This window comes from Streptomyces sp. CNH287 (assembly GCF_000424825.1).
In genome coordinates, this window is sequence record NZ_AUKQ01000003.1 from 225385 (window position 1) to 680495 (window position 455111).

At 72.7% G+C, this 455111-nt stretch carries 372 protein-coding genes, 5 tRNA genes, 4 pseudogenes and 2 riboswitches; of the genes and pseudogenes, 204 read left to right on the forward strand and 177 right to left on the reverse strand.

Annotated elements, in window-relative coordinates; genetic code table 11:
* Positions 1–133: 133 nt before the first annotated feature.
* Both H299_RS40090 and H299_RS0100975 read right to left on the reverse strand, forming a co-directional pair.
* Positions 134–265, reverse strand: a complete 132-nt coding sequence (locus H299_RS40090) for a hypothetical protein (protein ID WP_486587103.1) — start codon at positions 263–265, stop codon at positions 134–136.
* Between the two features lie 92 nt (positions 266–357).
* The gene (locus H299_RS0100975; protein ID WP_199782374.1) at positions 358–1164 is read right to left on the reverse strand and encodes a phosphatase; all 807 of its coding nucleotides are present in this window, start codon (positions 1162–1164) and stop codon (positions 358–360) included.
* A 114-nt stretch (positions 1165–1278) separates the two neighbouring features.
* Between H299_RS0100975 and speB the strand changes: the two genes are divergently transcribed.
* Positions 1279–2262, forward strand: coding sequence for an agmatinase (gene speB / locus H299_RS0100980; protein WP_027746889.1), 984 nt, complete (start codon positions 1279–1281; stop codon positions 2260–2262).
* Positions 2263–2799: 537 nt separating this feature from the next.
* A complete protein-coding gene (locus H299_RS0100985; protein WP_027746890.1) occupies positions 2800–6711 on the forward strand; it encodes an ABC transporter ATP-binding protein in 3912 nt (1303 codons plus the stop codon).
* 75 nt (positions 6712–6786) lie between these two features.
* On the opposite strand, the gene H299_RS0100990 is transcribed toward H299_RS0100985, so the two are convergent.
* Both H299_RS0100990 and H299_RS37255 read right to left on the reverse strand, forming a co-directional pair.
* Positions 6787–7020: a hypothetical protein gene (locus tag H299_RS0100990; protein ID WP_027746891.1), complete on the reverse strand. Its 234-nt coding sequence runs from the start codon at positions 7018–7020 to the stop codon at positions 6787–6789.
* A 17-nt stretch (positions 7021–7037) separates the two neighbouring features.
* A complete protein-coding gene (locus H299_RS37255; RefSeq protein ID WP_051261997.1) occupies positions 7038–7553 on the reverse strand; it encodes an NUDIX domain-containing protein in 516 nt (171 codons plus the stop codon).
* 153 nt (positions 7554–7706) lie between these two features.
* Here H299_RS37255 and H299_RS0101000 point away from each other — a divergent pair, with 153 nt between their 5' ends.
* Positions 7707–9170, forward strand: a complete 1464-nt coding sequence (locus H299_RS0101000) for a S28 family serine protease (RefSeq protein ID WP_027746892.1) — start codon at positions 7707–7709, stop codon at positions 9168–9170.
* A gap of 99 nt (positions 9171–9269) precedes the next feature.
* Here the strand turns inward: H299_RS0101000 and H299_RS0101005 are convergent, their stop codons facing one another.
* From H299_RS0101005 to H299_RS31455, 3 genes are all read right to left on the reverse strand, one after another.
* Entirely contained in the window at positions 9270–10085 is an 816-nt protein-coding gene (locus H299_RS0101005; protein WP_027746893.1) for a sugar phosphate isomerase/epimerase family protein, read from the reverse strand.
* Between the two features lie 4 nt (positions 10086–10089).
* The gene (locus H299_RS0101010) at positions 10090–11139 is read right to left on the reverse strand and encodes a helix-turn-helix domain-containing GNAT family N-acetyltransferase (RefSeq protein ID WP_027746894.1); all 1050 of its coding nucleotides are present in this window, start codon (positions 11137–11139) and stop codon (positions 10090–10092) included.
* A 94-nt stretch (positions 11140–11233) separates the two neighbouring features.
* The gene (locus H299_RS31455; protein WP_051261998.1) at positions 11234–12358 is read right to left on the reverse strand and encodes a LacI family DNA-binding transcriptional regulator; all 1125 of its coding nucleotides are present in this window, start codon (positions 12356–12358) and stop codon (positions 11234–11236) included.
* Between the two features lie 224 nt (positions 12359–12582).
* On the opposite strand from H299_RS31455, the gene H299_RS0101025 reads away from it, so the two are divergent.
* From H299_RS0101025 to H299_RS0101035, 3 genes are read left to right on the forward strand one after another with little or no spacing between them, the layout of a single operon-like run.
* On the forward strand, positions 12583–13740 hold the full coding sequence (locus H299_RS0101025; protein ID WP_027746895.1) for a Gfo/Idh/MocA family protein: 1158 nt from the start codon (positions 12583–12585) through the stop codon (positions 13738–13740).
* On the forward strand, positions 13737–14951 hold the full coding sequence (locus H299_RS31460; protein WP_078512363.1) for a dihydrodipicolinate synthase family protein: 1215 nt from the start codon (positions 13737–13739) through the stop codon (positions 14949–14951). The genes H299_RS0101025 and H299_RS31460 overlap by 4 nt, the downstream gene beginning before the upstream one ends.
* 3 nt (positions 14952–14954) lie before the next feature.
* Positions 14955–15788 (forward strand): sugar phosphate isomerase/epimerase family protein, encoded by an 834-nt coding sequence (locus H299_RS0101035; protein WP_027746896.1) that lies wholly within the window; start codon positions 14955–14957, stop codon positions 15786–15788.
* 256 nt (positions 15789–16044) lie between these two features.
* On the opposite strand, the gene H299_RS0101040 is transcribed toward H299_RS0101035, so the two are convergent.
* Together H299_RS0101040 and H299_RS0101045 are read right to left on the reverse strand one after the other, a co-directional pair.
* Positions 16045–16965, reverse strand: a complete 921-nt coding sequence (locus tag H299_RS0101040; protein ID WP_027746897.1) for a LysR substrate-binding domain-containing protein — start codon at positions 16963–16965, stop codon at positions 16045–16047.
* A 73-nt stretch (positions 16966–17038) separates the two neighbouring features.
* Positions 17039–18361 carry a serine/threonine-protein kinase gene (locus H299_RS0101045; RefSeq protein ID WP_078512364.1) on the reverse strand — a complete coding sequence of 441 codons (1323 nt, stop codon included), beginning with the start codon at positions 18359–18361 and terminating at the stop codon, positions 17039–17041.
* A 185-nt stretch (positions 18362–18546) separates the two neighbouring features.
* Here H299_RS0101045 and H299_RS0101050 point away from each other — a divergent pair, with 185 nt between their 5' ends.
* Positions 18547–19845, forward strand: a complete 1299-nt coding sequence (locus tag H299_RS0101050; protein WP_027746899.1) for a class-III pyridoxal-phosphate-dependent aminotransferase — start codon at positions 18547–18549, stop codon at positions 19843–19845.
* Here the strand turns inward: H299_RS0101050 and H299_RS0101055 are convergent.
* From H299_RS0101055 to H299_RS0101085, 6 genes and pseudogenes are all read right to left on the reverse strand, one after another.
* A complete protein-coding gene (locus H299_RS0101055; RefSeq protein ID WP_027746900.1) occupies positions 19829–20431 on the reverse strand; it encodes a hypothetical protein in 603 nt (200 codons plus the stop codon). The two genes, H299_RS0101050 and H299_RS0101055, sit on opposite strands and share 17 nt — an antisense overlap.
* Positions 20432–20712: 281 nt before the next feature.
* A complete protein-coding gene (locus H299_RS0101060) occupies positions 20713–21369 on the reverse strand; it encodes a DUF6461 domain-containing protein (RefSeq protein WP_037757223.1) in 657 nt (218 codons plus the stop codon).
* A 246-nt stretch (positions 21370–21615) separates the two neighbouring features.
* Entirely contained in the window at positions 21616–22518 is a 903-nt protein-coding gene (gene rbsK, locus H299_RS0101065; RefSeq protein ID WP_027746902.1) for a ribokinase, read from the reverse strand.
* Positions 22519–22735: 217 nt separating this feature from the next.
* Positions 22736–24680 (reverse strand): annotated as a pseudogene (locus H299_RS40095) (ABC transporter permease/substrate-binding protein).
* Between the two features lie 127 nt (positions 24681–24807).
* On the reverse strand, positions 24808–26352 hold the full coding sequence (locus H299_RS31470) for a sugar ABC transporter ATP-binding protein (protein ID WP_051261999.1): 1545 nt from the start codon (positions 26350–26352) through the stop codon (positions 24808–24810).
* Complete coding sequence (locus H299_RS0101085) at positions 26349–27356, reverse strand: LacI family DNA-binding transcriptional regulator (RefSeq protein ID WP_027746904.1); 1008 nt, start codon at positions 27354–27356, stop codon at positions 26349–26351. Before H299_RS0101085 ends, H299_RS31470 begins: the two co-directional genes overlap by 4 nt.
* 230 nt (positions 27357–27586) lie before the next feature.
* On the opposite strand from H299_RS0101085, the gene recD2 reads away from it, so the two are divergent.
* Positions 27587–29824, forward strand: a complete 2238-nt coding sequence (recD2, locus tag H299_RS31475) for an SF1B family DNA helicase RecD2 (RefSeq protein WP_037757226.1) — start codon at positions 27587–27589, stop codon at positions 29822–29824.
* 148 nt (positions 29825–29972) lie between these two features.
* Positions 29973–31289, forward strand: a complete 1317-nt coding sequence (locus tag H299_RS0101095) for a citrate synthase (RefSeq protein ID WP_078512365.1) — start codon at positions 29973–29975, stop codon at positions 31287–31289.
* Positions 31290–31760: 471 nt separating this feature from the next.
* Here the strand turns inward: H299_RS0101095 and H299_RS0101100 are convergent, their stop codons facing one another.
* On the reverse strand, positions 31761–31997 hold the full coding sequence (locus H299_RS0101100) for a heavy-metal-associated domain-containing protein (protein ID WP_027746906.1): 237 nt from the start codon (positions 31995–31997) through the stop codon (positions 31761–31763).
* Positions 31998–32085: 88 nt separating this feature from the next.
* Positions 32086–32283, reverse strand: a complete 198-nt coding sequence (locus H299_RS0101105) for a MerR family transcriptional regulator (protein ID WP_027746907.1) — start codon at positions 32281–32283, stop codon at positions 32086–32088.
* Positions 32284–32551: 268 nt separating this feature from the next.
* Here H299_RS0101105 and H299_RS0101110 point away from each other — a divergent pair, with 268 nt between their 5' ends.
* On the forward strand, positions 32552–34603 hold the full coding sequence (locus H299_RS0101110) for a hypothetical protein (RefSeq protein ID WP_158692246.1): 2052 nt from the start codon (positions 32552–32554) through the stop codon (positions 34601–34603).
* Between the two features lie 57 nt (positions 34604–34660).
* The gene (locus tag H299_RS31480) at positions 34661–36133 is read left to right on the forward strand and encodes a type 1 periplasmic-binding domain-containing protein (RefSeq protein ID WP_037757231.1); all 1473 of its coding nucleotides are present in this window, start codon (positions 34661–34663) and stop codon (positions 36131–36133) included.
* 59 nt (positions 36134–36192) lie between these two features.
* Here H299_RS31480 and H299_RS0101120 read toward each other — a convergent pair whose 3' ends face one another.
* Together H299_RS0101120 and H299_RS0101125 are read right to left on the reverse strand one after the other, a co-directional pair.
* Positions 36193–37215 carry a Gfo/Idh/MocA family protein gene (locus H299_RS0101120; RefSeq protein ID WP_027746909.1) on the reverse strand — a complete coding sequence of 341 codons (1023 nt, stop codon included), beginning with the start codon at positions 37213–37215 and terminating at the stop codon, positions 36193–36195.
* Between the two features lie 51 nt (positions 37216–37266).
* Positions 37267–38169, reverse strand: a complete 903-nt coding sequence (locus tag H299_RS0101125) for a sugar phosphate isomerase/epimerase family protein (RefSeq protein WP_027746910.1) — start codon at positions 38167–38169, stop codon at positions 37267–37269.
* 178 nt (positions 38170–38347) lie between these two features.
* Between H299_RS0101125 and iolC the strand changes: the two genes are divergently transcribed.
* From iolC to H299_RS0101150, 5 genes are all read left to right on the forward strand, one after another.
* The gene (iolC, locus tag H299_RS0101130) at positions 38348–39301 is read left to right on the forward strand and encodes a 5-dehydro-2-deoxygluconokinase (protein WP_027746911.1); all 954 of its coding nucleotides are present in this window, start codon (positions 38348–38350) and stop codon (positions 39299–39301) included.
* 78 nt (positions 39302–39379) lie between these two features.
* Positions 39380–40261 (forward strand): Cgl0159 family (beta/alpha)8-fold protein, encoded by an 882-nt coding sequence (locus H299_RS0101135; RefSeq protein ID WP_027746912.1) that lies wholly within the window; start codon positions 39380–39382, stop codon positions 40259–40261.
* 217 nt (positions 40262–40478) lie between these two features.
* Positions 40479–41432 carry a 5-deoxy-glucuronate isomerase gene (gene iolB / locus H299_RS31485; RefSeq protein ID WP_051262000.1) on the forward strand — a complete coding sequence of 318 codons (954 nt, stop codon included), beginning with the start codon at positions 40479–40481 and terminating at the stop codon, positions 41430–41432.
* Complete coding sequence (iolD, locus tag H299_RS0101145; protein ID WP_027746913.1) at positions 41429–43402, forward strand: 3D-(3,5/4)-trihydroxycyclohexane-1,2-dione acylhydrolase (decyclizing); 1974 nt, start codon at positions 41429–41431, stop codon at positions 43400–43402. Before iolB ends, iolD begins: the two co-directional genes overlap by 4 nt.
* 62 nt (positions 43403–43464) lie before the next feature.
* The gene (locus H299_RS0101150; RefSeq protein ID WP_027746914.1) at positions 43465–44970 is read left to right on the forward strand and encodes a CoA-acylating methylmalonate-semialdehyde dehydrogenase; all 1506 of its coding nucleotides are present in this window, start codon (positions 43465–43467) and stop codon (positions 44968–44970) included.
* A gap of 27 nt (positions 44971–44997) precedes the next feature.
* Here H299_RS0101150 and H299_RS40100 read toward each other — a convergent pair whose 3' ends face one another.
* Positions 44998–45288: a hypothetical protein gene (locus H299_RS40100; RefSeq protein ID WP_486587104.1), complete on the reverse strand. Its 291-nt coding sequence runs from the start codon at positions 45286–45288 to the stop codon at positions 44998–45000.
* 23 nt (positions 45289–45311) lie between these two features.
* On the opposite strand from H299_RS40100, the gene H299_RS0101160 reads away from it, so the two are divergent.
* Together H299_RS0101160 and H299_RS38835 are read left to right on the forward strand one after the other, a co-directional pair.
* A complete protein-coding gene (locus H299_RS0101160; protein WP_027746915.1) occupies positions 45312–45869 on the forward strand; it encodes a hypothetical protein in 558 nt (185 codons plus the stop codon).
* A 707-nt stretch (positions 45870–46576) separates the two neighbouring features.
* Positions 46577–47365 carry an IS3 family transposase gene (locus H299_RS38835; protein WP_106965689.1) on the forward strand — a complete coding sequence of 263 codons (789 nt, stop codon included), beginning with the start codon at positions 46577–46579 and terminating at the stop codon, positions 47363–47365.
* A 67-nt stretch (positions 47366–47432) separates the two neighbouring features.
* Here H299_RS38835 and H299_RS37915 read toward each other — a convergent pair whose 3' ends face one another.
* Positions 47433–47840: a hypothetical protein gene (locus H299_RS37915; RefSeq protein WP_486587105.1), complete on the reverse strand. Its 408-nt coding sequence runs from the start codon at positions 47838–47840 to the stop codon at positions 47433–47435.
* Positions 47841–48178: 338 nt separating this feature from the next.
* Between H299_RS37915 and H299_RS0101175 the strand changes: the two genes are divergently transcribed.
* Positions 48179–49222, forward strand: a complete 1044-nt coding sequence (locus tag H299_RS0101175; RefSeq protein ID WP_051262001.1) for an iron chelate uptake ABC transporter family permease subunit — start codon at positions 48179–48181, stop codon at positions 49220–49222.
* A complete protein-coding gene (locus H299_RS0101180; RefSeq protein WP_027746918.1) occupies positions 49219–50328 on the forward strand; it encodes an iron chelate uptake ABC transporter family permease subunit in 1110 nt (369 codons plus the stop codon). Before H299_RS0101175 ends, H299_RS0101180 begins: the two co-directional genes overlap by 4 nt.
* Before the next feature lie 132 nt (positions 50329–50460).
* On the opposite strand, the gene H299_RS0101185 is transcribed toward H299_RS0101180, so the two are convergent.
* Positions 50461–51453: an ABC transporter substrate-binding protein gene (locus tag H299_RS0101185; protein ID WP_106965690.1), complete on the reverse strand. Its 993-nt coding sequence runs from the start codon at positions 51451–51453 to the stop codon at positions 50461–50463.
* Between the two features lie 132 nt (positions 51454–51585).
* Between H299_RS0101185 and H299_RS0101190 the strand changes: the two genes are divergently transcribed.
* From H299_RS0101190 to H299_RS31500, 5 genes are all read left to right on the forward strand, one after another.
* A complete protein-coding gene (locus H299_RS0101190; RefSeq protein WP_027746920.1) occupies positions 51586–52389 on the forward strand; it encodes a siderophore-interacting protein in 804 nt (267 codons plus the stop codon).
* A 4-nt stretch (positions 52390–52393) separates the two neighbouring features.
* The gene (locus H299_RS0101195) at positions 52394–54133 is read left to right on the forward strand and encodes an ABC transporter ATP-binding protein (protein WP_027746921.1); all 1740 of its coding nucleotides are present in this window, start codon (positions 52394–52396) and stop codon (positions 54131–54133) included.
* The gene (locus tag H299_RS0101200; RefSeq protein WP_027746922.1) at positions 54126–55862 is read left to right on the forward strand and encodes an ABC transporter ATP-binding protein; all 1737 of its coding nucleotides are present in this window, start codon (positions 54126–54128) and stop codon (positions 55860–55862) included. Before H299_RS0101195 ends, H299_RS0101200 begins: the two co-directional genes overlap by 8 nt.
* Positions 55863–55984: 122 nt before the next feature.
* Complete coding sequence (locus H299_RS0101205) at positions 55985–58141, forward strand: FUSC family protein (RefSeq protein ID WP_027746923.1); 2157 nt, start codon at positions 55985–55987, stop codon at positions 58139–58141.
* Between the two features lie 208 nt (positions 58142–58349).
* Positions 58350–58820 (forward strand): hypothetical protein, encoded by a 471-nt coding sequence (locus H299_RS31500; RefSeq protein WP_158692247.1) that lies wholly within the window; start codon positions 58350–58352, stop codon positions 58818–58820.
* 129 nt (positions 58821–58949) lie between these two features.
* Here the strand turns inward: H299_RS31500 and H299_RS0101215 are convergent, their stop codons facing one another.
* The 5 genes from H299_RS0101215 to H299_RS0101235 form a co-directional block, all read right to left on the reverse strand.
* Complete coding sequence (locus tag H299_RS0101215; protein ID WP_027746924.1) at positions 58950–61094, reverse strand: xanthine dehydrogenase family protein molybdopterin-binding subunit; 2145 nt, start codon at positions 61092–61094, stop codon at positions 58950–58952.
* A complete protein-coding gene (locus H299_RS31505) occupies positions 61091–62122 on the reverse strand; it encodes an FAD binding domain-containing protein (protein ID WP_051262003.1) in 1032 nt (343 codons plus the stop codon). Before H299_RS31505 ends, H299_RS0101215 begins: the two co-directional genes overlap by 4 nt.
* Positions 62119–62688, reverse strand: a complete 570-nt coding sequence (locus H299_RS31510) for a 2Fe-2S iron-sulfur cluster-binding protein (protein WP_051262004.1) — start codon at positions 62686–62688, stop codon at positions 62119–62121. The genes H299_RS31505 and H299_RS31510 overlap by 4 nt, the downstream gene beginning before the upstream one ends.
* A gap of 222 nt (positions 62689–62910) precedes the next feature.
* Entirely contained in the window at positions 62911–64245 is a 1335-nt protein-coding gene (locus H299_RS0101230) for a DUF1266 domain-containing protein (RefSeq protein ID WP_051262005.1), read from the reverse strand.
* Positions 64246–64256: 11 nt separating this feature from the next.
* On the reverse strand, positions 64257–65198 hold the full coding sequence (locus tag H299_RS0101235; protein WP_037757385.1) for a LysR family transcriptional regulator: 942 nt from the start codon (positions 65196–65198) through the stop codon (positions 64257–64259).
* Between the two features lie 85 nt (positions 65199–65283).
* Here H299_RS0101235 and H299_RS31515 point away from each other — a divergent pair, with 85 nt between their 5' ends.
* The gene (locus tag H299_RS31515; protein WP_037757234.1) at positions 65284–65478 is read left to right on the forward strand and encodes a hypothetical protein; all 195 of its coding nucleotides are present in this window, start codon (positions 65284–65286) and stop codon (positions 65476–65478) included.
* 79 nt (positions 65479–65557) lie between these two features.
* The gene (locus H299_RS0101245) at positions 65558–66853 is read left to right on the forward strand and encodes a hypothetical protein (RefSeq protein WP_486587106.1); all 1296 of its coding nucleotides are present in this window, start codon (positions 65558–65560) and stop codon (positions 66851–66853) included.
* Here H299_RS0101245 and nhaA read toward each other — a convergent pair.
* On the reverse strand, positions 66811–68352 hold the full coding sequence (nhaA, locus tag H299_RS31520) for a Na+/H+ antiporter NhaA (RefSeq protein WP_078512367.1): 1542 nt from the start codon (positions 68350–68352) through the stop codon (positions 66811–66813). The two genes, H299_RS0101245 and nhaA, sit on opposite strands and share 43 nt — an antisense overlap.
* Before the next feature lie 239 nt (positions 68353–68591).
* On the opposite strand from nhaA, the gene H299_RS0101255 reads away from it, so the two are divergent.
* From H299_RS0101255 to H299_RS0101275, 5 genes are all read left to right on the forward strand, one after another.
* Complete coding sequence (locus tag H299_RS0101255; RefSeq protein ID WP_037757237.1) at positions 68592–69710, forward strand: helix-turn-helix domain-containing protein; 1119 nt, start codon at positions 68592–68594, stop codon at positions 69708–69710.
* A 165-nt stretch (positions 69711–69875) separates the two neighbouring features.
* Positions 69876–70523, forward strand: a complete 648-nt coding sequence (locus tag H299_RS0101260) for a hypothetical protein (RefSeq protein WP_027746929.1) — start codon at positions 69876–69878, stop codon at positions 70521–70523.
* 18 nt (positions 70524–70541) lie between these two features.
* Complete coding sequence (locus tag H299_RS0101265) at positions 70542–72680, forward strand: flotillin family protein (protein ID WP_027746930.1); 2139 nt, start codon at positions 70542–70544, stop codon at positions 72678–72680.
* A gap of 107 nt (positions 72681–72787) precedes the next feature.
* A complete protein-coding gene (locus H299_RS31525; RefSeq protein WP_106965702.1) occupies positions 72788–77743 on the forward strand; it encodes a DNA repair ATPase in 4956 nt (1651 codons plus the stop codon).
* Between the two features lie 166 nt (positions 77744–77909).
* Positions 77910–79490, forward strand: a complete 1581-nt coding sequence (locus tag H299_RS0101275; RefSeq protein ID WP_027746931.1) for a YfbK domain-containing protein — start codon at positions 77910–77912, stop codon at positions 79488–79490.
* Between the two features lie 156 nt (positions 79491–79646).
* On the opposite strand, the gene H299_RS0101280 is transcribed toward H299_RS0101275, so the two are convergent.
* Positions 79647–80339: a LysM peptidoglycan-binding domain-containing protein gene (locus H299_RS0101280; RefSeq protein WP_027746932.1), complete on the reverse strand. Its 693-nt coding sequence runs from the start codon at positions 80337–80339 to the stop codon at positions 79647–79649.
* 3 nt (positions 80340–80342) lie between these two features.
* A riboswitch (cyclic di-AMP (ydaO/yuaA leader) is annotated at positions 80343–80499 on the reverse strand.
* Between the two features lie 627 nt (positions 80500–81126).
* Between H299_RS0101280 and H299_RS31530 the strand changes: the two genes are divergently transcribed.
* The 3 genes from H299_RS31530 (at position 81127) to H299_RS0101295 (ending at position 85708) form a co-directional block, all read left to right on the forward strand.
* On the forward strand, positions 81127–83559 hold the full coding sequence (locus H299_RS31530; protein WP_106965703.1) for an HAD-IC family P-type ATPase: 2433 nt from the start codon (positions 81127–81129) through the stop codon (positions 83557–83559).
* A gap of 161 nt (positions 83560–83720) precedes the next feature.
* The gene (locus H299_RS0101290) at positions 83721–85004 is read left to right on the forward strand and encodes a hypothetical protein (RefSeq protein ID WP_199782375.1); all 1284 of its coding nucleotides are present in this window, start codon (positions 83721–83723) and stop codon (positions 85002–85004) included.
* Positions 85001–85708 (forward strand): hypothetical protein, encoded by a 708-nt coding sequence (locus H299_RS0101295; RefSeq protein WP_027746934.1) that lies wholly within the window; start codon positions 85001–85003, stop codon positions 85706–85708. Before H299_RS0101290 ends, H299_RS0101295 begins: the two co-directional genes overlap by 4 nt.
* A 93-nt stretch (positions 85709–85801) precedes the next feature.
* Here the strand turns inward: H299_RS0101295 and H299_RS31535 are convergent, their stop codons facing one another.
* A complete protein-coding gene (locus H299_RS31535; protein WP_486587107.1) occupies positions 85802–87796 on the reverse strand; it encodes an ATP-binding protein in 1995 nt (664 codons plus the stop codon).
* Between the two features lie 430 nt (positions 87797–88226).
* Between H299_RS31535 and H299_RS31540 the strand changes: the two genes are divergently transcribed.
* Entirely contained in the window at positions 88227–91559 is a 3333-nt protein-coding gene (locus H299_RS31540; protein WP_078512370.1) for a tetratricopeptide repeat protein, read from the forward strand.
* A 519-nt stretch (positions 91560–92078) separates the two neighbouring features.
* On the opposite strand, the gene H299_RS31545 is transcribed toward H299_RS31540, so the two are convergent.
* The gene (locus H299_RS31545; RefSeq protein WP_158692248.1) at positions 92079–92498 is read right to left on the reverse strand and encodes a hypothetical protein; all 420 of its coding nucleotides are present in this window, start codon (positions 92496–92498) and stop codon (positions 92079–92081) included.
* A gap of 301 nt (positions 92499–92799) precedes the next feature.
* On the opposite strand from H299_RS31545, the gene H299_RS0101315 reads away from it, so the two are divergent.
* Positions 92800–94791, forward strand: a complete 1992-nt coding sequence (locus H299_RS0101315) for a hypothetical protein (protein WP_027746935.1) — start codon at positions 92800–92802, stop codon at positions 94789–94791.
* Positions 94792–94841: 50 nt separating this feature from the next.
* On the opposite strand, the gene H299_RS0101320 is transcribed toward H299_RS0101315, so the two are convergent.
* Positions 94842–96527, reverse strand: a complete 1686-nt coding sequence (locus H299_RS0101320; protein WP_027746936.1) for a hypothetical protein — start codon at positions 96525–96527, stop codon at positions 94842–94844.
* Positions 96528–96772: 245 nt separating this feature from the next.
* Here H299_RS0101320 and H299_RS0101325 point away from each other — a divergent pair, with 245 nt between their 5' ends.
* Together H299_RS0101325 and H299_RS0101330 are read left to right on the forward strand one after the other, a co-directional pair.
* Positions 96773–97246 carry a hypothetical protein gene (locus H299_RS0101325; protein WP_027746937.1) on the forward strand — a complete coding sequence of 158 codons (474 nt, stop codon included), beginning with the start codon at positions 96773–96775 and terminating at the stop codon, positions 97244–97246.
* 133 nt (positions 97247–97379) lie between these two features.
* Positions 97380–97616: a hypothetical protein gene (locus tag H299_RS0101330; RefSeq protein ID WP_051262010.1), complete on the forward strand. Its 237-nt coding sequence runs from the start codon at positions 97380–97382 to the stop codon at positions 97614–97616.
* Positions 97617–97686: 70 nt separating this feature from the next.
* On the opposite strand, the gene H299_RS0101335 is transcribed toward H299_RS0101330, so the two are convergent.
* From H299_RS0101335 to H299_RS31570, 5 genes are all read right to left on the reverse strand, one after another.
* On the reverse strand, positions 97687–98244 hold the full coding sequence (locus H299_RS0101335; RefSeq protein WP_078512371.1) for a DUF4430 domain-containing protein: 558 nt from the start codon (positions 98242–98244) through the stop codon (positions 97687–97689).
* Between the two features lie 1505 nt (positions 98245–99749).
* Positions 99750–100811: an ECF transporter S component gene (locus tag H299_RS31555; RefSeq protein ID WP_051262012.1), complete on the reverse strand. Its 1062-nt coding sequence runs from the start codon at positions 100809–100811 to the stop codon at positions 99750–99752.
* Entirely contained in the window at positions 100808–102475 is a 1668-nt protein-coding gene (locus H299_RS31560; RefSeq protein WP_051262013.1) for an ATP-binding cassette domain-containing protein, read from the reverse strand. Before H299_RS31560 ends, H299_RS31555 begins: the two co-directional genes overlap by 4 nt.
* Entirely contained in the window at positions 102472–103644 is a 1173-nt protein-coding gene (locus H299_RS31565; protein ID WP_051262014.1) for a CbiQ family ECF transporter T component, read from the reverse strand. The genes H299_RS31560 and H299_RS31565 overlap by 4 nt, the downstream gene beginning before the upstream one ends.
* On the reverse strand, positions 103641–104789 hold the full coding sequence (locus tag H299_RS31570) for a hypothetical protein (RefSeq protein WP_051262015.1): 1149 nt from the start codon (positions 104787–104789) through the stop codon (positions 103641–103643). Before H299_RS31570 ends, H299_RS31565 begins: the two co-directional genes overlap by 4 nt.
* Before the next feature lie 799 nt (positions 104790–105588).
* Between H299_RS31570 and H299_RS0101370 the strand changes: the two genes are divergently transcribed.
* From H299_RS0101370 to H299_RS0101380, 3 genes are all read left to right on the forward strand, one after another.
* Entirely contained in the window at positions 105589–106836 is a 1248-nt protein-coding gene (locus H299_RS0101370) for a hypothetical protein (protein ID WP_027746941.1), read from the forward strand.
* A gap of 83 nt (positions 106837–106919) precedes the next feature.
* Complete coding sequence (locus tag H299_RS0101375) at positions 106920–107885, forward strand: SDR family NAD(P)-dependent oxidoreductase (RefSeq protein ID WP_027746942.1); 966 nt, start codon at positions 106920–106922, stop codon at positions 107883–107885.
* Positions 107886–107986: 101 nt separating this feature from the next.
* The gene (locus H299_RS0101380; protein WP_027746943.1) at positions 107987–108385 is read left to right on the forward strand and encodes a GNAT family N-acetyltransferase; all 399 of its coding nucleotides are present in this window, start codon (positions 107987–107989) and stop codon (positions 108383–108385) included.
* Between the two features lie 20 nt (positions 108386–108405).
* On the opposite strand, the gene H299_RS0101385 is transcribed toward H299_RS0101380, so the two are convergent.
* Positions 108406–110268 (reverse strand): TerD family protein, encoded by a 1863-nt coding sequence (locus H299_RS0101385; RefSeq protein WP_027746944.1) that lies wholly within the window; start codon positions 110266–110268, stop codon positions 108406–108408.
* Positions 110269–110373: 105 nt separating this feature from the next.
* Positions 110374–110823 carry a carboxymuconolactone decarboxylase family protein gene (locus H299_RS0101390; protein ID WP_027746945.1) on the reverse strand — a complete coding sequence of 150 codons (450 nt, stop codon included), beginning with the start codon at positions 110821–110823 and terminating at the stop codon, positions 110374–110376.
* An 82-nt stretch (positions 110824–110905) separates the two neighbouring features.
* On the opposite strand from H299_RS0101390, the gene H299_RS0101395 reads away from it, so the two are divergent.
* Entirely contained in the window at positions 110906–111814 is a 909-nt protein-coding gene (locus tag H299_RS0101395; protein WP_027746946.1) for a sigma-70 family RNA polymerase sigma factor, read from the forward strand.
* 66 nt (positions 111815–111880) lie between these two features.
* On the opposite strand, the gene H299_RS0101400 is transcribed toward H299_RS0101395, so the two are convergent.
* Positions 111881–112474, reverse strand: coding sequence for a dihydrofolate reductase family protein (locus H299_RS0101400; RefSeq protein WP_027746947.1), 594 nt, complete (start codon positions 112472–112474; stop codon positions 111881–111883).
* 111 nt (positions 112475–112585) lie between these two features.
* Here H299_RS0101400 and H299_RS0101405 point away from each other — a divergent pair, with 111 nt between their 5' ends.
* Complete coding sequence (locus H299_RS0101405) at positions 112586–113158, forward strand: TetR family transcriptional regulator (RefSeq protein WP_027746948.1); 573 nt, start codon at positions 112586–112588, stop codon at positions 113156–113158.
* 45 nt (positions 113159–113203) lie between these two features.
* Here H299_RS0101405 and H299_RS0101410 read toward each other — a convergent pair whose 3' ends face one another.
* Positions 113204–113416, reverse strand: a complete 213-nt coding sequence (locus tag H299_RS0101410; protein WP_027746949.1) for a hypothetical protein — start codon at positions 113414–113416, stop codon at positions 113204–113206.
* Between the two features lie 265 nt (positions 113417–113681).
* Here H299_RS0101410 and H299_RS0101415 point away from each other — a divergent pair, with 265 nt between their 5' ends.
* The 3 genes from H299_RS0101415 to H299_RS0101425 are packed head-to-tail and all read left to right on the forward strand — an operon-like array spanning position 113682 to position 116145.
* Entirely contained in the window at positions 113682–114626 is a 945-nt protein-coding gene (locus H299_RS0101415) for an NAD-dependent epimerase/dehydratase family protein (RefSeq protein WP_027746950.1), read from the forward strand.
* A 6-nt stretch (positions 114627–114632) separates the two neighbouring features.
* A complete protein-coding gene (locus H299_RS31575) occupies positions 114633–115562 on the forward strand; it encodes an RNA polymerase sigma-70 factor (RefSeq protein ID WP_051262016.1) in 930 nt (309 codons plus the stop codon).
* A gap of 34 nt (positions 115563–115596) precedes the next feature.
* Positions 115597–116145: a GNAT family N-acetyltransferase gene (locus H299_RS0101425; protein ID WP_027746951.1), complete on the forward strand. Its 549-nt coding sequence runs from the start codon at positions 115597–115599 to the stop codon at positions 116143–116145.
* A 33-nt stretch (positions 116146–116178) separates the two neighbouring features.
* On the opposite strand, the gene H299_RS0101430 is transcribed toward H299_RS0101425, so the two are convergent.
* Both H299_RS0101430 and H299_RS0101435 read right to left on the reverse strand, forming a co-directional pair.
* Positions 116179–116976 carry a thymidylate synthase gene (locus H299_RS0101430; RefSeq protein WP_027746952.1) on the reverse strand — a complete coding sequence of 266 codons (798 nt, stop codon included), beginning with the start codon at positions 116974–116976 and terminating at the stop codon, positions 116179–116181.
* Between the two features lie 549 nt (positions 116977–117525).
* Positions 117526–117681, reverse strand: a pseudogene (locus H299_RS0101435) (helix-turn-helix domain-containing protein); the annotation flags it as partial.
* A 192-nt stretch (positions 117682–117873) separates the two neighbouring features.
* On the opposite strand from H299_RS0101435, the gene H299_RS0101440 reads away from it, so the two are divergent.
* The 3 genes from H299_RS0101440 (at position 117874) to H299_RS0101450 (ending at position 121574) form a co-directional block, all read left to right on the forward strand.
* Positions 117874–118863 carry a BtrH N-terminal domain-containing protein gene (locus H299_RS0101440; RefSeq protein ID WP_027746954.1) on the forward strand — a complete coding sequence of 330 codons (990 nt, stop codon included), beginning with the start codon at positions 117874–117876 and terminating at the stop codon, positions 118861–118863.
* A 274-nt stretch (positions 118864–119137) separates the two neighbouring features.
* Positions 119138–120736 carry an AbgT family transporter gene (locus H299_RS0101445; RefSeq protein WP_037757240.1) on the forward strand — a complete coding sequence of 533 codons (1599 nt, stop codon included), beginning with the start codon at positions 119138–119140 and terminating at the stop codon, positions 120734–120736.
* Positions 120737–120962: 226 nt separating this feature from the next.
* The gene (locus tag H299_RS0101450; protein WP_199782376.1) at positions 120963–121574 is read left to right on the forward strand and encodes a hypothetical protein; all 612 of its coding nucleotides are present in this window, start codon (positions 120963–120965) and stop codon (positions 121572–121574) included.
* 68 nt (positions 121575–121642) lie between these two features.
* On the opposite strand, the gene H299_RS31580 is transcribed toward H299_RS0101450, so the two are convergent.
* From H299_RS31580 to H299_RS0101465, 3 genes are all read right to left on the reverse strand, one after another.
* Positions 121643–122944 (reverse strand): NAD(P)-binding domain-containing protein, encoded by a 1302-nt coding sequence (locus tag H299_RS31580; RefSeq protein WP_037757431.1) that lies wholly within the window; start codon positions 122942–122944, stop codon positions 121643–121645.
* An 87-nt stretch (positions 122945–123031) separates the two neighbouring features.
* Positions 123032–124189, reverse strand: coding sequence for an ACR3 family arsenite efflux transporter (gene arsB / locus H299_RS31585; protein ID WP_051262017.1), 1158 nt, complete (start codon positions 124187–124189; stop codon positions 123032–123034).
* Positions 124180–124518, reverse strand: a complete 339-nt coding sequence (locus H299_RS0101465) for a metalloregulator ArsR/SmtB family transcription factor (protein ID WP_106965692.1) — start codon at positions 124516–124518, stop codon at positions 124180–124182. Before H299_RS0101465 ends, arsB begins: the two co-directional genes overlap by 10 nt.
* Before the next feature lie 120 nt (positions 124519–124638).
* On the opposite strand from H299_RS0101465, the gene H299_RS0101470 reads away from it, so the two are divergent.
* A complete protein-coding gene (locus tag H299_RS0101470) occupies positions 124639–125076 on the forward strand; it encodes an arsenate reductase ArsC (RefSeq protein ID WP_027746958.1) in 438 nt (145 codons plus the stop codon).
* Positions 125077–125332: 256 nt separating this feature from the next.
* Here the strand turns inward: H299_RS0101470 and H299_RS31590 are convergent.
* Positions 125333–126208: pseudogene (locus H299_RS31590) on the reverse strand (chitinase); the annotation flags it as partial.
* Positions 126209–126522: 314 nt separating this feature from the next.
* Positions 126523–126930, reverse strand: coding sequence for a RidA family protein (locus H299_RS0101480; protein ID WP_027746959.1), 408 nt, complete (start codon positions 126928–126930; stop codon positions 126523–126525).
* 147 nt (positions 126931–127077) lie between these two features.
* Here H299_RS0101480 and H299_RS0101485 point away from each other — a divergent pair, with 147 nt between their 5' ends.
* Positions 127078–127458, forward strand: coding sequence for a winged helix-turn-helix transcriptional regulator (locus H299_RS0101485; protein WP_027746960.1), 381 nt, complete (start codon positions 127078–127080; stop codon positions 127456–127458).
* Positions 127459–127497: 39 nt separating this feature from the next.
* Here the strand turns inward: H299_RS0101485 and H299_RS0101490 are convergent, their stop codons facing one another.
* Complete coding sequence (locus tag H299_RS0101490; protein ID WP_027746961.1) at positions 127498–128697, reverse strand: serine hydrolase domain-containing protein; 1200 nt, start codon at positions 128695–128697, stop codon at positions 127498–127500.
* Between the two features lie 414 nt (positions 128698–129111).
* On the opposite strand from H299_RS0101490, the gene H299_RS0101495 reads away from it, so the two are divergent.
* The 5 genes from H299_RS0101495 to H299_RS0101515 all read left to right on the forward strand — a co-directional run bounded on the left by H299_RS0101495 (position 129112) and on the right by H299_RS0101515 (position 133509).
* Positions 129112–129630: a lytic polysaccharide monooxygenase gene (locus H299_RS0101495; RefSeq protein WP_027746962.1), complete on the forward strand. Its 519-nt coding sequence runs from the start codon at positions 129112–129114 to the stop codon at positions 129628–129630.
* Between the two features lie 258 nt (positions 129631–129888).
* A complete protein-coding gene (locus H299_RS0101500) occupies positions 129889–130863 on the forward strand; it encodes a fibronectin type III domain-containing protein (RefSeq protein WP_027746963.1) in 975 nt (324 codons plus the stop codon).
* A 38-nt stretch (positions 130864–130901) separates the two neighbouring features.
* Entirely contained in the window at positions 130902–131333 is a 432-nt protein-coding gene (locus H299_RS0101505; RefSeq protein WP_027746964.1) for a hypothetical protein, read from the forward strand.
* A gap of 130 nt (positions 131334–131463) precedes the next feature.
* The gene (locus H299_RS0101510; protein ID WP_027746965.1) at positions 131464–132960 is read left to right on the forward strand and encodes an MFS transporter; all 1497 of its coding nucleotides are present in this window, start codon (positions 131464–131466) and stop codon (positions 132958–132960) included.
* Between the two features lie 153 nt (positions 132961–133113).
* Positions 133114–133509 (forward strand): hypothetical protein, encoded by a 396-nt coding sequence (locus tag H299_RS0101515; protein WP_027746966.1) that lies wholly within the window; start codon positions 133114–133116, stop codon positions 133507–133509.
* Between the two features lie 153 nt (positions 133510–133662).
* Here H299_RS0101515 and H299_RS0101520 read toward each other — a convergent pair whose 3' ends face one another.
* From H299_RS0101520 to H299_RS0101610, 19 genes are all read right to left on the reverse strand, one after another.
* Complete coding sequence (locus tag H299_RS0101520) at positions 133663–133896, reverse strand: hypothetical protein (protein ID WP_158692251.1); 234 nt, start codon at positions 133894–133896, stop codon at positions 133663–133665.
* Positions 133893–135992 carry a HEAT repeat domain-containing protein gene (locus H299_RS0101525; RefSeq protein WP_486587108.1) on the reverse strand — a complete coding sequence of 700 codons (2100 nt, stop codon included), beginning with the start codon at positions 135990–135992 and terminating at the stop codon, positions 133893–133895. The genes H299_RS0101520 and H299_RS0101525 overlap by 4 nt, the downstream gene beginning before the upstream one ends.
* 267 nt (positions 135993–136259) lie before the next feature.
* Positions 136260–136670, reverse strand: coding sequence for an NUDIX domain-containing protein (locus tag H299_RS37265; protein WP_051262018.1), 411 nt, complete (start codon positions 136668–136670; stop codon positions 136260–136262).
* Complete coding sequence (locus H299_RS40105) at positions 136667–137104, reverse strand: DUF7848 domain-containing protein (RefSeq protein WP_486587109.1); 438 nt, start codon at positions 137102–137104, stop codon at positions 136667–136669. Before H299_RS40105 ends, H299_RS37265 begins: the two co-directional genes overlap by 4 nt.
* The gene (locus H299_RS40110; RefSeq protein ID WP_486587110.1) at positions 137101–137430 is read right to left on the reverse strand and encodes a DUF6415 family natural product biosynthesis protein; all 330 of its coding nucleotides are present in this window, start codon (positions 137428–137430) and stop codon (positions 137101–137103) included. The genes H299_RS40105 and H299_RS40110 overlap by 4 nt, the downstream gene beginning before the upstream one ends.
* A complete protein-coding gene (locus tag H299_RS0101545; protein ID WP_158692253.1) occupies positions 137427–137636 on the reverse strand; it encodes a hypothetical protein in 210 nt (69 codons plus the stop codon). The genes H299_RS40110 and H299_RS0101545 overlap by 4 nt, the downstream gene beginning before the upstream one ends.
* A gap of 176 nt (positions 137637–137812) precedes the next feature.
* Entirely contained in the window at positions 137813–138976 is a 1164-nt protein-coding gene (locus tag H299_RS0101550) for a helix-turn-helix domain-containing protein (RefSeq protein WP_051262019.1), read from the reverse strand.
* A gap of 305 nt (positions 138977–139281) precedes the next feature.
* Complete coding sequence (locus H299_RS0101555; RefSeq protein WP_027746971.1) at positions 139282–139869, reverse strand: dihydrofolate reductase family protein; 588 nt, start codon at positions 139867–139869, stop codon at positions 139282–139284.
* 240 nt (positions 139870–140109) lie between these two features.
* Positions 140110–140406, reverse strand: coding sequence for a muconolactone Delta-isomerase family protein (locus H299_RS0101560; protein WP_027746972.1), 297 nt, complete (start codon positions 140404–140406; stop codon positions 140110–140112).
* Between the two features lie 59 nt (positions 140407–140465).
* Positions 140466–141947, reverse strand: a complete 1482-nt coding sequence (locus tag H299_RS0101565) for an aldehyde dehydrogenase family protein (RefSeq protein WP_106965693.1) — start codon at positions 141945–141947, stop codon at positions 140466–140468.
* Positions 141944–142936, reverse strand: a complete 993-nt coding sequence (locus tag H299_RS31605) for an ABC transporter ATP-binding protein (RefSeq protein WP_486587124.1) — start codon at positions 142934–142936, stop codon at positions 141944–141946. The genes H299_RS0101565 and H299_RS31605 overlap by 4 nt, the downstream gene beginning before the upstream one ends.
* Before the next feature lie 122 nt (positions 142937–143058).
* Positions 143059–144108 (reverse strand): ABC transporter ATP-binding protein, encoded by a 1050-nt coding sequence (locus H299_RS0101575; protein ID WP_027746974.1) that lies wholly within the window; start codon positions 144106–144108, stop codon positions 143059–143061.
* A gap of 34 nt (positions 144109–144142) precedes the next feature.
* Positions 144143–145093: an ABC transporter permease gene (locus H299_RS0101580; RefSeq protein WP_027746975.1), complete on the reverse strand. Its 951-nt coding sequence runs from the start codon at positions 145091–145093 to the stop codon at positions 144143–144145.
* Between the two features lie 19 nt (positions 145094–145112).
* Entirely contained in the window at positions 145113–146060 is a 948-nt protein-coding gene (locus H299_RS0101585) for an ABC transporter permease (RefSeq protein WP_027746976.1), read from the reverse strand.
* A gap of 13 nt (positions 146061–146073) precedes the next feature.
* Complete coding sequence (locus H299_RS0101590; RefSeq protein ID WP_027746977.1) at positions 146074–147762, reverse strand: ABC transporter substrate-binding protein; 1689 nt, start codon at positions 147760–147762, stop codon at positions 146074–146076.
* A complete protein-coding gene (locus H299_RS0101595; protein ID WP_027746978.1) occupies positions 147759–149372 on the reverse strand; it encodes a phytoene desaturase family protein in 1614 nt (537 codons plus the stop codon). The genes H299_RS0101590 and H299_RS0101595 overlap by 4 nt, the downstream gene beginning before the upstream one ends.
* Before the next feature lie 35 nt (positions 149373–149407).
* Positions 149408–150391: a membrane dipeptidase gene (locus H299_RS0101600; protein WP_027746979.1), complete on the reverse strand. Its 984-nt coding sequence runs from the start codon at positions 150389–150391 to the stop codon at positions 149408–149410.
* 77 nt (positions 150392–150468) lie between these two features.
* Positions 150469–151191 (reverse strand): aspartate racemase/maleate isomerase family protein, encoded by a 723-nt coding sequence (locus H299_RS0101605; RefSeq protein WP_027746980.1) that lies wholly within the window; start codon positions 151189–151191, stop codon positions 150469–150471.
* 406 nt (positions 151192–151597) lie between these two features.
* Complete coding sequence (locus H299_RS0101610; protein ID WP_027746981.1) at positions 151598–152812, reverse strand: pyridoxal phosphate-dependent aminotransferase; 1215 nt, start codon at positions 152810–152812, stop codon at positions 151598–151600.
* A gap of 103 nt (positions 152813–152915) precedes the next feature.
* Here H299_RS0101610 and H299_RS0101615 point away from each other — a divergent pair, with 103 nt between their 5' ends.
* Positions 152916–153563, forward strand: a complete 648-nt coding sequence (locus H299_RS0101615) for a winged helix-turn-helix transcriptional regulator (RefSeq protein WP_027746982.1) — start codon at positions 152916–152918, stop codon at positions 153561–153563.
* Positions 153564–153605: 42 nt separating this feature from the next.
* Here the strand turns inward: H299_RS0101615 and H299_RS0101620 are convergent, their stop codons facing one another.
* Complete coding sequence (locus H299_RS0101620) at positions 153606–154445, reverse strand: IclR family transcriptional regulator (RefSeq protein ID WP_027746983.1); 840 nt, start codon at positions 154443–154445, stop codon at positions 153606–153608.
* A 246-nt stretch (positions 154446–154691) separates the two neighbouring features.
* On the reverse strand, positions 154692–156221 hold the full coding sequence (locus H299_RS0101625) for an alanine/glycine:cation symporter family protein (RefSeq protein ID WP_027746984.1): 1530 nt from the start codon (positions 156219–156221) through the stop codon (positions 154692–154694).
* Positions 156222–157026: 805 nt separating this feature from the next.
* Here H299_RS0101625 and H299_RS0101630 point away from each other — a divergent pair.
* Positions 157027–157581 (forward strand): GNAT family N-acetyltransferase, encoded by a 555-nt coding sequence (locus H299_RS0101630; protein WP_027746985.1) that lies wholly within the window; start codon positions 157027–157029, stop codon positions 157579–157581.
* A 52-nt stretch (positions 157582–157633) separates the two neighbouring features.
* Here H299_RS0101630 and H299_RS0101635 read toward each other — a convergent pair whose 3' ends face one another.
* Together H299_RS0101635 and H299_RS0101640 are read right to left on the reverse strand one after the other, a co-directional pair.
* Positions 157634–158059, reverse strand: coding sequence for an SRPBCC family protein (locus H299_RS0101635; RefSeq protein ID WP_027746986.1), 426 nt, complete (start codon positions 158057–158059; stop codon positions 157634–157636).
* A gap of 164 nt (positions 158060–158223) precedes the next feature.
* Positions 158224–158832, reverse strand: coding sequence for a TetR family transcriptional regulator (locus H299_RS0101640; RefSeq protein WP_027746987.1), 609 nt, complete (start codon positions 158830–158832; stop codon positions 158224–158226).
* A gap of 95 nt (positions 158833–158927) precedes the next feature.
* On the opposite strand from H299_RS0101640, the gene H299_RS0101645 reads away from it, so the two are divergent.
* Positions 158928–159968 carry an NAD(P)-dependent alcohol dehydrogenase gene (locus H299_RS0101645; RefSeq protein ID WP_027746988.1) on the forward strand — a complete coding sequence of 347 codons (1041 nt, stop codon included), beginning with the start codon at positions 158928–158930 and terminating at the stop codon, positions 159966–159968.
* 186 nt (positions 159969–160154) lie between these two features.
* On the opposite strand, the gene H299_RS0101650 is transcribed toward H299_RS0101645, so the two are convergent.
* Positions 160155–160730 (reverse strand): NAD(P)H-dependent oxidoreductase, encoded by a 576-nt coding sequence (locus H299_RS0101650; protein ID WP_027746989.1) that lies wholly within the window; start codon positions 160728–160730, stop codon positions 160155–160157.
* A gap of 153 nt (positions 160731–160883) precedes the next feature.
* On the opposite strand from H299_RS0101650, the gene H299_RS0101655 reads away from it, so the two are divergent.
* The 3 genes from H299_RS0101655 to H299_RS37925 all read left to right on the forward strand — a co-directional run bounded on the left by H299_RS0101655 (position 160884) and on the right by H299_RS37925 (position 164225).
* Positions 160884–161342, forward strand: a complete 459-nt coding sequence (locus H299_RS0101655) for a MarR family transcriptional regulator (protein WP_027746990.1) — start codon at positions 160884–160886, stop codon at positions 161340–161342.
* Between the two features lie 855 nt (positions 161343–162197).
* The gene (locus tag H299_RS31610) at positions 162198–163553 is read left to right on the forward strand and encodes an RHS repeat-associated core domain-containing protein (protein WP_051262020.1); all 1356 of its coding nucleotides are present in this window, start codon (positions 162198–162200) and stop codon (positions 163551–163553) included.
* A gap of 366 nt (positions 163554–163919) precedes the next feature.
* Complete coding sequence (locus H299_RS37925; RefSeq protein WP_486587111.1) at positions 163920–164225, forward strand: hypothetical protein; 306 nt, start codon at positions 163920–163922, stop codon at positions 164223–164225.
* Here H299_RS37925 and H299_RS39435 read toward each other — a convergent pair.
* The 3 genes from H299_RS39435 to H299_RS0101675 form a co-directional block, all read right to left on the reverse strand.
* A complete protein-coding gene (locus H299_RS39435; protein WP_158692254.1) occupies positions 164191–164439 on the reverse strand; it encodes a hypothetical protein in 249 nt (82 codons plus the stop codon). The genes H299_RS37925 and H299_RS39435 overlap by 35 nt on opposite strands.
* A 774-nt stretch (positions 164440–165213) precedes the next feature.
* Positions 165214–165339, reverse strand: coding sequence for a hypothetical protein (locus tag H299_RS40115; RefSeq protein ID WP_486587112.1), 126 nt, complete (start codon positions 165337–165339; stop codon positions 165214–165216).
* Between the two features lie 757 nt (positions 165340–166096).
* A tRNA-Arg gene (locus tag H299_RS0101675) sits at positions 166097–166169 on the reverse strand.
* Positions 166170–166509: 340 nt separating this feature from the next.
* Here H299_RS0101675 and H299_RS31615 point away from each other — a divergent pair.
* The 7 genes from H299_RS31615 to H299_RS0101710 all read left to right on the forward strand — a co-directional run bounded on the left by H299_RS31615 (position 166510) and on the right by H299_RS0101710 (position 176150).
* Positions 166510–168291 carry a GTPase domain-containing protein gene (locus tag H299_RS31615; protein WP_078512420.1) on the forward strand — a complete coding sequence of 594 codons (1782 nt, stop codon included), beginning with the start codon at positions 166510–166512 and terminating at the stop codon, positions 168289–168291.
* A gap of 5 nt (positions 168292–168296) precedes the next feature.
* The gene (locus H299_RS31620) at positions 168297–170777 is read left to right on the forward strand and encodes a GTPase (protein ID WP_078512375.1); all 2481 of its coding nucleotides are present in this window, start codon (positions 168297–168299) and stop codon (positions 170775–170777) included.
* A gap of 200 nt (positions 170778–170977) precedes the next feature.
* A complete protein-coding gene (locus H299_RS31625; protein ID WP_051262069.1) occupies positions 170978–171454 on the forward strand; it encodes a single-stranded DNA-binding protein in 477 nt (158 codons plus the stop codon).
* 183 nt (positions 171455–171637) lie between these two features.
* Entirely contained in the window at positions 171638–173188 is a 1551-nt protein-coding gene (locus tag H299_RS31630; RefSeq protein ID WP_078512376.1) for a thioester domain-containing protein, read from the forward strand.
* A 174-nt stretch (positions 173189–173362) separates the two neighbouring features.
* A complete protein-coding gene (gene ettA / locus H299_RS0101700; RefSeq protein WP_027746991.1) occupies positions 173363–175027 on the forward strand; it encodes an energy-dependent translational throttle protein EttA in 1665 nt (554 codons plus the stop codon).
* 30 nt (positions 175028–175057) lie between these two features.
* Positions 175058–175501, forward strand: coding sequence for an acyl-CoA thioesterase (locus H299_RS0101705; RefSeq protein WP_027746992.1), 444 nt, complete (start codon positions 175058–175060; stop codon positions 175499–175501).
* Entirely contained in the window at positions 175473–176150 is a 678-nt protein-coding gene (locus H299_RS0101710) for a DUF8185 domain-containing protein (RefSeq protein ID WP_027746993.1), read from the forward strand. The genes H299_RS0101705 and H299_RS0101710 overlap by 29 nt, the downstream gene beginning before the upstream one ends.
* Positions 176151–176158: 8 nt before the next feature.
* Here H299_RS0101710 and H299_RS0101715 read toward each other — a convergent pair whose 3' ends face one another.
* From H299_RS0101715 to H299_RS0101730, 4 genes are all read right to left on the reverse strand, one after another.
* Positions 176159–177130 carry an ATP-binding cassette domain-containing protein gene (locus H299_RS0101715; protein WP_027746994.1) on the reverse strand — a complete coding sequence of 324 codons (972 nt, stop codon included), beginning with the start codon at positions 177128–177130 and terminating at the stop codon, positions 176159–176161.
* A 53-nt stretch (positions 177131–177183) separates the two neighbouring features.
* Complete coding sequence (locus tag H299_RS31635) at positions 177184–180024, reverse strand: FtsX-like permease family protein (RefSeq protein ID WP_037757247.1); 2841 nt, start codon at positions 180022–180024, stop codon at positions 177184–177186.
* 5 nt (positions 180025–180029) lie between these two features.
* The gene (locus tag H299_RS0101725; protein WP_027746995.1) at positions 180030–183491 is read right to left on the reverse strand and encodes an ABC transporter permease; all 3462 of its coding nucleotides are present in this window, start codon (positions 183489–183491) and stop codon (positions 180030–180032) included.
* Between the two features lie 121 nt (positions 183492–183612).
* A complete protein-coding gene (locus H299_RS0101730) occupies positions 183613–184014 on the reverse strand; it encodes a globin (RefSeq protein WP_199782383.1) in 402 nt (133 codons plus the stop codon).
* Positions 184015–184100: 86 nt separating this feature from the next.
* Here H299_RS0101730 and H299_RS31640 point away from each other — a divergent pair, with 86 nt between their 5' ends.
* Positions 184101–187391, forward strand: coding sequence for an AAA family ATPase (locus H299_RS31640; protein WP_078512421.1), 3291 nt, complete (start codon positions 184101–184103; stop codon positions 187389–187391).
* Between the two features lie 69 nt (positions 187392–187460).
* Here H299_RS31640 and H299_RS0101740 read toward each other — a convergent pair whose 3' ends face one another.
* The 3 genes from H299_RS0101740 to H299_RS0101750 form a co-directional block, all read right to left on the reverse strand.
* The gene (locus H299_RS0101740) at positions 187461–188327 is read right to left on the reverse strand and encodes an ABC transporter permease (RefSeq protein ID WP_027746997.1); all 867 of its coding nucleotides are present in this window, start codon (positions 188325–188327) and stop codon (positions 187461–187463) included.
* Positions 188324–189361 carry an ATP-binding cassette domain-containing protein gene (locus tag H299_RS0101745; protein WP_051262021.1) on the reverse strand — a complete coding sequence of 346 codons (1038 nt, stop codon included), beginning with the start codon at positions 189359–189361 and terminating at the stop codon, positions 188324–188326. The genes H299_RS0101740 and H299_RS0101745 overlap by 4 nt, the downstream gene beginning before the upstream one ends.
* A gap of 88 nt (positions 189362–189449) precedes the next feature.
* A complete protein-coding gene (locus H299_RS0101750) occupies positions 189450–190052 on the reverse strand; it encodes an NAD(P)H-dependent oxidoreductase (protein ID WP_027746999.1) in 603 nt (200 codons plus the stop codon).
* Positions 190053–190243: 191 nt separating this feature from the next.
* On the opposite strand from H299_RS0101750, the gene H299_RS0101755 reads away from it, so the two are divergent.
* Both H299_RS0101755 and H299_RS0101760 read left to right on the forward strand, forming a co-directional pair.
* The gene (locus tag H299_RS0101755; protein ID WP_037757250.1) at positions 190244–191188 is read left to right on the forward strand and encodes a methyltransferase domain-containing protein; all 945 of its coding nucleotides are present in this window, start codon (positions 190244–190246) and stop codon (positions 191186–191188) included.
* A gap of 76 nt (positions 191189–191264) precedes the next feature.
* Positions 191265–192125, forward strand: a complete 861-nt coding sequence (locus H299_RS0101760; RefSeq protein WP_027747001.1) for an aminoglycoside phosphotransferase family protein — start codon at positions 191265–191267, stop codon at positions 192123–192125.
* Positions 192126–192187: 62 nt separating this feature from the next.
* Here the strand turns inward: H299_RS0101760 and H299_RS0101765 are convergent, their stop codons facing one another.
* From H299_RS0101765 to H299_RS0101780, 4 genes are all read right to left on the reverse strand, one after another.
* A complete protein-coding gene (locus H299_RS0101765) occupies positions 192188–193510 on the reverse strand; it encodes an FHA domain-containing protein (protein WP_027747002.1) in 1323 nt (440 codons plus the stop codon).
* A 24-nt stretch (positions 193511–193534) separates the two neighbouring features.
* Positions 193535–194890, reverse strand: a complete 1356-nt coding sequence (locus H299_RS0101770; RefSeq protein ID WP_027747003.1) for a VWA domain-containing protein — start codon at positions 194888–194890, stop codon at positions 193535–193537.
* A gap of 213 nt (positions 194891–195103) precedes the next feature.
* Entirely contained in the window at positions 195104–196444 is a 1341-nt protein-coding gene (locus H299_RS0101775) for a PP2C family protein-serine/threonine phosphatase (RefSeq protein ID WP_027747004.1), read from the reverse strand.
* 2 nt (positions 196445–196446) lie between these two features.
* Positions 196447–198915: a serine/threonine-protein kinase gene (locus tag H299_RS0101780; protein WP_486587113.1), complete on the reverse strand. Its 2469-nt coding sequence runs from the start codon at positions 198913–198915 to the stop codon at positions 196447–196449.
* 22 nt (positions 198916–198937) lie between these two features.
* Here H299_RS0101780 and H299_RS40120 point away from each other — a divergent pair, with 22 nt between their 5' ends.
* Positions 198938–199264 carry a hypothetical protein gene (locus H299_RS40120; protein WP_486587114.1) on the forward strand — a complete coding sequence of 109 codons (327 nt, stop codon included), beginning with the start codon at positions 198938–198940 and terminating at the stop codon, positions 199262–199264.
* A gap of 51 nt (positions 199265–199315) precedes the next feature.
* Here the strand turns inward: H299_RS40120 and H299_RS0101790 are convergent, their stop codons facing one another.
* The 7 genes from H299_RS0101790 to H299_RS0101820 all read right to left on the reverse strand — a co-directional run bounded on the left by H299_RS0101790 (position 199316) and on the right by H299_RS0101820 (position 208405).
* The gene (locus tag H299_RS0101790; protein ID WP_027747007.1) at positions 199316–200635 is read right to left on the reverse strand and encodes a hypothetical protein; all 1320 of its coding nucleotides are present in this window, start codon (positions 200633–200635) and stop codon (positions 199316–199318) included.
* Positions 200636–200774: 139 nt separating this feature from the next.
* Positions 200775–201869, reverse strand: a complete 1095-nt coding sequence (locus tag H299_RS31645; RefSeq protein ID WP_078512378.1) for a glutamate ABC transporter substrate-binding protein — start codon at positions 201867–201869, stop codon at positions 200775–200777.
* A gap of 13 nt (positions 201870–201882) precedes the next feature.
* On the reverse strand, positions 201883–203316 hold the full coding sequence (locus H299_RS0101800; protein WP_486587115.1) for a hypothetical protein: 1434 nt from the start codon (positions 203314–203316) through the stop codon (positions 201883–201885).
* 172 nt (positions 203317–203488) lie between these two features.
* Positions 203489–204553 (reverse strand): BadF/BadG/BcrA/BcrD ATPase family protein, encoded by a 1065-nt coding sequence (locus tag H299_RS31650; protein WP_078512379.1) that lies wholly within the window; start codon positions 204551–204553, stop codon positions 203489–203491.
* Complete coding sequence (locus tag H299_RS0101810; RefSeq protein WP_027747009.1) at positions 204544–205839, reverse strand: 6-phospho-beta-glucosidase; 1296 nt, start codon at positions 205837–205839, stop codon at positions 204544–204546. The genes H299_RS31650 and H299_RS0101810 overlap by 10 nt, the downstream gene beginning before the upstream one ends.
* A 60-nt stretch (positions 205840–205899) precedes the next feature.
* Positions 205900–207186, reverse strand: coding sequence for an ROK family transcriptional regulator (locus tag H299_RS0101815; protein WP_027747010.1), 1287 nt, complete (start codon positions 207184–207186; stop codon positions 205900–205902).
* Positions 207187–207409: 223 nt separating this feature from the next.
* The gene (locus H299_RS0101820; RefSeq protein WP_027747011.1) at positions 207410–208405 is read right to left on the reverse strand and encodes a mechanosensitive ion channel family protein; all 996 of its coding nucleotides are present in this window, start codon (positions 208403–208405) and stop codon (positions 207410–207412) included.
* A gap of 430 nt (positions 208406–208835) precedes the next feature.
* On the opposite strand from H299_RS0101820, the gene H299_RS0101825 reads away from it, so the two are divergent.
* Positions 208836–209375 carry an HNH endonuclease gene (locus H299_RS0101825; RefSeq protein ID WP_027747012.1) on the forward strand — a complete coding sequence of 180 codons (540 nt, stop codon included), beginning with the start codon at positions 208836–208838 and terminating at the stop codon, positions 209373–209375.
* A gap of 58 nt (positions 209376–209433) precedes the next feature.
* On the opposite strand, the gene H299_RS0101830 is transcribed toward H299_RS0101825, so the two are convergent.
* Entirely contained in the window at positions 209434–212679 is a 3246-nt protein-coding gene (locus H299_RS0101830; protein ID WP_486587116.1) for a glycoside hydrolase family 84 protein, read from the reverse strand.
* Positions 212680–213117: 438 nt separating this feature from the next.
* On the opposite strand from H299_RS0101830, the gene H299_RS0101835 reads away from it, so the two are divergent.
* From H299_RS0101835 to H299_RS0101845, 4 genes and pseudogenes are all read left to right on the forward strand, one after another.
* Positions 213118–213378, forward strand: a complete 261-nt coding sequence (locus tag H299_RS0101835) for a hypothetical protein (protein ID WP_027747014.1) — start codon at positions 213118–213120, stop codon at positions 213376–213378.
* A 107-nt stretch (positions 213379–213485) separates the two neighbouring features.
* Positions 213486–213698 carry a hypothetical protein gene (locus tag H299_RS0101840; protein ID WP_486587125.1) on the forward strand — a complete coding sequence of 71 codons (213 nt, stop codon included), beginning with the start codon at positions 213486–213488 and terminating at the stop codon, positions 213696–213698.
* Positions 213699–213797: 99 nt separating this feature from the next.
* Positions 213798–214020: pseudogene (locus H299_RS40125) on the forward strand (GNAT family N-acetyltransferase); the annotation flags it as partial.
* Between the two features lie 80 nt (positions 214021–214100).
* Positions 214101–214766 (forward strand): response regulator transcription factor, encoded by a 666-nt coding sequence (locus H299_RS0101845; protein WP_027747016.1) that lies wholly within the window; start codon positions 214101–214103, stop codon positions 214764–214766.
* 28 nt (positions 214767–214794) lie between these two features.
* Here the strand turns inward: H299_RS0101845 and pepN (H299_RS0101850) are convergent, their stop codons facing one another.
* Positions 214795–217389: an aminopeptidase N gene (gene pepN, locus H299_RS0101850; RefSeq protein WP_027747017.1), complete on the reverse strand. Its 2595-nt coding sequence runs from the start codon at positions 217387–217389 to the stop codon at positions 214795–214797.
* A gap of 445 nt (positions 217390–217834) precedes the next feature.
* Between pepN (H299_RS0101850) and H299_RS31655 the strand changes: the two genes are divergently transcribed.
* Both H299_RS31655 and H299_RS0101860 read left to right on the forward strand, forming a co-directional pair.
* Positions 217835–219631 carry a TIGR03767 family metallophosphoesterase gene (locus H299_RS31655; RefSeq protein ID WP_078512380.1) on the forward strand — a complete coding sequence of 599 codons (1797 nt, stop codon included), beginning with the start codon at positions 217835–217837 and terminating at the stop codon, positions 219629–219631.
* An 82-nt stretch (positions 219632–219713) separates the two neighbouring features.
* Positions 219714–220874, forward strand: a complete 1161-nt coding sequence (locus tag H299_RS0101860) for a serine hydrolase domain-containing protein (RefSeq protein WP_027747018.1) — start codon at positions 219714–219716, stop codon at positions 220872–220874.
* 56 nt (positions 220875–220930) lie between these two features.
* On the opposite strand, the gene H299_RS0101865 is transcribed toward H299_RS0101860, so the two are convergent.
* Both H299_RS0101865 and pepN (H299_RS0101870) read right to left on the reverse strand, forming a co-directional pair.
* Positions 220931–222046: a hypothetical protein gene (locus tag H299_RS0101865; RefSeq protein WP_027747019.1), complete on the reverse strand. Its 1116-nt coding sequence runs from the start codon at positions 222044–222046 to the stop codon at positions 220931–220933.
* Positions 222047–222211: 165 nt separating this feature from the next.
* Positions 222212–224818 carry an aminopeptidase N gene (pepN, locus tag H299_RS0101870; RefSeq protein ID WP_027747020.1) on the reverse strand — a complete coding sequence of 869 codons (2607 nt, stop codon included), beginning with the start codon at positions 224816–224818 and terminating at the stop codon, positions 222212–222214.
* 235 nt (positions 224819–225053) lie between these two features.
* Between pepN (H299_RS0101870) and H299_RS0101875 the strand changes: the two genes are divergently transcribed.
* Positions 225054–225683 carry a mycothiol-dependent nitroreductase Rv2466c family protein gene (locus H299_RS0101875; protein WP_027747021.1) on the forward strand — a complete coding sequence of 210 codons (630 nt, stop codon included), beginning with the start codon at positions 225054–225056 and terminating at the stop codon, positions 225681–225683.
* A 121-nt stretch (positions 225684–225804) separates the two neighbouring features.
* On the opposite strand, the gene H299_RS0101880 is transcribed toward H299_RS0101875, so the two are convergent.
* Both H299_RS0101880 and H299_RS0101885 read right to left on the reverse strand, forming a co-directional pair.
* A complete protein-coding gene (locus tag H299_RS0101880) occupies positions 225805–226446 on the reverse strand; it encodes a superoxide dismutase (protein ID WP_027747022.1) in 642 nt (213 codons plus the stop codon).
* Between the two features lie 126 nt (positions 226447–226572).
* Positions 226573–227979, reverse strand: a complete 1407-nt coding sequence (locus H299_RS0101885; protein WP_027747023.1) for an amino acid permease — start codon at positions 227977–227979, stop codon at positions 226573–226575.
* Between the two features lie 243 nt (positions 227980–228222).
* Between H299_RS0101885 and H299_RS0101890 the strand changes: the two genes are divergently transcribed.
* The 3 genes from H299_RS0101890 to H299_RS0101900 all read left to right on the forward strand — a co-directional run bounded on the left by H299_RS0101890 (position 228223) and on the right by H299_RS0101900 (position 230252).
* Positions 228223–228840, forward strand: coding sequence for a biotin transporter BioY (locus H299_RS0101890; protein ID WP_027747024.1), 618 nt, complete (start codon positions 228223–228225; stop codon positions 228838–228840).
* Between the two features lie 64 nt (positions 228841–228904).
* Positions 228905–229396, forward strand: coding sequence for a ribose-5-phosphate isomerase (locus tag H299_RS0101895; protein ID WP_027747025.1), 492 nt, complete (start codon positions 228905–228907; stop codon positions 229394–229396).
* Between the two features lie 7 nt (positions 229397–229403).
* Entirely contained in the window at positions 229404–230252 is an 849-nt protein-coding gene (locus tag H299_RS0101900) for a DNA-formamidopyrimidine glycosylase family protein (protein ID WP_027747026.1), read from the forward strand.
* A 166-nt stretch (positions 230253–230418) separates the two neighbouring features.
* On the opposite strand, the gene H299_RS0101905 is transcribed toward H299_RS0101900, so the two are convergent.
* Positions 230419–231657, reverse strand: coding sequence for a GNAT family N-acetyltransferase (locus tag H299_RS0101905; protein WP_027747027.1), 1239 nt, complete (start codon positions 231655–231657; stop codon positions 230419–230421).
* A 174-nt stretch (positions 231658–231831) separates the two neighbouring features.
* On the opposite strand from H299_RS0101905, the gene H299_RS0101910 reads away from it, so the two are divergent.
* Entirely contained in the window at positions 231832–232989 is a 1158-nt protein-coding gene (locus H299_RS0101910; RefSeq protein WP_027747028.1) for a PP2C family protein-serine/threonine phosphatase, read from the forward strand.
* A 126-nt stretch (positions 232990–233115) separates the two neighbouring features.
* Here H299_RS0101910 and H299_RS0101915 read toward each other — a convergent pair whose 3' ends face one another.
* Both H299_RS0101915 and H299_RS0101920 read right to left on the reverse strand, forming a co-directional pair.
* Positions 233116–233532 carry a PIN domain-containing protein gene (locus H299_RS0101915; RefSeq protein ID WP_027747029.1) on the reverse strand — a complete coding sequence of 139 codons (417 nt, stop codon included), beginning with the start codon at positions 233530–233532 and terminating at the stop codon, positions 233116–233118.
* Positions 233533–233534: 2 nt separating this feature from the next.
* The gene (locus tag H299_RS0101920) at positions 233535–233753 is read right to left on the reverse strand and encodes a type II toxin-antitoxin system VapB family antitoxin (protein ID WP_027747030.1); all 219 of its coding nucleotides are present in this window, start codon (positions 233751–233753) and stop codon (positions 233535–233537) included.
* A gap of 185 nt (positions 233754–233938) precedes the next feature.
* Here H299_RS0101920 and H299_RS0101925 point away from each other — a divergent pair, with 185 nt between their 5' ends.
* Together H299_RS0101925 and H299_RS0101930 are read left to right on the forward strand one after the other, a co-directional pair.
* A complete protein-coding gene (locus tag H299_RS0101925) occupies positions 233939–234811 on the forward strand; it encodes an ABC transporter ATP-binding protein (RefSeq protein ID WP_027747031.1) in 873 nt (290 codons plus the stop codon).
* Complete coding sequence (locus tag H299_RS0101930) at positions 234808–237348, forward strand: ABC transporter permease (RefSeq protein WP_027747032.1); 2541 nt, start codon at positions 234808–234810, stop codon at positions 237346–237348. The genes H299_RS0101925 and H299_RS0101930 overlap by 4 nt, the downstream gene beginning before the upstream one ends.
* Positions 237349–237387: 39 nt before the next feature.
* On the opposite strand, the gene H299_RS0101935 is transcribed toward H299_RS0101930, so the two are convergent.
* Entirely contained in the window at positions 237388–238443 is a 1056-nt protein-coding gene (locus H299_RS0101935) for an acyltransferase family protein (RefSeq protein WP_486587117.1), read from the reverse strand.
* Positions 238444–239090: 647 nt separating this feature from the next.
* Between H299_RS0101935 and H299_RS0101940 the strand changes: the two genes are divergently transcribed.
* Positions 239091–239285: a hypothetical protein gene (locus H299_RS0101940; RefSeq protein ID WP_027747034.1), complete on the forward strand. Its 195-nt coding sequence runs from the start codon at positions 239091–239093 to the stop codon at positions 239283–239285.
* A 70-nt stretch (positions 239286–239355) separates the two neighbouring features.
* Here H299_RS0101940 and H299_RS0101945 read toward each other — a convergent pair.
* A tRNA-Gly gene (locus H299_RS0101945) sits at positions 239356–239426 on the reverse strand.
* Positions 239427–239528: 102 nt separating this feature from the next.
* Between H299_RS0101945 and H299_RS0101950 the strand changes: the two genes are divergently transcribed.
* The 5 genes from H299_RS0101950 to clpX all read left to right on the forward strand — a co-directional run bounded on the left by H299_RS0101950 (position 239529) and on the right by clpX (position 244374).
* Positions 239529–239605: transfer RNA gene (locus H299_RS0101950), tRNA-Pro, on the forward strand.
* A gap of 123 nt (positions 239606–239728) precedes the next feature.
* Positions 239729–241168, forward strand: a complete 1440-nt coding sequence (gene tig, locus H299_RS0101955) for a trigger factor (RefSeq protein WP_027747035.1) — start codon at positions 239729–239731, stop codon at positions 241166–241168.
* Positions 241169–241582: 414 nt separating this feature from the next.
* Positions 241583–242188 (forward strand): ATP-dependent Clp protease proteolytic subunit, encoded by a 606-nt coding sequence (locus H299_RS0101960; RefSeq protein ID WP_106965705.1) that lies wholly within the window; start codon positions 241583–241585, stop codon positions 242186–242188.
* Positions 242189–242252: 64 nt separating this feature from the next.
* Positions 242253–242927: an ATP-dependent Clp protease proteolytic subunit gene (locus tag H299_RS0101965; RefSeq protein ID WP_027747037.1), complete on the forward strand. Its 675-nt coding sequence runs from the start codon at positions 242253–242255 to the stop codon at positions 242925–242927.
* 160 nt (positions 242928–243087) lie between these two features.
* Positions 243088–244374, forward strand: coding sequence for an ATP-dependent Clp protease ATP-binding subunit ClpX (clpX, locus tag H299_RS0101970; protein WP_027747038.1), 1287 nt, complete (start codon positions 243088–243090; stop codon positions 244372–244374).
* A 213-nt stretch (positions 244375–244587) separates the two neighbouring features.
* Here clpX and H299_RS0101975 read toward each other — a convergent pair whose 3' ends face one another.
* The 3 genes from H299_RS0101975 to H299_RS0101985 form a co-directional block, all read right to left on the reverse strand.
* Entirely contained in the window at positions 244588–245517 is a 930-nt protein-coding gene (locus H299_RS0101975) for a hypothetical protein (protein ID WP_027747039.1), read from the reverse strand.
* A gap of 289 nt (positions 245518–245806) precedes the next feature.
* Positions 245807–246826 carry a hypothetical protein gene (locus H299_RS39810; protein ID WP_027747040.1) on the reverse strand — a complete coding sequence of 340 codons (1020 nt, stop codon included), beginning with the start codon at positions 246824–246826 and terminating at the stop codon, positions 245807–245809.
* 10 nt (positions 246827–246836) lie between these two features.
* Entirely contained in the window at positions 246837–247658 is an 822-nt protein-coding gene (locus H299_RS0101985; RefSeq protein ID WP_051262023.1) for a hypothetical protein, read from the reverse strand.
* Positions 247659–247914: 256 nt separating this feature from the next.
* Here H299_RS0101985 and H299_RS0101990 point away from each other — a divergent pair, with 256 nt between their 5' ends.
* Positions 247915–250557, forward strand: a complete 2643-nt coding sequence (locus tag H299_RS0101990; RefSeq protein ID WP_027747042.1) for a valine--tRNA ligase — start codon at positions 247915–247917, stop codon at positions 250555–250557.
* Between the two features lie 45 nt (positions 250558–250602).
* Here the strand turns inward: H299_RS0101990 and H299_RS0101995 are convergent, their stop codons facing one another.
* Positions 250603–250950 carry a hypothetical protein gene (locus H299_RS0101995; protein ID WP_027747043.1) on the reverse strand — a complete coding sequence of 116 codons (348 nt, stop codon included), beginning with the start codon at positions 250948–250950 and terminating at the stop codon, positions 250603–250605.
* 148 nt (positions 250951–251098) lie between these two features.
* Here H299_RS0101995 and H299_RS0102000 point away from each other — a divergent pair, with 148 nt between their 5' ends.
* Positions 251099–251953, forward strand: a complete 855-nt coding sequence (locus H299_RS0102000) for a Scr1 family TA system antitoxin-like transcriptional regulator (RefSeq protein ID WP_037757259.1) — start codon at positions 251099–251101, stop codon at positions 251951–251953.
* A gap of 12 nt (positions 251954–251965) precedes the next feature.
* Entirely contained in the window at positions 251966–252166 is a 201-nt protein-coding gene (locus tag H299_RS0102005) for a DUF397 domain-containing protein (protein WP_027747045.1), read from the forward strand.
* Positions 252167–252527: 361 nt separating this feature from the next.
* Here the strand turns inward: H299_RS0102005 and H299_RS0102010 are convergent, their stop codons facing one another.
* The 4 genes from H299_RS0102010 to H299_RS0102025 form a co-directional block, all read right to left on the reverse strand.
* Complete coding sequence (locus H299_RS0102010; RefSeq protein ID WP_027747046.1) at positions 252528–252791, reverse strand: hypothetical protein; 264 nt, start codon at positions 252789–252791, stop codon at positions 252528–252530.
* 290 nt (positions 252792–253081) lie between these two features.
* Positions 253082–255133 carry a DUF6571 family protein gene (locus tag H299_RS0102015; protein WP_027747047.1) on the reverse strand — a complete coding sequence of 684 codons (2052 nt, stop codon included), beginning with the start codon at positions 255131–255133 and terminating at the stop codon, positions 253082–253084.
* Between the two features lie 20 nt (positions 255134–255153).
* A complete protein-coding gene (locus H299_RS0102020) occupies positions 255154–255396 on the reverse strand; it encodes a hypothetical protein (RefSeq protein WP_027747048.1) in 243 nt (80 codons plus the stop codon).
* Positions 255375–255656, reverse strand: coding sequence for a hypothetical protein (locus tag H299_RS0102025; RefSeq protein ID WP_027747049.1), 282 nt, complete (start codon positions 255654–255656; stop codon positions 255375–255377). The genes H299_RS0102020 and H299_RS0102025 overlap by 22 nt, the downstream gene beginning before the upstream one ends.
* Before the next feature lie 159 nt (positions 255657–255815).
* On the opposite strand from H299_RS0102025, the gene folC reads away from it, so the two are divergent.
* The 21 genes from folC to H299_RS0102140 all read left to right on the forward strand — a co-directional run bounded on the left by folC (position 255816) and on the right by H299_RS0102140 (position 283425).
* Entirely contained in the window at positions 255816–257360 is a 1545-nt protein-coding gene (folC, locus tag H299_RS0102030) for a bifunctional tetrahydrofolate synthase/dihydrofolate synthase (RefSeq protein WP_027747050.1), read from the forward strand.
* Between the two features lie 7 nt (positions 257361–257367).
* A complete protein-coding gene (locus tag H299_RS0102035; protein ID WP_027747051.1) occupies positions 257368–257712 on the forward strand; it encodes a DUF4233 domain-containing protein in 345 nt (114 codons plus the stop codon).
* A 124-nt stretch (positions 257713–257836) separates the two neighbouring features.
* Complete coding sequence (ndk, locus tag H299_RS0102040) at positions 257837–258250, forward strand: nucleoside-diphosphate kinase (protein WP_027747052.1); 414 nt, start codon at positions 257837–257839, stop codon at positions 258248–258250.
* A gap of 312 nt (positions 258251–258562) precedes the next feature.
* Positions 258563–259582 (forward strand): rod shape-determining protein, encoded by a 1020-nt coding sequence (locus tag H299_RS0102045; RefSeq protein WP_027747053.1) that lies wholly within the window; start codon positions 258563–258565, stop codon positions 259580–259582.
* Positions 259583–259671: 89 nt separating this feature from the next.
* The gene (mreC, locus tag H299_RS0102050) at positions 259672–260628 is read left to right on the forward strand and encodes a rod shape-determining protein MreC (protein ID WP_027747054.1); all 957 of its coding nucleotides are present in this window, start codon (positions 259672–259674) and stop codon (positions 260626–260628) included.
* A complete protein-coding gene (gene mreD / locus H299_RS0102055) occupies positions 260628–261347 on the forward strand; it encodes a rod shape-determining protein MreD (RefSeq protein WP_027747055.1) in 720 nt (239 codons plus the stop codon). The genes mreC and mreD overlap by 1 nt, the downstream gene beginning before the upstream one ends.
* 40 nt (positions 261348–261387) lie before the next feature.
* Positions 261388–263838 (forward strand): penicillin-binding protein 2, encoded by a 2451-nt coding sequence (gene mrdA, locus H299_RS31660; protein ID WP_078512382.1) that lies wholly within the window; start codon positions 261388–261390, stop codon positions 263836–263838.
* The gene (rodA, locus tag H299_RS0102065; protein WP_027747056.1) at positions 263835–265034 is read left to right on the forward strand and encodes a rod shape-determining protein RodA; all 1200 of its coding nucleotides are present in this window, start codon (positions 263835–263837) and stop codon (positions 265032–265034) included. The genes mrdA and rodA overlap by 4 nt, the downstream gene beginning before the upstream one ends.
* A 50-nt stretch (positions 265035–265084) precedes the next feature.
* Positions 265085–266650: a CYTH and CHAD domain-containing protein gene (locus H299_RS0102070; RefSeq protein WP_027747057.1), complete on the forward strand. Its 1566-nt coding sequence runs from the start codon at positions 265085–265087 to the stop codon at positions 266648–266650.
* Between the two features lie 79 nt (positions 266651–266729).
* On the forward strand, positions 266730–268658 hold the full coding sequence (locus tag H299_RS0102075) for a TIGR03960 family B12-binding radical SAM protein (protein WP_027747058.1): 1929 nt from the start codon (positions 266730–266732) through the stop codon (positions 268656–268658).
* Between the two features lie 33 nt (positions 268659–268691).
* Positions 268692–269231 (forward strand): GNAT family N-acetyltransferase, encoded by a 540-nt coding sequence (locus H299_RS0102080; RefSeq protein WP_027747059.1) that lies wholly within the window; start codon positions 268692–268694, stop codon positions 269229–269231.
* A 99-nt stretch (positions 269232–269330) separates the two neighbouring features.
* Positions 269331–271076, forward strand: coding sequence for a protein kinase domain-containing protein (locus H299_RS37270; RefSeq protein WP_078512383.1), 1746 nt, complete (start codon positions 269331–269333; stop codon positions 271074–271076).
* A 52-nt stretch (positions 271077–271128) separates the two neighbouring features.
* Positions 271129–272262 (forward strand): hypothetical protein, encoded by a 1134-nt coding sequence (locus H299_RS31670; RefSeq protein WP_486587118.1) that lies wholly within the window; start codon positions 271129–271131, stop codon positions 272260–272262.
* A 202-nt stretch (positions 272263–272464) separates the two neighbouring features.
* Positions 272465–273238 carry a TIGR03936 family radical SAM-associated protein gene (locus tag H299_RS0102095; RefSeq protein ID WP_027747060.1) on the forward strand — a complete coding sequence of 258 codons (774 nt, stop codon included), beginning with the start codon at positions 272465–272467 and terminating at the stop codon, positions 273236–273238.
* Positions 273239–273530: 292 nt separating this feature from the next.
* Positions 273531–277823, forward strand: a complete 4293-nt coding sequence (locus H299_RS31675; protein WP_037757484.1) for an Rne/Rng family ribonuclease — start codon at positions 273531–273533, stop codon at positions 277821–277823.
* Between the two features lie 270 nt (positions 277824–278093).
* Complete coding sequence (gene rplU / locus H299_RS0102110) at positions 278094–278417, forward strand: 50S ribosomal protein L21 (RefSeq protein WP_027747061.1); 324 nt, start codon at positions 278094–278096, stop codon at positions 278415–278417.
* 14 nt (positions 278418–278431) lie between these two features.
* Positions 278432–278689 (forward strand): 50S ribosomal protein L27, encoded by a 258-nt coding sequence (gene rpmA, locus H299_RS0102115; RefSeq protein WP_027747062.1) that lies wholly within the window; start codon positions 278432–278434, stop codon positions 278687–278689.
* A 147-nt stretch (positions 278690–278836) separates the two neighbouring features.
* Positions 278837–280279, forward strand: a complete 1443-nt coding sequence (gene obgE / locus H299_RS0102120) for a GTPase ObgE (RefSeq protein ID WP_027747063.1) — start codon at positions 278837–278839, stop codon at positions 280277–280279.
* Between the two features lie 555 nt (positions 280280–280834).
* On the forward strand, positions 280835–281728 hold the full coding sequence (locus H299_RS0102125; protein ID WP_027747064.1) for a hypothetical protein: 894 nt from the start codon (positions 280835–280837) through the stop codon (positions 281726–281728).
* A 375-nt stretch (positions 281729–282103) separates the two neighbouring features.
* A complete protein-coding gene (locus H299_RS0102135) occupies positions 282104–282751 on the forward strand; it encodes an SMI1/KNR4 family protein (protein ID WP_027747065.1) in 648 nt (215 codons plus the stop codon).
* Positions 282752–282786: 35 nt separating this feature from the next.
* On the forward strand, positions 282787–283425 hold the full coding sequence (locus H299_RS0102140; RefSeq protein ID WP_027747066.1) for a hypothetical protein: 639 nt from the start codon (positions 282787–282789) through the stop codon (positions 283423–283425).
* A 56-nt stretch (positions 283426–283481) separates the two neighbouring features.
* Here H299_RS0102140 and H299_RS37275 read toward each other — a convergent pair whose 3' ends face one another.
* The 4 genes from H299_RS37275 to H299_RS0102160 all read right to left on the reverse strand — a co-directional run bounded on the left by H299_RS37275 (position 283482) and on the right by H299_RS0102160 (position 288289).
* A complete protein-coding gene (locus H299_RS37275; RefSeq protein WP_051262025.1) occupies positions 283482–286520 on the reverse strand; it encodes a DNRLRE domain-containing protein in 3039 nt (1012 codons plus the stop codon).
* 24 nt (positions 286521–286544) lie between these two features.
* Positions 286545–286913 (reverse strand): hypothetical protein, encoded by a 369-nt coding sequence (locus tag H299_RS37280; RefSeq protein WP_158692255.1) that lies wholly within the window; start codon positions 286911–286913, stop codon positions 286545–286547.
* Between the two features lie 618 nt (positions 286914–287531).
* Positions 287532–287738, reverse strand: coding sequence for a hypothetical protein (locus H299_RS37285; RefSeq protein WP_051262027.1), 207 nt, complete (start codon positions 287736–287738; stop codon positions 287532–287534).
* 131 nt (positions 287739–287869) lie between these two features.
* Positions 287870–288289: an ATP-binding protein gene (locus H299_RS0102160; protein WP_078512385.1), complete on the reverse strand. Its 420-nt coding sequence runs from the start codon at positions 288287–288289 to the stop codon at positions 287870–287872.
* Between the two features lie 89 nt (positions 288290–288378).
* Between H299_RS0102160 and H299_RS0102165 the strand changes: the two genes are divergently transcribed.
* Both H299_RS0102165 and H299_RS37935 read left to right on the forward strand, forming a co-directional pair.
* Positions 288379–289233: a Scr1 family TA system antitoxin-like transcriptional regulator gene (locus tag H299_RS0102165; protein WP_027747069.1), complete on the forward strand. Its 855-nt coding sequence runs from the start codon at positions 288379–288381 to the stop codon at positions 289231–289233.
* Positions 289193–289468 (forward strand): DUF397 domain-containing protein, encoded by a 276-nt coding sequence (locus H299_RS37935; protein ID WP_078512423.1) that lies wholly within the window; start codon positions 289193–289195, stop codon positions 289466–289468. The genes H299_RS0102165 and H299_RS37935 overlap by 41 nt, the downstream gene beginning before the upstream one ends.
* 15 nt (positions 289469–289483) lie before the next feature.
* Here H299_RS37935 and H299_RS0102170 read toward each other — a convergent pair whose 3' ends face one another.
* The 4 genes from H299_RS0102170 to H299_RS0102185 form a co-directional block, all read right to left on the reverse strand.
* Positions 289484–290533 (reverse strand): LLM class flavin-dependent oxidoreductase, encoded by a 1050-nt coding sequence (locus tag H299_RS0102170; RefSeq protein ID WP_027747070.1) that lies wholly within the window; start codon positions 290531–290533, stop codon positions 289484–289486.
* Positions 290534–290650: 117 nt separating this feature from the next.
* Complete coding sequence (locus H299_RS37290) at positions 290651–292348, reverse strand: protein kinase domain-containing protein (RefSeq protein ID WP_051262028.1); 1698 nt, start codon at positions 292346–292348, stop codon at positions 290651–290653.
* Between the two features lie 217 nt (positions 292349–292565).
* Positions 292566–293504 carry a LysR family transcriptional regulator gene (locus tag H299_RS31695; protein WP_051262029.1) on the reverse strand — a complete coding sequence of 313 codons (939 nt, stop codon included), beginning with the start codon at positions 293502–293504 and terminating at the stop codon, positions 292566–292568.
* A 175-nt stretch (positions 293505–293679) separates the two neighbouring features.
* Positions 293680–294879, reverse strand: coding sequence for an MFS transporter (locus H299_RS0102185; protein WP_027747071.1), 1200 nt, complete (start codon positions 294877–294879; stop codon positions 293680–293682).
* Positions 294880–295162: 283 nt separating this feature from the next.
* On the opposite strand from H299_RS0102185, the gene H299_RS31700 reads away from it, so the two are divergent.
* A complete protein-coding gene (locus H299_RS31700; protein ID WP_486587119.1) occupies positions 295163–295873 on the forward strand; it encodes a trimeric intracellular cation channel family protein in 711 nt (236 codons plus the stop codon).
* Between the two features lie 130 nt (positions 295874–296003).
* Here H299_RS31700 and H299_RS0102195 read toward each other — a convergent pair whose 3' ends face one another.
* The gene (locus H299_RS0102195) at positions 296004–296960 is read right to left on the reverse strand and encodes an LD-carboxypeptidase (RefSeq protein WP_027747072.1); all 957 of its coding nucleotides are present in this window, start codon (positions 296958–296960) and stop codon (positions 296004–296006) included.
* A gap of 317 nt (positions 296961–297277) precedes the next feature.
* On the opposite strand from H299_RS0102195, the gene H299_RS31705 reads away from it, so the two are divergent.
* Positions 297278–298786, forward strand: a complete 1509-nt coding sequence (locus H299_RS31705; RefSeq protein WP_199782378.1) for an MFS transporter — start codon at positions 297278–297280, stop codon at positions 298784–298786.
* A 41-nt stretch (positions 298787–298827) separates the two neighbouring features.
* Here the strand turns inward: H299_RS31705 and H299_RS0102205 are convergent, their stop codons facing one another.
* Positions 298828–299487 carry a TetR/AcrR family transcriptional regulator gene (locus H299_RS0102205; protein WP_078512387.1) on the reverse strand — a complete coding sequence of 220 codons (660 nt, stop codon included), beginning with the start codon at positions 299485–299487 and terminating at the stop codon, positions 298828–298830.
* Positions 299488–299594: 107 nt separating this feature from the next.
* On the opposite strand from H299_RS0102205, the gene H299_RS0102210 reads away from it, so the two are divergent.
* Positions 299595–300263: an NAD(P)H-dependent oxidoreductase gene (locus tag H299_RS0102210; RefSeq protein ID WP_027747074.1), complete on the forward strand. Its 669-nt coding sequence runs from the start codon at positions 299595–299597 to the stop codon at positions 300261–300263.
* Positions 300260–300580 carry an SMR family transporter gene (locus H299_RS0102215; protein WP_027747075.1) on the forward strand — a complete coding sequence of 107 codons (321 nt, stop codon included), beginning with the start codon at positions 300260–300262 and terminating at the stop codon, positions 300578–300580. Before H299_RS0102210 ends, H299_RS0102215 begins: the two co-directional genes overlap by 4 nt.
* A gap of 126 nt (positions 300581–300706) precedes the next feature.
* Here the strand turns inward: H299_RS0102215 and H299_RS31710 are convergent, their stop codons facing one another.
* Positions 300707–302824, reverse strand: a complete 2118-nt coding sequence (locus H299_RS31710) for a hypothetical protein (RefSeq protein ID WP_051262030.1) — start codon at positions 302822–302824, stop codon at positions 300707–300709.
* Positions 302825–303272: 448 nt separating this feature from the next.
* On the opposite strand from H299_RS31710, the gene proB reads away from it, so the two are divergent.
* From proB to H299_RS0102245, 5 genes are all read left to right on the forward strand, one after another.
* Positions 303273–304370, forward strand: coding sequence for a glutamate 5-kinase (gene proB, locus H299_RS0102225; RefSeq protein ID WP_027747076.1), 1098 nt, complete (start codon positions 303273–303275; stop codon positions 304368–304370).
* Positions 304371–304647: 277 nt separating this feature from the next.
* Positions 304648–305133, forward strand: a complete 486-nt coding sequence (locus H299_RS31715; protein ID WP_106965697.1) for a hypothetical protein — start codon at positions 304648–304650, stop codon at positions 305131–305133.
* Between the two features lie 104 nt (positions 305134–305237).
* Positions 305238–306587, forward strand: coding sequence for a glutamate-5-semialdehyde dehydrogenase (locus H299_RS0102235; RefSeq protein ID WP_078512424.1), 1350 nt, complete (start codon positions 305238–305240; stop codon positions 306585–306587).
* Positions 306588–306649: 62 nt separating this feature from the next.
* Complete coding sequence (locus H299_RS31720) at positions 306650–307288, forward strand: SCO2584 family spore wall biosynthesis protein (RefSeq protein ID WP_051262031.1); 639 nt, start codon at positions 306650–306652, stop codon at positions 307286–307288.
* Between the two features lie 155 nt (positions 307289–307443).
* Complete coding sequence (locus H299_RS0102245; protein ID WP_027747078.1) at positions 307444–308550, forward strand: SCO2583 family membrane protein; 1107 nt, start codon at positions 307444–307446, stop codon at positions 308548–308550.
* A gap of 60 nt (positions 308551–308610) precedes the next feature.
* Here H299_RS0102245 and H299_RS0102250 read toward each other — a convergent pair whose 3' ends face one another.
* A complete protein-coding gene (locus H299_RS0102250; protein WP_027747079.1) occupies positions 308611–309738 on the reverse strand; it encodes a M48 family metallopeptidase in 1128 nt (375 codons plus the stop codon).
* 316 nt (positions 309739–310054) lie between these two features.
* Here H299_RS0102250 and H299_RS39815 point away from each other — a divergent pair, with 316 nt between their 5' ends.
* The 6 genes from H299_RS39815 to H299_RS0102280 all read left to right on the forward strand — a co-directional run bounded on the left by H299_RS39815 (position 310055) and on the right by H299_RS0102280 (position 314237).
* Positions 310055–310219 carry a hypothetical protein gene (locus tag H299_RS39815; RefSeq protein WP_037757269.1) on the forward strand — a complete coding sequence of 55 codons (165 nt, stop codon included), beginning with the start codon at positions 310055–310057 and terminating at the stop codon, positions 310217–310219.
* Positions 310220–310263: 44 nt separating this feature from the next.
* Positions 310264–310920 (forward strand): nicotinate-nucleotide adenylyltransferase, encoded by a 657-nt coding sequence (nadD, locus tag H299_RS0102260; RefSeq protein WP_027747080.1) that lies wholly within the window; start codon positions 310264–310266, stop codon positions 310918–310920.
* Positions 310917–312809, forward strand: coding sequence for a LytR C-terminal domain-containing protein (locus H299_RS0102265; protein ID WP_027747081.1), 1893 nt, complete (start codon positions 310917–310919; stop codon positions 312807–312809). Before nadD ends, H299_RS0102265 begins: the two co-directional genes overlap by 4 nt.
* A gap of 171 nt (positions 312810–312980) precedes the next feature.
* Complete coding sequence (rsfS, locus tag H299_RS0102270; RefSeq protein WP_027747082.1) at positions 312981–313391, forward strand: ribosome silencing factor; 411 nt, start codon at positions 312981–312983, stop codon at positions 313389–313391.
* Positions 313388–314026 carry a histidine phosphatase family protein gene (locus H299_RS0102275; protein ID WP_027747083.1) on the forward strand — a complete coding sequence of 213 codons (639 nt, stop codon included), beginning with the start codon at positions 313388–313390 and terminating at the stop codon, positions 314024–314026. The genes rsfS and H299_RS0102275 overlap by 4 nt, the downstream gene beginning before the upstream one ends.
* Before the next feature lie 138 nt (positions 314027–314164).
* Positions 314165–314237 (forward strand) — tRNA-Ala (locus H299_RS0102280).
* Positions 314238–314253: 16 nt separating this feature from the next.
* On the opposite strand, the gene H299_RS0102285 is transcribed toward H299_RS0102280, so the two are convergent.
* Positions 314254–315099: an MmyB family transcriptional regulator gene (locus H299_RS0102285; protein ID WP_051262032.1), complete on the reverse strand. Its 846-nt coding sequence runs from the start codon at positions 315097–315099 to the stop codon at positions 314254–314256.
* A 110-nt stretch (positions 315100–315209) separates the two neighbouring features.
* On the opposite strand from H299_RS0102285, the gene H299_RS0102290 reads away from it, so the two are divergent.
* The 8 genes from H299_RS0102290 (at position 315210) to H299_RS0102325 (ending at position 326916) form a co-directional block, all read left to right on the forward strand.
* Positions 315210–316694 (forward strand): MFS transporter, encoded by a 1485-nt coding sequence (locus tag H299_RS0102290; RefSeq protein WP_078512389.1) that lies wholly within the window; start codon positions 315210–315212, stop codon positions 316692–316694.
* A 203-nt stretch (positions 316695–316897) separates the two neighbouring features.
* Positions 316898–317131, forward strand: coding sequence for a hypothetical protein (locus tag H299_RS0102295; protein WP_027747086.1), 234 nt, complete (start codon positions 316898–316900; stop codon positions 317129–317131).
* A gap of 154 nt (positions 317132–317285) precedes the next feature.
* Positions 317286–317358, forward strand: a tRNA-Ala gene (locus H299_RS0102300).
* 281 nt (positions 317359–317639) lie between these two features.
* Positions 317640–320534, forward strand: coding sequence for a leucine--tRNA ligase (gene leuS, locus H299_RS0102305; protein WP_027747087.1), 2895 nt, complete (start codon positions 317640–317642; stop codon positions 320532–320534).
* Between the two features lie 213 nt (positions 320535–320747).
* Complete coding sequence (locus H299_RS31730; RefSeq protein WP_486587120.1) at positions 320748–321551, forward strand: hypothetical protein; 804 nt, start codon at positions 320748–320750, stop codon at positions 321549–321551.
* 111 nt (positions 321552–321662) lie between these two features.
* On the forward strand, positions 321663–322508 hold the full coding sequence (locus tag H299_RS0102315) for a DegV family protein (RefSeq protein ID WP_027747088.1): 846 nt from the start codon (positions 321663–321665) through the stop codon (positions 322506–322508).
* A gap of 311 nt (positions 322509–322819) precedes the next feature.
* The gene (locus H299_RS37940) at positions 322820–324322 is read left to right on the forward strand and encodes a ComEA family DNA-binding protein (RefSeq protein WP_486587121.1); all 1503 of its coding nucleotides are present in this window, start codon (positions 322820–322822) and stop codon (positions 324320–324322) included.
* 44 nt (positions 324323–324366) lie between these two features.
* Positions 324367–326916: a ComEC/Rec2 family competence protein gene (locus H299_RS0102325; RefSeq protein WP_027747090.1), complete on the forward strand. Its 2550-nt coding sequence runs from the start codon at positions 324367–324369 to the stop codon at positions 326914–326916.
* On the opposite strand, the gene H299_RS0102330 is transcribed toward H299_RS0102325, so the two are convergent.
* Entirely contained in the window at positions 326867–327508 is a 642-nt protein-coding gene (locus H299_RS0102330; protein WP_027747091.1) for a TetR/AcrR family transcriptional regulator, read from the reverse strand. The genes H299_RS0102325 and H299_RS0102330 overlap by 50 nt on opposite strands.
* A gap of 112 nt (positions 327509–327620) precedes the next feature.
* On the opposite strand from H299_RS0102330, the gene H299_RS0102335 reads away from it, so the two are divergent.
* The 3 genes from H299_RS0102335 to H299_RS0102345 are packed head-to-tail and all read left to right on the forward strand — an operon-like array spanning position 327621 to position 329326.
* Positions 327621–328370, forward strand: coding sequence for an SDR family oxidoreductase (locus tag H299_RS0102335; RefSeq protein WP_027747092.1), 750 nt, complete (start codon positions 327621–327623; stop codon positions 328368–328370).
* A gap of 37 nt (positions 328371–328407) precedes the next feature.
* Positions 328408–328887: an RrF2 family transcriptional regulator gene (locus H299_RS0102340; RefSeq protein ID WP_027747093.1), complete on the forward strand. Its 480-nt coding sequence runs from the start codon at positions 328408–328410 to the stop codon at positions 328885–328887.
* Positions 328888–328927: 40 nt separating this feature from the next.
* Positions 328928–329326 (forward strand): RidA family protein, encoded by a 399-nt coding sequence (locus tag H299_RS0102345; protein WP_027747094.1) that lies wholly within the window; start codon positions 328928–328930, stop codon positions 329324–329326.
* 58 nt (positions 329327–329384) lie between these two features.
* On the opposite strand, the gene H299_RS0102350 is transcribed toward H299_RS0102345, so the two are convergent.
* Positions 329385–330866, reverse strand: coding sequence for a substrate-binding domain-containing protein (locus H299_RS0102350; protein ID WP_027747095.1), 1482 nt, complete (start codon positions 330864–330866; stop codon positions 329385–329387).
* Positions 330867–330963: 97 nt separating this feature from the next.
* Positions 330964–331254 carry a hypothetical protein gene (locus tag H299_RS0102355; protein WP_027747096.1) on the reverse strand — a complete coding sequence of 97 codons (291 nt, stop codon included), beginning with the start codon at positions 331252–331254 and terminating at the stop codon, positions 330964–330966.
* 63 nt (positions 331255–331317) lie between these two features.
* Here H299_RS0102355 and holA point away from each other — a divergent pair, with 63 nt between their 5' ends.
* Entirely contained in the window at positions 331318–332310 is a 993-nt protein-coding gene (gene holA, locus H299_RS0102360) for a DNA polymerase III subunit delta (RefSeq protein WP_027747097.1), read from the forward strand.
* Between the two features lie 40 nt (positions 332311–332350).
* Here the strand turns inward: holA and H299_RS31740 are convergent, their stop codons facing one another.
* The gene (locus H299_RS31740) at positions 332351–333241 is read right to left on the reverse strand and encodes a hypothetical protein (protein WP_051262033.1); all 891 of its coding nucleotides are present in this window, start codon (positions 333239–333241) and stop codon (positions 332351–332353) included.
* 405 nt (positions 333242–333646) lie between these two features.
* Positions 333647–333913: a 30S ribosomal protein S20 gene (gene rpsT / locus H299_RS0102370; RefSeq protein WP_027747098.1), complete on the reverse strand. Its 267-nt coding sequence runs from the start codon at positions 333911–333913 to the stop codon at positions 333647–333649.
* A 221-nt stretch (positions 333914–334134) separates the two neighbouring features.
* Here rpsT and lepA point away from each other — a divergent pair, with 221 nt between their 5' ends.
* Together lepA and H299_RS0102380 are read left to right on the forward strand one after the other, a co-directional pair.
* A complete protein-coding gene (gene lepA / locus H299_RS0102375; protein ID WP_027747099.1) occupies positions 334135–336009 on the forward strand; it encodes a translation elongation factor 4 in 1875 nt (624 codons plus the stop codon).
* 153 nt (positions 336010–336162) lie between these two features.
* Positions 336163–338052, forward strand: coding sequence for an AMP-dependent synthetase/ligase (locus tag H299_RS0102380; protein WP_027747100.1), 1890 nt, complete (start codon positions 336163–336165; stop codon positions 338050–338052).
* 90 nt (positions 338053–338142) lie between these two features.
* On the opposite strand, the gene hemW is transcribed toward H299_RS0102380, so the two are convergent.
* Positions 338143–339375, reverse strand: coding sequence for a radical SAM family heme chaperone HemW (gene hemW / locus H299_RS0102385; protein WP_027747101.1), 1233 nt, complete (start codon positions 339373–339375; stop codon positions 338143–338145).
* A 114-nt stretch (positions 339376–339489) separates the two neighbouring features.
* Here hemW and H299_RS0102390 point away from each other — a divergent pair, with 114 nt between their 5' ends.
* Positions 339490–340041 (forward strand): Uma2 family endonuclease, encoded by a 552-nt coding sequence (locus H299_RS0102390; RefSeq protein ID WP_027747102.1) that lies wholly within the window; start codon positions 339490–339492, stop codon positions 340039–340041.
* Positions 340042–340064: 23 nt separating this feature from the next.
* On the opposite strand, the gene H299_RS0102395 is transcribed toward H299_RS0102390, so the two are convergent.
* Genes H299_RS0102395 through H299_RS31745 form a run of 4 tightly spaced genes read right to left on the reverse strand, consistent with a single transcriptional unit; the run spans position 340065 to position 342282 of the window.
* The gene (locus H299_RS0102395) at positions 340065–340328 is read right to left on the reverse strand and encodes a type II toxin-antitoxin system RelE family toxin (protein WP_027747103.1); all 264 of its coding nucleotides are present in this window, start codon (positions 340326–340328) and stop codon (positions 340065–340067) included.
* Positions 340325–340582 carry a type II toxin-antitoxin system prevent-host-death family antitoxin gene (locus H299_RS0102400; RefSeq protein WP_027747104.1) on the reverse strand — a complete coding sequence of 86 codons (258 nt, stop codon included), beginning with the start codon at positions 340580–340582 and terminating at the stop codon, positions 340325–340327. Before H299_RS0102400 ends, H299_RS0102395 begins: the two co-directional genes overlap by 4 nt.
* Before the next feature lie 55 nt (positions 340583–340637).
* The gene (locus tag H299_RS0102405) at positions 340638–341471 is read right to left on the reverse strand and encodes a DUF3097 domain-containing protein (protein ID WP_027747105.1); all 834 of its coding nucleotides are present in this window, start codon (positions 341469–341471) and stop codon (positions 340638–340640) included.
* Complete coding sequence (locus tag H299_RS31745; protein WP_078512391.1) at positions 341458–342282, reverse strand: MBL fold metallo-hydrolase; 825 nt, start codon at positions 342280–342282, stop codon at positions 341458–341460. The genes H299_RS0102405 and H299_RS31745 overlap by 14 nt, the downstream gene beginning before the upstream one ends.
* Before the next feature lie 199 nt (positions 342283–342481).
* Between H299_RS31745 and hrcA the strand changes: the two genes are divergently transcribed.
* The 7 genes from hrcA to H299_RS0102445 all read left to right on the forward strand — a co-directional run bounded on the left by hrcA (position 342482) and on the right by H299_RS0102445 (position 348564).
* Positions 342482–343498 carry a heat-inducible transcriptional repressor HrcA gene (gene hrcA / locus H299_RS0102415; RefSeq protein WP_027747106.1) on the forward strand — a complete coding sequence of 339 codons (1017 nt, stop codon included), beginning with the start codon at positions 342482–342484 and terminating at the stop codon, positions 343496–343498.
* A complete protein-coding gene (dnaJ, locus tag H299_RS0102420) occupies positions 343499–344626 on the forward strand; it encodes a molecular chaperone DnaJ (RefSeq protein ID WP_027747107.1) in 1128 nt (375 codons plus the stop codon).
* Positions 344627–344678: 52 nt separating this feature from the next.
* A complete protein-coding gene (locus H299_RS0102425; RefSeq protein WP_027747108.1) occupies positions 344679–345764 on the forward strand; it encodes a nitronate monooxygenase in 1086 nt (361 codons plus the stop codon).
* A complete protein-coding gene (locus H299_RS0102430; protein ID WP_027747109.1) occupies positions 345761–346510 on the forward strand; it encodes a 16S rRNA (uracil(1498)-N(3))-methyltransferase in 750 nt (249 codons plus the stop codon). The genes H299_RS0102425 and H299_RS0102430 overlap by 4 nt, the downstream gene beginning before the upstream one ends.
* Before the next feature lie 64 nt (positions 346511–346574).
* Positions 346575–347084, forward strand: coding sequence for a DinB family protein (locus H299_RS0102435; protein ID WP_027747110.1), 510 nt, complete (start codon positions 346575–346577; stop codon positions 347082–347084).
* 163 nt (positions 347085–347247) lie between these two features.
* Complete coding sequence (locus H299_RS0102440; RefSeq protein ID WP_027747111.1) at positions 347248–347625, forward strand: histidine triad nucleotide-binding protein; 378 nt, start codon at positions 347248–347250, stop codon at positions 347623–347625.
* Positions 347626–347640: 15 nt separating this feature from the next.
* On the forward strand, positions 347641–348564 hold the full coding sequence (locus H299_RS0102445) for a ribonuclease Z (protein ID WP_027747112.1): 924 nt from the start codon (positions 347641–347643) through the stop codon (positions 348562–348564).
* 44 nt (positions 348565–348608) lie between these two features.
* Here the strand turns inward: H299_RS0102445 and era are convergent, their stop codons facing one another.
* The 8 genes from era to H299_RS31750 all read right to left on the reverse strand — a co-directional run bounded on the left by era (position 348609) and on the right by H299_RS31750 (position 355656).
* Entirely contained in the window at positions 348609–349568 is a 960-nt protein-coding gene (gene era, locus H299_RS0102450; protein ID WP_027747113.1) for a GTPase Era, read from the reverse strand.
* Positions 349569–349646: 78 nt separating this feature from the next.
* Positions 349647–350009, reverse strand: coding sequence for a hypothetical protein (locus H299_RS0102455; protein WP_027747114.1), 363 nt, complete (start codon positions 350007–350009; stop codon positions 349647–349649).
* Positions 350010–350055: 46 nt separating this feature from the next.
* On the reverse strand, positions 350056–350940 hold the full coding sequence (locus H299_RS0102460) for an MmyB family transcriptional regulator (protein WP_027747115.1): 885 nt from the start codon (positions 350938–350940) through the stop codon (positions 350056–350058).
* Between the two features lie 180 nt (positions 350941–351120).
* Complete coding sequence (locus H299_RS0102465) at positions 351121–351483, reverse strand: MmcQ/YjbR family DNA-binding protein (RefSeq protein WP_027747116.1); 363 nt, start codon at positions 351481–351483, stop codon at positions 351121–351123.
* 94 nt (positions 351484–351577) lie between these two features.
* Positions 351578–352933: a hemolysin family protein gene (locus H299_RS0102470; protein ID WP_027747117.1), complete on the reverse strand. Its 1356-nt coding sequence runs from the start codon at positions 352931–352933 to the stop codon at positions 351578–351580.
* Positions 352930–353430 carry an rRNA maturation RNase YbeY gene (gene ybeY, locus H299_RS0102475; RefSeq protein WP_027747118.1) on the reverse strand — a complete coding sequence of 167 codons (501 nt, stop codon included), beginning with the start codon at positions 353428–353430 and terminating at the stop codon, positions 352930–352932. The genes H299_RS0102470 and ybeY overlap by 4 nt, the downstream gene beginning before the upstream one ends.
* 12 nt (positions 353431–353442) lie before the next feature.
* Positions 353443–354489 carry a PhoH family protein gene (locus H299_RS0102480; protein ID WP_027747119.1) on the reverse strand — a complete coding sequence of 349 codons (1047 nt, stop codon included), beginning with the start codon at positions 354487–354489 and terminating at the stop codon, positions 353443–353445.
* 105 nt (positions 354490–354594) lie between these two features.
* Positions 354595–355656 carry a PfkB family carbohydrate kinase gene (locus tag H299_RS31750; RefSeq protein WP_037757524.1) on the reverse strand — a complete coding sequence of 354 codons (1062 nt, stop codon included), beginning with the start codon at positions 355654–355656 and terminating at the stop codon, positions 354595–354597.
* Between the two features lie 190 nt (positions 355657–355846).
* On the opposite strand from H299_RS31750, the gene H299_RS0102490 reads away from it, so the two are divergent.
* Complete coding sequence (locus tag H299_RS0102490) at positions 355847–357202, forward strand: family 4 glycosyl hydrolase (RefSeq protein WP_027747120.1); 1356 nt, start codon at positions 355847–355849, stop codon at positions 357200–357202.
* A gap of 70 nt (positions 357203–357272) precedes the next feature.
* Here the strand turns inward: H299_RS0102490 and H299_RS0102495 are convergent, their stop codons facing one another.
* Genes H299_RS0102495 through H299_RS31755 form a run of 4 tightly spaced genes read right to left on the reverse strand, consistent with a single transcriptional unit; the run spans position 357273 to position 360466 of the window.
* On the reverse strand, positions 357273–357905 hold the full coding sequence (locus H299_RS0102495) for an MBL fold metallo-hydrolase (protein WP_037757274.1): 633 nt from the start codon (positions 357903–357905) through the stop codon (positions 357273–357275).
* Positions 357905–358990: an S-(hydroxymethyl)mycothiol dehydrogenase gene (locus H299_RS0102500; RefSeq protein WP_027747122.1), complete on the reverse strand. Its 1086-nt coding sequence runs from the start codon at positions 358988–358990 to the stop codon at positions 357905–357907. Before H299_RS0102500 ends, H299_RS0102495 begins: the two co-directional genes overlap by 1 nt.
* 5 nt (positions 358991–358995) lie before the next feature.
* The gene (locus H299_RS0102505) at positions 358996–359262 is read right to left on the reverse strand and encodes a protealysin inhibitor emfourin (RefSeq protein WP_027747123.1); all 267 of its coding nucleotides are present in this window, start codon (positions 359260–359262) and stop codon (positions 358996–358998) included.
* A gap of 31 nt (positions 359263–359293) precedes the next feature.
* Complete coding sequence (locus tag H299_RS31755) at positions 359294–360466, reverse strand: M4 family metallopeptidase (RefSeq protein WP_078512393.1); 1173 nt, start codon at positions 360464–360466, stop codon at positions 359294–359296.
* A 389-nt stretch (positions 360467–360855) separates the two neighbouring features.
* Between H299_RS31755 and leuA the strand changes: the two genes are divergently transcribed.
* A complete protein-coding gene (gene leuA, locus H299_RS0102515) occupies positions 360856–362622 on the forward strand; it encodes a 2-isopropylmalate synthase (protein ID WP_027747124.1) in 1767 nt (588 codons plus the stop codon).
* 47 nt (positions 362623–362669) lie between these two features.
* On the opposite strand, the gene H299_RS0102520 is transcribed toward leuA, so the two are convergent.
* Positions 362670–362885: a hypothetical protein gene (locus H299_RS0102520; protein ID WP_027747125.1), complete on the reverse strand. Its 216-nt coding sequence runs from the start codon at positions 362883–362885 to the stop codon at positions 362670–362672.
* Between the two features lie 150 nt (positions 362886–363035).
* Here H299_RS0102520 and H299_RS0102525 point away from each other — a divergent pair, with 150 nt between their 5' ends.
* From H299_RS0102525 to H299_RS0102550, 6 genes are all read left to right on the forward strand, one after another.
* Positions 363036–363707, forward strand: a complete 672-nt coding sequence (locus tag H299_RS0102525; protein ID WP_027747126.1) for a tellurite resistance TerB family protein — start codon at positions 363036–363038, stop codon at positions 363705–363707.
* A 379-nt stretch (positions 363708–364086) separates the two neighbouring features.
* On the forward strand, positions 364087–366174 hold the full coding sequence (locus tag H299_RS31760; protein ID WP_486587126.1) for an MMPL family transporter: 2088 nt from the start codon (positions 364087–364089) through the stop codon (positions 366172–366174).
* Between the two features lie 97 nt (positions 366175–366271).
* The gene (locus tag H299_RS31765; protein WP_078512396.1) at positions 366272–367693 is read left to right on the forward strand and encodes a histidine kinase; all 1422 of its coding nucleotides are present in this window, start codon (positions 366272–366274) and stop codon (positions 367691–367693) included.
* Positions 367690–368388, forward strand: coding sequence for a response regulator transcription factor (locus H299_RS0102540; RefSeq protein WP_027747127.1), 699 nt, complete (start codon positions 367690–367692; stop codon positions 368386–368388). Before H299_RS31765 ends, H299_RS0102540 begins: the two co-directional genes overlap by 4 nt.
* Positions 368389–368478: 90 nt before the next feature.
* On the forward strand, positions 368479–369222 hold the full coding sequence (recO, locus tag H299_RS0102545) for a DNA repair protein RecO (RefSeq protein ID WP_027747128.1): 744 nt from the start codon (positions 368479–368481) through the stop codon (positions 369220–369222).
* Positions 369223–369339: 117 nt separating this feature from the next.
* The gene (locus tag H299_RS0102550) at positions 369340–370218 is read left to right on the forward strand and encodes an isoprenyl transferase (protein ID WP_027747129.1); all 879 of its coding nucleotides are present in this window, start codon (positions 369340–369342) and stop codon (positions 370216–370218) included.
* Positions 370219–370273: 55 nt separating this feature from the next.
* Here H299_RS0102550 and H299_RS0102555 read toward each other — a convergent pair whose 3' ends face one another.
* From H299_RS0102555 to H299_RS0102570, 4 genes are all read right to left on the reverse strand, one after another.
* Positions 370274–370681, reverse strand: coding sequence for a Fur family transcriptional regulator (locus H299_RS0102555; RefSeq protein WP_027747130.1), 408 nt, complete (start codon positions 370679–370681; stop codon positions 370274–370276).
* Between the two features lie 103 nt (positions 370682–370784).
* A complete protein-coding gene (locus H299_RS0102560; protein ID WP_027747131.1) occupies positions 370785–371666 on the reverse strand; it encodes a metal ABC transporter permease in 882 nt (293 codons plus the stop codon).
* The gene (locus H299_RS0102565; protein ID WP_051262034.1) at positions 371663–372424 is read right to left on the reverse strand and encodes a metal ABC transporter ATP-binding protein; all 762 of its coding nucleotides are present in this window, start codon (positions 372422–372424) and stop codon (positions 371663–371665) included. Before H299_RS0102565 ends, H299_RS0102560 begins: the two co-directional genes overlap by 4 nt.
* A gap of 23 nt (positions 372425–372447) precedes the next feature.
* Complete coding sequence (locus H299_RS0102570) at positions 372448–373485, reverse strand: metal ABC transporter substrate-binding protein (RefSeq protein ID WP_027747133.1); 1038 nt, start codon at positions 373483–373485, stop codon at positions 372448–372450.
* A 193-nt stretch (positions 373486–373678) separates the two neighbouring features.
* Here H299_RS0102570 and H299_RS0102575 point away from each other — a divergent pair, with 193 nt between their 5' ends.
* The 4 genes from H299_RS0102575 (at position 373679) to H299_RS0102590 (ending at position 379222) form a co-directional block, all read left to right on the forward strand.
* Positions 373679–375061, forward strand: coding sequence for a glycine--tRNA ligase (locus H299_RS0102575; RefSeq protein ID WP_027747134.1), 1383 nt, complete (start codon positions 373679–373681; stop codon positions 375059–375061).
* Positions 375062–375445: 384 nt separating this feature from the next.
* On the forward strand, positions 375446–377155 hold the full coding sequence (locus H299_RS31770) for an ABC transporter ATP-binding protein (protein ID WP_486587127.1): 1710 nt from the start codon (positions 375446–375448) through the stop codon (positions 377153–377155).
* Between the two features lie 101 nt (positions 377156–377256).
* Positions 377257–378384 carry an MBL fold metallo-hydrolase gene (locus tag H299_RS31775; RefSeq protein ID WP_078512398.1) on the forward strand — a complete coding sequence of 376 codons (1128 nt, stop codon included), beginning with the start codon at positions 377257–377259 and terminating at the stop codon, positions 378382–378384.
* A gap of 58 nt (positions 378385–378442) precedes the next feature.
* Complete coding sequence (locus H299_RS0102590; protein WP_027747135.1) at positions 378443–379222, forward strand: hypothetical protein; 780 nt, start codon at positions 378443–378445, stop codon at positions 379220–379222.
* 39 nt (positions 379223–379261) lie between these two features.
* Here H299_RS0102590 and H299_RS31780 read toward each other — a convergent pair whose 3' ends face one another.
* The gene (locus H299_RS31780) at positions 379262–380812 is read right to left on the reverse strand and encodes an MFS transporter (protein WP_078512399.1); all 1551 of its coding nucleotides are present in this window, start codon (positions 380810–380812) and stop codon (positions 379262–379264) included.
* Positions 380813–380907: 95 nt separating this feature from the next.
* Between H299_RS31780 and H299_RS31785 the strand changes: the two genes are divergently transcribed.
* Together H299_RS31785 and dusB are read left to right on the forward strand one after the other, a co-directional pair.
* The gene (locus tag H299_RS31785; protein ID WP_051262035.1) at positions 380908–381828 is read left to right on the forward strand and encodes an MmyB family transcriptional regulator; all 921 of its coding nucleotides are present in this window, start codon (positions 380908–380910) and stop codon (positions 381826–381828) included.
* A 122-nt stretch (positions 381829–381950) separates the two neighbouring features.
* Positions 381951–383195 (forward strand): tRNA dihydrouridine synthase DusB, encoded by a 1245-nt coding sequence (gene dusB, locus H299_RS0102605; RefSeq protein ID WP_027747136.1) that lies wholly within the window; start codon positions 381951–381953, stop codon positions 383193–383195.
* Positions 383196–383244: 49 nt separating this feature from the next.
* On the opposite strand, the gene H299_RS0102610 is transcribed toward dusB, so the two are convergent.
* Positions 383245–383472, reverse strand: coding sequence for a dodecin (locus H299_RS0102610; protein ID WP_027747137.1), 228 nt, complete (start codon positions 383470–383472; stop codon positions 383245–383247).
* A gap of 116 nt (positions 383473–383588) precedes the next feature.
* On the reverse strand, positions 383589–384041 hold the full coding sequence (locus H299_RS31790) for a winged helix-turn-helix transcriptional regulator (protein WP_078512400.1): 453 nt from the start codon (positions 384039–384041) through the stop codon (positions 383589–383591).
* Positions 384042–384207: 166 nt separating this feature from the next.
* Between H299_RS31790 and H299_RS0102620 the strand changes: the two genes are divergently transcribed.
* Positions 384208–384867 carry an NAD(P)H-binding protein gene (locus H299_RS0102620; RefSeq protein WP_027747138.1) on the forward strand — a complete coding sequence of 220 codons (660 nt, stop codon included), beginning with the start codon at positions 384208–384210 and terminating at the stop codon, positions 384865–384867.
* Positions 384868–385312: 445 nt separating this feature from the next.
* Positions 385313–388051, forward strand: coding sequence for a pyruvate, phosphate dikinase (gene ppdK / locus H299_RS0102625; protein ID WP_027747139.1), 2739 nt, complete (start codon positions 385313–385315; stop codon positions 388049–388051).
* A gap of 166 nt (positions 388052–388217) precedes the next feature.
* Here the strand turns inward: ppdK and H299_RS39440 are convergent, their stop codons facing one another.
* The 5 genes from H299_RS39440 to H299_RS0102645 all read right to left on the reverse strand — a co-directional run bounded on the left by H299_RS39440 (position 388218) and on the right by H299_RS0102645 (position 392587).
* Positions 388218–388691: a hypothetical protein gene (locus H299_RS39440; RefSeq protein WP_158692256.1), complete on the reverse strand. Its 474-nt coding sequence runs from the start codon at positions 388689–388691 to the stop codon at positions 388218–388220.
* Between the two features lie 89 nt (positions 388692–388780).
* Positions 388781–390589, reverse strand: a complete 1809-nt coding sequence (locus H299_RS0102630) for an alpha/beta hydrolase (RefSeq protein WP_027747140.1) — start codon at positions 390587–390589, stop codon at positions 388781–388783.
* A gap of 9 nt (positions 390590–390598) precedes the next feature.
* The gene (locus H299_RS31795; protein ID WP_158692257.1) at positions 390599–390973 is read right to left on the reverse strand and encodes a hypothetical protein; all 375 of its coding nucleotides are present in this window, start codon (positions 390971–390973) and stop codon (positions 390599–390601) included.
* Positions 390974–391142: 169 nt separating this feature from the next.
* Positions 391143–391523: a thiol-disulfide oxidoreductase DCC family protein gene (locus H299_RS0102640; protein WP_027747141.1), complete on the reverse strand. Its 381-nt coding sequence runs from the start codon at positions 391521–391523 to the stop codon at positions 391143–391145.
* A 65-nt stretch (positions 391524–391588) separates the two neighbouring features.
* Positions 391589–392587, reverse strand: coding sequence for a helix-turn-helix domain-containing protein (locus tag H299_RS0102645; RefSeq protein ID WP_027747142.1), 999 nt, complete (start codon positions 392585–392587; stop codon positions 391589–391591).
* Positions 392588–392642: 55 nt separating this feature from the next.
* Between H299_RS0102645 and H299_RS0102650 the strand changes: the two genes are divergently transcribed.
* Positions 392643–393941, forward strand: coding sequence for an MFS transporter (locus H299_RS0102650; RefSeq protein ID WP_158692258.1), 1299 nt, complete (start codon positions 392643–392645; stop codon positions 393939–393941).
* Between the two features lie 122 nt (positions 393942–394063).
* Here H299_RS0102650 and H299_RS0102655 read toward each other — a convergent pair whose 3' ends face one another.
* From H299_RS0102655 to H299_RS0102665, 3 genes are all read right to left on the reverse strand, one after another.
* On the reverse strand, positions 394064–395335 hold the full coding sequence (locus tag H299_RS0102655; protein ID WP_027747144.1) for a transglycosylase family protein: 1272 nt from the start codon (positions 395333–395335) through the stop codon (positions 394064–394066).
* Positions 395336–395340: 5 nt separating this feature from the next.
* Positions 395341–395525: riboswitch (cyclic di-AMP (ydaO/yuaA leader) on the reverse strand.
* Positions 395526–396177: 652 nt separating this feature from the next.
* Positions 396178–397131, reverse strand: coding sequence for an oxidoreductase (locus tag H299_RS0102660; RefSeq protein WP_027747145.1), 954 nt, complete (start codon positions 397129–397131; stop codon positions 396178–396180).
* A gap of 288 nt (positions 397132–397419) precedes the next feature.
* Positions 397420–397740, reverse strand: a complete 321-nt coding sequence (locus H299_RS0102665) for a cupin (protein ID WP_027747146.1) — start codon at positions 397738–397740, stop codon at positions 397420–397422.
* A 102-nt stretch (positions 397741–397842) separates the two neighbouring features.
* Here H299_RS0102665 and H299_RS0102670 point away from each other — a divergent pair, with 102 nt between their 5' ends.
* Positions 397843–398553, forward strand: coding sequence for a helix-turn-helix transcriptional regulator (locus H299_RS0102670; protein ID WP_027747147.1), 711 nt, complete (start codon positions 397843–397845; stop codon positions 398551–398553).
* Between the two features lie 72 nt (positions 398554–398625).
* On the opposite strand, the gene H299_RS0102675 is transcribed toward H299_RS0102670, so the two are convergent.
* A complete protein-coding gene (locus H299_RS0102675; protein WP_051262039.1) occupies positions 398626–399054 on the reverse strand; it encodes a VOC family protein in 429 nt (142 codons plus the stop codon).
* Between the two features lie 199 nt (positions 399055–399253).
* Here H299_RS0102675 and cutA point away from each other — a divergent pair, with 199 nt between their 5' ends.
* A complete protein-coding gene (cutA, locus tag H299_RS0102680) occupies positions 399254–399586 on the forward strand; it encodes a divalent-cation tolerance protein CutA (RefSeq protein WP_027747149.1) in 333 nt (110 codons plus the stop codon).
* A 34-nt stretch (positions 399587–399620) separates the two neighbouring features.
* Here the strand turns inward: cutA and H299_RS0102685 are convergent, their stop codons facing one another.
* Entirely contained in the window at positions 399621–401945 is a 2325-nt protein-coding gene (locus tag H299_RS0102685; protein ID WP_027747150.1) for a molybdopterin oxidoreductase family protein, read from the reverse strand.
* Positions 401946–402168: 223 nt separating this feature from the next.
* Between H299_RS0102685 and H299_RS0102690 the strand changes: the two genes are divergently transcribed.
* The 3 genes from H299_RS0102690 (at position 402169) to H299_RS0102700 (ending at position 404597) form a co-directional block, all read left to right on the forward strand.
* Positions 402169–402801 (forward strand): helix-turn-helix domain-containing protein, encoded by a 633-nt coding sequence (locus H299_RS0102690; protein ID WP_027747151.1) that lies wholly within the window; start codon positions 402169–402171, stop codon positions 402799–402801.
* Between the two features lie 49 nt (positions 402802–402850).
* The gene (locus H299_RS39820; protein WP_199782380.1) at positions 402851–402994 is read left to right on the forward strand and encodes a DUF6126 family protein; all 144 of its coding nucleotides are present in this window, start codon (positions 402851–402853) and stop codon (positions 402992–402994) included.
* Between the two features lie 223 nt (positions 402995–403217).
* Entirely contained in the window at positions 403218–404597 is a 1380-nt protein-coding gene (locus tag H299_RS0102700) for a deoxyguanosinetriphosphate triphosphohydrolase (protein ID WP_027747152.1), read from the forward strand.
* Here H299_RS0102700 and H299_RS40130 read toward each other — a convergent pair.
* Positions 404580–405731 (reverse strand): helix-turn-helix domain-containing protein, encoded by a 1152-nt coding sequence (locus H299_RS40130; protein WP_027747153.1) that lies wholly within the window; start codon positions 405729–405731, stop codon positions 404580–404582. The genes H299_RS0102700 and H299_RS40130 overlap by 18 nt on opposite strands.
* A 558-nt stretch (positions 405732–406289) precedes the next feature.
* On the opposite strand from H299_RS40130, the gene H299_RS0102710 reads away from it, so the two are divergent.
* From H299_RS0102710 to H299_RS0102730, 5 genes are all read left to right on the forward strand, one after another.
* Positions 406290–407558 carry an FAD-dependent oxidoreductase gene (locus H299_RS0102710; protein WP_027747154.1) on the forward strand — a complete coding sequence of 423 codons (1269 nt, stop codon included), beginning with the start codon at positions 406290–406292 and terminating at the stop codon, positions 407556–407558.
* 45 nt (positions 407559–407603) lie between these two features.
* The gene (locus H299_RS0102715) at positions 407604–408080 is read left to right on the forward strand and encodes a GNAT family N-acetyltransferase (protein WP_037757276.1); all 477 of its coding nucleotides are present in this window, start codon (positions 407604–407606) and stop codon (positions 408078–408080) included.
* Between the two features lie 63 nt (positions 408081–408143).
* The gene (gene dnaG / locus H299_RS0102720; RefSeq protein ID WP_027747156.1) at positions 408144–410075 is read left to right on the forward strand and encodes a DNA primase; all 1932 of its coding nucleotides are present in this window, start codon (positions 408144–408146) and stop codon (positions 410073–410075) included.
* 223 nt (positions 410076–410298) lie between these two features.
* Positions 410299–410985, forward strand: a complete 687-nt coding sequence (locus H299_RS0102725; protein WP_027747157.1) for a snapalysin family zinc-dependent metalloprotease — start codon at positions 410299–410301, stop codon at positions 410983–410985.
* A gap of 146 nt (positions 410986–411131) precedes the next feature.
* Positions 411132–412382 (forward strand): RNA polymerase sigma factor, encoded by a 1251-nt coding sequence (locus H299_RS0102730; RefSeq protein ID WP_027747158.1) that lies wholly within the window; start codon positions 411132–411134, stop codon positions 412380–412382.
* Between the two features lie 23 nt (positions 412383–412405).
* Here the strand turns inward: H299_RS0102730 and H299_RS31800 are convergent, their stop codons facing one another.
* Both H299_RS31800 and H299_RS31805 read right to left on the reverse strand, forming a co-directional pair.
* Positions 412406–413956: an FGGY family carbohydrate kinase gene (locus H299_RS31800; RefSeq protein ID WP_078512403.1), complete on the reverse strand. Its 1551-nt coding sequence runs from the start codon at positions 413954–413956 to the stop codon at positions 412406–412408.
* A gap of 154 nt (positions 413957–414110) precedes the next feature.
* Positions 414111–414506, reverse strand: a complete 396-nt coding sequence (locus H299_RS31805) for an SCP2 sterol-binding domain-containing protein (RefSeq protein WP_037757280.1) — start codon at positions 414504–414506, stop codon at positions 414111–414113.
* Positions 414507–414713: 207 nt separating this feature from the next.
* Here H299_RS31805 and fabI point away from each other — a divergent pair, with 207 nt between their 5' ends.
* From fabI to H299_RS0102795, 11 genes are all read left to right on the forward strand, one after another.
* A complete protein-coding gene (fabI, locus tag H299_RS0102745) occupies positions 414714–415511 on the forward strand; it encodes an enoyl-ACP reductase FabI (protein ID WP_027747159.1) in 798 nt (265 codons plus the stop codon).
* A 208-nt stretch (positions 415512–415719) separates the two neighbouring features.
* Positions 415720–416850 carry an MDR/zinc-dependent alcohol dehydrogenase-like family protein gene (locus H299_RS0102750; RefSeq protein ID WP_106965699.1) on the forward strand — a complete coding sequence of 377 codons (1131 nt, stop codon included), beginning with the start codon at positions 415720–415722 and terminating at the stop codon, positions 416848–416850.
* 16 nt (positions 416851–416866) lie between these two features.
* A complete protein-coding gene (locus H299_RS0102755) occupies positions 416867–418213 on the forward strand; it encodes an NAD(P)/FAD-dependent oxidoreductase (RefSeq protein WP_027747161.1) in 1347 nt (448 codons plus the stop codon).
* A gap of 99 nt (positions 418214–418312) precedes the next feature.
* On the forward strand, positions 418313–427153 hold the full coding sequence (locus H299_RS37295; RefSeq protein ID WP_051262040.1) for a type I polyketide synthase: 8841 nt from the start codon (positions 418313–418315) through the stop codon (positions 427151–427153).
* A complete protein-coding gene (locus H299_RS37300; protein WP_051262041.1) occupies positions 427150–431448 on the forward strand; it encodes a type I polyketide synthase in 4299 nt (1432 codons plus the stop codon). Before H299_RS37295 ends, H299_RS37300 begins: the two co-directional genes overlap by 4 nt.
* Complete coding sequence (locus H299_RS0102770; protein ID WP_027747162.1) at positions 431445–433082, forward strand: NAD(P)/FAD-dependent oxidoreductase; 1638 nt, start codon at positions 431445–431447, stop codon at positions 433080–433082. The genes H299_RS37300 and H299_RS0102770 overlap by 4 nt, the downstream gene beginning before the upstream one ends.
* A 29-nt stretch (positions 433083–433111) precedes the next feature.
* The gene (locus H299_RS31820; RefSeq protein WP_051262042.1) at positions 433112–434599 is read left to right on the forward strand and encodes an FAD-binding oxidoreductase; all 1488 of its coding nucleotides are present in this window, start codon (positions 433112–433114) and stop codon (positions 434597–434599) included.
* A gap of 102 nt (positions 434600–434701) precedes the next feature.
* The gene (locus H299_RS0102780; RefSeq protein WP_027747163.1) at positions 434702–434956 is read left to right on the forward strand and encodes an acyl carrier protein; all 255 of its coding nucleotides are present in this window, start codon (positions 434702–434704) and stop codon (positions 434954–434956) included.
* The gene (locus H299_RS0102785; protein ID WP_051262043.1) at positions 434953–436236 is read left to right on the forward strand and encodes a beta-ketoacyl-[acyl-carrier-protein] synthase family protein; all 1284 of its coding nucleotides are present in this window, start codon (positions 434953–434955) and stop codon (positions 436234–436236) included. Before H299_RS0102780 ends, H299_RS0102785 begins: the two co-directional genes overlap by 4 nt.
* Before the next feature lie 294 nt (positions 436237–436530).
* On the forward strand, positions 436531–437196 hold the full coding sequence (locus H299_RS31825; RefSeq protein ID WP_078512405.1) for a TetR/AcrR family transcriptional regulator: 666 nt from the start codon (positions 436531–436533) through the stop codon (positions 437194–437196).
* Between the two features lie 361 nt (positions 437197–437557).
* Positions 437558–438283 (forward strand): response regulator transcription factor, encoded by a 726-nt coding sequence (locus tag H299_RS0102795; protein ID WP_078512406.1) that lies wholly within the window; start codon positions 437558–437560, stop codon positions 438281–438283.
* Positions 438284–438394: 111 nt separating this feature from the next.
* On the opposite strand, the gene H299_RS0102800 is transcribed toward H299_RS0102795, so the two are convergent.
* Positions 438395–439858: an AMP-binding protein gene (locus H299_RS0102800; protein ID WP_027747166.1), complete on the reverse strand. Its 1464-nt coding sequence runs from the start codon at positions 439856–439858 to the stop codon at positions 438395–438397.
* A complete protein-coding gene (locus H299_RS0102805) occupies positions 439855–440994 on the reverse strand; it encodes an acyl-CoA dehydrogenase family protein (protein WP_027747167.1) in 1140 nt (379 codons plus the stop codon). Before H299_RS0102805 ends, H299_RS0102800 begins: the two co-directional genes overlap by 4 nt.
* Positions 440995–441608: 614 nt before the next feature.
* Here H299_RS0102805 and H299_RS31830 point away from each other — a divergent pair.
* The 6 genes from H299_RS31830 to H299_RS39445 all read left to right on the forward strand — a co-directional run bounded on the left by H299_RS31830 (position 441609) and on the right by H299_RS39445 (position 446481).
* Entirely contained in the window at positions 441609–442952 is a 1344-nt protein-coding gene (locus H299_RS31830; protein WP_051262045.1) for a cation:proton antiporter domain-containing protein, read from the forward strand.
* Positions 442949–443755, forward strand: coding sequence for a 4'-phosphopantetheinyl transferase family protein (locus H299_RS37305; protein ID WP_051262046.1), 807 nt, complete (start codon positions 442949–442951; stop codon positions 443753–443755). The genes H299_RS31830 and H299_RS37305 overlap by 4 nt, the downstream gene beginning before the upstream one ends.
* A gap of 27 nt (positions 443756–443782) precedes the next feature.
* Positions 443783–444073: an acyl carrier protein gene (locus tag H299_RS0102820; RefSeq protein ID WP_027747168.1), complete on the forward strand. Its 291-nt coding sequence runs from the start codon at positions 443783–443785 to the stop codon at positions 444071–444073.
* Positions 444074–444399: 326 nt separating this feature from the next.
* Complete coding sequence (locus H299_RS40135; protein WP_051262047.1) at positions 444400–445104, forward strand: TetR/AcrR family transcriptional regulator; 705 nt, start codon at positions 444400–444402, stop codon at positions 445102–445104.
* Positions 445088–445711 (forward strand): TetR/AcrR family transcriptional regulator, encoded by a 624-nt coding sequence (locus tag H299_RS31845; protein WP_051262048.1) that lies wholly within the window; start codon positions 445088–445090, stop codon positions 445709–445711. The genes H299_RS40135 and H299_RS31845 overlap by 17 nt, the downstream gene beginning before the upstream one ends.
* Positions 445712–445761: 50 nt before the next feature.
* On the forward strand, positions 445762–446481 hold the full coding sequence (locus tag H299_RS39445; RefSeq protein WP_051262049.1) for a thioesterase II family protein: 720 nt from the start codon (positions 445762–445764) through the stop codon (positions 446479–446481).
* Positions 446482–446617: 136 nt separating this feature from the next.
* Here H299_RS39445 and H299_RS0102840 read toward each other — a convergent pair whose 3' ends face one another.
* The 3 genes from H299_RS0102840 to H299_RS0102850 all read right to left on the reverse strand — a co-directional run bounded on the left by H299_RS0102840 (position 446618) and on the right by H299_RS0102850 (position 449802).
* A complete protein-coding gene (locus H299_RS0102840) occupies positions 446618–447394 on the reverse strand; it encodes a trypsin-like serine protease (protein ID WP_027747169.1) in 777 nt (258 codons plus the stop codon).
* 200 nt (positions 447395–447594) lie between these two features.
* On the reverse strand, positions 447595–449109 hold the full coding sequence (locus tag H299_RS0102845; protein ID WP_078512409.1) for an MDR family MFS transporter: 1515 nt from the start codon (positions 449107–449109) through the stop codon (positions 447595–447597).
* A 96-nt stretch (positions 449110–449205) separates the two neighbouring features.
* The gene (locus H299_RS0102850) at positions 449206–449802 is read right to left on the reverse strand and encodes an NADPH-dependent FMN reductase (protein WP_027747171.1); all 597 of its coding nucleotides are present in this window, start codon (positions 449800–449802) and stop codon (positions 449206–449208) included.
* 127 nt (positions 449803–449929) lie between these two features.
* Here H299_RS0102850 and H299_RS0102855 point away from each other — a divergent pair, with 127 nt between their 5' ends.
* The 3 genes from H299_RS0102855 to H299_RS0102865 all read left to right on the forward strand — a co-directional run bounded on the left by H299_RS0102855 (position 449930) and on the right by H299_RS0102865 (position 452059).
* A complete protein-coding gene (locus H299_RS0102855) occupies positions 449930–450667 on the forward strand; it encodes a TetR/AcrR family transcriptional regulator (protein WP_051262051.1) in 738 nt (245 codons plus the stop codon).
* Positions 450668–450766: 99 nt separating this feature from the next.
* Positions 450767–451237 (forward strand): hypothetical protein, encoded by a 471-nt coding sequence (locus H299_RS0102860; protein WP_027747173.1) that lies wholly within the window; start codon positions 450767–450769, stop codon positions 451235–451237.
* Between the two features lie 279 nt (positions 451238–451516).
* A complete protein-coding gene (locus tag H299_RS0102865) occupies positions 451517–452059 on the forward strand; it encodes a heme-binding beta-barrel domain-containing protein (RefSeq protein ID WP_027747174.1) in 543 nt (180 codons plus the stop codon).
* A gap of 197 nt (positions 452060–452256) precedes the next feature.
* Here H299_RS0102865 and H299_RS31855 read toward each other — a convergent pair whose 3' ends face one another.
* From H299_RS31855 to sigJ, 3 genes are all read right to left on the reverse strand, one after another.
* Positions 452257–453612, reverse strand: coding sequence for a DUF6596 domain-containing protein (locus H299_RS31855; protein ID WP_037757585.1), 1356 nt, complete (start codon positions 453610–453612; stop codon positions 452257–452259).
* A gap of 5 nt (positions 453613–453617) precedes the next feature.
* Positions 453618–453968 carry a YciI family protein gene (locus H299_RS0102875; RefSeq protein ID WP_027747175.1) on the reverse strand — a complete coding sequence of 117 codons (351 nt, stop codon included), beginning with the start codon at positions 453966–453968 and terminating at the stop codon, positions 453618–453620.
* Between the two features lie 180 nt (positions 453969–454148).
* Positions 454149–455111, reverse strand: a 963-nt coding sequence (sigJ, locus tag H299_RS31860) for an RNA polymerase sigma factor SigJ (RefSeq protein WP_078512427.1), incomplete at its 5' end; no start/stop codon positions are given.

The window sequence follows — 455111 nt, forward strand, 5'->3', positions numbered from 1 at the left end:
GGGGAGTGCGCATTGCCAGGCGGGCGCGTTCACCTGTGCGACCGGCTGCGGCGGCTGCGCGGGGCATACGCGCGGGCACGGCGCGTGCGGCACCGCGGGCGCGGCAGGCGGCGTGCGGGTGAGCGCGGCGGACTCAGACGCCGGAGGCGTCCTGGCGGACCAGGGCCTGGCGCCGGCCGCGCGGGCGGCAGGTCAGATCGGGACACCGACCGGCGCACCGCGCGTCGGCGCGCGTGCCGTCGGTGATCGCCTGGAAAGCGGACATGGGCGCGACCCTACGAGCGGTCGTGCGGCGTCCGCAACGCGTTTTCCCGCTGCCTGACGCGGCAGGGGAACGAACGTTCAGCCACGCGTCAGTCAGTCCACGGACAGCTGCGCCGCCTCCAGCAGGTAGGCCGTCATCGGCTCGTAGAAGCGCGGGTCGACCACATGGTCGTCCAGCGGCACGGCGACGGAGAGCGTGCCCTCGGCCTCCCCGAGGAAGAGAGCCGGGTCGTTGCAGTCCGCGAAACCGACCGCCTCTATGCCGTGCTGCGCCGCGCAGCCCGCCCAGCCGTGGTCCGCGACCACCAGGTCGGGCGCGGCCTCCTCGTTCCGGGCGAGCGTGTCGAGTATCTGGCGCATCGGCTCCGGCGAGTGCGTGTGCCACAGCGACGCGCCCCGCTCGTACGCCGCGACGCCGCCGAACTGCACGGCCACGCCCTCGTCCGCGTAGATCCCCAGCGGGACGCGCACGATGTCGCAGCCCGCTCCGCGCAGCGCCGCCGCGAGGGTGCCGTGCATGTCCAGGAGGGCGCCGGGGTGCCCGGTCGCGAAGAGCACCCTCCGGCGGTCCTCGGCGGCCTTGCGCAGCTGCGCGGCGGCCCGGTCGAGCGCGGAGAGGGTCAGCTCGGGGTCGATGGTGTCCTGCCCGTGCCGGTGGTCGGGGTCGTCGCTGACGCCGCAGCGCTCGGCCATCACGGCCAGCACGTCCTGCTCGTCCGACCAGCGGTCGCCCAGCTCCAGGCCGAGCCAGTAGTGCCGGTCGCCGTTGGCCAGCTTGCGGTAGTGCGACAGGTTGTTCTCGCGGGGCGTGGCGACATCTCCGGCGATGCGCGTACGGACCAGGTGGTCGAGCAGCTCGGTTCGGGAGGGTGCGGCGGGCAGCGGCAGAGGCAGAGGCATGGCGCCATTGTGACCCGTACTCCAGAGCGATGGACGGTCCGGCGCAAAAGGGTGAGCAGTGCCATCGCATCCGTCCATGTGGAGCGCGGTGGTCCGCTGGTTAGGCTCACGCGCATGAGCATCTCCCCGCAGCAGCACTCCGCCCCCCGCGGCCCCGTCGACTCCTCCCGCGTCCCCCGCTACGCCGGTCCGGCGACCTTCGCCCGGCTGCCCCGGCTGGACGAGGTCGGCGGCACCGCCGACGTCGCGGTGGTCGGGGTCCCCTTCGACAGCGGCGTCTCCTACCGGCCGGGGGCGCGCTTCGGCGGCAACGCGGTGCGTGAGGCTTCCCGCCTGCTGCGCCCGTACAACCCCGCGCAGGACGCCTCGCCCTTCGCGCTCGCCCAGGTCGCCGACGCGGGGGACATCGCGGCGAACCCGTTCGACATCGGCGAGGCCGTGGAGAGCGTGCAGACGGCGGCGGACGGCCTCCTCGACTCGGGCGCCCGGCTGATGACGCTGGGCGGCGACCACACCATCGCGCTGCCCCTGCTGCGCGCGGTCGCCCGCAAGCACGGCCCGGTGGCGCTGCTCCACTTCGACGCCCACCTGGACACCTGGGACACCTACTTCGGCGCCGCCTACACGCACGGCACCCCCTTCCGCCGCGCGGTGGAGGAGGGGCTGCTCGACACCTCCGCGCTCTCGCACGTGGGCACCCGAGGCCCGCTCTACGGCAAGCAGGACCTGACCGACGACGAGAAGATGGGCTTCGGCATCGTCACCTCCGCCGACGTGATGCGGCGCGGCGTGGACGAGGTCGCGCAGCAGCTGCGCGAGCGGATAGGCGACCGGCCGCTCTACGTCTCGGTCGACATCGACGTGCTGGACCCGGCGCACGCGCCCGGCACCGGCACGCCGGAGGCGGGCGGCCTCACCTCCCGCGAGCTGCTGGAGATCCTGCGGGGGCTGGCGGGCTGCGAGCTGGTCTCCGCGGATCTGGTCGAGGTCGCGCCCGCGTACGACCACGCGGAGATGACCTCGGTGGCCGCCTCGCACACGGCGTACGAGCTGACGACGCTCATGTGCCGCCGGATCAGCGAGGCGCGGAAGGTCTGAACCAAGGTGTCGAACGGCGGTTTCCAGCCGTGTTCGAGACCGTGCGGGACGCCCCGTATCGGTACAGGCGCACCGTGTAGCAATGCCCACTGGCGGGCGCGCACGGAACGGCGCTGGTGGGGGAGGCGGAGGGTATTCGGACGTCCACGTAAAGTAGTGTTACGTGCCGCCATCACTTTAATACGCAACGTTACTGATTCTGTTCGGTCAGTGTGCACATCGTGGAAGTTTTCGGCAGACTTCGGATCGTTCCGCGGAACGGGGCGGCGAATGACGGAAGGCGGGTCAGCCCTGTGGGGGGTGCTTGGCCCGCCGAAGGCCACCGACACGACGCCCCGAAAGGTACGGCTCCGGAGAAGTATGCGGCTTCTCCGGAGCCGTCACCGTTTTCCGGCCCCCGGCCTCCCGGCCCCGGCTCCCCGTTGCTCCTGCCCGCCCCGTCCCCGATCCTTCCCCGGTCCGGGATGAAATCCCCCTGCCCAGGCGTTGCAATCTGTCGGCAACAAAACGACAGCCAGGGGAAGGACGCCACGCGTGGTGGTCAGGGAATCGGCGGGGGACGCGGGCCCGGGATGGGCGCGGCGGCTGATCGCGTACTGCTGGCGGTACCGGAGGAACGTCCTCCTGGCGCTGGGATCGTCGCTCGCGGGCATGGGCATCATGGCCCTGGTCCCGCTGCTCACCAAGGTGATCATCGATGACGTGGTGGTCGGCCGGGACGGCGGGATGGCCCTGTGGATCGGCCTGCTGCTCGCCGCCGCGGTCGTCGTCTACGGGCTCACCTTCGTCCGCCGCTACTACGGCGGCCGGCTCGCCCTCGACGTCCAGCACGATCTGCGCACCGAGATGTACGGCGCCATACTCCGGCTCGACGGGCGCCGCCAGGACGAGCTGAGCACCGGCCAGGTCGTCGGCCGCGGCACCAGCGACCTCCAGCTGGTGCAGAGCCTGCTCTTCATGACGCCGATGATGATCGGCAACATCCTGCTCTTCGCCGTCGCGCTCGTGGTGATGCTCGTCCTCTCGCCCCTGCTCACCCTGGTCTCGATCGCCGTCGCCCCGCTGCTGTGGTGGATAGCCGGGCGCAGCCGCATCCGGCTCTTCCCCGCCACCTGGTACGCCCAGCAGCAGGCCGGCGCCGTCGCCTCCGTGGTGGACGGCGCGGTCACCGGTGTGCGCGTGGTCAAGGGCTTCGGGCAGGAGCGGCAGGAGACCGGAAAGCTCCGCGACATCAGCCGTACGCTCTTCGCCGCCCGGCTGCGCACCGTGCGCCTCAACGCCCGCTACACCCCCGCGCTCCAGGCCGTGCCCTCCATAGGGCAGGTCGCCATGCTGGCGCTGGGCGGCTGGATGGCGACCCGCGGCCAGATCACGCTGGGCACCTTCGTCGCCTTCTCCACCTATCTCGCGCAGCTGGTCGGGCCCGTCCGGATGCTCGCGATGATGCTCACCATCGGCCAGCAGGCCCGCGCCGGGGTGGAGCGCGTCTTCGACCTCATCGACACCGAGCCGGAGATGCGGGAGCGCCCGGACGCCGCCGAGCTGCCCGCCGACGCGGACGCCTCCGTCGAGTTCGACGACGTCACCTTCGGCTACGGCGACGCCGCCCAGAGGCACCGCCCGGTGCTGGACGGCTTCAGCCTGCGCATCGAGCCCGGCGAGACCGTCGCCGTCGTCGGCACCAGCGGCAGCGGCAAGTCCACCGTCTCGCTGCTGCTGCCCCGCTACTACGACGTGACCGGCGGCGCCCTGCGTATCGGCGGGCACGACGTACGCGACCTCACCCTCGAATCCCTGCGCGCGGCCATCGGGCTGGTCCCGGAGAACAGCTTCCTCTTCTCCGAGACCATCAGCGCCAACATCGCCTACGGCGCTCCGCAGGCGACCGAGGAGCAGATCCGCGAAGCCGCCCGCGCCGCCCAGGCCGACGGCTTCATCACCGACCTCCCCGACGGCTACGACACGACCGTGGGAGAGCAGGGCCTGACTCTCTCCGGCGGGCAGCGGCAGCGGATCGCCCTGGCCCGCGCCATCCTCACCGACCCCCGGCTGCTCGTCCTCGACGACGCCACCTCCGCCGTCGACGCCCAGGTCGAACACGAGATCCACGAGGCGCTGCGCTCCGTGATGGCGGGCCGCACCACGCTGCTCATCGCACACCGCCAGTCCACCCTCGCGCTCGCCGACCGGATCGCCGTCCTGGACGGCGGGCACCTCGTCGACCTCGGCACCCATGACGAACTCACCGAACGCTGCTCGCTCTACCGGCGGCTGCTCACCGACCCCGACGAGCTGGCCGAGACCGAACGCGACCCGGCGGGCCGGGCCGGACCCGGCGGGCCGGACGGGCAGGACGCGCACGACGGGCCCGCCGCCTTCGACGCGGCGACCGGCGTCACCCCCGCCCTGTGGGTGCGCGCGAACGGCTCGGCGCGCGCCGCCGAGGGCGGCGGCCCAGGCGCGGGCGCGGTCACCGCGGCCGCGCAGAGCGGACGCCCCGGCAGCTTCGGCGCCGAACTGGGCGCCATGCCCGGCAGCCCCGAACTCCTCGCCCGCGTCGCCGCCCTGCCGCCCGCCGACGACACCCCCGACGTCGACGAGCAGCAGGCCGAACGGACCGAGGAGTCGTACGGGCTGCGCCGCCTGCTGCGCGGCTTCGGCGCGCCGCTCGCCGTCGCGCTCGTCTTCGTCGCGCTCGACGCCCTTGCCGGGCTGCTGCTCCCGATGCTCATCCGGCACGGCATCGACGAGGGCGTACGCGAGACGGCCCTCGGCGCCGTCTGGGTGGCCGCGGGGCTGGCGCTGCTCGTCGTCGTCGCCCAGTGGGGCGCGCAGACCGGCGCGATGCGGCTGACCGGGCGGGCGGGCGAACGCATCCTGTACGCCCTCCGGGTCAAGATCTTCGCGCAGCTCCAGCGGCTCGGCCTCGACTACTACGAACGCCACCTGACCGGCGCCGTGATGACCCGGATGACCACCGACGTGGACGCGCTCTCCACCTTCCTCCAGACCGGCCTGGTCACCGCCGTCGTCTCGCTGCTCACCTTCTTCGGCATCCTGGTGGCCCTGCTGGTCATCGACGTCCAGCTGGCCCTGCTCGTCTTCGCCACCCTGCCGCTGCTGATCGTGGGCACTTTCTACTTCCGCCGCCAGAGCGTCAAGGCGTACGAGCTGGCGCGCGAGCGCGTCAGCGGGGTCAACGCCGACCTCCAGGAGACCGTCGCCGGGCTGCGGATGGTGCAGGCGTTCCGCCACGAGGAGGCGGGCGCCGACCGCTTCGCGGCCCGCAGCGGCGCGTACCGCGAGGCGCGGGTGCGCGGCCAGTGGCTGATCTCCGTCTACTTCCCCTTCGTCCAGCTGCTGGCCTCCGTGGCGACCGCCGCCGTGCTCGTGGTGGGCTCGGGGCGGGTCGGCGACGGCACGCTGACGGCGGGCGCGCTGGTGGCGTACCTGCTCTACATCGAGCTGTTCTTCGCGCCCGTGCAGCAGCTCTCCCAGGTCTTCGACGGCTACCAGCAGGCGTCCGTCTCGCTCGGGCGCATCCAGGAGCTGCTGCGCGAGCGGACGAGCACCCCGGTGGCCGCCGAGCCGGAGCCCGTGGGGGAGCTGCGCGGCGAACTCGCCTTCGAGGGCGTCGGCTTCCGCTACGCGAGCGCGGACGCGGAAGGTGCTGCGGAAGACAGCGCGGCCGGCGGTGCGGCAGGCGCTGCGGACGCCGGTGCGCCGCAGGGCGTCGCCGTGGACAGCGGCGAGGCGGCGCTCTCCGGTATCGACCTGACCATCCCCGCCGGGCAGACCGTCGCCTTCGTCGGGGAGACCGGCGCGGGCAAGTCCACGGTGGTCAAGCTGGTCGCCCGCTTCTACGACCCCACCGAGGGCCGCGTCCTGGTGGACGGCGCCGACCTGCGCGCACTGGACCTGGCCCAGTACCGGCACCGCCTGGGCGTCGTGCCGCAGGAGCCCTACCTCTTCCCGGGCACCGTACGGGAGGCCATCGCCTACGGGCGCCCGGAGGCCACCGACGCCGAAGTGGAGGCGGCGGCACGGGCGGTGGGCGCGCACGACATGATCGCCGCGCTCTCGGACGGCTATCTGCACGCCGTCTCCGAGCGGGGCCGCAACCTCTCGGCCGGTCAGCGGCAGCTGATCGCGCTGGCCCGCGCCGAGCTGGTCGACCCGGACATCCTGCTGCTCGACGAGGCGACGGCCGCCCTCGACCTGGCCACCGAATCGCTGGTCAACCAGGCGACGGACCGGCTGGCCCGGCGGCGCACCACCCTGGTCGTCGCCCACCGGCTCAGCACGGCGGCGCGCGCGGACCGGGTCGTGGTGCTGGCGCACGGCCGGGTGGCCGAGACGGGCACGCACGCCGAACTGCTGGAGCGGGACGGGCACTACGCGCGGCTGTGGCGGGTGTACGCGGGCGAACCGCAGCCGACAGCCGCATAGCCGGAGCGGGAGCTGGGGCAGGCTCTGGTGCTGGCGCAGGGCCAGGGGCTGGCTCCGGCCACCCCGCCCGCCGCGTCAGCCGCGCCGCCCGCCCCGGTTGCGCGGGTGGTCACGCGCCGTCCGTTCGTTGCCGCGCTTGTAGTTCCCCGTCCAGCGGGCCATCACCAACTGCGCGTCCCCTGACCGGACCTCATGCAGGAACCGGTCGGCGGACGGGCCGCGCAGCCGCGTCGCGGGGCGGCCGTGGTGGCTGATGAGCACGCCGGCTCCCGGCTGCTCCTGGTAGGTGAATCCTTCGGGCTTGGGCATGCGCCGGAGGATACGGCTCACACGCCGCAGCGCGCGATCAAATACTCGTCCACCGTCTGCACCACGCCCGAACCGCCGGGGACCTCCGGCATCGCCTCGGTCCCCTCCCGCCAGTGCACGGCGGAGATCTCGGAGTTGGGCACGAAGGCGTCCGGCACCAGGACGGAGGCGGTGTACACCGCGCCGTACAGGAGCCTGCGGCGCAGCCCGAGCACGGTCTTGGCGAACCCGGCGAAACGCAGCGCGTCCTCGGTCAGACGCTGGCCGGTCTCCTCCCGCAGTTCGCGCACCGCCGCCGCGCGCGGCGTCTCGCCCGGCTCGATGCCACCGCCGGGCAGCTCCCAGCAGGCGCGCTCGCGCTCGTGGACCATCAGCACCCGACTTCCGTGCCGCAGCACGACCAGGGCGTAGCCCACCTCCGCGTCCTCGAACCGGGCGTCCTCGGGGGCCTGCTGGAGGGCGAGCAGGGCCATGCCGCGCGGGCCGGTGACGAGCGGCTGGAGGGGGTCTGGTCTGGCAGCGGGTCCGGTCATGCGGGCGAGCCTACGGCCACGGCGGGGTACGGCCGTACGGGGCGGGTGGGGTGGCACACCGGTGCCGGGACTGGCGGAGCCACCGGTACGCCGATAAGTTCACCGCGACCTTTGAGAGCTAACGGCGAGGGTGAGGCCGTAAGGGGAGGACGCATGCGCAAGGTGCTCAGATGGCTGCTGTCGCTCGTGGTGCTCGCGGGCACCATCGGTGTCGGCGGCGCCTCGGCCGGGGCCGCCACCGCGGCCGGGCAGGCCGACCGTACGGACACCAGCCGCACGGAACGCACGAACCGCACGGCGGGCAAGGACATCAGGGACCGGATTCTCGCGATCCCGGGGATGAGCCTCATCGAGGAGAAGCCGGTCGACGGGTACCGCTTCTTCCTGCTCGACTACGAACAGCCCGTCGATCACCGAAAGCCGCGCGCGGGCACGTTCAAGCAGCGCATCTCCGTCCTGCACAAGGGCGAGGACCGGCCCACGGTCTTCTTCACCTCCGGCTACAACCTGAGCGAGCAGCCCCGGCGCAGCGAGCCCACCCAGGTCGTGAACGGAAACCAGGTCTCGTTGGAGTATCGATTCTTCACCCCGTCCCGCCCCGATCCCGCCGACTGGACGAAGCTCGACATCTGGCAGGCGGCCAGCGACCAGCACCGCGTGCACCGGGCGCTGAAGCGGATCTACGACCAGCGGTGGGTCTCGACCGGCGGCAGCAAGGGCGGCATGACCGCGACGTACTACCGCCGCTTCTACCCCCACGACATGGACGGCACCGTCGCCTACGTCGCGCCCAACAACGTACGGGACCACGAGGACTCGGCGTACGACGACTTCTTCGCCCAGGTCTCCACCCCCGAATGCCGCAAGCGGCTCGGCGACCTCCAGCGTGAAGCGCTCGTGCGCCGGGACGAGATGGTGGCGCGCTACGCCGAGGCCGCGGAGAAGGAGGGCTACACCTTCGAGCTGGTCGGCTCCGTCGACCGCGCCTACGAGGTCGTCGTGCTCGACTTCGTCTGGGCCTTCTGGCAGTACCAGACGGAGGCGCGCTGCGCCGAGGTCCCGGCCACCTCGGCGGGGACGGCGGAGATCTACGCCTTCCTCGACGACGTCGTGGGCTTCGCCTCGTACGCCGACCAGGGCATGACCCCGTACGTGCCGTACTACTACCAGGCGGGCACCCAGCTGGGGCAGCCCGACGTACGCACGCCGGAGCTGGCGGATCTGCTGCGCTACCCGGGCATCAACGTGCCGCGCAGCTTCGTGCCCCGCGAGATCCCCATGCGCTTCGACCACCGGGCCATGAAGGACATCGACCGCTGGGTGCGCGGGCAGTCCTCCGAGATGCTCTTCGTCTACGGCGAGAACGACCCCTGGGGCGCCGAGCCGTTCCGCCCCGGCCGCGGCAGTGAGGACACGCACGTCTACACCGCGCCCGGCCAGAACCACGGCGCCAACATCGCCTCGCTCCGCGACGGGGACCGCAAGGCGGCCACCGAAGCGCTGCTGGACTGGGCCGACGTGGCGGCACCGGAGACCGACTCCGGCGCGCGGCGGCTGACGGCCCCCGACGCGCAGCTCGACCGGCCCGACCCGCACGAGCCGAAGCTCCGCCCGTAGCACCACCGGCCACCCGGGCAACGAGGCGCCCGCCGTGCGATCCCGCGCGGCGGGCGCCTCGCGTTCCGCGTTCCGTGCGCCGTGCAGCGCCGCGCCGTGCTACGCCGCCGCCGAGAGCAGCCGCAGCAGGTGCTCGCGCACCGGCGCCAGCGCCCCGGCCAGCTCCGGCACCTGGGGATACCAGCGCTTCTCGTACTCCCAGCACAGCCAGCCGTCCCAGCCCGCGCGGCTCAGCAGCTCCGTCACCTCCGCCAGCGGCAGCACTCCGGAGCCGGGCGGCAGCGGCGCGGTGTCCTCGGCCGAGGCGATGTCCTTGACCTGGACGTAGCCGAGGTACGGCGCCAGGTGGCGCAGCGTCTCCGCCGGGTCCTCGCCGCCGAGCCAGGTGTGCATCACGTCCCACAGCGCACCCGCCGAGGGGCCGCTGCCCTGCCCCGGGCCGCCGAGCCGACTCAGCACGCGGGCGGCGGCGGCTCCGGTGCGGTGCGAGTCGTGCGTCTCCAGCAGGACGCGCGGGCCCAGGTCGGCGGAGAGCGGGGCGACGGCGGCCAGCCTGCGCACCGCCGTCGCGTCCGCCTCGGCGGGTGAGCCGTCCCCGCCGCCGGGGAAGACCCGCACCCAAGGTGCCCCCAGGTCGCGGGCCAGCTCCAGCAGGGCGCGGGTCTCCCGGAGGAACTCCACGTCGTCCCCGGGGGCGGCGGCCTGCGCGTATCCCGCCAGCGCGAGGATCTCGACGCCCGCAGCCGCGAACCGCTCGACCACCTCCACCCGCTCGGTCAGGGAGAGGCCCGGGTGCACGGGCTCCTCCGGGTGTGCGCGCAACTCGACGCCGTGGAAGCCGGTGTCGGCGGCGAGCCGGACCACGTCGGGGACGGGCAGGCCGGGGACACCGAGGGTGGAGAAAGCCAGTCGCATGCGCTCAGAGGATCAGACGCCAGTCCTGCCCGACAAGCTCCGCGCCGTAACTCCGGTGCGGATTCTCCGCCGTCAGGGTGAATCCCGCCCGCTGGTAGATCCGCCGGGCCGCACCCAGCACGCTGTTCGTCCAGAGCACCAGCTCGCGGTAGCCCGCGGCGCGGGCGAAGTCGACGCACGCGCGCACCAGCAGGTCGCCGATGCCACGGCCACGGGCGGACGGCTCCACCAGCAGCAGCCGCAACCGCGCGGTGACCGGCGCCCCCTGACCGCCCGGCGCGTCCCGGACGCACATCACCGCACCCACCGGGACACCGGCCGACTCGGCTATCCACACCCGGTCCCACCGCGGATCGCGTATCTCCGCGAAGTCGGCGACGATGCGGGCCACCAGCGCCTCGAAGCTCGCATCGAAGCCGAACTCCCGCGCGTAGAGCGCGCCGTGCCGCTGGACGACCCAGCCCAGATCGCCGGGGACCGGCGCCCGCAGGGTGACCTCGGCCTCGGGTGCGGACGGCGCCTCGGGTGCAGACGGTGCCTCCGGGTGGGCCGCTGGCTCCCCGCCTCGGCCCCGCGGCCCGTCCTCCCTGCCGTCCTGCGCCCCGCCCTGCCGCCCGCCGCGCCCATCGCGCTGTTCGTCACCGAGCAGCGCCCGTATGGTGCCCATCGCCTCCGTCAGCCGGGCGCGGTCGGGCGCCGCCACCGAGGCGAGCATCCCCTCCACCGACTCCAAGGTCCGCTCCTCCAGCAGCGCGGCGGCCTCCCGGCCCTCTCCGGTGAGGCTGACCCGGCGCCGCCGGGCGTCCTCGGCGGACTGCTCACGCACCAGCAGGCCGTCCTTCTCGAACCGCTGGAGGAGACGGCTCAGATACCCCGCGTCCAGGCTCAGGGTGAGGCGCAGATCCGCGGCCTCCAGCGGGGCGACCCGCGCCAGCTCGTAGAGGATGCGCGCCTCGGTCAGCGTGTACGGCGTGTAGAGATGCCTGCCGTAATCCAGCGCACCGATCAGATTCGTGTAGAAGCGGTTGAAGGCCCGGACCTCGGCGACGGACATGCGCACCTCCGAATATCTTTGACTCAGTCAAAGATATTCGAGTCGCAGCGCCGCCGGAAGTCCACGAAAGGATGAACACCCGCGGCCGCGGGGCTCAGCGGGCGGTGCCGGCCACGGCCTCCGGCGGAGGCCCCTGCCGCGGCGGTGCCGTGGACGCCCGGGTGATCAGCTCCGCCGGTACGGTCGCCACGCCGCCCGGCGGCGCGTCCTCGCGCCCGACCGCGAGCCGTCCGGCGCGGGCTCCCGCGCTGTGCAGCGGCAGCCGCACGGTGCTGAGCGGCGGGTAGGCGTCCAGGCAGGCGGGCAGGTCGTCGAAGCCCGCGACGGAGACGTCCTCGGGAACGCGCAGCCCCTGGTCGCGCAGCGCGGCGCAGACGCCCAGGGCGACCGTGTCGTTGGCGGCCAGTACGGCCGTCAGATCCGGTGCGCGGCGCAGCAGTTCGAGCGCCCCCTGGTAGCCGGAGGTGCGGTCGAACGCGCCGCCGTACACGGTCAGGCGCGCGTCGCCGGTGGGCAGTCCCTGTGCGGCCAGCGCGCGGCGGTGCCCTTCGAGCCGGTGCCGGGAGGTCGTACGGTCGGCCGGTCCGGCGACAAGGCCGATGCGGCGGTGGCCGAGGGAGAGCAGGTGCTCGGTCAGCCGCTGGGCGCCACCGGTGTTCTCGAAGGCCAGGGTGGTGATTCCGGTGCCGGAGGGAGCGCCCCCGGCGGCGGGCTCCTCGCCGACGGCGTCGCCGCCGGCCGGTGCGGCCAGCGGGGGCCGCCCGCACAGGACCACCCGGGTGCCGCCGTCGGACATGCGCCGCAGCCGGGCGGCCAGCGCGGCCTGGTGCGCGTCGCTCTCGACGGCGCCGCCGGTGACCACGACGGCGGCGGCGCGCTGGCGCAGGAGCAGGGTGAGGTAGGTGAGTTCGCGCTCGGGCGAGCCGCCCGTGTTGCAGACCACGGCGAGCTTGCCGTCGCCTATCTCGCTCTGCACCGCGCCCGCGATGATGCCGAAGAAGGGGTCCGCGATGTCGTTGACCAGCACGCCGACCAGGTCGGAAGTGGCGGCGGCCAGGGCGCTGGCCGGTCCGTTGACGACGTACTCCAACTCTTCGACGGCGCGCAGCACGCGGTCGCGGGTGGCCTCCGCGACCGGGTAGTTGCCGCTGAGCACGCGCGAGACGGTGGCGGCGGAAACCCCTGCCCGTGCGGCCACGTCGGCCAGGGTCACTGCCATCGAACTCCTCCAGGGCTCGCCGGATGCGGGGCAGCGTCATGATCTCACCCCGCGCCCGTTCCCGGGGGCGGCTTCCCTGCTCTCTTGCCGCGGCACGGCGTTCTGCATAACCTGCCGGAGGGTAAGCGCTTTCTTTCCACGGGCGGGCGCCCTCCCGCACCCCCGGCACGCACCCGCCCGGCCCCAGTCCAGCTCAGTCCAGCTCAGCCGACCGAGAGGCAGCCGTGACACGTCAGACACTGCGCATCGCCATGAACGGGGTGACCGGACGCATGGGCTACCGCCAGCATCTGGTGCGCTCCCTCCTCGCCCTGCGCGAGCAGGGCGGTCTCGACCTCGGCGACGGCCGGGTCCTGTGGCCCGAGCCGGTGCTCGTGGGCCGCCGGGAGGGCGCTCTGCGGGCCCTCGCCGAGCGGCACGGGCTGGACGCGGACGCCGTCAGCACCGACCTGGACGCCGTCCTCGCGGACGACACCGTCGACGTCTACTTCGACGCCCAGGTGACCTCCGCGCGCGAGGACGCGCTGCGCCGGGCCATCCGCGCGGGCAAGCACGTCTACACCGAGAAGCCGACCGCCCTCGGCCTCACGGGCGCCCTGGAGCTGGCCAGGCTGGCGCGGGAGGCGGGCGTACGGCACGGGGTGGTGCAGGACAAGGTGTACCTGCCGGGCCTGCGGAAGCTGAAGCGGCTGATCGACGGCGGCTTCTTCGGCCGAATCCTCTCCGTGCGGGGCGAGTTCGGCTACTGGGTCTTCGAGGGCGACTGGCAGGAGGCGCAGCGCCCCGCCTGGAACTACCGCGCGGAGGAGGGCGGTGGCATCGTGGCGGACATGTTCCCGCACTGGGAGTACCTGCTGCACGACCTGTTCGGCCGGGTGACCTCCGTGCAGGCGCTGGCCGCCACGCACCTGCCGCGCCGCTGGGACGAGGAGGGCCGGGCGTACGAGGCCACCGCCGACGACGCCGCGTACGGGGTCTTCGAGCTGGCGGGCGGGGCCGTCGCCCAGATCAACTCCTCCTGGGCGGTGCGGGTCAACCGCGAGGAGCTGGTCGAGTTCCAGGTCGACGGTACGCACGGCTCGGCCGTGGCGGGACTGCGCCGGTGCCGCGCGCAGCACCGCTCCGCCACCCCCAAGCCCGTCTGGAACCCGGACCTCCCCGCCACCGAGGACTTCCGCGCGCAGTGGCAGGAGGTGCCGGACAACGGCGAGTTCGAGAACGGGTTCAAGCTCCAGTGGGAGGAGTTCCTGCGCCATGTGGTGCTTGGGTCCCCCTGGCCCCGCGACCTGTTCGCGGGCGCGCGCGGGGTGCAGCTGGCCGAGCTGGGCCTGCGCTCGTCGGCCGAGGGGCGCAGGCTCGCGGTACCGGAGCTGGCGCCGTGAGCGGGCCCTGCGGAGACGAAGGGCACGCCACCGGCCCGGAGTCCGGCTCCGGCCCGGCCCGCAGTCCCCGGCGCTCCCGTACGCCGGTCCCGCCCGCGCCTGGCCCCACCACCCCCCTTCCGGAGTCCGCCGCTCCCGCGCCGCCGCCCCGTACCTTCCTCGCCGCCGCCCACGTGGTCGCGGACCCGCGCGCCGACGTCTCCCCGGACGGCCCGGCGGCCCTCGACTGGGACGCGACGCTCGCCTTCCGCCACCACCTGTGGTCCTGCGGCCTGGGCGTGGCCGAGGCGATGGACACCGCGCAGCGCGGCATGGGACTCGACGCGGCGGGCGCGGTGGAGCTGATCCGCCGCTCGGCGGCGGAGGCGCGCTCGGTGGGCGGGCTCCTGGCCTGCGGCGTCGGCACCGATGCCCTGACGGCGGCCCGGCCGGGCCTGGACGCCGTACGGGCCGCGTACGAGGAGCAGTTGGAGCTGGTGGAGGGCTGCGGCGCGCAGCCCGTACTGATGGCCTCGCGCGCGCTGGCGGCCTGCGCCCGGGGCCCGCAGGACTACGCGGCGGTCTACGGCGAGCTGCTGCGCCAGGCGTCCCGGCCGGTCATCCTGCACTGGCTCGGGCCGATGTTCGATCCGGCGCTGGCCGGCTACTGGGGCAGCACCGACCTGGACGAGGCCACGGACACCTTCCTGCGCATCCTGACCGCACACGCGGACAAGGTCGACGGCGTGAAGATCTCGCTGCTGGACGCCGGGCGCGAGGTGGCGCTGCGCAGGCGCCTGCCCGCGGGCGTCCGCTGCTACACCGGGGACGACTTCCACTACCCCGAGCTGATCGACGGCGACGTGCACGGCCACAGCCACGCGCTGCTCGGCGCCTTCGACCCGCTCGCCCCGCTGGCGGCGCAGGCCCTGCGCGCGCTGGGCGCGGGCGACGCGGCGGGCTGCCGCGCGCTGCTGGACCGGAGCGTGCCGCTCGCCCGGCACCTGTTCGAGCCGCCGACCCGGTTCTACAAGACCGGTGTCGTCCTGCTCGCCTGGCTCGCCGGGCACCAGAAGCACTTCACGATGGTCGGCGGCCTCCAGTCCGCCCGTTCCCTGCCCCACCTGCGGCGCGCGCACCGGCTCGCCGACGAGTTGGGCCTCTTCCCCGATCCCGAGCTGGCCCGCGCCCGAATGGCCCGGCTCCTCTCCGTCCACGGAATGGACTCCTGACCCATGAGCGCTCCCGCACGTTTCTCCCTGAACCAGATGACGGTCAAGCAGCTCCCGCTCCCCGCGCTCGTCGAGGCGTGCGCCCGCGCGGGGGTGCCGTACGTCGGCCTGTGGCGCGAGCCGGTCGAGGAGTACGGGGTCGCCGCGGCGGCGAAGCTGGTGCGGTCGGCGGGACTGCGGGTCAGCTCGCTGTGCCGGGGCGGCTTTCTGACCGCCGAGGGTCCCGACGCGCGCAAGCGGGCGCTGGACGACAACCGGCGGGCCCTGGACGAGGCCGCCGAACTGGGCACCGACACCCTCGTGCTGGTCTCCGGCGGGCTGCCCGAGGGCAGCCGGGACCTGGCGGGCGGGCGCGAGCGCGTCGGTGAGGCGCTGGCCGAACTGGGCCCGTACGCACAGCAGCACGGCGTCCGGCTGGCGGTCGAGGCGCTGCACCCGATGTACGCCGCCGACCGGTGTGTGGTCTCCACCCTCGGCCAGGCGCTGGAGCTGTCCGAGCGCCTCCCGGCCGAGCAGGCGGGTGTCGTCGTGGACACCTACCACCTGTGGTGGGACGAGCGGGTGCCCGAGCAGTTGGCCCGGGCGGGGGAGGGCGGCCGGATCGCCGCGTTCCAGCTGGCCGACTGGATCACCCCGCTGCCCGCCGGGGTCGTCACCGGGCGCGGCCAGCTCGGCGAGGGCGCGATCGACCTGCGCGCGTTCGCGCGGCGGGTCGACGCGGCGGGCTACGCGGGGCCGGTGGAGGTGGAGATCTTCAGCGAGGAGCTGTGGGCGCGGGACGGCGCGCAGGTGCTGGAGGAGACGCTGCGTGCCTACGCGCGGCACGTGGCGGAGTGAGCGCGGCGGGCTGAGAGGCAGCGCGGCGGGCTGAACGCGGCGAGCGGAAAAGAAAGTTCCGCCGGCGGTACAACCCTTCCCGTGAGTCGTGGGTCACACCAGTGTCGGATCTCTCTGGGGGGATGCAGAGAGGGAAATCCGAGGGGGGATACGAGAGGCCCCGGCCGCCACGCGCGGCCGGGGCCTCTCGAAGTTTCCCGCCCGCCGTCGTGCGGTCGTGCCGTCGCGCGTTCGTGCGATGCCGTCCTGCCGTCCCTCAGTCCGCGGCGGCGGCCCGCGGCCCGAGCGCCGCCCCGCGGGCGCGCAGCTGCCCGAGCACGACCTGCGTCGCGGGCAGCGGCACCGGCCCGGCCGGTACGGCGGCCAGGACGTGCCGGGTCAGCGCGGGCGTCAGCGCGCGGACGGCGACGGCGTACCGTTCGTCGACGGCGAGCGCGGGCAGCGCGGCGACGGCGAGCCCCGCCTGCACGTGCTCCAACAGCAGCGCGTAGCTGGAGTAGCGGCCCGCGACCACCGGTTCGAACCCCGCGCGGCGGCACAGCCGCGTGACGTGGTCGCACAGGTAGCAGCCGGGCTGGTCCATGGCCCAGCGCTCGTCGGCCAGCGCGGCGAGGTCGGTGGTGTCCGCCGCCGCGCCCGGGTGGTCCTGCGGCAGCACGAGGACGACGGGGTCACTGGTGAGCGGCACCTGGTGGATCTGCTCGTCCACCGGCAGCCAGCCGTCGGCCAGGTCGTAGACCACGGCGAGGTCGACGTCCCCGCGGCGCAGCGCCCGCAGGCTGTGGTGCGGTTCGAGTTCCGTCGTGGTGATCCGCAGCCGTGGGTGCACGCGGTGGAGCCGGGCGGCGACCGGCAGGACGAGGGCGTGCAGGGCGCTGGAGAAGGCGGCGATCCGCACCTCGCCGACGGGCTCCGTACGCCGCTCGGTCAGGTCCGCCTCGGCCGCCTCGATGTGCCGGAGGATCTCCCGCGCGTGCGCTGCGAGGCGGATACCGGCGGGCGTCAGGCTCACCCGCCGTCCGTGGTGCTCCAGCAGCACCGTCCGCGACTCCCGTTGCAGGACGGACAGCTGCTGCGAGACCGAGGACGGGCTCAGGTCGAGCGCCTCGGCGACCGCCCGGACGGTGCCGAGGCTCTCCAGCTGGGTGAGCAGCCGCAGCCGCCAGGGGTTGAGCACGGGGCACCTGTCCCAGGGGTCGTGCGCGCGGTCGCCCCGGCGGCGCCGCGTGGCGGAACACGCAGAGACTAGGTCACCACTGGTACCCGCGGTGCAGGTAGCGCCCCAGCGCGTACGTGATGCCCGCCTGCCACTCCGCGAGGCGGGCGGACCTGCGCGCGTTGATCTCGCAGTCGTACGCCGAGCCGTCCAGCAGGGTGACCAGGACGGCCAGCCGGGTGCGGCGCACGGTGCGGAAGGTGACGGTGGCGATCTCGGACCAGGTGAACTCGACCTCCACGCCCGCCTGGTCCAGGTCCGCGTCGGTCTCCACCTGGGAGAGGGGCAGGCCCCGCCCGTTCAGCACCAGCTGCACGCCCTCCGCGTCGATCACCACGCTGGAGTCGGCGTCGGTGGCGATGAACGCCTCGCCGCCGGGGTCCGGCACGAACGGCGGGTGAACGGGCTCGGGCGGCGGGGGAACGGGCTGGGGCGGCGGCGCCGGGGACAGCTGGGTCGGGGTGTACGCGGGCGGCGGGCCCGCCCGCAGCGCGGCGCGCGGGTCGGGTACGGGAGCGCCGCCGGGGGGCGTGGCCGGTGCGGCGCCGCCCGTCAGCTCTTCGAACCAGTCGAGGAGCCGTTCCGTGCCGGGGCGCGCGGCCGGGTCCTTCGCCAGGCAGGCCGCGGCCAACTCGCGTATCGCGTGTGGGAGTGCGCTCAGGTCCGGCGGCTCGTGCACCGACCGGTACATCTGCCCCATCGGCGTGCCCGCGCCGAAGGGGGAGCCGCCCGCCGCCGCGATGAGCACCGCTCCCAGGGCGAACACGTCGGCGGCGCCCGTCACGTCCTCGCCCAGCGCCTGTTCGGGCGCGAGGAAGCCGGGGGTGCCGAAGGCGTGTCCCGTCGCCGTCATACGGGTCGACTCCACCGCGCGCGCGATGCCGAAGTCCAGTACGCGGGGGCCGTCCTCGGCCATGATGATGTTGCCGGGCTTCAGGTCGCGGTGGACGAGGCCGCAGCGGTGAATGGCCTGGAGCGCCTCCGCGAGCGCGGCGCCGAGCGCCGCCAGGCCGCGTGCGTCCATGGGGCCCTGGCCGTCGATGCGGGCGGAGAGCGTCGGGCCGGGCACGTAGGCCGTCGCCAGCCACGGCACCCGCGCGTCCGGGTCGGCGTCGATGACCTGCGCGGTGTGGAAGCCGCCGACGGCGCGGGCCGCCGCGACCTCGGCGCGGAACCGCTCGCGGAAGGCGGGATCGGCGGCCAGTTCGGGCTTGGCCACCTTCACGGCGACCGCGCGCCCGCCGCGCGAACGGGCCAGGTACACGGCGCCCATGCCGCCCTCGCCGAGTTTCCTCTCGATGACGTACGACCCGATGCGGTCACCGGGCACCGCGCCTCTGTCCGCCCCCACGCTCAACCGACTCCCCTTCCGCTCACCCGGACGACCCTGCGGTAGAGATCCTCCCACCGCCGCCTCCGGCCCGAGCGCCCGGTCGCCGGGCGGCCGAGCCGGTGCTGCGCCGCATTGTTCGGTATTTCCGCACACGCAGCGCACAAATCGTCGATGGACCCGCGCAGCGGTGCGCGCCTAGCGTGCGCCGCATGACGAACTCCACGCGATTCTGGTCGGACGTCGACCGCCACGTCATCCGCTACGGCTCCGCCTTCACCCCGGAGATCATCGAACGCGCCCAGGGCAGCTACGTCTACACCGAGCAGGGCCGCCCCATCCTGGACTTCACCTCGGGCCAGATGAGCGCGATCCTCGGGCACTCGCACCCGGACATCGTGGCCACCGTGCGCGAGGGCGTGGGGAAGCTGGACCACCTCTTCAGCGGCATGCTCTCCCGCCCCGTGGCCGACCTGTCGCGCCGCCTGGCCGGGACACTGCCCGAGACGCTGTGCAAGTCCCTGCTGCTGACCACCGGCGCGGAGGCCAACGAGGCCGCGGTCCGGCTGGCCAAGCTGGTGACCGGCAAGTTCGAGATCGTCTCCTTCAGCCGGTCCTGGCACGGCATGACCCAGGCCGCCGTGGGCGCGACGTACAGCGCGGGCCGCCACGGCTACGGCCCGGCAGCGCCAGGCAACCTCGCGATCCCGACCCCGAACGCGTACCGCCCGGACTTCGTCACCCCCGAGGGGGAGCTGGACTGGCGCCGCCAGCTGGACCACGCGTTCGAGCTGGTCGACGCCCAGTCGGTCGGCAGCCTCGCCGCGTGCCTGGTCGAACCGATCCTCAGCTCGGGCGGGCTGATCGAACCGCCGCCCGGCTACCTCGCCGCGCTCCAGGCCAAGTGCCGCGAGCGGGGCATGCTGCTGATAGCCGACGAGGCGCAGACCGGCCTGTGCCGCACCGGCAGCTGGTACGCCTTCGAGCGGGCCGGCATCGTCCCGGACATCCTCACCCTCTCCAAGACCCTCGGCGCCGGGCTGCCGCTGGCCGCCGTCATCACCGGCGAGGAGATCGAAGCGCGGGCGTACGAGCGGGGGTTCCTCTTCTTCACCACCCATGTCTCCGATCCGCTGGTCGCCGCCGTGGGCAACACCGTCCTGGACGTACTGGAGCGCGACGACCTGGCGGCGCGTGCCGAGGAGCGGGGCGCGTACCTGCGTGCCGGGCTGGCCGAACTCCAGGAGAAGCACCAGGTGGTGGGTGACGTGCGGGGCCGGGGGCTGTTCCAGGGCATCGAGCTGGTGACCGACCGGGAGACCAAGGAAAGCTCCGACGAGCTGGGGCAGCGGGTCACCCGCCGCTGCCTCGAACTCGGGCTGCACATGAACATCGTCCAACTGCCCGGCATGGGCGGCGTCTTCCGCATCGCGCCCCCGCTGACGAGCACGGAGGCCGAACTCTCGGAAGGACTCCAGATCCTCGACCAGGCCCTCACCGAGTCTGTGTAGGGCCGGTCGCCCGCCGCCGTCTCCAGTACGCGATCGTGGCCACTCCCAGCAGGGGACCCCACAGGAGGAGCGGGGTGTAGGTGGCGTAGAAGACCGCCGCATCCCAGCCGCCCGCCTCGCCCGGGTGGTTCGCGGGGGTGGGCTCGCCGCTCAGGGTGACTCCGGCGAAGACCGCGGTGAAGCCCGCGCTCCACACGGCCGTCAGGATCACGGCGCCCAGGGCGGCGGGGGCGACGGCGGCCAGTGTCGGCACCCGCTGGCCGCCCAGGACGGGAACCCAGCGTGGGAAGACCTCGCCCCAGCCGGCAATCAGTCCCACGGCCGTGAAGGCCAGCAGTTCGGACGCGATCGACAGCAGGACCACGTACACCGGCAGCGGCAGCCAGCCCGGCAGGTCGCCCCTTCCGTGGCCGTCTTCGGCGAAGATCACCGCGATCCGCCAGATGCCGGACGGCAGCACGGTGAACGGCACGGCGAGGGCGGCGATCCGCGCCCAGCGCGGCACCCCGGCCACCGGCGCGTGGGCGGCGGACCAGACGGCGCGCAGCCGTCCGGGCGCGGGCTGCGGTGCGGCGACGACGGTCACGGGGGCGCTCCTGGGGTCACACCGGGCACCAGCTGCCCGGCTGCTTCCAAGCTCCCAGCGGCGCCCCCGGCCGCGCGTCCCCCGCCGCGTCGATCCCCTCCGCCGCGCGGGGGAGACGGGGGCCGTCCGCCCGGCGTACGCACCCGGCGGTCACCGTGTCCTGGCCATCGCGAGCAGCTCGGGGACGCCCTCCGCCGTCGCGTGAGCGCCGAAGCGAGCGGTGAGGTCGCGGACGAGGCCGACTCAGCGCGGCGCACCGCTGCGGAAGGCGGTCCTGCCGTTCAGGACGGTCCGCTCGAAGGCCCGAAATCCAGGACCGTCCCAGGCGGAACCGGACCCTCGCCCGTATAGGTATCGCTCAGCGGTGCCGCTGGTGCGTCCTCCTCGGCGAGCGTCAGGCTGGGCCAAGGCCCGGCGAGGGCTGCATCGTCCAGAGCGATGCCGAGGTGATCGAGTACGAGCGCCACCACCGGCGCCATACCGGCGCCCTCACCCTCGTGTGCGGCGAGCGCCTCTTCCACCCGGTCCCACCAGGGGCCGGGCGGTTCGGACCGGCTGTGCTCCATGCCGGGCTCGAAGTACTCGACGCACTCGCCGTCGCGCCAGTACTGGAAGACGTCGATCCCCTCGGTGGTCGCCACGCTGTACGTCTCAGTTCCCCGGGACAGCTTTGCGAGCGATTCTTCCCCGAAGCCGATGCCGCCGTCCTCCTCGACGCAGAAGGCCCATCCACCGATCCTGCCCGCCCGCAGCAGCGAGACCACCCCGTCACCCGACGCGGCCGAGGGCAGGTCGGAGGCGGCATCCCAGCCGAGCAGTCGCGCCTGCTTCGGATCGGCCCCGTAGCGGGCGAACACCTCCTCGGGGGTGAGACCGCGAGTGAAGGTAGCGCACATCCCGGCCCTCGCCCAGTCCAGCGAACCCGCGTCTGCGTCCATGAGCTGCCTCCGTCATCCACACCTGGCATCACTGATCAGTGGCGAGCCTTCCAGGCTCTCCGCAGTGATCCAAGCACGGCGAGGAGCGCGGATCACGATGCCTGGTTCGTCCGACGGGATCGGTGGCGGGCAGGACGCCGCGGGGGGCTTGCCCGTGAACAAGATCGTGTGACGAACTCGCAGGGGCGGCACGGCCGCTGGCCATCCGGGGCTTCCCTGTGCAGCAGGGGAGTTGCCGGGCACGCCTCAGGGCAGTTCGGCAGCCGTCGGGTAGGACGTCTGGGCGCCGTCGCGGGTGACCGAGGCGGCGCCGACGCGTACGGCGAACTCCGCCGCCGCCTCCAGGCTGTCGCCGCACGACAGCCGCCAGGCCAGCGCGCCCGTGAACGCGTCGCCCGCGCCCGTGGTGTCCACGGCCCGCACCGCCGGGGCGGGGACGTGGACGCAGGGGCCGTCGGACGGCGCCACCAGGGCGCCTTCCGCGCCGAGGGTCACCACCACGCTGCGCGGGCCCAGCGCCAGCAGCGCGGCGGCCCACTCCGCGGGTGTGCCGCCCTGCGGCTCCCCGCCCAGCAGGAAGCGCGCCTCGTGCTCGTTGAGCACCAGCGGGTCGCACTCGGCCAGTACGTCCGCCGGAAGCGGCGCGGGCGGCGAGGGGTTGAGGACGACGCGGGTACGGGCCGCCGCCGCGGCCCGTACCGACGCCGACACCGTCTCGGGCGGGATCTCCAGTTGGAGCGAGACCACCTCCGCTGCCGCCAGCAGCGGTTCCGCCGCGGCCACGTCCTCCGGCGAGAGGCGGTGGTTCGCCCCGGGGGAGACGACGATCGTGTTGTCTCCCGAGGGGCCCACCGCGATGAGGGCGACGCCGGTGGGCGCGCCGCCCACCCGCACGCCCGAGGTGTCCACGCCCGCTGCCCGCTGGCTCTCCAGGAGCAGCCTGCCGTGTGCGTCGTCGCCCACCCGGGCCAGCAGCGCCGTACGTGCGCCGAGGCGGGCGGCGGCGACGGCCTGGTTGGCGCCCTTGCCGCCGGGGTGGGTGGCGAGGTCCGAACCCAGCACGGTCTCGCCCGCGACGGGATGGCGGTCGACAGCGGTCACCAGGTCGGCGTTGGCCGACCCGATGACCAGGAGGCTGTGCCCGGACATCCGGTGCTTCCTTTCGCCAGGACGAGACCGTCGGGGTTCACAGGGGTGCTCGGCGACCGGCCGGTCAGAGGGGGTTGCTGCGGGACAGGCCGGTCGTGAGCGGGCGATGCGAATCCTGCGGGTGCTGCCGGTCGTGCGGTCGGCGGCGCCTGTCGGGCGCGTCGGCCGGACGTACCCGTCAGACGTGCCGGTCAGGCGTGCCGGCAGAGCGTGCCGGTCAGGAGAAGTCGGCCACGTTCTCCTTGGTCACGATCTTCACCGGGACCTTGATCTGCTTCTCGATGTCCTCCTCCTCGAACGCCCGGACGGCGTTGCGGACGGCCATCTTGCCCAGCTCGTCCGGCTGCTGCGCGACGGACGCCACCATCTTGCCGTCCTTGATCGCCTTGAGGCCGTCCGGGGTGCCGTCGAAGCCGACGACCTGGACGGACTCGCCCGCCTTGCTGCCCAGCGCCTTGACCGCGCCCAGCGCCATCTCGTCGTTCTCGGCGAACACGCCGTCGACGCCGGGGTTGGACTGGAGGAGGTTGGTCATGACGTCCAGGCCCTTGGCGCGGTCGAACTCCGCGGGCTGCTTGTCGACGACCTTGATGTCCGGGTACTTCTTGATGCCCTTGGTGAAGCCCTCGTAGCGCTCGTTGGACGCCGAAGTGCCCGAGATGCCGCGGAGGACGACGACCTCGCCCTTCTTGCCCAGCTTCTCGGCGAGGGACTTGGCGGCGAACTCCCCGCCCTGCACGTTGTCCGAGGCGACGGTGGCGGTGGGCTCTGCGCCCTCCACCGAGCGGTCGGCGGCGATGACCGGTATCTTCGCGTTCCCGGCGGCCTTGACCGAGGGCCCGGCGGCTTTCGAGTCGACCGGGTTGATGACGATCACGTCCATGTTCTGGCTCGTGAAGTTCTGCAACTGGTTGGCCTGCGTGGACGCGTCGTTCTGAGCGTCCGTCACCGTCAGATCCACCCCGTGCGCCTTGGCCTCGGCCTCGGCACCCTTCTTCATCTCCACGAAGAAGGGGTTGTTGAGGGTGGATATGGACAGACCGATCTTGGCCTTCTTGTCGTCGCCGCTGTCCCCGTCCGAGTCGGACCCGCAGCCGGTGGCGGCGACGGCGGACAGGGCGGCGAAGGCGGCTACGAGGGTGGTTCTCTTCTGCATACGCATTGCTGCATTCCTTGCAGTCGACGGTAGTTGAGAGAGTGTCTGGTGGGGCAGAACAAAAGGATCACGTACGGCGACGGAGTGTATCGAGTAGCGCGGCGAGGGCAATCACCGCCCCAATCACGACCTGCTGCCAGAACGCCGACACACTCAGCAAGTTGAGGCCGTTGCGCAGGATGGCGAGGATGAGTGCGCCGATCAGCGTGCCGGAAGCCTTCCCCGCACCGCCCGCGAGGCTGGCGCCGCCGATGACACAGGCGGCGATCGCGTCCAGCTCGTAACCCGCCGCCGCCTGCGGCTGTGCCGAGACCAGCCGCGAGGCCAGCACGATGCCCGCGACGGCCGCGAAAAGGCCCGACAGCCCGTAGACGAAGAGCTTCTGCCGCTTGACCCGGATGCCCGAGAGCCGGGCCGCCTCCTCGTTGCCGCCGATCGCGTACATCGCGCGGCCGGGGTAGGTGCGGTTGAGGATCAGCGCGGCGACGCCGGCCATCACCAGCATCACGATCATCGGCACCGGCAGCCAGTCGCCGAAGTCCTTGCCCAGCCACTCCAGCGAGGTGGGCAGCGCCACCGGCGTGCCCTCGGAGAGCACCAGGCACAGGCCGCGGGCGATGGAGAGCATCGCCAGCGTGGCGATGAACGAGGGCAGCCGCCCGTACGACACGAGCATGCCGTTGACCAGGCCGCACACCGTGCCCGTGGCGAGGGCGAAGAGCACGGCGAAGAAGACGGGCATGCCCGCGTCGGTCGCCGACCAGGCCAGCACCATCGCCGAGAGCGCGGCCACCGAGCCCACCGACAGGTCGATCCCGGCGGAGACGATGACGAAGGTGACGCCGAAGGCGAGGATGGCGGTGACCGCCGCCTGCACACCGACGTTGAGCAGGTTGTCCGTGTCCAGGAAGTCCGGCGACATGATCGCCATCGCCACGAAGAGCACGATCAGCGCGCCGAGCGCGCCGTTCTCCGCCAGCACGCGGCGCACCACGGGCGGCAGCAGCCCGTCCGCCGGTACGCCGTGGCCCGTCCTGCCGTCCGCGTCCCCGCGACCGCGATCCGGGCCCCTCTTTTTCAGATCAGTGGCCACGAAGGGCCCTCCATATCTCGTTTCAGCAGGTTCAGCTGGTTCAGCTGGTGGATGCGGCCTTGACCGCCAGGGCCATGACGGCGTCCTGGGTCGCTTTCTCGGCGGGGAGTTCGCCGGTGATCCGGCCCTGGGACATGACCAGAATCCGGTCGCTCATGCCCAGTACCTCGGGCAGATCGCTGGAGATCATCAGGACGGCGTGCCCCGATGCGGTGAGTTCGTTGATGAGCCGGTAGATCTCGACCTTGGCGCCGACGTCCACGCCGCGCGTCGGCTCGTCGAGGATGAGGACCTTGCTCTTGGCGAGCAGCCACTTCCCGATGGCGACCTTCTGCTGGTTGCCGCCGGAAAGGGTGCGGGTGTGGTGGTCGAGACCGGCCATCCGGATGCCCAGCTTCGCGGCCATCGCCGAGGCCGCGCGGCGCTGCCCGGCCAGGTCCACGATCCCGTGGCGGCTGGCGCCGCCCAGGGTGACCAGGCCCAGGTTCTCCGACACCGAGGCGCCCAGCAGCAGCCCCTGGCCCTTGCGGTCCTCCGGTACGAGCCCGATGCCCGCGGCCATCGCCGTGGGGACATCGTTGCCACGCACCCGGCGACCTTGCACCTCGACTGTGCCTCTGTCATAGGCGTCAGCGCCGAAGAGCGCGCGGGCCACCTCCGTACGTCCCGCGCCCACCAGCCCGGCCAGGCCCACCACTTCACCGGCGCGCACCTCGAAGCCGACCTGCTGGAAGTGGCCCGCCCGGCTCAGCCCGCTCACCCGCAGCAGCGGCACGGTGTCCCGGTTCAGCTCGCCGCGCGCCCGCGGGTACTGCTGGTCGATGCTGCGCCCGACCATGAGCCGGACGAGTTCGTCGCGGCTGGTGCCGGCGGAGACCTGGGCGATGCTGCGGCCGTCGCGCAGCACGGTGACCCGGTCGCCGAGCCGGGCCACCTCCTCCAGCTTGTGCGTGATGAAGACGATGCCCACGCCCTCCTGGCGCAGCCGCCCGACGATCTCGAAGAGGCGGTCGACCTCGCCGGTGGTCAGGACGGCCGTCGGCTCGTCCATCACCAGCACCCGCGCCCGTACGCTCAGCGCCTTCGCGATCTCGACCATCTGCAGCCGGGCGACGCCCAGGTGGCGCAGCTTGTCGTTCGGTGCGACGTCCACGCCGACGCGGGCCAGCAGGACCGCGGCGTCGGCGTCCATGCGCCTGCGGTCTATCAGGCCGTACTTGCGGGGCTGGCGGCCCAGGAAGATGTTCTCGGCGACGGTCAGGTCGGGGACGAGGTTGAACTCCTGGTGGATGGTGGCGATCCCGTACTTCTCCGCGTCCTGCGCGTGCTGGATGCGGGTGGGCCGGCCGTCGATCACGATGCGTCCGCTGTCGGGGCGGTGCGCTCCGGCGAGCATCTTGATCAGGGTGCTCTTGCCGGCTCCGTTCTCGCCGAGCAGCACATGCACTTCGCCGCCTCGCAGGTCGAAGTCGACGCCGTCCAGCGCCCGCACCCCGGGGAAGGCCTTGGTCACGGCCTCGATGCGTAGCAGCGCCGAGGCGGGTGCCGCCGCCGGCGGCGGTGGCGGCTGGTCGAAGGTGGTCAACGGTGCTCCGTTTCTGACTCGCCGCAGGAGCGGCGCGGGACGAGGCGGGCGGGAAGGGTGACGGAGTCCGTCGCACGGCCCTCGAGCAGGTCGACCAGCGCCCGTACGGCGGCGTGGCCGAGCGCGCCGGTGGGCTGGGCGATGGCGGTGAGCGGCGGATCGGTGTGCAGGAACCAGGGGATGTCGTCGAAGGCGGCCAGCGCGATGTCGTCCGGTACGCGCAGCCCGCGGAGGCGGATCTCGTCCATGGCGCCGAGCGCCATCAGGTTGTCGGCGGCGAAGACGGCACCGGGCGGGTCGGCCAGGTCCAGGAACCGGGCGGCGGCCCGCTGCCCGCTCGCCGCCTGGTAGTCGCCGTGCTGGAGGTAGCGGTCGGGCAGGGCGAGCCCGTGCTCCAGCAGCGCCTCCCGGAAGGCGACGACGCGCTCGTTCCCCGTGGTGGTGTTGTCCGGGCCCGCGATGATGGCGATCCGCCGGTGCCCGAGCGCGTACAGATGGGCGACCAGGTCCTGTACGGCCGCCCGGCCGCCCGCGCGGATCACGGGCACCTCGACGCCCGGAATCCAGCGGTCCAGGAAGACCACCGGCACGCCGGAGCGGGCTACTTCGGCCAGCAGCGGGGAGCTGTCGTCCGTCGGGCTCACCAGCAGGCCGTCGATGCGGCGGTCCAGGAGGGAGCGCACATGGTGGTCCTGGAGGCCGGGCTGCTCGTCGGCGTTGCCGATGATGACGCTGTAGCCCAGCGAGCGGGCCTGGTCCTCGACTGCGCGGGCGAGCGCGGTGAAGAAGGGGTTGAGGACGTCGCTGATCACCAGGCCCAGGGTGCGGGTCTGATGGGTACGCAGGGAGCGGGCCACGCCGTTGGGCCGGTAGTCCAGTTCGGTGATGGCGGTGAGCACCCGGTCCCGGGTCGCGGGGCGCACCGAGGGCTGGTCGTTGAGCACGCGGGAGACGGTCGCGACGGAGACGCCGGCTCGGGCCGCGACATCCTTGATGCTCGCCATCGCGCTGTGGTTCCCCGGTCACTTGGTCCTCATGGTAACGATTACATCGGAGATTAAAACGGCGCTGGGAGACGGGGGCAAGGGGCCGAGATCCTATCGTGACAACGGATTTCGGCAACCGGGGTTTCAGCGCCGGAAGTTGTACTCCACCAGGACGGAACGCGGACTTCCGGTGCCGAACGGCCCAACGGACCTCGCGACTGTCGGTGCCCGGCACTACCGTCGGTGACATGTCGGTCGAACTCGCGGTGCTCGAAGGCGTCCTGGAGCGCATCACCTACGCCAACGAGGACAACGGCTACACCGTGGCCAGGGTGGACACCGGCCGCGGCGGCGGTGAACTGCTCACGGTGGTCGGCTCGTTGCTCGGCGCCCAGGTGGGCGAGTCGCTGCGGATGGAGGGCCGCTGGGGCTCGCACGCCCAGTACGGCCGGCAGTTCACCGTGGAGAACTACACGACGGTGCTCCCGGCCACCGTCCAGGGCATCCGGCGCTACCTGGGCTCCGGGCTGATCAAGGGCATCGGCCCGAAGATCGCCGAGCGGATCGTGGACCACTTCGGGCTGGACACCCTGGAGGTCATCGAGGCGGGCACGGCCCGGCTGATCGAGGTGCCCGGCCTCGGCCCCAAGCGCACCAGGATGATCGCCGCCGCCTGGGAGGAGCAGAAGGCCATCAAGGAGGTGATGATCTTCCTCCAGGGAGTCGGGGTCTCCACCTCCATCGCCGTGCGGATCTACAAGAAGTACGGCGACGCCTCCATCTCCGTGGTGCGGCAGCAGCCCTACCGGCTGGCGGCCGACGTCTGGGGCATCGGGTTCCTGACCGCCGACCGCATCGCGCAGGCCGTCGGCATCCCGCACGACAGCCCCGAGCGCGTCAAGGCGGGCCTCCAGTACGCCCTTTCGCAGTCCACGGACCAGGGGCACTGCTTCCTTCCCGAGGAGCAGCTGATCTCGGACGCGGTCAAGCTCCTCCAGGTCGACACCGGCCTGGTCATCGAGTGCCTGGGCGAGCTGGCCGCCGATCCGGAGGGCGTGGTGCGTGAGAGCGTCCCCGGCCCGGAGGGGCAGCCGGTCACGGCCGTCTACCTGGTGCCCTTCCACCGCGCGGAGCTTTCCCTGGGCGCCCAGCTGCTGCGCCTGCTGCGCACGCCGGAGGAGCGGCTGCCCGCCTTCCGCGACGTCGACTGGGACCGTGCGCTGGGCTGGCTGGCGGGCCGTACGGGGGCGGAGCTGGCGCCCGAGCAGCAGCAGGCCGTCCGGCTGGCGCTGACCGAGCGGGTCGCGGTGCTCACCGGCGGGCCCGGCTGCGGGAAGTCGTTCACCGTGCGGTCGGTGGTGGAGCTGGCCCGTGCCAAGAAGGCGAAGGTGCTGCTGGCCGCGCCCACCGGGCGGGCCGCCAAGCGGCTCTCCGAGCTGACCGGCGCGGAGGCGTCCACCGTGCACCGGCTGCTGGAGCTGAAGCCGGGCGGCGACGCGGCGTACGACAGGGACCGGCCGCTGGAGGCCGACCTGGTGGTGGTGGACGAGGCCTCGATGCTCGACCTGCTGCTGGCCAACAAGCTGATCAAGGCGGTGCCGCCCGGCGCCCACCTGCTGCTGGTGGGGGACGTCGACCAGCTGCCCTCGGTCGGGGCGGGCGAGGTGCTGCGGGACCTGCTGGCCGAGGGCGGCCCGGTGCCCGCCGTGCGGCTCACCCGCATCTTCCGGCAGGCGCAGCAGTCGGGGGTGGTGACCAACGCGCACCGCATCAACTCCGGTGTGCGGCCGATCACTCGGGGCCTGCCCGACTTCTTCCTCTTCTCCGAGGACGACACGGAGGAGGCCGGGCGGCTGACCGTGGACGTGGTGGCGCGCCGCATCCCGGCCAAGTTCGGCCTCGATCCGCTCCGCGACGTACAGGTCCTCACCCCGATGCACCGCGGGCCGGCGGGGGCGGGCGCGCTGAACGGGCTGCTCCAGCAGGCGCTGGCGCCCGGCCGCCCGGAGCTGCCCGAGAAGCGCTTCGGCGGCCGGGTCTTCCGCGTGGGCGACAAGGTGACGCAGATCAGGAACAACTACGACAAGGGCGCGAACGGCGTGTTCAACGGCACCGTCGGCGTCGTCACCGCGCTGAGCACGGACGACCAGCGGATGACCGTGCGTACGGACGAGGACGAGGAGGTGCCGTACGACTTCGACGAGCTGGACGAGCTGGCGCACGCCTACGCGGTCACCATCCACCGCTCGCAGGGCAGCGAGTACCCGGCGGTCGTCGTGCCGGTCACCACGAGTGCGTGGATGATGCTCCAGCGCAACCTGCTCTACACGGCGGTGACCCGGGCCAAGCGGCTGGTCGTGCTGGTCGGCTCGGACCGGGCCCTGGGGCAGGCCGTGCGTACGGTCTCGGCGGGCCGCCGCTGCACAGCGCTGGATCACCGGCTGCGGGGGGCGCCGCCCCCGGCGCCCGGTGGTGCCAGGGGGTGACCAGCGGGCCGTCAGGGTGCAGGATGGTCCTTAAGGCGGCACTCCGTGCCACCATGGAGCCCTTTGGCCGACCCCGAGTGCACCGCACGGCACCAAATGGGGGACAGTGGAAGAGTCAGGGCACCTCGAAGATGAGGCACTACGTCCGGTGAGGGATGACGTGAGCGAACACCGCGCAAGTGACGACGCTGTAGTACTGCGCTACGGGGACGGCGAGTACAGCTATCCGGTCGTGGACAGCACGGTCGGTGACCGTGGCTTCGACATCGGCAAGCTGCGCGCCGAGACCGGTCTGGTGACCCTGGACTCCGGTTACGGCAACACCGCCGCGTACAAGTCCGCGATCACCTATCTCGACGGCGAGAACGGCATCCTGCGCTACCGCGGGTATCCGATCGAGCAGCTGGCCGAGCGCGGCTCGTTCATCGAGACGGGCTACCTGCTGATCAACGGCGAGCTGCCCACCGTCGACCAGCTCTCCCACTTCAAGAACGAGATCACCCAGCACACGCTGCTGCACGAGGATGTCAAGCGCTTCTACGACGGCTTCCCGCGTGACGCGCACCCGATGGCGATGCTCTCCTCCGTGGTCAGCGCGCTGTCGACGTTCTACCAGGACAGCCACAACCCGTTCGACGAGGAGCAGCGGCACCTCTCGACCATCCGGCTGCTGGCCAAGCTGCCGACGATCGCGGCCTACGCCTACAAGAAATCCGTCGGCCACCCGGTGGTCTACCCGAGCAACGAGCTGGGGTACGTCGAGAACTTCCTGCGGATGACCTTCTCGGTGCCCGCCGCGGAGTACGACCTCGACCCGGTCGTCGTCAGCGCCCTCGACAAGCTGCTGATCCTGCACGCGGACCACGAGCAGAACTGCTCGACCTCCACCGTCCGCCTGGTCGGCTCCTCGCAGGCGAACATGTTCGCCTCGATCTCGGCCGGCATCAACGCGCTGTGGGGCCCGCTGCACGGTGGTGCGAACCAGAGCGTGCTGGAGATGCTGGAGAGCATCCAGGCGACCGGCGGCGACGTCGACTCCTTCATCCGCAAGGTGAAGAACAAGGAAGACGGCGTGAAGCTGATGGGCTTCGGGCACCGCGTCTACAAGAACTTCGACCCCCGGGCGAAGATCATCAAGGCGGCGGCGCACGAGGTCCTCTCGGCGCTCGGCAAGAGCGACGAACTGCTCGACATCGCGCTCCGCCTGGAGGAGCGCGCGCTGAGCGACGACTACTTCGTCGAGCGCAAGCTCTACCCCAACGTCGACTTCTACACCGGGCTCATCTACCGCGCCATGGGCTTCCCGACGAGCATGTTCACCGTGCTGTTCGCGCTCGGGCGGCTGCCGGGCTGGATCGCGCAGTGGCACGAGATGATCAAGGAGCCCGGTTCCCGGATCGGCCGCCCGCGGCAGATCTACACCGGCGTGGTCGAGCGGGACTACGTCCCGGTCGAGGCCCGCTGATTCCCACCGGGGCCCGCTGAGGCGTACGGAAGATCCCGCGCGGCCCCGCGAAGTCCCGCATTCCGGGCAATCGGCCCGCGCAACGGAGGGCTCCGGTCCAATCGGATCGGAGCCCTCCGCTTGTGTCTTTTCGGGTGAGACGCAGGTCACAAAATTGGGGGGTAACCATTGCGGGGGGTCGAGGGTCTAACGGGGTGGCGTCGGCACCCGGCGGAGTCGGCGCCAAGCGGTGTGTGTGCCCGGGCAGCCTTGAGCGGCCCTCCCGGCGCAGGCACACCTGGCAGGCGCCCGGCCAGGATCCCGTGGGGGGAATCCATGACCGGGACAAGGAAACGCCCCGTAGGCAGGCCCGTGGGGGGACCTGTCGCGGGGCGTTTTCCGTGCTCTCGCACTCTGCACGCTCTCGGGCGCTCCGGCCCCCGGGTCCTTCGTGTGTCCGGGAGCCCGGGGCCGGATGGCCGGATCAGGCGGTCACGCCCGCCCGGCGAGTTCGTACCCCGCCTCGTCCACGGCCGCGCGGACGGCCTCGTCGTCCGGCTCGCTTGCCGAGGTGACGGTCACCAGGCCGGTCGAGGCGACGGCCTGCACGTCGGAGACGCCCTCGATGCCGGACACCTCGCTGCGCACCGCGCCTTCGCAGTGGCCGCAGGTCATGCCGGTGACGCGGTAGGTCGTGGTGACGGTGCTGGTGGGGCTGGCGGTGCTCATGGCTGCGCTCCTGTCGCTCGGGTCCTGCGTGCGGCCCGGTGGGCCGCGTAGGGACCAGCATATACCCCCCAAGGGTATTTGGTACATCTCATCGGCCGCCGTTCCGGTTCCCCGGCCTGCGCTGCACCCAGTCCCGCACGGTGTCGGCGAACCAGTAGGGCCGCCCGTCCTCCACGAGGTCCGGCGGCGGCAGCAACCCGTGCTTGCGGTAGGAGCGCACGGTGTCCGGCTTGACCCGGATGTGCGCGGCGATCTCCCGGTACGACCAGAGCCGACGGTCAGCCATTCTCGGTACCTCCCACGAAGCGACGGTTGATCGAGCCGCAGCCTGCGCGTACCGGGCGGAGCGACACGGGGGACAGGCGGGCCTGTTGGCCGTTTGTGACCGAGGACACGTGAATCGGTTACCGTCGTGACGGATGATGGACGGTGGGTAGTTTCCGCTCGGCGGGCGGCGTGGAGGGGCGCGGGCGCGGGGGTGGTACCGGCCGGGCTCCGCGGATTCCCCGGAGCCGGACGAGGCGGGACGACAGCGGACGGGGGTGGGCGAGTCCATGCCGGAGCACCTGGGCGGCCTGCGCGGGCGCACACCCGTGCTGGAGCTGATCCGCGATGGCCTCGCGCTGCCCCGCGAGGCAGACCGCCCGCTGACGGTCCTGCTCGGGCCGAGCGGCATAGGCGCCAGCGAGACGCACGCCGCGGCCAAGCGCGTGTTCGCCCCGCGCACCCCGTGCGCCTACTTCAACTTCGACGCCGGCGCGGGCCTGGGCGTACGGGCCGTACTCGGCGCCCTGGCGCGGGAGCTGGGCCGCAGCCAGACCGACTACAAGGAGCCCAGCTTCCCCCGGCTGATCGTCGGCCTGCTCGCCACCGGCACCCCGCTGGACGCCCTCCACCGCGCCCAGGACCGGCGCGAGCTGCCCCGCCTGATCCGCGGCGAACTGCGGGCCAGGGAGCAGCGGCACGGGAGCTTCCTCGGCCCGCTGGCGGACGCGGTGACCGTCTACCTCGGCGCGCCGCCCGGCGTGTCCGAGGCCGCCGCCGCGGTGCTCGCCTCCGTCACCCCGCGCCAGAGCCAGCTGCCCCGGCGGCAGATCAGCCAGGGCATCGCCTGGTACGGGGGCGGCCGTATCCCGCCGTGCCAGGACCCGGCGGACGCGCTGGTCGAGCTGAACTCCTGGCAGCACCGGCCCAGCGGCCAGGGCAAGGGGCCCGAGGACGTCGACCGGTTCCTGCTGCGGGCCTTCCTGGACGACCTGCGGGAGCACTCGCGGGGCTGGCTCAACCACCGCTCCTTCCTGCTGCTGCTGGACAACAGCCACACCCCGCTCGGGCGCCGCGTGCTCGAACTGCTGCTGGAGGTGCGGCAGGAGGACCGCGAGGCCCGCCGCGGCTGCGACCCGCTGGTCACGCTCGCCAGCGTGCACCAGTGGCTGTCCGAGTGGGGCCCGTCCACCGGCGTGCAGTGGGGCCTGCGGCCCGTCGGCTCGGACCGCGCCTCACTCGCCCACTGGCAGCAGAACCGACTGGGCGACGGCGGCCCGGACTTCTGGTGGTATCCGGTGGAACTGCGCCCGCTGGACCTCTTCGACACCCGCGCGGAGTGCGCGGCGACCGCACAGCGGGCGGACGTCGCCCCCGGTGTCCAGCGGCTGACCGGCGGGCTGCCCTGGGCCGTCCGCCACACGCTGGCCACCCTCGGCCAGGCCGACCCGGACCTCCGGCCGTCCGACGACGATCCGTTCCTGCCGCTGCGCCAGGTGCCCGGCCTGCGGCCCGCGCCACCGGTGCCCGGCCCGGACCCGGAGGCCCCCACCCTGGCCCTCGCCTCCCTCGGCTACCTCCTGGAGGAACTGGCGGACGAGCCGGGCAGCGACCGCCGGGCCGTCCTGCTGAAGTGGTCCGCGGCCCGCGATCTGTCCGTGTGCGGGCGGGTGTTCGGCGCGGACGGCGGCAGCGAGCCGCTCTTCTCCCGGCTGCGTGAGCGCTGGCTGCTCTCGGTGGCGGAGGAGGGCCGGGCCGTACTGCACCCGTGGCTGCGGCGGCTGCTGCTGTGGGAGCTGGCCCAGGACCCGGAGCACTGGCGGGAGGCGCATGCGCGGCTGTGCGACCACTTCCGCGCCCGGCAGTCCGGGCAGACCGGTCCGGGTGGCGCGGGCGGTCCGGGTGGCGCGGGCGAGGCCCCCGACGCGGCCGGGCGGGACGCCGCGCGCCTCGAACAGCTCTACCACCAGCTCGCCCTGGGCCAGACGGCACAGGTCGCCGCCGCGCTGAGCCACCGGTTCACCGAGTGCGGCAGTGAGGAGTGGATCGGTGACTTCAACCTGGTCACCTCCGCGCCCAACAGCCTCGACAAGCGCGAGCCGCCGCTGCGCCTGCTGGACTCCCTCACACCCGGCGGCGGCGGTTCCCCCCTGACCCGGGAGGGGGTGATCGAGCGGCTGGTGGTGGCGCGGTGGATCTGGAGCGATCCGCTCAGCGACCCCGGCAGGCGCCTCAACTCCGTGCTGGCCGGGAACTTCGACCACCTGGCCGCGCTGCGCGGCGACGGAGTCGTACCGCTGTACGACGAGTCCGCGCGCTACCAGCAGTGGCGGGACCAATGACAGCCGTACGCCGGTGACAGCCGGAGTCCGGCGACGCGACCCCAGGGAGTGTGCGAGATGATCGCGTGGCGTCCGACCCGCCCCATGGTGCGCAGGACGGTGCTGGGGCTGGCCCTGCTGCTCGTCCTGGGCATCGGCACACCGCTCACCTGGGACTGGTACCAGGACCGGCAGGCCCGCTGCTCGGAGGGGGTGGTCAAGCGCGGGCCCGCCGACGAGTGCGTGGGGGTCACCGACAGCAAGGCCGCAGACTCCGCCTTCGCCCCGCACCTCAAGGAGGTGCAGAAGCTGATCGGGGTGGAGAACGGGAAGGTGGAGAAGGCGGGGGAGACCTACGCCACCATCGCCTACCTGACCTCCTTCAGCGGCAAGGACACGGACACGAACTCCGAGGAGTCCGTCCGCCGCGAACTTCAGGGCGCCTACCTGGCCCAGCGGCGCGCCAACCGGCTCGACCAGCCCGGCTCGCCCAACATCCGCCTGCTGGTGGCCAACTCGGGCGGCGGCTCCCACCAGTGGGAGCACACGGTGGACGAGCTGATCGCGCTGAGCGACTCGGACGACAAGCAGCGGAAACTGCTGGCCGTGGCCGGCCTGGGCCCGAGCAACAAGCAGAACAAGGCGGCCCTGAAGAAGCTCTCCGCGCACGGGATCGCCATGGTCGGCAGCAACATGACGGCCACCGACTTCGCGGGCATCCCCGGCTTCGCGCGGGTCGCCCCGACCAACAAGGACGAGGCCGAGGCTGCCTCGGAGTACCTGAAGCAGCAGGGCTACCGGACCTCGGTGATCGTGGGGGACAAGAACCCGGACAACCGCTACGCCCTCTCCCTGGCCGAGGAGTTCGAGCGCGCCTACGCGGACGACCGGCACCGCTTCGTCAGCAAGCTGGCGCCCTTCAACACGGAGAACCCGGACAACTGGGAGAACGAGCTGTACTGGAGCACCCGTGACCTGTGCTCGACGAAGCCCGAGGTGGTCTACTTCGCGGGCCGCGGGAAGCACCTCATGGCGTTCGTCAACTCCCTGGCCAACCGCACCTGCCAGAAGGTGAAGTTCACCGTCATGTCGGGCGACGACGTCACCAACTTGACGGTCAAGGAGCTGAAGGTCGCGGCGAAGAAGGGCATCGAGCTGTTCTACACCGGGGTGGCACACCCGGACATGTGGGAGCGGGACAAGAACTCGGTGTCCAAGGCGTCCGCCGACTACTTCCGCGAAGGCGGCCTGCTGAGCGAGAAGTTCCCCGCCGATCCCCGGGACGACGGGCAGGCGATCGTCTCCCACGACGCGACGCTCGCCGCCATCCACGCCATCCGGATGGCCTCACACGAGGGCAATCCGCTCTCCGGCGAGGCGGTCGCCCAGATGTTCCAGCTGATGCGCGGCGCGCAGCGGGTGGAGGGGGCCAGCGGGTTCCTCGCGTTCCACGAGAACGGCAACGCGATCGACAAGGCGGTGCCCCTGATGAAGCTGGACGAGCACGGGCACTTCGCGCTCCACGAGGTCGTACACCCCGGCTCGGACTGAGCACGCGGCCGGGCGCACGCACGTACGACCGTACGTGCGTGCGCCCAGCCGCTCGGCCGTCAGGCGTAGAACGCGGGCCGCTCCACCATCTCCACCCCGGTCCGCCGCCCCGTGGTCTGCGCCTCGACGCCCGCCGCGCAGACCGCCGCCGCCGCGTACCCGTCCCAGGCGCTGGGACCGGTGGCCTCCCCGGAGCGGGCGGCGTCCACCCACTCCTGCACCTCGCGGTCGTAGGCGTCGGCGAAGCGGGCCAGGAAGTCCTGGGGGATACGACCGCCCCAGCCCGCGGGGGAGTTGACGAGCATGCCGTGCCCCTCGCCGACCCGTGCCGTGCCCCGCTCGCACACCGCCTCCGCCTGCACCTGGTAGCCGAAGCCGCTGGTCGCGAACATCTCGACGGTGACGACGGCGCCGCCCGCCGTCTCGAAGAGCACCACCTGCGGGTCGTCCAGCCCTTCCGGTGCCAGCGCGGAGGCGCGTGGCCGGACGACCGTGACCGCGGCGATCTCGTCGTCCAGCAGCCAGCGGGCGGTGTCCATCTCGTGCACCACCGAGTCGTTGATCAGCATCTCGTTGGTGAAGTAGTCGTGCACGCGCACGTTGCGGTGCCGGCAGTGCAGCAGCAGCGCACGCCCCAGGTCGCCCGCCGCCAGCAGCCGCCGCAGTTCGCGGAACTCGCCGTCGAAGCGCCGCATGAAGCCGACCTGGATGCGGCGCCTGCCGAGCTTCTGCTCGGTCTCCAGCACCCGCAGGGCGCTCTGCGGGTCCGGGGTGAGCGGCTTCTCGCAGAGCACCGGCAGATCGCGCTCCAGGGCGTCGAGCAGGGCCGCCTCGTGCGCGGGGCCGGGGGAGGCGATCAGGGCCGCTTGCACGCCGGGCGCGGCGAGGGCCGCCGCGGCGTCGGTGTGCGCGGTGCAGCCGCCGCCGACCTCCTCCGCGAGCCGGCGGGCGCGCTCCCCGTCGATGTCCATCACGGCGGCCACCCGGGCGCCGCTGGTGACCTGGTCGAGGCGCCGGACGTGGTCCGCGCCCATCATTCCGGTGCCGAGGACGGCCACGCCGAGGCTTGCCCGCTGCGTCATGTGCTTTCTCCTGGTGCGGTGTCGTGCTGCTCTTCCGTACGCTGCCCGCGCTCAGGCTCCGCAGCCGCGCAGGAAGCGGCGGGTGCGGCGGGCGATCGGCAGCGGCTGGTCGGGCGGGCAGGGGTACATGTCCTGCTCGACGATGGCGAACAGGTCGACGCCGAGCCGCTGCGCCGCCGTCAGCACGGGCGCCATCTCCGGCACCCCCAGGGGAGGTTCGCACATCACGCCCGCCCGGACCGCGGGCCCGAAGGCCGTGCCTTCCGCGCGCACCCGGGCGAGCACCACGGGGTCGACCTGCTTGAGGTGGAGGTAGCCGATGCGCTCGCCGTAGGTCTCGATCAGCCGGACGCTGTCACCGCCGCAGTAGGCGTAGTGCCCGGTGTCGAGGCAGAGGTTGACCACGCCGGAGTCCGTCGAGTCCAGGAAGCGCGCGACGTGCTCCTCGCTGTCGATGTGGGTGTCCGCGTGCGGGTGCACGACCGTCTCCAGACCGAACTCCTCGCGCACCCGCCGGGCGAGCCGCTCGGTGCCGCCGGTCAGCTGCCGCCACTGCTCGGAGGTCAGCTCGCTCGGCTCGATCAGCTCCGCCGTCTTGTCGTCCCGCCAGAAGGAGGGGATGGCGACCAGGTGCCGGGCGCCCGTCGCCCGGGTGAGCGCGGCGACCCGGGAGACCTGGGCCCAGGTCTCCTCCCACACGGCCGGGCCGCGGTGCAGCGCGGTGAAGACCGTGCCCGCGGAGACGCGGAGGCCGCGGGCGGCGGTCTCGGCGTTGAGGCGGCCGGGGTCGGTGGGCAGGTAGCCGTAGGGGCCCAGTTCGATCCAGTCGTAACCGGACTGCGCGACTTCGTCCAGGAAGCGGGACCAGGGGACCTGGAGCGGGTCGTCGGGAAACCAGACGCCCCAGGAGTCGGGGGCGGAACCGATGCGGAGACGGTCGAGGGGGACGGTCATACGAGGCGGTCTCCTTCCTGGGCGGCAGCCCTTGGGACCCCGTTCCGTCGACGATAGTGCGGGAGGCGGTAACGGTCTAGACGTCCGTATGTAAGGACATTGCGTTGACAGCGCTCCCAGGGCGGGTTACACCTGGTGATGTCGTCACCAGACCTCTGGATCGGGGAAGGGACAGCCGATGACCGAGACCTTCGACGTCCTCACGATGGGCCGGATCGGGGTGGACATCTACCCCTTGCAGACGGGCGTGGGGCTGGCGGAGGTGGAGACCTTCGGCAAGTTCCTCGGCGGCTCGCCGACGAACGTCGCCGTCGCCGCCGCCCGGCTCGGCCGCAGGACGGCCCTCGTCAGCCGCACCGGCCAGGACCCCTTCGGCGACTACTGCCACCAGGCGCTCAAGGAATTCGGCGTGGACGACCGCTGGGTCCTGCCCGTCCCCGCGGAGCCCACCCCGGTCACCTTCTGCGAGATCTTCCCGCCGGACGACTTCCCGCTCTACTTCTACCGCCGCCCCAAGGCACCCGATCTGCACATTCACCCGGACGAGTTGGATCTGGAGGCCGTACGGGCCGCGCGCGTCCTGTGGGTCACCGGCACCGGGCTGTGCGAGGAGCCGAGCCGCGCGGCGACGCTGGCGGCCGTCGCGGCCCGCGGCGGCGTCACCGGCCGTACGGCCACCGTCTTCGACCTGGACTGGCGCCCCATGTTCTGGACCGAGCGGGCCGGTGCCCGCGCTCTCTACCGCGAGGTCCTCGCGCACGCGACCGTCGCGGTCGGCAACGTGGACGAGTGCGAGATCGCCACCGGGGAGCGCGACCCGGCCGCCTGCGCCGAGGCGCTGCTGGACGCCGGCGTCGAGCTGGCCGTCGTCAAACAGGGCCCCCGGGGCGTGCTCGCGCTGCGCCGCGACGGCACCCGGGCCGAAGTGCCCCCGCACCCCGTCGAGGTCGTCAACGGCCTGGGCGCCGGGGACGCCTTCGGCGGCGCCCTGTGCCACGGCCTGCTGGCGGGCTGGGAGCTGGAGCGGACCGTGCGCTACGCCAACGCGGCCGGCGCCCTCGTCGCCTCCCGGCTCGCCTGCTCGTCGGCGATGCCCACCGAGGCCGAGGTGGAAGGGCTCCTGGGCCGCTGACCGCCGGGCACCACCGCGCGGTGCCCGCCCGGCGCACGAACCCCACGCGCACCCCCATGCCGCGAAAGCGAGTTCCCCTTGAGCATCAGCATCTCCGAACTGGCCACCGTACGGGCCCGGCACCCCGAGGCGATCGCCGCCGCCGCCGAGGCGCGCGCCCGCCGCCCGGCACTCGTCGGCGACAGCGGGCGGCTGCTGATCGTCGCCGCCGACCACCCGGCGCGCGGCGCGCTCGCCGTCGGCGGCAGACGGCTCGCGATGGCCGACCGCGCCGATCTGCTGGACCGGGTCTGCCGCGCGCTGGCCCGCCCCGGCGTGGACGGCGTGCTGGGCACCGCCGACCTCCTGGAGGACCTTCTGCTGCTCGGCGCGCTGGAGGGCAAGGCAGCCATCGGCTCGATGAACCGCGGCGGGCTCGCCGGCGCCGCCTTCGAACTGGACGACCGCTTCACCGGCTACCGGCCCCGCGACATCCAGCGCCTCCGCCTCGACGCGGGCAAGCTCCTGCTGCGCATCGACCCCTCGGACGAGGGCTCGCTGCGCACCCTCCACTCCAGCGCCCGCGTCATAGACGACATGGCCCGGCGGCGGCTGCCCGTCTTCGTGGAGCCCTTCCTCTCCCGCCGGGTGGCCGGGAAGCCGACGAGCGACCTGAGCGCGACGGGCGTGGCCACCTCGCTCTCCATCGCCTCCGGCCTGGCCGGGACCTCCGCCTACACCTGGCTCAAGGTGCCCGTCACCGCCGACCCGGCCCAGATGGAGCAGGTGATGGCCGCCTCCACGCTGCCCGCCGTGCTGCTGGGCGGCGACGTGGAGGGCGAGCAGGAGGACACGTACGAGCGATGGCGGCAGGCGCTCCGGTTGCCTACGGTGCAGGGGCTGGTGGCCGGGCGGTCACTGCTCTATCCGGTGGACGGAGACGTCGAGGAAGCTGTGGACACCGCGGTGGGACTGCTCTGAGAGGCTGTCGGGCTACCTTCGATCGGAAAGCGGGCGGGGTCTGGTGTGTGCGATTCCAAGGCGGAGGAGGGAGTCGACGCGGAGCGTCGGCGACCGGCGACAACGCGGGAAGCATGGGGTCTCCCCCGGCCCGAAGGGGCCGAGGGGACGCGCGCCAGGGCACTCCCGCCCGCTCAGAGGTAGCCCGACAGCCTCTGGGCGGGGGAGGGTGACGTACATGAGGGATGTGACGCACACGAACGGGGCGCAGCCGCCCGGCCCCCTCCGGGCCTTCCACCGCCCGCACGGCAGCGCGGCGCGGGGCCCGTACGCGCTGGACATCGCCCCGGCCGACGCGGGCTGGGGCTTCTCCGCGCTCCGGGTGCTCGAACTGCCGCCCGGCGGCACGCACTCCTTCGCCACCGGCGGCAGCGAGTGGATCGTGCTGCCGCTGCGCGGCGGGTGCGCGGTCTCGGTCGACGAGGAGCCCGAAGGTGCGGGCGGCGGCGCGAGCTTCGCCCTGCACGGGCGGGAGAGCGTGTTCAGCGGCGTGAGCGATTTCGCCTACGCCCCGCGCGACGCCGAGCTGCGGATCACCAGCGCCGCCGGTGGCCGCTTCGCGCTCACCGGCGCGCGCTGCACGCGCCGCCTCCCGGCCCGGTACGGGCCCGCCGCGAGCGTGCCGGTGGAGCTGCGCGGCACCGGCAACTGCTCCCGGCAGGTCAACAACTTCGCCGCGGCGGGCGTGTTCGAGGCCGACGCGCTGATCGCCGTCGAGGTGCTGACCCCCGGCGGCAACTGGTCCTCCTACCCGCCGCACAAACACGATGAGGCCCGGCCGGGGGAGGAGAGCGAGTTGGAGGAGGTCTACTACTTCGAGATCGCCCCGCACGGCGCCACCCCGGGCCTGGGCTACCAGCGGGTGACCCCCTCCGGCCCAGGCGGCGGCGGCACGGACGTACTGGCCGAGGTGCGCGACGGCGACGCGGTGCTCATCCCCGACGGCTGGCACGGCCCCTCCATCGCCGCCCCCGGCCACGACATGTACTACCTCAACGTGATGGCCGGTCCCGGCGCGCGCGAGTGGCTCATCCGCGACCATCCGGAGCACGCCTGGGTCCGGGAGAGCTGGGCGGACCAACCGGCCGATCCGCGGCTGCCGTTCTACACCGCACCCGGCGGCGCGGCATGACCGCCACCCGGCGGCTCACCGTCGCCCAGGCCCTGGTCCGCTTCCTCGCCGTCCAGTACACCGAGCGCGACGGGCACCGGCAGCGGCTGATCAACGCCTGCTGGGGCATCTTCGGGCACGGGAACGTCGCGGGCCTGGGGCAGGCGCTGGTGGAGCAGCACGGCTCCGGCGGCGCGGCAGGCCCACCAGGCCCACCAGGCGACCCCGAGGCGGGCGACGCGCTGCCCTTCCTCCAGGGCCGCAACGAGCAGGCCATGGTGCACGCCGCCGTCGGCTACGCCCGCCAGTCCGGCCGCCTGCGCGCCCAGGCCGTCACCACCTCCATCGGCCCCGGCGCCACCAACCTGGTCACCGGGGCGGCCCTGGCCAGCGTCAACCGGCTGCCCGTGCTCCTGCTCCCCGGCGACACCTTCGCCACCCGGCCCGCCGACCCCGTGCTCCAGCAGCTCGAAGTCCCCTACGCCGGCGACATCTCCGTCAACGACGCGCTGCGCCCCGTCTCCCGGCACTTCGACCGCGTCGTACGTCCCGAGGCCCTTGTCCCGGCCGCGCTGGAGGCCATGCGGGTGCTCGCCGACCCGGTCGAGACGGGCGCGGTCACCCTCGCGCTCCCGCAGGACGTGCAGGCCGAGGCGTACGACTGGCCGGCCGCTTTCCTCGCCCCGCGCGTCTGGCCGGTGCGCCGCCCGCCCCCGGAGCCCGCCGCGCTGGCCCAGGCCGCGCAGGCCGTACGGTCGGCGGCCCGGCCGCTGCTCGTCGCGGGCGGCGGGGTGCACCACAGCGAGGCGCAGGCGGCGCTGCGCGCGCTGGTGGACGCCACCGGCATCCCCGTCGCGTCCACCCAGGCGGGCAAGGGCGCGCTGCGCCACGACCACCCGGCGGACATGGGCGGCATCGGGCACACCGGTACGGCGGTCGCCGACGACCTCGCGCGCGGCGCCGACCTGATCCTCGGCGTCGGCACCCGCTACACCGACTTCACCACCGCCTCGCACACGCTGTTCGCCGCCCCCGGCGTGCGCTTCGTCAACCTCAACATCACCCCCTTCGACGCGCACAAGATGGGCGCCGCCACTCTGGTCGCCGACGCCCGCAGCGGCCTGGAGGCGCTGACCGCGGCGCTGCGCGGGCACCGCGTCGAGGGGGCGTACGAGGCGGAGTACCGGGAGGGCAGGGCGCGTTGGGAGGAGACGGTCGTCGCGGCCTTCGCCGCAGGCCCGGCCGCCGGGTCGCTCGCCGATCCGTCCGCCCCTCCGGCCGACGGGACCGCGCGCCCCACCCAGACCCAGGTCCTGGGCGCGCTGGACTCGGTCGTCACCGACGACGACGTGGTGATCAACGCGGCGGGCTCGCTCCCGGGCGACCTGCACAAGCTGTGGCGCGCCCGCTCACCCCGCCAGTACCACGTCGAGTACGGCTACTCCTGCATGGGTTACGAGATCCCGGCCGCCCTCGGCGTCCGCCTCGCCGCCCCCCACCGCCCCGTCTGGGCGCTGGTCGGGGACGGCACGTACCTGATGATGCCCACCGAGATCGTCACCGCCGTGCAGGAGGGCATCGCCATCAAGGTCGTACTGCTCCAGAACCACGGCTACGCCTCCATCGGCGGCCTCTCGGAGGCCACCGGAGCCGAGGGTTTCGGCACCGCCTACCGCTACCGCGCCCCCGACGGGCGTTACACCGGTGACCCGCTGCCCGTCGACCTCGCCGCGAACGCCGAGTCGCTGGGCATGCGGGTGCTGCGCGCCGCGACGGCCGGGGAGTTGCGGGACGCGCTGCGTACGGCGCGTGCCGCGCAGGTGCCGGTGTGCGTGTACGTCGAGACGGCCCCGGCGGCGCCCGGCGCGGGCGCGGGGGTGGCGCACGCCTGGTGGGACGTCCCGGTCGCCGAGGTCTCCGGCAGACCGGCCGCCGTACGGGCCCGTGCGGAGTACGAGCGCCGCGCGGCGGAGCGGCGGCGGCACCTGTAGCGGCACACCTGTCAGCTCCCTGTCTGCTCCGTCAAGTCCGCAGCGAGAAAGGCGTGTTCCCCATGAAGACCCTCGGCCACTGGATCGGCGGCAAGCCCGTCGACGGCACCTCCGCCGCCTCCGGCGACTTCGCGCCCGTCCACGACCCCGCCACCGGTGTGCAGACCACTCGGGTCGCCCTCGCCGCCGCCGAGGACGTGGACCGGGCGGTCGCCGCCGCCAAGGAGGCGTACCGGGAGTGGGGTACGGCATCGCTGGCGCGGCGTACCGCGATCCTCTTCGCGTACCGCCAGCTGCTCGACGCGCACCGGGACGAGATCGCCGCCCTGATCACCGCCGAGCACGGCAAGGTGCACTCCGACGCGCTGGGCGAGGTGGCGCGCGGGATGGAGATCGTGGAACTGGCCTGCGGCATCTCCGAGAAGCTCAAGGGGGAGCTGTCCACCGGGGTGTCCAGCCGGGTGGACGTCGCCTCGCTGCGCCAGCCGCTGGGCGTGGTCGCGGGCATCACCCCGTTCAACTTCCCGGCCATGGTGCCGATGTGGATGTTCCCGCTGGCGCTCGCCTGCGGGAACACCTTCGTCCTCAAGCCCAGCGAGAAGGACCCCTCGGCCGCCTTCCGGCTGGCCGAACTGGCCGCCGAGGCGGGCGTGCCCGACGGCGTGCTGAACGTCGTCAACGGCGCCAAGCCCGCCGTCGACCGCCTCCTGGAGCACGAGGACGTCAAGGCGGTCTCCTTCGTCGGCTCCACCCCCGTCGCCCGCTACATCCAGGAGCGGGCGGTACGGCACGGCAAGCGGGTGCAAGCGCTCGGCGGTGCCAAGAACCACATGCTCGTCCTGCCCGACGCCGATCTGGACCACGCGGCCGACAGCGCGGTGAGCGCCGCGTACGGCTCGGCGGGCGAACGCTGCATGGCCGTCTCCGTCGTCGTCGCCCTCGAACCCGTCGCCGACGACCTGGTCGCCCGGATCGCGGAGCGCGCCACCGCGCTGCGCATCGGCCCCGGCACCGACCCGGACTCCCAGATGGGCCCGCTGATCACCGGCGAGCACCGGGAGAAGGTCGCCTCCTACGTACGGGGCGCCGCCGCGCAGGGCGCCGAAGTCGTGGTCGACGGCACCGGGTTCACCGTGCCCGGCCACGAGGGCGGCTTCTTCCTCGGCGTCTCGCTGCTGGACAAGGTCCGCGCCGACTCCGACGCCTACCGGGACGAGATCTTCGGCCCGGTGCTGTGCGTCGTGCGCGCCCAGACGTACGACGAGGCGCTCGCCCTGATCAACAGCTCCCCCTGGGGCAACGGCAGCGCGGTCTTCACCCGCGACGGCGGCGCCGCCCGGCGCTTCCAGCTGGAGGTGGAGACGGGCATGGTCGGGGTCAACGTGCCCATCCCGGTGCCCGTCGGCCACCACTCCTTCGGCGGCTGGAAGGACTCCCTCTTCGGCGACCTGCACATCTACGGCAACGACGGCATCGCCTTCTACACCCGGGGCAAGGTCATCACCACCCGCTGGCCCGACCCGGCCGACAACGAGGGCGTCAACCTCGGCTTCCCCCAGCACGGTTAGTACTCCATTCGGTCACGTGCCGCGGCTTCACGTGTCGACCGTCGCGGCGGCCCAAGCCCCGACGCGTTCCGTGAACTCCGCGGAGGGGAACGTTCCGTCGACGGCGATGTCTTCGATCGTGACGGGGAAACGGGACCGCGGCACGTCCCGGTGCGGCAGCGCCGCGTCCCGGGCGACTCGGGAAGGCCTGCCCTTCACGCGAGATGAAGCGGTGGCCGCGGGCCACAGCGTAGTGTCTGCCAGCCGGCAGACGATGCCGGAGCCCGCTTCGAACGCGGCCACCTCGTCGAACGCCCCGAAACCCTGGCGGCTTGACACAGGTCAACTGCGACGATGGCTTCATGAGCTTTGACGCAATCTGTCTGATCGCTGAGTGGGATGCCGCCGTTGCGGCATGCCGGGCGTCTGCCGGCACCGACTTCTACTGGAATGCGCCCGAGAATCCAACCGGTGACGATCTTCCGTTCGTGATCGAACGCAACTACCGCGGCTACGATTTCATGCAAGCCGGGTTCTACTACCAGATCCTGCGTCGCCAGTTGCCAAATCATCTGCGTGACAAAGCCGATGCGTTTCTCGGCTCCCTCTACCACGACCTCGGGCCGGGGTGTCCGGAGCCGCCTGAGGATTTGGCCGACGACGTTGGCATAGAGCTTTCGGACTACGAAACGTACTACTCGATGCGTCCAGCAACGACACGGGCAGTACTCGAACGCGCGCGGTCGCTGCCGTGGCTGGAGATCGAACAAGCCGCCGTGAGCGCGGTGATACCACCTCGCATCACCAGGCACGACGTCCGCGACATCGAGCACTTTCGTGGCGCCGTAAGCCTTCAGCAGGACTGGCTGGACGAAGCGGCCCAAACGGGACGCGGGGTGATCGTCCTCCTCAGCCAGTGAACGACACGCAAACTATAACCAATCAGCACGCCTTCCACAGGTCTTGACAATTACTTACTCATATCGTGAAGGCCACGGGCAACGCCAAGGCCATGCCACGGCGTACGCACCACGATTCAACACAGGTCAAAGATGGGGCCTGATGCAGGGATAGGTGACACCTGTCATAGCCTGCCGGGAGGCGGGCTGGAAGGATGTCGCTATGCTCAAGCCGTACCCGCGTGGGTTCCGGGGCGATGTGGTGCGCGTGGCCCGTAATCGTGAGCCGGGGACTACGCTAAGGGCCGTCCCGTAATCCCCGGCGGGCGCACGACGCCAGCTACGGTCCCCTGCCGCGTTGTCGGATCGTCCGAATACGGCCCGGTATGAGGACGACCCTCCGCCTTGCAGGGCACCGCATCTGACGCCGTGCGCTGATCCACCGCGGATTACGGGACAGCCCTTAGCCCGGATCGCAAAGGATTTCGGAATCAACGCGTCCACGCTGAACTCCTGGCTTCGTGAGAGCGAGCCCGACGAACGCCCGCGCGCCGCTGCTGCCGCCTCCTGCCCGGAAGATGCGGATCTTCGTGAAGCGCGCCGCAGGGTCCGGCAGTTGGAGCAGGAGAACGAAGTCCTGCGCAGGGCCGCGGCATATTTCTCGCAGGCGCATCTGCCGGGAAAATGATCTACCCGCTCGTCCGTGAAATGGCGCCGACAACTTTCCCGTGGCGGTGACGTGCAGGGTTTTGGGGATCGCACGCCAGCCGTACTACCGGTGGCTGGCGAAGCCGGTGACCGATGCCGAGTACACCGAGGCGTACCGGGTCGACGCGCTGTTCAACGCGCATGGGGAAGATCCCGAGTTCGGCTACCGGCTCCTTGCCGATGAGGCCAAACTGGCAGGTGAGGCCATGGCCGAGCGGACCGCGTGGCGCCTGTGCTCGCGGGCGGGGTGGTTCTCGCGCTTCGGCAGGGCCAAAGCCGCCAGGCGCCGGCCAGGGCCGGCGGTCCATGACGGCCTGGTGCAGCGGAAGTTCACCGCCACCGGCCTGAACGAGCTGTGGCTGACCGACATCACGGAGCATGCCACTGGAGAGGGAAAGCTCTACCTCTGCGTGGTCAAGGACGTCGCCTCCGGCCGCGTCGTCGGCTACGCGATCGACGGCCGGATGAAATCCAGGCTCGCGGTGAACGCCGTCAACAACGCGGTCGCGATGCGGAAGGCCGCCGGGCAGAACGTCGCGGGATGCGTGGTCCACTCGGATCGCGGCAGCCAGTTTCGCGCGAAGAAGACTCAAAAAGCTCTGAAACGGCACGAGTTGATCGGTTCCATGGGGCGGGTGGCCTCCAGCGCGGACAACGCCGCCATGGAATCGTTCTTCTCCCTGCTGCAACAGAACGTCCTTGACCGCCGCTCCTGGACCACCCGCGAAGAACTGCGGACGGCGATCGTCACCTGGATAGAGAGGGGACCTACCACCGCCGCAGACGCCAACGCTCCCGCCACATGCTGACCCCCGTCGAATACGAAATCATCAACCCCACGCAGCTGACCCAAGCCGCGTAACCCCACCTGTCACCTCAAACTGCATCAGCCCCTTCGACTTCCTGTGGTGGGCCGGACTGCACGGGTTCGTCGGGCGTCTCACCTGACTCATCGACGGGGATGGGTATGTCGCCGTTCGCGTCAGGTGTCCCGGCGGGCTTGTCGGTGCGGGGGGCTGCACCGCTGGGGATGCCGCCGGGCAGCGTCCCGGGATCTGGTGCGGCGCCGCTGCCGCCGGGGGCGTCGGGGGAGCATGGGCGCGCGAACTTTTCGAGGATGTCGAGGAACTGCTTCTCGGCGGGCTGCCGGGCGGGTGAGGCGGTGACCTGCGAGCCGACCGGGGTGGTGGAGGTGGATGAGGCCGCCCGGGTGCCGCAGGCGGTCAGGACGAGAGAGCCCGCAGCGGCTATGACGACGGACGCAGTGAAGCGGATTGATGGCATGGATGAATCTTTGCCCCACGCTCACACGGGGCGCATGAGTACGCGTACTCATAGCTTGATCACGGGCCAAAGGTAGTCGTCGAGATCTCTCGTTCGCCTTCTCGCCGAGTCCAGCCGGGCCATGCGAGCCGACGACCGACCGCGCGGTCCGGTGCATCACCGTCGACGCGGGTCAGCAGTCGGTGCGGCGTCATGGGAACCACCTGCCGTGTGGGCTTCGGGGGCTGGCGGCGGTGCCGCTCACCTGGGAAGTAAGGTTAGGCTCGCTTTACTGGCCCGTGCCGTCGTCGGTGGCGGGCCGTCCGGGTGGGCGAAGGCGGGACGAGGGGGCATCGCGCATGCGCAGCGCCGTGTTCGATGAAGAGGTCCAACGGCGGGGCACCGCACAGGCGTTGCTGCGTGGCGGCGGGCTGCTCGTGCTCGTCGGCGTGCTGTGCCTCCTGGTCCTGCTGAGTATCTGGATCGGGACGAAGGACACCTCGCTCGCGCAGGTCTGGAACGCACTGTGGCACGACGACGGCGCGTACACCACCGACGTCATCCGGGAACTGCGCATGCCGCGCACCCTGGTGGGCCTCCTGGTGGGCGCGTCCCTGGGCGTCGCGGGTGCGCTGATGCAGACGCTCACCCGCAACCCGCTGGCGGACCCGGGTCTGCTGGGCGTGAACGCGGGCGCCTCGGTCGCGGTGGTCTTTGCGATCGGTGTACTCGGGTTCGGCGACTTCATGTCCCTGGTGTGGTTCTCCTTCCTCGGCGCGGCCGTCGCCAGCGTCGTCGTCTACGTCCTGGGGTCCTCCGGGCGTGCCGGGCCGACACCTGTACGCCTCGCGCTGGCGGGCGCGGCCGTCAGCGCAAGCCTGAGCGGGCTGATCGCCGGGCTCACCGTGTTCGACGCGGCGACCTACGACTACCTGCGGTTCTGGATGGTGGGTTCGCTCGCGGGCCGTCGGCCCGAGGTCGTCGTGGATCTGGTGCCGTTCGTCGGACTGGGCCTCCTGGGCGCGCTGTTGCTGGCCCGTCCGCTCAACTCCCTCGCGCTCGGCGACGACCTCGGCCGGGGCCTGGGCGTGCATGTCGGCCGGACCCGGGCGGGCACGGTGGTCGTGGTGACCGTGCTGTGCGGGGCGGCGACCGCGGCGGCCGGCCCGGTGGGCTTCGTCGGCCTGGTGGTGCCGCTGGTGGCGCGCTGGCTGGCCGGGCCCGACCTGCGCTGGATGCTGCCGTACTGCGTGCTGCTGGCCTCGGTGCTGCTGCTGTCCGCCGACATCGTCGGCCGCGTCGTCCTGCCCCAGGGGGAGCTGGAGGTCGGCGCAGTGACGGCGATCATCGGCGCGCCCGTGTTCATCGCCATGGTGCGGCGCCGGAAGGGAGTGTCGCTGTGACGGCCACACAGACCCGTCCGCCCGAGGCGGCCCGGGTGCCCGCACGGCGCCCCGCCGTGCGCTGGGGGCGCCTGTCCGTCCGGCTGCACGGGCGCACCGCGGCGGTGTGCGCGGCGGCGCTGCTGCTCGCGGGCGCGCTGCTCGTGGTGAGCCTGTCCACCGGGGCCTACCGGGTCCCGCCCGGGGACGTGGCACGGGCGCTGTTCGTCGGCACCGGCGACGAACTGGCCGTGTACTTCGTGAACCAGGAACGGCTGCCGCAGGCGCTGCTCGCGATCCTCGTCGGCGGCGCGCTCGGCATGAGCGGCGCCATCTTCCAGAGCATCTCCCGCAATCCGCTGGCCAGCCCGGACGTCATCGGCTTCAACAGCGGCGCCGCGACCGGGGCGATCCTGGTGATCGTGGCAGGTGGCGGGGCCGGGGTGACCGCGTTCGGGGCCGTCGGCGGCGGACTGGCCACCGCCGCGGTGGTGTTCCTGCTGGCCAGCCGGGGCGGCGTGCACGGCGTACGGCTCGTCCTGGTCGGGCTCGGCGTCACCGCGATGCTCGGGTCCGTCAACTCCTACCTGCTCACCCGCTCCACGCTGCACGACGCGCAGAACGCGCACATCTGGCTCATCGGCACGCTCAACGGCCGTACCTGGGGCGCGGTGCAGACGATGGCGGTGGCCCTGGCCGTCCTGCTGCCGCTGGCCCTGCTGCTGGGGCGGGAGCTGCGCATGCTGGAACTGGGCGACGAGTTGGGGCGTGGGCTGGGCGTCCGGGTCGAGCGGACGCGGACGCTGCTGGTCCTGCTCGGGGTGGGCCTGTGCGGGGTGGCGGTGGCGAGCGCGGGGCCGGTGCCGTTCGTGGCCCTCGCCGCGCCGCAGATCGCCAGGATGCTCACCCGCAGCCCGGGCGTGAGCCTGCTGGCGGCGGGCGCGACGGGAGCCGCGCTGCTCTCGGGCGCGCACCTGCTGTCCAACCAGCTGATGACGCTCCTGGCCTGGGCGGGGCTGGCGGACGAGAGCCGGCGCGATGTGCAGCTGCCGGTGGGGGTGACCACGGCGGTGCTCGGCGGCGCGTACCTGGCCTGGGTGCTCTTCCGCGGCCGTCGCGCGCGCTGACGGGCGGCGGGCACGGCGGCGGGTGCAGGTGCGCCTGCGGCCGTACGCGCGGCCGGTCGCCCGGGCCGTCGCGGCGGTGGGCGCCCCGCCTGCCCGGCGCCCACCGCTGCCGCCTGCCGCACTCCCTTGCGGTCAGAGCTTCTTGAGGACTGCCTCGATCTCGTCCACCGCGCCGTTGGCGAAGGAGTACGTGCAGACGCCGTAGTGCTTGATCGGGTAGGCGTGGCCCGCCTTGACCGCGGGTACGTCCTTCCACAGCTTGTTCTTCAGCAGCTCCTGGGTGGGCGGCGACAGCGGGCCGCTGAACGCGCCCACGTACAGCAGGACGGTGCAGTCGCCGAGGTCGTCGAGCTGCTCGTAGCTCTTCTCGATGAAGGTCTCCGTGTCGCCGGGTATCCCGGCCCCGATCTTCAGGCCCAGGTCGCGCATCACGGTCAGGAGGGGTGAGCCCAGGTAGAACTTGCCGCCCTGGGCGCCGCTGAGCGGGGCCCAGGTGGAGGCGGCGATCTGCTTCTTGTAGGTGGTCCGCACCTGCTTGACGCGGGATTCGTAGGTGCGCTTGACGTCGGTGAGCCGGTCTTCGCGGTTCACCGCCTTGGCGATCTTGGCGATCTGCTCGTGCCACAGCGCGCCGCTGCTGCCCCAGTCGTAGTACGCGACCGGTGCGATCTTGGCCAGCGCCGCCGTCTTGTCCTTGTAGAACTGGTCCACGATCAAGTCCGGCTTGACCTTGGCGACCGCCTGCGCGTTGGGCGTGCCGACCGCGCCGATGGTGGGCACGTCCTTGAGCTTCGCGAAGCTCTCGGCGGGCATGAGGGTCTGCTGCGCGGTGCCGTCGGGTATGCCGACGGGGACGATGCCGAGGTCGAGCAGCATCAGCGCGTCGTAGTTGACGGTTCCGACGACACGCTTGGGGTGCTCCGGGACCGTGATGGTGCCGTTGTCCGTCTTGAGGCTGCGCTCCTTGCCGTTCGCGCCGCCCTTCGAGCCGCTGCCGCCCTTGCCGCCCTTGTCGTCCGACTCGCTCACGCCGCAGGCGGTCAGGCCGAATGCCGCCGCGGCACCGGTCAGTCCGCCGAGGAAGTGCCTGCGGCCGAGTACGGCCGAGGTGCGTGCACGTGTCATCTCTGTTCTCCTCCAGTGCGCTTGGGACGGGAGCGGTTCCCCGGCCCACAAGGTATGAGGTTAGCCTTACCTAAAGTATTGGCTGACCGGTGACGCCGGTAGCCGGTCGATCAGGAGCGAGGAGAAGCCGAGATGAGCGGGCCGTCCGCCGAGCACGACCACCCCGTCAGCCGCAGGCCCGGAGGGCTCCACGTCACCAGGGTCAGCGGGGTGCGGCGGCTCACCCCGCGTATGACGCGAATCACCTTCGCCGACCCGGGACTTGGCGCCTTCCTCAGCAACGGCACCGATCAGCACGTCGCGATGTACTTCTACGAGCCGCACGTGGTCCTGCCCCGGCCCTTCACCGCCGAGGCCGCCCGCGCGCTGCTGCCCGACTCCCGCCCGCGGCTGCGCCGCTACACGATCCGCCGCCACCGTCCCGCCACCGGCGAGGTCGACATGGACTTCGTGCTGCACGGTGCCGACCAGCTTGCCTCCGGCTGGGCCGAGCGCGCCCGCCCGGGCGACGAGGCCATCTGGTTCGGCCCCAGCCCCGGGTACCGCATCGGCCCCGACGCCGCCTGGACGGTGCTGCTCGGCGACGAGACCGCCCTGCCCGCGATCGCGGTCATCCTGGAGGAGCTGCCCGCGGGCCATCCGGTGACCGTGCTCGCCGAAGTCGTCGACGAGCACGAGGAGCTGGACCTGCCCACCCGCGCCGCCGCCGACGTCCGCTGGCTGCACCGGGGCAGCCGCCCCGCGGGCGAGCTGCTCGTCCGGCACGCCACCGCGCTGCCCCGCCCGCCCGGCCAGGGACGCGTCTGGGGCGGCGCCGAACGCACCGTCATCCGTACCCTGCGCCAGCACTTCACCGGCACGCTGGGCCTGGACCGTGCGGACACCCGGCTGACCGCCTACTGGACCCGGGGCGAGACCCAGGACAGCGAGGTCTGAGCCCATGCCCCGCGTTCCCCCGTCACCGCACAGCGACGGCACCAGGGAGTACGGCACGGCCAGGGAGTACGGCACCGCCGACGCCCTGCGCCTGCTCGTCGGCTGCCTGCGCCGGCGCCCCGGGCTGATCACCCTCGCCGTCCTCACCGGCCTCGTCTACCAGGCGTCCCTGATCGCGATGCCCTGGTGCATCGAACGCGCCGTGGACCAGGGCCTCGTGCGGGAGGACAGCACCGCCCTGCGCGACTGGGCGCTCGCCATCCTCGCCGCCAGCGTCCTGGCCGCCCTCGCGGAGATGGCCCTCGGCTGGTTCTCCACCCTCTCCGCGACCCTGGAGGGCAACCGCCTCTACCTCGCGCTCGCCGACCGCGTCGCACGCGGCAGCACGCGTGCCCTGGCCCGCTTCGGCGAGGGCGACCTCGGCATGCGCGGCACCCGCGACGTGGACCTGGTGCGCACCTGGCTGATGGGCTTCGCCTCCTTCGTCACCGGCGTCTTCGGCTTCGTCCTCATGGTCGTCGCGATCGTCCGGCTCGACCCGCTGCTCGCGGGGATCTGCCTGCTGTGCGTGCCGCCGCTGGTGTTCGTCAACACCTACTGGTTCCCCAAGCGGTTCGGCCGGGCCAACACCGCGCTCTCCGCCGCGCACGGCGCCCGCGCCGACGCCGTCGAGGAACTCCTCTCCGCCAGTGCCGCCGTACGCGGACTCGGCGGCGAACCCGCCCTGGTCCGCCGGCACGACGCCCGCAGCGCCCAGGTCACCCGGCACACCCTCGCCGCCGCCCGGGTCTCCGCCGACTGGGCGGCACTCTCCCCCTTCGTGCCCGCCCTCGCGGTCGGCGCCGGGCTGGCGGCCGGGGGCCTCGCCGTCCTGCGCGACTCCCTGTCCGTCGGCGGCATCGTCGCCTTCGCGGGCTGGATGAGCATGCTCGTCATGTGGGTGGGCGTGCTCAGTATGCGGCTCAGCCAGCTCAGCCAGGCCACCACCGCCGCCCGCAGACTCGGCGAACTCCTCCTGCCCGCCCCCGGCGAGACCGGCAGCACCGGGCGGCCACTGCCCGCCGGCGGGGACCTCGTCGCCGACGGCGTCACCGCCACCCTCGCCGGACGCACCGCGCTCGCCCCGACCTCGCTGACCGTCCGGCCCGGCGAACTCCTCGCCGTCACCGGCCCGATGGCCTCCGGCAAGACCACCCTGCTGCGCGTCCTCGCCCAGCTCACCCCCGCCGACGCGGGCACCGTCCGGCTCGGTGGTGTCCCCCTCGACCAGGCCGACCCCGACGAGGTGCACCGCCGCGTCGGCTTCGTCCCGCAGCGCCCCGTCACCCTCAGCGGCACCCTCGCCGACAACCTGCGGCTGGGCTCCGACCACACCGACGAGGAGCTGTACGCGGCGCTGCACACCGCCGCCCTCGACAGCTACGTCCGCTCCCTGCCCGACGGGCTCGGCACCGAGGTCGGCGAGGGCGGCGGCACGCTCTCCGGCGGCCAGCTCCAACGCCTCGCCCTCGCCCGCGCGCTCCTGCGGCGGCCCGCCGTGCTGCTCCTGGACGACGTGACGTCCGCCGTGGACACCGCCACCGAACGGCTCGTCATCCAGCGGCTGCGAGCCCGTGCCGGGAAGACGGCCCTGGTCGCGGCGACCCACCGCCCCGCGCTCCTCGCCGCCGCCGACCGCGTACTGACACTGGAGGCCGCCGGAGCACCGGCCGGAGCGGAAGCGGGAGTGATGACCGGTGGCTGAGCAGCAGCGACTCTCCGCCTCGCCCGACACCAGCCGGGTGCTGCGCCGCGCCTGGCCCTTCACGCGTGGCCGGCGCCGCCGCATCGCGCTCGCCCTCGGCACCAGCGCCGCAGCCACCCTCACCGCCGTCGCGGTGCCCGTCGTCATCGGCGCGGGCGTCGACCAGCTCCTGGCACGGGACCGCGGCGGACTGCTCACCGCCGCGGGCGTCCTGATCGCGCTGGCCGTGCTGCGCCTCGTCCTCTTCCGCCAGTCCGAGGTCCTGCTGACCACCGTCGGCGAACACGTCGTACGCCACCTGCGCGAACTCGCCGTCCACCGCCTCTCCCGCGCGCCGCTGCGGTTCCTGGAGGCGCACCCCTCCGGCGACCTGCTGCGCCGCACCACCACCGAGATCGCCGACCTGGCCCACTTCGTCCGCGCCCAGCTGCCCGACGTGCTCAACGTCGCCGGCTACCTGCTGTTCACCCTCCTCGTGCTGCTGTTCCACTCCTGGCCGATGACCCTGGCCCTGCTCGTGGTCTTCGTGCCCGCCCTGGTGTGCGTGCTGCGGCAGTTCAAGAAGATCGCCCCGCCCGCTTTCGCGGCCGAGGCCGCCGCCGCCGGGCGGGTCGCCACCACGTACCAGGAACTGGTCGGCGCCCGCGAGATGCTGCGCACCAGCGGCGGCACCGGCTACTGGCGGCAGCGCTTCGTGGCCGACACGGACGCACGCTACCGCGCCGCCCGCCGCACCCAGCGCACGCTGTGCGTCATCAGCCTGGCCCGGGTGGTTCAGGGCGTCACCACGGCCGTACTGCTCGGCGTCGGCGGCTGGCTGGCCGCCGACGGACGGGTCAGCGTCGGCACCGTCGTCCTGTTCGTCCTCGCCACCCGCCAGCTCTTCGACTCGGCCACCCAGGCGTCCAACCTCGTCGGCCAGGTCCAGCAGACCCTCACCGGCCTCGCCCGCCTCCTGGACCTGCTGACCAGCACGGCGGGCCCCGCACCGGGCGGGGCACGGGGCCTGGCACCGGGCGGGGTGCCGGCCCCGGCGGCCGAGCGCCGGACCGCACCGCGCGGCGTCCTGGAGGCGCGCGACGTGCGCTACGCGTACGTGGACGGCGTGGAGGTCCTGCACGGCCTGTCCCTGCGCGCGGCGGCGGGGGAGCGGCTGGGACTGGTCGGCGCGACGGGCGCGGGCAAGACGACCCTCGCCAAGCTGCTCACCGGGCTGTACGACCCCGACAGCGGCAGCGTCTGCTACGACGGCGTCGACCTGCGCGACCTGCACCCCGAAGAGCTGCGCCACCGGGTGGTGCTCGTCCCGCAGCGCGTCCACCTGGTCGCCGGCTCCCTGCTGGACAACCTCGGCCTGGTCGGCGGCGACCCCGGCGAGGAGGCGATCCGTCAGGCCGTCGGCCGCCTCGGCCTCACCGCGTGGACGGAGAGCCTGCCCGAGGGCCTGTACACGCGCCTCGGCGGCGACGGCGCCCGCCTCTCCGCCGGTGAACTCCAGCTGATCGGCCTCGTCCGCGCGGCCCTCCTCGACCCGGCCGTGCTCGTCCTGGACGAGGCCACCGCCGACATCGACCCCGGTACCGCCCGGCAGTTGGAGGCGGCCCTGGACGCCCTCCGCACCGACCGCACCCTCCTGGTCATCGCCCACCGCCCGTCCACCATCGAACGCCTACCCCGGCTGGTGCGGATGGCCGGGGGCACCGTGGAGGCGGCCCCGGCCGGTGGCTGAGGCGTGGCAGGGGCGTGGCAGGGGACCGTGACCGAGGCTGGTGACTGAGGCGGGCGGCACGTGGCCACGGCCACGTACCACGGGTGGCGCTTCGGGCCGTCCGCCCGGTTACCCTCGCGATCATGAGCTGGCTGCGCGCGCTCCGCGACACGACCCGCTCCGGACTGCGGGTCGAGCGCACCGCGCTCACGCCCTTCCTCGCCGTCCGGGGCGCCTGCGGCGTGGCCCTGATCATCGGACTGGCCCTCCACTTCGGCACCCCCACCCTGGCCGTCTCCTCCGCCTTCGGCGCGTTCGCCTCCGGGGTCGCCACCTTCCAGCGCAGCTGGCGGCCCCGGCCGGTGCTCGCACTCGGCGCCGCCGCCGGACTGGCCGTCTCCACCTTCCTCGGCTACCTGTGCGTCCCCTGGGACGCCGCGTTCCTCGCGCTGCTGGGCGTATGGGCGTTCGGGGCCGGGATGGCCTGGGCGGTCGGGCCGACCTCGGGCGTGGTCGCCTCGCTGACCGTGGCGGTCATGCTGGTCGCCGTCACGCTGCCCACCACCGTGCTCGGCGCGCTGGGCCACGCCGGGCTGATCGCGGCGGGCGGGATACTCCAGGCGGTGCTGATCGTGCTCTTCCCGGTCCGCCCCTGGCGCGAACGGCGCACCGCCCTCGCCGACGCGCTGGCCGCCGTGGCCGACTACGCGCGCCGCCTGCGCCACGACCCCAGCGCCGTGTTCGACCCCGTACCGCTGATGGAGGCGCGCAGCGCGGCGGCCGTCACCCCGCGCGAGGCGCGCCGCCGCCCGCGCCAGCTCCAGGGGTACCGCGCGCTGGCCGAGCGCTTCCGGCCCGTCCTCGCCTCGCTCGCCGACCCGGTGGTCGGCGGGGCTCCGGCCGAGGGCCCCGAACGTGACCGCGTACGGGAGCTGCTGGCGGCGGCGGGCACCGTACTGGACGCCTCGGCGCGGGCGATCCGGCGCGGCGAGCCCGTCCGCATCCCCGAGGACGCGCTGGCCGTCCTCCAGGTCCCCGAGTCCGGGCCGGTACTCGAAGGGCCCGCCCGCAAGACCGCCATGCGGCTGATCGCGCTCACGGACGACGCGGTGGAGGCGGCACAGGAGCCGGTCGAGGTGACGCGCCCGTTCGCGGCGCTGCGCCCGCGCGCCGGGTGGCAGCGGGCGGACACCGCGGGCGCGTCGGGCGCTCCGGGCGCATCGGACGCTCCGGGACGCCCCCGCCATCTGCACCGCCCCTCGGTGCCCGGCATGCTGCCGGCCGCGCTGCGTGCGCTGCGGCGCGAGCTGCGCTGGTCCTCATCCGTCCTGCGGCACGCGGTGCGCCTGGCGGTCGTCATCCCGTTGGCCTGGCTGCTGGGTGAACTCCTGCCGCCCGCACACGGGTACTGGATCGCGCTCACCGCGGTGATGGTGCTGCGCCCCGACTTCACCCAGACCTTCGAACGCGGCGTCGCCCGCTTCACGGGCACCCTGGTCGGGGTCGTCGTCGCGGGCGCGCTGATGGCGCTGACCGACCCCGGCCCGTACGCGAGCGGGGCGCTGGCCGTCGTGTCGATCGGCCTGGCGTACCTGCTGTTGAACGCCGGGCACATCATCTTCTCCGCCTGCCTCGCGGCCTATGTCATCTTCCTGCTCGGCATCGCCGGGGCGGAGTGGGCTCAGACGGTGCCGGAACGGGTCTGGCTGACCGCGGTCGGCGGGCTGGTCGCGATGCTCAGCTACGCCCTCTTCCCGGCCTGGGAGACCCCGCGCCTGCGCGACCGGCTCGCCGACTGGCTGGACGCGAACGGGCGTTACGCCGTCGCCGTGCTGGAGTGCTTCGCCCGCCCGGCGAACCGCCGCCCGCGCCAGGTGCGCGACGCGCTGCTGGACGTACGCGCCGCGCGTACCGCGTGGGACCTGGCGGCCGGCCGGGCCGGGGCCGAACCGGTGCGCCACCGGGGGCTGAACCGCCGCGCCGCACGCGACGCGCAGCTCGCCCTGGTCACGATGGGCCGGGTCACGATGCTGCTGGAGGCCCATCTGCCGGAGCCGGAGGTGGAGCCCTCCTTCCCGGCCGAGCCCACCGCCGCCGCGCACTACGCGGCGGCGCTGGCCGCCTCCCTGGCCCCCGCGTCCGCCGCCCTGCGCGCGGGCGAGCCGCTGGACTGGGACCGCGTGCACGAGTCGGTGGCGCGCTGGCAGGCCGCCGCGGGCACCCTCTCCCCGGTCGAACTGCGCGGCGCGGACCTGCTCACCGACGCCCTCGACGAACTCGCCGCCGCGGTCGCGCCGTAGCGGCAAGGGCGCGGCGCCGCGCACCGGGGACCGGCGGGACGCGGCCCCTCGCACAAGGCGCCTCGGGTGATACCCGTTCCCGCACCGGCCGGGGAGCGCGGCGCTGCACCTGTTCCTGGACTGGCGCACCCGGCCCGGAACGGGTACGCGGAAGCAGGCACGTAGGAATCCGGTGTGATGGCGGACACGGGCCGACTAGCGTCGGCGTATGCGTGCAATCGAGTTCCACCGGGTCCCCTACGCCCTCCCATGGTCGGTCGAAGGCAGGAGCATCGAGGTCTTGGAATACCTGGTCGACGGTGTCCCGTTCCTGGAACTGGTCCGCCGCGCGGAACTTCCCGACGCCCTGGCGGAACAGGCGGAGCACGCCGGCGAATTCGCTCCGGACCCTGCACCGATGCTCGCCGGAGCGTACGTGTACGGCAGTTTCAGCTGCGACCACCTGCTCGGCGGCAAGCCGGACATGGTCCCGCACGGTGCAGAGGAAGGCGAGACCGTGCTGCTCGGATGCGACTGCGGCATCTTCGACTGCTGGGCACTGACCGCGACGATCACCGTCGACGACGACACCGTGACGTGGTCGAACCTGCGGAACACCTGCCGCGACTGGAATTACGACTCCCTCGGGACCCTCACCTTCTCCCGTCGGCAGTACGAGGCCGCACTGCTCGGCCCATGACACGGGTCAACCCACCGACCGCGTCGGGCGCTGAGGGCCGCCGCCCGGCCCGGGCTCTGCTTCCCGCTGTGCACGGGCTCCGGGGGAGCGGCGGACCGATAGGGGACTCCGCATGCCCCGGGCCGGGCGTCAGTGCAGGAGTTTGTCCGGGGTGATCGGCAGGTCGCGGATGCGCAGCCCGGTGGCGTTGTGCACGGCGTTGACGATCGCGGCGGGGGAGCCGACGATGCCGATCTCCCCGATGCCGCGGGCACCCATCGGGTTGGTCCGGGGGTCCTCCTCGTCCAGCCAGCAGGCGTCGATGTCGAGCACGTCGGCGTGCGCGGCGATGTGGTAGCCGGCGAAGTCGTGGTTGACGACGTGCCCGGTGCGGTGGTCCAGCACGCTGTGCTCGTGCAGGGCCATCGAGAGGCCCATCGTCATGCCGCCGATGAACTGCGAGCGCGCCGTGCGCGGGTTGATGACCCGGCCCACGGAGAACACCCCGAGCATGCGCGGCACCCGGACCATGCCGGTGTCGGCGTCCACCCGCACCTCGGCGAAGTGCGCGCCGAAGGAGTGCCGCGCGAAGCGCTCGGCGTCGTCGTCCGGGGCGGGCCCGCCGTCCGCCTGCGCGCCGCGGCGCGGGTGGGCGCCGTGCGCCGCGCGGAACGCGTGGACCGCCCCCACCAGGGCGGAGCCCCAGGAGGCGGTGCCCGAGGAGCCGCCCGCGACCGTGGCGGCGGGCAGCGCCGAGTCTCCGGCCCGCACGGTCACCGCCTCGGCGGCGCACCCCAGCGCGTCGGCGGCGATCTGCGCCAGTACGGTACGGGCGCCGGTGCCGAGGTCGGCCGCGCCGATGGCGACCGTCCAGCGGTCGTCGCCGTCGTAGCGGACCCGGGCGCGCGAAGCCGTCGAGGCGAAGTACGGGTAGGTCGCGGCGGCGACCCCCAGGCCCACCAGTTCGCCCCGCTCCCGGCGCGCCCCCGGCGCCGCGCTCCGGTCCCGCCAGCCGAAGCGGCGGGCACCCTCGGCCAGGCAGCGCACCAGGTGGCGGCCGGACCAGGGCTTGCCGGTCTCCGGGTCGGCGGGCGGGTCGTTGCGTACCCGCAGTTCGATCGGGTCCAGCCCGGCGGCCTCGGCCAGTTCGTCCATCGCCACCTCGAGGGCGAAGATGCCGGGGGCCTCGCCCGGCGCCCGCATCCAGGACGGCACCGGGACGTCCAGGGCGACGAGGCGGTGCGCCGTACGCCGGTTGGGTGCGGCGTACATCATGCGGGTCCCGCAGGCGGTCTGCTCGGCGAACTCCTTGACCTTCGAGGTGTGTTCGACCACCTCGTGCGCGATGGCGGTCAACCGCCCGGCGGCGTCCGCGCCCAGCCGCAGCCGCTGGAAGGTGGGGGTGCGGTGCCCGGCCAGGCAGAACATCTGCTGCCGGGTGAGCGCGAGCTTGACGGGCCGTCCGGGCACCGCGCGGGCGCACAGGGCGGCCAGCACGTCGTGCGCGTGCGGCATCCCCTTGGACCCGAAGCCGCCGCCCACGTGCGGGGAGATCACCCGCAGCTGCTCCGGCTCCAGCCCGAACAGGGGCGCCAGCGTGCGGCGTACGGTGTGCGCGCCCTGGGTGGAGGCGTACAGCGTCAGCCGCACCGGTGTCCCGGGGGAGGAGCCGTCCGGGCCGCCGTCCGCGTCCTCGGGGTGCCAGACGGCGACCGTGGTGTGCGGCTCCATCGGGTTGTTGTGCTCCATCGGCGTGGTGTAGGTCCGGTCGATCCGCACCGCGGCGCCGTGCAGCGCCGCCTCCACGTCGCCCTCGTCCGTGTCGGGCGCGAAGGCCGGGTTGACGCGGTCCGGGGTGTAGCGCTCGGGGTGGTCGGCGCGCAGCCGGGTGTCGTGCGGCTCGACGGCGTAGTCGAGGGAGACCAGTGCGGCGGCCTGCCGGGCGGTCTCCGGGGTGTCGGCGAGGACGGCGCCGACGAACTGGCCACGGAAGGCCACCTCCGCGGACTGGAGCACCGCCAGCTCCCGGTCCCCCGTGTCGGCCAGCCGGGCGGCGTTCTCGTGCGTGAGCACGGCCAGCACCCCCTCCAGCGCGGCGGCCCGCCCGGCGTCGGCGGCGCGGACGCGCCCGCGCGCCACGGTGGCCTGGAGCGGGTGCACGTACACCGGCTCGCCGTACGGGTGCCCGGCGGGCGGCTGTTCGTAGGCGTACGCGGCCCGCCCGGCGGCCTTCTCCGGGCCGTCCACGCGGGGCAGCGGCGTACCGACGGCCCGGGGGCGCGCACCGGCGGTCATCGGTCCTCCTCCTCGTCGGGTACGGGACGGTCGCCCGCCGCGCCGCGGGTCAGGCCGCGCAGCACGGACACCAGGGTGTTGCGGGCCATCGGCACCTTGAACGCGTTGCCCTCGCGGGCGTACGCGGCGGCCAGTTCGGCGTCGGCGGCGCGGCGGAAGCTCTCCTCGGTGGCGGGCGCGCCGCGCAGCGCCTCCTCGGCGCGCAGGGCGCGCCACGGCGTGGTGGCGAGGCCGCCGAAGGCGAGCCGGACCTCGCGCACCGTCCCGCCGCCGGGGTCCAGATCGAGCGCGGCGGCGACGGAGACCAGCGCGAAGGCGTACGAGGCGCGGTCGCGCACCTTCCGGTAGGCGGAGTGGCGCGCGAAGGGCAGGTGCGGCAGCTCGACGGCGGTGATCAGCTCGCCGTGTTCCAGCACGGTGTCCCGGTGGGGCGCGTCGCCGGGCGGCCGGTGCAGCGCGGTCAGCGGCAGGCGGCGCTCACCGCCGGGGCCGAGCACCAACACCTCGGCGTCCAGCACCAGCATCGCCACCGCCATGTCGGAGGGGTGCGTCGCGATGCAGTGCTCGGAGGTGCCGAGGACGGCGTGGTCGCGGTTGTAGCCGCCGATCGCCGCGCAGCCGCTGCCGGGCACCCGCTTGTTGCAGGCGGTGGTGAGGTCCTGGAAGTAGGGGCAGCGGGTGCGCTGGAGCAGGTTGCCGCCCGTGGTCGCGGCGTTGCGCAGCTGCCCGGAGGCCCCGGCCAGCAGCGCCCGGGAGAGGACGGGGCAGTGGTGCCGTACCCACGGGTGCGCGGCCAGGTCGCTGTTGCGCACGGTGGCGCCGATCCGCAGGCCGCCGCCGGGGGTCTCGGTCACCCGGTCCAGCGGCAGCCGGGAGACGTCCACGAGCAGGGACGGTGCGGCCACGCCCAGCTTGAGGTGGTCCACCAGGTTGGTGCCGCCGCCCAGGAAGGCGGCGCCGGGGTGGTGGGCGACGGTGGCGACGGCCTCGGCGGGGGTGCCGGGGCGGCGGTACTCGAAGGGGATCACGAGGGCTCCGTCCGGGGCAGGGCCGTCTGGCGCGGTGCCGTCCCGGGCCGCGCCGTCTCGCGCGGGGCCGCCTCGCGCAGCGCCGCGAGGATGCCCACGTACGCGCCGCAGCGGCACAGGTTGCCGCTCATGCGCTCGCGGATCTCCTCGTCGTCCAGCACCACCGGCTCCCGCAGGTCGCCGGTGGCGTGGCTGGGGTGGCCCGAGGCCGCCTCGGCGAGCATGCCGAGGGCGGAGCAGATCTGGCCGGGGGTGCAGTAGCCGCACTGGAGGCCGTCGTGGTCCAGGAACGCCTGCTGCACCGGGTGGGGGGTGCCGTCCGGGCCGGCGAGCCCGGCGGCCGTGACCACCTCGGCGCCGTCCTGCGCGACGGCCAGGGTGAGGCAGCTCAGCGTGCGCCTGCCGTCCAGCAGTACCGTGCAGGCGCCGCACTGGCCGTGGTCGCAGCCCTTCTTGGCGGAGTGCACCGAGAGGCGGTCGCGCAGCGCGTCCAGCAGCGTGACGCGGGTGTCGACGGTGAGCGACCGCTCGTCACCGTCGACGCGCAGGGTGATCCGGGCATCCATCGTCGCCTCCCAGCGGGCGCTTCGTCGGCTCTCGGCCCGCCGACGGTGCTTCGGGTACCACGCGGGCGTGGTGTCACACGCGGCACGGGCGGTGCGTGCCGTGCCGCGGGCGCTTGCGGCCCCGAGGGGACATTACCGACAAAACGTCGCAGCGAGGGGACCGGGGCGGTACGCGTGTCGCCTGCCGGTCCGCCTGCCTGCCGCTGGCCCGCCGGCCGCCCCTCACCGCCAGGGGATGTTGAGCCAGGGACTGTCCGGGTCGGTGGTCAGGATGTGGTGCGCGGCGACCATGTCCTCGTACCAGCTGCCGAACTCCTCCTCGTCGAAGTGGAGGCAGCGCCCGAGTATGTAGCCGACGGAGAACTCCTCCCAGGAGTCGTACGTCGCCTGGCTCACCCGGCTGGTGCGGACGACCGCCGCCTCCGCCTCCGCCAGGTCGCAGAAGCGGCAGGCCAGGCCCCAGCGGGCCATGCCCGAGGCGCGTCCGAAGTCCCAGGAGAGCACGGAGCGCACGGTGCTGCCCTCGGGCAGCAGGCCGTCGGCGCGGAAGCGGGACTCGTAGCGCTGGATGCGGCCGATGAGCCGCTGGATCTCCTCGACCTCGCGGTCGGCCGCCGGGCCGCGCCCGAGGGGGCGCGCCGGGGCCTCCGCGTCCTCGGCCAGGCCGGTGTCCGCGGCCAGGCACTCGTCCGGGTCCTCGGCTGCTTCCTCGGCCCCGTCCTCCTCCGGCCGGGCGGCGGCGCCCGCCAGGCGCTCCCGTGTCAGCCGTTCGGCCAGCTGCCGCCACCGCGACACGTCCACCCCCCCGCCGTCCGCGCGGCGCAGGGACTCGCGCACGCGCAGGACGAACTCCCAGTCCGGGTCGACCATGTCGCCCTGGAGCAGGCGCTCCTGGTACGCGTACCAGGTGGCCCGGCCGGTGACGCCCCACCACTTCTCCAGGCGGCTCTTCTCCGTGTCGTAGCCCAGGCCGTGCCCGAGCATGTTCCAGAACTCGCCGTTGTTCACGTACAGCAGCGCCGTGCAGGCGAGCCCGTGTGCCACCGGGCCGTGCAGCGGCGCGCCGGACCACAGGGTGCGCAGCTGGTGGTGCCCGTGGTCCTCGACGCGGTCCGCGTGCTGCTGCCAGACGGCGCGGTGTGCGGCGGTGGTGGCGAAGTGCGCCTCGCAGGGGGTGCCCGGGTTGACGGCCGCCCAGGCGGTGTCGTCGGGCCACTCCCGCGCGTACCAGCCCAGCGAGGAGTGGAAGTAGACCGGATCGGGGACGGGCGGCGGCAGCACCCCGGAGGTCAGCAGTACGTAGCCGTGGCCGCCGCTGACCGGGTCGCGGAAGGAGGTGAAGCGGACCTTGCCCGGGTTGCCGTCGAGATAGCTGCGCGGAGCCGCGTGGTAGATCTCGGTGCCCGCCAGGATGTCGAAGTAGCCGGGCCAGTCGCCGCGCATCTTCGCCTCGTAGAGGCCGCGCTCGATGTCGGTCGGTGCCTGCCAGTCCCGGTACTCTCCCGGTCTCCGGGCGGCTGGGCCGTCTGCGCCCCCCGGCCCGTTCCACATCCCCATGATTGAGCACTCTACAAACGGTCGGCGGACACGCGGAGTTCAGGGCGGGCCTCCAGCACGGCGGCGAGCGCGCGCAGGCCGTGCTGGACGAGCGGATGGTCGCAGCCGCCCCGCCGCACACAGGTGAGAATCCGCCGGGTGGGCACCGTACCGCCGCCGGATATCGGCACCCGCACGGCGGCGTGCCAGGAGGGCAGCTCGGCCAGCCGCGGCATCAGCGAGACGCCGAACCCGTGCCCCACCATCTGCGAGATCGTCGACCACTCCATGACGTGCTGCGCGACGCGCGGGGTGTAACCGGCGGCGGCGCAGTGGACGATGACCCGCTGGTAGTGGTCGCAGCTGCCGGGGCGCGGCAGAATCCAGTCCTCGGCCGCCGCGTCCTCCAGCCGGACGCCCGTGTGCCCGGCGAGCCGGTGTTCGCGCGCGACGAGCAGGTCGAGCGGCTCCTCCAGGAGGGAGTGCTGCTCGAACCGGGCGTCGCCGGGCGGCGGCGCCTCCTCGGTCGGCGCGACGAGCGCGATGTCCGCGTCGGTGGAGAGCAGCAGGTCGAACCCGGTGACCGTCTCACACTCCGTCAGCTCCACCGTCAGCCCCGGGTGGCTGCCGCGCAGGGCCACCGCCGCCGGGGTCAGCAGCGAGGCGACCGCCGAGGGGAAGCCGCACATCCGCAGCAGGCCGACGTCGCCCTCGCGGTACGACTCCAGCGCCGCCTCGGCCTCCTCCCAGCGGGCGAACAGCGCGTCGCCGTGCTCGATCAGAAGCTGCGCGGCGGGCGTGAGCCGGATGCGCCGGCCCAGCGGCTCGACCAGCGGGAGCCGCAACTCGCGGGCCAGCTCGCGCAGATGGTGCGAGACGGCCGAGGGCGTCAGGTGCAGGGAGGCGGCGGCTGCGGTGACCGTGCCGTGCTGGTGCACCGCGCGCAGCGCCTGGAGGCGGCGCAGATCAATCATGGCCACCATTGTGCAGGCTCGTTGCACGGTTCGTCGGGAAAACGTTCGATGGACCTCAACGGTCCGCCGGTTCGACACTGTGGACATGACCCTCCTCCCCACCGGCCTCCGGCCGCGTACCCAGACCGAAGTCTCCCGGCACCACACGAGCGAGGGCGTGGTCCGGTGGCTGCGCTGCGCCGGGTGCGGGCGGCTGCGGATGCTCCTCGTGCCCGACACTCCCGGCCGTCCCCCCACCGCCGCCGGATCTCCCACGCCCGGCTGCGCGGACTGCTTCTGAGCCGCCTGCGAGGCGGTACGGGCGCTCCCCGGGCGGGGCACTGACGCGCTCCTGACAGGCGGGAACGTATGCTCCCGCGATGATGCGCAGGCGTACGGTGATCGGCTCGGGGGCCGGGGTGGTCCTCGTCCTCGTCCTGCTCGCCTGGGTGCTCACGGACCCCGAGGGCGAGGACGACCGGGCCGCCGGCTGCGCCGCCCTGCGTGCCACCGGCTGGCAGCAGGACAAGCGGATGACGCGGGAGTTCGCGCGCTACGGCGACGACAACACCCGCAGTGACGACTGGACCGGCGGCGACGGCACCCGCTCCGTGCGCCTGCCGGACGGGCGCACCCTGTGGCTCTCCGCCGACACCTTCCTGGACCGGGTGCACCCCGGCCGCCAGCGCGTCCCGCAGCCCTCCTGGGTACGCAACTCCGCCCTGGTCATGTCCCCCTCCGGGCAGCTCGGACGCACCCTGCTGGGCACCCCGGGCGCGGACGGCCGCCCCGGCGCGCTGTTCCCCGGCACCACCGGCGCGGACGGCGGCGAGGTCTGGCGCTGGCCCGCCCAGGCCGTGGTGGAGCCGCGCGCACCCGGCTCCGGCGAGCAGGTCGTGCGCGTCCTGCTGTGGCAGCGCGAGCGGGGCGCGCCGCCGTGGGTGTTCGGGGTGCCGCGGGCCACCGAGGTGGCCACGCTGTCCCTGCCGGACCTGGCGGTGGAGAGCATCGACCCGCTGCACCGCCCGGCCGCCGCGACCGCGCCCCAGGACCGGGTGCTCTACGGCACCTCGGCCCGCCGCGCGGACGGCTGGACGTACGCCTACGGCGCCGACGAACGCGGGGTGCGCGACGGCGGCGCGTCCCGCGCGTACGTGGCCCGCGCCCCCGTGGGGAGCCTGGCGGACGCCGCCGCCTGGCGCTACTGGGACGGCTCGCGCTGGAGCGCCGAGCCGGCCGAGGCGGCGCCGATGGACTTCGGGCGGCAGCCGGACAGCGCGACCAACACCTACTCCGTCGTCCGCCGCGGCGGCACCTGGCTGCTGCTGAGCATGGACGCGGGCGGCCCGGACGGGCGCCCGTCGGCCACCGCGGTGACCTACTGGTCCTGCGCGCCGAACGGACCCTGGCACGGGCCGCACAAGGCGGCGGTGCCGCCGCTGCCCCCGCGCGCGGGGCAGGCCGGGGCGACGGCCTACAACGTGCAGGGCCATCCCGACTTCGGCGGGAGCGGCTCGGACGGGGACGGCCCGGGCGGGGACGGCCCGGACGAGGACGCCGGCGGCAGCCTGCTGCTGGGCTACGACGTGAACGTCACGCACGACACCAGCGCGATCCAGCGGGACGTGGACCTCTACAGGCCGCGCTTCCTGCGGCTGGAGTTCGGCCCGTCCTGAGCTTCGCCCCCGTCCTGCGCCTCGGGCGTGCCCTGCGCCTCGGTCCGCGTCTGCGACTGCGCCCTGCCCTTGGCCCCGTCCTGCGCCCTGGCTTCGGCGGCCTGTGCCGCGGCCGCCGCGCGGGCCCGCGCGGCGGCGCGCCGCTCCGCCTCGGCCGGACGCGTCGCCGAGTCCTCGTCCTGGTCGATGTCCGGGACGCCGTCCCGGTCCTCGTCCCGCGTCTCGTCCTCCCACAGCCGCCGGTACTTCGCGTCCCGGATCTTCAGCACGACGCACGCGGCCACCGCCGAGATCAGCGAGCCCACCAGGACGGCCGCCTTCACGTGCTCGACCGTCCCCTCGTCGGTGAAGGCCAGTTCGGTGATCAGCAGCGAGACCGTGAAGCCGATGCCCGCGAGCAACGACACCCCCGCCACGTCCGACCAGGACAGATCGGGGTTGAGCTGGGCCCGGGTGAAGCGGGCGGCCAGATAGGTGCCCCCGAAGACGCCGATGATCTTCCCGAGGAAGAGCCCGGCCACCACTCCCAGCGCCTCGGGCTCCCGGGCCGCCTCGCCGAGCGACGAGGCGGAGATGCTCACCCCCGCCGCGAAGAGCGCGAAGACCGGCACCGCGAACCCCGCCGACAGCGGCCGGACCAGGTGCTCGATGTGCTCGGCGGGCGAGACCCGCTCCACCTCGTTGCCCTCCGCGTCCTTGCGCAGGTGGACCCGCAGCAGCATGCCCATGGCCACTCCGGCCACCGTCGCGTGCACGCCGCTGTTGTACATCAGCGCCCAGATCACCAGGGCGAGCGGGACGTACACGTACCAGCCGCGTACCCGCAGCTTGTGGTGGAGGACCCAGAAGACGACGAGCCCGGCGACGGCACCGGCGAAGGCCAGCAGGTTGACCGAGGAGGTGTAGAAGAGGGCGATGACCACGATGGCGCCCAGGTCGTCCACGATGGCCAGCGTCAGCAGGAACGCCCGCAGCCCGGACGGCAGATGGGTGCCGATCACCGCGAGCACCCCGAGGGCGAAGGCGATGTCGGTCGCCATCGGCACCGCCCAGCCGCCCAGCGTGCCACCGCCCGAGGCGTTGATCACCAGGTAGACCAGCGCGGGCACCACCATGCCGCAGACCGCCGCGACCACCGGCAGTGCCGCGGCGGCCGGTTTGCGCAGCTCCCCGACGAGCAGTTCGCGCTTCAGCTCGATACCGGCGACGAAGAAGAAGAGGGTGAGTATGCCGTCGGAGGCCCAGTGCGAGACCGAGAGGTCGAGACCCAGCGCCGGGATGCCGAAGTGGAAGTCGCTCACCGACTGGTAGGTGTCGCTCAGGGTGTTCGCCAGGACCAGCGCGAGCACCGCCGCGGCGAGCAGGAGCATGCCGCCGATGGTCTCGGTGCGCAGCGCGTCGGCCAGACGGCGGCGCTCGGGGGCGGAGGGGAGCCCGAAGAGGGACTGCTTTGCCTCCGGGTGCTGCTGCGAGGTGTCGGGGGCGGGAGTGGGCGGCATCGCTGGCTCCGGAGGGTGTGCGGGCAGGACAGAGTCACTGCCGACCAGACTTCCCGGCTCACCTATGAAGATTTTCGAAATGATTGGATCTTGAATTTCCCCCTACCGTACCCCGGCCCTCCCAAGGACTGCCAGGTGGCGGCACCCCCCGGGTTACGGGACAGCCCTTAAGCTGTGCCCCGGGCGAGGGCTCCCGCCGGGGGGCCCGCCAGGGCTGGCCGTCGCAGCCGGGGGGACGGATGAGCACACTGCAACAGCAGGACGAGATACCGCGCGGTTTTCTGGGGGACTATCCGGAACTGCTCGCCGAGGTCTCCGAGACCGGGCGGCTGCCGCGCCGCGAGGAGCTGGAGGCCCTGCGCGTCCTGGGCGAGCGCTCCGCCGAGGACGGCCACGGCCTGCGCCAGCTGGTCAGCCTGTACGTGGGGGAGACCCGTCGGCTGTGGGGCGGCCTGCCCGGCATCGCCCGCACGGCCGACGCCAGGGAGCGGGCCCGTACGGGCGACGCGCTGCTCGCCGTCCTGGACGCGGCGCTCGTGGCGCTCGGCGAGGGCCACGAGCGTGCCCAGCGCATAGCGATGCGGCTGGAGGAGGGCAAGCGCCGGGAGTTCATCGACGACCTGCTCTACGGGCGCAGCGACCTGGGCCGGCTGGCCGAGCGCGCGCAGCGCTTCGGGCTCCAGCTCGCCCGCGCGCACGCGGTGGCGGTCGCGGCCTCCACCGAGACGTTCGACGACGCGCACCCCACCGTCCGCCGTATCCAGCGCGAGCTGCTGGGCCGCTTCGGTGAACGGGACGTACTGCTCTCCACCAAGGAGGGCCGCCTGGTGTGCATCGCCGCCAGCAGCGAACGCGTGCTGCTGGACGCCTTCGCCGCGCTCGCCGAGAACCCGGGCCCCGGCTACGCGGAGGCCGAGCGGGTGGCCGTCGGCCGCGAGCACAGCGGCGCGGGCGGGGTGGTGCGGAGTTACGAGGAGGCGCTGGGGGCGCTCGACCTGGCCGACCGGCTGGGTCTCGACGCCGTCCGGCTGAACGCCGCCGAGCTGCTGGTCTTCCCGGTGCTGCTGCGGGACCGCGCCGCGATGGCCGACCTGGTGCGCACCGTGCTGGAACCGCTCACCGAGGCGCGCGGCGGCGCCGCGCCCCTGCTGGAGACGCTCGCGGAGTGTGCGGCGTCGGGGTACGTCAACGCGGAGGCGGCCCGGCGGCTGGGGGTGAGCGTGCGGACGCTCTCGTACCGGCTGGAGCGCATCCGGCTGCTCACCGGCTACGACCCGGGCAACTCGCTGCACCGCTACACCCTGGAGACCGCGGCCATGGGCGCGCGCCTGCTGGGCTGGCCCGAGACTGAAATCTAGTACTGCGACCGGCACTGGCGCCGCGGCACCGGTACGGCGGCGGAGCTGGTTCCACCTTGATCCGGACGTAAACGCACCATAAAAATTGCCGGACTCTGGCAATGCGCGGTCGCGACCGTGCGTGTCAGAGTTGAGGCACACCGCAACGAGTACGGGGGGCGGCGGATGAGTGAGTTCCTGCGCGTGGCGTTGGAGTTCCCCGCAGTGCTGTTCAGTTTCGCGCTTGTCGCGGTGGTGGCCTACTGGCTGTTTGTGCTGGTGGCCGGCGTAGGTGCCGATGCCCTCGACGGGGGTGGGGACATCGGCACCACTGCGCCGGAAGCCGGTGCCGCCGGTTCGGCTGGTTCCACCGGGCTCTTCGGGCTGGGTGGGGTGGCGCCCTCCATCGTCGTCTCCCTGCTCGTCGCGATTGCCTGGTTCCTCACCTTGACGGCCGGCGCGCTGACCGAGAACGACGTACTGCGCATCGCCGCGCTGCCGACGGCGCTCTTCGTGTCCGTGCTGGTCACCCGCGTGCTCGTGCGGCCCCTGCGGGTCCTGGCGCTGCCGGAGACGGGCATCACGCACCGTGAGTTCGTGGGCCGTGTCTGTGTCATCAGGACCGGCCGGGTGGGAACCGACTTCGGTCAGGCGGAAGTCACTGCTGACGACGGGTCCGCCGCGCTGGTACAGGTGCGCACCGGTGACGCCGCCGACGCACGGCTCCTCACCGGGGGCAGCCGCGCACTGATCTTCGACTACGACGCAGAGGGCGGGTTCTTCCGGGTCATGCCCTGTGGCCCCGCACTCGACCCGGGCCAGCCGCCCGGCTGAACAAAGGAACCGGATGCCATGGGAACCATCTCCATAGGGATCGGCGTGTTGATCGCTGTCGGCCTGATCCTCGCCCTCCTCGTGATCCTCATCGTCTTCAGACTCTTCCGCAAGGTCCCGCAGGGCAAGGCGCTGATCGTCTCCAGGACCCGCAAGGTCGACGTCACCTTCACCGGCTCCGTGGTGCTGCCCGTACTGCACCGGGCCGAGGTGATGGACATCTCGGTGAAGACGATGGAGATCGGCCGCACCGGCCGCGAGGGCCTGATCTGTCAGGACAACATCCGCGCGGACATCCGTATCTCCTTCTTCGTCCGCGTCAACAAGACCACCGAGGACGTCATCAAGGTCGCCCAGGCGATCGGCACCGAGCGCGCCAGCGACCGCGAGACGCTCCAGGAGCTGTTCAACGCGAAGTTCTCCGAGGCGCTGAAGACCGTCGGAAAGCAGCTCGACTTCGCCGACCTCTACACCAAGCGCGACGAGTTCCGGGACCGGATCATCGCCGTCATCGGCACCGACCTCAACGGTTACAGCCTCGAGGACGCGGCCATCGACTACCTCGAGCAGACCCCGCTCTCCCAGCTCGACCGGGACAACATCCTCGACGCCCAGGGCATCCGGAAGATCACCGAGCTGACCACCGCCGAGCACATCCGCACCAACGAGTGGGAGCGCAACGAGGAGAAGGAGATCACCCGGCAGAACGTCGACGCCCGCGAAGCCGTCCTGGAGATGGAGCGGCGCCAGGCCGACGCCGAGATCAAGCAGCAGCGCGAGATCGACACCGTGCGGGCCCGGGAGGAGGCGGAGACCGCCCGGGTGCAGGCCGAGGAGCGGCTGCGCGCGCAGACGGCGTACATCAAGACCGAGGAGCAGCTCGGCGTCCAGAACCAGAACCGCGAGCGCGAGGTGGCCGTCGCCCAGCTCAACCGCGAGCGGGTCGTGGCCATCGAGAACGAGCGGATCGAGAAGGACCGGCTGCTGGAGGTCATCGGGCGCGACCGGGAGACCGAACTGCGCCGCATCGCCGCCGACAAGGAGGTCGAGGCGGAGAAGCGGGACATCGCGGACGTCGTACGCGAGCGCATCGCCGTGGAGAAGACCGTCGCGCAGCAGGAGGAGGAGATCAAGAAGCTGCGGATGGTCGAGGAAGCCGAGCGGGAGCGGCAGGCGCTCATCATCGGTGCCGAGGCGGAGGCCCAGGAGCGGCTGGTCAAGGACATCAAGGCGGCCGAGGCGGCCGAGCAGGCGGCGGAGCATTTGGCCGCCGAGCAGCTGACCATGGCCGAGGCGCGGCGCAAGGCCGCGGACCTGGACGCGCAGTCCGCGATCCGCCTGGCCGAGGGCAAGCGGGCCGACACCGCCGCCGCCGGGCTGGCCGAGGCCGAGGTCGAGGAGCGGATGGCCGACGCGCTCGCCAGGCGCCGCGAGGTGGAGGCCGAGGCGGCCAAGGAGATGGGCATCGCCGAGGCGACCGCCCAGCGCGAGAGGTACCTCGCGGAGGCGGAGGGCACTCGGGAGAAGGGCGTGGCCGACGCGACCGCCCAGCGCGAGAAGTTCAAGGCGGAGGCCGAGGGCATCAACGAGAAGGCCACCGCGATGGCCAGGCTGGACGAGGCGAGCCGGGGCCACGAGGAGTACCGGCTGCGGCTGGAGGCGGAGAAGGACGTCCGGCTCGCGAGCATCGACGTCCACCACAAGATCGCCCAGTCGCAGGCCAAGCTGGTCTCGAAGGGGCTGGAGAACGCGAAGATCGACATCGTCGGCGGGGACTCCGTCTTCTTCGACAAGCTGGTGGGCGCGATCTCGGCGGGCAAGGGCGTCGACGCCTTCGTGGGGAACAGCGAGTCCGTACAGGCCATGGCGGGGCCCTGGCTGGGGCGGGACGGCGAGCCGTCCACCTTCACCCAGGACCTCACCGGCATGCTCGCCGGGCTCGGCGCGGGCGGCCTGCGCGACCTCACTCTCGCCGGGCTGCTGACCCGGCTGGTCGCCACCCAGGGTCCGCAGACCTCGGAGCTGACCGCGCTGCTGGAGTCCGTACGGGGCACCGCCGCCGGTGACATGCCGCTGGCCGCGCTGGCGGGCGGCGCAGGCGGGGCGGGTGCCGCAGCGGGCGCCGGCGTCCCGGTGAACGGGACGAAGCAGCTGTAGCGGTGCCGCCTCGCCCGCCGGGCGGGCCGGAGCCGCGGAGCTTCGGCCCGCCCGGCGGGCGAGGACAGGGGGACGGACCGTACGTGAGGTGAGTGGAGGAGCGCATGATGACGGGGACGCCGGAGGCGGGGACGCTGGAGGCAGGGACCTACGAGGTACTGCGCGAGCGGATGACCGCCGCCGCCGGGGACCTGGCGGCGCGCGCGGAGAAGCTCAACGCCCGGCGGGTGGAGACCTTCGGCGGCAGCGAACTGGCGCTGGCGGTCTCCGACAGCGTCCGCACCGGGCACGACTGCCTGCCCCGCGACGTCGTCCAGGTCGGCGGCCTGCTGCTGCTGGGCACCAACGACGACGGTGGCCCGCGCCAGGGCGACGAACCGGCCGAGGCAGGCGACACCTTCGGCCTCCACCGCTTCACCGGCGACGGGTTCGAGGCCGTCGGCGAGACCGCGGTGCCCGGCCTGCTGGACGACCCCCGCTTCCGGCGCGACTTCGCCGAGCTGCACCGCTACTTCCGCGAGGCGCGGCTGGTGCGGCTGCGCCGTACGGGCTCGCTGCTGCTGGCCGTCTTCCGTACGGGCGACCAGCTGGCCGACATCCGGGTGCTGCGCTGGCGCCTCGCCCCGGACGGCACCCCCGAGTACCTCGACGCCAAGGGCGAGCGCGACCACGTCACTCCCGGGAGCTACGACTTCGAGTGGACGGAGACGGGCCGGGGCCAGCACGTGCCCGGCCGCTTCCCGCACATCTCCGTCGAGGACGTGCTCTTCGTCTCCGTGGCCGGCGGCCGGCTCACCCTCAAGACCGAGAACCACACCGACACGGCTGCCGGGAGCATCTACTCCGAGCCCGTGCAGGAGCAGTTGCAGTCCCTGGGCGATGCGGAGCTGTCCTACGCCCGCGTCGGCCCGCTGGTGCTGCTGCGCGTCCTGCCGTACAAGGAGCGGGACCACCGGTACCTGGTCTACAACGAGCGGACCGGCGAGGTCGTCCGGCTCGACGGCATCGGCCAGGCGTGCCGGAAGCTGCCCGAGGACCAGGGCATCGTCTTCCCCGGCGGTTACTACGTCACCACCGCGCCCGCGGGCGCCGCCGCGAAGACCTTCGACATCGACACCAGGGACCTGGAGTTCGAGGCGGCCGTGCGCTCCCCGAACGGCGAGGACGTCCTCTACGCCTTCCGCACCCCGGCCGACGGCGGCAGCCTGCTGCTGCCCTACAACCTCATCCGCAAGCAGGTCGCGACGCCCATCACCGCCTACGGGCACGCCCTCTTCGAGGACGGCACGCTGGCCGTGCTGCGCCGCCCCGGTGACGAGGCGACGCGCGTGCACCCGGTGCAGGTGTGGCGCACCCCGTACGTGAGCGACAGCCACGCCGCCGCGCAGCCCCCCGGCACCGGGCCGCTCGCCCGGGTGGGCAACGCCGAGCTGGTGCGGGCGCTCTCCGACTGCCTCTCGGTGGCCCGCATGGCCGACGAGATGGCCCCGGCCGGCGCGGTGTTCGAGGCCATCGGCGCCGCCTGCGCCCGGGTCGCCGACCTGTACCACTGGCTCCCCGAGGAGGGCCTCGGCGGGCTGGACGGGCCGGTCGGCACGCTGCGCGACACGGCCCGCCAGGTCATCGCCGAGTTCGCCCGGGTCGAGGAGCTGCGCGCCCAGCACGCCGAGGCCGTGGAGCGCACCGAGCGCGAGGTCACCGCCCTGGTGCGGCGCGCACGTGGCGAGGCGCCCGCCGACGCGTCCGGCTGGGTCGCCCTGCTGACCGAACTGCGCCGCGCGCAGGGCGGTACGGAGTCGCTGCGCGAGCTGCGGTACGCCGAGACGGAGCGGGTGGACGCGCTCGCTGCCGAACTGGCCGCGTCGCTGGAGGCCACCGGGCGCCGGGCGGTGACCGAGCTGTCGCGTGCGGACGCGTTCGCGGGCACCCTGGCCGAGATCACCAGCCTGGAGGAGCGGGCCGGCGCGCTCGCCACCGTCGCCGAGGCGGTGGCCCTGGGCGGGCAGATCGACGAGCAGGCCGAGCGGCTGCGGATCGTCACCGACGTGGTGGGCGGCCTGGAGATCGCGGACGCGACCGTGCGCACCGGCCTGCTGGAGCGCCTGGGCGAGGTGCTGGGCGCGGTCAACCGGGCGCGCGCGGTGCTGGAGGGCCGCCGCCGCGAACTGCTGGAGTCCGAGGGGCGGGCGGAGTTCGCGGCCGAGTCGGCCCTGCTGGGACAGGCGGTGGCGGGCGCGCTCGCCGCCTCGGGGACCCCGCAGGAGTGCGACGAGCAGCTGGGGCGGCTGCTGCTCCACCTGGAGAACCTGGAGACGCGCTTCGGCGCCTTCGACGACTTTCTCGCCCGGCTGACCGAGCAGCGCGAGGAGATCTACGAGACCTTCTCCGCGCGCAAGCAGGCCCAGCTGGACGAGCGCGCCCGGCACGCCGAGAAGCTGGCCGACTCCGCCGACCGCCTGCTGGGCACCGTGGCACGCCGCTCGCAGTCGCTGGGCGACCTGGACGGGATCAACGCCTTCTTCGCCAGCGACCCGCTGGTGGTCAAGGTCCGTACGACGGCGGAGGACCTGCGCGCCCTCGGGGACCAGGTGCGGGCGGAGGAGCTGGAGGGGCGGCTGAAGGCGGCCCGGCAGGAGGCCGCCCGCGCCCTGCGCGACCGGGCCGACCTGTTCGACGCCGAGGGCACGGTACGGCTGGGGCGGCACCGCTTCGGGGTCAACACCCAGCCGGTGGGCCTGACCCTGGTGCCGCACGAGGGCGCGCTCGCCTTCGCGGTGACGGGTACGGACTACCGCGCGCCGGTGCGCGAGACGGAGTTCGCCGACACGCGGATCTTCTGGGACCAGCCGCTGGCCTCCGAGTCCCCGGAGGTCTACCGGGCGGAACACCTGGCGGCGACGGTGCTGAGCGGGCTGCCGGCAGGTCCGGGCGGCGCGGGTCCGAGGGCGCGTACGGGAGCTGGGAGGGCTGACCTGGACCACGACGCGCTGCTCGAACTGGTGCGCAGCGCCGCCGAGTCGGCGTACGACGAGGGCTACGACCGCGGCGTCCACGACCACGACGCCGCCCGCATCCTGGGCGCCGTGCTCGCCCTGCTGGAGGGCGCCGAGCTGCTGCGCTTCAGCCCCGGGGCACGCGCCGCGGCCCAGCTGTTCTGGGCGTACGGCGCGGACGCCGCGGCCCGTACGGCGCTGGCCACCCGTGCGCGGTCGCTCGCGCGGGCGCGCGCCGCCTTCGGCCGCACGGCCCAGACCGACCGACTGGAGGACGAACTGGCCGCCGCCATCGGCGCGTTCCTGCCGGTCGTGGGCCTCGGCCCGGCCGGGGCGCCCGGCGCCGGCGCCGGTGCCGCCTCCGACGGAGCTGCCGATGGTGCCGCGTCCGCGCCCGAGGACCTGGCCGCCGCCGCGGACCCGCGCGCCGCCGCCGCCTACCTCTTCGAGGAACTCGCCGCCGAGGAGGGCCCCCGCTTCGTCACCGGACCGGGCGCCCGCGGCCTGCTCGCCGACTTCCGGTCCGCGCTCGGCGGCGCCGACTCGCCGGAGGTGAAGGCGTTCACCGAGGACGTCGTCGCGCTCGGCGACGACCTCCCGGCCCGCCACCAGCTGGTGACCGCCTGGCTCGGCTCCTACCTCGGCACGCACGGCGGGCCCCGCCCGGAGCTGCCGGAGGCCGCCGCCGTCGAACTGTGCGGGGACGCGCTGGCCCGCCGCGAGCTGGACGCGGAGCTGCACCGCACCGTCTCCGGCCTGCTGGGCGCGCACCCCCGGGTGCGGGGCGGTGAACTGCCCCTGCGGCTGGACGAGTTCCTGGCCCGCACCGGGGAGTTCCGCACCACCCGCGTCCCGGCGCACCGCGCTTACACCCGGCGGCGCAACGCCCTGCTGGCCGCCGAGCGCGACCGGCTGCGGCTGGACGCGTACGAGGCGCGCGTCATGTCCTCCTTCGTCCGCAACCGGCTCATCGACGAGGTGTACCTGCCGCTCATCGGCGACAACCTGGCCAAGCAGCTGGGCACCGCGGGCGAGGACCGGCGCACCGACAGCCAGGGCCTGCTGCTGCTCCTGTCGCCGCCGGGCTACGGCAAGACGACCCTGATGGAGTACGTCGCCTCCCGGCTGGGGCTCGTCTTCGTCAAGGTGGACGGCCCCGCGCTGGGCCACCGCACCGTCTCCCTGGACCCGGCCGCCGCGCCGGACTCCGCCGCCCGCCGCGAGGTGGAAAAGATCAACTTCGCGCTGGAGATGGGCAACAACGTCTTCCTGCACCTCGACGACATCCAGCACACCTCGCCGGAACTGCTCCAGAAGTTCATCCCCCTGTGCGACACGCAGCGCCGGATCGACGGCGCCGAGGGGACGTACGACCTGCGGGGCAAGCGGTTCGCCGTCTGCATGGCGGGCAACCCGTTCACCGAGTCCGGCAGCCGCTTCCGCATCCCCGACATGCTCGCCAACCGCGCCGACGTGTGGAACCTGGGCGAGGTGCTCAGCGGCAAGGACGAACTCTTCGCGCTCAGCCACATCGAGAACGCCCTCACCGCCAACCCCGTGCTGGCCCCGCTGGCCTCCCGCGAGCGCGCCGACATCGACCTGCTGGTGCGGCTCGCGCGCGGCGACGCCACGGCCCAGCCCGACCGGCTCAGCCACCGCTACCCGGCGGCCGAACTGGAGCAGATCCTCTCCGTGCTGCGCAAACTCCTGCACGTACGCGAGACCGTGCTCGCCGTCAACGCCGCCTACATCGCCTCGGCCACCCAGGACCAGGCCGCCCGCACCGAGCCGCCCTTCCTCCTCCAGGGCTCCTACCGCAACACCAACAAGCTGGCCGCGCGCATCGTCCCCGTCATGAACGAGGCCGAGCTGGAGGCTGTGCTGGACGACCACTACCTGGCCGAGGCGCAGACCCTGACGACCGGCGCCGAGGCGAACCTGCTGCAACTCGCCGAGCTGCGCGGCCGGATGACCGCTCAGCAGCGGTCGCGCTGGGCGGAGGTCAAGCGCGGCTACGTCCGGTCCCTCTCCTCGGCCGCCGGGACCACCGACCCCCGGCGGCCCGCCTAGGGCGTGTTTCGGCACGGTCCCGGCGCCGCCTCCCGGCGGCCGTCGTCGAGCGCCCGTCGCCGTTTCGCAACGCATCCGTGACGCCCCCGCCGAGTCCCCGCCGCCGCCTCGTACGTCACACCGCTGACACCGACGAGGCGGCCGAAGGGCCGGATGGGGGACCGACATGAAGTACCGGGGAAGGCGGCTGGCGGTGGCGCTGGCGGCGGGCGCGGCACTGCTCGCCGGGTGTACGAGCGGCGGGGACGCGCCGACGAGCCTTGCGGACGACAAGGCGCGGGGCGGCGCGAGAGACGGCGCGCGCAACGAAGCGCCCCTGCCCGGCGGCACCAACGGGCCACCGGCCGGGTCGCGGGAGAGCGGCGAGGGAGGCGACGCCAAGGAGCGGAAGGGCGAACAGCGGGAGAGCGCGCCGAGCAAGGCCCCGGACTACCGCTCCACCTTCGGCCTCGACGTGGACACCGCCTCGTACGGCTATGCGCGCCGCACCATCGGGGACGGGCGGCTGCCCGCGCGCGACACCGTACGTCCGGAGGAGTTCGTCAACAGCTTCCGGCAGGACTACCCGCAGCCGAAGGGCGACGGCTTCACGGTCACGGCCGACGGCGCGCGTGCCGGCGGCGACGGGTGGTCGCTGCTGCGGGTCGGGCTGGCGACGAAGGAGGAGCCGCCGGGGGCCGCCGCGCGCCGGGCGCCCGCCGCGCTCACCTTCGTGATCGACGTCTCCGGCTCGATGGCCGAGCCGGGCCGCCTCGACCTGGTCAGGTCGTCGCTGAGGTCCGCGGTGGGGCAGCTGCGCGACAAGGACTCGGTCTCGCTGGTCACCTTCAGCGACGAGGCCCGCACCGTGGCGCCGATGACCCGGCTGGACGGCGACGGCCCGCGCGACGACATCCGCGAGGCCGTCGACGGGCTCCGGCCCGAGGACAGCACCAACCTGGCCGCCGGGATGCGGAAGGGCTACCAGGAGGCGGTGGACGGCAAACGCGCCGGCGCCACCAACCGCGTCGTCCTGCTCTCCGACGCCCTCGCCAACACCGGCGACACCTCGCCGGAAGCCATCCTCGACCAGGTCGCCGAACACCGCGCCGAGCACGGCATCACCCTCTTCGGCGTCGGCGTCGGCAGCGACTACGGTGACGCGCTGATGGAACGCCTGACCAACAAGGGCGACGGGCACACCACGTACGTCGCGGACAAGGAGGAGGCGACGAAGGTCTTCGTGGACGAACTGCCGCGCCACACCCAGCTGCGCGCCCGCGACGCCAAGGCGCAGGTGGTCTTCGAGCCGTCCACCGTCGAGCAGTTCCGGCTGATCGGCTACGACAACCGGATGGTGGCGGACGAGGACTTCCGCGACGACCGGGTGGACGGCGGCGAGATCGGCCCCGGCCACACGGTGACCGCGCTCTACGCGGTACGGCTCAAGGAGGGCGCCGAGGGCAAGGTGGCTACCTCCACGGTGCGCTGGCTCGAACCGGAGGACCGTACCCCGCACGAGAAGTCGCGGACGGTCGGCACGGACGCGCTGCGCGGCGACCTGTGGGAGGAGGGTGCGCCTGGCCTGCGGCTGACAGCCGTCGCCGCCTACTTCGCCGAATCGCTGCGGGGCGGGGAGCACGGGCTGCCCGGTGCGCCGACACTGCGCCAACTGGCCGGTCACGCCCGGGACATCGCCTCGCGCACGGAGGACGAGGAGGTCACGCGGCTCGCGGACACCATCGACCGGGCGGACGGGCTGGGCTGACGCCGGGCGGCCCGCCGCGGGGCGGGGCGGGCTGTTCGCCGCCTGCCGCGGGGCGGGCCGGGCCCGGACGGGCGCAGCCCGCGCCCCGGGGGGACAGAGCGCGGGCTGCGCGATCAGGGGCCACCGCGGGCCCGCCGACCCGCGGTGGCACCGGGCTCAGAGCGAGAGGCGCTGGCCCGGCATGATCAGGTCGGCGTCGCCGCCGATGACCGACCGGTTGTCCTGGTGGAGCTGCTTCCAGGTGGTGCCGTGAGCGTCGGCGATGGTGCCGAGCGTGTCACCGGACCGCACGGTGTAGTCGCCGCCGCCGGACTGCTGCTTGGCCGGCTGCTGGGGCTGCGCGGCCTGCGGCTCCGGCTGTGTCTCGGGCTGCGGCTGCGGTGCGGCCGGGGCCTTGGGCTGCTCGGCGCTCCCGCCGCCGCCCTCCTGGGCGCTGCCGGAGTCGCCGCCCGGGCTGACGTCCGCCGACGGGCCGCCCGAGGTGAGGCCCCCGGCACCCGCGCAGGCCCAGGCGCCCGGGCCCTGCATGGCGAGCAGCTTCTCGGCGACCGCGATCTGCGCTTCCTTGCTGGCCTGGTCGGCGCGCGGCGCGTACTGCGTGCCGCCCGCCGCGGCCCAGCTGGACTGCGAGAACTGGAGGCCGCCGTAGTAGCCGTTGCCCGTGTTGATGGACCAGTTGCCCCCGGACTCGCACTGGGCGACCTTCTCCCAGGTGTCGACCGAGGCGGCCTGGGCGCCCGTGGCGGACATCAGCGGCAGGGCGACGGCGGCACCGGTGACCCCGGCCAGCGTGGCGATGCGGACGGCCTTGGCCGGACGACGGTGACGGCCGCGAGCGGAAAAGAGCATGACGATCTTCCTCACCGACGCCTGCGAGGTGAGCTGTCGGACCCGGGCCGGATGAGTGCCCGCCCGTGCGCGGCTGCGCACGGTTTTCGCCCCTAGCCGCTCCCCGAAGGGCGCGGCGCTTACCTGGTTCCCCCGCTCCTGCCAACGGCGCTTGCGCGACGATTGCCCCCCCGGCCGCCGGCAGGATTCGGCGTGACGGCCCAGGGCGCCCGTCAGTTGACGAGCAGAGCGACCGTAAGCACACCTCCGCGACAGGTACAAAAACCGGCATCTGCCATCTATCGGCTCAACCGGAGGGCGGGAACCGGCGTCCTCGCAGGTGGTGCGCTCCACGGAGGAATGCGGCAGCCGGTCTGCGCGGCGGGTGGCGGGAGAGAAGCCTCACACCGTGGTACTACTCGCTCGGGCCCGACTCCGACCCAGGTACGGGGGGCGATGGATACCTGGGTGGCTGGCGGAAGATCACCCCGGCCGATTACTTTCATAGGGGTCCGGGGCGCCCGCGTACGACGCGAGCACCACCCCGCGCCCTCCAGCAGCACCGGCGCCGCCTGGCGCCACCACCCCGTATCACCTGGCAGCACCCGGCATCACCCGTTACAGACACCGCACGACCGCATATGAAGGGGCCCGCAGCGTGGCTGAGCAGCAGCTAGACACCGTCGGAGCGGAGGGCGCCACCAGCCCGCCGGCGGAAGCGGAGGCGCCGCCCGCGCCCGCCCACTCCGCGCGCGGCCTGACGAGCGCCGAGGTCGCCGAGCGCGTCGCCGCGGGCCAGGTGAACGACATGCCGGTGCGCTCCAGCAGGAGCATCGGCGAGATCGTCCGGGGCAACCTGTTCACGCGTATCAACGCGATCATGGGCGTGCTGTTCGTGATCATCATGTCCGTCGGCCCGGTCCAGGACGGCCTGTTCGGCGGCGTCATCCTGGCCAACACGCTGATCGGCGTCATCCAGGAGGTCCGCGCCAAGCGCACGCTGGACCAGCTGGCCATCGTCGGCGAGAGCCGCCCGCTGGTGCGGCGGGACGGCGTCGCGGTCTCGCTCACCGCCGAGCAGATCGTGCTGGGCGACGTCATCGAGCTGGGACCGGGTGACAAGATCGCGGTGGACGGCGTGGTGGCCGAGTCCGCCGACCTGGAGGTCGACGAGTCGCTGCTGACCGGTGAGGCCGACCCGGTGCTCAAGCAGCCGGGCGACACCGTCATGTCGGGCAGCTTCGTGGTGGCCGGCGCGGGCGCGTTCGCCGCCACCCGGGTCGGCCGCGACGCGTACGCCGCCCAGCTCGCCGAAGAGGCCAGCAAGTTCACCCTGATCAGCTCGGAGCTGCGTGCGGGCATCAACACGATCCTGAAGTTCGTGACGTACGCGATCATTCCGGCCGGTATCGCCCTGGTGATCAGCCAGCTGACCGTGGGCAACGACCAGGACGACATGGCCGAGGCGATCCGGCGCATGGTCGCCGGGCTGGTGCCGATGGTGCCCGAAGGGCTGGTGCTGCTCACCTCGGTCGCCTTCGCCGTCGGTGTGGTGCGGCTGGGCAAGAAGCGCTGCCTGGTCCAGGAACTGCCCGCGATCGAGGGCCTGGCCCGGGTGGACGTCGTCTGTCTCGACAAGACCGGCACTCTCACCGAGACGGCCATGGACGTCTCGCAGGTGCGCGCGCTCGATCCGGAGGCACCGGCCGAGGCCGTGCTCGGCGTGCTCGGCACCGCCGACGACCGGCCGAACGCCTCGATGCAGGCCATCATCGACGCCTATCCGGCACCCGAGGGCTGGACGGTCCAGGACAGCTCCCCCTTCTCCTCCGCCCGCCGCTGGAGCGGCGCCTCGCTCACGGAGCCGGGCGGGGACGGGTCGGGTGGGGAGGGGCCGGAGTCCGGCGGCCGGACGGCCACCTGGCTGCTCGGCGCCCCCGACGCCCTGCTGCCCGCCGGGCACCCCGTGCTCACCGAGGTGGACGAGCACGGCTCCCTCGGCCTGCGCGTCCTGCTGCTGGTCCGTACGCGGGCCACGCTGCGCGCCGTCATGGAGGAACTCCCGGACGCCGAGGCCGGGTCGGCCGACGCCCTGGAGCCCGTCGCCCTGGTCGTCATCGAGCAGCGGATACGCAAGGAGGCCCCGGCCACCCTGCGCTACTTCGCCGAGCAGGGCGTCCAAGCCAAGATCATCTCTGGTGACAACGCCCTCTCGGTGGGCGCCGTGGCCCGCGGCCTCGGCTTTCCCGGCGCCGAACACCCCGTCGACGCCCGCACCCTGCCCGAGGACCAGGAGGAACTGGCCGACATCGCCGAGCGCAACTCCGTCTTCGGGCGGGTGGGGCCGCAGCAGAAGCGGGCGCTGGTCCAGGCGCTCCAGTCGCGCGGGCACACCGTGGCGATGACCGGCGACGGCGTCAACGACGTGCTCGCGCTGAAGGACTCCGACATCGGCGTCGCCATGGGCGCGGGCAGCCCGGCGACGCGCTCGGTGGCCCAACTCGTCCTGATGGACAACAACTTCAGCGTCCTTCCCAGCGTCGTGGCGGAGGGGCGCCGCGTCATCGGCAACATCGAGCGCGTCGCGAACCTCTTCCTGACCAAGACCGTCTACTCGGTGCTGCTCGCGATCCTGGTCGTGGTGGCGCAGGTCCCCTACCCCTTCCTGCCCCGGCATCTGACCCTGGTCGGCTCGCTCTCGATCGGCATCCCGGCCTTCTTCCTGGCCCTCGCCCCGAACGCCGAGCGCGCGCGGACGGGCTTCGTGCGGCGGGTCCTGCGTTTCGCGCTTCCCGGCGGTGTGCTCGCGGCGCTGGCGACGTTCGGCGCCTACCTGTACGCCCGGAACGTCTACGACGGGAACCTCGAGGCGGAGACCTCCGCCGCGACGCTGACGCTCTTCCTGGTGGCCCTCTGGGCGCTCGCCATCATCGCCCGCCCGTACACCTGGTGGCGGATAGCCCTGGTGCTCACCATGGCCGTCTCCTTCGCCGTCGTGCTCGTGGTGCCGTTCGCGCAGGAGTTCTTCCAGCTCGAGCTGGTCGGCGTGGAGGCGCCCTGGGCGTCCGTGGCCATCGCGGCGGCGGCGGGGCTGCTGCTGGAGGTCACCTGGGCCGTCCTGCGGCGACGTACGCCTCAGTCCGACGGCCGGCCGGACGGCGGGTCCGACGGCCGGTCCGACGGTCCGGGCGGTGAGGCGGGCACCCCGGCCCCGGCCGAGAGCGCGGCCACCGGCGCCTGACGCGGGCGGCCCCGGCACCCCGGCACCCCGCCCGGCGGGGCGCCGGGGTGCGGCGCACCAGCCGGGCAAGGCGGCGTCCAGATTTCTGCAAGAAGTCTGCGACAGCCGCCGGGCACACCCCTCTGCGGATGAAGCACACCGACGTTCATGGGGGAAAGTCTGTGTCTGCCGTAACAGGGATCAACCAACCAGCTGTCGTTCAGCAGGGCCAGTGGGTGACCGCACCGGGCTGCAAGAGGCTGCTCGTCGTCATCCACACGCTGACCTACGCACAGCGGCTGCAAGAAGTCTTCTCATTGGTCAGGCGGGACCGGCGAATCCAGGTGATGTTCGCCGTCGCGCCGCACGCCTTCAGCGAGGGCGTGCGGCCCTACCTCCAGTCCCAGGGGATCGAGGCGATTCCCTGGGAGGTGGCGGTCGCCTCCGAGTTCGATCTCGCGCTGGCGGCCGGCTCGCGGGGGATCGAGCAGGTCCGGGCCCCGCTGATCCGGCTCTCGCACGGCGCGGGCCAGATCAAGCTGCTCCGCCGCGCCGACCCGCCGCCCGCGCCGCGCGAGCCCGCGCCGCATGGGCCGCAGCACACCGTGAGGCCGCGGACGGCGGGCATGGTGAGCAGCCAGCACCTGATGCACGACGGCAAGGTCGTACCGGCCGCGGTCGCCTTCGCGCACGACGACGATCTGGCGGGCCTGGCCGAGGGCTGCCCGGAAGCCCTGCCGGTGGCCACCGTGGTGGGGGACCCGTGCCACGACCGGATCGTGGCGAGCCTGCCGCGCCGCGCGGAGTACCGTCGCGCGCTGGGCCTGGCGGAGGGGCAGCGCCTGGTGGTCGTCGCCTCGACCTGGGGGCCGTCCTCCTCCTTCGGGCGGCTGGAGGCCCTGCTGCCCCGGCTGCTGGCCGAACTGCCGCGGGAGCAGTACCGCGTCGCCGCGCTGCTGCACCCCAACATCTGGGCCGGGCACGGCCACTGGGCGGTGCGGGGCTGGCTCTCCGGCTGCCTGCGCCGCGGACTGGCCCTGGTGCCACCCGAGTCGGACTGGCTGGCGCCGCTCATCGCGGCCGACTGCGTCATCGGCGACCACGGCTCGGTGACCGCGTACTCCGCGCTGACCGGCGCGCCGGTCCTGCTGGCCTGCTACCCGCACGCCGAGGTCTCCGCCACCTCGCCCGCCGCCCTGCTCGCCCTCGCGGCCCGCGCGCTCGATCCGGTGCATCCGCTGCCGGAGCAGCTCGCGTTCGCGGCGGCCGAGCGCTGCCCCCGGGAGTACGCGCGGGTCTGCGCCCGGCTGTCGTCCGCGCCCGGCGGCTTCGCGCGGCGTATGCGCGGCCTCATGTACCGGCTGCTGGGGCTGAGCGAGCCCGCCTACCCGGCCGAGACGGAGCCGGTGCCGCTGCCCGCGCCGCTGGACGCGCTCGACGGCCGGGAGTGGGGGATACCGGCATGAGGCGCGTACCCGACGCGGTGGGCGGCTCCGTGGCACAGGTGCACCTGTGCGGGGTGCCGCGCCCGTTCGCCGTCCGGCCGCCCCGGCGTACGGCGGCTCGCACGGCGGCTCGCACAGCGGCGGCTCGCGAGGCGGCGGTGCGTGCCGCGACCCGTACGGTCGTGGCGCGTACGGACCGCGCGGTCTGCGTCGCCACCGTCCGCGCCCTCGGCGTGCGGTGGACTCCACCGAGCGGGCCGCCGCCGCTGCGCGGCGGTGCGCCCGGCGGCTGGGGCGGCGACGTGCACCTGTGGGCGGAGCCCGGTACGCGCGGCGGCGACCGGTGGGCGGAGTGCGCGGACGTCCTGCACGCGGCGCTGCCCGCCCCGCCCCGCCAGGCCGGTCCGCGCGCGCAGGCGCTGCTGGCCCGCTATCCGGGGTCCCTGCTGGCCTCGGTCGCCCTGCTCCGCGACGGCGGCGCACTGGTCCGCGGCCGGTCCGGCTGGTCGCTGCTGGTCCGCCCCGCGCCGGGCGTGCCGGTGACCCGCGGACAGCGGCTCTGCCTGGTCTCGTTCCTGCACGGCTGGCTGGTGAGCGGGCGGCCGGTGGCCGCGCTGCGCACCCTGTCGCTGAGCGGCCGTGCCGAGGGCGCGCGGGAGCGATCCGGCCCGGCCCGTACCGGACGGGGCCGCACCGAGGTGGCCCTGGCGTACCGGCCGGGCTGAGCCTCCGCCACCCGGGCCGGTGCCCCGCCCGCGCCCGGCCCGGCGCGCCGCCCCAGCTCCTGCGAGGCCCGCGAACGGGGCGGATACGGCGGCTCACAGCCCCCGTATCCGCTCCGCGAGCCGCTCCGCCTCCGCCGGGCTGAGCGCCGCGAGGAACTCCCGCGCGCGTTCGAGGTAGCCCCGGGCCGCCGCCAGGTCGCCGCGCTCCTGTGCCGCCTGCCCCAGCAGCTGGCAGCAGCGTGCCTGCCAGTGCGCGGAGCCGGCCTGCTCGAACTGCCGCAGCGCCGCCCGCAGCCGGGCGTACCCGGTGAGGTGGGCACCGCCCCGCAGATGAGCCTGGCCGAGCAGGGCCAGCGCCCGCGCCGCGTCGTAGGTGTCCCCTTCCGCTACCAGCGCGCGGTGCGCCTCCTCCAGATGCCCGACGGCCTCGGCGTGGTCACCGGAGGCCAGGGCGGTCTCGCCCAGCCGCACCCTGGTGAGCGCGGCGCCGCGCGCGTACCCGACGTCCAGCCGCAGGCGCAGCGCCTGGCCGAAGTGCTCGCGGGCGGCGGCCAGTTCACCCGCACCCAGGCAGGCGCTGCCCAGCCCGTTCCGCGCCTGCGCCTGCTGGCGCCGGTCGCCGTCCTCCTCCGCGTGCCGCAGCGCCTGCCGGTACCACTCGGCCGCCTCGTGGTGGCGGCCCGCGTTGCGCAGCCCGATCCCGCCGGAGGTGAGCATCCGGCCCTCGCCCGCGCGGTCCCCCGCGAGGCGGGCGGCGGCCAGCCCGAGGGTGTGCGCCTCGACCCACAGTTCGGCGGGGCGCAGCCGCAGGAAGAGCGGCCACATCGCGTCCACCAGCTGCCAGCAGGCCGTGTGCCACCCCGCGTCGCCGCTGTGCCGGACCGCCGCGGCCAGCGCCTCGCGGTGCCCGTCCAGCCACCTCAGCGCGGCGTCGCAGTCTGCGAACGACGGCGGCTCCGGCGGCGGGTGCGCGTACGTCCGGGCCAGGCCGCCGTGGCTGGGGGTGAGCACCGCCTCGGCGGCGGTGGCCCCGGCCAGGCACCAGTCCACGAAGCGCCGCAGCACCGCCTGCCGGTAGCCGTGCCCCTCCCGTGCCGCGTGGCCGCGGGCGTGCAGGCGCACCAAGTCGTGGAAGCCGTAGCCGTCCTCGCCGACGTCCTCCAGCAGGCTGGTCTCGACCAGGACGTCCAGCAGCCGGTCCGCCTCCTCGCCGGTGACCCCGCAGACGGCGGCGAGCAGGCCGCGGTCGACGGTCCGGGCGGGCAGCAGCCCGATGCACCGGTACGCGGACGCCGCCTCCTCCGGCAGCAGTTCGTAGCTCTGGTCCAGCGCGGTGCGCACCGCGGCCTCCCCCTCCACCTGGAGCGCGTCCAGCGGGTCGGCCGCCGACAGGCTCTCGGCGAGCGCGGACACCCGCCGCCGGGGCCGCGCGGCCAGTTGCGCGGCGGCCAGGCAGACCGCCAGCGGCAGGTGCGCGCACCGGGCGGCCACCTGCCGCGCCGCCTGGGGTTCGTCGTCGACGCGGCGCCGTCCGCCGCGGGCCAGCAGCTCGACGGCGGCGCTCGCGGCGAGGACGCGCAGCGGGTGGAGCACCGCGCCGTCGGCGAACAGCCCGGCCAGGTGGCGCCTGCTCGTCACCACCGTCAGGCTGCCGGGTCCACTGGGCAGCAGCGGGCGCACCTGCGCGGCCGTGAACGCGTTGTCCAGCAGGAGCGCGAGCCGGCGGCGGGCGGTGACCGTCCGCCACAGGGTGACCTGTTCGGCGAAGTCCGCGGGCGGGCTCGGGAAGCCCAGGGCGCGCAGGAAGCGCTCCAGCACGGTGCTCGGCGACAGTGCGTCCGGGGGTGCGTGGCCGTGCAGGTCCACGTACAGCTCCCCGTCGGGGAACGGTCCGGCGCCGGCCTGCCGCAGCCACGACGAGGCCAGCGCGGACTTGCCCACCCCCGCCGGGCCCGTGACGATCACCAGCTGCGGCGCGGCGGCGGGGGAGGGGTCGCACAACTCCTCCAGCGCCACCAGGTCCTCGGCACGCCCCACCAGGGGGCCCGGCGCGGGCGGAAGCTGCCGCGGGGTCGGAGGGCGGTCCACCGGTACCGGATGGAAATGGACACCGCCGTACACATCCCGTGCCTGTACGGTCGGGCCCGTCAGCCGGGCGTGGCCCTCGATCGTATTGCGGTGTCCGGATTCCGTCGCCGGTACGGGCGCCGCGGCGGATTCTCCGGCCGCCGCGGAATTCGGCCCTCCGGCCTCCGGCGCGTGCCGTGCGGACCACTCCCGCAACTGCCCCGACAGGTGCGGGTCCTGGGCCGCGTGGCGGGAAAGGGCACTGGCCAGAAGGTGAAGTGAGTGGGGTACGCGGTCAGCTTGGGCCGTCTGCCAGGCATGTGCGAGTTCTGGGTCAATTTCGGTCAGCGGTTGCACAAAGCGGGTCAACTGAACCCAGGTGTCACGGTGTTGTGCCTGGTCGGCGACGAGTAGAGCCGAAAGCAAGACCTCGCCCAGATCCTTGTCCCCCATGTCTTCTTCATGCCCCATACGTTCCGCTGTTGCACGTGCGGCACGCAACGGATCGGACAGCACAGACGATCAAGAAAGGACAGGCCGCAAAGGTTCACAAACAAGCGATGCGCCAGGCGTCAGAAACCGGCCGCATTCCCTATGCATTCTGTCCGCACCCGTTCATCGGTGCCATCATGAGTACCGCGGAATGCCCATCCGGCGGGAGGCGCTGGTGAAGCTCCGGATACGCATGCTCGGGCCGATGGAGTTGCGCGCGGGCGAGCGGCACCGCGCCCTGGGGTCCTCGAAAGAGGGCCTGACCCTGGCCGCGCTGGCGTGGGACATCGGCAAGGCCGTCCCGGCCGACACACTGGTCAGCCGCGTCTGGGACGTCCCGCCCGAGAAGGCGCTCGACAACCTCTACACCTACGTCTCGCGGCTGAGGCGCACCTTGCAGGCCGTGGTCGGCGAGGCCGCCCCGGACCTGACCGGCCGGGCGCGCACGTACGCACTGGACGCCCCGCCCGAGACGGTGGACGTGCGCCGCTACTCCGCGCTGACCGACCGCGCCCGCGCCCTGCACGGCGAGGGCCGCCAGCACGACGCGCTGCGCCTGCTGGAGGAGGCCGCCGGACTGTGGCGAGGCGAGCCGCTCGCGGGCACGCCCGGACTGTGGGCCGAGCAGGTCCGCACGACCCTCGGTGAACGGCACCTGGAGGCGGCAGTCCTGCGCGCGGAGATCGCCCTGCGGCAGGGGCGTCACGGCGAGGCCGTCGCGGAACTCACCGCGCTCGAGCCGAACCACCCCGTCCACGAGCCGCTCGTCGAACACCTGGCCCTGGCCCTCTACGCGGGCGGCCGGGTCGAGGACGCCGCCCGCCTCATGCAGCGGGCGCTGCGCCGGATGGTGAACGAGCACGGCATCGACCCGGGCGGGCGGTTGCGCCGCGTCCAGGAGGGCATCCTCAAGCGCGCGCCCCTGCGCGAGCTGCTGCCCGCCCCGCCCGTCCAGGCGTACGAGCCGCGCCTCCAGGTCCCCGACAGTCTGCCCATCGACGCCGGGTGGGTGGGGCGGCACGAGGAACTGCGCCTGGTGACCGAGGGGGCCGACCGGGCCGACGAACGACCCGTCGGCTCCACGCTCGTGCGCACCATCGATGGCATAGGTGCGATCGGCAAGACCGCGCTGGCGGTACATGCCGCGCATATCGTCCGCGCGCACTTCCCGGACGGCGCTGCGTTCCTGGACCTGCGGGCACACGCCCCGGTGGAGGCGCTGGAGCCGGCCGCCGCGCTGACCGAACTGCTCCGCGCCTTCGGGGTATCGCTCTCGGAGCTTCCGCAGAACACCGACGGCCTGGTCGCCCTGTGGCGTACAACGATGGCGAACCGGCGGGCGATCGTCGTCCTGGACGACGCGTCCGGGGCGGAACAGGTCCGCCCGCTGCTGCCCGGCTCCTCGCCCTCCCTGATCATCATCACCAGCCGCCGCCGGCTCACCGGCCTCCCGCACGCGCGTTCGCTCTCGCTGGAACCGATGCCGCTGGCCGAAGCGCTCGCCCTCTTCTACGAGCAGACCGGCGCCGCCCGGCGTCCGTCCGACGACGCGGACGCCATCGAGGTCGTCCGGCTGTGCGACCGCATCCCGCTCGCCGTCATGATGGCCGCGGGCCGCCTCCAGTCCCACCCTTCCTGGAGCACGGCCGACCTGCGGCGCCACTACGCGGAGAAGCCGGTCAGGCTCCCCGAGATGCGGGACGACAACCGGGCGCTGGAAGAAACGTTCGCGCATTCCTATCGCGACCTCACGCCCGCGCAGCAGCTCCTCTTCCGGCGTACGGGCCTGCACTTCGGCTCCGAGTTCGGCATCCTCGCGGCGGCGGCCCTCGCGCGGCTCACGGTGGAGCAGACCGAGCGCGCGATGGACGAACTGACGGCCTGTCACCTGGTTTTCGAGACCAGGCCCCACCGCTACCGCACACACGATCTCGTGCGGGAGTTCGCCGCCGAACAGGCCAAGGCGGAGCCCGCGGAAGCACGGCGGCAGGCCGTCCAGCGCCTGCTGGACTTCTACCTCCTCGCAGCGGACCGCGCGGACCGCGAAGCGTACCCGCACCGCATGCGGATGCCGGTCACGGCCGCGTCCCCGGACGCACCCGAGCAGGGCACGCTCTGGCCCGACGGCCAGGCCCACACCTGGCTCACCACCGAGGGCTCCAACCTCCTGGCCGCCCTCACCTACGTCCGCCAGCACGGCTCCCCGCGCCAACTGGCCTATTTCACCCACGCATTGAGCGGCTACATGGACGCGGAGGGCTATCTGACCCTCGCCGAGCCGCTGCGCAAGGGCGCCGTCGAGCACTGGGAGGCGTCCTGTGACGACGAAGCGACCGCGTACGCCCTGCTGGACCTCAACACGGCGCTCTTGCAGACGGGTAACTACGAAGCGGCCTTGGTTTCGTCTGAAAAATTGTATCGGCTTGCCCGGGTGCTCGGTGAGTCGGAGTTATGTGCGGAGGGGCTGCATCAGATCGCCATCGGGCACTGGCGCACGGGGGACTACGCGCACGCGTTGGCCTGTGAACAGGAGTGCCTCGCGATTCGCCTGAAGGGGTCGCCGCCACTCCATCAGGCGCGAAGCTTCAATATTGCCGGGATCGCCCTGCTGCACATGGGGAGAATCCGTGAAGCGATCGACAGTTTCATGGAGGCACTGCCAAGATATCAGTCGGTTGCGAATGTCACCGGCCAGTTCATGGTGCTGAACAATGTGGCAGAGTTGCATATGAAACTTGGCAACATGGAAGATGCAGACGGTATATATTCTCAGGCTTTCGAACTCTCCCGCACCATGGGAAGCCGCTCCGATCGTGCGACCTTGAAGATGAACCTCGCCAGCGTCCGCCGAGCCCTGGGGAAGAAAGAAGAAGCCACGCGGCTCTATGAGGAGAGCTTGCAGGTTTTCCGCGAATACGGCGACAAGCTCAATCAGGCTGTGTGCCTGGATGGCATGGGTTTGGTGCTTCAGTCCGGAGGCCGTGCCGCTGAAGCGCTCACCTACCACCGCGCGGCGTTGAACTTGGCGGACGAGATCAATGCGGCTACGGAGAGAATTCAGATCCTGCGCCACCTCGGTGTCGCCGAGTGCAGTGTCGGCCGCCCCGCTCCGGCAGAGGCGCACATTCGTAGAAGTCTGGACCTTGCCCGAAGTCTGAATGTGCCCGATGAGATGGCCGAGTCGCTCACCGCGCTCGCTGAGTTTCGCACTCAGGCAGGCGATGTGGGTGGCGCCGAGAGTCTGCTGGCCGAAGCGCGGGCGCTGGCCGCCCGGGTCGACCGCCCAGAGTAGGCATACGAACAAATCACCGACACGCGAAGTGCCGTTCGTGTTGGTGGCCCCCTGTGGTCCGGCGTCTGCGGATGGGCATGGCTTTGCGTGATTCACCCGAACGTGCCATGATCGCTGCCCGTGATTGACGGGCAAGCGTGAGGACCGGTCCTTGCGCGAAAACCCTCCACCCCGCGAGAAGGCAGTGGCGCGTGCGCTCTAAGAAGTACACCTGGACCGTCGGCATCGCCGCTCTTGGCCTGAGTGCCCTGGCGGCAGTTTCAGTCGTCACCGTTTGCATGGGGAACTCTGTGCCGATTGCCTGATTCTGGAGTTTTCGTCAGTCTGTCCAGTTTCTTCTGTGGTGCCGATCGTATCGCAGTGCGGCCAGGTTGATAACTGGCTCGGCGTGCCAATTCTCTCCCTGAGACTTGGCACGCCGTGTCACTGTGTCTTCGATTATCCGTCCGGGCTGTACGGGTTGCCCCGCCGCCAATTCGTCCCGTGATGCGGCCGGGTGGGCACTGCCGACCGTGCGGCCTACGAGATCACGACGCGCTTGGCCGTGCAGTTCTTCGTGACGTCGCCGTGGATGACGCAGCCCCAGAACGAGACGATCAGATTCTCGGGGATGTTTCCGGTCTTCCAGGGGCTGCAGTACCCGGCGGGATGGCCACGGGTGCCGGCGGCGCGGTCCACGTCGCCGTCGTTGCCGATGTCCAGGAAGGCCTTGACGCCCCGGCCGTCCTCGCGGGTGTCGCATGCCCTGAGCGCGTCACCGGGGATGCTGCCGTCCGGGTCATCACTGAAGACCACGTAGCCGGCTACCCCGCCGTCGTCGTTGAAGACGTTGCTGCCCCAGGTGTTGACGGCCACGTCCGCCTGGGCGACGCCTCCTCCGGCCATCACCATGACGCCTGCTATGCCTGCCGCAGCGAGACCGTTCAGTAACTTTCGCATAGCCCCTCCGTGCTTGCCTCCGTGAGGCATCGCGAGGATGCCTCAGACATGACAGTGCAACGCGCAAGGTAATCGTGCATACGCTTCGCAGATAGACATGTCCGAGCCAGAGTGCCGACCAGCGCGTCGGTACCGGACAGGCGCGGACCATGCCCGCCGCGGCGGCGGTCGGTGGCGGTGCAGCCTGCGGGAAGTTCCATGTCGCCCCGGACGCAGGCGCATAGAATCGGGGCCAGCGAGCCGCGCCGTCCGCGCGCGGTGCGCGGCCGTTCTGTCCGGCGTGAGGTATCGGAGTCGCCCCATGGCCTTTCCCGTCCCGCCGGAGGCGGCGCACTTCGTCGCCCGGGAGGCCGAGCAGGAGCGGGCTCGACGGGCGGTGGCCCAGTGGCGCGGCCGGTCCCGGCCGATCTGTCTGACGCTGACCGGCCTCGGCGGCGCGGGGAAGACGGAGCTTGCCTACCGCCTCGCCCGCGAGCTGCGGGAGCGGTGTCCCGACGGGACGCTCTACCTCGACCTGGACGATCTGCGCCGCGACGGCGCGGTGGAGGTGGCCGACGCCCTGGGGGACCTGCTGCGCCAACTGCACGTCGACGCGGCCTGGCTGGAGCGCTCGTACCAGGAGCTGCGCAGGCAGTACTGGGAGCGTACGGACGGCAAGCAGCTGACCGTCATCCTCGACAACGCCCGCTACGGCTCCGAGGTGCGGGAGCTGTTCCCCTCGTCCGGCGCGAGTGTGGTGATCGTCGCCAGCCACGGACCGCTGTACGACCTGGACGACGGCCTGGCCGTCGCCCTGCCCGTGGACCCGCTGGACGACCCGCCCGCCCGGGAACTGCTGCGGCTGGTGGCGAACGACCCGCGTCTCACCGCCGAGCCCGAGCCGGTCACCGGCCTGCTCCGGCTGTGCTCCGGGCTGCCCGCCGCCCTGCGCATCGCCGGGGCGTGGGTGCGCAGGCACCCGCACCGTTCGCTGGCGCGGCTGGTCCGCGAGCTGGGTGCCGAACTCGAGGAGCGGGGCCTGCCGATGGTCGAGCGGATCTGGGACACCTACTACCGCGAGCTGGGTGCCGACGCCGCCGCGCTCTACCGGCTGCTGTCCGGATTCCCGGGGCACACCTTCACCCCGGACGCCGCCGCAGCTTTACTGGGCCGTGGCCCGGAGGCCGCCGAGGACGCCCTCGACGAACTGCTGACCGCCGGGCTGCTGGACTCCCGCGGGACGCGGCTGCGTTTCCCCGAACTGCTGCGCGCCCACGCCCGGCGCCGTGCACGGCAGGACGGCGGCGAGGCGGCCGGCGGCAGGGGGGCCGGTGGCGAGTCGGAGGCCGGCGAGGCGCGGCGGCGGCTCGTGCGCTGGTACCTGCGGCAGGCGCAGCGCGCCGACCTGCTGGCCGCCGGGCCGCGTCTGAAGCTGGCGGAGCAGGTGCCGGAGCTGCCCGGCGCCCCGGACGTCCCGCTCGCCGACGGAGCCGCGGCGTACGGCTGGCTGGAGGCCGAGCGGCACGTGCTGTACGGCCTCGTCCGCTTGGCGTACGCGAGCGGTCTCGACACCGAGACCTGGTCCCTGTGCGAGCCGCTGTGGACGCACTACCTGGACCACCCGCACTACGCCGACGTCATCGACGCGTTCCGCACCGGGGTGTCGGCCGCGCAGCGTGCGGAGGACGTCCCGGTCCTGGTCCGGATGCGCTGCCAGCTGGCCCGCCCGCTGTGGGAGCAGGGCCTGCTGGAGGAGGCGGGTGCGGAGCTGGAGCAGGCGGCCGGCGCCCTGCCGCTGCTGGGCGGTTCGCGGCAGGAGCGGAAACTCGCCGCCTCGGCCGTCGAGTTCCGCGGCATGCTGCGCTCGGTCCAGGGCGACTGGGGCGCCGCGGCAGCCGACTTCGAGACTTCCCGCGAAGTGCACCGCGCGCTGGAGAACGGCTACGGGGTGATGCTCCAGACCTACCGGCTGGGCGAGGCCGTCGCCGCCCTCGGCGCACCGGACCGGGCGGAGGCGCTGCTGCGGGAGGCCCACGACCGGGCCCGATCGGAGCAGCGCGTACGCATGACCGGGCGGACGGGGTTCGCGCTGGGCGGGGTGCTGCGGCGGCTGGGCCGCCAAGGCGAGGCGCGCGAGCTGTACGCCGCCGCGCTGACCGCCGCACGCGAACGCGGCGCCCCGTACGACGAGGTGCGGGTGCTGGACGCCTGCGCGGAGCTGGCCGAGGAGGACGGGCGGCCGGAGGAGGCGCGGGAACACCGGGAGGCCGCGCGGATCATCCGGGCACGGCATGGGGGCCTGGCACGGGAGTGACCGTGTGCTGCGCCGGGCGGCCCGGTGCGCGCTGTCCAGCGCGGTCCGCGCTACCCGGTCCGGTCCGCCTCCGCTTCGGTGGCCGCCTCGATTCGGACGGTGTAGGCGTACGGGCCGATGAGCGCGGTGATCGCGGCGGGCAGCGGTGCGGGCGCCGCGTGCGGAGCCGCGTCGCGCCGGAGCAGCCAGGCGTGCACGGCGCAGAGTACGGCGGCCGGTTCCGCGTACACCAGGCGGCCGTCCTCCCGGCAGGGCGCGATACGCACGGACAGCAGCGGCCCTGAACGCGCCCGGACCACGCACAGCGACGCCGAGACCACCATCGCGGCCCCCCGGCACTGGGGGTACGCGGCGAGGGCGTGCGCCGTCCAGCCGCCCGCCGTCCAGGCCACGTGGTGGCGGGCGGCCGGGAGCAGGGGTGTTCGGCGGTAGAGGAGCCCGGCGCTCTGCGCGTGCCGCTCGCTCGCCGTGCCGTGTTCGGCGGCCAGGAAGTGCGCGGGCGCGGTGGGCGGGCCGCCGTACGCCGGGAACCGTTCGATCCGCACCTGCGGTGACCCCGTGCGGTCCAGGTGCGCGCGCACGGCGAACGCGGCCGGGGAGCGCGGCGGCGGGGCGGGCGCGGGGAGCGGCCGGGGGAGGACGGGGGCGGCACGCGGGGTCAGGCCGAGCAGGTGGTAGAGCCTCTGCCGCAGGCGTTCGAGGGCCTGGCCCCGTCCGGCGAAGGCCGAGCCCGCGATGTCCCGCAGGGCGTACGGGTGTTGGGCGTGCAGCGCTGCCTCCACGTCCGCCGCGAGGCACCGCCCGGGGGTGTCGAAAGGTGCCAGCCGGGGGCTGTGGGACAGCAGTTCCGCCATGGGGCTGCCGGGTATCAGCTCTTCGCCGCCGTCGTAGGCGGCGATCACCGGCCGGTTCAGGGCTGCCGCGTACAGGGCCGTGGAACCGTGGTCCGTGATCACCGCGTCGGCGGCGACCAGGAGGGCCGCCCAGCCCTCGTACGGTTCGGCCAGGACCAGCCCGGCGTCGAACGCGGGGGCGAGCTGCTGCGACAGGTCGAAGGCGCCCAGGCGGCTGTGCTCGTTGGGGTGGAGCACCAGCGCCAGTTGGTAGGCGTCCTGGGGCAGTCCGGCGGCGAGGCCGGCGGGCAGGTCGGGACGTCTGTGGAGCAGGGACTCGCGGCCCCAGGTGGAGGTGAGGACGATCAGCTTCCGCGCCCCGGTGCCCAGCGCCTCCCGGTAGGCGGCACGGTGCGAGCGGGAATCCAGGAGCCGTTCGAGCGTGGGATCGCCCACGGCGGCGGCACGGGTGGCGGCGCCGGGGCTGAGCGCCGCCAGCTGGGCGATCTGACGCGGATGGGCCAGCGCGTGACAGGCGGCCAACGGGCCGCCGCCGGGCAGCAGGTACGCCGGATCGAGGCCGGAGGCGGAGTCACCCGATCCCTCGCCGGGCAGCGTCTTGCTGAAGCCCGCACCGTGCGGGAGGAGCACGCGGGGGCCCCGGAGCCGCTTCAGCTCGCCCTTGGGACTGGCGGCGAGGATCACGTCGTACGGGCGGCGGCACGCCTCCTGCCACGGGATCGTGCGCGCGCCCACCCGCTCGAGGGCGGCCAGCGCGTCGAGCCCGAACTCCGAGCCCGGAACCAGGGTGAAGCACCGGGCGATGCGATCGTCACCGGAGAACACCGGCAGGACGTCGAGCAGCCGGTGCAGGGCCGCAGCCGAGCGGGCAGCGAGAAGCACGGTTCTTCCCGTCGCCCGTCGCCCGTCGCCCGTCGCCCGTCGCCCGTCGCCCGTCGCCCGTCGCCCGTCGCCCGTCAGCTTCCATCGTAGTGTCGGCGGCCTCTTCCCATATGCCGTATCCGCAGATCAGGGGAGTTCTCCGGGGCGATGGTACCCAGCGCCTGGGAGGCGGGATCTCCGGCGGCGTTCCGCGACGTTCGACCGTTCGCGGCGCGCGCGGGGGCGCGGCTGGGGAGAATGCCCTCATGAGTGAGTGGGGCGTCGCGCTGATCGCCGCGGGTTCGGTGCTGGCGGGTAGCGCGGCCACCGGCTGGTTCGCCCGCAGCGCGGGCAGCCGCCAGGCGGAGGCGGCGCGGCACGCGGGCGACCGGCAGGCCGACGCGCTGCTGCACACGGTCCGGCTGACCTTGGCGGAGCAGCGGGCGGTGCGGGTGCTGGACCTTCGCCGCCAGACCTACGTCCGATTCCTGGAGGCCGCGGAGAAGGCCGCGCTCACGCGCCGCGTCGGCGGGGGGAGTCCGGACGACCGCGGTTCGCTCCGCCAGGCACTCGCCGCCGTTCTGCTGGAAGGTCCGCAGGAGACGGCCGCAGCGGCACGGGAGTTGACCGAGGCGCTGGAGGGCAGCCGGCGCACGCCGGACGAACTCGACCGCGCGCGGCGCCAGTTCCTCGACGCGGCCCGCACCGCGCTGGACCTCGCCGGCGGTCCCCTCACCTGATCCGGTCAGTACCGGTACCGGGCGCAACCCGGACGGATGAGCTTCAGCGCCCTTCCGTGACCTTCGAAGGCGGCTGGAGATAGTCATCTGAGCGGTTTCCGGCAGAGACGGAGGCCAGAGGTGAGGGGAAGCGATGACACGCAGGGGAAGCGGCGGCCTGCGCCGCCGTTCGGCGCGTACGGCGGGGGCGTTGGCCTTGGCCGCCGGTGTGCTGGGCATGGGAGCGGGCGCGGCTCACGCCGACGAGTACCACCGCGACTCGGACAACGGGCCCAGGGTGATGCTCTTCCAGATCGGTCAGGTGGACGACCCCGCTGAGGACGTCCTTGAGCACACACTCCTCTTCGGAAGCGACTACGCCTGGGACTGACCTTCGGCAGAAACCGCTCGGGCGGCCCGCCGTGGCGCGCGGAGGGGCGCGGCGCCACGGCGGCGGAGGGTTAGAGCAGGGTCCAGGTGAAGGCGACGTCGTCGCCCGGATTGATGCGGAACTGGCAGCCGCCGACCGGGGTCGAGGTGCCGTTCACCGAGATGTTCCAGTACGCGTCGGCGCCGCCCGAGTGTCCGTCGATCGTGCTGACGAAGTAGTCGTCGAAGGAGGCGTACCAGATGCCGTCCCAGGTGAAGCCGGCCTGGGTGGCGGCGTCGTCGAGAGCCGCGGTGGGCGTGGCGCCTGGGGAGGGGTTGGCGCCGTTGTTGGTGCCGTCGCAGGTGTGCGTGCCGCCGGAGGCGGTGGTGACGTTGTGCCCGGTGGTGGTGACGGCGCCGTTGAAGATGGTGCTGCTGGGGCCCTGGACCGTGAGGTTCACGCTGATCGGGGCGTTGGTGGCCCCGGTGGGTGCGGGCGCGGGCGCCGCGGCGGCGGCCGGTGCCGCACTGAGCGCGAGACCGAGAGCGGCGGCGTACAGCGCCGCTCTGCGCAGGAGGGGCCGTCTCGTCGGCTGGTCAGCCTGCTGCCGGGTGGCCCGGCGGGTGGCGAGACGCGTGGTCAGTCGCATGGTGGGTGCCCTTCTGTGGTGTTCGGCTGCGCGGGGGGTGGGTTCAGATGCGGCTGATGCCGTCGGCCGGGCTCGTGCCGCCGCTGCGGCGCCGGGTCACGGCGACCGCGGCCCCTCCGGCAAGGAGCAGGGCGGTGGCGCCGGTGCCGAGGAGGAGCGCCGGGCTGCCGGTCGAGGCGAGGCTGCCGTCGTTGCCGGTGGTGCCGGTGGTGCCGGTGGTGCCAGTGCTGCCGGTGGTGCCGGTGGTGCCGGTGCTGCCGGTGGACGCCGGGGTGACTCCGTCGCTGCCCCCGGCGGAACCGTTGTTGCCGACGGAGGCGCTGGAGGAACCGGAGCTTGTGCCGGAGTCGGTGCCGGAAGTGTCCGCACCGTCGCTCGACGTACCGTCGGTGGTTCCGCCGTCGGCGTCGTCCCCGCCGGAGGCGCCGCTGTCCGCGGAACCGCCCGGCTCGCCCGCGCCGCCGTTGTCACCAGAGCCGCCGGGGTCGCCGGAGCCGCCCGGCTCGCCGGAGCCGCCGGGGGCCCCAGAGCCGCCCGGGTCGCCGCCCGCGGGACCGCACGCGACCGGCTCCAGACCCGGTGCCGCGCCTTTGCCGTCCACCTGAACCAGGGACTTGCCCGCGAGCGCGGGCACCACCTGGGCCGTGGCGCGCAGCGCGGTGCCGTCCGCCTTGGGCTCGGCGTAGCCGACCGCGCCGCGGTCCTTGGCCGTCGCGTCGCAGCCGACCTGTACGGACTTGAGCCAGCTGACACCCTTGCCCGCTGCCTCGGTACGGCCGCCCGCGGCCAGCGCCTGTACGTCCAGCGCGGTGGAGTTGGAATTGCCGGGAGGCGTGCCGAAGCCGTTGTCGCGGAAGCTGCCGTCCGGAAGCTGCTGGCCCTCCAGCCAGTCGAGGGCGGGCTTGGCCTCGCCTTCTTCGCCCGCCGCCAGCAGGGCCTGGACAGCGAGCCCGGTGCTGTCGGTGTGTGACTTGCACCTTGTCGGGTCTGCCCGCAGGGACAGCGGGAAGCCGCCGTCGGCGCACCGCGTGGAGGCGAGGAAGTCCACCGCCTTGGAGGGGAGTTCGCCGCCGCGTTCGAGGGCGAGCACGGCCAGCGACTGGGTGAACTGGTTGGACATGTCGCCGGTCGGCAGCTTGTCGGAGAACCGGCCGTTGGCCTGCATCTGGCCCAGCAGCAGCCCGGTCAGGTCCTGTCCGCCGAAGTCCGCGGGGTCACGGTGCTGGACCTCGGCGACCAGCGCCAGCTTGGCCGTGCCGCCCGCGTTGACGTTGCCCGGCGTGCCCCTGTTCACGTAGGCGGCGGCGTTGGCCTCCAGCCAGTCGGTGGCCTTGGCCGCCGTGTCGCCGCCGGTGCCGGTCGAGGAGAGTGCGAGCACGATGTCGGCGGTGAGGCCGTGGTCCCCCTTGGCGTTGCTGCCGTCCGTGAGCTGATGTGCCATCCAGGTCGCGGCGGCGTTCGCGGGGGAGGTGAGGACGGGCGGATCGGCCGCGGCGGTGCCCTCGTCAGCCCGCGCCGGGCTGCCCGGCAGGAGCAGTGCCGTCGTCAGCGCGGCGGCGGTCAGGGCCGCCGTCGTCAGCACCGCGGCGGTCGTCGCCGTGCCGGGCACCGTTGCGCCCGGCGCTGCGGCGGGCGGCAGTCCGTCCTTCGTTCTCGCTTCGGACCGGGGGGATTCGGGCATGCGGGGACTCCTTGTCGAGGACGGTGGCGGCAGTGGCCGTCGTGGCGGGGGTGAGGGTGACCGGTGCGTCGAACGCCGCCCGGCGGGCGGCCCGGCGCAGTACGGCCAGCACGGCGGGACCGAGCGTGACGAGGGCGATCAGGTTGGTGATCGCGCGCCCGGTGTCCCAGCCGACGGTCGAGGTGAGGAAGGTGAAGACGACGAAGCGGTGCAGGTTCTCCAGTACGGGATCGCCCGCCACGAAGGACAGTTCGGTGCCCTCGCCCAGCGAGTAGGGCCAGAACCACATGTTCATCAGGAAGCCGAACGCGTAGGCGACGAACACGCCGTACGCGGCGAGCATCGCGGTCTCCGCACGGCCCGACACCCGCCGTGGCAGCAGCCCGGCGCCCATCCCGATCCACCCGGAGGCGATCATCTGGAACGGCAGCCAGGGCCCGATCCCGGCCGTCAGGAGGGCGGAGGCGAAGAGGGAGGTGGAGCCGAGCACGAAGCCGAAGCCCGGCCCGAACACCCGGCCCGCCAGCACGAGGAGGAAGAACACCGTCTCGATACCCGCGGTGCCCGCGCCCAGCGGACGGAGCCCGGCGTTGAGTGCGGAGAGCACCCCCAGCATGGCGAGGGCCTTGGTGTCGATGCCGCCCGAGGACATCTCCGCCAGCACCACGGCGAGCAGCACCGGCAGCGTCACCATGAAGATCAACGGGGCGTCGGCGGTGTGCGCGGTCATCGCGGGCTGGGGTGCGGCGAACAGCGGCCAGCAGAACATCGCCAGCCCGGCCACGCTGGCGAGCGCCAGGACGACGGCGCTGCGCAGGCGTACGGGGATCACCCGGAGTGTGGCGCGGTGCCACGGCGCCTGGGGTGCGCGCTCCCGCGGCCTCATACCGGCTCACCCTCCCGCCCTGCGTGCTCCCACGCTCCGGCCTCCTCGTCCGCCGACTCCTCCAGTGCCTGCCGGACCTGCTCGACGGTGAGCCACTCCAGCGGCGCGAGAATCTTCGCGACCTGGGGCGCGAACGCGGGCGAGGAGACGACCACTTCGGCCGTCGCGCCGTCCGCGACGACCTCACCCTCGGCCATCACCACGACCCGGTCTGCGGCCTGGGCCACGAACTCCACGTCATGGGTGGCCACCACCACCGCGCGCCCTTCGGCGGCGAGACCCCGCACGAGACGGCCGAACGCCTCCTTCGCGTGGTAGTCCAGCCCCCTGGTCGGTTCGTCCAGGAGAACGACACCGGGCGCGGCCGTCAGCTGCACGGCCAGCACGAGCGCCAGTTGCTGCCCCTCGGAGAGGTCGCGCGGATGCCGGGCGCCGGGCACGCCGGGCGCGAGGCGGTCCAGCAGGCCCCGGCAGGTGCCCGCCATGGCCTCCGACTCGCCGTCGGCCTGGGCGCACTCCGCCTCCACGCTCTCCAGATAGAGCAGGTCGGTGGCGGTCTGCGGCACCAGCCCGACCAGTGCGCGGGCGACACGCGGGGACGCCTTCCCGGGGTCCGTGCCGCCGGTCTCCACGGACCCGGAGTGCCGGGGGCCGGAGCCCTGGAGCGCCCACAGCAGCGACGACTTGCCCGAACCGTTGCGGCCCATCAGCGCGGTGACCTGCCCCGGCGGCAGCTCCAGGTCCAGTGCGCGGACGGCCACGGTGGCGCCGTACGCGACGGTGATCCCTCTGGCGGTGAGGGCGGCCGGCCCGTCCGCCGGACGGCCGGGGGCGTGCGCGGCGGGGCTGCGGCCGGCCAGCCTGTCGCGCAGCGGCCCGGCCTGCCGCCGCGCGTCCCGTACGGACAGGGGCAGCGGGCTCCATCCCGCCAGACGGCCGAGGCGCACGACGGGGGGCGCCACGTCCGACTCGGCCATCAGCTGTGCCGGTGCGCCCGCGCGCACCCGGCCGTCCCCGGTCACCTGGACGAGCCGGTCGGCGTACTGGAGGACGCGTTCGATGCGGTGCTCGGCGATCAGCACGGTGGTGCCGAGGTCGTGCACCAGCCGGGTGACGGCAGACAGCACCTCCTCGGCGGCCGTCGGGTCGAGGGCGGAGGTCGGCTCGTCCAGCACCAGTACCCGCGGATGGGCGGTCAGGACGGAGCCGATCGCCGCGCGCTGCTGCTGCCCGCCGGAGAGCGTGCGCAGCGGGCGGTGCCGCAGGTCCGCGATGCCCAGCAGGTCGAGGGTCTCCTCGACGCGCTTGCGCATGATGTCCGGCGCGATGGCCAACTGCTCCATGCCGTACGCGAGTTCCTCCTCGACGGTGTCGGTGACGAAGCCGCTGAGCGGGTCCTGCCCGACCACGCCGACCAAGTGGGCGAACTCCTGCGGCGGACGGTCCGCCGTGCTGGTTCCGGCGACGCTCACCGTGCCGCGCAGGTGGCCGCCGGTGAAGTGCGGCACCAGCCCGTTGACCGCGCCCAGCAGCGTCGACTTGCCCACGCCCGTACGGCCCGTCACCAGGCACAGCTCGCCCTCCTCGACGCACAGATCGACCTCCCGCAGGGCGGGCTCGGCGGAGTCGGCGTAGGTGAAGGTCACCTGGTCGAAAAGGATCACGAGGCGGCCTTTCCGGAGGTGGAGGCAGAGGCGGAGGCGGAGGTGTGAGCGGGAGCGGGAGCGGCGACGTCCGTGGGGGCGGCGACCGGCGGCGCGGGCGCCAGGACCGCGGGCAGCGCCGCGAGCAGCACGGCGCAGGCGGGCAGCAGTGCCACCTCGGGCCAGACCAGAGGGGAGAGCGAGGGGTAGAGCGACGCCGCGTCGGTACGGGAGACCACGTACATCAGTACGCCCGCGCCGATCCCGCCGGCGGCCACCACGACCTCGGCGCCGCGCCACCGGTCGGGTCGGTAGCTGCTGCGCCGCACCCGGCGCCCGCCCAGGACGAAACCGGCGCCCGCCAGGGCCAGACCGGCCAGCAGCAGGGGCGTCCCCAGATACCCGGGGGTGCTGGCGCCCAGCGCTCCGTACAGTCCGGCGCACACGCCCAGGAGGCCGGTGATGACCAGGGTGCCGGTGAGCACCCGGGTGCGCGGGGCGACGTCTCCGGTGCGGCCGTAGCCGTGCGAGGCCATGGCGGCGGCGAGGGCGAGCGAGCGGTTCATGGCGTCCTCCAGGACCGGGATGACGATGCCGCGCACCGCGCCCTTGCCTCGGCCGGGGCCACCGCGCAGCCGCCGGGCGCGGCGTACCCGCTGGACGCTCTCGACGAGTTGGGGTGCGACGGTGAGGGTGACCACGACGGAGGTGCCGATCTCGTACAGCGCGCCGGGCAGGGCCTTGAGCATCCGCTTGGGATTGGCCAGTGCGTTGGCCGCGCCGACGCACACGACCATGGTGGCCAGCCGCAGCCCGTCGTACAGCCCGCCGAGGAGCTGTTCGGCGGCGACGGGGCCCAGCAGCCTGATGCCGGCGGCCAGTTCGGGCAGGGGGATCTGGGGCAGGGTGAAGAGGACGGTGTCGCCCTGGCCGCCGCCGAAGATGATCCGGAACAGCACGCGCATGAGCACGATGAAGGCGCCCAGCACCAGGTACATCCGGAAGGCCAGCGCCCAGGGCGCGTCCGTACGGCGCTGCACCACCACGGCTCCGGTGACGGCGAGGATCAGCAGCAGCAGTACGGGATTGGCGGTCCGGCTGGCCGCCGCCGCCAGTCCGAGTGCCCACAGCCACCAGGCCCCCGGGTGGACGGTGCGGGGGAGTGGGGAGCGCCAGCGGTGTGGGGTCATCTGGCGGTGCCGTCCGCCGCGTCGGCATCGCCTTCGGTGCCGGTGCCGGTGCCGGTGCCGGTGCCGGTGGTGTCGGGGCTCGGGCCGGAGTGGGCGGCGGCGCGGCGACGCCGGCGGCTGAGCAGGCCGGAGCCCACCGCGAGCGCCGCCGCGAGCGCCGCCCACACGACGGTGCCTGTCGGTATGCCGCCGTCGCCCTCGTCGGCCGTCTTCGCGGCGCGGTCCTCGCCGCCGGTCCAGTCGGCGTCTTCGGTGGGGGTGATGACGGGGCCCGGGCCGCTGCCGGGCTCGGTGCCCGGACCGGAGCCGGACGGGGAGGCGTCCGGTTTCCTACGGCCGGTGTCATCGCCCCCGCTGCCGCCCCGCTCGCGGTCCTCACCGGGCCCGGTGCCGGTCCCGCCGCTCTTCGTGCTGCCGCCTACCGCGCCCAGGCCCGCGTCAGTGCCCCCGTCGCTGCCGCCTCCGTACGCGCCGCCCTGCGCGCCAGTGCCGCCGCCGTCGCTCGAACCGGCCCCGCCCGTACCGCCGTTGGCGGAGCTGCCGTTGCCGGAAGCGCCGTTGGCGGAACCGCCGTTGCTGGAGCCGCTCCCGCCCGGACCGCCGTTCCCCGAACCGCCGTTCCCCGAACCGCCGTTCCCCGAACCGCCGTTGGAGGGCGAGGAGGGACGACGGGGCGTGAGACGCGGAGCGGGCGCGTCGGACTGGTCGCGGTTGGCGGAGAAGGACCAGCCCTCGAAGCTGCCCTTCGGCGGTGTGCGGTACGTCGCGCCGTACTGGCTGTACGTCCAGTCGCCGCCGTTGGGCGCGTGCCAGTACGACCAGTACGCGGAGGCGGGCGGGGTGTCGAGGCATGGCTCGCTGTCCGGGCCGGGCTTGTTCTCCAACCGGCAGATGAACGACTCGCCCCAGCGGCTGGTGCCGGTGACCTTGATGCCCGCGTCCTTGAGCGCGGCCAGCCCGGTCGCCTGGCTGCCCACCGCACAGCGCACGATCGTCTTGCCGCCCAGTTCACGGAAGTCGACGACGACCGTCACGCCGTTGCCGTCCGGGCAGAACCCGGGGCGTCCCCGGCTGGTGTCCACGGCGCCGGCCGGGGACGCGGCACCGACGCCGGTGCCCACCGCGGCGGCCAGCAGTGCCGACACGGCGAGAAGTACACGTAACGCACCAGCCATCAGGGCGCCTTCCGCTCCGGGGCCGGCGTACGGGCCCGAAACGGCCACGGGGCGCGCGAAACCCCTGACGCGCATTCCGGAGGGAAAGCGGCAGGGGCCGGCGAACCAAGGGCTGGCTCAAGGCTTCGCTGCAGACCATGACAGTGAGAAGCAGTGCACGCAGCACGACGGGCGGTCCGGCTCGCGACGGGCTCCGGAGGTGTCCTCCAGGGCACAGCCGCTCACGGTTGCAGGTCAGCGCCGGATTTCCACCGGCTTTCCCCGATCGTGTACGCATTTCAGTTGTGGGTCCGCCCTGAGGGCGAATCGAGCACATCATATGTGCGGTGCAGTGGGGCAGCCAGAGTCCGTTCCTGTGACGCGGGGCACGGGCCGAGGCCGCTGTGCGCTGCACTGCCGCGCGGCCCGGGGGGACAGCCCCGGAGGCGAGAACCACGGCTGGGCCCGGATGGAGGACGGGAAAGTTACCGGTGACGTGAGTCTGGGCATCCACGGTGGCGCCGTGTCATCGTTCGTTCAGGGTCCTGACCAGGAACTGTACGTTCTCGATCTGAACGGTACGGTCCACCGGCCGGACCCTGCGGCGTAACCCGCCGCCTTGCGTCGCCCGCGCCGTCCGCACCGCACCGAGCCCGCCCGGCTCGGTGCGGTGCGGTGCGGCGGGGGGGCGGCGGCGGGCCGTGCGGCGGTACCGGCCGGCGTTCACGCCGCGTTGGTTCCTCGTGCACGCTCGCCGGGCACCATCGGAGATCCCCGATCTGGAGGCACCATGCGAAGGCAGACACGCGGCCTGCTGACCACTCTGCTCGCCACGGCGGTTCTCGGCTCGGCGGCCGGAGTGGCCCAGGCCGACCAGCCGTCGGCCGCAGGCCCGTCCGTCGGCCCGGCCGCGGAGACGGCCGCAGCCGAATCCGACACCGCCGCCGCCCAGCGCCCGGACCGGCACCCGGACCGGCGGCTCCCCGCCTCCGTCGAGGGCGGCACCTGGCAGTCCGGCCACCTCCAGGGCATGGCCGTCGACCGCCGCAAGGGATTCATGTACTTCTCGTACACCAACCTCCTGGTGAAGACGGATCTGCGCGGCAAGCCCGTCGGTTCGGTCACCGGATTCACCGGCCACCTCGGCGACCTGGACTTCAGCACGCGCGACGGCCGGGTCTACGGCTCCCTCGAGTACAAGGCCGCGGAAGCCTTCTACATCGCCATCTTCGACGGCGACCGCATCACCCGGATGAACATGGATGCCCAGGAGTCCGGCGTCGTCTCCACGGTGCACCTCGAGGAGGTCGTGCGGGACTACACGGCCGACATGGACGGCGACGGCGTCTTCGACGGCAACACCGGGAAGACCGCCGACCACCGCTACGGGTGCAGCGGCATCGACGGCGTCGCGTTCGGCCCGGACTTCGACCGGGGCGACCGGCGCGGCAGCCACAAGCTGACGGTGGCCTACGGCGTCTACGCCAACACCTCCCGCGAGGACAACGACCACCAGGTGCTGCTCCAGTACGACACGCGGAACTGGCGCAAGTACGAGCGCCCGCTGACCGAGGAGTCCCCGCACACCAGCGGCCCCTCGCGCCCCGAGGGCAAGTACTTCGTGTACACGGGCAACACCACCTACGGCGTGCAGAACCTGGAGTACGACGGCCACAGCGGCAACTGGCTGCTGGCTGCGTACAAGGGCACCAAGCCCCAGTTCCCCAACTACTCCCTCTTCGTCCTCGACGGCTCCCAGCGCCCGCAGCGCGGCCCGATCCGCGGCCAGGCAAAGCCGGAGCGCGGCGAGCTGCTGCCGCTGCTGCGCCAGGGCCTGCACGACGAGGACTCCGGGACGTACGGTTGGGAGTCGGCCGGGCAGTACGGGCTGATCTCGCTGGACGACGGCCGCTACTACGTCGCCGAGACGGGTACCGCACCCGGCGACGGCGCCCCCAAGCAGTGGGGTCGCGCCGTGATGCACCGCTGGACGGGCGAGGCCCCGACGCCGTTCACCCCGATCGGGCAGGACGGCTGAACAGGTCCGCCACGGGCGTCCGTAACCGCCTCTTCCGGCAAGTGACTTGCCTTGGAGCGCACTCCAGCTCGTAGCTTCGGGGCATGACCACACAGCAGCACGGCATCAACTCGGGGTTCGGGGCCGACAGCACCGCGGGCCAGGTCCTGCGGGGCGTCGACCTCACCGGCAAGCTCGCCCTCGTGACCGGCGGCTACTCGGGACTGGGACTGGCCACGACGCGGGCGCTCGCCCAGGCGGGCGCCCGCGTCGTCGTCCCCGCCCGGCGCCCCTCCGCCGCCCGGCAGGCGGTGGAGGGCATCGACGGCGTGGAGGTCGAGGAACTGGAGCTGACAGACCTGGAGAGCGTACGGGCCTTCGCCGAGCGGTTCCTCGCCTCGGACCGCGGCCTCGACATCGTGATCAACAACGCCGGGATCATGGCCACCCCCGAGACCCGCGTCGGCCCCGGCTGGGAAGCCCAGTTCGCCACCAACCACCTGGGCCACTACGCGCTGGTCAACCGGCTCTGGCCCGCCCTCGCACGCGCGGGCGGGCGCGTGGTCTCGGTGTCCTCCAACGGGCACCAGTTCTCGGACGTCCGCTGGGACGACGTGCACTTCACGCAGGGATACGACAAGTGGCTGGCCTACGGGCAGGCCAAGACCGCCAACGCCCTGTTCGCGCTGCGGCTGGACGCGCTGGGCCAGGACGCCGGAGTGCGCGCGTTCTCGGTGCACCCGGGCACCATCTACACCCAGCTGGGCCGCCACCTGCCCCAGGACGAACTGACCGAGCTGACGACGACGATCGACGCCAGTGCGATCGGCAGGGCCTGGAAGACGCCCGTACAGGGGGCCGCGACGCAGGTGTGGGCGGCCACCTCCCCGCAACTGGCGGGCATGGGCGGCGTCTACTGCGAGGACTGCGACATCGCCGGACCGGCGGCCCCCGACGGCGTCATGGTCAGCGGTGTGCGCGCCTGGGCCGCCGACCCCGAGACGGCGGCCCGGCTGTGGGCGCTGTCCGCCGAACTCACCGGCGTCGACGCCTTCGCCGGGAGGTCCTGAGCGGGGCGGGGCGCCCGCCGCCCGCACGAGAGCGCGGCCGAGCCGTGGCTGGGCCCGCACCGCAGGCGGGCCCAGCCACCCTCCCGCCCTACGATCCGCCCATGACGATCACGTACGAGTGGCGCGGCGAATTCGACAACGGGACGGTCAACGCGCTGCACGCGGAGGCATTCGGCCACGCCGGCCTGCCCATCGACTGGCACGCGCAAGTCCACCGCCACAGCCTCGGCTGGGTCTGCGCCCGCGAGGACGGCAGCCTCGTCGGCTTCGTCAACGTCGCCTGGGACGGCGGCGTCCACGCCTTCGTCCTCGACACGATGGTCACGCGGGACCTGCGCGGGACCGGTGTCGGGACGCAGCTCGTCTCCGCCGCGGTGCGAGGCGCCCGCGCCGCGAAGTGCGAGTGGCTCCACGTCGACTTCGACGCGCACCTGCGCCCCTTCTACTTCGACGCCTGCGGCTTCACCATGACGGACGCGGGGCTCATCCAGCTGCACTGAACGAGCCGCCCCCTCCGCTGTCATCCGGCCGCGGGCTTCTCCGCCGCCTCGTCCGCCGCCTCGACGTCCACGCCGTAGCCGCGTGCGAGAGCGTCCAGCCCGTGGTCGAAACCCTGCCCGACCGCGCGGAAGCGCCAGACGTCGCCCCGCCGGTACAGCTCCGCGAGCAGCATCGTGCGCTCGGTGGTGGCCGCGTCCACCGCCGCTTGGGCGAGCGGTGCCGCACCTGAGTCGGGCCCGGTGGTGAGCTGGACGGCACCGACGTCGCCGAAGGTGGCGGCGCCGTCGATGGCAGCGGCGATCACGACCTTGCGCGCGGCGGGCGGCAGCGCACCCAGCCGTGCGGTCACGGTCTGCTCGGTCGGACCGTCGGTCAGCAGCCGTACCGTCCCGTCCGGGCTCTCGGGACCGCCGTAGAAGACGAAGTGCTCGTCCCGCGAGACCTGTTCGTCCTCGTCCACGATGAACGCGACGAGGTCGATCTCGCACGTGGTCTGCTGCGCCCAGGTCGCGCTGACGCTCCAGTGCGCACCGTGCGCCAGCTCCGGCAGGTCCACGACGCCGCCGCGCGGCAGCACGTGCGGGGCCTGCCGCAGGCCGCCCTCCGGGTGCGCCGGCGGACCGGCGACCGGCGCGTCCAGCCAGGCCGCTGCGTGGGTGGGGATCTCCAGCACGGCGACCCGGCGCGTACGGCGGTCGCCCTCCCCGCCGGGGAGCAGCACCACGTCGGTGACACTGGCGGACAGGTTGATCGCCGCCGCCCCGCCCAGCTCCACGATCCGCACGCGGGCCGCCGCCGCGGCCGGATGCGTGCCACCCAGTACGAGCACCCGCCGTCCGGCCAGCGGCCGTTGCCCGCCCCGCACCGCCTCCGCCGCGGGCGGGGCCGCCTGCGCGGGCACCGGCGCCTGCCCGCGCTCGGCCTGCCCCTTCCCCGCCTGCCCGTGCGGGGTGCCCGGCCGTACGTCCTCCAGCAGCCGCAGGAAGGCGGCCTCGTCGATGACGGGCACCCCCTCGGCCAGCGCGCGCCGCGCCTTCGCGGAGCCGGACGCGGGATCGTTGGTGACCAGCACGCCGGTGTGGCGGCTGACGCTGCTCATCACGTTCAGCCCGGCGGCCACCGACCGCGCGACCAGTTCCGCGCGCGAGAGCGCGGTCTCCCCGGTCAGCGCGACCTTCATCCCCTGCGTCAGCGCGCCGCCGGGCAGCACCAGCCGTCCGGGGTTGCGGTAGGCGCACGGCGTCTTGGGCGGCTGCGGTGTGAACTGCGGGTCCTGCCGGGGCGGACAGGTCACCAGCGGCAGCGGCAGATCCAGCCGTGCCGCCTCCCGCAGCGTGGCCCGCAGCACCCCGGCCAGCACCCGGGTGTCGTCCAGCGCGTCGTGTGCGCGGAGCTGGGGCACCCCGTAGTGGGCGGCCAGCGTGCCGAGGCGGAGGTTCTCGGTGGGCGGGTCCACCCGGCGGTTGAGCGCGAGGGTGCACAACCGCCGGGTGACCGGGAGCCAGGTCCGCGCGCGGGCGAACTCGTGGGCCAGGAAGTCGTAGTCGAACTGCGCGTTGTGGGCGACCAGTACCCGCCCCTCCAGCATCCCGGCGACCTGCGCGGCCACATGGTCGAAGGTGGGCGCGCCCGCGAGCACCTCCGACGTCAGCCCGTGCACGTGCACCGGGCCGGGGTCGCAGCCGGGGTCGAGCAGCGTCGAGAACTCCCCGGTCTGCTCGCCGTCCGGCCCGATGGTCACCACCGCCAGCGACAGCACCCGGTCCTGACGCGGCACCAGGCCCGAGGTCTCCACGTCGACCAGTGCCCAGTCGAGGCCGTAGTCGCGCGCGTCGGGCAGCTCGTGCGCGCCGGAGGAAGGAGAGGAGGAGACGAGACTCATGGCGGAAAGGATGAGGGGATATCCGCCCCTCCTTCAACCTGGATGACCATTTGTATCGCTATCTTCCTCGAACGGCCGGACCCGGGGCCCTCTCTGGGCGCCAGGTCACCAGGTCTTCCCGGCCTGCTCCCGGGTCGTGCGGTTGATCCGGTTGAAGAAGTTGGTCATCGCGATGTCCAGGATGATCGCGCACAACTGCTCCTCGGTGAAGTGCGCGGCGGCGGCCTCCCAGATCTCGTCCGTCACCCCCGGCGCCCCGTCCTGGAGGCGCGTGGCGGCCTCGGTCAGTGCGAGCGCCGCCCGTTCCGGATCGGTGAAGAAGGCTGTCTCGCGCCACGCGACCACGTGGTGCAGCCGTTCCTCGGTCTCGCCCTGCTTCCTCGCCGCATCGACCCCGGCGTACACGCACGGGCTGCAACCGTTGATCTGGCTGGCCCGCAGGTGGACCAGCGCGAGGACGCGCGGGTCGACGCCACCGGAGTGGATCACCTTGTTGAGCTGCTGTATCGCCGTGATCACCACGGGATTCGCCGCGTTCTTCATACGTGCTTCCATCGGTACTGCTCCTCAGTGGTTACCTGCGCCCGTCCGGGCCCGTCATCACCCATGACGGAGCAGAGCCGAGGAAGGTAACCACATGCACGAACCCAGCCCGACGGCCCCGGTGGCAGCGGCGTTCGAGGCCCAGCGAGACCGGCTGCGCGCGGTCGCGTACCGGATTCTCGGCTCGCACGCCGACGCCGAGGACGTGGTCCAGGAGGCATGGCTCCGCCTCTCCCGCCAGGACACGGCGGGCATCCACAACCTGGGCGGCTGGCTGACCACGGTCGTCGGCCGGATCGGCCTCGACGTCCTGCGGGCGCGCCAGGCCCGCCCGGAGGCGTCCTACGACGACCGGCTGCCCGAGCTGGTCGTCACTGCCGACGAGGGTCTGGCGCTGGACGACGACGTGGCTCGTGCCGACTCGGTGGAACGGGCGCTCCTCGTCGTCCTCGACGCGCTCGGGCCGAACGAGCGGCTGGCGTTCGTCCTGCACGATCTGTTCGCGGTGCCGTTCGGCGAGATCGGGCAGATCCTCGGCAAGTCCACCGCCGCCACGAAGATGCTCGCCAGCCGCGCCCGCAGGAAGGTGCGGGCGGCGGAGCGGCCGGCGGCAGGGGGGCGGGAGGAGCGGGAGCAGCGCGAGGTGCTCCAGGCCTTCCTGGCGGCGGCCCGGAGCGGCGACTTCGAGGGGCTGCTGCGGGTGCTGGACCCCGAGGTGAGGCTGACGGTCGACACCCCGGACGGCGAGGTCGTCGTCCTCGGCGCCACCAGGGTCGCCGCCGGCGCGCAACTCGCCGCGGGCGCCGCCGCACAGGGCCGTGCGGTGCGGGTCAACGGCCTGCCGGGCATCGCGTCCTGGCGCGAGGACGGCACTCCGGTCTCGGTCATCGCCTTCACCGTGACCGGCGGCCGCATCACCGCCATCGCGGCAGTGACCGACCCGGCCGGACTCGCGGCGATGGCCCTGCCCTGCCCGGACCGCCCCCCTGGGCGACGCCCGTAGCGCAGGGAGTGCGGGGCGCGGTGGCGCGGCGAACCCTTCGGGGCTGATGGCGGCGAAGCCCGGGTCTCACGTCTTCTTCACGTAGGTGAGGAAGACCGTGCCGCTGCCCAGCACCACGCTGTCGGTCAGTTCGTACAGCGTCGGGTCGAACGCGGTGCTGTGCGCGAACAACGGGATGCCCGAGCCGACCGTGAGCGGTGCGAACTTGATGACCAGCTGATCGATCTCGGGGCGGAGGACGCCGGCCAGTTCGCCGCCTCCGACCAGCCAGATGTCCTTGCCCTCCTCCTGCTTGAGTTCCCTGACCCTGGCCACCGGGTCGGTCGCGACGACCTCCACGGCCGGGTCGGCCGCCTCGGTCATGGAGCGGGAGAACACCAGGTGCCTCAAGTGCGGGTAGGCGTTGGGGACTCCGGCGTCCAGGCCGATCTGATAGGTCCTGCGGCCTTCGAGGACGGTGTCGAAGCAGGTGCCCTCGGCGGTGATGCCGAGCGCTTCCCTGGCGGGCCCGGGCAGGGTCTCCGGGTACTCGGCGACGAGGTGCTCGACGTAGTCCTGACCGACGGGCCAGAAGCCGTCGGGGCCCGTGGGGTCGGAGCCGTCGGGCCCGGCGATGTAGCCGTCGAGGGTCGAGGCGATGAAGTAGACGAGCTTTCGCAAGGGGTTCTCCTCGGTGACTGTGCCTGATGTACTGCGTGTGAAGTGGTTTGAACATAGTACTGCGCCTCCCGTAAAGTCAACGGAGTTCCCGCGAAGGAGAGGACCGAACCGATGAGGCAGAACCCGGCTCGCCGTACCGCCCTGCTCGACGCGGCGATCGAGGTGCTCGCGGCCGAGGGCTCGCGCGGCCTCACGCTCCGCGCCGTCGACGTCAAGGCGGAGGTGCCCACGGGCACGACGACGAACTACTTCGCCCACCGTGCCGACCTGCTGGCCCAGGTCATGGGGCGCATCCAGGAACGCCTGACCCCGGACGAGGCCGGCCTGGCCGTCACCATGCGGCAGGAGCCGTCCCGTGAGCTGGTTACCGTGCTGCTGCGGCAGACGCTGGAGCGGATGCGCGCCGACCGCAGCAGCCATCTGGCCCTGCTCGAACTGCGCCTGGAGGCCACCCGCAGGCCCGAACTCCACGCCGAGCTGACCCGCTTCTTCTCCGCGCAGCTCGACTCCAACATCGCCTTCCATCAAGGCGCGGGCCTGCCAGGTGACCGCATCGGCCTCGTGCTGCTCTACCTCGCCATGCTCGGCATGGTCGTGGACGACCTGACGGTGCCCGACCTCCTCGCGCCGTTCTCCGTGGACGTGCTGATCGAGACGCTGGTCGCGCGCGTCCTGCCTGACTGACCGGCCTCCTCCTCGGCCTGGCCGGCCGGGGGCCCGGCGGCAGGGCTACCGCCGGGTGTCCACGGGGACGACCGTCACCAGGGCCGTGGCCGGGATGCGGAGGCGGCGGCCGGTGCGCAGGACCAGCACCGTGGCCGCGCCGCCCGTCGCGTAGCGCTCCATGCGGGTGTCCGCGATCTCGCTCCAGCAGCCGCCGATGCACACCCGGTCCCCGCGCCGTACCCGGAACGCGGAGCGCTGCTGTGCGTCACCGGCCATCGTCGCGCCACCCCTCGTCCGTCCGCCCGCGCTTCGGGAGGTCCGGCGGATGCGCCCGGGCGGCCTCGTACGGGCCGTTGCGTCGACTCACTCTTCAGTTGTCGGCCGGAGCGCCCCCGAGATTGAGCCCTGGGCCGCCGCGGTGCGGCGACGGCCGCTCGCGCGGGCAGGAGCGCCCGGCTGGCTGTGACTTGCGTCACGTCCGATCATGGGGCGCAGGGGTGTCCCGTCCTTGTGGGTGAGTACGACGACGAACGGAGACGTCATGAGAATCCTGATCGCCGGGGCGTCCGGCGCCATCGGCACCCACCTCGTCACCCAGCTGGTGGCGCGCGGCCACGAGGTCGTCGGTACGACGCGCACACCGGCCAAGACCGGCGCGCTGCGGGCGCTGGGCGCCGAACCGGTCGTCGTCGAGGCGCTCGACCCCGACTCGGTGGCCGCGGCCGTGGCGAAGGCCGAGCCCGAGGTGCTCGTCCACCAGCTGACCGCGCTCACCGGGCCGCTGAAGGTCAAGGAGGCGAAGCGGATGGCGGCGGCCACCAACAGGCTGCGCACCGAGGGGACCGACCACCTGCTGGCCGCCGCCCGCGCGGTGGGCGTGCGCAAGTTCGTGGCGCAGGGCAACGCGATGTGGATGGAGCGCGCAGGCGGGCCGGTCGTCGACGAGAGCGGCCGTATCGAGCCGAACCCGCCCGCGGACGCCGAGGAGGCGGTGGCCGCGCTGCGTCACGTGGAGGACGCGGTGACCGGCATCTCCTGGGCGGAGGGCATCGTGCTGCGCTACGGCGCGTTCTACGGCCCCGGGACCAGCATCAGCGCCGCGCCGGACGCGGTGATGAGCGAGCAGGTCCGCAAGCGGAAGATCCCGATCGTGGGCGGCGGTGCCGGAGTGTGGTCGCTGGTGCACATCGCGGACGCCGCGTCGGCCACTGTCGCGGCCGTCGAGCGCGGCACACCGGGGATCTACCACGCGGCCGACGACGACCCGGTGCCCGTCGGCGAGTGGCTGCCCTACCTCGCCCGGACGCTCGGCGCCAAACCCCCGCTCCGCGTGCCGGGCTGGCTCGTCCGCCCGCTGGCCGGGAAGGCCGCGGTGGACATGATGACGCGGGCCCCGGGCATCTCCACCGAGAAGACCAAGCGTGCACTGGACTGGGCGCCGCAGTGGCCGAGTTGGCGCACGGGATTCACCGACGGAATGAGCTGACCCGACATGTCCGCCTCGGAGCTGTACGGCGACCTGCGCCCGCGCGCCTTCGCCCTCGCCTACCAGATGCTCGGCAGCGTCACCGAGGCCGAGGACGTGGTGCAGGAGGCGTTCCTGCGGCTGCACCGGACGCAGCAGGGCGGCGAGACGATCGCCTCCCCGCAGGCGTACGTCGCCACCCTGGTCACCCGGATCGCCATCGACCAGCTGCGCTCGGCACGGGTGCGGCGGGAGCGGTACGTCGGCGAGTGGCTCCCGGAGCCCCTGGTCACCGGGCCGACCCCGGCCGAACACGCCGAAACCGCCGACTCGCTGTCGCTGGCCTTCCTGGTGCTGCTGGAGAGCCTGACACCGCACCAGCGGGCCGCGTTCCTGCTCCGGGAGGTGTTCGAGTATCCGTACGCGGAGGTCGCGGAGATCATCGGCACCAGGGTGGACAGCACGCGGCACCTGGTCGCGCGGGCCCGCGGCCACCTCCGCCGGCGCCGACCCCGATACCACGCCTCACGGGGGCAGCGACAGGAGCTGGCCCGGCGCTTCTTCGCCGCCGCCCAACAGGGCGACCTGCCCGCGCTCGAGGCGCTGCTGGCCCAGGACGTGGCCCTGCACGCCGACGGCGGCGGCAAGGTCCCGGCACTGGGGCAGACCGTCAACGGGCGCCGGCGCGTGGCACGGACCTTCCGCGCCGGGACATCCGCGCTCGTACGCCAGGACGGCCGCTTCCAGCTCACCGAGGTCAACGGCCAGCCCGGCGCCCTGGCGTTCGACGCGCGGGGGCGGCTGATCGGGGTCCTGGGCCTCGACATCGCCGACGGCCTGGTCCAGTCGATCCACTCCGTGGTCAACCCCGACAAACTCCACCACGTCGGCCCCACCGCCGACTTCACCCCCCGAGCCCACCCGCCCCGCTGCCCGGACCCCGGCGGCACCGCGTGAACGCCACCACCTCTCCGCCCGCGGGACGCCGTCGATGACGGCGCGGGTGGAACTGGAGTTGCGGCACTACGGGCGCGCGGAGGCCGCCGGGGTCCGGGAGCTGCTCCTCGATGTGCATGACGAGGTCTACGCCGGCAGTGACGATCCGCTCGCCGGACGCGAGCCGTTCGCCGGGTTCGTCGACCACTGGTCGGCGCACGAGGCGTTCGCGTGCGTCGTCGCCTACGGGGGCGGGGAGCCGGTCGGCTACGCCTACGGTGCGCCCCTGAGCCCGTCCACCACCTGGTGGGCGAAGGTCTCCCCGCCGTTGCCGGAGGCGTTCACGGCGGAGAGCGGCATGCGGACCTTCGCCCTGTCGGAGCTGATGGTGCGGGCGCCGTGGCGCGGTACGGGCGCGGCCCGCCGCATCCACGACGCGCTTCTCGGCTCCAGGCCGGAGCAGCGGTCCACGCTGCTGGTGCACGCGGCCCACAGCAAGGTGCGGGCGCTGTACGAGGGTTGGGGATACCGGGCGGTGGGCGAGGTAACGCCGTTCGAGGGCGCCCCGCTGCTGCGGGCCATGGTGCGGGAAGCGCGCCGCTGACCCGGGCACCGCCCGGTGCGGGACCGTACGCACTCACACCGCGACCGGGGCCCTGATGGCCGGGTGGTGCTGGTAGCCGCGCACCTCCAGGTCGGTGTAGGCGTAGCCGAAGAGCGAGTCGGCCCGGCGCAGACGCAGTTCGGGGAAGTTGAAGGGCTCACGCGCGAGCTGCCGGCTGACCTGCTCGACGTGGTTGTCGTAGATGTGGCAGTCGCCGCCCGTCCAGACGAAGTCGCCCGGTTCGAGGTCGGCTTGCTGCGCCACCATGTGCGTGAGCAGCGCATAGCTGGCGATGTTGAACGGGACGCCGAGGAAGAGGTCCGCGCTGCGCTGGTACAGCTGGCAGGAGAGCCGTCCGTCGGCGACGTAGAACTGGAAGAAGGCGTGGCACGGAGGGAGCGCCATCCTGGACAGTTCGGCGACGTTCCAGGCGGAGACGACCATACGGCGCGAGTCCGGGTCGTGGCGCAGGGTGTCGAGGACGTCGCTGATCTGGTCGACGTGCCTGCCGTCCGGGGTGGGCCAGGTGCGCCACTGTGCGCCGTAGACCGGGCCGAGTTCGCCGTTCGCGTCGGCCCACTCGTCCCAGATGGTGACGCCGTGCTCGCGCAGCCAGGTGACGTTCGAGTCGCCCCGGAGGAACCACAGCAGTTCGTACACGATGGATCTGAGATGCACCTTCTTGGTGGTGACCAGCGGAAACCCCTGCGTGAGGTCGTAGCGCAGCTGGTGCCCGAAGAGGCTTCGGGTGCCGGTGCCCGTCCGATCGGCCTTGGCCGCTCCGGAGGTGAGCACCAGCCGCAACAGGTCTTCGTACTGGGTGTCCGCCACAGCCGTCGAGTCTACTGATGGCCTCGCCTCCGGTGGGTGCCGTGACCCTGGCCGGGGCGGTGGCTCATTCCGTCTCGTGCCGGGCGAGGGCTACGTCGACGGGGAGGATGCGATCCCCCTCGCGCTCCGGGCAGGCGGGGGCGCGCGCGGTGGCCAGCCAGGGAGACGTCCCGCTGCGGCCCGGGAAGGTGCCCGACGGGAGGCCCCACGTCGTGGCTCCGGACGCAGCCGCCTTGGAGTGGTGCCCCGATTCCCCGACGGCGAACCCCTTCCACGCCGTAGGCTGTCACCCGGTCCGACTACTTCAGCGACAACGTCCTGACCTGCACTGATGCACTACCGCCGGACTGCTGCAAAACCCGCCCCGAGAGCCCCTTACCGGGCGACGCTGACCAGCGACTTTACCCTCGTGCCGTCATCAACCCTGGAGGGTTCGCAACGCTAACTGTGCCGGTGGAGATGCCAGATGTGCGGACGCCGTCATCAACCCCGCGCAGCTGACCCAAGCCGCGTAACCCCACCTGTCACCTCAAACTGCAGCAGACCCGGCGGGACGTGCAAGGTGCCCCGCTCGACTTGCTTGACCCAACTCGGGGACATGCCGAGCAGACCTGCGAGGACGGGACGGGTCATGCCACGCCGGGTGCGGAGGATCTGCATGCGCTGGCCGAATGCCAGCGCCCCGATGTCCGTGCTCTCAGGCATGCTGCCCCCTCGTTCCGTGGTCGCCCTCAGAAACGGTACGCCTGGCTCGCAGTTGGGGGGTAGCGATCGGTCCGCCGTCACCGGCGGATGCGGGATCTTCGCGGCCCCGGGCCTATATCGTCGGACTGGCGCGCACGCATCGGGCGTTGAGCTGATGACCCGGCTGGTCATCCCCATCCAGGAGAGCACCACATGACCACGGTAGAAGGCATCGACGTGCGCGGTACGCAGCACTGCGAGACGACGGCTGCGGGGGTGCTGCTGCGGCACCAGGGGATCGATCTGTCCGAGCCCATGCTCTTCGGTCTCGGTTCCGGCCTGTCCTTCATCTACTGGGACAGCAAGGCCATGGACTTCCCCTTCCTCGGAGGACGGGTCAAGCCCTTCGAGCTGACCAGGAACCTGGCCGCCAGGCTCGGGCTGGACCTCGTGGTCCAGGAGACCACTTCGGCCCGCAAGGCGTGGGCGAACGTGGTGGCGCCGATCGACGCCGGCCGCCCCGTCGCGTTGCAGCTCGACAGCTACCACCTGGACTACTTCGGGGAGAAGGCCCATTTCGGCGGCCATGTCGTCGCCATGTACGGCTACGACGACCACGACGCGCACCTGGTGGACACCGAGCAGCAAGGCGGAGCGGTCTCCACCAGCCTGGCCAGTCTGGCCCAGGCCAGGGCCGCGCGCGGCCCGATGGCCGCCAGGCACCGGTCCTTCATGCTCACCGCTCCGCCGAACCCGCCTTCCCCGCGGGACCGGATCGTCCCCGCCGTCACCGCCTGCGCCGACGCCTTCCTCCACCCGCCCATCGCCAACTTGGGGCACCGCGGCGTCGAGAAGGCCGCCAAGCTGGTGCCCACCTGGCTGCGGCGTACCGACGACCCGCGGCGGGACTTCCCGCAGGCCGCCCTCCTGATGGAGAAGGCCGGCACCGGCGGCGCCCTGTTCCGCAACCTCTACCGCGACTTCCTCGCCGAGTGCGACGAACTGCTCGACAGTGGCCACCTGCGTACCGGACACCGGCTGTACGCCGAGGCAGCCGTCCTGTGGACGGAGGTCGCGGCCTTGATCGCCGAGGCCGGTACGTCGGGCGAAGAGCAGCACCTCGTACGGGCGGGCGCCGCACTCCGCGAGCTGTCGCGCGTCGAGCGCGAGGCCATGCAGGCGCTGAACCGCCTGGGGCGCTGAGCGGGCGTCCGCGCAGCGCGTCCGTCCAGCCGCCCTTCCGCCCGTCCGCTCGCTCCGGGCAGGGCGGCCGGGCCCTCGGTCGCCCCCGCGCGCGGTCGGCGACGTCCCCTGCGGCGCACGTCCTTGGCGGTACGCAGGACCACCGCCCGTTCCGTACCGCGGAGGTGGGAGTTGGCCAGGCCGGTCCGCTCACGGACTTCACCCGGCTCGCCCAGCCCCCGCGCGTGCTCCCGGTCGTTCAGCACGGTGAGATCCGCAGGAACGGAGTGCCGACATGCGCGCGCTGAAGACGACCTCGCCGGGGGCGGCCCAGGGCCGTGGCTTCGTGGACCGGGCCATGGCGGGGATGGAGCGGGTCGGCAACCGGCTGCCGCATCCGGCGCTGCTGTTCTCCGGGCTGCTGGTGATCGTCTGCGGCGTCTCCACCCTCCTCGCCGCCCTCGGCGCGTCCGTCACGGTCCCCGGGGAGGGCGAGACCCTTGAGGTGAGGGGCGCGTTCACCGGCGAGGGTGTCGTGTGGATGCTGGAGAACTTCATCCCCAACTTCACCGGTTTTCCCGCCCTGGGCTCCGTGCTGCTGATGATGGCGGCGGTCGGTGTCGCGGAGCGGACGGGGCTGCTGGAGACCGCCGTACGGGCCTCGCTCGCGCGGGCGCCGCGCGCGGTGCTGCCGTATCTGGTCGCCTTCGTGGCCTGCCAGGGTCATCTGATGGGTGACGTGGCGATCCTGGTGATGCCGCCGCTGGCGGCGCTCGTCTTCCGCGGTGCGGGACGCCATCCGGTCGCGGGGCTGATCGGCGGGTTCGCCTGCGTGTGCGCGGGATACGCGGCGGGTTTCACCATCGGGGCGCTGGACGCGCTCTACGTCGGCATCACGCAGGAGTCGGCCGCCGTGCTGCCCCAGGGCGCCAGTGTGCCCACCCACATGCTGATCAACTACTTCTACACGGCCGCGGCCAGCACCGTGCTCGCGGTGGTCGGCGGCTTCGTCATCGCGCGGGTGCTGGAGCCGCGCCTGCCCCCGCCGCGGCAGCAGACGGGGGAGCACACGGGGGAGCCGTCGGCGGACGGCGAGGACGCGGGCGCGGGAGCCCTGCCCGCCACCGGGGTCACCCCCGTGCAGATGCGCGGGCTGCGCCGCGCCCTGTGGGCCGTCTCCGTGTACGCGGCCGCCGTCGCCACCGGCTGGCTGCTGCCCGGCAGCCCGCTGCGCGGCACGGGCGGGGCGCTGGTCCCCTCGCCGGTGCTGGACGGGGTGGTGCCGCTGCTCTTCGTCGCGTTCGTGCTGGCGGGGACGGTCTACGGCGTCACGGTGAGGACCCTGACCCAGACGGACGACGTGCCGCGCATGATGGCCGAGGCGGTCACCGGGATGTCCGCGTACATCATCCTGATCCTGGTCATCTCGCAGGTCATCGGGGTGTTCACCTGGTCGAACCTCGGCCTGCTGCTCGCGGTTCGCAGCGCCGCGCTGCTGGAGGCGGCGGGGCTGACGGGGTACGCGGGGCTGGTCGTGTTCGTGCTGCTGGTCTGCGTGCTGAACCTGCTGATCACCTCCGGGTCCGCACTGTGGTCGCTGATGGCCCCGGTGTTCGTGCCGGCCTTCATGCTGCTGGGCATGCAGCCGGCCGCCACCCAGGCGGCGTTCCGCATCGGCGACTCGGCGACGCAGCTGGTCACGCCGATGAACCCGTACGTCTTCCTGCTGCTGGTGGTGCTGCGCGGCTACGAGCCGGGCGCCCAGCTGGGGACGCTGCTCTCCCGGCTGGTGGTGTTCGTGCCGCCGTTCCTGGTGGCCTGGCTGCTGGTGCTGGGCGTCTTCTACGGCCTGGACCTTCCGCTGGGGCCCGGCGCGGACATCCGGATGCCGTAGGCCGCGTCCGGCGCCGCAGTGAACGCCGCAGGTCCGGGGGTGCGGGGGCCTGGGTACCCGGTTCGGGCAATGCCGGGGAGCCGAAGACTGCCGGGTACGGGAAGTGCGCGCGAGCCGGTGCGGCTGCCAGGCTGCTGCGTGCGGACTGGCTCCCTCCGCACCGCAGCAGCCTGATGGCCAGGGCAGCCGCCACCGGGTCATCCCGGTCACCGACGACGGGGGTTCCGTGTACGAAGAGGGCAGGCACCAGGGCGGGCGTTCCGGTTCCCGCAGGTCGCTGCCGGGGGTGGACTCGGGGCGCTTCGAGGCCGGTACGCCCCGTGTGATCGACTCCGCTCCGCTGGACCGGCTGCTGAGGGCATGGAACGGCCCGGACGGCGGCGCGGGCGCGGGCGCGGGTACGAGCACGGGCGCGGGCACGGGCGCGAACGGCCGGGCGGGCGCCGGCGCGAACGGCCCGGACGGCGCCGCCCCCTCCGTGCGCGCGCCCGAACTCGCGCTGGCCGAGGACGAGGTGGACGGCCCCGTCCACCTCGTCCGGCTGGTGGCGGCGATGGACCTGGCGGCCCGGCGTACGGGCGGCAGCCTGGCCAGCGTCACGGACACCGCCGAGGTCACCAGGGTGTGCGGCGGCGCGCTCCACCACCTGGTGGAACTCCTGCACGGCAGCGGGCTGCGGGCCGCCACCGAGGCGGCCCGCGGCATAGGCGGCCCGTCCCGGCTGGCCGTGCTGCGCGCGCTGCGCCCCTACTGGCAGGGGCCCGCGTCCCTGCGGGCGCTGGCCGGGCCGATCGACGACGGCACCGTCACCCGGCGGAAGGGCCCCTTCCGCTCCTGACGCGCGGCGAGCGGCCCACGGCGCGCGGCCCACGGCAGGCGGCCCACGGCGTCCGCGGGCGTCCGCGGTCAGGAGCAGCAGCCGCCCGCGGCCGGGCCGGCGCCCCCGGCGTCGTCGAAGAGCCCGGAGCCGCCGCACACCCCGGTCTCGGCGAGGACCAACTCGACGCGCGCGGCGGCCTCGTGGTCCCCCGCGAGGGCGGCGGCGATGGAGCGGACCTGCTCGTACCCGGTCAGGGCGAGGAAGGTGGGGGCGCGGCCGTAGCTCTTCATGCCGGCCAGGTAGACGTCCGGCTCGGGGTGGGACAGCTCGCGGGCGCCGTGCGGGTAGACGGTGCCGCAGGAGTGCTGGTTGGGGTCGATCAGCGGGGCCAGCTTGGTCGGGGCCTGGAGGCGTTCGTCCAGTGCGAGGCGCAGCTCGGCGGTGAGGGACAGGTCGGGTCGCAGGCCGGTGAGCGCGATGACCTCGTCGACCGGGTCGAGGCGGCGGCCGTCCTCGCCGACCAGCACCAACTGCTCGCCCGCGGGCTCCAGGGCGGTGGTGCGGAAGCCGGTGACCGCCTCCACGTGCCCGGCGGTGACCGCTGCTTTGGCGGCGAGGCCGAGCGCGCCGCGGGCCGGGAGCTGGTCGGCCTCGCCGCCGCCGAACGTGGCGCCGCTGATGCCGCGCCGCAGCAGCCAGACGGCCCGCGTGCCCGGTACCTCCTCGGCGAGGGCGGCCAGTTGGGCGAGGACGGTGAACGCGGAGGCGCCGGAGCCGGCCACGGCGGTCCGCCGTCCCGCGTAACGGGCGCGTACGGCCGGGTCGTCCAGGTCCGGGATGCGGTACGAGATCCGGTCGGCCGCGGCGTGCTCGCCCTGGGCGGGGAGCCCGTCGGCGCCGAGCGGGCCCGGGGTGGACCAGGTGCCCGAGGCGTCGACGACGGCGCGGGCGGTGAGGCGTTCGGTGCTGCCGTCGGGGTGGCTGACGTGGACGGTGAAGGGCTGCTTCGCGCGGTCGGCGTCCACGACGCGGTCGCGGCCGAGGCGGGAGACGCCGGTCACCGTCGAGTCGTAGCGCACCTTCTCGCCCAGGGCGTCGGCGAGGGGCTGGAGGTAGTCGTCGGCCCAGTCCGCGCCGGAGGGGTAGGCGGTGGCGTCGGGGGCCGTCCAGCCGGTGGGGGCCAGCAGCTTCTCGGCGGCGGGGTCGACCAGCTCGGACCAGGTGGAGAAGAGACGTACGTGGCCCCAGGCGCGTACGGCGGTCGCGGCGCGGGGCCCGGCCTCCAGGACCAGGGGCTCGATGCCGCGCGCGGCGAGCTGGGCGGCGGCGGCCAGGCCGATGGGACCGGCTCCGATCACCACGGTGGGCGGGTCGGCGGCGACGTTCACGGTGAGTCTCCTGTGCTTCGGCGTTCATCGATGGCTTGAGCTGTCAGCATCGCACCTGTATCGATGAGCGTCAACATAGACATTCATCTAAGCAGAACCTCGGCTGCTGTGCCGCCCCGGTGCCGTGACCAGCGAGTCGGGGCGGAATCTCCGGCGCCAGGCCAGAGAGACGTACACCAAGGCGACCAGCACGGGCACCTCGATGAGCGGGCCGACCACCCCGGCGAGCGCCTGCCCGCTGGTCACGCCGAAGGTGGCGATGGCGACGGCGATGGCCAGTTCGAAGTTGTTGCCCGCGGCGGTGAACGCCAGCGTGGCGGTGCGGTCGTAGGCCAGTCCGATCGCCTTCCCCAGGGCGAAGGAGCCGAACCACATGACGGCGAAGTAGACCAGCAGCGGCAGCGCGATGCGGACCACGTCGAGCGGCCGGGAAGTGATCGTCTCCCCTTGGAGGGCGAAGAGGAGCACGATGGTGAACAGCAGTCCGTACAGCGCGAACGGCCCGATCCGAGGGAGGAAGGTGCCCTCGTACGCCTCCCGGCCCATCGACCTCTCCCCGAGGCGCCGGGTCAGGAATCCGGCCAGCAGTGGGACACCGAGGAAGACGGCGACGTTCAGCGCGATCTTCGCCATGGAGATGTCGAGCCGCTCGCCCTCGCCCAGGCCCAGCAGGCCAGGCAGCAGGTCGAGGTAGAACCAGCTGAGCAGGCCGAAGAGGAGTACCTGGAAGAGGGAGTTGAGTGCGACCAGCACGGCGGCGGCCTCGCGGTCGCCGCAGGAGAGGTCGTTCCAGATGACGACCATGGCGATGCAGCGGGCGAGCCCGACGACGATCAGCCCGGTGCGGTACTCGGGCAGGTCGGCGAGGAAGAGCCAGGCGAGCGCGAACATCACGGCGGGGCCGACCAGCCAGTTGATCACCAGCGAGGAGGCCATCAGCTTCCGGTCGCCGGTGACCGCCTTCACGCTGTCGTAGCGGACCTTGGCCAGCACCGGGTACATCATGATCAGCAGGCCGAGGGCGATCGGGAGCGAGATGCCGCCGAACTCGACTGCGGCCAGCGCGTCGTCCAGCCCGGGGGTCAGGCGGCCCAGGCCCAGGCCGAACGCCATCGCGGCGAGAATCCACACGGCGAGGAAGCGGTCGAGGGTGGAGAGCCGGGCGAGGGCGCCCGCCTCGGCCGGTCCGTCGGCGGGGGCACCCCCGGCGGGGTGGCGAGCGAGGTCCGTCCTGGTCACGGGCATGGCCTCTTCCGGCCGGCGCAGGCAGTCGCCCGGGCGGCCTCGGCCAGCGTCGTGAACGAGCCCGCAAGCGCGGCGAGGCCCTCCGGGCGCAGTCTGTAATAAGTGAACCGGCCGCACGGCTCGGTCTCCACGACTCCCGCCTCGCGCAGCACGCGCAGATGGTTGGACAGATTGGTCTGGCGCGCGCCGGTCTCCTCCACGAGGTGGGTCGTGCAGAGCGTCTCGCGGGCGAGCAGAGTCACGATCTTGAGCCTGAGCGGATCGGCCAGCACGCGGACGAGGTCGGCGTGCTGCGGAGTGATCAGATCAGTCTTGGCTGAAGTCAGCATGTGCTGATACTTTCACATCAGCGCGGCATGACATCAGTGGGGCGTGACGCCTGCCGCTGCTGTGGTGCTGCCCGCGCGGCCCCGGCCCGGGCCGTCCGGCCGCCGACGAAGGAGACCGCCATGTCCGAGAAGCCGATGGTGAAGCCCTCCGTGCTCTTCGTGTGCGTGCACAACGCCGGGCGTTCCCAGATGGCCGCCGCCTGGCTGACGCGGCTGGCCGGAGACCGGGTGGAGGTGCGGTCGGCCGGCTCGGACCCTGCCGACCGCGTCAACCCCGCCGTGGTGGAGGCGATGCGCGAGGTGGGCGTCGACCTGAGCGCCGAGGCCCCGAAGGTGCTGACGGCGGAGGCCGTACGTGCTGCGGACGTGTGCGTGACCATGGGCTGCGGAGACGCCTGCCCGGTCTTCCCCGGCAAGCGCTACCTCGATTGGCGGCTGACGGACCCGGCCGGGCTGGGTGTCGAGGCCGTACGGCCCGTCCGGGACGAGATCAGGGCCCGCGTCGAGCAGCTGATCGCCGAGCTCGTGCCGGGAACACCCGCCGCTCCGGAGCCGTAACCGGCGGTGGAAACCGGCTGCTTCGAGGACGGCGGCCACTCCTGGGCGAGGGGGCCGAGCAGGACCTCGTCGAGGAACTCGCCCCTGACCCAGGTCGGGGAGCGGCGAGTCCTTCGGCCCGGACCCTGGGCCCGATCTTGCCGCCCTTCGGCATGTGAGCTTCCTGTCCCACCGGGCAGGCGGGCGGCAAGCCGATGCGCGGTGCCCCCGGCCGGGAGCCGGGGGCACCGCGCGTCCGATTGCGCTTCTGCGGGCGTCAGCCGGTGAAGCCCGCCGTGATGGAGGTGTACTGGAAGTTGGGGCGGTCGCGGTTGACCGCCCAGAAGGCGAGGCGGCCGATGTGGTTGCTGTTGGCCCAGTCGCGGATCTGCGTCCAGATCTGCGGGGTGGTGATCTCGCCCGTGTCGCTCCGGCCGTTCATGCCGGAGAGGCCGATACGGCCGTACGCCTCGGCGTCCGTCCACCCGTAGGTGGACTTGAGCTTGTCCTTGAGGCCCTCGGCCGCCTGCACGGTGCTGCCGTACATGTCGGCGTTGCCGCCGAAGTTGAACGGCATGATCGTGAAGTTGTCGATGTCCGCCTGGAGGGCTTCGGACTGCTCGATGAGGCGGTCGCCCCAGGAGTTGGGGCCGGTGTTGAGGGTCGGGAAGGTGAGGATCGTCTTGATGCCCGGGTTGTCCCGCTTGACGATCTTCAACGCCTGGAGAATCCGGTCCTGGACGGCCGGGTCCTCGAACTCGTCGGTGTTCTCGATGTCGACGTCGATCACCTTGAGGTCGTAGGCGTCGATCACCTTCTGGTACGCGCCGGCCAGGGCCTCCGGGGTGGCGCAGTTGGGGCCGAGCTTGTTGCCGCTCCAGCCTCCGATGGAGGGGACGATGTCGCCGCCCGCCGCGCGGATGGCGGCGATGGCGGCCTCGTCCGAGCCGCCGGTCAGCGGGCGCTGGCTGTCCCACGCGGGGTTGCAGCCGCCCTTGGCGAGGATGAACGCCATCGTGAACGCCTTGATGCCGGTGTCGTTCATGACCTGGGTGGGGCTGGGCGGGTTGCCCCAGCCGAGGTAGAGGTAGGGCGCGGCCTGGGTGAAGTCCGGGCCGAGTGCGCCGTCTTCGTCGGTGGTGGCGCCGATCGCCGGCGCGGTGAGTGTGCCGAGGACGGCGACCAGGGCCGTGCTCAGGCACGCGATCAGGCGGTTTCGGGTACGCACGTGACCTCCCGGTGGGGGTGACGGGATGGTGCGGGGCGGGGGTGGCGATGCCGAGCGGATTGGTCTGGACTTTTCAAGGGGGAGTGAAGTCCATAGTCATGACCGCGTCAACGGCGTGGGCGCGGACGTCCGGAAATGGCGCGAGCCGGTGTACGGGTCGAAGGCGGTACGGCCCTCCCGTGGCCGGGCGGGTTCACGAGGTGAACTCCCCGGCCGCGGGCGGGCGTACGGGCGCGATGTCAGTCGAGGACCGCGACCGCCTCCACCTCCACCAGGTGCTCGGGTATGTGGAGGGCCGCGACACCCAGCAGCGTGGCCGGGGGCGCCGGGGTGGTGCCCAGCTTCGCCGCCGCCCGGGCGACCCCCGCCAGGAACAGCGGGAGCTTGTCGGGCGTCCAGTCGACGACGTAGACGGTGAGCTTGGCGACGTCGCCGAAGGAGCCGCCGACCCCGGCCAGGGCCGTGCCGATGTTGAGGTAGCACTGTTCGACCTGCGCTGCCAGGTCACCTTCGCCGACGGTGACCCCCGCCGCGTCCCAGGCGACCTGCCCGGCGATGAAGACCTGCTTCGAACCCGTCGCGACGGAGACCTGCCGGTAGGCGTCGATCTCCGGCAGTCCGCCGGGGTTCACCAGGGTGATGGCCATGCTGCCCGCCTCCTCTTCAGGGGAGCCCGCGAAGGCTCGCCGGTCACTGCGGACCGAGGTGCCCCCGGTCTCTTGTGGTGACTGGGAAACCGTAGGAGAGTGAACGCTGACATGGAAGAACGCACTTTCCGGTGACAGGGGAACCTCATGGTGACCAAGCAGTTCAGCGGCTTGCCGGAGGATGCGGACCTGACGCGCGCGGACTCGCTGGCGCGCGAGATCTTCTCGGACGTCGCCAACAAGTGGGCGCTCCTGATCATCGACGCGCTGGGCCCGCGCACTCTGCGCTTCAGCGAGGTGCGGCACGAGGTCGAGGGCATCAGCCACAAGATGCTCACCCAGAACCTGCGCATGCTGGAGCGCAACGGCCTGGTCGAGCGGGAGGTGTACCCCATCGTGCCGCCGCGGGTCGAGTACACCCTCACCGGGCCGGGCCGCGCGCTGCGCGAGACCGTCCACAGCATGTGCGACTGGACGCAGCGCCATCTCGGCCACATCGAGTCCGCGCGCCGCCGCTTCGGCTCCTGACCCGCGCGGTGAACGGCCCCCGGCGGGTCCCGGCGGGTCTCAGCGGCGGCAGAACTCGGTCACCACGACAGCGTCCTCCAGCCCCTGTTCGCCCCAGTCGCCGTTGCGGTTCATGGTCAGGACGTGCCGGCCGTCCGCGGAGGCCGCCGTACGGCTCGCGGAGCCGGGGATCATGCCGCCGTGGCCCCAGACCCAGCACCCCTCGGCGAGCTTGAAGTGCCGGATGCCGAGGCCGTAGAAGTCCTCGGGGCCGCCGTGGCCCTTGTCACCGTCGACGGAGACCTGGTCGAGCAGCTGCCGCTGCTGGGCGGCGGGCAGCAGGTCGCCGCCCAGCAGGGCGGCGAGGAAGGTGGTCACGTCGCCGACGGTCGAGATCATCTCTCCGGCGGAGAAGGCCACCGTGGGGCTGAACTCGGTGACGTCGCGCACCTTGGCCTGCGGCCCGTCCTCGAAGAGCGTGGAGTAGTGCGTCGCGTGCGGCCAGGGGAGTCGGGGGGTGGACTCGGGGACGCTGGTGCCGCGCAGGTCCAGCGGCTCGATGAGGAGCCGTTCGACCGCCTTCTTGTAGCTGTGGCCGTAGGCCCTCTCGATGATCATTCCGGCCAGGACGTAGTTGGTGTCGGAGTAGTCCCACGCGCCGGGTCGGCCGGGCCTGCTGCCCTGCTCGGGCTGGAAGTTCGGCGGGTGGGCGAGCGCGATGTCCACCAGCTCCTGGGGGGTCCACCGGAGGTAGCGGTTCGCCTCGAACGCGTCCCCGGCGTACTTGGCGCGGAAGCCCGCGTCCGTGTTGTAGTCGAAGATTCCGCTCGTGTGGTTGAGGAGGTGGCGCACGGTGATGTGCTCGGGCCGGTAGCCCGCGCCGCGCACCACGCCCGGCAGCCACTTCTCCACGCTGTCGTCGAGCGACAGCTTCCCCCTGGCCTCGAGCTTGAGCAGCACCGTGGCGGTGAAGGTCTTTGTCAGGCTGGCGATGCGGAACTTCTCGCGGGTGGTGCGGGGTTGCCCGGTGGCGAGGTCGCGGATGCCCGCCCGGCCGCGCCACACCTCGTCGCCGTGCCGCACCTGGGCGATGGCGCCCGGCGTGCCCTGCCGCACGATCTCGGACAGGGCCTCCTGGGTTCTCGTGTGCGAACCGGAGGGCTGGCGGCCGGAGTCGGCCAGCGCCGGGGTGGCGGCGGCGAGCGCACCCGCGGCGGTGAGGACGGTGAACAGGCGGCGTGCTAAGGGAAGAAGGCTCATAGGGAGAGCTGACCAGCTACGCGGCAGCCGCACCATCGGGATCTTCCCGGAGAGGGCCCGCAGAGTGACTCGGGGGTGCGTCAGGGGCGCGGCTCCCCGGTGTCGGGGATGACGCGCCACATCCTCCTCTGATGGCGTTACGTGCCGGAAGGGGAGCGCCGAGTACTGTGTACGCGCCCTCTTGACGGGGCCCGGACAATGACTATGGTCTAGACCAAGCCCAACTCGCGGACCTCGATTGCCAGTTCGCAGCCGACCAGCGGAACGGTGCCGCACGGCTGCACCTCCCTCACCACTGGCCACGTGTGTCTTCACAGACCCCCCATTCACCCCACTCGACGAGACCGCGCGGCGACGCGGGTGCTTGGCCGCACCCGCACCCTCGGCGGTGGTCTCGCCAACGAAGGAGTAGGCATGAACGTGAAGCGAAAGCTGGCCATGGTGGTAGGAGCCGGGATCGCCCCGCTCATCGCGGTGAGCCTCCCGGGCACGCTGGCGGGTGCGCACGGCCACGTGACCTCGCCGTCGAGCCGCCAGGACCAGTGCGCCAGAGGCGTCGTCCAGTGCGGCCAGATCAAGTGGGAGCCCTACAGCGTCGAGGGGCCGAAGGGCCTCAAGAGCTGCCACGGCGGCATCGGCCGGTTCGCCGACCTGAACGACGACAGCAAGAACTGGCAGGTCAGCCGAGTCTCCAGCAGCACCACCTTCAACTGGAAGCTCAAGGTCCGGCACGCCACCAGCACCTGGCAGTACTTCGTCGGAGGCCAGAAGGTCGCGGAGTTCAACGACGGCGGCAGGATGCCCGCGAGCAGCGTCAGCCACCAGGTGGACTTCGGCGGCATCACCGGCAAGCAGAAGGTGCTCGCCGTCTGGAACGTCGCTGACACGCAGATGGCCTTCTACTCCTGCATCGACGTGAACATCGGCGGCTAGGGGGTGTTTCGAAAGTAGCGCCGCGGGCCAGGCGGGACTTTCGAAACACGCCCGAGGACCACCCGTACGTCGGCGGCGCACGGGGGCGCGGTCCCCGGTCTCCCTCCGGCGGCGGTGAGCGTGCGCGGACGGCCCGGGGCGTCGCAGGTCAGCCGGAGCGCGGCGGCCTGCGTCACCCCGGGCCCGAAGTCTTGAATGTACGCGATCACCATGGGATGTTTGTCTAGACCATTGCCCCGCAGGATGAGAGGCGCCTTCGTGAGGCCCACCCCCCAACTCGCCGCGCTGAGCACCGTCGCCTGCCTGCTGGCCCTGGCCGCCTGCGGCTCCTCCGACGACGGTGACACCGAAGCCCCCTCCGTGCCGGCCGATGTGACCGCCGACGTCAGCAGCTCCACGTCGGTGCACGTCATGTGGAGCCGCTCCGCCGACACCGGGGAGGTCAAGCGCTACGAGGTGTACCGGAACGGCAAGAAGATCAAGAACGTGCCGGCCGACAGCCACATGGTCGACATCACCGGGCTCAAGCCGTCGGTCTCCTACAAGTTCTCCGTACGGGCGCGGGACGCCGCCGGGAACGTCTCGAGGCGCAGCTCCGCCGTCTCCGTCACCACCCCCTCCGCGGCGGCCGACGACACCAAGCCGCCCACCCGTCCCACCGGGCTCGAGGGCCGGACGGACGGACCGAGTTCGGCCACGCTCACCTGGAAGAAGTCCAAGGACGACCATGAGGTCACCTCCTACGACATCTACCAGAAGGGGACCAAGATCCACAGTGTGAGCGGCACCAAGACCACCGCCTCCGTCACCACGCTGCGCCCCGGTACCCGCTACAGCTTCACGCTCAAGGCACGGGACGCCGCCGACAACGCCTCCGCGGAGAGTACGGCCGTCACCGTGACCACCAAGGCGGCACCTGAGGGCGCCACCCGCGCCGAACTGCCGACGGACCTCCAGGCGACGGCGCGCAGCGTGAAGGGCGCCTACGAACTCGACCTGGTCTGGAACGCGCCGAAGGCGGACGGCACCATCAGCGAGTACGAGGTGTACGTCGACGGGAAGTTCGGCTCCAAGCTCGTCCTCGGCGAGTCGGCGCCCAAGGACACCGGCACCCTCAGCCTCCCCATGGGAAAGAAGTCCGGCGTCACCTACGCCGTCAAGGTGCGGGCGAAACTCCCCGACGGCAACTGGGGCCCCTTCACCGAAGAGGTCGAGGTGACCACGAAGAAGTAGCACGAGGCCCGCCCGGCCCCGCGCCGGAGGGGGTACGCGTGCTCGATCCGAGGTGGGTCTTCATGGCCGCGGCACTCGGCCTGGCCGGCAGCGCCCGCTACGCGTGGGCCACCTGGCGCGGCCAGGCGCGCCCCAACCTCGTGACGTGGTCGCTGTGGGCCGCCGCCCCGCTGATCGGCTTCCTCGCCCAACTCGACGCGGGCGTGGGCCTGTCCGCCGTCCCGACGCTCACGGCGGGGCTCGGCCCCCTCACGGTGGTCGCCGCCGGCCTGCTCGCCCGGCACAACTTCGCGCGGCTGGGCGCCTTCGACGCGGTCTGCGGGGCCGTCGCGGCGCTCGCGCTCGGCGTCTGGCTCGGGCTCGGCCAGGCGCCGCTGGCCGTCTGCTTCGCCGTGGCCTACATGCTCGCCGTGTGCGCACTCCTCACCGGCATCGTGTCCGTACGACGGCGGGCAGCCCGGCACGGGTAGCACGCTGCCCCGGCCGCAGGTCGGTCGGCAAAGCCAGTTCTCGCGCCCCACCTCACAGAGTGGCCCCCTGATTCGTCATAACGGTGCGACTTCACGACCGTGCGTCGGCACTCGGAACTAGGGGATGATCATGGCAGCACAGAGCGCGGCCCAGCCGACCGGTGACCCGAGGAGGTGGCTGGTCCTCGCGGTCATCTGCTGCGCCTACCTCATGGTCGGCCTCGATCTGACGGTGATGAACCTCGCGCTACCCTCGGCGCAGGACGACCTGGGGTTCACGGACGCCGACCGGCAGTGGATCGTGACCGCGTACGCGCTGCCGTTCGGCAGCCTGCTGCTGTTCTGCGGGCGGCTGTCCGACATCATCGGCAGGAAGCAGGCGTTCCTGACCGGGCTGGTCGGCTTCGCGGTCGCCTCGGCGGCCGGCGGCGCCGCGGGCAACTTCGAGGTGCTGGTGACCGCCCGTGCCTTCCAGGGCGTCTTCGCCGCGCTGCTGTCGCCCGCCTGCCTGGCCCTGCTGGCCACCACGTTCTCCGACCCAAAGGAGCGCGGCAAGGCGTTCGGGATCTTCGGCGGGGTCGTGGCCAGCGGCGGCGGCCTGGGGCTGATCCTGGGCGGCGCGCTGACCTCCGGCCTCGGCTGGCGCTGGTGCATGTACGTCAACCTGGTCTTCGCCGTGCCCGCGGTCATCGGCGGCGCGCTGCTGCTGACCCGGCAGCCCCGGGCGGGCGCCCGGATGGACATCCCGGGAGTGGTGGCCGCGTCGGGCGGGCTGTTCTGCGTGGTCTACGGCTTCTCCCACGCGGAGGAGAGCTGGAGCCAGCCCTCGACGTGGGGCTTCCTCGTACTCGGCGCCGCACTGCTGCTCGGGTTCGTCCTGTGGCAGACGCGCGCCGCGCATCCGCTGCTGCCGCCGCGAATCGTCCTCGACCGCAACCGGGGTGGCGCCTACCTCACGGTACTGGTCGTCGGCATCGCCTTCTTCGGCATGCTGCTGTTCCTCGTCTACCTCATGCAGACCACCCTGGACTACTCGGCGATCCAGTCGGGCGTGGCGCTGCTGCCGATGGTCGCGGGCACCGCCCTGGCGACCAGTCTGGGCGGCATGAAGCTGATGCCGCGCTCCGGCCCCAGGCCGCTGGTCACCACGGGCCTGCTGGCCGGCGCGGCCGGAATGACCTGGCTGACCCGGATCGACGTGAACTCCACGTACGCGGACGGGCTGCTCGGGCCGACCCTCCTGATCGGTCTCGGCCTGGGGCTGATCTACGCCGCCGCGCTGAACACCGGCACCTCCGGAGTGGCACCCCAGGACGCGGGTGTCGCCTCGGCGTGCCTGAGCACCGGCCAGCAGCTCGGCGGCGCCATCGGCACCGCGCTGCTCAACACCCTCGCCGCCACCGCCGTCACCGACTGGCTGGACGGCAACGTGCGGGGCAGGCCGTCGCCGGAGCAGCTCCGCCTCGCCGCGATCGACAGCTACGTCACGGTGTTCTGGTGGTGCGCTGCGGCCCTGGCGCTCGGCGCCGTCATGTCCGCGCTGCTGCTGCGCGGCGGCCCCCTGCCCCAGCCCGCAGCGGCAACCGGGAGGAAGCCGGCCTCGCACACGACGAGGCAACGCGCCTGAGGACCGGTCCGCCCCGGTCCACCTCCATGCGAGATCATGCGCTGAGCCCGTGATCGTGTTCGTGGGCGGGGTTCGACCGTGGATCGATCCGGGGGCCGACGTCTTTTCGGCGCGATCACCGAGAATCATTGCCCAGCAACAGAGGACGCGCACATGTTCAGGGATCTGACGGCGCTCGCCGTCCCCACCGGATGGATGATGCTGTTCAACAACTTCGTCCGCTTCGAGGAAGACGAAGAGCTTTCCGACGACGACCTGGATCTGTATCTGACGCAGGACATCCTCGCCATGCGGCTGATGTCCTCGGCTTCCGACGGGTGTGTGGAAAGGGAGGGGGCGCTCAGGATCTTCCTGGGGTGGTACCCCGACATGGACCGTGCAGGGCGGTACCGGCTGGACCTGTCCAGGAATGGCGCCGTCGACGAGTTCGCGCAGTTCGAGAGCCGCAGTCCCCACGTCATCCGAAGCGCGCTGGAACAGTGTCTCGTGCTCGGCGCACGAGGGGCGGAGGACGACGAGATCACCCACGCTCTCGACAAGCTCGCTTGACGTACCTCCAGCAAAGTCCGGGCGCCGCCGGGCGCTTGTTTGTCCGCCAAGAACTTGACCGACACGACACCCCTCCGAAGATCGACAACCGATCCGCGAAGACTGTGCCCACGAATCACCCCAGGCAAAGGAGCCGCTCGGCGGGGGAAAGGCTTAGCACACGTTCTCGCATGGATGTTCCTCGACCCCGAGTTCACTTCCGTGGTCGATGGCGTGCAGCGCGTCGGTGATGTGGGCTTGCTGGTAGGGAAGTTGGCGGGTTGTGACCCAGGTGTGGCGTGAGGGTGCGTCGCGCAGGGCTGCGGCTCGGTCGGTGGTGAGGGTGCCGCCGTCCAGGATGAGGAGGGATCGCAACCGCACGGGGATCGTCTGCAGGGCTCTGCTCAAGAGCGGGCCGTGATGGCGCGGCAGGTGGCCAGCAGCTCCTCATCGTTGGAGATGCTACGGAAGCTGCCGCTGCGGCGTAGGAGCGTGAGCTCTTCGCGGACCCGGGGGAGGGCCGGCCGGGCAGCCGGTCCCATGCGGTTCAGGCAGGCGAGGACGTGGTTGGATGTCGCGTCGTTCTTTGCCCAGGCCGTCAGGAGCGTCTCCACCACGGCAGACGCCTCAGCGTCGCCGCCGATATCCCACAGGGCGGCTGCGGCGTAGACCCGGGTCCACTCGTGGCCCGCCGTCAGCATCTTCCGCAGACGGGGCAGCGCGGGTGCGGCAGTCTGTCCGATCCGCCCCAGGACCTCGGCCGCCTCGCTCTGTTTGTGGGTGTCAAGGAGCTCAACCAGCCGTGGCACGACGCCGGCCGCATCGCCTTCCAATTCCCACAGTGCCGCGGTCGCGGCCGCCCGGACGTGGAGGTCCTGTGCGTCGGCCAACGGGCGAACCACCTCCAGAGCGAAGGCGGAATCAGGGCCGAAGGAGGCCAGTGCGTTCAGAGCGGGGACGGCCGTATGCCACTGCTCCTGGCGAACCGCCGCCGTAACTGCACTGGCGAGCGTTGGTGCAGCCGCCGGATCAGCCAGCTCTTCCAGGGCGGACGTCAGAGCGCCTGCGCTCATCGCCTGCGACGAGTCCGAGAAGTCCACCTCCGCCAAGAGCTTCGACAGCCTCGGCGTGAGGTCACCGGCCGCCTCGCGCAAGTGACCGGCCACCTGCACGGCACGCCAGGCATCGGTGCCCTCGTCCAGCGCCGTCAGCACACTGGGCAGCGCCCGCAGATCCCCCAGGCCTGCCAGCGCCCTGACGGCTTCCTGGTGGGCGCGGCGGACCAGCCGCTCCCGGACCGCCCACACGCGCGGCCCATGTTCCGTGCGGGCCAACTCGACGTAGGAGGCGAGGGACTCCCGGGCCGGCTCGCTCACAGGCCCCAGGGACCCGAGAACCTCCGCCGCCGCGGCGGAGGTGTACGCGTCTTCGGGCAGGAGGCAGCCCGCGAGCAGCACCACAAGACCGGTGTGATCCCCCCGCCACTGGCCGATCAGCTCCTGGGCCATGCCGATCGCGTCGTAGCGCACGGCAGGGTCCGCGCTGCACAACTGCTCGGTGAGCACAGCGGTGCGCTCAAGCACACGATCGCCCAGCAGCGTGTGCAGGGCACTCAGCACAGGAGTCGTCGGTGCGTGAACCTGGTCCTGCCGTTCCAGGTCCTCGAACGCCGCGGCGATCTGCGGCGGCACGCCCGGAGCAGGTGTCGAGCCCGCAGCAACACCCTGCTCCGCCCCGGCCCGGCAGGACGCGTCGTCATCCCGGCCGGTCTCGCCCGGTGTGATCTCCCGGAGCAGGCCGACCGCCGCCGGTACAACAGCGTCGCCGATCTCCCCCGGTGTGCACCGAGCCCGGTGCACGAGAGCAGCGAGCCGGACCTCGGGTGCTTCTGTCGTGTCACCGGCCAGAGCCTGAAGCCAGCTGGAGGCCGTACCGTGTACGGCCGCATCCTGCAGCGCCACTGTGGCCACCGTCCTCACGATGAGCAGCCGCTCCACCATGCCGCTTCCGGGAAGCAGACCGCGCAGGACCTCCACTGCCTGTGCGCTGCCGCCGAGGAAGAGTCCGAGGCCCTCGATCGCGGGCCGCCGCACCAGCTGATCGTGGTCCGTCACCCAGCGGACGAAGGCCTCGGCGCGCTCACCTATCGCTGCCAAGGCATCCACATGGGCTCTGGATTCGGTGCCGTCCGGCGTGAAGTAGACCGCCTCGGGATCCATGTCCAGGCACAGCCGGCCGATGCTGAGCAGCAGCCCGATGATCGAGGCGCGGTCAGGGGACTCGGGGCTGTCGGCCATCTCGAAGAGGAATGGCAGGCTTGCCACGGTGCAGGGGTAGACATCCCCCTGATGGAGCGCCGCAGAGTAGAAGTGGCTGAAAGCCTCGTCCCGGAAACCGGGGTCCGCCGAGGCCATCCCTCGCAGCCAGCTGGGAACGTCGCTTGCCGGACCATAGGCGTGGCGCATCGACTCCCAGTCCACGCCGTCGATTTGATTGATCATCATGCTGGCAACTATGCCGTACAGCACAGGCACCACCCTGGAGTCGGCAACTCATCACACCAGGCCAGCACCCAAGCTCCGAACCGAACGACGAGCCGGTTCCGGGCCTCTGGCGCGATGCAGGCCAGCTCTCTCAACCCGCCCCCCTCGGCTGGTGGATGCGGTTCTTGCGCATCCTAGGACCACGTTCCGTACACGTCCCATAACATTTCAACCGTCACAGAGTGTGAAGAGTGGCCTCGCTGAACCCAGCCAACACAGCACTCAGGACTAACGACGGTTGCCAATCTCGACCCTGATTTCGTTTCCGTGGTCGATGGCGTGGAGGGCGGCGGTGATGTGGGCTTGCCGGTGGGGGAGTTGGCGGGGTGCCATCCAGGTGTGGCGCGTGGGTGCGCCCCGTAGCGTCGCCACTTCGTCGGTGGTGAGGGTGCCGCCGTCCAGGGTGAGGAGGATGGCTCCTGCCGGGTTCTGCGTGAGGCCGACGAGGTGCGTCAGGGGTGGCGTGAGTCCGGTCTGTTCCTCCAGTTGCCGTGCGGCGGTGCGGGTGACGGGTTCTGCGGGGGGTACCTCGCCGCCGGGCAGCTGCCATCCGTCGCGGTCGACCATGAGCACGGCCCCGGCGGGGTCGCGCACGATGACGAGCACGCCGACGCGCCAGGAAGTGTCGCGCGCCCTCATCCTCCCGCCTCCCCGGTGAGGGGGGTGGTGTGCCAGGGGCGGCGGATGACCTCCCGGAAGACGGTGTGCGTGGGCAGCCGTCCGCTGTGCTCCACGGCCCAGCGCTGCGCTGCGGCGAAGTCCCCGTACGCCGCCGAGGACTTCGCACACACGGCGCACTGCATCGCGTGCGTGACCGGCTCCGCGTCCGGATGGTGATCGGGCGTACAGCGCCACTCGCGCGGCGGCTCGGCTGGCGGCGCGGGACTGTCCAGGGGGACGTTGACCAGCAGCCGGTAGGTGATGCCGCCCTCGAAGAAGAGCAGCTTGTCCCCGCCCGGCAACGCCCGCAGATTCCGCACCACGCGCGGGGCGCCGTAGACGCGGACGGTGTCCCCGATATGCACGGTCTGCGCGGTCACCACCGCCTCCACCCGGTTGTAGCGGCGGGTCACCGTGCCTCCTGCGCGCAGGTCAGCAGCCAGGCGCAGTCCCGCGCCAGCAGCTGCACCCGCACATGCGCCGCGAGCGGTCCGCGTGCGGGTGGCTGGGCGAGCTGGGCACGGATCATCTCCAGCCTGGTGCGCCGCTGCCACCAATCGGGCGAACGGCGGGGAAGGGCTTCGGCGGCAACCTCTGCCGCAGGCAGTATCGCCACCACATACCCCCGCACCTCCCCCTCCAACACCGCCAACTCAGGCCCTGCCGGAGCGGTCAACGAGGCCAACGCCCGATCCACGGCAGCACGCACCGAAGCGGCAGCAGTTGGTGTGGCGGTCACCGGACGGCCTCCGCACCGAAGGCCGCGCCGACAGCGTGAGCGAGCGCAGCGTGCAGGGCGTCCGGGTCAGTCAACTGCCGCTCCAGAGCGGGCCCCAGCACCCACTGAGGACCGATGGCCGAGGTGTGCGGCAGCGCGGACCAGCCCGTGTCCGTGCCGAGGGGCGCCAGACAGAACTGGGGAGGGGTGTGGGGGGCGCGGATCAACGTCCCGGACTGATCACCGAGTAGCACTGACGCCTGTTCTGCTACGACATCCGGTTCCTTGGGCAGATGCCGCCGGGAGCGGTTGACGGATGCGGATTGTCCGATGTCTGTCATGCCGCACAGCTTCACCGCTGCGCGCTGCGCTGGGAGTAGCCAAACTGTGGGCCAACCGACTTCTACGCGAAGGCGGTTGATTCAATCTCTGCGAGGAGCATCCGGAGCGTCAGGGAGTGTTTCTCGACCGGCAGTCGGTCCAGGGCCGCTCGGGCGTACCGTTTCCCGCCGTGCTGGTCTCCGGCGCGTGCCATCATCAGGCCCCGGTGCAGCTCCAGATGCGTGGCGAACCGGGGCAGTTCGGCGGGCAGTTCGGCGGCGGCGGCGTCCTGCGCCTCCACCGCACCCCGCTCCTCACCCAGGCGGGCGAGCAGCAGGGACAGGAACACCTGCTGCCGCCAGTACGGCACGGCGTAGTCGGACGCCTGGTCATGCGACCCGGCGAGATCGTGGACGCGCCGCCCTTCGTCGGCCAGCCGCAGCGCGCCCAGCCGGTCCCCGCGCAGTGCCGCGACATGGGCGCCGCCCATCAGGGCGTTCAGCCTGCCCAGCGAGGGCTGATCGGAGATCTCCAGTGCCTCACACGCCAGCTTCTCCGCGACCGGCAGCGCCGCACCCTCGTAGCCCAGGGCGATGACAGCGCGGCCACGCACCCAGACACGCGTGTCCGTGTCCCCCGAACGGTCCGCAGCCTGCGCCGCCATGCGGTACCAGCTCACGGCCTTCACCCCGTCCGAGCCGGGGAAGGTCTTTGCGAACAAGGTCATGAGCTTCGCCGCGACCGCCCACAGTTCGGGACGGTCGGCCTGCCGCTGGAGCAGGACCAATTCCCCGGCGAGCCGCCGCTGGATGTCGGCGGCGCCCATCGTCATGTAGTCGTGCCCGTACGCGTCCAGCTTGGCGCGCCACTCGTCCACGTTCGGAGCCTGGCCACGAAGGGCGGCAGCGAACCCTTCCTGTATCAGATCGCTCGCGACGACCGGCGCTATGGCGGTGGCGGCGAGGTCGGTCACGAAGGCACGACGGTGCACGGGTGATGCCTCCAGCATCTGTACGGGGACCTGCAAGGCGGCGGCGATGAGCCGCAACGTCCTCGAACGCGGGCGGCGTTTTCCGCATTCCCATCGCGAGATGTCCCATCGCGTGTAGGCCTGGCCGGAGACTGCGCACAGCTCTTCGGCCAGGCGGGCCTGGGACCACTGGGCAGCGAGGCGCAGCTCCGTGATGGCCGCGCCGATCGTGCTGTGGCGCGCAGCGGCGGCAGAGTTGGCGCTCTGGTGGTCCATGGCCTTGCTCCTAGCCTGTCGGGTGGCTTTCCCCAGGCTACGACGCAGGCCCACTGTCCGTGGTCGAGTGACCACGACCACCAAGAGCGTAGTGGGCCTGCGCACCCCGCCAGGAGCGGACTCATCTGCTCGTGCCTCAGATTCGGCGCGCCAGATAGCCCCACCGGTCAGCCAACCGCCCCGTCCCCGAACAGGCGCACCTGTCGGGCATCCGTGGAGAACGGCCCCACGGCACCTGATTCGTGCTGGTGCCGGCGAGGATGGTGGCCGCGCCCTCGGACTGTGGGCCGTAGCGTCGTACGGCCTCAGCCGTCCGTGCGTCGGTAGGTGTTGATCAGGACTCCGGTGGTGGAAGCCTTCGTGTCGACGAGCTTGAGCTGCCGAGGCGGGCGGGCTTCGGTGAAGAGCTGTTTGCCGGGGCCGAGGATCAGGGGGAAGACCAGCAGACGGTACTCGTCGATCAGGTCGTGCCGGGCGAGGGTGGGGATGAGCCCGCCGCTGCCCAGCACCAGGATGTCGGAGTCCGCGTGCTTCTTGATCTCGGCGACCTCCGCGGCCACGTCGGCGCCGAGCACGGTGGAGTTCGCCCACTCGGGGTGGGTGAGCGTGCGGGAGGCCACGTACTTGGGCATGGCGTTCATCGCTGCCACCGCGGGGTCACCCATGTCGGCGTAGGGCCAGGTGGACGCGAAGATCTCGTACGTCCGCCTGCCCAGCAGCAGCGCCCCGGCCTGGGAGGTGGCGTCGCTCATGAACTTCTCGACCGCCTCGTCGACGTAGGGCATGACCCATCCGCCCTGGTCGAAGCCGCCGTCCCGGTCCTCGTCGGGGGAGAGGACCGATTGGATGACGCCATCGAGGGACATGAAGTTGACTACGGCGAGAGTTCCCATGCGCGCTGCTCCTGTCAGGGGTGTTTTCCTTGTCGCCGTGCAGACTGCCTGGGCGAGGAGAAATCATCGGTCCGGCGACAGGAATTCGCTGTGTGCCGGAGTCGCTACCGTCCGCCGTCGGATGGGTCAGCGCGTACGCCCGTAGTCGATGGCCCGCGCGGTCGGCCTGTCGGACGCGGGGCGGGCCGCGCTGGAGGCGCAGCGGGCCCGGCCGCGAGCGGCCGGGCCCGCTGCGCTGGCTCAGGCGGCGCGGGCCGGGGCGCCCGGGTCGACGGGGTGGGCGGCCAGGGCCTGCACGGTGACGTCCATCCAGGGCCAGACCGGCAGCGAGGAGATGATCGCGTGCAGCTCGGTGGGGTCGGCGGCCCGCCACAGCCCCCAGTTCTCGGTCCGGCCCGGCACGCGCCACATCCGCACGAGGTGCCCCGCCGTGGCGAGTTCTGCGGCCCGCAGGCGCTCGGCCTCCGAGACGGACTCCTTGTGCTCGGGGTCCATGGTCTCGGGCCAGTTGATCTGGATGTTGACGAGGAATTCCATCTGACGTCCTGACGGTGAAGGTGGTGTACGGGGAGCGGGGGCCGCGCGCGGCGCGGGGGTCAGCCGCCGAACGGGTCCGCCGGGGTGCCGTGCTCCGTGACGATCGACTTGGTCTGGAGGAACTCGGCGACGGCCTCCACACCGTTCTCCCGGCCGAGGCCGGACTGCTTGTAGCCGCCGAACGGGACGCTCCAGTGCAGCTGCCGGTAGGTGTTCACCCAGACCACGCCCGCCTCCAGGCGGCGCGCCACCCGGTGCGCACGCGCCGCGTCGCGCGTCCAGAACCCGGCGGCCAGCCCGTATTCGAGGGAGTTGGCGAGCGCCACCGCCTCGTCCTCGGTGTCGAAGGGGTGGACGGTCACGACGGGACCGAAGATCTCCTCACGGCAGACCGCCGACTCCGGGTCCGCGTCGACCAGCACCGTCGGCTCGAACCAGAAGCCGCCCTCCGCGCCCTCCACGTTCGCCCGCCGGCCGCCCACGAGCGCCTTCGCGCCCTGCGCCAGCGCGCCGTCGACGTAGGACTCGATCCGGGCCAGCGCCTCGGCGGAGGCCACCGGGCCGACGTGCGTGTCCGGGTCGCGCGGATCGCCCACCCGCAGCCGCCCGACCGCGTCGGCGTACCGCTGGAGGAACTCCTGATAGACCTCGCGCTGTACGAGGACGCGGGAGCCCGCCACACAGGTCTGCCCCGCCGCCGAGAACGCGCCCTGCCGGGCGGCGACCACGGCGCCGTCCAGGTCGGCGTCGGCGAAGACGAGGTGCGCGGACTTGCCGCCCGCCTCGCACACGTACCGCTTCATCCGGGAGGCGGCCTGGGCCCCGAGCACCCGCGCGACGTCGGTGCTTCCGGTGAAGGTCACCATCGCCACGTCCTCGTGCTCGACGAGCCGCCGCCCCTCCTCCGCGCCGCCGATCACGACGCTGACGACGCCGGGCGGCAGCCCCGCCTCCAGCGCCAGTTCGGCCAGGCGGACGGAGGACGCGGGGGCCTGCGGCGGCGGCTTGAGGATCACCGTGTTGCCCGCGGCCAGAGCCGGGGCGAGCTTCCAGGAGCCGAGCGAGAGCGCCCCGTTGAAGGGTGTGAGCGCGGCGACCACGCCCAGCGGCTCGTGGGTGATCAGCGCGTCGGCGGTGCCGCTGAGGGGCCGGGAGGTGTGCTCCAGGGTCTCGGCGGCGGCGGCGAAGTACCGGTACCAGCGGGCCAGCGCGCCGACCTCGCCCCGGGTGGCCGCCAGGGGCTTGCCGTTGGCCAGGCTCTCCAGCTGCGCCAACTCCTCGGTGTGGGCGACCAGTACGTCCCCCAGCCGGTGGAGCAGGTCGGCCCGCGCGTGTTGGGGCAGCCGGCTCCAGTCGGGGAACGCGCCCCGCGCACCGGCGACGGCGTCCTCGACGGCGTCCGGGTCCTGGTGGGCGTGCGCCCAGACAGCTCCCGTCGACGGGTCGGTCAACGGCACGGCGCTGCCTGCTGGTTCGCGGCGGCGGCCCCCGGTGTGGGAGGTGTACTCCGCGGGCGGGGAGGCGGAGGTCACGGAGGTCATGGTGTGGTGGTCCTTTCCGCGGACAGGGCGTCGCGTACGGCGGTGGAGTCGTGGTGGTGGCAGGCCACGGTGTGCGTGGTGCCCGCGATCGCGACCTCGGGGGGCGGATCGCCCTCGCGGCATTCGCCGGTGGCGAACGGGCACGACCGCTGGAACCGGCAGCCGGGCAGCGGAGCCGCCGGGTCCGGCGGTTCCGCACGGGTCCCGGTCTCGCTCCGGAGACCGGGGGACCGGGGGTCGGGCAGCGGCACCGCCCCCAGCAGCGCGTGGGTGTACGGATGGCGCGGCGCGGAGAACAGCTCGTCACAGGGCGCGCTCTCCATGATCCGGCCGCCGTACATGACGATGACGTGGTCGGAGATGTGCCGCACGACGCTCATGTCGTGCGAGATGAAGAGGAAGCTCACCTCGCTGTCGCGGCGCAGGTCCTTGAGCAGGTTGACGATCTGGCCCTGGATGCTGACGTCGAGGGCGGAGACGATCTCGTCGCAGACCACGAAGCGGGGCTCGACCGCCAGCGCGCGGGCGATGGCCGCGCGCTGGCGCTGGCCGCCGGAGAGTTCGAACGGGTAGCGGTCGGCCAGCTCGGGCCGGATGCCGACCTTCCCGAGCAGCTCCTCGACCCGGTCGCCGACCCCCTCGCGCGGCACCGTCCGGTGCACGGTGAGCACCTCGCGCAGCATCGCCCGCACGGTCATCCGCGGGTTGAGGCTGGCGTACGGGTCCTGGTAGACGATCTGCGCGAGCCGGGGGAGCGCCCCCTCGCCGCGCAGCTCCCGCAACTCGCGCCCGTGGATGGCCACTTCGCCCGAGGTGAGGGGGGAGAGGCCGAGCAGGGCCCGCCCGGTGGTGGTCTTCCCGCTGCCGCTCTCCCCGACGATGGTGACGATGCTGCGGGCGGGCACGGTGAAGGAGACTCCGTCCACGGCGCGCGCCTTGCCGGTGACGCGGCGCAGCACGCCCGTACGCAGGGGGAAGTGGACCTTCAGGTCCCGGACGACGACGGCGTCGGGCGGCGCGGCGCCCGGGGGCTCCGCGGCCGGCGCCGCAGGATCGGTGGCAGGTGCCGGGTCGGTGGCAGGTGCCGGGTCGGTGGGCAGGGGCTCGGCGTTCACGCGCGCTCACCGCCCGCGCCCGGCGCCGCGGCTGCCACGGCTGCCTCGGTGTAGGGACAGCGCACCAGATGCGCGCCGCCGGGCTCGGTGTCCTGTCCCGCCGCGCCGAAGGGGGGCCGCAGCTCGGGGACGGACTCCTCGCACTCCGGACGCGCCACGGAACACCGCGGCTGGAAGGCGCAGCCGGGCGGCGGGGCCGCGGGGTCGGGCGGGAAGCCGGGGATCGCGGGCAGCCGGTCCACGCGCGTGCGGTCCATGCGGGGAATCGACTCCATCAGCGCCCGGGTGTAGGGGTGGGCGGGGGTGTCGAAGAGCGCGGTGGTCGGCGCCGTCTCCACGATCCGGCCCGCGTACATCACCGCGATCCGGTCCGTGATCCCCGCGACGACCCCCAGGTCGTGCGTGATGAGGATGAGTGCCATCCGCAGCTCCCGGCGGAGCCGGTCGATGAGCTGGAGGACCTGCGACTGGATGGTGACGTCGAGCGCGGTGGTCGGCTCGTCGGCGATGAGGACCTTGGGGTCGCGGCTGATGGCCATGGCGATCAGGACGCGCTGCCGCATGCCGCCGGAGAGTTCGTGCGGATAGCTGCGCAGCCGCTCCCGCGCGCCGGGCAGGCCGACGAGGTCGAGGAGTTCGGCGCAGCGGGCGGCTGCCGCGCGGCGGCTGAACCCGTCGTAGCGGATGAGCGGCTCGGCCATCTGCGTGCCGATCCTCATGGCGGGGTTGAGCGCGGAGAGGGCGTCCTGCGAGACGAGTCCGATGCCGGAGCCTCGTACCTCGCGCATCCGGCGGGGGCTGAGGGTGGTGAGGTCCTGGCCGTCGAAGTCCACGCGGCCCGAGATGTCCACTCCGCTGCGGGCGAGCATCCGGAGCACGGCCAGCATGGTCTGGCTCTTGCCGCAGCCGGACTCGCCGACGACGCCGAGCGACTCACCTGCCGCCACCCGGAACGACACGTCGCGGACGGTCTCCAAGGGGGCGTCTCGGCCCTCGTCCTGGCCGCCGTAGGCGACCCTGAGCTGTTCCACTTCCAGAATGGTCACGGTGATTCCCTCCTTCCAGAGCCCTGACGCGGCTCTACGCCAGTTTGATCTTCGGGTTGAAGTACGCCTGCAAGATGTCGACCAGGAAGTTGATCAGCACGAACGCGACGGCGATCACCAGAATCCCGCCCTGCACGAGAGGGATGTCCCGGGTCGAGATGGCCTGGTGGAGGGCGAGTCCGATGCCTGGCCAGGAGAACACCGTCTCGGTGAGCACCGCCCCGCTGAGCAGGAACCCGGCCTGGAGGCCGACGACGGTGATCACGGACGGCATCGCGTTCGGCAGCACGTGCCGCACGATCACCCGGAACTCGCCGACACCGCGCGAGCGCGCCGTCCGTACGTAGTCGTTGCCGATCACCTCCAGGACCGCGGAGCGGGTCATCCGGGCGATGACCGCGAGCGACCAGGCGGCGAGGGTGATGACGGGCAGCACCATGTGCGCGGCGACGTCGAACGCCCCGCCACCGCCCCCGATCGCGGTCATGCCGGTCGCGGGGAGCAGCGGCATCTGGAGCGAGAAGACGACGATCAGCACCAGGCCGAACCAGAACGACGGCACGGAGTTGAGGAAGAGCACCCCGACGGTGAGCCCGCGGTCACGCGCCGAACCCGGCTTCTGCGCGGCCCAGGTGCCGATCGCGATACCCAGCACGGCCGCCACCACGATCGCCGTGCCGGACAGCAGCAGCGTGTTGAGCAGCCGGTCCGAGAGCACCTCGGAGACGGGCCGGCCGAAGGAGAGCGAACGGCCGAGGTCGCCGCTGAAGAGGTTGCCGAGATAGGTGAAGTAGCGCGAGACCGCCGGTTCGTCCAGACCCAGGTCCTCCCGGAGGGCCTGGCGGTCCTCCTCTGAGGCGCTGGGGCCCAGCAGGGCGCTCGCCTGGTCGCCGGGGATGATCTGGCCGAGGCCGAAGGTGGCGATGGTCACCCCGAGGACGACGGGGAGCATCTGCAGGGCGCGGCGCAGGGTGAAGGTCAGCATGCCGAATCTCCAGGACTGTTCATGACCGGCTCCACCGGGCCCGTAGCGTCCGCTTGCCGCCGCGCGCGGTACGGGACTGCTGGGAGCGCGGGTCGAGGCGGTCGCGGATGCCGTCACCCAGCAGGTTGAAGCCGACGGCCAGGACGACGATCGCCAGACCGGGGATGGTGGCGACGTGTTCCGCGGTCACCAGCAGCGCACGGCCGCCGCTGAGCATCTGGCCCCAGTCCGGGGTGGGCGGCTGTGCGCCCAGCCCGAGGAAGGCGAGGCTGGAGCTGAGGATGACGTTGCGCCCGGTCTGGAGGGTGGCGAAGACGACCACGCCGCCGAGCAGGTTGGGGGTGATGTGCCGGAAGGCGATGCGCAGGTGGCTGTAGCCCAGGGCGCCGGCCGCCTCGACGTACTGCTCCTGCCGCAGGGAGATCACGTTGCCGCGGACGATCCGCCCGAACTCGGGGACGGTCACCACCACCATGGCGATGATCATGGAGGTGAGTCCGGGGCCGAGCGCGACGCCGATGCCCAGGGCGAGCAGGATGCCGGGGAACGAGAACATCACGTCGAAGATCCGCATGAGCGTGCTGTCGAGCCAGCCGCCGACGTAGCCGGACAGCAGGCCGAGGCAGCCGCCCACGACCAGGGCGAGCAGCGTCGGCAGCACCGCGACCAGCAGGGCCAGCCGGGTTCCGTGCATGAGCCGGCTGAGGATGTCGCGCCCGACCTCGTCGGTGCCCAGCAGATGCCCGTCGGTGAACGGCGAGAGGCCGATGGACGAGGCGTTCGTCTCCAGCGGGTCGTAGGGGGCCAGGAGCGGCGCGAACAGGGCGACGAACACGGTGGCGGCGACGATCGTGCCGCCGATGAGCGCGGTGGCGTTGCCGCCTCCCAGGAGCGTTCGCAGACGTCCGCGCCGCCCGGGGGGCGCGGCCCGCGCGGCGCGGGGGCCGGGTGCCACAGTGGCCTTCATGGCAGGTGTCTCCTCACCGGCGGCGGATGGTGGTGTAGTCGATGTAGACCGACGTCGCGGAGGCGACGCCCTTCACGTCGTGGCTCAGCAGGCGCGGCAGCCGGTCCTGGTAGAGGAAGAGCCAGGGCGCGTCCTCGGTGATACGGGCGGCGGCCTCCCGGTAGAGGGACATCCGGCGGCCTTCGTCCGTCTCGCCGCGCGCGCGGTCGAAGAGGGCGTCCACCTCGGTGTCGCGGTACCAGCCGCGGTTGACCCCGTCGGGTGGATGGCCCTTGCCGCTGAACATCCGTTCCAGGAAGTCGGCGGAGTCGGCGCCGGTGGTCCAGCCGTTGAACGAGCCGTGGACGCCGTCCTTGTAGCCGTTGCCCTCCTCGGCGACCAGGGAGGCGAACTCCATGTACTGGACGTCCAGGTCGATCCCGACCGCCTTGAGGTCCCCCTGTACGAGCGACATGATCGCGGTCGCCTGGGAGAAGCCGGGGCCGCTGTTGGGAGCGAGCAGCTTCAGGCGGACGGGTGTGGCGACGCCGCTCTCGCGGATGAGCTGCCGGGCGCGGTCGGGGTCGTAGCCGTACGAGGCCTTCGCGCTGGGCTCCGCGCCGGGTTTCGCGCCGGGCTTCCCCTCAGCCTTCGCGCCGGGCTCCGCGTCCTGGTACGCCTCGTTGCCGCGCGGCAGGGGCCCGGTGCTCGGCGCCACCTGGCCGTTGGTGAGGGTGGCGATCGCCTTGCGGTCGACGGCGTGGTTGAGGGCCTGCCGGAAGGTGGCGTCGTCGGTCGGGGCGGTCTTGGTGTTCAGGCGCAGGAAGTACTGGTTGGCCGGCTCGGGGTACTGCACGGCCATGGTGTTCTCGTCGGTGAGCTGGTGCACCTGCTGGGCCCCGGCGCTGAGGATCGCGTCCACCTCACCGGTGTGGGCGGCGATGGCCAGGGTGGTCGGGTCGGTGACGGACTCGACGATGATGGAGCGGGTCCTGGGCGTGCCGCCCCAGTAGCCGGAGTTGCGCTGGAGGGTGACGCGCTTGCTGTCGTCGGCGTCGCGCTGCCGGAACGGGCCGGTGCCCACCGGGTGCATCCCGATGTCGTCGGGCCGGTACTCCCGCAGCACCTCGGGGCTGACGATCGACATGCGCCGGTCGGTCAGCAGCCGCGGCAGACCGGCGTACGGCTGGGCGAGCGCCAGGGTCACCGTGTGCTTGTCCTCGACCTTCACCCGCTTGATCCACTGGGTCAGGAACTTCATGTTCCCGGCGGCGGTCGGGTCGTGGACGGGCGACTTCTCGTCCATGATCCGGTCGAAGTTGAGCTTGACGGCCGCGGCGTCGAAGGCCGTCCCGTCGGCGAAGGTGACCCCGCGCCGGAGGGTGAGGGTGTACGTACGGGCGTCCGGTGAGGACTTCCAGGACTTCGCCAGCGCCGGACGGAGCGCGGGTGCCTGGTCCGTCTCCCGGCTCAGGTCCTCGCGGATGAGCGGATCGTAGAGGGCGTCGACGAGCCGCAGCCCGACCGTGCCCGAGAGCCGGTGCGGGTCCAGGGCCGGTATCTCGCCCTCGGCTCCGATCACCAGGGTGTCGGGGTCGCCGCCCGGTCCGGCGTTCGTGCTGCAACCGGTGAGCAGGAGACCGGCCGCGACCACGCAGCCGAGCGTGCCGCGCAGGTGTTTTCCTCGTGGGCGCCTCGGCCCACTGCGGTGCGAAAGCCTCATGCTTGTCGCCTTTGTTTGTCGGTGAGATCGCGGAGAACCGCGGTGGCCGCGTTTCTGCCGGGTGTCCCGGTGACGTATCCACCCGGCCAGGTGCCGGCTCCCGTGAGATAGAAGCCCGCGAGCGGGGTGCGATATCCCGCGAGGGCGGGGTGCGGCCGGGCACCGAAGAGGTTGTCCGGCAGCATGTCCCCGTGGGTGATGTTGCTTTCGATCAGGCCCAGTTCGCTTTCGATGTCCACCGGGTTCATGAAGCGCCGGTCGACGATGCGGTCCGCCAGGCCCGGCATGAGCGTGGAAAGCTCCTCGACGCAGCGGCGTCCGAATTCCTCGGTCCGCGCCGCGTCCCAACTGCCGTCGTGCGGACGGTAGGGAGCGTGCCAGGCGTTGACACTGATGAGGTGGGTGTCCCCGTGAGTGAGGCCGGGTGAGGTGAGAGTGGGAATGAGCCCCCACATCAGCGGCTTCTCCGAAGTGCGACCCTCCAGCGCGCCCGTGACGGAGTCCTCGATATGGCCGAGCGAGGAACCGAAGCGGAACTGGCAGGCGCGCACGCGGTCGGGATCGACATCTTCGGGAAGTCCCGCGTAGGGCGGTATGGAATCGACTTCCAGCACCAGTTTGAATGCCGAGCCGCGCATTTCTGTCCCCGCGACCGCGCCGCGGATCTCCGGGCCCATCGCCGCGTCGTCCAGAAGGTCGCGGAAGAGGTGGGCCGGATTGACCGCCGAGACGACGTGCTCGGCCGTGAATTCCTTTCCGGCCGCCGTGACGACGCCGCGGACGCCCTCGTCCCCGTACAGAATCCGCTCCACCGGCGAGCCGGTGACCAGCTCGACCCCGTAGCGGCGGCAGCAGCCCTCCAGCGCGTCGACGATGGCGCTCATCGACCCGACCGGGAGGCCGGTGGAGCCCCGCAGGGCGACGCGCTCGGCCGCGTCCCCCAGCGGCCGGCCGGTCAGGGCCTGCGCGGCCAGGGCGAAGGGCCGCATCATCAGCCCGATCGCGGTCCCCGGAGCCGAGGGAGGGACGAGCTGGGCGTTGAGCGCCAGCATGCCCAGCAACGCCCTGGCCTGCTCCGACGCGAGATGCTCATGGAGCAGATCGGTCAGGCTGCCGTCGAAGACGGCCGTGAACAGCTGCCGCTCCCGCGGATCGGCCAGCCGCTCCAGCAGCTCGCCCCGCGCGGGCGGGGGCGCGTCCAGCGAGACGCCCAGGCTCGCGCCCAGCCGTTCCAGGGCGCGGATCAGCTCGCGGTAGCGGCGGGCCTCGCCCGGCGCGAAGGCGTCGAGCTGCCGGTCCACCCGGGCGGGATCGCGCCAGCCGAGGAAGCACCGCCCGTCGAACTGCTGGACGACGGTCGGATCGGCGCGGACGAAGCGGAGGCCGTACTCCGCGAGCCCCAGTTCCGCGACCACGGCCGGATTGAGCGATCCCGGCGAATTGGTGAAGGAGAGGCTGCGGCCCGGCAGGAACTCGTAGCCGCCGCAGGGGCCGCCCATGCGCGTCCGTGATTCGACCACGGCGACCCGCAGCCCCGCCCGGCCCAGATAGGCGGCCGTGACCAATCCGTTGTGCCCGCCGCCGACGACCACCGCGTCATACCGGTGCACGTCCCACCACCCCTCTCCAGCCGTAGCGGCAGTCGTCAGTTCTGCGGCTCGGCCGCAAAGCCGGTGTCGAACATGCGGAGCCAATTGCCGCCGGCCATCCGCTCCACCTCGCTGTCGCTGAATCCGCGCTTGCCCAACTGCTCCAGCACGCGCGCGTATCCGCTGCCCGCCGCGAACCACTCCGGGAACTCGACGGGGCCGGAAATCGGCACCATGGGCTTACGGCTCCAGCGCCCCTGGCGCCACCAGTGCAGTTCCTCGTCGCCTTGCCCGGCGTAGAAGTCGGAGCCGAATCCGACGTGGTCGACACCGATCAGTTCGACCGTGTACGCGACCATGTCACAGAATTCGTCGATACTGCACGCGACCCCGTTCGGCGCAATGCGCGGATACATGCTCAGGCCGACGACGCCACCCGACTCCGCCGCTTTCTTCAGCACCGTGTCCGACTTGTTACGGAAAGCAAGCTCGACGTCCTCCCCCACGAACGCGCGGGGATTGGCGTGTGTGATCGCGACGGGACGCTCCGAGGTCTCCAGGGCCTCCAGCGAGGTGCGCTCGTTGCAGTGCGAGACGTCGATGAGCATTCCGACCCGGTTCATCTCGCGGACGAGGTTGATCCCGTATGTACGGGAGAGCCCCGCGTCGTCGCCCTCCCAGCAGCCGGCCCCGGCCGAGTTCTGCGTGTTGTAGGTGAGCTGCGCGATGCGCACCCCGGCCTGGTGGAAGGCGCCCACGAGGTCGAGGTCGTCCTCGAACGGGCTGCTGTTCTGGAAGCCGAGGATGACGGCGGTACGGCCCTCGCGGTCCGCGGCGCGTATGTCGTCCGCCGAGCGGCCCTCCCGCAGCAGGTCGGTGTGCTCCGCGAGCAGTCGCTGCCAGCGGCCGACCTCGCGCATGGTCTCGGTGGAGTCCTCCCAGATCGCCACGGTGGCGTGCACGCCGGATATTCCGGCGGCGTTCCACTCCATGAATCGCTCGCGGGAGGGCTTGACGAATTGCAGTGCGTCTACCAGCACGTTGTTTCTCTCTTTCGGCCCGGTGGGGGCGGTGTGGTGTCCGGGGGAGGGGCTCGTGGGCCGCAGGCCTGCGGAGGTCAGCTGAGCCGGCCCAGTCGCCCGAGTGCCGCAAGTTCGTCACGCAGCCCGAGGTGGCGCAGCGCCCGCCACAGGGACGCCTGGTTGCTGGTCACCACCGGCAGCCCGGTGTCCATCTCCAGGTAGGGCAGGACCTCGAACGTCCGGAAGGTGCCGCAGGAGATCAGCAGCGCGTCCGCGTCGGGCGCGGCCTTGTGCAGCCGGCGCCCGAGCCGATAGGCGGTGTCGGCGTCGTGCACGCTCGCCTCGTACGGGTCGGTCATCTGGAGGCCCTCCATGACCGGGACCTCGAAGCCCACCGCGGTCAGGTACGCGCGCAGCGCCTCGTTGACCTCGTCGGTGTAGATGCTGCCGACCGCGACCGAGGTGGCCCCCACAGCCCGCAGGGCGTCGACCGTCGCCTGCATCATGGTGATCGCCGGGATGCCGGTCTCGTCCGTGATCTCGTCCGTGACCTTCTCGTCGGTGCCCGGACCCGGGATGAAGGTGCCTGGTGCGCCGCACTGCACGATCAGGTCCACCTTCGCGGTGGCCAGCTGCCGGGACGCCTCGAGGACCTGGCTCATCATCTCCTTGAGCCCCTCCTCGTCGACCCGGGGGACGATGGTCCGCGCGTCGGCGAAGGCAACTCCGGTGGGGGCCACCGAGCGCCACTCCTCCGCACCCTCGATCGCGGTCGCGGGGCGGATCTGCCCGATTCGTGCGCGCCAGCCGAGCAACATAAGCCACTTCTCCTCAACATCGTGCTATCTGGTGAATTATTCGGATGCCAGTGAACGCCAGGCCCGCGCGGGATGTCGAGGGCTCTTGGTCGCAGGTGTCGCCCGCGTGACCGTCGGTGCGGTCAGGAGGCGGCCTCGGCCTGCACGGATTCACCGTGCGTTCAATCTGGGACAGTGGACCAGATCGTTTGGGACACCGTACCGACGACTTCCGGACAGGTCAATGGACCAGGTTCGGGTGTCGCGGGGCCGGGTGCGCACGGTGATCGCGGGGGCGGCCGACGCAGAACGGCCCGGCCAGCCGTACTGACGGGCTGGTCGGGCCGTGCGGGAGGGTGCCGGCCGGGGCCGGATGGCGGTGGCGCGGGAGGCAGGAGGGGGAGTGCGCCGGGCGGCGTGCTCCGGCTCAGGACTGGCGGTAGCCCGCGAGGAAGCGGCCGATGCGGCTGATGGCGGACTCCAGGTCGTCGGCGTGCGGCAAGGTGAGGATGCGGAAGTGGTCCGGGCGCGGCCAGTTGAATCCGGTGCCCTGGACGACCTGGATCTTCTCCCGCAGCAGCAGGTCCAGGACGAACCGCTCGTCGTCGTGGATCCGGTGCACGGACAGGTCGAGGCGGGGGAAGGCGTAGAGGGCGCCCTTGGGTTTGACGCAGGAGACGCCGGGGATCTCGTTGAGCTTCTGCCAGGCGCGGTCGCGCTGCTCGTGGAGGCGGCCACCGGGCAGGACGAGGTCCTGGATGCTCTGGCGACCGCCCAGCGCGGCCTGGATGGCGTACTGCGCCGGCGCGTTCGGGCACAGGCGCATCGAGGCGAGCATCGTGAGCCCCTCCAGATAGTCCTTCGCGTGGTGCCGGGGGCCGGAGACGACGAGCCAGCCGGAGCGGTATCCGGCCACGCGGTACGCCTTGGAGAGGCCGTTGAAGGTCAGGCAGACCAGGTCCGGGGCGAGGGTGGCGACGTTGTGGTGGACGGCGCCGTCGTAGAGGATCTTGTCGTAGATCTCGTCGGCCAGGACCATGAGGCCGTGGCGGCGGGCGAGGTCGAGGATGGCCTCCAGTGTCTCGCGCGGATAGACGGCCCCGGTGGGGTTGTTGGGGTTGATGATGACCACGGCCCGGGTGCGGTCGGTGATCTTCGACGCCATGTCGTCGAGGTCCGGCAGCCAGTCGGACTGCTCGTCGCACAGGTAATGCACCGGCTTGCCGCCGGCCAGCGTGGTCACGGCCGTCCACAGCGGGAAGTCCGGGGCCGGGATGAGGATCTCGTCGCCGTCGTCGACCAGTGCCTGGACGGCCATGGAGATCAGCTCCGAGGCGCCGTTGCCCAGGAAGACGTCATCCACGCCCACCTCCGGCACGCCCAGTTGCTGGTAGTGCTGGGCGACGGCACGCCGGGCGGGCAGGATGCCGCGCGCATCGGTGTAGCCGTGTGCGTGCGGAAGGCTGCGGATCATGTCCTGGAGGAGTTCCTCGGGCGCCTCGAAGCCGAACAGCGCAGGGTTGCCGGTGTTGAGGCGGAGCACGCTGTGCCCCGCCTCCTCCAGGGCGTTGGCGTGCTCGATCACCGGGCCGCGGATCTCGTAGCAGACGTCCCTGAGCTTGCTGGACTGCTGGAACTCCATGCGATCGCCTCCCGCTATGTCCGGCGCCACTCCTGCGGAGGCGCTTGCTTGGTTTTACCAAGTAGACACTTGGAAAGTCCAACTCATTGTCTAGACTGCCCCCATGCCACGCCGAAACTACGACCAGTACTGCGCCGTCGCCCGAGCACTCGATGCCGTCGGGGGCCGGTGGGCCCTGCTGATCGTGCGTGAACTGCTGGCCGGGCCGCGCCGCTACACCGACCTGCACGCCGATCTGCCCGGTGTCAGCACCGACGTGCTCGCCGCCCGCCTGAAGGACATGGAGCGGGACGGCCTGGTCGGCCGCCGCAAGCTCCCCCCACCCGGCGCCGCCGTGGTCTACGAACTCACCCCGCGCGGACGCGAACTGCTGCCGGTGCTCACGGCCCTCGCCCGCTGGGGCGCGGCCGAACTGGCCGAGCGCAGGCCCACCGACGCCATCCGCGCCCACTGGTCGGCCCTGCCCCTGCTCGGGCGGCTCCAGCCGCGGCTGCGCGGCCACGAGGGCGTGGTGAACGTCCGGATGGACGAGGGCGTCTTCCACCTCCGCTTCGGCGGGGGAGAGGACGGCCGCGAGGACGGCTTTCGGGACGGCCCGGCCGATGATCCGGACGCGGAACTGTTCCTCGACGCCGCCACGTGCCTCGCCGTCATCGACGGTGAGGAGAGCCTGCGGGCGGGTGTGCGCGGCGGCCGGGTCCGGGTGACGGGCGCGGGGCCGCTCGCCGTCGCCCTGCGGGAGGCGCCGTAGGTCGTGTGGCGCACGGGTGAGGGGTGCGGAGTGCGGGCGGTACTACGCGGGCTGCCGCCACCTGATGGCGATCTGTGCGGCGGCCGACCGGAGCGTGGGCACCAGCTCGGTCATGCGGTGGTCCGTGAGCCGCGCCTCCGGGCCGTAGATGCTCAGCGCGGCGGTGACGGTGCCTTGCGTGCCGATCGGGACGGCGACCCCGCACCCTCCGGCGATCCACTCCTCCCGGCTCAACGCGTAGCCCGCGGCCCGCGCTTCGGCGACGCGTTCCCCGATCTCCCGCGCGTCCGCAGTGGTGGCGGGCTCCGCCGCCGCGTACTCCTCGATGAACTGCTGGAGTTGCTCCTCCGGCAGCTGCGAGAGCAGCACCCGGCCGGTGGCACCGGCGAACAGCGAATACGGCCGGCCGACGCCGGTGATCAGGCGCAGCGGCTGGGCGCTCTCGGCCTCGTACACCGTCACCCGGCGGCCGTCGACGATGGTGGAGACGCAGACGGTCTCACCGGTCACGGCGGCGATACGCGACGTGGTGTCGGCCGCGGCGCTCACCAGGTCGCTGTTGGCCGCGTGCTTCCACGCCAGGGTGAGCGCGGCCGGGCCGATGGCGTACCTGCGGGTGCCCTCGTCCGCGACCGCCAGCCCCACCCGCTCCAGCGAGACCAGGATGCGCTGGGTGGAACTCTTGCTGATCATCAGGTCGCGGCTCAGCTCGCGCACACCGCGCGGCCGGTCGGCTTCGGCGATCGCCTTGAGGACCATCAGGGCGTGGTCGACGATCTGCACGGTGGCTCCGGCCCCCGTGCCACGCTCCGCGGCGGGCTCGGCCTTCGCCACCGCCTCTTCGGCCGCCTCCGCGCGCTCCGAACCGTTCCCGGTCGCCATCGAGGCCGGTCCTCTCCTTCAGAAAATTCACGAGCCGGTGTCATGGACCCCGCCGCGGCGGAATCATCCTGGGCGATCGGTCAGGGCTGCGTGAGCTGTCAGCACGGAAGTATCACACGGGGACCCGCGACGAGTCACCTTCGCCTGGCCTACGGGCACGACGCCAGAAGCCTGTGCAGACGCGAACGGGCCCGCACCTCCTCCACGGAGTGTGCGGGCCCGGAGCCTGCGGCTCAGCTGTCGGCCTCAGCTGTCGACCGGGGTGCTTTCCGGCTTCTCCTTGGCGCTCTTGCCCGACCGGGCGCCACTGACGTGGGCCAGGAAGGAGTTCAGCTCACGCTTGACGACGGGAGCGAGCAGATACAGACCGATGATGTTGAACACGGCCAGCATGAACAGGACCGAGTCGGCCATGCTGATCAGCGTGTCCAGCGACAGCAGCGAACCCGCGATGGCGAACACGCTGTAGATCACCTTGAAGGTCAGCTCGCTGGTCTTGCTCTTGCCGAAGAGGTACGACCACGCCTTGAGGCCGTAGTAGCCCCAAGTCAGCACCGTGGAGAAGGCGAAGAGCAGAACGGCGACCGTCAGCAGGTCGGGGAACCACGGCAGTACGGTCTCGAACGCGTCGGAGGTGATCGTGACGCCGCCGATCTCCTCGCCCTCGCGGGCTTCACCCCAGCTGGCGGGGTTGGCGATGACGATGGTCAGCGCGGTCATGGTGCAGATGACGACCGTGTCGATGAAGGGCTCGAGCAGCGCCACCAGACCCTCGCTGGCGGGGTGCTTGGTCTTCACCGCGGAGTGCGCGATCGGAGCGGAGCCGAGACCGGCCTCGTTCGAGAACGCGGCGCGCTGGAAGCCGACGATCAGGGCACCGATGATGCCGCCCGTGACGCCCTCGGGGTTGAACGCGCCCTCGACGATGCTCACGACGGCGTCCGGCACCTCGCCGACGTTCACCAGGATGACCGTCAGACAGGCGAGGATGTACAGGATGGCCATGGCCGGGACCAGGCGGCTGGTGACCGACGCGATGGACTTGATGCCGCCGATCAGCACGATGCCGACCAGCGCCGCGATGACGAAGCCGAAGAAGAGCGCGCCGCCCGACGAGCCGAGAATGCCGTCTTCCCCGCCGGTGGTGGAGGCGAGCTGCGCGTAACTCTGGTTGACCTGGAGCAGGTTGCCGCCGAAGAGGCCGAAGAAGAGGATCATGATCGAGGCGAGCGTCGCCAGGATGGACCCGAGGATCTTGCCGTTTTTGCCGAAGCGTTCGGCGAGGCCCTTGGGGAGGTAGTGCATGGGCCCGCCGGAGACAGTGCCGTCCGCGTGCTCCTCCCGGTACTTCACACCGAGGGTGACCTCCACGAACTTGGTGGCCATGCCGAGGAGACCGCAGAGGATCATCCAGAACGTGGCCCCGGCGCCGCCGATGCTGACGGCCACCGCGACACCGGCGATGTTCCCGAGCCCCACGGTGCCGGAGACCGCCGCCGTCAGCGCCTGGAAGTGGTTGACCTCACCAGGTGAACCGTCCTCGTCGTACTTGCCCCGTACGACGTCCACGGCGAGTTTCATCTTGCGGAACTGAAGGAGGCCGAACCAGGTGGTGAAGACGAGTCCGCCGACCACGAGCCAGGCAACGATGAGGGGAAGCTCGGTGTCGCCGACCGGAACTGCGTAGAAAACGACATCACTCAGCCAAGTGGCAACGGGATCGAAGAAATCGTTGACCGCTTCGTCGATGTCGTTCGTTATGGATTCGAGGGACATGGGCCACCTTTGGAAGGATTGAGGCAGAGGCGAAACACGAAAGAAAATTCCTCACCCGACAGGCCGAAGCAGCCCCGCAACGGCATCCGCCAAGCTCCCTGTAGCCTCGATGGGCAAGCTGGCCCCCGGGGTTCGGGTTGGCAGTTCACATCATGGACTGTGATCATGTAAAGTGATGTACATCACATTTTGGAAACGGCGCGGAGTTGGCGGTTTCGGCTCCGGAGCGGCGGGGCTGAGTCCCTTCACCCGCCGCCACCTGCGCGGCGAGCGGGCGGCGCAGGTCCAGCCGTCCCGCGCGCCAGGCGCCCGAGGTTCGTCGGTGGGCCCAATGTCCCCTCCGCTCCTTGACGCACCAGTTGCGGTGGTGTGGACCAGTTGGGAGATTTCCGTTCGGGCGGCCCCTCGCAAGGGCGCGGTCGCCGTACGTGACACCCCGCCGGGGCTCGTCGCCGCGCCACGGGACTCAGCGGCAGGCCCCTGAGTATTCGGCACGTGCATTCATGCAGTGATCCCCGCACGATTCGTGGAATCGCGCGGGGATCAACGCCCTTTCGGAAATGCGGCGAGCGCGAGCCGGTGCCGGGTGGCTGAGCGGAAACGCGTATACGGGGTTACGGGGTTACGGGGATACGCGTCCGCGTGCGCGGGAGCAGGCCCCGGAGATGCCGTGAATTCCTGGCCGACGGCGGATCGGGATCTCGGATACCCGAGGACGGTGGCAACGCACTGAATAGCCGTGAGGTACGGTATGCGCCGCTCGGACAGAGTCGACGTGATCGCGTACGGCGGCGGGGAGGCAGGTATGGAGATCACCTGGCGGCGGGTCACCGAGGGGGACTTCTGGCTGTTGCGGGAGTGGCTCGCGCAACCGCATGTTGCCCGCTGGTGGAACCACGACACCTCCGTGGAGGCGGTCGCGCGCGACTTCGGACCGGCGGCACGCGGCGCGGAGCCGTCCGAGGATCTGCTGGTCATGGCTGACGGCGTGCCCGTCGCCCTGGTCCAGCGGTGCCGGTTCGCGGACTACCCCGACTACCTCGCGGAGCTGGCCGGCCAGCTCGAACTCCCTGGGACGGCGGTCACGATCGACTATCTGCTCGGCGATCCCGCGCGGGTGGGGCAGGGGTTGGGGCCCCGCGTCATCCGGGAGGTCGTGGCGGCCACCTGGACCGACCACCCGGACGCCGCCGCCGTAGTCGTGCCGGTGTCCGCGCTCAACCGCGCGTCGTGGCGGGCCCTGGAGAAGGCCGGACTGCGCAGGACCGGCACTGCCGACCTCACCCCCGACAATCCGGACGACGACCGCACCCACTACGTCTACCGCGTCGACCGGCCTGCTGGTGACGCCCGTCCGTGAGACCCGGCGCCGCCGCCCGTGGTGGCGTCTGCCGCGGCGGGGGGCTCGTCTTTCAGGGTTCGATGTGCGCGGCGAGACCGGCGAGGATCATGGTGCTGCCTTCGCGCGCCTGGTCGCGTCCCTCCTCGGTGGCGTTGGTCTGGTCGATGGTGACCTTCGAGCCGGCCGCGTCCTCCTCGAAGGTGAGGGTCATGACCTCGGCGGGGGCGTCGGGGACGTCCATCGTCAGGACGATCCGGCGGTTCTCCTCGACCTCCAGGAACGTGCCGGTGAGGGGGTACTTCTGGTCGTCCGGGGCGAGCAGCGTGGCCTTCCAGGAGCCGCCCGCCCGCACGTCGATCTCCACGCTGCCCTCTTCCGCGCCGAACCACGCCGGCCACTCCGACGCCGTGGTGTACGCCTGGTAGGCGCGGGCGACCGGGGCGTTCATGGTGCGGGAGACGGTGTAGGGGAAGCCGGAGTCGGTGTTCTCGCTCATTTTCAGAACCTCATGTCGTGTCTGCGGGCCCAAGTGGCCGTTGCTGTTGATGTGTTAGACGAACGAGGCGGCGTTTCTTCATCGGCAGGCTAATGTGACCTGGGTCACATTCACCTCGGCCCGGGGCGCAGGCGGCCGTGAGCGTCACCAGGGGGTCAGTGCCGTCATGGGAGGGATGCGTCGCCTCCGCCTGCCGCGGTGGCGCTTCGAACACAGTCGCGGAGCAGGGCGCGGCGCCGGTCATGTACGGCAGCGGGTTCTTGGCTGCTGGCCGCGTACACGTTGCTGACCGGAGACCAGGCCATGGACATGGCGATGACCACGGCCATGATGTCGAACGGGTCGCCTGCGCGGACCCGTCCGGCGGCCTGGGCCTCGGCGATGGCCGTGAGCTTGCGGTCGTCGTAGTGCTGGTGTGTCTCGACGAGGTGCCCGGCAGGCCGGCGCTCCAGCCGTGTCCAGGTCGCCAGCCGGATGAGGTCGGGGCGGCGCAGGTATTCGTCGTAGAGGCGAACGGCCCACTCCGCGAGATCGTCGGCACTGATGGGTACGACGTTCGTGATGCGCTCCAGCGAGCTGAGGAAGATCGCGTCGAAGAGCCGTTCCTTGTCGCCGAAGTAGGCGTAGAGCTGTGCCTTGTTGGTGCGCGCCGCCGTCACGATGCGTTCGATGCGCGCCCCGGCGATGCCGTGCTGGGCGAACTCTTCGGTCGCGGCGTCCAGGATGCGCTGGTAGGTCGCGGCGCCTCGTGAGGTCTGGGGCTGTTCCGGCATACCCGCACGCTACCAAACAGAACAGTTGGTTTGCCTAGGTCGGCGATCACCCCTAGGCTGCCGACAGACCGAACAGTCTGTTTAAGGAGCGACGCATGCGAACGACCACCGGATGGCGGGCGGCCGGTCCCGTAGCGCTGCGGCGCACGTCGCTGGACCGCCGTGACCTGCGCCCGGATGACCTCGCGGTGCAGGTCGACTACTGCGGCGTGTGCCACAGCGACCTGCACGCCCTGCATGTCCACGACCAGCAGGAGAAAGCGCCCCTGGTACCCGGTCACGAATTCACCGGCGTGGTGACCGGGACCGGACGGGAGGTGACGGCCTTCTCGGTCGGCGACCGCGTCGCAGTGGGCAACATCGTCGACTCCTGCGGCGTGTGCGCCATGTGCGAGGCCGGACAGGAGAACTTCTGCCACTCCTTCCCGACGCTGACCTACGGCGGCACCGACCGGCAGGACGGGTCGGCCACCCTGGGCGGCTTCTCCCGCGAGTACGTCGTGCGCGACACCTTCGCCTACCCGCTTCCCTCCGGCCTCGACCCGGCCGCCGCCGCCCCGCTGATGTGCGCCGGTGTCACCGTCTGGGAACCGCTGCGCCACCTCGGCGTGGGTCCCGGCAGCCGTGTGGCCGTGGCCGGGCTCGGCGGCCTGGGCCACCTCGCGGTCAAGCTGGCCGTGGCACTCGGCGCCACCACAACTGTCATCAGCCGCAGCCGGGACAAGCGTGACGACGCCCGCCGGCTCGGCGCGCACGGCCTCATCGACTCCACCGACACGCAGCAGATGGCCACGGCGCGCGACACCTTCGACGTCGTCCTCGACACCATCTCCGCCCCTCACGACCTCGCCCCGTATCTGAGGTTGGTGGCGATGGACGGCACCCTCAGCCTCCTCGGGTACCTGGGCCCCGTCACCGTCGAGGTCACGGACCTGCTGATCGGCCGCAAGAAGCTCAGTTCCGCCGGCAGTGGAGGCCGCCTGGCGACAGCCGAGTTGCTCCGGTTCTGCGCCGACAACGACATCGCCGCCGACATCGAGGTGCTCCCGTCGGCGCAGGTGGACACGGCACTCGACCGCCTCCGGCGCAACGACGTCCGCTACCGTCTCGTGCTCGACATGTCCGACCTGGACTGAGGAAGGGCCGGCCGGGCCGTGACTTGCGGGCCGGAAAGCGGAGCCGGGCCACCGCCGACCGCACCCTCGCGTCGTGGATCGGCCTGTACAGATCCAACCACCACGTCAGGATCAGGCTGGTCAGGGTGAACGAGAACGAAAGAGGTCGTTCTGCGGCAGTGGCCGGAAGGGTGGGCGCTCGCCGGACTATGCGGATGCTCGCGCGAGTTCGCTTGTCACGTGTGCGCGGAGGTGCGCGCGCAGGCGATGCGCGGCACCCTGCGGGTCTGGTTGGCTCACCACCTTGTGCTCGCTGAAACTGGGGAGCGGCTTCAGTCCGACGTACTGCTGCGTGAGGTGGAACGCGCTGAGCACGTCGTCGACCGAGCGCCCGGCGATGATCGACTGTCCTGTCTCGAAGTCTTCCACGGCGGCGTTCCAGGTCGTTGATATGAGGTAGTCGCGACCTCCGAGGAGCCCGCCGCGGCCGTAGGCCGGCCCAGGTCCGAAGAACCGTCCGTACTCGTAGACGTCGTCGACGTACTTCTTGAGGGTCGGCGGAGTGGCGAACCAGAAGACCGGGAACTGGAACATGACGACGTCGGCTTCCATGAACTTGCCCTGTTCGAGTGCAACGTCGTAGCCCGCCTGCACGTTCGTCGTGAGCACTTTCATGCTGGGTTCCAGCTCGTCGCGTGCGGCATCGGCCAGATGCTGGCTGAGCCGGCTTGCTGCCATCGGTTCGCGTGGCTCCGCCCCGTTTACGATCAGGATCGTCGACATGCGTTGCTTCTCCCTGCCAGAGACGTAGAATGGTTATGCAGATAACGTTATCCGAATAACGATCCATCCTCAACCGGGCCGTCAAGCCCACTGGCGGGCAGGGCTGAGGGTCGAGAGTGAAGACGGACTGGCACGTGAGGAGGGAACCGGCCCATGAACGACAGCACGGCGCAGGCACTCAACCAGGCGATCCGGCTCTTCAGCCTGCGCCATCGCGCTCGCGCCGCCGAACTCCTGGCGCCGCTCGGACTCAGCCCCGGCCAAGAAGCACTGCTTCTCGAACTCGCGCACTCCGGGGCGACGATCCAGGCACAGCTGAGCAGCGCGCTGGGTTGCGAGGCGCCGAGCGTGACGGTGATGCTGCGCAAGCTTGAGGAACGGGGCGTGGTTCGCCGCTTCCCCTCGCCTACCGACAAGCGTGCGACCTTGGTCGAGCTGACCGACGCGGGGCGGACGTTGGTGGAAGAACTGGCCGTGGTCTGGCGCCAGCTCGCCGAGGAAACCGTCACCGGCCTCGACGAAGCAACCGCGTCCCGGCTTCCCGGGCTCCTGATGACCCTCACCGGAAACGTCGACGCCCGATACCGGGCCGAAGGAGTCGACCCACTCTGAAGCACGGGCCCGCGTCGCCGTTCCTGCCACCGACCAGCATGGTGGGCAACGGTTGGGTCGTGTATCGAGAGTGGATCTTGAGGTGTGGATGATCTCGGTTCATGGGGTGGCCGCCGGTCTGGTCCCGGCCGGCAGCTGATCGTCGGCACGCGCTTCCGGGTCCGCGCCGGGGCCATGGCGGGATGTGCCCGTCGAGCACGGGCCGCGGGGTCGGATCTACGACCTGTTTCGCCGGTGGCAGCGAGACGGCGCCTGGCGCCAGGTTCTCACCCGGCTCCGACTGGCCTGGCGGGACGGTGCTCGGAAGTCCGGCGGCAGGAAGCCGGGCACCGACGTGGGCTTTACGGGACTCGCGGTGGCGGTTGCGTCGAAATATGCCGTCTGACCTGCGGAAATGGCACCGATCAGACGGTGTGTCAGTGGTGCCCCCGGCAGGAGCCACCAAGCATGGCTGGTCATCCCCGCAGTGCGGATCTGCGGATCAGCGCCACGATGACGCTGGATGGGCGTTCGCGGCTGGTGCCGCGCATGAATCAGGTAGTCGCCGACTAGGGTCTGTCCGGCGGATCTTCTCGGGCCTGCGGCGCCTGGCACCACGCCTCGCCGTGTTGTCGGGATCGCCCGAGTACGGCCCGGTACGAGGACGGCCCTCCGCCTTGCGAGGCACGGCACCAGGCACCGCGGGCTCGTCCTCAAAGATCCGCCGGACAGACCCCGGCAGGCCGCCTCACCGCCCAGACCAACGCACTGGGCGAGACGCTCCACTACACCCTCAACCCACTCGGGCGTCCGGTCGAGCAGCACGACGAAACCACCGGCGAAATCACCACCTATGCATATGACCTGGCGGGCGCCTTGCTGCGCACCGCCAACGAGGCCGCCGACGTCGTCTGGGAACGCGACCTGCTCGGCCGCGTGCTGGCCGAGACGGTCAACGGCCGCACCACCGCCTACGCGTACGACGCGACGGGCCGCCGCACCCGCCGCACGACGCCCTCCGGTCACACCTCCACCTGGACCTACGACCCGACGGGCAGCCCCAGGGCGCTCACCGCTGATGGCGGCACCCTCACGTTCACCCACGACGCGGCGGGCCGCGAAACGGAGCGGGCGACGGGAGCGGTCACCCTCATCCAGCGCTGGGACAAGACCGACCGTCTGACGGCGCAGACGGTGTCCTCCTCTTCGGCTGAGCACCTGCTCCAGCACCGCACCTACGCCTACCGCCCGGACGGCTACGTCACCGAGGTCCGCGAACTCACCACCGGCACAAGCCACTTCGACCTCGACCCGGTCGGCCGTGTGACAGGCGTCCAGGCGCACGGCTGGACGGAGACCTACGCCTACGACACGGCGGGCAACCAGACCCACGCCACCGCACCCGACCACCCGGCCCCGGGCGACCGCGAGCACACCGGCACCCTGATCCGCCACGCCGGCCGCACCGCCTACGAACACGACGCCGCAGGCCGCCTCATCCGCAAGACCCGCACCTGGACCTACACCTGGAACGCGGCAGACCGCCTGACGGCGGCCACCACCCCAACGGGCGATCAATGGACGTACGCCTACGACCCCCTGGGCCGCCGCATATCCAAGACAGGCCCGGCCGGAATATCCCTCACCTTCATCTGGGACGCCACCCGCCTCGCCGAACAAACCACCCAAGCCGGTGCGACGACCACCTGGGACTACGCCCCCGGAACCCACCGCCCCCTGACTCAGATCCATCGCGATCCGCTCGTCACGGAACCCCGCTTCCATACGATCGTCACCGACCTGACAGGCACCCCGACCGAACTGATCACTTTGGACGGCGACGTAGCCTGGCAACCGCGTACCACGCTCTGGGGAACGGCTCTCTCCAGCCCACCCGACTCGCTGTCGTGCCCCCTGCGCTTCCCCGGCCAGTACGCCGACCTCGAATCGGGCCTGAACTACAACTACTTCCGTTACTACGACCCCGAAACCGCCCGCTACCTCACCCCCGACCCCCTCGGCCTCGACCCCGCTCCCAACCACCACACCTACGTCCACACCCCCCACACGCGGATTGACCCGCTGGGTCTGGACGGTCATGAGTGGGCAGACCCGAACGACGTCAACTTCTCTCAGCGAACAGTCTCCCCTAATGATTACGCTGAAAAAGATGAACAATGGAGAATGGGATTGGACTCGGTCGGGAAGTGCACTGAGGGTAATAGAAGTTGATGGTCAACTGGTTTCGTACGATAATAGGCGTCTCGATGCAGCCAGAGAAGCAGGAGTGCCCGTTACGATAGAGCGGCTCGATCCGAATGCGCTGGACCGAAATTCCACAACGGGTAGGACTTGGGCCCAGCGGTTCCATCGCCGTATGAATTCCAGTAGAAATAGGGACCAGGATGGAAATCCAGTCCCCAGAACCGGCTTGGACGAGCGTCCAGCGCATGTCAGCAACAACAAGAACGGATGCAAAGGCCAGTGAATGCACTCAAGAGGATCTGGGAGAGTCACCGCCTCCCCATCCGGGATGCCTTGCATCTACGGGAAGGCGGGTCGTATGACATCTCACTCGACACAGGAGTGCCACGTGGGATGAAGATCCTTTCTCCGTTCGACCTGGAAGGGGCGGTGCAAGAGAACCCGTCGTGGACATCAGAAGTTGACGGGTTGCGATCCGTGAGCCTCCCTGGCGGTGGCTTCCTGTGGGCAGGGGAAGGCTCCTACGGGTCGGAGGGATTCTTTGCTCGCCTCACCGCGGAATACTCTCTGACTTGGGCAGTCTTCTTCGCTGAATCCAATCCCTTTACCGAGATCCAGCTCATCGGCCGCAAAGCAAGGTTCGAATCGACGGCAAACGTCGAAATTACGCTGGATATCGATGATCCACTTTCAGCTTGAGTTGCTCACAGGTCTTCCTTTCCCGCTGCCAGGTGAGGGCTGTTGTCGTGCCGTTGAAGAAGAAGCGGCCGGTCAGGTTGACCGGCGAGGATCGTGAGTGGTTGGAGACGGGAGTCCGTCCGGCATCGATGATGCGGCGGGTGGAGTTGGACACCTCCCTAAGCGTTTCGCCGAGGCCAGTGGCGATGTTCAGGCCCGGAGAGTTTGTTGCCATGTTTCCGCAGGAGACACACAACGGCTGGAATCAGGGTGCTGGGAAAGTCGACTGAATCGGGGGCCCGCGATGCACATAGGAGTTCTGTTCACGCACTCGACAGAAGCTGTTCAGGGCCTCTACTATCTCGGGCCCGGCGACGGCTCTGACGCGGCCCTGGAAAGTATTCGTCTCCTTCTTTCGAATGACATCGCGATCTTCTTGAGTTCCGGAACGGACTGGACTCTGAGGTTGGATCAGTGTCCTGGTTCCGAACTTCCAACTTGGTGCTACCCACAAGAGGACTGGGGCGTCCGGGACTTGCCAGGCGAACGAAGCCCCCATCCGCTGGGCCGCTGTCTTGAGGCTGAAGAAATCAGCAACGAAGTTGGCGAAATTTCCGGTCTGCGGTTCAGCTACGCATCGGAAGGTTTCACGGTAACTTCCGGAGAGCCTTTTGGAATACGGCTTCATCCTGGGCCGATGCACGGGTGATATTCAGTGACGACGGGGAAGCCATCACGGTCTTTCCTGGTAAACGCGAGACAGGCGGATCCTTGCCGGACATCTATTTCAATCTTCTGCACGCAGATCCTGGAAACGTGTTGAACTCGCACTGAACCCTTCCCGGTAAGCGCCCGTCGCTCGGCGTGATCATGATGCTGGCGCTGCGGCCCGTCAGCTCGCCAAGTCCGGGCAGGCGTAAAGCCTCTGGTAGGAACGATCTTGCGAAGAATAGTTCTGACCAAGGGGTGTCACGTGTCGATCAGAGTCCGGTGCCGTCGCAGCGGTTTGTCACCACCCTTCCTGCGGCGGCGTGATGGGCAGGGCCGTGGCGCCCAGTACGACGTCCTTCGCGGCGAGGGACTCATCCCGTTCGGTCAAAGCCTCGGCCCACTCCCTCGTCAACTCCTCGATCATGAGTGCTCACGTTCCCGGCGGATCGCCGGGCTGGCATCGTCGGCGACGGTGAGTGTCAGCTCGGCGGCCTCAGCGGTGCGGACTCTGTATGCCGATGCGGCGGATCAGCCCCTCCTCACGGAAGGCGTGCATCTGGGCGAGCGCACCGGTCAGGTGGCGGTCCTCCGCTCCGAGTCGGAGTGGTGCAGCACGCCGCTGCAACAAGCTGCGTTCATGTGTGCACTGTGAGGTCCGCGAATGCCGCATGACGGGCAAGGCCGACAGGAGGCGGCCCCCCGGCCACTCATGTGAGGCCCGGGGAGGTGGAGCGGGCTGACAGGCTCTGGAAGGAAGTCAAGCAGATCGAACGACAACAAGAACGTCTGATCGATCAACTCCCCGAGGAAGACCAGGGCGACCCGAGACCACCAAGCGCTTCCGGCGGGGCATCCGGGAACGCTACGACCGGTTCGACCGCCGCACCCGCCTCTTGGAGGCCCACGAGCAGCAGCCCGCATCCGGGTCGGCAGCCCGCAACACCGCGCTGCTCGACACGCTGCCCCAGCTCGCCACCCGTCTGGGCGAGCTGCCCGACACGCTCCAGCGCACGATCTACGACGCCTTCCAGCTCAAGATCCGCTACCTGCGGCCCAGCCGCCAGATCGAACTGCAGGTGACCGTCTCAGCGGCCACCGCCGAGGATCTCGCCCGGCTCACCACACACGCACTCACGCCCACAGCGGACAGCGAAACCGCCCCTGACCAGCCATGCTTTGTGTGCCCCCGGCAGGACTCGAACCTGCGGCCAAGTGCTTAGAAGGCACCTGCTCTATCCACTGAGCTACGGGGGCCGGTATCGGTCGCGGCCGGGCGGGCGTGCCCCCGTGTTGACCACGGCGAGGTCAAGGATAGGGGCCGAGGCACGTCACCCTGGTTGCTTCACCACCGCGACAGGTTGTGGAGGTTCAGTGAAGCGATCCGATACTCGCAGGCTGGTGCTCGTTCCGCAGCTTTTTTCGCACCGCGCGAGCGGGGTGTTGCTCAGTCGTTATGGGTGATGTGTGGTTGAGGTGTGGGCCGGATGGGGCCAATGCGCCTATTAGTGGACGAATGCGCGGCAATTTCGCGGAATGAAGCACGAATGGGCTTCAAAAACCCTGCAAAGTTGGGCATTCTTCGCGTGTGGCGATCTTGGAGGCACAGCCCGAGCTGCTGGACGCGTTGACCGCACTGCGGGAGCGCGTCGCCGCCGCGTGCTTTCCGCTGGATCTGCCCGGGGCGGAGCGCGCGCGACGCTCCCGGGTGGAGCTGCTGGCTCAGCTCGACGACTATCTGATGCCTCGTCTGCGCGCCCCCGAAGCGCCGCTGCTGGCCGTGATCGGCGGGTCCACGGGCGCGGGGAAGTCGACGCTGGTGAACTCGCTGGTCGGCCGCCGGGTGAGCGAGGCCGGAGTGCTGCGCCCCACGACGCGGACTCCGGTGCTCGTCTGCCATCCCGGCGACAAGCGGTGGTTCGCGGGGCAGCGGGTGCTGCCCGGGCTGGGGCGGGTGTGGATGCCGCGCCAGGACGGTGCCTATGAGACCGGGTACGGGGGGCGCGACGGGCTTGACGACGGCGGTCACCACGGCGCCCCCGACGCGGCGTACGAGCGGGTGTACGCCGCCGCGGTGGCCGGGAACGGCACCCGGCCGGACGGGACACAGGACGACGGCGACGGCCCCTGGTCCGCCCTCCGCATCGAGACGGACGCCGCGCTCCCGGCGGGCCTGGCGCTGCTGGACGCACCGGACATCGACTCCCTCGTCGCCCGTAACCGGGACCTCGCCGCGCAGCTGCTCTGCGCGGCCGACATCTGGATTCTGGTGACCACCTCGGCCCGTTACGGCGACGCCGTCCCCTGGCACCTGCTGCGTACGGCCAAGGAGTACGACGTCACGCTGGCGACCGTACTGGACCGGGTCCCGCACCAGATCGCCGACGAGATCGCCCGCAGCTACGGCGCGATGCTGGAGCGTGAAGGCCTCGGCGACGTGCCCCGCTTCACCATCCCCGAGCTGCCCGAGTCGGCGGGCGGCTCCGGGCTGCTGCCCATGACCGCCGTCGCCGGGCTGCGCGGCTGGCTGTCCCGCTGCGCCGACGACCCGGCGGCGCGCGCGGTGGCCGCCGGGCGTACGGCGGCGGGCGCGCTCTCCTCGCTGCGCTCCCGGGTGGGCGCCCTGGCCAATGCCGCCGCCGCGCAGCACGCGACCGCCGTACGGCTGGCGCAGCACGTCGTGGCGGCGTACGGCGAGGCGTCCTGGCGGGTGGAGCAGCGGATCGCGGACGGCGAGCTGCTCGCGGGTGACGCGGCGGCGCACTGGCGGGGCTTCCCGCTGGACAGCAGTGGCGGCGAGCTGCTGGAGGCGTTCGCGGACGGGCTGACGGCGCTGCTGGTCGGCACGGTCGCGGCGGCGGACGAACGGGTGGCCGCCGCCTGGCGCAGGGAGCCCGGCGCCCCGGCGACGGGAGGTGGCGGCGAGGGAGCGGTGGGGGAGGACGGCAAGGGACGGATCGGCGTGTTCGTACGGCGCTGGCGGCGCTGCGTGGACGAACTCGCGGAGGAGGCGCGTACGGCGGAGCGCGGACCGGCCGCCGACGCGGAGGAGACCGCCGGGCTGCTCGCGGCGCTGCTGCTGGGCGGGCGGCGTTCCGGCGACGCGGCGGAGGCGCTGGCCCGTTCGCTCGGCGAGGAGGGCGCCAGGCGGCTGCGGGAGCAGGGCGAGCAGGTCCTCGGCACGTGTGTGGAACGGGTCCTGGACGGTGAGCGGGCGCGCTGGCTCGCACCGCTGGACCAGGCCGGGGCCACCACGGACCCCCAGGTGGAGCTGATCGCCGCGCTGTCCGTGGTGCGGCGCAGGAACGACGAGACGGTGCGGCGGGCGTCGCGTACGCAGCCACGGAAGCAGTCCCCGAGGAACCAGAGGAAGAGGTGACGGCAGTGTCTTCTGCGGGTGTCCAGGCGGACGAGGCGGAGCGGCCGGGCCGGCCGGACGGCTCCGGGGGAGAGGGCACGGGCGCCGAGGCGGGTCCGGCCGCGGCGGAGCGTCCCCCGGGGGAGCCGGCCGATGAGCCCGGCGGGGACGGGGAGGGGGCGGGTGCGCAGGCGGCGGGCGCGCCCGGGGCCGGCGCCGGGGCCGGGACGCAGACCCCCACCGAGGCCGCGCACGAGGCCGGGCCCGGGCAGGCGGCGCGCTCGGACCGGACGGGACGGGGCTGGGACGACGGCCTCATCGCCCGGCGCGCCCCCGGCGGGCAGGACGCCGGGACGGCGCCGGAGCCCGAACGCCGGCCCGCGCGGGGGCGTGCGGCACCGGCCCGTGCGACGGGGGAGTCCGACGCCGCAGTACGGGCCGACGGCGAAGCTCCCGAGCCCTGCCTCCGGGACGACCGGGACGACCGGGACGACCGGGGCGACCGGGGCGACCGGGGTCAGCAGGACCAGCAGGACCCCCGGGACCCTCGCGACTCGTCTGCGGACGACGCCCGCCCGGGCCGTACCGCCCGTACCGACCACGCGTGGGCCGCCGATCCCGATGACCCGCCGAGCGTGCCCGACGTGTCCGGCCGGCCCGGCCGGCCCGGAAGCATCGGACCGGAGGGCAGCGTGCTCCGGCGGCGCCTGGGCGCGTTGCGCGAGCTGATCGGCCTGTCCCGTACGCGCCTGGACGGCGCGCTGCTGGCCGAGCCCGTACGGGTGCTGGAGGAGGCCGGTGCGCGCGGACGGCTCTCGCCCGCGTACACGACCGTTGCCATCGCGGGCGCGACGGGCAGTGGCAAGTCCTCGCTGTTCAACGCGCTGGCGGGCCGGGCGCTCTCCGAGGTGGGGATGCGGCGTCCCACCACGGCCCAGCCGGTGGCCTGCACCTGGGAGGCGGAGCGGGAAGGCGGCGCCGACGGGCTGCTGGACCGGCTCGGCATCGCCCCCGTCATGCGCCGCCGGGTACGGGACGCCGGGCTGCACGGGCTGGTGCTGATCGACCTTCCGGACCACGACTCGGTCGCGGACGGGCACCGGGAGCAGGTGGACCGGCTGCTGGGGCTGGTCGACGCGGTGGTGTGGGTGGTCGACCCGGAGAAGTACGCCGACGCCCTGCTCCACGAGTGCTACCTGCGGCCACTGGCGGGGTACGCCGAGGTGACCTTCGTGGTCCTCAACCAGACCGACCGGCTGCCGGGCGACTCCGCCGACGCCGTGCTCGACGACCTGCGGCGCCTGCTGGACGAGGACGGCATGGCGCTGGGAGAACACGGCGAACCGGGCGCGCGGGTGCTGGCCATCTCGGCGCTCACCGGCGAAGGAATCCCCGAACTGCGCGAAGAACTGGGCGCGTTCGCCGCCGCCCGAGAGGCTCCGGCGCGGCGCCTCGCGGCGGATCTGGACGGGGCGGCCGAGCGGTTGCGGACCGCCTACGCGGACCCGGGGCTGAGCGGGCGGTCGGGGCTCACGGAGGGGGCGAGGGAGGAGTTCGAGGAGCGCCTCGCCTCCGCGGTCGGCGCGGCGGCGGCCGGTCAGGCCGCGGAACGGGCCTGGCTGCGGCTGGCGGAACGCTCCTGCGGTACGCCGTGGGCGCAGCTGGCGAGGTGGCACGACACGCGGCGGAGCCGTACGCAGGCGGCGTCCGGCTCGCCTGTGGCGGCTTCTGCGGTTGCGGTTGCGCCTGCGGTTGCGGGGTCCGCGTCGGCGGAAGCCGCGCCCGCACCCGCACCCGTACCTGCGCCCGCCGCCGTCGCCGCGCCGCCGCCCAGGCCCGCCGTCGCCCCGGGGCCGACGGCGCATCGCGTCGCGCGGCCCGTACTGGCGCAGGCCGTACGGGAGTTGGCGGCCCGTGCTGTGACGGGTCTGCCGGAGCCCTGGCGGAAGACCGTGTGCGACGCGGCGTGGCGCGGGGCGGAGGGACTGCCGGAGGCGCTTGACGAGGTGGTGGACGAGGCCGCCCGCAGCGCTCCGGCCACCGCCGGGCCGGGACCGGCCGGGTCTCCGGGCGCGGCAGGTGCGGCAGGTGCGGAGGGCGGCCGACCCGCCCGGGTACAGCCCTCGGCCCGGCTGCCCCGGCCCCCGTGGTGGACGGCCGCCACCGTCGGCCAGGGGCTGCTCCTCGCCCTCCAGGTGCTCGGTGTGCTCTGGCTGGTGAGTGCCGCCGCCGGGGGCTACCACGGTGCGCTGTGGCTGCCCGCCGTCCTGCTGCTGGGCGGTGCGCTGGGTGGGCCGATGCTCGCGTGGGGCTGCCGGGCCGCGGCCCGGGGGCCCGCTCGCGCGTACGGCCAGGAGGAGGAGCGGCGGCTGCGCCGCCTCGCGTCCGGCTGCGGACGGTCCCGGGTGCTGGAGCCGGTGGCGGCCGAACTGCTGCGCTACCAGGAGGTGCGGGAGCAGTACGTGATCGCGGCGGGGGACGCGGACATCCCCAGCGGGATGCGGTGAACCACCCCCGGCGGGTGGCCGAGTTGTCCACAACCGGCCGGTAGTCCACAGGCTCGGGCGGGCGCCGCCGTCTGCGTGCACGATGGGTGGCACCGCGTGACCGCCAGGGCCGCGCGGGAGGAGCGCGGGCGTACGGGGACGTGGGTGGTGCGGACTCGTGCGTGCGCGATGGCGCGGGGCGGCAGGGGGAGGCGGTTCGGATGTACGAGGCGTATGTGACGGTGGTGGGCAACGCCGCCACCCGGGTCAGCTACCGGACGGCGGAGTCGGGCCAGCCGGTCGCCTGGTTCCGGCTGGCGAGCACGATCCGCAGGTTCGACCGCTCCCGGGGCGGCTGGGCCGACGCGCACACGAACTTCTACACGGTGTGGGCGCGGCGCGCGCTCGCCGCCAATCTCGCCTCCTCGGTCACCATCGGCGAACCTCTCATCGTCCGGGGCCAGTTGAGGGTGCGCCAGGGCGGCGGAGAGGCGCGGGAGTCCGCCTCGGTGGATCTGCTGGCGTCCGCGATCGGGCACGACCTCTCCCGCGGTACCTCGGCGTTCGTGCGGGTCAGCCGCGCCACTCCGGGGCTGACGCCGGGGAGCGGCGGGCGGACGACCGTGGGCGCGGAGCCCTCGACGGGGTCAAGATCTGGTCCGGAAGCGGCAGTTCCGGATCTGCCCGTGCCGCCATGAAACTCCCGGTCCGTCGTATTTCGCGATAACGATTATGAGTCGGAACGCTTGCGGGGCCTGATTGATGGGGACTGCGCTGCGCCCGGTCTTTACGATCCGTCGGGTACTTACGGGGTTGGAAGATCTGTTCGGCGAGGTTCACGGCTCCCCACCGGCTGTTCGGCTCGCCCGGAGGAGAAGAGCATGACTTCTGTACGCGGACGGGCACTTTCCCGTCTCGCAGCCGTGCTGCTGGTTCCCGGACTCCTGGTGGCGGGAGCGGTCGCCGGAGCCACCTCGGCCGCGGCCGAGAGCGCGACCTCCCCGTACGGCGGCGGCGAAGCGACGCTGAGCGGCCTCAAGACCTTCGACCAGGCCGTCATCCGCAAGGACGGCGAGGACGTGAAGACGGGCGCCGGCCTCTTCGAGATGTCCGTGGAGGGCGGCGGCACCCTCCAGACCTACGCCGTCGACGCCCACACCCCGGCCCAGGACCGGTCGCCCTACCAGGAGGTGCCGTGGAGCGCCTCGCCGCTGTACGACAACAAGGCGGCCGGGAAGATCCGCTGGATACTCCAGCACTCCTACCCGCAGGTCAACGACCTCGCGCGGCTCTCGGAGGTCTCCGGCGCGGGCCCGCTCTCCCCGGCCACCGCCGCAGCGGGCACCCAGGTGGCGATCTGGCGGTTCTCGGACGGCGCGAAGGTGCAGGCCGCCGACCGCGCTGCCGAGAAGCTCGCCGACTATCTCCAGCGGTCGGCCAGGAGCGTGGGCGAGCCGAAGGGCTCGCTGACGCTCAGCCCGCCCGCCGTCTCCGGCAAGGCCGGTGACCGGCTCGGGCCCGTCACGGTGCGCACCAGTGCGCGGAGCGTCACTGTCGGCCCCTCGCCGGATGCCGCGTCGCGGGGGATCGAGGTGGTCGGGGCCGACGGCAAGCCGGTGACCTCGGCCAAGGACGGGACCGAGCTGTTCTTCGACGTGCCCGCGGGCATAGAGCCGGGGTCGTCGTCGCTGACGGCCCAGGCGGCGACGACGATCCCGGTCGGCCGTGCCTTCACCGGTACCGGCGGGCAGGTCCAGAGCCAGACGCAGATAGTCGCCGGTTCGAGCCAGTCCACCGTCTCGGCCGCGGCCGAGGTGAGCTGGGCCGACGACGGCGCGATACCGGCGGTCAGCGCGGCGAGGAACTGTGCCAAGGGCGGCCTGGACGTGACTACGGCCAACCGCGGCGACGACTCCTTCGACTTCAGCCTGGCCGAGGCGACGTACGAGATCGCGCCGGGCGAGACCAGGGCGGTGACGGCCCCGGTCCAGGAGGACCAGCCGTACCGGATCACGATCTTCGGGCCGGAGGGCTTCGAGAAGACCTTCACCGGCGTCTTCGACTGCGAGACGGCGGGGGAGGAGAGGAGCGAGGAAACCGGCCTCACCCCGCAGACCGGGACCGGCACGCTCGGTGATGATGCGGCCACCGCCACGACCGGCGGCGGCCCGGGGCTGGCCGAGACGGGCGGTGGGAGCAACACCCCGGTGCTGATCGGTACGGCCGTGGCCCTGGTCGCGGTCGGCGGCGCGGCGCTGCTGCTCGTCCGCAGGCGGCGGCCCGCGGCGGCGGGCTCTCCCGAGGCGTCGGACAGCCCGGTCACCCGGGACGCCACAGACACCACGGGCGCCTCCGGCGTCACAGACACCACAGGCGCGCCGGACACCCCGGAGGCGCCCGCAGGGCCGGACGCGCCGGGCGCGGGCCGGTAGCGGAGCGCACCCCGCGGGGCGGGGCGGTCCGTGCGGCGGACCGCCCCGTTTCCGCCTTCGTGCGGGAGTGCGGCAAGATGGAGTTCATCTGCCCGCACGCGGCGGGTCCGCAGAGCGGCGGCGCGCGCGGCGCGCACGCGTATCGACACCTACCAGACTGCCGGACGGTTTCTCTTGGCTGAGTTCATCTACACCATGCGCAAAGCGCGCAAGGCGCACGGCGACAAGGTCATCCTTGACGATGTCACCCTGGACTTCCTGCCGGGGGCGAAGATCGGCGTCGTGGGCCCGAACGGCGCGGGCAAGTCCACGGTGCTGAAGATCATGGCCGGGATCGAGCAGCCGTCCAACGGCGACGCCTTCCTGCTCCCCGGCCACAGCGTCGGCATCCTCCTCCAGGAGCCCCCGCTGGACGAGACGAAGACGGTCCTGGAGAACGTCCAGGACGGCGTTGCCGTGATCAAGGGCAAGCTGGACCGGTTCAACGAGATCGCCGAGGAGATGGCGACCGAGTACACCGACGCCCTGATGGAGGAGATGGGCAAGCTCCAGGAGGACTTGGACCACGCCAACGCCTGGGACCTGGACGCCCAGCTCGAGCAGGCCATGGACGCCCTCGGCTGCCCGCCCGGCGACTGGCCGGTCACCCACCTCTCCGGCGGTGAGAAGCGCCGCGTCGCGCTGTGCAAGCTGCTGCTCGAACAGCCCGACCTGCTGCTCCTGGACGAGCCCACCAACCACCTGGACGCCGAGTCCGTGCAGTGGCTCGAGCAGCACCTGGCAAAGTACCCGGGCACCGTCGTGGCCATCACCCACGACCGGTACTTCCTGGACAACGTCGCCGAGTGGATTCTCGAGCTCGACCGCGGCCGCGCCCACCCCTACGAGGGCAACTACTCCACCTACCTGGAGAAGAAGCAGGCCCGGCTCAAGGTCGAGGGCCAGAAGGACGCGAAGCGCCAGAAGCGCCTCAAGGAGGAGCTGGAGTGGGTCCGCTCCAACGCCAAGGGTCGGCAGGCCAAGTCCAAGGCGCGGCTGACCCGTTACGAGGAGATGGCGGCGGAGGCCGAGAAGACCCGGAAGCTGGACTTCGAGGAGATCCAGATCCCGCCGGGCCCGCGGCTGGGCAGCGTCGTCGTCGAGGTCGAGCACCTGAGCAAGGCGTTCGACGACAAGGTGCTGATCGACGACCTGTCGTTCACGCTGCCGCGGAACGGCATCGTCGGCATCATCGGCCCGAACGGCGCGGGCAAGACCACGCTGTTCAAGATGATCCAGGGCCTCGAGGACCCGGACTCCGGCTCGATCAAGGTCGGTGACACGGTCAAGATCTCCTACGTCGACCAGTCCCGCGCCAACATCGACCCGAAGAAGACGCTGTGGGCCGTCGTCTCGGACGAGCTGGACTACATCAACGTCGGCCAGGTGGAGATGCCTTCGCGGGCGTACGTCTCCGCGTTCGGTTTCAAGGGTCCCGACCAGCAGAAGCCCGCAGGCGTGCTCTCCGGCGGCGAGCGCAACCGGCTCAACCTGGCGCTCACCCTCAAGCAGGGCGGCAACCTGCTGCTGCTCGACGAACCGACCAACGACCTCGACGTGGAGACGCTCTCGTCGCTGGAGAACGCGCTCCTCGAGTTCCCGGGCTGCGCGGTGGTCGTCTCCCACGACCGCTGGTTCCTGGACCGCATCGCCACCCACATCCTGGCGTACGAGGGCGAGAGCAAGTGGTTCTGGTTCGAGGGCAACTTCGAGTCCTATGAGAAGAACAAGATCGAGCGGCTCGGCCCGGACGCGGCCCGCCCGCACCGTGCGACGTACAAGAAGCTCACGCGCGGCTGATCCGGTGGCGCAGAGAGCGAGGGTCTGAGCGTGCGGCACATCTTCGAGTGCTCCCTGCGCTGGTCGGACATGGACGCCTTCGGGCACGTCAACAATGCCGTCTTCCTCCGCTATCTGGAGGAGGCGCGGATCGACTTCATGTCCCGGCTGGCCCGGGAGGCGGCGCAGTCGTCGGCCGCGGACGAGAAGCCCTTCCAGGGCGGATCGGTCGTGGCCCGGCACGAGATCGACTATCTGCGTCCGCTGGTGCACCGGCACGCGCCGGTGACCGTCGAGACCTGGGTCACCAAGATAGGCGCCGCGTCCGCGACCCTGGACTACGTCATCAAGGACGCGGAGGCGGTCTACGTACGCGCGCGGACCGTCATCGTTCCCTACCTCCTGGACGAGGCGCGGATTCGGCGGCTCACCTCCCAGGAGAGGTCTTTCCTGGAGGAGTACGCCGATGACAGCGCCGCGTCTGACCTTCGCTGACCCGGGGGAGGCCGCCGCGCTGGCGGCCTTCCTCGGGCGGCTGCTGCGCTGGGAGAAGGCGGCGGCCGTGCGGCTCCAGGCGGGCGCCGGAGTGCTCGGCGTGTTCGCACGCCCCGCCCGCTTCGAGGTGCTGGCCGTGCTCACCTCGCGGCTCCTGGAGCCGGTGGAGCTGGACGCCACGGTCTCCGCCGGTGAGCTGCTGGAGCGGATCGACGAGCCGGGCGAGTCGGTCCCCGCGGTGCCCGCCGAGGTGACCGGCCCGGCCTGGGCGGGGCTGCTCCCGCCCCGGAGCGGCTGGCGCGTCGCGGCCGAACTGCCCGCGCACGCCGTACGGGAGGCCGCGGCGGGCGCCGTCGCGGAGTTCCGGGACCGCTCGGAGCGGCTGGCCCCCGAGAAGCGCACCCGCGAGGTGCTGGACGCGCTCGCCGAGGAGATCTGGGAGCGCCCGCTGCGCGGCACCGGGATGCGGCTGCGGGCCGTCCACGCGGCGCACGCGCTCGGCTTCCTGCGGGACTCCGCCGCCCCGGTCGCGCTGTACGGCTCCGGCAGCTGGCTGCGGCTGCGTACCTCGTACGGCTCGGTGATCGTGCGCGGCGCCGCCGGGGCCGGGCCGGGGCCGGGCCTCGGCCTGAGCGTCACACCGGTCTGACCTGGGCGTCACCCGTCGCCGTGCGGGGGTGCCGTGTCCGGCCGTACCTCGATGTGGTCCGGCTGGAGTTCCAGCAGCACCCGGTCGCGGATGGCCAGCGGCTCGGTGAACTCCGGCGGCAGCTGCAACCGCCCGGAGCGGTCGATCGTCGTGTACTCGCGGCTGACGGTCGACTCGCCGCCGTCCTCGTCGGTGCGCACGTGCCGCAGCGTCTCCGAGCTGGTGCGGCCGTCCCGGATCGACACCGTCCGGGTGACCTCGGAGGACACCGCCTGGTCGTGCGTGACGACCAGGATCGTCGTACCCAGTTCGGAGTTGGCCGTGCGCAGCGCCGCGAAGACCTGCTCGGCGGTGGCCGAGTCCAGCTCCCCGGTCGGCTCGTCGGCGAAGACCACCGCCGGGTTGTTGGCCAGCGCCACGGCGATGGCGACGCGCTGCTGCTCCCCGCCCGAGAGGGCGGCCGGCCGCCGGTCCAGGCAGTGGGACATGTCCAGCAGGTCCAGGAGTTCGCCCGCCCGCGCCATGCGGGCGCGCTTCCCGCGCGGCGCGCCGTCCGCCCTGCGGCCGTGCCGGCCGCGCAACTGCATCGGCAGCGCGACGTTCTGCGCGGCGGTGAGGTAGGGCAGCAGGTTCCGCGAGGTGCGCTGCCAGATGAAGCCGACGGTGTCCCGCCGGTAGCCGAGCCTGGTCTTCGCGTCCATCGCGAGCAGGTCGCAGCCCGCCACCGTCGCGCTCCCGGCGGTGGGGGCGTCGAGCCCGGCCAGGATGTTCAGCAGCGTCGACTTCCCGCTGCCCGAGGCTCCCACGATGGCGGTGAGTTCGCCCTGAGCGACCAGCAGGTCCAGCCCCTGGAGCGCCTGCACCTCCACGCCGTCCGCCTGGAAGACGCGCACCAGGCGGTCGCAGGCGATCAGTGCGCCCTGGCCGTACGCGGGCCCGCCGCGGGTGGCGCGGCGCTCCAGCTCGGCCAGGGAGGGCACCGCGGCGCCGTCCCGGCCGGTGCCGTCGTGGGGCGTGTCGGGGGTCTCGTTGCTCACAGCGGCTCCATCCGGAGGTCCGTTTTCCGGCTGGCGATCCGGGCCTGTACGAGCAGCGCGGCGCAGGCGAGGGTCAGCAGGCAGAGGGCGGGCAGGGCCAGGGACAGCGGATCAATCCCGAGGCGCACCGGGTCCGTGGCCGGGGTCCCGGCGAGCGTGGCCAGGTCGATGCCCGGCCGCAGCAGGGGCACCGAGGCGAGCGCGGTCAGCACCCCGGCGATCGCGGTGATCAGGTACATCGGGAGGGATTCGATCAGCAGCAGCCCCCGGCCCTGGCGCCGGGAGAGCCCCATCGTGCGCAGCCGGGCGAGCAGTGTGATCCGGTCCGGGGCGGTCTGGAGCAGGGAGAGCAGCACGGCCAGCGCGCTGAATCCGGCGGCGGCCAGTACCGCGCCGAGGTAGAGGCGTTCGGCGCCGGACTGGAGCACGGAGTCGCTGTACGAGTCGCGTTCGTCGCTGCGCAGGCGCAGGGTGAGGCCCGCGTCCTCGGCCAGTTCGCGCAGCGCCGCCTCGTCGAGGGAATCCCCGCTCAGCAGCAGCGCGTTGGGGCTGACCAGCGCGGTGCCTGCGGTGTCGGGCCGGGCCTGTTCCACGGCGGCGCGGGAGAGCAGCAGGAACTCGGCGCCCCGGGTGGCGGGAGTGCTCTGCCGTACGAGGGCGGGGCGCACCGTCAGTTCGAGGCCCGGCACGGAGACGGAAGCGGTGTCCGACATCTTCTCGGCGAGCGGCGCGGACACCAGGGCCGGCAGCACCGGGTCCGTGCCCTCGGCGTTCTTGCCCGCACGCAGGTCCCGTTCGGAGAAGGGGCCGAAGCCGGTCCGGTCCGCGAGGCGGGCGTACGCGCGAGGGTCGGCGATGACCACCGTGACGCCGTCGCCGGCGGTCACCCCGGTCGTGCCGTCCGCCACGGTGCCGCCGTCGAACACCCGGAGGCCGCTGACGCCCGCCACCCCGTCCGTCCCCGCTGCCCGGGAGAGCACCGTGCCGGGCAGTGGGCCGGGCGACTCGATACGGGCGTCCGCGCCGACCGCCCGCAGCGCCGCCTCGTCGCGGCCGTCGGCGATGCCGGCCAGCACCGTGCCGCCGAAGGAGGCCACGGTCAGCGCCACCAGCAGGGTCAGCAGCGGCAGTCCGGCCACGGCGGCGGACGGCGCGCGGGCGGCACGGGCCATGCCCAGGAAGGCGACCGCGCCGCGCCACCGGGCGGCCGGCCGGGCCAGCAGCCGCAGCGGCAGCGGGTAGAGCCGGACGAGCACCAGCGCGACCGCGACGGCCAGCAGCACGGGCGCCGCGGCCAGCATCGGGTCCGGGCCGCCGGCCTCGGCACCGCCGCTTCCCCCGCCGCTTCCGCCCCCGGTCCCGCGCCGGCGCAGGGCCACGATGGCGCCCACGACCAGGACGAGCGCGGTCAGTTCGACGACTGTGCGCCGCCGGGAGCGCCGTCCGCGCAGCAGATCGGAGCGCTGGGCCGGAGCGTGCGGCCGACGGTGCGTGAGCACCGCCCGCACGGGCAGGGTCAAGACCCCGACCAGGGAGACCGCGAGGGCCGCCAGCAGCGCCTCCCGGACGCGGCTGCCCGGGGTGACCAGCAGCGCCGCCGCCGTGCCCGCCACCGCCGCCGGAATCCCGGTGGCGAGCGTCTCGGCCAGCAGGCGGGCGCCGAGCCCGCGCAGCGAACTGCCGCGCGAGCGCAGCAGGTCCAGCTCCGCCTCGCGCCGCTCGGCGGCCAGCACCCCCCACAGCAGCAGCACGGTGACCGCCGTCGTACCCAGTCCGAGCGCGGCCATCAGCAGCAGCGGTGCGACGGCCGCACGCTCCCGCTCGAAATGGGTGAACAGCTCCTCGAGCCGCTCGTCGACGGTGATGGGGCCGACGCCCGCCGCCTCCTCGAGCCGGGTGGCGGCCGGGCCCGCGGACAACGAGCCGAGCGCGTCCCGCAGTGCGCCCGCCTGGTGCGCCTGGAGCCGCTCGGTACGCAGCGGCTGGTGCCAGAACAGCTCGGCGCCGTCCTGGAGATCGAGCAGCGCGGCCGTGGCCTCCCGGTCGATGAACGCGCTGAAGTGCCAGAAGTGCTGCGGGTCGCTGCCTGGGCCGGGGGGCTGCACGGTCGTCAGGGTGGGCCGGTCGAGGCTCTTCCCGGCTCTCCAGTAGGCCGCCTCGGGCGAACGCGGGCTGATCAGCCCGGTCACCTTGACCGTCGTCCTCCCGGCGTGCCCGTCCAGGTGGAAGCTGTCGCCCGTCCGCAGCTTCATCCGCTTCGCGGTGGCCGGGGTGAGCACGGCCTCGACCCGCGGCTCACCCGGCGGGCCGGTCACCCGGGGGCCGGGCATCCGCCCCTCGGTCAGACGGCTGTGCCCGGCCAGGTCCTGCTGGGCGACGAGGGTGGTCTGCGGGGCGCGGGTGGGCGTGGGCCGGGGGAAGCCGGGGTCGAGGGCGTCGGCGGGCACGCGGTTGTGCACGCCGTACACGGCCTTGCCCTTGTCGGCGGGCAGCGGCGCCCGTACCGCCTCGCGGAAGGCGGCGGCGAACCTGTCGACGGCGGACGGCCGTACGAGCTGGCGCGGGTCGGCTCCCGCACCGGCTTGGGCGGTGTTGGCGGTGCCGGTGACCAGCCGGTCCTGGAGCGGCGCTCTGGCGAGGGACTCGTGCAGGGCGTCGTTCTGGTAGTCGTCGACGAGGCGGGGCAGCGCGGCGGCGGTGAAGGCGGTGACCAGCAGCAGCGCGGCGAAGACGAGCGCGGTGCCGGGGGCGGCGCGCAGCCGGGTCCACGCCCAGGCCGCGGCCGGCGGGGCGGTGCCCGCCCGCCGCCCGCCCCCGGGCTCGTCCCGTCGCGTCATCCGGCTCAGTCCTCCCGCTCCGTGCGCAGCGCGGCGACCGGGTCGGCGCCGCGCAGCGCGGTACCGGCGATCACCAGTGCCGGCACCACGAGGACCGCGCCCAGCAGCACCGCCAGCGAGCCCAGGGGCAGTCGTACGAGCAGGTCGGGCACCGGCTGCCGCGCCTCACCGGTCAGTACGATCAACGGGACGACGAGCCGGGTCAGCAGGACCCCCAGCGCCAGTCCGATCGCCAGCGACACCAGCACCAGCAGGCTCTGCTCGGTCGCCAGCACCTGGGCGAGCCGCCGCCGCGGCGCGCCCAGCGCCCGCAGCACCGCGAACTCCGCCGTCCGCTCCCGCACCGCCCCGGCCGCGCTCACCGCGAAGCCCATCGCGGCCAGTGCGGCGGCGGCCATCGCGATGCCGGTCAGCGCCGTGCGCGGGCCCGCGCTGAGCGGATCGGCGCGCAGTTCGGCGGCGAGTTCGTCGCGCACCACCACGCCCTCCAGCGAGGGCAGCGTGCGCAGCCGCTCGACGGCCTTGTCTGCCTGGCCCTCGCGGAGGTCCACCCACCAGCTCTCCGGCTCCAGTGGCGGGCCCGAGGCGGCGAGCAGCGCGCGGTCGACCGCGGCGAGGTCGAGCAGCAGCGCGCCGCCGTCCTTGCCGCCGCTGCGCGCCGTGGTGCCGGGCAGGGCCCGTACGGAGCCGGTGATGCGCACGGTCAGCTCGGTGCTGGAGACCTGCGCCTTGACGGAGTCGCCGACCTCGGCGCCGCTGGCGGAGAGGAACGCGTCGGTGGCGACGCCCGAGAGGGCGTCGGCCCCGTCCTCCCGCTCGTGCCCCGCGCCGCCCTGCGCGGTCCCGGAGCCGGGCGGCGGCCCGGGGACCAGCCGCAGGTCCACCGAGACCGCCTCGATGCCGTACGGCTCCGGCGACGGCGCGGAGCCCGTCGTGTAGCGGACGGTCAGCGGCCGGGCGCCGTCCCCGTCCGGCCCGGCGGAACGGATCTTCGGTGCGGCGAAGCGGCCGGTGCCGAGGATCTGCTGCCGGTCGTCGGTGCCGATGGCGGAACCCCAGTGGGTCCCGGCCGGGACGGTGACCTTCTCGACGGTGCCGCCGGGCCCGAAGACCTCCAGGCCGGCCAGCGTCAGGCGGCGCTCCTCATCCGCGACGGGTGCGGTGTGCGAGACGGACAGCCGGGTCAGCCGCAGCGGTCCGGCCGGGGAGCCGCCGGTGCCTCCGGCGGCTGTGGCCAGCCCGGCCTCGAGGCGGTGTACGCGGCCGTCGGCGGGCAGATCACCGATGAGGAACTCGTACGGCACGCCGAATCTGTCCTCGAAGGTGAGGGCGACGGAGTCCTGGGTGCTCCCCGCGCCGCCGTCCCCGGTGCCGCTGTCCGCCGCGCCGCTGTCCCCGGCCCCGCTGAGTCGCTCCAGCCGCAGGTCCAGCCCCAGTTCGCGGGTGCCGGAGGGCAGCACGATGCCCGCCGGGGACCGCTCCCGGGGGCCCGCCAGCGGGTGCAGCAGCTCGGGCAGGGGCTCGTCCGCGAGGTCCCCGCGCATCCGCAGCAGGCCGTCGGAGGCCGCACGGCTGTCGGTGGCGAGCACCTGCACGGTGCGTTCGCCGGACACGGTGAACTCGTCCCGGGCCAGCGGCGCCACCGCGCGCACCCCCTCGATGCCCTCGTACAGCCCGCCCTGCCCGAAGGCGGGCGCGCTGGAGCCGGTGACCTGCGCGTCGGCGCCGGTACGGAAGTCCGCCTGATCGCCCTGCGAACGGTCCCAGCTGGCGCCCTGCCCGACCGCGAACACCCCCATCGCCACCGCCAGTACGAGGAGCAGCGCCGGACCGGCGCCCCGCATCGGGCGGCGGCTGAGCTGCCAGCCCGCGAGCGCCCCGGCCAGGCCGCGGGAGCGGGCGGCGCGGTGCTCGCCCAGCCGGGCCGCGAGCGGCAGCAGCCGCAGGGCCAGTACCGTGCCCGCCAGCAGGGTCAGCGCGGGCGCCGTGACCAGCACCGGGTCGATGCCCAGGGCCTCCGAGCCGCTCCCGTCCGTGCCGGTGAGCACGCCGGTGCCCGCGGCGCGCCGCTCCAACTGCCAGTACGCGACGCCCGCGATCGCGAGCAGCGCCAGGTCGGCGCCGCCGCGCAACATCGCGGACGCCTTGCGCCTGCGCGAGGTCCGGGCCCCGCCGTCCTCGCCAGGCTGGTGCGACCGGCCGCGCAGCGCGGGCGCGATCACCGTCGCCGCGCAGGCCAGCGCCGTACCGGCGGCGACCCACCAGGCCTCCGCCGGCAGCCGCACCGAGGGGTCCACCCCGGAGCGGGCGAGGGCGCCGGAGCCCATCAGGGCCTCCACCACGGGCACCGCGAGCAGCGGCGCGAGCAGCGCCGCGGGCACCGCCAGCAGCAGCGCCTCGGCGGCTGACAGCGCCGCGACCCGGCCGCGCGAGCCGCCGCGCGCCCGCAGCAGCTCCGTCTCGGCGGTCCGTTCGGAGGCCAGCAGCTGGGCGACGAGCAGCAGGGCCAGGCCCGCCAGCACCGCCAGCTGGAGCGCCGCGATCAGCAGCGTGGAGCGGCCCACCAGCAGGGTCCGCTCCAGCCCGTCCAGCAGGGCGGGCAGCTCGCTGGAGGCGACGGCGCCGCCGACCTTCGCGGAGTCCCCGAAACGGGCCACCGACGTGCGTACGTGGTCGCGCAGTTCGCCGATGCGGGCGGCGGAGACGCGCGAGAAGTCGGCCTCCGCCTGCCAGTGGGCGGAGGCGGGCTCCAGCGCTCCGGTGAAGGCGTCCGCGTCGACGGCCAGCGGGCCGTAGGTGGTGAAGGCGAGGGTGCGGACGCCGTCGCCGTCCAGCGGGTCCAGCCGCCAGTACGGGTCGTCGGGGTTCTCGGCGGCGTAGACGCCGGTGATCTCGGCCCGCACCGGGGGCGGGCCGTTCAGCCTGCTCTTGACGTCGATGTGGTCGCCGGGCTCCAGACCCAGCCGCTGCGCCGCGCTCTGCGGGACCGCCACGGGCAGGACGGCCGGCGAGCCGGAGTCCTTGCCGCCCGCGTCGCCACGGGCGGTGGCGGGCCAGCTGCCCGCCGTCATGCGCACCCGGTCGCGGTCCAGCGAGGCGAAGAGCGTCAGGTCCGGGTCCGCGTCGCGGCCCGCGTCCTTCGGGCGCAGCGCGCGCGGCAGGGCGTAGGGACCCGAACGGGTGCTCGCCTCGATCGTCGTCGGCAGTCCGTCGAACGCGCGTAGAGTCGCCCGGCGGACCGACCGGTCGACGTCCGCGGCGTCCTCGGCCGTCACGTCCGCCTGGACGTCGAGTACGGTGCGCGGCGCCGACTGGTGTTCCAGGCTGCGACGCAGCCCGGTGTCCCCGAGGGTGGCGGCGAAGGCCGAGAGGACGGTCAGCACCGAGGTGGTCAGCAGCACCGTGAGCAGAGCGGCGGCGATCAGCAACCGGTGCGCGCGCACCCGCGAGAAGACGAACCGACCCAAGCCCCGCTGCCCCCTGTTCCCCCGCGCCCGCCGCCTGCGGCACCGGGGCGCCCCGTCGAGCACCACCCTCCGGGCGGACGGCTGTGGGTGACCGACAGGGCCTGTACGGCGGGGGCGGCGCTCAGTCCGCGGAGTTGACCATAGTCCTTGCGGCGTACACGAGGTAGCCCCAGAGCTGCCGTTCGTGCTCCGGGTCCAGCTCCAGGCTCTCCACGGCCTCCCGCATGTGCGACAGCCACGCGTCGTGCGCGGCCTCGTCGACCTTGAAGGGGGCATGCCGCATCCGCAGCCTCGGGTGGCCGCGCTGCTCGCTGTACGTGCGCGGCCCGCCCCAGTACTGGATGAAGAAGAGCGTCAGCCGCTCCTCGGCGGGGCCGAGGTCCTCCTCCGGGTACATGGGCCGCAGCAGCGGGTCCTGTGCCACCCCCTGGTAGAAGCGGCGGACGAGGCGCCGGAAGGTCTCCTCTCCGCCCACCTGTTCGTAGAAAGTCTCCGTCTGCAAGGTGCCGCGCGGAATCTCCATCACGCTCCCATGGTCGCAGATGCCGCGACGGACGGGTCGGGCTCCGGGGTCCCGTTGTCAGTGCGGACCGGTACGTTCGGATGACCATGTCTGTCACCGGAGAGAAACCACCCCTGATCGGCCGGGACCACCCGGCCGGAGTGCTGCGCGCGGAGGTCGGCCGTGCCGCGGAGAGCCACGGCGGCCTGGTGCTGGTCGCCGGGGAGGCCGGGATCGGCAAGACGACCCTGGTCGCGGGCGCGGTCGAGGATGCCCGGCGGCTGGGCGCGCTGGTGCTCAGCGGCTCCTGCTGGGACGCGGAGAGCGCACCGGGTTACTGGCCCTGGGTGCAGCTCGTGCGGGGCCTGCGGCGCGGCGCGACCCCGGGCGAGTGGGCCGCCGCCCAGGAGGCGGCGGGCACCGGGCTGTCCGTGCTGCTCGGCGAGACGCGCGGCGCCGCGGAAATCGAGAGCTTCCAGCTCTACGACGCGGTGACCACGGCCCTGGTGTCCGTCTCGCAGCACCGCCCGGTGGTGGCGGTCCTGGACGACCTGCACTGGGCGGACATCGCCTCGTTGCAGCTGCTGGAGTTCGCCGCCCGGCACACCTGGTTCGAGCGCCTGCTGCTGGTGGGCACCTACCGGGACGTCGAGGTGGAGCCGGAGGACCATCCGCTGCGCCCGCTGATCACCCCGCTCGTCGCGAAGGCGACGACGGTGACGCTGACCGGCCTCAGCGCCGAGGAGGTCGGCGCCCTGATGGAGCGCACCGCCGGGAAGCCGCCGGGTCCCGGGCTGGCGGCGCAGGTGCACCGCCGCACCGGCGGCAACCCGTTCTTCGTCGAGCAGACCGCCCGCCTCTGGCACAGCGGAGGCACGGTCAGCGCGGTGGCCCCGGGCGTACGGGACGCGTTGCGGCGGCGGCTGTCGCTGCTGCCCGCGCCGGTGGAACGGCTGCTGGCGAGCGCCGCCGTGCTCGGCCGCGAGTTCCACCGGCAGGTGCTGGCGGCGGCGGTGGCCGCCCCGGTGCCCCAGGTCGACCGGCTGCTGGAGCGGGCGGTGGCCACCCGGCTCGTGGTGCCGCAGGGCGCGGGCCGGTTCGCTTTCGCGCACGACCTGGTCCGGGAGGCGCTCTACGACGAACTGGGCGAGGAGGAGGCCCGCTCCCGGCACGCGGCGGTCGTCCGCGTGCTCGACGGCGACGCGGCGCTCGCGCGCCAGGTCGTGCCCGCCGACCTGGCGCACCACGCCCATCTGTCGGGCCCCGCGCTGGAGCCGTCCCGTGCGGTGGACCACCTGCTGGCCGCCGCGCAGGACGCCGGGGGCCGGATGGCGTTCGCGGAGGAGACCGGGCATCTGCGCCGCGCGCTGGAGCGGGCGCTGGAGGGCGAGCCGCGTAGAGCGGTCCTCATCGGCCTCGAGCTGGGCAGCAAACTGCGGCACATGGGCGAGCAGGCCGAGGCGTCGCAGGTGCTCACCGCCGCGGTGGCGCGCGCCCGCGCAGTGGACGACCAGGAGTTGCTGGCGCGGGCGGCCCTGACCCTGCACCGCCGCATTGACCAGGGGGAATCGGCCGAGTTCGCGCGGTTCACCGACGAGCTGCTCACCGAGGTGCACGGTCGGATGGTGCGCTCCGAGGCGGTCGCCCGCCCGGCCGGTGACCTCGACCGGCTCGCCCGCGAGCTGGCCGTCCGGGTGGCGGTGCTCGCCCGGCGCGGTCAGGACGACGACGCGCTCTCGTTCAGCCTGTGGATGCGTCACGATCTGCTGTGGGGCCCTGGTACGGCAGCCGAGCGGGAGGCCCTGATGCGCGAGATGGTCGCGGTCGCGCGGCGCACGGGGGACGGGGAGACCGAGCTGTTCGCGACGTCGATGTGCTGGGTGGCGCTGCTGGAGCAGGGGGACCCGCGCTATCTCGACGAGTTCCGCGCGTTCGTGGCGCTGGCCGAGCGCGGCGGCGGCCCCCGGGCCGTGATGAGCTCCTCGGTCGACCAGAGCGTGATCGCCTCGCTCGGTGGCCGCTTCGACGAGGTGGAGACGCTGCTGCTGCGAGCCCGTAGCGCCGGCGAGGGCAACGTCCACGAGGGCGAGCACGAGTACTTCGGCCACATGGTCCGCCATATGCGGTGGGCGCTGCTGCTGGCGCGGGAGCGGTTCGCGGAGCTGGCGGACCTGCACCGCGCGATCGAGGGCACGGACTACCCGTATCCCCGGCTGCTGGAGGGCATCACGGCCGCGCAGCGCGGTGACGCCGCCGAGGCGCTGCGGCATCTGGCCGCGCTGGAGGCCACGCTGGGCACCAGTCCGGGCAGCGGGTCGGGCCAAGGGGTCCTGTCCCGCAGCTACGCCGCGCTGTGGCTGCGCTTCCAGGCCGAGGTGGCGGTGGTCTCGCGGGACGCGGAGCTGTGCGAGCGGGCGGTCCGGGACCTGACGCCGTACGCCGACGAGTGGGGGGTGTCGCTCTACGGCTGCGAGGTCAGCGGGCCCATGGTCTTCTGGCTGGCCCGGCTGGCCGCCGCGCGGGAGCGGTGGGACGAGGCGGTGGACGGGTTCACCGCCGCGGAGGAGTCGGCCGTGCGGCTCCAGGCGCACTTCTGGGTGGCATGGTCGCGGCTGCGGCTCGCCGAGGTGCTGCGGGCGCGCGGCGGCCCGGGGGACGCCGGGCGTGCGGCCGGACTGCTGGAGCGGGTGGAGCGGGAGACGGCCGGGTCGGCGATGGAGCATCTCGCCGAGCGGGCGCGCCGGGCGCGGTCCGCGGCGCCGCCCCGGGCGGCGGCGGCTGCCCCGGCCGCCCCGGCCGCAGGTCCTGCCGCGCCCGGCGCACGTACGGCCGCCGCCGCGGAGCGGGAGTTCCGCCGGGAGGGCGCGGTGTGGACGCTCACCTTCGACGGCCGCACGGTCCATATGCCCGACGCCAAGGGCCTGCGTGACCTGCACACCCTGCTCGGCAGCCCCGGCACGGACATCGCGGCTGTCCGGCTCCTCGCCCCCGAGGGCGGCGACCTGACGGTGGCCGCCCGGCAGTTCGGCGGCGACGACGTGCTGGACGAGGAGGCCAAGGCACGCTACAAGCAGCGGCTCGCCCTGCTGGACGAGGAGATCGACCGCGCCGTGCAGCGGGGCGACGACGCGCGGGCCGCCGCGTTCGACCAGGAGCGGGCCGCCCTGCTGCGCGAGCTGCGCAGCGCCGCCGGGCTCGCGGGCCGCAGCCGCCGCCTGGGCGACGAGGCGGAGCGGGCCCGTAAGACGGTCACCGCGCGCATCCGCGACACCCTGCGCAAGCTCGACGAGCGGCACCCACCGCTGGCCGCGCACCTGCGCGCGGCCGTGTCCACCGGAGCGGCCTGCCGCTACGGGCCGGAGCACGGCGGCGGCAGCGGCGCGGCCTGGCGGCTGTGAGCCCCGCCGCCGGGTCCTGCCGCTGCCGCCGTCACCGCCGTTGTCACAGCCGTGTCGCCGCGCCGCCGGTCACTTGCGGTTGTAGAGCCGCATCGTGATCGGGCCGAAGACCGCGACGAGCGCAGCGGACCAGCCCAGCGACCACGCGATGTCCTCGGCGGGCCAGCTGCCCGCCATCAGGTCCCGTACGGCCGAGGAGACGTGGGTGATCGGGCTGTTGTTCACGAAGCCCTGCAACCAGCCCGGCATCGTGCCGGGGTCGACGAAGATGTTGCTGCCGAAGGTCAGCGGGAAGAGCACCATCATGCTGACGCCCATCACGGACTTCTCACTGCGCAGCAGCAGGCCGAACATCGTCCAGATCCAGGAGAAGGCGAACGAGAAGACCAGCAGCACCGCCACCCCGGCCAGCACGCCGCCGGCGCCCCCCTCGGGGCGGAAGCCCATGATCAGGCCGACGGTCAGCATCACCACCGACGCCCCCGTGTAGCGCACGATGTCGCCGAGCAGGTAGCCGACCATCGGCGCCGGCCGCCAGATCGGGAGCGTACGGAAGCGGTCGAAGACGCCCTTCTCGATATCGGTGTTGATCGCGACCCCGGTGTACATCGTGATCATGACGACGCTCATCACGAGGATGCCCGGCAGCAGGAACTGCAGGTAGTCCGAGGTCGACCCGGCGAGCGCGCCTCCGAAGAGGTACGTGTACATCAGGACCATCATGATCGGGAACAGCGTCACGTCGAAGAGCTGCTCCGGCACATGCTTGATCTTCAGCATCGCCCGCCAGCTGAAGGTGACGGACGCGCTCAGCGCGCTGGGACGCGGTGGTCGCTCCTTGGCCACCAGCAAGGCCGCGAGGTCCTCGGTGCGGACGGACGCCAGCTCCTCGGAACGGGAGTCGGACGCGGGGGCGGTGGTGGTCGCGGTGCTCATGCTGCGGTCTCCTTCGTGAGGGTGCCGGCGGCGAGGTCGGCGGGGGCGTCGGTGCTGCGGTCGGTGAGGGAGAGGAAGACCTCGTCCAGGCTGGGCTGCCCCAGCGAGAAGGTGTCCACGGTGATCCCGGCCGCGGCCAGTTCCGCGAGCGCGCGGGCGGCCTGCGCCGCCGTGTCGCGGGTGTCGCCGCCCTGGCTGATCCGTGCGGTCAGCGCCACCGGGTCGGGATCGGCCAGCACCGGCGCGTTCAGCGCCCGGGCGAGCAGCCGCTCGGCCTCCGGCCTCTCGTGCGCCTCCCGCAGCCGCAGGTGCACCGAGCCCGCGCCGACCGACGCCTTCAACTCGCCCTTGGTGCCCTCCGCGATCACCTTTCCCTTGTCGATGACCGCGATACGGGACGCCAGCTGGTCGGCCTCGTCCAGGTACTGCGTGGTGAGCAGCACGGTCGTCCCCTGCGCGACGACGGCCCGCACGATGTCCCAGACCTGGTTGCGGCTGCGCGGGTCGAGGCCCGTGGTGGGCTCGTCGAGGAAGAGCAGGTCAGGGGTGTTCAGGATGCTCGCGGCGATGTCGATGCGCCGCCGCATGCCGCCCGAGTAGTTCTTCACCTGCCGGTCGGCGGCGTCGGACAGTCCGAACGCCTCCAGCAGCTGTGCCGCCCGCATCCGCGCGGACGGGCTGCGGTGGCCCAGCAGCCGCCCCAGCAGCACCAGGTTCTCCGCCCCGGTGAGGTCCTCGTCCACCGAGGCGTACTGCCCGGTCAGGCTGACCCGGCCGCGTACGGTGTCCGCCTCGTGCCGGACGTCGTGGCCGAAGACGCGGGCCTCGCCGCCGTCCGGGCGCAGCAGGGTGGCCAGCATCTTGACGGTGGTGGTCTTGCCCGCGCCGTTCGGCCCCAGCACGCCGTAGACCGCCCCGGTGGGCACGACGAGGTCCACGCCGTCCACGGCGCGGGTGTCGCCGAAGACCTTGACCAGTCCGGAGGCCTCGATCGCGGGCGCGTCGCCGGCCCTTGCCGTCCTGTGTGCACTCATCTCGCTGTTCTCCTCGTTCCGTTGTTGCCGTTGTTGCCGTTGTTGTCGTTGTTGCCGTCGATGTCGCCGTCGTCGCGGCTGGCGGTCCCTAGGCCACGTACGGGCGGGCCGCGCGGGCGTCCCGCAGGGCACGGCCCCACCAGCTGAGCTGGTCGAGCATGGCCGCCACCGCTGGTTCCGAGCCGCTGAAGTCCATCGCTCCGGCCGCTCCCGCCGCTCCCGCCGTCCCCGCCGCTCCCGCCGTTTCGGCGGTCAGCAGGTCGAAGCTGACGGTGTCCCGCACGGTGACGGTGTGCAGCTCGACGAAGACCGAACGCAGCGCCTCCACCGCGTACAGCCCCCGGTCCCGGCAGCCGTAGGAGACGAAGCCGACGGGCTTGGCCTGCCACTCGTCGTAGGCGAAGTCGATCGCCTGCTTCAGCGAGGCGGGGAAGCTGCGGTTGTACTCCGGCGTGACCACGACGAACGCCTCCGCGCGGGCGACCTCGCCGGTGAACGCCGCCATCTGCGGCGTCGCACGCTCCGGGTAGTGCGCCGGGAAGGTGTAGTCGGCCAGATCGACGACCGTGGGCGCCAGGTCGTCCCGCCGCTCCGCGCAGCCGGCGAACCAGCGGCCCACCGCCGCACCGGCCCGGCCCTCGCGGGTGCTGCCGATGATGACGGCCACCCGCAGCCTCGCGTCCGTCCCCATGACTCCTCCCTCCCTCTCGTGCTCGTCTGCTCGTGTCCGGCCCCGCACCCCACAGGCGCGAGGAGGCACCGAGCGATCCGCTGGACGGCGTCTGGCGATCCGCGAGACGCCGCGCGAGCGGGCGGCCGTACCCGGTCACGGCGGCCGTACCCGGTATCGCGATCCGCGCCGCAGCGCAGCACAGTGGAGGCATGGGCAGCGCGGCAGGACTGGTACGGGCGATCGTGGCGGGCGGCGGGCTCGCGGACCCGGCGTGGCGCCGGGCCTTCGAGGAGGTGCACCGCGAACTGTTCGTGCCCAGCTACTACGGCCCGTCGCACGAGGCGGACGCCGGCGGACCCGAGCGCCGCTGGCGCGACGACCCGAACGAGCAGCGCCGCCGCCGCTGGCGGGAGGGCGTGTACGAGGACGTGCCGCTGGCCACCCGCATCCGCAACGGCGAACTGGTCTCCTCCAGCAGCCAGCCCTCCTTGATGGCCCGCATGCTGGAGGCGCTGGAGGTCGGGGACGGCATGCGCGTCCTGGAGATCGGTACCGGCCCCGGCTACAACGCGGGGCTGCTCTGCCACCGGCTCGGCGACAGCCGGGTCACCACCGTCGACCTCGACCCCGACCTCACGGAGGCCGCCCGCCGCCACCTGGCCGCCGCCGGCTACCACCCGGCCGTCGTCACCGGCGACGGCGCCCGCGGCTGCCCAGCCCGGGCGCCGTACGACCGGATCATCGCCACCTGCGCCCTGCCCGCCGTCCCGCTGCCGTGGCTCGCCCAGTGCACGCCGGGCGCGCGGATTCTGGCGCCGCTGGCGACCGGGTTGATCGCGCTGCGGGTGGCCGACGCCCGGCACGCCACGGGGCGCTTCCTCGCCACCCCGGCCTACTTCGTCCCGCTGCGCGGCAGCGGCGGCTCCGCACCCGCACCCCCCTGCCCCGGCGGAGTCCCCGCGCACGCCCTGCGCCAGGACTCGTTCCGCTTCCTGCTGGCCCTGACGGCCGGGCGCACCACACCGCGGGCGGCGTACGAGATCTGGCAGAGCGAGGACCGCCCGTCCCGCGAACGCTACGGCCTCACGGTGCGCGACGACGAGCAGTGGGCCTGGCTGGACACCCCGGACACGTACGGCTGGCCACTCGGCTGATGACAGACTGCGCGGGTCCGATCCTGCCCCTCCGGGGCGGGGCGCGGCGCAGAGGCGGAAGGACGGGGCAGAGCCGGTGGAGTTCGGGGAAGGGGTCGCGCGAGGGGTGCTGGCGGCGGTGGGGGAGGACGGCGAGCGGGCCGAGCTGCTGGCGCTGGGGGAGAACGCGGTCTTCGCCCTGGGCGACCTGGTCGTCCGCGTCGGCCGGGGGCCCGAGCTGGCCGACCGGGCCCGGCACGAGCTGCGCGTCGCGGCCTGGCTGGAGCAGTGCGGCGTGCCGGCGGTACGGGCCGCCCGCCCCGGCGTCGAACTGGCAGGCGGCCACCCGCTGACCTTCTGGCACCGGCTGCCCTCGGCTCCGCGCGAGGCCGGGCCCGCCGACCTGGCCGCGCTGCTGCGCCAGGTGCACGCGCTGCCGCACCCGCCCTTCACGCTGCCCCGGCGGGAGCTGCTGGCCGGCGTCGAGCGCTGGCTGCGGCTGGCCGGGGACGCGGTGCCGCCCGCGGACGCCGCCTACCTGCGCGCCCGCCGCGACGACTGCGCGGCGGCCGTGGCGGAGGTCACCCCGGTACTGCCGCCCGGCCCCGTCCACGGGGACGCGCTGCCGCGCAACGTGCACCTGAGCCCGGCGGGGCCCGTCCTGCTGGACCTGGAGACCTTCTCCGACGACCTGCGCGAGCACGACCTGGTGGTGATGGCCCTGAGCCGTGACCGCTACGGCCTGCCCGGTGCGGCGTATGCCGAGTTCGTACGGGCGTACGGCTGGGACGTACGGGAGTGGCCCGGCTGCGCCGTACTGCGCGGTGCCCGGGAGACGGCCAGCTGCGCCTGGGTCGCCCAGCACGCGCCGGGGAACCCGGCGGCCCGGCGGGAGTTCACCCGCCGGGTCGCCGCACTGCGCGAAGGGGACACGGCCGCGCGCTGGCACGCGTTCTGAGCCGCCCGGGAACGGCCGCGCCCCGGTGGCCGGCCGCGCCGCGCCGGTGCCCTGCCCCGCCGTCAGCCCTGGTGAAGCGTGATGGTGGTCCAGGCGCCCACGTGGACGCGGTCGCCCGGGTAGAGCGGGATCGGCACGAACGGCTGGATCGGGTCCTCGCTGCCGTTGATGGTGGTGCCGTTGGTGGAGTCCTGGTCGACCACCGCCCAGCTGCCGTCCGGCTGCTGGATCAGGACGGCGTGCTGGTGCGAGACCCCCGGGTCCTCCGGCGGACGGCCCAGGTCGATGTCGGGCGCCTCGCCGGTGGACTGGCGGCGGCGGCCGATCGTGATCTGGTGGCCGGTCAGCGGCAGCTGCTGCTCGGCGGAGTAGGCGGGCAGGTTCAGCGCCGCCGCCTCCGGGCCGCTGCGGCCCATCATCGCCATGAAGTACTCGCGGTCGGGCGCGATCACGGCCGTCCAGGGGCCGCCGGGCTGCCCGCCGTTCTGCTGCTGGGGCGGCCGGCCCTGCGGCGGGGGCTGGTGCTGCTGGTGCGGCGGGGGCTGCTGCTGGCCCGGGTCCTGGTGCGGATAGCCGTAGCCGTCGCCGTTGTGCTGCCCGTTCGGCATCCCCTGCCGGCCCTGGTCCGGGCGCACGGGTGTGCTGGGCGGGGACAGCATCCAGTCACCGCTGGGCGCGGAAGGCTGCGGGGCGGGCGGCGGGCCGCCGTGCGGGCCCGGTCCGGGCGGTCCCGGCGGGCCGGGAGGCCCGGGCTGCCCCGGGGCCAGCGACTCGGCGGGACGATTCAGCTGGGACGGCCGCGAGTGGTCGTAGCCCAGCCCCTGCTCCTGCGACGGGTCGCTGCTGCCGGGGAAGCCCTGCTGCGGCGGGGGCGGCGGCCCCGGCTGCGGTGGCCCCGGCTGGGGCGGCTGCCCGGGCTGCGGGAACCCGCCGCCGTACGGCTGCTGGTGCTGGGGCTGCTGCGCCTGGTGCGGCGGCTGCGGTGCCTGGTACTGGGGCTGCGGCGCCGGGGGCGGGCCCGGGGCGGGGTACGCCGTGGGGGAGTGCGTCAGGAAGTTGAACCTGCACTCCTCGCAGAACGGCGCCTGCGCCTCCCGCGGCGTACCGCACTGGGGGCACAGCTCCGCCTGGCCGCCCTGCGACCCGCCGGGGCCCGGGTAGCCGTAGCCCGGCCCGGGAGGGCCGGGCGGCCCAGGCGGGCCGGGGGGTCCGGGCGAGCCCGGGTAGCCGTAGCCCTGGGGCGCGCCGGGCCCGGGCGGTGGGGGTGGCGTGGGGACGGCGCCGGTGTGCGCGCCTGGCGCGCCGGGTGCCGCGGCCATGCGGTGGCCGCACACCTCGCACCAGTCGTCGGCCGCCGACTGGTGGCCGTTCGGGCAAGTCGGCATCTTCGTGCCTCCCCCTCCGTACCGCTATTTCTTCACACGGACCGTCTTCGTGGACCGCGTCTCCAAGGTCATCTCGTCGGCGTCGGCGACCTTCGCCTTCAGTCGAACAGTACCCGCCGCCGCGTCCACGACGTCGACCACCTTCGAAAGCAGTTTCGCGGTGTCCGCGTTCCCGGACGCGCTGGCGAGCTGCACGGCCCTCCCCAGTTTCGCCGTCGCCCCCTCCTCGTCGCCGGATTTGCGCAGGTCCAAACCCTGCTGGATGACCTGGGCCAGTTCCGCCTGTCCGGTGTAGTGCGCGACCTGCGGGTTGATCTGGGTGGTCACGGCGAGATCGTCCGTCCAGACGGCGCGGATGAGCCCCTGGGACAGCGTCTGCGGCGTGCCGCCGTCCGGAGCGGGCAGCACCAGCGAGACCCGCGCGGCGAGCATCTCGCGGCCCACCTCCGCCGGCGGCACCTGGACGCACACGTGGTAGTCGCGGGACTCGTCGCCCCAGGAGCCGGTCGGGTAGTCGCCCGCCCGGGGGCCGGCCTCGGTGCGGCGGCCGGTCAGGTCCTCCACCGTCGGCGCGACCTGCTTGACGAAGCGGATCTCCGCCCCCTGCGGTGTCCACAGCCGCAGCCCGACGTCGGCGACCTCCTTGCCCATCGCCGCCTCCATCATGGCGGTGAAGTCGGCGGACAGCTGGTCCGGATCGGCCACGATGTCGGCCGTGCCCAGCAGCGCGGAAGCGATCCCGGTGACCTCCTTGACCTCCCAGTCGGTGCCGACGCCCCGCGCGTCACACGTGAAGCGGCCCGCGCACGCGTCCAGGGCGGCGCGCAGCTGGGCGGGCTCCTCGTGCTCGTTGCGGCCGTCGGTGAGCAGGATGCCGTGCCGGATCGACACGTCGGCGGAGGCTAGCAGCCGGTCGGCGAGGCCGAGCCAGGTGCCGATCGCGGTGCCGCCGCCCGCGCTGAGCTTGCGCAGGGCCTCCTTGGCCGCGGCGCGGTGTGCCGCGTCCGCGGTCGCCAGTACGCCTCCGCCGGGGTAGACCTCCTTGGCCTGGTGGGTGCCCGCGACCACGGCGAAGGCGACGCCGTCGCGCAGCGTGTCGATCGCGGCGGCGGTGGCGTCGCGCGCGTTGCGCATCTTCGTCGGCGGGTAGTCCATCGAGCCGGAGCAGTCGACCATGACCACCACAGCGGCGTCCGGTCCGTCCGACAGCTGCGTGCGGCCGGGATCGGCCACCGGCAGCGGCATGCCGCCGGTCGTACCGCCGCCGGTCGAGGTGACCGTGACGATCGCGTTGACCTCTTGCGCGCCTTCCGGCAGATACGCGTTCTGGTACACGTCGGCCGAGAACCGCGGCACGTTCGACTTGGAGAAAATCGCCATCTGTTCCGCTCCTGTTCTACAAGGGCCAGTGGATAGAAGGGCGGGCAGAAGTGCGCCGTGGCATGCTTCCCCCCGTACCTGCGGCGGAATCCGCGCCTGCGGATTCCGCGCCCCTGCCCTTCCCACCGGATCGCTCCGTCCAAGCCCCAGTCCCCCCGGGGCAGCGGGCTCCGCGCCGTACCGGCATCGGTAGCGGCACGGGGTCGCCCGCGCTCACGCCGATCCTGCCCCCTCCGGAGGCATCGGGAACGGCACGATCGCCACTGTTACGTTGTCGTGCCCGCCCGCGTCGAGCGCGTAGCCCACGAGGTGCCGCGCGGAGTGCAGCGGCCTGCGATGCGCGTCCGCCGGTACCGCCGAGGCCATCTCCTCGGCGGATTCCGCGTAGTTCCACAGGCCGTCGGTGCACACGATCACCACGCCCGGGCGGTCCGGCTTGAACGAGGCGGTGTGCGGGTCGAGTTCGTAGGCGTCCGCGCCGAGCCAGCCGGTGATGGCGTGGGCGCGCGAGTCCGCGTACGCCTCGGCCTCGTTCATCAGGCCGGCCGCCACCATCTGGGCGGCCCACGAGTCGTCCTCGGTCAGCCGGGCGGACTGCGCGCTGCGGTCGTCGGGCACCCAGTAGGCGCGGCTGTCACCGACCCAGCCGACGGTGAGCAGGCCGCCCACGACGACCGCGCTGACGATGGTGCAGGCCGGGGCGTTGCGCTGGGCCTCCTTCTCCTCCTCGGTGGCCAGCGCGCTGACGGCGTCGGCCGCCGCGAACAGCGCGTCGTGCATGGCCTGCTGGGTGTGCACGCCGCGCGGTACGGAGGTGCGCATCGCCGCGCACGCCGCCTGGGCGGCGGCCGTGGACGCCTGGTCGGAACGGCTGGCGGAGGAGACGCCGTCGCAGACGACGGCGATGGTCGCGCTGGAGCCGTCGGCGAGCAGGGGCTCGTCGATCGCGAAGAAGTCCTCGTTGCGGTGGTGCCGCAGACCGCGGTCGCTGGCGGCGGCCACGCGGCCCAGCTCGTGCTCCATGTGGTCGCGCGCGTGCGGCTGTTTGTGTCCGCAGTGCTCGCAGTAGCCGTCGTCGTCGATCGTGCCGGTGCCGCAGGCGACGCAGCGCGGGCCGAGCGGCTCCGGCACGCCGGGTGGGGGAGGGCCGGACGGCGCCGCGAGCCGGTCCGCCGTACGCGGGTCCGGGGCGGCCGGCTGCGGCAGCGGCGGGGACGCCTCGGTGCCGGGTCCGGGGTGCTCCTCGGCGAGCGGCGCGTGCTGCCCGGGGAGGGGCGGGGCGGGCGGCGGGGCGGGCGCGGCGGCGGGCGGCCCCGCGGGCGGCAGGGCGAAGTCGGCCTCGCCCGGCCCTGGCTGGGGCGCGGACGGCGGCGCGCTGCCACCCGCGGGCGGCGGCAGGGTGCCGTTGACCACGAGGGTCGGCCGGTCGGGGTCCGGTTCCGCCTGCCGCGCGGCGGCCTGGAGGTCGGTGCCGCAGGCACCGCAGAAGAGGTCGCCCTCCTCCAGTGGCTCGGCGCAGCTGGGGCAGTCGGACAGTTGGTCGAGCTGCGGCATCGTCACACCCACGTCCTGGGGCGGAATCGGTTGGCCCGTTCCACCAGTTCGATCCTCTCCGAGCTGGACTGCGCCAGCCGCGCGAGCCGCCGGTACGAACGCTCCAGCCCGAGCCGCAGCCCCGGCTGGTCCAGCGGGCAGCCGAGCAGCGGCCCCCTGTGGCCGGAGTCGTGGCCGGAGCCGTTACCTGACCCGTGACCCGCCCCGTGGCCGTTCGTCCCGCCGCCCGCGCCCGTACTTCCGGCCGCTCCCGCGATGACCCAGTCCAGCGCGCTGCCGAGCACCTCGGTGGTCAGCTCCTCGCGGCGCAGCGCGTCGAGGCCCACCTCCTGGAGCCGCTCCACCTGGTGCCCCGCCGCGTGCAGGTCGTCCAGCAGCGGTTCCTGGGGGGCGCGTTGGCGCAGCCGGGCGCGTACGGCGGCGACGCGCGCCGCGGTGAAGTGGATCGACGCCTCCGGAACCGACTCCAGCACCGCCACCGCACCCCGCCGGTCACCGGTCGCCAGCCGGACGCGGGCGAGCCCGAAGGCGGCGCTCACGTACGACGGGTCGGTGGACCACACGAGCCGGTAGTACTCCGCCGCGTTGTCCAGCTGGCCCAGCACCTCCGCGCAGATGCCCAGCGCGAGCTTGGGCGCGGGCTCGCCCGGGAAGGCGTCGTAGACGGCGTCGAAGGAGAGCGCCGCCGTCTCGCGGTCCCCGGTCACCAGCGAGGACAGGCCGCGGTACCAGACGACCCGCCAGTCGTCCGCGTGCCGGTTCTCCAGCTCCAGCAGCGCCGCGACGGCGGCCTCCCGGTCCTGCGGGGTGTCCAGTTCCAGCCGCGCGCGCAGCTCGCGCAGTCTGCGCTCGACGGAGTCGGCGGGCGCCGACCGCAGCGCGCTGATCAGCTCCGCGGGCGCGGAGGTCATCAGCCCGGCGAGGAAACCCGCGTTGGGGTCGCTCGGGTCGACGCGCGGCACCGGCAGCGCGAGCGCGGTGGCGCGCGGCTGGAGCGGTACGAGCGCCGGGCCCGCCTGCGGGCCGGGCACAGGGGCCTGCGCGGGCGCGGGCCGGTCCGGCAGCCGCACGTGGGCGGGCGTGCTGCCGAACGAGCCGTACTGGCCCGCCGCCTGGCTGAGCTGGGCCAGCGTGGTGGCGGGCGGGGGACCGGTGGGCGGGAGGGGCGGGCTGGGCGGCGCGGGCGGCCCGGCCTGGCCGGGGATGGCCGCGCCCGCGGCGGGTGAGCCGGGCGCGGCGGCGGCCGGCTGCGGGCCGCCGGCCGGGAGTGCGGCCGGCGCGGGCTCGGCCGCGGGCAGCGCCGTTCGCGCGCCGCCGGGCCCGCGTCCGCGCCCCAGCCGCCCGGCGGTGCGCCGCCGGGCGCCCAGCACGGAGGTGTCGCCGTCCGCGCGGGCGAGCAACTCGGTGTCGACCACGCGCAGTTCGGCACCGAGCAGGGTGGACATCGCCGGGCGCGGGCGCCCGCTCTGCAGGGCCACGACCTCCCGCAGCACCCCCGTCAGCTGCTCGGCCATCTCGGCGGCCGAGGCGAACCGGCGCTGCGGGTCGGGGTCGGTCGCGCGGACCAGGAAGCGGTAGAAGGACTCGAACCGCTGGAAGACCTCGATGTTCTCCGGTTCCGGCAGGCTGTCCACGAAGACGTTCGTGTAGCCCTGGAAGTCGAAGGTGAGCACGGCCAGCGTGCGCGCGACCGTGTACAGGTCGGACGCCACCGAGGGGCCCGTCTCGGCGACCTCCGGCGCCTGGTAGCCGACCGTGCCGTAGATCGCGCTGTCCTCGTCGTCCATCCGCCGCACGGCGCCCATGTCGATCAGCTTGAGCTGGTCGTCCTGCTGGATGGCGTTGTCGACCTTGAAGTCGCAGTAGATGAGGTTGCGGCTGTGCAGATGCCCCAGCGCCTCCAGCGCCTCGATCCCGTACGCGCACGCCTGCTCGACCGGCAGCGGATCGCGCCGGCCGTCCTCGGCGCGGCGGGCGTTGGCCAGCTCCTTGAGGGACTTGCCGCCCACGTACTCCATCACGATGTAGCCGTCGAGGCTGCCGGTACGGCGGTCCAGGTGCTCGACGAAGTTGTAGATGCGCACGATGTTGGAGTGCTCGATCTCGGCGAGGAAGCGGCGCTCGGAGATCGCGGCGGCCATCGCGTCCTGGTCGCCCGTGTCCAGCAGGCCCTTGAGGACCACCCAGCGGTCCGCCACCGCCCGGTCCACCGCGAGGTAGATCCAGCCGAGCCCGCCGTGCGCCAGACAGCCCGCGATCTCGTACTGGCCGTGCACGACGTCGCCCGTCCGCAGCTTGGGCACGAAGGAGTAGGGGTGGCCGCACTTGGTGCAGAAGCCCTCCGTACGGCCCGCCCGGCTGCCCCGGGAGCGGCCCACCGCCGCGCCGCAGTCGCCGCTGCTGCAGAAGCGCTTGCGCTCCGGCACCTCCGGGTTCTCCAGCACCACCGTGGTCGGGTCGGGCTTCGGCACGGCCGGGACCGAGACCAGCCCCATGCCCAGCCGGCCCCGGCTCGCGGAACCTGTCCCGGCGCTGGAGCTGCGTACCGAGACGTGCCGCGCGGAGGTGGAGCCGGAGAGCGACAGCGAACGGGACAGCCGCCCCGACACCGAGCGCCGCGAGGACTGCGAGCGGGCGGAGGCGCGCGAGGACGCGCGGGAGGAGGAGCGCGCGGACCCCGAGGTGCGCCCGGAGGAGGCGCTGCCGCGGGCGGCCCCGGTCATGCCGGTCAGGGCGGAGCCGATCATGCCGCTGGGCGAGACGACGGGGGCCAGACCGCAGGTGTCGCAGTACAACTCCCCGCCGCCCATGTCCTCGTAGCTCCCCGCGCAACCGGGCCGCTGGCACTTCCTCTTCGACGCGTCCGGCGTCTCACTCATGAATCCCCCTACGGTCGGCGCGGGCGCCGTCGTCCTGCCGCGGTACCAGGACCTCCCTGGCCGCCCGCTGGTAGCGCAGCACCGCGTCCTCCGCCGCGCGCAGATCGCACGGGGCGCTCCACAGCATGCGGCGGGCCGCGTCGTAGCGCTCGATCAGCATCCGGTCCTCGGCCATGCCGTGGTGGGCGACCTTCGCCCGGTAGGCGTCCAGCCGGCCGCGCAGCTCGGCCCGTACGGCCAGCGGCGCGGTCACGGCCGAGAGCGAGGCGCGGGCCCGGTCCAGCTCGTCCTCGGCGCGCTGCTCCAGAGACTCCAGCAGCGGCGAGAGCCGGTGCCACTGGGAGTGGCGGCGGTAGTCGGCGGCGCGGGAGAGCAGCTCGTGCAGCGCGGTGGGCGGGCCGCTGACCGCGGGCACCTCGGAGGCCGCGATCTTGGCGAGGACCTCGACGCGGGCCGTACGCGCCTCGGCCAGCGTGCGGTCGGCCCGCGAGAGCATGTCGCGCAGGCTCACCAGCCGCTGCTCGGCGTCCTGCCGGACGGTCAGCACCGCGTCGATCTCCCGGCGGACGTCCTCCAGCGCGCGGGCGGCCTGGTCGTACCGCGAGGTGTCAGGGCGACCGCCGCCGGGGGCCGAACTGCCCCCGTCCGAGGCCCAGAAGGCCAGCGGGTCGCACAGCACCTCGGCGCGCAGCGCGGTGAGCTGCTCGGTGATCTGGTCCAGCTCGTCGCCCGAGGGGTGCTCGCCCGGGCGCACGCCGACCGAGTGCGCCAGCGAGCGCACCCGCTGGAGTTCGGCGGCCAGCAGGTCTATCCGGGCCGGCAGCGCGGACCACACGGAGTCGGCCGCCGCCACGATGTCCAGCGCCTGGGCGTACCAGCCGTTCATCCGCTGCACGAGGTCGCTCAGGGTCAGCTCCTCGGTGAGCCGGGCGGTGCTCGCGCCCGCCCCCGACGCCGCGCCGGGGACGCTCGATCCGGCCACCGTGAGGGTCCCGCGCAGCAGTTCGGTCAGCTCGGCGAGGTCGTCCCGGCTCGGCCAGCGGCGCCGCGCGCGCAGCTCGCGCGCGGTCTCCCGCGTCCGGGTGTAGGTGTCGAAGGCCGTCCACAGGCGGGTGATCACCTGCTCGGCGTCGGCCCAGCGCCGCTCGGTGCGGCCGGTCAGCCGCGCGCCCTCCAGCAGCCGCCGCCCCGCGTGGTCCTGGAGCGAGAGCAGCGAGGTCTCGACCGCCTCGTGTTCGGCGTCCAGCCGCGCCAGCGCGCGGTCCACCTCCTCCCGGCTCATCACCGGCCCGGTGGGTCCCGAGGGGCCCATCGATCACCTCGCTGATTCTCTCGTGCGCTGCCCTGCTGCGTCCTGCCGCAGCGTGCCACCGCTTTCGTACCGCTGCTCCGTGCTGGTGCCGCGTACCGCCGATGTCCCGCGTGCCTGCCCTGCCCCGTCCCCTTCGGTCTCAGTCCTCCGGCTTGTAGGCCGGGTCCGGAGGTGCGGGCGCCTTGCCCGTGCCGGTCTCCATCATGTCGGCCAGCCGGTTCTCGTACGAGAGCCGCCACGGGCTTCGGGCTCCGCCCTTGCGGTACTCCTCCAGCACGTGGTTGACCCGCCGCACCAGATCCTCGTCGTCCAGGCTCATCGCGACACCGTACGGCTCGATGGTGGCCGGTTCGCCGACCAGTTTCACCGACGGGTCCTGCGCCGCCTGGCCCGCGCCGAGCGCGTTGTCGGTGAGCACCGCGTCCGCCTCGCCGAGCTGGATGCGCACCAGGCAGTCCAGCTGGTTGGCGACCTTGACCTGCTTGGCCCCCAGGTCCTTGAAGTCCTCGCTCTCCAGCAGGCTTTCGGCGGTGGAGCCGGTGGCGTTGCAGATCCGCTTGCCCCGGACGGTCTCGTCCAGACCGGTGATCTTGCTCCGCTTGGGGACCAGCAGCTGCTGGCCGCTCTCGAAGTAGGCGGTGGAGAAGGCGACTTCGTCGATCCGGTCGCAGTTGACCGTCATGGTGCGCACCACCATGTCGACGTCGCCCTTCTGGATGGCCGGGATGCGCTGGTCGGTGGGGATGGTCTTGTAGGTGATCTTCGGGTCCTCGCCCAGCAGGTCCTCGGCGATGGCCTCGACCAGGTCGATGTCGAAGCCCTCGATCCGGCCGCTGGCCGGGTCGCGGTAACCCCACAGGAAGCTGTTCTGGTCGACGCCGACCACCAGGCGGCCCGCGTCCTGGATGCGCTTGACCGCCGGACCGGAGGTGTCGGCCGCCTTCAGGCTCGCCGCCGGATCGGAACCGTCGTCGCACTTCTCCCGCTTGGGCACCGGCGCGGCGTCGGCGCCGGGCGCCGCCGGGGCGGCGGCACGCTCCGCCTCCTGCCGCGCCTCGCCGCCCCCGCCGGGGCCCGCCAGCGCACCCGGCAGCAGCACGGCGGCTGCGACCGCGAGACCGGCCGCACCCACCACGGCGGGCCGCGCCCCCCGCCTCGCCCGCGTGCCCTGCTCCGCCCGCCGCTGCCGCGCGATCCCGGTCACCGCCCGGGCCACCTGTGTCGTCCGCCTCATCGCTGGATTCCCCTCACCGGTACTCCGAGAGCCTGCGGCCGATGCCGAGCAGCGCCGCCGCCGCGCCCAGCACGGCCAGCACGGCCGCCCCGAGTGCCAGGCCGCGCAGCGCTCCCCGGCCGTCCGCGGCGGCACGTTCGAACTCCGCCTGCTCGTGTTCACTCGCCTTACGCAGGCTCGCGTCGACCTTGTCGAAGGACTCCCCGGTGCTGCCCTCGGACTCGATCACCAGCGCCACCGCCCCCTTGTGGTCGCCGCTGTCCTCCTTCTTACGCGCTTCCGCGTGCCGCTCGCGCCAGTCCCGCACGGAGGCGTGGGCCTCCTCGACCGGGTCGCGGCCCTGCGCGTCGTCGGCCATCGAGAGCGCCTCGGCCAACTGCCCGCCCACCTTCTCCGGATCACCCGCGCCCGGCCCGGCGACCTTCTTCAGCCGCTTGCCGTAGCTCTCGTCGTACTCGCTGCCCGCACCGCGCGCCACGAGCCACAGGTTCTCCTCGCCGCGCGCCTGGAGCGAGCCGATCCAGGCCTCGTTGAGCGCGTGCAGCGAGCGGGCACCGCGCTCGTCGGACTCGCCGAGCCCGGAGCGCGCCAGCGCGTGCCCGGCCGTCAGCCACACCAGGGCGATCAGCACGGCGGCCGTGGCGCCCAGCAGCCCCGGGTTGAACACCCTGTTCGTACGGTGGTAGTGGCGCCGCTGCGCCCAGCCCAGCGCCGCCGCGGTGAGCAGGCCGAGGCCGAGCGCGATCCAGGGCCACGACTTGGCGTCGCCGTAGTCGTCGTGCAGCCGCGCGGTCTCCGCCTCGTACAGCTCCCGGGCCGCGGGCAGCAGCTCCTGGAGCATCTGGTCGTTGGCGTAGCGCAGGTAGGCGCCGCCCAGCGGCAGGCCCTGCCGGTTGTTGGCGCGGGCCGACTCCACCAGTCCCGTGTAGCGCGGCAGTTCGCGGTTGAGCTTGGCGATCTGGCGCTGCGCGGAGGCGGAGCCGCGGGAGTTGGCCGCGGCCTCGGCGAGCAGCTCGGACGCCCGGCGGATGTCCTTCTCGTAGCGCACGCGGACGCTGCGCGGCTCGTTGCCCTCGGCGAGGAAACCGCTGGCCGCGGTGGTGTTGGCGTCGGCGAGCGAGCGGTAGACGCTGGCGGCGTCGGCGCTCAGCTGCTGGCTGTCGTCGACCACCGAGCCCGCCGCGTCCGACCGGTCGCTGACCTGCCAGGCCGTCACCGCGCCGAAGACGACGATCAGCGCGGCCAGTACGGCGCCGATGATCCGCAGCCGCCCCGGCTCCGTCGTCGCCGCGGCACGCAGCCGCTGGACGCCCTCGGCCCAGGCGGTGGCGCGCGCGGGTCTGCCGTCGGGCGCCGGTCCGCCCGAGGGCGCCGGCGAGCCCGGCGGCCCCGGCGGTGCCGGCACGGGCGGCGGTGGCGCTGTGCGCACGTCGGGCGGTTGGGTCACGGCTCGAAGACCTCCCCCTTGGTCACTGACAGGGCCGCGCACCCGGTGCACCTCTGGGTCGCGACGGGTCCGGGTCCACGGGCAGCAGTATGGCGGCACGGACCCTTCACCACACCGTTATTGCCGGGATCTTGTTCGGATCGCGATCTTCAGCACCGGCTCCGCGGGCCCGCTACGTCTCCACACGCGCGGCGCGGCCCTCCGGTTCCCGGGGCGTGTGGTGCGGAGTGTGGTGCGGTGTGTTCAGGGCCTCCCGCAGCCGGACGTACGCGCCGGCGGGCGCGCCCAGTTCGTCCAGTCCCAGCAGTCCGGCACCGACCACGGGCGGGGCGGAGACCAGCCGGGGGACGGCCGACGGCGCCCGCACCGCGAGCTGATCGGTGAGCCGGTCGTGCAGCAGCGGATGCCGGGCGGTCAGCACGCTGCCGCCCAGCAGCACCGGAGTCTCCCGGTCGAGCAGCCCCAGCCTGGTCAGGGTCACGGTCGCCAGCGAGACCACCTCGTCGGCCTGCCGCAGCACGAGCGAACGGGCCACCGGGTCGCCCGCCGCGGCCACCTCGAAGAGAACCGGGGTCAGTTCATACTTGCGGGTGAGCGGGAGGTCACCCAGATGGAGGGCCTCGATCAGCGCGTACATGGTGGGCAGGCCGCAGTGCGCCGGGAGCGCGCGGGCCAGTTCCGTACGCTCACCGCGCCCGTCCTCGGCGCGCGCGGCGTGCCACAGCGCCTCGTCGGCGAGACCGCCGCCGCCGCCCCAGTCGCCCGAGAGCTGCCCGAGTGCCGCGAAGCGGTGGACGCGCCCGTCCTCGGTGCGGCCCACGCAGTTGACGCCCGCGCCGCACACCACGGCCACCCCGTGGCGTACCGAGCCGTCGTCGGGCAGGCCCGCGCGGAGTATGGCGAAGGTGTCGTTGGCGACCCGGGTCTCGCGGCCCCAGCCGCGCGCGCGGACGGCGGCGGTCAGCGCCTCCTCCTCCGGCGGCAGGTCGGCGTTGGCCAGGCAGGCGGAGACGAGCGCGAAGGGGGGCTCGGCCCCGGCGGCGCGGGCGGCCTGCGCGACGGTCGCGGCGAGGCCGTCGAGCGCCTCGCGGAGGCCGGTGGCAGGGGGGCGGAAGCCGCCGCCGCGGGCGGTGGCCAGAACCGTGCCGTCGGCGGCGACGAGCGCCACGTCCGTCTTGCTGTTACCCGCGTCCACGGCGAGGCAGGCGCCCGCGGCGGCCCGGTCGTTCACAGCCACGCGAGGTGCTCCCGGTTGTGGGCCAGCAGACTGTCGGTGAGCGCCTCGGCGCGGGAGTACTGGCCGATCAGCGGGTGGGCCAGCAGGGCCTGGAAGACCCGGTCGCGGCCACCGTGCAGCGCGGCGTCCAGGGCGAGGCCCTCGTACGCCGTGACGTGCGAGACGAGGCCCGCGTACAGCGGGTCGAGGGTGGGGGCGGGCAGCGGGCGGGCGCCCGTGCGGGAGACGCGGGCCGGGACCTCCACGACCGCGTCGTCGGGGAGGAAGGGCAGGGTGCCGTCGTTGCGGGTGTTGACGACCTGCACGGTGCCCGGGGCCCCGGCGCCGCCGGAGCCGTCCGCCGCCTCGTCGCCCAGCAGCGAGGCGGCCAGCGCGACGGCGGCCTCGGAGTAGAACGCGCCGCCGCGCTCGGCCAGCAGCGCGGGCTTCTCGGTCAGCGAGGTGTCCTCGTACATCTCCAGCAGCCGCGCCTCCATGGCCGCCACCTCGCTGGCGCGGGAGGGCTTGGTGCGCATCTCGGCGACGACCTCGTCGTGCGCGTAGTAGTAGCGCAGGTAGTACGACGGCACGACGCCCAGGCGCTCCAGCACGGCGGGCGGCAGGTGCAGGTCGTCGGCGATGCGCGGGCCGTGCTCGGCGAGCAGGCGCGGCAGCACGTCGGCGCCCTGTGGGCCGCCCAGGCGTACGCCCAGCTCCCAGGTGAGGTGGTTGAGGCCGTAGTGGTCGAGGTGCACCTCGGCCGGGTCGACCTCCAGCAGCGCGGCGAACTTGCGCTGGAGGTGGATCGCCACGTTGCACAGCCCGACCGCCCGGTGGCCGTGCTGGAGCAGCGCCCGGGTGACGATGCCGACCGGGTTGGTGAAGTCGATGATCCAGGCGTCCGGGTTGCGGCGGCGCACCCGGTCCGCGATGTCGAGAACGACCGGCACCGTGCGCAGCGCCTTGGCCAGGCCGCCCGCGCCGGTGGTCTCCTGGCCCACGCAGCCGCACAGCAGCGGCCAGGACTCGTCCTGCGCGCGGGCCGCCTGGCCGCCGACGCGCAGCTGGAGCAGCACCGCGTCGGCGCCGTCCACGGCGGTGTCCAGGTCGGAGGTGGTGGTGACCTGCCCGGGGTGGCCCTGGGCGGCGAAGATCCGCCGGGCCAGGGCGCCGACCGTACGCAGGCGGTCGGCCGCCGGGTCGACCAGGACCAGTTCGGTCAGGGGGAGGGTGTCGCGCAGCCGGGCGAAACCGTCGACGAGTTCGGGGGTGTAGGTGGAACCCCCGCCGATTACCGCGAGTTTCATAGGATTCGGTCCGCTCCGTGGGTCGGTGGGTGGGTCGGATGTGGTGGGGGCGTGGCCGGGTCAGCCGCGCCGCGCGGGGCGCGAGGTGTCGAACATCTCGTCGCGGGTGGCGGCCAGGGCGCTCTGGAGCGCACCGCTGAGCACGGGACGCTCGGTGACGCTGCCCAGCACCAGCCGGGGCCGGGGGACGGCCAGTTCGGCCAGCTCGCGGCGGACGCGTTCGCGCAGCGGCTCGCCGCCTGCCGCCAGCACGCCGCCGGAGAGCACGATGAGCTGCGGGTCGAGCACGGCCACCACGGCGGCCAGCCCGATCGCGGTGGCGGTCGCGAAGAGGCTCAGCAGCGCCTCGCCCGCGCCCTGGGCGGAGTCCGCGCCCCCAGGGGCCTCCCGCGCGCGCCGCAGCAGTCCGGCCGCGGCCTCGTGCGCCGGGGCGCCCCGGTCGTACGGCAGGCCGAGTTCGCGCGCCAGCCGCAGCACGGCGCCCGCGCCCGCCAGTTCCTGGAAGCCTCCGCTGCCCACCCGGGCGGCGTCCCGTACCAGGGGGGTGTCCGGGACGGGGAGGAAGCCCACCTCTCCGGCGCCGCCGGTGCGGCCCCGGTGCAGCCGGCCGCCGATGACCAGGGCGGCGCCGATGCCCTGTTCGTTCCAGAGCAGTACGAAGTCCTCGGTGCCGCCCGCCGCGCCGAGCCGCTGTTCGGCGACGGCGGCGAGGTTCACGTCGTTGTCGTACGCGAGCGGCATCGGCAGCGCGGCGGCCAGCTCGTCCAGCAGGGTGGCCGAGTGCCAGCCGGGCAGGTGCGCGGCGTAGCGCAGCCGTCCGGTGCCGGGGTCGAAGGCGCCGGGGGTGCCGATCACGGCGCGGTGCAGGTCGGTGCGGCTCAGCCCGGCGGCCTCGGCGGCGCCGTCCACGGCGCGGACGACCAGCTCGGGGGTGCGCACGGCCGCCGCCCGGCCGGGGGCGGGCACCTCGTGGGTGCCCACGGTGCGCCCGGCGAGGTCGGCGACGGCGGCCCGGATGCCGCTGGTCGTCACGTCGAGTCCCGCGACGTACGCCGCCGCCGGGTTGACCGCGTACAGCTGGGCGCTGGGGCCGGGGCGCCCCCGGCCGGCGGTGGCGGCGCCACTCGTGCCGGTGGCCGGGCCGGTGGCCGCGCCGGTCGCCACGACCAGCCCGGCGGCCTCCAGGCGGGCCAGCAGCTGGGAGGCGGTCGGCTTGGACAGCCCGGTGAGCTTGCCCAGCGCGCCGCGCGAGAGCGGGCCGTGGGCGAGGAGGAGGTCGAGCGCGGCGCGGTCGTTCATCGCGCGCAGGAGCTGCGGGGTGCCGGGAGGCGGTGCTGCCTGGGCCATGGCGGTGCCTCCTGGTCTCCTCCGGGTCCGCCGGGGCCTCCGGGCCCGGGGCAGGCCGGGCTGCGCGGACCGGTCCGTCGGCAACTGTAAGGAAAGTTTCCTGTTCGTCGGACAGTCCGGAGACTAGAGCCCGTCCCGCACAGGCGTCAACGGCGTCAACGGCGTCAACGGCGTCAACCGCACCGACGCACCGGCGGTGCCGGGCTCCGGCGGGGCGCGCCCGTCACTTCTCCAGCGGAACCCGGGCGGGCTTGTCCAGCGAGAGCCGCCCCGCCTCCAGTGCGAGCGACTCGTCGTCCACGATCTGGATTCCCCGCCGGTCCAGCTCCCGCTTGATCCGCCAGCGCAGCTCCCGCGCGACCCCGAGCGCCTCGTCGGGCATGGTCCGCACGGAGACGCGCACCACCATCGCTTCCAGCGTCACCGAGTCCAGCCCGAGCACCTCCACCGGAGCCCACAGCAGCTCGTCCCACGGCTCGGCCTTCGACATCTCGTCCCCGGCCGTGGAGATGGCCTTCCGTACGGAGTCCAGGTCCGCGCTTGCCCGGACCTGGACGTCCAGCGCGGCGGTCGCCCAGCCCTGGCTGAGATTGCCGACGCGCTTGATCTCGCCGTTGCGCACGTACCAGATCTCGCCGTCCAGGCCGCGCAGCTTGGTCACCCGCAGGCCGATCTCCAGCACCGTCCCGGTGGCCTCGCCCGCGTCGATCCGGTCCCCGACGCCGTACTGGTCCTCCAGGAGCATGAACGTGCCGGTCAGCACGTCGGTGACCAGGTTGCGCGCGCCGAAGCCCAGCGCGACGCCCGCGACGCCGGCGCTGGCCAGCAGCGGTGCCAGGTCGATGCCGAGCGTGGACAGCACGATGAGCGCGGCCGTGCCCATGATCACCATGGTGGTGACGCTGCGCAGCACCGAGCCGATGGCCTCCGAACGCTGCCGCCGCCGCTCGTGGTTGACCAGCAGCCCGCGCAGCGCGTTGCCGCTGGCCTCGGCCACCGCGTTGCGGTTCATCCGCTGGAGGAACTTGCTGATCGTGCGCCGCACGACGTAGCGCAGCACTATGGCGATGGCCAGGATCACGAAGATGCGCAGCCCGGCGGCCAGCCAGCTCGACCAGTTCTCCTCGAACCAGCCCGCGGCGTTCGTGGCCTTCTCGTGGGCCTCGTCGAGGGACGTGGTGCCGTCGGGGGGCGGGGTGGCACCGAGCAACCAGGACACAGCAGAACCTTCCGTGCGGGACGCGCCCGCGAGAGGCGCCGGCGGACGGGAGGTGCCGACGCAGGCGCGCCACACGCGGCGCGGCGAAGCGGGCCGCCGGCCGTGGACGCGCGCTGCGGACGCACACCGATGGCCCACACTAATGGCCCACCTTCCGCACAACCGAGGCCCCGACCACGGCTGCGCCCCCGGCCGCGGCCCGGACCGCCCCCGCAGGCGGTACGCGGGCGCGGGCGCGGTTCGCGCCGGAGCGGGCGCGGGCGTGCGGCGGGGGAGGAGAGTACCCGCAGCCGGACGAAATGCCCTGTGTGGTGGAAAACACGCCCGGTGCGTTACACCGTCGTGGTGGCGCGGCCACCGGGGCTCAGGACACACTGAGGGGAGATCGTCACGGCGCGAGCCACGCGCCGACGACGTAACTGGAGGCACCGTGCCGCATGTCCTGGTCCTCAACGCGTCGTACGAGCCGCTCGGTGTCGTACCGCTCCGACGCGCCCTGATACTCGTCCTCAACGACAAGGCCGTCAGCCTTGAGGACTCCGGCGCCCTGATGCACAGCGCGACCCGTGTCATACCCGCACCCAGCGTGGTGCGGCTCAAGCGATTCGTACGGGTGCCCTTCCGCGGCCCCGTCCCCCTCACACGCCGCGCGCTGTTCGCCCGGGACGGCGGGCGGTGCGCCTACTGCGGTGGTGTCGCAACCAGCGTCGACCATGTCGTGCCGCGCAGCAGGGGCGGGCAGCACACCTGGGAGAACGTGGTGGCGGCCTGCCGCCGCTGCAACCACGTCAAGGCGGACCGTCACGTCGCGGAGATCGGCTGGCGGCTGCGGCATCAGCCGGCGCCGCCCTCGGGTCTGGCCTGGCGGATCATCGGCACCGGTCACCGCGATCCGCGCTGGTTGCCGTACCTGCAACCGTACGGCGCGGACGACGACCTCGCCCGGATCGACGGCAGAGTCCCTGCCTGAGACCGGGTTTTTGTGTGTCCGGGCCGGGCCGGGATGCTCCGGCCCGGCCCGGACACCGTCAGCGCGCGTCCTCGCGCACCGCGTACACCTCGGCCGACCAGAGCGAGTAGCCGAAGCGCGTCGCCCGCTGCTGCCCCTGCACGCGTACGAAGCGGGTGTTGGCCGGGGCGTCCATCCGCAGCGTCTCCTCGCCGCCCGCGCCCTCGCGTACGGTCGCGGCCGTGCGCCAGCGCCGCCCGTCCGGTGACACCTGGACGCGGTAGCGGCTCGCGTAGGCGTCCTGCCAGCGCAGCACCACCTTGCCCACCCGGGTCGCCCGTGCCAGCTCCAGCTGCACCCACTCGCCGTCCTTCGCGGGCGAGGACCAACGGGTCTCCCGACGGCCGTCGTTGACCGCGGAGGCGGGGAAGTCCGGTGTCTCGTCGGCTGAGGAGGACGCCTTCGCCTCACGGGCCAGGTCCCGCCCGCCGGTGGCCGGGAAGGCCCGTACGACCAGGGTGCGGCGCTGTCCCTCGAAGGAGACCGGTACCCGGTAGGTGCCCGGCCGTACGTCCGGCCCGGCGGTCACCTCCAGCGGTACCCGGACGGTGGCGCCGCGCGGCACGGCCACCCGCGAGGGGGCGCGCACGGTGAAGCCCTCCGGGGCCTCCGTCCGCAGCGCGCCGCTCACCCCGGCGGGGCGGCGCCCGGCCAGCTCGACGCCGACCTCGGCCGGGCCGCCGCCGATCGACGCGTAGGTCTCCTCCCGGCTCAGGGAGAGCGCGACGGAGTCCCCGTCCGCGTACCACGGGGTGATCTCGTGGACGACCGGCGGCTCGGAGCCGCCCTGCCAGCGCAGCCGCAGCGCGTCGGCCCGTACGCCCTTCCCGTCGGCCTGGGTCCAGCCGCTGTCCGAGAGCCGGCCGATCCGCTGCCAGCCCTTCCCCGGCACCCGGGCCTCGACGTCGGCCCGGGTGCCCGAGCCGCCGCCGGAGAGCACGGTGACGGCCGCCAGCTCGCGGGCCTTCGGCAGGTCGACGGTGAGTGAGTCGGGCGGCGCGGGGATCTCGCCGCGCCCCCGGAAGGGCACCGCACCGGTGGGCGCGGCGGCGGAGCGGTACGCGGTGGCCGGGTCGCCGTCGACGGCGTGCTGGAGCGAGGAGCCGGAGCGGGCGGGTGGCCCGCCGCGCGCCTTCGCGCCCCTGAGCGCGTCTTTGCCCGCGCCCGTCCACCGGGCGGAGCGCTTCAGCGCGCGCTCCAGGAACTCGGGCAGCACCCCCTTGCCGACCGTCACCTCGCTCTTCGCCGCCTCCGCCTGCCACTTGCGCAGCCGCTGCTGCGCGGCCCAGGCGGCGGCGCCGTCCCCGGCGGCCTGGGCGGTCAGCATGTCCACGGCGGCCTCGCCCGCCGCGCCCAGCCGGGAGAGCTTGCGCAGCCAGGGGCGGGTCTCGGCCGCCAGCTGGGCGGGCACCTCGTCGGGGGCGTCGCGCATGGTGCGGAACGCGGCGCGCAGCCGGTCGGCGGCCGGGGCCAGGGCCGCCGGGTCGGCGCCGTCCAGGGCGGCCCAGAAGTCCCGCAGCGACGGGCGCAGGTAGGCCGACTCCTGGCCGCCGAGCATCGAGGAGGCGTCGTTGCCCGCCAGCGCGTGCACGGCGGCGCGGGTGCGCTCGTCGGGACCCGCCAGCGCCGCGACCGCGGCCTGCCAGGACTCCTGCGGCCGGTAGCCGCGGGCGTTCCAGGCGAAGTCCGCAGCGGTGAACAGCGGGATCCGGGAGGCGGTCGGCTGCTGCATGGCGTGCGAGAGCACGGCCGACGAGCCGGTGGCCACCGCGGGCTCCCTGCCCTGGGACGGGCCCAGGAAGAGGCGCTCGGGCGCGTAGTCGTTGACCGGGTAGTTGTCCATGGTCAGCAGCGGGTGGTCGGGGTACGCCTTCCGTACGTCCGCCAGTTCGCCGCCGGTGATGGTGCGCGGCACGACGCCGACGCCCGTCCACGCCACCTCGACCCCGTCGTCCAGGGCGCGGGCGAGCGCCTCGCGGTAGGCGGTGCTGCCCTCCTGGTAGAACTCCGTCGGCAGCACGGACAGCGGTTCGACGCCGCCGCCCCGCCCGCTCCCGTCATCCCCGCCGCCCCCCTCGCCGCCCCGCCGCGCGAGGTGCCTGGCCACCGCGTTGGCCAGCTCGGCCTGTGCGCGGGCGGCGGCCTCCGGGCCGGTGCCGTACTTCGCGGCGTCCTCCCCGCAGTGCCACTCCTCGTAGCTCACGTCGTCGAACTGGAGCTGGAAGGCGCGCACGCCCAGCGCCCGCATCCCGTCCAGCTTGCGCAGCAGTGCCCGGCGGTCGCCCGTCGAGGAGAAGCACATCGCCTGCCCGGGGGAGACGGCCCAGCCGAGCACCGCGTGGTTCTGCTCGGCCCGGTGCGCCAGCTCGCGGAACTCGGCGCGCTGCTCGGCGGGGTAGGGGTCGCGCCAGCGCGCCGCCTGGCGGTACGGGTCGGCGCCGGCCGCGTAGAGAAAGCGGTTCTGCTTGGTGCGGCCCAGGAAGTCGAGCTGTGCCAGCCGCTCCTGGTGGGTCCACGGCTCGCCGTAGAAGCCCTCGGTCACGCCGCGGACGGCGGCGGTGGGCCAGTCCCGCACGGTCACCCCCGCGAAACCGGCGGTGCCGTGCGCGCTCTCGGCGCCCTGGGTGCCCGCCCGGCCGGTGACCAGCTGCCGCAGGGTCTGCGCTCCGTGGAAGAGCCCGTCGCCGTCCCGTCCGGAAAGGGCGACGGTGCCGCGCCCGCCGGCCCGGCCGACCGCCAGCCGGTAGCCGCCCGCGGGCAGGTCGCCCTGGGCGGGGGCGGACAGCTCGCGCAGCGCGCCGTCGGCCGCCTCGGAACCCACCCTGACCACCGTGCCCCCGGGCGGCAGCGGAGCGCCGGGCCGCACTTCGTGCACCGTGCGGGCGCCCGCCTCGCGCAGCGTGTCCCGTACGGTCCGCAGTGCGTACGGGTCGGTGCCGGCCGCCGCCACGAGGGTGACCTCCCGGCCGACGGGGACGAACTCGCCGCCCTCGCGCATCGACTGCGGGCGCGGCCACACGGCGGGCGCCGCGCCCTCGCCGGTGCGCTCGCCGTCGGGTGCGGTGGGCGTGTCCCCGTCACCGGGCGCCGCCTGGGCCGCGGGTGCGCCGCTGAGCAGACCGCCTACGACGGCGGCCACCAGCGCCGTCGCGCTCATCCGGCGGGCGCCGCGCGTCACGCGCGCGTGCCGGGCACGGGCGGGCCGCGCCGGGACGGGGGCCGTGCCCGAGGTCCCGTCGAACCCGTCACTGCGCGGGGACTGCACGCGGCTCCTCCTGGTGTGCTCGCTGCTCGTGTACGGGCCGGGCGTGTCCAGCCCGTACGAGCCCGCCCGCCCGTGTTGGGGCGCGCGGGCGTCCGTGCAGGTCCGCCGGGAAGTCCCGAGCCCATCACCGCGCGCGAGGGCCTGTCAACGAGGGTGGCGGTAATGGCCCCCATGTCCGCTCTCCGGAGTGCCCGGCGGCTGTTGCGGGGGCGGCATGGAGAGCCGTGACGTGCGGTGACACACAGTGACGGTCGCGGAAATCCTGGATCTCGGAGCCCGGCGGCGCCGGACTCTCTGCGCCCTGTGGCGTCCGTCACCGGCAAATCGCCTGCGGAACAAACGTGAGGTGGGCCACGTTCCTCCCCCGTGCACGTCTGCGCGCCCGCAGGCTGGGTAGGGCAGAATTTGACCACCACCGTCCACGAACGGAGGCCCGCAGTGGCCACGTCCGCGCAGCTTCTGATGACCAGCCCCCTCCCCAAACAGGGGCACGAGCCGGTAGACCTCTCCGGTGTGTCCGACCCGGACTCCGGACTGGACGGCTCGTGCTCCATCGGGTACCCGGAGCCACCGCTGACCAGCGAGCCGCCGCTCGCCGACGTCGCCCCGCTGACCAGCGAGCTGCCCATCGCCGCCGAGCTGCCGCTGACCAGCGAGCCGACCGGCACCGGCCTGGGCACCGAGTCGGCCGACATCTGACGCGACTGAGGCGACTGACGCGACGCCACGCCGCGCTGGGGCACCCCGGCCGCGCGACTCGCGGGTCCATTGGTTACGTTGTGGGCGTGGCAAACAAGAAGAACGCGATGCGCGCCGGCACTCTCGCCGCCGGGACGGTCCTCCCGCTGCTCCTGTCGTCTCCCGCCTTCGCCTTCCGCGACGACGGCGACGACCCGGGGCCGGGTCTGAGCGTCATCGAGACGCTCGGCATCTACGTCGGCCTGCCGATCCTGCTCTTCGTGGTGATCGCGGGCCTCGTCGTGGTCGGCGAGAAGTCACGCAAACAGCCGAACGCCTGAGCACGGCCCGAAGCCCGGCCCGGTCCCGTACGAAAACGGGTGGCCGGGCCGTCGGCACGCTGTGATGCTCGGGGCGTGCGCGTCTTCCTGCGTACACCCCGGCTGCACCGCTGCGCCTGGGGCAACGGCTACGCCACGGAGGCTCCCGCGCCCTGATCCACCGGGGCTTCAGCACGCTCGGCGTCCAGCGGGTCACGGCCACGTTTACCTGTATACCTACTTCTGGTCCTGGCCGGAGGCCATCGAGGGCTCCGAGCACGGCGAGGTCGAGTACGCCCCGGACCGCGCGGACTGGCGGCACGTGGGTCCACCGGTCGGTTGACGGGGGATTCCACCGGCAGTGGCTGGTGCGGGTGGCGGTCCGGCGGACAGGATGGGTGTCCTGGGACGGGGAGGTGGGCGATGGAGACCGGCAGGCTGCGGGTGCTCGTGGTGGACGACCATCAGGTGATGCGCGCCGGGGTGATCGCGCTGCTGGCCCCGGAGAGCAGCATCGAGGTCGTGGGCGAGGCGGGTGACGGCCGGGAGGCGATCGGCCTCGTGGAGCGGCTCGCCCCGGACGTCGCCCTGATCGATCTGCGGATGCCGGTGCTGGACGGCGTGGCCACCACGGCCGAGATGGCGCGCAGCCACCCTCGCACCAGGGTGCTGATTCTCACGACGTACGACACTGACGCCGATATCGAGCGCGGCGTCGAGGCCGGGGCCATCGGCTATCTGCTCAAGGACACCACTCGGGAGGCGCTGGTGGACGCGATCCGCGCGGCGGCGCGCGGCGAGACGGTGCTCGCGCCCCGCGTCGCCGAGAAGCTGGTGGCCCGGATGCGACGGCCCGCGACGGCCGCGCTGACGGCCCGGGAGGCCGATGTGCTGCGCGCGGTGGCGGACGGGCTCAGCAACGCCGAGATCGGTCGGCGGCTGGTGATCGCCGAGGCCACCGTCAAGACGCATCTGCTGCGGACGTTCGCCAAGCTGGAGGTCAGCGACCGGACCCGCGCGGTGGTGGTGGCCCTGGAGCGCGGGCTGCTGACCCGCCCGGGCGGGCCACCCGCCGACGGCCGCGGGTGAGCGGCCGTCGGCGGGCGGCCGTCGGCCGCTAGCGCGTGCGGCCCGCCGCCGCGTCCGCGGACTGCGCGCGCAGCCCGCGCTCGACGCCGTCCCGGGACTCGGTGACCAGCCGCCGCAGCGCCGCGCTCGGCTCGGCCGCGGCGAGCCACTCGTCCGTGGCCTCCAGCGTGGACTTCCGCACCTGCGGCGACGGGTAGAGCCCGACGGCGATCTGCTGGGCCATCTCGTGGCTGCGCGACTCCCAGACGCCCTTGAGCGCCGAGAAGTACTTCGCCGTGTACGGCGCCAGCAGCTCGCGCTGGTCGGTCTGCACGAAGCCGGAGATGACCGCTTCCTGGAGGGCGTTGGGCAGCTTGTCGTCCTCCACCACCGACGCCCACGCGGCGGCCTTGGCCTCGGCCGTGGGCCGTGCCGCGCGCGCGGCGGCGGCGTGCCTCTCGCCCGCCGAGGTCGCGTCCCGCTCCAGCTCCGCCGCGATCTCCTTGTCGTCCGCGCGCCCCATCACGACCAGCCGCAGCAGCAGCGTCCAGCGCAAGTCGGTGTCGACGGCCAAACCCGGCACGCTTTCCGAGCCCTCCAGCAGACCGGCGAGCAGGCTCAGCTGCTCGTCGGTGCGGGCGGTCCCCGCCAGGGCGCGGGCCCAGGCCAGCTGGTGGTCGCTGCCCGGCTCGGCGGCCCGCAGCTGCTCGAGGGCGGCCTCGGACCAGCGCGCCAGCCCGGTCGTCCGCCAGTCGGGTGCCGCGTACAGGTCCAGGGCGAGCCGCACCTGGCGCTGGAGCGACTGCACCACGCCGATGTCGGACTCCTTGGCGATGCCGGAGAGCACCAGCTCCAGGTAGTCGCGGGTGGGCAGTTCGCCGTCCCGCGTCATGTCCCAGGCGGAGGCCCAGCACAGCGCCCGCGGCAGCGACTCGGCGAAGTCCCCGAGGTGCCGGGTGACCTGGGCGAGCGACTCGGGGTCGAGGCGGACCTTGGCGTACGAGAGGTCGTCGTCGTTGAGCAGGATGACGGCCGGGCGCGGGCGGCCGGCCAGCTGCGGCACCTCGGTCAGCTCGCCGTCGACGTCCAGCTCGATCCGGTCGGTGCGCACCAGGGAGCCGTCCACCAGGTCGTAGGTGCCCACGGCGATCCGGTGCGGGCGCAGCGTCGGCGCGCCGGTCGCCCCGGCGGGCAGCGCGGGGGCCTCCTGGCGGACCGCGACGCGGGTGAGGACGTCACCGTCGGGGCCGGGCTCCGTCTCGACCAGCGGGCGCAGCACGTTGATCCCCGCCGTCTCCAGCCACGCCTTCGACCAGGTCTTCAGGTCCCGGCCGGAGGTCTGCTCCAGCGCGCCGAGCAGGTCGGAGAGCTGGGTGTTGCCCCACTCGTGCTGCTTGAAGTAGCGCTGCACGCCCTGGAAGAACTCCTCCGGGCCCACGTAGGCGACGAGCTGCTTGAGCACCGAGGCGCCCTTGGCGTAGGTGATCCCGTCGAAGTTGACCAGGACGTCGTCCAGGTCGCGGATCTGCGCCATGATCGGGTGGGTGGAGGGCAGCTGGTCCTGGCGGTAGGCCCAGGTCTTCATCGAGTTGGCGAAGCTGGTCCACGCGTGGGGCCAGCGGCTGCCCGCCGCGTCCGCCTGGCAGGCGATGGAGGTGTAGGTGGCGAACGACTCGTTGAGCCACAGGTCGTTCCACCACTCCATGGTGACCAGGTCGCCGAACCACATGTGCGCCAGCTCGTGCAGGATCGTCTCGGCGCGCATCTCGTAGGCGGCGTCGGTCACCTTGGAGCGGAAGACGTACTGGTCGCGGATGGTCACCGCGCCCGCGTTCTCCATCGCCCCGGCGTTGAACTCGGGCACGAAGAGCTGGTCGTACTTGGCGAAGGGGTAGGCGTAGTCGAACTTCTCCTGGAACCAGTCGAAGCCCTGCCGGGTGACGGCGAAGATGTCCTCCGCGTCCAGGAACTCGGCCAGCGAGGGACGGCAGTAGATGCCCAGCGGCACGCTGCGCCCGTCCGCGCCCTCCCAGGTGCTGTGCACGCTGTGGTACGGGCCCGCGATCACGGCCGTGATGTAGGTGGAGATGCGCGGTGTCGGCGGGAAGCGCCAGACGCCCGAGGCGTCGGCGCCCTCGGCCGGGGCCGGCGAGTTGGAGATCACCGTCCAGCCCTCCGGGGCCCGCACGGTGAAGCGGAAGGCGGCCTTCAGATCGGGCTGCTCGAAACTGGCGAACACCCGCCGCGCGTCCGGCACCTCGAACTGGGTGTACAGATACGCCTGCTCGTCCACCGGGTCCACGAAGCGGTGCAGGCCCTCGCCCGTGTTCGTGTACGCGCAGTCCGCGACGACGCGCAGCTCGTGCGGTCCGGCGCCGAGCCCCTCCAGCGCGATCCGCGAGTCGGCGAACACCGCGGCGGGCGCCAGCGCCCGGCCGTCCAGCTCGATCTCGCGCACGGCGGGCGCCACCAGGTCGATGAAGGTGTCCCCGGCCTCGGCGGCGTCGAAGCGCACCGTGGTCTCCGAGCGGAACGTCCCCCCTTCCTGCGCGGCGCTCAGATCCAGCTCGATGTCGTACGCGTCCACGGTCAGCAGCCGCGCGCGCTCCTGTGCTTCCGCGCGGGTCAGATTCGTCCCAGGCACGTGTTCATCTCCCTTTCCTGCACCTTTGGTAGCTGAGGGCTGTCCCGTAACTCCCGGCGGGCTCGCGTCATCCACCAGGAATTACGGGACAGCCCTCAAGGCGCGTTTCCGGGAAACCCGCCCTGGCCATCCTTCCATGCGGTACCCGTGCGCCGGTGTGAATTCCCCCGCCTCCGAGGGCCGCCGTCTCCCGTCCCCCGCCGCGCGGCGCCGCGCGCCCGGCCCGCGCCCGCCCCGCGAGCCCCGGATGAACTCCCGGTGAGCGGCAACGCACCGCGCGGGAAGCGGTACGTGGCGGCAGCGAAGAGCGGTGATCCAAGAGCGGTGATGGGCGTCGGGCGTTCCGGCACCGTTAAAGCGCAGGCCATCCCCGCTGCCAAGCATCCCGAGTGGGGCGGGGACCGCCTCGTCCGCACACCTCGCGTTCGCACTCGGGAGACCGCGCATGTCCCGCAGCCACAGCTACGGCGGCCGTACGGAAGACAGCGGCAGCACCGACCCCACACCCGCGCCGACCCCCGACCGCTCCCACCCCCGTACGCCCGCGGCCCGCCGCGGCCGCCGCCGCGCGCTCGACCGGCGCACCCTGCTCGGCGCCGCGGGCGCCGCCGGAGCCGCGGCCGGTCTCGGCCTCGCGGTCGGTCCGGGCGGCGGTGCCGCCGTCGCCGGGCCGAAGCCCGCCGCGCGCGCCGCCGCCGGCCCGCGGCGGCTGCCCGCCGCGGCCACCGCCGTGCGGACCTCCCGCACCCAGACGACGCTGAACGCCGTCGCCGTGCCGCGCGGCGCCACCGGCTACCGGGGGCTCGCCCAGGGACGGGGCTGGCCGCGCGTCGTGCGTACGGACCTGGCCGCCGCCACCGGGGCACGCGCCGGACGGCGTACCGCGCTCGCCTCCTTCGTGCAGTTCACCGACCTGCACGTGGTGGACGTGCAGCACCCGCTGCGCTACGAGTACCTGCGCGCCGAGACCGCCAGCGCCTGGCGCCCCCAGGAGGCCCTCTCGGTGGCCGGCGCCGTCTCGCTCGTCGAGCGGGTCAACGCGCTGCGCGGCGGCCCGGCCACCGGCGCGCCGCTCTCCTTCGTCATGACCACGGGCGACAACACCGACAACAACTGCCAGGCGGAGCTGGAGTGGTTCCTCACCGCGATGAGCGGCGGCCGGATCACCCCGAACACCGGCGACCCGCAGGCGTACGAGGGGGTGCAGGACAGCGGCCTGAAGCTCTACTGGCAGCCCGAGTCCGGTCTGCGCGACGCCGACAAGCAGCTGGGCTTCCCGCGCCTGGACGGCTTCCTGCGGGCGGCGCTGCGTGAGGTCAACAGCCCCGGCCTGGCCCTGCCCTGGTATTCGACCGTCGGCAACCACGACGTCCTGCCCGGGGGCTGCTACGCGTCCGGCGACGGCTTCTTCAGCGACTACGCGGTCGGCGACAAGAAGCTCTTCAGCCTTCCCCGTGCCGAGGGCGCCGCACTGTGGAAGCGGGTGCGCGAGGGGCGTGACCCCCGGGGCGACCTGTTCCGGGAGCTGCTGCGCACGCACCGCGCGCAGCAGCGGACCGTCACGCCCGACCCGCGGCGCGCGCCGTTCACCCGGCGCGGCTACCTGACGGCCCACCTTGATCCCCGCTTCACCGGCCCCGGCCCGGCCGGCCACGGTTACACCGAGGAGAACCTCGCCGAGGACCGGCTCTACTACTCCTTCCGCATCTCCGACCGCGTGGTCGGCGTCAGCCTGGACACCACCCGTCCCGGCGGCCACTACGAGGGCGCGCTCGGCGCGGAGCAACTGCGCTGGCTGGAGCGGCGGCTGTGGGCACACCGGGACGACTACGTGCTCCTCTTCAGCCACCACACCTCCGGCTCCACCCCGCAGGGCGGCCCCGAACTGCTCTCGCTGCTCCGGCGCAACCCGCAGGTGCTGGCCTGGATCAACGGGCACAGCCACCGCAACGCTGTGACCCCGCACGGCAGTTTCTGGGAGATCACCACCGCCTCGCACATCGACTTCCCGCAGCTGGCCCGTACGGTCGAACTGGCCGACAACGGCGACGGCACGCTCTCGCTCTTCACCACGCTCATCGAGTCCGCGGCCTCCTACGGCACCGGCCCCGGCGACCTCTCCCAGCCGGGCCTGGCCTCCCTCTACCGGGAGTTGGCGTTCAACGCGCCGGGCAGGCGTACGGCGCTGGCGGGCGAGCCGGGCGACCGCAACACCGAACTGCTGCTGCGGAAGCCCCGGTAGGGGCGCGGCGGCGGACACGGCCGGTGCGGCGGATGCGGCGGACACGCCGAACACCGGTGGCGGTCCCGTAGGGTCGGCAGCCATGTCGCTGCGCAGACCTTCGGTGAGCCTGGTGACCGTCGCGCTGCTCGTCGCGGTCTCCGTCACCTCCTCGGCCGCCCTCGACCGGAGCCATGGGCGCACCCAGGACGTCCTGACCGCCGCCGTCGCCGACGGCGTACCCGGCGTGCTGGCCCGGTCCGAGGACGGCGACGGGGCGTGGCAGGGGGCCTCGGGCGTCGCGGACCGGCGTACGGGCGCGCCCCGGCGGGCGGTGGAGCGCTTCCGCGTCGGCAGCGTCACCAAGACCTTCGTCGCCACCGTCATCCTCCAACTCGTCGCGGAGGGGCGGCTGGTGCTGGACGCCGCGGTCGAGCGCTGGCTGCCGGGCGTGGTGCGCGGCCGGGGCCACGACGGCCGCCGCGTCACCGTGCGCCAGCTGCTCAACCACACCAGCGGCGTCTTCGACTACACCGACGCCCCCGCCTTCCGCGGCCGGCTGCTGAGCCCGGGGTTCCCCGCGCACCGCTACGACGGGCACACCCCGGCGGGGCTCGTGCGCACGGCCATGACGCATCCGCCGGAGTTCGCGAGCGGCACCGGCTGGCGGTACTCCAACACCAACTACGTGCTCGCCGGGATGGTCGTCGAGGCGGTCACCGGCCGCGGCTACGCCCAAGAGGTCGAGCGCCGCATTCTGGGCCCGCTGCGGCTGGCGGACACCTCCCTGCCCGGCTCCGCGACGACGCTGCCCTCCCCGCACGGCCGCGGTTACTCCGCCCTCTTCCGCGACGAGCGCCGAAACCCGCCGCTGTACGACGTCACCGAGCTGAACCCGTCCCTGGCCGGGGCCTCCGGCGAGATGATCTCCTCGGCCGCCGATTTGACAGCCTTCTTCCGCGCGCTGCTGGGCGGACGCCTGCTGCCGCCCGCGCAGCTGCGCGAGATGACCGCGACGGTGCCGACCTCGGACACGGGCGCGAAGGGCGGAGAGGGCGCGGGGGAGCGGTACGGCCTGGGCCTGAGCGAGCGGAGGCTCTCGTGCGGGACCACGGTGTGGGGCCATGAGGGCGGTATCCACGGCTCCGGCGCGCTCGCCTTCACGACCCGGGAGGGCGGTCACGCCGTGGCGTTCCACGCCAACACCGACGCGGGCTGGTCCGGTTGGGGCCGCGAGGTGCTGGAGGCCGAGTACTGCGGCTGAGGCGGGGCCGGCGGCTGAGGCGGGGCCGGCGGCGGCGCCGCGGCGCGCCGGAGTGGTCACCGCGGCAGCACCAGGACGGGTGTCACGGGCTCGCGGTCGTCGGCGGCCATCAGCGCCGTCCGTACCACTGCCGCCTGCTGCCGGGGCGAGGCACGCAGCTTCTCCGGGGTCAGGTGCACGACCGTGATCCCCAGCCCCTCCAGCGACTCCCGCTTGCGGGCGTGCTCCGCCCAGCGCGCGTCCTGGCCCGGCAGCGGTGCGCGGGCGATCTCCACGGCGACGCCCTCGACGGGCCAGTAGGCGTCCAGTGTGCCCAGACCGGGACCGCACGGAAGCCGCAGGCCCACGTTCCAGCAGGGGTCGGGGAGCTGGTACGCGCGCACCAGCGCGTACAGGTCGCCCTCGGCGTCCGCGCGGTCCTCCGCGAGCAGCACGTCCACGGCCTCGGCCACCTCGGGCCGGTCCAGGGCCCCGGTGCGGTCCAGCTCCCGTACGGCGGCGGCGGCCTCGCAGTGGCGGTCGCGCACGGCCTCGGTCAGCAGGCGGCGGACGGTGACCGGGTCGGTCAGCCCGGCCACCGCGTCGGCGAGTGCGTGGGCGACCGGAGCCACCGGCAGTCCGGTGATCTCCTGGGGCTGCGGCATCACCTGGACCCGTACGAGGTGTACGAAGCCCGCCGAGCGGAGCCTGCGGGTGCGCGGGAGCAGCACGTCGAGCCGCTCCAGGGCCGGCAGCGGCGGCGCGGTGGCGAAGCCGTGCAGGGTCAGCGCCGCCAGCCCGGTGATCTGCGCCTCCGGCGCGGCGGGTACGGGCTCGGGCACCCCGCCCGTGCCGCGGTGCGGGCCCGGCTGTGCCGGGAGCCGGGCGGCCTCGGACTCGGCCGCCCGGCGGGGCAGCGGGCGGCGGGCCGCGTACAGCAGGGCGGCGCGCAGCCGCTCGTCGCTGGTGGGCGGGCCGTGGTGCAGCAGGTAGACGCCGGGCAGCAGCATCTGCCAGGGGCCGCCGGGACGGCAGCGCTCACCGGCCGCGGTGGCGGACACGCCGTGCGCGCGCAGGGCGCGGGTGTCCAGCACCTGGCGGCGGGTGCCGTGGCGCGGGCCGCTGGGGCCGTTCGAGCTGTTCGGGCCGTTCGGGCCGGGGGAGAGGCGGGTGGGCGGTGTGTCTGGCGTCATGTCCCCGCGATGCCCGCCCGCCGGGCGCCTCCTAACCCCTGTTACAGGGTCGTCGACAAAGCCGGACAACACCGTCCTAAAGTACGGGAGTTCGACTGCCGAGCAGGTTCACCCCTTCGGCCGAACCGCCGCCCTGGCACGCACCCGCCCCGGCACCGCCGCGCGTCAGTCCGTGCCCGCCCGCGCGTCGCACTCCTGTGCCCGCAGCGCCCGGATCAGGTCGTCCTGCGCCTCCAGTACGAGCCGCCGCAGCGCGGGCGCCGCGTCGCGGTGCCCGGCCAGCCACCGCTCGGTGGCGTCCACCGTCTCCTGGTCGCCCTGAGCCGCCGGGTACAGCCCGCGTACGACGGCCATTCCCGTCTCGATCGAACGCGTCCGCCAGATCTCCTCGATCGCCTCGAAGTACGGGCCCGTGTACGGCGCCGTCAGCTCCTGCCGGCCGGGCTGCGCGAAGCCCGCGATGGTCGCCTCCACCAGGGCGTTGGAGAGCTGGTCGGACTCCACGACCGCCGCCCACGCCGCCGCCTTGACCTCGGCCGAGGGCCGCGCGGCCAGGCAGCGCACCTCGTGCCGCTTGCCGGAGGCGGTGTCGTCGCGGGCCAGCTCCGCCGCCACCGCCGAGGCATCGGCCGCCCCGTGCGCCACCAGCGGCAGCAGGAAGGACCAGCGCAGCTCCTGGTCGACCGCCAGCCCGTCCACCCGCGCGGTCCCGGCCAGCAGGCCGTCCAGCAGCTGGAGATCGTGCTCGCTCTCCGCGAGCGAGGCGAAGAAGCGCGCCCACGCCAGCTGGTGGTCGCTGCCCGGCTCGGCGCGCCGCAGCTGGGCGAGGGCGCCCTCGGCCAGTTCCCTGGTCGCCTCCGCACGCCGCGCGGGCATCGTGTAGTGCTCGAGCGCGGCCTGCGCCCAGGCGTGCAGCATCTGGAGGACCCCGACGCCGCTCTCCTGGCCGGCGAAGCGCAGCACGAGGGAGAGGAAGTCGCGGGCGGGCATCAGCCCGTCGCGGGTCAGGTTCCACAGGGCGGACCAGCACAGCGCGCGGCTGAGCGGGTCGGTGATCTCGCCCAGGTGGTCGCGCAGGGTGCGCAGCGACACCTCGTCGAAGCGGATCTTGCAGTACGTGAGGTCGTCGTCGTTGACCAGGATCAGGTCGGGGCGCTCGGCGCCCGCCAGTTCGGCGGCGACCGTGCGCGGGCCGGTGACGTCGATCTCCGCGCGGGCGTAGCGCACCAACGCGCCCTCGGCGGCCTCGCGCCGGTAGAGACCCACCGCGACGCGGTGCGGGCGCAGCACCGGGTGCGCCTCGGGCGCCTCCTGGAGGACGGCCAGCTCGGTGATCCGGCCCTGGGCGTCGTAGGTCGCCTGCGGGGTCAGCGAGTTGACCCCGGCCGTCTGGAGCCATGCCTTGGACCAGGCGCCCATGTCCCGCTCGGAGGTGCTCTCCAGCACGGACAGCAGGTCGCCGAGCCGGGTGTTCCCCCAGGCGTGCCGCTTGAAGTAGCGCCGCGCACCCTCCAGGAAGGCGTCCCGGCCCACGTACGCCACCAGCTGCTTGAGCACCGAGGCGCCCTTGGAGTAGGTGATGCCGTCGAAGTTGAGCTTGGCGTCCTCCAGGTCGTGGATGTCGGCGGTGACCGGGTGTGTGGAGGGCAGCTGGTCAGCGCGGTACGCCCAGGACTTGCGGCGGTTGGCGAAGGTGATCCAGCCGTCCTGGAAGCGGGTCGCCCCGACCTGCGAGAAGGTGCCCATGAAGTCCGCGAAGGACTCCTTGAGCCACAGGTCGTCCCACCACTCCATGGTGACCAGGTCGCCGAACCACATGTGCGCCATCTCGTGCAGGATGACGTTCGCCCGGCGCTCGTACGCCGCCTCGGTGACCTTGCCGCGGAAGACGAACTCCTCGCGGAAGGTGACGCAGCCCGGGTTCTCCATCGCGCCGATGTTGTACTCCGGCACGAACGCCTGGTCGTACTTGCCGAAGGGGTAGGGGAAGTCGAAGTGGTCGTGGAAGAAGTCCAGCCCCTGCTTGGTGACCTCGAAGACGTCCTCGGCGTCGAAGTGCCGGGCCAGGCCCTTGCGGCAGTACGCGCCGAGCGGGATCTCCAGCTCGGTGCCGTCCGCGAACACCCGCCGGTAGCTGTCGGTGACCTGGTGGTACGGGCCGGCGACGACCGCGGTGATGTACGTCGAGATCGGCTGGGTCCGGGCGAAGCGCCATACCAGGGCGTCGCCGTCGGCCGGGGCGGGCTCGCCCTCGCGCGCGCCGTTGCTGAGCACCGTCCAGTGCGCGGGCGCGGTCACCGTGAAGTCGAACGGGGCCTTGAGGTCGGGCTGTTCGAAGTTGGCGAAGACGCGGCGGGCGTCGGCGGGCTCGTACTGCGTGTACAGGTAGACCTCGCCGTCCTCCGGGTCGACGAAGTGGTGCAGGCCTTCGCCGGTGCGGCTGTACGCGCAGCGGGCGTCGATCACCAGCTCGTTCTCGGCGGCCAGTTCCGGCACGGTCACCCGGGTGCCGTCGAAGGCGGTGTCCGGGTTGAGCGGGCGGCCGTTCAGCGTGATGGAGTGGACGGAGGGGGCGACCAGGTCGACGAAGGTCGTGGCCCCCGGCTCGGCGCACCGGAAGCGGAGGGTGGTCGTCGAGCGGAACGTCCGCGCCGCGCCCTGCGGCGCCGGAGCGAGCGCGGAGCGCAGGTCGAGCGCCACCTCGTACCCGTCCACCGACAGCAGCCTGGCACGCTGCCGCGCTTCGTCGCGGGTCAGATTCTCACCGGGCACGACGTGACTCCCTCGTCTCGCTTCACTGGCTTCTTCCGTATCCGGAGGCCGTGTCCGCGAATCCCGGGAACTTCGGGTCTCTCACCTGGAGTCTCGGAATCCGGACACTGGACACCGGAGGTCAGCATCGCACGCGCGCTGAGCCGGGCACACAGGGGGAATGGGCCAGCCGGGACACGTGTTCTGCGGCAAGGTGATGTCATGGGCCGACTTACTCATGAGGAGAGCACGGCATATGTCTGAGAAGACCCCTGTCGATTTCTGGTTCGACCCGATCTGCCCGTGGGCCTGGATGACCTCGCGCTGGATGCTCGAGGTGGAGAAGCTCCGTGAGGTCGAGGTCCGCTGGCACGTCATGAGCCTCTCGGTGCTCAACGAGCTGAAGCTGGACGACATCCCCGAGCAGTACAGGGAGCTGATGACGCGCGGGTGGGGGCCCGTGCGGGTGTGCATCGCCGCCGAGCAGCAGCACGGCAGCCAGGTGCTGGGCCCGCTGTACGAGGCGCTGGGCACCCGCTTCCACAACCAGGGCCTGGAGCAGACCCGGGAGACCGTCGCCGCCGCCCTGGAGGAGGCCGGACTGCCCGGTGAGCTGGCGGACGCCGCGGACTCGGACGCGTACGACACCGAGCTGCGCGCCTCGCACAAGACGGGCATCGACCTGGTGGGCCAGGACGTGGGCACCCCGGTCATCGCGGTGCCGGGCGCCGCCGGGGAGCAGATCGCCTTCTTCGGCCCGGTCGTCACCCCCGTGCCCAAGGGGGAGGCCGCCGCCCGGCTGTGGGACGGCACGCTGCTGGTGGCGTCCACGCCGGGCTTCTACGAGCTGAAGCGGACCAGGGACGCGGAGCCGCAGTTCGACTGACCGCGCGCGATGAGCAGGGACGGCCCCCGTGTGTCACGTCCACACGGGGGCCGTCCCCTTCTTCTCCGCCTGCCGGTGAACGGTGAGAAGACGATCACGAGGCAGGAGGTACCCGGAACCCTCAGGGCGCCAGCAGCAGCACGTCGGCGCGCTCCTTGGCGGCCTGGTAGCGGCGGGAGACGTCCTGCCAGTCGACGACCCGCCACATCGCCTCGACGAAGTCGACCTTCTGGTTGCGGTACTGGAGGTAGAAGGCGTGCTCCCAGGCGTCGAAGACGAGCAGCGGAACCGAGCCCTGCCCGACGTTCCCCTGGTGGTCGTAGACCTGCTCCACCACCAGCCGCCCGCTCACCGGCTCGTACGCCAGCACGCCCCAGCCGGAGCCCTGGGTGGTGGCCGCGGCCTTGGACATCTGCGCCTTGAAGCGGGCGAAGCCGCCGAAGGACTCGGCGATGGCGTCCGCCAGCTCGCCCGTGCCGTCCTTCTCCAGCGGCTCGCCGCCGCCGTCACCGGCCATGTTCCGCCAGTAGATGCTGTGCAGGATGTGCCCGGAGAGGTGGAAGGCCAGGCTCTTCTCCAGGCCGTTGATCGAGCCCCACGCGTCCTTGTCGCGGGCTTCCGCCAGCTGCTCCAGGGTGTCGTTCGCCCCCTTCACGTACGCCGCGTGGTGCTTGTCGTGGTGCAGCTCGATGATCTCGCCACTGATCACCGGCTCGAGCGACGCGTAGTCGTACGGGAGCTCCGGGAGTGAGTAGGTCGCCATGCTTCTGTCCCTCCGGCCGTTCCTTATTGCAAGTTACTTGCAAGAGGACGTTAGCAGCAACAAGGCACGCGAAAGCGGGGCGGCCCGGCACCCCGGACCGCCCCGCCGACGTTTCTTCCGCGCCCGTCAGCGCCGGGCGGCCGCCCGCTGGCGGAACAGGCCGATCACCGTGAGCGCCACCGTCAGCCCGGCCGTGAAGTACAGCTGCGTCCGCGTCTCCTCCTCGCGCAGCATCAGCAGCAGGATTCCGGCCATCGCGGCCAGCGCCACCCAGGTCAGCACCGGGTAGAACCACATCCGCACCACCAGTTTCTCGGGCGCCTCCCGCTCCAGCCTGCGCCGGGTGCGCAGCTGTGCCACGGCGATGAAGCCCCAGACGACGAGCACCGCCGCGCCCACCATGTTCAGCAGCCAGAAGAAGACGGTCTCCGGCCACACGTAGCTCAGCAGCACCGCGAAGAAGCCGAAGGCGGAGGAGGCCAGTACGGTGCGGCGCGGTACGCCGCCGGTGACGCGGCCGAAGAAGGCGGGGCCCTCACCGCGCGAGATCAGCGAGTAGGACATCCGCGAGGCGCCGTAGATGTTGGCGTTCATGGCGGAGAGCAGCGCGAGCAGCACCACCACGTCCATCACCTGGGCCGCGGCCGGGATACCCAGCTGGTCCAGCGTGGCGGCGTACGGCCCGCCCGCCACGGCCTCGTCGTTCCAGTCGACCAGCGTGACGATGACCAGCACCGAGCCGACGTAGAAGACCGCGATCCGCCACATGGCCGTCCGCACCGCTTTGGCGACGCCGCGTACCGGGTTCTCGGACTCGGCGGCGGCGATGGTCACCGTCTCCAGGCCGCCGTACGCGAAGATCGACGCGAGCAGTCCGACGATCAGCCCGTCGACCCCGGTGGGGAAGAAGCCGCCCTTGCCGGTGAGGTGCGAGGTGCCGGGCGAGTCGGTGCCGGGCAGCAGGCCCAGCACGGCCAGCAGGCCCAGCACCAGGAAGGCCACGATCGCCAGGACCTTTACCAGGGCGAACCAGAACTCGTACTCGCCGTAGTTCCGCACCGAGGTGAGGTTGGTGGCGCAGAAGGCCAGCATGAACAGCGCGACCCACATCCAGGAGTCGGTGCCCGGGAACCAGCCCGTCATGATGTCCGCCGCGCCGATCGCCTCGGCGGCGACGGCCACGCACAGCAGGCCCCAGAAGATCCAGCCCACGGTGAAGCCCGCCCACGGCCCGATCGCCCGCTCCGCGTGCACCGAGAACGATCCGGAGGCCGGATGCGCGGCGGACATCTCGCCCAGCATCCGCATCACGAGCATGACCAGCAGGCCGGAGGTGGCGTACGCGAGCACGGCGGAGGGTCCGGCCGCGGAGATGGCCTCGCCGGTGCCGACGAAGAGCCCGGCGCCGATGACGCCGCCGAGCGCGATCATGGAGAGGTGGCGCTGTTTGAGGCCGTGCGTGAGGCTGCCGGGCTGCGACGGCGCCGAGGGTTCGGCAGGAGGATCGGCGGGGGGTTTTCCGGTGGCGGTCATGGGTGGGGGAACCGTTCCGTGGGGGGAGGTCGGGGGAGATCATTCCAGCATCGGGCACAGTGTCGGCAGCACGTACGGGCGGGGGCAATGCCCGTGTGACCCATCCCACTGAGGGGTTTGCCCGCCCGGTGTCGGCAACCTCACGGGGAGAACACCGCGCGCGTCCGCTAACGTCGAACGGTCCCGCACCTCCCGTCTCCCGCACGCACCGTTCGTGCCCGTCCCCGTGAAGCGGAGCCACCGATGAGCATCCAGGTCACCACCGTCCGCCCCGGCGCCGTCCTGGCCGATGTGCTGCCCGCCTCCAGCGCCGGGCGGGCCCAGGTCCGCGACGCGGCGCTCGTCCTCGGCGGCGCGGCCCTGACCGGTGTCGCCGCCCAACTCGCCGTGCCCGTCCCGGGCTCCCCGGTGCTGGTCACCGGCCAGACCTTCGCGGCCCTGCTGGTGGGCGCCTCGCTGGGGGCCCGGCGCGGCTTCCTGTCGATGGCGCTGTACGTGCTGGCGGGCGTCGCCGGGGTGCCGTGGTTCACCGAGGCGTCCTCCGGCGCTGCGATGCCCTCGTTCGGCTACCTCCTCGGCATGCTGCTGGCCGCGACGGTCGTCGGCGCGCTGGCGAGGCGGGGCGGCGACCGCGGCATGGTCCGTACGGCCGGGACGATGGCGGTCGGCATGGCGTTGACCTACGGCGTGGGCGTGCCCTACCTGGCGCTGGCCACCGGCATGTCGGCGGGCGAGGCCATCTCCGCCGGGCTGGTGCCCTTCCTGGTCGGCGACGCGCTCAAGGCCGCGCTGGCGATGGGCGCGCTGCCCGCGGCGTGGAAGCTGCTGGGCGACCGCGACCGAGGTCTCGACCGCGACTGACGGCCAGCGGGGCGGGCCGGACCGGCCGGTCCGCCCCGCCCTGGCGGCGAATTACACTCCCTGCATGCGCGTCTACCTCGGCTCCGATCACGCCGGCTACGAACTCAAGAACCACCTCGTCGAATGGCTGGAGTCCGCGGGTTACGACCCCGTCGACTGCGGGCCGCACGTCTTCGACGCCCAGGACGACTACCCGCCCTTCTGCCTCCGTGCCGCCGAACGCACCGCCGCCGACAGCGAGTCCCTGGGCATCGTCATCGGCGGCTCCGGCAACGGCGAGCAGATCGCGGCCAACAAGGTGCGCGGCGTGCGCTGCGCCCTGGCCTGGAGCGAGCAGACGGCGGCGCTCGGCCGTGAGCACAACGCCGCCAACGTGGTCAGCATCGGCGCCCGGATGCACAGCACCGACGAGGCCGTGAAGTTCGTCGAGACCTTCCTGAACACCCACTACTCGGGCGAGGACCGGCACACCCGGCGGATCGAGATGCTCTCCGCCTACGAACTGACCGGTGCCCTCCCGCCCATCCCGGCCCACCACCCCGCCCAGGAGGGCTGAGGCGGCCATGCCCGAGGGGCACACCATCCACCGGCTGGCCGCCGATCACCGGCAGGAGTTCGGCGGCCGGGCGGTGGCGGCGTCCAGCCCGCAGGGCAGGTTCGCCGACGGAGCCGCGCTCCTGGACGGCCGGCCGCTGCGCGCGGCCGAGGCGCACGGCAAGCACCTCTTCCTCGGCTTCGGCGGCGCAGGCGGCTCCGGCGGCCCCGACGGCCACGCCCGGGCGCTCGGCTGGGTGCACATCCACCTCGGCCTCTACGGCACCTTCCGCTTCGGCACGGGCCCGGCGCCCGCCCCGGTCGGCCAGGTACGGCTGCGGCTGGCCACCTCCCAGGCGTACGCCGACCTGCGCGGCCCCACCCGCTGCTCGCTGATCACCGAGGACGAGCGGCAGGCCGTCCTCGCGCGCCTCGGCCCCGATCCGCTGCGCGCCGACGCCGAACCGGACCGCGCCTGGGCCCGGATATCCCGCAGCCGCACCACCGTCGCCGCGCTGCTGCTGGACCAGAAGGTCATCGCCGGGGTCGGCAACGTCTACCGCGCCGAGGTGCTCTTCCGGCACGGCATCGACCCCTACCGCGCCGGGCGCGACCTCACCCGCGCCGAGTGGGACGCCGTGTGGGCCGACCTGGCCGCGCTGATGCGGGAGGGCGTGCGGCTGGGCCGCATCGACACCGTGCGCCCCGAGCACACCCCCGAGGCGATGAACCGTGCGCCGCGGGTGGACGACCACGGCGGCGAGGTGTACGTCTACCGCCGCGCCGCCATGCCCTGCCACCTGTGTGGCGCCGAGATCCGCACCGCCGAGCTTGCCGCACGCAACCTCTTCTGGTGCCCGGACTGCCAGCACCGCTGACGCGGCCTGGTCCGCGATCCCCGGCGGGCGGCGGCGTCGATCCTCCGGCGGCGGCCTGGCGCATCCGCAGCCGCTCGGTGAAGGCGCCGGAAGCGGACCACGTCACACGCCTGCGGGCGGGAACCGGATCGTTGCCGCTCCGGCCTCCTCCCCCCCCGGGGGGGGGTCAGAAGCCGTGCGGCGCCCACGGCGCGGTCTCGCTCCGGAACGCGCGCGCCGCCTCCGCCAGCGCGCCCGGCCGCAGCTCCCGCACCCGGCCCGCTCCGCCCAGCGCCGCCAGCGACGGCCCGCCGAGGTAGACGGCGCCCAACTCCCCTGCCGAAAGGGCCAGATCGGGCGCGTCGTCGGTACGTACGCAGCGCGCGCCCCCGGTGTCGCCGGTCAGCCGCCAGCGCCCCTCGTTCCAGGGGCAGAAGGCGTCCGCCACCTCGAGGACCACGTCGACGGGGGCCGCGTAGGTGCGGGCCGCGAGAGCCGCGCCCACCTCCACCAGCCGCAGGTGCAGGTGGTCCCGGACGCCGAGGCCGCACCGCCGCGTGTTGGAGACCAGATGCAGCCACGGGTCGTCGACCGGCCGGCCGGCGATGGACAGCCAGGAGGTCAGGTCCAGGTCGAACAGGTGGCGCAGCAGCGCCGCGAGCGCCGCCGGGTCCAGCGCCTCCATGTCCCGCAGCAGCACCTCGCCCTGCGGCCCGGCGGAGTCCGAGTCGCTGCGCACCGCGTACCGCGCGTACCCGCGCAGCTCGCCGTCCTCCCGTTCGGCCAGGACGCAGCGCATCGCGGACGCGCCCGCGCGGCCCCGCTCCGGGTCGTGCAGCGGGACGCCCTCCCAGCCCGGCCGCCGCTCCAGCATGCCGGGCCGCAGCGGGACCCGTCGCGCGTACAGCTCCTCGCACGCCCGCGACACCTCCGCGTCCCTCGGCGGTACGAGCCGTAGCCGCAACTCGTCCGCGCCCTCGGGCATCGACAGCCGTACCCGCGTGGTGTCGATACGGGCGGTCAGCTGCTCGCTCGCGACGCCGTAGCCGAACCGGCCGTAGATCTCCGGTTCGGAGGCCGTCAGCACCGCCAGCGACTCGCCCCAGCTCCGCACGTCGTCCAGCTGCCGCCGCATCATCGCGCGCAGCACCCCGCGGCGCCGGTGGGTGGGCTTGACGCTCACCATGGTGACCCCGGCGGTGGGCACCGCCACGCCGCCGGGCACGGTCATGCGGAAGCTGAACGCCCCCGCGGTGCCCACCAGTTCAGCGCCGTCCCAGGCCGCGAGGGAGCGGTCGGGCTCGGCCAGGCCCCGCCACTTCCGGAGGTCCTCGGGGTCCTGCAAGCCGCTGCCGAAGGCGAGGCCGAGCACCTCGAACCAGCTGTCGAGGTCCGACCGGCGCAGTACGCGGAGGTGAGTCGTCATGACGTACTCCCTATCAAGCGGCGTCCAGCGGGGCGAACGGTTTTGCGTACCGCCCGCCCGGCGCCCGCCCGGCGCACAAGGCAGCGCGCGCCTCTCGGGGCAGCCGCACCGCGAACACCCCGCACCACCCCGGGAATCGACGTGCGTGTGGAGGTGTCGATAAAGTTCCAGAACATGGCGGCACGTCGAGTGGAACCCGCTCCCCAGGCGGCCCGGACGGTCAAGGCGCACAAGGCGTGGCACCGGGTCCGCACCAGCCTGCGCAGATCCGCCGTCGACTACTTCCGCGGCAGCGGCTCCGACTGGTTCGCCCTCGGCGTCCTGATGCTCACCGTCCCCGCCCTGACCTGCGCCACCATCCTCCAGCCGCTCTGGTGCGCACCCGAAGCCCTGGTCCTGCCGATCATCGCGGGCGGGCTCCTGCTGCGCCCCGCCAGTCTGCTCGCGCTGTACGCCGCCGCGGCTGTCGGCCTGATGGTGGAGTCGGCGGCGCTCGCCCCCTACGGCGACGGTGCCGGGCGGGTCACCCCGGGCACCATCCTGGCGGTGGCGGCGGTCGGGCTCTCCGGGCTGCTGGTCGCCCAGTTCCGCAGCCGGGTGGGAGTGCCGTGGCGGCGCGGCGGCACCATGCTCTTCGACCTGCGCGAACGCATCCGGGTGCAGAGCAAGCTGCCGCCCGTGCCGCGCGGCTGGCACCGGGAGATGTCGCTCCGCCCGGCGGGCGGGCAGTCCTTCTCCGGCGACTTCGTGGTGGCCGCCCGTACCGGGCAGGGCAACCGTACGTTCGAGGTCGTCCTGACCGACGTGTCCGGCAAGGGCATGGACGCGGCCTCGCGGGCGCTGTTGCTCTCCGGGGCCTTCGGCGGCCTGCTGGGCTCGCTGCCGCCGCACGCCTTCCTCCCGGCGGCCAACGGCTACCTCCTCCGCCAGGACTGGGACGAGGGCTTCGCCACCTCCGTCCACCTCGTGCTGGACCTGGACACCGGCGACTACGAGCTGTTCTCGGCGGGCCACGTCCCCGCGCTCCAGCGCTCGGGAGGCACCGGCCGCTGGGAGGAGAAGTCGGGGGAGGGGCCGCTGCTCGGCGTCTACGACGGCGGCCAGTTCGACCCGGTCAAGGGCACGCTCCGGCCCGGCGACATGCTGATGCTCTTCACCGACGGCCTGATCGAGACCGCAGGGAGCGATCTGTCCGAGGGCATCGACCGCCTCACCGGCGAGGCCGACCGCTACGTGACCTCCGGCTTCGACGGCGCGGCCTGGCACCTGATCGAGGCCGTCGCCAAGGACGTCAACGACGACCGCGCGCTGCTGCTGATCTCCCGCGACTGACCACCGGGGACGCTGCCGCCGGAAGACCCTGGTGCGATGGCCGGGAAGGCGGGGGAGCGCAGTTCGTACCCGTCGCACTCGCGCGAGGCGACAACGCGGCCAGGTGCCGTGCCAGACAGGCCCGCCCTACGGAGCGACCGCGGTCACGTTCCTCTCCTGGAGGTCGACGAGGAACCGCGCGGCAGCCGCGAAGTCCTTGTCGTCATGGAGCACGACCAGCCCGTGGTGCACCGCAGTCGCGCAGACGAGCCAGTCGACCACGGAGAGGCTCTGATGCTGACCTCGGCGTGCCAGGCGGTACTGGGCTGCCTCCACCCACGACCACGCGGTCTTGGGCACGGGCGCGTCCGGGTAGAGGTCGCCGAACATGTCGGTCATCTCGTCGAACTCGCGGAGGTTGCGCGCCGAGCGTCTGAACTCTGTGCGCTGCGGCTGGCAGGAGCCGATCGCACCCTGATCCGTCTCGTGGCCCCATGCGTCGTTGAGCCCGGGGTCGCGCTGCATGCGCCAGACCGCCGTGGAATCGGCGAGGTAGCGCAGCACGGTCAGGCCACGCCCTTCTCGGCGGCCCGCTCATCCCTGAAGGACCCCTCATCCCACTTCGCGGCATTCTGGAAGTGCCGCAGGCGCGCTTCCGTGCGCCGTCGGCGCTCCGCGTACTCGTGCAGGGCGAGGTTCACCATCTCCTTCTTGGTACGGGCGCCGGACAGCCGCATGGCCTCGGCCAGGGCGTCGTCGTCGATGTCGATCTGGGTAGCGGTCATGGCCTCTCCAGGCGATCGGTCTGCGCCTCGCTGATGTATGCAACCTTTGCAGACACTGTATCAAGCATGGGCGCAGCGGTGCGGGGGATTACCCCACCCCCCATTGACCGGCGGCCGTCATGGTCCCGGCACCTCCCTGATCCGTACGTTCGAGGAGTCGGTACGGCACTCTGGGAAGGAAGATCATGCGGCTGGGCAAGAAGCGCTCCGAGCAGCACGGAAACGCGCACCACGGTGCCACGGGCGGCGCGCCCGCCCCCCGCGGCCACGCGGTCGAGCTGCATGCCGTCAGCCGCCGCTACGGACGTGGCTCCGGCGCCGTGCACGCCCTGCGCGACATCGCCCTCACCCTCCCGCACGGCAGCTTCACCGCCGTGATGGGCCCCTCCGGCTCCGGGAAGTCCACCTTCCTCCAGTGCGCCGCCGGGCTCGACCGGCCCACCTCCGGCACCGTCTCGCTCGGCGGCACCGCGATCAGCCGCATGTCCGAGAACAAGCTCACCGCGCTGCGCCGCAGCCGCCTCGGCTTCGTCTTCCAGTCCTTCAACCTGCTGCCCTCGCTCACCGTCGAACAGAACGTCCTGCTGCCGCTGCGGCTCGCCGGGCACCCCCGCGACCGGCGCCGCGCCGCCGAGGTGCTGGCGCAGGTCGGGCTGGAGGCACTCGCCAAGCGCCGCCCCGGACAGCTCTCCGGCGGGCAGCAGCAGCGGGTGGCCATCGCCCGCGCGCTCATCACCCGGCCCGACGTGATCTTCGGGGACGAACCGACGGGCGCGCTGGACACCCACACCGCCGCGGAGGTGCTCGCCCTCCTGCGGCACGCCGTCGACGCCCTCGGTGCGACGGTGGTCATGGTCACCCACGACCCGACCGCCGCCGCCTACGCCGACCGGGTCCTCTTCCTGGCCGACGGCTCCCTCGCGGGCAGCCTCGCCGCCGCACCGGCGGAGGCCATCGCCGCCCGGATGGCCACCCTCACCGCGTACGGCACCGGTGCCCGTGCTGGTGCTGGTGCTGGTGCCGGTGCGTCCGCCGCGGGAGCGGGCGCCGCGGCATGAGGCGCCTGACAGCCGTACTCCTCGGCAACGGCCTCGCACGGGCCGCGATCCGCTTCAAGCCCACTTCCTTCGCCGGTACCTTCGTCGCGCTCGTCATGGCCGCGATGATCATCTCCGCCTGCGGCTTCCTCGCCGACACCGGCGCCCGCGCCGCCGTACCCGCCCAGCGTTACGGCGACGCCCCCGTCGTCGTCACCGCTGACCAGCGCGCGTACCTGACCGCCGACAAGGGCGACGGCGACACCGACAGCGGCCTGCGCGTCCCGGAGACCGCCCGCCTGGACACCGGCTGGGCCGCGAAGGCGGCAGCCGCACCGGGCGTCGCCGCCGCCGTACCGGACGTGGCCTTCCCCGTCCAGCACGACGGGTCGGCGGTCACCGGGCACGGCTGGGGGTCCACGGCCTTCACCGGACACGCGCTCACCTCCGGCCGGGCGCCCCGTACCGGGCAGGTCGTCCTGGATGAGGCCACCGCGCGGGCCGCACGCCTCACCCCCGGCGACGCCCTCACCCTCACCACCCCCGCGGGCGACCGTGCCTTCCGGCTCGCGGGCACCGCACGCACCACCGACACCGCAGGCGGCCCGGCGGGCGGCGGCCCCACCGCCTGGTTCACCGACGGCCAGGCGCAGCGCCTCGCCGGCCACCCCGGCTGGGCCGACGCGCTGGCCGTGCTCCCCGAGAAGGGCACCGGCACCGACGCGCTGCGCGCCGCCGTGGCCGAGGCGCTGCGCGGCACCGGCGCCGAGGTCCACACGGGCGACGCCCGGGGCGCCGTGGAGGACCCCGGGCTGGACTACGCCAAGGAGACCCTCGAAGCGGTCGGCTTCTCCTTCGGCGGCATCGCGGCGCTGACCGCCGTCTTCACGGGCGCGGCCACGGTCGGGCTCTCGGTCGCCCAGCGCTCCCGCGAGTTCGCCCTGCTGCGGGCCATCGGCGCCACCCCGCGGCAGCTACGCCGTTCCGTGGCGACCGAGGCGCTGCTGGTGGCCCCGCTGGCCGGAGCCCTGGGCTGTCTGCCGGGCATGGCGCTGGCGGGCTGGTGGTTCGGCCAGCTGCGCGAGCGCGACGCGATCCCGGCGGAGGTCTCGATGCGGTACTCGATGCTGCCGGTCTGGGTGGCTCTCGGCACGGTCGTCGGCACGGCGCTGCTCGCCGGATACCTGGCCGCCCGCCGCCCCTCCCGTATCCGCCCCGGCCAGGCGCTCGCCGAGTCCGCGACCGAGCGTTTCCGGCCGGGCGTCATCCGTACCGTGCTGGGCGTCGGCGCACTGGCGGGCGGCGCCGCGCTGGCCCGGCTGGCCGCCTCCGAGGGCGGCGAGGACGCGGCGAGCCTCGCCCTGGGCGTCGTGATGCTGCTGATGCTCTCGGTCGCGCTGCTCGGCCAGTACGTCGCCAAGGCGAGCGCCTGGCTGGTCGGGCTGCCACTGCGCAACGGCTCCGCCGCCGCCTCGCTGGCCGCGGCCAACTCCTGGGCGAACGCCCGCAGGCTGGCCTCCGTGATCACCCCGATCGCGCTGGCCATGGCGTTCTGCTCCACCCTGACCTTCCTGGCCACCAGCGAGAACCGGCAGATCTCCGTCGAGCAGCGCGAGGGGCTCCTCGCGGACCATGTCGTCACCGCGCGGGACGGGCTCACCGGGCTGCCCGCCACCGCCGCCGCGCAGGCGGCCCGTACGCCCGGGGTGTCCGAGGCCGTCGGCCTGCTGCGCGCCGAGGTGCTGGTGCGGGTCGGCTCCGCGGGAGACAGCTGGCTCCAGGGGTACGAGGCACAGGGCGTCGCGGGCGGGGGCGGCCGGCTGGCCGCGGTCCAGGACCTGGACGTCCGCGAGGGCTCGCTGGCCGGGCTGAAGAAGGGGACCGTGGCCGTGAGCCGGGTGCTGGCGCAGTCCGCCGATGTGGCGCTCGGGGACCGGCTGGGGGCGCGGCTGCCGGATGGCACCGCCGCCCGCTTGAAGGTCGTCGCCGTCTACGGGCGGGGCACCGGGCTCTCCCCGGTCACCCTGTCGCGCACGACCCTGGAGGGCCATGTGACCTCGGCCTACGACAGCGAGGTCCTCGTCCGCGAGGCGCCCGGCGCCGACCGCGGGGCCGTCGCCACGGCGCTGGGCGAACTGGGCACCGTCCAGGGCAGGGAGGGCTGGACCAAGGAGCAGGACAAGGACCGCGCGGTCAACGCCTGGGGCAACCGGACGATGACGGCCGTGCTGGGCGGGTTCGCGGCCGTGGCCGCCGCCAACACCCTGGTGATGACGATCCTGGCCCGCCGCCGCGAACTGCGTACGCTGCGGCTCGTCGGCTCCACGCGGCGGCAGGTGCTCCGCATGGTGCGCTGGGAGGCGGTCCTGGTGGGGGTGGCCGGGCTCGCGCTGGGGTCGGGCATCGCGGCGCTGACGCTCTACCCGATGACCCAGGGGCTGTTCGAGGCCGCCCCGTACGCGCCACCGCTGCTGTACGCAGGGTTCGCGGGTGCCGTCCTGGCGCTGACTCTCGCCTCGACGGCGCTCCCCGCCCGCGCGGTCCTGCGGCACCGCTGAGGCGCGGGCGGGCGGGGGTGCGGGCGGGGCCGTGTGCCGTCAGCGCTCGACGGGCTCCCGCTCGCGGGCCCGGTCCTTGGCCTTGGCGACGGCGTCCTCCTTGAAGAACCACTCGGCCTTGGGCTCCATCACGCAGCGGAAGAGGCGCTGGAAGGGCTTCGTGCACAGCACGGTCATCATCACCATCGCGAGCAGCGTGATGACGACGCGGCTGAGCGGATGGTCGACCCAGTCCATGTCGTACCACTCGAACTCGCGCGACAGCTTGATCGGGTAGATGTGCAGCAGGTACGCGTAGAGCGTCCCGGCGCCCAGCGCGGTGAACCACGTCTGACGGCGCGGCACCCAGGACAGGAAGCAGGCGGTGAGCACCAGGGCGCAGCCGAACAGCGCCAGGTACATCGTCGCCCCGACCCAGGCGGGAACGCCCATGTCCTCGGCCGACTTGTCGTGCAGGAACCAGGCCTTGTCCATCCGGGGCACGGCCCAGTAGGCGAAGACCAGCGTCACCAGCATGATCGGCACGCCCGCCAGCCGCAGTGTGCGCCGCTTGGCGATCTCGAAGTGCTCGGGCCGCAGTTGGAGGCCCAGGACGAAGAACGGCAGGAACTGCAGGACCCGCATCAGGTTGAGGTCCTCGCCGATGCTCGGCGTGACGCTGGCGCCCAGGGCGATGGCCAGCGAGACCGGCACCGGCCAGCGCATGCTCTTCCACAGCGGGGTGGTGAGGCGCCAGATGAACAGCGCGATGAGGAACCACAGGGCGAAGCCCGGGCGTTGGTAGCTGAACTCGCGGTCGGGGTTGTCCGCCCAGCGCATGAAGAGGGTGTAGACGGTCTCGAAGACGAGATACGGCACGACGATGCCCGTGACGAGACGCTTGAGCTGACCCGGCTTGCCCGCGAACGTACGGGAGAGGTAGCCGGAGATGATGATGAACGCCGGCATGTGGAAGGTGTAGACGACGTAGTAGAGGGCTTCCGCCGTCCGGCTGTCGTCACGCAGCGGGTCCCAGGCATGCCCTATGCCGACCAGCAGGATCGTGAGGTACTTCGCGTTGTCGAAGAAGGGGTCACGTTGCTTCGCCCCGGACATGCCGTCCGGCTTGGGCGGCAGCTCCGCAGACGTGGGGGGAGGCGTCTCAGGGCGGGCCGGGGGGAGCGGGGCCCGCTCATAACGAGCGTGCAACATCTGAGGCACGATAGCCGCCCGACCCCCGTCCCGTAAATTCTGCGTACGCCCGCCGCGTGTTTTCTTCCGCGAATGCGCGAGATCACGCGGAGAGGAAAGCAGCTGTCAACAGGAGGATGTCTTGTTTGTGGTACTACGGGCTACTTAAATGGGGCATATGCACGGCTGTTGGGGTTGAGGAACCATGGATTCCGTGCTGTTGTGGTGGATCTGTGAATGCGGCCACAAGAGTGTTCGGATGGCGCGGCTAAAAGGGTTCGCCGCGCATCGGTGCATATTGCATTCATCTTGTGCCTTTGTGTCCCGGATTATCTTCGGGTGCACCGCGTGCCGCCCGTACGGGCGACGGCGGGGACCTCCGGCCGCCCCGCCCGGCCGGGGGTGGCCGCGCTGGTGTGCGACGTGCGCCACGCCGTGCCGCGAGGTCACCCGGCTCCGTTCGGAGGGGAGTTGGTGGCACGATGGGGTGGGCGGGGGTTCAGAGGCGTGGAGTCCAGCGGCGGACGACCCCCGGGCCGGGTGAGGCGTTCCGACCGAGGGTGTGATCAGTTGTGGCCATTTCACTGTCTGTGGTGCTGCTGTTGGGGATCGTGCTGGTGGTGATGGTCCGGGGCGGCTCCATAAAGACGGGCCCCGCCGTCGTCGCGGTGCTCTTCGGCTTCTTCCTCGCCTCCACCGGCGCGGCGCCGACCATCAACGACGCGATGGACTCCCTCACCGACACCATCAGCGACATCAACTTCTGACGCGCGGCGCGTCGCGGTGTCTCGCACGGCGGCCCGGCCCCCCGAGGGGACCGGGCCGACCCGCGTCCTGAGCGGGCGACGGGAATCGAACCCGCGTAGCTGGTTTGGAAGACCAGGGCTCTACCATTGAGCTACGCCCGCATGCGCCACCCTCACGGCCCGCTCGCGGTCCTCGCGAACCGGCGCCGTGACCACTGCGGCACGGTGTGCATCGTACGGCATGTACGCTACGTGTCGCACCGACGGGGTGTGGCGCAGCTTGGTAGCGCGTCCGCTTTGGGAGCGGAAGGTCGTCGGTTCGAATCCGGCCACCCCGACCACGTACTATGAGAGACACGCGTGCCTGCGGCGTGTCCGCATACTCGTGTCGCATACGGGGCGCTCCATCGGCAGTACCCCATTGCCCCCAATGCCCCCAGCAGTCAGCCCCAAGGAGACCGACCGTGAAGAGCGCCGTGGAGACCCTGAACCCGACCCGGGTTCGGCTCACAGTCGAGGTGCCCTTCGAGGAGCTCAAGGACAGCCTCGACGCGGCGTACAAGAAGATCAACCAGCAGGTCACGGTGCCGGGATTCCGTAAGGGCAAGATCCCCGCTCGGGTCATCGACCAGCGGTTCGGGCGCGGTGCGGTGCTGGAGGAGGCCGTCAACGACGCGCTGCCGAAGCTGTACCAGTCGGCCCTCGAGGAGGGCGAGCTGAACCCGCTCGGCCAGCCCGAGGTGGACATCACCGACCTCAAGGACAACGAGCTGCTGTCCTTCACCGCCGAGGTGGACATCCGCCCCGAGATCGAGATCCCCGACTACTCGGGCATCGAGGTCACCGTCGAGGCCACCGAGGTCTCCGACGAGGACGTGGACAAGGCCGTCGACCAGCTCCGCGAGCGCTTCGCCTCCACCACGGTCGTGGAGCGCGCCGCCGCCGAGGGCGACGTCGTCAAGGTCGACCTCGAGGCGAAGATCGACGGCGAGGTGCTGGAGGACGGCGTCGCCCAGGGCGTCGACTACACCATCGGCTCCGGCGAGCTGCTCGACGGCATCGACGCGGCGGTCACCGGCCTCGAGGCGGGCGCGTCCGCGACGTTCACCTCCGAGCTCAAGGGCGGCTCCGCCGAGGGCCGCGAGGCCGAGGTGAAGGTCGACGTCCAGTCCGTCTCCAGCCGTGAACTCCCCGAGCTGGACGACGAGTTCGCCCAGCTGGCCAGCGAGTTCGACACGCTGGAGGAGCTGCGCGAGGACAGCCGCAAGCGGCTCGGGCAGTCCAAGAAGTACGAGCAGGCCACCGAGGCGCAGGAGAAGGTGCTCGACGCCCTCATCGGCCTGGTCGAGATCCCCGTCCCGGAGAAGCTCCTCGAGGACGAGATCAGCAGCCGCAAGCACAACCTGGTGAACCACCAGCTCGGTCAGATGGGCCTGGACCTCGACGGCTACCTGCGGATGCAGGACAAGTCCGAGGAGGACTTCGACGCCGAGCTGAAGGAGCAGGCGGAGAAGGGCATCCGGACGCAGTTCATCCTGGACGAGCTGGTCAACAAGGAGAAGCTGAACGTCAGCCAGGAAGAGCTGACCGAGCACCTCATGCGGCGTGCGCAGTCCTCCGGCATGAGCCCGGACCAGTTCGCGCAGGCGGTCGTCGAGGGCGGCCAGGTGCCGATGCTCGTCGGCGAGGTCGCGCGCGGCAAGGCGCTCGCGGCCGTGGTCGAGGCCGCGACGGTGAAGGACAGCAACGGCGAGGTCGTCGACCTCGACGACGACGAGGACGAGACGGCGGAGACCGTCACGGCCGAGACCGAGCCGGCGGACGCCGACGCGGAAGCGGCCGAGGCGGAGACCCCGGAGGCCGGGAAGGCCGAGGAGCCGGCGGAGAAGAAGTCCGACGCCTGACCTCGTCCGACCGCTCCAGCGGCACCACCGACGGGCCCGTACGCGCACGTGTACGGGCCCGTCGGCGCGTTCCGGCCCCCGGGCGGACCGCGGGGGCGCGCGGCCCCGAGGCGGGCTCCGGCGCCCGCTGGGGCAGGAGCGCGGCGCGACGGCCCCGAGCCGCCCGCGTCCGCCCCGGAACCGCCCCTGCGAGCCCCCCGCCGGGCGTGACCCTGCGCTCACAGCGAACAGTTCCTGATGCGGGATGGCGCCCGCCGACCAGCGCGTTAGGGTCCATAGATACGAGGGCAGGGGTGTACCGGTACGAGCCTGGCAACGGGCTGCTGGGGCGCCCCGCGCCCGTAAAGACGCCAGTGACGGCCACGCCCAGTCGCAGCCGTCCGGACACGAGCAGGTGGACACGTGACGCTTCCGATGCCTTCTGCCGCCGCTGAGCCCAACTTCGGTGGTGGCCTCGGCGACCAGGTCTACAACCGACTGCTCAACGAGCGGATCATCTTCCTCGGCCAGGCGGTTGACGACGATATCGCCAACAAGATCACCGCACAGCTGCTGCTCCTTGCCGCCGATCCGGACAAGGACATCTTCCTCTACATCAACAGCCCCGGCGGCTCGATCACGGCCGGCATGGCGATCTACGACACCATGCAGTACATCAAGAACGACGTGGTGACCATCGCCATGGGCCTCGCCGCCTCGATGGGCCAGTTCCTGCTGAGCGCCGGGACGCCGGGCAAGCGCTTCGCGCTGCCGAACGCCGAGGTGCTGATCCACCAGCCCTCCGCGGGCCTGGCCGGTTCCGCCTCGGACATCAAGATCCACGCGGAGCAGCTGCTCCGCACGAAGAAGAAGATGGCCGAGCTGTCGGCGCTGCACACCGGGCAGACCGTCGAGCAGTGGACCCGGGACGCCGACCGCGACCGCTGGTTCTCCGCCCAGGAAGCCAAGGACTACGGCCTGATCGACGAGGTGTACGGCTCCGCGGCCCAGCTCCCGGGCGGCGGCGGTACGGGCGCGTGACCCCTGCCCCAGCGCCCGCCTCAGCCTTCCACCGCAGCCAGCTCATCACCAGGAGAACACTCCGATGAACAACTTCCCCGGCGCCGGGCTCTACGAGGGCCTTGAGGCCCGCTACAACGGGCCGTCGCCCGAGGCCCGCTACATCATTCCGCGCTTCGTCGAGCGCACCTCGCAGGGCGTGCGCGAGTACGACCCGTACGCGAAGCTCTTCGAGGAGCGCGTGATCTTCCTCGGCGTGCAGATCGACGACGCGTCCGCCAACGACGTCATGGCGCAGCTGCTGTGCCTGGAGTCGATGGACCCGGACCGCGACATCTCCATCTACATCAACAGCCCAGGCGGCTCCTTCACGGCGCTCACCGCGATCTACGACACGATGCAGTTCGTGAAGCCGGAGATCCAGACGGTCTGCATGGGCCAGGCGGCCTCCGCCGCGGCCGTGCTGCTGGCCGCCGGGTCGCCGGGTAAGCGGATGGCGCTGCCCAACGCCCGCATCCTGATCCACCAGCCGTACAGCGAGACCGGGCGCGGCCAGGTCTCCGACCTGGAGATCGCCGCCCGCGAGGTGCAGCGGATGCGCACCCAGCTCGAGGAGATGCTGGCCAAGCACTCCACCAAGGACATCGAGACCATCCGTGACGACATCGAGCGGGACAAGATCCTCACCGCCGAGGAGTCGCTGGAGTACGGCCTGGTCGATCAGATCGTCGCGACCCGCAAGAGTTCGGCCGACGTCTGAAGTCCTCCACCGCCCTTGGACGGGCCTCGCGCGGCGTGCGAGCGCCGGTACGGAGTCCGTCCAAGGGGGGCCCATTTCCGCGGTCCGGCAAGGTACCGTCGGAGTGCACGTACCTCGGTCCGTCGGAGCGGACGGATTTCAGGCGAAGGGGAAGCACCTCGTGGCACGCATCGGTGATGGCGGCGATCTGCTCAAGTGCTCGTTCTGCGGCAAGAGCCAGAAGCAGGTGAAGAAGCTCATCGCGGGGCCGGGTGTCTACATCTGCGACGAGTGCATCGATCTCTGCAACGAGATCATCGAGGAGGAGCTGGCCGAGACCTCCGAAGTGCGCTGGGACGAGCTGCCCAAGCCCCGTGAGATCTACGAGTTCCTCGAGGGCTACGTGGTCGGCCAGGAGGCCGCCAAGAAGGCCCTCTCGGTCGCGGTCTACAACCACTACAAGCGGGTGCAGGCCGGGGAGAACGCGGGCGGGCAGGGCCGCGACGACGGCATCGAGCTGTCGAAGTCGAACATCCTGCTGCTGGGCCCCACCGGCTCCGGCAAGACCCTGCTGGCGCAGACGCTGGCGCGCATGCTGAACGTGCCGTTCGCCATCGCCGACGCCACCGCGCTGACCGAGGCGGGCTACGTCGGGGAAGACGTCGAGAACATCCTGCTGAAGCTGATCCAGGCCGCGGACTACGACGTCAAGAAGGCCGAGACCGGCATCATCTACATCGACGAGATCGACAAGGTCGCCCGCAAGAGTGAGAACCCGTCGATCACCCGCGACGTCTCCGGCGAGGGCGTCCAGCAGGCGCTGCTGAAGATCCTGGAGGGGTCCACGGCCTCGGTGCCGCCGCAGGGCGGGCGTAAGCACCCGCACCAGGAGTTCATCCAGATCGACACGACGAACGTGCTGTTCATCGTGGGCGGCGCGTTCGCCGGGCTGGAGAAGATCATCGAGTCGCGGGCGGGTGCGAAGGGCATCGGTTTCGGCGCGAACATCCGCTCCAAGCGGGAGATCGAGGCGAGCAACCAGTTCGAGGAGATCATGCCGGAGGACCTGGTGAAGTTCGGGATGATCCCGGAGTTCATCGGGCGGCTGCCGGTGATCACCAGCGTGCACAACCTGGACCGCGAGGCGCTGCTCCAGATCCTCATGGAGCCCCGCAACGCGCTCGTCAAGCAGTACCAGCGGCTCTTCGAACTCGACGGCGTGGAGCTGGACTTCGACCGCCCGGCGCTGGAGGCCATCGCCGACCAGGCGATCCTGCGCGGCACGGGCGCGCGCGGGCTGCGCGCCATCATGGAGGAGGTCCTCCAGTCGGTGATGTACGAGGTGCCGTCCCGCAAGGACGTGGAGCGCGTCGTGATCACGGAGGACGTCGTCCACTCCAACGTCAACCCGACGCTGGTGCCCCGGCGCCGCACGGACGAGCCGGAGCGGCACGAGAAGAGCGCGTAGCGCGCGGGCGGCCTGGCGGCCTTGTGCACACGGCCCGGGAGGGGAGGAGCGCCGGGCGCTCCTCCCCTCCCGCTGTTCCGCGCGGCGCCTTCGCGGCCGGGCTACCCGAGGGGGACCACGGCGCAGGCCGTGAGCGTGCACGCGGAGACGGCGGCCTTCCTGCCCCGGCTCACCGAGTGGCCACCCCTGCCGCCCTGTTCGGGCACGACGGCATCACTTGATCTCCACCCGTGCCTCGTTGCGGACGTCGGAGGTGATCTTGGCCGCGTCGTCCAGCGACTGGGACCCCAGCGCCTGCGCGTTGACGACGGCGCCGACCGTGGTCTTGTCGGCCCACACGCACAGCGGTGTCTCGCTGGGCATGCCGGGCTCCGGGTCGTTGTCCTTCGTCATCTGGCACTTCATGACGCCGCTCTCGAAGCCCGCGGGGGACTTCTTCTCCGGGCTGCCGATCATCTCGGGGGCGTCGTCGCCCGCGTCCTCCTGGACGAAGGCGAAGAGGGCGTCCACGGACTTCTCCGGGTCGGCCACCTTGCCGTACGCGCCCATGAACACCAGGAACTTCGCGGTCGCCAGCTCCGCGCTGCTGGGCTCACCGTTGGACGTGTCCGCCGTGGTGTACGTGCTCTGGACGGAGGTGGCGCCGGTGATGCCGATCTTCTTCTGGTCGCTCGCGGTGAAGTCGTCGCTCATGCCCCCGTTTCCCACGCGCTCGTAGTCGGTGAGGAGGGTGGCGGGGGTGGTGAGCTTGTACTTCTTGTTGTCGGCCGCGGCCTTGTCGTCGTCTCCGCCGGTGAAGGCGAGGACGCCGCCGATGACGGCGCCGACGACGACGAGGGCGCCGACGGCGATGGCGATGGTCTTGCCTTTGCCGCTGCCGCCGTTCTGCGGGGGCTGGGGCATGCCGGGCTGGCCGTACGGGGGCTGGCCGTAGGGGGGTTGGCCGGGCTGGCCGGGCTGTTGCGGGTAGCCCTGCTGCTGGGGCGGGTAGCCGTAGCCGGGCTGGGGCGGCTGCGCCTGGGGCGGGTAGCCGTAGCCGGGCTGGGGCTGTTGCGGCGGCTGCGGCGGCTGCTGCCCGTACGGGTTGGGCTGCTGGGGCGGCTGCTGGCCGTACGGGCCCGGCGGCGGCTGGTTGTAGCTCATGATGCGGTCACTCTTTCCGTTGTTCGACGCCCGCGGTAGCGCACGGGGTGGTGTGATGTGATGCCTTGGGGTGCGTCAGCCGATCCGGGCCTTCACGACCGGGCACCCTGTGCGCGGTCCGGGCCTGCGCGGCGTCTGAGCCCGAACTCCTCGATGTGACCGACGAGTTCGTCCATGACGTCAGCCGCGCCGCCGGGCCGGCCGCATGATCGCGGTCGGCCCGGCGGCGGGCCGTACGGGCCGGGCGCGCGGGTGGTGACTCATGGCCCCGTCAGGGCCCCGGAGTCCGTCAGAGTTCTTCCCTGGCGTCCTCGCGGATCTTGACCGTCGCCTCGGCGAGCGCGTCCTGGTCCATCGACTTGCCGTACTTGCCCGCGCCTCCGCCCGCGGGCATCGCGCCCATCTGCGACACGACACCCACGGCCGCCTTGTCCGCCCACACGCAGGTGGGGAAGATCAACTCGACGTCGGTACCGCCGACCTGGCCGGTCTGCTTGCGCGTCTCGCAGCGCAGCACCTCGCCGTCGAAGCCCTCCGGGCTGTACTCCTTGGGGCCCTCGACGGTCTCGACCTTGTAGTTCTTGATCCCGGTGCCCGACTTCTGGTTGTCGTGCACCTTGTCGAACATCCCGTCGGTCGCGCTCTTCGGGTCGGCCACCGTGCCGTAGATCGCGGCGAGCTGGAGCTGCTCCTTGGCGGTGGTCTCGTACATGTCCGAGGCGCCGGTGCCGTCCGTGACGCCGATCCGCTTCGCGTCGGCGTCGTTGGTGAGGTCCTCGTCCTTCGTGCCCTTGCCGGTGGAGGTGTACTCGCCCGCCAGCACCGAAGACGGCGGGACGATCTTGTAGGGCTTCAGCTCCTCGACGGGCGGCTCCTCCTGCTTCTCGCCTTCCTCGCCCTTCTCGTCCTCGGTCTTCGAGTTGCTGCTGCCGCCCGTGCCGCCCTCGGCCTTGTCATCGTCGTCGCCGCCGGTGAAGAGGACGACGCCGACGATGATCGCCGCCACCACGACGAGCGCGCCGAGGACGATGCCGATGGTCTTGCCGTTGCCGCCACCGCTGCCGCCGCCCTGCGGGGCACCGGGCATGCCCGGCTGGCCGTACGGCTGCTGACCGGGCTGGCCCGGCTGCTGGGGCGGGTAGCCGTAGCCCGGCTGCGGCGGCTGGCCGGGCTGACCCGGCTGCTGCGCGTACGGGTTGGGCTGCTGCTGCGGCTGCTGTGGTGCCTGACCGGGCTGCTGTGCGTACGGGTTCGGCTGCTGTGGGGGCTGCTGACCGTACGGGCCAGGCGGCGGCTGGTTGTAGCTCATCGAGCCGTCACTACTCCTTGATCTCTTTCCTGGTGTCCTCGCGGACTTTGACCGTGGCCTCGGCGAGTTCATCCTGCGACATGGACTCACCGAACGTGCCACTCGAGGACTGGGCGCCCGACTGCGACACCGCAGCGACCGCCGAACTGTCCGACCAGACACACGTACTGAACTCGACGTCGAGCGACTGGCCGTACATCTCGCCGGACTGCCGCTGCGTCTCGCACTCCAGCACCGCGCCGTCGAAGCCCTCCGGCGAGTATTCCCTGCGCTCGCCGACCGTCTCCACCTTGTAGTCGTCGATGTCGTCCGCGAGGTCCTCCTGGCTCTTGTGCACCAGGGCGAACATCGCGTCGGCGGACTTCTTCGGGTTCCCGACGGAGCCGTACACCCCGGCCAGCCGCAGGTCGCCCTCGGAGTCGGCCTTGTAGGCGGCGGTCACGCCGTCGCCGTCCTCGACACCGAGCTGCCGGGCGTCCGAGGTGCTGACGAGGCCGTCGCTGGCACCAGGGGCGTCCGCCGCCTTCGTGTACGAGCCGTCCAGCACCGCGTGCGGAGGGACGATTCTGTACGGCGTGACCTGCTCGTCCTCCTCGCCACCGCCGCCGGTGTACAGGACGGCGCCGGCGATGATCGCACCCGCGACGACGAGTGCGCCGACGATGATGCCGAGGGTCCTGCCCCGGCCGCCGCCCTGCGGAGGCTGCGGCGGGTACGGCATGCCGTACGGCTGCGGGCCCTGCGGCGGCCCGTACGGACCGGCGGCCGGGCCCGGCTGCTGCGGCGCGCCGTATCCCTGCTGCGGGTAGCCGTAACCGGGCTGGCCCGGCACACCGCCACCCTGCGCGTAGGGGCCGGGAGCGGGGCCGGGGTCCGGCGGGGGAGCACCATAGGGACCCGGCTGACCGGGCCGGCCGCCGTACGGACCCGGTGGCGGATCGTGGTAACTCATCGTGTGCTCCCCCTTCACGAACCCTCGGCCGACGCGCACGCGTACGGCATCATCCTGACGGACCTCGGGGCGGGACGCTGCACCGGGTCCATAACCGATTCGAGACCATGACATTCGCGCCCGTACACTGACCGTCGTGACCGAGAACACTCAGCAGGGCCCGACACAGCACGGGTCCGAAGCCGCGGCCCCCGCAGATCTGCCGACTCAGTACGCACCGGCTGAGGTAGAGGGGAAGCTGTACGAGCGCTGGGTGGAACGGGGCTACTTCGAGGCGGACGCGCAGAGCGGGAAGCCGCCCTACGCCATCGTCATCCCGCCACCCAACGTCACCGGCTCGCTGCATCTCGGCCACGCCTTCCAGCACACGCTGATGGACGCCCTCACCCGCCGCAAGCGGATGCAGGGCTACGAGGCGCTCTGGCTCCCCGGCATGGACCACGCCGGCATCGCCACGCAGAACAAGGTGGAGCAGCAGCTCGCCGAGGAGGGCAAGTCCCGCCAGGACCTGGGGCGCGAGGAGTTCACCGAGCGGGTCTGGCGGTGGAAGGAAGAGTACGGCGGCAAGATCCTGGGCCAGATGCGCAGGCTGGGCGACGGCGTCGACTGGAGGCGTGAGCGCTTCACCATGGACGAGGGCCTCTCGCGCGCCGTCCAGACCGTCTTCAAGCGGATGTTCGACGAGGGGCTGATCTACCGCGCCGAGCGCATCATCAACTGGTGCCCGCGCTGTCTGACCGCCATCTCGGACATCGAGGTCGACTACCAGGACGACGACGGCGAGCTGGTCTCCATCCGGTACGGCGAGGGCGAGGAGAGCGTCGTCGTCGCCACCACCCGGGCCGAGACGATGCTCGGCGACACCGCGGTCGCCGTCCACCCGGACGACGAGCGGTACGCGCACCTGATCGGCAAGCGGATCAAGCTGCCGCTGACCGACCGCACCATCCCCGTCGTCCCGGACGCGCACGTCGATCCGGAGTTCGGCACCGGCGCGGTCAAGGTGACCCCGGCGCACGACCCGAACGACTTCGCGATCGGCCGGCGGCACGGCCTGGAGTCCCTGACCGTCATGGACGAGCGGGGCAACATCACCGTCCACGGCCCGTTCGTCGACCTCGACCGCTTCGAGGCGCGCTCGGCGATCGTCGAGGCGCTGCGCGGCCAGGGCCGGATCGTCGAGGAGAAGCGCCCGTACGTCCACTCGGTGGGCCACTGCTCGCGCTGCAAGACGACCATCGAGCCGCGGCTGTCGCTCCAGTGGTGGGTCAAGGTCGGCCCGCTGGCGCAGGCGGCGGGCGATGCCGTCCGCGACGGGCGGGTCGAGATCCACCCGGCGGAGCTGTCGAGCCGCTACTTCGACTGGGTGGACCGCATGCACGACTGGTGCATCTCGCGCCAGCTGTGGTGGGGCCACCGCATTCCCGTCTGGTACGGGCCGGACGGCGAGACGCGCTGCCTCGGCCCGGACGAGGAGCCGCCCTCGGGCGAGGGCTGGACGCAGGACCAAGACGTCCTGGACACCTGGTTCTCCTCCGGCCTGTGGCCCTTCTCCACCCTCGGCTGGCCCGAGAAGACCCCGGACCTGGCGAAGTTCTACCCGACCAGCACCCTGGTCACCGGGCACGACATCATCTTCTTCTGGGTCGCCCGGATGATGATGTTCGGTCTGTACGTCATGGACGGCGTCCCGCCCTTCCGCACGATCGCGCTCACCGGCCTCGTCCGGGACGACCACGGCAAGAAGATGTCGAAGTCCTTCGGCAACGTCATCGACCCGCTCGACTGGATGGACGCGTACGGCTCCGACGCGCTGCGCTTCACACTCGCCAGCGGCGCCAACCCCGGCACCGACGTGCCGATCGGCGAGGACTGGGTCCAGGCGTCCCGCAACTTCGCCAACAAGGTCTGGAACGCCACCCGGTTCGCCCTGATGAACGGCGCCTCCGTGGCGGGCCCGCTGCCCGCGCCCGAGGAGATGACGGCCGAGGACCGCTGGATTCTCTCCCGGCTGAACGCCGTCGTCGCCGAGGCCGACAAGTACTACGACGACTACCAGTTCGCCAAACTGAGCGACGCGCTCTACCACTTCGCCTGGGACGAGGTCTTCGACTGGTACGTCGAGCTGACCAAGACCACCTTCCAGAAGGGCGGCCGTCCGGCCGAGGTCTCCGGGCGGGTCCTGGGCGAGGTCCTGGACGTGCTGCTGCGGCTGCTGCACCCGATCGTCCCGTTCGTCACCGAGACGCTGTGGACGACCCTCACCGGCCGCGAATCGGTGGTCGTCGCCGAGTGGCCCGCCGACTCCGGCTTCCGCGACGAGGCCGCCGAGCGGGAGATCGGCACGCTCCAGCGGGTGATCACCGAGGTCCGCCGCTTCCGTGCCGACCAGGGCCTCCAGCCCGGGCAGCGGGTCCCGGCCCGGCTCTCCCTGGACGGCACCTCCCTGGCCGCGCACGAGGACGCGATCCGCGCCCTGCTGCGCCTCCAGCCGGCGGGCGAGAGCTTCGCCGCCACCGCGTCGCTGCCGGTCGCGGGGGCGACGGTCGAACTCGACCTCTCGGGCGCGATCGACTTCGCGGCCGAGCGCAAGCGGCTGACCAAGGACCTGGGCCTGGCGGAGAAGGAACTGAAGCAGACCACGGCCAAGCTCGGCAACGACGGCTTCCTGGCCAAGGCTCCCGACGAGGTGGTGGCCAAGATCCGCACCCGCCGCGAGGCCGCGGAGGCGGACATCGCCCGCATCCAGTCCCAACTGGCGGGCCTGCCCCCGGGCTGAGCCGCCTCGCTCCTGCCTCCCCGAAGCTTGTCCCGGTCAGTCCGGTCACGCAGCCAGAGCCTGCGTGACCGGACTGAGCCACATCAGCCGCACCGTGCCCTGTGCCCGCCGGGCGAGCAGCCCCACGGCCCGCTCGGGCGAGGCGAGCGACGCGTGCAGCCTGCCGCTCACGCTGTCCACGCGTGTGCTGCCGTCCTCGTGGGTAACGCCCCAGGCGATGACCTCCGCATCCCGCTCGCCGTCCTCCGTCTCGTACTCCAGCACCACGGCGATCTGCCGGGGCGCGAGATCCACGACGAGCGCGCACACCTCCTCCTCGAAGGTCGGCGGGGGTGCGGGCTCGGCCTGCGCGGACGGCTCGGGCGCGGGTGTCTGCGGCGATACGGTTGCCATGGAGATCTCCCGTCAGGAGAGGGACTTGGTATGAGTTAAGGAATAGCGAGTGGCTGTGACGTAGTGAAGTTTGGTGATGGGATACGTCATAACATCGCTCGTGTGGGTGTGTACTGGTTGGCGAGTTCGATTGAAGGAAGGCGTAGGGATGGCCCGGACGAGGCTTCCGCCGACCATTCGGCAGCGGCGGTTGGGCGCGGAGCTGCGTCGGCTCCGCGAGCGTGCAGACCTCAACGCGACACAGGCAGGCGAGCTGCTCGGTTCATCCCAGTCCCGTGTCAGCAGCATCGAGTCCGGCGGCTACGCGGTGAGCGGCGAACGTGTGCGCGCCATGGCGGGTGCCTACAACTGCGAAGACCAGGCGTTGACCGAGGCGCTCTCCCGCATGACCGGCGGTCGGACGCGGGGATGGTGGGACGACTACCGGGACATGCTGCCAGCGGAGATGCTGGACCTGGCGGAGCTGGAACACCACGCGGTGTCCATGCGGATCGCTTCGGTCATCCATCTGCCCGGATTGCTACAGACCAGAGACCACGCTCGTGCGATCATCACCGATGTCGTTCCTCCGATGGAACCGTATGAGGTGGAACACCGGGTGTCCTACCGGATCAAGCGGCAGGCGGTTATCCACGGCGCACAGCAGACACCGCTCACGGCGATCATTCACGAGGCCGCCTTACGGATGGACTTCGGCGGCGCCCAGACCGCCCGGGAGCAGCTGGAGTACCTCGTGACCGTCGGGGAGCGGAAGAACATCACCGTGCTGGTCGTCCCGTTCGGTTCGGGCACCTTCCCCAGTTCGGGGCAGAGCATCGTGTATCTCGGCGGCGAGGTGCCGCTCTTGGACACGGTCGCACTCGACACGGATCACGGCTCCGAGTTCCTGGATACGCAGCCGCAGTTGGCGCGGTACCGGAAGACGCTGGATCGAATGGAAGCACTCGCTCTCCAGCCAGCAGAGTCACGCGACATGATTCGTCGCATCCTGAGCGGCATCTGAGAAGGGGCTGACGTGACTAGTTACCACTGGCAGAAGTCCTCGTACAGCGGCAACGCGGCCAACTGTCTCTACCTCGCCGTGGACGATGACGGGACTGCCCGGCTTCGGGAGAGTGATGCCCCGGACGTGATCATATCGACGAGCGCCGAGCGGCTCAGCGCCCTGCTGCTCAACATCAAGCAGGGGCGCTTCAGCGGGAGTGCGCGAGGCTGAAGATCGCTTCAACCGCGCGTGCTCCAGCGCGTCGCCGTCGAGAGAGTGGTACCACGTCAACGGGCACAGTTCAGCTTTTTCTTCACTTCCGGAACCAGCTGCTTCATGAGCCGCACGTGGCCAGGCATGCTTCCTTCGGGAGCGCGTACTGTCGACCGTCGCCCCGGCTCACCAGGAACGTAACCACTAGAGCACCGACGGAAACCACCACAGTGGTCAAAGTGACGGCTCGCCGCCATCTTCTGTGCGGCATCAATTCCCACCGCCTACCAGTTCCTTGGCTTCGTCGTCACCGGTCATATTTTACTTTCCCCAGGTCCGTCGCATCGTTGATTTGCGCATATATCATGCCCTTGGGAAACTAATCAGGGCACTTGATGCTCTTCTTCGCCTCCGGGATCCAGGTGTTCACGAGCCGCTCCAGTTTTCGGCGGCGCTCCTCGGTCTCTTCCGCCGAGCCGTCTGCGTCCTCGCTCAGGTTCATCTGTATAAGGAGACGCTCAGCAGTGTGGAGGCCGCATTTCACGTTTGCCTCGATGCCGTTGTCGCCGAGGGCAACCTGCCCCTCGTATGGCAAATCTTGCAGCAGTGCAGGATTCTCCAGCGGCCTGAGCTGGTCCTTCATGGGGTCACTCTGTCGCCACGAACCTCTGACCGATCCGTGGTAGACGAGGTCTCCGTCCGAAACCCCTCGACAGAAGCTCCATTCCTCAGGCTGCACGGCGTCCGTCAAGGGGTCTCCCGAGTGCCTGACGCCGTTCTCAGGAATGAGTCCTTCCAGAAGGGTGGAATCCACATTGGCTCCGCAGAACCTGACCGGTTCACTGCTCCGTTTCTCCGAGCATGCTCCCGCGAGCGTCAACGTGGTGACGGCACACAAGATGACTACCCGAGCGCCAGACTTGCTTGTGCTCATCACCCGCCGCCCATCTCTCCTTCGTATTGTTGCTTTCCACGGTCTGCCGCATCATTGATCTTGGAGTAAACGCCGTGGTCATCAGAGTATCCGGTTTCACCATCGGCCCAATTGTGATTCTCTTCGTGCCATGCTTGGGCGAGAGTGGTGAGCCGTTTCTCGTGAACCGTGTGAATTTCCTTGTTCTTCTCCAGCTGATCCTCTTGGATGGCGATTTGCTGGTCCGCGAAGTACGCGTCTGTGAGCGCCCCTAGTGCGGGTTGTAGAGTTCCGGAAACCTTCAGTGGGCTCACAGCGACTTGTGCGCCGTGATAGGTAGCTGATTTCTGCCATGATGTGTCTAGCAGGTCGGCTCTGGCAGCCTCATACCGGGAGCCCTCCATGAACCCGATCGCGTGCCCGGAGCGGTCCAGGCTGTCCTCCGGGTTCTCCTTCTCGTTCTGGAAATCGTGAAGCATCGCCTCGTTCATTCCTTGGTTAAGCAGTGCGTACGAGTCAGTGCTCCGAGAGATCTGCTTGGTGACTTCCGCCAGCTCACTTTTGTTGTACGGTGGCTCGCCATCCAGGTTGTTCATGGTGAAGTACGTGTCCTCGGCCTGGTTTGCCAGGACCTGGGCCATGGGCTTGCGCATCTCCGGAGGGAAGTCGTTCCCCTTTTCGGACATGTACATCAGGGAGTCCTTCACGATGTGATCCTGGACTCCTGCGTGCCGGGTTGCTGTCGGGTCGGTCGACGCATCGAGTGCGTGCCCAAAACCTTCGTATCTGTTGTAGTCCGGGACGGTAACCCCGTAGCCGCTCATGTCGCTCAGCGCCGTTTCCGGCCAGTCGCGTTCCTTCATTAGATACTGAAGGTTGTCGGTTTTCTTTGGATTCAGATAGTCGGAGGCTGCGTCTGGATTGTCCCCCATGGACCCGAGGATGTTGTCAAGGGGGTCATATCCGATCCCCTTCGTTCCTCCGGTGTGTTCTGTCCATATTGCTGGAACCTTCTCTTCTTCGAAGTCCCGGATATCATCCGCAAGTGTGTGCAGGAGGTCCGCGTCGTACTTCCGTCCACTTTCCTCCATCATGGTCGTGAGGACTTGATATCCGTACAGCGGGCGTGTGTTGCTTCCCATGTTCTCCCGACCTGCCTCCTGTAAGCCGGGCAGAAAAGAAGTGCGGAACTGGGCGCCGCCCTTCCCTGATGTCGCTACATCAAGGGACTTGGCAAGGTTCTTCTCGATCGAGTTGTACCTGTCGGCCTTTCCGGTGTCGTCATAGTGGGCGAGCCGGTTCAGCCGGTAGGCCAGTTGAACAGTGCCGTCAGGGCCGAGGTTGGTGAGCAGCGTGCGGGAGTACATCCGGTTGTCGGCGTTGTCGCGGCTGAGTCGATCGAATTCGGCCATCTCTGAAGGTGACGCGTCACCTGAATTGATCTGGGTGGCCAGGTCCGTGGCTCGCGCGGCTTCGACCTTCTCCACGTCGGTGACGACGTCCTCGTTGAACCCGTGCTTCCCCGCGCGGGTGTTGTCGGGTGGTTCGACAGCCGCCTTGAGTGCGAGCTTCACGCCGGCGTCCGCGTCGTTCACCGCGCGGACGGCCTCGTCGATCGCCTTCTGCCACTCGCGGACGGACTCGCTGACCGACGCACGGTAGGCCGGGTCGTTGCGGTACCCCGCGTGGCTTCCCTCGCTGAGGCCGGAGGTGTCGAAGCTGACGGTGCCGTCGGTGTCGACGGCCAGATGGTTGTCCTTCGCCTGGTTGACTTGTCTGCGCAGGTGCTGTTGCTTTTCCGACAGGTCCTTGAAGGCGTCTTTGAGCAGTTTCGAGATGCCCAGAGCCTGCCGCTTCGCACCGTCGAACTCGCCTGCGGAGACCTTTGCCACCTCGGAGTAGGAGGCGAAGGCGAGGCCCTCCCACGTGCTCGCGATCAACGGGCCGCTCACCCGTGACTGGTAGCTGGTGTGCAGGGTGCCGAAGCGTTCGCTCATCTTCCGCCATGCGGTCGCGGCCTCCTCCAGCTCCGAGAGGTCGGCCTTCATGATGTCCTCGAACAGCAGCGCCATCGTGCGATCCCCTTCCCGGCTCAGCGGGCCGGCCGCAGGCCGGTCAGCTGACCGTCGATGGACGAGGTGAACGCGCTGCCTCCGGCGGAGAAGTACTCATGCACCCGGGCGTCCTGCGTTTGGTACAGGACCTTCGTGCCGCGCAGCGCATCGCGCTCACCGAGCATCCGCTGCTTCAGGTTGTGCACCTGCTTGCCCCACTTGCGCAGGACGTCGTCCAGCCCGGAAGAGGTCTGCCAGTTCAGCAGCGTGCTGTCGGACACGGGGCGCTCCGCGCCGAGCAGCCCCGACGGCTTCGCCGCTGCTGCCCCCCCACCAGCGCGTGTGCGCTGCGGATGTCCGGGAGCAGGGTGTCCTCCACATAGGACGCGGCCCCTGCCGTGGCCGTCTCGTCCGTGCCCAGCTTGCCGCTGTCACCCGAGCCGCCGATCGGAGCCGGGGAGTTTAGCTGCATCCGGGTCGACTGCGTGTCCCGTGCCTGCGCGACTAACGCGTCCCACTCCGCCTGGAATTCGTCTGCCATAGTTCCCCCTTGGACAGTTCTTGGTGATCACATGAAGTGACACTGAGGTTACTCGTTCGATTTTTCGCTGTCCGGCCTTCCGCACAGACGGACGGTCGGACGCCGCAGGGGTGGCGAAGGTGAGCGCGAAGGCGCGGCCCGCTTCCGTAGACTGGCGGTGTGACCGACCAGCCCCAGGAACCTGAGCATGATCCGGCCGCCGACGACGCCCCCGCCGACCCAGCCGACGCCTTCGAGGAGATCGTCGGCGAGGAGACGGGCCGCGACGCCGATCTCGCCGTGATCGAGGCGGGCAGCCGTACGCTCCGTGCGCTCTCCGGCCCCCCGCAGGCAGACCTGGCGCCCGGCCGCCCCGAGGACCCGGAGGTGGACCGGGCGCTGCGCGAGGTGGAGCAGGAGCTGGCGAGCCGCTGGGGAGAGACGAAGCTGGAGCCGTCGCGGGTGCGGATCACCGCGCTCACCGACGTGCTGGGCGAGCCGCAGCGGGCGTACCCGTCGATCCACGTCACCGGCACCAACGGCAAGACCAGCACCGCGCGCATGATCGAGGCGCTGCTCGGCGCGTTCGAGCTGCGTACCGGGCGGTACAGCAGCCCGCACGTCCAGTCGATCACCGAGCGGATCAGCGTGGACGGCGCGCCGCTGTCCGCCGAGAGGTTCGTCGAGACCTACCAGGACGTCAAACCGTTCATCGAGCTGGTGGATGAGCGGCAGGACTACCGGCTGTCGTTCTTCGAGGTGCTCACCGCCATGGCCTTCGCCGCCTTCGCCGACGCGCCGGTGGACGTCGCCGTGGTCGAGGTGGGCATGGGCGGCACCTGGGACGCCACCAACGTGATCGACGCGGCCGTCGCCGTGATCACCCCCATCGCGCTGGACCACACGGACCGGCTGGGTGCCACCCCGGCCGAGATCGCGGGGGAGAAGTCGGGCATCGTGAAGACGGACGCCACGGTGGTGCTGGCGCAGCAGCCGGTCGAGGCCGCCTCCGTGGTGCTGAAGAAGGCCGTCGAGGTGGACGCCACGGTCGCCCGCGAGGGCATGGAGTTCGGCCTGGTCTCCCGGGAGGTCGCGGTCGGCGGGCAGCAGCTGACGCTGCGCGGCCTGGGCGGCGAGTACCCGGACCTCTTCCTCCCGATGCACGGCGCGCACATGGCGCAGAACGCCTCGGTGGCGCTCGCGGCGGTCGAGGCGTTCTTCGGGGTGGGCACCGCGCACGCCCGTACGCTCGACATCGACACCGTCCGGCAGGCGTTCGCCTCGGTGTCCACGCCGGGCAGGCTGGAGCTGGTGCGCTCCTCGCCCTCCGTCGTGCTGGACGCCGCGCACAACCCGGCGGGGGCGCAGGCCACGGCCGCCGCCGTCACCGAGGCGTTCGGCTTCAGCAGGCTGATCGGCGTGGTGGGCCCCAGCGGCGACAAGGACGTGCGCGGCCTGCTGGAGGCGTTCGAACCGATCTTCAACGACATCGTCGTCACCCGTAACTCCACGCCCCGCGCGATGGACGTGGACGCGCTGGCGGCTCTGGCGGTCGAGGTGTTCGGCGAGGACCGGGTGGTGGTGGAACCCCGGCTGGACGACGCGGTCGAGGCGGCCATCACGCTCGCGGAGGAGGAGGACGAGTTCGCCGGAGCGGGTGTGCTCGTCACCGGATCGGTGATCACGGTCGGCGAGGCCCGGCTGCTGCTCGGAAGGAAACGGTGAACCGGTAGTGCGTACGCTCTGCGCGAGCACCCTGATCGGTGAGTTCTTCGTGATCGGCTTCGCCGGTCTCGTCGCCATGCAGACGAGTGACATTTCCACGGTGGCGGTCTGGTCGGTGAGCGGGACGGCGATGCTGCTGTGCCTCCTGCTGTGCGGGCTGCTGGGCCGGCCGGGCGGGGTCCAGCTCGGCTGGGTGCTCCAGGCGGGCCTGGTGGCCAGCGGGTTCATCGTGCCCGCGATGTTCTTCCTCGGCGCCGGGTTCGCCGCCCTGTGGTGGGCCTCGGTCCACTTCGGCGGCGAGGTGGACCGAGTGAAGGCGGCCCGGGCGGCGGCTGAGCCTGACGCTGCGTGACGGCCGGGTGTCCCGCCCGTGTAGCCTTGAGCCTCGCTCACGGCCGTACCGCCGCCCACGCCGTACGGCCCTCCACCGCCGCGCCGTCGCAGGTGTGCAAGCCGCATCCCAAGGAGTCCGCCACATGAGCCAGCGCACGCTCGTCCTCCTCAAGCCCGACGCCGTCCGCCGGGGTCTCATCGGAGAGATCATCGGCCGGATCGAGAGGAAGGCGGGCTGGACGATCCGTGCGCTGGAGCTGCGCGACCTCGACCGCTCGCTGCTGGAACAGCACTACGCCGAGCACGTGGGCAAGCCCTTCTACGAGCCGCTGGTGGAGTTCATGTCCTCGGGGCCGTCCGTGGCGCTGGTGGTGGAGGGCGAGCGGGTGATCGAGGGCGTACGCGCGCTGGCGGGCCCCACCGATCCGATCGCCGCCACGCCCGGGTCCGTCCGTGGTGACTTCGGTACCATCGTGCGCGAGAATCTCCTCCACGCCTCGGACTCGGAGGAGTCCGCGGAGCGAGAACTGAAGATTTTTTTCCCGGATTTCAGCTGACTCTTCATTGACGGGGCATCAGCGAAACGGCCCCTGTGACCTGGGGCGACCGCCTGTGTACGGGTCGCCCTTTGGCATATTCGGCAACTTCCGGGGAACGCATCACCCGGACACGCCGTCACCATTACGGGGGAGGGCCGGTGTTCTGCCGACAATGGCGGAGGCACCCTCGCTACGTGTCCGAGCGACCGCGTTTACGATGGAGTCTCCCGCCGTCGGAGCAGACCGCTCGCGCGGCGCGCACACACCTCGTGCCGTCCTCCACACAATCGTTCCAGTTGGAAGGCCAGACGTATCCTCATGGCGAACAACATGTCGTTCATCGGCCGTGATATGGCTGTCGACCTCGGGACCGCCAACACGCTGGTGTACGTCAGAGGTCGCGGGATCGTCCTCAACGAGCCCTCCGTCGTGGCGATCAACACCAACACCGGTGGCATCCTCGCGGTCGGTGCCGAGGCCAAGAAGATGATCGGCCGCACCCCGGGCAACATCGTGGCGGTACGGCCGCTGAAGGACGGCGTGATCGCCGACTTCGAGATCACCGAGCGGATGCTCCGCTACTTCATCCTCAAGATCCACAAGCGGCGGTACCTGGCCCGTCCGCGCGTCGTGGTCTGCGTCCCCTCCGGCATCACGGGTGTCGAGCGCCGTGCCGTCATCGAGGCGTCGACGCAGGCGGGCGCGCGGCAGGTACACATCATCGAGGAGCCGATGGCCGCCGCGATCGGCTCCGGGCTGCCCGTCCACGAGGCCACCGGCAACATGGTGGTCGACATCGGCGGCGGCACCACCGAGGTCGCGGTGATCTCGCTCGGCGGCATCGTGACCGCCCAGTCCATCCGCGTCGCGGGCGACGAGCTGGACAACGCGATCATCCAGCACATCAAGAAGGAGTACAGCCTGCTCCTGGGCGAGCGCACGGCCGAGAGCATCAAGCTCACCATCGGCTCCGCCTTCGACCTGGAGAAGGACGAGCACACCGAGATCCGCGGCCGTGACCTGGTCAGCGGACTGCCCAAGACGGTGGTCATCTCCGCCACCGAGGTCCGCAAGGCGATCGAGGAGCCGGTCAACGCCATCGTCGACGCGGTGAAGACCACGCTGGACAAGTGTCCGCCCGAGCTGTCCGGGGACGTCATGGACCGGGGCATCGTGCTCACCGGCGGCGGCGCCCTGCTGCGCGGCCTCGACGAGCGCCTGCGGCACGAGACGGGGATGCCGATCCACATCGCGGAGGACCCGCTCGACTCGGTCGCGCTCGGTTCCGGCAAGTGCGTGGAGGAGTTCGAGGCGCTCCAGCAGGTCCTCGACGCGCAGCCCCGCCGCTAGCGGCGGCCCCGCCGGCAGCGCCGGGCGGGCGATCCCGACAACAGCACACGCATGACCCGGTCCGACTGAGAAAGGCACGGCCGCCGCACGTGAGGGACACACGAGAAAGCCGGCTGCTGCTCGTCCTGCTGGTCGCCATCGCGTTCGCACTGATCACGGTGGACATCAGAGGGGGAGAGCAGTCTCCGCTCGACGGCGCGCGGCGGGGGGCCGCCTCCGTATTCGGCCCCGTGCAGGAGGGGGTGGCGTCCGCCGTCGACCCCGTCGGCAACGCCGTCGCCGCCGTCCGCGAGTCAGGTGACCGCCACGACCGGGTCAAGGACCTGGAGCAGGAGGTCATGGCCCTCAAACAGGAGGCCGGCTCCACGGACGGCAACCGCGCCCGCGCCCGCGAGCTGGACAAGCTGCTCAAGACCGCCGGAGCGGGCGGGTACGGCGTCAAGCCCGCCGAGGTCATCGCCATAGGAGCGACCCAGGGCTTCTCCTGGACGGTCACCATCGACGCGGGCACCGAAGACGGCCTCAAGCGCGACATGACCGTGCTCAACGGCGACGGACTGGTCGGGCGGATCACCACCGCCGGCCCCTCCACCTCGACCGTGCTGCTCGCCAACGACCCCGACTTCACCGTCGGGACGCGCATGGAGGGCAACCGCGAGCTGGGTTTCGCCACCGGCCGGGGCGGCAACGCGATGACCGTGCAGCTGCTCAACGGCAAGACCGCGGTCAAGGAGGGAGACCGGCTGGTCACCTTCGGCTCGCACGAGGGCAAGCCCTTCGTCCCCGGCGTCCCGGTGGGCACGGTCACCGAGGTGGAGCGGCAGGGCGGTGACCTGACCCGGACGCTGCGGGTGCGGCCGTTCGTGGGCTTCACCAAGCTCGACGTCGTCGGCGTCGTGGTCGAACCGCCGCGCGACAACCCGCGCGACAAGGTGCTCAGACCCGACCCGCGCAAGAGCAAGAGCGACAACAAGCCGAAGCCCACCCCGACTGTCACCGTCACGGTCACCCCCGGCGCCCAGGCGCCGCCCCCCGGAGCTGAGTGATGAGAGTCAACCGGATTCTGCTCACGGTCCTGCTGATCGTCGTCGCACTGGTCGTCCAGGTGAGCGTGCTCGCCCGGCTCCAGCTCCCCGGCGCCGTACCGGACCTCCTGCTGCTGACCGTGCTGGGCCTGGCGATGGTCTACGGGCACACCGCGGGCGCCCTCGTCGGCTTCGCCGCCGGGCTGCTGGCCGACATCGCGCCGCCCGCCGACCACGCCGTCGGCCGGTACGCGCTGGTGCTCTGCCTCGTCGGCTACGCGGCCGGGCTGACCAAGCCCGAGACCGGGCAGCACCGCTCGGCGACGGTGCCGATGCTGGTGGTCGCCAGCGCCGCCATCAGCTCCACTCTGCTCTACGCGGGGGTGGGCGCCCTGGTGGGCGACGGCGCGGCCCGGCACGTGGGCCTGACCAGCCTGCTGATCACGGCCACCCTCTACGACCTGCTGCTGGCCCCCTTCACCGTCCCGGCCGTCATGGCGCTGGCCCGCCGTACCGAACGCGATCCGCTGGCCGCCGACGCCTCCGGCGGTGCGGGCGGCGAGGGCGCGTACGGCTGGCTGGGCTCGGGCACCGGGCTCCGCGCCGGGCGGGGCGGCGCGGGAGTCGGGCGCGCGGGGCGCAGCGGGAAACCGGCCCGGATCGGCAGTCAGCGCGGTTCGCTGCTGAGCCGGTCGGTGCGGGCCAGAGCGACGCGGATCAAGGGAGTCAAGCGGCTGTGAGCGCTCACGGCCCGCGGGCCGGAACCGAGAGGGGGCGGAAGTGAGCAACATTCCGGAGACCGGGCGGACGCCACGGGTCACCATCCGGTTGGTCGCGATCCAGATCCTGGTGTTCTCGCTGCTGCTGACCCTGGGCGGGCGGCTGTGGTACCTCCAGATCCGCAACGGCGACGAGTACCAGGAGAAGGCCGCCGGGAACCACGTACAGCAGGTCGTCGACGCGGCGCCGCGCGGCGCCATCCTGGACGCCCGCGGGGTGCCGCTGGCCGACAACCAGACCCGGCTCGTGGTCACCGCGTCCCGCTCCGAGCTGATGAAGATGCCGGACGACGGCGACGCCGTACTGGCCCGGCTGGCCGGGGTGCTGAAGATGAAGCCCTCCGAGATCCAGCAGCGGGTGCGGCTGTGCGACTCCGAGACCCCGCAGCCCTGCTGGAACGGCTCGCCCTACCAGCCGATCCCGGTCACCGACGAGGCCACCACGTCGCAGGCGCTCCAGATCCGGGAGCGGTCCGAGGACTTCCCCGGCATCAACGCCGAGCCCACCGCGGTGCGCCACTACCCGGCACCGTACGGCGCCAACACCTCCCAGGCGCTCGGCTACCTCTCGCCCGTCACCGACGAGGAGATCGAGGAGGCCAAGGACAGCGCCTCGCCGTTCCTCTCCTCCGACCAGATCGGCCGCTCCGGGCTGGAGCGCAGCTACAACAAGGAGCTGCGCGGCGACGCGGGCGTCACCCGCTACGAGGTGGACAAGCTGGGCCGCGTCATGGGCCGGGCCGAGAGCGAGCAGGCCGAGTCCGGCTCCAGCCTCGTCACCAGCATCGACGCGCGCGTGCAGGCCGTGGCCGAGCGGGAGCTCGACCAGGCGATGAAGGAGGCCCGCAAGCAGCACGACGACAACACCGGCCGCAACTACGAGGCCGACGCGGGCGCCGTCGTGGTGATGGAGTCCAAGACCGGACGGGTCGTCTCGATGGCCTCCAACCCTACGTACGACCCCAACGCCTGGGTCGGCGGCATCTCGGCCAAGGACTACCAGCGGCTCACCGGGAAGAAGTCCAACTTCCCGCTGATCAACCGCGCGATACAGGGTCTGTCCGCGCCCGGCTCCGTCTTCAAGGTGATCTCCACCGCCGCCGCGGTGAAGGCGGGATACGACTTCGACGACACCTTCGACTGCTCGCCCGACTACAGCATCGGCGGCCAGGTCTTCAAGAACTACGAGTCCAAGGGCTACGGCATGATCGACCTCGGGCGCGCCCTGGAGGTCTCCTGCGACACGGTCTACTACCGCCTCGCGCACAAGGAGTGGCTCAAGGACGGCGGCATGCGCCCGAAGAAGAACCCGGACGACTGGTTCTACAAGATGGCGCGGGAGTTCGGGCTCGGCAAGAAGACCGGCATCGACGTCCCCAACGAGGTCAGCGGCCGGGTTCCGGGCCGCCAGTGGAAGAAGGACTACTGGGAGGCCAACAAGGACGCGTGGTGCAAGGTCAAGGACGCCAAGACCTACGCCGAGAAGATCGCCGAGGAGAACTGCGTCTCCGGCATGAAGATGCGCGCCGGTGACAGCGTCAACTACTCCATCGGACAGGGCGACACACTGGTCACGCCGATCCAGATGGCGACGATCTACGCCGCGATCAGCAACGGCGGCACCCTCTACGACCCCACCGTCGCCAAGGCCGTGATCAACGCGGCCGGCACCGAGATCGACGAGATCGAGCCCAAGTCGCACGGCAAGCTGCCGATAAGCAAGGCCACGCTCAAGGAGATGGACAAGGCGCTCGAGGGCGTCGCCACCCGCGGCACCGCCGCGTGGCGCTTCGGCGGCTGGCCGCAGGACAAGATCCCGATGCATGCCAAGACCGGCACCGCCGAGGTCGCGGGCAAGCAGACCACCTCGTGGTTCACGACGTACACCGAGGACTACACGGTCGTCATGACCATCTCGCAGGGCGGCACCGGCTCGGGTGCCTCGGGTCCGGCCGTACGCAAGATCTACGACGCGCTGTACGGCGTCGACGCGAAGGGCGGCATCGACGAGAAGCGCGCCCTGCTGCCCAAGCCGGAGGCCAAGCTGCCGAAGGTCAGCGCGGACGGGCAGGTACAGGCCGAGCGGGACAAGGACTTCCTCAAGCGGCTGAAGGAGGGCGAGAAGGCGGGCGGCGACGCGGCCACCCCGGCTGATGCCGGGACTCCGGCCGACGCCGGTACGCCGCCGCCCGACGCCGGTACGCCCGGCACGCTCGCGCAGCCGGAGCCCGGCGCGGACGCGGGCGCCGACGCGCAGACCGCGGGCACCGCCGACGCGCGGGCGGAGGACGAACGGGCGGTGGACGAACGGGCGGTGGACGAACGGGCCGTCGGCGCACGCACCGACGGCCCCGCCGGTACGGACAACGCCGTCCGCCCGCAGCGGCGCGGCAGGACCGGCGGCAGGCTCCGAGCCACCCGCGGGCGTACGGCTGACGGAGGGCTCGTGTGAGCACACGCACCTACCCGCTCGACGGCTACGGGCCCCGGCCCCGGTCCGCCTGGAACAAGCTGACGACGCGCGGCTCCCTGGCCTGGCGCCTCGACTGGCCGCTGCTCCTCGCGGCCATCGCGCTGTCCTGCCTGGGCGCCCTGCTGATCTACTCGGCCACCCGAAACCGCACGGAGATCAACCAGGGCGACCCGTACTACTTCGTCTACCGGCACGCCTTCAGCTTCGCCCTCGGCCTCGCCCTGATGATCGGCACCGTCTGGCTGGGCCACCGGCGGCTGCGCGGCGCCGTACCCGCGCTGTACGGGATCTCGCTGCTGCTCGCGCTGCTCGTGCTGACGCCGCTGGGCGCCACCATCAACGGCCAGCGCGCCTGGATTCAGCTCGGCGCCGGATTCTCGCTCCAGCCCGCCGAACTGACCAAGATCTCGGTGATCCTGGGCATGGCGATGCTGCTGGCCGCCCGGGTGGACGCGGGGGACCGGGAGTATCCGGACCACCGGACGGTCCTCCAAGCGCTCGGCATGGCGGTCGCGCCGATAGCGATCATCATGATGATGCCGGACCTGGGTTCGGTGATGGTGCTGGTGCTGATCGTGCTGGGCGTGCTGCTGGCCTCCGGCGCGTCCAACCGCTGGGTGGTCGGCCTGGTCACGGCGGGCGCGGGCGGTGCGGTGCTGGTGTGGGCGCTGGGCATCCTCGACGAGTACCAGATCAACCGCTTCGCCGCCTTCGCCAACCCCGCGCTGGACCCCTCCGGCGTCGGCTACAACACCAACCAGGCCCGGATCGCCATCGGCTCGGGCGGGCTGACCGGCAAGGGCCTGTTCGAGGGCACCCAGACCACCGGGCAGTTCGTGCCGGAGCAGCAGACCGACTTCATCTTCACGGTCGCCGGGGAGGAGCTGGGCTTCGTCGGCGGCGGGCTGATCCTCGCGCTGATGGGCGTCGTGCTGTGGCGGGCCTGCCGGATCGCGCGGGAGACGACGGAGCTGTACGGCACCATCGTGGCCTCGGGCGTCATCGCCTGGCTGGCCTTCCAGACCTTCGAGAACATCGGGATGACGCTCGGCATCATGCCGGTGGCCGGGCTGCCGCTGCCCTTCGTCTCGTACGGGGGCACCTCGATGTTCGCGACCTGGATCGCGATCGGCCTGTTGCAGTCGATCAAGGTGCAGCGGCCGGTATCGGCCTGATCCGGCCGGGGGCCATTGCAGGGCGCCCCCGGCCGGTCTACGTTCCGTAGATGGTGCACGAAGTACGGGAAATCGAGCGCAAGTACGAGATCCACGACGACACCGAGCTGCCGGACCTGCGGGTGACCGGCGTACACGACACCGTCGACCAGGGCACGGTCCGGCTCGACGCGGTCTACTACGACACCGAAGACGGGCGGCTCGCCGCCGCCGGCGTCACGCTGCGGCTCCGCACCGGCGGCGGCGACCCCGGCTGGCACCTCAAGCTGCCCGTGCGCCCCGGCGTGCGGGACGAGATCCGCGCGCCGCTCACCGGCGCCGGAGTGCCCCCTGCGGCGCTCACCACCCTCGTACGCTCTCGCGTACGCGACCGTCCCCTGGCGCCCGTGATGCGGCTGCGCTCCGAGCGACAGGTGCGCCACCTGCTGGACGACGGCGGTGCGCTGCTCGTCGAGGTCGCGGTCGACCGGGTGCGGGCCGAACGGCTGCCGCACGGCGGGACGGCGGACTGGACGGAGGTCGAGACGGAGCTTGCCGGGAGCGGCACGCCCCGCCTCCTGGACCGCGTCGGGAAGCGGCTCACCAAGGCGGGGCTGCGCCGCGCCTCCGACGCCTCGAAGCTGGAGCGCGCCCTGGCGGCGACCGCTGCGGCGGGTGCGGAGTCCGGCCGCGCCAGTACTGCCGCGCCCGCCGCGCCCGCCGTCGGGCCCGACAGCGCCGGAGCGTGCGTACTGGCCTATCTCCGCAGGCAGGCCGACGCCTTGGTCGCGCTCGACCCCGCCGTGCGCCGCGACGTCCCCGACTCCGTGCACCGCATGCGCGTCGCCACCCGGCGGCTGCGCAGTTGCTTCCGCTCCTACGGCAAGGTGCTGGACCGCACGGTCACCGATCCCGTCGGGGCCGAGCTGAAGTGGCTGGCGGCCGAGCTGGGCCGGGACCGGGACGCGGAGGTGCTGCGCGAGCGGCTGGCGACGCGGTTCGCGGAACTGCCCGGCGGGCTTCAGCCAGGGCCGGTCCGGCTCGGCCCGGTGCGCGCTCGGCTGCTCGGCGCGGGCGGGGCAGGCGGCGCAGGCGGGGCAGGTGGCGCCAGCCGGGAGCTGCTCGCCGTACTCGACGGAGCGCGCTACCTCGCGCTGCTGGAGGCCCTGGACGCGCTGCTCGCCGCCCCGCCGCTGCGCCCGAAGGCGTCCCGGCCGCCACGGAAGGTGATCGCGGCAGCCGTACGCAAGGACACCGACCGGGTCGACCGCCTGGTCTCCCGCGCCCTGGCGGCTCCGCCCGGTGACGAGGGTGACGCGGCGCTGCACCGCGCGCGCAAGGCCGCCAAGCGGGCGCGGTACGCCGCCGAGGCGGCCCGGCCGGCGCTGGGCAAGCGGGCGAAGAAGCACGCCAAGCGGCTGAGCCGGGTGCAGAAGCTGCTCGGTGAGCACCAGGACAGCGTGCTCGCGCGGGCCGCCCTGGCGGAGCGCGCCCTGCACGCGCACGCGGCGGGAGAGGAGACCTTCACATACGGCATGCTGTACGAGCGGGAGCGCGCCCTCGCCGAGGAGGAGGAGGCGCGGCTGCCGGAGCTGTGGCGCTCCGTGGCGCACGCCTGGCGCAGGTCCCAGCCGTAGGGCGCGGCTGTGGATCGGGGGGCGCTACGCTGGATGGTCACCTCCCGTACGAACGCCCCCTGATCCGAGGACACCACCCATGCCAGTCGAGTCGGTCTTCCCGCGCCTGGAGGCTCTCCTCCCGCACGTCCAGAAGCCGATCCAGTACGTCGGTGGAGAGTTGAACTCCACGGTCAAGGACTGGGACGCCGCCGACGTCCGCTGGGCCCTGATGTATCCGGACGCCTACGAGGTCGGCCTGCCCAACCAGGGCGTCATGATCCTCTACGAGGTGCTGAACGAGCGCGAGGGCGTCCTTGCCGAGCGCACCTACAGCGTGTGGCCCGACCTCGAGAAGCTGATGCGCGAGCACGACGTGCCGCAGTTCACGGTGGACGGGCACCGGCCCGTCGGCGCGTTCGACGTGCTCGGGGTGTCCTTCTCCACCGAGCTGGGGTACACCAACCTGCTCACCGCCCTGGAGCTGTCCGGCATCCCGCTGGAGTCGCGGGACCGTACGGAGGACCACCCGCTGGTCATCGCGGGCGGCCACGCCGCGTTCAACCCGGAGCCGGTCGCCGACTTCCTGGACTGCGCGATCATCGGCGACGGCGAGCAGGCCGTGCTGGAGGTCACCGGGATCATCCGCGCCTGGAAGGCGGAGGAGTGCCCCGGCGGCCGGGACGAGCTGCTGCTGCGGCTGGCCCGTACGGGCTCGGTGTACGTGCCGAAGTTCTACGACGTGGAGTACCTGCCGGACGGCCGGATCGGCCGGGTCGTGCCGAACCGCTCCGGGGTGCCGTGGCGGGTCTCCAAGCACACCGTGATGGATCTGGACGAGTGGCCGTACCCGAAGCAGCCGCTCGTGCCGCTCGCGGAGACGGTGCACGAGCGGATGTCGGTGGAGATCTTCCGGGGCTGCACGCGCGGCTGCCGGTTCTGCCAGGCGGGCATGATCACCCGCCCGGTGCGGGAGCGCAGTATCACCGGCATCGGCGACATGGTGGACAAGGGGCTGAAGGCCACCGGGTTCGAGGAGGTCGGCCTGCTCTCGCTCTCCTCCGCCGACCACAGCGAGATCGCGGATGTCGCCAAGGGCCTCGCGGACCGCTACGAAGAGGACAAGATCGGCCTCTCGCTGCCCTCCACCCGCGTCGACGCGTTCAACATCGACCTGGCCAACGAACTGACCCGCAACGGCCGCCGCTCCGGGCTGACGTTCGCGCCCGAGGGCGGCAGCGAGCGCATCCGCAAGGTCATCAACAAGATGGTCTCGGAGGAGGACCTGATCCGCACCGTGTCCACCGCGTACGGCAACGGCTGGCGGCAGGTGAAGCTCTACTTCATGTGCGGGCTGCCCACCGAGACCGACGAGGACGTGCTCCAGATCGCCGACATGGCGACCCGCGTCATCGCCAAGGGCCGCGAGGTCTCCGGCTCGAACGACATCCGGTGCACGGTCTCCATCGGCGGCTTCGTGCCCAAGCCGCACACTCCCTTCCAGTGGGCGCCGCAGCTCTCCCCGCAGGACACCGACGACCGGCTGGCGAAGCTGCGCGACCGCATCCGGGGTGACAAGAAGTACGGCCGCTCGATCGGCTTCCGCTACCACGACGGCAAGCCCGGCATCGTCGAGGGCCTCCTCTCGCGCGGCGACCGCCGCGTGGGCGCGGTGATCCGCGAGGTGCACGCGCGCGGCGGCCGGTTCGACGGCTGGCGCGAGTACTTCAGCTACGACCTGTGGATGGCGGCGGCCGAGCAGGCGCTGCCGCCGCAGGGCGTGGACGTTGACTGGTACACGACGCGGGAGCGCGGCTACGAGGAAGTGCTCCCCTGGGACCACCTGGACTCCGGCCTGGACAAGGACTGGCTCTGGGAGGACTGGCAGGACGCGTTGGACGAGACCGAGGTCGAGGACTGCCGCTGGACCCCGTGCTTCGACTGCGGCGTGTGCCCGCAGATGGACACCGAGATCCAGATCGGGCCGACGGGGAAGAAGCTCCTGCCGCTGGCGGTCGTCAACAAGTAGCGGGGGCGGGTGCCGGCGGATGAAGGGGGTGCCATGGCCGAGCTGACGCTGCCGGACGTCGCCCTGCACGCCTCCTTCCTGGACTGGATGGCGGAGGAGGCGGAGCAGCGGCCGCCCGGTGGCGGCATGCGCACCTTCACCCGCGAGCTGCGGGTGTGGGGAGACACCTGGCACGAACCCGCGGCCTTCGCCCGGTACGTGCGGGAGCTGTGCGAGTCCCCCCGGCCGTCCGGTCTCGGCAGCGGCGAGCCCTGGGTGCCCAGGACGACGCTGTGGTGGGTGGCCGGCCGGACGCTGCTGGGCCGCATCGCGGTCCGCCACCACCTGGACGGCCGGCAGCGCGACCACGGCGGCCACCTCGGCTACGGGGTACGCCCCTCCGCCCGGGGCGCCGGACACGCGGGCGCGATGGTGCGGGCCGCCCTGCCGTACGCGCGGGAGCTGGGCATCGACCCGGCGCTCGTCGTCTGCGACGTGGCCAACACCGCTTCCCGCAAGGTCATCGAGCGGTGCGGCGGGGTCTTCGAGGACCGGCGGGGAGACAGCCTGCGGTACTGGATTCCCACTGTGTGACACCGCCGGAAGGGGCCTGGCGGGCGCCACCCGGCGGCGGCGTCCGGGCGCGCGGCCGGTAGGCTCGCGCACCGGTGAGCGGGGGAAGGGGACCGGCGCATGAGACCGATGGAGGCGGGTGATCCCGTATCGATCGGTGCCTACCGGCTGGTGGGGAGGCTCGGCAGCGGAGGCATGGGCGAGGTCTTCCTCGGGCAGACCCCGGACGGCCGGCTGGCCGCGGTCAAGGCGGCACGCGCGGAGCTGGCGGACGACGTGGCGTTCCGCCGCCGGTTCGCCCGTGAGGTCGAGGCCGCGCGCCGGGTCGACGCCCGCTTCACCGCCGCCGTCCTGGCCGCCGATCCGGACGCGCGGCGGCCGTGGCTGGCCACCGAGTACATACCGGGCGTCTCTGTCACCGCCGCGGTCGCCGAACGTGGGCCGCTCCCGGAGGACGCCCAGCGCGCGCTGCTGGCGGGCATCGCCACCGCGCTCGACGCGATCCACGCCGTGGGCCTCACCCACCGGGACCTGAAGCCCTCCAACGTCCTGCTGGCCGATGACGGCCCGCGCGTCATCGACTTCGGCATCGCCCGCTCCATGGAGCAGTCGCAGATCACCAGGACGGGCCAGTCCCCGGGCACGCCCGGCTACATGGCGCCCGAGCAGCTGCGCGGCGGCGACGTGGGCCCGCACACCGACGTCTACGCGCTGGGCGCGACGCTCGTCTACGCGGCCACCGGCAGGGGCCCGTACGGCGACGGCGACATGTTCGCGATGATCTACCGGACGATGGAGCAGGACCCGGACCTCGACGGCGTGCCCGCCTCGCTGCGCGAGGCGGTGGCGCGGTGCCTGGCCAAGGAGGCGGCCGGGCGTCCGACGGTGGCTCAGCTGCGCGCCGAGTTCACCGTCCCCCCGACGCTGCGGGAGCGGCGCTGGCTGCCACCCGGGCTGGGCGAGCGGGCGAGGCGTACGCCGGTACTCGACGAGGACACGGGCGACTTCCTGCTGCTGCCGCCGACGCCCGCGGCGGCCGGGGAGCCCGCGCCCGTCGGGACGCCTCCGCCGGTCGTTACGCCCGCGCCTGTCGGGACGCCTCCGCCGGTCGTTACGCCCGCGCCCGTCGGGACGCCTCCGCCGGTCGGTACGCCCCCGCCCGGCCGGGTGCCGCCCCCCGGCGTGCCGCCCCTCCCGCCTCCGGCGCTGCCTCCCGCGTCGGCGCCCGCCCGCAAGCGGCTCTCCCGCCGCTCGCTGCTGGCCATGACCGCCGGGGGCGCCGTCGCCGCCACGGGCGGGACCGTCGCCGCGGTGTGGGCGCTCGACGACGGGGGAGCGCAGGGTGCGCGAGGCGGACGGAACCCGGGCGGCGCGAGTACGCGGGGTGCGGGCCGTGCGGACGCCGACGACTCACAGGACCCCGGCGGCAGCCCGGACCAGGGTCGCACCGGCGGGAGCCTCCCCGCGATCACCGCGGGCACCGAGTTCGGTGAACTGCCGGAGGTCGACACTCCGCAGTACAAGCCGTCGACGGAGTTGAACGCCCGGACCCTGATCCGGGGCGACGGGCCCAAGGTCGCCACGGGTGACAGCATCAGGACCCAGTACCTGATGCAGGTCTGGGGCAACAGCGGCGTCCGTGACAGCTCGTTCACCCGCAGCGGGCCCAGCGTCTTCGAGATGGGTGCCGGAAAGGTGATCAAGGGCTGGGACGAGGCGCTGATCGGCAAGCGGGTCGGCAGCCGCGTCCAGTTCTCGGTGCCGCCGAAGCTCGGCTACGGCACCGAAGGTCTGCCCACGGAGGACATCAAGGGGGACGACACCCTGCTGTTCGTGGTCGACATCATGAAGATCGAGGGCGGGTGACGGAGCTTCGGCGGAGGCAACCGGCGAGGACGGACGGAACGTCCCAGTGCACATGAGCCCCCATCGACCGAGGCACGGCGCGGTCTCCCTGGTCAAGGCGGACGGCGCGGCCGACCCGTACGGCGCGGTCCCCGCAGTTCCCGACAGCCGGACCCCGCTGCCAGCGGCCTCCCCGCGCGCGGCGCCCCAGCCGGAGGCCGCGGGCTGCCTCGCGGCCGCCGTCCGGCTCCCCGTGCGGATCGTGATGGTGCTGCTGGTCCTCCCGGTACGGATGGCCTGGGACGCGCTCGTCGCCTGCGGCAGGCTGGTGGACCGGGTCCTGTGGCAGCCGTTCGCACGCGGCGCCGGCACCGTGTGGCGCGTCCTCGTCGCCCAGCCGCTCGCCTGGATCGGACGCCGGGTCTTCGCGCCGGTGGGGCGCGGGATCGTCGTGGTGGTGCGGGCGGTCGGTGCGGGGCTGGCCTGGCTGGGCCACCGGCTGCTGGTCGCCCCCGCACGATGGCTCTACCGCGCCCTGCTCACCCCGCTGGGACACGGCTTCACCGCGATGGTGCGGTTGGTCGCCGCGGGCCTGGCCTGGCTGGGCCACCGGCTGCTGGTGATCCCCGCGCGGTGGTTCCACCGCTGGGTGCTCACCCCGCTGGGAACGGCGCTGGTGTGGGTGGGCAAGGCGTTGTTCGTGTGGCCGTGGGTGGCGCTGTGGCGCTGGGTGCTGGCGCCGGTGGGGCGCGGGATCGTCGTGGTGGTGCGGGCGATCGGCGCGGGCCTGGCCTGGCTGGGCCGGATGCTCTTCGTCGTACCGCTGGCCGCCCTCTACCGCTTCGTGCTCACCCCGCTGGGCCGCGCCTTCGCCGTCGTCGCGCGCGAGACCGCCGACGCCTGCCGGCACGCCTGGCACGCCGCCGGGCACGTGTCGCGCCTGGTGTTCGGGTTCCTCGGCCGCGTGCTGCGCGCCCTCTTCGTCACCCCGGTGGTGCGCTGCTGGCACTACGTGGTGCGTCCCGCCGGGCGCGCGGTGCGCGACCAGCTGTGGCGCCCGGTGGCCCGGGCCGTCTCGGAGGCGGGCCGCGCCACGCGGGCGGCGCTGGCGTCCGCCCAGGAGTCCGCCCGGCAGACGCGGGCCGAGATCCGCCGCGCGCTCTTCGGCACGCCCCGGGACAAGGAGCGCGACCCGCTGTCACGGTGACGCGGCGTACCCTGGACAAGAGGATCATCCGCACGCACGTACCCGGCACCAAGGGCGTGCGGCACCGCCGATCCCCTGCCGGTCGCCGAGACCGCGCCCGGTACCCGCACTCCCGGGTGGCCGCACCTTTGGTGGCCGCCCCGCACCGAGGAGAGAACCACTGGGCAAGCGACAGCCCGAAGGCCCGCCGCCCGCACCCGCGGTGCAGCGCATCCGCCTGCGCTACACCAAGCGAGGCCGCCTCCGGTTCACCAGCCACCGCGACTTCCAGCGCGCCTTCGAACGGGCGCTGCGCCGCGCCGGGGTGCCCATGGCGTACTCGGCGGGCTTCACCCCGCACCCGAAGGTCTCGTACGCGAACGCCGCGCCCACCGGCACCGGCAGCGAGGCCGAGTACCTGGAGATCGCCCTCACCGAGCACCGCGACCCGGCCCGGCTGCGCGCGCTGCTCGACGAGTCGATGCCGACCGGCCTCGACATCGTCGACGCCGTCGAGGCCCGCACCTCCGACTTCGCCGACCGGCTCCAGGCGTCCGCCTGGCAGCTGCGCCTGGACGGAGTGCCTCCGGAGGTCGCGGAGCGGGCCGTCGCGGCGTTCCTCGCGGCGGAGTCCGTCGAGGTCGCACGGCAGACCAAGAAGGGCCTGCGCACCTTCGACGCACGGGCCGCGGTGGCCTCCCTGGAGGTGGTCGCACCAGCGGGCGATAGGCCGGGGGACGGAGCCTGTGCGATACTGCGCCTGGTGGTACGGCATCTGACACCTGCCGTGCGACCCGACGACGTCCTGTCCGGCCTCCGAGCTACGGCCGACCTGGCGCCGCCGGTCCCCGCAGCGGTGACCAGGCTGGCGCAGGGGCCGCTCGATGAGGAGTCCGGCACGGTGACCGATCCGTTCGCGCCCGACCGCGACGCAACCCACGTTGCGACGGCGCCGAATGGGGCAGCCCCCGAGAAAACAGGGGCAGTCACCGCGTAGGAGCGCCGTTGCCGCGCCGCCGCCGACGTACGAGCCAGGGAGCCACCCGGCCCGTTGTCCGGCAGGCGAGTGCAATGACCAGGAGACTTTCGCCGTAGCCGAGCCCGATGGGACGGAACCGGCGAGTGACACGACAGCTCCCGTGCGGCGCCCGCGCCCCGGCACGCGGCCCGCGCACATCACGCGAGCCGCGACCGGACACCGGCGCGGCGCCCGGGAGCGTGACGGGAGAACCGCCCGCATGCTCGAGCCCAATGACTCCGCACCCGCGGAGAGTACTGAGAACACCTCGATGACCCCGCAGTCCGACGGCACCGCCGTCGAGAGCGGTGGTGCGACGAGCCCCAGCGACACCCTGCCGCCGCGCAGGCGCCGGTCTGCGTCCCGCCCGGCCGGGCCGCCCGCGGCCACGGCAGCCGCACCGGCGGCGGACACCAGCGCCGGCAGAGGGACGGCCGAGGCCGCCGCGCCGCAGGCCGTCGACGGCGCGCCCGGCGGAGACGCGCCCGGCACGGGTGCCGTCACGGACGGCGCGGCCGACAAGCCCGCGCCCCAGCGCCGCACCCGGCGCCGTGCCTCCGCCCCGGCGGGAGCGCCGCAGCCCACCGAAGGCGAGACCGCACCCGCCGCCGCACCCTCGCCCGCCGGCGCCGCCGCACCTGCCGCGGACACCGCGCCTGCCGCGGACACCGCGCCCGCCTCGGACGCCGCGCCCGCCTCGGACGCCGCGCCGCCCGCCCGCACCCGGCGCCGGGCCACGGCCAAGGCCGCTGCTCCCGCGCCCGCCGAAGCACCGGCCGCCGCGGCACCCGCCGAGGCCGCGCCGGAGGCAGCTGCCCCGGCCGCTGCCGCCACAGCCGCAGCGGACGAGCCGCAGGCCGCGCCCCGTACGCGGCGCCGCGCGTCCCGCAAGGCGTCCGCCCCCGTGACCTCGGCCGAGGCAGCCGCCGAGGCCGCGCCGGAGACCCCGGCCGCCGAAGCCCCCGCCGCCGAGGCCGCGCCGGAGGCAGCCGCGCCCGCCTCGGACGCCCCCGCCTCCGGTGGCCGCACCCGTCGCCGCGCGTCCCGTACGGCCGCTGCGGCCCCGGTCGCCGAGGCCTCCGGCGACGCCGCCCCTGCCGCCCCCGCCGCCCCGGCGGAGGCCGCCGAGCCCGCCTCCGGCGGCAGCCGCCGCCGCGCGACCCGCAAGGGCGGGGACGCGCCCCGCAGCCTTCCGCCGGTGGCCGTCTTCCAGGCCCCGGTGTTCACCGAGCCGATGTTCCAGACGCCGCAGAGCGCCGCCGCCGCAGCCGCGGCCGGCCACGTGGACGAGGACGAGCTGGACGAGGAGGAGTTCGAGGCTCCCGAGCCCGAGCCGGAGCCCGCTCCGGCCAAGCGGCGCCGCCGTCGCCGGGGAGAGGCCGACGAGCCCCGCCGGTCCGCCCGTAGCGACGAGTCCGCCGACTCCGGCCCGGACACCGACGGCCCGGACGCCGACGGCCCCGAGGACGACGGGGCGGACGGCAGCGACGGCGCGGAGAGCGCCGACGGCGCCGACGGCCCCGAGGACGACGCCGGGGACCGCCCCGCACGCCGCCGCCGTCGGGGTGGCCGCCGCCGCAGGCGTGGCGAGGCCGCCGAGGGCGCGGACGACGCCGGCCCGGAGGGCGCCGACACCGAGGCGGACAGCGCCGGGGGAGCGGACGAGCAGGAGGACGGGGACGAGGGCGACGAGTCCTCGGCCGGCGGCTCCAGCAGCAGCTCCCGCCGTCGCCGCCGCCGTCGCCGCCGCAGCGGGGACGGTGGCGCCGACTCCGCCGCTCCGGCGGAGGGCGACGACCCGGAGCGCACGGTCGTCAAGATCCGTGAGCCCCGCAAGAAGAAGGACAGGGACGGCGAGCCCTCCGACGAGGTGCAGTCCATCAAGGGCTCGACGCGGCTGGAGGCCAAGAAGCAGCGCCGCCGCGAGGGCCGCGAGCAGGGCCGCCGCCGGGTCCCGATCATCACCGAGGCCGAGTTCCTGGCGCGCCGCGAGGCGGTCGAGCGGGTCATGGTGGTCCGGCAGAACGGCGACCGTACCCAGATCGGGGTGCTCGAGGACGACGTCCTGGTCGAGCACTTCGTGAACAAGGAGCAGTCGACCTCGTACGTCGGCAACGTCTACCTCGGCAAGGTGCAGAACGTCCTGCCGTCGATGGAGGCCGCCTTCGTCGACATCGGCAAGGGCCGCAACGCCGTGCTGTACGCGGGCGAGGTGAACTTCGAGGCGCTCGGCCTGGCCCACGGTCCGCGCCGGATCGAGACCGCGCTCAAGTCCGGCCAGTCGGTGCTCGTCCAGGTCACCAAGGACCCGATCGGCCACAAGGGCGCCCGGCTCACCAGCCAGGTCTCGCTGCCCGGCCGTTACCTCGTCTACGTGCCCGAGGGCTCGATGACGGGCATCAGCCGCAAGCTCCCGGACACCGAGCGCTCCCGGCTGAAGCAGATCCTCAAGAAGGTCGTCCCCGAGGACGCGGGCGTCATCGTGCGCACCGCCGCCGAGGGGGCCAGTGAGGACGAGCTGCGGCGCGACGTGGAGCGGCTCCAGGCCCAGTGGGAGGACATCAAGCGCAAGGCGCAGAAGGGCAACGCCCCGACGCTGCTGTACGGCGAGCCGGACATGACCGTCCGCGTCGTCCGCGACATCTTCAACGAGGACTTCTCCAAGGTCATCGTCAGCGGCGAGCAGGCGTGGGAGACGATCCAGGGGTACGTGTCGCACGTCGCGCCCGACCTCGTCGGACGGCTCCAGAAGTGGACCTCGGACGTCGACGTCTTCGCCACCTACCGGATCGACGAGCAGCTGATGAAGGCGCTGGATCGCAAGGTCTGGCTGCCCAGCGGCGGTTCGCTGGTGATCGACAGGACGGAGGCGATGATCGTCGTCGACGTGAACACCGGCAAGTTCACCGGTCAGGGCGGCAACCTCGAGGAGACGGTCACCAGGAACAACCTGGAGGCCGCCGAGGAGATCGTCCGCCAGCTGCGGCTGCGCGACCTGGGCGGCATCATCGTGATCGACTTCATCGACATGGTGCTGGAGTCCAACCGCGACCTCGTGCTGCGACGGCTGCTGGAGAGCCTGGGGCGGGACCGCACCAAGCACCAGGTCGCCGAGGTCACCTCGCTGGGCCTGGTGCAGATGACCCGCAAGCGGGTCGGGCAGGGGCTGCTGGAGTCCTTCTCCGAGTCGTGCGTGCACTGCAACGGCCGCGGCGTGATCGTGCACATGGAGCAGCCGCAGTCCGTCGGTGGCGGCGGTGGCGGTGGCGGTGGCAAGAAGAGCAAGCGGAAGCAGAAGAACGGCGCACAGGGCGGGTCCGCGGAGGCCGAGCAGGGCGCGGTCGGGACCGCGACCGAGACGGCCGCCGAGGTCGAGGCGGAGATCGCCGAGCCCAGGGCGCTGCCGGAGCCGGAGTTCGTGCCGGACGAGGACCTGTACAGCAGCGCCGCCGAGGCGGAGGCCGCCGCTCGCGGTGGCCGTTCGCGGCGCCGCGCGTCCCGCAAGGCGGGTGCGCCGCAGGGTCCGCCCGCCGCGGCGGCACCCGCTGCCGAGGCGTCCGCTCCGGCCGCTGCCGCGTCCGTCGCGTCTGACACGTCCGACGGGGAAGCGGGGGACGCCGTGGCCGCGGAGCCGGAGGCGGCGCCGCCGCGCTCGCGGCGCCGTGCGACCCGTCGGGCCTCCGCCCCGGCCGGTCCGGCCGAGTCGGAGCCCGCGTCCGAGCAGGCCGCGCCGGTGAGCCCGGCCGCCGTCGAGACCGAGGCCGCCGCCCAGGCGCCCGAGGCTGTCGTCACGCAGGAGCCCGCCGGCACGGACGGCGGCCGTACGCGCCGGCGTGCGGCCCGGAAGGCGAGCGCCCCGGCAGGCGCGCCCCGGACCGCGGAGGACACCGGGGTGACCGTGGTGCCCGCCGGTGTGAACGGCAGCCGTCCCGCCGAGAGCGGTGAGCCGGCCGAGCCCGCCGCCCCCGCCGAGCCCGCCGCCCCCGCCGAGCCGGTCGGCACGGCCGGGCGCCCGCGCCGCCGTGCGACGCGCAAGGCGACAGCACCCGCCGGTTCCCCGAAGGCGTCGGACGACGCCGCCGCGATCGTGGTGGCGCCCGCCGAGGCGGTGCCGGAAGCGGCGCCCGAGCCCGTGGCGGAGGTCGTCCCGGCGGAGGCGGTTCCGGCCGCGCCCGCGCGGACCCGGCGGCGTGCGACGCGTACGGCCTCCGCGCCGGCCGGTTCGCCTGTCTCGGCGGACGAGGCGGCGGCGACGGTGATCACGACGGCTGCCGAGGAGTCGGCGCCGGAGGGAGCGGAGGCGCCGGAAGGCGAGTCCGAGCCCGCCCCGGCCAAGAAGGCGGCCGGGAAGAAGGCGGCGGCCAAGAAGGCACCGGCGAAGAAGGCCGCCAAGACGGCCGTGAAGAAGGCGGCTGCCAAGACGGCCACCGCGAAGAAGGCACCGGCCAAGAAGACCGCCGTGAAGAAGGCGGCGAAGTCGGCGACGAAGAAGGCGGCGGCCAAGCGGACCTCCGCCGCCGACGCCCCGGCGGCGCCGTCCGTCTCTGCCCCGGCGGAGGACTGACCGGCCCGAGCGCCCGGTGCGGCACGGCCTTCGGGTCCGTGCCGCACCGGGCTGCCGGCCGCCGCCCGGTGGCCGGTTTGACCCCCAGGTCAAGGCCCCGTAGCCTTGACCGTCGGCGTATCTGGACAGATATGTCGCGCTCCTGAGCACATCCCTTCCGGCTTCTCTGCCGGGAGAGGCCGCTCAATCCCTTACCGGATCAGCCGTGGGCCCTGTCCCGCGCGGGTGGCTGGCATCAGGGGCCCCGAATCGAGCGAGAGAGAGTTCCGCGTGTACGCGATCGTGCGCACCGGCGGCCGCCAGCAGAAGGTTTCTGTGGGCGACGTCATCGAGGTTGACCGCAGGGCAGAAGACAAGGTCGGCGACACCGTCGAGCTCTCGACCCTGCTTGTCGTGGACGGCGAGGCCGTCACCAGCGACCCGTGGGTGCTGGCGGGTGTGAAGGTGCAGGCGGAGGTCGTCGACCACCACAAGGGCGCGAAGATCCGCATCCAGAAGTTCAAGAACAAGACCGGTTACAAGAAGCGGATCGGTCACCGTCAGCTGCACACCGCGCTGAAGATCACGGGCATCCCCGCCCCGGCTGCGAAGTAAGGGACTGAGAAGACATGGCACACAAGAAGGGCGCATCGTCCACCCGTAACGGGCGTGACTCCAATGCGCAGTACCTCGGCGTGAAGCGCTTCGGCGGCCAGGTCGTCAAGGCGGGCGAGATCATCGTCCGGCAGCGCGGCACGCACTTCCACCCCGGCGCGGGCGTCGGCCGTGGCAAGGACGACACGCTGTTCGCCCTCGACCAGGGCGCGGTGCAGTTCGGCACCAGCCGTGGCCGCAAGGTCGTGAACGTCGTACCGGCTGCGCAGTAGTCAGCCCGGTCCGGCACTGATCCTTATCCGAGGGCGGCTTGCCGTTCCCCGTCGTGCGACGGGTGAGCGGCGCCGCCCTCGGCGCGTCAGAAGACAGGCGGGCCGCCCCTCGGTCCCGCTCCCCGATCAAGCCGGGAGGCACACGTCATGACCACCTTCGTGGACCGCGTCGAGCTGCACGTCGCCGCGGGTAACGGAGGCCACGGCTGTGCCTCCGTCCACCGGGAGAAGTTCAAGCCGCTCGGCGGCCCGGACGGCGGGAACGGCGGCCGGGGCGGCGATGTCGTCCTGGTCGTCGACCAGGACGTGACCACGCTCCTGGACTACCACCACGGACCGCACCGCAAGGCCACCAACGGCCGCCCCGGCGAGGGCGACCACCGCTCCGGCAAGGAGGGCACGGACCTGCTCCTGCCCGTGCCGGACGGCACCGTCGTCCTGGACGGTGCGGGCGAGGTACTGGCCGACATGGTGGGGCAGGGCACCAGCTTCGTCGTCGGCCGCGGTGGCCGCGGCGGCCTGGGCAACGCCGCGCTGGCCTCCGCCCGCCGCAAGGCGCCCGGCTTCGCGCTGCTCGGTGAGCCGGGCGAGGCGCGGGACGTGGTGCTGGAGCTGAAGACCGTCGCGGACGTCGCCCTGGTCGGCTACCCCTCGGCGGGCAAGTCCTCGCTGATCTCGGTGCTCTCCGCCGCCAAGCCGAAGATCGCCGACTACCCGTTCACCACCCTGGTCCCCAACCTCGGTGTGGTCACCGCCGGTTCGACGGTCTACACGATCGCGGACGTCCCCGGCCTCATCCCCGGCGCCAGCGAGGGCAAGGGCCTGGGCCTGGAGTTCCTGCGGCACGTGGAGCGCTGCTCCGTCCTGGTGCACGTACTGGACTGCGCCACCCTCGAGTCGGACCGCGACCCGGTCTCCGACCTGGACGTCATCGAGCGCGAGCTGGCCCAGTACGGCGCCGGTCTGGAGGACCGCCCGCGGATCGTCGCGCTCAACAAGACCGACATCCCGGACGGCAAGGACCTCGCCGACATCATCCGCCCCGACCTGGAGGCCCGCGGCTACCAGGTCTTCGAGGTCTCCGCCATCGCCCATCTCGGGCTCCGCGAGCTGTCGTTCGCGCTCGCCGGGATCGTCGAGGAGGCGCGGGCCGCGAAGGCTCCGCAGGAGGCCACCCGGGTGGTCATCCGCCCGAAGGCGGTGGACGACGCGGGCTTCACGGTCACCCGCGAGGAGGACGGCCTCTTCCGCGTCCGGGGCGAGAAGCCCGAACGCTGGGTGAGGCAGACCGACTTCAACAACGACGAGGCCGTCGGCTACCTCGCCGACCGGCTCAACCGCCTCGGCGTGGAGGCGGAGCTGGTCAAGAGCGGCGCGCGTGAGGGCGACGGCGTCGCGATCGGGCCGGAGGACAACGCGGTCGTCTTCGACTGGGAGCCCACCGTCATGGCGGGCGCGGAGATGCTGGGCCGACGCGGCGAGGACCACCGGCTGGACGTCGCCCGCCCGGCCGCGCACCGCCGCCGGGACCGCGAGGCGGAGCGGGACGAGGCGCAGCAGGAGTACGACGAGTTCGGGCCGTTCGCGTAGCCGCCGGCCGCTGAGTGGCTCCGCCGCCTGTGCTGCCCGTGCCGGCTCGACCGGTAGGGGCAACAGCGAGGCGGTGGGTCCGCCGTCCGTGCAGACCTCGCGGGGCACTCCAGTTCTCGGCGCGCCACGAGGCCACCGAGACCCCGGCCGTCCTGCCCCCGCCCCCGCGATCGAGGCGGCGAGCCTTCCCTCAGTACGCCCCTGCTTCGCCGGTGCGCTTGGCGACCAGTGCGGTCGCATCACCCGGAACAGGCGATCCGAACGGCATCACGGCGATCGCTCGGCGAAGGACTGCTGCCAGGGTCTCTGGGGCTGATGGCTGAGGTGACGGGGGCGTTCGCACCGTTGTGCGCGTGGGCTACGCGGTGGCCGCCATCGAACTGCCGAGTGCGCAGGCCCGCGCCGCCCTCCGGCGGGTACGGAAGCGGTGCAGACCACCTTGGTCCTCCGCCGCAGAGTAAGCAGAGTAAGACGCGTGCCGCGCCGTGCACTCGTTCGTGTGAACAACTCCCGTTCGGCGATTGTCCGTGCGCACTGCCCGCATATGTTCAGCTCATGGTCACCTCATCCCATGAGGCGATGCACCGGATCTTCCAGGAGGACCCCGGTGTCTTCACTCGTACGTTCAAGGCGCTCGGCATCGACTTCGACGAGCCGCACACCACGTCCCTGCTACCTACCGACCTGACCGAGACCCGGCCGCTGGAGCGCCGGGTGGACACCCTGCTGCGGTTCGACACCGCCGGCTCGGGCGGGTTCCTGCTGGCCATCGAGGCGCAGGGCCGCAAGGACCCGGAGAAGTCCGCAAGCTGGATGTACTACGCCGCCCATCTGTACGCCAAGTACCGCATCCCGCCGGTGCTGCTGGTCGTCTGCCAGGACCAGCGCACCGCCACATGGGCGAGCACGCCCGTGCACGTCGGCCCGCCGCAGTGGACCTCGCTCTCTCTGCACCCACTCGTTCTCGGGCCGCACAACGTGCCCGTGGTCACCGACCCGGCCCAGGCCGCACGGGACGTGCCCCTCGCCACGCTCTCGGCCATCACACACGGCAACGAAGCGAACGCCACTGGCATACTGGAGGCGCTGGCCTCCGCTCTGAAGACCCTCGACGAAGACACCGCGAGCGTCTTCCGCGAACTGACCGAACTCGGCCTGGGCACCACCCCGGCAGCAGAAACCTGGAGGAAACTCGTGGCCATCCCCCTGGACTTCTTCCGCTCCGAAACCTCCCAACGCCTCCGCGACGAAGGACGCGTCGAAGGACGCGTCGAAGGACGCGTCGAGAACGAGGCGCGGCTTATCCTCGCGCTGCTGGATCAGCGCGGCATTCCGGTCACGGAGGAGGCTCGGAAGCGCGTCACGGGCTGCACCGACCTCGCCACGCTTGACGAGTGGTTTGCCCGGGCCGTCACCGCTGTCACCGTCAACGAGGTCTTCACCGACTAGAACGCCAACGTGTCTGCCGCGAGTCGCCGCACGGCTCGCGGCATGCCGTCCGCCGGGCGGTGTCGGAGAATATTCGATCAGGGATCCATGGGACTGGAGACCTAAGTATCCGTCGATCGCTGCCTACCTCGAAACCGTACATCGCACCGTGACTGAAGGTCCGGGTGATCTGATGGGTTCCACCAGGGTGCCCGGCATCGTGTGGGGCTGCCTGATCTGGGAGGACCCCGAGAGGCCCTGCATGATCGAAGCCATCGACCACTGGACGCCGCTCCACGCTTCTCGTCGGTGAGCAGGGGTACGCCTCATCGGGGGCGGTTGTGTGGTCATCTCCCGTGTCGGGGTGGGGATTTGCCTCTCTTGTAGTGTGGCTGGATGTCTATTCCGTTAGATGAGGGTGTCGAGCGGCTCGCTGTGGTGTGGCATGCGTTGACGGCTTGGCTTGCTGAGCATGCTCCTGTGTCGTATGCCTCTATCCTTCCGCCTGCGACGGAGGAGGAGATCGCCGATGTCGATTCTCAGTTGAGGCGGCATCTCGGGTTCGGTCTGCCTGCGGAGCTGGGTGCGTTGTGGCGGTTGTGTGGTGGTGCGGAGTATCGGTGCGTCGATGGCGACGAGGTGGGTGAGGTCCTCTCGGCAGAGTTCCTGCATGATGGAGTGATCCTCTCCCCGGCCCAGGCGCTGGAACCGAGGCTTCCCCTGTACGGAGGGGTCGATCCTTGGGGTGGTGCCGCGGCGCTTCCGTGGCTCACGCGGGACGATCCAGACGGGCCCTTACATGGTCAATTTGTCAGTGCCGACGGCGTCGGGACCTGGGCGTACCCTGACGATGTGTGGGAGTGGAGACCTAAGTATCCGTCGATCGCCGCGTATCTGGAAACCGTCCATCGCACGGTGACCGAAGGTCCGGGAGATCTAATGGGTTCCTATGTGCCCGGGATCGTGTGGGGCTGCCTGTTGTGGGAGGACCCTGCGAATCCGGGCCTGGACGATGCCTTCGAGCACTGGACGCCGCTCCACTGAAATAGAGGTCCGGGAGTGAATCGTACACTCATGGCATGACCGAATATCGAGAATCCGAACGATTGATCAACGCGTGGGGGAGCATTACCAACTGGCTGAAGGTGAATGCTCCGGTCTCGTACGTTTCGCTGCTTCCGCCCGCTCCGGAGCAGACCATCCAGGCTGCCGACGCCGACCTGAGGCAGTACCTGGACTTCGCGCTTCCTGCGGAGCTGGCCGACCTGTGGCGGCTGTGCGGCGGTGTGGAGCACCAGTACATCGAGGCAAACGAGGAAGAGGGCGAGGTCTGCTCAGGGGCGTTCTTACCAGATGGGACCCTGCTGGGCCCGGTGGATGCGCTCGGGCCGCGGCTGCCCATGATCGGCCGCAGTGATGTGTGGGGCTCCGCGGTGGTGCCGTGGCTGACCGGCGACGAAGTGGGCCTTGAGTGCGGGCACTACGTGGGTGCGGACGGCGTCGGTGCCTGGTCGCTGCCGGATAACCTGGCCTGCGACAGGCCCGGCTATCCGTCGATCGCCGCCTACCTCGAAGCCGTCCACCGCACGCTCACCGAGGGGCCGCCCGATGCCATGGGCCCGGATGTACCCGGTCTGGTCTGGGGCTGCCTGATCTGGGACGACCCCGAGGCACCCTTGCTGGACGACGCGCTGCCGCACTGGCACCCCGTCCACTGACCATGCCCCGCCCGGGGACCCGCCTGTCTGACGGGCCCCGGGCGGACGTGCAGCGGCTACGGCTTCTTCATCTCGCAGATGAGGTTCCCCGCACCGGTGTTGCAGCCCTTGAACCACAGGTTGCCCGGATCGACGGCGAACGCGTCGCCGTCGATGACCCGCATCTGTGGCAGGAACACGTTGCCGTACTTGTTCATTGCGCCCTGGTTGACGTACTTCGACATCGAGGAACGGCCACACTTCTCGCTGAATGTCGGCGCGTCGTAGCGGGTGTCATCCAGGAGGTGTTCACTGCCGTCGTCAACCTTCGCCGCGACTGTCTGGATGCACTCGCCGCCTCCAGCCTTGCCAGCCGGGTTCTTTCCGCCAGCGGAAGCGGGCAGGCCGACGGTCTCATACGTCGAGGCGAACGGCACCTCATCACAGTTCACCGTGTCCGGTCTCGGCAAGGGCCTTTGCGAGTCAAACTCAGGGTGCAGGAACGTCCTCGGATGAGGCACGAATCCCTTGGTCGGAACGTACCCGTCGGACCGGTTGCCGCCATGGTAGCCGCAGACTCGGTTACGGATCTTTTTCTTCGTCCATGTGGAGTTCACACGGCCATCTTTCGCGTCGGGCCGGTAGTGCAGCGGCTTGTCGATGGTTCCCAGACCCTTCACTCCGGACTTGTTCTGCACCATCCACAGGTGAGCCGCAGCGGCTGGGTAGAGGGCAGCATCCATCTGGTACTGGGGAACGTACTGCGTCAGCACACAACCCGGCACGCCGTAGGAAGCGACCTTGTCGCAGCGCACGTCGATGCCAGGCGAGCGGGCACTGCCGCTGTCCGTTTCCTTGTCCTTGCCCTCGACCGGGACGTATTCACTTTCAGCATTGAAGATGAACCAGACCGGAAGCTTCCTGGACAAGCCAGCATCGGAGGGCCCTACGCCATCGGTAGAGCCATCCCACTTGTGCGTGGCAGTACCGGTGGCCATGTGGGAGTCGACCGGTGTGCCGTTGCCGCCGCCCTTCCAGCTGAGGTCGTTGTAGAAGTCGAAGTTCCTCACATCCTTGCCATCAGTGGCACCTTCGCAGGCACCGCTGTGACACATCGAGTCGATGTGAGCGATGGCATTTCCGTCGCCGAACAGCACGGACCTGTCGTGTCCAGGGAAGTCGTTGTAGACCGGGTTCAACTGAATCCACGTTTTGATCGTCCCGTCGTGCCGGTCGGTCTTGACCTGGAAGGCGATCTCGAACTTGGCATGGCGTTTTTCGAGCTCGACGCCATCGAGGTAGTACGTCTTCGTGTAGTCCAGATCAAAGAAGACGCAGGCTTCGTTGCGGGTGATCAGCGACTTCTGAGCATCCCCGTACAGCGACGGCTGACACCAGGAGCCGGTGACGATCGGATCGGGGTAGGACGGGGCCCGTGTCTTCTCCTGCTTGGCCAGTTCCGTCGCGGCCTTGCGGGTTCCTTCCAGCGACCGCTCATCCTTCGGCGTGATGGTGACCGTCTCACCACCCTTGCTCACAGTGCGCGACAAACTGCCCTGCTTCCAGCTGACAATGCGCTGCGGCTCATTGACGTACGCCGCTACGTCGGAGCCCAAGTCCGGCTGCGGCAGCTTGATGTCGATCTTCTGTTTGCGGTTGTAGTCCCGGTTCCCGGCGGTGAAGCCGTAGTCCTTGATCGGGCCCACGTTGTCCGCCCGGTCGACCGTGCGGGTCTCCACCGCGTGGTTGCCGTCCGCCGCCGGAGTCAGCGCGTACGAAGCATCCGGAGCCACGGCCTTCGCCGTGCCGCTGGTGGTACGCACGGTGTTCCAGCCGTAGTCGGCCGCGTCGTCCTCGTACGGGTCGAGGCGGTACCGGACTTCGTTGGCGTCCGGGGCGCCCGTGGTGACGTCGAAGATGCCCTCGATACCGGCTCCGCCGCCGCCCCAGTTCTCCGGATAGGTAGCGGAGGTGATCTTCTCGGGCTCGCCGGGGGCGGTGGTGTCGACGGCGAACTCCCGCCACGGCGACCAGTTCAGGTTGTAGTGGGTCCCGTCGTAGCTGTTCGTGCGGAACTTGTACGTCTTGCCGTCGACCAGCTGTCCGGCCGGGACCTGCACGGAGGCCCAGGAGCCGGGGGTGATGAAGTCGGAGACGAGCAGGCCCTCCCCGGTGGGGGTGGTGATCGGCTTGTTCGTGGCCGCGTCGTACACCTGGAAGGTGCCGTTGACCTTGTCGCCGTCGGCGTCGGTGAACTTGTCCCGCAGGGTCGGGGTGGTGGTGTTGACGGCCCAGACACCGGCGTAGGACTTGAACGGGGCGCCTGCCTGCTGCGCGGTGCCGTCACCGGGCCGGAAGTTGTAGTTGACGGTCAGCTTCGGCTGGTTCCCTGTGGCGTTACGGGAGTTGACGCGCTTCCACTCCTTGGTGCTGTCGGTGGCGGCGCGGACGCCCATGTAGCCCTTGGTCGCCTTCTCGGAGGCCCACAGCTTGGCCAGTTCCGTGACGTCGGCCTTGATCCAGCCGTCAGGCTGGTTCGAGCAGGACGGGGAGCCGGTGGTCTGCGTGGACGAGCCGTGGATCTGCTGCCACGCGGGCTGCTTCGTCCACCGGGAGGAGGAGTCACTGGTGCCGGTGGCCCACACGTTCCACTTCTGCGCCGTGCAGTCGGTGTTCCCGCTGTGGAAGTTCCACATCTGGAGCGTCGCGGAGGACACGAGCGAGTCGGCGTAGGAGGAGGTGTTCCACCGCATCAGCGTGCGTGCGGTGCGCGGGGTGCCGTCCGGGTTCTTGGAGCCGGGGTTGCCCCAGTCCAGCTCCGTCTCGGAGCCCAGGTCGGTGGTCTCGCCCTGCTGCACGTAGGTGTCGAAGGAGTTTCCGAGGGTCGAGGTCGAGGGGTCCACGGTCACCGGGTACCGGGTGTCCGGGTCGGCGAGGAAGCCGGCGTCCGGGGTCAGCCGCAGGTCGATGTTCCCGCCGCCGTGGTCGATCACCTTCATGGCGACCCTGGCGCGGTTGTCGTGCTTCCCGCTGATCTTTCCGACCGAGGCGTCCCACATGATGGGCGCGGGCATGGTGGCCTTCTCCGCGCCGGTCTCGGCATCGGTGAACAGCACCGAGCCGTCCGCCTGCTCGGCGGCCTACAGACCCTTGGCCTTCAGCGGCAGTGTGTAGCTGTAGCCGTCGGCCTCCGGCCGTTCGCTCAGCTTCACGAACTGCTCGAACCCGGTCCGGGTGGCTTCCACGATCACGTCGGCGCCGGGCACGGCGTTCTGGTACGTCGCCTTCGTGCCGTCGAGTGAGGGCTTCGGGAGCCCGCCCTTCCACTGGAGTGTGACCTTCTCTTCCCCCGAACCGAGGGTGACCAGATCGCGTCCGGCGGCATTCTCGGCGGCCTTCAGGGACTTGGCGGGGGTGCCGCCGCCTCCGGCGAGCTTGAGACCCGTCGGGTGCGTCTTGGCCCGCACCGTGCCGTCCGCGGACTTGGCGAGCGTGGCATCGACCTTCACCCACTTACCGTCGCGTTCGACGCGCTCCGGGCCGGCCGTGACCTCGGAGGTCAACGAGCCGTCAGGGTTGGCGTAGGTGAGGTTGGTGGGCGTCGTCTCGTCCGGGACGAGAACCTTCTCGCCGGAATTCTTCGCCTTGGCGAGCGCCCAGGGTATGCCGCCCTGTGAATGCTGGTGGCCCAGGCCAGGTCGGACTCGGCGATCTCCTCGGCGGACGGCTGTACGGCCTTGGTCTCGTTGGCCGGGGTGCGCGTACTGTCCGCAGCTCTGGCGCCGCCCGTGGCGGTCAGGGTGAACGGTGCTGAGGTGAGCAGCACGGTGCCGAAGGCTAATCGGGACAGCAGGCGTCTTCTTCTGGAAGATCCAGACATGCTCGACGATCCTCTCCACCCCACCGCGATTCCCGGCAGGGCTGGTTGCTCGTCTGTAACCACCTCCTTCCTAAGCGTTACGGAGATCGACCGGCAATGACACTAAATGGTCCATACCTCTCTCATGCAAGGGAGGGGGTGTGACGATCGGCATTGTTTGGGGTGCCCAGTCACGGGGATTTCGCCGCGCCGATCACGATCTCGTCCTGGGCGTGGAAGGCGTACTCCCACGCCCAGTGGTCGTCGGTCACCGGGCCGCCCCGTCGGCGGTGCGGATGCCCGCTTCCACGGCGGCGGCGTTGCGGATGCGGCTGATCTCGGCGGCGACGTCGCGCGCCTGGGTCGGCTCGGTGACCTCTGACGCGCGAAGCTCCAGTACACGTAGTCGATCGGCCACCTCCGGGTGCCGGGCAATGGCCACCTCCACAGCCCACATCTCGGTGAAGGTGCGCAAGGGAGCGGTGGACACCTCGGCGCGCGCACGGGGCGTGCTTGCCGCCCTGTCGCGGTCGAAGTCGGCGAGCAGGTGCGGGGCGACCTGGGCGAGGACGGCGCGGACTGCCCCTGGCCGGGCGGGCGATTGCTTTACGGCTCTGCCGTCGCGTGGAGGTCGCACCAGACCGTCTTGCCGGTGGCGTGGTGGTGCACGCCCCACTTGTCGGTGAGCAGTTCGACGAGGGCCAGGCCACGGCCGCTCTCGGCGAATTCGTCCGCCGTGCGGGCGGTGGGGGTGACGGGGGAGTGGTCGTGGACCTCGATGTGGACGCCCTGGGGGGTGTGCAGCAAGGTCACCTCGCACCAGCGGTCGAAGGTGTGCCGGTACACGTTCGTCGTCAGCTCGGACAGCACCAGCTCCACGACGTCCGCGATGTCGTCCAGCCCCCACAGCCGTACGTGGGCGCGGGCGATGCGGCGCAGGTGGCGGGGGGAGTGGTCGCCCAGGGTCAGGGCGAGCCGGTACTGGCGGGGCGGGTGGGGGAGCAGCCCCTCGGTCATCGCTTTCATGAGACAAGCCTGTAACGGGCCGAATACCCTGGGCTATGGCGGGAAAGCAACCACGGGCGGTGTGACGCCCGTTACATCAGGAGATCGCCGTGGCCAACATCAAGCGACTCGACCCCGGGGCCTCGCCCCTCCACTACTTCGGTGCCGAACTGCGGCGCCTGCGAGAAGCGGCGACTCTGACGTGCGACCAGCTCGGCGGCATCGTCTACCTCACCGGCTCGATGATCGCTCAGGTCGAGACGGCGGCGAAGGTCCCCAAGGAGGAGCACGTCCCCCGGCTGGACGCGGCGCTGGGGGCGGACGGCGCGCTGATCCGGGCATGGGAGCTGGCCAAACGGAGCCGACTGCCCGCGTGGTACCAGAAGGCCGCGCATCTGGAACGTACGGCGCGGGAGATCCGCGTCTTCCAGGCGCAGTTGGTGCACGGCCTGCTCCAGACGGAGGCGTACGCACGGGCGGTACTCGGCGTCATGCGTCCGGCGGACGCCGAGCTTGAGGTGAACGTCGAGGCGAGGCTGGACCGGCAGCGCATTCTGCGCCAGGACGAACCGCCGGTGCTGTGGGTGGTGTTGTCCGAGGCCGTGCTTTACCAGGAGGTCGGCGGCAAGGAGGTGATGCGGGAGCAACTGGCGCACCTGTTGAGTTATGACCAGGTACCGGACGTGCAGATCCAGGTGCTGCCTTTCACCTCCGGCGCACACACGGGGCTTACGGGCTCCTTCAACATCTACTCCTTCGAAGACCAGGCGACGGTGGCCTACACGGAGGGCCACTATGAGGCTTGGGTGACGGCCTATCCGAAGGACGTCAGGGACCGAGCGCTCCGTTACGATTTGCTGCGTGCCACCGCACTGTCCCCGGCGGAGTCGGCCGAGTTGATCGCCCGTGTCATGAAGGAGCGCTATGCGCACTCTCCCGAACCAGACCCTGACCCAGTGGCGTAAGTCCAGCTACAGCGCTGACACCGGCGGCGACTGCGTTGAGTGCGCCACGTTCGGTGCCGCCGCCTGGCGTAAGTCCAGCTACAGCGGTGACACCGGTGGGGAGTGTGTCGAGGTCGCCGCGCTCTCCGCCGCTGTCGCCGTCCGGGACTCGAAGGTCCCGGACGGTCCCCACTTCACCGTCTCCGCGCCCGCGTTCCGCGCTTTCCTCGACTTCGCCGGAGCCCGCTCCGTCTGACGGCGGCGACCGCGGCTACCCGAACGCGGGCATGATCTCGTCGTGGATCAGGCGCAGTTGGGTGTCCACGTCGGCCACGCCCGCCAGGTCGCGGCCGGTGAACGACCGGACCAGGCTGCGGTCGGTGAGGGCGCAGATCATGTGGTTGACCCCGGCGGGCGCGATCGCCCGCCGGATCTTCTCCGCGCACTCCTCCGGCGTCCCCGCGACGGACAGCTTCTCGGTGATCTCCGGCGTGGTCAGCTCGATGCCCCGGGCGAGGTCGCCGGCGCCGATCGCCTCGATGACCGGGGCCAGTTCGTCCGGGTGCACGCCGTTGCGGCGCAGCTGCTCCTCGGGCATCGAGGAGGCGTAGATGCCCACCATGCTGCGCGCCGCCTCCTTCGCCTTCGCGCCGTCGGGGCCGGTGGCGAAGACGACCCAGGCGCCGATGTCCAGGGTGCGCCAGTCCTTGCCCGCCCGCTCGGCACCGACCCGGATGTGCCGTACGGCGTACTCGTACGCCTCGCGGGTGTAGCTCAGCGCGTGGTGGCAGCCGTCCGACAACTCGCCCGCCGCCTCGAAGGACTTGGGTCCGCGCATCGCGCCGAGCTTGAGCGGCAGCCGCTCCTGTACGGGCCGGGCGAAGGTGAACAGGCCGTCGTACTCGAAGAATTCGCCCTTGTGGGTGATCGTGCCCTCGTCCAGCAGCGTACGGATGACCTGGAGCCCTTCCTTGACCCGGGAAAGGGGGCGCCCGCGTCGCCAGTCCATGCCGTACTGGGCCAGCAGCCCGAAGTTGCCGCTGGAGAGCACGCCTTCGGCCCGTCCGCCGGACAGTTCGTCCAGGGTGGCCAGGGACTGGGCGATCAGTGTCGGCTCCCGCAGCACGACCGAGGAGACGCTCGGGCCCAGCCGGATACGCCGGGTCTGTCCGGCTGCGGCGGCGAACAGCAGCCACAGGTCCTTGTGCCAGGTCTCGTCGGCGGCGTAGCAGGCGTGGAAGCCCAGTTCGTCGGCGAGCCGGATGGAGGCCAGGGACTCCTGGAGCGGGTAGTCGGGCAGCATGGCGTAGCTGAACTTCACGGGTACCACCTTCTGGTCGGGTCAGTGGCCGTGCGTGGTGCGGCGTGCACGCGGGGTGGGCCGCCGCTCAACTATCCAGCGCCGGAGCCGAGGAGGTAAGAGGGCCCGACCCTCCCGTCACGGCGTGCTGTTGCACACGGACACGACGATCGTGCCTCCGCCCGCGTCGTTGCGTGCCTTGTTCTCGGCCTCCGCGCGGGTCGCGCCGTAGGCGCCCCAGTAGTGGTCTTCCACGGCGTTGTGCGCCAGCGCGCCGCAGTTGTCGAAGGAGGCGACGATGGTGCAGTCGGGGCCCGAGCACTGGCTCATCGCCGCCTCTTCGGCGGCGTCGCGGGTGCTGTAGTCCCAGGCACGGCCGTAGCTTCCGTCGTCCGCCACGGCGATGGCTCCGTAGTGGAATGTCTCGGGTTCGCTGGTGGTCGGTTCGGGGTCCGGGGCCTGGGTCGCCGGGTCGGGGCGTTCCTCGGCCTCCGTGGTGTCCTCGGTCTCCGCTGGCTCCTCGTCCGCGGGCTCCTCGTCCTCCGTCTCCTCACTGCCGTACGTCGGGTCGGGGTCGGGGGTGAAGTCGTCCGCGGACGTCGGCGCTTCGCTGGTCGCGGCCGTCGGCGTCGAGTCGCTCGGGGCCGAGCCGACGGAGGAGTCGTCCTGGGACAGGACTGAGGCGAGCGCCACGGCGCCGATCACGAGGGCCACCGTGGCGATGACGGCCGCCGCCTTGTGGGCCATGCCGCGGGTGCCCGGTGCGGTGCCCGGCCGCGCGCCACCCGGCTGTGCGCCGTTCTGCGGTTGTGCGCCACCCGGCCATGCACCGCCCGGCCGTGCGCCGGGGCCCGCGGAGCCGTCCGTGCTGTGCCGGGTCGCCCCAGGCCCGCCCGAGGCCCAGTCGCGGGTGACCGTTTCGGCCTCCGACTGGTCGGCCGCGCGCTGAAGCCTGCGGCCCTCCTCGGCGTGCCTCGCCACGAGAGCGGTCCAGCCCGGCGGCAGGGCACGGGGGCCGTCCGTCCCGAAGCGCCGGATGAGCTGGTCGGCCGTCGGGCGGGCGCCGGGGTCCCTCTGGAGGCAGTCGCGGATGAGGGGGGTGAGTCCCGCGGGCAGGCCGTCCAGCCGGGTCGCGGCCTGGCGTACGTGGTTGAGCTGCTGAAGGGGTTCCTGGGTCTCCGGGTACGGCAGCTTTCCGCGGCCCAGATAGGCGAGGGTGATGCCCAGCGCGTAGATGTCCGAGGCGGAGGTGCTGGGCTCCCCGGCCGCCTGCTCGGGAGCGGCGAACGCGACGGTGCCGAAGGTCAGTGTGGTGCTGGTGAGGTCGGCGGCGTGCGAGATGCCGAAGTCGATGACCTTCGGGCCCTCGGCGGTCAGCAGGATGTTGAGCGGCTTCACGTCCCGATGCACGATCCCCATCCCGTGCAGCTCCCGCAGCGCCCGTACGACACCGCCGCCGATCCAGCGCAGCGCGTGTTCGTCGGTGAGTGCTCCGCCCTGTGTGACGAGCGCCTCCAGGGACGGTGCCGGAACGTACTCCATGGCCATCCAGGGGCGTTCGGCCTCGGTGTCGGCGTCGAGTATCCGAGCGGTGTACGTGCTGGTGACGCGGCGCGCGAGCGTCGTCTCGCGAGCGAACCGCTTCCGGGCCTCGACGCTGACGCCACCTGGGGCGAGGAGGGTCTTGAGCGCGGCCACCCGACGCGTGGCCGGGTCCCGTCCCAGGTAGACCATCCCCATCCCGCCGCTGCCCAGCTGACCGAGGAGTCTGTACGGCCCGAGACTGCGCAGCTCGCCCCTCAACGTGTGAAAGCCCGTCTCGAACTGTTCCGACACCGAGTCGCCTCCTCAGCCGCATCGCCCGCCTCCGACGTGCTGTGTGGGGGGCGGACTCATCCTGATCATGGATACTGCCATGACATGTCGCAGCCAAGTAGCTCTGTGCGGAACGGAGTTGACCGGACGACAGCGGTTGCTCAGGAATGCCTCGGCGGCCGGGCCCCTCCCACGGGGCACGGCAGCAGCACACGGCCGGACGCGGCAGGTGCCGTCTTCACTCCGGAAGAGCGGCCGCCCGCGCCGCGGGCGTACGCGGGGGAGTGCTGACGCTCCCGGCGGCGTACCGGCGGCGCTGCTCGTCCAGCACGCCCTTGGCCAGCCGCATGAAGCGCTCGGAGAGGGGATGCGTGCCCTGGAGGGGGCGTACGAGCCGCAGCGGCACGGGAGCCACCCCGGTCAGGGGCACGAAGGTGAGAGCGGGGTGCGGCCTGCGGCGGCGCAGGAGTTCGGGGCCGACGCCGACGCCCTTCCCCGCCGCGATCAGCTCCAGCCACTCGTCGAAGTTGCCGCAGTTGACGATGTGCTCCGGCCGCCGCTCGGCGGGCCAGCACTCGCCGCGCACCGTACCGCTGACGGTGTTCGCCACGATCGGGTGCCCGGCCAGCTCGGCCCACTCCAGGCTGGCCCGTCGGGCCAGTTCCGAGGTGCGCAGCACCGCCGCGACCTGCGGTTCGCTGCCCAGCTCCACCGCACGCAACCCTCTGGGCACCTCCTTGACGCGCAGCAGGGCCACGTCCACGGCACCCTCGGTGACCCCGGCGTGCAGTGCGTCCCGGCGGGCCAGCTCGACGCCTACGCCGGTGTCGCGCTCGAAGCGGGCCATCGCCCGGTGCAGCCAGCCGCCGGGCAGCAGCCAGGTGAAGCCCAGCCGGAGCGGGGCGTTCTCGGGTGCGGGGGCGAGGGCGGCCTCCAGCCGGGGCAGCACCACCAACAGCTCGTCACGCAGCCGCATCCCCTCGGGGCTGAGGCCGACCCGGCGGGTGGTGCGGTCCAGCAGCCGCACCCGGGTCTCCTCCTCCAGCCGGCGGATGGTGCGGGACAGCGAGGGCTGGGTGGTGCCGAGTTCGGCGGCGGCCTGGGTGAAGTTGAGCGTCTGCGCGAGAGTGAGGAAGGCGCGCAGCTGGCGTATGCCGATGTTCCCGTCGCCGAGCATCTGGTCGTCCGCCCCTCCTGAGCCGGTGCACGGCCGAGCCGGAGTGGTGCCGCCGTCCTGCCAGCCTACGACTGTCCCGCCCTCCCCGGCGGATCGGTGCACGGCGACGGAGGCGGCGCCGCAGCGTGGCGCCGCAGCCGCCGTCGTACGCCCGCCCGGGGTCGCGGGACGGCCCTCAGGCCCTGTCCGCGCCGGGTACGGGCGTGCTCCTCGGCGCGGTGCCGCGCCGGCCGGCCGTACGTACCCAGGTGAGCTGGACGAGCAGGCCCAGCAGCGCGAAACCGGCCGCCCACAGGGGCAGCACCGAGGCGTCCCAGCCCAGGCTGAAGGCGAGCCCGCCGAGCCCCGAGCCGACGGCGCTGCCCAGATACAGCGCGGACTCGTTGAGCGCCACGGCCACCGGACCACCGTGTTCCCCGCGGGCGGCGATCAGGTCGTGCTGCTGCGGCACCTGGAGTGCCCAGCCGACCGCGCCCCACACCGCCAGCGGGACGAGCGCGAGCAGCGGGGTGAGGCCGCCGGCGAACCGGAAGGCGAGGAGGGCGCAGGCCAGCAGGGCCATGATGCCCAGGACCAGAGCGTACGGGCGCCGGGTGCGGTCCAGGACGCGGCCGATGAGCAGACTGCCGACGACGCCGCCCACGCCCCAGGCCCACAGATAGAGGGTGATGCTCTCCACGCCGCCCATGGCAGGGGACTCCATGACGGGGGCGAGATAGGTGTAGAGCCCGAGGCTGCCGACGGCGGCGAGGAAGGAGACGGTCACCACCGACATCACTCGCTGGTCGGCCAGGACGGACACCCGCCGGCGCAGCGAGGGGGCGGTGGCGGCCGTGAAGCGCGGCAGCCGCAGGGCCAGGCCCGCGCACGCGGTGGCGCCCAGCGCGGCCACCAGCCAGAGCGTCGCGCGCCAGCCGGCCTGCTGGGCGATCAGGACGCCCAGCGGCACGCCGAGTACGGTGCCGCTGCTCATGCCGCCCATGATCAGTGCGAGTGCCCGGCCCTGGCGCTCCCGGCTCACCAGCGTCGCGACGGCGGAGACCGCGAGGGCGAGGTAGACCCCGGCGCCCACGCCCGCCACGGCACGGGTGACCAGCAGGACGGCGAGTGAGGGCGCCAGGGCGCTTCCCACGTTGGCGAGAGCGAAGACGGCCAGCGAGGCGAGCAGCCCGAGGCGCTGCCGCGAGGCGGACAGCAGTGCCGCGACCACGGGTGAGGCGAGTGCGTAGGCGAGGGTGAACGCGGTCACCATCTGCCCGGTGGCGGAGACCGAGGAGCCGAAGTCGTCGGCGACGACCGGCAGCAGGCCGGCGGTGACGTACGCGTCGAGGCCGAGCGCGAACGCGCCGACCGCGAGCAGGGAGACCAGGGGCACGGCGTTTCCTTGAGCGAAGGGAAGAGGCAGTGTGGCGCCACTTCCCGGATGCTAGGCAGGGCCGCGTCCCGCGCGGAAATGCCGCAGGAGCGCCACCTATGCGTCTCGCGCATGAATGGTGCCCGGCCGCCGCGCCCCTTCCGCGCGTACGCGGCGTCCCCGAGGGGCACTCGGGTCTGCCGACCGTGCGCACCTTCGGTATACCTGTGCGCAGGGACTCCACGGGGACACGGGACGGGCGGAGGGTACGGGCATGGCGGGTGGCTGGCTGTCACCGGAGGGCGTGACAGAGGTGACCCGGGTGCTCGACCTGGCGGGCGTCTTCGCCAACGGTCTGCTGGGCGGGGTGCTGGTGCGCGGCCGGGGCATGGACCTCTTCGGCTTCGTGATCATCGGCATCGTCTCCGGCCTCGGCGGCGGCATCATCCGCGACGTGCTGCTCCAGCACGGCACCCCGGTGGCCCTGACGGACTACGCGTACCTGCCGACCGCCGTCGGCGGAGCCCTGCTCGCGTTCGCGATCGATCTGCGCCGCCACACCTCCAGCCGTACGTTCAACCTGCTGGACGCGGCCGTACTCAGCTTCTGGGCGGTCGCCGGGGCGCAGAAGACGCTCGACGCCGGACTGGGCTGGCTGCCCGCCGTGCTGCTGGGCATGACCACGGCCGTGGGCGGTGGCGCCGTACGGGATCTGCTGATCGGGGTCCGGCCCGGCATCTTCGGTGGCACACCGCTCTACGGGACGGTCGCGCTGCTGGTCAGCGGCATCATGGTGATCTGCGCGCAGGCGGGGTCGCCCACCCTCGGGATCTTGATCGGCATCACCGTCGGCACGGTGCTGCGGCTGACGGCCCTGCACCGGGAGTGGATTCTGCCCGGACACCGCGACTGGCAGCCCCGCTCGGTGTACGACCGCGTGCGCCGCCGCCCCCGGCCCGGCTCCGGCCCTGACCTTGACCCCGGTCGCGGCCCTGACTCCGGCCCGGACGGCTGATCAGCGCGGCTGGCCCGGGGCGGTGCGGCACCTGGAGCCGACACGCCAACCCGGCGGCCACACGCGGTCATCGAGCGCCCGGTCGATCACCGCCGCGCGGGCCTTGCACGCCGGGTAAGGCGGTCGACGGTCAGACGACGGCTGGCTGAACCGTCAACGTTCCTTCGGCGGTGTCCATCGTGGCCTGGGTGCCGAGTGGGATGGCCGGAGGATGCAGGCCGTGTCCGGCAGGGAGTCCACCGAGGACGGGAACACCCAGGCGCGTCAGCCGGTCGCGCAGGACGTCGGCGATGCCCCACCCTCCCAGGGTCGGATCACCGGCGTCCTGGTCGAAGCCGAGGAACTGGCCGAGTGCGACACCGCACAGCCCCTCCAGGGCCCCCGTGCGCAGCAGCTGGGTCAGTGCTCGGTCGACCTCTCCCAGTCCTGTGCCTCTGTGGTGTTCGAGAAAGAGGATCGCCCCCTTGAGGCGCGGCAGACCGGCTCCGGCTTCGGTGCGGATCGCGTCAAGGTTGCCGCCGACCAAGACACCGGTCGCGGTGCCCTCGACGGTGACCGCCGCGCCGGCTTGGCCGGTGTCCCGGCGGATGATCACAGGGTCGGTGGTCATCAGCGCGCGGCGAAGGGCTTCGGCTGACGCCTGCCCGGACGGTTCGTCGCTCCGGACGGCGAACGGACCATGCAGCGAGGCCAGACCGCATCGCGCCCACAGGGCGAGGTGGAGGTGGGTGATGTCGCTGAAGCCGACCAGGGGTTTCGGGTCGCGCCGCAGGGCGTCGATGTCCAGGTCGTCAACGATGCGGTACGCGCCTTTGCCGCCCCGGGTGGCCATGACCGCGCGGACTCCAGGGTCACCGAACGCGGAGTTCAGGTCGAAGACGCGATCCTCGTCCCGGCCCGCCATATACCCCCATTGGTCGAAGACGTGCTCGCCCAATTCGACCCGCAGCCCCCATGACGTGAGGAGTTCGACGCCACGGGCGACTCCCTCGCGGCCGGGTGGACTGGCCGGAGAGACGATCCGCACTCGATCCCCGGGCCGTAACCGCGGCGATCGCACGGTCTGACGACTGTCGCAGGTGTCCATGCCGGGATCTTCCATTACCCGCCGGGCCGAAGGTGAGCCGTCTGCGCCAATCACTCACCGTCAAGGCAGCCAGGCTGCTGAGTCAGCGCGTACGCGACACCTGAACATGCGAGCCCACCAGCCTCGACCCCCGATACCGGTTGTCAGCGTCGTCGTCCGGCGGATACGGTCCCCGGGTGGGTATCGCAGTCACCAAGTAACTCCGGAGTGCCGTCCGCCGCGCGAGGTCTCTCGCGGCGCAGCCGGCACGGAAGTCTCCGTCACTTCCCCCGGTCTCCGTCCGTGCGACGGAGGCCCGATCTGGAGTACCCACTTTCTTGAACACCTTCCCCCCGGACAACTCTGCTCCGGAGAACTCCGCGCCGGTCGGCCCCGCCCCGGACCCGAGGCCGAGCGCCCGCCCCGATGAGCCCCCGCGCCGCCGTGGCGTGGTCCTCGTCCTGCTGTCCGTCCTCCAGTTCCTCATCGTCATCGACGTCACCGCCGTCAACGTCGCGCTGCCCGCCATCGGCGCCCGGTTCGACGCCTCACCCACCGAGCTGTCCTGGGTCGTCACCGGCTACACCCTCGTCGGCGGCGGGCTGCTGCTCCTCGGCGGCCGGATCAGCGACCTGCTGGGGCGGCGCCGGATGTTCCTGGTCGGCACCGCCCTGTTCGCCCTCGCCTCCCTCGCGGCCGGACTGGCACCCAGCCTGGAGGTGCTGGTCCTCGCGCGCTTCGGGCAGGGCATGGGCGAGGCGCTGGCCTCACCCGCCGCCATGTCGCTGATCGCGCTGCTCTACCCCGAGCCCGCCGAGCGCGCCAAGGCGCTCGGGGTGTGGGGCGCGGTCTCGGCCAGCGGCCTGGCGGTGGGCGTCCTGCTGTCCGGCGTGCTGACCGAGTACCTGCACTGGCGGTGGATCTTCGGCCTCAACGTGCCGCTCGCCCTGGTCGTCCTGCTGGTGACCCCGCTGCTGGTGCGGCCCGAGGGGCCGATGTCGGGCGCGTGGCGGCGGTTGGACCTGCCGGGGGCCGGTCTGCTCACGCTCGGCCCGCTCGCCCTGGTCTTCGGCATCCTGCGCACGGCGGACCACGGCTGGACGGACGCCACCGTGGCCGGGCCGATCGCGGTCGGGCTGCTCGCCCTCGGTACGTTCGTCCTGCTGGAGTCCCGTACGGCCGAGCCGCTCGTGCCGCTCGGCTTCTTCGCGCACCGCACCCGGCTGCTGGCCAACGCCGCGACCATCCTGCTGAGCGCCGGGCTCTCCACCACGTTCTTCCTGGCCACGCTCTACATGCAGGAGATCCTCGGGCTGAGCCCGATGGAGGCGGGCCTGGCGTACCTGCCGTTCTCCGCCGTGATCATCCTCTCCGTCACCCAGGTGGCGCGGCTGATCGCGGTGTTCGGCATGAAGTACACGGCCATCCTCGGGCTGCTGTGCACCGCGCTGGGCCTCGGCTGGCTGGCCCTGCTGCCGGTGGAGGGCTCCCTCTGGACGGACGTCCTGCCGGGCATGCTCCTGGTCGGGGTCGGCATGGGCGTCGGGCTGGTCGCCCTCCAGAACGCGGCGCTCTTCGAGGTCACCGAGGAGGACGCGGGCGTCGCGGCCGGAGTGCAGCGCTCGGTGGACCAGCTGGGCGGCTCACTGGGGCTGGCCGTGCTGGTGGGCGCCGCGATGGCCGTCGAGCACGCGGACGCCGAGGTCGGCGCGCGGGTCGAGGGCTTCCGGACGGCGTTCCGCTACGCGACGGCCGGGGTCCTGGTGGCCGCCGCCGGACTGTGGTGGGCGGCGCGCGACGACCGGCCCGGCCGGGAGGCGCGCCGCAAGGGCGCCGCCGAGGGCTGACGGGCGGCGGCCCGGCTCGCGGGGGCGCGGCTCGCGCACCGTCACAGGACGCCGTGCGCGAGCCGGGCCAGCGCCGCGCTGATCTGGGCGGGTGTGAGGCCCAGCGCCGTGCGCTGGTGCCGGTACACCTCCGGTGCGAGCGGGGCGAGCAGCACCTCCACCATGGCGTCGGGCTCGGGCTCGGGTGCGTGCTCTTGCTGCTCTTGCTGCTCCTGCTGCGCCGCGACGAGCAGGCTGCGGACGTGCGCGCGCCAGAACCCGTACGCGCCGGTGGTGAAGCGGGAGCGCCCGGTCTCGGCGCCCAGCACCAGCTCGCCGTGCAGCTCCAGGAGGTCGACCATCGCCGCGTAGAAGGCCGCCAGCCGCGTCGCCGGGGTGGCGCCCGGCCCCAGCGGCGGGGAGCCGCGCAGCAGGCGTTCCTGGAGTTCCCGTTCGTGCTCGTCCAGCAGGGCGACGGCGATCGAGGACTTGTCCCGGTAGCGCCGGTAGAGCGTGCCCTTGCCGATGCCCGCCGCGCGGGCGATGTCCTCCATGGTCACCTCGCGCGGGTCGCGGGCGGCGAACAGCTCGCGGGCGGCGGCCAGCACCAGCGCGCGGTTCCGGGCGGCGTCGGCGCGCTCGGGCGGCCGGGTACCGCCGCCGTGCGTGTCCTGGGGGCCGTGTGTGCCGTGCTGACCGAGCAGGTCTCGTCCGTGGGTCATGGGAGCAGCCTAGCGCAGGAAGTGGACGATGCGTCCGCTTGGTGTTAGGGTCCGGGTCATCGAAGCGGACGTACCGTCCACTTCTCTGATGCGATGAGGAACACCCCATGACGCACCTGCTCCATCTCGACGCCAGCGCCCGTACCCGCTCCTTCTCCCGCCGGGTGAGCGGCGCCTTCGCACAGGCGTGGGAGGCGGCGGGCGGCAGCCGTACGTACCGCGATCTCGCCGCCGCCCCGATACCGCACCTCGGCGAGGCGTGGACGGAGATCTGCGACCACCTCCTCGCGCACGGCATCACCGACATCGACCGGTACACCGAGGCGGTGACGACACCGGCACGGGCAGCCGCCTGGGAGGTCGTCGAGCCGCTGCTCGCCGAACTCCTCGCGGCGGACGTGATCCTGATCGGCACCCCGATGTACAACTACTCGGTGCCCGCCGCGCTCAAGGCGTGGATCGACCAGATCACCTTCCCGCGGATGTCGCTGGCGGGCCGCCGGGTGGTCGTCGCCTCGGCGCGCGGCGGTTCGTACGTGCCCGGGGCGCCCAAGGCCGCCTACGACTACCAGGAGCGCTATCTGCGGGACTTCCTCGCCGGTCATCTCGCCCTCCTTGACGTGGAGTTCCTGCACGCGGAGCTGGCGAACTCGGTGGTGGACCCGGTGCTGGCCGGGCGGCGCGAGGCGCACGAGGCGTCCCTGTCGGCCGCGCTGGAGGCGGCGGCCAGGCTGGGCCGGGAGCGCGTGTCGCACACGATGGGAGCGGCGTCGTGAGCTGGGTCCTGCTGGTGCTCTCGGGCCTGGTGGAGGCCGCCTGGTCGCAGAGCATCAAGCCGACGCGGAACTTCACCCGGCCGCTGCCCACCCTGCTGTGCTTCGCCCTCGCGGCCGAAACGGTCTACCTGCTGACCCTGGCCATGCGCACGGTGCCCGCCGGTACGGCGTACGTCGTCTTCATGGGCATCGGCGCCGCCGGCGCGATCGCCCTGGGGGCGCTCGCGCACCACGAGCCGTTGGGCGCCGGCCGGCTGGCCGCGCTCGCCTTGATCGTCGGGGGAGTGGCACTGGCCCACGCGACGGGCGACGCGTGACGGGGCCGGGTGCCCGGAGCGCCGAACGGCCCGGCACAGCGGGTGACCGCTGCGGCCGGGCCGTGGTGTCGTGCGATGTCGGGCGGTGCGGTGTGGTGCAGTGTGGTGCGCCGCGTCGAGCCGCCGTCAGGCGGTGACCGCGTCCTCCGAGTCGGCGGGCGCGTCCAGTGCCGGGACGACGTCCCCGGCCATGGCCTCCAGCTCCGCGTCCTCCGCCGTACCCGCCAGCTCGCGCTGGCCGGGGATCTCCGACGCCAGCCGGGTCGCCGCCCGCAGGTTGCGCGCGTCAGCCGTCGCGCACAGCTCCAGCGCGGCACGGTTGAAGCGGACGAGCGAGGGCGGGTCCGCCGGACCCAGCAGGTGCACCTTCAGCTCGGCGCGGGCGGCGGCCAGCGTGTCCTTGGCCGGGTCGCGCACGCTCGCCAGCAGCGCCGGGACCTCCGCCGCCTCCGGCGAGAGGATCGTGGCCGCCCGTACGGTCGGGAAGCCCGACTTGAAGTCCGCCTCCGCCAGGCCGCTGGTGTTCGCGACCGCGTAGGGCTTCTCGCTGCTGAGATAGTCCGAGACGACGCTGGAGACGTCGCTGATGAGCAGGTCCGCTTGGTTGAAGCAGGTGTAGATGGCGGGCCGGGAGCCGGTGACCACCTGGTGCTGCCAGCGCGGGACCGACGCCCAGTACGCCTCTTCCCAGGCCCTGCGGGCCGCCTCCACGGCTGCCGCGCGCTCGCTGTCGGGACAGGACTGGAGCAGCATCCGCTCCGTCTCGTCCCCGCTGCGCCGGAAGGACGTGCGGGTCAGCTCGTCCAGCTCGGCGGCGCACTGTGCCAGCGCGGCGACGGCCTCGGGGTCCGGCTCGGGGCCGGTGCGCTCCGCGTTCGCCTCCGCGATCATCGCGCGGATGCGCTGGTCGGCGATGCCCGCACGGGGGTCGACGGAGCCGGTCATCGGATGCGGCTTGTAGAGCAGCCGGACCGCCGGGTCGGCGAGCAGCTCGCGGACGATGTTCTCCCCGGCCAGGATGACCGAGGTGTTGCCCGGGTCGTTGGTCCAGCCCTCCCAGGTGGGGGCGTAGAGCACGGTGGTGAAGTCGTCCGCCGCAGGCGGACCGGCGTACGGCCGGATCGGTGCCAGCTGCGGGCGGCCGACCTCGACCACGTCCTTGTCGTCCACGCCGATGTCGGCGAGCTGGTAGCGCTCGCGCGCGGCGGGACCGGCGACCCACACCTCGTCGTACGCCTTGGCGTAGGGGTTGCAGGAGGAGAGCTTGTCGCTCTCGCCGTGGTTGGTGAAGGCGTGCTTGATGGTGGGAATGCGCAGCACCTGGGAGGTCTTGCCGGAGTTCGCCGGGTGCAGCAGCACTTTCAGCGTCGACTGTTCCAGGTGCATCAGGTGCGCGACCTTCGGGATGCAGATGATCGGCACGTCGGTCGCGTCGATCTTCTGCACCATGAAACGCTCGCGCAGCACGATCAGCGGGCGGCCGTCGAGCGCGGTGAGCGTGCTCAGCCACATGTTCGCCTGGTAGGCGGAGGACGCGCCGCCGGAGAAGTACATGCCCACCGTCGGCCGGTAGTCCGCCAGCCAGCTGTCCAGCCAGGCCAGCACCTGCTCGTCGCCCGCGGTGCGCTTCTTCGGCAGCAGCCAGCCCGCCAGGTGGGCCGCGCTGCCCAGCGACAGCAGCAGCGTGACCGAGAGCCCGGCCAGGGCCCAGCCCCGCTCGGAGGTCATCGCCGTCACCAGCATGCCCAGCGTCGACGGGATCATGAAGCGCAGCAGCCGGCGGCTGGGCTGGCGCAGCAGCAGCCGCGGCGGGGCGGCCGTCAGGCCGAGTCCGGAGGCGTCGATGTTGCGGGTGACGATGGGGAGCGTACGGCTGCGGCGCACGAGCACCGCGATGGCCTGGCAGAAGAAGTGCGCCGCGTAGCAGCCGAGGAGCAGCGGGACGACGCCCATCTCCTCCACCCGCTCCACGTCCGGCAGCCGCACCAGGCCGACTACGATGATCATGTCGCGGAGCAGTTGTCGGGTGACGACGTCGAAGCGCACTCTGCCCAGCAGGGCGAGCAGGCCGGGCTGCTTGTGCTGGAGATAGAGGTCGAGTGCGAGTCCGGCGACCGAGGCGGTCACGAATACCGGCACGTTCGGCAGTAGAGCGCCCGCGAGCTGGAGGGAGTACAGCACCAGCAGTGCGAGCAGCGCGGCCAGCTGGACAGCGCGTCGTGGGGAGAGTCCGGCAGAGGGCACGGGCTGGGCTCCTGGCAGGAGTGCGATCGGAATCTGACCTGGCTGTGGGGGTGAGAACATCGGGTTACTGAGTGACCGACCGTATGACGGTCTCAGCCCCGGTGACAATTTTCCGTGACCCACAGCATTTCAAATACCCCCATACGTGGCGGTGACCTGCGCCCGCCCCGTGTCCACAGGGCGGAACGACTACGTCACACGCCCGCCACTGGCATAGATTACCTGCGGTGACCGGCTCCGGACAGGGGCACGGCGGAGGCGGCCCGGCAGCGGGTACGCGGCGCGCCGGACCGGGGCGGCGACGAGCGGCGAGTTCGAGGAACGGGCGAGAGTGTCAGCGTCAGGAGAAGTGCCGGGAGAAGCGGTGGCGCGAGCAGCGGCCGGAGCGGCCCCGGAGCCAGGGCCGGGAGCGGTACCGCGGCCCGCGCGGGCCGCCGTGCGTCCCGAGGTGACGGCGGCCCGCCGGATCGTGGTCAAGGTCGGTTCCTCCTCTTTGACCACCGCCGTCGGCGGGCTCGACGCGGACCGGGTCGACGCCCTGGTCGACGCCCTCGCCAAGCACACGGCCAAGGAGGTCGTCCTCGTCTCCTCCGGCGCCATCGCGGCCGGGCTCGCACCGCTGGGGCTGGAGGGCCGCCCCCGCGACCTGGCCCGGCAGCAGGCCGCCGCCAGCGTCGGGCAGGGGCTGCTGGTCGCCCGCTACACCGCCTCTTTCGCGCGCTACGGGCGCCGCGTCGGGCAGGTGCTGCTGACCTCCGACGACACCAGCCGCCGTGCCCACTACCGCAACGCCTACCGCACCCTGGACCAGCTGCTGGCCATGGGCGCCGTCCCCGTGGTCAACGAGAACGACACCGTGGCGACGGACGAGATCCGCTTCGGCGACAACGACCGGCTCGCCGCCCTGGTCGCCCACCTCGTACGGGCCGACCTGCTGGTGCTGCTCTCCGACGTGGACGGCCTCTACGACGGGAACCCGGCGACGTCCGGCACCACACGGATCGCCGAGGTCGCCGGCCCCGCCGACCTGGCCGGGATCGACATCGGCAGCGCGGGCAAGGCCGGGGTCGGCACCGGCGGCATGGTCACCAAGGTGGAGGCGGCCCGGATCGCGGCGGCGGCCGGCATCCCCGTCGTGCTCACCTCCGCCACGCACGCGGGCGACGCGCTGGCGGGCCGGCCCACCGGCACCCTCTTCCACCCCACCGGGCGCCGTGCGGCGGACCGGATGCTGTGGCTGGCGCACGCCTCGGCGCCGCGCGGCGCCCTCGTACTGGACGACGGCGCGGTGCGCGCCGTGGTCGAACGGCGCAGCTCGCTGCTGCCCGCCGGGATCGCCGGCGTCGAGGGCGAGTTCGCGGCGGGCGACCCGGTGGAGCTGCGGGACGCGCGGGGCGTGGCGGTCGGGCGCGGGCTGGTCAACTTCGACGCGCGCGAGATCCCGTGGCTGATCGGGCGTTCGACCCGCGATCTTGCACGCGAGCTGGGGCCGGAGTACGAGCGGGAGGTCGTACACAGGGACGACCTGGTGCTGCTGCGTTCGTAGCCGCCGCGACACATGGGGCGCCACGCGGCTCGCCGGGCGGTCAGGGACGGGCGGGACGCGGGAAACTCCGGTCTTTGCAAGGACACCTTCGGTAAAAACGCCACGCGGTCGCTCGCGGACTGGTCAACTTTGTCTGGGCGTCGCGGAAAGGACGCCCCGGCACGCGCCCGGCGACGCGTACGGGGCGGGTACGGGACGCCCGTGCGGTACCGGCCACCCCACACCGGCCACCGGGACCGCTTGACCCGCTGACTTCGCACCATTCAGGAGGGCCCCGGTGAGACGACTGGCCAGCGTCGACGAGAGGGCGATCCCCCAGCGGCACGGGGGAGCACGCCGCGCCCGGCAGGAGGAGGAGCCCGCCGACCGTACCGGACCGGGCGGGGACTCCCGTCCGGGCGGCGCGGGCAAGGAGCGGGAGGTGTCCCGGCTCTGGCACGTCACGCTCAGTGTCGCGGGCGCGGAGGCGCCGCTGCGCGAGGTCCGCAAGGCGCTGGAGCAACTCGCGCACGACCACCCCTTCCTGCTGACCAGCCGCTACGCCAACGACCACGCCGAGATCCGCTACTGGGAGGAGGCGCGGGACCTGCACGACGCGGCGGCCGTCGCGCTGCGGCTGTGGGGCGAGCACCGCTCCTCGGCCAGCCTGCCGCCGTGGGAGATCGTGGGGCTGGAGGTCATCGGCCGCGAGACCTTCCGGCAGCGCCGGGAAGAGGGGTACGGGCCCGCTCCGGCGACGCCGGTGGGCGTGCACCCGTTCTGACGAGGCGCCCGGCGGCGGGCTCCTGTGCACTTTCTGGTCGGGGTTCCGTCCCGAAGAGTGAACGGAGCGTCGAGGCGGTGCGGGACGTGGCTAAGCTGCCGCGCATGAGCCGCAGCACACCGGGGACCGAGCCCGCCGAGACCGCCACCGAGCCTGCCGGGTCCGCCGCCGGCCCGTCGTCCGCGGCGGCGTCCGTGACGGAGACCGCCCGCCGGGCGAAGGAGGCCGCCGCCGAGCTGGCGCCGCTGCCGCGCACGGCACGCGACGCCGCGCTGCTCGCGGTCGCCGACGCGCTGATCGCCCGCAGCGGCGAGATCGTCGCGGCCAACGCCGAGGACGTCGCCCGGGCCCGCGCCACCGGGACGGCCGACTCCCAGGTGGACCGGCTCACCTTGACGGCCGAGCGGATCGCGGCCATCGCCGCGGACGTACGGGACGTGGTGGCCCTCCCCGACCCGGTCGGCGAGGTCGTGCGCGGCTCGACGCTGCCCAACGGCCTGGAACTGCGCCAGGTACGGGTGCCGCTCGGCGTCGTCGGCATCGTCTACGAGGCCCGCCCCAACGTGACGGTCGATGCCGCCGCGCTCTGCCTGAAGTCCGGGAACGCGGTGCTGCTGCGCGGCTCCTCCTCGGCCTACGCCTCCAACACCGCACTGGTGGGTGTCCTGCGGGACGCGGTCGCGGGCAGCGGGCTGCCCGCCGACGCGGTGCAACTGGTGCCGGGGGAGAGCCGCGAGTCGGTCAAGGAGCTGATGCGGGCGCGCGGGCTGGTCGACGTGCTGATCCCGCGCGGCGGGGCCTCGCTGATCCGTACGGTCGTGGAGGAGTCCACCGTTCCGGTCATCGAGACCGGCGTCGGCAACTGCCACGTCTACGTCGACGAGCGGGCCGACCTCGAGATGGCCGTCGACATCCTGGTCAACTCCAAGGCCCAGCGCCCGAGCGTCTGCAACGCCGCCGAGACCGTGCTGGTGCACTCCGGGATCGCGGACGCCTTCCTGCCCCGCGCGCTTGCCGCGCTGCGGGCCGCGGGCGTCACCGTGCACGGGGACCAGGCGTGGCAGCGGGCGGGCGCCGAGGCGGGTGCCGAGGCCGGGGGCGTCGTACCGGCGACCGAGGAGGACTGGGGCACCGAGTACCTCTCCTACGACATCGCCGCCGCCGTGGTGCCCTCGCTGGACGCCGCCGTCGCGCACATCCGGCGGTGGACCTCGGGCCACACCGAGGCGATCGTCACCGCGGACGCCGCCGCCGCGCGCCGGTTCACCACGCTGGTCGACTCCACCGCGGTGATCGTCAACGCCTCGACGCGCTTCACGGACGGCGGCCAGTTCGGCTTCGGCGCGGAGATCGGCATCTCCACGCAGAAGCTGCACGCACGCGGCCCCATGGGGCTACCGGAACTCACCTCCACGAAGTACGTGGTGACCGGCGACGGTCATACCAGAGGCTGATCCTGTGCTCCGATCGCCGCTCGCCCTGCCCAAATTGACCGCTTCGGACTAGGCTGGGCGGCGTGCCGGACAATGTGGGGGGCCAGCCGTTGCCGGACGGCGAGGAGCCCGACAACCGCCACCACGGGGGCGCGGATGACGAGTTCGCCGCCGTGGTCTTCGACGAGGACTTCGTGCGTTCCGCCGAGGTTCACGAGCCGACTGCCGTCGAGCGGATACTCGCCGCCGCCCAGTCCCATGCCGAATCCGAGCCCCGACCGTACGAGGACGGGGCCGGGCACAGACCCGGTGCCGAGGGCCTCCCGCCGGGCGGCCTGCCGTACCCGACGGACTCGGGCTACGGCTATACCTCGGGTTACGGCTACGGCTACGACCATGAGTACGAGCACGGCTACGACCACGGGTACGCGTACGGCGAGGGTGCCGCCGACCAGGACGCCCACCGCCCGTACCGGGGCCACTCGCGCTGGCAGCGGCCGGTCGCCTGGGTGCTCGCGGTGGTGATGGGCATCGGCATGGTCGCCCTCGCCTTCACCGCGGTCTACCGGGGCGCCGCGTCCAGCCAGCGGCAGGAGCCGAAGCAGCCCCCCGCGACCACCGGCGTCGGGCAGACGCCGGAGGGGCTGGGCTCGCAGGGCGCCGCCGCTCCCGACGGGTCGTTTCCACGTGGCGAGCGGGTGGCCCCGGGGCCGGTGCCGTAAGCCGGTCGAGCCGGTGCCGTAAGCGGGTGCCGTAAACCGATCAGGCGGGCCGGAGCGTCAGCCGGTGCCGCGGGGTGCGCGGCCCCGGTGCGGACGGGTGAAGTTGCCGGGTCGGCACGCGTTTACAAGTGGCCGCGCGGACCTACCCTCTTGTTATGGCCGGGAGCGAGAAACCTCCGGAAGGCCCGTGGGAAGGGCCTTCGGGCGGCGGTGACGACGAGTACCGCTCGCTCGTCTTCGACGAGTCCTTCGTCGAGGCTGCCCGGCTCCAGGAGTACTCCGCGCAGGAGCGGCTGGCGGACGAGGAGCACGCGGCGGTGCGCAGCCGCCCCCGCCGGTCCCCGGGCAGGGGCATCGCCGCCCACACCTCGCGGCAGGGCCTCGTGCTGGTCCTGCTCATCGCGCTGGCCTTCGGCACCGCGATCTACATGGGCGTCCGCAACCCGTACCGCAGCCCCGGTGCCGCCCCCGCCCAGCCCATGCGGGTCGCCGTGCTGCCGCTGGCCCCCCAGGAGCGGGTGCCGGGCGCGACACCGGCCGACCTGTTCGAGCACAGCCCGGCGGCCGGGTTCGGGCACGGCGCGGACGGCGTCGCACTGCCGGACGCACACCGTACCGAGCACTTCTCCGAGAGCCAGGTGCTGGCCGCGCTCGCGGGCGCGAAGGACTACGTGGTGGCCAGCTCGCTGGACCCGGCCGTGCTCACCGGCGGCGCGGTCAGTTCGGTGCGCATCCTGCTCGACCCCGGCCAGCTCACCCAGTTCGACCAGAGCGTGGAGGCACCGCGGGACGACACGCGGCACGTGGCCACCGGCTGGATGGTGCGCTTCGACGCGTCGCAGGTGGCGCTGGCCGGGCGGGACATCCGGGCCAGCGGCACCTTCACCGTCGAGGAGGCCGGGCCGGACGCCCTGGAGGTCACCGCGGACCACGTCTTCGTGTACGCCGTACGGCCCGCCGCCGGGGACACGGGCAGTGCCTCGCTCTTCACCGTGCGCCGCGAGGTGCGCTTCCACTTCGAGCGGAGCGATCTGCGGGACCACCAGCTGAGCGTGGAGCAGGTGAGCATGCGGGCCGGGCCGATGGCCTGCTCGGCCGACTCCGCGAGCGCGCTCAAGCCCCTGACGGCGGGGGAGCGGGCCAAGGAGGGTGCGCCCGCCGGGACCGATCCCTACGCGAGGGACCAGTCCCGCAGGTCGATGTGCGGGGTGCTGGCGGACTCGGCCCAGCCCCGGCCGGCCCACCCGGCGCGGGCGGGGTGACCGGCGCGGCGGGCTGACCGGCCGCGAGGCCCGGCCCGCCCGCCCGGCGCGGTCCGCCGGTCAGCGCGCGTCGGGGCCGCGGTCGCTCTCGCCGCCGCCGTCGGTGCCGCCGTTCCCGTTCCCGTTGCTGCTCCCGCCGCCGGCAGCCTTGCCGCCGCGGTTCCCGGTGAAGGTGTCGCGCAGCTTGCCGCCCAGGTCCCCGGCGCCGCCCGCGATGTCCCGCACGAGGGTCGCCAGCGGGTCCTTGCTGGACTTCATCGTCTCGGCGTAGTGGCTCGCCGACTGCTTGAAGGAGTCGGAGACCGAGGAGTCCTTGTCGTCCGCACGCCGGTCGTAGTGCCCGTCCATGATCCGCTGGTAGTCGCGGCTGGCCGCCCACTTGCGCAGCTCGGCGGCGCGCACCGTGGTGAAGGGGTGGCTGCGCGGCAGCACGTTCATGATCTTCAGCACGGAGTCGCGCAGGTCGCCGCCCTTCTCGTACTCCTCGGCCTGCTTGAGGAACGAGTCGACGTTCATCTCGTGCAGGTGGTTGCCGCCCGCCAGCTTCATGAGGCCGCGCATGGACGCCTGGAGATCCTGGCCCACCAGCAGCCCCGCCCGGTCCGCGGACAGCTCCGACTTGCGGAACCACTCGCGCAGGGCCGTGACGATCGCCATGATCGCGACGTTGCCCAGCGGAATCCAGGCGACCTTCAGCGCGAGGTTGGTCAGGAACAGCAGTATCGTCCGGTAGACCGCGTGCCCCGACAGCGCGTGGCCGACCTCGTGGCCGACGACCGCGCGCATCTCCTCGTCGTCCAGCAGCTCGACCAGGCCGGTGGTCACCACGATGATCGGCTCGTCGAGCCCGATGCACATGGCGTTGGGGTACGGGTCCTGGTTGACGTACATCGGGGGGACCTTCTCCAGGTCCAGTATGTAACAGGCGTCCCGCAGCATTTCGTGCAGATGGGCGAACTGCTCGTCGCTCACCCGCACGGAGTCGGAGAGGAAGAGGAGCCGCAGGCTGCGCTCGGGAAGCAGTGCGCTGAGGGCCTTGAAGACTGTGTCGAAGCCGGTCAGTTTGCGCAGCGCCACCAGGGCGGAGCGGTCGGCCGGGTGCTCGTACGCCCGCGAGGAGATCCCCGGGAACCGGCGCCTGTCGCGGCCGGGCAGGTGCTCGGTGTTGTCCGTACCGTCGTTGGTCATGTCCTACTCCCCCACGTCGACTGGACTGCCCACAGTAATCGGTGCGGTCCCGGGGTGCGGCAGACCGTATCCGGGTTGCGACAACCGCGCGCGGCGGGCGGTGCGGCCCAGACGCTGCGGCGCTCCGCGCGCGGCGGGCCGGGAACTGGCCGGTGCCGAGGCCCGGTTCGCGGAGCGGACCCGGTGGCACGCGGCGGCGGGGCGCGCACGGAGGACGAGTCGGGGTGGGGCCCTCCGGTACGCACGCATACGATGTGGCGCAGCAACGTTCGCATCCAGTATCCCCGCCCGCACTCATGGATAGGTCCAGCCGACGATGACTCTGATCAGCTCCGCGCACGACTCCCTCGTTGCCGTCGCTTCCGGTGGGGAGCACGGTGGCGAGCACGAGAGCCTCAACCCCTTCGTCACGGGCGGCGGCGCGCTGCTGGCCCTGCTCCTGCTGTTGTGGATCACCACCCGCTTCAACCGGGACCGCTGAGCCGCGCCTCCGGCGTGGCCAGCTAGCGGCTAAGGTCGGCACGCATGGGAGAGCACATAGTGCCCGGCACCGGCACCGGGGGCGGCACCGCCACCGGGAGACGCCGGCTCGGTGTGATGGGCGGTACCTTCGACCCCATCCACCACGGCCACCTCGTCGCCGCCAGCGAGGTGGCGGCGCGGTTCGGCCTCGATGAGGTGGTCTTCGTGCCGACGGGCCAGCCGTGGCAGAAGAGCCATCAGAAGGTCTCCCCGGCGGAGGACCGCTATCTGATGACGGTGATCGCCACCGCCTCCAACCCGCAGTTCTCGGTCAGCCGCAGCGACATCGACCGCGGCGGCCGTACGTACACCATCGACACCCTGCGCGACCTGCGCGCCGAACACCGGGACGCGGACCTCTTCTTCATCACCGGCGCGGACGCGCTGGCCCAGATCCTGACCTGGCGGGACGCAAAGGAGCTGTTCTCGCTCGCCCACTTCATCGGGGTGACCCGGCCCGGGCACACGCTGACCGACCCCGGGCTGCCGGACGGCGGGGTCTCGCTCGTCGAGGTGCCGGCGCTGGCGATCTCCTCGACCGGCTGCCGGGCGCGGGTGGAGAACGGCGATCCGGTCTGGTACCTGGTGCCCGACGGTGTGGTGCGCTACATCAGCAAGAGGCAGCTGTACCGGGACGGGGCGGAGGGAGCGGCATCGTGACCGAGGGCTACGGGTACGACCCCTACGGTCAGCAGCAGCCGCAGATCCTCGGCTACGACGAGTACGGCCAGCCGATCTACCAGCAGCAGCAACAGCAGCCGTCCGTGCCGGAGCCGGGCTACCCCTCGTACGACGGGTACCAGCAGCCCTACGCCCCGTACGTCACGGAGAGCGGGCAGCAGCCGCCGGTGCCGGACCCGTACGCGGACCCCCAGCAGTACCCGGGCCACCAGCAGTATCCGGAGCAGCAGCAGTACGCGGAACCCCAGCAGTACGCGCAGCCGCAGCAGTACCCGGCGCAGGGCCCGTACCAGGCGCCCTACCAGGATTCGTACGCCACCCCGTACCAGGACCCGTACGCCACGGGCCCCCACCCCGGTCAGCCCGAGCAGACCGGCCCGCTGCCCCGGCAGGAGCAGGCGGGCTACGGCTACGACGCCTACGACCCCTACGGCGCGGCCACCGACACCGGTGCCCGGGTGCCCCGGCAGGCGCAGCCGCCGCCGGCCGAGGGGCAGGCGCCCGAGCAGCGGGTGCCCGGGCAGTACGCCCCGGAGCAGTACGCGCCCGAGGAGCCGTACGCCCCCGAGCAGCAGACCGCGCCGGACCCGCAGGCCGCGCCGGAGCACGAGCCGGGGACGGCGTACGAGACGGAGCAGTTCGCGTTCGTCGAGGAGAAGGCGGACGACTCCGAGGACGTCATCGACTGGCTCAAGTTCACCGAGAGCCGCACGGAGCGGCGCGAGGAGGCCAAGCGGCGCGGCCGTACCCGCAAGAGCCTGCTGATCGTGCTGCTCGTCCTCGCGCTGCTGGGCGGTACGGGATACCTCTGGTCGGCCGGGAAGCTGCCCGGCGTCGGCGGCGACTCCGACACCGAGGAGAAGGCGGCGGGGGCCAAGCGCGACGTGCTCGTCGTCCATCTGCGCTCCACCGAGAACGACGAGAGTTCGACGGCTCTGCTCGTCGACAACGCCACCGCGAAGCAGGGCACCACCCTGCTGCTGCCGAACTCGCTGGCCGTCGCCACCTCGGACGGCGGCACCACCACGCTGGGCAAGTCCGTCGAGAGCGAGGGCGCCACCCCCACCAGGGACGCCCTGAACACGCTGTTCGGTGCGGACATCCAGGGCACCTGGCGGCTGGACACCCCGTATCTGGAGATTCTCGTGGACTCCGTCGGCGGCGTCGCCGTCGACGCGGACGCCACCGTGCCCGGGCCGAAGAAGGGCGACGACCCGCTGGTGCGGCAGGGCAAGGCGCGGACGCTGGACGGCCAGGCGGCTGTCGCCTACGCGACCCACCGCGGCGGCGACGAGGCCAGGACCAAGCAACTGGCCCGCTTCGGGCAGGTCATGCACGCGGTGCTGAAGAAGGTGTCGAGCGACAAGGGCGCGGCGACCAGCACGGTGGAGTCGCTCGGCCAGATCCAGGACCCTTCCCTCTCGGAGGAGTCGCTCGGGGCGACCCTGGCCCAGCTCGCGGAACTCGCCAAGGACGGCGCGTACGACACCCGGCTGCTGCCCGTCCAGCGCGACGGCACGCTGAGCGCGACGACCAGCGACGGCATGGTCAAGGACGTGCTCGGCGGCACCGTCAAGAACTCCGATCCGGACGCGGCCCCGCAGGTGCGGGTGCAGGACGCCAGCGGCGTCAAGGGCGCGAACACCGCCGCGCAGGCGGCCCTGGTCAACGGCGGCTACTCGGTCGTCGACGGCGGGGAGGCGGCCACGCAGGCGAAGTCGCGGGTGAGCTACGCGGACGGGAAGCACAAGGCACAGGCCGAGGAGGTCGCCAAGACGCTCGGGCTGCCCGCCGGCGCGGTGCGCAAGGGCAAGGCCGCCGGGAACGCGGACGTGACGGTGGTACTGGGCGGCGACTACAAGCCGTGACCGCAGGTGGGCGGGTGCGGCGCCGCTCCGGCGGTGCCGCTCCGGCGATGGGGAGGAGGGGGTACGGCGCGGCGTGAGATCCTTGGTACTGCCGCGTACGCACGGCCGGGCGCCGTATCTCCGTCCGGGCGGGCGCCCCCGCGTCCCTGACTCCGATCGAAAGCATGGCCTGTGACCGCCACCGACCGTTCCACCGAGCTGATCAACGCCGCCGGGCAGGCAGCCGCCGACAAGCTCGCGCACGACATCGTCGCCTACGACGTGAGCGAGGTCCTCGCCCTCACCGACGCCTTCCTGCTCGCCTCCGCGCCCAATGACCGTCAGGTCAGGTCCATCGTGGACGCCATCGAGGAGCGGCTGCTCAAGGAGCACGGCGTGAAGCCGGCGCGCCGCGAGGGCGAGCGCGAGGGGCGCTGGGTCCTGCTGGACTTCGTGGACATCGTCGTGCACGTCCAGCACACCGAGGAGCGCGTCTACTACGCGCTGGAGCGGCTGTGGAAGGACTGCCCGGAGATCGAGCTGACCGAGGACGCCAAGGCCACCCGGGGCAAGGGGGCTGCGTACGAGGAGGAGGCCCAGTGAGCCGGGGCCGCCGAGTGGTGCTCTGGCGCCACGGCCAGACACCGTGGAACCTGGAGCGCCGCTTCCAGGGCACGACGGACATCGCGCTCAGCGAGGTGGGCATCGCACAGGCGCGCCGCTCCGCGCGGCTGCTGGCGAGCATGAAGCCGGATCTCATCATCGCCTCCGACCTGCTGCGCACGGTCGCCACCGCGGCCGAACTGGCCACGCTGACCGGCCTCACCGTCACGCACGACGAGCGGCTGCGCGAGACGTACGCAGGTGCCTGGCAGGGGCTGACCCACGAGGAGATCATCGAGCGTTTCGGGGAGCAGTACGAGGCCTGGAAGCGCGGCGAGCCGGTGCGGCGCGGCGGCGGCGAGCTGGAGACCGAGGTCGCCGACCGGGCCGCCCCCGTCATCGAGCAGGCCGTCGAGAAGCTGCCGGACGAGGGCACGCTGGTCGTCGCCAGCCACGGCGGGACGATACGCACCTCGATCGGCCGGCTGCTGGGGCTCGAGCCGCACACCTGGGAGGCGCTCGGCGGGCTGTCCAACTGCTGCTGGTCGGTGCTGGGCGAGAGCCTGCGCGGCTGGCGGCTGCTGGAGCACAACGCGGGCACGCTGCCGGAGCCCGTACTCGGCGACGACGACTGAGCGGGCGGGGCGGGCGGGGCGGACGGGCCGGCTCCTCCGTCCCGTGGGGCGGGCCGATTTCTCAATCGGCCCGGTCACCGGTTACGATTCTTCTCGTTCAAGGCGCCGCGGACACCTCGTCCGAGGGGCCGGGAGCGCGGGGCTATAGCTCAGTTGGTAGAGCGCTTGCATGGCATGCAAGAGGTCAGGAGTTCAATTCTCCTTAGCTCCACAAGCAGCACACCGCATCACCGTGCCGATCCCGCCTCCTGTGGAGGCGGGATTTTTGTCAGCTTCGCCCGGCTCTCCTCGTCGCTGGGTGTGTAGACGACGATCCGGGCCTGCGGCAGGCCGTTCACGGACAGCGACACCGAGGTCATCCGGATGATCCCCACCGCCGAGTGCCGGAAGGTCTTCAGCCGCGGCCCCGGCGGCACCACATCGCCGTTGGCCCACATCCGGGCGAACTCCGGGCTGATGTCCGAGAGCTGACGGATGAACGACTCCCAGGCGGGTACGCCCAGATGCCGCCCGTACGCGCTGCGCAACGTGGCCACCATCACGGGCAGTTCGTCTTCGCGGCAGACCAGCGGGCAGTCGGCGAGGTCGGTCGTGAACAGCGTCCACAGCACGTTGAACGGGCGGGGCACGCCGTCGGGTATCCGGAAGAGCCTGTGGTAGGACGAGTTGGTGGCCAGGACGTCGTACCGGCAGTTGTAGATGACGGCGGGCAGCGGGACCATCGCGTCGAGCACGCCCTGGAGTTCGTCGCTGACCTCGGCGGTGTGCGAGACCTGCTCGGGGGCGAAGGGCACCTCGGCCAGCTGGTAGAGATGCTCCCGCTCTGCCCCGTCCAGCCGCAGCGTCCTCGCCACGGCGTTCAGCACCTGGGCACTGGCGTTGATCGGGCGGCCCTGCTCCAGCCACGTGTACCAGGTGACCCCCACCCCGGCCAGCTGGGCGACCTCCTCGCGCCGCAGGCCGGGCGTACGCCGCCGCGGCCCTGGCGGCATGCCCACGTCGCCGGGCGTGATCCGGGCACGGCGGCTGCGCAGGAACGCGGCCAGTTCGGGCCTGCGCCGCTGTGCTGTCATCGATGTCACCCCTTCATCGTCACGCAGACCGCCCGGCGGTGCCAGGTGCTGTCAGTACCCGTATCAGCGGGCTCTCGTTACGGGTACCACCTGGGGCGCAGGGTGAGGGCATGACCGAGACCCTCTCCTCGTCCGGCTCCTCGTCCGGCTCCTCGTCCAGACCTGTCTCCGGGGACGGCAGCCCTGCGGCAAGTAAAGAGGCCGCCACTGACATCCGCCGCGGCTGGGTGCTCTTCACCGTCCTGACCGGCCAGTTCATGGCGCTGCTGGACATCTTCATCGTCAACGTCGCGACGCCCACCATCCGTGCGGACCTCGACGCCTCCGGTGCCGCGCTCCAGATGATCGTCGCGGGCTACACGATCAGCTACGCGGTGCTGCTGATCACCGGCGCGCGGCTGGGCGCCCGGTTCGGCCACAGCCGCCTCTTCCTCCTGGGCCTGGCGGTCTTCACGCTCGCGTCGTTGGCCTGCGGACTGGCGGGCGGCTCCGGGCAGCTGATCGGCTTCCGCTTCCTGCAGGGCGCGGGCGCCTCGCTGATGATGCCGCAGGTGCTCAGCCTCATCCAGCTCACCTTCACCGGCCCGTCCCGCGCCCGCGCGCTCGGTGCCTTCACCGCCGTGATCGCGACCGGTGCGGCGGCCGGGCAGATCGTCGGCGGCGTCCTGGTCAGCGCCGACCTCTTCGGCGCGGGATGGCGTCCCGCCTTCCTGGTCAACGTGCCGATCGGCGTCTTCCTGCTGGTCCTGGGACCGCGGGTGCTGCCGCGCGGGGAGCGGGGCGGAAGCGGCGAGGCCCGTACGCGCGGTCTCGACCTGACCGGCCTGCTGCTGCTGGCCGCCGCCGTCTGCCTCTTCACCGTCCCGCTGGTGCTGGGGGAGGAGCAGGACTGGCCGCTGTGGTGCTGGCTGTCGCTGGCGCTGAGCCTCGTGGTGCTCGCGGTCTTCGTCTCGTACGAGCGGCGCCTCGCGCGGCGCGGCGGTGCGCCGCTGATCTCCCCCCGGGTGCTGGGCGCGCCCGGCATGCCGCTGGCCGTCGTCCGCACGAGCCTGGTGATGATGCTGAACGCGGGCCTGCTCTTCGCGCTCTCACTGCACCTCCAGGCCGGACTGGAGTACAGCGCGCTGCGCTCCGGGCTGATGTTCCTGCCGACCGCCGTCGCGTTCGGCGCGGTCGGGCTCTTCTGGCGGCGGCTGCCGGAGCGGCTGCTGGGGCCCGCCGTCCCGGCCGGGTTCGCCCTGGCGGGCGTCTCGTACGCGGGGCTGGGCGCGCTGTTGCGGGACGGCGGGGGCGGCGGGCCGGTGCTCTACCTCGCGTTCCTCGGCGTCGGCGTCGGGCTGGGCTTCGCCTACAGCCCGACGCTCACCCGCGCGCTGGGGTCCGTACGTCCGCAGGAGGCGGCCGACGCCAGCGGTCTGCTGACCACGGTGACGCAGCTGGGCATGCTCGTGGGGGTCGCCACTCTGGGCACCCTCTACCTCAACCGTGTCGAGGCGACCGGGTCCTCCGCGGAGGCCATCTGGGCGACCGGGATCGCACTCGCGGCGACGTCCGCGATCGGTGTGTTCGGGGGACTCGTACGACGGCGTGCGTGACCGGGGCTCCTGCCGGCGGGAAGAACGTGGCAGAATCGTGACGACGGGTAAAGGGGGTCGGGGCCGAGGGAGGCGCAGCAGCGATGCCGGCGATGTTCCTTCAGTGCCCCGCTTGCGGATCATCGAACATCGCCCAGGTGCTCGGCGACAATGGAGGCGTTTCCTACGTGTGCACGGCCTGCGGCCACAGCTGGAGCTGACTGATGGGCGCACACAGCCGGAAGTGCGACTGGTGTGGCAGCGGTACGCCGGTCGTCCGTGACATGGAGCCTGTCAACACCGCATTCCAGTACTGGTGCGAGGAGTGCGCGCGGGCGCTGATCATAAAGGGCGACCCGATCGAGACGTACCGTGAGCTGGACGGCGAGCCCATCTACGGCCGGTTGCTGGACGAGCACTGCACGCTGAAACGCTTCTACTCCTTCGCCACGGCCTGAGAACCCCTGCGGGCCGGGCCGGGAGCGGAATGATTTGGCGGAGTACCGCGGCGGGCGTGTACAGTAGGCATCGCCGCCGCGGGGACGCCGCAGGGAAACTGCCGAATCATTGACAGTGCCACCTTGCCTCCGTCTTTCGCGCGGACCAAATCTTGGGGCTATAGCTCAGTTGGTAGAGCGCTTGCATGGCATGCAAGAGGTCAGGAGTTCAATTCTCCTTAGCTCCACAGCGAAGTGAGAAGTGCCGATTCAAGAGGCGAATTCGAGCGGGCTGCCCGGTGCGGGTGGCCCGTTCGTCTTGCGTCGCTGCGTGTCGTCTTCCCTACGGGCGGTGCGGGCCCGTGCGGTACTCTGGCCGCATGCGTGCCGTACGCCTTCTGCTTAGCGAGCCGCGCTGAGACCTGTCGGCCCCCGGTGATCCGGGGCCGGACCAGCGCGGCGTCCCCTCCTGTGTGAGGGGATTTTTCGTTTTCCCGGAGCAGAGACGACCGATGGAGCCTTGAGGACGATGAGCGAGACGACGACCGCCGCCGAGAGCGCGGCACCCCATCGCTACACGGCGGCGCTGGCCGCCGACATCGAGACGCGCTGGCAGGACTTCTGGGACAAGCAGGGCACCTACGAGGCGCCCAATCCGGGTGACGGCGAGCTGGGCGGGGACGCGGAGACGGTCGCCAAGCCCAAGAAGTTCATCATGGACATGTTCCCCTACCCCTCCGGTTCCGGCCTGCACGTCGGCCACCCTCTGGGGTACATCGCCACCGATGTCACCGCGCGCTTCCATCGCATGACCGGCCACAACGTCCTGCACACGCTGGGCTTCGACGCCTTCGGGCTCCCCGCCGAGCAGTACGCGGTGCAGACCGGCACGCACCCGCGGGCCTCCACCGAGGCCAACATGGTCAACATGAGGGCGCAGCTGCGGCGCCTGGGCCTGGGCCACGACCAGCGCCGCTCCTTCGCGACCATCGACCCGGAGTACTACCGGTGGACCCAGTGGATCTTCCTCCAGATCTTCGACTCCTGGTACGACGAGGAGGCGCGGCGCGCCCGTCCTGTCGCGGAGCTGGTCGAAGAGTTCGAGACCGGGCGGCGCCACACGCCGCAGGGCCGAGCCCCCTGGCGTGAGCTGGACGCGGCCGGGCGCGCCGACCTGCTCGGCGAATACCGGCTGGCCTACGCCTCCGAGGCGCCGGTGAACTGGTGCCCGGGGCTGGGCACCGTGCTGGCCAACGAGGAGGTCACCGCCGAGGGCCGCTCCGAGCGCGGCAACTACCCCGTCTTCAAGGCCAAGCTGCGCCAGTGGAACATGCGCATCACCGCCTACGCCGAGCGGCTGCTGAACGACCTGGACGACCTGGACTGGCCCGACGCGATCAAGCTCCAGCAGCGCAACTGGATCGGCCGCAGCGAGGGCGCGCGGATCGCGTTCCCGGTGCACACCGCAGGGCCGGAGCCGTCGGGCGACGCGATCACCGTCTTCACCACCCGGCAGGACACGCTGTTCGGGGCGACCTACATGGTGCTGGCACCCGAGCACGACCTGGTCTCCCGTATCGTCCCCGACGCCTGGCCCGAGGGCACCCACGAGGCGTGGACGGGCGGGTACGCCGGCCCGGCGGAGGCGGTCGCCGCCTACCGGGCGCAGGCCGCCGCCAAGTCGGACGTCGAGCGGCAGGCCGACGCCAAGGAGAAGACCGGCGTCTTCACGGGCGCGTACGTCACCAACCCGGTCAGCGGCGAACAGCTGCCGGTCTTCATCGCGGACTACGTGCTGATGGGCTACGGCACCGGCGCCATCATGGCCGTACCGGCGCACGACCACCGCGACTTCGCGTTCGCACGCGCCTTCGAGCTGCCGATCCGGTGCGTCGTCGAGCCCTCCGACGACCGCGGCACCGACGCCGCGGCCTGGGACGACGCGTTCGTCTCGTACGACGCACACCTGGTCAACTCCGCCGGGCCGCGGATCACGCTGGACGGCCTGGGCGTCACCCGGGCCAAGGAGAAGATCACCGCCTGGCTGGAGGCGCAGGGCGTCGGCGCGGGCACCGTCAACTACCGTCTGCGCGACTGGCTGTTCAGCCGCCAGCGCTACTGGGGCGAGCCGTTCCCGATCGTGTACGACGAGGCAGGCATCGCGCACGCGCTGCCCGAGTCGATGCTGCCGCTGGAGCTGCCGGAGGTCGACGACTACTCGCCGCGCACCTTCGACCCCGACGACGCGCAGACCTCCCCCGAGACCCCGCTCTCGCGCAACGAGGAGTGGGTGAACGTCACCCTGGACCTGGGCCTGGGCGACGGACCGCGCAGATACCGCCGCGAGACCAACACGATGCCCAACTGGGCCGGCTCCTGCTGGTACGAGCTGCGCTACCTGGACCCGCGCAACGACAGCGCGCTGGTCGATCCGGCCGTCGAGCGGTACTGGATGGGCCCCCGCGAGGGCATGCCCAGCGGCGGCGTCGACCTGTACGTCGGCGGCGCCGAGCACGCCGTGCTGCACCTGCTGTACGCCCGCTTCTGGTCCAAGGTGCTCTTCGACCTGGGGCACGTCTCCTCCGCGGAGCCGTTCCACAAGCTGGTCAACCAGGGCATGATCCAGGCGTACGTCTACCGGGACAGCCGCGGCATCGCGGTGCCCGCCGCCGAGGTGGAGGAGCGCGACGGCGCGTACTTCCACGAGGGCCAGAAGGTCACCCGGCTGCTGGGCAAGATGGGCAAGTCGCTGAAGAACGCGGTGACGCCCGACGAGATCTGGGCGGAGTACGGCGCGGACACGCTGCGGCTGTACGAGATGGCGATGGGCCCGCTGGACGTCTCACGGCCCTGGGACACCCGGGCCGTGGTGGGCCAGTACCGCCTGCTCCAGCGGCTGTGGCGGAACGTCGTGGACGAGGCGACCGGCGAGCTGCGGATCACCGACGACGAGCCGGACGAGGCGACGCTGCGTGCCCTGCACAAGGCGATCGACGGCGTCCGGCAGGACCTGGCGGGCCTGCGCTTCAACACCGCCATCGCCAAGGTGACGGAGCTGAACAACCACGTCACCAAGGAGCGCTCGGTGCCGCGCCCGGTCGCCGAGGGGCTGGTGCTGCTGATCGCCCCGCTGGCGCCGCACGTCGCCGAGGAGCTGTGGCACAGGCTGGGCCACGAGTCGTCCGTCGTGCACGAGGATTTCCCCGTCGCCGATCCGGCGTACGTCGTCGACGAGAGCGTGACCTGCGTCGTCCAGGTCAAGGGCAAGGTCAAGGCGCGGCTGGAGGTCGCCCCGTCGATCACCGAGGAGGAGCTGGAGGCCCTCGCGCTGGCGGCGCCGCCGGTGGTCGCCGCCCTGGAGGGTGCGGGGATTCGGAAGGTCATCGTGCGGGCGCCCAAGCTGGTGAACATCGTCCCCTCCTGAGGTCCTTCCTGACGTCTCCTACGGGCGCGGCCAGGGTGCGGTCCGGGTGCTGCGGAACCCCGGGCCGCCCCCGGCCGTTTAGGCTGGGAGTTCCAGGTGCGGCCACGGGCGGCAGACGTGGCGAGGGCAGTGCCGGCACCAGTACCAGGGACATGGCAAGGGCAGCGCAAGGGCAGCGGGAGTCATCGCCGCCGTCGGACGAAGGAGCACGGGGTGGAATTCGTCATCGCCGTACTGGCTCTGCTGGTCGTGCTGTGCGTGACGCTGGGCGTGGTGGCCGCGGTGCGGACGGTGCGCGCGGTCAAGCGCGGCGTGGAGCGTACGGGTGCGCAGGTGCGGCGGACGGTCGAGGAGACCTCGCTGAAGGCCCGGACGGTGCAGCCCGGCCCCGTCGGCGAGGTCGCCCGGGTCCGGATGGAGCTGCGCTCCTCCATCGACAGCACGCGCCGCGCGCTGGAGGCCGGTGCGGAGAGCGATCCGTCGCTTCGCGAGGCGCTCGGGCTGCTCGACCGGCTGCACGACCATGCGCGGCAGGTCGACGGCGAACTGCGGCTCCTGATGGAGCGGGAGCCCGACCGCGTCCGGATCACCGAGCGGCTGCCGGAGGTGCGCAAGCGGGTCGACACCATCCGGGAGTCGGCCGATTCGCTGCGCTTCGCGGCGCAGGACCGCGCCCAGCAGTTCGACGCGGAGGGGCTCGCGTCGCTGCGGGAGCAGATCGAGATCGAGTCGGGTGCGCTGCGCTGGCAGACCCCGGCGGGCGGCATCGCGCCGGCGGCCGAGCCTGAGCGCGCCGGGGTGGAGCCGGCCGGAGCGGAGCGGGCCGCGGTGGAGCCGTCGGCGGACGGCGCGCGGCCGAGTCTGGAGAAGCCGGGGGCGGGGTTCTCGGGAGCGTCGGGGCCTTCTGGGGCGTCGGAGTCCTCGGGTGCGGCGGAGCCGGGCGGCTCAGGCTCGTCGGGGGAGCGGGACGGGCAGCAGGAGAAGCTGGAGGAGCCGGGCGGTCCGGCGGCCTCCTGACCGCGCTGCGGCGGCCCTTCGACGGCGGCCCGCAGACCGGCGCGGCCTGCCGCGGACGGACGTCCGGGCCTGCGCTCCCCACCGGGTACGCCGGGAGATAACCTCCAGTCCATGTCCCGCCATGTCGCCATCGTCACTGACTCCACGGCCTATCTGCCGCAGGAGGCACTGGAGGCGCACGGCATCCGCTCCGTGCCGCTGACCGTGGTGCTCGGTGACGAGGCGCTGGAGGAGGGCGCCGAGATCTCCGCCCGCTCGCTGGCCGAGGCACTGCGCCGGCGGCGGCCCGTGACGACCTCGCGGCCGAGCCCCGCGACCTTCGCTGCGGCGTACCGAGCGGCGGCCGAGGACGGCGCGCGCGCCGTCGTCTCCCTGCACCTGTCGGCGGAGTTCTCGGGCACGTACGACGCGGCGCTGCTCGCGGCTCGCGATGCACCGGTGCCCGTGCGGGTCGTGGACACGGGGATGGTCGCGATGGCGCTGGGCTTCTGCGCGCTCACGGCCGCCGACGTGGTGAGCGCGGGCGGCGGCGCCGAGGAGGCGGTGGCCGCCGCTGTGAAACGGGCGGAGCGCACCTCGGCGTACTTCTATGTCGACACGCTCGACTATCTGCGCCGGGGCGGCCGGATCGGCGCGGCGCAGGCGCTGTTCGGCTCCGCCCTGGCGGTCAAACCGCTGCTCGAACTGGCCGAGGGCCGGATCGCCATGCTGGAGAAGGTACGTACGGCCTCCCGCGCCATCGCCCGGCTGGAGGAGATCGCGGTGGAGCGGGCGGGCGAGGCGCCGGTGGACATCGCGGTGCACCATCTGGCGGCGCCGGAGCGGGCGGAGAAGCTGGCGGAACGGCTGCGCGGGCGCGTGCGGGGGCTGGTCGACCTGCATGTGAGCGAGGTCGGCGCGGTCATCGGTGCGCACACCGGGCCGGGGCTGCTGGGCGCGGTGGTCTCGCGGCGCTGACCGGAGCGGCGGGTACCCGGAGCTGCGGGTGCCCGGACGGGGCGGCGGCCGGGTGGCGGGGTTATGCACAACCGGCGAGTTATCCCCAGAAAACGAGCAAGATCATTTGATGCGGCGGGAGTTCCGTACCGTCGCTCGGCATGACCACGCGATCACGACACGACACCGTTCGACCGAGTCACCGTGCCCCTGGCCACCGTGCTCCTGGCCGTCGTGCGCCGGGGAGGGGCGTACGCCGCCGCGCGCGTGCGGCCCCGACGGGTGGCGGGCCCGTAGCCGTCGGGCCCGCTCCCGCTCCCATGCCTGCCCCTGTGTCGCGTCGCGCGGCGGCGCTGTTCGCTCCGGCGCGGGCGGCCGGGGGCGAGCTGGGCGCCCCGCACGGCTCGGGAGGCTCCGGTCCGTCGTCCGCGTCACCGATCGGCGGCCGGGCAGGCGGCCGTGGCGGTACCGGCAGCCCGGAGACTCCCGCACCCGGCGGTCTCATCTTCGCCGACCGGCCGCAGGGCGGCGCGGCGGCCGGTGCCCGGCCCGTCGCCGCTGCGGGCATCGTGCTGCCGGGCGGTCCGCTCGCGGGAGCGCGTCCCGTCCGCCGCGCGGTGGGCCGGGGGCGGGGGGCACCGGAGGGCCGCGCGGCACCCGCAGCGGGGGCGCCTGACCCTCTCGTGCCGGCCGAGGGCGTCCTGCCCCGCGACGCGGCGGTCTCGGCCGCCCGCGCGGCGGTGCGGGACAGCCGCCGGGGGCGGGCCCGCACAGCCCGGCCGTACGGCACCCGGCCGGGCGGCGGGCGCGGCGGCGGCCCCCGGGAGGGCGCACCGGTGGCCGACCGTACGCCGTCGTCCACGTGCCTCGGCGGGCCGGACCGCCCCTTGGCGCGGGTGCCGCTGGGCGCGCTGCGCGGCCCCGGGGCGCGCGGTCAGGGCGACGCGAGCGAGGCCACGGTGCCCGTGCCCGTTCCCGTGCCTCCGGCCGTGCCGGCCCCCGTACCGTCCCCGGAGGGGCAGGACCGTGACGGCGGCGACCGTGACGGCGGCGCGGACGACGCCGGCGGCGCGGACGCGGGCGGTACCAGTCCGGAGGGTTCGCCACGCGGGCGGCGGGGCCGGGCGGTGCGGGAGCGGCTGCCGCTCTGGCTCCAGCTCCGGTGCGGGGTGGAGCCGAAGACCCTGGCCGCCTTGGCCGTCGTCCTCCTGGTCGCCGTCGGTTTCGCCGTCCAGCACTTCTGGACCGGACGGCCCCAGTCCGTGGGCGCGCCCCCGGCCCTCGGACCGGATTCCTCCCCGACTCCGTCGGACCGGGCTCCGGGCTCCCCGGGCTCTCCGGTTCCGGCCGGTCCCGGCGGCGCGGACACGGCCGCTCGTACCGGTGCGCCGGTCACCGTGGACGTGGCAGGCAAGGTCCGGCGGCCGGGTATGCGCACCCTGCCCCAGGGCTCCCGGGTCGCGGACGCCCTCAAGGCGGCGGGCGGCCTGCGGCCCGGCACGGACACCGCGGGGCTCAACCAGGCACGGCTGCTGGTGGACGGCGAGCAGATCGTGGCGGGCGCGACCCCGCAGCCCGGCGCGGCGCCCGGTGCCGGGACGCCCGGAGCGGCGCCGGGCGGCACCGCCGCACCGGCGGCGGGTGCGCGGATCAGCCTCGGCTCCGCCACGGCGGCCCAGTTGGAGACGCTGCCAGGGGTCGGCCCCGTGCTGGCGCAGCACATCATCGACTACCGCACCCAGCACGGCGGATTCCGCTCCGTCGAGGAACTGAACGAGGTGAACGGCATCGGGGAGGCGCGGTTCGCCGAGCTTGCCCCACGGGTCGGCCCGTGACCGGCGGGGCGTCGACAGCGCCGCGCCCCCGCCCTCGCAGGGGCGTGCATCTGGCGTCCCGCAGCGGTCTGGGTGCCGCCGAGCCCCGCCAGGAGGGGCCCGCCGACCTGCGGTTGCTCCCGCCCGCGCTCGCCGCCTGGGCGGCGGCCGCGCTGGCGCTCGGTGCTTCGGGCGGGGCGGTGGCGGCTGCGGTGGCCGTGGCGGGATGCGCCGCGCTGGCCGCAGTCCTGCTCGCGGTCCGTTGCGGCGGGGACCCCGCCGCTCCCGGCGCCGCCGCGGCTGCCCGTACGGCAGCTCCACCGGGGGGCCGCGGTCCGGGCCGCGGGCGGCGCCTGCTCGTCGCCGCGGCGACCACGCTGCTCTGCGCGTCCGCCGCCGCCGCGTCCGCCGCGCTGCACGCCGCCGACGTGAGCCGGGGCCCCGTCCCGGAGCTGGCCGCCGCACACGCGCACGGCACGGTGGAGGTGACCGTCACGGGCGATCCCCGCCTCACCCGTCCGCGGGTGCACGGCCCCCGCCGCTCGCCGCGGCTCGTCCTCGTCCCCGCCGAGGTCGGCCGGGTCGCGGCGGGCGGCGAGGACACCGGCGGGCTGCGCGCGCCCGTCCTGCTGATGGTCACCCCGCCGGAAGCGGGCGGAGCGTCCGTACGGGCGGCCTGGCTGCGGCTGCTGCCGTCCACCCGGCTGCGTGCCGAGGCACGGTTCGCGCCGGCCGCGGGTTCCGGCCGCGGGGGGCGCGACCTGGCCGCCGTACTGCGCGTGCGGGACGCCGGGCGCCCGCACCTCGTCCGGGGCCCGAACGCCGCGCAGCGTGCGGCGGGTGAGCTGCGCAGCGGCCTGCGCGAAGCCAGCGACGGCCTCTCCGGGGACCGACGCGCTCTGCTGCCCGGTCTCGTCGTCGGGGACACCGCGCGCGTCTCCGAGGACCTCGAACGCGCCTTCCGCACCACGGACATGCTGCACCTGCTCGCGGTGAGCGGAGGCAACCTGACCGTCCTGCTGGTCCTGCTCATCGGCCCGCCGGGAATCGCCTCCCGGGCTGAACGGCGCGGGCTCGCACCCCGGATGGGCCTGCCGCTGCGCACGACGGCCGTGCTCGGCGGGCTGCTCGTGCTGGGCTTCGTCGTCGTCTGCCGCCCCGAGCCCAGCGTGCTGCGGGCCGCCGCCTGCGGGCTGATCACCCTTCTCGCGATCGGCACCGGCCGCCGCCGTTCGCTGATCCCCGCGCTGGCGGCGGCGGTGCTGCTGCTCGTCCTCTGGGACCCCTGGCTGGCGCGCGACTTCGGGTTCCTGCTCTCGGTGCTCGCCACCGGCTCGCTGCTGACGCTGGCACCGCGGTGGAGCGCCGCGCTGCGCCGCCGCGGCGTGCCCGGCCGCCCTGCCGAGGCGCTCGCGGCAGCGGCGGCGGCGCAGGCGGCGTGCGCACCGGTGGTCGCCGTGCTGGCCGCGCACGTCAGCCTGGTCGCCGTCCCGTGCAACCTGCTCGCCGAGTTCGCCGTCGCCCCCGCCACCGTGCTGGGGTTCGCCGCCCTGGGCACCGCGCCGTTCGCGCTTCCGGCGGCCGAAATGTTCGCCTGGCTGGCGGGCTGGCCCACCGCCGCCATCGCGGCCATCGCCCGTACGGGGGCGGCGGTGCCGGGCGCGGTCGTCGGCTGGCCGGATACCCTGCCGGGAGCCCTCCTGCTGCTGGTCCTCGTGGTGGCCGCCGCAGTGCTGGTGCCGCGGCTGCCGGGGCATCCGTGGCTGGCGGCTGTCTGCGTGCTGCTCCTGCTGCTCGCCCTGCTCCGGCCCGCGCCGTTCACCCGCACCCTGACCGGCTGGCCGCCGCCGGGGTGGCGGCTGGTGGTCTGCGACGTGGGTCAGGGGGACGCGCTCGTCCTGGCCGCGGGGGACGGCAGAGCCGTGCTCGTCGACACCGGCCCGGACCCGGGCGCCGTGGACGGCTGCCTGCGCGCGCTGGGGATCACGGCCATCCCGCTGTTGCTGCTCACCCATTTTCACGCCGACCACGTCGCCGGGCTCCCGGGGGCGCTGCGCGGCCGGGCGGTCGGGGCGGTGCAGACGACGGTGCTGGAAGAGCCCAGGGACCAGGCGGAGTTCGTGCGCCGCGTCGCGCGCCGGGAGGGCGTCCCGCTGATCCGGGCGGGGCCGGGCGAGCGGCGCGGCCTGGGCGGGCTCTCCTGGCAGGTGCTGTGGCCGGTCGGTGAGCGGCCGGCCGGGCGTGCGGAGGCGAACGACGCGAGCGTCACCCTGCTGGTGCGGACGGGCGGACTGAGCGTGTTCCTGCCGGGAGACCTCGAACCGCCCGCCCAGCGCGGCCTGCTGGCCGCGTACCCGGAGCTGCCCGAGGTGGACGTCCTCAAGGTCGCCCACCACGGGTCGTCCTACCAGGACCCCGCCCTGCTGGACCGGCTCAGCCCCCGTGTCGCCCTCATCAGCTGCGGTGCGGACAACTCCTACGGGCATCCGTCCCCGCGCACCGTCGGCGCGCTCCGGGACGGCGGGGCGGCCGTGCTGCGTACCGACACCTCCGGTGCGCTGGCCGTCACCGGCTCGGGTGAGCGGACTGCCGCGCACGCGGCGGAGGGGCGGTGACGGCCTCCCACGAAGCCATCGCGTACTCGGCGACCTGCTCCAGCTCCTGCCGGGAGGCGCCGTCCCGCGCCTGCACGGACATGCCCTGGAGAACGGCGGTGTAGAACGAGGCGACGGCGGCGGTGTCGGTGCCCGCCGGGAGTTCGCCCTCCCGGACGCCCTGCTCGAGCCGGGCTGCCAGGTCCTCGACGCCGCTGCGGCGCCACTCCGCGAGATGGTCCCGGGCGGCGCTGTTGGACGGTGAGCAGTTCGTCGCCGCGAGCACGATCATGCAGCCGCTGGGCCGGTCGCTCTCGGTGTAGGCCCGCGCGTTCTCCCGGAGCACCGCCGCGACAGCGGCGCACGCGGTGGTCTCCTCGGTGAGCGCGCGGGTCACCGGATGGCCTTCCGTAGCGTCGTAGAGCGCGACGGACTCCCGGAAGAGCTGCTCCTTGGAGCCGAACGCCGCGTAGAGGCTGGGGGAGTTGATGCCCATCGCCGTAGTGAGGTCCGTCATGGACGTGGCCTCGTAGCCGTACTGCCAGAACGTCTCCATGGCCCGTTCCAGGGCTGTGGCGCGGTCGAAGCTTCTGGGGCGCCCGCGTGCTGCCATGCTGTGCCACCTCTCATTCTGTGCCGCTCGTTAAATATATCTCTTGACGGCCGGGGGTGACCCGTGTGAGCATTTCTGTGTTGATCGACACAGAATCGAGGCTGGGAGCGACATGAGCGGACTGCTGGGCAAGACGGCGCTGGTTACCGGGGGCAGCAGGGGAATCGGTGCGGCCATCGCCGTGCGCCTGGCCAAGGAGGGCGCCGATGTCGCGTTCACCTACGTCAGCGCCACCGGCAAGGAGCGGGCGCGCGGTGTGGTGGAGCAGATCGAGGCGCTGGGGCGCCGGGGCGTGGCGATCGAGGCCGACTCGGCGGACCCCGTTGCGGTGACCGCCGCGGTGAACGACGCGGTCGCGAGCCTGGGGCGGCTGGACATCCTGGTCAACAACGCCGGGATCTTCCCCGCCGGGCCGGTCGAGGACGTCACCCTGGAGGAGCTGGACCGCACCCTGGCCATCCACGTGCGCGCGGTCTTCCTCGCCGTTCAGGCCGCTCTGCCGCACCTTCCCCAGGGGAGCGGGCGCATCGTGAGCATCGGCAGCAACCTCGTGGATCACGTGCCCTTCCCCGGCATCGTGCTGTACACGATGAGCAAGTCGGCGATCACGGGCCTGACGAAGGGGCTGGCGCGCGAGCTGGGCCCCCGCGGTATCACTGTCAACGTCGTCCAGCCCGGTTCGACGGACACAGAGATGAACCCGGCCGACGGTCCGGAATCCGACGGCGAGCGCGCGATCACCGCGCTGGGCCACTACCTCGACCCGGCGGACGTGGCGGGCACCGTCGCGCATCTCGTGGGCCCGGACGGCCGCTACATCACCGGAACGGCGATCACGGTCGACGCGGGGACGAACGCCTGATTCTCAATCCTGGACGTGTAGTATCCAGAATATGAGGATGAGCAAAGGAGTGGAGTGGGCGCTGCACTGCTGTGTGAACCTGTCCTGGCTCGGCCCGGACAGGGCAGCGCCCATTGCTCGCCTGGCGGCCCTCTACGACCTGCCCGCTCCGTATCTCAACAAGCAGATGCAGGCGCTCGTCCGTAGCGGGATCGTCTCCTCCGTCTCCGGTCCGCGAGGCGGGTTCCAACTGGCCCGCCAGCCGGCCGCGATCACGCTGATGGACGTGGTGACGGCGATCGAGGGCCCGGAGCCCGCTTTCCGCTGCACCGAGATCCGCCAACAGGGGCCGTGGGGTGCGGACCCGGAGAGCTTCCGGCTGCCCTGCCTCATCGATCAGGCCATGCGCCGGGCGGATCTCGCCTGGCGCGCGGAGTTGGCGGCCCAGTCGCTCGAGGACATCAGGCGCGATGTGCGGCGGAGCGTGCCCGACCTCCCGGACCGCACCAGACGGTGGTTCGCGGACGCCGGATGCTGACCTCGACCTCACTGCTGATACCGACGCGAAGGAATCCGAGATGGCGCACTCCCTCACCAACCCCGACGCTCTGCACGACCCCGTGAGGTTCGGGTACAGCCATGTGGCCAGTGCCCCGTCGCCCGACGTCGTCTTCGTCGCGGGCCAGTACGCCTCGGACGCCGAGGGAGAGGTGGCCGAGACCGACTTCGCCCGCCAGGTCGAGCTGTCCTTCGCGCACCTGGGCACCGCGCTGGCCGCGGAGGGGCTGGAGTTCCGTGACGTCGTCCGGCTCGGTACGTACATCACGGACCACGACACCACCCGGCTGGCCGTGCTCGGTGCGGTCATCCACCGGATCTGGGGTGAGCGGCCCCCCGTCCAGACCCTGATCGGTGTGGCCTCGCTCGCCCTGCCCGGCATGCAGTTCGAAGTCGACGCGGTCGCCGTCCGTCCCTGACGGCCCGCCCCCTGACCGGCCCGTCCGTGACCGCTCCCCCCAGCCGCTCACGGGCGGGTCAGCACAACTGCGCGCTCTGGCCGCCCGTGCAGGAGAGATGGCCGTGGGTGCGGATGATGTTCTGGGCGCCGCCGTCGGACAGATAGCCGAGGAACTCGGAGGCCAGTGAGTCGGCGGGCGGATTGCGGTAGGTGTAGGCGTACTCGACCGAGTGGAACGGGTAGCGCCCCTGGTTGACGGCCGTCACCGTGGCCTGGTGGCCTGCCAGCGCCAGCGTCGTGACGCCCTTCGCCTTGTCCGCCGCCTGCACCTCCGCGTAGCCGATGGCGCCCTTCACCTCGCCGACGGTCTCCAGCACCTGCCGCGTGCGGCTGCGCTCGCAGCGCAGCACCTGGGCGCGGGGATCGTCCTGGTGCACGCAGTCCTGGGACGAAGTCGCCTCCTCATGGCCCCGGTTGAGCACGCTCCGCTCGAAGATGCTCCGGGTGCCCGAGTCCGAGGTGCGGCTGACCAGCCGGACGGGCACGTTCCTGCCGCCCAGGTCGCGCCAGTTGCGGATCTCGCCGCGGTAGAGCCGCTGCACCTGCGCGGGGGAGAGGTCGGTGACCCCGGCCGAGTCGTTGACGACCATGGCGAACACGGCGACCCCGACCGGGATGCCCCGCAGCTCCGGCTGGCCGGTCGCCTCACCGTCGGACACTGCGATCATGGCCGGTGCCCCGCCCGCGGTGTCCTCGCCCGCGCGCGCCAGTTCGCGCAGCCCCTGCTGGCTTCCGTCGGCGCTCACCCGCACCGTCGCCCCCGTGCAGTCGGCCTCGTACGCGGCGCCGATCTCCTCCAGGGCCGGGGCGAAGGCGGTCGACCCGATGAGGGTCAGCTCGCCCGACGCGCAGCCGATCGGAGTGGCAGGCCCTTCGTCGCGGTTCGCCCACAGCAAGGTCTGCTGGACCCCGACGAGCAGCACCAGGAAGACCACCACGCCGAGCAGCAGATTGCTGGGCCGCGGCTGCTGCCTGTTGCGTTTGATGCTGCCCTCGTTGATGGTGCCGCTGAGGGTGACCTTGCCCCCGACGCCGGAGCCGGACAGCAGCACGAGCAGTTTGAAGTGGTGGCCCTTGTTCAGCGGCACCTTGGGGATGCGGATCTTGTTGCCCTCGTGGCTGAGCCCCCGGTCGGGAGTCAGACTCTCCACCAGGTCACCGGGGTTGGGCTCGGTGACGGCCACCCCGGTGACGGTGCGCCCGGCGAAGGTGACGGTGAGCCCGTCCGTCTCGTAGCTGTTCTGCCCGATGCCCTTCATACCGTCGTTCTCGATGCGGAGCAGGACGAGCGAGGCGTCGGACATCTCCGGGGCCTCGTCGAACAGCCCGAGCCGCACGTCGGCCTGCCCGCTGCTGGTGTCGCCCCCGACGGCCGTGTCCATCTGCACGCGGTAGCCGATCCGTTTGAGACCCGGGATCAGCCGCTCGTACGCGAGCACGGCGACGGTGACGATCACACCCGCGCTGCCCAGTATGTTCTCGGCGTTCAGCCACTCCACGGATGAACCGTACGAACGCTCGAACCCCTTCGGGGGCGTTGTCCTCGAGGTGTCACCAGAGGTTCACCCGCGGTGCACTCGGGGGCGCTGCGGCAGGCTACTCCCTCTCCAGCCAGCCCTCGTACTCGGCCGCGAGCGCCTCCAGCCCGGCCGCGTCGTACGCCGCCGTGCGCTCCCCTGCGGCCCCGTCCGCCCCGGAGGCCCCCGTGGCCCCGTCCTCCTCGAGCACCACGAGCCACTGGGCGTCCTCGGCGTCGTCCTCACCGGCCAGGGCCTCGCGCAGTACCCGAGGCTCCTCCGGCAGGCCGAACCGCTCCCGCAGCTCCTCGGCCACCTCCCTCGCCGCGTCGCGGTCGGGCAGCACCAGGATGTGTCGTACGTCGGTCACCCCGCCATTGTCCGCCCGCCCGTGGCACGGCGCTGTCAGTGGGTCATGCGATGCTGTGCAGCGATGGCCGGTACTCGTGGAAAACCCTCGGCGGACGACCCCCTCGCGCCCGTCACGGTCGCGGTGGGGCAGGAAGAGCTGCTCCTGGACCGGGCGGTGCGACAGGTCGTCGCCGCCGCACGCGCCTCCGACCCGGACACGGACGTCCGCGAGCTGGCCGCCCCGGATCTCCAGCCGGGCACCCTCGCCGAGCTGACCAGCCCCTCCCTCTTCGCCGAGCGCAAGGTCGTCGTGGTGCGCTCCGCACATGACCTGAGCGCGGACAGCGTGAAGGACGTCAAGGCGTACCTGGGCGCTCCGGCCGAGGAGATCACCCTCGTCCTGCTGCACGCGGGCGGGGCCAAGGGCAAGGGCCTGCTGGACGCCGCCCGCAAGGCCGGTGCCCGCGAGGTCGCCTGCGCCAAGATGACGAAGCCCGCCGACCGGCTGGCCTTCGTGCGCGGCGAGTTCCGTACGGCGGGCCGTTCCGCGACGCCGGAGGCGTGTCAGGCCCTGGTCGACGCGATAGGAAGCGATCTGCGCGAGCTGGCCTCCGCCGCCGCGCAGCTCACCGCGGACATCGAGGGCACGATCGACGACGCCGTCGTCGCGCGCTACTACACGGGCCGTGCCGAGGCATCCAGCTTCACCGTCGCGGACCGCGCGGTGGAGGGGCGGGCGGCCGAAGCCCTGGAGGCGCTGCGCTGGTCGCTCGCCACGGGCGTGGCACCCGTCCTGCTGACCAGCGCGCTCGCGCAGGGTGTCCGGGCGATCGGCAAGCTGGCGACGGCCCCGCGTGGCATGCGTCCGGGCGACCTCGCGCGCGAGCTGGGCATGCCGCCCTGGAAGGTCGACCGGGTGCGGCAGCAGATGCGCGGCTGGTCGGCGGACGGCGTGGCCGCCGCACTGAGCGCGGTGGCCAAGGCCGACGCGGGCGTCAAGGGCGGCGGCGACGATCCGGAGTACGCGCTGGAGCAGGCCGTCCTCGCGGTGGCCCGCGCCGCGCGCTCGCGCTGAGCGGTCGGGTTGAGCGGCTGGCTGAGCGGCTGGGCCGCGCTCAGACGTCCTCCTGGTCGCTGTCGCCTGGATCGCCATCGGGGTCGCGTTCGGGAGCGCGCTCCTCGTCGTCCCGTGCGGGCGGGCTGTCGGCCGGTTTCTTGAGCCGTTCCAGCACCTCCCGGGTGTCCTTGGTGAGCATGCCCTTGACGCGCGTCTCGGAGAGTTCGAACGTCTCGTCGGCGGAGCCGGTGAAGCGGTTCCAGGTCATGTCGTAGGTCATCCAGCCGTCGCGGACCGCGAGGGTCATGCTCTCCAGCGCGTCCTCGTCATCGGTCTTGGTCACCAGGTACGCCTCCTCGCCGACGTCCCCGACCGCCTCGACGGCGTACGACGAGTCCTTGTCGTCGCGCTGGGCGTAACCCTTCCAGCGGGCGGCGAACTCGCCCGACGGATCACTGCCCTTGTGCCACTCGACGCTGACGGCGACCAGGGTGCTCACATACGACTCGGAGTCCGGCTCCGGCTCCTCCAGGGCCTGGCTGCAGTAGCTCACGTCCAGCTTCTCCTGCTCGGACGCGTACTGGTAGTTGCTGTCCGACGTGTCCCGCTCGTAGTGCTCCAGGAAGGAGTTCAGCGCCGCCACGTCGCACATGTCCTTGTGGTAGCGGTATCCGGCCAGGTCCGGGCTGGACTCCCCGCCGCCGTCCAGGGCTCCGGTCGCGAAGAGCGAACCCGCCCACACGGCGGACGCGAGGAAAGCCCCGCCGAGCCCCCACACCCACCCCGCCCGCCGCCCGCCCGGCGGACCCGGCGTGCCGCCGGGCGGCATCGAGGCGGGTGCCTGCCCGTAGCCGCCGACCGCCGGCGGCGGTATCTGCCCGTACGGGTTCGGCTGCTGGTACGGATTGGGCTGCTGGTACGGATTCGGTTGTGCCCCCGGCAACGACATGCTCAGCACCCTATCGAGCGAGCCCGCCCCGCCCACTCGCCACCGCCCGAACTCCAAGGGTGACGACGGCCATGGACACGTACGAAGGGGAAGCCTGCGAGCGAGAGTGGCGAACCCTACGGCTTCGACGACGGGTGGGTACCACTCGTAGGCCGAGGCTCGCCCGCCGGCGCGGCCCTGCCCACACAACGCGTACTGCCCGTCCGGGGACCCGGACGGGCAGTGAACGACCGGCCGGTGGCCGGGCGTGAAGCTGTGCGCCGCACCCGCGTGGCGAACGCAGGCCGCGTGCGGCGCGGTGTCGTGCAGGGGTCGGCGTGGAGCGGGAGAGAGGGTCCGCTGTGCCCGTCGCCGACGGGAGGGACGCGCCGTCCGGCCGCGGGCGGCGGGACGGCGGGGCCCGGGTCAGCCGTTGAGCGAGGCGACCTGCTGGGCCAGCGCCGACTTCTTGTTGGCGGCGTTGTTCTTGTGCAGGACGCCCTTGCTGGCGGCCTTGTCGAGCTTCTTGGAGGCGAGGCGCTGGGCCTCGGTGGCCTTGGCCACGTCGCCGGAGGCGACGGCCTCGCGGGTGCGGCGGATCGCGGTCTTCAGCTCCGACTTGACCGCCTTGTTGCGCTGGCGCGCCTTCTCGTTGGTCTTGATCCGCTTGATCTGGGACTTGATGTTCGCCACGAAAGAGCCTTTACGGGTTCGAATACAAGGGGTTGGTGCCCGCTTGCCGTACCACCCGGATCAGCCGTACCGGTACGGTCACGAGACACAGTGGACCAGGCTATCAGGAGGCCGTCCCGCCTCCCAATCAGGTCGGCGGCCCCGTGCTTCCGCCCGCTCATGGGACGATGGGAGCGACACAGCGACCCGAGCCCCCACCGACAGACCCGACAGGACCCCGCGTGCCCGCGACCCCTTCGAACGTGCCGGAGCCGAGCCGTACCGATCCGGCGCTGCTCCGCAACTTCTGCATCATCGCGCACATCGACCACGGCAAGTCGACGCTCGCCGACCGGATGCTCCAGCTGACCGGAGTCGTCGAGCAGCGCCAGATGCGTGCCCAGTACCTCGACCGGATGGACATCGAGCGCGAGCGGGGCATCACGATCAAGTCCCAGGCCGTGCGGATGCCGTGGGCGCCCACGCAGGGTGACGGGGCAGGGGTCCCGCACATCCTGAACATGATCGACACCCCGGGCCACGTCGACTTCACCTACGAGGTCTCCCGATCGCTCGCGGCCTGCGAGGGCTGCGTCCTGCTGGTCGACGCCGCCCAGGGCATCGAGGCGCAGACGCTCGCCAACCTCTATCTCGCGATGGAGAACGAGCTGACGATCATCCCCGTGCTCAACAAGATCGATCTGCCCGCCGCGCAGCCGGAGAAGTTCGCGGGTGAGCTGGCGCACCTGATCGGCTGCGAGCCGGAGGACGTGCTGAAGGTCTCCGCCAAGACCGGCGAGGGCGTGGACGCGCTGCTGGACCACGTCGTGCGGAAGGTGCCCGCCCCCGTCGGGGTCGCGGACGCGCCCGCCCGCGCGATGATCTTCGACTCGGTCTACGACGCCTACCGCGGCGTGGTCACCTACGTGAAGGTCGTCGACGGCCAGCTCAGCAAGCGTGAGCGCATCCGCATGATGTCCACGAACGCCACGCACGAGCTGCTGGAGATCGGCGCCAGCTCGCCCGAGATGACCCCCTCCGACGGGCTCGGGGTGGGCGAGGTCGGCTATCTGATCACCGGCGTGAAGGACGTACGGCAGTCCAAGGTCGGCGACACCATCACCCAGCTGCACAAGGGGGCGACGGAGGCGCTCGGCGGGTACAAGGAGCCGAAGCCGATGGTCTTCTCCGGCCTCTACCCGCTGGACGGCTCGGACTACCCCGAGCTGCGCGACGCCCTCGACAAGCTCCAGCTCAACGACGCCGCGCTGGTCTACGAGCCGGAGACCTCGGCCGCGCTCGGCTTCGGCTTCCGCGTCGGCTTCCTGGGCCTGCTGCACCTGGAGGTGGTACGGGAGCGGCTGGAGCGCGAGTTCGGGCTCGACCTGATCGCCACGGCGCCCAACGTCGTCTACCAGGTCGCCATGGAGGACGGCAGCGAGCACACCGTCACCAACCCGAGTGAGTTCCCCACCGGCAAGGTGGACTCCGTGCGGGAGCCGATGGTGCGGTCCACGCTGATCGCGCCGAGCGAGTTCATCGGCGCGATCATGGAGCTGTGCCAGTCCCGCCGGGGCACCCTCCAGGGGATGGACTACCTCTCCGAGGAGCGCGTGGAGCTGCGCTACCAGCTGCCCCTGGCCGAGATCGTCTTCGACTTCTTCGACGCGCTGAAGTCCAAGACCCGCGGCTACGCCTCCCTGGACTACGAGCCCAGCGGCGAGCAGGCCGCCGACCTGGTCAAGGTCGACATCCTGCTCCAGGGCGACCGGGTGGACGCCTTCTCCGCGATCGTCCACAAGGACAAGGCGTACGCGTACGGCGTGCGGATGGCCTCCAAGCTGCGCGAGCTGATCCCGCGGCAGCAGTTCGAGGTGCCGATCCAGGCCGCCGTCGGCGCCCGGGTGATCGCCCGCGAGACGGTCCGCGCGATCCGCAAGGACGTCCTGGCCAAGTGCTACGGCGGTGACATCTCGCGGAAGCGGAAGCTGCTGGAGAAGCAGAAGGAGGGCAAGAAGCGGATGAAGGTCGTGGGGCGCGTGGAGGTGCCCCAGGAGGCGTTCATCGCCGCGCTCTCCAGTGACAGCGACGGCGGGGACACCAAGGCGAAGAAGTAGCCGGAGCGGCCTGGGCGGGGCGGTCTTCCGGCTCTCCGGCCGCGCTGGGACCACCGACCCCTTACGTACGGGCACCGCTGCGCTTAGTCTGAGCGTGCTCAGTAGTTACTGGTGAGTCACAATCAAGCGCATGACGCGGGCCCGGAGGATGTCGTGAGCGACACACAGTCCCTGATCGAAGACCGGCCGCCTTCCGTGGCGACTCTGTTCCTGGAGCGGGTGACCGCCACGCCGGACGCCGAGGCGTACCGCTACCCGGTGCCCGCGTCCTTGGGCGAGGGCCCCGACGAGTGGCGCTCGTACACCTGGGGCGAGGCGGCCACGCGGGTGTTCGAGATCGCCGCCGGGCTGACGGCGCTGGGCGTACGGCCCGAGGAGCGGGTGGCCGTCGCCTCCAGTACCCGGGTCGACTGGATTCTGTGCGACTTCGGCGTGCTGTGCTCCGGGGCCGCCACGACGACGGTCTACCCGAGCACCAACGCCGCCGAGACGGCCTACATCCTCGCCGACTCCGCGAGCCGGGTGCTGATCGCCGAGGACGCGGCCCAGCTGGCGAAGGCCCGCGAGTGCCGGAGCGAGCTGCCGGACCTGCGGCACGTGGTGGTCATCGAGGAGGCGGACGCCGTCGCCGCCCCGGAGGATCCGGACGGCTGGGTGCTCTCGCTCACCGAGCTGATGCGCCGGGGTGCCGCCTACCTGGAGGAGCACCCGCGGTGCGTCACGGACACGGTCGCCGCGCTGCGCGCCGACCAGCTGGCGACACTGATCTACACCTCCGGCACCACCGGCAGGCCCAAGGGCGTACGGCTGCCGCACGACTGCTGGTCCTACATGGCGAAGGCGATCGCGCAGACGGGTCTGATCCAGACCGAGGACGTGCAGTACCTGTGGCTGCCGCTCGCGCACGTCTTCGGCAAGGTGCTGACCGCCGGACAGATCGAGGTGGGCCACGTCACCGCCGTGGACGGGCGGATCGACAAGATCATCGAGAACCTCCCGGCGGTCCAGCCGACGTACATGGCCGCCGTGCCCCGCATCTTCGAGAAGGTCTACAACGGCGTGGCGGCCAAGGCGAAGGCCGGCGGCGCGGCCAAGTACAAGATCTTCCAGTGGGCGGCGGGCGTCGCGCGCGAGTACGGCCGGGTCACCCAGGACAACTTCCGCCGCACCGGCACGGCCGGCGCGCCCGCCGGCCTCAAGGCGAAGCACGCGGTGGCCGACCGGCTCGTCTACGCCAAGCTCCGCGAGGCGTTCGGCGGGCGGCTGCGCGCCTGCATCTCGGGCTCCGCGGCGCTGGCACCGGACATCGGCTACTTCTTCTCCGGCGCGGGCATCCACATCCTGGAGGGCTACGGCCTCACCGAGTCCAGCGCCGCGAGCTTCGTCAACCCGGGCGAGGCGTACCGCACCGGCACCGTCGGCAAGCCGCTGCCGGGCACCGAGGTGCGCATCGCCGACGACGGCGAGATCCTGCTGCGCGGCCCCGGCATCATGCAGGGCTACCACGGGCTGCCGGAGAAGACCGCCGAGGTCCTGGAGGACGACGGCTGGTTCCACACCGGCGACATCGGTGAGCTGTCCCCGGACGGCTATCTGCGCATCACCGACCGCAAGAAGGACCTCATCAAGACCTCCAGCGGCAAGTACATCGCCCCGGCCGAGGTCGAGGGCCAGTTCAAGGCCGTGTGCCCGTACGTCTCGAACATCCTGGTGCACGGCGCGGACCGGAACTTCTGCACGGCGCTCATCGCGCTGGACGAGGTCGCGCTCACGGAGTGGGCCGGGGAGCAGGAGGCGCTCAAGGGGCGGCCGTACGCGGAGGTCGTCGCCTCCGAGGAGGTGCGGCAGCTGGTCGACGGCTATGTCGAGCAGCTCAACGAGGGTCTCCAGCGCTGGCAGACGATCAAGAAGTTCCGCATCCTGCCGCGGGATCTGGACGTGGAGCACGGCGAGCTGACCCCGAGCCTCAAGGTCAAGCGGCCGGTGGTGGAGCGCGAGTTCGGGCACCTGATCGAGGAGATGTACGAGGGCTCGCGCGTGTAGCCCGGCGTCCGTCCGCCGCCGCGGGGCGCCCCGCGGCGGCGCACCTGCCGCGTGCCCGCCCTGCGCCGTCCGTCCCGCGTCGTCCGCCGGTCAGTCCACCAGGTCGCGCACCACCGCGTCCGCCAGGAGCCTGCCCCGGAGGGTGAGCGCGGCGCGGCCCCGCTCGTACGCCTCCGAGCGCAGCAGCCCGTCCGTCAGCGCCTGCCGGGCCGCGCGCGCCCCGGCGGGGGCGAGCAGGTCGAGCGGGCAACCGTCGGCGAGGCGCAGTTCCAGCAGGACGCGCTCCACCCGCCGGTCCTCGGCCGGGAGCAGCTCGCGCCCGGCGCCCGGTGAGCGGCCCTCGGCGAGCGCGGCGGCGTAGGCGGCCGGGTGCTTCACGTTCCACCAGCGCACCCCGCCGACGTGGCTGTGCGCGCCCGGACCGGCGCCCCACCAGTCGGCGCCCGTCCAGTACAGCTCGTTGTGGCGGCAGCGGGCGGCGGGGCTCGCGGCCCAGTTGGAGACCTCGTACCAGTGCAGTCCGGCGGCGCTCAGCGCCTCCTCGGCGAGGAGGTAGCGGTCCGCGTGCACGTCGTCGTCCGTCATCGGGACCTCGCCGCGCCGGATGCGCCGGGCCAGGCCGGTGCCCTCCTCCACGATCAGCGCGTACGCGGAGATGTGGTCGGGGCCCGCGCCGAGTGCGGCCTCCAGGGTGGCCCGCCAGTCGTCGTCGGACTCGCCGGGGGTGCCGTAGATCAGGTCGAGGTTGACCTGCTCGAAGCCCGCGGCGCGCGCCTCGGCGACGCACGCCTCGGGGCGGCCGGGGGTGTGCCTGCGGTCCAGCACCCGCAGCACGTGCTGCCGGGCGCTCTGCATGCCGAAGGAGATCCGGTTGAAGCCGGTGGCGCGCAGTTCCTCGAGGTAGGCGGGGCCGACGGACTCCGGGTTGGCCTCGGTGGTGATCTCGGCGCCGGGCGCCAGCCCGAACTCGTCCCGGATCACGCCCAGCATCCGGCCCAGGTCCGCCGCCGGGAGCAGGGTCGGGGTGCCGCCGCCCACGAACACGGTCTCCACCTGCCGCGGATCGTCGCCGAGCACCTTGCGGGCGAGCCGCACCTCGTCGGCGAGCGTGTCCGCGTAGGTGTCCTGCGAGGTGCGGGCGCCGCCACTGCCGCGCAGCTCGCTCGCGGTGTAGGTGTTGAAGTCGCAGTAGCCGCAGCGGGTGGCGCAGTAGGGGACGTGCAGGTAGAAGCCGAGCGGGCGGGACGCGGCCCCGGCAAGGGCGGGCGCGGGCAGCGAGCCGTCCTCGGGCACGGGCTCGCCGTCGGGAAGTGCGGAGGGCATGGGCTCCATTGTCCGCCATCGTCACCCGAAGGTGTGCCGCCGACCGCCGGGGGGTGCGGACGCCGAGGCCGGGAGGTTACGCTGAGTGCACGCTGCTGGATGGGAGGTCAGGCGATGACCGCCGTGGACGACCGGGTCATACAGCTCTTCGAGCAACTCGAAGTGCCCGAGGGGTACAAAGCCGAGCTGTTGCGGGGGGAAATCGTGATGATGGCCGGGCCCGACTGGGTCCACAACATGATCGTCCAGTCCGTCGCCGACCAGATCCCTCGTGCGCGCTGGGATCGGCTCCAAACCCAGGACATCGCCGTTCCGGGTGAGGCGAGCGAGCCGCAGCCCGATCTGGTGGTGTACGAGCGAGGGGCGTTCGAGGGGCCGGGCCGTCTCGTGCCCGCCCCCGCGGTCACGCTGCTCCTCGAAGTCGTCTCGAAGTCCAGCGTGGACCGCGACTACCGGGTCAAGCGGTCGATCTACGCGGCCGGGCGGGTGCCCGCCTACCTGATCGCCGATCCGCTGGCCGGGCGCTGCGTGCTGCTCACCGAGCCGGGGGGCGCGGGGGAAGGGGCGGACTACGCGGTGGAGCGCACGTCGAAGTTCGGTGATCCTGTTCCGCTGGACGCGCTCGGGGCGGTGCTGGACACCGCCGAGTTCCGGACGCTCGGCTGATCGCGCCAGCACCGTGCGGGGAGCTACTTCTTGTAGACCCCGCTGCGGTGCCCGATGCGCACCACGCGGACGCACAGTACGTCGTGAAGCACGGTGTAGACGACCCGGTAGTCGCCGACGCGCAGCCGCCGTTCGCTGTCGTCCGAGCCGACGAGAGCGGTGGTGTGGTTTCCGTACGGATCTTCCAGCAGTTCCGTGACCTTGCGCAGGATGCGCAGAGCTTGGGGCTGGTCGATGGCGCGCAGTTGGGCCCTGGCCGTTTCCGTGAAGCGAACGCTGTACTTCACTCAGCGCGGTCCAGGGTTTCGCGCATGACCTCATCGAGGCCGTAGGTCTCTTCGTTCAGCGTGTCGCGAATCGCGCGCCGGTCCGCCTCGTCTTCCAGCAGGCGGAACTTACGGAGGGTGTCCATGGACACCACGGCGGCGACCTCTTTGCCGTTCCGGGTGATCACGGTGGGTTCGTCGCGCAGCGCGCGGTCGATCAGATCGCCGAAGTGCGCGCGGGCCTCCCGTACCGGTTCGCTCAGCATTTCACTCATAGGCCAAGTGTAGCGTGTGCAGCGTGTGTACACAATCTGCCTCAAGGTGCGCCCGTCACCTCGGCGCGGTCACGAAGTCGATCAGCTCCTCCACCCGCCCCAGCAGCTGCGGCTCCAGGTCGCGGTAGGAGCGGACGGCGCCCAGGATGCGCTGCCAGGCCGCGCCCGTGTTCGGCGGCCAGCCCAGCGCCGTGCACACGCCCGTCTTCCAGTCCTGCCCGTGCGGCACCCGGGGCCAGGCCGCGATCCCCAGCGAGGCGGGCTTCACCGCCTCCCAGACGTCGATGTAGGGATGGCCGACCACGAGCACGTCCTCACCCGTGACCCGGGCCGCGAGGCGGGACTCCTTGGAGCCCGGCACCAGGTGGTCCACCAGCACCCCGAGCCGGGCGTCCGGCGCCGGGCCGAATTCGCGTACGAGCGCGGGCAGGTCGTCGATGCCCTCCAGGTACTCGACGACCACGCCCTCGATCCGCAGGTCGTCGCCCCACACCTTCTCCACCAGCTCCGCGTCGTGCCGCCCCTCGACGTAGATGCGCCCCGCCCGCGCCACCCGCGCGCGGGCGCCCGGCACCGCCACCGACCCGGAGGCCGTACGCCGGGCGGCCGAGGTGCCGCGGGCGTCCGCCGGGCGCGGCCGTACGAGCGTCACCGTCCGGCCCTCCAGCAGGAAGCCGCGCGCCTCCAGGGGGAAGACGCGGTGCTTGCCGAAGCGGTCCTCCAGCGTGACGGTGGGCCCCTGCGCGGTCTTCTCGCAGCGGATGACGGCACCGCAGAAGCCCGTCGTGACCTCCTCGACCACGAGCCCGGGGTCCGCGGGGACCTCGGGGGCGGCCGTCTGCCGCTTCCAGGGCGGGGTGAAGTCCGGGTCGTAGTCACGGGTGCGCATGCGCGCCATTCTTCCCGCCGGACGGTACCTGTGCGAAGCGCCGTGCCAGCTGGTCCCGCTGGGCGCGTACGAACGCCGCGTCCACCACCTCCCCGTGGCCGGGTACGTACCGCGCGTCCTCGCCGCCCAGCGCCAGCAGCCGGTCCAGCGCCCCGGGCCAGCGCGCGGGGTGCGCGTCCGGGCCCGCCTGCGGTTCGCCGGACTCCTCCACCAGGTCGCCGCAGAAGACGACGTCCGGGTCGCCCGGCGCGGTGCCGGGGACGAGCGCGACCAGGTCGTGCGGCGAGTGCGCCGGGCCGAGGGCGGCGAGCACCACCCGCCGCGTGCCGCCCAGCGAGAGGGTCAGCTCCCCGGAGACCAGGTGCCCCGGCGCCACCAGCACGTCGGCCGCCTCCGCGGCCTCGCGCGGGCTCACCCCCTGCCGGACGGCGTCCCGCCGGATCGCCTCCCGGCCCGGGGAGCCGGCCCGCAGCAGGGCGTCCAGCCCCGCCGCGCCGTACACGCGTACCCCGGCGAAGGCGGCCGTGCCCAGGACGTGGTCGAAATGGGAGTGGGTCAGTGCGACCTCGGTCACCCGTCGCCCGAAGCGCTCGCGCACCGCTTGGCGGATCTCGCCGCCCTGGCGCAGCGTCGCGCCCGTGTCGATGACGAGCACGCCCTCGGGTCCGGCGACCGCGCCGGCCGTCGCGTCCCACCCGGGGAGCCGGCGGCGGGCCACGCCGGGGGCGATCTGCGTCCATCCCCACGGGTCCTGCGCGCTGTGTGCCGCACGCGCCTCCCGCCGTGCGACGTCTTCCCATTCGCCTGCCATGCGGGGACGCTATCGGGAGCACCTCCCGCGCGCCCACCCGGCCCGACGAGCGCGCGATACGGTCGGTACCGGCGAGGACGGGCCACCCCTGCCCTGCCGGCGCCGCTCGGCCGTACACTGGCCCAGGGGTCGCTGGCACTCGCGGCTCAGGAGTGCCAGGGCGGAAGATCCGGAACCACGGCGGGACGGGAGGTGCGCGGTGCTCAGCGAACGCAGACTCGAGGTGTTGCGCGCGATCGTCCAGGACTACGTGGGCACCGAGGAGCCGGTGGGCTCCAAGGCGCTGACCCAGCGGCACAACCTCCAGGTCTCCCCGGCCACCGTCCGCAACGACATGGCAGCGCTGGAGGATGACGGCTTCATCGCCCAGCCGCACACGAGCGCGGGCCGCATCCCCACGGACAAGGGATACCGCCTCTTCGTGGACAAGCTGGCGGGCGTCAAGCCGCTGTCCCACCCGGAGCGCCGCGCCATCCAGAACTTCCTGGACGGCGCCGTCGACCTGGACGACGTGGTGGGGCGTACGGTGCGGCTGCTGGCGCAGCTGACCCGGCAGGTCGCCGTCGTGCAGTACCCCTCGCTGACCCGTTCGACCGTGCGCCACGTCGAGCTGCTGCTGCTCGCGCCCGCCCGGCTGATGCTGGTGCTGATCACCGACACCGGCCGCGTCGAGCAGCGCCTGGTCGACTGCCCGGCACCGGTCGGCGAGACCACCGTCGCCGATCTGCGCGCCCGGCTGAACAGCCGGGTCGCGGGCCAGCGCTTCGCCGAGGTGCCGCCGCTGGTGCAGGACCTCCCCGAGTCCTTCGACGTGGAGGACCGGGGCACCATCTCCTCGGTGCTCGCCACGCTGCTGGAGACCCTGGTGGAGGAGACCGAGGAGCGGCTGATGATCGGCGGCACCGCCAATCTCACCCGCTTCGGCCACGACTTCCCGCTCACCATCCGCCCCGTCCTGGAGGCGCTGGAGGAGCAGGTCGTCCTGCTGAAGCTGCTCGGGGAGTCCTTCGACTCCGGCATGACGGTGCGAATCGGTCATGAGAACGCTCATGAGGGCCTGAGTTCCACGTCGGTCGTTTCGGTCGGCTACGGTTCAGGCGAAGAGGCGGTCGCCAAACTCGGCGTGGTGGGACCGACCCGGATGGACTACCCCGGAACGATGGGAGCGGTACGCGCAGTGGCACGTTACGTCGGACAGATTCTCGCGGAGTCGTAAGTGGCGACGGACTACTACGCGGTCCTCGGCGTGCAGCGCGACGCCTCGCAGGACGAGATCAAGAAGGCGTTCCGGCGGCTGGCTCGCGAGCTGCACCCGGACGTCAACCCGGACCCGAAGACGCAGGACCGCTTCAAGGAGATCAACACCGCCTACGAGGTGCTGTCCGATCCCCAGAAGAAGCAGGTCTACGACCTCGGCGGTGACCCGTCGGCGGCCGGTGCCGGGGCAGGCGGCTTCGGCGCGGGCTTCGGGAACTTCTCGGACATCATGGACGCGTTCTTCGGTACGGCATCGCAGCGCGGTCCGCGCTCGCGCACCCGCCGGGGCCAGGACGCCATGATCCGCCTCGACATCGAGCTGGACGAGGCCGCCTTCGGCACCACCAAGGACATCCAGGTCGACACCGCCACCGTCTGCGGCAGTTGCAGCGGCGAGGGCGCCGCACCGGGCACCTCGGCGCAGACGTGCGACATGTGCCGCGGGCGCGGCGAGGTCTCCCAGGTCACCCGGTCCTTCCTGGGCCAGGTCATGACCTCGCGCCCGTGCCCGCAGTGCCAGGGCTTCGGCACGGTCGTGCCCACGCCGTGCCCGGAGTGCGCGGGGGACGGCCGGGTCCGCTCCCGCCGCAACCTCACGGTCAAGATCCCGGCCGGTGTCGACAACGGCACCCGCATCCAGCTCGCCGGTGAGGGCGAGGTCGGCCCCGGCGGCGGCCCGGCGGGCGATCTGTACGTGGAGATCCACGAGGCGGCGCACCCGGTCTTCCAGCGGCGCGGCGACGACCTGCACTGCACGGTGACCATCCCGATGACGGCGGCCTCCCTCGGCACCAAGGTGCCGCTGGAGACGCTGGACGGCCTCGAGGAGATCGACGTCCGGCCCGGCACGCAGTCCGGCCAGTCGATCCCGCTGCACGAGCGCGGCATCACGCACCTGCGCGGCGGCGGCCGTGGCCAGCTGATCGTCCACGTCGAGGTGCTGACGCCGACCAAGATGGACCCGGAGCAGGAGGAACTGCTGCGCAGGCTGGCGCAGTTGCGCGGCGAGGAGCGGCCCCAGGGCCACTTCCAGCCCGGCCAGCAGGGGCTGTTCTCCCGGTTGAAGGACGCCTTCAACGGGCGGTGACCCCCACCGGGGTCGCTGATCAGTCACCCGCCGTGCGTGGCAGGATGAGGCCATGTCCTCCGTGCCGTCACTCTCCGAGCTCTTCGAGCATCCCGTGGTGCAGGCCCCGATGGCAGGCGGCGCGTCCTGCCCGGAGCTGGCAGCGGCCGTGAGCGGCGCGGGCGGGCTCGGCTTCCTCGCCGCGGGGTACAAGACCCCGGAGGCCATGTACGAGGAGGCCAAGGCGGTGCGGCGGCTGACGGGGCGGCCGTTCGGCGTGAACTTGTTCGTGCCCCAGCCCGATCACGCCGACCCGGCGGCCGTCGCGGTCTACCGCGAGCAGCTGACCGGCGAGGCCGGCTGGTACGAGACCGCGCTCGGCGACCCGGAGCAGGGCGCCGACGACGCGTTCGAGGGCAAGCTGGCGATCCTGGCGGAGGATCCGGTCCCGGTCGTCTCCTTCACCTTCGGCTGCCCGCAGCGCCGGGTGTTCGAGCGGCTGGCGAAGGCGGGCACGGCCACCGTGGTGACGGTGACCTCGGTGGCCGAGGCGGAGACCGCCCACTGGGCGGGCGCGGACGCCCTGTGCGTCCAGGGCATCGAGGCGGGCGGCCACCAGGGCACCCATCAGGACGATCCGCAGGCCGACGGCACCGGCTCCGGCCTGGGGCTGCTGTCGCTGCTGACCCAGGTCAAGGAGGCCGTCCCGCTGCCGCTCATCGCCGCGGGCGGGCTGATGCGCGGCGGCCAGATCGCGGCCGTGCTGGCCGCCGGGGCGAGCGCGGCCCAGCTGGGCACGGCCTATCTGGCCTGCCCGGAGTCGGGCGCGCACCCGCTGCACAAGCGGGCGCTGACCAGCACCCTCTTCGCCCGCACCGAGCTGACCCGGGCCTTCTCCGGGCGTCCGGCGCGCGGGCTGGTCAACCGCTTCCTGCGGGAGCACGGCCCCTACGCGCCCGCCGCCTATCCGGGGGTGCACCATCTGACCGCGCCGCTGCGCAAGGCGGCGGCCAAGGCCGGCGACCCGCAGGGCATGGCGCTGTGGGCAGGCCAGGGCCACCGGCTGGCGCGCGAGCTGCCCGCCGCGCGGCTGACCGAGCTGCTGACCGCCGAACTCGCCCTGGCCCGCGAGGAACTGGCCGGCCGGGGGGCCGCGTGACCGCCCCGCTCTTCCTCGCCGACCGGTCCGCCCTCGAGGCCGCGCGCGCCACCGGCCGCCTGCTGCTGGAGGGGCCGGAGGGGCGGCACGCGGTCTCCGTACGGCGGCTGCGGGCGGGCGAGCAGGTCGTGGTCACCGACGGGGAGGGCAACGGGGCGTACGGCGCGGTCGCCTCGGCGGAGGGCAAGGACCGGCTCACCGTCGCCGTCACCGAGGTGCGTACGGAGCCGGAGCCGCGGCCCCGGCTGACCGTCGTCCAGGCCCTGCCCAAGGGAGACCGCGGGGAGCTGGCGGTGGAGACCATGACCGAGACCGGGGTGGACGTGATCGTGCCCTGGGCCGCCGCGCGCTGCGTCACCCAGTGGCGGGGCGAGCGCGGGGCGAAGTCACTCGCCAAGTGGCGGGCCACGGCGCGGGAGGCGGGCAAGCAGTCGCGGCGGCTGCGGTTCCCCGTCGTCGCGGACCTGGCCACCACGGCCTCGCTCGGGCCGCTGCTGTCGGGCGCCGACTTCGCGGCCGTACTGCACGAGGAGGGTGCTGCGGCGCTGGCGGGAGCGGAACTGCCGGAGCGCGGGGACCTGGTGCTGGTCGTCGGGCCGGAAGGCGGGGTCGGCCCCCAGGAGCTGGCGGCATTCGCGGAGGCGGGCGCGGCGCCGTACCGGCTGGGGCCGAGCGTCCTGCGCACCTCCACGGCGGGTACGGCGGCCTCCGCCCTGCTCCTGGGCCGGGTCGGCCGCTGGGACTGACGGGCCGGGGCCGAGGGCGCGAGCTGTGCACGAACGATTCCCGGACGCAAGAGGAGCACGACCAGTGACCGGCGACGACCGCACAGCACCGCCCCGGCGGGGAAGCGAACGCGACACGCTGCGGGCCTACCTCGACTACCACCGCGCGACCCTCGCCATGAAGTGCGAGGGGCTCACCGACGAGGAGCTGCGCCGGCCGTCGATGCCCCCGTCGGCGCTCTCGCTGCTCGGCCTGGTGCGGCATCTGGCGGAGGTGGAGCGCGCGTGGTTCCGCCGGGTGTTCGAGGACCACGACGTGCCCCTGGTCTGGTCCGAGGTGACCGACTTCCAGGCGGCGTACGACGCGGGCGCGTCGAGCAGGGCCGAGGCGTTCGCGGCCTGGGAGGAAGAGGTCGCCCACTCGCGCCGCGTCGAAGGGGAGGCGGAGAGCCTGGAGCTGACCGGGCTTCAGCCCCGCTGGGGCGAGGAGGTGTCGCTGCGGACGGCGATGGTGCACGTGCTCCTGGAGTACGCCCGCCACAACGGGCACGCGGACTTCCTGCGCGAGGGCGTCGACGGGACCGTGGGCGCCTGAGGCTGCCCCGCACTCCACGGCGGGCGCACGGCGTCAGCCACGGCAGCCCCTGGTCCGCAGCGGCACGCCCCACCGCGCGGTCCCCCGTCCGGCGGACGGCCGGGGCGGCAGCCGGTAGCATCCGCTACGTACCGCATCACGACCCCTATCGGGAGGCACCGCCGTGGCGGGAGAACCGCAGGCCGACTGCCTGTTCTGCAAGATCGTCGCGGGCGAGGTCCCGGCGACCGTCGTCCGGGACACCGACACGACGCTCGCCTTCCGGGACATCAACCCGCAGGCACCCACCCACGTGCTCGTCATCCCCAAGGCGCACTACCCCGACGCCGGATCGCTCGCCGCCGCAGACCCCCAGCTGGCTGCCGACCTGCTGCGGGAGACGGCGGAGGTGGCCGAGCAGGAGAAGGTCGCGGTGACCGAGGGCGGGCCGGGCACCGGCTTCCGCGTCGTGTTCAACACCGGTGCCGGGGCGGGCCAGACCGTCTTCCACACCCACGCCCATGTGCTGGGAGGCCGCGGCCTCAACTGGCCTCCCGGCTGAGCCGGGGCGGGTCTGTTGTCCGTACGCGAACTGGTCGTGCTCGGCACCGCCAGCCAGGTGCCCACCCGGCACCGGAACCACAACGGCTATCTGCTGCGCTGGGACAGCGAGGGCATCCTCTTCGATCCGGGCGAGGGCACCCAGCGCCAGATGGTGCGAGCCGGGGTCGCCGCGCACGACCTCACCCGGATCTGCGTCACCCACTTCCACGGCGACCACTCGCTCGGTCTGGCCGGGGTGATCCAGCGCATCAACCTGGACCGCGTGCCGCACCCGGTCACCGCGCACTTCCCGGCCAGCGGCCAGCACTTCTTCGACCGGCTGCGGTACGCGACGGCCTACCGGGAGACGGTCAGTCTCCGCGAGCAGCCGGTGCGCGAGCCCGGCGTCCTCTGCGAGGGCCCCGCCTTCACCCTGGACGCGCGCCGGCTCTCCCACCCCGTCGAGTCGTACGGCTACCGGCTCACCGAGCCCGACGGGCGCCGGATACTTCCCCGGCTCCTCGCCGAGCGCGGCATCCGCGGCCCGGACATCGGGCGGCTCCAGCGCGAGGGCAGCCTGCGCGGGGTGACCCTGGAGGAGGTCAGCGCGCCGCGGCCGGGGCAGCGGTTCGCGTTCGTCATGGACACCCGGCTCTGCGACGGGGTGCACGAACTGGCCGAGGGCTGCGACATGCTGGTCATCGAGTCGACCTTCCTGGACGAGGACGCCCCGCTCGCCGAGCAGCACGGCCACCTCACCGCGGGCCAGGCGGCCGGCGTCGCCGCCGGAGCGGGCGTACGGCACCTGGTGCTCACCCACTTCAGCCAGCGCTACGGCGACCCGGCGGTCTTCGCCGCGCAGGCCCGCGCGGCGGGCTACGAGGGGGAACTGACCGTCGCGCAGGACCTGGCCCGCATCCCGGTGCCCCGCCGCCGCACCGGCTCGGACAGCCCGTAGCCCTCAGCCGTAATCTTCAGCCCGCAGCCCGCAGCCCGCAGCCCTCAGAAGCCGAGCTTGCGCAGCTGCTTCGGGTCGCGCTGCCAGTCCTTGGCGACCTTGACGTGCAGGTCGAGGTAGACCGGCGTGCCCAGCAGCGCCTCGATGTGCGTACGGGAGGTCGTCCCCACGTCCTTGAGCCGCTTGCCCTTGGGACCGATCACGATGCCCTTCTGGCTGGGGCGCTCGATGTAGATGTTGGCGTGGATGTCCAGCAGCGGCCGGTCGGCCGGGCGGTCCGCGCGGGGGATCATCTCTTCCACCACCACGGCGATGGAGTGCGGCAGCTCGTCCCGTACGCCCTCCAGCGCCGCCTCCCGGATCAGCTCGGCCACCATGACCTGCTCCGGCTCGTCGGTCAGGTCGCCGTCCGGATAGAGGGCCGGGCCCTCGGGCAGCAGCGGGACCAGCAGGTCGGCCAGGAGCGAGACCTGATCGCCCGCGACCGCCGAGACGGGGACGATCTCGGCCCACTCCAGGCCCAGTTCGACGCCCAGCCGGTCGATCGCGATGAGCTGCTGGGCGAGGGTCTCGGAGTCGACCAGGTCCGTCTTGGTCACCACCGCGACCTTGGGCGTCTTGCGCGCCTCGGCCAGCTCCTTCGCGATGAAGCGGTCGCCAGGGCCGAGCTTCTGGTCGGCGGGCAGGCAGAAGCCGATGACGTCGACCTCAGCCCAGGTGGTGCGCACCACGTCGTTCAGCCGCTCGCCCAGCAGCGTACGGGGCTTGTGCAGCCCGGGCGTATCGACCAGGACGAGCTGCGCGTCGGGGCGGTGCACGATGCCGCGCACCGTGTGCCGGGTGGTCTGCGGGCGCGTGGAGGTGATGGCGACCTTCGTGCCCACCAGCGCGTTGGTCAGGGTCGACTTGCCCGCGTTGGGGCGGCCGACGAAGCACGCGAAGCCCGAGCGGTGCGGCGCCTCGGGGGTGCCGGGGGAGGGTGAAGGTGCGCTCATGCCGACCATTGTCCCTGATCGCGCGGCGCCCTCCGACCGGGTGGCGTCCGGGCCGTACGCGGCCGGGCGGCCGCACGGCGGCCGGGGTCAGCCCGCCGCGGCCGTCGAGTGCGGGACGCCGTCGGGTCCGGCCAGCAGCACGGGCGTACCCGCGCCGCCCAGATCCCCCACCGCCGCCAGGTCCTCGGCGGGCACCTCCGCCGCCGCCGTGACCACCGCCGCCGCCTCCAGCGTGGCGGCGCCGGAGGCCACCGCCATCGCCACGGCCGTGCGCAGCGCGCTGAGCCGCAGCGACGGCAGGTCGACGGAACCGGCCACGTAGGTGCGCCCCATCCCGTCCCGTACGGCCGCGCCCTCGGGCACGCCGTTGCGGGCGCGGGCGCTGCGCGCGAGGGTGAGGAGCTTGCGGTCTTCCGGGTCCAGTGCCTCGTCACTCATGCGTGCGAGCATATGCGGCGCCCGCCGCGCACCGCGCACGGACGTCCCCGCCGGCGGCTCAGCCCGCCAGCGGGCGCAGATGCGCGCGGCGCGCCTCCGGGGCGTTCACCAGCTGCTCCAGCTTCTCCACCGTCCCGGTGCCCGCCACCGGGTTGTGCAGCACGATCGTCAGGTCAGGCCGGGCCGGGACCCGCAGATGGCTGCTCTCGAAGTACAGCGTGCCGACCGCACCGTGCTCGATCTCCTTCTGCAGCTGGCCGCCCACCTGCACGTCACCGCGCGCCCACAGCTCGACGAACTCCTCGCTCTGTGCGCTGAGCTGATCGAACAGCAGCTGGAAGCCCTCGTCCTCCGGATGCTCGGCCTGCGACTGCCGGAACTGCGCCACCACGGCGGGCGCGACGGCCTGCCAGGAGGTCAGCCGCCCTCGGTAGGCGTCGTCGGTGAAGAAGCTGGTGAGGCAGTTGTCCCCCTCGTGCAGCCCGAACACCAGCCTGGCCGCGTCGTTGAGCGCGACCGCGTTCCAGTACGGATCGAGCAGGTGCGCCGGGTACGGCAGCCACGCGTCGATCAGCCGCTTGAGCCCGTCGCACAGATATGCGCGGTCCACCTCGGACTGGGCGAGCGGCGGATTCAGCCCGGCCAGGATGTACAGGTGGCGCCGCTCCGCGTCGCCCAGCCGCAGCACCCGGGCCACCGCGTCGAGCACCTGCGGCGAGACGGTGATGTCCCGGCCCTGCTCCAGCCACTGGTACCAGGACGCCCCGACCCCGGCGAGCACCGCGACCTCCTCCCGGCGCAGTCCGGGCGTACGGCGGCGGGCGCCGCCGTCCGGCAGCCCCACCTCGGCCGGGGTGACCCGGGCCCGGCGGGTCATCAGGAAGTCCCGCAGCTCCTGCTGGCGGCGCGACCTGCCCGCCGGCGTCGCGGCCTTGTGCACCATGCTTCTCCCCCTGGCTCGTCCCCGCCCCTGCCGGACACCCTCGACCGGTGCCCCGGACCGGTGGCCGGGCCAGCAGGTTAAGCACCGACTCCCCACGCTCTGTTCCCCGCCCGCGCGTGACGCGCAGAGGGACGCGGGCCGGACGCGGCTGCGGGCGGGCCGCGCCGGCTCAGGCCGCGCTCACCCCGCGTCCAGCGCGAGCCTCGTCGCCCGCGGGAGCCCGGCGACCACCAGGTCCCAGGAGTCCTCGACCAGGTCGTGCACCATCCCGGCGTCGAGCGAGCCGTCCAGGGTGACCGTGTTCCAGTGCCGCTTGTTCAGGTGGTACCCCGGCGCGATGGCCGGGTGCGCCTCCCGCAACTGCACGGCCAGCGCGGGCTCGCACTTCAGGCTCACCTGGAGCGGCTCGCCGTCCAGCGCGCTGAACGCGAAGACCTTCCCGGCCACCTTGAACGTGGAGAGCCCGGGGCTCCCCGGGAAGGGGAAGTCCTCGACCGCGCCGTTCAGCCCCAGGCAGAGGGATCTCAGCTCATCCGGAGTCATGCGGCCAGTATGCCGACGGGCACTGACAGTGCGCGCTCCGCCGCCGGCCTCCGCTGCCGGACCCCCCCCGCGGCCGGTTCAGTCCTCGGCCGGTTCAGTCCTCGGCCGAGGCCGTACGGGCCGACCTGGCCGCCGTACCGTCGCCGCCCGCCGCCGAGGCGGCCCGTACCGGCTCCACCAGGACCGTGACGATGCGGTTGCGGCGGCCCGCCGGGGACTCGGCCGTCAGCCGCAGCCCGGTCAGCTCCGGGTCGGAGCGGTCCTCGGTGACATCCACCGTGGTGGCCGCGCCCGCGATCGGCACCCGGCCCAGCGACTTGGCCAGCAGGCCGCCGACCGTCTCCACGTCCTCGTCGTCCAGCCCCGCCAAGTCGTACAGCTCACCCAGGTCACCGAGGTCCAGCCGTGCGGTCACCCGGTAGCGGCCCTCGCCCAGGTCCTCCACCGGCGGCAGCTCCCGGTCGTACTCGTCGGTGATCTCGCCGACGATCTCCTCCAGGATGTCCTCGATGGTCACCACACCCGCCGTGCCGCCGTACTCGTCGATCACCACGGCCACGTGGATGCGGTCCTGCTGCATCTCGCGCAGCAGGTCGCCCGCGTTCTTGGTGTCCGGGACGAAGGCCGCCGGGCGCATCGCGGTGGAGACGACCTCTGTCTCCGCCTCCCGGTTGATGTGCACCTTGCGGGCCAGGTCCTTGAGGTAGACGACGCCCACCACGTCGTCCTCGCTCTCGCCCACCACCGGGATACGGGAGAAGCCGGAGCGCAGCGCGAGCGTGAGGGCCTGGCGGAGAGTCTTGTGCCGCTCGATGGTGATCAGATCGGTGCGCGGCACCATCACCTCGCGCACCAGCGTGTCACCGAGCTGGAAGACGGAGTGGACCATCTTCCGCTCCTCCGCCTCGATCAGCGACTCCCGCTCCGCCACGTCCACCAGCGCCCGCAGCTCCGCCTCACTGGCGAACGGGCCCTTGCGGAAGCCCTTGCCCGGCGTCAGCGCGTTGCCCAGGAGGATCAGCAGCTGCGGCACCGGACCCAGCACGCTGGCCAGCGGCACCAGCACGTAGCTGGCGGCCGTCGCCGTGTTCAGCGGGTGCTGGCGCCCGATGGTGCGCGGCGAGACACCCACCGCGACGTACGACACGAGCACCATCACCCCGATCGCGACGGTGAGCGCCTCCCAGGTCTGCTCGAAGTACCGCAGGCAGGCGTAAGTGACCAGTACCCCGGCGGCCATCTCGCTGGCCACCCGCAGCAGGAGCGCCAGGTTCAGATAGCGCGTGGGGTCGGCCGCGACGGCCGCCAGCTTGCCCGCGCCGCGCCGCCCGGAGCGGACGGCCTCCTCCGCGCGGTAGCTCGTCGTACGGGCCAGTCCGGCCTCGGCGCAGGCAGCCAGCCAGGCGACGACGACCAGGGCGACCGCGGCGCCGATCAGCCTGGCGGTCACGAGGTCGTGGTGGGGGCAGGAGAGGGCCCCTCAAGGCCCTGCTCGGCGCGCCAGCCGTCCACGATCGCCGCCTGGAGGCCGAACATCTCGGCCCGCTCGCCCGGCTCCTCGTGGTCGTACCCCAGCAGGTGCAGCACGCCGTGGACGGTCAGCAGGCGCAGCTCCTCGTCCACGGAGTGCTTCGTCGGCGCTTCGGCGCCCTGTTTCTCGGCCACCTCCGGGCACAGCACGATGTCACCGAGGAGGCCCTGCGGCGGCTCCTCCTCGTCCCGCGCGGGCGGGCGCAGCTCGTCCATCGGGAAGGACATCACATCGGTGGGACCCGGCAGATCCATCCACTGGAGATGCAGCTGCTCCATCGCGTCCGCGTCCACGGCGATCACCGAGAGTTCGGAGAGGGGATGGATGCGCATCCGGGTCAGGGCGTAACGGGCGATGTCGAGCAGCGACTGCTCATCGACCGCCCGGCCGGACTCGTTGTTGACTTCGATCGACATGAGGGTGTGGTCTCAGCGTTTTCCGTTGTTCGGCGCGTGTCCACCGCGCGCGGCGGATTCGGCGGCGGTGCGGTCGTCGTGGCGCTCGTAGGCATCGACGATACGGCCCACGAGCTTGTGCCGGACGACGTCGGTGCTGGTGAGCCGCGAGAAATGCACGTCCTCCACGCCCTCCAGGATCTCCTGCACCTGCCGCAGCCCGCTCCGGGTGCCGCCCGGCAGGTCGACCTGCGTGACGTCACCGGTGATCACGATTTTGGATTCGAAGCCGAGCCTGGTCAGGAACATCTTCATCTGCTCCGGGCTGGTGTTCTGCGCCTCGTCCAGGATGATGAACGCGTCGTTGAGAGTGCGTCCACGCATGTAGGCCAGCGGGGCGACCTCGATCGTGCCCGCCGCCATCAGGCGGGGGATCGAGTCGGGGTCGAGCATGTCGTGCAGCGCGTCGTAGAGCGGGCGCAGATACGGGTCGATCTTCTCGTAGAGCGTGCCCGGCAGGAAGCCCAGCCGCTCGCCCGCCTCGACCGCGGGCCGGGTCAGGATGATCCGGTTGACCTGCTTGGACTGGAGCGCCTGTACCGCCTTGGCCATCGCCAGGTACGTCTTCCCGGTGCCGGCGGGGCCGATGCCGAAGACGACGGTGTGCTGGTCGATCGCGTCCACGTACCGCTTCTGGTTGAGCGACTTGGGGCGGATCGTACGGCCGCGGCTGGAGAGGATGTTCTGCGTGAGCACCTCGGCGGGGGCGGCGTGGCCCCCGCCCTCGCCGGCGTCCGACTTGCGGAGCATGGAGATCGTGCGCTCCACCGCGTCCTCGGTCATCGGCTGGCCGGTGCGCAGCACCAGCATCATCTCGTCGAAGAGCCGCTGCACGAGAGCGACTTCCGCCGGCTCGCCGGTCGCCGTGATCTCGTTCCCCCGGACGTGGATGTCCGTGCCGGGGAACGCGGTCTCGATGACACGCAGCAAGGAGTCGCCGGACCCCAGCACGGTCACCATCGGGTGCTTCGACGGGACGGCGAAGCGGGCGGTGTCTTGGGTGGTGGTTGTCTGAGTCATGAGCGGCCTCTGGGGCCTGATCATCCCTCTCCTCGCTGCTGGGACCCTGCGCTGTCCAGAGTACGACGCGCCGCCGACATGCCCGAGTGGTTTTGCCGCCCGGCCTCAAAGCTGCGGGCGGAAGCCGACGGTCGGGACCGCGCGGCGCAGCGGCCAGGCACGTGCGGAGCCCGGCAGCAGCGCGTCCAGGAAGCGGTAGCGCCGCAGCGCCGCCGGGTCCTGGTCGTCGTACGACTTCACGTGCTGGTACCAGGCGGCCACCTCGGCCCAGCCCGGTGCGGAGAGCGATCCGCCGAACTCCTGCACCGAGAGCGCCGCCGTCAGCCCGGCGCACGCGAGGCGGTCCGCGAGCGGCCAGCCCGCGAGCGTGCCCGTCACGAAGCCCGCCACGAAGACGTCCCCGGCCCCCGTGGTGTCCAGCGCCTCCACCGCGATGGCGGGCACCTGCGCGGTCTCGCCGGTGCCGCCGTCGACCGCGTACGCGCCCTCCGCGCCCATCGTGACCACCGCCAGCGGCACCTGGTCGGCGAGCCGGTGCGCGGCCTGCCGGGGGCTGTCCGTGCCGGTGTAGCGCATCGCCTCGACGGCGTTCGGCAGGAACGCCTCGCACTGCGCCAGGTCGGTCAGGGCCCGCAGGTCCCAGCGGCCGGTGTCGTCCCAGCCGACGTCGGCGAAGATCCGGCTGCCGCGCTTGGCGGCGGTCGCGACCCACTCCTGCTGCTCGCCGGGCACCAGCGAGGCGACGCAGGCACGGGCGGGCGGAGGGCACTCGCGGCCGCCCTCCAGCACCTCGTCCTTGGGCGGCGCCTCGTGACCGTGCGAGATCATGGTGCGCTCGCCCTCGTAGGCCATGGAGACCGTCACGGGGGAGTGCCAGCCGGGCACCGTGTGCGACATCGACAGGTCGATGCCCTCGCCGTGCTCCAGCGCCTCCCGGCAGTAGTCGCCGTACATGTCGTCGCCGAAGGCCGCGGCGAGCGAGGTGCGCAACCCCAGCCGGGCGAGCGCGGTGGCCATGTTGGCGACGCCGCCGGGGCTGGAACCCATGCCGCGCGCCCAGGACTCGGTGCCGCGTACGGGTGCCGCGGCGATTCCGGTGAAGACGATGTCGAGGAAGACCGTGCCGGTCAGGTACACGTCGCAGGCCGGGTCCTGCGGGGTACGCAGCCCGGCGAGCGGGTCGAGGCAGCCGGCGGGGCCTGAGCCGCCACCGGAGCCGCCCGCGCGCGCCCCGGGCTCACCGTGCAGGCCGTGCGCGCGCGTGTGGTGCGTGTGGTGTGTGTCGCCCGTGCTCACCGTGCTCTCTCCTGTCGTGCTCTGTGCCCAGTCTGCCCTCCGTGTGGGGTAACTTCCGCCCATGCGGCTGACGATTCTCGGCGGAGGCGGATTCCGCGTACCCCTGGTCTACCGTGCGCTGCTGACAGCGGCCCGGTCCGGCGCCGGGGGGCGCCCCGGAGACCGTACGGAGCTGGTGCTGTACGACACGGACGCCGCGCGGGCGCGGGTCATCGCCTCGGTGCTCACCGCCCAGGCCCGCGCCGTGCCCGGCGCCCCGGCGGCGCCCGAGGTCCGGGTGGCGGGCGATCTGGACGAGGCGCTGCGCGGCGCCGACTTCGTCTTCTCCGCGATCCGGGTCGGCGGCACCGCCGGGCGGGTGCGGGACGAACGCGTCCCGCTGGCGGAGGGCGTGCTCGGGCAGGAGACGGTGGGCGCGGGCGGCATCCTCTACGCGCTGCGCACCGTGCCGGTGGCGGTCCGGATCGCCGAGCGGGTGCGGGCGGTGGCGCCCGAGGCGTGGGTCATCAACTTCACCAACCCCGCCGGGATCGTCACCGAGGCGATGAGCCGGGTGCTCGGGGACCGGGTCGTGGGCATCTGCGACTCGCCGGTCGGGCTGGTGCGCCGCGCCGCCCGCGCGGCGGGCGTCGCCGACCCGGCGGCGGTGCGCTACGACTACGTGGGCCTCAACCACCTCGGCTGGCTGCGCTCGCTGCGCCACCAGGGCCGCGAACTGCTGCCCGCGCTGCTCGCGGACGACGCCGCGCTCGGCTCCTTCGAGGAGGGCAGGCTCTTCGGCGCGGAGTGGCTGCGGGCCCTGGGCGCGCTGCCCAACGAATACCTGCACTACTACTACTTCCGCCGCGAGACGCTGGCGGCCGTACGGAGCGCCGACCAGACGCGGGGCGCGTTCCTGGACCGCCAGCAGGGCGCGTTCTTCGCGGCGGCGACGGGTGCCGCGCCCGAGCGGGCGGCCGAGCTGTGGGAGGGCACCCGGCTGGAGCGCGAGGAGACCTACGGAGCGGACAGCCGCGCGGCCGGCGGCGGCGGGCAGCGGGACACCTGCGATCTGGACGGGGGCGGCTACGACCAGATCGCGCTGCGCCTCATGCACGCCATCGCGGGCGACGACCGCGCCGAGCTGATCCTCAACGTGCGCAACGTCGGCACCGTGCCCGCGCTCCCCGACGACGCCGTCATCGAGACCGTGTGCGACGTGGGCGCGGACGGCGCCCGTCCGCGCCCCGCGGGCACACCGCTGGGGGAGGCCGAACTCGGCCTGATGCTCCAGCTCAAGGCGGTGGAGGGGGCCACCGTGGAAGCGGCGCTCAGCGGCTCCCGGCGGGCGGCCCTGCGCGCGCTGGGGCTGCATCCGCTGGTGGACTCACCGGCGGTCGCCGCCCGCATCCTGGAGCGCGCGGCGGGGCCGGAGTAGGCGGAGGGGCCGGAGTAGGCGGTGCCTCAGCGGCTCCGCCGCCTCCGGCCAGTGGCCGGTCAGCAGCCGGTCAGTGGCCGCGCTCCAGCCACCGGGGCAGCTGCGAGGCCTCCTCCCCGATCGTCGTGGAGCCGCCGTGGCCAGGCCGCACCACCGTGTCGTCGGGCAGGATCAGCAGCCGGTCGCGGATCGACTCGATGATCGTCGGGAAGTCGGAGTACGAGCGCCCGGTCGCCCCCGGCCCGCCCTGGAAGAGCGTGTCACCGGTGAAGACCGTGCCCAGCTCCGGCGCGTGCAGGCAGACCGCGCCGGGCGCGTGCCCCGGGGTGTGCAGCACCGTCAGGTCCGTGCCGGCGACGGTGAGCACCCGTCCGTCCGCCAGTTCGCCGTCGGGTGCGAGGTCCGGGTGCGCCAGCTTCCACAGGGCCTGGTCCTCCGGGTGCAGGAGCACGGGCGCCCCGGTGCGCCGGGACAGCTCGGGGGCGGCGTTGACGTGGTCGTCGTGTGCGTGGGTGCAGATGATCGCGCGCAGGGTGCGCTCGCCGAGCGCCTCGGCGATGGCGTCGGCGTCGTGCGCCGCGTCGATGACGACGGCCTCGCTGTCGTCCCCGACGATCCAGACGTTGTTGTCCACCTCCCAGGTACCGCCGTCCAGCGAGAAGGTGCCCGAGGTGACCACGTGGTCGATGCGCGCGCCCGCCATCACAGCACCACCACCGAGCGCAGTACGTCGCCCGCGTGCATCCGCTCGAACGCCTTCTCCACGTCGTCGATCCCGATCGTCTCGGTGACGAACGCCCCCAGGTCGAGCCGCCCCTGCTGGTGGAGATCGATGAGCATCGGGAAGTCGCGGGAGGGCAGGCAGTCGCCGTACCAGGAGGACTTGAGCGCGCCGCCGCGCCCGAAGACGTCCAGCAGCGGCAGCTCCAGCTTCATCTCCGGCGTCGGCACGCCGACCAGCACGACGGTGCCCGCCAGATCACGGGCGTAGAACGCCTGCTCGTACGTCTCGGGGCGGCCCACCGCCTCGATGACGACGTCCGCGCCGAAGCCGCCGGTCAGCTCGCGGACGGCCTCCACCGGGTCGCGCTCACGGGAGTCGACGGTGTGCGTGGCGCCGATCCGCAGCGCCGTCTCCAGCTTGCGGGCGTCGATGTCGACCGCGATGATCCGGGCCGCTCCCGCCAGCCGGGCCCCGGCGACGGCGGCGGCGCCCACGCCGCCGCAGCCGATGACCGCGACGGAGTCGCCGCGCCCCACGCCGCCGGTGTTGATCGCGGCGCCGATGCCCGCCATCACCCCGCAGCCGAGCAGCCCGGCCACCGCCGGGGAGACCTCGCGGTCGACCTTGGTGCACTGCCCTGCGGCGACCAGGGTCTTCTCCGCGAAGGCGCCGATGCCCAGCGCGGGGGAGAGGGGGGTGCCGTCGGTCAGCGTCATCTGCTGCCGGGCGTTGTGCGTGTCGAAGCAGTACCAGGGGCGGCCACGCCGGCAGGCGCGGCACTGGCCGCAGACCGCGCGCCAGTTGAGGATGACGAAGTCGCCGGGCGCCACCTCGGTCACGCCCTCACCGACCGACTCCACCACCCCGGCGGCCTCGTGCCCCAGCAGGAAGGGGAACTCGTCGTTGATGCCGCCCTGCCGGTAGTGCAGGTCGGTGTGGCACACGCCGCAGGCGCGCACCTCCACCACGGCCTCGCCCGGTCCCGGATCGGGCACCACGATGGTCTCCGTACGGACCGGCTCGTCCTTGCCCGGCGCGATGACGCCGCGTACCTCCTGGGCCATGCGGCTCACGCACCTTCCTTGAGAACTCGGGTGATCAGCGTGCGCTGGGCGTCGGTCAGGCGCGGATCGGCGCAGTACGTCGTCGCGCCGTCCGCCTCGATCTCGTAGTGGAATCCGTCCGGGACGCCGACCGGGCGCTCCTCGTGGCCCTCGGTCAGGGCCTTCTGGGCCAGCGAGTCCAGCTCGGCGGCGTCCGGACGGGCGCGGGTGTCGAGGGTGGCCCGGCGGGAGAGGCCCCCGAATCCGCCGGTGCGGACAACGGTGATGTGCATGGGGCCATCCTCGCGCGCCCGCGCGCGGAATTTAAGGGGCCTCGCCGGACGCGCTGCTCCCGGCGGCCCCCTTGGTGCCCGCGGCCTCCCTGGCGTCCTTCGGCGCCTTCGGCGTGACACCGACCGCGGACCAGGCGCGGAGCACGGCCGCCTCCTCCTCGCCCGCCCCGAAGCGCTCCCGTGCGGCGCTGAGGGTGGCCGCGGCGAAGGCGGCGAAGTCGGCGTCGGTCGCCAGGCTTCCGGAGGTCAGCGTGTCGTACCAGATGCGGCCCGCGCGCTCCCAGGCGTGCCCGCCCAGGTCGGTGGCCAGGGTGTAGAAGGCGTGGTTGGGGATGCCGGAGTTGATGTGGACCCCGCCGTTGTCGGAGGACGTGTGCACGTAGTCCTCCATGGTGGAGGGCTGCGGGTCCTTGCCGAGTACGTCGTCGTCGTACGCCGTGCCGGGTGCCTTGAGGGAGCGCAGCGCCACGCCCTGCACGCGCTCGGTGAACAGCTCCGCGCCGACCAGCCAGTCCGCCTGCTCCGCGGTCTGGCCCTTCTCGTGCTGCTTGATCAGCGAACCGAAGACGTCCGAGACCGACTCGTTGAGCGCGCCGGACTGGCCGAGGTACTCCAGGTTGGCGGTGTACTGCGTGACGCCGTGCGTCAGCTCGTGCCCGATGACGTCGAGCGCGAGGGTGAAGTCGCGGAAGACCTCGCCGTCCCCGTCGCCGAAGACCATCCGCTCGCCGTCCCAGAAGGCGTTTCCGTACTCCTCGCCGTAGTGCACCGTGGCGTCCAGCGGCAGGCCCGCGCCGTCGATCGAGTCGCGGGCGAAGGCGGACAGGAAGAGCGCGAAGGTGGAACCGAGCCCGTCGTACGCGCGGTTGACGCTCGCGTCCCGGACGGCCTTGCCGCCCTCGGTGCGGACCCGCTTGCCGGGCAGGGTCTCCTTGTGCCGGGCGTCGTAGATCGTACGGCGCGGTGTGGCCGCCGGGCCGGCCTGCCGGGGCACCGCGGGCGCCGTGAAGCCGCGCACCGCGGTGATCTGGCGGCGGGCGCGCTGCGCGGCGTCCCGCTCCAGGGTGCGCCGCGCGGGGGTCGCGAAGACGGGGTCCTCGGACCGGGCGAGCTGGTCCAGGAGGTGCGGCGGCACGATGCCGCAGCAGACCGGATGGCGGGGGAGGGGGCGGGGGCTGATGGGATGGCTCGGGTGTGCGTCCATACCGTCCACGGTGACACTGGGGAGTCACTCTGTCACTGGCTGCTGCGGGGATTCACGAGAAGGAGTTGTCCCGCCCGGCCGCGCCCGGGTCCGGTTCGCCCGCCCGCGCCCCGCCCCGCCCGCCCCGGACCTGCGCCGCAGCGGTCCCGCGGCGCTCGCGGACCGGCCCGCGTGCCGCTCCGCCCCGGTATGGGCACCGCGTCCGCATCGTGATACGTCGCCGCGCATCCCAAAACCCTCCGTTAAAGTGTGGGCATCATGCGCTTCGGGCTGCTTCTCCTTAGCTGCCGCGGCGAGGGTCTGTAGTCGATCGGCCGGCCCCCTCCCCGCGGAGATCGGTGCTGCCACCGTCGGCCCCCTCAGCCACCCGCACAGGAGTTCCGAGCAACATGACCTCATCCGAGCCCGTACGCCCCGCCACCCCCATCACCGCCGCGAGTGTCCGCCAGCGCCCCTCCGGCATGCCGGTTCACCGCTACGGGCGGTACGAGGCCGTCGACATCCCCGACCGCACCTGGCCCCAGCAGCGCGTCACCCGCGCCCCCCGCTGGCTCTCCACCGACCTGCGGGACGGCAACCAGGCGCTGATCGACCCGATGTCGCCCGCCCGCAAGCGCGCGATGTTCGACCTGCTGGTCTCCATGGGATACAAGGAGATCGAGGTCGGCTTCCCCTCCTCCGGCCGGACCGACTTCGACTTCGTCCGCTCGATCATCGAGGAGGACGCGATCCCCGAGGACGTGACGATCTCCGTCCTGACCCAGGCCCGCGAGGAGCTGATCGAGCGCACCGTCGAGTCGCTGCGCGGCGCCCGCCGGGCCACGGTGCACCTGTACAACGCCACCGCCCCCGTCTTCCGCGAGGTCGTCTTCCGCGGCTCCCGCGACCAGGTCAAGCAGATCGCGGTGGACGGCACCCGGCTGGTCATGGAGTACGCGGAGAAGCTGCTGGGGCCCGAGACCGCCTTCGGGTACCAGTACAGCCCGGAGATCTTCACCGACACCGAACTGGACTTCGCCCTGGAGGTCTGCGAGGGGGTGATGGACGTCTGGCAGCCCGAGGAGGGCCGCGAGATCATCCTCAACCTGCCTGCCACGGTGGAGCGTTCGACCCCCTCCACGCACGCCGACCGCTTCGAGTGGATGTCCCGGCACCTGTCCCGCCGCGAGTACGTCTGCCTGTCCGTGCACCCGCACAACGACCGCGGCACCGCCGTCGCCGCCGCCGAGCTGGCCCTGATGGCGGGTGCCGACCGGGTCGAGGGCTGCCTCTTCGGGCAGGGCGAGCGTACGGGCAACGTCGACCTGGTGACCCTGGGCATGAACCTCTTCTCCCAGGGCGTCGACCCGCAGATCGACTTCTCGCAGATCGACGAGATCAAGCGCACCGCCGAGTACTGCAACCAGATGGACGTGCACGCCCGGCACCCCTACGTCGGCGACCTCGTCTACACCGCCTTCTCCGGCTCCCACCAGGACGCCATCAAGAAGGGCTTCGAGGCCATGGAGGCGACCGCCGCCGAGCAGGGCGTGCCGGTGGGGGAGACCGCGTGGGCGGTGCCGTACCTGCCCATCGACCCGAAGGACGTCGGGCGCTCCTACGAGGCCGTCATCCGGGTCAACTCGCAGTCCGGCAAGGGCGGTGTGGCCTACGTCCTCAAGAGCGACCACAGCCTCTCGCTGCCGCGCCGCATGCAGGTCGAGTTCTCGAAGATCATCCAGGACAAGACCGACACCGACGGCGGTGAGGTCACCCCGGCCGCCATCTGGGCCGTCTTCCAGGACGAGTACCTGCCCGTGCCCGACGAGAAGTGGGGCCGGATCGCGCTGCGCAGCGCGCAGACCTCCACCACCAGCGCGGGGCACGACGCGCTCACCGTCGAGGCGGTCGTGGACGGCCGGGACACCGTCCTGACCGGCACGGGCAACGGCCCGCTGGCCGCCTTCGTGGACGCGCTGCGCGTCATCGACGCCGACGTACGGGTGCTGGACTACGTCGAGCACACGATGAGCGAGGGCGCGGGCGCGCGCGCCGCCGCGTACATCGAGTGCGCGATCGGCGATCAGGTGCTGTGGGGCGTCGGCATCGACGCGAACATCGTGCGTGCCTCCATCAAGGCGGTCATCTCGGCCGTCAACCGGGCGTCGCGCGGCTGAGCACCGGGCCGCCGCCGCGTCCCTGGGACCGACACGCCGTCCCCCGCTCAGTGCGGGGGGCGGCCGGTCCGGTCGTGGAAGGCGCTGAGCGCGCTGCCCGTGTCGGAGCAGGAGATCACCCGCGCGTCCCGCCGGGCCTCCCGGACGGCCCGCGCGCCGTCCTCGTACCGAGCCGCACCGCGCCGCCGGACGCGCTCGCGCCGCCGCAGGACGGCCAGGCTCCAGCCGACGAGTGCCGCCGGCGCGACGAGGAACACCGCCATAGCCGCCATCCCTTCAGCATGGCAGTGCGCCGCGCGGCGCCAGATGCTTTCCGGACAACTGCGGTCCGGGGTGCTGACGCCGGATCGCCTCTGTGGTTAACATCACGGCATTCCGGCGACGTTGCCGAAGTGTTACGGAGGTGCGGTGCGGTGAGCCATTCCCGGGGCGGGCGCGCCCGGGCCGCACGCCTGGCGGGCGTCCGTACACGCTGGCGGACCGTCGACGACGGCGAGTTCTACTGCCCGGGCTGCGGCGGCGACCGCAACTACCGCCGCCGTACGGGGCGTCGCCGCCTCGTGCTGCTGGGCGTCCCGCTGCTGCCGCGCGGCGTCACCGGGCCGGTCGTCGAGTGCGCCTCCTGCCGCGACCACTTCGGCACGGAGTGCCTGGAGGGCCCCACCACCCAGCGGCTGACTGCGATGCTGCGCGACGCCGTCCACTGCGTCGCGCTCCGCGTGCTGGCGGCGGGCGGCACGGAGTCGCCCGCGAGCCGGGCGGCGGCGGTCGAGATGGTGCGCGCCGCCGGTTACCCCGACTGCACCGAGGACCAACTGCTCGCGCTCCTGGGCGCCTTGCGGGACGAATGGGAGCGCACGGCACCGGCCGGGCCGGGTGCCGGGCTCGACACACTGGCCCCGCTGGCGCCGCACCTGGCCGCCGCCGGACGGGAGTCGCTGCTGCTCCAGGGCGCGTCCGTGGCGCTCGCGGACGGGCCGTACCAGCCCGCCGAGCGCGAGGTGCTGGAGGCGGTCGGTGCGGCGCTGACGCTCCGCCCGGCGGACACCGAGCGGCTGCTCGCCGCCGCCCGCACGCCCTCCTGACACCGCCCGGTACGCGCCGCCCGGCACGCCCCGGCACATCCGACCGGCACACCCCGTCCGCTGCGCCCCCGACGGCCGTCCCCGCCTGCTCCCGGCGGCTACTCCCGCAGGAGTAACGCGGCGCGGACGCAGCCCACGGTAGTAACGCGCGGTTCGGTCCGGCGAGCGATGAAGACCCCCGTTCCGCCCGGAAGTCTGGATACCGACAGACACAGGTGCAAGACGAGGGGGCACTCACATGGGGTCCGCAACGCAAGCACGCCGGGAGGCGGGGCCGGAGCGGAACGGCCCGCCGGCGCCGGACGGCCGGGAGCGCAGACGGCGGCGCGCCGTACCCTGGGCGGTCCTCGCCCTGTGGGTGGCGGTGCTCGCGATCGCCATGCCGTTCGGCGCGAAGCTGGGCGACGCCTCCAGCGACGAGGCGATCGACTACCTGCCGGGCAGCGCGGACTCCACGCGGGTCCAGAAACTGGTGGAGGAAATGCCGGGAGGCGACACCGTCGACCTCATCCTGGTACACCACCGCGACGGCGGCCTGACCGCCGCCGACCGCGACGTCGCCCGCGAGCAGGCCGCCGAAATCACCGGCGCGTACCAGCTCAGCGGCGACACCTCGCCGCAGGCCGTCCCCTCCGAGGACGGCGAGACGCTGATGACGGTCATGTCCCTGGCCGAACAGCCGGGTGAGGAGGGGCGGATCGAGGCGGTCCAGGACATCCGGGACGGCCTCGACGGCGCGCCCGAGGGCCTGAGCGTGCAGGTCGGCGGGCCCGGCGCGCTGGAGACGGACATGGAGGAGGTCTTCGAGTCGGTCGACGGCACCCTCATGCTCGGGACGGCCGCCATCGTCGCCGTCCTGCTCATCCTCACCTACCGCAGCCCGTTCCTGTGGCTCGTCCCGCTGCTCGTGGTGGGGGCGGCCGTCATCAGCGCGCAGGCGGTCGTCTACGCGCTGGTCCAGGCGTTCGACCTGACGGTCACCACGATGAGTTCGTCGGTGATGACCATCCTCATCTTCGGCGCCGGCACGGACTACGCGCTCCTGCTGGTCGCCCGCTACCGCGAGGAACTGCGCCGCATCGAGCGCCCGTACGACGCCATGCTGGCGGCCCTGCGCGGCTGCGGCCCCGCGGTGCTGGCCTCCTCCGGCACGGTCGCGCTGGGCCTGCTGTGCCTGCTGGCAGCCGACCTGAACAGCAGCAGCGGACTCGGCCCCGTCGGCGCGGTCGGCGTGGTGTGCGCGCTGGCCGCCATGATGACGCTGCTGCCCGCGATCCTGGTGCTGCTCGGCCGCCGCGTCTTCTGGCCGCTGGTGCCCCGCCACGGCGTCGAGCCCGCCGGCCGGCGTTCGCTGTTCGCCGTGATGGGCACCTCGGCCGCCCGCCGCCCGGCCACCGTGCTGATCGCGGGCAGCGCGCTGCTGGGCGCGCTGGCGCTGGGCATGTTCAACCTGCCCGGGGTGCTCCAGCAGGGGGACACCTTCATCGACAAGCCCGAGTCCGTCACCGCCATGGAGACGCTCGGCGAGGCGTATCCGCAGGCCAACAACCAGCCGATCACGGTCATGGCGCGCACCGACGCGGCCGACAGGGTCATCGAGCGGGCCGGTGCGGTCGACGGTGTGGCGGAGGTGGCGAAGGGCCGCGACGGCGACGGCTGGACGGAGATCGCCGTGTTCGCCGAGGGCCGCGCCGAGTCGGCTCAGGAGAAGGACACGATCCGCGCGCTGCGCGCCGAACTGCACGCGGTGGACGGCGCGGAGGCGCTGGTCGGCGGGGACACCGCGCAGCGGCTCGACGAGGCCGACACCAACTCGGACGACCGCAAGAAGGTCATCCCGCTGGTGCTGGTCGTGGTGCTGCTGGTGCTGATCGCGCTGCTGCGCAGCCTGGTCGCGTCGGTGGTGCTCGTGGTCGCCGTGGTCGCCTCCTGGGGCGCGGCGATGGGCCTCGGCGGGCTCCTGTTCGAGCCGGTCTTCGGCTTCCAGGGGCTCGATCCCAGCCTGCCGCTGCTGAGCTTCGTCTTCCTGGTCGCGCTCGGCGTCGACTACGGGATCTTCCTCATGCACCGGATGCGGGAGGAGTCGCTCAAGGGCCTGCCGGTGCCCGAGGCGGCGCTCACCGCGCTGCGCACCACCGGCGGGGTGATCGCCTCGGCCGGGATCGTGCTGGCAGCGACGTTCTGCGTGCTGGCGACCATGCCGATGGTGCTGATGGCCGAGATGGGCTTCCTCATCGCGGTCGGCGTGCTGCTGGACACCTTCCTGGTGCGCACCTACCTGGTGACCTCGGCCAGCCTGCTGCTGAAGCGGTGGGTGTGGTGGCCGGGACGGCTCTCGCGGCCGGAGGCGGCGGGCGGACCGCCCGTGGCCGGGCCCCCTGCGGGGGAGGCACCCGCGGGCGAGGCACCCGGGTCTGCCCCGGCGGCCGGCGGCGAGCGGGTCACCTCCGCAAGGAGCGCGGGCTGACCGCGGGCTGACCGTCCCACCCGCGGACGTCCGCGCGTACCCCCCGTGCGCGCGGACGTCCGCACGCCGTGGTCCACCTCTCCCAAGTCCCCCTCCCATGACGCAGGATGGAGCCGTGAACACAGCCCAGGACCCGTTCAGCGCCGCCGTGGCCCGCGCTCTGAGGCCACGGAGCGTCCACCACCGCGACCTGCGCCCCGGCGACCTGGGGATCGCCGCGGTGGTGCTCGTGGTGCAGGGCGTGATCGCGGTCTCGATGGGGTCCGGTGACGGCCGGACGCCCGACGTGCTCGGCTGGGCGCTGCTCACCGGCACCGCCGCGGCCCTCACCTTCCGGACCCGGGCGCCCTGGGTGACGGCCCTCGCGGTGATCGCGCTGATCGCGCCGTACCACGCGCTGGACTACGCGCACACCGCCGGCATACCGGCCGTCATGTTCGTGCTCTTCTCGCTCGCGGTCTCCGGACCCCCGCTGCGCACCTTCCTCACCGTCGGCGGGGCGCTCGCCATGATGGCGGCGGTGATGGCGACGGTCGGCCAGGGGCACGACATCCCCGAGATGGTGCGCGGTTCCGGCTGGCTGGTGGCCTTCGTGATCATCGGCGAGGCCGTACGCATCCACCGCGACTACGTGGCGGCGATCGTCGAACGCGCCGAACGGGCCGAACGCACCCGGGAGGAGGAGGCGGCGCGCCGGGTCGCCGAGGAGCGGCTGCGCATCGCCCGCGACCTGCACGACCTGCTCGCGCACAGCATCACCTTGATCGGCGTCCAGACCTCCGTCGCCGCGCACGTGCTGGTCGCCGACCCGGAGCGGCTCGACCGGGAGGCCGTGGCCCGCGCGCTGGACGGCATCGCCGACACCTGCCGGGACGCCCGCTCCGAACTCCGCACGACCTTGGAGGTACTGCGGGCCGACGACGCCTCGGGCGGGCACGCGAACGGCGGCGGGCCGCTGCCGGGGCTCTCCGGCGTGCCCGACCTGGTCCGAGCGGCGGAGGGCGCGGGCGCCCGGGTCCGGCTGCGGCCGTACGCCGCCGTCGAGGGGGCGGCCGGGCAGGTGCCGGCGGCGGTGGGCGCCGCCGCGTACCGCATCGTGCAGGAGAGCCTGACGAACGCGGTGCGGCACGCGGGGCCCGAGGTGGGCGTCGAGGTCGTACTGGAGCCGGTGGCGCACGAACCGGCGGGCGCGGGCGGCGCGTTGCGGGTGACCGTCCGGGACGACGGCGGTCCGGCCGGGCGCGCCGGTGCCCCGCCGCCCGAGGGGCCGCCGGGCTACGGGATCGTGGGGATGCGGGAGCGTGCCCGCAGCGTCGGCGGCACGCTGGACGCCGCCGGGTGCGCCGAGGGCCCCGGCTTCCGGGTGACCGCGGTGCTGCCGCTCGCGCCGCGTACGACGGGACCGGCCGCCACGGGGCCGCCCGCGGACGCCGTCGCGGGCCCCGTCACCGCCGCCCCGCCCGCCCCTGCGCCCCTGTCCCGCCCCCGCGAAGCCGAGTCCCCGAAAGGCACGCCATGAGCGCGTCCAGCCCCTCCCAGCCGATCCGCGTGCTGCTCGCCGACGACCAGACCCTGGTACGGGCCGCGTTCGCGATGCTCATCGAGTCCGCCCCCGACATGGAGATCGTCGGGGAGGCCGGGACCGGCCGGGAGGCCGTCCTGCTGGCGCGCAGGACGCAGACCGACGTCGTCGTGATGGACATCCGGATGCCCGATCTCGACGGCATCGAGGCGACCCGGCTGATCGCCGCCGACCAGGACCTGGCCGACGTGCGGGTGCTCGTACTGACCACCTACGACACGGACGGCTACGTCGTCGACGCGCTGCGCGCCGGAGCGTCCGGATTCCTGGTCAAGGACACCAAGCCGGCCGATCTGCTGGACGCGATCCGCACCGTCTGTGCCGGGGAGGCGCTGTTGTCACCTGGGCCGACGGCGCGGCTCATCGCGCGCGTGCTGCGCGCGCCCGAGGCCCCCGGTGGCGGCCCGCTGCCCGAGGCGCTGGCGACGCTCTCCGCCCGCGAACGGCAGGTGCTGGGCCTGGTGGCGCGCGGACTGAACAACACGGAGGTGGCCGAGTCGCTGGGGCTGAGCCCGCTCACGGCCAAGACCCATGTCAGCCGGATCATGGGCAAGCTGAGTGTCCGCGACCGGGCACAGCTGGTCATCGCGGCGTACGAATCGGGCCTGGTGACCCCGGGGACCTCCGCCTGACCCGGGGATGGGCGAGAATGCGGGCATGCCGTCGCACGCTCCCGGGAGCCCGCCCCCCTGCCGCCGTCACCGGTCCGGGGGCCGCCCGTCATGAGCCTCTTCCGTGACGACGGCATCGTCCTGCGCACCCAGAAGCTCGGCGAGGCGGACCGGATCATCACCCTGCTCACCCGCGGCCACGGCCGGGTGCGGGCGGTGGCCCGCGGCGTGCGGCGCACCAAGTCGAAGTTCGGCGCCCGGCTGGAGCCCTTCTCCCACGTGGACGTGCAGTTCTTCGCGCGCGGCGGCGAACTGGTGGGCCGCGGGCTGCCGTTGTGCACGCAGACGGAGACCATCGCCCCGTACGGCAGCGGCATCGTCGGGGACTACGACCGCTACACCTCCGGTACGGCCATGCTGGAGACGGCCGAGCGGTTCACCGACCACGAGGGCGAGCCGGCCATCCAGCAGTACCTGCTGCTCGTCGGCGGGCTGCGCACCCTCGCCGCCGGCGAGCACGGGGCCGGCCTGGTGCTGGACGCCTTCCTGCTGCGCTCCCTCGCCGTCAACGGCTACGCACCCAGCTTCGGCGACTGCGCCCGGTGCGGACTGCCCGGCCCCAACCGCTTCTTCTCGGTCGGCGCGGGCGGCACCGTCTGCGCCGACTGCCGGGTGCCCGGCAGCGTGGTGCCCTCACCGGAGGCGCTCCGGCTGCTGGGAGCGCTGCTGACCGGGGACTGGGAGAGCGCCGACGCGGCCGAGCCCCGGCACGTCCGGGAGGGGAGCGGGCTGGTCTCCGCGTATCTGCACTGGCACCTGGAGCGCGGGCTGCGCTCGCTGCGCTTCGTACGGTGACCGCGTGCGCCGGCGGGCGGGCACGGTGAGCCCTCGGTGCGGGAGGGGCGATAGGCTCGCGTGAGCCCGCGGGCCCGCCCGACCCGCCCCCGTACGACCCGATGGAGCTGAACCTGTATGGCCCGTCGCGGAATGCTGTCCCGGCAGCGTCGCGTGTCCGACTACGCGGTCCCCGAGCCGCACCCCTCCGGCGCCCGGCCGCCGCGGATTCCCCGCGAGCTGGTGCCGGAGCACGTGGCCGTCGTGATGGACGGCAACGGACGCTGGGCCAAGGAGCGCGGGCTGCCGCGTACCGAGGGGCACAAGGTCGGCGAGGGCGTCGTGATGGACGTGCTCAAGGGCTGTCTGGAGATGGGCGTCGGCAATCTCTCGCTCTACGCCTTCTCCACCGAGAACTGGAAGCGCTCGCCCGAGGAGGTGCGCTTCCTGATGAACTTCAACCGCGACGTCATCCGCCGCCGCCGGGACGAGATGGACGAGCTGGGCATCCGCATCCGCTGGGTGGGCCGGATGCCGAAGCTGTGGAAGTCCGTGGTGCAGGAGTTGCAGGTCGCGCAGGAGCAGACCCGCGACAACGACGCGATGACGCTCTACTTCTGCGTGAACTACGGCGGCCGGGCGGAGATCGCGGACGCGGTGAAGGCGCTCGCGGAGGACGTACGGGCGGGGCGGCTCGACCCGTCCAAGGTCAACGAGAAGGCCCTCGCCCGCTATCTGTACTACCCGGACATGCCGGACGTGGACCTCTTCCTGCGCCCGTCCGGTGAGCAGCGCACCTCCAACTACCTGATATGGCAGAGCGCGTACGCGGAGATGGTCTTCCAGGACGTGCTGTGGCCGGACTTCGACCGGCGCAACCTGTGGGCCGCGTGCCTGGAGTACGCCCGGCGCGACCGCCGCTTCGGGGGCGCGGACGCGGTCTCGGGCGCTCCGGCCCCGGCTCCGCCCGCCGGGCCCGCCCACCCGGCCGAGCCGGAGGACGGCCGCCCCGCCTGAGAGGCGGCCGGGCTGCCTCTGTGAGCGGGAGCGGCCCGGCTCCTCCGTCAGCGCGTCACTTGGCGCAGTCCCCGCAGGTGCCGAAGATCTCGACGGTGTGCCCGACGTCGACGAAGCCGTGCTCGGCCGCGATCGACTCCGCCCACTTCTCCACGGCGGGGCCCTCCACCTCGACCGCCTTGCCGCAGTGCCTGCACACCAGGTGGTGGTGGTGGTCGTCGCTGTGGCAGCGGCGGTAGACCGACTCCCCCTCGTCGGTGCGCAGTACATCGACCTCGCCGGCGTCGGCGAGGGACTGGAGGGTGCGGTAGACGGTGGTGAGACCGACCGAATCACCGCGGTGCTTGAGCATGTCGTGCAGCTCCTGCGCGCTGCGGAACTCCTCGACCTCCGCCAGCGCGGACGCCACGGCAGCACGCTGCCTCGTCGACCGTCCGCGTACGGGGGGACCTGCGGTGGTCACCGTCGCCTCCTCCACTCGTCGCCTGCTCTCGGACCGGCTCGCCATTGTGCCAGGTGTATCAGGCGGAAACCGGAAGCAGTCGTTACGGCCTCGCCCGAGGCCGTTACGCGCCCACGGGCGCGTGCACCTCCTCCAGGGTGCCTTCCCCGCCGTCCGCCGGCGCACGCTTCGCACGTCGGCGCGCCAGGGGCGTGGCCACGGCGGTCACCACCACGAACAGTCCGATGGCGATGAGCACGATGCTGGCACCCGGCGGCACGTCCGCGAAGTACGAGGTGGTGGTGCCGGAGAGGGTGACCAGCACACCGAAGAACACCGACAGGCCCAGCGTGGTGGCGAAGCCGCGGGTGGCCTGCTGCGCGGTGGCCACCGGGATCACCATCAGCGCGCTGACCAGCAGCAGCCCCACCACCCGCATCGACACCGTGACGGTGACCGCCGCGGTGACCGCGAGCAGCATGTTCAGCAGCCGTACGGGCAGCCCGGTCACCCGCGCGAACTCCTCGTCCTGGCAGACCGCGAAGAGCTGCCGCCGCAGCCCCAGCGAGATCAGCAGCACGATCGCCGAGAGGCACACGATGGTCACGATGTCGGACTCGGAGACGGTGGTGATCGAACCGAACAGGTAGGTGACGAGGTTCGCGTTGGAGCCGTTCGGCGCGAGGTTGATGATCATGACGCCGCCCGCCATGCCGCCGTAGAAGAGCAGGGCGAGCGCCAGGTCGCCGCGCGTCTTGCCGTACCAGCGGATCAGCTCCATGCCCATCGCGCCGAGCGAGGCCACCAGCACCGCCATCCACACGGGGCTGGTGTTCAGCAGGAAGCCGAGGGCGACGCCGGTGAGCGCGACGTGCCCGATGCCGTCACCCATGATCGCCTGACGGCGCTGGACCAGGTAGATGCCGACCGCCGGAGCGGCGACGCCGACCATCAGCGCGGCCAGCAGCGCGCGCTGCATGAATTCGAACTGGAGCATCTCGGTCATGACAGGAGTCCGGTCTCGATCTTGGCGGCGGGGTCCGCCGGAGGGGTGTCGTGCGGGTGGCAGGCCAGGTCGTGCAGCCGCTCGGGGTGGTCGACGCGCTGGACCCGCCCGGCGTGCAGCACCACCGCACGGTCGATCAGCGGGGCCAGCGGCCCCAGCTCGTGCAGCACCAGGAGCACCGAGGTGCCGTTCCGGGTCTGCTCGCCCAGCGCCTCCGCGAGTACCGCCTGGCTGGCCAGATCGACGCCGGCGAGCGGCTCGTCCATGATCAGCAGGTCGGGTTCGCCGGCCAGCGCGCGGGCGATCAGCACCCGCTGGTGCTGGCCGCCGGAGAGCGCGTTGACCGAGTCCCTGGCCCGGTCCTCCAGCCCGACGAGCCGCAGCGCCTCGTGCACCGCCTCCCGGTCAGCCCGGCCCAGCGGGCGCAGCCCGGTGCGCGAGAGCCGCCCGGCGGAGACCACCTCGCGTACGGTCGCCGGAACGCCGCTCGCCGCCGTCGACCGCTGCGGCACGTAGCCCACCCGGCGCCACTGGCGGAAGCGGGCGAGCGGCTTGCCGAACAGCTCCAGCTCACCCGAGGTCACCGGGACCTGACCGATGACGGCCCGGACGGTGGTGGACTTCCCGGAGCCGTTCGCGCCGAGCAGCGCGACCACCTCGCCGTGCTCCACGGTCAGATCCATCCCGCGCAGCACGGGCCGCGCGCCCAGCGACGCGTCCACGCCCCGCAGCGATATGACGGGCTCCGGTGACTTCATGGGGGTCTCCTTCGGTGGGGGCGTCACCGCGCGTCGAGCGCGGTCCGCAGGGCTTCGAGGTTCTGGCGCATGACCGAGAAGTAGTCCTGCCGCTCCGGGTCCTCGACGGACTCCAGCGGGCTCAGGACGCCGGTCTTGAGACGGAGGTCGCGGGCGAGCGTCTTCGCCGTGGCGTCGCTCGCGTTGCTCTCGAAGAAGACCGTGCTGACGTCGTCCTCCTTGGCGACCCTGTGCAGCTTCTTCAGGTGCGCCCCGCTCACCGAGCCGGACTCGGCGTCCACCCCGGAGACGGCCTCCTCGTGCAGGCCGTAGCGGTCGGCGAGGTAGCCGAAGGCGGCGTGCGTGGTGATGAAGGTGTCGTTCTTACGGGACTTGAGGCCGCTCTTGAACTCCTTGTCGAGGGCGGTGAGGCGCTTGACGAGGGCGGCGGTGTTCTTCTCGTACTCCGCCTTGTGCTTCGGGTCGGCCTTGGCGAGCTGGGTCCCGACCCCCTCGGCGACCTCGGCGTAGCGCGTCGGGTCCAGCCAGATGTGGGGATCCTCGCCGCTCTCCGTGCTGTGGTCGTGGCCCTCGTGGTCCCCGCCGCCGTGCTCCTCCTCGGCGTGCTCCCCGTCGCCGTGGTCGTGGCCCTCGTGGCCCTCTTCGGCGTGCTCCTCCTCGCCGTGCTCGGACTCCCCGTGCTCCGACTCCCCGTGCTTCTCCAGGTCGGTGAAGGAGGTGGCCTCCGCCTTGTACCGCACCTCCGACTGCTCGACGGCCTTGTCGACGGCGGGCTGGAGGCCCTTGAGGTAGACGACCAGGTCCGCCTCGCCCAGGCGGCCGACCTGCCGAGGGGAGAGCTCGAGCGCGTGCGGCTCGCCGCCGGGCTTGGTGAGGCCGGTGACCGAGACGTGCTCCCCGCCGATCTCCTCGGCGAGGAACTCCATGGCGTAGAACGACGCGACGACGCTCACTTTTCCGTCATCGCCGGAGGTGTCGCCGCAGGCGGAGAGCGACACGGTGCCCAGCGCGAGGGCCCCGGCGGTGGCGGTGGTGCGTATGAGACGGTGTCGAGTGTTCATGACACTCATTTTCACCTCTAATGGAAACCATTGTCAACTGACGCAGGCGCCCCGCCGGTGTGACACAGTCGGCGCACGCGAGGTAGCGCAGAGGCGCGCGGACGAATCGGGGCACAGGGCAAACCGATTTGATCCAGGCCCCTCACTCGCCGGTAATCTGAGGTATTCCGTCGTCGTTGATGAAGAGAGCACCGTGGCCGCCGACAAGATCGACACCATCGTCAGCCTGAGCAAGCGCCGTGGCTTTGTGTACCCGTGCAGTGAGATCTACGGCGGCCAGCGCGCCGCCTGGGACTACGGGCCGCTGGGCGTGGAGCTCAAGGAGAACATCAAGCGCCAGTGGTGGCGCTCCATGGTCACTTCCCGCGACGATGTGGTCGGAATCGACTCGTCGGTGATCCTGGCGCCCGAGGTCTGGCAGGCGTCGGGCCATGTGGCCACCTTCACCGACCCGCTGACCGAGTGCACCTCCTGCCACAAGCGGTTCCGCGCCGACCACCTGGAGGAGGCGTACGAGGCCAAGCACGGCCGTCCGCCCGCCGCCGGTCTGGCCGACATCAACTGCCCGCACTGCGGGAACAAGGGCGCCTTCACCGAGCCCAAGCAGTTCTCCGGCCTGCTCTCCACCCACCTCGGCCCGACCCAGGACTCCGGCTCGGTCGCCTACCTGCGCCCCGAGACCGCCCAGGGCATCTTCACCAACTTCGCCCAGGTGCAGCAGACTTCGCGCAAGAAGCCGCCGTTCGGCATCGCGCAGACGGGCAAGTCCTTCCGGAACGAGATCACGCCGGGCAACTTCATCTTCCGCACGCGCGAGTTCGAGCAGATGGAGATGGAGTTCTTCGTCAAGCCCGGCGAGGACGAGCAGTGGCACGAGTACTGGATGGAGCAGCGCTGGAACTGGTACCGGGACCTCGGCCTCCAAGAGGCCAACATCCGCTGGTACGACCACCCGGCGGAGAAGCTCTCGCACTACTCGAAGCGCACCGCCGACATCGAGTACCGCTTCAACTTCGGCGGCACCGAGTTCTCCGAGCTGGAGGGCGTGGCCAACCGCACCGACTTCGACCTCAACGCGCACTCCAAGGCGTCCGGCCAGGACCTGTCGTACTTCGACCAGGAGGCGGGCGAGCGCTGGACGCCGTACGTCATCGAGCCGGCGGCCGGTGTCAACCGCGCCATGCTCGCCTTCATGCTCGACGCCTACGTCGAGGACGAGGCGCCCAACGCCAAGGGCAAGATGGAGAAGCGCATCGTGCTGCGCCTCGACCCGAGGCTCGCCCCGGTGAAGGTGGCGGTGCTGCCGCTGTCGCGGAACGAGCGGCTGTCGCCCAAGGCGCGCGGCCTCGCCGAGACGCTGCGCAAGCACTGGAACATCGAGTTCGACGACGCGGGCGCCATCGGCCGCCGCTACCGGCGCCAGGACGAGATCGGCACGCCGTTCTGCGTGACCGTCGACTTCGATACGCTGGACGACAACGCGGTGACCGTGCGAGAGCGTGACTCGATGAAGCAGGAGCGGGTCTCGCTGGACCAGATCGAGGGCTACCTGGCGGGCCGGCTGCTCGGCTGCTGACGACGCGATCCCGCGCTGCGGGCGGCGAGGGCCCGGTCTCCGGAGGGAGGCCGGGCCCTCGCCGTTTCCCGGCTGCGGCCCGCGAGGGACGGAACGTCTGCCGACGCCGGAGCGTTTCAAGGGCGTCGCGAGCCCGCCGGGAGTTACGGGACAGCCCTGAGGACGTGCTCCCGGCACCGGAGCCGCCTCAGACACCCTGACCGGTCACCCTGCCCGGTCACCAAACCCGAGGATGCCGTGGACACTTCGCAGGACACCACCGCCCACGCCGCAACCGCACCGCCCCCGGAACGAGCGCCGGAGCCCGCGCCGGAGTCCAAGTCGGAGCCACCGTCCGGGCCTTCGCCCGAAGCCTCGTCACCGACGGCCCCGCCCGCCTGGCGGGTGCTGCTGGGCTACGTCCGCCCCTACCGGCGCTGGCTCCTGCTCGGCGGGCTGCTGAGCCTGGCGACCGGCGCCACCGGCCTGGTCCTGCCGCTCGCCGCCAAGCAGCTCGTCGACAACCTCGGGGACGACAAGCCGGTGGCCGGCGCGCTGCTGCTGATGACCGCGCTCGTCCTCGTCAACTCCGCCGTGGGCGCCCTGGGCACCTACGTGCTGCGCCGTACCGCCGAGTCCGTGGTGCTCACCGCCCGCCGGGGGCTCGTCTCGCACCTCCTGCGGCTGCGGATCTCCGCCGTCGACCGCACCGAGCCCGGCGATCTGATGGCCCGGGTCACCTCGGACACCACCCTGCTGCGCGCCGTGACCACCGACTCCCTGGTCGGCGCGGTGACCGGCGCGCTGACCCTGTTGGCCACGCTGGTGATGATGGCCGTGCTCGACCTGGTCCTGCTCGCCGTCACGGCGGCGGTGCTCGGCTTCGCCATCCTGGTCATCGGCTTTCTCGTGCCGCGCATCAACCGGGCCAGCAAGGCGGCCCAGGAGTCGGTGGGCGCGATGGGCGCGGCGCTGGAGCGGACGCTCGGCGCGCTGCGCACGATCAAGGCGTCCGGTGCCGAGCAGCGCGAGGAGGCAGGCCTGCACGCGGCGGCCAAGGAGTCCTGGGGCGCCAGCGTGCGCGCCGCCAAGTGGACGGCGCTGGCGGGGAACACGGCGGGCATGGCCTCCCAGATCGCCTTCCTGACCGTGCTCGGGGTCGGCGGCGCGCGGGTGGCCTCGGGAGCCGTCGAGATCGGCACGCTCATCGCGTTCCTGATGTACGTCTTCTATCTGATGATGCCGATCCGCGAGCTGGTCGGCGCGGTCTCCGAGTACCAGGTCGGCTCCGCGGCGGTCGCCCGTATCCAGGAGGCGCACCGGCTGCCCACCGAGCCCCCGGGGTCCGGCGCCGAGCCGCCCAGGGCGGCGGGGGAGCCCGCGGCGCTCTCGTTCCACGGTGTGCGGTTCCGCTACGCACCGGACCTCCCGCCGGTGCACCACGGCGTGACCTTCGGGATACCGGCCCGGGGGATGACCGCGTTCGTCGGCCCGTCCGGCGCCGGGAAGACCACCGTCTTCTCGCTCACCGAGCGCTTCTACGACCCGACCGAGGGCCGCATCCTGCTGGACGGCCGGGACCTCCAGGACTGGCCCGTCGGCGACCTCCGGGCCGCCATCGGCTACGTCGAGCAGGACGCGCCGGTGCTCTCCGGCTCGCTCCGCGACAACCTGCTGCTGGGCGCGCCCGGGGCCACCGAGGAGGAGGTGCGCGAGGTCCTGCGCACCACGCGCCTCGAAGCGCTGGCCGACCGGCTGCCCCAGGGCCTGGGCACGCTGGTCGGGCACCGCGGCACCAAGCTCTCCGGCGGCGAGCGGCAGCGCGTGGCCATCGCCCGGGCGCTGCTGCGCCGCCCCCGGCTGCTCCTGCTGGACGAGGCGACCTCCCAGCTCGACGCGGTGAACGAGGCCGCGCTGCGGGACACCGTCGCCGAGACGGCCCGCGGCACCACCGTCCTCGTCGTCGCCCACCGGCTCTCCACGGTGACGATGGCGGACCGGATCGTGGTCATGGAGGCCGGCCGGGTCCGCGCGGTGGGCAGCCATGCGGAGCTGCTGGCCGCCGACCCGCTCTACGCCGAGCTGGCGGCCACCCAGTTCCTCACCGCCGGGTGACCTGCGGCCCTCCGGGTGACCTGCGGCGACAGCCGGCCGGCCGGGAGGAACATCCGGCATGCGCGGCGCGTTTTCCGTCCATGAGTTCAACGGGAGGTCTCATGAGCGGACTGCGGCCCGCGTCCTTCGGCGCCGAGCCCACGGGGGAGCGGCTGGCGCGGATCATGCGCTCACCCCAGTACGACGCGTCCGCCGGAAGCTTCCGCAACCCGGCGCATGCCGCGACCGCGCCCCCCGGCGCCGGCAGCTCCCGCCTGGCGATGTTCCGCGCGCTGCTGCGCCGCGAAGGCCGTACGCCCGCCGCGCCGATCCCGCTGCGGCGGCCCGAGCTGTCCGTCCCGCCCGCCTCCGGCCTGCGGCTGACCTGGCTCGGGCATGCCACCGTGCTCGCCGAGATAGACGGCCGCCGGGTGCTCTTCGACCCGGTGTGGGGCCAGCGGTGCTCTCCCTTCTCCTTCGTCGGCCCGCGCCGGTTCCACCGTCCGCCGGTCCCGCTCTCCGGGCTGGGGCGGATCGACGCGGTGGTCATCTCGCACGACCACTACGACCACCTCGACCTGCCGACGATCCGGGCGCTGGCCCGCTCCGAGGTGCCCTTCGCCGTCCCGCTCGGCGTGGGCGCGCACCTGGAGCGCTGGGGCCTGCGCCCCGGCCGCTTCACCGAGCTGGACTGGCACGAGTCGGTGGAGCTGGCCGGACTGACCCTGACGGCCACCCCGGCCCGGCACTTCTGCGGTCGCGGCCTGCGCAACAGGCAGCGCACGCTGTGGGCGTCCTGGGTGGTGGCGGGGCCGGAGCACCGCGTCTTCCACAGCGGGGACACGGGCTACTTCACCGGCTTCGCCGACACCGGCGCCGCGTACGGCCCCTTCGACGCGACGATGATCCAGGTCGGTGCGTACAGCGAGTTCTGGCCGGACATCCACATGACCCCGGAGGAGGGTGTGCGCACCCACCTCGACCTCTCCGGCGGCGCGTTGCTCCCCATCCACTGGGGCACCTTCAACCTGGCGCCGCACCCCTGGCAGGAGCCTGCGGAGCGGATGCTCACGGCCGCGGCCGAGGCGGGCGTACGGGTGGCGGTTCCCGTGCCCGGCGGGTCGTTCGAGCCGTCCGGCGAGCTGCCGGTGGCCCCCTGGTGGCGAGCCCCGGCCACCCGCCCCACGCACCGCCGGGAGCCGCACCCGGCACCCGGCACCAAGGCGGCGGAACCGGCCGCCGGATCATGAGCGGAGCCCGGTGGGACGGTGGCGGCCGGGCCGCTGTTCCGTGCGACGAGGGGGATGAGTGACGGCAGAGTTGCTGCGGCTGGTGGATGCGCTGTGCGATCCGGACGAGCAGCGGGCTTTCGACGCGCTGGGGGAACTCGAGGCCGCCCTCACCCCGCAGGGCATCGCGTTCGAAGAGGGGTCGCCGGAGTGCATCCCCCTGATGCTCGAACTGGCGCTGGGGGAGCGCACCGTGATCCAGGCCGATTTGCTGGAGTACCTGGGGAGGGTGTTCCACACGGCAGGGGTCCATCGCAGGCTGCGGGCCGAAACCTCTCCCGAGTACCGGAGCGGGTACGACGCGGGGGTCGTGCGGGAGGAATCGGTCGCCGCCGGTTACGAGGAAGTGCTCCCCCGGGTGCTTGCCCTGGTGCAGCGGGACGGAGACGTCGGGTTGCGCGGCGCGGGCGTGCTCCTGCTGGGCGGGGCGTTCGGCCATGCGCAGACCTTGGTCCCGGTGCTTCGGCAGCTCTACGACCGGGTGGCCGAGGAGCCGTTGAAGATCGATGTCATCGAAGCGGTGGCCAGTCTGGGGATCGGCCCGCACACCGGCAGGGAGCTGCGGTCGTCCGTCGGGGAATGGCTGGCGGCCAGGATGGCCAGGGAAGAGCCTGCGGGAATCCGGCTGGGGGCCGCCCTCGGTCAGCTGGCCCGTGTCGGTCCCGAGGAGCATGAGTTCCTACGGGAGGTCATCGTGGTCCTCGCGGACTCGGTACACCAGGGCACGTCGGCGCTGGAGAGCGCCGTGTGGATGAAGGGACCCGTCCGGTGGGCGATCCGCCGGAGGATCGTGCGATGACACCGACCGCTGCCTGACGCACCTCGCCGGCGAGAGCCGTCAAGGGCTCTCAGCGCTCGTGCGGGCCCTGCCGCGCGGGGTGTGCGGCAGGCGGAGGCTCAGCGCGGTGATGACGGCGACCGTCACCAGCTGCGCCGCCAGCGACCAGGCCAGCGCGTCGCGCATACCGTGGCCGGGGACCAGGGCGAGGAACAGGGCGCCGATCAGCGCCATGCCCAGGGCGATGGACGACTGCTGGGCCGTGGCCATCACCCCGCCGCCCAGCCCGGCCTTCTCGGTGGGGATGTCGGCCAGCACCATCCGGATGCCCACCGGCATGATCAGCCCCTGGCCGAAGCCCGCCAGGGCCAGGCCGGGCGCCAGTTCCGCGATGTTCATCCCGTCCCAGGCGCCGCGTACCGTCAGGATGAGGACCGCCAGTCCGAGCATCTGCACGACACCTCCGGCGGCGATGACCCGGCCCCCGTAGCGGCTGGTCAGCCGAGGCCCGGCCAGTGAGGCGAAGAAGAAGGCCACCGCGTACGGGACCAGCGCCGCGCCCGACTCGATCGGGCCGTACCCCAGGCCCTGCTGGAAGGCGAGGGCCATCACGAACATGAAGCCGCCGAAGCCCCCCACCGAGAGGGAGACCAGCGGAAGGGCGCCGCGCATGCCGGGCAGCGCCACCAGGCTCGGCGGCACCAGCGGCGTACGTCCGGCCCGCTCGGCGCGGTACTCCACGATGCAGAAGGCGACGGCGAGGAAGGGGAACGCGGCCAGCGCGAGCCAGGACCACAGCGGCCACCCGGCGGCCCGGCCCTCGGTCAGCGGCACCATCAGGGTGACGAGCGCGGCGGCCAGCAGCAGCGTGCCGGGTATGTCCAGCGGCGCGGGGCGCTGGGAGCGGGTCTCGGGGACGGTGCGCCAGACCAGTACCAGGCCGATCAGTACGGCGGGCACGTTCACCAGGAACACCGACCGCCAGCCGGTGCCGAAGAGGTCGGCGGCCACCAGGACTCCGCCGAGGATCTGCCCGGCGACCATCGCCAGGCCGGCCGTGGCGCCGTACAGGCTGATCGCGCGCGCCCGGCGGTCCCCGACGGTGGCGGCCTGGATAGTGGCGAGCACCTGGGGCAGCATGAGCGCGGCCGAGGCGCCCTGGGCCGCCCGTGCGGCGATGAGCGACCAGGCGTCGGGGGCGAGGCCGCAGGCGAGCGAGGTCACTCCGAAGGCGGCCATCCCGGCGAGGAACAGGGTGCGGCGGCCGAACATGTCGCCGAGCCGCCCGCCGAGGACCAGCAGCACGGCGTAGGCGACCCCGTAACCCGCGACGACCAGCTCCAGCAGCGCGGCGTCCGCGTGCAGGTCGCGCCCGATGCTGGGCAGCGCGACGTTGACGATGAAGAAGTCGATCAGCGGCAGGGCCGCGCCGAAGAGCACCGTGAAGAGGCCGAGCGCGGTGAGCCGGGGGGCGCCGGGCGCGGGTGCCGGGATGCGGTGGACGCGGGGCCGGACCTCGGCGCGCGAGGGCGGCGGAGGCGGCGCGGGCTGGGCAGGCTGCGGAGTGGGCAGGTCGAGGGAGTTCTTGGCCGTGGATTCGCTCACGGTCATGACTCTGCGGCACACTGCAAGGTGGTACCAGAGTGTCTTTATCCTGGTACTACTGCTACCTGGTAACCGGCTGCGGCGTGCCCCATGATGACGTCATGGCCCTGGATGCGAACCGCGCCCCCGCTGCCCCGCGCCGTGCCTCCGCGGCCGACGACGTCTGCCAGCGTCGCCAGGTGCTGGCCGCCTTCCTGCGCAGCCGCCGCGAGCGCATCGCCCCCGAGCAGGTGGGCCTGCCGCGCGGGCGCCGCAGGCGTACGCCGGGGCTGCGCCGCGAGGAGGTCGCGCTCCTCTCGTCCGTGGGCGTCACCTGGTACACCTGGCTGGAGCAGGCGCGCGACATCCAGGTCTCGCCCCAGGTGCTGGACGCCCTCGCCCGCGCCCTGCTGCTGGACCCCAGCGAGCGCGCCCACCTCTTCGCGCTCGCCCGCGCCACCGACCGGATGCCCGGCCGGGAGTGCGACGGGGCCGTCACGGCCCCGCTGCGGCAGATGCTGGAGCAGCTGGAGCCCTACCCGGCCTGCGTGCAGAACGCCCGGTACGACGTCCTGGCCTACAACCGCACCTACGGCCACCTGCTCTGCGACCTGGACGCGCTGCCGTACGAGGACCGCAACTGCCTGTGGCTGGCCTTCACCCACCCCCGATGGCGCGCGGCGCTGGTGGACCGCGAGGAGACGCTGCGCCTGATGACGGCCAACTTCCGCGCCGCCATGGCCGAACACCTCGACGATCCGGCCTGGAAGTCCATGGTCCAGCGGCTGCGGCAGGCGTCCGAGGAGTTCTGCGAGGTCTGGGAGCGGCACGAGGTCGTGGGACCCACCACCAGGATCAAGCGCTTCCGGCACGCGGAGGTGGGTCTGCTCCACTTCAACCCCACCCGGCTGTGGCTGGGCACCGAGAAGGGACCCCGGCTCGGCGTCTACGTCCCGCACGACGAGGAGACGCACGAGCGGGTGGCACGCCTCCTCGCGCTCGTACGGGACAATGGGCTGAGCGAGCGGGCTGCCGCGTCCTGAGCGGGACGCGTCCGGGCGCCCCGGGGAGGCCCGCCGGGCCGCCGTGCCGCCGCCGCAGTTCCGCTTCGCGGCCGCTCCGGCGGCCCGTCCACCCGCACCGTCGTACGAAAGGCGTTCGCGCGATGACCCTGCCGCCCCCGCTCCGGATCGGCCCGCACCCGGTCTGGCCGCCTGTGGTGCTGGCACCCATGGCGGGGATCACCAACGCGCCGTTCCGCACGTTGTGCCGGGAGTTCGCCGACGGCGTACCCGGCCCGTCCGGCGCATCTGGCGTACCCGGCGCCGCGGCCCGCCCGGTGGCGCCGGAGGCCGGTGAGCCGAGCCGCCGCGGCCTGTTCGTCAGCGAGATGATCACCACCCGCGCGCTCGTCGAGCGGAACGACAAGACGATGCGGCTCGTCCACTTCGACGCGGCGGAGCAGCCGCGCTCCCTCCAGCTGTACGGAGTGGACCCGGCCACCGTCGGCAAGGCCGTGCGCATGATCGCGGACGAGGACCTGGCCGACCACATCGACCTCAACTTCGGCTGCCCGGTACCGAAGGTGACCCGGCGCGGTGGCGGTTCCGCCCTCCCGTACAAGCGCCACCTGCTGCGCGCGATCCTGCGCGAGGCGGTCACCGGCGCGGGCGGGCTGCCGGTGACGATGAAGATGCGCAAGGGCATCGACGACGACCACTCCACCTACCTGGACGCGGGCCGGATCGCGGTCGAGGAGGGCGTCACCGCCGTGGCCCTGCACGGCCGTACGGCGGCGCAGCACTACGGGGGCACGGCCGACTGGGACGCCATCGCGCGCCTCAAGGAAGCCGTGCCCGAGATTCCGGTCCTCGGCAACGGCGACATCTGGTCCGCTGCCGACGCGGTGCGGATGGTGCGGGAGACCGGCTGCGACGGGGTCGTGGTGGGGCGGGGCTGCCTGGGTCGGCCGTGGCTGTTCGGCGATCTCGTGCACGCCTTCGACGCGGCCTCGTCGGACCCGTCCGCCGCGCGGCCCGCCCCGTCCGCCGAGCCGGCGCTGCGCGAGGTCGCGGACACGATGCTGCGGCACGCCCGGCTGCTGGGCGAGTGGCTGGAGGACGAGGCGCGCGGTGTGATCGACTTCCGCAAGCACGTGGCCTGGTACACCAAGGGCTTCTCGGTGGGCCCGGACATGCGCAGGCGCCTCGCGGTGACCTCCTCGCTCGCGGAACTGGGCGAGCTGCTGGCGGAGCTGGACCTGGACCAGCCCTGGCCCCAGGGCGCCGACGGCCCGCGCGGGCGTACGTCCGGGCGCAACCGCGTCGTCCTGCCGGACGGCTGGCTGGCGGACCCGTACGACCGGGCGGGGGTCGGCGAGGACGCGGAGCTGGACACCTCGGGTGGCTGACACCGTCCGCGCCCTGCCCGGTCGTACGGGTCCGCGTGGGGCGATGGTCTCAGGACCCGGCCGAGGTGCCCTCCTCCAGGCGGAATCCGACCTTCAGCCCGACCTGGAAGTGCTCGATCTGCCCGCCCTCGATGTGGCCGCGCACCTCCGTCACCTCGAACCAGTCCAGCTCGCGCAGCGTCTGGGACGCGCGGCTGACGGCGTTCCGGATGGCGGCGTCCACCCCCTCGTGCGAGGTGCCGACGATCTCTGTCACTCGGTAGGTGTGGTTGCTCATGCCGCTCTCCGTTCGCTGGAAGGGACCTGGTTTGCGGATCGTCCCTCCACGGTGCCCCGATGGCGGCGATGCATGCGACCGGAAGCGCCGCCGCCTGGCCGAAGCGGGCGCCCCGCTCAGCGGGCGGGCGGGCGCGCGGCGGTGCGTCCGCCCGCGGTGGCGGGCCCGCCTGCGGCGGCGTGCCGCTCGCGGCGCTCCAGGATCTTTGGCCAGTGCTCCCAGGCCCAGTCCTGCACCGCCTTGTAGGCCACCAGCAGGCTTTCGCCCAGCGGGGTCAGGGAGTACTCGGTGCGGGGCGGCACCTCGGCGAAGACCTCCCGGCGCACCAGGCCGTCCCGTTCCAGGTCGCGGAGGTTGGCGGTCAGCACCTTGGAGGTGATCCCGGTGACCGCGTCGCGCAGCGCGGTGAAGCGGTGGGTGCCGGACGCCAGGTTGAGGATGATCAGCACGCTCCACTTGCTGCCGAGCAGGTCGAGCACGGGCCTGCTGGGGCAGTCGAGCGCATCGGTCAGCAGGGCGGCGGTCTCGCCCGTGTCGCTCCGCCGCTGGCGGGGGCCAAGGGTATCCACGAGGTGACAATAGCACTTCAAGGTGCCTGGTATCTGCGGGAAACAATGGACTGACCTGCGGAGTTGGTCTGAGGGAACGGCGGATGAGGCGCAGTGCGCCCCGGCCGCCGCCCCCGTTCCCCGCCGATGCCGACCACTGTGGTCGCCTCACCTCAAGGACAGGCTCATGACCTCCCTCGCACTCTTCGGTGCCAACGGCACCATCGGCCTCCGCATCCTGCGTGAGGCGCTCTCCCGTGGCCACCGGGTCACCGCCGTCGTCCGGGACCCGGCCAAGCTGGCCGGCGAGGAGCACCCGGCGCTGACCGTCACCACCGGCGACGTGCTGGACGGCCGGAGCGTCGCCTCGGCCGCCGCCGGGCACGACGTGGTCGTCTCCGCCATCGGCGGCGGCTACGAGGACGGGGCCCGGCACGCGGCGGTCGTCCGCTCGGCCGCCGAGGCGCTGGTGGCTGGGCTGCGCGCGGACGAGGCGGGCACCACGCGCCTGATCTCGGTGGGCGGCGCGGGCTCGCTGCGTACGCCGGACGGCAAGCGGGTGTGGGACGCCGACGGGCTGCCCGAACTGGTGCTCCAGGTCATGCACGGGCACGGCGACGCGCTCGACCACCTCCGCACCGTCACGGACGTCGACTGGACCAGCTTCAGCCCGGCCGCGCTGATCGAGCCGGGGGAGCGGACGGGGCGGTACCGCACCGGCCTGGACGATCTGGTCATGGACGCCGAGGGGCGGAGCCGGATCAGCGCGGAGGACTACGCGGTCGCGCTCGTGGACGAGATCGAGGAGCCCCGCCACCGGGGCGAGCGGTTCACCGTCGGCTACTGACCGGCGCGCTGCCGCGCCGCGCGACCGCGCTGCGGCCGGGGTGGCACCGGGTGACGCAGAGCGCTGTACGGGCGTCCGGATGATGGAATCCGGGCGCCCGTACGCGCGTGATACTCGCCACTCTGATCACGTCTATGCTCAAATGAGCGCTCATCTGTGAGTTCTACATCTCCAACGAGCGGCCCGCCGCTTTGCCGTCCCTTGGTTTGCGAGCCGAAGAACCCGCTCGCGATCCGTGCGGATTCGCCGCCCCGTCGTAACGCTGCGCAGTCATGCGTTCGGACCCTGAAGCGGCCCCGCTCCCGGGCCCGGATGCGGACCGCTTTTGATCACTCGGCGGATGGGTGGTTACACCCGCATGGCGTGGTGATTGACGTACTCCTACGCCTTCGATCTGGGTACGCTCCCCGCCGTCAGGGCAGCCGTCCACGAGGAGTCGAGTCCTGTGTCGGAAAACGCGGAACCGTCGGAAACAGAATCGGCCCGGAAGTTCGTCTACGACTTCACGGAGGGCAACAAGGGTCTCAAGGACCTGCTGGGCGGGAAGGGCGCCAATCTGGCCGAGATGACCAACCTCGGCCTCCCGGTGCCGCCCGGGTTCACCATCACCACCGAGGCATGCAAGGTCTACCTGGACTCAGGAGCCGCCCCCGCGGCACTGAGTGACGAGGTGAGCGCCCATCTCGACGCCCTGGAGCGGAAGATGGGCAAGCGGCTCGGCCAGTCGGACGACCCGCTGCTCGTCTCCGTCCGCTCCGGCGCGAAGTTCTCCATGCCCGGCATGATGGACACCGTCCTCAACATCGGCCTGTCCGACGAGTCGGTGCACGGGCTCGCCACCCAGGCCGGCGACGAGCGCTTCGCCTGGGACTCCTACCGGCGCCTCATCCAGATGTTCGGCAAGACCGTCTTGGACGTCGACGGCGAACTCTTCGAGGAGGCGCTCGAGGAGGCCAAGAGGCTCAAGGGCGCGGCCACCGACGTCGACCTCGGTGCCGCCGACCTCGAGCAGCTCGTCGAGCAGTTCAAGGGGATCGTCGGCACGCACGCGGGCCGCGAGTTCCCGCAGGACCCGCGCGAGCAGATGGACCTGGCCGTACACGCGGTCTTCGACTCGTGGAACGGCGACCGCGCCCGGCTCTACCGCCGCCAGGAGCGCATCCCGCACGACCTGGGCACCGCCGTCAACATCTGCTCGATGGTCTTCGGCAACCTGGGCCCCACCGCGGAGTCCAAGGGAGGCGGCACCGGCGTCGCCTTCACCCGCGACCCCGCCACCGGCCAGCAGGGCGTCTACGGCGACTACCTGGAGAACGCGCAGGGCGAGGACGTCGTCGCCGGCATCCGCAACACCGTGCCGCTGGCGGACCTGGAACAGCTCGACAAGAAGTCCTACGACGAGCTGATGCACATCATGCAGACCCTGGAGTCGCACTACCAGGACCTGTGCGACATCGAGTTCACCATCGAGCGCGGCAAGCTGTGGATGCTCCAGACCCGGGTGGGCAAGCGCACCGCCGCCGCCGCGTTCCGCATCGCCACCCAGCTCGTCGACCAGGGGCTCATCGACGAGGCCGAGGCCCTCCAGCGGGTGAACGGCGCCCAGCTGGCCCAGCTGATGTTCCCGCGCTTCGCGGCGGACGCCTCCGCCGACCAGCTCGGCTGGGGCATCGCCGCCTCGCCGGGCGCGGCGGTCGGCAAGGCCGTCTTCGACTCGTACACGGCCATCAAGTGGTCGCGCTCCGGCGAGAAGGTCATCCTCATCCGCCGCGAGACCAACCCGGACGACCTGGACGGCATGCTGGCCGCCGAGGGCATCCTCACCAGCCGGGGCGGCAAGACCTCGCACGCCGCCGTCGTCGCCCGGGGCATGGGCAAGACCTGCGTGTGCGGCGCGGAGGAGCTGGAGGTCGACACCAAGCGGCGCCGCATGACCGCCCCGGGCGGCACCGTCATCGAGGAGGGGGACACCGTCTCCATCGACGGCTCCTCCGGCAAGGTCTACCTCGGCGAGGTGCCCGTCGTCCCCTCACCGGTCGTCGAGTACTTCGAGGGCCGCATGCACGCGGGCGCAGACGACGCCGACGAACTGGTCAAGGCCGTCCACCGGATCATGGCGTACGCGGACCGCGTCCGGCGGCTGCGCGTACGCGCCAACGCGGACAACGCCGAGGACGCCGCCCGCGCCCGGCGCTTCGGCGCCCAGGGCATCGGGCTGTGCCGCACCGAGCACATGTTCCTGGGCGAGCGGCGCGAGATGGTGGAGCGGCTGATCCTGGCCGACACCGAGAGCCAGCGCGACTCCGCCCTCGCCGCGCTCCTCCCGCTCCAGAAGGGCGACTTCGTCGAACTCTTCGAGGCGATGGACGGCCTGCCGGTGACCGTACGGCTGCTGGACCCGCCGCTGCACGAGTTCCTGCCGGACATCACCGAGCTGTCGGTACGCGTCGCACTCGCCGAGTCCCGCAAGGACGCCAACGAGAACGACCTGCGCCTCCTCCAGGCCGTCCACCGGCTGCACGAGCAGAACCCCATGCTGGGGCTGCGCGGCGTACGGCTCGGCCTGGTCATCCCGGGCCTGTTCACCATGCAGGTACGGGCCATCGCGGAGGCCGCCGCCGAACGCAAGGTGAACGCGAAGGCGGACCCACGCGCGGAGATCATGATCCCGCTGGTGGGCACCGTGCAGGAGCTGGAGATCGTACGGGAGGAGGCGGAGACGGTCATCGCAGAGGTCGAACAGACCTACGGTGTGGACCTGAAGCTCACCCTGGGCACGATGATCGAGCTGCCCCGCGCCGCCTTGACCGCAGGTCAGATCGCCGAGTCGGCCGACTTCTTCTCCTTCGGCACGAACGACCTCACCCAGACGGTGTGGGGCTTCTCCCGGGACGACGTGGAGGCCAGCTTCTTCACCGCCTACCTGGAGAAGGGCATCTTCGGCGTCTCCCCGTTCGAGACCATCGACAAGGACGGCGTCGGCGCGCTCGTACGCAGCGCGGCGGAGGCCGGGCGGGCCACCCGCCCCGACCTGAAGCTCGGCGTCTGCGGCGAGCACGGCGGCGACCCGGAGTCGGTGCACTTCTTCCACGAGGCCGGGCTGGACTACGTCTCCTGCTCGCCCTTCCGCATCCCCGTCGCCCGCCTGGAGGCGGGCCGCGCGGCGGCGTCCGGCACGACGTAGACACGGCCTCCGGGGCACCCGCGCCCCCCGACCCTCAGCGGCGTCGGAACGCCCCGGAAGGGGGCGGCCCTTGTGCGGAGGGCCGCCCCCGCCTAGTCGCTGCGCTCTGCTGGTCGACAAATTCGTTTCGCGGAACTAGGTCACGAACTCAGCGGCTCCAGAATTCTTAGCTCAGCTTCGAATCTTCGGGAATTCTGAAGCACCGGGACGAGACGCTGAAATGAAGGAGAGGCTTTCCGTTTGGCCTTTTTTGGCGCCAAACGATGTGCACCGAATGCCCATTCTTGGAGTTCTGTGCAGTGATAGCTGGATCTTTTGCTTTCGATTGCGCGGGCCCGTCCTTGACGATCTTCCATCCGTGTTTTGGGAGTTCATGTCGAAGGTTTGCCATCGCTTTTTCTAGGTTCTGATTTGAGGTCTGGTAGATCGACCACGGATGGTGAATGAAGTAGTAGCTTTCGAAGTCAGGGTCGATTCGTTCGCACACGCTCGTGGCGGGTCCGGGTTCGGTAACTTTCCCAGTGCCTTTTATTCCGGTAAGATCAAGTAGTTGGCTGGAAATATCCCTTGCTGCGGCTACTGATTCTCCGCTCTCGCGTTCCTCTGGTGTGTAGCCGAGCTTGTCTTCGTCGCTTTTCATGCCACTGCATCCGATCGACGGCATAAGAAAAATCGTGACTAGGCCCAACGAAAAGATGTGCCGGAACCAGTCATGCATCTGACGCGCACTCACTTAGTGACCACCCCGTCGTACTCTCCGATGATCACGTATCCCTGGTTCTCAAGGCTTACTGACGGCTCCCCGTCACGGCTGTCCCAGTAGCCGCTGTGGCCGGAGGTGTCCGTTTGCATGATGTTGCCGCCGAACTCTTCGTCCGCAGGGACGATCCCGTCTTCGCCCAGGCCGGAGTATCGGCCGCCGAGGGCGACCCAGCCGTCGTCGTCCGCCCGCATGGACCACACGTGCTCCGCGCCCGCGTCCAGTTCATCGGCGTGACGGACCTGCATGCCCGGGCTCCCCACGGCCACGACGTCGTCGGCTCTGAGGGTCCCGAGGTTCGATGCCTCGCCGATCGCCGTGGTTCCGTAGCTGTGTCCGATGACCGTGGTGTGGCTGGCGGCGGGACCGCCCTGTGCCGTCGCCGTCGAGTGGAGGAATTCGTTGAGGTGCGGGCCGCCCGCCGTGGCGTAGTCTCCCGAAGCGGCACGCGGGATATCCGGTGGTGACTCGTAGTCGAGCCAGGTGATCGTGGACACCGTGCTGTCGGGCGACAGCGTGGAGCTGGTGCTCCAGAGCGTTTCGCCGCGTCTGATGTCGCCGTCGATGGAGGTGAGATCTGCTCCGGTTCCAGGTACGTACACCCCTGTGTGGTCGGCGGTGTCCGGGTTTCCGTTGGCGATGATCACGCGGCCTCGCCCTTCGCCCTCAGGGTGGAATCCCAGCAGATACGCCTCGGGCAGACCGTTCTGCCCCGTGCGGCGGAAGCGGTCCTCGATCGCCTCCATTCCGTTGAGCATCCTGCTGTACCGGGCGTGCTTCTCGCCGTACTTCTCCTCCCATTCCCTGGCTCTCGCGGCCCTTTCTCGCCAATCTTGATTTTCAGAACCACCGGGATGGGCGTAAAGGCCGGGCTTCGGGGGGATCGCGCCGAGTTGGGTCTGGTAGTAGCCCTTCTTCTCGGCGAGGACCGCGCGGTTGGCCTCGTCTCGGACTTCGGAGGGCAGGCCGTCCAGCGCGCCGATGGAGGCCGGGTAGAGGGAGACGTAGTCGGACTTCTCCTGTGCGTCGAGTCCCTTCCACCAGGCGGCGTTCTCCTCCGGGGGCCCGCCGTCAGGGATGTCGCCTCGGGACAGGTAGTCGGCGGCGATCTTCTGGACCGCGTGCTGGTCACCGTGGACGTTCGCCCAGTCCTTGGCGCTGACCGTCAGGTCGTTCTGTGCCTTGAGCCTGCGGACCTTCGGGGCCCAGCGCTGGTCGATCTCGGTGGCTTCTTGGACGGCTGCGGCGATGCGGTTGGCGCAGTCCTGGGCGAGCGCGGCGTGCGGATTGGGGTCCAGCCCTGCGGCCTGTTCGGAGACGCCTGCGGCCGCACCGTCGGTCTGGCCGTACGCCGTGCCGCCCTGCGGTGTCTTGCCCTCGACCTTCTTGCCTGCTGCCGGGAAGGTCACCGAACCATCGGACTCCACCGTGAACTTCGCGGCCTTCGCTTCCTCGAAGGCCGCCTCGAGCTTCTTCTTCACCGGACGGAGTTCTGCGGCGAACCCGTTGAGTGCGGCACGGATCAGACCGCATTCGACCTGCGCGTAGTGGTAGCTCTCCGCCAGTCTCCGCAGCCGCTTCTGAGCCGCGAGAGCCCCGTCGCCCGCCAGCCCCCCGGCCGTCGTCTCCGCCGGGTCCGGGCTGGGGAACGCCTTGGTGATGATGTCGTTGCTGAGGCGGTCCTTGCTCTCGCGGGCGGCGCTGCTGACCGCGTGGTATCCGTCAGCCGCCTGCTCGAATCGGTCCGGGTCGACCGCCCGCAGTATCGCGACATTCACCACCGCCGGTCACCGCCTGTCCGAGGCGCGGCCGACGGCGTCCGGTTCGGGTCTGCTCCGCTGCTGGGCGAAGGCGTCCCGCACGGCCTCGTCGTTCGTGTAGTGGTCGTGCCCTGCCTTGTTGAGCTTTCCCGCGAGTTCTCCCGATTCCCGGCGCAGCAGGTCCAGATAGCGTTCCCAGCTCGTGTGGACTGCGCGCTGGGCCGCCCCGGTCTCGAATCCCGTGACGGCGAAGGAGAAGGCGCTGAAGCCCTGCTGCTTCTCGGTCAGCTTCGCCGTGGCGCTCCGCACGGTCGCCTGGAGCGCGCCCACTCCCGCCGCCGCGCCGCGCCACGTTGCCCTGTCGGACCGCAGCCCGCCGGAATGGCCGCGGGGCTCGGTCACTCCGGGCGGTGGCGCCCCGCCCACGCCTGCCAAGTCCAGGATCGCTGAACGCTGTTCCTCTCCCACGCCGTGTCCTCCCCAGGCCGGTACGTACAGTCCGCCAACGACGGCGAGGGGCGTTCGTTACTGTCGGCCGCAGCGCTGGGCGGGGAGGCGGGAGGCGGGGAGGCTAGCGTCGGCTTGCCGGGAGTGAGCAGGCGGGGGTGCCGCCCGGGAGGCTGGAGCGGTTGTTGGCGACGAGGCGGTAGAGGGCGTGGCCGGGCCAGCGCAGGGGCGGCAGGTTGAGCAGGGCCCCCAGGACCGCCCATCCGCGGCCCGCGCTCAGCAGCAGTTTGGCGACGGCCCGAATGCCGCCGTACGCCGCGCCGTTCGGGGTGATCCACAGGATCTCGTGCTCGGCCCGCTCCTGGGTGGTGCCCAGTGCGTCCAGGTCCGAGAACTGCCAGGGGACGGCGTCGCAGCGGGGACGTATGCGGCGTTCGGTGAAGTGGACCGCGCTGGTGCAGAAGGCGCAGTCTCCGTCGTAGACGAGTACAGGTCGTGTCAGCATGCCCTCATGATGCGCCGGAGGGTGCCCTGCCTCTGGGGCGGGGCACCCTCCGAGGTGCGATCGCCTCAGCCGCCCCCGCACACCTCGTCCCCCAGCGTGCTCCGCCGGTACCGCACGCTCCTGCCTTCCCGTGCCCGCGCCGCCAGCCCCGCCTCGCGCAGTACGCGCAGATGCTGGCTGACCGCGCCCGCCGTCACCCCCAGCCGGTGCGCGAGTTCCGTCGTCGAGGACGGTTCGGCGAGCAGGAGCAGCAGCCGTGCACGCGGGGTGCCCAGCAGCCGGGCCAGTGCCTGGTGCCGGTCGTCCAGGGGCGGCGGGGCGATCGACTCGGCGAGGACGGCACGTCCGCGCGAGGGATAGAAGAGCGCGGGCGGCAGTTCGGGCGTGCACAGCGGCTGGGCGCCGCGCGCGAAGAGCGTCGGGGACAGCACCATGCCGCGTCCCGCGATCGGCACGCACCGCTGCCACCAGTCGCCCCGGCTGCCGGGCTGCCCGAGCCGCAACACCGCCCGCTGGCCGTCCCAGCCCAGCCGCGGATCGAGCCCCACGAAGAGCGCCTCCACGCCCTCTTCGGCCAGCACCCGTCCCCGGTAGGCCAGATCCGCTTCGAAGAGGGACTGCACCCGGCCCCACCACTCCTCGGCCAGGCACTGGGTCCAGTACGCCTCCAGGGCGTCCGCGATGCGTGCGAGCAGCCGGTCCGGAGCCCCGGAGAGTACGGCGGGCAGCGGCTCGTCGTCACCGTAGGCGTCCCGCAGCCCGGTGGTGAGGACCTCCGGGGCGGTCGCCCTGAGCAATGCCAGCTCCTCCACGAAGGTGGGCCGGGCGCGGCTCGGGCGCGGGGTGAGGAAGTCCGGTATCCACAGCCTGCGGGTGACCATGGCGTCGAGGATCTGATGGTCCTGGCGTCCGTAGGCCGGTCGCATCCGCCGCAGCCAGGGGCGCATGTGCGGATAGCGGACCGGGTCGCGCCACGCCCGCAGCGAGAAGGCGGCCTCCTGCAGCGGCGAGTACGCGAACGAGGTCCGCGCGAGGTCGTTCACGCCGAACAGGAACTCGATCATTGAGTGTCAGGCTAAAGGAGTACCGCACGCTGGCGGAGCCGTCTGGACTGTGGCGGTGACCACGTCAACCACCCCATCTGGGAGCACTCTTCCCGAACGTCCCGCACTCACCCGCCTGGGCGGATTCCTCCCGGTCGATCCGATGCTGCGCCGCCTGTCCCTGCTCACCCTCTTCAACGCCTTCGGCCGCGGCCTCTTCTTCTCCCTCTCCGTCCTCTACTTCACCCGGATCGTCGGTCTCTCCGCGACCTCGGTCGGCCTCGGGCTGAGCGTCGCCGGGCTGTGCGGGCTGGTCGCGGGGATTCCGGCGGGCCGGGCCTCGGACCGCTTCGGCAGCCGACCCACACTCACCGTGCTGTGGCTGGCCTGCGCCGCGGTGATGGCCTCGTACACGCTGATCACCTCGTACGCCGGGTTCCTCGTCGCGGTGATCTGCTACGCGGTCGTCCACCAGTCGGGCAACGGCGTACGCAACGCGTTCTACGCGGACGTCCTGCCGCCGCAGGTGCGGGTCGAGGGGCGGGCGCATCTGCGGACGGTCACCAATGTGGCGATGGGCGTGGGCGGTTCGCTGGGCATGCTGGCGCTCCAGGCCGACAGCCGGGGCGCCTACACCGTGGTCATCGTGGTCAACGCCGCCGGCTTCGCGCTCGCCGCGCTCCTGGTCCGGCGGCTTCCCGTCCGTACCACGGCTGCCGAACTGGCCGCCGAATCAGCCGAATCCGGCGATCCCGCCAGCCGCTGGCGCGCCGTACGCGACCTTCCCTTCCTCACCGTCACCGTGCTCAACGGCGTCCTGGCCCTTCAGTACAGCCTTCTGGAGGTCGGCCTCCCGCTGTGGATCGCGCAGCACACCGAAGCCCCGCGCTGGTCGGTCGCGCTGATCGCGATCCTCAACTGCGCGCTGGTGGCGCTGCTCATGGTCCGGGTCTCGCGCGGCATCGACGACCTGCCGCGCGCGGTCCGCGCGATGGGCCGCTCCGGTGTCCTGCTCGGACTGGCCTGCCTGGTCTTCGCGCTGACCGCCGGCCTCTCCCCGATGTGGGCGGTCGCCGTCCTCGCGCTCGGCGCGGTGGCCCAGGTCCTCGCCGAGGTGCTGGCCTCGGCCGGCGCCTGGAACATCGGCTACGGTCTCGCCGACCCCCGCGCCCAGGGCGTCTACCAGGGGGTGTACGCCACCGGGTCCTCCGCCGCGACCATGGCCGCGCCGGCCCTGATCACCTTCACCGCGATCGAGCACGGCACGGCTGGGTGGGTCTTCCTGGCCGTGCTCTTCACCGTCGCCGGTCTCGCGATCCGTCCGGCCGTTGCCTGGGCGGAACGCACGGGCGACTGGCGCGGCGACCCCACGTAGCCCCGGGGCGGCGCGGGCCCGGGTGGGGGCCGGGGATGCCGGAGGGCGCCGCGTCCCTGGGGTGGGAGGCGGCGCCCTTCGGTGTGGGGATCGTTCAGGAGAGGACGATCACGGGTGGCGGGTCAGAGGCTGACGCCGTTCGCGCGCAGGTAGGCGATCGGGTCGATGTCCGAGCCGTAGGACGGGCCGGTACGGATCTCGAAGTGCAGGTGCGGGCCGGTGCTGTTGCCGGTCGAGCCGGACAGGCCGATCTGGTCGCCCGCGCCGACGGTCTGGCCCGCCGAGACGGAGAGCGAGGAGAGGTGGCCGTACTGGCTGTACTTGCCGTCGGTGTGCTTGATGACGACCTCGTTGCCGTACGAGCCGCCCCAGCCCGCGGAGACGACCGTGCCGTCGGTGACGGCCTTGACCGGGGTGCCGCTGGGAGCGGAGAAGTCGGTGCCGGTGTGGCTGCCGCTGGACCAGCTGCTGCCGGAGGCGCCGTACTGGGTGCTCACGGCGGAGTCGACCGGCGCCTGGAAGCCGCCGGTGTTGCTGCTCTCGGCTGCCGGGGCGGCGGCCTGCTGCTCGGGTGCGGCCTCGGGCTTCGGCTCCGGCTTCGGCTTGGCCTGCGGGGCCGCGGACGTCTCGGCCTTGGGTGCGGCGGCCTTGGGCGCTTCGGCCTTCGGGGCGGCGGCCTTGCCGTCGAGGGAGAGCTTCTGGTTCGGGTAGATCAGGTTCGGGTTGTCCCCGACGACCTCGCGGTTGTCCTCGTAGACCCGCTCCCAGCCGCCGTCGACGCCGTGGGCGGCGGCGATCTTGAAGAGGGTGTCACCGGAGACCACGGTGTAGTCGGCGGCGGCCTTCTGCTGCGGCGCGGGCGCGGCCTTGGGGGCGGCTGCCTTGGGTGCGGCGGCCTTCGGCGCGGGCGCGGCCTCCTTGGCCGGGGCCTTCGGTGCGGGCGCGGCCGGGGCCTTCTCGGCGGCCGGGGCGGCGCTCTCGGCCTTGCCGTCCGGGTTGATGTCCGGGGCGCCGCTGTTCTGGGTGAGCCCGGCCTTGGGGCCGCACGACGGCCAGGCGCCCGGGCCCTGCTCCGCGAGGACCTTCTCGGCGATGGCTATCTGCTGTTCCTTGGTGGCCTGGTCGGCGGTGGCGGCGTACTGGGTGCCGCCGAAGCCCTCCCAGGTGCTCTGGCTGAACTGGAGGCCGCCGTAGTAGCCGTTGCCGGTGTTGATCTGCCAGTTGCCGGTGGACTCGCACTGGGCGACCTTGTCCCAGGTGTCGACCGAGGCGGCGTTGGCGTTGCCCGCGCCGATCAGGGGCAGGGCGATGCCTGCGCCACCGGCGGTGAGGGCGAGCGCGGCGCGCGCGATGCGCTGGGTACGGGGGCGGCGATGACGTCCGCGTGCAGACATAGTGGTGTTCCTCTCCTACGCCTGCGAGGTGAGCTGTCGGGTTCGGGCTGGAGTTGCCCGGACACGGGCGGGTGCGGCGGCTGTCGCCGCACCGTGGCGTGTCTTCACCCCAAGCCGTGGCCGGATGCCGTGCGGCACCGGACGCGGCGCTTACCTGGGTCCCCCGCTCCTGCCGTAGCGGTGACGGTGACTCCTGCGCCGGGCGGCAGGACTAGGCGTCCCGGCGAAGGCCCGCTGCTAAGTGCTGCGGGATTCGAAACGAAAACACAACCGTTTCGCCGCGGCAAGGAAGGGACGTTTATCGGACGCCGAATCCGGAAATCTTGGACCCGCTCACGGAACAGTGTGCGGTGGCGCGTTGTCTCTGCGTAAATTCGATCTTTGCTTGGGCAATGGCAAGTACGTCGCGGGCCAGGAGAGTTGACCGTGCGTGGACGGCGGGGCGGCGGTGGGTGACGAGTGTGGGTGGCCGGCTTTGTTAGTCACGTCACGGCGGATCGCAGACGTCGTCATAGTGCATCGAAAGGAAGAAAACGGACTAAAGGTACTTAAGGCTTGTGAGAGCCAAGTCACCGTCAATGCGTCGGATTCGGCAGGGCGTTCGTGCCAAAATGCCCCGCCGCTCGGCACGGGTGCGGGCCACCGTGCCTGTCGTCCGACGGCGGAAACCGCCCGGGTGAACGCGACTTGACCCTCGTAAGGGCTCGTGGAACCGCTCGGCCGCGGCGTGCTCCGCTATTCACAAAGGCATTGGGGTACGGCGTCAATTCCGGCCTTTCCGGCGTCGTCACCGGTTCAGCGGCGGGAACGGCAGGAACGGTGCGGGGAATAGCCGCAGGAGATCAGTCCAGCGCCGGGTAGAGGACTCCGGTCAGCCGCTCCGAAAGGGCCCACAGCCGGGCCGCCGCCGTCGCGTCACGGGCCCAGGGCGCCTGCCAGGAAGGCCCCGGAGCGCCGCGTACGCCCAGGAACCGGGGGCCCGTGAACGAACCGCCGGCCGCTTCGGCGGCGGTGGCCGCGTACAGCGTGGGCGCCGCCCCCAGTTCCGGGGACGAGCCGATCAGGCCGCTCGCGGACCGCATGAGCCGCTCGTGGCCGCGCCGCCCCGCCAGCTTGGCGCCCTGGGTGTGCAGCTCGGTCGCTGCGTAGCCGGGGTGTGCCGCGACGGCCCGCAGCGGGCGGCCCGCCGTGCGCCGGGCCAGCTCGCGGGTGAACAGCAGGTTCGCCGTCTTCGAGCGCCCGTACGCCTGCCAGCGCCGGTACGGGCGCGGCTCGCGGCCGGTGTCCGCCAGCTCACGGAGCGCGTCGGGGTCGATACCGGCGAGGAGGTGCGCGACGCTCGACACCGTCACCACGCGCGGCACGCGCCGCGCCGCCCCGGACTCCGCCGCCAGCAGCCGTTCCAGCAGCAGCCCGGTCAGCGCGAAGTGGCCCAGGTGGTTCACCCCGAACTGCGTCTCGAAGCCGTCGGCGGTCGGCGCGTACGGCACGGCCATCAGCCCGGCGTTGTTGATCAGCAGGTCCAGCCGGTCGTACGGCAGGTCCGCCGCGAAGGCCCGTACGCTCGCCAGGTCCGCCAGGTCCAGCGGCCGGAACTCCACGTCCGCCTCGGGCAGCGCCTCGCGCAGCCGCGCCACGGCCGCCGTGCCCCGCCGCTCGCTGCGGCAGGCCAGCACGACGCGCGCGCCGCGCCGGGCCAGCTCCCGCGCGGTCACCTCGCCGATGCCGCTGTTGGCGCCGGTCACGACCGCGACCCGCCCGCTCTGGTCCGGGATCTCCCGTGCCGTCCAGCCCATCGTGTGCCGCGCTCCTCGTCTCGCCCGCCTCCGGGCACACAGCGTAGGGCGCAGGGGCCGCGCGTCGGGCGGGCCGGGCGGGTGGTCGTACGGGCGGCACGGGCGAGGGCGAGGCAGGCGTCCAGGGTGCGGCAGGCGTGGACGCCGCCGGGCAGTTCGCCGGTCCCGAGCCTTGCCCCGCCGCCGTGGTCCGCCGCTGCTGCCCGGGAGCCTCAGCCGGTGCGGCGGCGCGCGCTGTGCGGGGGCGCGCGGCCCCGCCCGGACGCGCCACCGCGGCCCGGAAGGCGGTCAGATGCCGGTGACCGTGGTCAGCAGCACCACGGAGTCGTCCAGCGCCTCCAGGCCGTGCCGCTCCTGCGGGATGCTCTGCACCTCACCCGCGCTCAGTTCCCGGTTCCCGCTCGCCGCGGTGAGCCGTACCCGCCCGCGCAGCACGTGCACCCCGGCGGCCGGGGGCGCGTTGTGCTCCTCCAGCTCGGCGCCGCAGGAGAGCGCGATGACGGTCTGCCGCAGCGGTCCGTCGTGTACGACCAGCTCGGCGCTCCGCCCGTGCGGGTCGTCCTTGGCCTTGGCCAGATGATCTTCCGCGATCCGGATGACGTCGCTCATGCGTCCATCGTCGCCGACCCCCGGCCGTTGGCAACCCGGGCACGCGCACCGGGCGGCCCGGGCGGCCCGGGCGGCCCGGTGCGCGTGCGGCATGCTGGAGCCATGTACGCGGAAGCGCCCTCGCGGCTCGGCGGCGGCGCCGTCCTCTGGTCCCGCACGGGCGGCGCCGCACCCGCCGCCGAGTCGCGGGTGCTGCCCGACGGATGCATGGACCTCCTCTGGAACGGCGGCGCCCTGCTGGTCGCCGGACCCGACACGCAGCCCCACGTCACCCCCGCCGCCCCCGGCACGCGCGGGCCCGCCTGGGCGGGGCTGCGCTTCGCGCCCGGCACCGGCCCCGCGGTGCTCGGCGTACCGGCGTACGAACTGCGCGACCTGCGGGTGCCGCTGGACGCCCTGTGGCCGCAGGCGCAGGTGCGGCGGCTGACGGAGCGCGTCGCCGCCTCCGAGGACCCCGGGGCGGCGCTGGAGGCGGTGGCCGCACGGGCGCGCCGCGCCCCGGACCCGGCGCGGGAGGCGGTGCGTGAGACCGTGCTCCGGGGCATACGGCAGGGCCGGACGGTGGCGGAGCTGGCGCAGGAGGCCGGGCTCAGCGAGCGGCAGTTGCACCGCCGCGCCCTGGAGGCGTTCGGCTACGGGCCGAAGACGCTGGCGCGGGTGCTGCGCATGCGGCGGGCGCTGCTGCTGGCGCGGGCGGGCCTGCCGCAGGCGGAGGTGGCGCTCACCGCCGGTTACGCGGACCAGCCGCACCTGTCCCGGGAGATCCGGGCGCTGACGGGTCTGCCGCTGACGCGGCTGCTGCGCTCGGGGTGAGGCACCGGCGCGTGCGCCGCCGAGGGGCGCGGGTCGCGGCCCGGCGTACGGGGGGACGGGCGCCGGTCGCGGTCAGCCGAGCGCGGCGAAGAGGCTGACCTCGTTCCCGTCCGGGTCGCCGACCACCGCGTAACGCTGTCCCCAGAAGGCGTCCCAGGGCTCCTTCACGCCCCGGTGCCCGGCCCCGGTCAGCTCCGCGTACACCGCGTCGACCTGGGCGGGCCCGTCGCACAGGAACGCCAGCCCGATCCGCCCCTCGCCCGTGGGCAGCTCCCAGCCGGGGTACATGGTCCGGATGACCTCGACGGTGTCCCAGCCCAGCCGTACGCCGCCGGGGCCGGTGACCTCGACGTGGGGCTCGGCGTCGGCCTCGGCGGGGATGTCCAGGCCGAGGCGGCGGTAGAAGGCGAGGGTGGCGGCCATGTCGGCCGCCACCATGCCGACGAAGTCGAACCGGGGCGCGTGGGGCGTGCGGGGCGCGTCTGCTGCGTGAGGTGTCATGCCCCGTACGTTAGGCGCGCCGCTCCGGCCCCGTCTTGAACGAATCGGCCGCGCCGCGTCCCGCAGCGCATCCCGGCAGGGTGCCGCTCGCGGCTGCCACCGCCACCGCCACCGGGAGGCGGACCCGCCCACCCGCACCGTGTGTGCCGGTCCGCTCATGCGCCGGTGGGACGCCGGGCCGGCCCCCTACGCTGCCCCCATGACCGAGATCCTGACCGTACTGACCACGACCGCCAGCGCCGAGCGGGCCGAGGCGCTCGCCCGCGGGGCGGTGGATCGGCGGGTGGCCGCCTGTGCCCAGATCAACGGGCCGGTGACCTCCGTCTACCGCTGGGACGGCGCCGTGCAGACCGACCCGGAGTGGCAGGTGCTGCTCAAGACCACCACCGCCCGCTACGGCGCGCTGGAGGCGTACCTGCGGGCGGCGCACGACTACGAGGTGCCCGAGATCATCGCGACGCCCGTGACGCACGGCGCGGCGGACTACCTCGCCTGGGTCGAGGAGGAGACGACGGCGCCGCCGCCGGAGTGAGCCCCGCGGCGCCGTTCCGGCACAGGCCCCAGGGTCACGCTCCCAGCGGCACGGCCTCGACGCGGACCGCGCAGACCTTGAACTCCGGCATGCCGGAGGTCGGGTCCAGGGCGGGATTGGTGACCGTGTTGGCGCGGCCCTCGCCGGGCCAGTGGAAGGGCATGAAGACGGTGTCCGGGCGGATGTCGGCCGAGATGCGCGCCGGGGCCACCGCCCGGCCCCGGCGGGACACCACCGCCACCGGCTCCCCTTCCACGGCCCCCACCTGTTCGGCGAGCTGGGGGTGCAGCTGTACGAACGGGCCGGGGGCGGCGGAGTTGAGCGACTCGATGCGCCGGGTCTGCGCGCCGGACTGGTACTGCGCCAGGACCCGGCCCGTGGTGAGGTGTACGGGGAACTCCTCGTCCGGCTCCTCGTCGGACGGGCGGTGGGTGACCGGCGCGAAGCGGGCCCGGCCGTCCGCGGTGGCGAACCGCTCCAGGAACAGCCGCGGCGTCCCCGGATGCCCGCCCACCGCGTCACCGATCGCGTCGCCGATCGCGTCGCCGATCGCAGCCCCCTCGGCCGCGCTTCCCCTCGTGCCCGCGCTCCCCGCGCCGGGCCGCTCCGGGCAGGGCCAGAAGAGGCCCTCGCCCTCCGCGATCCGCCGGTAGGTGATGCCCGAGTAGTCCGCCGGGCCGCCCGCCGAGGCGCGGCGCAGTTCGTCGAAGACCTCCTCCGGGTCGCTGGGGAAGCCCTTCTCCCAGCCCATCCGCCCGGCCAGCGCGTGCAGCACCTCCAGGTCCGTGCGGACTCCGGGCGGCGGCGACACCGCGCGGCGGCGCAGCAGCACCCGGCCCTCCAGGTTGGTCATGGTGCCCGTCTCCTCCGCCCACTGCGCCACGGGCAGCACGACGTCGGCCAGCGCCGCCGTCTCGGAGAGCACGACGTCCGCCGCCACCAGGAAGTCCAGCGCCCGTACGCGCTCCTCCACATGGGCCGCGCGCGGCGCCGAGACGACCGGGTTGGACCCCATCAGCAGCAGCGCGCGGACGCTGCCGGGCGCCGGGGTACCGTCCGCGTCGCCGCCGAGCGCCTCCAGCAGCCGGTACGCGCTGCGCCCCGGGCCGGGCAGCGAGTCGGGGTCCACGCCCCACACCCCGGCGACGTGTGCACGGGCCGCGGGGTCGGCCAGCTTGCGGTAGCCGGGCAGCTGGTCGGCCTTCTGGCCGTGCTCCCGGCCGCCCTGCCCGTTTCCCTGACCGGTCAGCGCGCCGTAGCCGGAGTACGGCCGCCCCGCGCGTCCGGTGGCCAGGCACAGGTTGATCCAGGCTCCCACCGTGTCCGTGCCCTTGGCCTGCTGCTCCGGGCCGCGCGCGGTCAGCACCATCGAGGAGGCGGCGTCGCAGAAGAGCGCGACCGCTTCGCGCAGCGCGGCCCGCGGCACCCCGGTGATCCGCTCCACCAGCTCCGGCCAGTGCGCCATGGCCGCGCCGCGCGCCTCGGGCCAGCCGGTCGTACGCGCGTCGATGAACTCCTGGTCGGTCCGGCCCTCGGCGACGACCAGGTGCAGCAGCCCCAGGGCGAGCGCCAGGTCGGTGCCGGGGCGGGGTGCGAGGTGCAGGTCCGCCAGGACGGCGGTCCGGGTGCGGCGCGGATCGACGACGATCAGCTTGCCGCCGTTCTTCCGCAGCTCGGTGAAGTAGCGCAGCGCGGGCGGCATCGTCTCCGCGAGGTTGGAGCCCACCAGGATCACGCACCCCGTACGCGGGATGTCCGCCAGCGGGAAGGGCAGCCCGCGGTCCAGCCCGAAGGCCAGGTTGCCCGCGGCGGCGGCCGAGGACATGCAGAAGCGCCCGTTGTAGTCGATCTGGGAGGTGCCCAGCACCAGGCGGGCGAACTTCCCCAGCAGGTAGGCCTTCTCGTTGGTCAGCCCGCCGCCGCCGAAGACCCCGACGGCGTCGGCGCCGTGCTCGGCCCGGGTACGCGAGAGGCCCGCGACGGTGCGGTCCAGCGCCTCCGGCCAGCTCGCCGGGCGCAGCCGCCCGTCGGCGTGGTCGCGCACGAGCGGGCCGGTGAGCCGGGAGGGGGAGGAGAGCAGGGCGGGCGCGGTCTGGCCCTTGGTGCACAGGGCGCCGCGGTTGACGGGGAAGCCGGGGCGCTTGCGCACCTTCAGCAGCACCGGGCCGCCGCCGCCGTCACCGTCGGTGGGAGCGTGACCGCCGGCGGGGGCGGAGGGAGGGGTGTCAGGGCCGCCAGGGGTGTCCGCGTCGTCATCCGTGACCTGCTGGAGATTCATCCCGCACTGTAAGGAGCAGTACGGGCAGTGCGTCTCGGTGAGGCCGGGCGTCGATGTCGCGCCCTGGGGTATATGTGACATGCGGTCAGTATGTGCCAACTGTGTTTCGCGCCGCCCCCTGTTCGCGTGACAGATCGCAGAAAAGCGCCTCAGCGGTTTCAGCGGCCCCAGCCGCGTCCCGCTCGGGGTGAGGTGCCAGTTCCGGATGGGCCGGCCGCGCGCAGACCGTCGACTCGCGCCTGTCATCTTTGCCTCAGAGGCAAAGAATTTGCCCCGCAGGCAGGCTCCTGCCTCAATGGGGGGCATGGCACCCGACCCCGGGCCCGACTCCGAGCCGGAGCCGTCCGACGCCCCCGCCCCCGCCGTCGCGCCCCGCCTGCACGAGCTGCGCCGCGCCGCGGGCCTCACCTTGGAGACCGTGGCCCGGCGGGTGGGGCTCTCGCCCGCGCACCTGTCCCGGCTGGAGACCGGCCGCCGCCAGCCGTCCCTGCCCATGCTGCTCACGCTGGCCCGTACCTACGGTACGACGGTCTCCGACCTGCTGGGCGAGGCGCCCCCCGAGCGGGAGCCGGTCATCCGCGCCGCCCGCGCCGAGGCGGTGGAGGCCGACGGCTGGGTCTACCGGGAGGCGGGCGGCTCCGGCCGGGCGATGCAGGCACTGCGGGTGCATGTGCCGGCGGGGGCGCAGCGCGAACTCGTCCGGGTGCATCCGGGCGAGGAGTGGCTGTACGTGCTCGCGGGCGAGCTGCGGCTCGCGCTGGGCGAGGCCGAGCACCTGCTGGCGCCGGGGGACTCGGCGCACTTCGACTCGCGTACCCCGCACCGCATCAACGCCGCCACCACGCAGGGGGTCGACCTCCTCTTCGTCCACACCCTGCTGCGCAGCAGCGCCGCCGAGCTGTGCTTCGGCAGCGGCACCTCCCACCGCATCCACTGACCGATCCACCGACCCGATCACCGATCCGGAACCGAGGCGGGACGAGACCATGGAGAAGGAAACGACGGGCAAGGAGCGCGGCGACGGACGCTTCCCGCGCGGGCTGGCTCTACGCCTCTTCGCCTATCTGATCGCGGGCCACTTCATCGCGGGCTTCCTCTATCTGCTCTTCGCCCTCGGCGGCGCGGAGTAGCGGCGCGTGTGCCGGGCGGCGATGGCCGTGCGCTCCGGGGACGGGGTGGTGTTCGCCGCCGAGGCTCCCGTGCTGCGCGCCCCCCCCGGGCGCGCGTCCGGCGCCGGGCCGTGGCCGTCGCGGCGGTGCGTGGCCGTCGCCCCGCGTCACGCCGGGCCGGTCCGAGGCAGCGCCCCGCCCGCACACCGGCGCCCGCCGCTCCGCGCGGCGTACGGTCGGGCACATGCACGGCACCCAGGGCGGCGACCACACCCCCCGCACCTCCAGCACCCGCACCTCCGGCGCACCCGGTCCCGCCGGACCCTACGGCCCCGCGGACGCCGAGCGCTGGGCGCCCGAGCCGGACAAGCGACCGGGCCGCACCGCCTTCCAGCGCGACCGCGCCCGCGTGCTGCACTCGGCCGCGCTGCGCCGGCTGGCGGGCAAGACCCAGGTGGTCTCCGCCGCCCCGGCGGCGTGGGAGGAGCCGGGCGACCTGGGCGCCAGCGCCTGGGACGCCAGCCCGCGCACCCGGCTGACCCACTCCCTCGAATGCGCCCAGGTCGGCCGGGAGCTGGGCGCCGCGCTCGGCTGCGACCCGGATCTGGTCGAGGTCGCCTGCCTCGCGCACGACCTGGGGCACCCTCCGTTCGGGCACAACGGCGAGCAGGAGCTGAGCCGGATCGCCGGGCCCTGCGGCGGCTTCGAGGGCAACGCGCAGTCCCTGCGGCTGCTCTCCCGGCTGGAGCCGAAGCGCTTCGCCGACGAGAGCGGCCACCCGCGGAGCGTCGGGCTGAACCTCACCCGTGCCGCGCTGGACGCCGCCACCAAGTACCCCTGGCCGCTGGGCGGCCGTCCGGACGACCCCGGTTCACCGAAGTTCGGCGTGTACGCGGACGACCTGCCCGTCTTCGACTGGTTCCGGCGCGGCGCACCGGGGACCCGGCGCTGTTTCGAGGCCCAGGTCATGGACTGGTCGGACGACGTGGCCTACTCGGTGCACGACCTCGAGGACGGCCTGCACGCCGGTCACCTCGACCCCGGCGTGCTCCGCGCGGCGCCCGAGCGCCAGGAGGTCTTCGCCGTCGTCGCCGCCCGCTACGCCCCCGGCGCCGAGCCCGCCGAGCTGGCCGCCGCACTCGACCGGCTGCTCGCCCAGGAGTGGTGGCCGCACGGATACGACGGCACGGCCCTGGCGCAGGCCCGGCTCAAGGACGCCACCAGCCAGCTCATCGGCCGCTTCTGCCTGGCCGCCGAGGGCGCCACCCGCGCCGCGTACGGCACCGGCCGGCTCACCCGCTACGGGGCCGAGCTGGTGGTGCCGCGCGCGGTGCGGCTGGAGTGCGCCGTGCTCAAGGCGGTCGCCGACCGCTTCGTGATGCAGCGCCCCGACCAGGAACGCCTGCGCGCCGAGCAGCGCATCGTGCTCGCCGAACTGGCCGACGCGCTGGTGCTGCGCGCCCCCGTCGGGCTGGACCCGCAGTTCCGCGCCCTGTTCGAGGAGGCGTCCGACGACACCGCGGCGCTGCGCGTCCTGGTCGACCAGATCGGCTCGCTCACCGACGCCTCCGCACGCGCCCTTCACGCGCGCCTCACCCGGCCCGCGTCACCCCGCCCGCGGTGAGCCGTTGAGCAGCGCCTCGCCCAGCGGGGTGCGGGAGTGTACGACGGAGCTGCCGCGCCGCCGCGACGCGACCAGGCCCGCCTCGCGCAGCACGGAGGCGTGCCTGCTGGCCGTCGACGGCGCCAGCCGTAAGGACGCGGCCAGCTCGGTCGTCGTCATCGGGCCGTCCAGGGTCTCCAGCAGCTGGGCGCGCGAGGCGCCGATCAGCTGGGCCACCATCGGGTGTGTGCCCGCGCCCTGCGCGGCGCCGCGGCTGCGGCCGTCCGGGTCCGTACGCCGCGCCCACCCGGCGCCCTCCGGCCGGGCGCCCTGCCCGGCGTCCGCCGCGTACGCGCCGGCCGGACCGCAGCGGCTGTCGCCGGGTGCCCGGTCGCGCCCGCGCATCAGCCAGCCCGGTGCGGGCGAGAGCGGATGGACCAGCACGGGCGGCAGCGCCGCGTCGGCGATGGCGACGGGATTGCGCACGCAGAAGAAGGACGGCACCACCCGTAACGGGCGCCCCGCCAGTCGCAGCTCGCGGGGGAAGGGGTACGGCGCCAGCAGGCTGCCGCCCTCCGCCCGCCACGCCGACTGGTCGCCGTAGCTGGCCAGCAGTCCGGTCGGGCCGCCGCGCAGGCTGGCCTCCGCCCGCCCGGCCCGGTCGGCGGCGGCCTCGGCGCGGATCTGAGGCAGGTACGGGCGCACCGCCACGGCGTAGTACCGGCGCAGAGCCTCGCCCAGCCAGGCCAGCGCCTCGGTGTCGCCGGCGGCGAGCAGCCGGGCGCCGCGGGGGAGCCGGCCGCGGGTGTCGGCGTAGAGCCGGTTCAGCTCCCTGGCCAGCCGCGTCCTGGGGGTGGAGAGCACCAGGTCGAGACCGGTCTCCAGGTCCTGCCCGTCGGCGCTGCCGGCGGCGGGGGTGAGGAAGTCGGGGAAGTACTTCGCGTTCGGGCACAGGCGCGCCAGCGACCGCACCGTCCGGGTCAGCCCGGCCCGGGCGAGACCCGCGAGCACCTCACGGCGCCAGGGGACGTAGGCGAGCGGCACCTGTTCCCGCTGCAACAGGTGGAGGCTGAGCGCGGCCTCCCAGAGCGGGTCGGGGCCGTCCGCCACCCGCAGCTGGTTCAGCTCTTCGCTGCTGAAATCGATCCGCAGCATCCGCGACCGCCCTCCCCGACCCGCCGGACGTCTCACCGTAGGAAGAAGGACGCGGAATGAGACATTCCATTTGCATTCTCCACGAAACCATCGCGAATCATCCTCACACGGAGCATCCTCGTGGCGTGGTGGCGGAGCGTCGTCCTCGGGGGAGCCGTCCCTCCGCCACCAACTCCGGTCCGGCCCGGGCCGCGGGTTCGCTGCGCTCACTCCGTCCCTGCCCTCATTCCCGGTCTCCGCAGGCCGAGCGTGTTCGCAAGGCTATGGACACGTCCTCGCACCGGACGTACGTGGGCGGCTCCGACAACGCAAGGGGCACCTCCCGGCGATGCCAGGGAGAGGGCATGGGGGCCTCCGCCGGCCCGAAGGGCCGAGGGGCGCGTGCCAGGCGTCGCAAGCCGACCGCCCATCCCGCCAGGGAATCTACGGGCGTAGCGCGAGAGCCGCCGCCCGTACTCCACTCCTTTGCCTCTTCCCGCAGCACAGCCGATGCGGGACGCTCCCTGTAACGGTATCGGGTAAACACCGGGGGAGCGCGTGACAGCGAGGAGGCATCAAGTGGTCGACGCACATCGGACGTTCGTCATCATCGGCGGTGGCCTGGCCGGAGCCAAGGCGGCGGAAACGCTGCGCGCGGAGGGCTTCAGCGGCCGGGTCATCCTGATCGGTGACGAACGCGACCACCCCTACGAACGTCCCCCGCTCTCCAAGGGCTACCTCATCGGCACCGACGAGCGCAGCAGCGTCTTCGTCCACGAGCCCGCCTGGTACGCGAGCGCCGACATCGAGCTGCACCTTGGCCAGCCCGCCGTCCACATCGACCGGGAGGCCAAGGCCGTCCGGCTGGGCGACGGCACCCGCGTCCACTACGACATGCTGCTGCTGGCCACCGGCGCGGAGCCGCGCAGGCTGGAGATCCCCGGCACCTCCCTCGCCGGGGTGCACCACCTGCGCCGCCTCGCGCACGCCGACCGGCTGCGCGGCGTCCTGGCGGCGCGTGGCCGGGAGCAGGGCCACCTGGTGATCGCGGGAGCGGGCTGGATCGGGCTGGAGGTCGCCGCCGCGGCGCGCGGGTACGGCGCGGAGGTGACCGTCGTGGAGTCCGAGCCGGGGCCGCTGCACACCGTGCTCGGCCCCGAACTGGGTGCCCTCTTCACCGACCTCCACCGGGAGCACGGGGTGCGCTTCCACTTCGGGGCCCGGCTGACCGGGATCGGCGGGCACGCCGGCGTGGTGTCGTCCGTGCAGACCGACGACGGCCAGGAACACCCGGCGCACGACGTGCTCGCCGCCATCGGCGCCGCGCCCCGCACGGGCCTCGCCGAGTCGGCCGGCCTGGAGCTGGCGCCCGGGCCCGGAGGCGGCATCGCCGTGGACGGCTCGCTGCGCACCAGCGACCCGCACATCTTCGCCGCCGGGGACGCGGCGGCCGTCGAGCACAGCCTGCTGCACACCCGGCTGCGGGTCGAGCACTGGGCCAACGCGCTCAACTCCGGTCCGGCCGCCGCGCGGGCCATGCTCGGGCAGGAGGTGCGCTACGACCGGGTGCCGTACTTCTTCTCGGACCAGTACGACGTCGGGCTGGAGTATTCGGGATACGCGCCGCCGGGCTCGTACGACCAGGTGGTCCACCGCGGGGACGTCGCCAAGCGCGAGTTCATCGCCTTCTGGCTGAGCGGTGACCGGGTGCTGGCCGGGCTCAACTGCAACGTCTGGGACGTCACCGACCCCATCCAGGACCTGATCCGCTCCGGCCGCCCGGTCGACCGGCGGGCGCTCGCCGACCCGGACGTGCCGCTGACCGAACTGCCCGCGCCGCGAGCCTGACGGGGGCCGGGCGGGTGAGTGCGGGGCCTTCGTAGGGTGGCGGGCATGACGGTGCGGACCGAAGTGGTGCCGGTGGCGGAGATCATCGCGTTGCGGGCGGAGGTGCTGCTGCCCGGGCGACCGCCCGCGGCGGCGGCCTTCCCCGAGGACGGCGAGCCCGGCGCGTTCCACCTCGCGGCCTACGACGGCCCGGGTGCGCGGGTGCTGGGCTGCGGCAGCTTCTCCCCGGAGGCGCCGCCCGCCGCCGTCCCGGGGGTCCCGGGGGTCTTGGCGTACCGCATCCGGGGGATGGCCAGCGCCGCCCCCGTGCGCGGCCGGGGCTACGGCGCGGCCGTGCTGCGCGCCGGGACGGAGCAGGTGCGGGTGCGCGGCGCCGGGCTGCTGTGGTGCAACGGCCGGACCGGCGCCCGCGGCTTCTACGAGCGGCACGGCTTCCAGGTGTACGGGGAGGAATTCGTCATCGAGGGTGTCGGGCCGCACGTCGTCCTCGCCCGGGACCTCTCGGGCGCCCGCCCCCGCTGAGCCTCTCCCGCCGAGCCGCCGGGCGGCCGTCCGGCTGTCGGCGGCGAGCCGTAGACTTCCTCCGTGGCGGGAAGGATCAACGACGAGGACGTGAAGGCGGTACGGAACGCGGTTCCGATCGACGCCGTGGTCTCCGAGTACCTCCAGCTCAAGAACGCGGGCGGCGGCAACCTCAAGGGCCTCTGCCCGTTCCATGACGAGAAGTCCCCCTCCTTCACCGTCAGCCCCAGCAAGGGCTTCTACCACTGCTTCGGCTGCCAGGAGGGCGGAGACACCCTCGACTTCGTGCGGAAGATCGACCACCTCTCCTTCTCCGAGGCGGTCGAGCGGCTCGCCGCCCAGGCAGGCATCACCCTGCGGTACGAGGAGGGCGGGTACGGCCGCGCGAGCCAGCAGGGCGAGCGCACCAGGATGGTGGAGGCACACCGCGTCGCGGCCCGCTTCTACGTGGAGCAGCTCGCCGGGGAGGAGGCCGAGATCGGCCGGAGGTTCCTCTCCGAGCGCGGCTTCGGCCCGGAGGCGGCCGAGCACTTCGGGGTGGGCTACGCGCCGGCGGGCTGGGACCACCTGGTGCGGTTCCTGCGCGGCAAGGGCTTCTCGGACAAGGAGATGATCCTCTCCGGCCTCGCCCAGGACAGCCGCTCGGGCCGCCCCATCGACCGCTTCCGCGGCCGGCTGCTGTGGCCCATCCGGGACATCACGGGCGAGGTCGTCGGCTTCGGTGCCCGCAAGCTCCGCGAGGACGACAACGGGCCCAAATACCTCAACACGCCCGAAACCCCGCTCTACCGCAAGTCCCAGGTCCTCTACGGCATCGACCTCGCCAAGCGGGAGATCGCCAAGGCGGGCCGGGCCGTCGTCGTCGAGGGGTACACGGACGTGATGGCCTGCCATCTCGCCGGGGTCACCGGCGCCATCGCGACCTGCGGCACCGCGTTCGGCAGCGACCACGTCAAGATCCTCCGGCGGGTGCTGCTGGACAACTCGCGCTCCGAGGTCGTCTTCACCTTCGACGGGGACGCCGCCGGGCAGAAGGCCGCGCTGCGCGCCTTCGAGGACGACCAGAAGTTCGCCGCCCGTACCTGGATCGCCGTCTCGCCCGGCGGAATGGACCCGTGCGACCTGCGGCTGGCCGAGGGCGACGCGGCGGTCAAGGAGCTGGTGGACAGCCGGACGCCGCTGTTCGAGTTCGCCATCCGGTCGGTGGTCGAACAGCACAACCTGGAGACAGCCGAGGGGCGTTCGGCGGCGCTGGAGGAGGCCGCGCCCATCGTGGCGCGGATCAAGGACGGCGCCATCCAGCACGAGCACGCCGTACGGCTGGCCGGGCTGCTGGGCATCCTGGACACCCAGTTCGTGGTGAAGCGGGTGGCGCAGTTCGCCCGGTGGGCGCGCGAGCGCGGCGCGTCCCGGCCCGGCGGCGCGGCGGGCGGCGCGGGGCGTGCGGCGGCGGCGCCGGGCGGGTCCGCGCGCGAGGCGGCACCGGAGCGGACGGGTCCGTCCTCCCGGGGCCCCGCGCTCAACCTCCGCAGCCCCGCCCACCGGGTGGAGCGCGAGCTGCTCAAGCTCGCCCTCCAGCGGCCCGAGCTGGTCGCCCCCGCGTTCGACGCCTACGGCGCGGACGAGTTCACGGCCCCGCCGTACGCGGTGATCCGCGAGGCGGTCGAGACGGCCGGGGGCGTCACCGGCGCGGACGACGGCTTCCTGGTCCGGGTGCGCGACGCCGCGCCCGACGACACCGTGCGCACGCTGGTCACCGAGCTGGCCGTCGAACCGCTGCACAGCGCCCGCACGGCGGACGAGATCTACGCGGGGATGCAGCTGGTCACCGTCCGGCTGGCCGCCGTCGATGCCCGTATCGCCGAGCTGGAGGGCGCGGCCCGGAGGCTGGAGGCCCGCCACGACACGCAGGGCTCGGCACCGCTGCGGGCACAGCTGTGGGAGCTTCAGCAGTACGGCCGCGGCCTGCGCGAGCGCGGCGCGGCGGCGCTGTAGGCGGCGCCGCACGGCCGAGCGCCGGGGCTGCCCGCAGCGGGCGGGCCGCCCTTACCGGAGCTAGGGCCGCCCTATCGCCCGCTGACATCATCCGCCCCGCCCCCGCCGCCCCGACACTCTGCGGAAGCAGGACTTCCACGAGACGCGGACGGCGCCGGAGCGCACCTCTCGCACCCCCGTCGGTCTGCGGCCATCCCCCATGGCGACGAGAGGAACCATCCCTGTGAACCACACCAGGACTGTGCTCTCCACCGTGCTCGGCCTCGGACTGGCGGTCGCGAGTCTGGCCGCCGCCCCCGCCACGGCGACCGCGCCCCCAGCGGCGGCGGACGGCTCCGCCACCGCCGCGTACACCAGCGGCGACGGCGCGGGGCGGCACGGGCACGCCGACCGCTTCGACCAGGAGGCGTTCATCGACGCGGTACGGGAGGCCGCGCAGCGCCAGCAGGACGCCGAGCCCGGCTTCCAGGCCGTCACCGTGACCTACAACGACAGCGGCGCGCCCAGCTTCCAGAGCCAGATAGCGCAGAGCACCCAGATCTGGAACGCGGCGGTCTCCAACGTCACCCTCCAGGAGACCAGCGGCCAGGGCCACTTCTCCTACTACGAGGCCAACAGCGGACGCGGCAGCTACGCCTCGACCGACGGACACGGGCGCGGCTACATCGTCATCGACTACCGGCAGGCCCAGCAGTACGCGCCGCTGCGCATCGTCTCGCACGAGACCGGTCACATCCTCGGCCTGCCCGACCACTACTCGGGCCCGTGCAGCGAGCTGATGTCCGGCGGCGGCGCGGGACCCTCCTGCACCAACCCCCGCCCCAACGCGGCCGAGAGCAGCCGGGTGGACCAGCTGTGGAGATACGGACTCACCAGCGCGCAGAAGCCGGAGGCGGCCACCGCCCGGTGACCGCGGGCAGGTGACCCGGTGCCGTCGCGCGCGGGCGACGGCACCAGGGCGCGTCGCCGGGCCCCGCGCGGCCCGGCGCCGTGCGGGAAAAAACCGGGCGCACGACTCTCGTGGCGGGAGTGTGTCGTACCCCACACTGGTGGGCGGTGCCTGAGTCATCGGAGCGCGGCGGTGCTGGCCGGGAGGGGCCACAGCCCTCCGCGGATCCGCACATCGTTCACGGGACGGAGCGCGGCGTGGCCGCGAACGCTCCCGTACCGCACGCCGCCCCCGAACCGGCAGCGATCACCTTGGAGGTCGCCCCCGTGCAGACCCAGACCCTCACGAGTGCGGTCCCCGCCGCACCCACGGTCCCCGTATCGCCCCCCAGCCCTTCGCCCCCCGCTCCCCGTGCGCAGCCGGACGCGGCGCCGCCCGAAGCAGGCCATCCGGAACCGGATCTGGACGGCCCCCCGCCGCCCAAGCCCGGCACCGGGGCGGGCGGTGGTCCCTCCGCCGACCTGTTCCGGCAGTACCTGCGCGAGATCGGCCGCATCCCGCTGCTCTCCGCCGCCGACGAGGTCGACCTGGCCCGCCGGGTGGAGGCCGGGCTCTTCGCCGAGGAGCGGCTGTCCACGGCCACCAGCCTGGACAGCCAGCTCGCCCTGGACCTGGACAAGGTCGTGGTGCTCGGCCGGATGGCCAAGCGCCGCCTCATCGAGGCCAACCTCCGGCTCGTCGTCTCCGTCGCCAAGCGCTACGTGGGCCGGGGCCTGACCATGCTCGACCTCGTCCAGGAGGGCAACCTCGGCCTGATCCGGGCTGTCGAGAAGTTCGACTACGCGCGTGGCTACAAGTTCTCCACGTACGCGACGTGGTGGATACGCCAGGCCATGTCCCGCGCGCTGGCCGACCAGGCCCGCACCATCCGGGTGCCCGTGCACGTCGTCGAGCTGATCAACCGTGTGGTGCGGGTACAGCGGCGCATGCTCCAGGAGCGCGGCTACGAGCCCTCGCCCGGGGAGGTCGGCGCGCAGCTCGACCTGTCCGAGGAGCGGGTCAGCGAGGTGCTGCGGCTGGCGCAGGAGCCGGTGTCGCTGCACGCGCCCGTCGGCGAGGAGGACGACGTCAACCTCGGTGACCTCATCGAGGACGGCGACGCGCCCTCGCCGGTCGAGTCGGCCGCCTTCCTGCTGCTGCGCGAGCACCTGGAGGCGGTGCTCTCCACGCTCGGGGAGCGGGAGCGCAAGGTCGTCCAGCTGCGCTACGGGCTCGCGGACGGGCGTCCGCGCACGCTGGAGGAGATCGGCCGCATCTTCGGAGTCACCCGCGAGCGCATCCGGCAGATCGAGTCCAAGACGCTGAGCAAGCTGCGGGACCACGCCTTCGCGGACCAGCTGCGCGGCTACCTGGACTGAGCGGGCGGGCCGCGCGGCTGGGGTCAGCCGTCGTGGCCCTGCCCCGGGTGGCCCTGCTGCCCGTCGTAACCCTGCTGCCCGAAGGCCTGCCGGCCGTCGTAGGCCCGCGCGTCGTAGGCCTGGCCGTCGTAGCCCTGCGCGCCGTACGCCTGCGCCGGTGGTGCCGACGCCTGCTCGAACGCGCCCGGGTGCGCCTCCTCGCGCACCGCCACGTACTGCTGCCGGATCGCCTGCCCCACCGCCAGCTCGTCCCCCGGCTCGAAGTCCTGGCACGCCGCGGCGGGCCATGCCGGTGGCGCGCCGCCGCCCGCGAGTGCCCAGGCGGCCTGGCGCGCGGCGCCCAGCGCCGTGTAGTCGGCGGGCTGCGGGACCTTCACCGGCACCCCGAAGATCCCGGGAGCCACCGACTGCACCGCCGGGAGGTCGGCCGCCGCGCCCAGCAGGAAGACCCGCCGCACCTGGACGCCGCGGGCGCGGAGCACGTCCAGCGCGTCGGCCAGGCCGCACAGCATGCCCTCCAGCCCGGCCCGCGCCAGGTGCTCGGGCCGCATGCTCTCGCGGCGCAGGCCGTGCAGGGAGCCCGCGGTGTGCGGGAGGTCGGGGGTGCGCTCGCCCTCCAGGTAGGGGAGGAGCACCAGCCCGGACGCCCCGGGAGTGGACTTGAGCGCCAGCTCGGAGACGCCGTCGAGGTCGGTGCCCAGCAGCTCGGCCGTGCCGCGCAGCACCCGCACCGCGTTCAGCGTCCGTACCACGGGCAGGTGGAGCCCGGTGGCGTCGGCGTACGAGGTGATCGTGCCGGTCGGGTCGGCGAGGGCCTCGTGGTGGACGGCGAAGACCGAACCGGAGGCGCCCAGGGAGACCACCGCGTCACCGATGCCGACCCCCAGCCCGAAGGCCGCGGCCATCGTCTCGCCGGTGCCCGCGGAGATCAGCAGGCCCTCCGGGGTGTGCCCGGCGGTGTCCGCCGGGCCGATCACCTGGGGGAGCGCGACCTGGTGGCCCAGGGCCAGTTCGACCAGGTCGGGGCGGTAGCTCTGCTGGGCGGCCGACCAGTAGCCGGTGCCCGAGGCGTCGCCCCGGTCCGTCGTACGCCGCTCGGGGCGGCCCAGCAGCTGCCAGACCAGCCAGTCGTGCGGCTGGAGCACCTCGGTGATCCGGGCCGCCGTCGCCGGGTCGTGGCGCGCCAGCCAGCGCAGCTTGGAGACGGGGTGCGCGGCCTGCGGTACGGCGCCCACCGCCTGTGCCCAGGCGGACCGGCCGCCCAGCGCGTCGGTCAGGTCGGCGGCGGAGGTCTGCATCCGCCGGTCGTTGCCCAGCAGCGCGGGCCCGACCGGCATCCCCTCGGAGTCCAGGGCGACGACGCCCTGCTGCTGGGCGGCGACGCCGATGGCGCGTACGTCGGCGAGCTGGCCGGCGCCCGCCGCCTCGCCGAGCGAGAGCAGCCAGGACTGCGGGTCGTCCCGCTCACCGGAGTGCTCGGCGTACCCCTGCGTGACGACCGCGCCCGTGTCGGCGTCGCAGACCACGACGCGGGTGTAGGCGGACGAGCTGTCCAGTCCGGCGACGATGCTCATGCTCCGTGGATGCCCTCCAGCTCCGGAATTCCTGTGCAGGGGGTGCAGACTACCGGGGCGCCGCGGTGCCGCGTCCCGCGCGTGCGGAAGGCTCCGCCACCGGTGGGTGGCGGAGCCTTCCGGCAGCCGTCCGGAGCGATCGGCCGACAGCCGGTCAGTAGTCGGTCAGCTCGTGCACCTCGTCCGAGATGGCCTTGAACTCCGGCGTGGAGAGCGTCGGCGCGCTGGAGCGCAGCTTCGCGACGTCACCGCCCGGACGGATCTTGCCCGTCACCAGCCCGGAGAGCGGCTTGAGTTCACCCTTGGTCATCTTGACGCTGCTCTCGTAGGACAGCTTCAGGGTGCAGGTCGGGTCCTCCAGCATGCCGAGGCGCGCCTCGACCAGCTGCCCGCTGCGGATCTTGAAGTAGTAGTGGATCTCGCCGCCGTCCGGGGCCTCCCGGATCAGGTGCTGGATGTCCACGTCCGTACCGGCCTTCTCCGGCATTCTGCTGCCCCGCTTCTCCAACTCCGCCAGATACTCGGAAGAAAGATACTTGATCTTCGACACTGCGGCCTCCAGTGAAACAACGTCCATAGCGGGGATGTCCGGCCGCCAGACTAACGGCCGCCGCAGTGCCTTCTCTTCCTCCTCCGCGATGAATTCGGGCGCCTGGCCCGGCGAAAACTGGTCCGAAATGATGAGAGGGCCACGCCGGAATCCACTGCTACTCTCGGGCCCGCTGTGCACGGCTGCGGGGGAGTGGGAGACGTATCCATGCTGTTCGAAAACAAGCGAATTCTCGTCACCGGTGTTTTCAACGAGTCCTCGATCGCCTTCGGGGTGGCCCGGCTGGCACAGGAGCAGGGCGCCGAGGTCGTCCTGACCGGCTTCGGACGCGGCCTGCGCCTCACCGAGCGGGTGGCGCGCCGGCTGCCGGCCACCCCCGACGTCCTGGAGCTGGACGTCACCCGCGAGGACCACCTCGCGGCCGTCGCCGCCGAGTTGGACGCGCGCTGGGGGCGGCTCGACGGCGTCCTGCACGCGGTGGCGTACGCGCCGGGGCACATCATGGGCGACGGCTTCCTGGACGCCGAATGGCCGGACGTGGCGACGGCGGTGCAGGTCTCGGCGTACTCCTTCGTCGCGCTGGGCCGCGGACTGGGCGGGCTGCTGGCCGCGAGCGGGGGCGGCTCCCTGGTGGGCCTCGACTTCGACGCCACGGTGGCGTGGCCCTCCTACGGCTGGATGGGCGTGGCCAAGGCGGGTCTGGAGTCCTGCTGCCGCTACCTGGCCGCCGAACTGGGCGACCAGGGCACCCGCGTCAACCTCGTCGCCGCCGGCCCGCTGCTCACCGCCGCCGCCCGGGGCATCCCCGGCTCCGAGCAGGTGAGCGGCCCGTGGGCGCACCGGGCGCCGCTGGGCTGGGACCTGGGCGACCACACCCCGGTGGCCCGTGTGGTCTGCGCGCTGCTCTCGGACTGGATGCCCGCCGTGACCGGCGAGATCGTGCACGCGGACGGCGGGGTGCACGCCGTCGGCGCGGCCCGCGGGGAGCGCCCGACTCCGCCCTAAGGACGAACCCTCATCCTTTAGTTGCGCCCGCTGAATTCATCAGAGCGAGGGAAGCGCACGCCCCGGCAGTTCCCTATGTTGGTCATATCGAGGCCCTGCCACACACAGGGAATCGCGGCGAGTCGAATGATGACCTTCCGGATTATCGAGGGGCCGGGTGCAGGTGATAACGACCGATGCTTGGGTATTGCACGCAGGACCGGCCGACATGGCCGTTGACAATCCCGTACCGGGAGAACTCAGTCGGGAGAAGTACACGTTTCCCGACGTCACCGGGAACGAGGCGCTCGTCGAGCCGCTGTTCGGTTCCTGGGAAGCGAACATGGGCCACGCGCTGGAGCGCACCCCGGTCGACGTGTGCCGCCAGCGCGGCGAGGACCGGATGGTCATCGGGAACTTCGGCGTCGTACGGGTGGTCCGTACGGGCCGGGACGTCACCCGGGTCAAGGAGGGCGACCTCTGCCTGATGCAGGCGTTCGCCCGCACGGACGAACTCGGCTACGTGAAGCTGGTGCACGCCTACGACGCGCCGGGCACCGTGGGCGTCCTGGCTCTGCAGACCAAGATCCGCGAGCACCTGCTGACCCCGCTGCGGCCGGACACCAGGTTCACCACCCAGCAGTGGGCCGCCTCCTACGGCCGCTACTGGACGGCCTGGGACAACTGGAAGGTCGCCTACGGCTGCTACCGCTCCCAGGTGCCCGTCCGGCCGCAGGACATGGAGCACCAGCCGCTGGTCTTCGGCTGGGGCGGCGGCGTCACGATCGCCGAGCTGGAGCTGGCGCGGCGGGACGGCTTCGCCGTCGCGATGGCCTCGGCCAGCCCGAAGCGGCTGGCGGACATCGAGGCGAAGGGCATGATCCCGGTCGACCGCCGGCTCTTCCCGGATCTGAACTACGACGAAGAGCGCATGGACGACCCCGGGTACCGGCAGCGCTACCGGGAGTCGGAGCGCGCCTTCCTGCGCGCCATCGCCCAGATCAGCGGCGGCCGGGGCGCGGCGATCATCATCGACAACATCGGAAAGCCCGTCTACCGGGCCACCCTGCGGGCCCTCGGCCGGCAGGGCGTGCTCACCACCGTCGGCTGGAAGCACGGCATGCGGCTGGAGACGATGCGCGCCAACGAGTGCATCAAGCGGCACATCCACGTCCACACGCACGCCTGCCGCTACCACGACATCGAAGAGATCATGGAATTCCAGGAGAGCACCGGCTGGATGCTCGACCTCCAAGGTCAACGGATCTACGACTTCGACGAGATCCCCCAGCTCGCGCGAGATTACACCGAGGGAAATCTCGACTCGTACTTCCCGCTGTTCCAGGTCAATGAAAGCTGAAAAGGAGAACTGGGCTGTGTCTGAAGTTGACTTCGATATCGGCATCATCGGCGGCGGACCGGCCGGGTCGGCGATCGCGTCCTACCTGGCCAAGGCAGGTCTGAACTGCGTGATCTTCGAGGGGGACATCTTCCCCCGCGAGCACGTCGGCGAGTCCCTGATCCCCGCGACCACCCCGGTCCTCGACGACATCGGATTCCTGCCGCAGATGGAGACGGCCGGATTCCCCAAGAAGTACGGCGCGGCCTGGACTTCGGCCAGCGACCAGAACATTCCCACGATGGGCTTCGAGGGAATGTCGCACGGATTCCGCGCGGCCGAGATCGAGTTCCACGAGCGCGAGCAGCTCGGCGTCACCCAGGACTACACGTACCACGTGGACCGCGCCAAGTTCGACCTGATGCTGCTCCAGCACGCCGCCTCGCTCGGCGCCAAGGTGTACCAGGGCGTACGGGTCCGGCGCGTCGACTTCTCGGAGACCAACCCGCGGATCATCTTCCCGATCGGGAAGACCGAGACCTCGGTGCGCGTGCGCATGGTCGTGGACGCCAGCGGCCGGAACACCTTCCTCGGCCGCCAGCTCAAGCTGAAGGTGTCCGACCCGGTCTTCAACCAGTACGCCGTGCACACCTGGTTCGACAACCTGGACCGCACGGCCCTGTCGGTCAACAAGGAACAGGCCGACTACATCTTCATCCACTTCCTGCCGGTCACCGACACCTGGGTGTGGCAGATCCCGATCACCGACACGATCACCAGCATCGGCGTCGTCACCCAGAAGGAGCAGTTCAAGGCGTCCAAGGAGGACCTCGACGGGTTCTTCTGGGAGTGCGTGGGCAGCCGCCCCGAACTCAAGGAGGCGCTGGAGAAGTCGGACCAGGTCCGCCCGTTCAAGACCGAGGGCGACTACAGCTACGCGATGAAGCAGATCGTGGGCGACCAGTGGGCGACCATCGGCGACGCGGCCCGCTTCGTCGACCCGATCTTCTCCAGCGGCGTGAGCGTCGCGCTCAACAGCGCCCGGCTGATCTCCGGCGAGATCATCGCCGCCGCGGAGCAGGGCGACTTCCGCAAGGAGATGTTCAGCAACTACGAGGGCAAGATCCGCCGCGCCGTCAGCAACTGGTACGAGTTCATCTCGATCTACTACCGGCTGAACATCCTCTTCACCGCCTTCGTGCAGGACCCGCGATACCGCCTCGACGTACTCAAGATGCTCCAGGGCGACGTGTACGACGACGAGGAGCCCAAGGCGCTGGCGGCGATGCGCGAAATCACCAAGCAGGTCGAGGAGAACCCGGACCACCTCTGGCACAAGCACCTGGGCTCACTGCGCGCCCCGAGTGCCGCGCCGATGTTCTAGGCCACCGGCCGGTCGAGGCTTTCCTGGTTGAAAGGGGGATCGTAGATGCGCTCAGCTCAGGACCGAGACGTACCGGAAGTCCGAGGCGTACCGGAAGCGGTGGCCATCATCGGAGCGGGCTGCCGGTTTCCACACGGAGTCGGCGGACTGCCGGAATTCTGGAACCTGCTGCGGGACAAGGTCGACGCCATCGGCGAAGTGCCGCCGCAGCGCTGGGACCTGGAGCGCTTCTACGACCCCGAGCCCGGGAAGCGCGGCACCATGTACACCCGCCGGGGCGGGTTCCTGGACGGCGTCGACCAGTTCGACCCCGCGTTCTTCGGCATCGCCCCGCGCGAGGCCAACGAGATGGACCCCCAGCAGCGGCTGCTCCTGGAGGTCGCCTGGGAGGCCCTGGAGGACGCGGGCCAGGCCACGGCCGATCTGGCCGGGACCCGGACCGCTGTCTACACCGGCGTGATCGGCTCCGACTACACGCTCCTGCACTCCAAGGAGAGCGGCACCGAGGGCATCGACGCCTGGTACGCCAGCGGCCGGGAGTTCAGTTTCGGACCCGGCCGGCTCTCGCACCTGCTGGGAGTGCACGGCCCCAGCCTCTCGGTGAACACCGCCTGCTCCTCGTCCCTGGTCGCCGTACACCTGGCCTGCCAGAGCCTGCTGGGCGGCGAGTCGGACCTCGCGCTGGCGGGCGGCGTCAACCTGATCCTCTCGCCCGAGCTGAGCATCTTCATGTCCAAGGTCCGGGCGATGTCCCGGCAGGGGCACTGCAAGCCGTTCGACGCGTCCGCCGACGGGATCGTCCGAGGCGAGGGCTGCGGGCTCGTCGCGCTCAAGCGCCTCTCGGACGCCCGCGCCGACGGCGACGACGTGCTCGCGGTCATCCGCGGCACCGCCGTCAACCACGACGGTGCGAGCGCGGGCCTGACCGTGCCCAACGGCGTCGCCCAGCAGCGGCTGCTGCGCGAGGCGGCGGCCCGCGCGGGCGTCGACCCGGCCGACATCGGCTACGTCGAGGCGCACGGCACCGGCACCCCGCTGGGGGACCCCATCGAGATGAGCGCGCTGCGCGGCGTGCTGGGCGCGGGACGCCCGGCCGAACGCCCGCTGTTCGTCGGCTCGCTCAAGGGCAACCTGGGCCACATGGACTCGGCGGCCGGCATCGCCGGGCTGCTGAAGACGGCGCTCATCCTCAAGCACGGCGAGATCCCCGCCAACCTGCACCTGACCACGCCCAACCCGCTCATCCGCTGGGACTGGCCGGTCGTCGTCCCCACCGAGTCCACCCCCTGGCCCGCCGACGGGGCCGCCGAGGCCGCTGACGGCCCGGCCCGCCCCCGCCTGGCCGGCGTGAGCGCCTTCGGGCTCAGCGGCACCAACGCGCACCTGATCCTGGAGGCGGCGGCCCCCCGTACGGACGACCGCCCCGCCACCGCCGGGCCGGTGCTGCTGCCGCTGTCGGCCCGCAGTGGCGACGCCCTCACCGAACTGGCCCGCACCTACCGGGAACACCTCACCGGCGGCCCCGCCACCCCCCTCCGGGACCTGGCGCACACCCTGGGCGCGGGCCGCGCCCACCACCGGGAGCACCGGCTGACCGTCAGCGGGGACAGCCGGGAGCAGCTCGCCGAGCGGCTCGGCGCCTACCTGGAGGGCGCCCCGGCCGCCGGGCTCAGCAGCGGCGGCACGGACGAGGAGCGGGAGCCGCGCATCGTCTTCACCTTCTCCGGCCAGGGTTCGCAGTGGCCCGGCATGGGACGCGGACTGCTGGCGCGGCAGCCGGTCTTCCGGGAGGCGTTCGACGCCTGCGACGCCCTGATCCGCGCGCAGGCCGGCTGGTCGGCGGCGGACGAACTCGCCGCCGAGGCACCGCACTCCCGCCTCGCCCGCACCGAGTACGCCCAGCCGGTCATCTTCGCCCTCCAGGTCTCGCTGGCCGCGCTGTGGCGCTCCTGGGGCGTCGAGCCCGCCGCGGTGGTGGGCCACAGCATGGGCGAGGTGGCCGCCGCGCACGTGGCCGGCGTACTCGAACTGGCGGACGCCGTACGAATAATCGTCCATCGTGGCGAGCTGCTCGCCGACTCGGCAGGGCAGGGCGCGATGGCCTCCGTCGACCTCTCGGAGGCGCACACCCGGGCGTCGCTGGAGCCGTACGCGGACCGGCTGTGGATCGCCGCCTGCAACAGCGCCCGCTCCACCGTCGTCTCCGGCGACGCGGCGGCACTGGAGGAGTGGGCCCGGGGCATTCAGCAGCGGGGAACCAGCTGCCGGGTGCTGCCCGGCGACTACCCCTTCCACAGCCCGCTGATGGCCCCGTACCAGGAGCGCATGGCCGCGCTGCTGGCCGGCCTCCGGCCCCGTCCGGCCACCGTCCCCATCCTCACCACCACACTGCTCGCCGAGGAGGACGCTTTCACGGCCGACTACTGGGCCCGCAACGTACGGGAGCCCGTCGGCTTCGCCGCCGCCGTGGACGCCCTGCTGGCCGACGGGCACGACACCTTCGTCGAACTGGGCCCGCACCCGGTGCTGTCCGTCCCGCTCGCGCACGCCTTCGACGACCACGAGGTGGGCCACCCCCTCGTGGTGCCCTCGCTGCGCCGGGACACGGACGCGGCGGACACCCTGCTGGGCTCGCTCGGCGCGCTCTACGCGGCCGGCGCTCCCGTGCGCTGGCGCGCCGTCGGCCCGCCGGACGGGCGCCCCGTCAAGCTGCCCGGCTACCCGTGGCAGCGCAAGCGGTACTGGATGAAGCCCGCAGCGCCGCGACAGCGCACCGGGCCGGAGTCGGCCCCCGCTGCGGGCGGCGCGCCCGCCCCCGCGCCGCAGGGCGCGCTGCGCGGTGAGTTGCGGGTGTACGACGAGCACGGCCGGGTCGTCGGTGAGGCGACGGACCTGCGGCTGGACCTGCCCGGCACAGGTACGGGCGCCGGCTCCGCCCCCCGCGCCGCCGCCGCTTCCGGGGCCGCGGATCAGCCCGCGCGGTCCGCACCGGCGGACCAGCTGTCCCCACCGGCGGACCAGCAGCCCGCCGCCGGGCACCGCGATCTGGAGGACCTGGTCGCACGCGTGGTAGCCCAGGTGCTCGGGCACGACCCCGCCACCCTGCGCCGCCGCCAGGGCTTCACCGACCTGGGCATGGACTCGCTCACCGCCTTGGAGGTGCGCACGCTGCTCCAGCACGAGGTGGGCAGGCTGCCCGCCACCGTCGCCTTCGACCACCCCACCGTCGAGCGGCTGGCCGCCTTCTTGCGGGAGCGCGCCCCGAAACCGGCACCCGCCGCGGGGCAGGGCCCTGCCCCGCGGTCGGTGCCCGCCGGTGCGGCGGCCCCCTTCGGGCAGGCCGCCCCGGCAGCCCCCGAGCCGATCGCGGTCATCGGCGTCGGCTGCCGCTTCCCCGGCGGGGCCACCGGCCCGGCCGCGTACTGGCGGATGCTCCAGGAGGGCACGGACGCCATCACCGAGTCCCCGGAGGGCCGTTTCGACGACGGGAGCCGCTGGCGCGGCGCGTGGCTGGACCAGGTCGACCACTTCGACGCGCAGTTCTTCCGCATTCCGCCGCGCGAGGCACGCGTGATGGACCCGCAGCAGCGGCTGTTCCTCCAGGTCGCCTGGGAGGCGCTGGAGCACGCGGGCCAGCCGGCCGACCGGCTGACCGGGAGCCGTACGGGCGTGTTCGTGGGCATGAACTCGCACGACTACGTCGAGCTGATCGCCAACGCCCCGGAGAACATCGACGCCTTCTACGGCACCGGCAACTCCTTCTGCTCGACCTCCGGCCGCCTCTCCTACTTCCTGGGCGCGCGCGGCCCCAGCCTGGCCGTGGACACCGCCTGCTCCTCCTCCCTGGTCGCCACGCACCTGGCGGTACGCAGCCTGCGCAGCGGCGAGAGCGATCTCGCGCTGGCGGGCGGGGTCAACGTCATCCTGCGCCCCACCATCCACCTGGCCAGCCAGGCGGCGGGTGCGCTCGCCGCCGACGGCCGGTGCAAGACCTTCGACGCCGCCGCCGACGGCTACACGCGCGGCGAGGGCTGCGGCGTGGTCGTCCTCAAGCCGCTCTCCCGCGCGCTCGCCGACGGCGACGAGGTGCTCGCCACGATCCTGGGCTCGGCGGTCAACCAGGACGGCCCCAGCAGCGGGCTCACCGTGCCCAACGGACCGGCCCAGGAGTCGCTGATCCGGGACGCGCTGGCGGACGCCGACGTCGGCCCGGCCGATGTCGGGTACGTCGAGGCGCACGGCACCGGCACCCCGCTCGGCGACCCGATCGAACTCCAGGCGCTGGGCGCCGCGCTCGGTGAGCGCCCGGACGGAGCACCCGCCGCCGTCGGCTCGGTGAAGACCAACTTCGGTCACCTGGAGGCCGCTTCGGGGGTGGCCGGGCTGATCAAGACGGTGCTGAGCCTGCGCCACCAGGAGATCCCGCCGCACCTGCACTTCCGCGAGCCCAGCCCCGAGATCCCCTGGGCCCAGCTGCCGTTCGAGGTGCCGACCGCGCGCACGCCGTGGCCGCGCGGCGAGCGCCGCCGGGTCGCCGGGGTCAGCGCGTTCGGCTTCAGCGGCACCAACGCGCACCTGGTGCTCGGCGAGGCCCCGCCGCGTACGGCCCCCGCCGCAGGCGCTGCGGGTACGGCGGACGCGGCCGACGGCGCGGAAGGGGCACCCGGCGGGGCGTACCTGCTGCCGCTCTCGGCGAGCAGCGCCTCGGCCCTGCCCGCCCAGGCGGCGGCGTACCGGCGGCTGCTCACGGAACCGGCCGCACCGGCCGCCGACCCCGCCGCACCGGCCGCCGCCGACCCGCCGCACGACCTGTGCTTCACCGCGAGCACCCGCCGCACCCACCTCGGCCACCGGGTGGCCGTCGTCGGCCGTACCCGCGCCGAACTCGCCGAGCGGCTCGCCGCGTTCGAGGCGGGCGAGCGCGCGCTCGGGCTGAGCACGGGCGCGGTGCCCGGCGGCGCCGACCGCCGCCCCGTGTTCGTCTTCTCCGGGCACGGCTCCCAGTGGCCCGGCATGGCCCGCCGACTGCTCGCCGAGGACCCGGTCTTCCGCGCCGTCATGGTCTGGTGCGACGGCCATCTGCGCCCCGAACTGGGCTGGTCCGTCCTGGACCACCTGGAGCGCGGCGAGCCCGCCCCGGACGGCCCCCGCCAGCAGGAGCTGATCTTCGCCGTTCAGGTTGCGCTGGCCCGCCGCTGGCGGAGCCTGGGCGTCGAGCCGGCCGCCGTGGTCGGGCACAGCATGGGCGAGGTCGCCGCCGCACAGGCGGCGGGCGTGCTCACCATCGAGGACGCGGCCCGGCTGATCCGGGTGCGGGCCGCTGTGCAGGCCCAGTTGGTCGGCAGCGGCGCGATGGGCGTACTGGGGCTCACCGTCGAGCAGACAGAGGCAGTGCTCGAGGGCTACGAGGACCGGCTGTGGGTCGCCCTGAGCAACAGCGAGCGCACCACCGTCGTCTCCGGCGAGGAGGCCGCGCTGACCGAGGTGCTGGCCGCGTGCCGGGCCCGCAACGTCTTCAGCCGCCGCATCGACGCCGCCGGGGCCGGGCACTGCCCGCTCGTCGAGCCGCTCGACCGCGAACTGACCGAATCCCTGCGCTGGTTGCGCCCACGGAAGGCCGAACTGCCGCTCTACTCCTCGGTGACCGGCGGCCTGCTGGCGGGCGAGGCGCACGACGCCGCCTACTGGGGCCGCAACCTCCGCGACCGCGTCCGCTTCTCCACCGCCATCGGGCAGCTGGCGCAGGAGGGGCACGACACCTTCATCGAGATCTCACCCGACCCGCTCCTCCTCACCTCCATCGAGCAGGATCTGCGGCAGCGCGGCACGGACGCCGTCCTGGTGCCCTCGCTGCGCCGGGACACCGACGACCTCACCGTCATGCTCGGCTCCCTGGGCACCCTGCACTGCGCCGGGTACCCCGTCGACTGGGCGCGGCTCTACCCGGGCGGCGGCCGGGTCGTGGAGACCCCGTCCTACGCCTGGCAGGGCAGGCGCCACTGGCTCTCGTCCGGCGACTCCGCCGGTACGGGCACCGCCGCGTGGGCCCCGGCCGCCGGCCGCCACCCGCTGCTGGCGCGCCGCGTCCGGGCCGTACGGGGGGCGGGGATGCGCCTGTACGAGGCGGACCTGCACGCCGCGCTGCTGGACGCGCTGCCGGCCGGACGCCTGTGGGGCTCCCGCCTCGTACCCGGCGCCGCCTGGCTGGAGATGGCGCTGGCCGCCGGGCGCGAACGGCTCGGTGCCGGGCCCCTGGCGCTGGCCGACGTGTCGCTCCACCCGCCGCTGCTGCTCGACGGCGACGGCGACGGCCACGACGGCGCCGCCGTGCCGACCGCCCAGCTGACCCTGGAGCGGGACGCCGGCAGCCGCGGCGACCGGGGAGCGGACCGCTTCACCGTGCACACCTACCCGGCCGCCGACGGTGCCGCCGACGGCGAGGAAGCCGTACTGCGCGCCGACGGCCGCCTCACCGGCGCCGCCCCGGCGGACGCGGAGCCCTGGGGGGCACCCGCGGTCACCGCCGCGCTGCCGCCCGCCGAAGTGGCCGACCTGCTGGCCTCGTCGGGCGTCTGCACCCAGCGCCTGCGGGTGCGCTCGGCCGCCCGGGGCGACGGCGCCTGCACGGTGGAACTCGAACGCGAGCCCGCCGCCGGTCCGGTGCCCCGCTGGGCACTCGAACCCGGCCTGCTGGAGGCGTGCCTGCACACCCTCGCGCTGGCCGCCGACGGCTCCGAGCGCGGCGGTCCGCTGCTGCCGCTGGCGGTGGAGCGGCTGGTGCTGCTGCGCGAGCCGGGCCCCCGGCTGACCGTACGCGCCAAGCTCACCGGTACGGCGGACGGCCGCATGTGCGGCGACGTCCAACTGCTGTGCGCGGACGGCACGGTGGCCGCAGTGCTGACCGGCGTGGTGCTGGGCGGGCCGCCGGTGGTCCCGGTGCCCCCCGAGACCCGCGCCCGGCTCGACCGGCTGCTCTACACCCAGGAGTGGCTGCCCTGCCCGCCGCCCGCCCAGTTTCCTGCGGCGAACACACCGGCCGCGAACACCCCCGCGGCGGACGGCACCTGGCTGCTGCTGGCCGACGAGGGCGGCGTGGCCGAGGCGCTCGCCGCGCAGCTGCGCGCACGCGGCGGGCGCCCCGTACTGGTGACGCGCCAGGAGGCCGCCGACCCGGCGGGGCTGGCCAAGCTGGCGCACGAGACGGTACGCGGCCCCGGCTGCCGGGGCGCCGTCCACCTGTGGGCGCTGGACCTGCCGGCGGAGACCGGAGCCGGTGGCGGCAGCGGTGCCGAGGCCGTGCCCGAGGCGGGCGCGCAGGTCTACGACGCGGTGCTCACCCTCGCCCGCGCACTCGGCACGGGCCGGGCCGTACGCCCCACCTGGTACCTCACCCGGGGCGCCCGCGCCACCGGCACGGGACCCGAGCCGGTCGCCGCCGCGCAGACCCCCGTGTGGAGCCTCGCCAAGGTCGCCGCGATGGAGCACCCGAACGCCTGGGGCGGCCTGCTGGACCTCGACCCGGCCGCCGCCGGAGGCGCCTCCGCGGCGGACGCCGAGGCCGCCGCCGTGCTGGAGCGCCTGCTGTCCGACGACGGCCAGGACCAGCTCGCCGTACGCGACGGCCGCCGGATCATCCCGCGGGTGGTCCGCCGCCCCGCCGCCCCCCGGGTCGGCACGCCCGGGAGCGGCCGGCGCGGCGGCGCGTACGTGGTCGCCGAGGGCGCCGACGGCCTCGGCCTGCACGTGGCCCGCTGGCTGGTCGGCCGCGGCGCCGAACGCGTCGTGCTCAGCCACACCGACGAACACCCCTCCCGTGACCGGGAGTTCACCAGCGAGCTGGCCGCCCTGCGCCGTACGGGCGCGGAGGTGCGCACCCTGCGGTGCGACCCGGCCGACCGGACCGGGGCGGCGGCCCTGCTGGCGGACGCCCGGGCGGACGGCATGCCGCTGCGCGGTGTGCTGTGGCTCGCCGTCGACTGGGAGCTGGGCGACACCGCCGAGGTGGGGCCCGAGCAGCTCACCGAGGCCGTGCACCGCCGCGCACGCGGCTCGCGGCACCTCGACGAGCTGTGCCGGGGCGCCGACCTGGACCTGTTCGTGGTCTTCGGCGGCATCGCCTCCGACTGGGGCTCCCTGGGCGTCGCCCGGCAGGCACCGGCCGACGCGCTGCTCGCCGCGCTCGCCCACCGGCGCCGCGCCCGCGGCGAGCACGCCCTGTGCGTGCGCTGGGCGCCCTGGGACGAGGTCGGCCTGCTCTCCGGGGCGACCCGGTCGATGATGGTACGGGCCGGGCTGGAGCCGCTTCCGCCGGAGGCGGCGATCGAGGCCCTGGACCACCTGGTGGCCGCGGACGCCGTCGAGGCGGGCGTCTGCCGGGTCGACTGGGGCATCATGCTGCCGCTCTACCGGCAGACGGGCTGGCCGCTGTTCGACGCGCTGGAGGCGGGCGGCGACCCGGACGGCGAGGCGGCCGTCGACGCCCTGCGCGCACAGCTGGCGGCGCTGCCCGACGAGGAGCGCCACCGCTCCTTGGTGGGGCAGGTGCTGACCGAGACCGCGGTGGTCCTGGGCGCCGAGTCCGCGGACGAACTGGAGACCCGGCAAGGCTTCTTCGACCTGGGGATGAACTCGATCACCGCGCTGGAGATGAAGGTCCGGCTGGAGCGCCGCTTCGGCTGCGTACTGCCGAACACGCTCGCCTTCGAATACCCGAACGCCGAGGCGCTCGCCGGATATCTGGCGGCCGACGTGCTCGGCCTGACGCCGTCGGCGCCGCCCGCGCCGACGGCCGCGCCCCCCGGCCCGGCCGCGCGGGACGACTCGGCCGCCGCGCAGGACGACCTGACCGCCCGCTTCGAACGGGAGATGGCCGCGGTGGAACACCTGGCAGCACCGGCACACCTGGAACAGCAGGACACAGCAGAGAGGCGAAAGCAATGACCGCATCGGATACGGACGACCGGGCCAGGCTCGCCCGCGCGCTCGACACCATCGCCGGGCTCAGGGGACGGCTGGAGCAGCGTGAGCGGGCCGCCGAACCCGTAGCGATCATCGGTATGGGCTGCCGCTTCCCCGGCGGCGCCAATTCGCCCGACGACTACTGGCGGGTGCTGCGGGAGGGCGTCGACGCCGTCACCCGCTTCCCCGCCGAACGCGGCGACGCGGACGCCGTCTACGACGCCGACCCCGAGGCCCCGGGCAAGGCGTACTGCGTCGACGGCGGGTTCGTCGACCAGGTGGACTCCTTCGACGCCTCGCTGTTCGGCATCTCGCCGACCGAAGCGGTCGCGATGGACCCGCAGCAGCGGATCGCCCTGGAGGTCGCCTGGGAGGCACTGGAGGGCGCCGGCATCGCGCCCGACAGCCTGGAGGGCTCCGCCACCGGCGTGTTCATCGGCGCCAGCACCAACGACTACGTACGGCTGCGCCAGCAGACCGCCGACATCGAGGACGTCGACCCGTACCAGCTCATGGGCGAACCCGCCTTCCTGGCCGGGCGCCTCTCCTACCACTTCGGGCTGCGGGGCCCCTCGCACGTCGTGGACACCGCCTGCTCGTCCTCGCTGATGGCCGCCCACCTCGCCACCCAGAGCCTGCGCCGCGGGGAGTGCGACCTCGCGCTGGCGGGCGGCGTCAACCTGATGCTCACGCCGTACGGCTTCGTGCTGGTCAGCAAGGCCGGTGCGATCGCCCCCGACGGCCGCTGCAAGGCGTTCGACGCGAGCGCGGACGGCTACGGCCGGGGCGAGGGCTGCGGCGTGGTCGTCCTCAAGCGGCTCTCCGACGCGCTCGCGGACGGCGACCGCATCGCCGCCGTCATCCACGGCAGCGCGGTCAACCACGACGGCCGCTCCAGCGGCATCTCGGTGCCCAACGGTATGGCACAGCAGGAGGTCATCCGCGCCGCCCTCGCCGACGCGGGCGTCGCCCCCGGCACGCTCGACTACGTCGAGGCGCACGGCACCGGCACCATGCTCGGCGACCCGATCGAACTGCGCGCCCTGGAAGCGGTGCTGGGTGCGGGCCGGCCGGACGACCGGCGTATGTACGTCGGTTCGGTGAAGACGAACATCGGCCACCTGGAGGCCGCCGCCGGGGTGGCCGGGCTGATGAAGCTCGCCCTGTCCCTGCGGCACCGCGAGATCCCGCCCAGCCTGCACTTCACCCAGCCCAACCCCAACGTGGACTGGGACGCGCTGCACATCGACGTGCCCACCAAGGCCACCGAGTGGCGCGCCGGGGAGGACATCCGCTACGCCGGGGTCAGCTCGTTCGGCGTCAGCGGCACCAACGTCCATCTCGTCCTCGGTGAGGCCCCGGCACCGGCCCCCGACGCGGCCCCGGCCCCCGCCGCCCGCCCGCACGAACTGCTGCCCCTGTCCGCCAAGTCGGACGCCGCGCTGCGCGAACTGGCCCGGCGCTACTCGGCGCGGCTGGCTGACGGCCCCGCCGCGGAACTGGGCGCCGTCTGCCGCAGCGCCGCCACCGGCCGCGCCACCCTGCCCCACCGGCTGGCCGTGGTCGCGGGCTCGACCGGCGAACTGCGCGAGCGGCTGGACCGGTTCGTCAGCGGGACCAGGGACCCGGGCGTCAGCTCCCGGCGCGTCGCCACCCGGGCCACCGCCAAGGTCGCCTTCCTCTTCACCGGCCAGGGCACCCAGTACCCGGACATGGGCCGCGGCCTCTACGACACCGAGCCCGTCTTCCGCGAGGCCATGGACCGGTGCGCCGAACTGCTCCGGCCCCACCTGGACAAGCCCCTGCTGGACGTGGTCTACGGAAGCGGCGAGGACGCCGCCCTCATCGACCGCACCGAGTACACCCAGCCCGCGCTGTTCTCCGTCGAGTACGCCCTCTACGAGCTGTGGCGCTCCTGGGGTGTACGTCCCAGCGCCGTGGTGGGCCACAGCGTCGGCGAGTACGTCGCCGCCTGCGTCGCCGGGGTGTTCAGCCTGGCGGACGCCACCAAGCTGATCGCGGCCCGCGCGCGGCTGATGCAGTCGCTGTCCGAGCCGGGCGCGATGGTGACCGTACCGCTCACCGAGGCGGAGGCCGCCGCCGAGGTCGCCAAGACCGGCGGCCGGGCCGCCATCGCGGCGGTCAACGGCGACGAGGACATCGTGCTGTCGGGCGCCAAGGACGCCATCCAGTCCGTCGTGGACCGGCTGAAGAAGCTGGGTCTGCCCGCTCGCTGGCTGCGCGTCTCGCACGCCTTCCACTCGCCGCTGGTCGAACCCGTGCTGGAGGAGCTGCGGGCGGTCGCCGCGAGCGTCGAGTTCGGCGCCCCGACGCTGCCGCTCATCTCCAACCTCACCGCCGAGGAGGCGACGGCCGAGACCATGTCCGACCCGGACTACTGGGTCCGGCACGCCCGCGAGGCGGTCCGCTTCCGGGACAGCATGCGCACGCTCGACCGCAAGGGCTACACCACCTACCTGGAGTGCGGCCCCGGCCGGACGCTGCTGAGCATGGGCGCCCACGCGGTGTCCGAGCCCGGCCGCGACAGCTGGATCTCGTCCCTGCGCCGCAGCACCACCGACGGCGACCAGATCCGCCAGGCGCTGGCCGAGCTGTACGTGCTCGGGGTGCCGGTGGACTGGCAGGGCCTGTACGCCGGCGGCTCGCGCGAGCGCGTCGAGCTGCCCACCTACGCCCTCCAGCGCGAGCGGTACTGGTACCAGGACGACGCGGCCACCGGTGCCTCCGGAGCCGCCGCGGACGCGGCCGGCGCGGCTGCCGCCCGTACGGAGCGCCCCGCGGGCTCGCCCCTGCTGGGCAGCCTGGCCGGGGCCGCCGCTGCGGACCGCCCGGCGCAGGTCGCCCACTACCTGCGGGCCATGCTGGCGACCGCCCTGTGGACCCCGGCCGACGAGATCGACGGCGCCGCCGACCTGCACGAACTGGGCGCCGACTCGCTCCTGGTCATGCAGGTGGTGACGGCCTGCCGCAACGACCTGCTCATCACCCTCTCGCCCCGGGAGCTGTTCCACCGCCCGACCATCGAGCAGTGGGCCGACTTCATCACCGACCGCGTCGAGCGCGAGCACGAGCTGCCCGGTGCGGGCGAGCGCGCCACCGCCTCCGCCGACATCGACTGGTCGGACCCGGAACGGCTCAAGGAGGAGGGCGGCCTCGACCCGGACATCCGGCCGGGCGAGCCGATGCGCGGCAGCTGGCGGGCGCCCGAGGCGGTCCTGCTGACCGGCGCCACCGGCTTCGTCGGCGCACACCTGCTGGCCCGCCTGCTGGAGGCCACCGACGCCGCCGTCCACTGCCTGGTGCGCTGCACCGACCCGGCCGAGGGCCTGGAGCGGGTGCGGGCGAACGCCGCCCGCTACCTGCCGCAGTGGCGGGAGGAGGACACGGCACGGCTGGTCATCGTCCCCGGCGACCTGGCCAAGACGCGGTTCGGCCTTTCGGACACCGCGTTCGACGAGCTGGCGCAGACGGTCGGCAGCATCTACCACGCGGGTGCGGAGACCAGCCCCACCAGCACCTACGAGCAGCTGCGCGCCGTGAACGTCGGCGGCACCCAGGAGATCGTCCGGCTCGCCTGCCGCGGCCCGCTCAAGGCCATCAACCACGTCTCGACGCACACGATCTGGGGCACCGCGCCGGAGCCCGGGACCGTACGCGCCGAGGACGGCGACCTCGCGGACGCCGGGCGGCTGGGCGACGGCTACTGCCAGAGCAAGTGGGCCGCGGAGACGGTGATCTCCAAGGCGCGGCTGCGGCACATCCCGGTCAACGTCTACCGGCTGGGCCAGGTGGCGGGCGACTCCACCACGGGCAGCGGCCCGGCGGACGGCTCCCTCGCCACGCTCCTGCGCGCCCACGTGACGGCCGGGACCGCCGGTACCGGGGCCGGAGCCGACGGCGTGGACGTCACCCCGGTCGACTACGCGGCCCGCGCCCTGGTGCACATCGCCACCACGGCCGAGGCGTACGGGAGCGACTTCCACCTGGTCAACCCGCGCCCGGTCACCGGCGCCGAACTCCTCGCCCAGCTGCGCCGCCGCGGCTGGCCGGTCGCGGCGGCGAACGGTGCCTCCGGCGGCGGCACGCCGTCGGAGGCGGGCACCGTCTACCGTACGGACGCGCTCCAGGCAGCCCTCGAGGGCAGCGGCATCAGCTGCCCGGCCCCCGACGACGCCCTGTTCGACACCTATCTCGACCAGCTGGTGGAGAGCGGCCTGATCGAGTCCGCCGACGGCACGGCGGGAGCCGGCCGGTGAGAAACGGCGACGTCGCGGGCCCCGCCCACCACGACATCGTGATCCTCGGCACCGGTACGGTCGCCTCGGCCCTCGCGGCCGTCCTCGTCCGCCATGGCGTGAAGGTGGTCATGGCGGGCGACGAGGCCCATCCGGCCGCCGGGCTCGACGAGATGGGCGCGGAGGTCACCCGGCACCTGCGGGTGCTCGGCGCGCGCTACAAGGTGCCGGAGTTCCAGCGATTCGCCGCCTTCGAACCGCTCCTCGCCGAGCTGCCCGCGCCGCTGGGGGCGGAGCTGTGCCACAGCTTCGTCTACCAGCGGCCGGGCCGCTCCCCGGAGCCGTCCGAGGTCATGCAGGTCAGCATGCCCGCCAAGGCGCCGCCCGAGCCGAACCTGCGGCGGCCCGCCCTGGACCGGCGGCTGCGCGAGGTGGCGGAGTCCCTGGGCGCCTCGGTGCGTACGGGGGCCAAGGTGGCGCGGGTGAGCGTGGCGGACGGCGTCGTCACCGTCACGGACGTCGACGGGGAGCGGCTGACCGCCGACTACCTGGTGGACGCCAGCGGGCCGGGGTCGGTCTTCCTGACGGACCGCCGGCTGATTGAGCCGGGCAGCAGGTTCACCACCCGCACCCGGTCCCTGTACGCCCGGCTGGCCGGAGGCCGGCCGATGGAGGAGGTGATGCGCCCGGCGAAGGCGTACGGGAAGGCGGCGTCCTGGACGGGCGGCAGCACCCACCACCTGTTCGCGGGCGGGTACCTGCGGGCCATCCCGTTCGGCAACCACCCCGGCGCAGCGGCACGTTCGACCGGGGTGACGCTCACCCTGGACGCCGACCTGCATCCCGAACAGGGCGCTCCCCAGGAGCAGTTCGCCGAATTCCTGAGCCGCTACCCGGCGCTGGCCGAGCAGTTCGAGGGGGCCGAACCCGTCGAGCCGTGGGTCTCCACCGGGCGCCACCAGCACTCCGTCTCGCACACCGTCGGCCACCGCTGGTGCGTCATCGGGGACGCGGCCGGATACGTCGACCCGTTCAACTCGCGCGCTCTGGCCGCCGGGCTCGGCGCGGTCAACATGCTCGCCTGGCGGCTGCTGGAGGCCGTACGCGACGGCGACTACGCCACCGAGCGGTTCGAGCCCCTGGACCGCTTCACCCGCCGCAGCCTCAACGCCAACGACGACCTGACCGCCATGCTCACGGCCTCGCTGTGCGACGCCGCGCTCGCCAAGTCCGCGCTGTACGTGCTCCAGGCCGGATTCCGCTTCGGCGGCTTCCCGGCCCTGGACGCGTACGGGCAGCTGCTGGCGACGGGCAGCGACGCGGCCTTCCGCGAGCTGGAGAAGGCGCCCTACCCCGGCTCGCTCTTCCCCACCCACGCGGGCTACCAGCGGCTGTTCACCACGGCCGCCGCCGAGTGCGCGGCCGTGGCGTCGGGCCGGGCGGAGGCGGCGGAGGCGGCCGGGCGGGTCTTCGCCGCCGTGCGCGAGGCCGACTTCGTGCCCGCCGTCCTGGGGCTGGACGACCCGGCCACCCGGTTCGTCCGGCTCACGCCGGCGACCGTCCTGCGGCTGGTCCTGTGGTCCTTCACCCGGGCGCCGGACGACCTGGGGCCGCTCGTACGCAGGGGGCTGCGGATCGCCCTGCGCGGCCGGTGACGGCGGACCCATCCAGCGAGAGGAGCGACATGAACGAGGCGGACGAGGTGAACGAGGTGGACGAGTTGAGCGAGACCGGCCAGACGAGCGGCACGAAGGGCAAGCGCCCGTTCACGGGTCGGGTGATCGGTCCGGCCGACGGTGAGTTCGACGAGGCCCGCAGGGTGTGGAACGAGTGCTTCGCCGCCCGGCCCAAGGAGATCGTCTACTGCGCGGACACCCGCGACGTCGTACGCGCGCTGCGTGAGGTCCGGCAGCGCGGCGGCCCCTTCCGGGTGCGCTCCGGGGGCCACTCCATGTCCGGGCTGTCCGTACTGGACGACGGCACGGTGCTCGACGTCAGCGGCCTGGACGACATCCAGGTGAGCGAGGACGCCTCGACTGTGACCGTGGGCAGCGGGGCGCACCTGGGCGACATCTTCCGGGCGCTGTGGGCCAGGGGCGTCACGGTCCCGGCCGGCTTCTGCCCGGAGATCGGCATCGCGGGCCATGTGCTGGGCGGCGGCGCGGGAATCCTGGTGCGCTCGCGCGGATTCCTCAGCGACCACCTGGTGGCGCTCGAGATGGTCGACTCCGAGGGCCGGATCGTGGTGGCCGACCACGACAGCCACCACGAGCTGCTGTGGGCCTCCCGCGGCGGCGGCGGCGGGAACTTCGGCATCGCCACCTCCTTCACGCTGCGCACCCAGCCCATCGGCGACGTCACGCTCTTCACCATCGCCTGGGACTGGGACCGGGGCGCCGAGGCCATCAAGGCGTGGCAGGAGTGGCTGGCCACCGCCGACGGCCGGATCAACACCCTGTTCATCGCGTACCCGCAGGACCAGGACATGTTCGCCGCGCTCGGCTGCTTCGAGGGCGACGCGGCCGAACTGGAGCCGCTCATCGCACCGTTGGTGCACGCCGTCGAGCCGACCGAGAAGGTCGCCGAGACCATGCCCTGGATCGAGGCGCTCTCCTTCGTGGAGACCATGCAGGGCGAGGCCATGAAGGCCACCTCGGTACGGGCGAAGGGCAACCTCTCGTTCGTGACGGAACCGCTGGGCGACAGGGCCGTCGAGGAGATCAAGAAGGCCCTCGCCCAAGCCCCCAGCCACCGCGCCGAGGTGGTCCTCTACGGGCTCGGCGGCGCCGTCGCGGCCAAGGGCCGCCGGGAGACCGCGTTCGTCCACCGGGACGCCCCCGTCGCGCTCAACTACCACACCGACTGGGACGACGAGGCGGAGGACGACCTCAACTTCGCCTGGATTCAGAACCTGCGGGCAAGCGTCGCCGCGCACACCGAAGGCAGGGGCAGCTACGTCAACACCATCGACCTGACCGTCGAGCACTGGCTCTGGGACTACTACGAGGAGAACCTGCCCCGGCTGATGGCGGTCAAGAAGCGGTACGACCCGGAGGACGTCTTCCGCCACCCGCAGAGCATCCCCGTCTCGCTCACCGAGGCGGAGGCGGCCGAACTGGGGATTCCGCCGCACATCGCCGAGGAACTCCGGGCCGCCAGGCAGCTGCGGTGACCGGCCCGGCCCAGGGACTGCCAGACAGGCCCTGGCCCCGCGGACGCGGGCGTGCCGGGGTGACCAGAGATACCGAGGGAACCGAGAGAAGAGGGACATGACATGGCACGGTCCGAGGAAGAGATCCTGAGCATCCTGGCGGAGATCCTGAACCACGTGTGCGGGACGCCGCCGGGCAAGGTGCAGCCGGGCAAGACCTTCGTGGACGACCTGGACGTCGACTCGCTGTCCATGTACGAGATCGCGATGGTCACGCAGGACCGCTTCGGCGTCGAGGTCCCCGACGAGGACATGAAGTCCCTGCGCACGGTCGGCGACCTGATCGACTACATCCGGCGGGCGGGTGTCTCGGCATGACCGGGGGCACCGGGGACACCGGGGCGGCGGACGCGCCACCGCGCGTGGTCGTCACCGGGCTGGGGGCGAGCACCCCCGTGGGGGGTGACGTCGCGACCAGCTGGGCGGCGCTGACCGCCGGGCGCTCCGGTGTGCGCAAGATCAGCACAGCCTGGGCGGACGAGCTGCCCGTGCGGATCGCGGGCGTGGCCGCGGAGGAACCGGCGGAGCGGCTCGCGCCGTTCGAGGTCCGCCGCCTCGACCGCGTACAGCAGTTCGCGCTGACGGCCGCCCGCGAGGCGTGGGCGGACGCGGGCAGCCCGCAGCCGCAGCCGGAGCGGTTCGCCGTCGCCGTGGCCTCCGGCGGCGGCGGGCTCCAGGCCCTGCTGCACGAGTACGACGTCCTGCGGGAGAGCGGCTGGCAGCGGGTCTCGCCGCTGACCCTGCCCCGGTACATGGCGAACGGCTCGGCGGCCTGGCTGTCCATCGAGTTCGGCGCGACGGCGGAACTCCACGCCCCGGCCAGCGCGTGCGCCTCCGGTGCGGACGCGCTGGCCCGGGGCGTGGAGCTGATCCGGACCGGCCGGGTGGACGTCGTCCTGGCGGGCGGGGCCGAGGCCATGATCCATCCCGTGGTGGTCGCGGGCTTCGCCGCCATGCGGGCGCTCTCGCGGCGCAACGACGACCCCGAGCGCGCCTGCCGCCCGTTCGACGCGACCCGGGACGGCTTCGTGCTGGGCGAGGGCGCGGGCGTGCTGGTGCTGGAGTCGGCGGAGCACGCGGAGCGCCGCGGCGCCCGCGTCTACGGCGAGCTGGCCGGCTTCGGCCGCTCCGCCGACGCCTTCCACATCGCCAACCCGGAACCCACCGGGGCCGGTACGGCGGTGGCCGTGGCGCGGGCGCTGGCGGACGCGGGGATGGACCCCGCCGATGTCGCGCACGTCAACGCCCACGCGACCGGTACGCCGCAGGGCGACGCGGCGGAGAGCGCGGCGCTGCGGTCGGCGCTGGGGCCGGCGGCGGAGTTCGTGTCGGTGACCTCGACGAAGTCGATGACGGGGCATCTGCTCGGCGCCGGGGGAGCGGTGGAGGCGGTCGCCACCGTCCTCACGCTCCACCACGGCGTCGTACCGCCGACCCTCAACCTGGAGACCCCGGAGGGTGCGGCGGGCCTGGACGTCGTGCGGGGCGCGGCACGGGAGCTGCCGCGGCGGCCCGCCGGGGCGCTCAGCAACTCCTTCGCCTTCGGTGGGCAGAACGTCTCGCTGGCCTTCCGCCGGTCCGCGTCCGCGGCCGGGTAGCCCGGATGCCGAACCGCCCTGTGGCGGGGGCTGATTCCCGAAGGAGGCGAACCGATTACCCGAAAGGGGCTTCACCCGCGCGGCCGGAGATCGTATCCTCACCGAATGATGACTTACCGCGGGTACGGACGCGCCGGCGGCGTGCGCCGGTCGCCTCACCAGTGCACCGGCGCCCTCGCACGGCGTCCGCGGAGACCTGACACAACCACATGATTCGGTGCCGGAGTGGTGGCCGCGGCTCTGCCGCGGCCACCACTTCTGATACCGACACCTATGCGTTCAGCCGGAGTAGAGATGGCACAGCGGACCGGCCGACGGCCGGGTAACCGGGACACCAGCGGAGAGATACTGGCCGCGGCCCGGACGATATTCTCCGAGCGGGGGTACGACAGCGCGTCCATCCGCCAGATCGCCGCCATGGCCGGCGTCGACGCCGCGCTGGTGCACCACTACTTCGGGACCAAGGAACAGCTCTTCCGGGATGTCGTGGACATACCCGTCGAGCCGGCTGCCTTGATCGCCGACATCTTCGGCGCGGGTGTCGAGGCGGTGCCCGAGCGCATCGTCCAGTCGTTCCTCGGGATCTGCGAGGGCCCGGCGACCGGCCCGGCCCTCTTCGGCCTGCTGCGGGGTGCGGTGTCGCACCAGTGGCAGGGCCTGCTGCTGCGGGAGTACTTCACCACGCAGATCATCCGGCGGGTGCTCAGCAGGCTGGACACGGTGGTCGATCCGGCCGAGATCCCGCTGCGCGCCTCGCTGGTCTCCAGCCAGCTGATCGGCCTCACCCTGGCGCGGTACATCTTCCACTACGAGCCGCTGGCCAGCGTGCGGAGCGAGTTGGTGGTCAAGCTCGTCGCGCCGAACATCCAGCGCTACATCCTGGGCGAGCTGGACCTCACGGAGGAGGACGCCCGGCAGTTGGTGACCGTCCTGACAGGCCTGGAGGACGCCGGGAAGTGACCCGCGGGGCATCCCGCGCGCGCACTCCGCCCACCCGGGGCGTACCGCCCCTCGCGCCCGGACCTCTTGCTAATGCAAGGGCCCGGCGCGCCGTGCTGCCCTGCCGCAGGCTCGAACGGCGGTACGTCCCGCCGGGCCCCGCCCGCCGTCCGGCGCCGCAACCCGGACCCGCAGGGCGGCCGTGACCACGGGCGTTGCGGGATTGTGAATTTCTTGAATGTTTGTCAGAAGGAAATTGAAATACAAACAAAGCAGATCATTGATTTACTAAAGTAAACGCTTTTTATGGATTTCGGCGACGTCCGGAGCGGCCTGTGTGAGGTTCTCATGAAGGCCCTCGCTGTGCTATCTTGACTAAACGATGATACAGGCGATCGGGGGTGCCGTGAGGCAGGGAGCGGCTACACGTATTCTTGTGGTGAATGACCGCACCGTGACGAGAGCCGGATACCGAATGCTCTTCGAGGGCAATTCGGATCTTGTGGTGGTGGGGGACGCCGGTGACACTCAGCACGCAGTGCGCAGTGCGGCCGGCCTGAGACCGGACATCGTGGTGCTCGACTGGCATTCTCACGCGCTGGACGCGGTGGAGATCGTCCGTCGAATGGCAGCGGAATCCAATGGTGCCGCACCGCCCGTCCTGGTCCTGATCGACGAATTCGACGAGCGCGTGCACAGATTACTGCGCGCCGGAGTGCGCGGACTCCTGCTCAACCAGTCCAGTCCGGCGGAGATCGTCTCCGCGGTGCGCGTGGTGGCCGCGGGCTACGCGCTGCTGCTGCCCGGCAGCGGCAAGGGGAGTTTCGACCAGGGTTCCGCGCAGGGCGAGTCGAGCCCTGACTCCGGGAACGTCTATCTGGGCTGCCTGACCCGCCGGGAGGCGGACGTCCTCCGGCTCATCGCCCGCGGTTGCAGCAACGCCGAGATATCGTCCGTCCTCTTCGTGAGCGAGAGCACGGTGAAGTCCCACGTCCAGCGGATGCTGGACAAGCTCGAACTGCGCAACCGCGTGCACGCGGTGATCTACGCGTACGAGGTCGGCATGGTCCGGGCCGGAGCCCCGGCCCTCGCGCCGGCGGCCCCCTGAGCGCGGGCCCCTCGGAAGCAGTGCAGGCAGGCCCCCCACCGCCGGGTGGTGGGGGGCCTGCCTGCGTGCTCACCGGCTGCGCTCCGGTCCGCCGCTCCGCTCAGGCGCTGGTCACCCGATGCTCTGCGCGATGCGCCTGCGGTCCGTCTTGCCGTTCGCCGTGCGGGGCAGCTCGTCGACGAAGTGCGCGGTGTCGAGGACCATGTAGGAGGGCAGCCTCTCGGCGGACCACTGCTTGAGTCCGAGCAGCGAGACGGGCTTTCCCGGGTCCTTCCCGACGAGCACGGCGTGCAGCGCCGCCCGCATGCCCTCCCCGACGACGACGGCCACCACGTCCGCCACCTGAGGATGTGCGCCGAGTACGCTCTCGATCTCCCCCAGCTCGACCCGCTGCCCGCGGATCTTCACCATCTGATCGCGCCTTCCGACGTATTCGAGATTTCCCTCCGCGTCCAGCCGGACGATATCTCCCGTCGGATATGCGCCGGCGTGCGCCGGGGCGCCCCAATATCCCAGCATGACGCTCGGCCCGGACACCCAGAAGTCGTACTCCCCTTCGGTTTCCCCGGGCATCAGCTCCATGGAGTCACCGGAGCACATGGTGCCGATGGGGAGCGGTGATTCCCGGTGCAGATCGGCCTCCGTCACCTCGTACGAGGTACAGACGTTCGTCTCCGTCGGTCCGTACCAGTTGAACATGCGCACTTTTGGCCATTGCAGTCGCAATTGTTGTGCGAGAGGTAGCGGAAAGGGCTCACCGGCGTAGATGCACGCCCTGAGCGCCGGTGGGGGGCCCTCGTCGAACAGCCCGCCGCCGGACATCATCAAGGTGAGCGCGGACGGCACCGAGTACCAGACGGTCAGACGCTCCTCGCGCAGGAACCGCACCAGCTGCCGGGGGGCGTACGCCATCTCCTGCGGGATGAGGAAGACGGCCGCCCCGGCGTGGAAGGCCGCGTACAGGTCGAAGACCGAGAGGTCGAAGTTGAACGGCGCGTGGTTGGAGAGCCGGTCCTCGGGGCCGAGCCCCAGGGTGTCGCTCGCCCAGACCACGAACGCCAGGGCGTTGCGGTGGCTCAGGCAGACGCCCTTGGGCTCGCCCGTCGACCCGGAGGTGTAGAGGATGTACGCGGTGTCGTCGGGGGAGGAGTCGAACGGCGCCGGCGCGGGGTCGGCTCCGGCGCGCTCCAGCAGCGCGTCGAAGGTGGTCAGCGGCGCGGCGTCCCAGCCCGCCGCCTCCGCGCGCTCGCCGCCGGAGGGGTCGGTGACCACGAGCGAGGCCGCACACCCCCGGCTGATCAGCGCCAGCCGGGAGGGCGGGTTCGACTCGGTCACCGGGACGTAGACCGCCCCGCGGCGCAGGCACGCCTGCATCAGCGCCACGGCCCGGCCGCTCTTGGGTGCCCAGAGCAGTACGCGGTCTCCCGGGCCCACCCCCTGTGCGGCGAGCGCCGCGCTGTAGCGGTCGGCGAGGCGGTCGAGCGCCCCGTAGCTGAGGGCGCCGTCGGGCGCGTGCACGGCGAGGGCCGCCGGATTGTGCCGGGCCGCGCGGATGACCAGGTCGTGCAGCCTCACAGCCCCAGCTCCTTCGCGACGAGCTCCTTCTGGATCTCGGAGGTGCCGGAGAAGAGCACGCCGGGCATGGCGTTGCGCACCGCCGACTCGATGCCCGAACCGGCGAGATAGCCCTGTCCGCCGAAGACCCGGACGGCGTCCAGCGCCGAGGCCAGCGCGCCCTCGGAGGCGGCCAGTTTGGAGAGCGCGACCGAGAGCCGGGCGGGGCTGCCCCGGTCCATCTCCCAGCAGGCGCGGTAGAGCAGGAGCCGGGCGCTCTCCAGCCGCATCTTCATGTCGACGATGCGATGCGAGACGGCCTGGAAGTCGGCGAGGCGGCGGCCGGACTGGCGCCGCGTCCTGGCGTGTTCGACGCAGCGGTCGACCAGCCGGGCCATCATGCCCACGTAGCCCGCGAACAGGCAGGCGCGCTCCCAGCCCATGGACTGCTGGAAGATGGTCGCTCCCATGCCGGGGACGCCGAGCACGTGGTCGGCCGGGACCAGGCAGTCGGTGAAGGTGACCGTGCCGGCCGGGCACGAGCGCAGCCCCATCTTGTCGAACAGCTCACCGGAGCGGACCCCGCGGGCGTCGGCCGGGACCACGAAGGCGGTCTGGCCCAGGTGGCCCGAGTCCGGGTCGGTGGTGGCGTAGGTGACGAAGACGTCGGCGGCGGGGCCGTTGCTGACGAAGCTCTTCTCGCCGTTGAGCAGGTAGCCCTCGGGGACCTCCGTCGCGGTCACCCGCAGCCGCGAGACGTCCGACCCCGACTCCGCCTCGGTCATGGCGTTCCCCGCGACGGCGCTCCCGTCGCACAGGCCGGGCAGATAGCGCGACTTGAGCCCGTCACTGCCGAACTCGCTCAGCGGCACGGCGCAGGCGAAGAGGTGCGCGCTGGCGGCGAAGACGAGGCCGGTGTCCGCGCAGCCCTCGCCGAGTGCCTCGAACTGCCGGGCGGTGTCCAGTGCGCCGAGCGCCTGGCCGCCGTACTTGTCGGACACGCAGGAGCCGAGCAGGCCCAGCCGGGCGAGGGTCGACCAGTCCTGGCGGCTGAAGGGGCGGTGCGGATCGGGCCGGTCCGTGGGAAAGGCGTCGCGGACGGCTCGGAGGGTAGTGAGGTAGCGATCTTGTTGAACCGCGGTCCAGTCGAACTCCATCAGGAATCCCCCGGTAGTGCCGGTAGTGCCGGTAGTGAGACGCGTGGCCGCGGCGCGCATGAAGGCCGCGGCGTGAACAAGCTGTCAAGGATGTGTGAACTACTGTACGTAGTCTCTTTCACCGTTGAATTAGTTCCACCCAGGTGAAAGTACACAAGGCGTCAAGTGCGGCGCAAGGCTTCGGATCGGCGCCTCCTGGCGCCATGAAGGGCCCGATTCCCCTCCCCGTCCGGCTCGCCGGGCTCCTGCTGCGTCGATGACCTGCGGTGATTCCGGCCTCCGGCGGAGACGGGTGAAGTCCGCCTGATGGTGCGACAGTTCTGTGACAGAATCCTGATGAACCGTCAGTAACGGGAACGTCTGTACGGTCCCCACTGTGCGCGCCGGGCGGCGGGCGGCGCCTGACCTCCGCCGCCTACGCAGCGCAACCGCCCCGCAAACGGGCCGGGAGGGCCGCTCGGGACTCATCCCTATTGCTGGGACTCCCTCTCAAGTGCGAGGTGCCCGGCCGCCCTCCGCTCGGAATCCCCCACTTCGGCCGATGGTGCGCGCGCCCGGAGTTCACAAGGATTCTCACTGGGCGGCCAAGCGCCCCGGACCGCAGTGGAGGCGAGATGGCAGACACCGGGCTCACCCTGGAGGCGGTCGTCATGGCCGATGTCGCCATCGTGCTGCTGGCGGGTGCGGCGATGATCAGGCTCAGCCGCCGGATGCGGCAGCCGCCGGTCGTCGCGGAGATAGCCACCGGCATCATGCTCGGCCCCAGTGTCCTGGGGCTGCTGCCCGGTGACCTGCCGGGCCGGATCTTCCCCGACGACGCGCGCCCGATGCTCTCGGTGATCGCCCAGGTGGGGCTGCTGCTGTTCATGTTCCTGGCCGGCTGGGAGCTGGATCTGACCAGGCTGCGCGGCCGGGGCAAGGCCGTGTCCACACTGGCCGGGCTGTCGATGGCCGTACCGTTCGCGCTCGGCGCCGGAGCCGCGGCGCTGCTCTTCACCCGCCACGGCGGCGAGGACGTGCACCGGAGCACGTTCATCCTCTACCTGAGCACCGCGTTCGCCATCACGGCCTTCCCGGTGCTGGCCCGGATCATCACGGACAGCGGGATGTCCGGGACCAAGGTCGGCACGATGGCGATGGCGTGCGCGGCGGTGGGCGACGTGCTGGCCTGGTGCGTCCTGGTCCTGGTGATCGCCGTGTCCGAGGCGGACGGGGCGGGCCGCTTCCTCGTCGTCATCGCGCTGACCGTGGCCTACGGGCTGGTCATGGCGTGCGTGGTGCGCCCGCTGCTGCGAACGCTGGTGGGCCGGGCGGCGCGCTCGTCCCGGTCGGCGGCGAGCGGTACGTTCCTCGCGCTGGCCGCCTCCGGGGTGTTCCTCTCCTCCTGGGTGACCTCCTGGATCGGCATCCACGCCATCTTCGGGGCGTTCGCCTTCGGGCTCGCCATGCCCCGCACCGTCTCGCGCGACGTGCACGAGCACGTCGCCGCGCCGATGAGCAAGGTCGTGGCGCTGCTGCTGCCGGTCTTCTTCATCGTCACCGGGCTCACCGTCGACCTGGGCGCGCTCGACCCGTCCGGGCTGCTGGTCCTGCTGTTCCTGGTGGCGGTGGCGGTCGTCGGCAAGTTCGCGGGCGCCGCACTCCCGGCGCGGGCGGCGGGCATGTCCTGGCGGGAGGCGGGCGCCTTCGGCGTCCTGATGAACACCCGCGGGCTGACCGAACTCGTCGTGCTGGACGTCGGGCGCCAACTCGGCGTCATAGACGGCGATATGTTCACCATGATGGTGGTCCTCGCCGTCCTCACCACCGCCATGGCCGGCCCGCTGCTGCACCTGCTGGGCGTCACAACGGTGCCGCCCGGCGGTGAGCCGCCGCGCCGGCCGCCCCAGCGTGCGCGACCGGTGGCCGGAGCCGCCGCCGAAGCCGGGAAGCCCGCGCCGCCGGGCAGTTCGGCGTGACCATCCCGGAGGTGCACCTCTGGTCCGGCGAGACCGGGGAGGCGACACCCGCCGACGCCGCGGTCCTCTCCGCCGCCGAACGCGCGCGGGCCGCCCGGTTCGCCGACCCGGTGGAGTCGGGGCACTACGTCGGCGCCCATGCCCGAGTCCGGCGGATATTGGCCCGATATCTCGAATGCGGGGCCGCAGAAATCGAATTCGGACGCCATGCGTGCCCCGGCTGCGGCGATACACGGCACGGCCGTCCCGCAATCACCGCACCGGCCACCGGAATATCCTTCAACCACTCCCGGTGCGGGCCTTTCTGGGTGCTCGCCGTCGCACCCGGCGGTGAGCGGGTGGGCGTGGACGTCGAGCGGGTACGGCCGCTCGCCGCGTTCGACGGTCTGCTCGCCCGGTGTCTGACGGCGCGGGAGCGCCGCTGGGTGCTGCGCGGCGGTGCGACGGAGCACCCCGGGCGCTTCCTGCGCTGCTGGGTGCGGAAGGAAGCGCTGCTGAAGGGCGTCGGGACGGGCATCGCGACGGACCTCACCCAGGTCGAGACGGTGGCGGGCGCGGACTTCGGCGGGCTCCGGGCACTGGATCTGCCCCTCGGTCCGCGACTGGTCGGCTGCGTGGCGGTCGAGCCCTCACGCCGGGCCGTGCCGTCCCCGTCCGCAGTGCCTGCTCCGGGCTCGCCGCAGGCCGCTTCTCATCAAAAGGTGCAACTCCCGGATTCATCAACTGAGCCGAAGAAATACGGCGAACGGCTCGTTATCCTGGGGACCGGAATAACCGACCTGCGCGCACCAACTCACCGATGAAAGCCCGGAACCCCGGAGGTCCCACGCATGACGGAAAGTACTCGCACCGAAGGGTACGAAGAGATCATCGCCGAGCTGACGGGATTTCTGGAGCAGCGGTATCTGCCGGAGGGTGAATCCGGCCTCCAGCCCAGCTCGCCGCTCCTGGAGTGGGGCATACTCACCTCGCTCAGCACGACCGAGCTGATCTCGTTCATCCTCGAGCGCTACCGGGTCAGCATCCCGCCGGAGAAGATCGTCGGCGCCAACTTCAAGAACCTCGACGGCATCACCCGCCTCGTCGTCTCGCTGCGGGACGAATCCGCGGACGGCATGTGAGCATCGCGCGGCGCCGCATCCGGCGGCCGTGACCGAGGTACCCGAGCCGACGAGCTCCCCCGCATTACGCAGCCGGGGGGCTCGTCGTCGCGTGTGCGGGTGCGGACGGGCGCCGGCCGGTGCCGACGGGCCGCGTACGCCGCCGGATCGAGCCCCTCCTCGCAGCATGCCCCACCCGGCCCGGCGCCGCGCTGAGCCGGGTGCCGTCGTCTCGGGGCCCGGCCCGGTGTGGCATGTCCCATTTCTCCCATGGGGGGTGTCGGAGGCGCAGCGGAGCCTCTACAGTTCGATCTCACTACTGGATGAATTACCCTCTGGGGGCACCCATGCGCAGTCCGTCGAACAGGAGCCGCATCCTTGACGCGGCGCGCCAGGAGCTGGCGTCGCACGGGTACGACGGCACGTCCATGCGCAGCGTGGCGAAGCGCGCCCAGGTCGATGTCCGCCTGGTACACCACTACTTCGGGCCGAAGACCCTGCTCTTCCGGGCTGCCACCCAGCCCGGGCGCGCGGACGCGGCGCGCGAGCCCGGAGGGGAGCTCGGGGGCGAGCAGTGCCGCGTGCGCGGCGAGTCCCACGGCTCCCGGCTCGCGGACAGCCTGCACGCCACCTGGTGCGCGGACCACCTGGCCTGGCGTGCCCTGATGGCCTCGGCCATGACGCACGCGCCCGCCGGTTCCCGGCTGCTGCGGCTGCTCGCCCGGCTGCTCGCGGCCCCCGCGCCCGTCGCGGCCCCGGCCGCCGCGCCCGTACCCGTCGCGCCGCCGGCGTCCGCGCCGCCCGTGCCGCCCGCGGACCAGGGGGAGTTGCGGCAGGTGATGCTCACCAGCCAGCTGCTGGGCCTGGCGGTGCTCGTCGAATCGGGCGCGCTGGGCCTGTCGGAACCGCAGCAGGACACGACGGAGTGCCTGCGCCGGAAGTACCTGCAAGTCCAGCTGGACACCGTCCTGGACCTCGAGATAGCGCCGACGGCCCCCGCGGTGCCCACCCAGGCCGCGGCGGCCGGAGGCAGCGATGTCGTCCGGCGGTGACGACGCGCAGCGGGAGACCCTGGCGCGCGACACCATCCTGCGCGCCGCCCGCGAGGAACTCTCCGAATGCGGCTACGAGGGCAGCACCATCCGCGGCATCGCGAAGCGCGCCGCGGTCAACAGCAGCCTGATCTACTACTACTTCGGCTCCAAGGCCGGGCTTCTGCGCGCCACCCTGGACGACCTGGCGCGCCTCCTGGAGCCGCCCCGGGTGGAGGGCGCCGCCGCCGGTCCCGCCACCACGGCGGGCGAGGACCTGCTGCGCAGGGTGCTGCCGCGCTGGGAGTCCGCGGAGTACCGCAGCGCGGTGCTGGCCATCATCCGCGCCTCGATCACCCGCCAGGACGCCGGGCGGCTGCTCGACGCCCTGCTCAGCCCCGAGGTCTTGGGCACCTCCGGGGGCTGCGCGCGCGCTCCCTCGGCGACCGGTGCGTGCCCGCACACCATCATGATCGGCGCCCAGCTCGTCGGCCTCATGATGCTGCGGCACATCACCCCGGTCGAGCCGGTGGCCTCCGCGTCGCTCGACCGGGTCATCGCGCTGTTCGCCCCCGTCGTCCAACGCCACCTCACCGATCACACCACCAAGCCCCCGGCGGTCTCCTGAACCGGGCGCTCCGGATCGGGCACGGGCAGCCGGGCAGAGGAGGAATCATCGTGGAAGACCGCAAGACGCAGCTGTTCTGCCTCCCGCACGCGGGCGGGAACGCCGTGATGTTCCATCGCTGGAAGCGGCGCTTCGGGGCGCAGGTCAGGATTCACCCGATAGACCTGGCCGGCCACGGCACCCGGCGGGGCGAACCGCTGCTCACGAGCATGGAGGCGCTCGTACGCGACCTCACCCGGCAGATCCGCTACCTGGTGGACGGCCCCTACCTGCTCTTCGGACACAGCCTCGGCGCGCTGCTCGCGTACGAGCTGGCGCACACCCTGCGCGACGGCACCGTGGACGACCCGGTCGCGCTGCTGGTCTCCGGGCGCAACGGCCCCGCCGTGCCGCACCCGGTGCCGCCGCTGCACCACCTGCCGACGGCCGAACTGCTTGAGCGCCTCGACGAGTTGGACGGCGTCCCGCCGCCGCTGCTGGCCGAGCCCGAGCTGCTCGACGTCTTCCTGCCCGCGCTGCGCGCGGACGCCAGGATCGCCGAGCTGTACCAGCGCGGCGACCACGCGCCGCTGGCCTGCCCGGTGCGGGCGGTGGCGGGTGACGTCGATCCGCTCAGCAGCGTCCGTGGCCTGCACCGCTGGGCGGAGGAGACGACGGCCGAGTGCACGGTGGAGACCGTGCCCGGCGGGCACATGGTGCTGGAGGAACCGGGCTTCCTGGAGTGGCTGGGCGAAGCCCTGACCGGGAGCACCGCCGGACAGCGAGCCTAGCCGGTACGGCCCCCGGCCCCGGCCGCAGGGCGGTCGGGGCCGGGGCCGGAGCCCGGGGGACGTGAGCCGGCGGACTCAGTCGGGCTCGGGGCGGCGCGGTGCGGAGCAGCGCTGCTCCGCACCGCGCCGGTGCTGCTCAGACACCCGCGATCGACTGTATCCAGGAGCGGTAGGCCGTCACGTTCGTGTAAGCCGTGGTGGTCTGCCGGTCGCTGGTGGAGGCGACGCCCACCTGCGCGCCGTTCGCCATCATCGGACCGCCCGAGTCGCCGCCCGCGGTGATGCCGTCACCGCGGCGCGCGCAGATCGCCGAGCCGTTGTACGCGTCCCGGCAGCCGCCGGTCACGGTCACGTTCGCCACCTTCAGGTACTGGGACTGGCAGTTGATCTCCGAGCCGCACCGGGACGTGGCGCCCCAGCCGTAGACCTGCACGTTCTGTCCCACCGAGACCGAGCCCGGCTGGCCGAGCCGTGCGTAGGTGGCCGAGACGGCGCGGTCGAGGCGGACCAGCGAGAGGTCCGAGGAGGCGTGGTTGTAGACCTGGGCGCCGTTGGCCACGGTGCCGCCGCTGGACTGGTCGAGGCTGCCGATGCGGAAGGACAGCCCGCCGCCGCTGACGCAGTGCTTCGCGGTGAGAATCCAGTTGGAGGCGATGATCGTCGCCGTACAGGTCTGCCGGCCGTTGGAGAAGAGCCGGGCGGCCCAGGGGGCGTTCTGCGCGTATCCGCCGCCGATGATCGGCTGCGGGCCGCGGTCGGCGGCCGGGGCGGCGGAGTGGGCCGCCGCGGCCTCGTTCGTGGCGGTCGCCGTGCCGGAGGCCGCCGTGCCGGTGGCCGCGGTGGCGCTGGCGGTGAGGGTGAGCACGGACAGCAGGGCTGCGAGGAGAGCGGGGATGATCCTGGTTATTCGCAAGGTTCCTCGTTTCCGAAGACGCGCGGTGTCGCGCGCGTAGCGTCCAGGGGAAGTCACCAGGATTGCCGACGGGCGGGCACCGGGGTAATCACGTTTGGGCATAGCACGCGGTTATGACTCTCCCGTTCGCCCGCCCGCCGGTGCCCGCAGGGGCGGCGCGCCCCGCCTCCGTGCCCCGCCCCCGAGCGCCCCGCAGCGGGTCACTTCTGCCGCAGCGGCACCTCGCGCACCAGCCAGGCCGCCAGGAAGGCCGCCCAGCCCAGCAGCGCCGCGCCCAGCAGCACGCCGTGCAACCCGCTGGTGACGGCGTGCCGTACGCCCTCCCGCACCGCCTCCGGCATCCCGTGCACCGCCTCCGGCGTCCACTCCGCGGCCCCCTCGGGCATCCCGCCCGAGGCGAGCCTGCCGGTGTAGACGGCGCCGAGCACCGCGACCCCCAGCGAGCCGCCGATCGTGCGCAGGAGGGTGGTGGTGCCCGTGGCGGCGCCCATGTCGCGCGGGTCGGCGCTGTTGATGGTGATCAGCAGCGTGCTCTGGAAGACGAAGCCCAGGCCGACGCCCAGCGGCAGGGTCAGCGCGGAGGTCACCGCCGTCGGGGTGTCCGCACCGACGGCGAGCAGCGCCAGCGCGCCCGAGGCCGCCAGCGCGCTGCCCAGCATGGGGTAGACGCGGTAGCGACCGCTCTGCGCGACGCGCCGCCCCACCAGGAGCTGCGCCCCGAACATCCCCGCCATCAGGGGGAGCAGCAGCATGCCGCTGGCCGTCGAGGACGCGCCGCGCACGAACTGCATGTACTGCGGCAGGTAGGTGGAGACGCCGAGCATGACCGCGCCCACCAGAAAGGTCAGCACCTGGACGAGCGTGAAGTTGCGGTCAGCGAAGAGCCGGGGAGGGATGATCGGTTCGGCCGCCCGCCGTTCGACCCGGTGGAACCAGACCAGCGCGCCGACTCCGAGCACGCCGAGCCCGAGGATCTGCGGGGACGTCCAGCCGTACGTGGTGCCGCCCCAGCTGCCGAGCAGCGTGAGGGCCAGGATGCCCGCGGAGAGCAGGCCGGCCCCCGCGTAGTCGATCCGCGCCTCGATCCGCTCGGTGGCGGGCAGCCGCAGGCGCATGCCGATGATGAGCAGGGTGAGGGCGCCGAGGGGCAGGTTGACGTAGAAGACCCAGCGCCAGTCCAGCTGGTCGGTCAGGAAGCCGCCCAGCAGCGGGCCGCCGACGAGCGCGACGGGCATCATCACGCCGACCATCGACTGCGTGCGTCCCGCCTGTGACGGCGGCAGCAGCACCCCGATGATCGAGAGGGCGCCGACCATGAGGCCGCCCGCGCCGAGCCCCTGGAAGGCGCGGAAGGCGATGAGCTGCCCCATGTTCTGGGCGAGTCCGCAGAGTACGGAGCCCGCGAGGAAGAGCGTGATCGACCAGAGGTAGCTGCCCCTGCGTCCGTAGAGGTCGCCGAGCTTGCCCCACAGCGGGGTGGAGACGGAGGCGGCGATCAGGTAGGAGGTGACCACCCACGAGAGGTGGTCGAGGCCGCCCAGGTCGCCGACGATCGTGGGCAGGACGGTGCCCACGATGGTGCCGTCCAGCATGCCCAGCATCAGGCCGAGCAGAAGCCCGAAGAGCACGAGCTTCGACGGGCCGCCCCCGCCTGCGGGCGGTGGTTCGGCCGCCTCCGGCTCCGGGGTGTTCGCGTCTTCGGTCGGTCGGCTCATGGTTCCCCCAGCGGAGATGGCGTGTGGCAGGGCGAGGCGGGGTGCCGTGCGGTGCCGTGCGGCGGCGGAATGTCGCGCTGACGGGCTGACGCAGCGTCAGGCGGCGTACGGGCGTGCCTCCCTGGCGTCCCGCAGTGCGTGCGCCCACCAGGTCAGCTGGTCGAGCAGGGCCTCGGCGGCGGCGTCGACCGCCGGGTCGTCGACGGAGGAGTCCGCGCCGAAGCTGCCGAAGGCGTTGTGGAAGCTGACCGTGTTGCGGATGGTCGTGGCGTTCAGCTCGGCCATCACGACGCGGAGGTGCTCCACCGCGCGGAGGCCGCCGGAGAGGCCGCCGTAGGAGACGAAGCCGATCGGCTTGGCGTGCCACTGCTCGTTGTGCCAGTCGATGGCGTTCTTCAGGGACGCCGGGTAGCTGTGGTTGTACTCCGGGGTCACGAACACGAACGCGTCGGCCGCCGCGAGGCGCGCGGCCACCGGCGCGAGCGTCTCCTCGGTGGCCTGCGCGAGCGGCTGCCCGAACGCGGGCAGGACCGTGGGCAGCGCGGCCTCGGCGAGGTCGACGACGTCGGTGGTCAGATCGCTCCGCCGCGCGAGCTGCCCCGTCAGCCACCGGGTGACGACGGGGCTGAAGCGGCCCTCGCGGGTGCTGCCGACGAGGACGGCGACGTGGAGCGGCTGGCTGGTGCTGGTCATGGGAGTCCCTCGGTGCGGAGCTGGATGTGTACGGCGTATCTTGGCGCGTACAACGTATACGTCAATGTGTACGTTGTCCACGCATGGATACGTTGTACGCTTACGGCCGACGGTGAGGAGCACACTTGTGGCCGGTCAGGAGAAGAACGGCGCGGCGGTGCCGGGCAAGCCGCTCTGGGAGCGCCTGGAGCAGTCGAGGGTCGCGCCCCGCGCCGCGCTCTCCCTGGAGCGGATCGGGGCCGTCGCGGTGGAACTGGCCGACGCGGAGGGCCTCGCCGCCGTCACGATGCGGCGGCTCGCCGCGGAGCTGGGGGTCGCGCCCATGGCCGCGTACCGGCACGTCTCGGGCAAGGACGACCTGTGGGCGCTGATGGCCGAGCGGGTGGCGGCCGAGCAGTCGATTCCCGAGGGGCTGACCGGCTGGCGCGAGGTGCTGCGGGCCTTCGGGCTGCTGACCCGGGAGATGGTGCTGCGCCACCCGTGGGCGGGCGAGCTGCCCACGGCGCTGTTCGTCCTCACCCCGGGCCGGATGGCCGTCACCGAACGGCAGTTGGCCGCGCTCGACGGGCTCGGGCTCGACGAAGACGCGATGATGGTGAGCTTCCGCACCGTCAGCGCCTTCGCGTACGGGGCGGCGGTCTCCGAGGGGGCCCTGCGGCAGTGGACGGAATCGCTGGGCTGGACCTCCGGTGACGAGATGCGGGCGGGGCTCTCACCGCAGATGACCTATCTCATGAGCACCGGCCGCTACCCCACCTACGAGCGCTACGGCCTGCGGGCGACCCGCAAGGACGACGCGGCCTGGACGTTCGAGACGGGCCTGGACTGCGTGCTGGACGGGATCGCCTCCCGGTTCGGCATCTGACGGCGGTGGGCGGCCGATGGCCGCTCGTTGACTTCAACTGCACTTCACATTTTAGCGTGCTCGCATCAGCAACCGTCCCCCGGGAGCAGGAGCACGCACATGACCCAGCAGCAGAGCACCGACGCCGAACTCGCCGCCCAGCCGGCGGCGTACTGGACCGGTGTGGCCTACGAGGCCCTCATCGCCTTCACCCGCGCACAGCAGGCCGAACTCGGCTTCACCCAGCCCCAGTTCTGGCTGCTGCGCAACCTCTCCAAGGCCGACCTCTCCGCCGACGGCCACGGCCGGACCCTCACCGACCTGCGGCAGGCCATGCAGTCCTACCTCAGGGCCGAGGACGACCTGGCAGCCGAGGCCGAGGTGCTGCTGGAGCGCGGCTGGCTCAGCCGTGACGGCGAGGGGCTGCTGTGGATCACCGAGCAGGGGGAGGAGGCCCGCCTGCGTCTCAAGCAGCACGCCCCGCAGATCCGCTCGGACATCCACCGGGGCATCGACGACGCCGACTACGTCACCACGCTGAAGGTCCTCCAGCAGATGATCCGGAACACCGGTGGCACGTCGGGCGGCTGAGGTGCCGTCGCAACGCTCCGCCTCGGATTACCGGGGCGGAGCGCACGGTGGTGCCGGGTACGTGGGCCAGGATCTCGTACGGCCCCCTCGCGCCGAGCGGCTCGAAGCGGTCGAAGAGCGGGATCACGAGGTCCAGGGCGCGCATCCTGGCCGGGGGCGGGGCGGGACAGGAGGGGCGTGGAGCCGGAGCGGGCGCCACGCCGCACGCAGCCGCCACGCGTCGCGGAACGGGGCATAGGCTGCCCCCGGCACCGGCCCCGACTCCCAGGAGCGCGCACCGTGTTCGACCCTGTACCGGAGCACCCGTACCCCGACGGCCACCGCCCCGGCGAGGCGCCCGCGCCGCACGCGCTGCTTGCGCCGGTGACCGGCTTCCTCGGCACCTGGCGCGGCCGGGGCGAGGGCGGATACCCCACCCTCGAGGCGGATTTCGCGTACGAGCAGGAGGTCACCTTCAGCCACGACGGCCGCCCCTTCCTCCGCTACGAGGCGCGGGCCTGGCTGGTCGGCGCTGACGGGGCGCCACTGCGGCCGTCGGCACGGGAGAGCGGCTGGTGGCGGCTCCAGCCCGAGGGCCGGGTAGAGGCGCTGATCACCCAGCCCACCGGTATCGCGGAGATCGCGGCCGGCCGCGCGACCGGCACCTCGGTCGACCTCGCCACCGGCGAGGTGGCCTGCACGCCCACCGCCAAGGAGGTCGACGCCACCCGCCGCCGCTATGTGCTGGGCGACGACGAGACGCTCACGTTCACCCACGAACTCGCGGCGGTCGGGCAGCCGTTGCAGCACCACCTCTCGGCCCGGCTGCGCCGCCTGGGCTAGTGCCGCGTCAGGCAAGGTTCACTCCGTTCGCCGTCCTGGCAGGCCCATCCGCTGCGTTGCCCGATCGACCGAGTAGCCCACTACGAGGCCGATCAGGCGCCTTCCGGCCGGCCGCACCAGGACGCCTCGCTACCGGGCAAACCTTGCCTGACGCGGCACTAGCCGCGGGAGCCCGGGGTCCGGCCGGGTGCCCCCCCTCAGCCGGTACCGCCGCCCGGCTCCGCCGTCGGTCCGGACGCCAGCGCCGCCTGCAACCGGCGCCGCAGATGGGCCCGTTCGGGCTCGGTGCCCGCCAGACCGAGCGCCTCGCGGTAGGCGCTCGCGGCCTCGTCCGGCCGCCCCAGCCGGTGCAACAGGTCGCCACGGGCCGCCGGATAGGGGTGGTAGCCGCGCAGCCGAGGCTCGTCGGCCAGCTCGTCCAGCAGCGCCAGCCCCGCCTCCGGGCCGTCGCGCATCGCCACGGCCACGGCCCGGTTCAGCGCGACGACGGGGGAGGGCGCGAGAGCGGACAGCACGTCGTAGAGGGCCACGATCTGGGGCCAGTCGGTGGACGCGAGGTCGGCCGCCTCGCCGTGCAGCGCGGCGATCGCCGCCTGCACCGCGTACGGGCCCGGCGCTCCGCCGGTCAGGGCGGGGACCACCAGGTGGCGGCCCTCCTCGAGCATGGCGCGGTCCCAGCGCCCGCGGTCCTGCTCGTCGAGCAGCAGCAGCTCGCCGTCCGGGCCTGTCCTGGTGTCGCGCCGGGCATGGATGAGCAGCATCAGTCCCAGCAGACCGGCGGTCTCCCGCTCGGCGGGCAGCAGCCGGCGCAGAATCCGGGCCAGCCGGATGGCCTCCTCGGCCAGGTCCAGCCGCTGGAGCCGCGGTCCGGAGCTGGCCGTGTAGCCCTCGGTGAAGACGGAGTAGACGACCTGGAGCACCCCCGGCAGGCGCTCGGGCAGCTCGTCCGGGCCGGGCACCCGGAACGGGATGCGCGCCTCGCGGATCTTCCGCTTCGCCCGCACGATCCGCTGGGCCATCGTCGAGGACGGGACCAGGAAGGCGCGGGCCACCTCGGGGGTCGTCAGACCGGCCAGGCACCGCAGGGTCAGCGCCGTACGGTCCTCAGCCGCGAGCGCGGGGTGGGCGCAGGTGAAGAACAGCTGGAGCCGCTCGTCGGGCAGGTCGCGGTCCGCGTCGGCCGCCGGCACGGGGTCGGCCCGGTCCGCCTCCACCCGCAGGACGGCGAGCCGGGCGGCGTACGCCTGGTCCCGGCGCAGCCGGTCGACGGCCCGCCGCCGGGCCACCGTCAGCAGCCAGGCCCCGGGCCTGGCCGGGACGCCCTCGGCCGGCCAGCGCGCCAGGGCGGCCTCGACGGCTTCGGAGGTGACGTCCTCGGCCAGGTCCAGATCGCCGAAGCGGCGGACGAGGGAGGCCAGCAGCCGGCCGCGCTCCTCGCGGAACACCGACGCCACCTCCGCGGCCGAGGCCGGGCCCGGCGCGGCGGGCGGCCCGGCGGACGGCGTACGGGGCGCTGTGCCGGGTGCGTCGGCCCCGGCGGCTCCCTCGTCCATGGCCATCAGGCGCCGAAGTCGGCGATCGGCCGCACCACGACCGCCCCGCTGCCGCGCGCGCCGGGGCAGCGCGCGGCCCAGTCGAGCGCGACGTCGAGATCCGGCACGTCGATGACGAGGAATCCGCCCAGCACCTCGCGGCTCTCGGCGAACGGGCCGTCGGTGACGCTGCGCGCGCCGTCCTCGCCGACGCGCACCGTCGTGGCGGTGACCAGGTCGGCCAGGGACTCCCCGGACACCAGGATGCCCGCGTCCCGCACGTCCTTGTCGTAGGCCATCCAGTCCTCGACGGTGCACTCGGCGGCGCCGCCGCTCTCGTCGACGGCACCAGCGTGGATCAGCAGCATGTACTTCATGGTCCGGCTCCTGTCGGGTTGTGTCTCGCGTGGCGGGCCGCCGTGGTGGCGGTGACCGCCTGACACCATGACGACGAACGGGGCACAGTCCAATCGACACGCTTCCGAGGATTTTTTCCAGTCGGGTCGCGCGGAGGCACGCTGCGTGCCCGGCACGTCTCCGTCCGTGCGAGGCACATCTCAGTCCGTGTGCGACCCGTGCCCATCCGTGTCGGCCCGTACCGCGCCAGCTGTCCAGGGGCGGAGCTTCTCGGGGTTGCGTACGGCCCAGATGCGCGTGATCCGGTCCTCCACGACCTCGAACGCGTACACCGTCACGGTGACGCCGTCCTGCTGGGCGATCAGGCCGGGCTGGCCGTTGACGGTGCTCCGCCGGATCGTCAGGCCGGGCGCCGCGCGGGCGATCTCCAGATAGGCGCGCGCGACCTGCTCGCCGCCCTGGATCGGCCGGGGATGGGCGGGGGCGAGGCCGCCGGTGTCGGCGATCGCGGTGGCGTCGGGGTCGAGGAGGTTGATGAGGGCGTGGATGTCTTTGGCTTCCCAGGCTTGTTTGAAGTGGCGGACGGTTTGGGTGCGTTGGGCGGGGGGTGGTGCTGGGGTCTGGGCGGTGCGCAGGCGGCGGCGGGCGGAGGAGGCGAGTTGGCGGCAGGCGGCGGGGCTGCGGCCGACGATGGTGGCGACTTCGGCGAAGGGGTAGCGGAAGACGTCGTGGAGGATGAAGGCGACGCGTTCGGCGGGGGTCATGGAGTCGAGGACGACGAGGAAGGCCATGTTGACGGATTCGTCGAGGGTGACGTGGTCGGCGGGGTCGGTGGTGGTGCTGCCGGGGGTGGGGGTGCGTTCGGTGTGGTCGGGGAGGGGTTCGGGAATCCAGTCGCCGACGTAGCTTTCGCGGCGGGCGCGTGCGGAGCGCAGCAGGTCGAAGCAGATGCGGCTGGTGACGGTGGTGAGCCAGCCGCCGGGGGAGGTGATGGCCTCGCGTTCGGTGGGGGTCATGGCGTACCAGCGGGTGCAGGCTTCCTGGACGACGTCCTCGGCGTCGGTCAGGGAGCCCAGCAGGCGGTAGGCGAGATTGATCAGCTGCCGCCGCTCACCCATGATCGCGTTCAGGCTCGCATCAGGCCGGACGTTCCCCTGCTCGGT

Bases quoted from the DNA above. Each gene is read 5' to 3' on its own strand.
- H299_RS40090 (WP_486587103.1), bottom strand. From the start codon at position 265: ATGTCCGCTTTCCAGGCGATCACCGACGGCACGCGCGCCGACGCGCGG.
- H299_RS0100975 (WP_199782374.1), bottom strand. From the start codon at position 1,164: ATGCCTCTGCCTCTGCCGCTGCCCGCCGCACCCTCCCGAACCGAGCTG.
- speB (WP_027746889.1), top strand. From the start codon at position 1,279: ATGAGCATCTCCCCGCAGCAGCACTCCGCCCCCCGCGGCCCCGTCGAC.
- H299_RS0100990 (WP_027746891.1), bottom strand. From the start codon at position 7,020: ATGCCCAAGCCCGAAGGATTCACCTACCAGGAGCAGCCGGGAGCCGGC.
- H299_RS37255 (WP_051261997.1), bottom strand. From the start codon at position 7,553: ATGACCGGACCCGCTGCCAGACCAGACCCCCTCCAGCCGCTCGTCACC.
- H299_RS0101000 (WP_027746892.1), top strand. From the start codon at position 7,707: ATGCGCAAGGTGCTCAGATGGCTGCTGTCGCTCGTGGTGCTCGCGGGC.
- H299_RS0101005 (WP_027746893.1), bottom strand. From the start codon at position 10,085: ATGCGACTGGCTTTCTCCACCCTCGGTGTCCCCGGCCTGCCCGTCCCC.
- H299_RS0101010 (WP_027746894.1), bottom strand. From the start codon at position 11,139: ATGTCCGTCGCCGAGGTCCGGGCCTTCAACCGCTTCTACACGAATCTG.
- H299_RS31455 (WP_051261998.1), bottom strand. From the start codon at position 12,358: ATGGCAGTGACCCTGGCCGACGTGGCCGCACGGGCAGGGGTTTCCGCC.
- H299_RS0101035 (WP_027746896.1), top strand. From the start codon at position 14,955: ATGAGCGCTCCCGCACGTTTCTCCCTGAACCAGATGACGGTCAAGCAG.
- H299_RS0101050 (WP_027746899.1), top strand. From the start codon at position 18,547: ATGACGAACTCCACGCGATTCTGGTCGGACGTCGACCGCCACGTCATC.
- H299_RS0101060 (WP_037757223.1), bottom strand. From the start codon at position 21,369: ATGGACGCAGACGCGGGTTCGCTGGACTGGGCGAGGGCCGGGATGTGC.
- rbsK (WP_027746902.1), bottom strand. From the start codon at position 22,518: ATGTCCGGGCACAGCCTCCTGGTCATCGGGTCGGCCAACGCCGACCTG.
- H299_RS0101085 (WP_027746904.1), bottom strand. From the start codon at position 27,356: ATGGCGAGCATCAAGGATGTCGCGGCCCGAGCCGGCGTCTCCGTCGCG.
- recD2 (WP_037757226.1), top strand. From the start codon at position 27,587: ATGTCGGTCGAACTCGCGGTGCTCGAAGGCGTCCTGGAGCGCATCACC.
- H299_RS0101100 (WP_027746906.1), bottom strand. From the start codon at position 31,997: ATGAGCACCGCCAGCCCCACCAGCACCGTCACCACGACCTACCGCGTC.
- H299_RS0101105 (WP_027746907.1), bottom strand. From the start codon at position 32,283: ATGGCTGACCGTCGGCTCTGGTCGTACCGGGAGATCGCCGCGCACATC.
- H299_RS0101110 (WP_158692246.1), top strand. From the start codon at position 32,552: ATGCCGGAGCACCTGGGCGGCCTGCGCGGGCGCACACCCGTGCTGGAG.
- H299_RS31480 (WP_037757231.1), top strand. From the start codon at position 34,661: ATGATCGCGTGGCGTCCGACCCGCCCCATGGTGCGCAGGACGGTGCTG.
- H299_RS0101120 (WP_027746909.1), bottom strand. From the start codon at position 37,215: ATGACGCAGCGGGCAAGCCTCGGCGTGGCCGTCCTCGGCACCGGAATG.
- H299_RS0101125 (WP_027746910.1), bottom strand. From the start codon at position 38,169: ATGACCGTCCCCCTCGACCGTCTCCGCATCGGTTCCGCCCCCGACTCC.
- iolC (WP_027746911.1), top strand. From the start codon at position 38,348: ATGACCGAGACCTTCGACGTCCTCACGATGGGCCGGATCGGGGTGGAC.
- iolB (WP_051262000.1), top strand. From the start codon at position 40,479: ATGAGGGATGTGACGCACACGAACGGGGCGCAGCCGCCCGGCCCCCTC.
- iolD (WP_027746913.1), top strand. From the start codon at position 41,429: ATGACCGCCACCCGGCGGCTCACCGTCGCCCAGGCCCTGGTCCGCTTC.
- H299_RS0101150 (WP_027746914.1), top strand. From the start codon at position 43,465: ATGAAGACCCTCGGCCACTGGATCGGCGGCAAGCCCGTCGACGGCACC.
- H299_RS0101160 (WP_027746915.1), top strand. From the start codon at position 45,312: ATGAGCTTTGACGCAATCTGTCTGATCGCTGAGTGGGATGCCGCCGTT.
- H299_RS37915 (WP_486587105.1), bottom strand. From the start codon at position 47,840: ATGCCATCAATCCGCTTCACTGCGTCCGTCGTCATAGCCGCTGCGGGC.
- H299_RS0101175 (WP_051262001.1), top strand. From the start codon at position 48,179: ATGCGCAGCGCCGTGTTCGATGAAGAGGTCCAACGGCGGGGCACCGCA.
- H299_RS0101185 (WP_106965690.1), bottom strand. From the start codon at position 51,453: ATGACACGTGCACGCACCTCGGCCGTACTCGGCCGCAGGCACTTCCTC.
- H299_RS0101190 (WP_027746920.1), top strand. From the start codon at position 51,586: ATGAGCGGGCCGTCCGCCGAGCACGACCACCCCGTCAGCCGCAGGCCC.
- H299_RS0101195 (WP_027746921.1), top strand. From the start codon at position 52,394: ATGCCCCGCGTTCCCCCGTCACCGCACAGCGACGGCACCAGGGAGTAC.
- H299_RS0101205 (WP_027746923.1), top strand. From the start codon at position 55,985: ATGAGCTGGCTGCGCGCGCTCCGCGACACGACCCGCTCCGGACTGCGG.
- H299_RS31500 (WP_158692247.1), top strand. From the start codon at position 58,350: ATGCGTGCAATCGAGTTCCACCGGGTCCCCTACGCCCTCCCATGGTCG.
- H299_RS0101215 (WP_027746924.1), bottom strand. From the start codon at position 61,094: ATGACCGCCGGTGCGCGCCCCCGGGCCGTCGGTACGCCGCTGCCCCGC.
- H299_RS31510 (WP_051262004.1), bottom strand. From the start codon at position 62,688: ATGGATGCCCGGATCACCCTGCGCGTCGACGGTGACGAGCGGTCGCTC.
- H299_RS0101230 (WP_051262005.1), bottom strand. From the start codon at position 64,245: ATGGGGATGTGGAACGGGCCGGGGGGCGCAGACGGCCCAGCCGCCCGG.
- H299_RS0101235 (WP_037757385.1), bottom strand. From the start codon at position 65,198: ATGATTGATCTGCGCCGCCTCCAGGCGCTGCGCGCGGTGCACCAGCAC.
- H299_RS31515 (WP_037757234.1), top strand. From the start codon at position 65,284: ATGACCCTCCTCCCCACCGGCCTCCGGCCGCGTACCCAGACCGAAGTC.
- H299_RS0101245 (WP_486587106.1), top strand. From the start codon at position 65,558: ATGATGCGCAGGCGTACGGTGATCGGCTCGGGGGCCGGGGTGGTCCTC.
- nhaA (WP_078512367.1), bottom strand. From the start codon at position 68,352: ATGCCGCCCACTCCCGCCCCCGACACCTCGCAGCAGCACCCGGAGGCA.
- H299_RS0101255 (WP_037757237.1), top strand. From the start codon at position 68,592: ATGAGCACACTGCAACAGCAGGACGAGATACCGCGCGGTTTTCTGGGG.
- H299_RS0101260 (WP_027746929.1), top strand. From the start codon at position 69,876: ATGAGTGAGTTCCTGCGCGTGGCGTTGGAGTTCCCCGCAGTGCTGTTC.
- H299_RS0101265 (WP_027746930.1), top strand. From the start codon at position 70,542: ATGGGAACCATCTCCATAGGGATCGGCGTGTTGATCGCTGTCGGCCTG.
- H299_RS31525 (WP_106965702.1), top strand. From the start codon at position 72,788: ATGACGGGGACGCCGGAGGCGGGGACGCTGGAGGCAGGGACCTACGAG.
- H299_RS0101275 (WP_027746931.1), top strand. From the start codon at position 77,910: ATGAAGTACCGGGGAAGGCGGCTGGCGGTGGCGCTGGCGGCGGGCGCG.
- H299_RS0101280 (WP_027746932.1), bottom strand. From the start codon at position 80,339: ATGCTCTTTTCCGCTCGCGGCCGTCACCGTCGTCCGGCCAAGGCCGTC.
- H299_RS31530 (WP_106965703.1), top strand. From the start codon at position 81,127: ATGCCGGTGCGCTCCAGCAGGAGCATCGGCGAGATCGTCCGGGGCAAC.
- H299_RS0101295 (WP_027746934.1), top strand. From the start codon at position 85,001: ATGAGGCGCGTACCCGACGCGGTGGGCGGCTCCGTGGCACAGGTGCAC.
- H299_RS31540 (WP_078512370.1), top strand. From the start codon at position 88,227: ATGTCTTCTTCATGCCCCATACGTTCCGCTGTTGCACGTGCGGCACGC.
- H299_RS31545 (WP_158692248.1), bottom strand. From the start codon at position 92,498: ATGCGAAAGTTACTGAACGGTCTCGCTGCGGCAGGCATAGCAGGCGTC.
- H299_RS0101315 (WP_027746935.1), top strand. From the start codon at position 92,800: ATGGCCTTTCCCGTCCCGCCGGAGGCGGCGCACTTCGTCGCCCGGGAG.
- H299_RS0101325 (WP_027746937.1), top strand. From the start codon at position 96,773: ATGAGTGAGTGGGGCGTCGCGCTGATCGCCGCGGGTTCGGTGCTGGCG.
- H299_RS0101330 (WP_051262010.1), top strand. From the start codon at position 97,380: ATGACACGCAGGGGAAGCGGCGGCCTGCGCCGCCGTTCGGCGCGTACG.
- H299_RS0101335 (WP_078512371.1), bottom strand. From the start codon at position 98,244: ATGCGACTGACCACGCGTCTCGCCACCCGCCGGGCCACCCGGCAGCAG.
- H299_RS31555 (WP_051262012.1), bottom strand. From the start codon at position 100,811: ATGAGGCCGCGGGAGCGCGCACCCCAGGCGCCGTGGCACCGCGCCACA.
- H299_RS31565 (WP_051262014.1), bottom strand. From the start codon at position 103,644: ATGACCCCACACCGCTGGCGCTCCCCACTCCCCCGCACCGTCCACCCG.
- H299_RS0101370 (WP_027746941.1), top strand. From the start codon at position 105,589: ATGCGAAGGCAGACACGCGGCCTGCTGACCACTCTGCTCGCCACGGCG.
- H299_RS0101375 (WP_027746942.1), top strand. From the start codon at position 106,920: ATGACCACACAGCAGCACGGCATCAACTCGGGGTTCGGGGCCGACAGC.
- H299_RS0101380 (WP_027746943.1), top strand. From the start codon at position 107,987: ATGACGATCACGTACGAGTGGCGCGGCGAATTCGACAACGGGACGGTC.
- H299_RS0101385 (WP_027746944.1), bottom strand. From the start codon at position 110,268: ATGAGTCTCGTCTCCTCCTCTCCTTCCTCCGGCGCGCACGAGCTGCCC.
- H299_RS0101390 (WP_027746945.1), bottom strand. From the start codon at position 110,823: ATGGAAGCACGTATGAAGAACGCGGCGAATCCCGTGGTGATCACGGCG.
- H299_RS0101395 (WP_027746946.1), top strand. From the start codon at position 110,906: ATGCACGAACCCAGCCCGACGGCCCCGGTGGCAGCGGCGTTCGAGGCC.
- H299_RS0101405 (WP_027746948.1), top strand. From the start codon at position 112,586: ATGAGGCAGAACCCGGCTCGCCGTACCGCCCTGCTCGACGCGGCGATC.
- H299_RS0101410 (WP_027746949.1), bottom strand. From the start codon at position 113,416: ATGGCCGGTGACGCACAGCAGCGCTCCGCGTTCCGGGTACGGCGCGGG.
- H299_RS0101415 (WP_027746950.1), top strand. From the start codon at position 113,682: ATGAGAATCCTGATCGCCGGGGCGTCCGGCGCCATCGGCACCCACCTC.
- H299_RS31575 (WP_051262016.1), top strand. From the start codon at position 114,633: ATGTCCGCCTCGGAGCTGTACGGCGACCTGCGCCCGCGCGCCTTCGCC.
- H299_RS0101425 (WP_027746951.1), top strand. From the start codon at position 115,597: ATGACGGCGCGGGTGGAACTGGAGTTGCGGCACTACGGGCGCGCGGAG.
- H299_RS0101440 (WP_027746954.1), top strand. From the start codon at position 117,874: ATGACCACGGTAGAAGGCATCGACGTGCGCGGTACGCAGCACTGCGAG.
- H299_RS0101445 (WP_037757240.1), top strand. From the start codon at position 119,138: ATGCGCGCGCTGAAGACGACCTCGCCGGGGGCGGCCCAGGGCCGTGGC.
- arsB (WP_051262017.1), bottom strand. From the start codon at position 124,189: ATGCCCGTGACCAGGACGGACCTCGCTCGCCACCCCGCCGGGGGTGCC.
- H299_RS0101465 (WP_106965692.1), bottom strand. From the start codon at position 124,518: ATGCTGACTTCAGCCAAGACTGATCTGATCACTCCGCAGCACGCCGAC.
- H299_RS0101470 (WP_027746958.1), top strand. From the start codon at position 124,639: ATGTCCGAGAAGCCGATGGTGAAGCCCTCCGTGCTCTTCGTGTGCGTG.
- H299_RS0101480 (WP_027746959.1), bottom strand. From the start codon at position 126,930: ATGGCCATCACCCTGGTGAACCCCGGCGGACTGCCGGAGATCGACGCC.
- H299_RS0101485 (WP_027746960.1), top strand. From the start codon at position 127,078: ATGGTGACCAAGCAGTTCAGCGGCTTGCCGGAGGATGCGGACCTGACG.
- H299_RS0101490 (WP_027746961.1), bottom strand. From the start codon at position 128,697: ATGAGCCTTCTTCCCTTAGCACGCCGCCTGTTCACCGTCCTCACCGCC.
- H299_RS0101495 (WP_027746962.1), top strand. From the start codon at position 129,112: ATGAACGTGAAGCGAAAGCTGGCCATGGTGGTAGGAGCCGGGATCGCC.
- H299_RS0101510 (WP_027746965.1), top strand. From the start codon at position 131,464: ATGGCAGCACAGAGCGCGGCCCAGCCGACCGGTGACCCGAGGAGGTGG.
- H299_RS0101515 (WP_027746966.1), top strand. From the start codon at position 133,114: ATGTTCAGGGATCTGACGGCGCTCGCCGTCCCCACCGGATGGATGATG.
- H299_RS0101525 (WP_486587108.1), bottom strand. From the start codon at position 135,992: ATGATGATCAATCAAATCGACGGCGTGGACTGGGAGTCGATGCGCCAC.
- H299_RS37265 (WP_051262018.1), bottom strand. From the start codon at position 136,670: ATGAGGGCGCGCGACACTTCCTGGCGCGTCGGCGTGCTCGTCATCGTG.
- H299_RS0101550 (WP_051262019.1), bottom strand. From the start codon at position 138,976: ATGGACCACCAGAGCGCCAACTCTGCCGCCGCTGCGCGCCACAGCACG.
- H299_RS0101555 (WP_027746971.1), bottom strand. From the start codon at position 139,869: ATGGGAACTCTCGCCGTAGTCAACTTCATGTCCCTCGATGGCGTCATC.
- H299_RS0101560 (WP_027746972.1), bottom strand. From the start codon at position 140,406: ATGGAATTCCTCGTCAACATCCAGATCAACTGGCCCGAGACCATGGAC.
- H299_RS0101565 (WP_106965693.1), bottom strand. From the start codon at position 141,947: ATGACCTCCGTGACCTCCGCCTCCCCGCCCGCGGAGTACACCTCCCAC.
- H299_RS0101580 (WP_027746975.1), bottom strand. From the start codon at position 145,093: ATGCTGACCTTCACCCTGCGCCGCGCCCTGCAGATGCTCCCCGTCGTC.
- H299_RS0101585 (WP_027746976.1), bottom strand. From the start codon at position 146,060: ATGAAGGCCACTGTGGCACCCGGCCCCCGCGCCGCGCGGGCCGCGCCC.
- H299_RS0101590 (WP_027746977.1), bottom strand. From the start codon at position 147,762: ATGAGGCTTTCGCACCGCAGTGGGCCGAGGCGCCCACGAGGAAAACAC.
- H299_RS0101605 (WP_027746980.1), bottom strand. From the start codon at position 151,191: ATGTTGCTCGGCTGGCGCGCACGAATCGGGCAGATCCGCCCCGCGACC.
- H299_RS0101610 (WP_027746981.1), bottom strand. From the start codon at position 152,812: ATGGAGTTCCAGCAGTCCAGCAAGCTCAGGGACGTCTGCTACGAGATC.
- H299_RS0101615 (WP_027746982.1), top strand. From the start codon at position 152,916: ATGCCACGCCGAAACTACGACCAGTACTGCGCCGTCGCCCGAGCACTC.
- H299_RS0101620 (WP_027746983.1), bottom strand. From the start codon at position 154,445: ATGGCGACCGGGAACGGTTCGGAGCGCGCGGAGGCGGCCGAAGAGGCG.
- H299_RS0101625 (WP_027746984.1), bottom strand. From the start codon at position 156,221: ATGTCCCTCGAATCCATAACGAACGACATCGACGAAGCGGTCAACGAT.
- H299_RS0101630 (WP_027746985.1), top strand. From the start codon at position 157,027: ATGGAGATCACCTGGCGGCGGGTCACCGAGGGGGACTTCTGGCTGTTG.
- H299_RS0101635 (WP_027746986.1), bottom strand. From the start codon at position 158,059: ATGAGCGAGAACACCGACTCCGGCTTCCCCTACACCGTCTCCCGCACC.
- H299_RS0101640 (WP_027746987.1), bottom strand. From the start codon at position 158,832: ATGCCGGAACAGCCCCAGACCTCACGAGGCGCCGCGACCTACCAGCGC.
- H299_RS0101645 (WP_027746988.1), top strand. From the start codon at position 158,928: ATGCGAACGACCACCGGATGGCGGGCGGCCGGTCCCGTAGCGCTGCGG.
- H299_RS0101650 (WP_027746989.1), bottom strand. From the start codon at position 160,730: ATGTCGACGATCCTGATCGTAAACGGGGCGGAGCCACGCGAACCGATG.
- H299_RS0101655 (WP_027746990.1), top strand. From the start codon at position 160,884: ATGAACGACAGCACGGCGCAGGCACTCAACCAGGCGATCCGGCTCTTC.
- H299_RS37925 (WP_486587111.1), top strand. From the start codon at position 163,920: ATGAAGATCCTTTCTCCGTTCGACCTGGAAGGGGCGGTGCAAGAGAAC.
- H299_RS39435 (WP_158692254.1), bottom strand. From the start codon at position 164,439: ATGGCAACAAACTCTCCGGGCCTGAACATCGCCACTGGCCTCGGCGAA.
- H299_RS40115 (WP_486587112.1), bottom strand. From the start codon at position 165,339: ATGATCGAGGAGTTGACGAGGGAGTGGGCCGAGGCTTTGACCGAACGG.
- H299_RS31625 (WP_051262069.1), top strand. From the start codon at position 170,978: ATGTACGAGGCGTATGTGACGGTGGTGGGCAACGCCGCCACCCGGGTC.
- H299_RS31630 (WP_078512376.1), top strand. From the start codon at position 171,638: ATGACTTCTGTACGCGGACGGGCACTTTCCCGTCTCGCAGCCGTGCTG.
- H299_RS0101710 (WP_027746993.1), top strand. From the start codon at position 175,473: ATGACAGCGCCGCGTCTGACCTTCGCTGACCCGGGGGAGGCCGCCGCG.
- H299_RS31635 (WP_037757247.1), bottom strand. From the start codon at position 180,024: ATGACGCGACGGGACGAGCCCGGGGGCGGGCGGCGGGCGGGCACCGCC.
- H299_RS0101730 (WP_199782383.1), bottom strand. From the start codon at position 184,014: ATGGAGATTCCGCGCGGCACCTTGCAGACGGAGACTTTCTACGAACAG.
- H299_RS31640 (WP_078512421.1), top strand. From the start codon at position 184,101: ATGTCTGTCACCGGAGAGAAACCACCCCTGATCGGCCGGGACCACCCG.
- H299_RS0101740 (WP_027746997.1), bottom strand. From the start codon at position 188,327: ATGAGCACCGCGACCACCACCGCCCCCGCGTCCGACTCCCGTTCCGAG.
- H299_RS0101745 (WP_051262021.1), bottom strand. From the start codon at position 189,361: ATGAGTGCACACAGGACGGCAAGGGCCGGCGACGCGCCCGCGATCGAG.
- H299_RS0101750 (WP_027746999.1), bottom strand. From the start codon at position 190,052: ATGGGGACGGACGCGAGGCTGCGGGTGGCCGTCATCATCGGCAGCACC.
- H299_RS0101755 (WP_037757250.1), top strand. From the start codon at position 190,244: ATGGGCAGCGCGGCAGGACTGGTACGGGCGATCGTGGCGGGCGGCGGG.
- H299_RS0101765 (WP_027747002.1), bottom strand. From the start codon at position 193,510: ATGCCGACTTGCCCGAACGGCCACCAGTCGGCGGCCGACGACTGGTGC.
- H299_RS0101770 (WP_027747003.1), bottom strand. From the start codon at position 194,890: ATGGCGATTTTCTCCAAGTCGAACGTGCCGCGGTTCTCGGCCGACGTG.
- H299_RS0101775 (WP_027747004.1), bottom strand. From the start codon at position 196,444: ATGCCGCAGCTCGACCAACTGTCCGACTGCCCCAGCTGCGCCGAGCCA.
- H299_RS40120 (WP_486587114.1), top strand. From the start codon at position 198,938: ATGCCCAGCCGGCCCCGGCTCGCGGAACCTGTCCCGGCGCTGGAGCTG.
- H299_RS0101790 (WP_027747007.1), bottom strand. From the start codon at position 200,635: ATGGGCCCCTCGGGACCCACCGGGCCGGTGATGAGCCGGGAGGAGGTG.
- H299_RS31645 (WP_078512378.1), bottom strand. From the start codon at position 201,869: ATGAGGCGGACGACACAGGTGGCCCGGGCGGTGACCGGGATCGCGCGG.
- H299_RS0101810 (WP_027747009.1), bottom strand. From the start codon at position 205,839: ATGAAACTCGCGGTAATCGGCGGGGGTTCCACCTACACCCCCGAACTC.
- H299_RS0101815 (WP_027747010.1), bottom strand. From the start codon at position 207,186: ATGGCCCAGGCAGCACCGCCTCCCGGCACCCCGCAGCTCCTGCGCGCG.
- H299_RS0101840 (WP_486587125.1), top strand. From the start codon at position 213,486: ATGCGCGCCGGCACTCTCGCCGCCGGGACGGTCCTCCCGCTGCTCCTG.
- H299_RS0101845 (WP_027747016.1), top strand. From the start codon at position 214,101: ATGGAGACCGGCAGGCTGCGGGTGCTCGTGGTGGACGACCATCAGGTG.
- H299_RS31655 (WP_078512380.1), top strand. From the start codon at position 217,835: ATGTCCCGCAGCCACAGCTACGGCGGCCGTACGGAAGACAGCGGCAGC.
- H299_RS0101860 (WP_027747018.1), top strand. From the start codon at position 219,714: ATGTCGCTGCGCAGACCTTCGGTGAGCCTGGTGACCGTCGCGCTGCTC.
- H299_RS0101865 (WP_027747019.1), bottom strand. From the start codon at position 222,046: ATGACGCCAGACACACCGCCCACCCGCCTCTCCCCCGGCCCGAACGGC.
- H299_RS0101875 (WP_027747021.1), top strand. From the start codon at position 225,054: ATGTCTGAGAAGACCCCTGTCGATTTCTGGTTCGACCCGATCTGCCCG.
- H299_RS0101880 (WP_027747022.1), bottom strand. From the start codon at position 226,446: ATGGCGACCTACTCACTCCCGGAGCTCCCGTACGACTACGCGTCGCTC.
- H299_RS0101885 (WP_027747023.1), bottom strand. From the start codon at position 227,979: ATGACCGCCACCGGAAAACCCCCCGCCGATCCTCCTGCCGAACCCTCG.
- H299_RS0101890 (WP_027747024.1), top strand. From the start codon at position 228,223: ATGAGCATCCAGGTCACCACCGTCCGCCCCGGCGCCGTCCTGGCCGAT.
- H299_RS0101895 (WP_027747025.1), top strand. From the start codon at position 228,905: ATGCGCGTCTACCTCGGCTCCGATCACGCCGGCTACGAACTCAAGAAC.
- H299_RS0101900 (WP_027747026.1), top strand. From the start codon at position 229,404: ATGCCCGAGGGGCACACCATCCACCGGCTGGCCGCCGATCACCGGCAG.
- H299_RS0101905 (WP_027747027.1), bottom strand. From the start codon at position 231,657: ATGACGACTCACCTCCGCGTACTGCGCCGGTCGGACCTCGACAGCTGG.
- H299_RS0101910 (WP_027747028.1), top strand. From the start codon at position 231,832: ATGGCGGCACGTCGAGTGGAACCCGCTCCCCAGGCGGCCCGGACGGTC.
- H299_RS0101920 (WP_027747030.1), bottom strand. From the start codon at position 233,753: ATGACCGCTACCCAGATCGACATCGACGACGACGCCCTGGCCGAGGCC.
- H299_RS0101925 (WP_027747031.1), top strand. From the start codon at position 233,939: ATGCGGCTGGGCAAGAAGCGCTCCGAGCAGCACGGAAACGCGCACCAC.
- H299_RS0101930 (WP_027747032.1), top strand. From the start codon at position 234,808: ATGAGGCGCCTGACAGCCGTACTCCTCGGCAACGGCCTCGCACGGGCC.
- H299_RS0101935 (WP_486587117.1), bottom strand. From the start codon at position 238,443: ATGTCCGGGGCGAAGCAACGTGACCCCTTCTTCGACAACGCGAAGTAC.
- H299_RS0101960 (WP_106965705.1), top strand. From the start codon at position 241,583: ATGCCTTCTGCCGCCGCTGAGCCCAACTTCGGTGGTGGCCTCGGCGAC.
- H299_RS0101965 (WP_027747037.1), top strand. From the start codon at position 242,253: ATGAACAACTTCCCCGGCGCCGGGCTCTACGAGGGCCTTGAGGCCCGC.
- H299_RS0101975 (WP_027747039.1), bottom strand. From the start codon at position 245,517: ATGAGCTACAACCAGCCGCCGCCGGGCCCGTACGGCCAGCAGCCGCCC.
- H299_RS39810 (WP_027747040.1), bottom strand. From the start codon at position 246,826: ATGAGCTACAACCAGCCGCCGCCTGGCCCGTACGGTCAGCAGCCCCCA.
- H299_RS0101995 (WP_027747043.1), bottom strand. From the start codon at position 250,950: ATGGCAACCGTATCGCCGCAGACACCCGCGCCCGAGCCGTCCGCGCAG.
- H299_RS0102000 (WP_037757259.1), top strand. From the start codon at position 251,099: ATGGCCCGGACGAGGCTTCCGCCGACCATTCGGCAGCGGCGGTTGGGC.
- H299_RS0102010 (WP_027747046.1), bottom strand. From the start codon at position 252,791: ATGAAGGACCAGCTCAGGCCGCTGGAGAATCCTGCACTGCTGCAAGAT.
- H299_RS0102015 (WP_027747047.1), bottom strand. From the start codon at position 255,133: ATGGCGCTGCTGTTCGAGGACATCATGAAGGCCGACCTCTCGGAGCTG.
- H299_RS0102025 (WP_027747049.1), bottom strand. From the start codon at position 255,656: ATGGCAGACGAATTCCAGGCGGAGTGGGACGCGTTAGTCGCGCAGGCA.
- ndk (WP_027747052.1), top strand. From the start codon at position 257,837: ATGAGCCAGCGCACGCTCGTCCTCCTCAAGCCCGACGCCGTCCGCCGG.
- H299_RS0102045 (WP_027747053.1), top strand. From the start codon at position 258,563: ATGTCGTTCATCGGCCGTGATATGGCTGTCGACCTCGGGACCGCCAAC.
- mreD (WP_027747055.1), top strand. From the start codon at position 260,628: ATGAGAGTCAACCGGATTCTGCTCACGGTCCTGCTGATCGTCGTCGCA.
- H299_RS0102070 (WP_027747057.1), top strand. From the start codon at position 265,085: ATGGTGCACGAAGTACGGGAAATCGAGCGCAAGTACGAGATCCACGAC.
- H299_RS0102075 (WP_027747058.1), top strand. From the start codon at position 266,730: ATGCCAGTCGAGTCGGTCTTCCCGCGCCTGGAGGCTCTCCTCCCGCAC.
- H299_RS0102080 (WP_027747059.1), top strand. From the start codon at position 268,692: ATGGCCGAGCTGACGCTGCCGGACGTCGCCCTGCACGCCTCCTTCCTG.
- H299_RS37270 (WP_078512383.1), top strand. From the start codon at position 269,331: ATGAGACCGATGGAGGCGGGTGATCCCGTATCGATCGGTGCCTACCGG.
- H299_RS31670 (WP_486587118.1), top strand. From the start codon at position 271,129: ATGAGCCCCCATCGACCGAGGCACGGCGCGGTCTCCCTGGTCAAGGCG.
- H299_RS31675 (WP_037757484.1), top strand. From the start codon at position 273,531: ATGACCCCGCAGTCCGACGGCACCGCCGTCGAGAGCGGTGGTGCGACG.
- rpmA (WP_027747062.1), top strand. From the start codon at position 278,432: ATGGCACACAAGAAGGGCGCATCGTCCACCCGTAACGGGCGTGACTCC.
- obgE (WP_027747063.1), top strand. From the start codon at position 278,837: ATGACCACCTTCGTGGACCGCGTCGAGCTGCACGTCGCCGCGGGTAAC.
- H299_RS0102125 (WP_027747064.1), top strand. From the start codon at position 280,835: ATGGTCACCTCATCCCATGAGGCGATGCACCGGATCTTCCAGGAGGAC.
- H299_RS0102135 (WP_027747065.1), top strand. From the start codon at position 282,104: ATGTCTATTCCGTTAGATGAGGGTGTCGAGCGGCTCGCTGTGGTGTGG.
- H299_RS0102140 (WP_027747066.1), top strand. From the start codon at position 282,787: ATGACCGAATATCGAGAATCCGAACGATTGATCAACGCGTGGGGGAGC.
- H299_RS0102160 (WP_078512385.1), bottom strand. From the start codon at position 288,289: ATGAAAGCGATGACCGAGGGGCTGCTCCCCCACCCGCCCCGCCAGTAC.
- H299_RS37935 (WP_078512423.1), top strand. From the start codon at position 289,193: ATGCGCACTCTCCCGAACCAGACCCTGACCCAGTGGCGTAAGTCCAGC.
- H299_RS31695 (WP_051262029.1), bottom strand. From the start codon at position 293,504: ATGCTCGGCGACGGGAACATCGGCATACGCCAGCTGCGCGCCTTCCTC.
- H299_RS0102195 (WP_027747072.1), bottom strand. From the start codon at position 296,960: ATGGACACCTGCGACAGTCGTCAGACCGTGCGATCGCCGCGGTTACGG.
- H299_RS0102205 (WP_078512387.1), bottom strand. From the start codon at position 299,487: ATGACCCACGGACGAGACCTGCTCGGTCAGCACGGCACACACGGCCCC.
- H299_RS0102210 (WP_027747074.1), top strand. From the start codon at position 299,595: ATGACGCACCTGCTCCATCTCGACGCCAGCGCCCGTACCCGCTCCTTC.
- H299_RS0102235 (WP_078512424.1), top strand. From the start codon at position 305,238: ATGAGCCGCAGCACACCGGGGACCGAGCCCGCCGAGACCGCCACCGAG.
- H299_RS0102245 (WP_027747078.1), top strand. From the start codon at position 307,444: ATGGCCGGGAGCGAGAAACCTCCGGAAGGCCCGTGGGAAGGGCCTTCG.
- H299_RS0102250 (WP_027747079.1), bottom strand. From the start codon at position 309,738: ATGACCAACGACGGTACGGACAACACCGAGCACCTGCCCGGCCGCGAC.
- H299_RS39815 (WP_037757269.1), top strand. From the start codon at position 310,055: ATGACTCTGATCAGCTCCGCGCACGACTCCCTCGTTGCCGTCGCTTCC.
- nadD (WP_027747080.1), top strand. From the start codon at position 310,264: ATGGGAGAGCACATAGTGCCCGGCACCGGCACCGGGGGCGGCACCGCC.
- H299_RS0102285 (WP_051262032.1), bottom strand. From the start codon at position 315,099: ATGACAGCACAGCGGCGCAGGCCCGAACTGGCCGCGTTCCTGCGCAGC.
- H299_RS0102290 (WP_078512389.1), top strand. From the start codon at position 315,210: ATGACCGAGACCCTCTCCTCGTCCGGCTCCTCGTCCGGCTCCTCGTCC.
- H299_RS0102295 (WP_027747086.1), top strand. From the start codon at position 316,898: ATGGGCGCACACAGCCGGAAGTGCGACTGGTGTGGCAGCGGTACGCCG.
- leuS (WP_027747087.1), top strand. From the start codon at position 317,640: ATGAGCGAGACGACGACCGCCGCCGAGAGCGCGGCACCCCATCGCTAC.
- H299_RS0102315 (WP_027747088.1), top strand. From the start codon at position 321,663: ATGTCCCGCCATGTCGCCATCGTCACTGACTCCACGGCCTATCTGCCG.
- H299_RS0102330 (WP_027747091.1), bottom strand. From the start codon at position 327,508: ATGGCAGCACGCGGGCGCCCCAGAAGCTTCGACCGCGCCACAGCCCTG.
- H299_RS0102335 (WP_027747092.1), top strand. From the start codon at position 327,621: ATGAGCGGACTGCTGGGCAAGACGGCGCTGGTTACCGGGGGCAGCAGG.
- H299_RS0102340 (WP_027747093.1), top strand. From the start codon at position 328,408: ATGAGCAAAGGAGTGGAGTGGGCGCTGCACTGCTGTGTGAACCTGTCC.
- H299_RS0102345 (WP_027747094.1), top strand. From the start codon at position 328,928: ATGGCGCACTCCCTCACCAACCCCGACGCTCTGCACGACCCCGTGAGG.
- holA (WP_027747097.1), top strand. From the start codon at position 331,318: ATGGCCGGTACTCGTGGAAAACCCTCGGCGGACGACCCCCTCGCGCCC.
- H299_RS31740 (WP_051262033.1), bottom strand. From the start codon at position 333,241: ATGTCGTTGCCGGGGGCACAACCGAATCCGTACCAGCAGCCCAATCCG.
- hemW (WP_027747101.1), bottom strand. From the start codon at position 339,375: ATGCCCTCCGCACTTCCCGACGGCGAGCCCGTGCCCGAGGACGGCTCG.
- H299_RS0102390 (WP_027747102.1), top strand. From the start codon at position 339,490: ATGACCGCCGTGGACGACCGGGTCATACAGCTCTTCGAGCAACTCGAA.
- H299_RS0102400 (WP_027747104.1), bottom strand. From the start codon at position 340,582: ATGAGTGAAATGCTGAGCGAACCGGTACGGGAGGCCCGCGCGCACTTC.
- H299_RS0102405 (WP_027747105.1), bottom strand. From the start codon at position 341,471: ATGCGCACCCGTGACTACGACCCGGACTTCACCCCGCCCTGGAAGCGG.
- H299_RS31745 (WP_078512391.1), bottom strand. From the start codon at position 342,282: ATGGCAGGCGAATGGGAAGACGTCGCACGGCGGGAGGCGCGTGCGGCA.
- H299_RS0102425 (WP_027747108.1), top strand. From the start codon at position 344,679: ATGTCCTCCGTGCCGTCACTCTCCGAGCTCTTCGAGCATCCCGTGGTG.
- era (WP_027747113.1), bottom strand. From the start codon at position 349,568: ATGGTCGGCATGAGCGCACCTTCACCCTCCCCCGGCACCCCCGAGGCG.
- H299_RS0102455 (WP_027747114.1), bottom strand. From the start codon at position 350,009: ATGCTCGCACGCATGAGTGACGAGGCACTGGACCCGGAAGACCGCAAG.
- H299_RS0102460 (WP_027747115.1), bottom strand. From the start codon at position 350,940: ATGGTGCACAAGGCCGCGACGCCGGCGGGCAGGTCGCGCCGCCAGCAG.
- H299_RS0102465 (WP_027747116.1), bottom strand. From the start codon at position 351,483: ATGACTCCGGATGAGCTGAGATCCCTCTGCCTGGGGCTGAACGGCGCG.
- ybeY (WP_027747118.1), bottom strand. From the start codon at position 353,430: ATGTCGATCGAAGTCAACAACGAGTCCGGCCGGGCGGTCGATGAGCAG.
- H299_RS0102480 (WP_027747119.1), bottom strand. From the start codon at position 354,489: ATGACTCAGACAACCACCACCCAAGACACCGCCCGCTTCGCCGTCCCG.
- H299_RS0102490 (WP_027747120.1), top strand. From the start codon at position 355,847: ATGCGGCTGACGATTCTCGGCGGAGGCGGATTCCGCGTACCCCTGGTC.
- H299_RS0102495 (WP_037757274.1), bottom strand. From the start codon at position 357,905: ATGGCGGGCGCGCGCATCGACCACGTGGTCACCTCGGGCACCTTCTCG.
- H299_RS0102500 (WP_027747122.1), bottom strand. From the start codon at position 358,990: ATGGCCCAGGAGGTACGCGGCGTCATCGCGCCGGGCAAGGACGAGCCG.
- H299_RS0102505 (WP_027747123.1), bottom strand. From the start codon at position 359,262: ATGCACATCACCGTTGTCCGCACCGGCGGATTCGGGGGCCTCTCCCGC.
- H299_RS31755 (WP_078512393.1), bottom strand. From the start codon at position 360,466: ATGGACGCACACCCGAGCCATCCCATCAGCCCCCGCCCCCTCCCCCGC.
- leuA (WP_027747124.1), top strand. From the start codon at position 360,856: ATGACCTCATCCGAGCCCGTACGCCCCGCCACCCCCATCACCGCCGCG.
- H299_RS0102520 (WP_027747125.1), bottom strand. From the start codon at position 362,885: ATGGCGGTGTTCCTCGTCGCGCCGGCGGCACTCGTCGGCTGGAGCCTG.
- H299_RS31760 (WP_486587126.1), top strand. From the start codon at position 364,087: ATGCCGTTCGGCGCGAAGCTGGGCGACGCCTCCAGCGACGAGGCGATC.
- H299_RS31765 (WP_078512396.1), top strand. From the start codon at position 366,272: ATGACGCAGGATGGAGCCGTGAACACAGCCCAGGACCCGTTCAGCGCC.
- H299_RS0102540 (WP_027747127.1), top strand. From the start codon at position 367,690: ATGAGCGCGTCCAGCCCCTCCCAGCCGATCCGCGTGCTGCTCGCCGAC.
- recO (WP_027747128.1), top strand. From the start codon at position 368,479: ATGAGCCTCTTCCGTGACGACGGCATCGTCCTGCGCACCCAGAAGCTC.
- H299_RS0102550 (WP_027747129.1), top strand. From the start codon at position 369,340: ATGGCCCGTCGCGGAATGCTGTCCCGGCAGCGTCGCGTGTCCGACTAC.
- H299_RS0102560 (WP_027747131.1), bottom strand. From the start codon at position 371,666: ATGACCGAGATGCTCCAGTTCGAATTCATGCAGCGCGCGCTGCTGGCC.
- H299_RS0102565 (WP_051262034.1), bottom strand. From the start codon at position 372,424: ATGAAGTCACCGGAGCCCGTCATATCGCTGCGGGGCGTGGACGCGTCG.
- H299_RS0102570 (WP_027747133.1), bottom strand. From the start codon at position 373,485: ATGAACACTCGACACCGTCTCATACGCACCACCGCCACCGCCGGGGCC.
- H299_RS31775 (WP_078512398.1), top strand. From the start codon at position 377,257: ATGAGCGGACTGCGGCCCGCGTCCTTCGGCGCCGAGCCCACGGGGGAG.
- H299_RS31780 (WP_078512399.1), bottom strand. From the start codon at position 380,812: ATGACCGTGAGCGAATCCACGGCCAAGAACTCCCTCGACCTGCCCACT.
- H299_RS31785 (WP_051262035.1), top strand. From the start codon at position 380,908: ATGGCCCTGGATGCGAACCGCGCCCCCGCTGCCCCGCGCCGTGCCTCC.
- dusB (WP_027747136.1), top strand. From the start codon at position 381,951: ATGACCCTGCCGCCCCCGCTCCGGATCGGCCCGCACCCGGTCTGGCCG.
- H299_RS0102610 (WP_027747137.1), bottom strand. From the start codon at position 383,472: ATGAGCAACCACACCTACCGAGTGACAGAGATCGTCGGCACCTCGCAC.
- H299_RS0102620 (WP_027747138.1), top strand. From the start codon at position 384,208: ATGACCTCCCTCGCACTCTTCGGTGCCAACGGCACCATCGGCCTCCGC.
- H299_RS39440 (WP_158692256.1), bottom strand. From the start codon at position 388,691: ATGAAAAGCGACGAAGACAAGCTCGGCTACACACCAGAGGAACGCGAG.
- H299_RS0102640 (WP_027747141.1), bottom strand. From the start codon at position 391,523: ATGCTGACACGACCTGTACTCGTCTACGACGGAGACTGCGCCTTCTGC.
- H299_RS0102645 (WP_027747142.1), bottom strand. From the start codon at position 392,587: ATGATCGAGTTCCTGTTCGGCGTGAACGACCTCGCGCGGACCTCGTTC.
- H299_RS0102655 (WP_027747144.1), bottom strand. From the start codon at position 395,335: ATGTCTGCACGCGGACGTCATCGCCGCCCCCGTACCCAGCGCATCGCG.
- H299_RS0102660 (WP_027747145.1), bottom strand. From the start codon at position 397,131: ATGGGCTGGACGGCACGGGAGATCCCGGACCAGAGCGGGCGGGTCGCG.
- H299_RS0102665 (WP_027747146.1), bottom strand. From the start codon at position 397,740: ATGAGCGACGTCATCCGGATCGCGGAAGATCATCTGGCCAAGGCCAAG.
- H299_RS0102670 (WP_027747147.1), top strand. From the start codon at position 397,843: ATGTACGCGGAAGCGCCCTCGCGGCTCGGCGGCGGCGCCGTCCTCTGG.
- H299_RS0102675 (WP_051262039.1), bottom strand. From the start codon at position 399,054: ATGACACCTCACGCAGCAGACGCGCCCCGCACGCCCCACGCGCCCCGG.
- cutA (WP_027747149.1), top strand. From the start codon at position 399,254: ATGACCGAGATCCTGACCGTACTGACCACGACCGCCAGCGCCGAGCGG.
- H299_RS0102685 (WP_027747150.1), bottom strand. From the start codon at position 401,945: ATGTCACATATACCCCAGGGCGCGACATCGACGCCCGGCCTCACCGAG.
- H299_RS0102690 (WP_027747151.1), top strand. From the start codon at position 402,169: ATGGCACCCGACCCCGGGCCCGACTCCGAGCCGGAGCCGTCCGACGCC.
- H299_RS39820 (WP_199782380.1), top strand. From the start codon at position 402,851: ATGGAGAAGGAAACGACGGGCAAGGAGCGCGGCGACGGACGCTTCCCG.
- H299_RS0102700 (WP_027747152.1), top strand. From the start codon at position 403,218: ATGCACGGCACCCAGGGCGGCGACCACACCCCCCGCACCTCCAGCACC.
- H299_RS40130 (WP_027747153.1), bottom strand. From the start codon at position 405,731: ATGCTGCGGATCGATTTCAGCAGCGAAGAGCTGAACCAGCTGCGGGTG.
- H299_RS0102715 (WP_037757276.1), top strand. From the start codon at position 407,604: ATGACGGTGCGGACCGAAGTGGTGCCGGTGGCGGAGATCATCGCGTTG.
- H299_RS31800 (WP_078512403.1), bottom strand. From the start codon at position 413,956: ATGAGCATCGTCGCCGGACTGGACAGCTCGTCCGCCTACACCCGCGTC.
- fabI (WP_027747159.1), top strand. From the start codon at position 414,714: ATGCTGTTCGAAAACAAGCGAATTCTCGTCACCGGTGTTTTCAACGAG.
- H299_RS0102750 (WP_106965699.1), top strand. From the start codon at position 415,720: ATGGCCGTTGACAATCCCGTACCGGGAGAACTCAGTCGGGAGAAGTAC.
- H299_RS37300 (WP_051262041.1), top strand. From the start codon at position 427,150: ATGACCGCATCGGATACGGACGACCGGGCCAGGCTCGCCCGCGCGCTC.
- H299_RS31820 (WP_051262042.1), top strand. From the start codon at position 433,112: ATGAACGAGGCGGACGAGGTGAACGAGGTGGACGAGTTGAGCGAGACC.
- H299_RS0102780 (WP_027747163.1), top strand. From the start codon at position 434,702: ATGGCACGGTCCGAGGAAGAGATCCTGAGCATCCTGGCGGAGATCCTG.
- H299_RS0102785 (WP_051262043.1), top strand. From the start codon at position 434,953: ATGACCGGGGGCACCGGGGACACCGGGGCGGCGGACGCGCCACCGCGC.
- H299_RS31825 (WP_078512405.1), top strand. From the start codon at position 436,531: ATGGCACAGCGGACCGGCCGACGGCCGGGTAACCGGGACACCAGCGGA.
- H299_RS0102795 (WP_078512406.1), top strand. From the start codon at position 437,558: ATGATACAGGCGATCGGGGGTGCCGTGAGGCAGGGAGCGGCTACACGT.
- H299_RS0102805 (WP_027747167.1), bottom strand. From the start codon at position 440,994: ATGGAGTTCGACTGGACCGCGGTTCAACAAGATCGCTACCTCACTACC.
- H299_RS31830 (WP_051262045.1), top strand. From the start codon at position 441,609: ATGGCAGACACCGGGCTCACCCTGGAGGCGGTCGTCATGGCCGATGTC.
- H299_RS0102820 (WP_027747168.1), top strand. From the start codon at position 443,783: ATGACGGAAAGTACTCGCACCGAAGGGTACGAAGAGATCATCGCCGAG.
- H299_RS40135 (WP_051262047.1), top strand. From the start codon at position 444,400: ATGCGCAGTCCGTCGAACAGGAGCCGCATCCTTGACGCGGCGCGCCAG.
- H299_RS31845 (WP_051262048.1), top strand. From the start codon at position 445,088: ATGTCGTCCGGCGGTGACGACGCGCAGCGGGAGACCCTGGCGCGCGAC.
- H299_RS0102845 (WP_078512409.1), bottom strand. From the start codon at position 449,109: ATGAGCCGACCGACCGAAGACGCGAACACCCCGGAGCCGGAGGCGGCC.
- H299_RS0102850 (WP_027747171.1), bottom strand. From the start codon at position 449,802: ATGACCAGCACCAGCCAGCCGCTCCACGTCGCCGTCCTCGTCGGCAGC.
- H299_RS0102860 (WP_027747173.1), top strand. From the start codon at position 450,767: ATGACCCAGCAGCAGAGCACCGACGCCGAACTCGCCGCCCAGCCGGCG.
- H299_RS31855 (WP_037757585.1), bottom strand. From the start codon at position 453,612: ATGGACGAGGGAGCCGCCGGGGCCGACGCACCCGGCACAGCGCCCCGT.
- H299_RS0102875 (WP_027747175.1), bottom strand. From the start codon at position 453,968: ATGAAGTACATGCTGCTGATCCACGCTGGTGCCGTCGACGAGAGCGGC.